402 protein-coding genes, 1 tRNA gene and 5 pseudogenes (1 of these 408 running past the window's edge) are annotated in these 439364 nt (G+C 65.5%); 221 read left to right on the forward strand and 187 right to left on the reverse strand.

Annotated elements, in window-relative coordinates; genetic code table 11:
- A protein-coding gene (gene hemB, locus ACNFBT_RS06490) for a porphobilinogen synthase (RefSeq protein WP_416747576.1) crosses the window boundary here: on the reverse strand, nucleotides 1–119 show its 5' end (the start). Its footprint begins 895 nt before the window's first position; the window shows 119 of its 1014 coding nt (coding positions 1–119); its start codon is at nucleotides 117–119; the stop codon falls past the left edge of the window.
- Between the two features lie 222 nt (nucleotides 120–341).
- On the opposite strand from hemB, the gene ACNFBT_RS06495 reads away from it, so the two are divergent.
- Nucleotides 342–902, forward strand: coding sequence for a DedA family protein (locus ACNFBT_RS06495; RefSeq protein ID WP_416748294.1), 561 nt, complete (start codon nucleotides 342–344; stop codon nucleotides 900–902).
- Nucleotides 903–906: 4 nt separating this feature from the next.
- Here the strand turns inward: ACNFBT_RS06495 and ACNFBT_RS06500 are convergent, their stop codons facing one another.
- Nucleotides 907–2145 (reverse strand): sterol desaturase family protein, encoded by a 1239-nt coding sequence (locus tag ACNFBT_RS06500; RefSeq protein WP_416747578.1) that lies wholly within the window; start codon nucleotides 2143–2145, stop codon nucleotides 907–909.
- Nucleotides 2146–2299: 154 nt separating this feature from the next.
- Here ACNFBT_RS06500 and elbB point away from each other — a divergent pair, with 154 nt between their 5' ends.
- Entirely contained in the window at nucleotides 2300–2953 is a 654-nt protein-coding gene (gene elbB / locus ACNFBT_RS06505; protein ID WP_416747580.1) for an isoprenoid biosynthesis glyoxalase ElbB, read from the forward strand.
- A 156-nt stretch (nucleotides 2954–3109) separates the two neighbouring features.
- Here the strand turns inward: elbB and ACNFBT_RS06510 are convergent, their stop codons facing one another.
- From ACNFBT_RS06510 to ACNFBT_RS06530, 5 genes are all read right to left on the reverse strand, one after another.
- A complete protein-coding gene (locus tag ACNFBT_RS06510) occupies nucleotides 3110–3580 on the reverse strand; it encodes a YaiI/YqxD family protein (protein ID WP_416747582.1) in 471 nt (156 codons plus the stop codon).
- Nucleotides 3581–3654: 74 nt separating this feature from the next.
- Entirely contained in the window at nucleotides 3655–5556 is a 1902-nt protein-coding gene (locus ACNFBT_RS06515; RefSeq protein ID WP_416747584.1) for an FTR1 family protein, read from the reverse strand.
- A 128-nt stretch (nucleotides 5557–5684) separates the two neighbouring features.
- A complete protein-coding gene (locus ACNFBT_RS06520) occupies nucleotides 5685–6314 on the reverse strand; it encodes a LysE family transporter (RefSeq protein WP_416747586.1) in 630 nt (209 codons plus the stop codon).
- 234 nt (nucleotides 6315–6548) lie between these two features.
- On the reverse strand, nucleotides 6549–7307 hold the full coding sequence (locus ACNFBT_RS06525; protein WP_416747588.1) for a TerC family protein: 759 nt from the start codon (nucleotides 7305–7307) through the stop codon (nucleotides 6549–6551).
- 114 nt (nucleotides 7308–7421) lie between these two features.
- Nucleotides 7422–9332, reverse strand: coding sequence for an ATP-binding cassette domain-containing protein (locus tag ACNFBT_RS06530; RefSeq protein ID WP_416747590.1), 1911 nt, complete (start codon nucleotides 9330–9332; stop codon nucleotides 7422–7424).
- 47 nt (nucleotides 9333–9379) lie between these two features.
- On the opposite strand from ACNFBT_RS06530, the gene ACNFBT_RS06535 reads away from it, so the two are divergent.
- Nucleotides 9380–9844, forward strand: a complete 465-nt coding sequence (locus ACNFBT_RS06535; protein ID WP_416747592.1) for a TIGR02444 family protein — start codon at nucleotides 9380–9382, stop codon at nucleotides 9842–9844.
- Nucleotides 9845–9847: 3 nt separating this feature from the next.
- Here ACNFBT_RS06535 and ACNFBT_RS06540 read toward each other — a convergent pair whose 3' ends face one another.
- Nucleotides 9848–10945, reverse strand: a complete 1098-nt coding sequence (locus ACNFBT_RS06540; RefSeq protein ID WP_416747594.1) for an AlgP family protein — start codon at nucleotides 10943–10945, stop codon at nucleotides 9848–9850.
- A gap of 127 nt (nucleotides 10946–11072) precedes the next feature.
- Between ACNFBT_RS06540 and ACNFBT_RS06545 the strand changes: the two genes are divergently transcribed.
- Nucleotides 11073–11723: an FKBP-type peptidyl-prolyl cis-trans isomerase gene (locus ACNFBT_RS06545; protein WP_416747596.1), complete on the forward strand. Its 651-nt coding sequence runs from the start codon at nucleotides 11073–11075 to the stop codon at nucleotides 11721–11723.
- A gap of 58 nt (nucleotides 11724–11781) precedes the next feature.
- Here the strand turns inward: ACNFBT_RS06545 and rsd are convergent, their stop codons facing one another.
- Both rsd and ACNFBT_RS06555 read right to left on the reverse strand, forming a co-directional pair.
- The gene (rsd, locus tag ACNFBT_RS06550; protein WP_416747598.1) at nucleotides 11782–12249 is read right to left on the reverse strand and encodes a sigma D regulator; all 468 of its coding nucleotides are present in this window, start codon (nucleotides 12247–12249) and stop codon (nucleotides 11782–11784) included.
- Nucleotides 12250–12503: 254 nt separating this feature from the next.
- On the reverse strand, nucleotides 12504–12986 hold the full coding sequence (locus tag ACNFBT_RS06555) for a disulfide bond formation protein B (RefSeq protein ID WP_416747600.1): 483 nt from the start codon (nucleotides 12984–12986) through the stop codon (nucleotides 12504–12506).
- A 114-nt stretch (nucleotides 12987–13100) separates the two neighbouring features.
- On the opposite strand from ACNFBT_RS06555, the gene ACNFBT_RS06560 reads away from it, so the two are divergent.
- A complete protein-coding gene (locus ACNFBT_RS06560) occupies nucleotides 13101–14186 on the forward strand; it encodes a PQQ-dependent sugar dehydrogenase (protein ID WP_416747602.1) in 1086 nt (361 codons plus the stop codon).
- A 45-nt stretch (nucleotides 14187–14231) separates the two neighbouring features.
- Here the strand turns inward: ACNFBT_RS06560 and ACNFBT_RS06565 are convergent, their stop codons facing one another.
- The 6 genes from ACNFBT_RS06565 to ACNFBT_RS06590 all read right to left on the reverse strand — a co-directional run bounded on the left by ACNFBT_RS06565 (nucleotide 14232) and on the right by ACNFBT_RS06590 (nucleotide 20242).
- Nucleotides 14232–15464, reverse strand: a complete 1233-nt coding sequence (locus tag ACNFBT_RS06565) for a heme biosynthesis HemY N-terminal domain-containing protein (protein WP_416747604.1) — start codon at nucleotides 15462–15464, stop codon at nucleotides 14232–14234.
- Nucleotides 15461–16570 carry a uroporphyrinogen-III C-methyltransferase gene (locus ACNFBT_RS06570; RefSeq protein ID WP_416747606.1) on the reverse strand — a complete coding sequence of 370 codons (1110 nt, stop codon included), beginning with the start codon at nucleotides 16568–16570 and terminating at the stop codon, nucleotides 15461–15463. Before ACNFBT_RS06570 ends, ACNFBT_RS06565 begins: the two co-directional genes overlap by 4 nt.
- A 15-nt stretch (nucleotides 16571–16585) precedes the next feature.
- Nucleotides 16586–17356 (reverse strand): uroporphyrinogen-III synthase, encoded by a 771-nt coding sequence (locus tag ACNFBT_RS06575; protein WP_416747608.1) that lies wholly within the window; start codon nucleotides 17354–17356, stop codon nucleotides 16586–16588.
- Nucleotides 17353–18294, reverse strand: a complete 942-nt coding sequence (hemC, locus tag ACNFBT_RS06580) for a hydroxymethylbilane synthase (protein WP_416747610.1) — start codon at nucleotides 18292–18294, stop codon at nucleotides 17353–17355. Before hemC ends, ACNFBT_RS06575 begins: the two co-directional genes overlap by 4 nt.
- A 126-nt stretch (nucleotides 18295–18420) precedes the next feature.
- On the reverse strand, nucleotides 18421–19167 hold the full coding sequence (algR, locus tag ACNFBT_RS06585; RefSeq protein ID WP_416747612.1) for an alginate biosynthesis regulator AlgR: 747 nt from the start codon (nucleotides 19165–19167) through the stop codon (nucleotides 18421–18423).
- 4 nt (nucleotides 19168–19171) lie between these two features.
- Nucleotides 19172–20242 (reverse strand): sensor histidine kinase, encoded by a 1071-nt coding sequence (locus tag ACNFBT_RS06590; RefSeq protein ID WP_416748296.1) that lies wholly within the window; start codon nucleotides 20240–20242, stop codon nucleotides 19172–19174.
- A gap of 230 nt (nucleotides 20243–20472) precedes the next feature.
- On the opposite strand from ACNFBT_RS06590, the gene argH reads away from it, so the two are divergent.
- Nucleotides 20473–21867 (forward strand): argininosuccinate lyase, encoded by a 1395-nt coding sequence (gene argH / locus ACNFBT_RS06595; protein WP_416747614.1) that lies wholly within the window; start codon nucleotides 20473–20475, stop codon nucleotides 21865–21867.
- Between the two features lie 37 nt (nucleotides 21868–21904).
- Here argH and ACNFBT_RS06600 read toward each other — a convergent pair whose 3' ends face one another.
- The 3 genes from ACNFBT_RS06600 to gabD all read right to left on the reverse strand — a co-directional run bounded on the left by ACNFBT_RS06600 (nucleotide 21905) and on the right by gabD (nucleotide 26262).
- Nucleotides 21905–23101, reverse strand: a complete 1197-nt coding sequence (locus ACNFBT_RS06600; protein ID WP_416747616.1) for an HDOD domain-containing protein — start codon at nucleotides 23099–23101, stop codon at nucleotides 21905–21907.
- Nucleotides 23102–23328: 227 nt separating this feature from the next.
- Nucleotides 23329–24609 (reverse strand): 4-aminobutyrate--2-oxoglutarate transaminase, encoded by a 1281-nt coding sequence (gene gabT / locus ACNFBT_RS06605; protein ID WP_416747618.1) that lies wholly within the window; start codon nucleotides 24607–24609, stop codon nucleotides 23329–23331.
- A gap of 201 nt (nucleotides 24610–24810) precedes the next feature.
- Nucleotides 24811–26262, reverse strand: a complete 1452-nt coding sequence (gene gabD, locus ACNFBT_RS06610; protein WP_416747620.1) for an NADP-dependent succinate-semialdehyde dehydrogenase — start codon at nucleotides 26260–26262, stop codon at nucleotides 24811–24813.
- Between the two features lie 659 nt (nucleotides 26263–26921).
- Between gabD and ACNFBT_RS06615 the strand changes: the two genes are divergently transcribed.
- Nucleotides 26922–26998 (forward strand) — tRNA-Arg (locus ACNFBT_RS06615).
- A gap of 200 nt (nucleotides 26999–27198) precedes the next feature.
- The gene (locus ACNFBT_RS06620) at nucleotides 27199–27795 is read left to right on the forward strand and encodes a hypothetical protein (protein WP_416747622.1); all 597 of its coding nucleotides are present in this window, start codon (nucleotides 27199–27201) and stop codon (nucleotides 27793–27795) included.
- 3 nt (nucleotides 27796–27798) lie between these two features.
- Here the strand turns inward: ACNFBT_RS06620 and ACNFBT_RS06625 are convergent, their stop codons facing one another.
- Together ACNFBT_RS06625 and ACNFBT_RS06630 are read right to left on the reverse strand one after the other, a co-directional pair.
- A complete protein-coding gene (locus ACNFBT_RS06625; RefSeq protein WP_416747624.1) occupies nucleotides 27799–28530 on the reverse strand; it encodes a hypothetical protein in 732 nt (243 codons plus the stop codon).
- Between the two features lie 65 nt (nucleotides 28531–28595).
- Complete coding sequence (locus tag ACNFBT_RS06630; protein ID WP_416747625.1) at nucleotides 28596–28775, reverse strand: hypothetical protein; 180 nt, start codon at nucleotides 28773–28775, stop codon at nucleotides 28596–28598.
- 166 nt (nucleotides 28776–28941) lie between these two features.
- Between ACNFBT_RS06630 and ACNFBT_RS06635 the strand changes: the two genes are divergently transcribed.
- On the forward strand, nucleotides 28942–29376 hold the full coding sequence (locus ACNFBT_RS06635) for a CBS domain-containing protein (RefSeq protein ID WP_416747627.1): 435 nt from the start codon (nucleotides 28942–28944) through the stop codon (nucleotides 29374–29376).
- Nucleotides 29377–29394: 18 nt separating this feature from the next.
- Here the strand turns inward: ACNFBT_RS06635 and ACNFBT_RS06640 are convergent, their stop codons facing one another.
- Both ACNFBT_RS06640 and ACNFBT_RS06645 read right to left on the reverse strand, forming a co-directional pair.
- Nucleotides 29395–30132 (reverse strand): metallophosphoesterase, encoded by a 738-nt coding sequence (locus tag ACNFBT_RS06640; RefSeq protein WP_416747629.1) that lies wholly within the window; start codon nucleotides 30130–30132, stop codon nucleotides 29395–29397.
- 59 nt (nucleotides 30133–30191) lie between these two features.
- Nucleotides 30192–31097 (reverse strand): LysR family transcriptional regulator, encoded by a 906-nt coding sequence (locus tag ACNFBT_RS06645; RefSeq protein WP_416747632.1) that lies wholly within the window; start codon nucleotides 31095–31097, stop codon nucleotides 30192–30194.
- 118 nt (nucleotides 31098–31215) lie between these two features.
- Between ACNFBT_RS06645 and ACNFBT_RS06650 the strand changes: the two genes are divergently transcribed.
- From ACNFBT_RS06650 to ACNFBT_RS06675, 6 genes are all read left to right on the forward strand, one after another.
- Complete coding sequence (locus tag ACNFBT_RS06650) at nucleotides 31216–31749, forward strand: ester cyclase (RefSeq protein WP_416747634.1); 534 nt, start codon at nucleotides 31216–31218, stop codon at nucleotides 31747–31749.
- Between the two features lie 11 nt (nucleotides 31750–31760).
- Nucleotides 31761–32762: a polysaccharide deacetylase family protein gene (locus tag ACNFBT_RS06655; RefSeq protein WP_416747636.1), complete on the forward strand. Its 1002-nt coding sequence runs from the start codon at nucleotides 31761–31763 to the stop codon at nucleotides 32760–32762.
- Nucleotides 32763–33069: 307 nt separating this feature from the next.
- Nucleotides 33070–35295: a TonB-dependent receptor gene (locus ACNFBT_RS06660; protein WP_416747638.1), complete on the forward strand. Its 2226-nt coding sequence runs from the start codon at nucleotides 33070–33072 to the stop codon at nucleotides 35293–35295.
- Nucleotides 35296–35309: 14 nt separating this feature from the next.
- On the forward strand, nucleotides 35310–36386 hold the full coding sequence (locus ACNFBT_RS06665; RefSeq protein WP_416747640.1) for a PhnD/SsuA/transferrin family substrate-binding protein: 1077 nt from the start codon (nucleotides 35310–35312) through the stop codon (nucleotides 36384–36386).
- A gap of 198 nt (nucleotides 36387–36584) precedes the next feature.
- On the forward strand, nucleotides 36585–36809 hold the full coding sequence (locus ACNFBT_RS06670; protein WP_416747642.1) for a type II toxin-antitoxin system HicA family toxin: 225 nt from the start codon (nucleotides 36585–36587) through the stop codon (nucleotides 36807–36809).
- Complete coding sequence (locus tag ACNFBT_RS06675; protein ID WP_416747644.1) at nucleotides 36806–37150, forward strand: type II toxin-antitoxin system HicB family antitoxin; 345 nt, start codon at nucleotides 36806–36808, stop codon at nucleotides 37148–37150. The genes ACNFBT_RS06670 and ACNFBT_RS06675 overlap by 4 nt, the downstream gene beginning before the upstream one ends.
- 364 nt (nucleotides 37151–37514) lie before the next feature.
- Here ACNFBT_RS06675 and ACNFBT_RS06680 read toward each other — a convergent pair whose 3' ends face one another.
- Nucleotides 37515–38246, reverse strand: a complete 732-nt coding sequence (locus tag ACNFBT_RS06680; RefSeq protein WP_416747646.1) for a class II aldolase/adducin family protein — start codon at nucleotides 38244–38246, stop codon at nucleotides 37515–37517.
- A gap of 338 nt (nucleotides 38247–38584) precedes the next feature.
- On the opposite strand from ACNFBT_RS06680, the gene ACNFBT_RS06685 reads away from it, so the two are divergent.
- The 8 genes from ACNFBT_RS06685 to ACNFBT_RS06720 all read left to right on the forward strand — a co-directional run bounded on the left by ACNFBT_RS06685 (nucleotide 38585) and on the right by ACNFBT_RS06720 (nucleotide 46278).
- Nucleotides 38585–39739 (forward strand): LLM class flavin-dependent oxidoreductase, encoded by a 1155-nt coding sequence (locus tag ACNFBT_RS06685; RefSeq protein WP_416747648.1) that lies wholly within the window; start codon nucleotides 38585–38587, stop codon nucleotides 39737–39739.
- A gap of 17 nt (nucleotides 39740–39756) precedes the next feature.
- Complete coding sequence (locus tag ACNFBT_RS06690; protein WP_416747650.1) at nucleotides 39757–40812, forward strand: ABC transporter substrate-binding protein; 1056 nt, start codon at nucleotides 39757–39759, stop codon at nucleotides 40810–40812.
- 86 nt (nucleotides 40813–40898) lie between these two features.
- Nucleotides 40899–41954: an ABC transporter substrate-binding protein gene (locus ACNFBT_RS06695; protein ID WP_416747652.1), complete on the forward strand. Its 1056-nt coding sequence runs from the start codon at nucleotides 40899–40901 to the stop codon at nucleotides 41952–41954.
- A complete protein-coding gene (locus ACNFBT_RS06700; protein ID WP_416747654.1) occupies nucleotides 41941–43152 on the forward strand; it encodes an MFS transporter in 1212 nt (403 codons plus the stop codon). The genes ACNFBT_RS06695 and ACNFBT_RS06700 overlap by 14 nt, the downstream gene beginning before the upstream one ends.
- A 3-nt stretch (nucleotides 43153–43155) precedes the next feature.
- Nucleotides 43156–43914, forward strand: a complete 759-nt coding sequence (locus ACNFBT_RS06705; protein ID WP_416747655.1) for an ABC transporter permease — start codon at nucleotides 43156–43158, stop codon at nucleotides 43912–43914.
- Nucleotides 43911–44672 carry an ABC transporter permease gene (locus ACNFBT_RS06710; protein ID WP_416747657.1) on the forward strand — a complete coding sequence of 254 codons (762 nt, stop codon included), beginning with the start codon at nucleotides 43911–43913 and terminating at the stop codon, nucleotides 44670–44672. Before ACNFBT_RS06705 ends, ACNFBT_RS06710 begins: the two co-directional genes overlap by 4 nt.
- Before the next feature lie 25 nt (nucleotides 44673–44697).
- Entirely contained in the window at nucleotides 44698–45492 is a 795-nt protein-coding gene (locus ACNFBT_RS06715; protein ID WP_416748298.1) for an ABC transporter ATP-binding protein, read from the forward strand.
- Nucleotides 45493–45597: 105 nt separating this feature from the next.
- Nucleotides 45598–46278, forward strand: a complete 681-nt coding sequence (locus ACNFBT_RS06720) for an SDR family NAD(P)-dependent oxidoreductase (protein WP_416747659.1) — start codon at nucleotides 45598–45600, stop codon at nucleotides 46276–46278.
- 278 nt (nucleotides 46279–46556) lie between these two features.
- On the opposite strand, the gene ACNFBT_RS06725 is transcribed toward ACNFBT_RS06720, so the two are convergent.
- The 6 genes from ACNFBT_RS06725 to ACNFBT_RS06750 all read right to left on the reverse strand — a co-directional run bounded on the left by ACNFBT_RS06725 (nucleotide 46557) and on the right by ACNFBT_RS06750 (nucleotide 53841).
- Nucleotides 46557–48086, reverse strand: a complete 1530-nt coding sequence (locus tag ACNFBT_RS06725) for an APC family permease (RefSeq protein ID WP_416747661.1) — start codon at nucleotides 48084–48086, stop codon at nucleotides 46557–46559.
- A 107-nt stretch (nucleotides 48087–48193) separates the two neighbouring features.
- Complete coding sequence (locus tag ACNFBT_RS06730; protein WP_416747663.1) at nucleotides 48194–49210, reverse strand: heme-dependent oxidative N-demethylase family protein; 1017 nt, start codon at nucleotides 49208–49210, stop codon at nucleotides 48194–48196.
- 14 nt (nucleotides 49211–49224) lie between these two features.
- The gene (locus ACNFBT_RS06735) at nucleotides 49225–50193 is read right to left on the reverse strand and encodes a PDR/VanB family oxidoreductase (RefSeq protein ID WP_416747664.1); all 969 of its coding nucleotides are present in this window, start codon (nucleotides 50191–50193) and stop codon (nucleotides 49225–49227) included.
- Nucleotides 50190–50789 carry a dimethylamine monooxygenase subunit DmmA family protein gene (locus ACNFBT_RS06740; RefSeq protein ID WP_416747666.1) on the reverse strand — a complete coding sequence of 200 codons (600 nt, stop codon included), beginning with the start codon at nucleotides 50787–50789 and terminating at the stop codon, nucleotides 50190–50192. The genes ACNFBT_RS06735 and ACNFBT_RS06740 overlap by 4 nt, the downstream gene beginning before the upstream one ends.
- 500 nt (nucleotides 50790–51289) lie before the next feature.
- Entirely contained in the window at nucleotides 51290–52723 is a 1434-nt protein-coding gene (locus ACNFBT_RS06745) for a sigma-54 interaction domain-containing protein (protein WP_416747668.1), read from the reverse strand.
- The gene (locus tag ACNFBT_RS06750) at nucleotides 52720–53841 is read right to left on the reverse strand and encodes a PAS domain-containing protein (RefSeq protein ID WP_416747670.1); all 1122 of its coding nucleotides are present in this window, start codon (nucleotides 53839–53841) and stop codon (nucleotides 52720–52722) included. Before ACNFBT_RS06750 ends, ACNFBT_RS06745 begins: the two co-directional genes overlap by 4 nt.
- Nucleotides 53842–54189: 348 nt before the next feature.
- On the opposite strand from ACNFBT_RS06750, the gene ACNFBT_RS06755 reads away from it, so the two are divergent.
- The 3 genes from ACNFBT_RS06755 (at nucleotide 54190) to ACNFBT_RS06765 (ending at nucleotide 56473) form a co-directional block, all read left to right on the forward strand.
- Nucleotides 54190–54552, forward strand: a complete 363-nt coding sequence (locus ACNFBT_RS06755; protein ID WP_416747672.1) for a PilZ domain-containing protein — start codon at nucleotides 54190–54192, stop codon at nucleotides 54550–54552.
- Nucleotides 54553–54704: 152 nt separating this feature from the next.
- On the forward strand, nucleotides 54705–55199 hold the full coding sequence (locus tag ACNFBT_RS06760; RefSeq protein ID WP_416747674.1) for a helix-turn-helix domain-containing protein: 495 nt from the start codon (nucleotides 54705–54707) through the stop codon (nucleotides 55197–55199).
- Nucleotides 55200–55201: 2 nt separating this feature from the next.
- The gene (locus ACNFBT_RS06765; protein WP_416747676.1) at nucleotides 55202–56473 is read left to right on the forward strand and encodes a type II toxin-antitoxin system HipA family toxin; all 1272 of its coding nucleotides are present in this window, start codon (nucleotides 55202–55204) and stop codon (nucleotides 56471–56473) included.
- Nucleotides 56474–56533: 60 nt separating this feature from the next.
- On the opposite strand, the gene ACNFBT_RS06770 is transcribed toward ACNFBT_RS06765, so the two are convergent.
- The 9 genes from ACNFBT_RS06770 to ACNFBT_RS06810 form a co-directional block, all read right to left on the reverse strand.
- Nucleotides 56534–57529 carry an ATP-grasp domain-containing protein gene (locus tag ACNFBT_RS06770; RefSeq protein ID WP_416747678.1) on the reverse strand — a complete coding sequence of 332 codons (996 nt, stop codon included), beginning with the start codon at nucleotides 57527–57529 and terminating at the stop codon, nucleotides 56534–56536.
- 243 nt (nucleotides 57530–57772) lie between these two features.
- Nucleotides 57773–58702 (reverse strand): phosphatidate cytidylyltransferase, encoded by a 930-nt coding sequence (locus ACNFBT_RS06775; RefSeq protein ID WP_416747680.1) that lies wholly within the window; start codon nucleotides 58700–58702, stop codon nucleotides 57773–57775.
- A 1-nt stretch (nucleotide 58703) separates the two neighbouring features.
- Nucleotides 58704–59333 carry a lysophospholipid acyltransferase family protein gene (locus ACNFBT_RS06780; RefSeq protein WP_416747682.1) on the reverse strand — a complete coding sequence of 210 codons (630 nt, stop codon included), beginning with the start codon at nucleotides 59331–59333 and terminating at the stop codon, nucleotides 58704–58706.
- A gap of 13 nt (nucleotides 59334–59346) precedes the next feature.
- Nucleotides 59347–59793 carry a hypothetical protein gene (locus tag ACNFBT_RS06785; RefSeq protein ID WP_416747684.1) on the reverse strand — a complete coding sequence of 149 codons (447 nt, stop codon included), beginning with the start codon at nucleotides 59791–59793 and terminating at the stop codon, nucleotides 59347–59349.
- Nucleotides 59783–61123: a phosphatase PAP2/dual specificity phosphatase family protein gene (locus ACNFBT_RS06790; protein ID WP_416748300.1), complete on the reverse strand. Its 1341-nt coding sequence runs from the start codon at nucleotides 61121–61123 to the stop codon at nucleotides 59783–59785. The genes ACNFBT_RS06785 and ACNFBT_RS06790 overlap by 11 nt, the downstream gene beginning before the upstream one ends.
- 11 nt (nucleotides 61124–61134) lie before the next feature.
- Nucleotides 61135–62895 carry a bifunctional alpha/beta hydrolase/class I SAM-dependent methyltransferase gene (locus ACNFBT_RS06795; RefSeq protein WP_416747686.1) on the reverse strand — a complete coding sequence of 587 codons (1761 nt, stop codon included), beginning with the start codon at nucleotides 62893–62895 and terminating at the stop codon, nucleotides 61135–61137.
- Nucleotides 62896–62959: 64 nt separating this feature from the next.
- Nucleotides 62960–63580: a CDP-alcohol phosphatidyltransferase family protein gene (locus ACNFBT_RS06800; protein ID WP_416747688.1), complete on the reverse strand. Its 621-nt coding sequence runs from the start codon at nucleotides 63578–63580 to the stop codon at nucleotides 62960–62962.
- A gap of 257 nt (nucleotides 63581–63837) precedes the next feature.
- A complete protein-coding gene (mdtI, locus tag ACNFBT_RS06805) occupies nucleotides 63838–64167 on the reverse strand; it encodes a multidrug/spermidine efflux SMR transporter subunit MdtI (RefSeq protein ID WP_416747689.1) in 330 nt (109 codons plus the stop codon).
- Complete coding sequence (locus ACNFBT_RS06810) at nucleotides 64161–64460, reverse strand: SMR family transporter (protein ID WP_416748302.1); 300 nt, start codon at nucleotides 64458–64460, stop codon at nucleotides 64161–64163. The genes mdtI and ACNFBT_RS06810 overlap by 7 nt, the downstream gene beginning before the upstream one ends.
- A 525-nt stretch (nucleotides 64461–64985) precedes the next feature.
- On the opposite strand from ACNFBT_RS06810, the gene ACNFBT_RS06815 reads away from it, so the two are divergent.
- Nucleotides 64986–66629 (forward strand): SulP family inorganic anion transporter, encoded by a 1644-nt coding sequence (locus ACNFBT_RS06815; protein ID WP_416747691.1) that lies wholly within the window; start codon nucleotides 64986–64988, stop codon nucleotides 66627–66629.
- A gap of 57 nt (nucleotides 66630–66686) precedes the next feature.
- Here the strand turns inward: ACNFBT_RS06815 and ACNFBT_RS06820 are convergent, their stop codons facing one another.
- Nucleotides 66687–67637, reverse strand: a complete 951-nt coding sequence (locus ACNFBT_RS06820; RefSeq protein ID WP_416747693.1) for an adenosine deaminase — start codon at nucleotides 67635–67637, stop codon at nucleotides 66687–66689.
- 151 nt (nucleotides 67638–67788) lie between these two features.
- Between ACNFBT_RS06820 and ACNFBT_RS06825 the strand changes: the two genes are divergently transcribed.
- Both ACNFBT_RS06825 and ACNFBT_RS06830 read left to right on the forward strand, forming a co-directional pair.
- Complete coding sequence (locus ACNFBT_RS06825; protein ID WP_416747695.1) at nucleotides 67789–68871, forward strand: calcium:proton antiporter; 1083 nt, start codon at nucleotides 67789–67791, stop codon at nucleotides 68869–68871.
- A 2-nt stretch (nucleotides 68872–68873) separates the two neighbouring features.
- Nucleotides 68874–69380: a nucleoside 2-deoxyribosyltransferase gene (locus ACNFBT_RS06830; protein ID WP_416747697.1), complete on the forward strand. Its 507-nt coding sequence runs from the start codon at nucleotides 68874–68876 to the stop codon at nucleotides 69378–69380.
- Between the two features lie 150 nt (nucleotides 69381–69530).
- Here ACNFBT_RS06830 and ACNFBT_RS06835 read toward each other — a convergent pair whose 3' ends face one another.
- A complete protein-coding gene (locus tag ACNFBT_RS06835) occupies nucleotides 69531–70550 on the reverse strand; it encodes an energy transducer TonB (protein ID WP_416747699.1) in 1020 nt (339 codons plus the stop codon).
- An 85-nt stretch (nucleotides 70551–70635) separates the two neighbouring features.
- Entirely contained in the window at nucleotides 70636–71598 is a 963-nt protein-coding gene (locus tag ACNFBT_RS06840; RefSeq protein ID WP_416747701.1) for a GTP-binding protein, read from the reverse strand.
- A 76-nt stretch (nucleotides 71599–71674) separates the two neighbouring features.
- Here ACNFBT_RS06840 and ACNFBT_RS06845 point away from each other — a divergent pair, with 76 nt between their 5' ends.
- Nucleotides 71675–72028: an NADH:ubiquinone oxidoreductase gene (locus ACNFBT_RS06845; protein ID WP_416747703.1), complete on the forward strand. Its 354-nt coding sequence runs from the start codon at nucleotides 71675–71677 to the stop codon at nucleotides 72026–72028.
- A gap of 154 nt (nucleotides 72029–72182) precedes the next feature.
- On the opposite strand, the gene zigA is transcribed toward ACNFBT_RS06845, so the two are convergent.
- Nucleotides 72183–73385 (reverse strand): zinc metallochaperone GTPase ZigA, encoded by a 1203-nt coding sequence (zigA, locus tag ACNFBT_RS06850; RefSeq protein ID WP_416747705.1) that lies wholly within the window; start codon nucleotides 73383–73385, stop codon nucleotides 72183–72185.
- Nucleotides 73386–73400: 15 nt separating this feature from the next.
- On the reverse strand, nucleotides 73401–73805 hold the full coding sequence (dksA, locus tag ACNFBT_RS06855) for an RNA polymerase-binding protein DksA (protein ID WP_416747707.1): 405 nt from the start codon (nucleotides 73803–73805) through the stop codon (nucleotides 73401–73403).
- Between the two features lie 134 nt (nucleotides 73806–73939).
- On the opposite strand from dksA, the gene ACNFBT_RS06860 reads away from it, so the two are divergent.
- Entirely contained in the window at nucleotides 73940–74338 is a 399-nt protein-coding gene (locus tag ACNFBT_RS06860) for a hypothetical protein (RefSeq protein WP_416748304.1), read from the forward strand.
- A 71-nt stretch (nucleotides 74339–74409) separates the two neighbouring features.
- Nucleotides 74410–75297 carry a GTP cyclohydrolase FolE2 gene (folE2, locus tag ACNFBT_RS06865; RefSeq protein WP_416747709.1) on the forward strand — a complete coding sequence of 296 codons (888 nt, stop codon included), beginning with the start codon at nucleotides 74410–74412 and terminating at the stop codon, nucleotides 75295–75297.
- Here folE2 and ACNFBT_RS06870 read toward each other — a convergent pair.
- Nucleotides 75294–75764 (reverse strand): GNAT family N-acetyltransferase, encoded by a 471-nt coding sequence (locus tag ACNFBT_RS06870; RefSeq protein WP_416747711.1) that lies wholly within the window; start codon nucleotides 75762–75764, stop codon nucleotides 75294–75296. The genes folE2 and ACNFBT_RS06870 overlap by 4 nt on opposite strands.
- 134 nt (nucleotides 75765–75898) lie before the next feature.
- A complete protein-coding gene (cfaB, locus tag ACNFBT_RS06875; protein ID WP_416747713.1) occupies nucleotides 75899–77083 on the reverse strand; it encodes a C17 cyclopropane fatty acid synthase CfaB in 1185 nt (394 codons plus the stop codon).
- A gap of 377 nt (nucleotides 77084–77460) precedes the next feature.
- Between cfaB and ACNFBT_RS06880 the strand changes: the two genes are divergently transcribed.
- Nucleotides 77461–78879, forward strand: coding sequence for an MDR family MFS transporter (locus ACNFBT_RS06880; protein WP_416748306.1), 1419 nt, complete (start codon nucleotides 77461–77463; stop codon nucleotides 78877–78879).
- A gap of 21 nt (nucleotides 78880–78900) precedes the next feature.
- Here ACNFBT_RS06880 and ACNFBT_RS06885 read toward each other — a convergent pair whose 3' ends face one another.
- Nucleotides 78901–80208, reverse strand: coding sequence for an MFS family transporter (locus ACNFBT_RS06885; protein ID WP_416747715.1), 1308 nt, complete (start codon nucleotides 80206–80208; stop codon nucleotides 78901–78903).
- 565 nt (nucleotides 80209–80773) lie between these two features.
- On the opposite strand from ACNFBT_RS06885, the gene ACNFBT_RS06890 reads away from it, so the two are divergent.
- Nucleotides 80774–81427, forward strand: a complete 654-nt coding sequence (locus ACNFBT_RS06890) for a lipid-A-disaccharide synthase N-terminal domain-containing protein (RefSeq protein ID WP_416747717.1) — start codon at nucleotides 80774–80776, stop codon at nucleotides 81425–81427.
- A gap of 178 nt (nucleotides 81428–81605) precedes the next feature.
- Here ACNFBT_RS06890 and ACNFBT_RS06895 read toward each other — a convergent pair whose 3' ends face one another.
- The 11 genes from ACNFBT_RS06895 to ACNFBT_RS06945 all read right to left on the reverse strand — a co-directional run bounded on the left by ACNFBT_RS06895 (nucleotide 81606) and on the right by ACNFBT_RS06945 (nucleotide 93713).
- On the reverse strand, nucleotides 81606–82577 hold the full coding sequence (locus ACNFBT_RS06895) for an SdiA-regulated domain-containing protein (protein WP_416747719.1): 972 nt from the start codon (nucleotides 82575–82577) through the stop codon (nucleotides 81606–81608).
- 26 nt (nucleotides 82578–82603) lie between these two features.
- On the reverse strand, nucleotides 82604–84199 hold the full coding sequence (locus ACNFBT_RS06900; protein WP_416747721.1) for an ArnT family glycosyltransferase: 1596 nt from the start codon (nucleotides 84197–84199) through the stop codon (nucleotides 82604–82606).
- Nucleotides 84200–84202: 3 nt separating this feature from the next.
- Nucleotides 84203–84943 carry a glycosyltransferase family 2 protein gene (locus ACNFBT_RS06905; RefSeq protein ID WP_416747723.1) on the reverse strand — a complete coding sequence of 247 codons (741 nt, stop codon included), beginning with the start codon at nucleotides 84941–84943 and terminating at the stop codon, nucleotides 84203–84205.
- Between the two features lie 25 nt (nucleotides 84944–84968).
- Nucleotides 84969–85970 carry an NAD-dependent epimerase gene (locus ACNFBT_RS06910; protein WP_416747725.1) on the reverse strand — a complete coding sequence of 334 codons (1002 nt, stop codon included), beginning with the start codon at nucleotides 85968–85970 and terminating at the stop codon, nucleotides 84969–84971.
- 364 nt (nucleotides 85971–86334) lie between these two features.
- A complete protein-coding gene (gene glmS / locus ACNFBT_RS06915; protein ID WP_416747727.1) occupies nucleotides 86335–88170 on the reverse strand; it encodes a glutamine--fructose-6-phosphate transaminase (isomerizing) in 1836 nt (611 codons plus the stop codon).
- A 16-nt stretch (nucleotides 88171–88186) separates the two neighbouring features.
- Nucleotides 88187–88957 (reverse strand): DeoR/GlpR family DNA-binding transcription regulator, encoded by a 771-nt coding sequence (locus ACNFBT_RS06920; protein ID WP_416747729.1) that lies wholly within the window; start codon nucleotides 88955–88957, stop codon nucleotides 88187–88189.
- 253 nt (nucleotides 88958–89210) lie between these two features.
- Nucleotides 89211–91082: a diguanylate cyclase domain-containing protein gene (locus ACNFBT_RS06925; RefSeq protein WP_416747731.1), complete on the reverse strand. Its 1872-nt coding sequence runs from the start codon at nucleotides 91080–91082 to the stop codon at nucleotides 89211–89213.
- Entirely contained in the window at nucleotides 91079–91951 is an 873-nt protein-coding gene (locus tag ACNFBT_RS06930) for an endonuclease/exonuclease/phosphatase family protein (RefSeq protein WP_416747733.1), read from the reverse strand. Before ACNFBT_RS06930 ends, ACNFBT_RS06925 begins: the two co-directional genes overlap by 4 nt.
- 10 nt (nucleotides 91952–91961) lie before the next feature.
- Nucleotides 91962–92603, reverse strand: a complete 642-nt coding sequence (locus tag ACNFBT_RS06935; RefSeq protein ID WP_416747735.1) for a thiol:disulfide interchange protein DsbA/DsbL — start codon at nucleotides 92601–92603, stop codon at nucleotides 91962–91964.
- A gap of 166 nt (nucleotides 92604–92769) precedes the next feature.
- Nucleotides 92770–93375, reverse strand: a complete 606-nt coding sequence (locus ACNFBT_RS06940) for a c-type cytochrome (RefSeq protein WP_416747737.1) — start codon at nucleotides 93373–93375, stop codon at nucleotides 92770–92772.
- 47 nt (nucleotides 93376–93422) lie between these two features.
- Nucleotides 93423–93713, reverse strand: coding sequence for a c-type cytochrome (locus tag ACNFBT_RS06945; RefSeq protein WP_416747738.1), 291 nt, complete (start codon nucleotides 93711–93713; stop codon nucleotides 93423–93425).
- Between the two features lie 191 nt (nucleotides 93714–93904).
- Between ACNFBT_RS06945 and yihA the strand changes: the two genes are divergently transcribed.
- Nucleotides 93905–94564 (forward strand): ribosome biogenesis GTP-binding protein YihA/YsxC, encoded by a 660-nt coding sequence (yihA, locus tag ACNFBT_RS06950; RefSeq protein ID WP_275609626.1) that lies wholly within the window; start codon nucleotides 93905–93907, stop codon nucleotides 94562–94564.
- Between the two features lie 263 nt (nucleotides 94565–94827).
- Here the strand turns inward: yihA and polA are convergent, their stop codons facing one another.
- Nucleotides 94828–97569, reverse strand: a complete 2742-nt coding sequence (polA, locus tag ACNFBT_RS06955) for a DNA polymerase I (protein ID WP_416747739.1) — start codon at nucleotides 97567–97569, stop codon at nucleotides 94828–94830.
- Nucleotides 97570–97643: 74 nt separating this feature from the next.
- Between polA and ACNFBT_RS06960 the strand changes: the two genes are divergently transcribed.
- Together ACNFBT_RS06960 and ACNFBT_RS06965 are read left to right on the forward strand one after the other, a co-directional pair.
- Nucleotides 97644–97931: a DUF2782 domain-containing protein gene (locus ACNFBT_RS06960; protein ID WP_416747741.1), complete on the forward strand. Its 288-nt coding sequence runs from the start codon at nucleotides 97644–97646 to the stop codon at nucleotides 97929–97931.
- 34 nt (nucleotides 97932–97965) lie between these two features.
- On the forward strand, nucleotides 97966–98916 hold the full coding sequence (locus ACNFBT_RS06965; RefSeq protein ID WP_416747743.1) for a homoserine kinase: 951 nt from the start codon (nucleotides 97966–97968) through the stop codon (nucleotides 98914–98916).
- A 212-nt stretch (nucleotides 98917–99128) separates the two neighbouring features.
- Here the strand turns inward: ACNFBT_RS06965 and ACNFBT_RS06970 are convergent, their stop codons facing one another.
- From ACNFBT_RS06970 to ACNFBT_RS06980, 3 genes are all read right to left on the reverse strand, one after another.
- Nucleotides 99129–99815 carry an NrdJb gene (locus ACNFBT_RS06970; protein WP_416747745.1) on the reverse strand — a complete coding sequence of 229 codons (687 nt, stop codon included), beginning with the start codon at nucleotides 99813–99815 and terminating at the stop codon, nucleotides 99129–99131.
- Between the two features lie 18 nt (nucleotides 99816–99833).
- Nucleotides 99834–101981: an adenosylcobalamin-dependent ribonucleoside-diphosphate reductase gene (locus ACNFBT_RS06975; protein ID WP_416747747.1), complete on the reverse strand. Its 2148-nt coding sequence runs from the start codon at nucleotides 101979–101981 to the stop codon at nucleotides 99834–99836.
- A 458-nt stretch (nucleotides 101982–102439) separates the two neighbouring features.
- Nucleotides 102440–103375: a zinc ABC transporter substrate-binding protein gene (locus tag ACNFBT_RS06980; RefSeq protein WP_416747749.1), complete on the reverse strand. Its 936-nt coding sequence runs from the start codon at nucleotides 103373–103375 to the stop codon at nucleotides 102440–102442.
- Between the two features lie 71 nt (nucleotides 103376–103446).
- On the opposite strand from ACNFBT_RS06980, the gene zur reads away from it, so the two are divergent.
- The 14 genes from zur to cls all read left to right on the forward strand — a co-directional run bounded on the left by zur (nucleotide 103447) and on the right by cls (nucleotide 115874).
- Nucleotides 103447–103953 carry a zinc uptake transcriptional repressor Zur gene (zur, locus tag ACNFBT_RS06985; RefSeq protein ID WP_416747751.1) on the forward strand — a complete coding sequence of 169 codons (507 nt, stop codon included), beginning with the start codon at nucleotides 103447–103449 and terminating at the stop codon, nucleotides 103951–103953.
- Nucleotides 103953–104753: a zinc ABC transporter ATP-binding protein ZnuC gene (znuC, locus tag ACNFBT_RS06990; RefSeq protein WP_416747753.1), complete on the forward strand. Its 801-nt coding sequence runs from the start codon at nucleotides 103953–103955 to the stop codon at nucleotides 104751–104753. Before zur ends, znuC begins: the two co-directional genes overlap by 1 nt.
- On the forward strand, nucleotides 104746–105534 hold the full coding sequence (znuB, locus tag ACNFBT_RS06995) for a zinc ABC transporter permease subunit ZnuB (RefSeq protein WP_416747754.1): 789 nt from the start codon (nucleotides 104746–104748) through the stop codon (nucleotides 105532–105534). The genes znuC and znuB overlap by 8 nt, the downstream gene beginning before the upstream one ends.
- A 37-nt stretch (nucleotides 105535–105571) precedes the next feature.
- The gene (locus tag ACNFBT_RS07000; protein ID WP_416747756.1) at nucleotides 105572–105958 is read left to right on the forward strand and encodes a hypothetical protein; all 387 of its coding nucleotides are present in this window, start codon (nucleotides 105572–105574) and stop codon (nucleotides 105956–105958) included.
- A gap of 195 nt (nucleotides 105959–106153) precedes the next feature.
- Entirely contained in the window at nucleotides 106154–107164 is a 1011-nt protein-coding gene (locus ACNFBT_RS07005; RefSeq protein WP_416747758.1) for a methionine ABC transporter ATP-binding protein, read from the forward strand.
- Nucleotides 107161–107826 (forward strand): methionine ABC transporter permease, encoded by a 666-nt coding sequence (locus ACNFBT_RS07010; RefSeq protein ID WP_416747760.1) that lies wholly within the window; start codon nucleotides 107161–107163, stop codon nucleotides 107824–107826. Before ACNFBT_RS07005 ends, ACNFBT_RS07010 begins: the two co-directional genes overlap by 4 nt.
- Nucleotides 107827–107868: 42 nt before the next feature.
- A complete protein-coding gene (locus ACNFBT_RS07015; RefSeq protein ID WP_416747762.1) occupies nucleotides 107869–108651 on the forward strand; it encodes a MetQ/NlpA family ABC transporter substrate-binding protein in 783 nt (260 codons plus the stop codon).
- A 419-nt stretch (nucleotides 108652–109070) separates the two neighbouring features.
- Entirely contained in the window at nucleotides 109071–109883 is an 813-nt protein-coding gene (locus ACNFBT_RS07020; RefSeq protein ID WP_416747764.1) for an energy transducer TonB, read from the forward strand.
- 49 nt (nucleotides 109884–109932) lie between these two features.
- A complete protein-coding gene (locus tag ACNFBT_RS07025; RefSeq protein ID WP_416747766.1) occupies nucleotides 109933–110649 on the forward strand; it encodes a MotA/TolQ/ExbB proton channel family protein in 717 nt (238 codons plus the stop codon).
- Between the two features lies 1 nt (nucleotide 110650).
- The gene (locus ACNFBT_RS07030) at nucleotides 110651–111052 is read left to right on the forward strand and encodes an ExbD/TolR family protein (protein WP_275609608.1); all 402 of its coding nucleotides are present in this window, start codon (nucleotides 110651–110653) and stop codon (nucleotides 111050–111052) included.
- A 490-nt stretch (nucleotides 111053–111542) separates the two neighbouring features.
- Nucleotides 111543–112196 (forward strand): gamma-glutamylcyclotransferase, encoded by a 654-nt coding sequence (locus ACNFBT_RS07035; RefSeq protein ID WP_416747769.1) that lies wholly within the window; start codon nucleotides 111543–111545, stop codon nucleotides 112194–112196.
- Between the two features lie 118 nt (nucleotides 112197–112314).
- Nucleotides 112315–112896: an alpha/beta hydrolase gene (locus tag ACNFBT_RS07040; RefSeq protein ID WP_416747771.1), complete on the forward strand. Its 582-nt coding sequence runs from the start codon at nucleotides 112315–112317 to the stop codon at nucleotides 112894–112896.
- Nucleotides 112897–113000: 104 nt separating this feature from the next.
- Nucleotides 113001–114398: an amidase gene (locus ACNFBT_RS07045; protein WP_416747773.1), complete on the forward strand. Its 1398-nt coding sequence runs from the start codon at nucleotides 113001–113003 to the stop codon at nucleotides 114396–114398.
- Nucleotides 114399–114440: 42 nt separating this feature from the next.
- A complete protein-coding gene (gene cls, locus ACNFBT_RS07050; RefSeq protein ID WP_416747775.1) occupies nucleotides 114441–115874 on the forward strand; it encodes a cardiolipin synthase in 1434 nt (477 codons plus the stop codon).
- Nucleotides 115875–116159: 285 nt separating this feature from the next.
- On the opposite strand, the gene ahpF is transcribed toward cls, so the two are convergent.
- Nucleotides 116160–117725, reverse strand: a complete 1566-nt coding sequence (gene ahpF, locus ACNFBT_RS07055; protein ID WP_416747777.1) for an alkyl hydroperoxide reductase subunit F — start codon at nucleotides 117723–117725, stop codon at nucleotides 116160–116162.
- 202 nt (nucleotides 117726–117927) lie between these two features.
- Nucleotides 117928–118491, reverse strand: a complete 564-nt coding sequence (gene ahpC / locus ACNFBT_RS07060) for an alkyl hydroperoxide reductase subunit C (RefSeq protein WP_416747779.1) — start codon at nucleotides 118489–118491, stop codon at nucleotides 117928–117930.
- A 417-nt stretch (nucleotides 118492–118908) separates the two neighbouring features.
- On the opposite strand from ahpC, the gene xdhA reads away from it, so the two are divergent.
- From xdhA to ACNFBT_RS07085, 5 genes and pseudogenes are all read left to right on the forward strand, one after another.
- The gene (gene xdhA, locus ACNFBT_RS07065; RefSeq protein WP_416747781.1) at nucleotides 118909–120333 is read left to right on the forward strand and encodes a xanthine dehydrogenase small subunit; all 1425 of its coding nucleotides are present in this window, start codon (nucleotides 118909–118911) and stop codon (nucleotides 120331–120333) included.
- On the forward strand, nucleotides 120326–122863 hold the full coding sequence (gene xdhB / locus ACNFBT_RS07070; RefSeq protein ID WP_416747783.1) for a xanthine dehydrogenase molybdopterin binding subunit: 2538 nt from the start codon (nucleotides 120326–120328) through the stop codon (nucleotides 122861–122863). The genes xdhA and xdhB overlap by 8 nt, the downstream gene beginning before the upstream one ends.
- Entirely contained in the window at nucleotides 122860–123696 is an 837-nt protein-coding gene (gene xdhC / locus ACNFBT_RS07075) for a xanthine dehydrogenase accessory protein XdhC (RefSeq protein WP_416747785.1), read from the forward strand. Before xdhB ends, xdhC begins: the two co-directional genes overlap by 4 nt.
- Nucleotides 123697–123844: 148 nt before the next feature.
- Nucleotides 123845–124867: pseudogene (locus ACNFBT_RS07080) on the forward strand (cache domain-containing protein); the annotation flags it as partial.
- A gap of 138 nt (nucleotides 124868–125005) precedes the next feature.
- Nucleotides 125006–125734, forward strand: coding sequence for a methyl-accepting chemotaxis protein (locus ACNFBT_RS07085; RefSeq protein ID WP_416748309.1), 729 nt, complete (start codon nucleotides 125006–125008; stop codon nucleotides 125732–125734).
- A 461-nt stretch (nucleotides 125735–126195) separates the two neighbouring features.
- On the opposite strand, the gene ACNFBT_RS07090 is transcribed toward ACNFBT_RS07085, so the two are convergent.
- The 4 genes from ACNFBT_RS07090 to ACNFBT_RS07105 form a co-directional block, all read right to left on the reverse strand.
- Complete coding sequence (locus tag ACNFBT_RS07090) at nucleotides 126196–126786, reverse strand: IMPACT family protein (RefSeq protein WP_416747787.1); 591 nt, start codon at nucleotides 126784–126786, stop codon at nucleotides 126196–126198.
- Entirely contained in the window at nucleotides 126783–127451 is a 669-nt protein-coding gene (locus tag ACNFBT_RS07095) for a TetR/AcrR family transcriptional regulator (protein ID WP_416747789.1), read from the reverse strand. Before ACNFBT_RS07095 ends, ACNFBT_RS07090 begins: the two co-directional genes overlap by 4 nt.
- A 138-nt stretch (nucleotides 127452–127589) precedes the next feature.
- Nucleotides 127590–128426 (reverse strand): outer membrane protein OmpK, encoded by an 837-nt coding sequence (locus ACNFBT_RS07100; RefSeq protein ID WP_416747791.1) that lies wholly within the window; start codon nucleotides 128424–128426, stop codon nucleotides 127590–127592.
- Nucleotides 128427–128897: 471 nt separating this feature from the next.
- The gene (locus ACNFBT_RS07105; protein WP_416747793.1) at nucleotides 128898–130514 is read right to left on the reverse strand and encodes a gamma-glutamyltransferase family protein; all 1617 of its coding nucleotides are present in this window, start codon (nucleotides 130512–130514) and stop codon (nucleotides 128898–128900) included.
- A 77-nt stretch (nucleotides 130515–130591) separates the two neighbouring features.
- On the opposite strand from ACNFBT_RS07105, the gene ACNFBT_RS07110 reads away from it, so the two are divergent.
- The 4 genes from ACNFBT_RS07110 to ACNFBT_RS07125 all read left to right on the forward strand — a co-directional run bounded on the left by ACNFBT_RS07110 (nucleotide 130592) and on the right by ACNFBT_RS07125 (nucleotide 135627).
- Nucleotides 130592–131389, forward strand: a complete 798-nt coding sequence (locus ACNFBT_RS07110) for an AraC family transcriptional regulator (RefSeq protein WP_416748311.1) — start codon at nucleotides 130592–130594, stop codon at nucleotides 131387–131389.
- A gap of 506 nt (nucleotides 131390–131895) precedes the next feature.
- A complete protein-coding gene (locus tag ACNFBT_RS07115; protein ID WP_416747795.1) occupies nucleotides 131896–133203 on the forward strand; it encodes an MFS transporter in 1308 nt (435 codons plus the stop codon).
- A gap of 231 nt (nucleotides 133204–133434) precedes the next feature.
- Nucleotides 133435–134118, forward strand: coding sequence for an SDR family oxidoreductase (locus ACNFBT_RS07120; protein ID WP_416747796.1), 684 nt, complete (start codon nucleotides 133435–133437; stop codon nucleotides 134116–134118).
- Between the two features lie 150 nt (nucleotides 134119–134268).
- Nucleotides 134269–135627 (forward strand): 8-oxoguanine deaminase, encoded by a 1359-nt coding sequence (locus tag ACNFBT_RS07125; RefSeq protein WP_416747798.1) that lies wholly within the window; start codon nucleotides 134269–134271, stop codon nucleotides 135625–135627.
- A gap of 262 nt (nucleotides 135628–135889) precedes the next feature.
- Here the strand turns inward: ACNFBT_RS07125 and ACNFBT_RS07130 are convergent, their stop codons facing one another.
- From ACNFBT_RS07130 to ACNFBT_RS07140, 3 genes are all read right to left on the reverse strand, one after another.
- Entirely contained in the window at nucleotides 135890–136780 is an 891-nt protein-coding gene (locus ACNFBT_RS07130) for a TauD/TfdA dioxygenase family protein (protein ID WP_416747800.1), read from the reverse strand.
- A 149-nt stretch (nucleotides 136781–136929) separates the two neighbouring features.
- Entirely contained in the window at nucleotides 136930–137835 is a 906-nt protein-coding gene (locus ACNFBT_RS07135) for a TauD/TfdA dioxygenase family protein (RefSeq protein ID WP_416747802.1), read from the reverse strand.
- A gap of 56 nt (nucleotides 137836–137891) precedes the next feature.
- Nucleotides 137892–140288 (reverse strand): TonB-dependent receptor, encoded by a 2397-nt coding sequence (locus ACNFBT_RS07140; RefSeq protein ID WP_416747804.1) that lies wholly within the window; start codon nucleotides 140286–140288, stop codon nucleotides 137892–137894.
- Between the two features lie 333 nt (nucleotides 140289–140621).
- On the opposite strand from ACNFBT_RS07140, the gene ACNFBT_RS07145 reads away from it, so the two are divergent.
- Nucleotides 140622–141530 carry a LysR family transcriptional regulator gene (locus ACNFBT_RS07145; protein WP_416747806.1) on the forward strand — a complete coding sequence of 303 codons (909 nt, stop codon included), beginning with the start codon at nucleotides 140622–140624 and terminating at the stop codon, nucleotides 141528–141530.
- Between the two features lie 9 nt (nucleotides 141531–141539).
- On the opposite strand, the gene ACNFBT_RS07150 is transcribed toward ACNFBT_RS07145, so the two are convergent.
- Together ACNFBT_RS07150 and ACNFBT_RS07155 are read right to left on the reverse strand one after the other, a co-directional pair.
- The gene (locus ACNFBT_RS07150; RefSeq protein WP_416747808.1) at nucleotides 141540–141995 is read right to left on the reverse strand and encodes a Bro-N domain-containing protein; all 456 of its coding nucleotides are present in this window, start codon (nucleotides 141993–141995) and stop codon (nucleotides 141540–141542) included.
- A 586-nt stretch (nucleotides 141996–142581) separates the two neighbouring features.
- On the reverse strand, nucleotides 142582–143640 hold the full coding sequence (locus ACNFBT_RS07155; RefSeq protein WP_416747809.1) for an ABC transporter substrate-binding protein: 1059 nt from the start codon (nucleotides 143638–143640) through the stop codon (nucleotides 142582–142584).
- Between the two features lie 249 nt (nucleotides 143641–143889).
- On the opposite strand from ACNFBT_RS07155, the gene ACNFBT_RS07160 reads away from it, so the two are divergent.
- The 18 genes from ACNFBT_RS07160 (at nucleotide 143890) to ACNFBT_RS07245 (ending at nucleotide 164743) form a co-directional block, all read left to right on the forward strand.
- On the forward strand, nucleotides 143890–145497 hold the full coding sequence (locus tag ACNFBT_RS07160; RefSeq protein ID WP_416747811.1) for an ABC transporter permease: 1608 nt from the start codon (nucleotides 143890–143892) through the stop codon (nucleotides 145495–145497).
- Nucleotides 145494–146321, forward strand: coding sequence for an ABC transporter ATP-binding protein (locus ACNFBT_RS07165; RefSeq protein ID WP_416747813.1), 828 nt, complete (start codon nucleotides 145494–145496; stop codon nucleotides 146319–146321). The genes ACNFBT_RS07160 and ACNFBT_RS07165 overlap by 4 nt, the downstream gene beginning before the upstream one ends.
- A gap of 111 nt (nucleotides 146322–146432) precedes the next feature.
- On the forward strand, nucleotides 146433–148043 hold the full coding sequence (locus ACNFBT_RS07170; protein WP_416747815.1) for an arylsulfatase: 1611 nt from the start codon (nucleotides 146433–146435) through the stop codon (nucleotides 148041–148043).
- A 576-nt stretch (nucleotides 148044–148619) separates the two neighbouring features.
- Nucleotides 148620–149540: a methyl-accepting chemotaxis protein gene (locus ACNFBT_RS07175; protein ID WP_416748313.1), complete on the forward strand. Its 921-nt coding sequence runs from the start codon at nucleotides 148620–148622 to the stop codon at nucleotides 149538–149540.
- A 138-nt stretch (nucleotides 149541–149678) separates the two neighbouring features.
- Nucleotides 149679–150044 carry a response regulator gene (locus ACNFBT_RS07180; protein ID WP_416747816.1) on the forward strand — a complete coding sequence of 122 codons (366 nt, stop codon included), beginning with the start codon at nucleotides 149679–149681 and terminating at the stop codon, nucleotides 150042–150044.
- Nucleotides 150045–150055: 11 nt separating this feature from the next.
- Nucleotides 150056–151918, forward strand: a complete 1863-nt coding sequence (locus ACNFBT_RS07185; protein ID WP_416747818.1) for a chemotaxis protein CheA — start codon at nucleotides 150056–150058, stop codon at nucleotides 151916–151918.
- Nucleotides 151905–152390 carry a chemotaxis protein CheW gene (locus ACNFBT_RS07190; protein ID WP_416747820.1) on the forward strand — a complete coding sequence of 162 codons (486 nt, stop codon included), beginning with the start codon at nucleotides 151905–151907 and terminating at the stop codon, nucleotides 152388–152390. Before ACNFBT_RS07185 ends, ACNFBT_RS07190 begins: the two co-directional genes overlap by 14 nt.
- A gap of 41 nt (nucleotides 152391–152431) precedes the next feature.
- Nucleotides 152432–154846: a methyl-accepting chemotaxis protein gene (locus tag ACNFBT_RS07195; RefSeq protein WP_416747822.1), complete on the forward strand. Its 2415-nt coding sequence runs from the start codon at nucleotides 152432–152434 to the stop codon at nucleotides 154844–154846.
- Between the two features lie 394 nt (nucleotides 154847–155240).
- Nucleotides 155241–156086, forward strand: a complete 846-nt coding sequence (locus ACNFBT_RS07200) for a CheR family methyltransferase (protein ID WP_416747824.1) — start codon at nucleotides 155241–155243, stop codon at nucleotides 156084–156086.
- 1 nt (nucleotide 156087) lies between these two features.
- Complete coding sequence (gene cheD / locus ACNFBT_RS07205) at nucleotides 156088–156681, forward strand: chemoreceptor glutamine deamidase CheD (protein ID WP_416747826.1); 594 nt, start codon at nucleotides 156088–156090, stop codon at nucleotides 156679–156681.
- An 11-nt stretch (nucleotides 156682–156692) separates the two neighbouring features.
- A complete protein-coding gene (locus ACNFBT_RS07210; protein WP_416747828.1) occupies nucleotides 156693–157742 on the forward strand; it encodes a protein-glutamate methylesterase/protein-glutamine glutaminase in 1050 nt (349 codons plus the stop codon).
- Nucleotides 157743–157934: 192 nt separating this feature from the next.
- Nucleotides 157935–159923 (forward strand): biofilm regulation protein phosphatase SiaA, encoded by a 1989-nt coding sequence (siaA, locus tag ACNFBT_RS07215; RefSeq protein WP_416747830.1) that lies wholly within the window; start codon nucleotides 157935–157937, stop codon nucleotides 159921–159923.
- Nucleotides 159924–159933: 10 nt separating this feature from the next.
- On the forward strand, nucleotides 159934–160476 hold the full coding sequence (gene siaB / locus ACNFBT_RS07220) for a biofilm regulation protein kinase SiaB (protein ID WP_416747832.1): 543 nt from the start codon (nucleotides 159934–159936) through the stop codon (nucleotides 160474–160476).
- 26 nt (nucleotides 160477–160502) lie between these two features.
- Nucleotides 160503–160883: a biofilm regulation phosphoprotein SiaC gene (siaC, locus tag ACNFBT_RS07225; RefSeq protein ID WP_416747833.1), complete on the forward strand. Its 381-nt coding sequence runs from the start codon at nucleotides 160503–160505 to the stop codon at nucleotides 160881–160883.
- A gap of 5 nt (nucleotides 160884–160888) precedes the next feature.
- A complete protein-coding gene (gene siaD / locus ACNFBT_RS07230; protein WP_416747835.1) occupies nucleotides 160889–161677 on the forward strand; it encodes a biofilm regulation diguanylate cyclase SiaD in 789 nt (262 codons plus the stop codon).
- Between the two features lie 89 nt (nucleotides 161678–161766).
- Nucleotides 161767–162573, forward strand: a complete 807-nt coding sequence (locus ACNFBT_RS07235) for an NYN domain-containing protein (RefSeq protein WP_416747837.1) — start codon at nucleotides 161767–161769, stop codon at nucleotides 162571–162573.
- 93 nt (nucleotides 162574–162666) lie between these two features.
- Nucleotides 162667–163092 (forward strand): GNAT family N-acetyltransferase, encoded by a 426-nt coding sequence (locus ACNFBT_RS07240; RefSeq protein ID WP_416747838.1) that lies wholly within the window; start codon nucleotides 162667–162669, stop codon nucleotides 163090–163092.
- Between the two features lie 1198 nt (nucleotides 163093–164290).
- Nucleotides 164291–164743 (forward strand): Bro-N domain-containing protein, encoded by a 453-nt coding sequence (locus ACNFBT_RS07245; protein ID WP_416747840.1) that lies wholly within the window; start codon nucleotides 164291–164293, stop codon nucleotides 164741–164743.
- Between the two features lie 30 nt (nucleotides 164744–164773).
- Here ACNFBT_RS07245 and ACNFBT_RS07250 read toward each other — a convergent pair whose 3' ends face one another.
- The 5 genes from ACNFBT_RS07250 to ACNFBT_RS07270 all read right to left on the reverse strand — a co-directional run bounded on the left by ACNFBT_RS07250 (nucleotide 164774) and on the right by ACNFBT_RS07270 (nucleotide 168810).
- Nucleotides 164774–165082, reverse strand: a complete 309-nt coding sequence (locus ACNFBT_RS07250) for a Txe/YoeB family addiction module toxin (protein WP_416747842.1) — start codon at nucleotides 165080–165082, stop codon at nucleotides 164774–164776.
- Nucleotides 165057–165329 carry a type II toxin-antitoxin system Phd/YefM family antitoxin gene (locus ACNFBT_RS07255; protein ID WP_416747844.1) on the reverse strand — a complete coding sequence of 91 codons (273 nt, stop codon included), beginning with the start codon at nucleotides 165327–165329 and terminating at the stop codon, nucleotides 165057–165059. Before ACNFBT_RS07255 ends, ACNFBT_RS07250 begins: the two co-directional genes overlap by 26 nt.
- Before the next feature lie 159 nt (nucleotides 165330–165488).
- Nucleotides 165489–166985, reverse strand: coding sequence for a CoA-acylating methylmalonate-semialdehyde dehydrogenase (locus tag ACNFBT_RS07260; RefSeq protein ID WP_416747846.1), 1497 nt, complete (start codon nucleotides 166983–166985; stop codon nucleotides 165489–165491).
- A gap of 169 nt (nucleotides 166986–167154) precedes the next feature.
- The gene (locus tag ACNFBT_RS07265) at nucleotides 167155–167463 is read right to left on the reverse strand and encodes a cupin domain-containing protein (protein WP_416747848.1); all 309 of its coding nucleotides are present in this window, start codon (nucleotides 167461–167463) and stop codon (nucleotides 167155–167157) included.
- Nucleotides 167464–168810: an aspartate aminotransferase family protein gene (locus ACNFBT_RS07270; protein WP_416747850.1), complete on the reverse strand. Its 1347-nt coding sequence runs from the start codon at nucleotides 168808–168810 to the stop codon at nucleotides 167464–167466.
- A 137-nt stretch (nucleotides 168811–168947) separates the two neighbouring features.
- Between ACNFBT_RS07270 and ACNFBT_RS07275 the strand changes: the two genes are divergently transcribed.
- From ACNFBT_RS07275 to argE, 5 genes are all read left to right on the forward strand, one after another.
- Nucleotides 168948–169868: a LysR family transcriptional regulator gene (locus tag ACNFBT_RS07275; RefSeq protein ID WP_416747852.1), complete on the forward strand. Its 921-nt coding sequence runs from the start codon at nucleotides 168948–168950 to the stop codon at nucleotides 169866–169868.
- 406 nt (nucleotides 169869–170274) lie between these two features.
- Nucleotides 170275–171603 (forward strand): flavin-containing monooxygenase, encoded by a 1329-nt coding sequence (locus ACNFBT_RS07280; RefSeq protein ID WP_416747854.1) that lies wholly within the window; start codon nucleotides 170275–170277, stop codon nucleotides 171601–171603.
- Nucleotides 171604–171606: 3 nt separating this feature from the next.
- Complete coding sequence (locus ACNFBT_RS07285; protein ID WP_015474916.1) at nucleotides 171607–172017, forward strand: RidA family protein; 411 nt, start codon at nucleotides 171607–171609, stop codon at nucleotides 172015–172017.
- An 87-nt stretch (nucleotides 172018–172104) separates the two neighbouring features.
- Nucleotides 172105–172779, forward strand: a complete 675-nt coding sequence (locus tag ACNFBT_RS07290; RefSeq protein ID WP_416747856.1) for a DUF1028 domain-containing protein — start codon at nucleotides 172105–172107, stop codon at nucleotides 172777–172779.
- A gap of 105 nt (nucleotides 172780–172884) precedes the next feature.
- On the forward strand, nucleotides 172885–174036 hold the full coding sequence (gene argE, locus ACNFBT_RS07295) for an acetylornithine deacetylase (protein WP_416747858.1): 1152 nt from the start codon (nucleotides 172885–172887) through the stop codon (nucleotides 174034–174036).
- A 470-nt stretch (nucleotides 174037–174506) separates the two neighbouring features.
- Here argE and ACNFBT_RS07300 read toward each other — a convergent pair whose 3' ends face one another.
- Nucleotides 174507–175151 carry an HAD family hydrolase gene (locus ACNFBT_RS07300; RefSeq protein WP_416747860.1) on the reverse strand — a complete coding sequence of 215 codons (645 nt, stop codon included), beginning with the start codon at nucleotides 175149–175151 and terminating at the stop codon, nucleotides 174507–174509.
- 86 nt (nucleotides 175152–175237) lie between these two features.
- The gene (locus ACNFBT_RS07305) at nucleotides 175238–176377 is read right to left on the reverse strand and encodes a hypothetical protein (protein ID WP_416747862.1); all 1140 of its coding nucleotides are present in this window, start codon (nucleotides 176375–176377) and stop codon (nucleotides 175238–175240) included.
- Nucleotides 176378–176592: 215 nt separating this feature from the next.
- Between ACNFBT_RS07305 and ACNFBT_RS07310 the strand changes: the two genes are divergently transcribed.
- From ACNFBT_RS07310 to ACNFBT_RS07325, 4 genes are all read left to right on the forward strand, one after another.
- On the forward strand, nucleotides 176593–177663 hold the full coding sequence (locus tag ACNFBT_RS07310) for a hypothetical protein (protein WP_416747864.1): 1071 nt from the start codon (nucleotides 176593–176595) through the stop codon (nucleotides 177661–177663).
- A gap of 128 nt (nucleotides 177664–177791) precedes the next feature.
- Nucleotides 177792–179384 (forward strand): inorganic phosphate transporter, encoded by a 1593-nt coding sequence (locus ACNFBT_RS07315; RefSeq protein WP_416748315.1) that lies wholly within the window; start codon nucleotides 177792–177794, stop codon nucleotides 179382–179384.
- Nucleotides 179385–179748: 364 nt separating this feature from the next.
- Nucleotides 179749–180807 (forward strand): PA0069 family radical SAM protein, encoded by a 1059-nt coding sequence (locus ACNFBT_RS07320; RefSeq protein WP_416747866.1) that lies wholly within the window; start codon nucleotides 179749–179751, stop codon nucleotides 180805–180807.
- Nucleotides 180808–181018: 211 nt separating this feature from the next.
- Complete coding sequence (locus tag ACNFBT_RS07325; protein WP_416747868.1) at nucleotides 181019–181735, forward strand: carbonic anhydrase; 717 nt, start codon at nucleotides 181019–181021, stop codon at nucleotides 181733–181735.
- A 147-nt stretch (nucleotides 181736–181882) separates the two neighbouring features.
- Here the strand turns inward: ACNFBT_RS07325 and ACNFBT_RS07330 are convergent, their stop codons facing one another.
- Nucleotides 181883–182521 (reverse strand): hypothetical protein, encoded by a 639-nt coding sequence (locus tag ACNFBT_RS07330; RefSeq protein WP_416747870.1) that lies wholly within the window; start codon nucleotides 182519–182521, stop codon nucleotides 181883–181885.
- A 422-nt stretch (nucleotides 182522–182943) separates the two neighbouring features.
- Here ACNFBT_RS07330 and coxB point away from each other — a divergent pair, with 422 nt between their 5' ends.
- The 4 genes from coxB to ACNFBT_RS07350 are packed head-to-tail and all read left to right on the forward strand — an operon-like array spanning nucleotide 182944 to nucleotide 187171.
- The gene (coxB, locus tag ACNFBT_RS07335; RefSeq protein WP_416747872.1) at nucleotides 182944–184068 is read left to right on the forward strand and encodes a cytochrome c oxidase subunit II; all 1125 of its coding nucleotides are present in this window, start codon (nucleotides 182944–182946) and stop codon (nucleotides 184066–184068) included.
- A 10-nt stretch (nucleotides 184069–184078) separates the two neighbouring features.
- Nucleotides 184079–185674, forward strand: a complete 1596-nt coding sequence (gene ctaD / locus ACNFBT_RS07340; protein ID WP_416747874.1) for a cytochrome c oxidase subunit I — start codon at nucleotides 184079–184081, stop codon at nucleotides 185672–185674.
- A 29-nt stretch (nucleotides 185675–185703) separates the two neighbouring features.
- Nucleotides 185704–186261: a cytochrome c oxidase assembly protein gene (locus ACNFBT_RS07345; RefSeq protein ID WP_416747876.1), complete on the forward strand. Its 558-nt coding sequence runs from the start codon at nucleotides 185704–185706 to the stop codon at nucleotides 186259–186261.
- Between the two features lie 22 nt (nucleotides 186262–186283).
- Nucleotides 186284–187171 carry a cytochrome c oxidase subunit 3 gene (locus ACNFBT_RS07350; protein ID WP_416747878.1) on the forward strand — a complete coding sequence of 296 codons (888 nt, stop codon included), beginning with the start codon at nucleotides 186284–186286 and terminating at the stop codon, nucleotides 187169–187171.
- A gap of 59 nt (nucleotides 187172–187230) precedes the next feature.
- Here ACNFBT_RS07350 and ACNFBT_RS07355 read toward each other — a convergent pair whose 3' ends face one another.
- Nucleotides 187231–187440 carry a twin transmembrane helix small protein gene (locus ACNFBT_RS07355; RefSeq protein ID WP_207884777.1) on the reverse strand — a complete coding sequence of 70 codons (210 nt, stop codon included), beginning with the start codon at nucleotides 187438–187440 and terminating at the stop codon, nucleotides 187231–187233.
- Between the two features lie 44 nt (nucleotides 187441–187484).
- Between ACNFBT_RS07355 and ACNFBT_RS07360 the strand changes: the two genes are divergently transcribed.
- From ACNFBT_RS07360 to ACNFBT_RS07405, 10 genes are all read left to right on the forward strand, one after another.
- The gene (locus tag ACNFBT_RS07360; RefSeq protein WP_416747880.1) at nucleotides 187485–188252 is read left to right on the forward strand and encodes an SURF1 family protein; all 768 of its coding nucleotides are present in this window, start codon (nucleotides 187485–187487) and stop codon (nucleotides 188250–188252) included.
- The gene (locus ACNFBT_RS07365; protein ID WP_416747882.1) at nucleotides 188227–188793 is read left to right on the forward strand and encodes a hypothetical protein; all 567 of its coding nucleotides are present in this window, start codon (nucleotides 188227–188229) and stop codon (nucleotides 188791–188793) included. The genes ACNFBT_RS07360 and ACNFBT_RS07365 overlap by 26 nt, the downstream gene beginning before the upstream one ends.
- Before the next feature lie 57 nt (nucleotides 188794–188850).
- Nucleotides 188851–189924: a COX15/CtaA family protein gene (locus ACNFBT_RS07370; protein ID WP_416747884.1), complete on the forward strand. Its 1074-nt coding sequence runs from the start codon at nucleotides 188851–188853 to the stop codon at nucleotides 189922–189924.
- Between the two features lie 75 nt (nucleotides 189925–189999).
- Nucleotides 190000–190902 carry a heme o synthase gene (gene cyoE / locus ACNFBT_RS07375; RefSeq protein ID WP_416747886.1) on the forward strand — a complete coding sequence of 301 codons (903 nt, stop codon included), beginning with the start codon at nucleotides 190000–190002 and terminating at the stop codon, nucleotides 190900–190902.
- Between the two features lie 175 nt (nucleotides 190903–191077).
- Nucleotides 191078–191713, forward strand: a complete 636-nt coding sequence (locus tag ACNFBT_RS07380; protein ID WP_416747888.1) for an SCO family protein — start codon at nucleotides 191078–191080, stop codon at nucleotides 191711–191713.
- A 615-nt stretch (nucleotides 191714–192328) separates the two neighbouring features.
- Nucleotides 192329–193447 carry a Re/Si-specific NAD(P)(+) transhydrogenase subunit alpha gene (locus tag ACNFBT_RS07385; RefSeq protein ID WP_416747890.1) on the forward strand — a complete coding sequence of 373 codons (1119 nt, stop codon included), beginning with the start codon at nucleotides 192329–192331 and terminating at the stop codon, nucleotides 193445–193447.
- Nucleotides 193448–193517: 70 nt separating this feature from the next.
- On the forward strand, nucleotides 193518–193832 hold the full coding sequence (locus ACNFBT_RS07390) for an NAD(P) transhydrogenase subunit alpha (protein ID WP_015474896.1): 315 nt from the start codon (nucleotides 193518–193520) through the stop codon (nucleotides 193830–193832).
- 1 nt (nucleotide 193833) lies between these two features.
- Nucleotides 193834–195270 carry an NAD(P)(+) transhydrogenase (Re/Si-specific) subunit beta gene (locus tag ACNFBT_RS07395; protein WP_416747892.1) on the forward strand — a complete coding sequence of 479 codons (1437 nt, stop codon included), beginning with the start codon at nucleotides 193834–193836 and terminating at the stop codon, nucleotides 195268–195270.
- A 187-nt stretch (nucleotides 195271–195457) separates the two neighbouring features.
- Nucleotides 195458–196954, forward strand: a complete 1497-nt coding sequence (locus tag ACNFBT_RS07400) for an acetyl-CoA hydrolase/transferase family protein (protein ID WP_416747894.1) — start codon at nucleotides 195458–195460, stop codon at nucleotides 196952–196954.
- A 356-nt stretch (nucleotides 196955–197310) separates the two neighbouring features.
- Nucleotides 197311–197517 (forward strand): DUF1127 domain-containing protein, encoded by a 207-nt coding sequence (locus ACNFBT_RS07405; protein ID WP_207884786.1) that lies wholly within the window; start codon nucleotides 197311–197313, stop codon nucleotides 197515–197517.
- Nucleotides 197518–197579: 62 nt separating this feature from the next.
- Here the strand turns inward: ACNFBT_RS07405 and ACNFBT_RS07410 are convergent, their stop codons facing one another.
- From ACNFBT_RS07410 to ACNFBT_RS07445, 8 genes are read right to left on the reverse strand one after another with little or no spacing between them, the layout of a single operon-like run.
- The gene (locus ACNFBT_RS07410) at nucleotides 197580–198728 is read right to left on the reverse strand and encodes a glycosyltransferase family 4 protein (protein WP_416747896.1); all 1149 of its coding nucleotides are present in this window, start codon (nucleotides 198726–198728) and stop codon (nucleotides 197580–197582) included.
- Entirely contained in the window at nucleotides 198729–199865 is a 1137-nt protein-coding gene (locus ACNFBT_RS07415; protein WP_416747898.1) for a glycosyltransferase family 4 protein, read from the reverse strand. It abuts the gene before it with no gap.
- A complete protein-coding gene (locus tag ACNFBT_RS07420) occupies nucleotides 199849–201234 on the reverse strand; it encodes a glycosyltransferase family 4 protein (RefSeq protein ID WP_416747900.1) in 1386 nt (461 codons plus the stop codon). Before ACNFBT_RS07420 ends, ACNFBT_RS07415 begins: the two co-directional genes overlap by 17 nt.
- Nucleotides 201231–202493, reverse strand: coding sequence for an ABC transporter ATP-binding protein (locus ACNFBT_RS07425; protein WP_416747902.1), 1263 nt, complete (start codon nucleotides 202491–202493; stop codon nucleotides 201231–201233). The genes ACNFBT_RS07420 and ACNFBT_RS07425 overlap by 4 nt, the downstream gene beginning before the upstream one ends.
- On the reverse strand, nucleotides 202493–203290 hold the full coding sequence (locus ACNFBT_RS07430) for an ABC transporter permease (RefSeq protein WP_416747904.1): 798 nt from the start codon (nucleotides 203288–203290) through the stop codon (nucleotides 202493–202495). The genes ACNFBT_RS07425 and ACNFBT_RS07430 overlap by 1 nt, the downstream gene beginning before the upstream one ends.
- Entirely contained in the window at nucleotides 203291–204727 is a 1437-nt protein-coding gene (locus ACNFBT_RS07435) for a mannose-1-phosphate guanylyltransferase/mannose-6-phosphate isomerase (protein WP_416747906.1), read from the reverse strand.
- A 3-nt stretch (nucleotides 204728–204730) separates the two neighbouring features.
- Nucleotides 204731–205702 (reverse strand): GDP-mannose 4,6-dehydratase, encoded by a 972-nt coding sequence (gene gmd, locus ACNFBT_RS07440; RefSeq protein WP_416747908.1) that lies wholly within the window; start codon nucleotides 205700–205702, stop codon nucleotides 204731–204733.
- A gap of 5 nt (nucleotides 205703–205707) precedes the next feature.
- A complete protein-coding gene (locus tag ACNFBT_RS07445; protein WP_416747910.1) occupies nucleotides 205708–206613 on the reverse strand; it encodes a GDP-mannose 4,6-dehydratase in 906 nt (301 codons plus the stop codon).
- A gap of 421 nt (nucleotides 206614–207034) precedes the next feature.
- Here ACNFBT_RS07445 and ACNFBT_RS07450 point away from each other — a divergent pair, with 421 nt between their 5' ends.
- The 10 genes from ACNFBT_RS07450 to ACNFBT_RS07495 all read left to right on the forward strand — a co-directional run bounded on the left by ACNFBT_RS07450 (nucleotide 207035) and on the right by ACNFBT_RS07495 (nucleotide 216337).
- Complete coding sequence (locus ACNFBT_RS07450; protein WP_416747912.1) at nucleotides 207035–208534, forward strand: glycosyltransferase; 1500 nt, start codon at nucleotides 207035–207037, stop codon at nucleotides 208532–208534.
- A complete protein-coding gene (locus tag ACNFBT_RS07455) occupies nucleotides 208528–209856 on the forward strand; it encodes a glycosyltransferase (RefSeq protein WP_416747914.1) in 1329 nt (442 codons plus the stop codon). The genes ACNFBT_RS07450 and ACNFBT_RS07455 overlap by 7 nt, the downstream gene beginning before the upstream one ends.
- A complete protein-coding gene (locus ACNFBT_RS07460) occupies nucleotides 209841–210731 on the forward strand; it encodes a class I SAM-dependent methyltransferase (RefSeq protein ID WP_416747916.1) in 891 nt (296 codons plus the stop codon). The genes ACNFBT_RS07455 and ACNFBT_RS07460 overlap by 16 nt, the downstream gene beginning before the upstream one ends.
- On the forward strand, nucleotides 210728–211885 hold the full coding sequence (locus ACNFBT_RS07465; RefSeq protein WP_416747918.1) for an acyltransferase family protein: 1158 nt from the start codon (nucleotides 210728–210730) through the stop codon (nucleotides 211883–211885). Before ACNFBT_RS07460 ends, ACNFBT_RS07465 begins: the two co-directional genes overlap by 4 nt.
- Nucleotides 211886–211969: 84 nt before the next feature.
- Complete coding sequence (locus ACNFBT_RS07470; RefSeq protein WP_416747920.1) at nucleotides 211970–212785, forward strand: class I SAM-dependent methyltransferase; 816 nt, start codon at nucleotides 211970–211972, stop codon at nucleotides 212783–212785.
- Between the two features lie 283 nt (nucleotides 212786–213068).
- Entirely contained in the window at nucleotides 213069–213200 is a 132-nt protein-coding gene (locus ACNFBT_RS07475) for a DUF1127 domain-containing protein (protein ID WP_416747922.1), read from the forward strand.
- A gap of 91 nt (nucleotides 213201–213291) precedes the next feature.
- Nucleotides 213292–213612 (forward strand): DUF2388 domain-containing protein, encoded by a 321-nt coding sequence (locus tag ACNFBT_RS07480; protein WP_416747924.1) that lies wholly within the window; start codon nucleotides 213292–213294, stop codon nucleotides 213610–213612.
- Nucleotides 213613–213712: 100 nt separating this feature from the next.
- On the forward strand, nucleotides 213713–214006 hold the full coding sequence (locus ACNFBT_RS07485; RefSeq protein ID WP_416747926.1) for a DUF2388 domain-containing protein: 294 nt from the start codon (nucleotides 213713–213715) through the stop codon (nucleotides 214004–214006).
- Nucleotides 214007–214043: 37 nt separating this feature from the next.
- Entirely contained in the window at nucleotides 214044–214379 is a 336-nt protein-coding gene (locus ACNFBT_RS07490) for a DUF2388 domain-containing protein (protein WP_416747928.1), read from the forward strand.
- Nucleotides 214376–216337, forward strand: coding sequence for a DUF4105 domain-containing protein (locus ACNFBT_RS07495; RefSeq protein WP_416747930.1), 1962 nt, complete (start codon nucleotides 214376–214378; stop codon nucleotides 216335–216337). The genes ACNFBT_RS07490 and ACNFBT_RS07495 overlap by 4 nt, the downstream gene beginning before the upstream one ends.
- A 21-nt stretch (nucleotides 216338–216358) precedes the next feature.
- On the opposite strand, the gene ACNFBT_RS07500 is transcribed toward ACNFBT_RS07495, so the two are convergent.
- Both ACNFBT_RS07500 and ACNFBT_RS07505 read right to left on the reverse strand, forming a co-directional pair.
- Nucleotides 216359–216760, reverse strand: a complete 402-nt coding sequence (locus ACNFBT_RS07500; RefSeq protein WP_416747932.1) for a GFA family protein — start codon at nucleotides 216758–216760, stop codon at nucleotides 216359–216361.
- A 25-nt stretch (nucleotides 216761–216785) separates the two neighbouring features.
- Nucleotides 216786–217547, reverse strand: a complete 762-nt coding sequence (locus ACNFBT_RS07505) for a phytanoyl-CoA dioxygenase family protein (protein WP_416747934.1) — start codon at nucleotides 217545–217547, stop codon at nucleotides 216786–216788.
- 98 nt (nucleotides 217548–217645) lie between these two features.
- Between ACNFBT_RS07505 and ACNFBT_RS07510 the strand changes: the two genes are divergently transcribed.
- A complete protein-coding gene (locus tag ACNFBT_RS07510; RefSeq protein ID WP_416747936.1) occupies nucleotides 217646–217873 on the forward strand; it encodes a CopG family ribbon-helix-helix protein in 228 nt (75 codons plus the stop codon).
- Nucleotides 217870–218151 (forward strand): type II toxin-antitoxin system RelE/ParE family toxin, encoded by a 282-nt coding sequence (locus tag ACNFBT_RS07515; protein ID WP_416747938.1) that lies wholly within the window; start codon nucleotides 217870–217872, stop codon nucleotides 218149–218151. Before ACNFBT_RS07510 ends, ACNFBT_RS07515 begins: the two co-directional genes overlap by 4 nt.
- A 245-nt stretch (nucleotides 218152–218396) precedes the next feature.
- Here ACNFBT_RS07515 and ACNFBT_RS07520 read toward each other — a convergent pair whose 3' ends face one another.
- Nucleotides 218397–218684, reverse strand: a complete 288-nt coding sequence (locus tag ACNFBT_RS07520; protein ID WP_416747940.1) for a DUF2218 domain-containing protein — start codon at nucleotides 218682–218684, stop codon at nucleotides 218397–218399.
- A gap of 97 nt (nucleotides 218685–218781) precedes the next feature.
- Between ACNFBT_RS07520 and ACNFBT_RS07525 the strand changes: the two genes are divergently transcribed.
- Nucleotides 218782–219699 (forward strand): LysR family transcriptional regulator, encoded by a 918-nt coding sequence (locus tag ACNFBT_RS07525; protein WP_416747941.1) that lies wholly within the window; start codon nucleotides 218782–218784, stop codon nucleotides 219697–219699.
- Between the two features lie 43 nt (nucleotides 219700–219742).
- Nucleotides 219743–220198 carry a GNAT family N-acetyltransferase gene (locus ACNFBT_RS07530; protein ID WP_416747942.1) on the forward strand — a complete coding sequence of 152 codons (456 nt, stop codon included), beginning with the start codon at nucleotides 219743–219745 and terminating at the stop codon, nucleotides 220196–220198.
- 1 nt (nucleotide 220199) lies between these two features.
- On the opposite strand, the gene ACNFBT_RS07535 is transcribed toward ACNFBT_RS07530, so the two are convergent.
- Nucleotides 220200–221150, reverse strand: coding sequence for an alpha/beta fold hydrolase (locus ACNFBT_RS07535; RefSeq protein ID WP_416747943.1), 951 nt, complete (start codon nucleotides 221148–221150; stop codon nucleotides 220200–220202).
- Between the two features lie 261 nt (nucleotides 221151–221411).
- Here ACNFBT_RS07535 and ACNFBT_RS07540 point away from each other — a divergent pair, with 261 nt between their 5' ends.
- From ACNFBT_RS07540 to ACNFBT_RS07550, 3 genes are read left to right on the forward strand one after another with little or no spacing between them, the layout of a single operon-like run.
- On the forward strand, nucleotides 221412–223505 hold the full coding sequence (locus tag ACNFBT_RS07540; protein ID WP_416747945.1) for a 3-hydroxyacyl-CoA dehydrogenase NAD-binding domain-containing protein: 2094 nt from the start codon (nucleotides 221412–221414) through the stop codon (nucleotides 223503–223505).
- A gap of 10 nt (nucleotides 223506–223515) precedes the next feature.
- Nucleotides 223516–224706, forward strand: coding sequence for an acyl-CoA dehydrogenase family protein (locus ACNFBT_RS07545; RefSeq protein WP_416747946.1), 1191 nt, complete (start codon nucleotides 223516–223518; stop codon nucleotides 224704–224706).
- 10 nt (nucleotides 224707–224716) lie between these two features.
- A complete protein-coding gene (locus ACNFBT_RS07550; RefSeq protein WP_416747948.1) occupies nucleotides 224717–225847 on the forward strand; it encodes an acyl-CoA dehydrogenase family protein in 1131 nt (376 codons plus the stop codon).
- Between the two features lie 224 nt (nucleotides 225848–226071).
- On the opposite strand, the gene ACNFBT_RS07555 is transcribed toward ACNFBT_RS07550, so the two are convergent.
- Nucleotides 226072–226857, reverse strand: a complete 786-nt coding sequence (locus tag ACNFBT_RS07555) for an IclR family transcriptional regulator (protein ID WP_275609504.1) — start codon at nucleotides 226855–226857, stop codon at nucleotides 226072–226074.
- 197 nt (nucleotides 226858–227054) lie between these two features.
- Between ACNFBT_RS07555 and ACNFBT_RS07560 the strand changes: the two genes are divergently transcribed.
- Nucleotides 227055–228686: an AMP-binding protein gene (locus ACNFBT_RS07560; protein WP_416747950.1), complete on the forward strand. Its 1632-nt coding sequence runs from the start codon at nucleotides 227055–227057 to the stop codon at nucleotides 228684–228686.
- Between the two features lie 47 nt (nucleotides 228687–228733).
- The gene (locus tag ACNFBT_RS07565) at nucleotides 228734–230257 is read left to right on the forward strand and encodes a 3-hydroxyacyl-CoA dehydrogenase (protein WP_416747952.1); all 1524 of its coding nucleotides are present in this window, start codon (nucleotides 228734–228736) and stop codon (nucleotides 230255–230257) included.
- A 169-nt stretch (nucleotides 230258–230426) separates the two neighbouring features.
- Here ACNFBT_RS07565 and ACNFBT_RS07570 read toward each other — a convergent pair whose 3' ends face one another.
- Nucleotides 230427–231515, reverse strand: a complete 1089-nt coding sequence (locus tag ACNFBT_RS07570) for an aminopeptidase (RefSeq protein ID WP_416747954.1) — start codon at nucleotides 231513–231515, stop codon at nucleotides 230427–230429.
- Between the two features lie 66 nt (nucleotides 231516–231581).
- Here ACNFBT_RS07570 and ACNFBT_RS07575 point away from each other — a divergent pair, with 66 nt between their 5' ends.
- Nucleotides 231582–231998, forward strand: a complete 417-nt coding sequence (locus ACNFBT_RS07575) for a hypothetical protein (RefSeq protein WP_416747956.1) — start codon at nucleotides 231582–231584, stop codon at nucleotides 231996–231998.
- A gap of 61 nt (nucleotides 231999–232059) precedes the next feature.
- Entirely contained in the window at nucleotides 232060–232485 is a 426-nt protein-coding gene (locus ACNFBT_RS07580) for a hypothetical protein (RefSeq protein ID WP_416747957.1), read from the forward strand.
- Between the two features lie 195 nt (nucleotides 232486–232680).
- Here the strand turns inward: ACNFBT_RS07580 and ACNFBT_RS07585 are convergent, their stop codons facing one another.
- From ACNFBT_RS07585 to ACNFBT_RS07600, 4 genes are all read right to left on the reverse strand, one after another.
- Nucleotides 232681–232923, reverse strand: coding sequence for a DUF1161 domain-containing protein (locus tag ACNFBT_RS07585; RefSeq protein ID WP_416747959.1), 243 nt, complete (start codon nucleotides 232921–232923; stop codon nucleotides 232681–232683).
- 153 nt (nucleotides 232924–233076) lie between these two features.
- Nucleotides 233077–233298: a DUF1161 domain-containing protein gene (locus tag ACNFBT_RS07590; protein ID WP_416747960.1), complete on the reverse strand. Its 222-nt coding sequence runs from the start codon at nucleotides 233296–233298 to the stop codon at nucleotides 233077–233079.
- 145 nt (nucleotides 233299–233443) lie between these two features.
- Nucleotides 233444–233659: a dodecin gene (locus ACNFBT_RS07595; RefSeq protein WP_416747962.1), complete on the reverse strand. Its 216-nt coding sequence runs from the start codon at nucleotides 233657–233659 to the stop codon at nucleotides 233444–233446.
- Between the two features lie 87 nt (nucleotides 233660–233746).
- A complete protein-coding gene (locus ACNFBT_RS07600; RefSeq protein ID WP_416747964.1) occupies nucleotides 233747–234637 on the reverse strand; it encodes a LysR family transcriptional regulator in 891 nt (296 codons plus the stop codon).
- 217 nt (nucleotides 234638–234854) lie between these two features.
- On the opposite strand from ACNFBT_RS07600, the gene trpB reads away from it, so the two are divergent.
- The gene (trpB, locus tag ACNFBT_RS07605) at nucleotides 234855–236063 is read left to right on the forward strand and encodes a tryptophan synthase subunit beta (RefSeq protein WP_416747966.1); all 1209 of its coding nucleotides are present in this window, start codon (nucleotides 234855–234857) and stop codon (nucleotides 236061–236063) included.
- Nucleotides 236060–236866 (forward strand): tryptophan synthase subunit alpha, encoded by an 807-nt coding sequence (gene trpA / locus ACNFBT_RS07610; RefSeq protein WP_416747968.1) that lies wholly within the window; start codon nucleotides 236060–236062, stop codon nucleotides 236864–236866. Before trpB ends, trpA begins: the two co-directional genes overlap by 4 nt.
- Before the next feature lie 152 nt (nucleotides 236867–237018).
- Here the strand turns inward: trpA and ACNFBT_RS07615 are convergent, their stop codons facing one another.
- Nucleotides 237019–238521 (reverse strand): YdgA family protein, encoded by a 1503-nt coding sequence (locus tag ACNFBT_RS07615; RefSeq protein WP_416747970.1) that lies wholly within the window; start codon nucleotides 238519–238521, stop codon nucleotides 237019–237021.
- Nucleotides 238522–238696: 175 nt separating this feature from the next.
- On the opposite strand from ACNFBT_RS07615, the gene ACNFBT_RS07620 reads away from it, so the two are divergent.
- Nucleotides 238697–239083 (forward strand): VOC family protein, encoded by a 387-nt coding sequence (locus tag ACNFBT_RS07620; RefSeq protein ID WP_416747972.1) that lies wholly within the window; start codon nucleotides 238697–238699, stop codon nucleotides 239081–239083.
- Between the two features lie 293 nt (nucleotides 239084–239376).
- On the opposite strand, the gene ACNFBT_RS07625 is transcribed toward ACNFBT_RS07620, so the two are convergent.
- Nucleotides 239377–240309 (reverse strand): AraC family transcriptional regulator, encoded by a 933-nt coding sequence (locus ACNFBT_RS07625; RefSeq protein ID WP_416747974.1) that lies wholly within the window; start codon nucleotides 240307–240309, stop codon nucleotides 239377–239379.
- Nucleotides 240310–240620: 311 nt separating this feature from the next.
- Between ACNFBT_RS07625 and ACNFBT_RS07630 the strand changes: the two genes are divergently transcribed.
- The gene (locus ACNFBT_RS07630) at nucleotides 240621–240938 is read left to right on the forward strand and encodes a putative quinol monooxygenase (protein ID WP_416747976.1); all 318 of its coding nucleotides are present in this window, start codon (nucleotides 240621–240623) and stop codon (nucleotides 240936–240938) included.
- Between the two features lie 38 nt (nucleotides 240939–240976).
- Here ACNFBT_RS07630 and ACNFBT_RS07635 read toward each other — a convergent pair whose 3' ends face one another.
- From ACNFBT_RS07635 to hemF, 3 genes are all read right to left on the reverse strand, one after another.
- Complete coding sequence (locus ACNFBT_RS07635; protein WP_416747978.1) at nucleotides 240977–241315, reverse strand: DOPA 4,5-dioxygenase family protein; 339 nt, start codon at nucleotides 241313–241315, stop codon at nucleotides 240977–240979.
- A gap of 144 nt (nucleotides 241316–241459) precedes the next feature.
- Nucleotides 241460–242281, reverse strand: coding sequence for a shikimate dehydrogenase (gene aroE / locus ACNFBT_RS07640; protein ID WP_416747980.1), 822 nt, complete (start codon nucleotides 242279–242281; stop codon nucleotides 241460–241462).
- A 157-nt stretch (nucleotides 242282–242438) separates the two neighbouring features.
- A complete protein-coding gene (hemF, locus tag ACNFBT_RS07645) occupies nucleotides 242439–243353 on the reverse strand; it encodes an oxygen-dependent coproporphyrinogen oxidase (protein WP_416747982.1) in 915 nt (304 codons plus the stop codon).
- A gap of 192 nt (nucleotides 243354–243545) precedes the next feature.
- Here hemF and ACNFBT_RS07650 point away from each other — a divergent pair, with 192 nt between their 5' ends.
- Entirely contained in the window at nucleotides 243546–244523 is a 978-nt protein-coding gene (locus ACNFBT_RS07650) for an NADPH:quinone reductase (RefSeq protein WP_416747984.1), read from the forward strand.
- 208 nt (nucleotides 244524–244731) lie between these two features.
- On the opposite strand, the gene ACNFBT_RS07655 is transcribed toward ACNFBT_RS07650, so the two are convergent.
- The 3 genes from ACNFBT_RS07655 to ACNFBT_RS07665 all read right to left on the reverse strand — a co-directional run bounded on the left by ACNFBT_RS07655 (nucleotide 244732) and on the right by ACNFBT_RS07665 (nucleotide 247589).
- The gene (locus ACNFBT_RS07655) at nucleotides 244732–245289 is read right to left on the reverse strand and encodes an L-threonylcarbamoyladenylate synthase (protein WP_416747986.1); all 558 of its coding nucleotides are present in this window, start codon (nucleotides 245287–245289) and stop codon (nucleotides 244732–244734) included.
- A 42-nt stretch (nucleotides 245290–245331) separates the two neighbouring features.
- The gene (gene dprA, locus ACNFBT_RS07660) at nucleotides 245332–246426 is read right to left on the reverse strand and encodes a DNA-processing protein DprA (RefSeq protein ID WP_416747988.1); all 1095 of its coding nucleotides are present in this window, start codon (nucleotides 246424–246426) and stop codon (nucleotides 245332–245334) included.
- 137 nt (nucleotides 246427–246563) lie between these two features.
- Nucleotides 246564–247589: a LysM peptidoglycan-binding domain-containing protein gene (locus tag ACNFBT_RS07665; RefSeq protein ID WP_416747990.1), complete on the reverse strand. Its 1026-nt coding sequence runs from the start codon at nucleotides 247587–247589 to the stop codon at nucleotides 246564–246566.
- Nucleotides 247590–247727: 138 nt separating this feature from the next.
- Between ACNFBT_RS07665 and def the strand changes: the two genes are divergently transcribed.
- The 6 genes from def (at nucleotide 247728) to ACNFBT_RS07695 (ending at nucleotide 253890) form a co-directional block, all read left to right on the forward strand.
- Nucleotides 247728–248234, forward strand: coding sequence for a peptide deformylase (def, locus tag ACNFBT_RS07670; protein WP_416747992.1), 507 nt, complete (start codon nucleotides 247728–247730; stop codon nucleotides 248232–248234).
- A 54-nt stretch (nucleotides 248235–248288) separates the two neighbouring features.
- The gene (fmt, locus tag ACNFBT_RS07675; protein WP_416747994.1) at nucleotides 248289–249233 is read left to right on the forward strand and encodes a methionyl-tRNA formyltransferase; all 945 of its coding nucleotides are present in this window, start codon (nucleotides 248289–248291) and stop codon (nucleotides 249231–249233) included.
- Nucleotides 249230–250540: a 16S rRNA (cytosine(967)-C(5))-methyltransferase RsmB gene (rsmB, locus tag ACNFBT_RS07680; RefSeq protein WP_416747996.1), complete on the forward strand. Its 1311-nt coding sequence runs from the start codon at nucleotides 249230–249232 to the stop codon at nucleotides 250538–250540. The genes fmt and rsmB overlap by 4 nt, the downstream gene beginning before the upstream one ends.
- A 45-nt stretch (nucleotides 250541–250585) precedes the next feature.
- Nucleotides 250586–251959, forward strand: coding sequence for a Trk system potassium transporter TrkA (gene trkA, locus ACNFBT_RS07685; protein ID WP_416747997.1), 1374 nt, complete (start codon nucleotides 250586–250588; stop codon nucleotides 251957–251959).
- A 126-nt stretch (nucleotides 251960–252085) separates the two neighbouring features.
- A complete protein-coding gene (locus tag ACNFBT_RS07690; protein ID WP_416747999.1) occupies nucleotides 252086–253537 on the forward strand; it encodes a TrkH family potassium uptake protein in 1452 nt (483 codons plus the stop codon).
- A 35-nt stretch (nucleotides 253538–253572) separates the two neighbouring features.
- Nucleotides 253573–253890 (forward strand): tetratricopeptide repeat protein, encoded by a 318-nt coding sequence (locus ACNFBT_RS07695; RefSeq protein WP_416748001.1) that lies wholly within the window; start codon nucleotides 253573–253575, stop codon nucleotides 253888–253890.
- Nucleotides 253891–253942: 52 nt separating this feature from the next.
- On the opposite strand, the gene ACNFBT_RS07700 is transcribed toward ACNFBT_RS07695, so the two are convergent.
- The 4 genes from ACNFBT_RS07700 to ACNFBT_RS07715 form a co-directional block, all read right to left on the reverse strand.
- Nucleotides 253943–254593: a 7-cyano-7-deazaguanine/7-aminomethyl-7-deazaguanine transporter gene (locus ACNFBT_RS07700; protein ID WP_205338350.1), complete on the reverse strand. Its 651-nt coding sequence runs from the start codon at nucleotides 254591–254593 to the stop codon at nucleotides 253943–253945.
- A gap of 254 nt (nucleotides 254594–254847) precedes the next feature.
- Nucleotides 254848–255114, reverse strand: a complete 267-nt coding sequence (locus tag ACNFBT_RS07705; RefSeq protein ID WP_416748003.1) for a PilZ domain-containing protein — start codon at nucleotides 255112–255114, stop codon at nucleotides 254848–254850.
- Nucleotides 255115–255306: 192 nt separating this feature from the next.
- The gene (locus ACNFBT_RS07710; RefSeq protein WP_416748005.1) at nucleotides 255307–256194 is read right to left on the reverse strand and encodes a lysophospholipid acyltransferase; all 888 of its coding nucleotides are present in this window, start codon (nucleotides 256192–256194) and stop codon (nucleotides 255307–255309) included.
- A gap of 203 nt (nucleotides 256195–256397) precedes the next feature.
- Nucleotides 256398–256946, reverse strand: a complete 549-nt coding sequence (locus ACNFBT_RS07715) for a DNA-3-methyladenine glycosylase I (RefSeq protein ID WP_416748007.1) — start codon at nucleotides 256944–256946, stop codon at nucleotides 256398–256400.
- 188 nt (nucleotides 256947–257134) lie between these two features.
- On the opposite strand from ACNFBT_RS07715, the gene glyQ reads away from it, so the two are divergent.
- From glyQ to ACNFBT_RS07735, 4 genes are all read left to right on the forward strand, one after another.
- On the forward strand, nucleotides 257135–258082 hold the full coding sequence (glyQ, locus tag ACNFBT_RS07720; RefSeq protein WP_152218738.1) for a glycine--tRNA ligase subunit alpha: 948 nt from the start codon (nucleotides 257135–257137) through the stop codon (nucleotides 258080–258082).
- Nucleotides 258082–260136: a glycine--tRNA ligase subunit beta gene (gene glyS, locus ACNFBT_RS07725; protein WP_416748009.1), complete on the forward strand. Its 2055-nt coding sequence runs from the start codon at nucleotides 258082–258084 to the stop codon at nucleotides 260134–260136. The genes glyQ and glyS overlap by 1 nt, the downstream gene beginning before the upstream one ends.
- A gap of 100 nt (nucleotides 260137–260236) precedes the next feature.
- Nucleotides 260237–260767 (forward strand): D-glycero-beta-D-manno-heptose 1,7-bisphosphate 7-phosphatase, encoded by a 531-nt coding sequence (gene gmhB, locus ACNFBT_RS07730; protein WP_416748011.1) that lies wholly within the window; start codon nucleotides 260237–260239, stop codon nucleotides 260765–260767.
- Nucleotides 260768–260773: 6 nt separating this feature from the next.
- Nucleotides 260774–261544, forward strand: a complete 771-nt coding sequence (locus ACNFBT_RS07735; RefSeq protein ID WP_416748317.1) for a lysophospholipid acyltransferase family protein — start codon at nucleotides 260774–260776, stop codon at nucleotides 261542–261544.
- A 226-nt stretch (nucleotides 261545–261770) separates the two neighbouring features.
- Here ACNFBT_RS07735 and ACNFBT_RS07740 read toward each other — a convergent pair whose 3' ends face one another.
- Nucleotides 261771–262847: a hypothetical protein gene (locus tag ACNFBT_RS07740; RefSeq protein ID WP_416748013.1), complete on the reverse strand. Its 1077-nt coding sequence runs from the start codon at nucleotides 262845–262847 to the stop codon at nucleotides 261771–261773.
- Nucleotides 262848–263295: 448 nt separating this feature from the next.
- Here ACNFBT_RS07740 and ACNFBT_RS07745 point away from each other — a divergent pair, with 448 nt between their 5' ends.
- Nucleotides 263296–263901, forward strand: a complete 606-nt coding sequence (locus tag ACNFBT_RS07745; protein ID WP_416748015.1) for a hypothetical protein — start codon at nucleotides 263296–263298, stop codon at nucleotides 263899–263901.
- A 152-nt stretch (nucleotides 263902–264053) separates the two neighbouring features.
- Here the strand turns inward: ACNFBT_RS07745 and ACNFBT_RS07750 are convergent, their stop codons facing one another.
- The 15 genes from ACNFBT_RS07750 to ACNFBT_RS07820 all read right to left on the reverse strand — a co-directional run bounded on the left by ACNFBT_RS07750 (nucleotide 264054) and on the right by ACNFBT_RS07820 (nucleotide 279196).
- Complete coding sequence (locus ACNFBT_RS07750; RefSeq protein WP_416748016.1) at nucleotides 264054–265382, reverse strand: hypothetical protein; 1329 nt, start codon at nucleotides 265380–265382, stop codon at nucleotides 264054–264056.
- Between the two features lie 329 nt (nucleotides 265383–265711).
- The gene (locus tag ACNFBT_RS07755; RefSeq protein ID WP_416748018.1) at nucleotides 265712–266527 is read right to left on the reverse strand and encodes a hypothetical protein; all 816 of its coding nucleotides are present in this window, start codon (nucleotides 266525–266527) and stop codon (nucleotides 265712–265714) included.
- Between the two features lie 138 nt (nucleotides 266528–266665).
- Nucleotides 266666–266998 (reverse strand): YegP family protein, encoded by a 333-nt coding sequence (locus tag ACNFBT_RS07760; protein ID WP_416748020.1) that lies wholly within the window; start codon nucleotides 266996–266998, stop codon nucleotides 266666–266668.
- A gap of 289 nt (nucleotides 266999–267287) precedes the next feature.
- Nucleotides 267288–267848 (reverse strand): winged helix-turn-helix domain-containing protein, encoded by a 561-nt coding sequence (locus tag ACNFBT_RS07765; protein ID WP_416748022.1) that lies wholly within the window; start codon nucleotides 267846–267848, stop codon nucleotides 267288–267290.
- A gap of 23 nt (nucleotides 267849–267871) precedes the next feature.
- Nucleotides 267872–268957: an ATP-binding protein gene (locus ACNFBT_RS07770; protein ID WP_416748024.1), complete on the reverse strand. Its 1086-nt coding sequence runs from the start codon at nucleotides 268955–268957 to the stop codon at nucleotides 267872–267874.
- A 170-nt stretch (nucleotides 268958–269127) separates the two neighbouring features.
- Nucleotides 269128–270519: a DNA-processing protein DprA gene (locus ACNFBT_RS07775; RefSeq protein ID WP_416748026.1), complete on the reverse strand. Its 1392-nt coding sequence runs from the start codon at nucleotides 270517–270519 to the stop codon at nucleotides 269128–269130.
- On the reverse strand, nucleotides 270519–272615 hold the full coding sequence (locus ACNFBT_RS07780) for a RecQ family ATP-dependent DNA helicase (RefSeq protein WP_416748028.1): 2097 nt from the start codon (nucleotides 272613–272615) through the stop codon (nucleotides 270519–270521). Before ACNFBT_RS07780 ends, ACNFBT_RS07775 begins: the two co-directional genes overlap by 1 nt.
- 239 nt (nucleotides 272616–272854) lie before the next feature.
- The gene (locus ACNFBT_RS07785) at nucleotides 272855–273301 is read right to left on the reverse strand and encodes an antitoxin Xre/MbcA/ParS toxin-binding domain-containing protein (RefSeq protein ID WP_416748030.1); all 447 of its coding nucleotides are present in this window, start codon (nucleotides 273299–273301) and stop codon (nucleotides 272855–272857) included.
- 12 nt (nucleotides 273302–273313) lie between these two features.
- Complete coding sequence (locus ACNFBT_RS07790; protein ID WP_416748032.1) at nucleotides 273314–274456, reverse strand: hypothetical protein; 1143 nt, start codon at nucleotides 274454–274456, stop codon at nucleotides 273314–273316.
- Nucleotides 274457–274529: 73 nt separating this feature from the next.
- On the reverse strand, nucleotides 274530–274820 hold the full coding sequence (locus ACNFBT_RS07795; RefSeq protein ID WP_416748034.1) for a hypothetical protein: 291 nt from the start codon (nucleotides 274818–274820) through the stop codon (nucleotides 274530–274532).
- A gap of 93 nt (nucleotides 274821–274913) precedes the next feature.
- A complete protein-coding gene (locus ACNFBT_RS07800; protein ID WP_416748036.1) occupies nucleotides 274914–275285 on the reverse strand; it encodes a hypothetical protein in 372 nt (123 codons plus the stop codon).
- Nucleotides 275286–275296: 11 nt separating this feature from the next.
- Nucleotides 275297–275629 (reverse strand): hypothetical protein, encoded by a 333-nt coding sequence (locus tag ACNFBT_RS07805; protein ID WP_065085115.1) that lies wholly within the window; start codon nucleotides 275627–275629, stop codon nucleotides 275297–275299.
- Nucleotides 275630–275817: 188 nt separating this feature from the next.
- A complete protein-coding gene (locus ACNFBT_RS07810; RefSeq protein ID WP_416748038.1) occupies nucleotides 275818–277683 on the reverse strand; it encodes a TniQ family protein in 1866 nt (621 codons plus the stop codon).
- A complete protein-coding gene (locus ACNFBT_RS07815; RefSeq protein ID WP_416748040.1) occupies nucleotides 277680–278624 on the reverse strand; it encodes a TniB family NTP-binding protein in 945 nt (314 codons plus the stop codon). Before ACNFBT_RS07815 ends, ACNFBT_RS07810 begins: the two co-directional genes overlap by 4 nt.
- Nucleotides 278621–279196, reverse strand: coding sequence for a Mu transposase C-terminal domain-containing protein (locus tag ACNFBT_RS07820; RefSeq protein WP_416748042.1), 576 nt, complete (start codon nucleotides 279194–279196; stop codon nucleotides 278621–278623). The genes ACNFBT_RS07815 and ACNFBT_RS07820 overlap by 4 nt, the downstream gene beginning before the upstream one ends.
- A gap of 147 nt (nucleotides 279197–279343) precedes the next feature.
- Between ACNFBT_RS07820 and ACNFBT_RS07825 the strand changes: the two are divergent.
- Together ACNFBT_RS07825 and ACNFBT_RS07830 are read left to right on the forward strand one after the other, a co-directional pair.
- Nucleotides 279344–282040, forward strand: a pseudogene (locus ACNFBT_RS07825) (type I restriction endonuclease subunit R); the annotation flags it as partial.
- Nucleotides 282030–282761, forward strand: a complete 732-nt coding sequence (locus ACNFBT_RS07830; protein WP_416748044.1) for a M48 family metallopeptidase — start codon at nucleotides 282030–282032, stop codon at nucleotides 282759–282761. The pseudogene ACNFBT_RS07825 and the gene ACNFBT_RS07830, both read left to right, overlap by 11 nt.
- Nucleotides 282762–282882: 121 nt before the next feature.
- On the opposite strand, the gene gyrB is transcribed toward ACNFBT_RS07830, so the two are convergent.
- From gyrB to dnaA, 4 genes and pseudogenes are all read right to left on the reverse strand, one after another.
- Nucleotides 282883–285300, reverse strand: coding sequence for a DNA topoisomerase (ATP-hydrolyzing) subunit B (gene gyrB, locus ACNFBT_RS07835; protein ID WP_416748047.1), 2418 nt, complete (start codon nucleotides 285298–285300; stop codon nucleotides 282883–282885).
- A gap of 3 nt (nucleotides 285301–285303) precedes the next feature.
- Nucleotides 285304–286406: pseudogene (gene recF, locus ACNFBT_RS07840) on the reverse strand (DNA replication/repair protein RecF).
- A gap of 9 nt (nucleotides 286407–286415) precedes the next feature.
- On the reverse strand, nucleotides 286416–287522 hold the full coding sequence (gene dnaN / locus ACNFBT_RS07845) for a DNA polymerase III subunit beta (protein WP_275609452.1): 1107 nt from the start codon (nucleotides 287520–287522) through the stop codon (nucleotides 286416–286418).
- Between the two features lie 29 nt (nucleotides 287523–287551).
- Nucleotides 287552–289090 (reverse strand): chromosomal replication initiator protein DnaA, encoded by a 1539-nt coding sequence (dnaA, locus tag ACNFBT_RS07850; RefSeq protein WP_416748049.1) that lies wholly within the window; start codon nucleotides 289088–289090, stop codon nucleotides 287552–287554.
- Nucleotides 289091–289610: 520 nt separating this feature from the next.
- Between dnaA and rpmH the strand changes: the two genes are divergently transcribed.
- The 21 genes from rpmH to ACNFBT_RS07955 all read left to right on the forward strand — a co-directional run bounded on the left by rpmH (nucleotide 289611) and on the right by ACNFBT_RS07955 (nucleotide 308647).
- Nucleotides 289611–289745: a 50S ribosomal protein L34 gene (gene rpmH, locus ACNFBT_RS07855; protein ID WP_003100258.1), complete on the forward strand. Its 135-nt coding sequence runs from the start codon at nucleotides 289611–289613 to the stop codon at nucleotides 289743–289745.
- 14 nt (nucleotides 289746–289759) lie between these two features.
- Nucleotides 289760–290167, forward strand: a complete 408-nt coding sequence (rnpA, locus tag ACNFBT_RS07860) for a ribonuclease P protein component (RefSeq protein ID WP_207884877.1) — start codon at nucleotides 289760–289762, stop codon at nucleotides 290165–290167.
- On the forward strand, nucleotides 290160–290408 hold the full coding sequence (yidD, locus tag ACNFBT_RS07865; protein ID WP_416748054.1) for a membrane protein insertion efficiency factor YidD: 249 nt from the start codon (nucleotides 290160–290162) through the stop codon (nucleotides 290406–290408). Before rnpA ends, yidD begins: the two co-directional genes overlap by 8 nt.
- A gap of 2 nt (nucleotides 290409–290410) precedes the next feature.
- Nucleotides 290411–292162, forward strand: coding sequence for a membrane protein insertase YidC (yidC, locus tag ACNFBT_RS07870; RefSeq protein ID WP_416748056.1), 1752 nt, complete (start codon nucleotides 290411–290413; stop codon nucleotides 292160–292162).
- Nucleotides 292163–292269: 107 nt separating this feature from the next.
- A complete protein-coding gene (gene mnmE / locus ACNFBT_RS07875) occupies nucleotides 292270–293637 on the forward strand; it encodes a tRNA uridine-5-carboxymethylaminomethyl(34) synthesis GTPase MnmE (RefSeq protein WP_416748058.1) in 1368 nt (455 codons plus the stop codon).
- Nucleotides 293638–294185: 548 nt separating this feature from the next.
- On the forward strand, nucleotides 294186–296078 hold the full coding sequence (gene mnmG / locus ACNFBT_RS07880) for a tRNA uridine-5-carboxymethylaminomethyl(34) synthesis enzyme MnmG (protein WP_416748060.1): 1893 nt from the start codon (nucleotides 294186–294188) through the stop codon (nucleotides 296076–296078).
- Entirely contained in the window at nucleotides 296078–296728 is a 651-nt protein-coding gene (rsmG, locus tag ACNFBT_RS07885) for a 16S rRNA (guanine(527)-N(7))-methyltransferase RsmG (protein ID WP_416748062.1), read from the forward strand. The genes mnmG and rsmG overlap by 1 nt, the downstream gene beginning before the upstream one ends.
- A gap of 18 nt (nucleotides 296729–296746) precedes the next feature.
- Complete coding sequence (locus ACNFBT_RS07890) at nucleotides 296747–297535, forward strand: ParA family protein (protein WP_416748064.1); 789 nt, start codon at nucleotides 296747–296749, stop codon at nucleotides 297533–297535.
- Nucleotides 297536–297551: 16 nt separating this feature from the next.
- Nucleotides 297552–298424: a ParB/RepB/Spo0J family partition protein gene (locus ACNFBT_RS07895; RefSeq protein ID WP_416748066.1), complete on the forward strand. Its 873-nt coding sequence runs from the start codon at nucleotides 297552–297554 to the stop codon at nucleotides 298422–298424.
- Nucleotides 298425–298573: 149 nt separating this feature from the next.
- Nucleotides 298574–298981: a F0F1 ATP synthase subunit I gene (locus tag ACNFBT_RS07900; protein WP_416748068.1), complete on the forward strand. Its 408-nt coding sequence runs from the start codon at nucleotides 298574–298576 to the stop codon at nucleotides 298979–298981.
- Between the two features lie 16 nt (nucleotides 298982–298997).
- Nucleotides 298998–299867, forward strand: a complete 870-nt coding sequence (gene atpB, locus ACNFBT_RS07905; protein WP_017518843.1) for a F0F1 ATP synthase subunit A — start codon at nucleotides 298998–299000, stop codon at nucleotides 299865–299867.
- Between the two features lie 108 nt (nucleotides 299868–299975).
- Nucleotides 299976–300233, forward strand: a complete 258-nt coding sequence (atpE, locus tag ACNFBT_RS07910; protein ID WP_043256731.1) for a F0F1 ATP synthase subunit C — start codon at nucleotides 299976–299978, stop codon at nucleotides 300231–300233.
- A 52-nt stretch (nucleotides 300234–300285) separates the two neighbouring features.
- Entirely contained in the window at nucleotides 300286–300756 is a 471-nt protein-coding gene (locus tag ACNFBT_RS07915) for a F0F1 ATP synthase subunit B (protein ID WP_017518842.1), read from the forward strand.
- Nucleotides 300757–300768: 12 nt separating this feature from the next.
- Nucleotides 300769–301305, forward strand: a complete 537-nt coding sequence (locus ACNFBT_RS07920; RefSeq protein ID WP_416748071.1) for a F0F1 ATP synthase subunit delta — start codon at nucleotides 300769–300771, stop codon at nucleotides 301303–301305.
- Between the two features lie 18 nt (nucleotides 301306–301323).
- On the forward strand, nucleotides 301324–302868 hold the full coding sequence (gene atpA / locus ACNFBT_RS07925) for a F0F1 ATP synthase subunit alpha (RefSeq protein ID WP_416748073.1): 1545 nt from the start codon (nucleotides 301324–301326) through the stop codon (nucleotides 302866–302868).
- A 52-nt stretch (nucleotides 302869–302920) separates the two neighbouring features.
- A complete protein-coding gene (atpG, locus tag ACNFBT_RS07930; protein ID WP_416748075.1) occupies nucleotides 302921–303781 on the forward strand; it encodes a F0F1 ATP synthase subunit gamma in 861 nt (286 codons plus the stop codon).
- Nucleotides 303782–303811: 30 nt separating this feature from the next.
- Nucleotides 303812–305188, forward strand: coding sequence for a F0F1 ATP synthase subunit beta (gene atpD / locus ACNFBT_RS07935; protein WP_017518838.1), 1377 nt, complete (start codon nucleotides 303812–303814; stop codon nucleotides 305186–305188).
- A gap of 40 nt (nucleotides 305189–305228) precedes the next feature.
- Nucleotides 305229–305654 carry a F0F1 ATP synthase subunit epsilon gene (locus ACNFBT_RS07940; protein ID WP_416748077.1) on the forward strand — a complete coding sequence of 142 codons (426 nt, stop codon included), beginning with the start codon at nucleotides 305229–305231 and terminating at the stop codon, nucleotides 305652–305654.
- Between the two features lie 114 nt (nucleotides 305655–305768).
- The gene (glmU, locus tag ACNFBT_RS07945) at nucleotides 305769–307136 is read left to right on the forward strand and encodes a bifunctional UDP-N-acetylglucosamine diphosphorylase/glucosamine-1-phosphate N-acetyltransferase GlmU (protein ID WP_416748079.1); all 1368 of its coding nucleotides are present in this window, start codon (nucleotides 305769–305771) and stop codon (nucleotides 307134–307136) included.
- A 132-nt stretch (nucleotides 307137–307268) separates the two neighbouring features.
- Nucleotides 307269–307856 (forward strand): MarC family protein, encoded by a 588-nt coding sequence (locus ACNFBT_RS07950; RefSeq protein ID WP_152227802.1) that lies wholly within the window; start codon nucleotides 307269–307271, stop codon nucleotides 307854–307856.
- Nucleotides 307857–307864: 8 nt separating this feature from the next.
- Nucleotides 307865–308647, forward strand: a complete 783-nt coding sequence (locus ACNFBT_RS07955; protein WP_416748081.1) for an N-acetylmuramoyl-L-alanine amidase — start codon at nucleotides 307865–307867, stop codon at nucleotides 308645–308647.
- On the opposite strand, the gene ACNFBT_RS07960 is transcribed toward ACNFBT_RS07955, so the two are convergent.
- Both ACNFBT_RS07960 and algB read right to left on the reverse strand, forming a co-directional pair.
- Nucleotides 308644–310437 (reverse strand): ATP-binding protein, encoded by a 1794-nt coding sequence (locus ACNFBT_RS07960; RefSeq protein ID WP_416748083.1) that lies wholly within the window; start codon nucleotides 310435–310437, stop codon nucleotides 308644–308646. The genes ACNFBT_RS07955 and ACNFBT_RS07960 overlap by 4 nt on opposite strands.
- Entirely contained in the window at nucleotides 310434–311780 is a 1347-nt protein-coding gene (gene algB, locus ACNFBT_RS07965) for a sigma-54-dependent response regulator transcription factor AlgB (protein ID WP_416748085.1), read from the reverse strand. The genes ACNFBT_RS07960 and algB overlap by 4 nt, the downstream gene beginning before the upstream one ends.
- A 220-nt stretch (nucleotides 311781–312000) precedes the next feature.
- On the opposite strand from algB, the gene ACNFBT_RS07970 reads away from it, so the two are divergent.
- The 4 genes from ACNFBT_RS07970 (at nucleotide 312001) to ACNFBT_RS07985 (ending at nucleotide 313963) form a co-directional block, all read left to right on the forward strand.
- Nucleotides 312001–312879 (forward strand): BON domain-containing protein, encoded by an 879-nt coding sequence (locus tag ACNFBT_RS07970; protein WP_416748087.1) that lies wholly within the window; start codon nucleotides 312001–312003, stop codon nucleotides 312877–312879.
- A gap of 280 nt (nucleotides 312880–313159) precedes the next feature.
- Complete coding sequence (locus tag ACNFBT_RS07975) at nucleotides 313160–313426, forward strand: hypothetical protein (RefSeq protein WP_416748089.1); 267 nt, start codon at nucleotides 313160–313162, stop codon at nucleotides 313424–313426.
- 95 nt (nucleotides 313427–313521) lie between these two features.
- Entirely contained in the window at nucleotides 313522–313683 is a 162-nt protein-coding gene (locus ACNFBT_RS07980; RefSeq protein WP_416748091.1) for a DUF1328 domain-containing protein, read from the forward strand.
- A 31-nt stretch (nucleotides 313684–313714) separates the two neighbouring features.
- Nucleotides 313715–313963, forward strand: a complete 249-nt coding sequence (locus ACNFBT_RS07985; RefSeq protein WP_416748093.1) for an Ivy family c-type lysozyme inhibitor — start codon at nucleotides 313715–313717, stop codon at nucleotides 313961–313963.
- 190 nt (nucleotides 313964–314153) lie between these two features.
- Here the strand turns inward: ACNFBT_RS07985 and ACNFBT_RS07990 are convergent, their stop codons facing one another.
- Entirely contained in the window at nucleotides 314154–314813 is a 660-nt protein-coding gene (locus ACNFBT_RS07990; protein WP_416748094.1) for a DUF3313 domain-containing protein, read from the reverse strand.
- A 655-nt stretch (nucleotides 314814–315468) separates the two neighbouring features.
- Between ACNFBT_RS07990 and gltP the strand changes: the two genes are divergently transcribed.
- Entirely contained in the window at nucleotides 315469–316803 is a 1335-nt protein-coding gene (gltP, locus tag ACNFBT_RS07995; protein WP_416748095.1) for a glutamate/aspartate:proton symporter GltP, read from the forward strand.
- 108 nt (nucleotides 316804–316911) lie between these two features.
- Nucleotides 316912–318141, forward strand: coding sequence for a nucleoside recognition domain-containing protein (locus tag ACNFBT_RS08000; RefSeq protein WP_416748097.1), 1230 nt, complete (start codon nucleotides 316912–316914; stop codon nucleotides 318139–318141).
- Here ACNFBT_RS08000 and ACNFBT_RS08005 read toward each other — a convergent pair.
- Complete coding sequence (locus ACNFBT_RS08005; protein WP_416748099.1) at nucleotides 318123–318650, reverse strand: serine protease; 528 nt, start codon at nucleotides 318648–318650, stop codon at nucleotides 318123–318125. The two genes, ACNFBT_RS08000 and ACNFBT_RS08005, sit on opposite strands and share 19 nt — an antisense overlap.
- Nucleotides 318651–319159: 509 nt before the next feature.
- On the opposite strand from ACNFBT_RS08005, the gene ACNFBT_RS08010 reads away from it, so the two are divergent.
- Nucleotides 319160–319714: a GNAT family N-acetyltransferase gene (locus tag ACNFBT_RS08010; RefSeq protein WP_416748101.1), complete on the forward strand. Its 555-nt coding sequence runs from the start codon at nucleotides 319160–319162 to the stop codon at nucleotides 319712–319714.
- A gap of 21 nt (nucleotides 319715–319735) precedes the next feature.
- Here the strand turns inward: ACNFBT_RS08010 and ACNFBT_RS08015 are convergent, their stop codons facing one another.
- Nucleotides 319736–321109 carry a M16 family metallopeptidase gene (locus tag ACNFBT_RS08015; RefSeq protein WP_416748103.1) on the reverse strand — a complete coding sequence of 458 codons (1374 nt, stop codon included), beginning with the start codon at nucleotides 321107–321109 and terminating at the stop codon, nucleotides 319736–319738.
- 191 nt (nucleotides 321110–321300) lie between these two features.
- Here ACNFBT_RS08015 and ACNFBT_RS08020 point away from each other — a divergent pair, with 191 nt between their 5' ends.
- Nucleotides 321301–322257, forward strand: a complete 957-nt coding sequence (locus ACNFBT_RS08020; RefSeq protein ID WP_416748105.1) for an NAD-dependent epimerase/dehydratase family protein — start codon at nucleotides 321301–321303, stop codon at nucleotides 322255–322257.
- 66 nt (nucleotides 322258–322323) lie between these two features.
- On the opposite strand, the gene ACNFBT_RS08025 is transcribed toward ACNFBT_RS08020, so the two are convergent.
- Together ACNFBT_RS08025 and ACNFBT_RS08030 are read right to left on the reverse strand one after the other, a co-directional pair.
- Entirely contained in the window at nucleotides 322324–323358 is a 1035-nt protein-coding gene (locus ACNFBT_RS08025; protein WP_416748107.1) for an AraC family transcriptional regulator, read from the reverse strand.
- A 63-nt stretch (nucleotides 323359–323421) separates the two neighbouring features.
- Nucleotides 323422–325128, reverse strand: coding sequence for a Na/Pi cotransporter family protein (locus ACNFBT_RS08030; protein WP_416748109.1), 1707 nt, complete (start codon nucleotides 325126–325128; stop codon nucleotides 323422–323424).
- A 369-nt stretch (nucleotides 325129–325497) separates the two neighbouring features.
- Between ACNFBT_RS08030 and ACNFBT_RS08035 the strand changes: the two genes are divergently transcribed.
- Nucleotides 325498–325983: an LEA type 2 family protein gene (locus ACNFBT_RS08035; RefSeq protein ID WP_416748112.1), complete on the forward strand. Its 486-nt coding sequence runs from the start codon at nucleotides 325498–325500 to the stop codon at nucleotides 325981–325983.
- A gap of 65 nt (nucleotides 325984–326048) precedes the next feature.
- On the opposite strand, the gene ACNFBT_RS08040 is transcribed toward ACNFBT_RS08035, so the two are convergent.
- The 6 genes from ACNFBT_RS08040 to ACNFBT_RS08065 form a co-directional block, all read right to left on the reverse strand.
- Nucleotides 326049–326810, reverse strand: a complete 762-nt coding sequence (locus ACNFBT_RS08040; protein ID WP_416748114.1) for a TerC family protein — start codon at nucleotides 326808–326810, stop codon at nucleotides 326049–326051.
- Between the two features lie 32 nt (nucleotides 326811–326842).
- Complete coding sequence (locus ACNFBT_RS08045; protein ID WP_416748116.1) at nucleotides 326843–328147, reverse strand: CitMHS family transporter; 1305 nt, start codon at nucleotides 328145–328147, stop codon at nucleotides 326843–326845.
- 569 nt (nucleotides 328148–328716) lie between these two features.
- Nucleotides 328717–329664, reverse strand: a complete 948-nt coding sequence (locus tag ACNFBT_RS08050; RefSeq protein ID WP_416748118.1) for an AEC family transporter — start codon at nucleotides 329662–329664, stop codon at nucleotides 328717–328719.
- A 107-nt stretch (nucleotides 329665–329771) separates the two neighbouring features.
- The gene (locus tag ACNFBT_RS08055; protein WP_416748120.1) at nucleotides 329772–332174 is read right to left on the reverse strand and encodes a carbohydrate-binding family V/XII; all 2403 of its coding nucleotides are present in this window, start codon (nucleotides 332172–332174) and stop codon (nucleotides 329772–329774) included.
- Nucleotides 332175–332364: 190 nt separating this feature from the next.
- A complete protein-coding gene (locus tag ACNFBT_RS08060; RefSeq protein WP_416748122.1) occupies nucleotides 332365–332835 on the reverse strand; it encodes a DUF1348 family protein in 471 nt (156 codons plus the stop codon).
- 179 nt (nucleotides 332836–333014) lie between these two features.
- Nucleotides 333015–333989 (reverse strand): GlxA family transcriptional regulator, encoded by a 975-nt coding sequence (locus tag ACNFBT_RS08065; protein WP_416748124.1) that lies wholly within the window; start codon nucleotides 333987–333989, stop codon nucleotides 333015–333017.
- A 225-nt stretch (nucleotides 333990–334214) separates the two neighbouring features.
- Here ACNFBT_RS08065 and choX point away from each other — a divergent pair, with 225 nt between their 5' ends.
- From choX to ACNFBT_RS08090, 5 genes are all read left to right on the forward strand, one after another.
- Nucleotides 334215–335153, forward strand: coding sequence for a choline ABC transporter substrate-binding protein (gene choX / locus ACNFBT_RS08070; RefSeq protein WP_416748126.1), 939 nt, complete (start codon nucleotides 334215–334217; stop codon nucleotides 335151–335153).
- 68 nt (nucleotides 335154–335221) lie between these two features.
- Nucleotides 335222–336106 (forward strand): 3-keto-5-aminohexanoate cleavage protein, encoded by an 885-nt coding sequence (locus ACNFBT_RS08075; protein WP_416748128.1) that lies wholly within the window; start codon nucleotides 335222–335224, stop codon nucleotides 336104–336106.
- Nucleotides 336107–336250: 144 nt separating this feature from the next.
- Nucleotides 336251–337216: an L-carnitine dehydrogenase gene (locus ACNFBT_RS08080; protein ID WP_416748130.1), complete on the forward strand. Its 966-nt coding sequence runs from the start codon at nucleotides 336251–336253 to the stop codon at nucleotides 337214–337216.
- An 82-nt stretch (nucleotides 337217–337298) separates the two neighbouring features.
- Entirely contained in the window at nucleotides 337299–337772 is a 474-nt protein-coding gene (locus tag ACNFBT_RS08085; RefSeq protein ID WP_416748132.1) for a thioesterase family protein, read from the forward strand.
- 6 nt (nucleotides 337773–337778) lie between these two features.
- The gene (locus ACNFBT_RS08090; RefSeq protein ID WP_416748134.1) at nucleotides 337779–338708 is read left to right on the forward strand and encodes an alpha/beta hydrolase; all 930 of its coding nucleotides are present in this window, start codon (nucleotides 337779–337781) and stop codon (nucleotides 338706–338708) included.
- On the opposite strand, the gene ACNFBT_RS08095 is transcribed toward ACNFBT_RS08090, so the two are convergent.
- Genes ACNFBT_RS08095 through ACNFBT_RS08105 form a run of 3 tightly spaced genes read right to left on the reverse strand, consistent with a single transcriptional unit; the run spans nucleotide 338705 to nucleotide 340764 of the window.
- Nucleotides 338705–339337: a c-type cytochrome gene (locus ACNFBT_RS08095; RefSeq protein ID WP_416748136.1), complete on the reverse strand. Its 633-nt coding sequence runs from the start codon at nucleotides 339335–339337 to the stop codon at nucleotides 338705–338707. The two genes, ACNFBT_RS08090 and ACNFBT_RS08095, sit on opposite strands and share 4 nt — an antisense overlap.
- 16 nt (nucleotides 339338–339353) lie before the next feature.
- Nucleotides 339354–340586, reverse strand: coding sequence for a molybdopterin-dependent oxidoreductase (locus ACNFBT_RS08100; protein ID WP_416748138.1), 1233 nt, complete (start codon nucleotides 340584–340586; stop codon nucleotides 339354–339356).
- A 13-nt stretch (nucleotides 340587–340599) separates the two neighbouring features.
- The gene (locus ACNFBT_RS08105) at nucleotides 340600–340764 is read right to left on the reverse strand and encodes a hypothetical protein (protein ID WP_416748140.1); all 165 of its coding nucleotides are present in this window, start codon (nucleotides 340762–340764) and stop codon (nucleotides 340600–340602) included.
- 107 nt (nucleotides 340765–340871) lie between these two features.
- Between ACNFBT_RS08105 and ACNFBT_RS08110 the strand changes: the two genes are divergently transcribed.
- The gene (locus tag ACNFBT_RS08110; protein ID WP_416748142.1) at nucleotides 340872–341756 is read left to right on the forward strand and encodes a LysR family transcriptional regulator; all 885 of its coding nucleotides are present in this window, start codon (nucleotides 340872–340874) and stop codon (nucleotides 341754–341756) included.
- 268 nt (nucleotides 341757–342024) lie between these two features.
- Nucleotides 342025–342273 (forward strand): hypothetical protein, encoded by a 249-nt coding sequence (locus ACNFBT_RS08115; protein WP_416748144.1) that lies wholly within the window; start codon nucleotides 342025–342027, stop codon nucleotides 342271–342273.
- 152 nt (nucleotides 342274–342425) lie between these two features.
- Here the strand turns inward: ACNFBT_RS08115 and fabF are convergent, their stop codons facing one another.
- Entirely contained in the window at nucleotides 342426–343694 is a 1269-nt protein-coding gene (fabF, locus tag ACNFBT_RS08120) for a beta-ketoacyl-ACP synthase II (RefSeq protein WP_416748146.1), read from the reverse strand.
- A 106-nt stretch (nucleotides 343695–343800) separates the two neighbouring features.
- Here fabF and ACNFBT_RS08125 point away from each other — a divergent pair, with 106 nt between their 5' ends.
- Nucleotides 343801–344295 (forward strand): winged helix-turn-helix transcriptional regulator, encoded by a 495-nt coding sequence (locus ACNFBT_RS08125; RefSeq protein ID WP_416748148.1) that lies wholly within the window; start codon nucleotides 343801–343803, stop codon nucleotides 344293–344295.
- A 115-nt stretch (nucleotides 344296–344410) separates the two neighbouring features.
- Here ACNFBT_RS08125 and ACNFBT_RS08130 read toward each other — a convergent pair whose 3' ends face one another.
- A complete protein-coding gene (locus tag ACNFBT_RS08130; RefSeq protein ID WP_416748150.1) occupies nucleotides 344411–344635 on the reverse strand; it encodes a type II TA system antitoxin MqsA family protein in 225 nt (74 codons plus the stop codon).
- Nucleotides 344636–344772: 137 nt separating this feature from the next.
- On the opposite strand from ACNFBT_RS08130, the gene ACNFBT_RS08135 reads away from it, so the two are divergent.
- Nucleotides 344773–345171: a VOC family protein gene (locus ACNFBT_RS08135; RefSeq protein ID WP_416748152.1), complete on the forward strand. Its 399-nt coding sequence runs from the start codon at nucleotides 344773–344775 to the stop codon at nucleotides 345169–345171.
- A 692-nt stretch (nucleotides 345172–345863) separates the two neighbouring features.
- Nucleotides 345864–346340: a Bro-N domain-containing protein gene (locus tag ACNFBT_RS08140; protein WP_416748153.1), complete on the forward strand. Its 477-nt coding sequence runs from the start codon at nucleotides 345864–345866 to the stop codon at nucleotides 346338–346340.
- 263 nt (nucleotides 346341–346603) lie between these two features.
- On the opposite strand, the gene ACNFBT_RS08145 is transcribed toward ACNFBT_RS08140, so the two are convergent.
- Together ACNFBT_RS08145 and ACNFBT_RS08150 are read right to left on the reverse strand one after the other, a co-directional pair.
- Entirely contained in the window at nucleotides 346604–347710 is a 1107-nt protein-coding gene (locus ACNFBT_RS08145) for a GlxA family transcriptional regulator (RefSeq protein ID WP_152227726.1), read from the reverse strand.
- Nucleotides 347711–348084: 374 nt separating this feature from the next.
- Nucleotides 348085–349461 (reverse strand): L-serine ammonia-lyase, encoded by a 1377-nt coding sequence (locus ACNFBT_RS08150; protein WP_416748156.1) that lies wholly within the window; start codon nucleotides 349459–349461, stop codon nucleotides 348085–348087.
- Between the two features lie 341 nt (nucleotides 349462–349802).
- Between ACNFBT_RS08150 and ACNFBT_RS08155 the strand changes: the two genes are divergently transcribed.
- The 4 genes from ACNFBT_RS08155 to choV all read left to right on the forward strand — a co-directional run bounded on the left by ACNFBT_RS08155 (nucleotide 349803) and on the right by choV (nucleotide 353997).
- Nucleotides 349803–350741, forward strand: a complete 939-nt coding sequence (locus tag ACNFBT_RS08155; protein ID WP_416748158.1) for a choline ABC transporter substrate-binding protein — start codon at nucleotides 349803–349805, stop codon at nucleotides 350739–350741.
- 239 nt (nucleotides 350742–350980) lie between these two features.
- The gene (locus tag ACNFBT_RS08160) at nucleotides 350981–351919 is read left to right on the forward strand and encodes a choline ABC transporter substrate-binding protein (RefSeq protein ID WP_416748160.1); all 939 of its coding nucleotides are present in this window, start codon (nucleotides 350981–350983) and stop codon (nucleotides 351917–351919) included.
- A gap of 54 nt (nucleotides 351920–351973) precedes the next feature.
- Complete coding sequence (choW, locus tag ACNFBT_RS08165) at nucleotides 351974–352813, forward strand: choline ABC transporter permease subunit (RefSeq protein ID WP_416748162.1); 840 nt, start codon at nucleotides 351974–351976, stop codon at nucleotides 352811–352813.
- A 5-nt stretch (nucleotides 352814–352818) separates the two neighbouring features.
- Complete coding sequence (gene choV / locus ACNFBT_RS08170; RefSeq protein WP_416748164.1) at nucleotides 352819–353997, forward strand: choline ABC transporter ATP-binding protein; 1179 nt, start codon at nucleotides 352819–352821, stop codon at nucleotides 353995–353997.
- A gap of 312 nt (nucleotides 353998–354309) precedes the next feature.
- Here choV and ACNFBT_RS08175 read toward each other — a convergent pair whose 3' ends face one another.
- The 4 genes from ACNFBT_RS08175 to ACNFBT_RS08190 all read right to left on the reverse strand — a co-directional run bounded on the left by ACNFBT_RS08175 (nucleotide 354310) and on the right by ACNFBT_RS08190 (nucleotide 359170).
- Nucleotides 354310–355317: an alpha/beta fold hydrolase gene (locus ACNFBT_RS08175; RefSeq protein ID WP_416748166.1), complete on the reverse strand. Its 1008-nt coding sequence runs from the start codon at nucleotides 355315–355317 to the stop codon at nucleotides 354310–354312.
- A gap of 317 nt (nucleotides 355318–355634) precedes the next feature.
- Nucleotides 355635–356501 carry a helix-turn-helix transcriptional regulator gene (locus ACNFBT_RS08180; protein ID WP_416748168.1) on the reverse strand — a complete coding sequence of 289 codons (867 nt, stop codon included), beginning with the start codon at nucleotides 356499–356501 and terminating at the stop codon, nucleotides 355635–355637.
- A 53-nt stretch (nucleotides 356502–356554) separates the two neighbouring features.
- Nucleotides 356555–357973: an aminotransferase gene (locus ACNFBT_RS08185; protein WP_416748170.1), complete on the reverse strand. Its 1419-nt coding sequence runs from the start codon at nucleotides 357971–357973 to the stop codon at nucleotides 356555–356557.
- 93 nt (nucleotides 357974–358066) lie between these two features.
- Entirely contained in the window at nucleotides 358067–359170 is a 1104-nt protein-coding gene (locus ACNFBT_RS08190) for a polyamine ABC transporter substrate-binding protein (protein ID WP_416748172.1), read from the reverse strand.
- A 194-nt stretch (nucleotides 359171–359364) separates the two neighbouring features.
- Between ACNFBT_RS08190 and ACNFBT_RS08195 the strand changes: the two genes are divergently transcribed.
- The 16 genes from ACNFBT_RS08195 (at nucleotide 359365) to ACNFBT_RS08270 (ending at nucleotide 379734) form a co-directional block, all read left to right on the forward strand.
- Entirely contained in the window at nucleotides 359365–360012 is a 648-nt protein-coding gene (locus ACNFBT_RS08195) for a TetR family transcriptional regulator C-terminal domain-containing protein (RefSeq protein ID WP_416748174.1), read from the forward strand.
- 109 nt (nucleotides 360013–360121) lie between these two features.
- Nucleotides 360122–360862 carry a response regulator gene (locus ACNFBT_RS08200; RefSeq protein WP_416748319.1) on the forward strand — a complete coding sequence of 247 codons (741 nt, stop codon included), beginning with the start codon at nucleotides 360122–360124 and terminating at the stop codon, nucleotides 360860–360862.
- A gap of 3 nt (nucleotides 360863–360865) precedes the next feature.
- On the forward strand, nucleotides 360866–361648 hold the full coding sequence (locus ACNFBT_RS08205; protein WP_416748176.1) for a substrate-binding periplasmic protein: 783 nt from the start codon (nucleotides 360866–360868) through the stop codon (nucleotides 361646–361648).
- On the forward strand, nucleotides 361645–363882 hold the full coding sequence (locus ACNFBT_RS08210) for an ATP-binding protein (RefSeq protein WP_416748178.1): 2238 nt from the start codon (nucleotides 361645–361647) through the stop codon (nucleotides 363880–363882). Before ACNFBT_RS08205 ends, ACNFBT_RS08210 begins: the two co-directional genes overlap by 4 nt.
- A gap of 511 nt (nucleotides 363883–364393) precedes the next feature.
- The gene (locus tag ACNFBT_RS08215) at nucleotides 364394–365821 is read left to right on the forward strand and encodes an amino acid permease (RefSeq protein ID WP_416748180.1); all 1428 of its coding nucleotides are present in this window, start codon (nucleotides 364394–364396) and stop codon (nucleotides 365819–365821) included.
- Nucleotides 365822–366191: 370 nt separating this feature from the next.
- Nucleotides 366192–366980 (forward strand): enoyl-CoA hydratase/isomerase family protein, encoded by a 789-nt coding sequence (locus tag ACNFBT_RS08220; RefSeq protein ID WP_416748182.1) that lies wholly within the window; start codon nucleotides 366192–366194, stop codon nucleotides 366978–366980.
- Between the two features lie 17 nt (nucleotides 366981–366997).
- Complete coding sequence (locus ACNFBT_RS08225; protein ID WP_416748184.1) at nucleotides 366998–368158, forward strand: acyl-CoA dehydrogenase family protein; 1161 nt, start codon at nucleotides 366998–367000, stop codon at nucleotides 368156–368158.
- A gap of 66 nt (nucleotides 368159–368224) precedes the next feature.
- Nucleotides 368225–370312 (forward strand): acetate--CoA ligase family protein, encoded by a 2088-nt coding sequence (locus tag ACNFBT_RS08230; RefSeq protein ID WP_416748186.1) that lies wholly within the window; start codon nucleotides 368225–368227, stop codon nucleotides 370310–370312.
- Nucleotides 370313–370369: 57 nt separating this feature from the next.
- Nucleotides 370370–371980, forward strand: coding sequence for a 5-guanidino-2-oxopentanoate decarboxylase (locus tag ACNFBT_RS08235; RefSeq protein WP_416748188.1), 1611 nt, complete (start codon nucleotides 370370–370372; stop codon nucleotides 371978–371980).
- Between the two features lie 96 nt (nucleotides 371981–372076).
- Nucleotides 372077–373267, forward strand: a complete 1191-nt coding sequence (locus ACNFBT_RS08240; protein ID WP_416748190.1) for a pyridoxal phosphate-dependent aminotransferase — start codon at nucleotides 372077–372079, stop codon at nucleotides 373265–373267.
- Nucleotides 373260–374678 (forward strand): aldehyde dehydrogenase family protein, encoded by a 1419-nt coding sequence (locus ACNFBT_RS08245; RefSeq protein ID WP_416748192.1) that lies wholly within the window; start codon nucleotides 373260–373262, stop codon nucleotides 374676–374678. Before ACNFBT_RS08240 ends, ACNFBT_RS08245 begins: the two co-directional genes overlap by 8 nt.
- 72 nt (nucleotides 374679–374750) lie before the next feature.
- Complete coding sequence (locus ACNFBT_RS08250) at nucleotides 374751–375455, forward strand: NAD(P)H-dependent oxidoreductase (RefSeq protein ID WP_275609378.1); 705 nt, start codon at nucleotides 374751–374753, stop codon at nucleotides 375453–375455.
- A 498-nt stretch (nucleotides 375456–375953) separates the two neighbouring features.
- The gene (locus tag ACNFBT_RS08255; RefSeq protein WP_416748194.1) at nucleotides 375954–376889 is read left to right on the forward strand and encodes a LysR family transcriptional regulator; all 936 of its coding nucleotides are present in this window, start codon (nucleotides 375954–375956) and stop codon (nucleotides 376887–376889) included.
- Between the two features lie 182 nt (nucleotides 376890–377071).
- Nucleotides 377072–377266: a hypothetical protein gene (locus ACNFBT_RS08260; RefSeq protein ID WP_416748196.1), complete on the forward strand. Its 195-nt coding sequence runs from the start codon at nucleotides 377072–377074 to the stop codon at nucleotides 377264–377266.
- A 380-nt stretch (nucleotides 377267–377646) separates the two neighbouring features.
- A complete protein-coding gene (locus ACNFBT_RS08265) occupies nucleotides 377647–378639 on the forward strand; it encodes a hypothetical protein (protein ID WP_416748198.1) in 993 nt (330 codons plus the stop codon).
- Between the two features lie 90 nt (nucleotides 378640–378729).
- On the forward strand, nucleotides 378730–379734 hold the full coding sequence (locus tag ACNFBT_RS08270; RefSeq protein WP_416748200.1) for a hypothetical protein: 1005 nt from the start codon (nucleotides 378730–378732) through the stop codon (nucleotides 379732–379734).
- Here ACNFBT_RS08270 and ACNFBT_RS08275 read toward each other — a convergent pair.
- Nucleotides 379716–381050: a sigma-54-dependent transcriptional regulator gene (locus ACNFBT_RS08275; RefSeq protein ID WP_416748201.1), complete on the reverse strand. Its 1335-nt coding sequence runs from the start codon at nucleotides 381048–381050 to the stop codon at nucleotides 379716–379718. The two genes, ACNFBT_RS08270 and ACNFBT_RS08275, sit on opposite strands and share 19 nt — an antisense overlap.
- Complete coding sequence (locus tag ACNFBT_RS08280; protein ID WP_416748203.1) at nucleotides 381047–382810, reverse strand: sensor histidine kinase; 1764 nt, start codon at nucleotides 382808–382810, stop codon at nucleotides 381047–381049. Before ACNFBT_RS08280 ends, ACNFBT_RS08275 begins: the two co-directional genes overlap by 4 nt.
- A gap of 105 nt (nucleotides 382811–382915) precedes the next feature.
- Here ACNFBT_RS08280 and ACNFBT_RS08285 point away from each other — a divergent pair, with 105 nt between their 5' ends.
- Both ACNFBT_RS08285 and ACNFBT_RS08290 read left to right on the forward strand, forming a co-directional pair.
- Nucleotides 382916–383794: an alpha/beta fold hydrolase gene (locus ACNFBT_RS08285; protein WP_416748205.1), complete on the forward strand. Its 879-nt coding sequence runs from the start codon at nucleotides 382916–382918 to the stop codon at nucleotides 383792–383794.
- The gene (locus tag ACNFBT_RS08290; RefSeq protein WP_416748207.1) at nucleotides 383791–384144 is read left to right on the forward strand and encodes a hypothetical protein; all 354 of its coding nucleotides are present in this window, start codon (nucleotides 383791–383793) and stop codon (nucleotides 384142–384144) included. Before ACNFBT_RS08285 ends, ACNFBT_RS08290 begins: the two co-directional genes overlap by 4 nt.
- On the opposite strand, the gene ACNFBT_RS08295 is transcribed toward ACNFBT_RS08290, so the two are convergent.
- Nucleotides 384141–384617, reverse strand: coding sequence for a DUF3301 domain-containing protein (locus ACNFBT_RS08295; protein ID WP_416748209.1), 477 nt, complete (start codon nucleotides 384615–384617; stop codon nucleotides 384141–384143). The two genes, ACNFBT_RS08290 and ACNFBT_RS08295, sit on opposite strands and share 4 nt — an antisense overlap.
- Before the next feature lie 120 nt (nucleotides 384618–384737).
- On the opposite strand from ACNFBT_RS08295, the gene pdxY reads away from it, so the two are divergent.
- A complete protein-coding gene (pdxY, locus tag ACNFBT_RS08300) occupies nucleotides 384738–385607 on the forward strand; it encodes a pyridoxal kinase PdxY (RefSeq protein WP_416748211.1) in 870 nt (289 codons plus the stop codon).
- A 196-nt stretch (nucleotides 385608–385803) separates the two neighbouring features.
- Here the strand turns inward: pdxY and ybaL are convergent, their stop codons facing one another.
- The 5 genes from ybaL to ACNFBT_RS08325 form a co-directional block, all read right to left on the reverse strand.
- On the reverse strand, nucleotides 385804–387507 hold the full coding sequence (gene ybaL / locus ACNFBT_RS08305) for a YbaL family putative K(+) efflux transporter (protein ID WP_416748213.1): 1704 nt from the start codon (nucleotides 387505–387507) through the stop codon (nucleotides 385804–385806).
- A 204-nt stretch (nucleotides 387508–387711) separates the two neighbouring features.
- Nucleotides 387712–388191 (reverse strand): acyl-CoA thioesterase, encoded by a 480-nt coding sequence (locus tag ACNFBT_RS08310; protein ID WP_416748215.1) that lies wholly within the window; start codon nucleotides 388189–388191, stop codon nucleotides 387712–387714.
- 155 nt (nucleotides 388192–388346) lie between these two features.
- On the reverse strand, nucleotides 388347–389105 hold the full coding sequence (locus tag ACNFBT_RS08315) for an SDR family NAD(P)-dependent oxidoreductase (protein ID WP_416748217.1): 759 nt from the start codon (nucleotides 389103–389105) through the stop codon (nucleotides 388347–388349).
- A gap of 282 nt (nucleotides 389106–389387) precedes the next feature.
- Nucleotides 389388–390755 (reverse strand): glutamine synthetase family protein, encoded by a 1368-nt coding sequence (locus ACNFBT_RS08320; RefSeq protein ID WP_416748219.1) that lies wholly within the window; start codon nucleotides 390753–390755, stop codon nucleotides 389388–389390.
- 147 nt (nucleotides 390756–390902) lie between these two features.
- On the reverse strand, nucleotides 390903–392297 hold the full coding sequence (locus tag ACNFBT_RS08325) for an aspartate aminotransferase family protein (RefSeq protein WP_416748221.1): 1395 nt from the start codon (nucleotides 392295–392297) through the stop codon (nucleotides 390903–390905).
- A gap of 228 nt (nucleotides 392298–392525) precedes the next feature.
- Here ACNFBT_RS08325 and ACNFBT_RS08330 point away from each other — a divergent pair, with 228 nt between their 5' ends.
- On the forward strand, nucleotides 392526–393191 hold the full coding sequence (locus ACNFBT_RS08330; RefSeq protein ID WP_416748222.1) for a GntR family transcriptional regulator: 666 nt from the start codon (nucleotides 392526–392528) through the stop codon (nucleotides 393189–393191).
- A gap of 86 nt (nucleotides 393192–393277) precedes the next feature.
- On the opposite strand, the gene ACNFBT_RS08335 is transcribed toward ACNFBT_RS08330, so the two are convergent.
- The 3 genes from ACNFBT_RS08335 to ACNFBT_RS08345 all read right to left on the reverse strand — a co-directional run bounded on the left by ACNFBT_RS08335 (nucleotide 393278) and on the right by ACNFBT_RS08345 (nucleotide 395130).
- A complete protein-coding gene (locus ACNFBT_RS08335; protein ID WP_152227647.1) occupies nucleotides 393278–393490 on the reverse strand; it encodes a YgdI/YgdR family lipoprotein in 213 nt (70 codons plus the stop codon).
- Between the two features lie 109 nt (nucleotides 393491–393599).
- Nucleotides 393600–394001, reverse strand: coding sequence for an SMI1/KNR4 family protein (locus tag ACNFBT_RS08340; protein ID WP_416748224.1), 402 nt, complete (start codon nucleotides 393999–394001; stop codon nucleotides 393600–393602).
- A gap of 250 nt (nucleotides 394002–394251) precedes the next feature.
- Nucleotides 394252–395130, reverse strand: coding sequence for a Tim44 domain-containing protein (locus tag ACNFBT_RS08345; protein ID WP_416748225.1), 879 nt, complete (start codon nucleotides 395128–395130; stop codon nucleotides 394252–394254).
- A gap of 238 nt (nucleotides 395131–395368) precedes the next feature.
- On the opposite strand from ACNFBT_RS08345, the gene ACNFBT_RS08350 reads away from it, so the two are divergent.
- The gene (locus ACNFBT_RS08350) at nucleotides 395369–397129 is read left to right on the forward strand and encodes a cation:proton antiporter (RefSeq protein WP_416748227.1); all 1761 of its coding nucleotides are present in this window, start codon (nucleotides 395369–395371) and stop codon (nucleotides 397127–397129) included.
- Nucleotides 397130–397365: 236 nt separating this feature from the next.
- On the opposite strand, the gene uvrD is transcribed toward ACNFBT_RS08350, so the two are convergent.
- Nucleotides 397366–399546: a DNA helicase II gene (gene uvrD / locus ACNFBT_RS08355; protein ID WP_416748229.1), complete on the reverse strand. Its 2181-nt coding sequence runs from the start codon at nucleotides 399544–399546 to the stop codon at nucleotides 397366–397368.
- 178 nt (nucleotides 399547–399724) lie between these two features.
- On the opposite strand from uvrD, the gene ACNFBT_RS08360 reads away from it, so the two are divergent.
- Nucleotides 399725–402568, forward strand: a complete 2844-nt coding sequence (locus tag ACNFBT_RS08360; protein WP_416748231.1) for an EAL domain-containing protein — start codon at nucleotides 399725–399727, stop codon at nucleotides 402566–402568.
- A 24-nt stretch (nucleotides 402569–402592) separates the two neighbouring features.
- Here ACNFBT_RS08360 and ACNFBT_RS08365 read toward each other — a convergent pair whose 3' ends face one another.
- The 5 genes from ACNFBT_RS08365 to nirK form a co-directional block, all read right to left on the reverse strand.
- On the reverse strand, nucleotides 402593–402898 hold the full coding sequence (locus ACNFBT_RS08365; protein WP_416748233.1) for a c-type cytochrome: 306 nt from the start codon (nucleotides 402896–402898) through the stop codon (nucleotides 402593–402595).
- A 234-nt stretch (nucleotides 402899–403132) separates the two neighbouring features.
- On the reverse strand, nucleotides 403133–403804 hold the full coding sequence (gene ytfE, locus ACNFBT_RS08370) for an iron-sulfur cluster repair protein YtfE (protein WP_416748235.1): 672 nt from the start codon (nucleotides 403802–403804) through the stop codon (nucleotides 403133–403135).
- A 54-nt stretch (nucleotides 403805–403858) separates the two neighbouring features.
- Nucleotides 403859–404101: a hypothetical protein gene (locus tag ACNFBT_RS08375; RefSeq protein WP_416748237.1), complete on the reverse strand. Its 243-nt coding sequence runs from the start codon at nucleotides 404099–404101 to the stop codon at nucleotides 403859–403861.
- 65 nt (nucleotides 404102–404166) lie between these two features.
- The gene (locus tag ACNFBT_RS08380) at nucleotides 404167–404982 is read right to left on the reverse strand and encodes an SUMF1/EgtB/PvdO family nonheme iron enzyme (RefSeq protein WP_416748239.1); all 816 of its coding nucleotides are present in this window, start codon (nucleotides 404980–404982) and stop codon (nucleotides 404167–404169) included.
- A gap of 61 nt (nucleotides 404983–405043) precedes the next feature.
- Entirely contained in the window at nucleotides 405044–406195 is a 1152-nt protein-coding gene (gene nirK, locus ACNFBT_RS08385) for a copper-containing nitrite reductase (protein WP_416748241.1), read from the reverse strand.
- 246 nt (nucleotides 406196–406441) lie between these two features.
- Here nirK and ACNFBT_RS08390 point away from each other — a divergent pair, with 246 nt between their 5' ends.
- Nucleotides 406442–408619 (forward strand): outer membrane assembly lipoprotein YfiO, encoded by a 2178-nt coding sequence (locus ACNFBT_RS08390; protein ID WP_416748243.1) that lies wholly within the window; start codon nucleotides 406442–406444, stop codon nucleotides 408617–408619.
- Between the two features lie 4 nt (nucleotides 408620–408623).
- Entirely contained in the window at nucleotides 408624–409337 is a 714-nt protein-coding gene (locus ACNFBT_RS08395; protein ID WP_416748245.1) for a DUF3142 domain-containing protein, read from the forward strand.
- Between the two features lie 208 nt (nucleotides 409338–409545).
- On the opposite strand, the gene yegQ is transcribed toward ACNFBT_RS08395, so the two are convergent.
- Together yegQ and zwf are read right to left on the reverse strand one after the other, a co-directional pair.
- Nucleotides 409546–410949 carry a tRNA 5-hydroxyuridine modification protein YegQ gene (gene yegQ / locus ACNFBT_RS08400; protein WP_416748247.1) on the reverse strand — a complete coding sequence of 468 codons (1404 nt, stop codon included), beginning with the start codon at nucleotides 410947–410949 and terminating at the stop codon, nucleotides 409546–409548.
- Nucleotides 410950–411133: 184 nt separating this feature from the next.
- Nucleotides 411134–412606: a glucose-6-phosphate dehydrogenase gene (zwf, locus tag ACNFBT_RS08405; RefSeq protein WP_416748249.1), complete on the reverse strand. Its 1473-nt coding sequence runs from the start codon at nucleotides 412604–412606 to the stop codon at nucleotides 411134–411136.
- A 90-nt stretch (nucleotides 412607–412696) separates the two neighbouring features.
- Here zwf and hexR point away from each other — a divergent pair, with 90 nt between their 5' ends.
- Complete coding sequence (gene hexR, locus ACNFBT_RS08410) at nucleotides 412697–413581, forward strand: transcriptional regulator HexR (RefSeq protein ID WP_152227592.1); 885 nt, start codon at nucleotides 412697–412699, stop codon at nucleotides 413579–413581.
- Nucleotides 413582–413858: 277 nt separating this feature from the next.
- The gene (locus ACNFBT_RS08415; protein WP_416748251.1) at nucleotides 413859–414074 is read left to right on the forward strand and encodes a PA3496 family putative envelope integrity protein; all 216 of its coding nucleotides are present in this window, start codon (nucleotides 413859–413861) and stop codon (nucleotides 414072–414074) included.
- On the opposite strand, the gene ACNFBT_RS08420 is transcribed toward ACNFBT_RS08415, so the two are convergent.
- Entirely contained in the window at nucleotides 414028–414963 is a 936-nt protein-coding gene (locus ACNFBT_RS08420) for a LysR family transcriptional regulator (protein WP_416748321.1), read from the reverse strand. The genes ACNFBT_RS08415 and ACNFBT_RS08420 overlap by 47 nt on opposite strands.
- Nucleotides 414964–415190: 227 nt before the next feature.
- Between ACNFBT_RS08420 and ACNFBT_RS08425 the strand changes: the two genes are divergently transcribed.
- Together ACNFBT_RS08425 and oadA are read left to right on the forward strand one after the other, a co-directional pair.
- Nucleotides 415191–416606, forward strand: a complete 1416-nt coding sequence (locus ACNFBT_RS08425) for an acetyl-CoA carboxylase biotin carboxylase subunit (RefSeq protein ID WP_275609343.1) — start codon at nucleotides 415191–415193, stop codon at nucleotides 416604–416606.
- Between the two features lie 10 nt (nucleotides 416607–416616).
- Nucleotides 416617–418425: a sodium-extruding oxaloacetate decarboxylase subunit alpha gene (oadA, locus tag ACNFBT_RS08430; RefSeq protein WP_416748253.1), complete on the forward strand. Its 1809-nt coding sequence runs from the start codon at nucleotides 416617–416619 to the stop codon at nucleotides 418423–418425.
- Nucleotides 418426–418533: 108 nt separating this feature from the next.
- Here the strand turns inward: oadA and ACNFBT_RS08435 are convergent, their stop codons facing one another.
- The gene (locus ACNFBT_RS08435) at nucleotides 418534–418776 is read right to left on the reverse strand and encodes a hypothetical protein (RefSeq protein WP_416748255.1); all 243 of its coding nucleotides are present in this window, start codon (nucleotides 418774–418776) and stop codon (nucleotides 418534–418536) included.
- Between the two features lie 230 nt (nucleotides 418777–419006).
- Between ACNFBT_RS08435 and ACNFBT_RS08440 the strand changes: the two genes are divergently transcribed.
- Nucleotides 419007–419348 (forward strand): zinc ribbon domain-containing protein YjdM, encoded by a 342-nt coding sequence (locus tag ACNFBT_RS08440; RefSeq protein WP_207884978.1) that lies wholly within the window; start codon nucleotides 419007–419009, stop codon nucleotides 419346–419348.
- 77 nt (nucleotides 419349–419425) lie between these two features.
- On the opposite strand, the gene ACNFBT_RS08445 is transcribed toward ACNFBT_RS08440, so the two are convergent.
- The 3 genes from ACNFBT_RS08445 to ACNFBT_RS08455 all read right to left on the reverse strand — a co-directional run bounded on the left by ACNFBT_RS08445 (nucleotide 419426) and on the right by ACNFBT_RS08455 (nucleotide 422592).
- Nucleotides 419426–420265 carry an acyl-CoA thioesterase gene (locus ACNFBT_RS08445; protein ID WP_416748258.1) on the reverse strand — a complete coding sequence of 280 codons (840 nt, stop codon included), beginning with the start codon at nucleotides 420263–420265 and terminating at the stop codon, nucleotides 419426–419428.
- A 78-nt stretch (nucleotides 420266–420343) separates the two neighbouring features.
- Complete coding sequence (locus tag ACNFBT_RS08450) at nucleotides 420344–421372, reverse strand: DUF5924 family protein (protein WP_416748260.1); 1029 nt, start codon at nucleotides 421370–421372, stop codon at nucleotides 420344–420346.
- A 311-nt stretch (nucleotides 421373–421683) separates the two neighbouring features.
- On the reverse strand, nucleotides 421684–422592 hold the full coding sequence (locus tag ACNFBT_RS08455; protein WP_416748262.1) for a LysR substrate-binding domain-containing protein: 909 nt from the start codon (nucleotides 422590–422592) through the stop codon (nucleotides 421684–421686).
- A 190-nt stretch (nucleotides 422593–422782) separates the two neighbouring features.
- Here ACNFBT_RS08455 and ACNFBT_RS08460 point away from each other — a divergent pair, with 190 nt between their 5' ends.
- From ACNFBT_RS08460 to ACNFBT_RS08490, 7 genes and pseudogenes are all read left to right on the forward strand, one after another.
- Nucleotides 422783–423583 (forward strand): carbon-nitrogen hydrolase family protein, encoded by an 801-nt coding sequence (locus ACNFBT_RS08460; RefSeq protein WP_416748264.1) that lies wholly within the window; start codon nucleotides 422783–422785, stop codon nucleotides 423581–423583.
- A gap of 183 nt (nucleotides 423584–423766) precedes the next feature.
- The gene (locus tag ACNFBT_RS08465; protein ID WP_343575675.1) at nucleotides 423767–425257 is read left to right on the forward strand and encodes an aldehyde dehydrogenase; all 1491 of its coding nucleotides are present in this window, start codon (nucleotides 423767–423769) and stop codon (nucleotides 425255–425257) included.
- Nucleotides 425258–425331: 74 nt separating this feature from the next.
- Nucleotides 425332–425453 (forward strand): annotated as a pseudogene (locus tag ACNFBT_RS08470) (hypothetical protein); the annotation flags it as partial.
- Nucleotides 425450–426832, forward strand: coding sequence for an aspartate aminotransferase family protein (locus tag ACNFBT_RS08475; RefSeq protein ID WP_416748266.1), 1383 nt, complete (start codon nucleotides 425450–425452; stop codon nucleotides 426830–426832). The pseudogene ACNFBT_RS08470 and the gene ACNFBT_RS08475, both read left to right, overlap by 4 nt.
- A 213-nt stretch (nucleotides 426833–427045) precedes the next feature.
- On the forward strand, nucleotides 427046–428098 hold the full coding sequence (locus ACNFBT_RS08480; RefSeq protein ID WP_416748268.1) for an ABC transporter substrate-binding protein: 1053 nt from the start codon (nucleotides 427046–427048) through the stop codon (nucleotides 428096–428098).
- Between the two features lie 68 nt (nucleotides 428099–428166).
- Complete coding sequence (locus ACNFBT_RS08485) at nucleotides 428167–429558, forward strand: purine-cytosine permease family protein (RefSeq protein WP_416748270.1); 1392 nt, start codon at nucleotides 428167–428169, stop codon at nucleotides 429556–429558.
- Nucleotides 429555–430667 (forward strand): class II histone deacetylase, encoded by a 1113-nt coding sequence (locus ACNFBT_RS08490; protein WP_416748272.1) that lies wholly within the window; start codon nucleotides 429555–429557, stop codon nucleotides 430665–430667. The genes ACNFBT_RS08485 and ACNFBT_RS08490 overlap by 4 nt, the downstream gene beginning before the upstream one ends.
- Nucleotides 430668–431210: 543 nt before the next feature.
- On the opposite strand, the gene fdhA is transcribed toward ACNFBT_RS08490, so the two are convergent.
- The 7 genes and pseudogenes from fdhA to glyA all read right to left on the reverse strand — a co-directional run.
- Entirely contained in the window at nucleotides 431211–432410 is a 1200-nt protein-coding gene (fdhA, locus tag ACNFBT_RS08495) for a formaldehyde dehydrogenase, glutathione-independent (protein ID WP_416748274.1), read from the reverse strand.
- A gap of 302 nt (nucleotides 432411–432712) precedes the next feature.
- Nucleotides 432713–433570, reverse strand: a complete 858-nt coding sequence (locus ACNFBT_RS08500; protein ID WP_416748276.1) for a formyltetrahydrofolate deformylase — start codon at nucleotides 433568–433570, stop codon at nucleotides 432713–432715.
- Nucleotides 433571–433630: 60 nt separating this feature from the next.
- Nucleotides 433631–434266, reverse strand: a complete 636-nt coding sequence (locus ACNFBT_RS08505; RefSeq protein WP_416748278.1) for a sarcosine oxidase subunit gamma — start codon at nucleotides 434264–434266, stop codon at nucleotides 433631–433633.
- Between the two features lie 172 nt (nucleotides 434267–434438).
- The gene (locus ACNFBT_RS08510) at nucleotides 434439–437459 is read right to left on the reverse strand and encodes a sarcosine oxidase subunit alpha (protein ID WP_416748280.1); all 3021 of its coding nucleotides are present in this window, start codon (nucleotides 437457–437459) and stop codon (nucleotides 434439–434441) included.
- The gene (locus tag ACNFBT_RS08515) at nucleotides 437459–437788 is read right to left on the reverse strand and encodes a sarcosine oxidase subunit delta (RefSeq protein WP_275609325.1); all 330 of its coding nucleotides are present in this window, start codon (nucleotides 437786–437788) and stop codon (nucleotides 437459–437461) included. Before ACNFBT_RS08515 ends, ACNFBT_RS08510 begins: the two co-directional genes overlap by 1 nt.
- 13 nt (nucleotides 437789–437801) lie before the next feature.
- On the reverse strand, nucleotides 437802–439052 hold the full coding sequence (locus tag ACNFBT_RS08520; protein ID WP_416748283.1) for a sarcosine oxidase subunit beta: 1251 nt from the start codon (nucleotides 439050–439052) through the stop codon (nucleotides 437802–437804).
- 131 nt (nucleotides 439053–439183) lie between these two features.
- Nucleotides 439184–439364, reverse strand: a pseudogene (gene glyA / locus ACNFBT_RS08525) (serine hydroxymethyltransferase); the annotation flags it as partial.

Here is a 439364-nt window from a genome sequence, read left to right on the forward strand (position 1 = left end):
AGGATCAGGTCGTTGGTGGTCAGCACGTTCTCGCGCACCAGACGACGGGAAAAGTCGTCACGGCGATTGCGGCGCAGGCGGGTGAAGGGGAAGGCACGATCGGCAGGAATGAAGCTCACGGCGTACTCCAGGGCCTGGACAGACAGGCACAGTGTGACAGTTATAGCCGTGAATTATGACCGATTGGTAACAAGCGGTAACAGTGACCCTTGGTCGCGGCATCCTGCCGCACCGGCTGGCGGGCGAGGGGAGTTGCTCCAGGTCAGGGGTGACGACTGGCACGCCTTCCCCCGGAGCGACAACCGGGTTAGGCTTCGCGTTCATTTCGCTGCGTTGCCTCGATAATGCTCCAACAATTCCTGCAGGATTTCGGCTATATCGCCCTGTTCCTCGGCACCTTCTTCGAGGGCGAGACCATTCTGGTTCTGGCCGGGTTCCTGGCGTTTCGCGGCTATATGCAGCTGGAATACGTAATCGCCGTGGCCTTCCTGGGCAGCTACGCCGGCGACCAGCTGTGGTACTTCCTCGGCCGCCGCCATGGCCGCAAGCTGCTCGCGCGAAAGCCGCGCTGGCAGCAGATGGGCGACAAGGCGCTGGAACACGTGCGCCGCCGCCCGGACTTGTGGGTTCTGAGCTTCCGCTTCGTCTACGGCCTGCGCACCGTGATGCCGGTGGCCATCGGCCTGTCCGGCTATCCGCCGGCGCGCTACCTGCTGCTCAACGGCATCGGCGCCATCGTCTGGGCCACCGTGCTGGGCTCGGCGGCCTACTACTTCGGCAGCGTGCTCGAGGGCGTGCTGGGCAACATCAAGAAGTACGAACTGATGGTGCTTGGCGGCCTGATCGTCGTCGGCCTGCTGCTCTGGCTGCACCGCCGCTTCAAGAACGCCAGCAAGACCTGAGCCCTCAGGCGGCCTGGGGCAGCCGTTCGGCGCGCCGCAGGCCCAGCAGTCCGATCAGGCTCCCCAACGTGTAGACCGCCAGCGCCCAGGGCGCCCACTGCGGCAATTCGATACCGCCCCACAGGACCAGCGCCGCCACCGCCGGCACGTTGAGCGCCAGGCGCAGCACCTCCAGCTTCAGAGCCCAGGCGCGGTTTTCCAGCCAGGCGCCGATGGCATACAGCCCGAACGCCATCCAGGCCAGCCCGATCACCTGCGGCAGCACCCGCCAGCCCTCCCCCACACCCAGCAGCCAGGTGCCGATCGCCACATAGGTCGCGAACTGGAGGCCGGCGTAGCCCTTTCGGCCGCACGTGAGCGGCACCTCGAACTTGCGGAAGGCTGCCAGGTCCGGCTTGGCCATGGGGTAGCGCCGGGCGACATCCTCCGGACGCCAGCCGGTACGCATGAACCAGATGCGCAGCTTGTCCCACCAACTGGCAGCGCGACGCGCGTCGTTCCACAGGTGCGCGTAGACCTGCAGGTTGGCCCACAGCGGGTTCCAACTGGCCAGCGGCATGGTCACGCCAAATACCACCGGCTCCTCGTCCAGCTCCTCCTGGAAGGTGCCGAACAGGCGATCCCAGAGGATGAACACCCCGCCGTAGTTGCGATCCATGTACACCGGGTTCTGTGCGTGGTGCACGCGGTGGTTGGACGGGGTGATGAAGACCCACTCGAAGACGCCGAGCTTGGGAATGTGCCGGGTGTGCACCCAGAACTGGTACAGCAGGTTCAGCGCGCCGACGGTGAGGAACACCAGCGGCGGCACGCCGGCCACCGCCATCGGCAGATAGAAGATCCAGCCGAAGATGAAGCCGGTGCTGGTCTGCCGCAGCGCCGTGGAGAGGTTGTAGTCCTCGCTCTGGTGGTGCACCGAATGCGCCGCCCAGAGCACATTGCGCTCGTGGCCCAGCCGGTGGTTCCAGTAGTAGCAGAAGTCGTAGAAGACGAAGGCGAACACCCACACCCAGAGGCTCCGCGCCGACAGTTCGAACAGCGCCAGGTGCTGCCAGGCGAAGGTGTAGGTGACCAGCGCAAGGCCCTTGGTCAGCAGTCCGCTGGTGGTGGACAGGACGCCTGCGCTGAGGCTGTTCAGCGCATCGCTCAGGCGATAGGTGCTGACGCCCCGCCAGCGGTCCGCGAGCAGCTCGACCGCGATCAGGAGGAAAAAGAAGGGTACGGCGAAGAGGATGTAGTTCATGGCTCGGCCGAGTCGTTATGCTTATGGGAAGGCCTCAGGGCCAACGCGCCCTGATGATTGATCCTAGCCCCTAGCCCATCGCCGGCCCCGACCGCCGGCGACAACCCGGGCGGCATATCGCGACACGCCCGGCACCCTCGAACAGGAGCAGTCCATGCACAAGAAAGTTGCCGTCATCCTCTCCGGCTGTGGCGTCTACGACGGCGCTGAGATCCACGAAAGCGTGATCACCCTGCTGCGCCTTTCCCAGCGCGGCGCGAAGGTGCAGTGCTTCGCCCCGAACATCGCCCAGCACCACGTGCTCAACCACCTGACCGGCGAAGAAATGGCCGAGAGCCGCAACGTACTGGTGGAATCCGCGCGCATTGCCCGTGGCGAGGTGAAGGACGTTCGCGAAGCCAGGGTCGAAGACTTCGACGCGCTGCTCGTCCCCGGCGGCTTCGGCGCCGCGAAGAACCTCAGCAACTTTGCCTTCCAGGGCGACCAGTGCGAGGTCCAGCCGGACGTGCTGGCCCTGGCCAAGGCCTTCGCCGCGGCGAAGAAGCCGGTCGGCCTGATCTGCATCGCCCCGGCCATGGCCGCGCGCATCTACGGCGCGGGCGTGGAATGCACCATCGGCAACGACGAAGGCACCGCGCAGGCGCTGACCAGAATGGGCGCCAAGCACATCGATTGCGCCGTGGAAGACATCGTCGAAGACAAGGCCCACAAACTGGTCACCACCCCGGCCTACATGCTGGCGCAGTCCATCGCCGAAGCCGCTTCGGGCATCAACAAGGCGGTCGACCGGGTGCTGGAGCTGGCGTGAATTGAGCTTCCGAGAGCTGAGGCGCCTTTGATCTCGTAGGAGCGGACCTTGTCCGCGAAGTGTCCGAATCGCGCCGGATGTCTTCGCGGACAAGGTCCGCTCCTACAAAAGGCCCGCTGCAAACAAAAACGCCCGGCATCGCCGGGCGTTCTCATTTCAGGCCTTGCGACTCTCCGCCTCGCGCATCAGGCGCGTCAGTAGCCGGTCCAGACCGTTGGCGAAGGCCTGCCGGTCCTTATCACCATAAGGCGCCTGCCCTCCTCCCACCTGCCCCTGCTCGCGCAGGTCGGTGAACAGGTTGCGCACCGCCAGGCGCTCACCCATGTTCTTCTCGTCGAACTCGCGACCACGCGGGTCGAGCGCGTCGACGCCCTTCTTCACCAGCCGGTCGGCCAGCGGCACGTCGCTGCAGATCACCAGGTCGCCCGGCTCGGCCTGCTCCACCAGGTAGTCGTCGGCGGCGTCCATCCCGCTGGGCACCACCACCAGGCTGACGCAGGCGAACGGCGGCTTGGCCACGGGCTGGCCGGCGACCATCACCACCTCCAGCTTGCGCTTGAGGGCGAATTTCGCCACCAGGTCCTTGGCCGCGCGCGGGCAGGCGTCGGCATCGATCCAGATACGCATCAGGGAAAACCTTCCTTCGAAAAGCACGACGGCCAGTATCGCACTGGCCGTCGTGAACCGGGTCAGCTGTCGCCTCAGGAGGAGACGATGCTCTCCGCCTTGCGGCGTTCGGCGAGGTAGCTGCGGCCGTAGAACACGGCCACCGCCAGCAGCGCCACGGTCTGGGCCGACAGCGAGTAGGCATCGGCCTTGATGCCGAGCCAGTCAAAGTCGAAGAACGGCACCGGACGGGTGCCGATCACCCCGGCTTCCTGCAGGGCGATCACGCCGTGGCCGGCGAAGACCACCGACAGGGCGCAGAGCAGCGCGGCGTTGGCGGTAAAGAACAGCTTCAGCGGCAGCCTGGCCGAACCGCGCAGGATCACCCAGGCAATGCCGATCAGGACCACCACGGCGGTGGCCGCACCGGCGATCACCGCATTGTGGCCAGCCGGGCCGGCCTGCAGCCAGAGGGTCTCGTAGAACAGGATGACCTCGAACAGCTCGCGGTATACCGAGAAGAACGCCAGCACGGCGAAGCCGAAGCGGCCACCGCCGCCGACCAGGCTGCTGCGGATGTAGTCCTGCCAGGCGGCGGCGTGGCGACGATCGTGCATCCACACGCCGAGCCAGAGCACCATCACGCAGGCGAACAGCGAGGTGAAGCCTTCCATCAGCTCGCGTTGGGCGCCGCCGATGTCGATCACGTAGGCGGCCACCGCCCAGGTGGCGAAGCCGGCGACGAAGGCCAGGCCCCAGCCGACGTGGACACCGCGCACGGCCTTCTCCTGCCCGGTGTTGCGCAGGAAGGCGAGGATGGCGGCCAGCACCAGGATCGCTTCCACGCCTTCGCGCAGGAGGATCAGCAGGGCCGACACGAAGCTGATGGAGAAGCTCAGCGAGTCGCCGCTCAGGGCCTTGGCGGCGGCGGCCAGCTTGGCCTTGGCCAGCTCCAGCTGCTGGGCCACCTCGGCTTCCGGCTGGCCGTCGCGCAAGGCCTGACGGTAGGCCATCAGCTGCTTCTCGGTGGCCTTGCGCAGGTCGGCGTCGACGTTGTCCAGCGAGCTTTCCACCAGCTCGAAGCCTTCCAGGTAGGCCGCCACGGACAGGTCATAGGCCTGGTCGCGGTCGCCAGCGCGGTACACGGCAAAGCTCTTGTCCAGGGTCGCGCTGGTGTAGTCGATCTGCTGCGCCGGGCCACGGTGCTCCAGCGGCGGGTGGGCGCGCAGGGCGCGGAAGCTTTCGGCCTGCGCCTCGCCATCACGCTCGGCGACTTCCACTGGGGTCTGGGTGGAGAGGGTCGGCAGCGGGTAGGCGTGAGCCGGATCAGCCTTGGCCTGGCCGGCGCTCAGGCCCGCGACATAGGCCGCGAGGTCCCAGCGCTGACGCTCGTCGAGCTGATCGGCAAAGGCCGGCATGTCAGTGCCGGCGACACCCAGGCCAATGACATTGTGCAGGTCGTACAGGCTCAGGTGGTCCAGGCGCGCGCGGTCGGTCAGGTTGGCCGGCGGCGGCTCCAGGCCGATGCCCGCCGGGCCGTCGCCCTTGCCGGTGTCGCCGTGGCAGATCGAGCACTGCTGGGCGTAGATCTCGGCGGCGCGGGACGGATCGGGGGTGATCGCCGGGGTCTGCACCACCTGGTAGACATCCGCGACGCGTGCCTCCAGATGGCGCGCCTGCTGGGCGACCTGGGCGCCGGGCCGGCGTTGCTCGATGGCCTGCTTGAGGGCATCGGCTGCCTTCTCCAGATCGGCGCGCTCAGGGCGGGCCGGCAGGGTCAGGATCAGCGCATGGAGATTGCCGACGAACTCCAGCTGCTCCTTGTATTCGCTGGTGTCGACGACCTGGCCGTCGGCGACGGTCGCCGGGTAGTCGGCGGCGAGATAGCTGAGCAGGTGAAGGGCCTGCGAAGGGTCGACAGCCGTGTCGGCGTGAGCTCCAAGGCTGAACAGGCCGACCAGCGGCAACAGCCACACGAGAAGTTTGGAGGGATGCATAGCGGAAGCTAAATGAGAATGAATGAGGTTAAATTGTCACCTCAGGTTTCCGTCGATGCAAGGACAATGTCCCGCAACACCGCGCCCGAAGCGTCTGCGACGACGCTCCGGGCGCGGCGCAAACGCCCTCAGGCCGGGGCGCGGCGGATGGTGGCGAGCAGCGTGGCGGCGCCCACGAAAAGAGTTGCGAAGGTACGATTCATCACTTTCTGCTGACGCGGCGAACGCAAGGCACGCAGTACGCGGGCGGCCAGACCGGTGTAACCGGCCATGACGATCAGGTCGACGGTGATCATGGTCACGCCCATGATCAGGTACTGGATCGCCATCGGCCGGTGCGGATCGACGAACTGCGGTAGCACCGCGAGCATGAAGATCACCGCCTTGGGGTTGCTGGCGTTGACCAGGAAACCGCGCAGCACCAGGGAGAGCGGCCGTCCGGTGGGGCGCTCGCCGCCCGCGTCCATCGCCTGCGGCGGCGAGGTCCACTGGCGGTAGGCGAGGTAGACCAGGTAGACCACGCCGAACCACTTGATCGCGCTGAAGGCGACCGCGGAGGCGGACAGCAGGGCGCCGACGCCGGCGGCGACCACGGCGATCTGCAAGGCCAGTCCGATCTGCAGCCCCAGGGCGTTCCAGTAACCACGCCAGAAGCCGTACTGCAGGCCGCAGGACATCGAAGCTATGGCCCCGGCACCGGGCGACAGGCTGATCACCCAGCAGGCGATGAAGAAGGCGAACCAGGTACTGGCGAGCATCTCGAACCTCATGGCGCCCGAGCGAGCGCAATAATTTGTTACGGGCAGTCAGTGTGCCTCAGTCGCTCCGCCTCGCCCAGCGTTACCGACGAAGCTCACACTGAGGCTTTCCTGTAGGAGCGAGCATGCTCGCGAACCGCCAGCCGGGAAGCCATGTTCGCGAGCAAGCTCGCTCTACGAAGAGCAATAAAAAAGCCCGGCGCAAGGCCGGGCTTTGTCATCAACGCTGAGCGATCAGCTCGGCATGTCCTTGCGCAGCTTCACCGGTTCTTCGCCGCGCTTGCGCGCCATGGCGCCGCGCAGGCGGATGTTGATCGCCTCCACCGCCAGCGAGAAGGCCATGGCGAAGTACACGTAGCCCTTGGGCACGTGGATCTCGAAGGCCTCGGCAATCAGCACGGTGCCGACCACGATCAGGAAGGACAGCGCCAGCATCTTCAGCGACGGATGCTTGTCGATGAAGGCGCTGATGGTGCCGGCCGAGAGCATCATCACGCCGACCGAGATGACGATGGCGGCGATCATCACCGGTACGTGCTGCACCAGGCCGACGGCAGTGATCACCGAATCCAGGGAGAACACGATGTCGATGATCGCGATCTGGATGATGATGCCCATGAAGCCGCGCGCCTTGCCGCCCTGCTGCCCGCCCTCCTCCGCGCCTTCCAGGCTGTGGAAGATTTCCATGGTGCTCTTGAACAGAAGGAACAGGCCGCCGAAGAACAGGATCAGGTCGCGCCCGGAAATGCCCTGGCCGAACACCGTGAACAGGTCGTCGGTCAGGCGCATCACCCAGGTGATCGACAGCAGCAGCAGGATACGGGTGCCCATCGCCAGCGCCAGGCCGAAGAAGCGCGCCTTGGGTTGCTGGGCGACCGGCAGGCGGCTGACCAGGATCGAGATGAAGATGATGTTGTCGATGCCCAGCACGATTTCCAGGGCGGTCAGGGTCAGAAAGGCAACCCAGATCTCGGGGCTAGTGAGCCATTCCATAGTGGGGGACGTCCGTCAGAGGGTGGTGGGAAGATTCGGCCCGCGCCAGCGGCGGGTGGATGTCTGGAAGAACAGGTCGGGCGCCTGCCGCAGTGCAGCAGGCCAGCCCATTCATTACTCGCTGGCCTCGAGCTGGCGCTGCAGCTCTTCGAGGGTTTCCAGCGCCATCAGCCAGGCCTCTTCCAGCTCGCTTTCGCGGGCCTTGAGTGTGGACTGGCGGGCCAGCAGATCACGCAGCTCGTCCTTGCGCGCCGCCTCGTAGAGTGCGCTGTCGCCCAGACGCTCCTCGATCTCGGCGAGCTGTTCGTGGACCTTGCCCAGCTCCTTTTCCAGCTTTTCCGCCTCGCGCTTGTGCGGCGCCAGTTGCTGACGAAGTGCCGCAGCAGCCTGGCGCTGGGCGCGCTTGTCGGTCTTGTCGCCGGCCGGTGCGGCGGGCGCGGACGGCGCCTGGCGGGCACGGAAGTCCACCAGCCAGCGGGCGTAGTCGTCGAGGTCGCCGTCGAACTCGCGGATGCGCCCGTCGGCCACCAGCAGGAACTCGTCGGTGGTGCTCTTGAGCAGGTGACGATCGTGGGACACCACCACCACGGCGCCGGAGAATTCCTGCAGCGCCAGGGTCAGCGCCAGGCGCATTTCCAGGTCGAGGTGGTTGGTCGGCTCGTCGAGCAGCAGCAGGTTGGGCTTCTGCCAGGCGATCAGCGCCAGGGCCAGGCGCGCCTTCTCGCCACCGGAGAAGTTCAGCACCGGCTCGTCGCAGCGGTCGCCACGGAAGTCGAAGCCACCGAGGAAGTCGCGCAGGGTCTGCTCGCGTTCGGCCGGAGCGATGCGCGCCAGGTGCAGCAGCGGGCTGGCCTTGGGGTCGAGCGAGTCGAGCTGGTGCTGGGCGAAGTAGCCGATGGCGAGGTTCTCGCCGCGACCGAGCTCACCCGCCAGCAGCGACAGGTCGCCGGACAGGGTCTTGATCAGGGTCGACTTGCCCGCACCGTTGGGGCCGAGCAGGCCGATGCGCGCACCGGGCACCAGCTGCAGCTTGACCTTCTCCAGCACGGTCTTGTCGCCGTAGCCCAGGCGGGCTTCGGAGAGATTGAGCAGCGGGCTGGAAATCTTGTCCGACTCGCGGAAGCTGAAGTCGAACGGCGAATCGACGTGGGCCGGCGCCAGCTCTTCCAGGCGCTCCAGCGCCTTGATCCGGCTCTGCGCCTGGCGGGCCTTGGTGGCCTGGGCGCGGAAGCGGGCGATGTACTTTTCCATGTGCGCGCGTTGCGCCTGCTGCTTCTCGTACGCCTGTTGCTGCTGGGCGAGACGTTCGGCGCGGGTGCGCTCGAAGGCCGAGTAGCCGCCGCGGTACAAGGTCAGCTTGCGCTGCTCCAGGTGGGCGATGTTGTCCACCACGGCGTCGAGGAAGTCGCGGTCGTGGGAGATCAGCAGCAGTGTGCCCGGGTAGCCCTTGAGCCACTCTTCCAGCCAGAGGATGGCGTCGAGGTCGAGGTGGTTGGTGGGTTCGTCGAGCAGCAGCAGTTCGGACGGGCACATCAGTGCCTGCGCCAGGTTCAGGCGCATCCGCCAGCCACCGGAGAAGTCGCCGACGCGGCGATCCATCTGCTCGGATGTGAAACCCAGGCCCGCCAGCAGCTTGCGCGCGCGGGCGTCGGCGGTGTAGCCGTCGGCACTGTCCAGCTCGCTGTGCAGGCGCGCCAGGGCGGTGCCGTCGTGGGCCTGTTCGGCCGCGGCGAGGTCCGCCTGGATCTTGCGCAGGTGCACGTCGCCGTCGAGCACGTAGTCGACGGCGAGGCGGTCGAGGGTGTCGACCTCCTGACGCATGTGCGCAATGCGCCAGTCCGCCGGCAGGTAGCAGTCGCCGGAGTCCTGGCCGAGCTGGCCGCGCAGCAGGGCGAACAGGCTCGACTTGCCGGCGCCGTTGGGGCCGATCAGGCCGACTTTCTGTCCGGCGTGCAGGGTGAGTTCGGCACCTTCCAGCAAGCGCTGGGGGCCACGCTGTAGCGTAAGATTTTGTAGTCGAATCATGGCGGCGGAGTTTATCAGCTTCGCCTGGCAATCGCTGTGGGTGGTCTATGTCTGATGATGTCTGGTCGTATGCGCTGAAACTCTACGCCCGCCCTGGGGTTGAGCCGGCCTGCCTGTCGTTGCAGGAAAGCGGTGTGGATGTCTGCCTGCTGCTCGCTTCGGCCTGGCTGGGAGATGCGGGCGTGGCCTTTGAACCGGCGCGGATGAGCGTGCTGGAAAGCGCCGCGCGGGACTGGCGTGAAGAGGTGATAGTGCCGCTGCGTTCGCTGCGTCAGCGCTGGCGCGAACCGGCCAGGCAGGATGCGGCCCTGGCGCCGTTGCGCGAACGGCTCAAGCAGCTTGAGCTGGAGGCGGAAAAGGTGCTGCTGGAGAGGCTGGAAGACGTGGCGAAGGATTGGCCACGGGGTGAAGCGGAAGACTTGTCGCGCTGGCTGGATGCAGCGGCGGGAGGTGCTGACAGCTTGCGCCGCGATGCGCGGGAAACCCTGCGCATCGCGGCGAGCCTCTCCTGAGCCTTAGGACGCGCTGGAGGAGGTGCTGCTGGCCGGAGCGGCCGGTGCCGGAGTGGCGCTGGCAGCCGGAGCAGCGGCCGGTGCAGTCGGCTGAGCAGCCGGTGCGGCAGGCGCTACCGGAGCGGCAGGCTTGGCGGCAACAGGCTTGGCAGCCGGTTTGGCGGCAGGCTTCGCGGCAGCAGGCTTGGCTGCCGGTTTGGCGGCAGGCTTCGCAGCAGCAGGCTTGGCGGCCGGCTTCGCAGCGGCAGCTTTGACAGCCGGCTTGGCGGCGGGCTTCGCAGCAGCGGGCTTGGCAGCCGGTTTGGCGGCGGGCTTCGCGGCAGAAGCTTTAGCAGCAGGCTTCGCAGCGGCGGCTTTGGCAGCCGGCTTGGCGGCAGGTTTCGCAGCAGCAGCTTTGGCAGCCGGCTTCGCGGCAGGCTTCGCAGCGGCAGCTTTGGCAGCCGGCTTCGCGGCAGGCTTCGCAGCGGCAGCTTTGGCAGCCGGCTTCGCGGCAGGCTTGGCTGCGGCAGCTTTGGCAGCCGGCTTCGCGGCAGGCTTGGCTGCGGCAGCTTTGGCAGCCGGCTTCGCGGCAGGCTTGGCTGCGGCAGGTTTGGCAGCGGCAGCTTTTGCAGCCGGCTTGGCGGCAGGTTTGGCAGCGGCAGCTTTAGCAACCGGCTTGGCCGCAACAGCTTTGGCAACCGGCTTGGCAGCGACGACCGGCTTGCGGCCGGCCAGGGACTTGCCTGCGGCTTCCTTCACCTTGGCCACGCCCTGCGCGAGCTTCAGGCTCTCCTGTACATCGCGCTTGAGGTTGGCGATGTAGGCACGGGTTTCGGTCTGACGGGTCTTCAGAGTGTCCAGCGCTTCGTCCAGCTCTGCGATGGCGGACTTCGCCTTGGCCTGGGCCTTGGCTTTGCCAGCTTTGGTGGCGTCCTGCAGTTTGGTGCGTGCGTTGTGCAGCTTCTCTTGTGCCTTGCCGCGTTGTTTCTCGAGCTTGGCGAGGAGCTTTTCGGCGTCGACGAGGGCCTGCTTGCAGGCATCTTCGAGGTGATCGATCAGGCTGTGGGACAACTGCTGCAACAGGTGCAAAGGAGTAGTGACTGGTTTCTTGTTGGCCGACATGACGTGCCTCCTGGCGGACGTGGTTGCGCCCATACTAGCCCCGTCGGAAGCCGCTCGCCACTGTCCTGATTGAGCTAGAGGCCGCGCCCGGCATAATCTCCAGCGGATTTCACAGCCGAGAGAACCCATGCTTCGACTTGCTCCGCTCTGCTTGCTGGTCGCCCCCCTGATGGTCAGCGCCGCCCCACCCAAGGATGAATTGGCCTACAGCCTGGGCGTGCAACTGGGCGAACGACTGCACCAGGAAGTCCCCGGCATCGCCATCGGCGACCTGCTGGAAGGCCTGCGCCAGAGCTATCGCGGCGAGCCGCTGGCACTGCCGACCGAGCGCATGGCGACGGTGCTGAGCAGCCATGATCAGCAACAGCAAAGCCCTCCTGCACCCACCGACTCCAGCGACTCCGCGAAGGCCGCGGAGAAGCGCTTTCTCGTCAATGAAAAGGCCCGTTACGGCGTGCGCGAATTGCCCGGCGGCGTGCTGGTCAGCGAGTTGAAGGCAGGGCGTGGCAACAGCAATCCGCAGTTGCGCGAGGCACGGGTTAACTACACCGGCAGCCTGGCCGACGGCAGTCCGTTCGATGCCAGCAGCTCACCGCAATGGTTCCGTCTCGACGCGGTCATACCCGGTTGGCGCACGGCGTTGCAGGCGATGCCTGTGGGCGCTCGCTGGAGAGTGGTGGTGCCTTCGGCGCAGGGGTATGGCGCGGATGGAGCGGGTGACCTGATTCCGCCCTATGCACCCTTGGTATTCGAGATCGAGCTGCTGGAGAGTCGCTGAAAACAAAAACGGCGCGATCGCTTCAAGCGCTCGCGCCGTTCTCGCACCTGGCGGCCGATCAGACTGTGGCGACGCTCTGTCCGTGGGCGTTGTGCAGCACTTCGATCAGGCAATCTTCCAGTTCGAAGCGTTCGTGCAGTTGCTGACGCAGGCTCTTCAACTCGCTGGTCAGGCAGGTGCCTTCGCGGCAGTCGCCGTTGTCGCAGCGGTCGTTGAAGTTGAGTGCGTTGGCGGTGATGGTTTCGAGACGGGGATAGATCTGCTTGGCCAGCTCCAGACCCCGGGTGTCACCGAAAGCCTGCGCTTCGTTCATCAGCTGTTCGTAGACTTCGAAGTGCCCTGCCGACACATAGTCGAGCAGGAGCTGGCAAAAGCTCTGCAAGGATTCGGCGTTGGTCTTCGGCGCCTGGACACCGTCCAGGGAATTGAATGCCCGGACCAATTCATGTCGATCCCGCAGCCAGCGGTCGATCAGCTGGTGTACGCCTCCCCAACGTTCCTGGGCATTACGGCAGCTCTCGAGCATGTTGTCCTCACTTCCCTTGTCGCCGTCCCGGCAATGTCCGCCCCGGGACAATATTCTGTCGAATTTCGATACCCGCGTGATTGGTTTTCTTCGGTGGCGGCTTTCCGGCGGAATGGAAATCCAGAGTATGCCCCCCCGTTTCCACCTTCAAGACACCGGCGCTTGGAAAATTCATACGAGCGTTTAATCGGCAGGCCCCGGCCCCTCTGGCCTGCGCCAGACAGCGCAGACCAGAGCCAGGAGGGCTGCGACGCTCAGCCGCGGCGGAAGAACTGGAAGACGGCGAACAGCGAGAAGGCGATGAAGGCGAGCAGGCTCCACTCCGGAATGCTCAGGCTGAGCAGGGTCCAGCTGACCTCGGCGCAGTCGGCCGAACCGTGGAACATGGTGTAGATGATCTTGGTGTAGGGCATGCTTTCCAGCATGTAATCCAGCGGCGGCAGGCATGCCGGCAGCTGGTCCGGCGGCAGGGTCTGCAGCCAGATCTGCCGGCCCGCGGTGCCGGCACCGGCCAGCGAGCAGAGCAGGATCAGCACCGAGTACAGGCGCGGGCCACGGCCATGCAGCCCGGCGATCAGCGCGAAGAGCCCGGCGCCGGCGAAGAAGATGCGCTGCAGGATGCACAGCGGGCAGGGCTCCAGCCCAACCACGTATTGCAGGTAGAAGCCGGTGCCGAGCATGGCGGCGCAGGCGAGGAAGGCAAGGAAGAACAGGGAACGAGGGCTGGCCAGGTTCATGGCGGCTCCGCTGAATGGGCTGCTGCAGGAAGGGCGCTACGGTAGTGGAAAGACCGGCGCCGTTTCAAGGCGGCTGTCTACACTGCCGGTGGCACTCATCCGGGAATCCATGCCATGCGTCGTCCGCCGCCGCTTTTTGCGCTCCTGTGCCTGGTCAGCCTGCCAGCCTGTTCGGACAGCACCCAGGGAAACATCCGACTGCCCGAGGGCTTTCACATCAGCCTGCTCACCGACCAGGTGCCCGGCGCGCGCGCCATGGCCTGGGGCGATGCAGGCACCCTCTTCGTCGGCAGCACTAACGCAGGCAAGGTCTATGCGGTGCGCCCGGACGGCCACGTCTCGGTGATCGCCGAAAAGCTGAAGATGCCGGTGGGCGTCGCCTTCCGCGAGGGCGATCTGTACGTCTCGGCCATCAGTCGCATCCTGGTGCTGCGCGATATCGAAAAACACCTCGACGCACCACCGATGCCCGAGGAGCTGCCCGCCCAGTTCCCCACCGAATCGGGGCACGGCTGGAAGTTCATCGCCTTCGGGCCGGACGGCAAGCTCTATGTTCCGGTAGGTGCGCCCTGCAACATTTGCCGCCCGGACCGCGAGCGCTACGCCAACCTGCAGCGCATGAACACCGACGGCAGCGCCCGTGAAGTGGTCGCCTACGGTGTCCGCAACACCGTCGGCTTCACCTGGCATCCGCAGACGCACCAGCTCTGGTTCACCGACAACGGGCGCGACCTGCTCGGCGATGACCTGCCCAGCGACGAGCTGAACAAGGTCAGTCGCGTCGGCGAGGACTTCGGCTACCCTGACTGCCACCAGGGCGACCTTGCCGACCCCGCGGAAGGCAAGACGCCCTGCTCCGCCTTCACCCCGCCGGTGGCCAAGCTCGGCCCGCACGTGGCGGCGCTGGGGCTGCGTTTCTACACGGGCGACCAGTTCCCGCCGGAGTATCGCAACAACCTGTTCATCGCCGAGCACGGTTCCTGGAACCGCAGCCAGAAGATCGGCTATCGCGTGGCTCGGGTCGAACTCAACGAGGACGGTTCGCTCAAGCGCCAGAGCGTTTTCGCCGAAGGCTGGCTGGACGCGGACGGCGGTGTGCACGGCCGGCCGGCCGACGTGCTGGTATCGCCCGACGGCGCGCTGTTGGTGAGCGACGACCAGAAAGGCGCGATCTATCGCATCAGCTACGACAAGCCCTGAGAAACGAAAACGGCGCCCGCAGGCGCCGTTTTCCATGCATCGGGATCAGGCCCGAATCGCTACTGGCAGCGCGGCCGACGGCGCCAGCAGGCCCAGACCTTCCTGGAACAGCTGGTTGCTGCGCTCCACTTCGCCCAGTTGCGCCAGCAGACGCGCCAGTTCGGCGCAGGTCTCCGCACTGCGCTGGCGGGCAAGGCTCGCCTCCAGGTACTCGCGCGCCTTGCCCCACAGCTTGTTCTGCAGACTCAGGCGACCGAGGGTGAGCAACAGCTCGGAATCCTCTCCATGCTGCTTCAGCCAGCCTTCGGCGGTCTTCAGCTGGTGCGCGCCATCGCGGCCACGGGCACGCCCATACAGATACACCAGGCGGCTGTCGTAACCTTCCTTGAGCGCCTTGCGCAGCACGTCCTCGGCCTCTTCCGGAGCGCCCAGACGCAGCAACTGTTCGGCGTACGCCGCCACCAGCAGCGGTTGCGCGCGAAGATTGGACGGCACGTTCTGCCAGCGCTGGGTCAGCGGTTGCAGGCTGCTCTCGCCCTGCCCTGCACCCTGCTCGCCGGCCTCGCCAAGCGATGCAATCCAGCTGCGGCGCTCCAGGTCGGCCAGCTCGGCGTTCGGCAGCACGCGCTCCTTGCGCAGCTCGGGCAGCAGCACACAGAGCGCCTGCCAGTCGTGCAGGCTGACGTACAGCTGCTGGAGCAGACGCAGCACAGTGGGATGACGCGCATGGTCCTGATGCAGCTTGTCCAGCACGCTGCGCGCCTGGCGGGTATCGCCACGGTTGATCAGCAGTTGGGCACGGGTCAGGCCCACGGCCAGCTCGGCGCTTGGCTCACGCTTCAGGGCGTGGTCGAGCAGCTCATCACACTCTTCGGTCCTGCCCAACTCGTTAGCCGCGCGGGCGGCGCCCAGGTAGTGGGGCAGCGGACGCTCGCTCAGCTCGGCGGCGCGGCGCAGGTGACGCAGCGCCTGCTGCCAGTGCCCTTCGGCGAGGTCACGCTGGCCGTTCTCCTCGGCCAGCAGCGAACGGCGGCGACGGTTGAAGCGCGACCAGGGATTGACCACCCGCCCGGAAACGCCCAGCAGGCGCATCATTACCCGCAGCGCCAGGTAGAGCGCCCAGAGCACCACCAGCAGGGCGAGGAAGGTCCACAGGCTGGATTCGTAGCGGAAGCTCTTGTAGGCGATCAGCACGTAGCCCGACTGCTCAGCGACGGCCAGCCCGACCAGGGTGGCGGCCAGCACGACGGCCAGGATCAGCACATAGACGCGACTCATGGCTGGGTCCCCGCATCAGGCGCGACGGTTTCCTGTTGCGCGGCGGCAGCGTCGCGGCGGGCGAGGTAGGCCTGCAGCGAACTGAGGGCAGGACTCAGGTCCGGCGTCTGCACAGTGACAGCCTGACCGCTCAGCTCGTCGAGGCGGGTCGCCAGGGCGCGGCTGTCAGCGAGCTCGGCGTTGAAGAAGTCGCCGACGATCTGCCGGGCCTGTTTCAGCGCCTGCTGGTAGACCTCCTGCTTGCCGTTCAGGGCCGCCCACTGCGCCTGCTCCAGCGCCAGACTGAGGGCCAGGCGCACACGATCGAGCTGCTGGCCGGAGAGCAACGGGCGAATGTCCTGGCCGGCGTTGAAGTCGATGCGGACGTAGCGCGAGATGCGTTCCCACCACTGGTCCCAGGTGCTGCTGCCATCGCCCCAGGCGGTGCTGGCGGTGGTGCCGGTCTCGTCGGCCTTGAAGGCCGGGTTGAGCGGCTGCAGTTGCGCGGCCTGGTCACGCAGGGCGCCCAGTTGCAGGAACAGCCCGGTGCGGTCCGGACGCGGCAGGCTGCGCAGCGCTTCCAGGCTCTTGGCCAGTTGCGCGCGGGCAGCGAAGGCGCCCGGATCGTTCTGCGTGCGCAGGATATCGTCGGCGCCTTGCACCAGTTCGGTCGCGCTATCGATGTCCTGCAGCGCGGACAGGCGCAGCGCGGCCAGGCGCAGCAGGTGTTCAGCCTCAGCCAGACGCCACTGCTGGCGGCTCTGGCCCAGCACCTGCTTGAGCTGTTTGGACAGTTGCTGCTGGTCGCCCTGCAGCTCCACCACCAGGCGGCGGCGGGCTTCGAGTTCATCGGCGGTCGGCAGGGCGTCCAGGCGCTTGTTCAGCTCGCCGTTACTGTTCTGCACGCTCTGCGTCTGCCCGCGCGCGTCCTCCAGCTGGGCGGCGCGCTGTTGCTCGGAGGCCTTCAACTGCTGGACTTGCCAGAGCCCCCAGCCGCCCGCAGCAAGGCCGGCGGCGCCCACCAGCAGGGCCAGCAGGGCAATGCCGGTGCCGCCTTTGCGCGGTGCAGGCTCTCGGGCCGGATTGGTCGGAGTGGGAGTCTCTTGGGGAGTGACGGCTTCGCTCACAGATCCATCCTTCGCTCAGAAATTGTTCTCGTCGGCGCTACGCAGCGCCTCCATCAGTGCCGCAGCGCTGGCGCCCCGACAATCGATCACCCGCTGCGCGCCCAGCTCGCGGGCCTGCTCGGCCACGCGCGGGCTAGGCACGAACAGCGGCAGCGCACTCACCTGCGGCCAATCCTGCTCGGCCAGGTGATGCAAATGTTCCAGCCCCTGTCCGCTGCTGACCACAACGGCATTCAGGTGCTCTTCCCGGATGCGCCTCAGCAGCTCACCCGAGGGATAAGAGGGTAATTCGCGCCGGTAGAGTTCCAGATAGTCGACCGCCACGCCTTGGCCGCGCAGGCAGTCGGCAAGAAATTCTCGGCCACCTTCGCCGCGCAGGATCAGCACCTTCGGATCATGCACCTGCAACGCCTGTTCCAGCGCGGGCAACCTCAGCAGCGCCTCGCTGTCGTCGCCATCTGCCGGGTAGTGCACAGTCAGGCCATAGTCTTCGAGGATAGCCGCGGTCGCCGCGCCCACGCTGAACCAGCTCTGGGTCAGCGGCGGCTGCGGCCAGTAGCGGTCCAGCCGCTCAAGGCCCAGGCGCGCCGCCGGCTTGCTGACCACGATAACCGCGCAGTAGCGGTCCAGGTCAAGGATCAGGCTGCGCTCGGCCGGCGACTCCTCCCGCGGGGCGATCGCCAGCAACGGCAGGCTGGCGCTGTGGATGCCCGCCTCGGCGAGGCTCGCGGCCAGTGCCGCGCATTCCTCCTCGGGACGGGTCAGCAGCAGCCGCCAGCGGCTCACGGGTGACCGGCCTCGCCGTACACCGCCGTGAGGATTTCCTGGGCGCCTTGCTCCAGCAGGTCTTCGGCCACCTTCACGCCGAGGGCCTCGGCATCGGTCTGGGAAGCGCGGGCTTCGGCACGCAGCAGCTGGGAACCATCGGGTTGGCCGACCAGGCCACGCAACCACAGCTGGTCGCCTTCGAGGATCGCGTAGCAGGCGATCGGCACCTGGCAGCCGCCATTGAGGCGCTTGTTCAGCGCACGTTCGGCTGTCACGCGCACGGCGGTTTCGGCGTGGTGAAGCGGCTTGAGCAGCGCATGGATTTCGCTGTCGACGGTACGGCACTCGATGCCCACCGCGCCCTGGCCGCCTGCCGGCAGGCTGGCTTCGACGCTGATGGAGGAACGGATGCGGTCCTCGAAACCGAGGCGGATCAGCCCGGCGGCCGCGAGGATGATGGCGTCGTATTCGCCGGCATCCAGCTTGGCCAGGCGAGTGTTGACGTTGCCGCGCAGGAAGCGGATCTGCAGGTCCGGGCGGCTGGCCAGCAGCTGCGCCTGGCGACGCAGGCTGGAGGTGCCGACCACGCTGCCCGCGGGCAGCTCATCGAGACTGGCGTAGCTGTTGGAGACGAAGGCATCGCGCGGGTCTTCGCGCTCGCAGATGCAGTACAGGCCCAGACCCTCGGGGAAATCCATCGGCACGTCTTTCATGGAGTGCACGGCGATGTCCGCCTCGTTCTCCAGCAGCGCGGTCTCCAGTTCCTTGACGAACAGACCCTTGCCGCCAATCTTCGCCAGCGGCGCGTCGAGCAGCTTGTCGCCGCGGCTGGTCATCGGCAGGAGGGTAACGACCAGGCCGGGATGGGCCTGCTCCAGGCGGGCCTTGACGTATTCGGCCTGCCACAGGGCCAGCGCGCTCTGGCGCGTGGCGATACGGATTTCGCGAGAAGACATGGGCATTTCCGTGCAATAGAGAGCGTGCAAGAAAGCGTGCACAAGACTGCCCACATCATAACAGCTCGCGCGCGCAGAAACCCGGGCGGGGGGCCCAGGCTTCACGCGGAATGCGGCGTTGTGTCGCTAGAGGTTATGCATGAGTCGCCGTACACCCGCGACATGCCGACGGCTGACGGTCAGGGCGTCGCCATTGAGCCCCTTGAGGTAGAGCTGGAAGTGCCCCAGCGGGGTGCGCTGCAGACGCTCGATGCGCTCGCGGGAGACCAGTGCGTTGCGGTGGATGCGCACGAAGCGCTCGCCGAACTCGTCCTCCAGCGCCTTCAGCGGCTCGTCCAGCAGCACTTCGCCGGCCGCATGGCGCAGGGTCACGTACTTGTGGTCGGCGATGAAGAAGATCACGTCTTCCAGCGGGATCAGTTCGATACCCTTGCGGGTCCGCGCACTGATGTGGCTGCGCGGGCCGGGACCGCCGGCCGCCGGGGGCTTGGTCAGCGCCGCCAGCTGCACACGGTTGGGCCGCGAGGCCTTCTTCAGGGCCTCGGCAAGGTCTTCGCTGCGGACCGGTTTGACCAGGTAGCCGACCGCGCTGACCTGGAACGCCTCCAGGGCGAATTCGTCATGGGCGGTGCAGAAGATCACCGCCGGCGGGGCTTCACGCTCGCACAGCTTGGCGGCCACCTGAAGCCCGTCCAGGCCGGGCATGCGGATATCCAGCAGGACGATATCCGGCTTCAGGCTGTCGATCAGCGTCAGCGCTTCTTCACCATTGCTGGCAGAGGGCTCGAGGACGCGATAGCCGTCCATCTGCCCTACCAGCCGGGCCAGGCGCTCTCGCGCCAGGGGTTCGTCATCGACGATCAGGACATTCATAAGCTCAGGCTTCCTGCATGAGACGCGCACATGGATAGCGTAGACAGGTGTAGTGCCGTCCGTCACGGCGCTCGACGCTGAGACTAGCTTTTGGCCCGAAAAGTGCCGCAAGTCTCGCCGCAATATTTTGCAGCGCCTGCTTGGTCCCCTTCGTGGGCAACGTCTGCGTCGACTCGTCGTACGGGTTGCTCACGCAGAGCTGAAACACACCGTCACGGTAGTCCGCCTCAACCTTCACCAGCCCGCCTTCGATACGCGGTTGGATGCCATAAATCAACGAGTTCTCCAACAAGGGCTGCAACGTCAGTTGGGGAATCGGTACGCCATCGGGCACGTCCCCCACCTGCCAGTCCAGCTGCAAGCGATCGCCAAGACGAAACTGCTCAATGGAAAGATAGCGTCTGGCCAACTCGAGTTCCTCCCCCCAGGAAATTAATGTTCCCGGCTTGGCCAGGCTGGCGCGGAACAGGTCCGACAGATTCAGCACCGCCTGCTCGGCCTTGCCCGGGTCGAGCTCGATCAGACTGGCGATGCTGTTGAGGCTGTTGAACAGGAAATGCGGACGGATACGCGCCTGCAGCGACTCGATCCGCGCCCGCAATTCGGCCTGTTCCTGACGCCGCCATTGGCTCAGGAGATAAAAGTAGCGTAGCAACAGGGTCGACATGATGAGGGCGATCAACGCATGGCGCAGGTAAAGATTCACCTCGCCGGTGCGCGACATCGGCCCGCCCAGGGACAGATAGTCGGCCGCCGCCGTGCAGGCGAGGGTCAGGGCCACCACCAGCGCACAGCTGATCACCCCGGCGCGCCAGGCGGGCCAGCGCGCGAGCAGCGGGCGCAGCCGGCACAGGAGGCCGGCCGAAAGCAGTACGTTCCACTGCACGAAGAGCGAGATCAGCGACAGGCGCACCCAGTTGAAGCTGGGCGTCATCGGCTCGGCCAGCACGATCACCAGCACCAGCATCTCGGCCAGCACCACCAGGCTGAACAGCGCTTCGGGCTGGCACAGTTCGGGAATGAAGAAGTCGTCTTCGGGCGCCGGCCGGGCGCCGGTCTTAGCGAGTATGGGCATCGACGCAGTTTCCGTAAGCGTCCGCACGGCGGCAAGCGCGGCGTGCGTCCAGAGCCGGGAAATGTCGGGCAGCGCAAGGATCGGCCGGGGCTGCGCGGCGATTCCCAGCCACTCCCCCACCCCAACCGCCAAAGCGCCGTCGGTTTTGTGCTTCAGCCTGCTATTATCGTCGCACTTTGCCCTTCATGCAGGCCGCGCGCCGCGCCTGCCCGTTTCCGCGAGAGAGATCCATGAGCGTAGAGAAGACCAACCAGTCCTGGGGCGGCCGTTTCAGCGAGCCCGTCGATGCCTTTGTCGCCCGCTTCACCGCTTCCGTCGACTTCGACAAGCGCCTCTACCGCCACGACATCATGGGCTCCATCGCCCACGCCACCATGCTGGCCAAGGTCGGCGTGCTGACCGACGCCGAACGCGACACCATCATCGATGGCCTCAAGCAGATCCAGAGCGAAATCGAGGCCGGCAACTTCGACTGGCGCGTCGACCTGGAAGACGTGCACATGAACATCGAAGCGCGCCTGACCGACCGCATCGGCGTCACCGGCAAGAAACTGCACACCGGCCGTTCGCGCAACGACCAGGTGGCCACCGACATCCGCCTGTGGCTGCGCGACGAGATCGACCTGATCCTCGCCGAGATCACCCGCCTGCAACAGGGCCTGCTGGGCCTGGCGGACGCCGAAGCGGACACCATCATGCCCGGCTTCACCCACCTGCAGACCGCCCAGCCGGTGACCTTCGGCCACCACCTGCTGGCCTGGTTCGAAATGCTCAGCCGCGACTACGAGCGCCTGGTGGACTGTCGCAAGCGCGCCAACCGCATGCCCCTGGGCAGCGCCGCGCTGGCCGGCACCACCTACCCGATCGACCGGACCATCACCTGCGAACTGCTGGGGTTCGAAGCCATCTCCGGCAACTCGCTGGACGGCGTGTCGGACCGTGACTTCGCCATCGAATTCTGCGCCGCCGCCTCCGTGGCGATGATGCACCTGTCGCGCTTCTCCGAAGAGCTGGTGCTCTGGACCAGCGCCCAATTCCAGTTCATCGACCTGCCCGACCGCTTCTGCACCGGCTCCTCGATCATGCCGCAGAAGAAAAACCCCGACGTGCCCGAGCTGGTGCGCGGCAAGTCCGGCCGCGTATTCGGCCACCTCGCCGGCCTGCTGACCCTGATGAAGGGCCAGCCGCTGGCGTACAACAAGGACAACCAGGAAGACAAGGAGCCGCTGTTCGACGCGGCCGACACCCTGCGCGACAGCCTGCGCGCCTTCGCCGACATGGTTCCGGCGATCAAGCCCAAGCGCGAGATCATGCGCGAAGCGGCCCGCCGCGGCTTCTCCACCGCCACCGACCTGGCCGACTACCTGGTGCGCAAGGGCCTGCCCTTCCGCGACTGCCACGAAATCGTCGGCCATGCGGTGAAGTACGGCGTGGACAGCGGCAAGGACCTGGCCGAGATGAGCCTGGACGAGCTGCGCCAGTTCAGCGACCAGATCAGCGACGACGTGTTCGCCGTGCTGACCCTGGAAGGCTCGGTGAACGCCCGTGACCATATCGGCGGCACCGCGCCCAAGCAGGTTCGCGCCGCCGTGGTGCGTGGAAAGGAACTGCTCGCCTCGCGTTAAGTGTGACTGGCCGCGCCGGATGGCGCGGCCTTCTTCCTCAGCCTCTGCTCAGCAACCCCAGCTGCGCCGACTTCAGTTGCAGCATGCGCACCGCCTTGTGCTCTGCAAGCCCCGGCAGTTCAGCTTCCGGCAGGCGCGCCGCGCTGGCGGCCAGATGGACGATCAGCGCCTCGCGACTGAACACCCCGCTTTCGATGGCGTAGGCCGCCGCGATCAGGTTGCGTAGCTCCAGCGGCAGGCGCCAGCGGGTACGCAACGCGGAGCCAAAGCCGGCACCGTGCTCGGCCAATGCCGCATCCACTTCGCCCTCGCTGAGGGCTCCGCCGGCACTGCTCCAGTCCTGCAGGCTACGCAGCAACGCCAGGTCGCCCAGGCAATGCAGCAGGCCCGCCGTGAAGCAGCGGTCGGCATCCGCGCCCAGCGACTCCGCCAGCGCAAAGGCCGCATCGGCAGTGTGGCGCGAGAGCTGCCAGAAGCGCTCGGCGCGCTCCTTCAGCAACGGATCGTCCAGCGTGGCGGCACGCTGCAAGGCCACCGCCAGCATCAGGTTCAGGGCATGGGCCACACCCAGTCGCGACAGCGCCTGCAAGAGCGTCTGACAGGGCATGCCGACGTGCCGCGCGGCACTGTTGGCGGCGGATATCAGGCAGGCGGTGATCTGCGGATCATGGCCGAACTCCTGCTCGAGCATCTCCAGGTTGATGTCGCTGGCCTCCATGCAGCGGTTCACCGCCTTGCCGACCTCGCCCATCAGCGGCGCGCCATCGGTGGCGTCCCGCTCGGTCTGCAGGAAGCGCCCGAGCGACAGGCTCTGCTCCAGGGTCGGCACCTCGCAGACGACGTTCTCCCCCGGCGCCAGCAGCACCGCCCGCAGGCGCTCGCGCAGGTTCTCGGCGTTGTACGGCTTCACCAGATAGGCCGTCGGCGCCAACGGCAGCGCCGCGCGAACACTGGCGGCATCCGCCTTCGCGCTGATCAGGATGAAGGGCTGGGCCGCCGGGCCTCGGCGCCAGGCGCGAACCTGACGCAGCAGTTCCAGGCCGTCGCTGCCGGGCAACTCCTGCTCGGCCAGCACCAGGGCGAACGGCTGCCGCCGACAGGCGTCAATCGCCGCCAGCCCGTCCTCGCAGAACTCCACGCTGGCATCGCAGCGCACGCTGAGCACCAGTTGGCCCAGTAGTTCACGGCTCCAGGGATCGCTGGCCGCAACCAACACACCGGGAGATACGCTCATCGATCACCTCGTTCGAAACGGACGCCAAGCACCGGCACGAACAACCGATCCAGAGCGATCCCTGCCGGTCTGCGCTTCCTCGGGTGCCGCCAGCCCAAGGCTTACGGAATAGTGCGCAGCGTAGTCTAAAGCCTAGGCGCTTTCCCATGAGCGTCGTCAAATTCGGGCGCAAAAAAAAGGCCCGCTTTCGCGGGCCTTTTTCGTTACAGCGGCTAAACCGTCAAGGCTCAGGCCAGCTCGTCGAAGCACTCGGCCAGGATGGCCAGGCCCTTGTCCAGCTGGGCGTCCGGGATGGTTACCGGCATCAGGAAGCGAATGACGTTGTAGTAGGTGCCGCAGGAGAGCAGGATCAGACCTTTCTCACGGGCACGAACCACGATCTTGCTGACCAGCTCGGCAGCCGGCTTGTTGTGGTCGCCGCCTTCGAACAGCTCGATGGCAACCATCGAACCCAGGCCACGAACGTCGCCGATCACCTTGTGCTTGGCCTGGATTTCGCGCAGACCGGCCTTCAGACGCTCGCCGACAGCCTGCGAACGCTCCAGCAGTTTCTCCTCTTCGAAGACCTTCAGCACGGCCAGGGCCGCGGCGCAGGCGATCGGGCTGCCGGCGTAGGTGCCGCCCAGGCCGCCGGGAGCGATGGCGTCCATGATTTCGGCCTTGCCGGAAACGCCGGAGATCGGGAAACCGCCGCCAACGGACTTGGCGAAGGTGGTCAGGTCCGGAACGATGCCCAGTTGCTCGGTGGCGAAGAAGGTGCCAGTACGGCCAGCGCCGGTCTGTACTTCGTCAGCGATCAGCAGGATGCCGTGCTCGTCACACAGGGCGCGCAGGCGCTGCATGAAGGGCTTGGAGTTGACGTAGAAGCCACCCTCGCCCTGAACCGGCTCGATGATGATGGCGGCGATGTCGCGCGGCTGAGCGTCATTCTTGAAGATGCGCTCGATGCTGGCGATCGACTCGTCTTCGCTCACGCCGTGCAGTTCGCACGGAGCCAGGGCGCGGAAGATGCCGCCCGGCATCAGGCCCATGCCAGCGGAGTACGGAACGACCTTGCCGGTCAGGCCCAGGGTCATCATGGTACGGCCGTGGTAGGCGCCGGTGAAGGCGATCACGCCAGCGCGGCCGGTGGCGGCACGGGCGATCTTGACGGCGTTCTCAACGGCTTCGGAGCCGGAGGTGACCAGCAGGGTCTTCTTCGGGAAGTTGCCCGGAACGCGCTTGGCGATCTCTTCGGCCAGCTCGATGTAGGGCTCGTACGCCAGCACCTGGAAGCAGGTGTGGGACAGTTTGGTCAGTTGCTCCTGAACGGCGGCAACCACTTTCGGGTGCAGGTGGCCGGTGTTCAGTACGGCAATGCCGCCGGCGAAGTCGATGTACTCACGACCTTCGACGTCCCACACGGTGGAGTTCTCGGCGCGCTCGGCGACGACCGGGTGGATCTGGCCTACACCGCGCGGTACGGCGGCCTGACGACGTTGCAGCAGGGATTCGTTGGTTTTGCTCATAGCTTCCTCAGTGGCCGCTCATCGGGCGACCGGATCAAAGGATGAAAGCGGGGAGAAGCCACGCACGACAGCATACGATGATCGACTGTCGTGGCACTTGCGGCCCGCCGGACGGGTTGTCCGGTGCTACCACCGGAAAACGCCGACGCGAAGGTGGCTGTCAGCTCTTGCCTGCCACCCGCGCGCCCACGGAAAAACGGATCAGATACCGCCGAGGCAGAGGTACTTGATCTCGAGGTAATCCTCGATGCCGTACTTCGAACCTTCGCGGCCCAGGCCCGAAGCCTTGATACCGCCGAACGGCGACACTTCGTTGGAGATCAGGCCGGTGTTGATGCCCACCATGCCGTATTCCAGCTGCTCGGCCACGCGGAACACGCGGGCCAGGTCACGGGCGTAGAAGTAGGAAGCCAGGCCGAACTCGGTGTCGTTGGACATGGCGATGACTTCAGCCTCGTCCTTGAAGCGGAACACCGGCGCCAGCGGGCCGAAGGTTTCGTCCTTGGACACCAGGGCGTTCTTCGGTACGTCGACCAGGATGGTCGGCTCGAAGAAGGTGCCACCCAGGGCGTGCGGCTTGCCGCCGGCGAGAACCTTGGCGCCCTTGGAGACGGCGTCGGCGATGTGCTCTTCGACCTTGGCCACGGCCTTGGAATCGATCAGCGGACCGGTGGTGATGCCCTGCTCCAGACCGTTGCCGATGTTCAGCTTGGCCACGGCGACCTTCAGCTTCTCGACGAAGGCATCGTACACGCCGTCCTGCACGTACAGGCGGTTGGCGCAGACGCAGGTCTGGCCGTTGTTGCGGTACTTGGAGATCAGCGCGCCTTCGACGGCGGCGTCCAGGTCGGCATCGTCGAACACGATGAACGGAGCGTTGCCGCCCAGTTCCAGGGACACTTTCTTGATGTCCTTGGCGCATTCGGCCATCAGCTGGCGACCGATTTCGGTGGAGCCGGTGAAGGTCAGCTTGCGCACGATCGGGTTGCTGGTCAGCTCACCGCCGACTTCGCCGGCGCTGCCGGTGACGACGCTGAACACGCCCTTCGGAATGCCGGCGCGCTCGGCCAGCTCAGCCAGGGCCAGGGCGGAGTACGGGGTCTGCGAAGCAGGCTTGAGCACCATGGTGCAACCGGCGGCCAGGGCCGGGCCGGCTTTACGGGTGATCATCGCGGACGGGAAGTTCCACGGAGTGATGGCCGCGGTCACGCCGATCGGCTGCTTGATCACGATGATGCGCTTGTCGGGCTGGTGGCCCGGGATGGTGTCGCCGTAGATGCGCTTGGCTTCTTCGCCGAACCACTCGAGGAAGGAGGCGGCGTAGGCGATCTCGCCCTTGGCTTCGGCCAGCGGCTTGCCCTGCTCGATGGTCATCAGGCGAGCCAGGTCGTCCTGGTTCTCGATCATCAGGTCGAACCACTTGCGCAGCTTGTTGGCACGCTCTTTCGCGGTCAGCGCACGCCAGGCCGGCAGGGCCTTGTCGGCGGCTTCGATGGCGCGACGGGTCTCGGCAGCGCCCATCTTCGGCACGGTGCCAATGGTCTCGTTGGTGGCCGGGTTGTTCACCTTGATGGTCTGGCCGTTGTCGGCGTCGACCCAGGAACCGTCGATGTAAGCCTGTTGGCGGAACAGCTTGGCATCTTTGAGTTGCATGACCTGTCTCCTTTCGAGGAAAGCCTTTGGACGGCGGGTCTACTTCGAGTCCCCACCTGTCTTGTTGTCTGGAATGGAGAGACCGCAGTCCCTACCGTTCATTCGCCCCGACCGACCCATGTCGGTGCCAGAGGCGACGGTCGCCACTGCAAGGGGCGACGCCAGGCGAACGGCTCTTAGTTCGCTCGGCACGCGGACACGAAAAAACACAGGCCGGGGTCATTGCCCGGTCTGGTCCAGCTCGCTCACGCACGGATTCCTGGATTGAATCCAAGAAGACGTCTGCCCTACAACCTTCCGGTACGCTGATCGACGGAAGCCGCACAGGGACCTGCTGTCATTGAAGACAAGCGGTTGGCACAACGGAAGAATGTCATCCCGCAGGCTGTTGGCCGGCTGGTGTGATGCCAATTCTCCGGTCTCCTGTTGTTGTGATGGGGAGGCGTTTGAAATCTCAAACGAATCCTAGGGCCCTCGACTGCAAAGGGCAAGAGCTTGTTCGACAAAACCAACGAAGGTATCAGATGGCAGAGCCTTTTCGGAGCATTTCGACCGACAGACGGCGCTTTTCGTTCGATATCATGAACGAGCGTACTGCTATTGGACGCCCAAGCCCGAGATGCGTATGATTGCCGCCTGCCGCGCCAGGCGCGGCATACGCATCCGTAGCTCAGCTGGATAGAGTACTGCCCTCCGAAGGCAGGGGTCGTGGGTTCGAATCCCGCCGGATGCGCCATCTACCTGTTTCGAGCTGTCTCAGACAGTCTGCGAAACCGCCTGAAAAGCCCGTCTTGTGCGGGCTTTCCTGTTTTTGCCTTATGCGTTTCTCTTGGCGGGCTCTGCCGCCGCGACAGGCCTCGATCCCCTACGATTCCACTTCGCCATCAAAGGCTGTATAAGCCTGCTGCCATCGCGCGCGAAAAGGATAAACCGCCAATGCTTCGGTCCTTGATGCCAGCCCTGCTCCTGGCCCTTGCCGGCTGTGCCACCAAGCCTCCTGCCCATCCCGAGAACCTCTGCGAGATCTTTCGCGAAAAGCCGGAATGGCACGAAGCGGTGCTGAAGATGCAGAAGCGCTGGGGAGCGCCGATCCAGGTGCCGATGGCGATGATGTACCAGGAGTCCTCCTTCAAACACGACGCCCTGCCGCCCCGCTACTACTTCCTCGGTTTCATTCCGTGGGGCCGGGTCAGCTCCGCCTACGGTTACGCCCAAGCCAAGGACGAGACCTGGGCGGACTACAAGAAGGATGCCGGCGACTGGGGCGCCGACCGCGACGACTTCGCCGACGCGCTGGATTTCATGGGCTGGTACATGCAGAAAACCTACAGCGTCAACCGCGTATCCAAGTGGGACGCCTACGCCCAGTACCTGAACTATCACGAGGGCTGGGGCGGCTATCGTAATCGCAGTTACGACGCCAAGCCGTGGCTGAAGACGGTGTCACAGAAGGTCCAGGCCCGCGCCTCGCTGTACAGCGCCCAGTACAAGAGCTGTGAACAGGAACTGTCGAACGGCGGCTGGTTCTGGTAGCCGTCAGCGCCCCATGATCCGCCGGTACTCGTCCCGATACTCCTCGTAAGGCAGGTTGCGCTGCTGCAGATCGAGAATCTGTTGCTCCTGGCTCGTCGGCGGGGCGGCGTGGGCGACGGTTTCGACCGCAGTGGGGGAGACAGGAGAGGGGACGCTCCGTTGCGGAGATACCGGGGCTGCGGGAGTCGTGGGTGACGGCAGTGGACGGGAAGGACGGGCGACCAGCAGAGCGCCGGTGATTTCCTCGACGATCTGCTCGGACACCGCATTCAGTTGCGCCGACCCCATCGAGGCGAACAGGTCGCCGGTGGATTCGGCTTCGCTGTCATAGCGGCGCGAGGCGAGCAACTGGCCGGTGAGGCCGTCGTGGTAGCGCACGGTGGAAGTGACCCACTCGCCGTCGTCGGCGCGCGGGCGGTTGTTGGCGCTGTGGCCGGCTCCGACTTCGATCACCACCAGGGTAGACAGGGTTTCCGTGGCGCGGGGCTCGCCTTCCTGGACCGAGAATTGATAGTCCGCCGAATCCGCCTCTTCACGCAGCGCCTCGCGCCAGCCGCTCATCAGCGTTTTCCAGCGCGGGTTGGCGGCCACCTGGGCGTCGGGCTGGAAGTTCACCACCAGGTTGTGGCGGGTATCGCGGTACAGGGAAATGGGGGCGCCGCGCTCGTCGGTTTGGACCGAGGAGGAGCAGCCGCCCAGCAGGGCAAGGCTCAGGACGATGGGGAGGTAGCGCATGGTGGTCCCTCTTCTGATCAGGGGCATTCTGCCAGCACTTCATGGCGCAATGAAACCGTCTGGAATCAGTCCTCCAGCCAATCGTCCTCATCGTCCAGACCAGAGTGGTATTCCTCCGGCTCATCGTCATCCGGATGGTCGTCGAAATACGCCGCGTCCGCGTCCAGCAGGCTGTCGAGATCGTCGTCGAGGTCGAGCAGGTGGTCGTGTTCGGGCTCGGGGAGGTCGCGGTCGTCGTCAGTCATGGCCGATCAGCAAAGCAGGAGTGGAAGGACAGTATAAATCGCGTCGCCGGAGCATGACGCATTCAATCCTGTCCGCGCCGCTTTCCGACCTTGCCGGATCGCCATCTGTCCACGATTCTCTATGAACCTCAGGCATCGCGCCGCGAGACGACGAAAGGGGGCAGGAATGAAGAATGTGGCTCAGCTGTTGAACGCCAAGGCGGACCAGCAGGTTTACACCATTGGCCCGGACGCGCTGGTGATCGACGCATTGCGCCTGATGGCGGAGAAGAACCTCGGCGGCTTGCCGGTGGTGGAGGCCAACCAGGTGGTTGGTTTCTTCAGCGAGCGCGACTACGCGCGGCGCCTGGCGCTGAAGGGACGTTCGTCGGACGACACGCCGATCCGCGCGGTAATGACGTCGCCGGTGGTCACCGTTGACAGCCATCTGAACATCGACAAGTGCATGAGCATCATGACCGAGCGCCACCTGCGCCACCTGCCGGTGGTGGAGAACGGCGAGCTGCTGGGCCTGCTGTCGATCGGCGACCTGGTGAAGGCGGCCATCGCCGAACAGGCCGACCTGATCCGCCAGCTGGAGCAGTACATCCGCGGCGAGTAAGCGTACGCCGGCGGCCGCTCAATGCGCGGTCGCCGTTTCCACCTTCCCGCTGTACATGTCCACCAGGCTCAGGACACCATCGGCGTAGCCGCTGCCGGTGTCGATGTAGTGCGTGTTGCCCAGCCGGCGCACCCGGGCCTGCGCGGTATGGCCGACGTACAGGCGCTCAAGGCCCGGCACCCGCGTATCGTCCTCGTCCTCGATGCGCGTGCGCGCCCACATCGCCAGTGCCGCCGCGCTGCGCCGGGCGGCGGCGCCCATTTCTCCCGCCAGCGCGGCCATGCCGCCGTCCCAGTCCGGGAAGGCGGGCGAGATGGGCGGTTCGGCGTGGATGATGCCGACGCGCCGGCCCTCGCCGATTTCCACTTCGATGGCCAACGGCAGGTGCTGCAGGCGCCGGGCGATGCGCTCGCGCTCGTCCTGCGGCAACAGGTAGAGCCAGACGCCGCCATTGCGGAAGTGCAGGTCGCGGTCATCGCCGGCCAGCACCGAGTCGATCACCAGTTGCTCATGGTTGCCGCGCACCGAGGCGAACCAGGGGTGCTCCAGCCACTCCAGCACCCGCGGCGAATAGGGCCCGCGATCCACCAGATCGCCGGCGGCGAACAGGCGGTCGGCGGCGCTATCGAACGCTACCCGCTCCAGCAGGCGTTCGAGCAGTTCGAAATGGCCGTGCACATCTCCCACCACGAAATCGCGTCCGCGCAGGTTGCGCGCGAAGCGTTGCAGGGGGCGTTCCGGCAGGAGGGTGTTCATTGCCAACTCCAGGTCGTGCGTGAACTCACTTTACCAGCAGCAAGCCCGCTCCAGAGCTGTTACGACGAAAGTTCCGGCATCTGGCCCAGCTGTTCGCGAAGAAACTCGACGAACGCACGAACCCTGGGCGGTACATGCCGGGCATGGGGGTAGAGTGCATGCAACGGCGCGCTGGGCACGCGGTAATCCGGCAACACGCGTCGCAGGCGTCCGGCGGCGATGTCCTCGCCCACGTCCCAGATCGATTTCAAGGCGATGCCGCCAGCGGCGAGCAGCCATGCATGCACGGCACCGCCATCATTGCTCAACAGGCTGGCCTGCACCCGCACGGCGATGCGCTCACCATCGGCGGCAACGAATCGCCACTCGCTGCGTGGCTGTTCCCCGTTGACGATACAGCGATGACGCAGCAGGTCGGCCGGGTGCGCCGGTTCGCCATGCGCATCCAGGTACGCAGGCGCCGCGCAAAGTACACGGTAGTTGTCCGCCAATGGCCGCGCGATCAGCGACGAGTCCTCCAGCGCACCGACCCGCACGGCCATGTCCAGCCCGCCTTCGAGCAGGTCGATCAGGCTGTCGCTCAGCTCCAGCCGCACCGACAATTGCGGATGAAGCTGCTGGAATCGCGCCAGCAGTGGTGCGATCCAGCGTCGACCGAAGTCGATCGGTGCGGTCAGGCGCAACAGGCCATCGATACTCTCGCGCCGGCGCGAGATCAGTGCGTTCGCCGCATCCACCTCCGCCAGGATACGCAGCACCTGGGTATGGAACAGCTCTCCCTCCTCGGTCAACGCCTGTCTCCGTGTGGTGCGCTGCAACAGGCGCACACCCAGGCTGCCCTCCAGTTGAGCCAGGCGCTTGCTGATCACCGCCAGGGACACGTCCAGCTCGCGCGCCGCGGCGGACAAGCTTCCGGCGCTGACGATACGGTCGAAGGCCACGAGATTGACGAGGTTATCGATCATTCGACCAACTCTTCACGAAATAGAAAGAATGTATCGACGTATCTAGCGTATTTCCTTCGAAACCCGCAACAGAGAATGACGGCTACCGCGCCTCGAAGCGCCCTGACCGGAGTTCGCCATGCCTCATCTTCGCCCCTTGCTTGCCACCCTCGCCCTGTTCGCCGCCGGCTCGGCCATCGCCGCCAGCCCTCCCCTGCTGGAGCCCGGGCAACTGATTGCCGACGCATCGCTGCCCAAGTCCCGGCTCGACGCCCAGATCCTCGCCGCACGCCGCTACGCCACGTTCTGGGACAGCGGCGACCCTGCACTCGCTCATCAGGCGTTGGCCGAGAGCTTCACCGACCGCACCCTGCCCGCCGGTCGGCCACAAGGGATCGAGGGACCGCTGAAGGCCTCGGCCATGATGAAAGCCGCGTTCCCCGACCTGCACTGCCGTATCGAGCAGATGCTGGTGACGGGCGATCGCGTGGTCCTGCACCTGCGCTTCAGCGGCCGCTTCACCGGCCCCTTCCTTGGCCGCCAGGGCACGGGACAGGCCGTGGACTTCATCGCTACCGACATCTATCGCATTGCTGACGGCCGCATCACCGACAACTGGCACATCGAAGACAACCTCAGCCTGCTGCGCCAGCTCGGCGTGGTTTCGAACTGACGGAGGCCATGATGAGCACTGAGCAGAACGGCCTCGGCCGCCGTAGCTTCATCACCCAGGTCGGCGCTGGCGTCGGCGTCATCGCCGCCGGCATGGCACTGGGTGCAGGCTCGGCCGGCGCGGCGACGCCATCCCGGAACAGCCAAGCCACCACCAACGAACGCTTCTGGCCCGGCGGCATCCGCCTGGTCATCTCCATCTCCATGCAGTTCGAAGCGGGTGGCCAGCCGCTCAAGGGCACCGACAGCCCGTTCCCCCGCGTGGACTTCCCCGACAGCGTACCCGCCGACGCCGCCGCCAACAGCTGGTTCGCCTATGGCTACCGCGAAGGCATCCCGCGCATGCTCGACCTCTGGGACCGCCACGGGATCAAGGTGACCTCGCACATGATCGGCGAAGCCGTTCGACACAGCCCCGACCTGGCGCGGGAAATCGTCCGGCGTGGGCACGAGGCCGCCGCCCATGGTCCGCGCTGGAGCTCCCAGTACGCGATGAGCCGCGACGAGGAGCGCGCCTTCCTCATCGCCGCCCGCGACATGGTGGAGGAAGTCACCGGCCAGCGCCCCCAGGGCTACAACTGCAACTGGCTGCGACGCGGGCCCAATACCCTGCCGCTGCTGCAGGAGTTGGGTTACCGCTATCACATCGACGACCTCAGCCGCGACGAGCCATTCATCGAGCCGGTGAACGGCCGGGACTTCGCGGTAGTGCCCTACACCCTGCGCAACAACGACATCCTGCTGGTGGAGGGACGCAACTACTCGCCCAGCCAGTTCCTCGAACAGATCAAGCTGGAATTCGATCAGCTCTATGAAGAAGCCGGTAGCCGGCGGCGGATGATGTCCCTCAGCGCCCATGACCGCATCAGCGGTACGCCACAGATGGTTCGCGCCTGGGACGCCTTCCTGGAGTACGCGAAACGCCATCCGGGCGTTGCCTTCCTGCGCAAGGACGAGATTGCCCACATCACGCTGGAGAGCCCGCAGAGCCTGCGCGAAAGCGAGGTCATCTGAGCCACCGCCCTGCGCGGTCCGCGCAGGGTCTTTCCCATGCTGCCGCGCTGCTGCCCAGGAAGCGACAGGTCAGCATGGGCTGCTTCCCCAGCAGCAGCACATCCCCAATCGAAATAAAAAATCCTTTCATATCAAAATCTTGCGAGAGACCAACAAAGCGGTACGAATGTTGCGATACCCCCTGCAAGCCAATCGGCCTTATCACGCGTGAGCCAGCACAAGAGCAACGCAATAACAGCTTGATGCCTTGCGGCGACGACCGAGCACCACAGAGCCGGCCGTCCTTTCGCCGCCCCTTGGGGACACCATGTTCAAACGCAGTACCCTTTCCCTCGCCATCGTCCTGAGTCTGGGGGGACTCGCCAGCCAGAACGCCGCGGCGGACGACAGCGACACCCAGCAGAACAACGACACCAGCGCCGCGCCCACCCTGGGCAAGGTGGTGGTCACCGCGCAGAAGCGCGAGGAGTCGGTGCAGGAAGTGCCGGCGCCGATCACCGTGCTCAGCGGCGAGAAGATCCGCGACGCCTCGCTGCAATCGGCCAATGAAGTGACCCGCTACACGCCCAACGCCTCGGCGGGCACCACCGACGGCCACGGCCGCCCGCGCTGGTGGATTCGCGGCCTGGGTACAGGCGACCAGGGCGCCAACACCGTCAGCCCGATCGGTATCTACGTCGACGACGTGTACATCGCCAACATCAGCGCCACGGGCTTCCCGCTGTTCGACCAGGAGCGCGTGGAAGTGCTGCGCGGCCCGCAGGGCACACTGTGGGGCAAGAACACCACGGGCGGTGCGATCAACTTCATCTCGCGCAAGCCGACCTTCAGCCCCGAGGGCTATTTCAAGGTCGACATGGGCAACTACGCCAACCGCATCGTCGAGGGCGCGGTGAGCGACGCGCTGGTGGATGACAAGCTGGCCGGCCGCCTGTCCTTCCACCACCAGGGGCGCGACGGCTACACCGAGAACATCAACGACAACGACGACCAGGGCGCGCTGGAAGACGACGCCGTGCGCCTGCAGTTCGCCGCGCGGATCAACGACGACCTCGACGCCAACCTCAACCTGCACGCCCGCAGCTACCACGACACCGCCAGCTACAACACCGTCAGCTACGGCACCCGGCCCAACGGCACCAACCAGTTCGGCTATTCCATCGACCCGAAGCTGGGCAAGGCCAACTTCAACGCCAAGTACCAGGCCGAGATCGACCAACTGGGCAGCAACCTCAACCTGGTCTGGCAGCTGGGCGACCTGGAGCTGACTTCCATCACCGCCTTCGAGCACTTCACCCGCGACGGCTGGACCGACAGCGACAACACCCCGCTGGAACTGCAGCGCAGCTACGCCTATGCCGACAGCCAGCAGTACTCCCAGGAGTTTCGCCTGGCCTCGCCGCGCACCGACCGGCTGAACTGGGTGCTGGGCTTCCACTACTTCAACGAGGACCTGCAGGCGGAAAGCGTCAACGCGGCGCTGACCAACCCCTACATTCCGCGCTCCTACAACAACGTCAGCTATGACCAGCAGACCGAGAGCTATGCCGTCTTCGGCAGCACCACCTACAACTTCACCGACGACTTCAGCCTCACCGCCGGCCTGCGCTGGACCCGCGAAACCAAGGACATCGACCTGCTGCGCCTGCAGAACCGCGGCCCCGCGCGCTTCGGCAATGGCGACTGGTGGAAGCAGGACAACGTCCTCTCGCAACTGGTCGCCAACGCCAGCCAGGACGAGAGCAACACCTGGAGCGACTACAGCTGGGACCTGACCCCGGAATACCGCATCTCCGACAACGCCCGCGCCTACTTCCGCTATGCCCGGGGCTTCCGTTCCGGCGGCTACAACACCGGCGTGACCAGCCAGGCCACCGTCGCCACGGTGGACCCGGAATACCTCACCTCCTACGAGCTGGGCCTGAAGTCGGAATGGTTCGACGGCCGCCTGAACGCCAACACCAGCCTGTTCTACTACGACTACGAGGACATCCAGCTCAACATCGTCACCGCGGTGAACAACCAGACCGTCTCGCGCCTGGCCAACGGCGCGCAGGGCGAGGCCTACGGCGCCGAATTCGAACTGGAAGCCATCCCGCTGCAGAACCTGCACGTCAACTTCGGCCTGGGCCTCTTGCACACCGAATTCACCGACTACACCTCGGGCAAGGACGACTACTCCGGCAACAACTTCGTCCGTGCGCCCAACGTCTCGGCCGTGCTCGGCGCCGACTACCGCATCCCGCTGAACGTCGGCGGCGCGGTGATCCTCGGCACCGACTGGAACACCCGCAGCCGCCAGTACTTCTTCACCAACGACCAGAGCGCCAACATGCGTTCCGGCGGCTACACCCTGGGCAACGCACGGGTGACCTACGAGCTGCCGGGCGAAACCACCCGCGTCACCGCCTACGTGAACAACCTGACCGACAAGGAATACCGCAACCACACCCTGCCGGGCGGCTTCCAGACCGCCGCCGTGATGTTCGGCGACCCGCGCACCTTCGGCGTCTCGGTCACCACCGACTTCTGAGCGAGGTAACGACCATGTCCCTGATCCATCGCACGCTGCGCCGGCTGCTGCCGGCCGCCGCCCTGCTGCTCGCAGGCCACGCCCCGGCCGCCGAGCAGCCGACCACCCTGCGTATCGCCACTGTGGCCTACGCCAACGCAGGGCAGATCACCTTCAACGGCCCGGCCTACGTCATCTACCGCGACAAGTGGCTGGAGCAGCAACTGGCCCAGCGCAACATCAAGCTGGAATGGGTGCCCGCCGCCACCGCCTCGGTGGGCACCTTCGTCAACGAGGAGTTCGCCAACAAGCGCATCGACTTCGCCTTCTACGGCGACCTGCCGTCGATCATCGCCAACGCCTCGGGCGTGCAGACCCAGCTGATCGTCCCCGGCGGCATCGGCAACAATGTCTACCTCGTGGTGCCGCCGGGCTCGACGGCGAAATCCATCGCCGACCTCAAGGGCAAGCGTATCGCCCTGCACCGAGGCCGGCCGTGGGAGCTGTCGTTCGCCAAGCTGCTGGAAGCCAACCAGCTGCGTTTCGAAGACTTCCGCATCTTCAACCTCAACCCCCAGGCCGGCGCCGCCGCCCTGAGCGCCGGGCGGGTGGATGCCTTTTTCACCCTGAGCGACGCCTTCCAGCTGGAGGACAAGCAGGTCGGCCGTATCATCTGGTCGAGCAAGCAGGCCCCGGCGGACTGGAAGATGCGCGCCGAAGTCTGGGGCGCGCGGGACTTCGTCAAGGAGCGCCCGGACCTCACCCAGCTGGTGGTGGACGCCTACCTGAAAGCCGCGTGGTGGGTCTCCCAGGACGCCAACCAGGCGGCCTACCAGGAAGCCCAGGCGCGCTCCGGGGTGCCGCTGAGCGTGCTGCAGCGCGAGGTGGCTGGCGAGCCCTGGTCGGCGCACTTCTCGCCGATCTACGACGAGGCCCTGCGCAAGCATTACAACGATGGGATTGCCTACAGCCTGAAGGCGAAGCTGATCCGAGGGGAGGTGAAGGTGGAGGATCTGCTGGAACCGAAGTTCGTCGAGCAGGGGCTGAAGAGCCTGCAGCTGGAGAGTTTCTGGCAGCACAGCGCCGGTCCTTCGGTCGCCGCCAAGCCTTGACCTGAAGCGTAGGAGCGGACTCTGTCCGCGATAGATTACCGGCTGCTCGGAGCTGGCCTGTTGCAAATCGCGGACGGAGTCCGCTCCTACGGGATGACCCGACGTTTCGGTCCAAATCTACGCAGGCGGCGGACAGGAAATGCTATCATTCAGCGATAGCATTTATTGATGCAGAACCGCCGCCGAAAGACCCTCGCCATGATCTTCCGCACGCCAACCAGTGCGGGGATTGTGTTTGCCGACATCGAGGCCCTGATCCTACATCTGGGCGGCATCGTGGAGGAACGTGAAGGGTCGAGAGTGAAGCTGGTTCTGCAGGGTCAGACCTGGCGCTGCCATCGCCCACATCCGGGCAAGGAAGCCAAGCGCTACCAGGTCGAAGAAGCCCGTGAATTCCTGCGCCGGGCTGGAGTGGAAGCATGAACAGCATGTCCTACAAGGGCTACACCGCCCGCATCGAATTCGACGACCGTGACGATCTCTTCGTCGGCCGGCTGCTGGGCGTGCATGACATCATCAGCTTCCACGCCGACAGTGTCGGCGGCCTGCACAATGCCCTGCAGGAGGCGGTCGAAGACTACCTCGCCGATTGCGCCGAGCGCGGTGTGGAACCGGAGAAGCCTGCCTCCGGAAAGATCATGCTGCGCATCCGGCCGGAAGTGCACGCCGCCGCCGCGATTGCCGCAAAGGCTTCCGGCAAGAGCCTGAATCAATGGGCAGAGAATGTCTTCGAGCGCGCCGCGCGCAGACGCAGCGGCGGTTGAGCGTAACCCTGTAGGAGCAACTGTCTACTTCTGGACAGTCTGTGCCTGCGTTTTCCCCCTCACCCCAGCCCTCTCCCCCTGGAGAGGGAGCTGTCCGTGCCGGCTGAGACCGAGATTTCCTCCTGCGCCGAACGGTCCCCTCTCCCCCTGGGAGAGGGTTAGGGTGAGGGCCGCCCCGAGTGCAGGTGTATCTCGTAGGAGCGGACCTTGTCCGCGAAATCCCGACCCGGGCAAGCCGGATTTGCCGGCAGGAAGCGAACCTCTTCGCGGACAAGGGCTGGGCGCCCCCGTCGCTCCTACGAAAGCCGCACCTCGCCCATGAAAAAGCCCTCGCAAGAGGGCTTTTTCGTTTCTCAGGAACGGCTCAAGCCGCCACTTCCAGCAGCTTCTGCCCCTGCTCCCAGAGGCCGGTCATCTTCCATTGCTGCTCCAGCACGCCGGGGCCGAACTCCTGGGAGCCGCCCAGACCTTCGGCGAGGCCCTGGAAGTAGGCGCCTTCCTCGATCAGCAGGATCAGCTTGGAGGCCTTGATCAGGTCCTCGCCCCAGAAGGTCGCGCCGCCGTTGGCTTCGAGGATGGCCGGGGTATGCGGGTTCTCGGCGATCTTGTCGAGGATGAACAGCGGCTCTGGCTGGCGACGGTCGATGTAGATCGGCAGTTCGCGGGCCAGGGTCACGCGCTGGGAGGCGGCGTAGCGGATCGGCAGCACGCGGTGGGCGCTGGCCCAGCCGCCGAGGTAGGGCGTGTGGACGTGGATCACCACGTTGATTTCCGGACGCGCCTGGAAGATCGCCGCATAACGCTTGCCGTTGCCACCCGCGCCACGGCCGCTGAGCGGGGTCGCGCCCGCGATGGATTCGTCGAGGATCACCTCGCCGTCGTAGGTGGCGATCACCGCGCGGATTTCCTGGTCGTCGGCCCAGGGATTAGGCGCATGGACGGCGATCACCTGGTCGCTGTCCGGCACGCGCACGTAGGCCTGGTAGGTGTTGGTGGCGGTGAGGGTGCGGCTTTCCTTGAGCACGCGGAAGGCCTTGGCGAAGTCGCGGCGGACCTGTTCGAGCTGGCTGGCGAGTTTCGGGTCGTGGGTGGACATGGAATGCCTCCTGGCAGTCGGGGATGAATGAACCGCATGGCGGTGTCCCACTGACAGAGCAGGACTTGTGCCACTCAAAAATATCCATACAAATCAATCAATTACGAATCACAAAGCGAACAGAAAGCCACCAAAGGCCCGATCACCGCCGAAATTGCTGCCCGCCCAGCATCCCCTGCTGCCCCACTGCTGCTGTACAGACAAACGCCCTGCTGCCGCAGCAGCACACCACCCTGAAAGCCCCGCCACGCCTGGCCTGCAGCCTTTGGGCACAGCCCTTGCTCAAGACCTTGTACGAGCAGCACGACGCTGCCCCCGCAAAGCAAAGGAGCAAGGCCATGAGCACCGAATTCTTCTGGCGACTGCCGCTGGGCAGCGACGGTCCCTATCTCGCCTCGGACAAGAACAACCGTGGCAGCCACATCGAGCGCCCCGGCAACATCGCCCCGGGCCGCCTGCCCAACGGCGAGCCGGACGGTTTCACCTACATCGACTACATCGCCCAGGTCGCCAAGGCCGCCGAGATCGCCGGCTTCGAGGGCGCGCTGCTGCCCACCGGGCCGGAGCCATGGATCGCCGCCGCCGCGCTGGCCCGCGAGACCCGCCGGATCAAGTTCCTGATCGCCTTCCAGGCTGCCTGGACCCTGCCAGCCTACGCCGCGCAGCAGGCCGCGATCCTCCAGAGCCTGTCCCACGGCCGCCTGGAGTGGAACATCATCACTGGCGGCAACCCCGCCAGCCAGCGCGCCAACGGCGATTTCCTCGAACACGACAAGCGCTACCAGCGCACCGGCGAGTTCCTCGACATCATCGACGGCCTGTGGAAGAACGAGCAGTTCTCCTACCAGGGCGATATCTACCAGCTGGAGAACGGCTCGCTGCCCATCGCGCTGAAGAACGTGCGCAAGCCCGGCGTGTACTTCTCCGGCTTCTCGGACCCTGCGCTGGACGTCGCGGCGAAACACGCCGACGTCTACCTGAACTGGGCCGAGCCGATCGACAAGCTCAAGCCGCACCTGGAGCGCGTGCGCGAGCTGGCCGACAAGCAGGGCCGCGAGATCCGCTTCGGCATCCGCATCGACCTGTTCGCCCGCGAGACCGAAGAAGCCGCCTGGAGCGAGCTGCGCCGCCAGTACGAGCGTATCGATGCACGCACCAGCGCCTTCATCAAGAACTTCGCCACCGGCTCGGATTCCGTCGGCGCCGCGCGGCAGACCGCCTACCACCAGAACGTCGAGCGCTTCGACGACCTGATCCTCGGCCCCAACCTCTGGGCCGGCTTCGGCAAGGCCAAACCGGGGCCGACCATTGGCCTGGTGGGCAGCCACGAGAACGTCGCCGAACGCCTCGCCGAATACCGCGACGCCGGTTTCTCCACCTTCATCCTCGCCGGCAACCCGCACCTGGAAGAAGCCCTGCGCATCGGCCAGGAAGTCCTGCCGCTGGTGCAGGGCAAACGCGCCGACGTCCACGAACTCAAGGCCCGCGCCTGAGCCACAAGGAGCTGCACATGTCCCGTCCCCTCGATACCCTCTGGTACACCCGCTGCCCCGTCCCCACCGGCCTCGGCATCGCCGTGCAGAAAGGCTGGCTGAAAGAAGCCCTGGCCGAACAGGGCACGCAGATCAAGTCGCTGCGCGAGTCCGCCGACCAGGCGGTGCGCGAGTCGCACTTCGACCACACGCTGCAGAACTCGGTGCGCCACGGCGGCAATATCCCGGCCATCTGGGCCCGCGCCAGCGGCCGCGAGACCCGCGTGATCGGCCTGTCCTGGGCCGACGAAGCGCAGCTGATCCTGACCACCGCCGAGAGCGGCATCCGCACCGTGCGTGACCTAAAAGGCCGGCGCTTTGGCCTACCGGACTGGAGCGGCGCGCAGATCGACTTCACCCGCGCCCAGGCCATCCGCGGCCTGGAAAACGCCCTGCGCCTGGACGGCCTGGAAGTGCGCGACGTCGAACTGGTGGACTTCGGCCTGAAGGGCACTTTCAGCGACGAGGCGCCCAGCAACATCGTCGGCATCACCGGCCACGGCGGCAGCCGTCGGCGCAGCCAGAACCCGGAACTGGTCGGCCTGCTGCGCGGCGAAGTGGACGCGATCTTCCTCAAGGGCGCCCACGCCGTGCAGCTGGCGCAGCAGTTCGGCCTGCACACGGTGATCGACACCGGCGCACACCCGGAGCCGCTGATCCGCTCCAACAACGGCACCCCGCGCACCCTGAGCGTCGACCTCAACCTGCTGGAGCAACACCCCGACGCCGCCACCGCAATCCTCGCCTCGGTGCTTCGCGCCGAGGACTGGGCGCACCAGCACCCGGACGAGACCCGCCGCTATTTGGCACGGGAAACCAACAGCAGCGAGTTCTGGGTCGCCACCGCCTACGGCGAGGACGCCCACCTGCGCCTGCGCACCAACCTGGACGAAGGCTCGATCCTCGCCCTGCAGGACTTCACCGACTTCCTGCAGCGCTGGAACTTCATCCCGGCAAGCGTCGACGTGCGCGAGTGGATCGACCCGCGCCCGCTGGAAGCCCTGCGCAGCCGCCTGGCACAGAAGACCGGCTGATCAACGTCACGAGGGCGATTCCCTCTGTTTCCCGACCCGGGCTCCCGCGCGACGGCGCGGGGGCTTTCTTCCCCCGACGGACACCCATGAGCACACCGCTGGAAACCCTCTGGTACACCCACAGCCCCGTCCCCACGGGGCTCGGCATCGCCGTCGAATCCGGGCGCCTGGCGCAGGCCTTCCGCCCGTTCGGCACGCGCATCCAGTCGCTGCGCGAATCCTCCGAACGCGAGGTGCGCGAGGCGCATTTCGACCACCACCTGCCCTACTCCGTGCGCCACGGCGGCAACATCCCGGCCATCTGGGCCCGCGCCAGCGGCGCGCGCACGCGGGTGGTCGGGCTGTCGTGGAGCGATGAGGTGCAGCTTATCGTCAGCGCCCCGGACAGCGGCGTACGCAGCATCCGCGACCTGCGCCACCGGCGCTTCGGCCTGCCGAAGTGGGCCAACGTGCAGATCGACTTCACCCGCGCCCAGTCCCTGCGCGGGCTGGAGAACGCCCTGCGCCTGGAAGGCCTGGAAGTGCGCGACGTCGAGCTGGTGGACTACCCCTACGGCGGCACCTACAGCGACGACCCGGTGCGCCATGTGTTCGGCGCCCAGGTGGCGCTCAAGGGCAACCGCGTGGTGCAACGCAACAACGAACTGATCGGCCTGCTACGCGGCGACATCGACGCCATCTTCCTCAAGGGCGCCCACGGCCTGCAGCTGGCCCATGAATTCGGCCTGCATGTGGTGCTGGACGTCGGCTCGCACCCCGAGCCACTGGTGCGCTCCAACATCGGCACGCCGCGCACCCTGACCGTCGACCAGCAACTGCTGGACGAACATTTCGATGCCGCCGTGCGGGTGCTCGACACCGTGCTGCGCGCCGAGCAATGGGCCTGGGCGCACCCGGAGGAGACCCGCCGCTTCCTCGCCCGCGAGCTGAACACCAGCGAGTTCTGGGTCGCCAGTGCCTACGGCGAGGATGCCCACCTGCGCCTGCAGACCAAGCTGGCGGAACGCTCGGTCAACGCGCTGCGCGACCTCACCGCGTTCCTCCAGCGCTGGGACTTCATCGGCGCCGACGTCAGCGTCGACGACTGGATCGACCCGCGTCCGCTGGAAGCCCTGCTGGGGAAGATCGATGTCGCCATCTAACCCGGCGCGGCCCGCCGCCTTCCTGCTCAACTTCATGCTGCTGGCGGCGTTCAGCGGCGCCACCATCGGCATGGCGAAGATCGTCACCACGCTCTACGCCATCAGCATCGGCGCCAACGCCATGCAGATCGGCATCATCTCCGCCATGGAGGCCCTCGGCATGGTGATCCTCACCCTGCCGGCCGGCTTCGTCATCGCCCGCTTCGGCGCGCGCCGGGTGTACTTCCTCGCCAGCCTCGGGCCGATGCTGCTGAACCTGGCCATCCCGCTGTTTGGCGGCTGGCTGTGGCTGGCGTTTGCGCGCCTGCTGATCGGCCTGTGCATCCCCTTCCGCATCGTCGCCATGAACAGCGCCTTCCTGCGCCAGCTCAAGCGCATCGGCAACGACAAGGCCGGCTGGTACCGCGGCTCGCTGACCTTGGGCATGGGCCTGCTCGGGCCGCTGCTGGGCAACTGGCTGAGCGGCGCGGCGAGCTTCGCCTGGGGCTTTGCCGCCATCGGCCTGTGCTTCGGTTTGATGGCCTTCTACAGCCTCGGTTTCTGGGAGGGCGAAGCGCCCTCCGAAGACCTCCCCGTGGCCGCCGCCACCGGCGGCCTGCTGCAGCAGGTCGGGGCCATGCTGGCCAACGTGGAGATCGCCGAGAGCTGCCTGATCGAGCTGCTCAGCGCCGCCACCAGCGCGCTGTTCGGCACCTTCATCCTGCTGCTGGCGATGGAAGTCGCCGGCCTCTCGCAAGGCCAGGCGGTAAGCCTGGTGATGATCCAGGGCCTGGCCTCGGTGCTCGGGCTGTTCGGCTTCGGCTACCTGATCGAGCGCAGCGGCCGCCGTCTGGCCTACATCGGCAGCCTTTCTGCCGCGCTGGCCGCCCTGCTGCTGCTCGGCAGCGCGCATAACTACTGGCTGCTGGCCTTGGGCGGCGTGCTGCTCAGCGCTGCGGCGGCGCTCATCCACCTGGTGAACATGGCCCAGCTGGGCGAGCACGCCATGGACAAGAGCAAGATTTCCGGGCTGTTCAACCTCGCCTCCATGTCCGGCAGTTTTTCCGGCGCACTGCTGGGCGGGGCGATCAGCCACTTCGTCGGGCTGGGCAACCTGTTCCTCTGCTGGATTCCCCTGGTGCTGCTGGCCGCGCTGTTCTGCTGGCAACGCAAGCTGCGCCGCCAGACCGCCGGGCCGCTGCTCGGCCAGGAGGGTTGAGAAATGGCCAGAACATTCGATCGACTGAGCTGGTTCGCCTCGCCACTGCTCCTGCTGCTGGCCTGGTTCTTCGCCGCCCGCGCCGGCTGGTTCCCGCCGCAACTGCTGGTGCCGCCGGTGGAGGTCTGGGCGAGCTTCCGCGACCTGCTGGCCACTGGCGAGCTGCGCGAGCACGTGGTCAACAGCCTGTCGCGCCTGGCCATCGGCTTCTCCATCGGTGCGCTGGGCGGCCAGGTGTTCGGCACCGCCATGGCGCTGTCGAAAACCGTGGAAGCCTACTGCGCGCCGCTGTTCCACACCCTGCGCCAGGTGCCGTCGATCGCGCTGATCCCGATGTTCATCCTGTTCTTCGGCGTGGAAGAAACCTTCAAGGTCCTGATCGTCACCAAGGCCGCCTTCTTCCCCGTGGCGCTGGCCGCCAGCGAAGGCGTGAAAGGCATCCCGCGCAGCTATTTCGAGGTCGCCAGCGTGTACCGCCTGCCGCTGTGGAGCCTGCTGCGCGACGTCGCCTTCCCCGCCGCCGCGCCGCCCATCGTCACCGGCCTGCGCATCAGCCTGAGCCGCGCCTGGATGGTGCTGGTGGCCGCCGAACTGCTCGCCGCCGACAGCGGCCTGGGCCAGATGATCGAGCTGAGCCGGCAGATGCTGCGCATCGACATCGTGATGGTCGGCGTGGTGGTCACCGGGGCCATCGGCTTCATCCTCGACTTCGCCTTCCGCCTGCTGGAGAAGCGCCTGCTGCGCTGGAGACCGACGCCATGATTCAAACGCTCAAACGCCTGCGCGGGCTGGTGCTGCCGCTGCTGCTGATCGCCGCCTGGCACTGGCAGTCGCAACAGGGCGCCAGCGCCGCTTACGCCTTCGTTCCGCTGGAGCGCATCGGCGCAGGATTCATCGAGCTGATCCGAACCGGCGAGCTGTGGCTGAGCGTGTCCGCCAGCCTTCAACGCACCTGCCTCGGCCTGCTGATCGGCGTGCTCGCCGGCTTCGCACTGGGCGCCGGCATGGCGCTGTCGCGGCCAATGGAGCGGCTGTTCGCGCCGCTGTATCACACCATCCGCCAGGTGCCGATCCTCGGCCTGATCCCGCTAATCGCCCTGTGGTTCGGCAGCGGCGAGCCGTCCAAGGTGCTGATCGTCAGCCTCGCCGCCTTCTACCCGATGACGCTGAACGCCTTCGAGGGCTTCCGCGACGTGGAGAAGCGCTACCGCGAAGTCGGCCGCCTCTACGCCTTCGGCCCCTGGCAGCAGTTCCGCGAGGTGCTGCTGCCAGGGGCCCTGCCCAGCCTGAGCAACGGCGTGCTGCACGCGCTGGCCTTCGCCTGGGTGAGTTCGGTGGGTTGCGAGCTGTTCCTGTCCACCGGCATGGGCCTGGGCAACCTGATGATGAACGCCGAGACCGGCTCGCGCATGGAGATCGTGGTGATCGGCGTGCTCAGCATCGGCCTGCTCGGCTACGCCATGAACCAGCTGTTCGCCCGCGCCGCGCGCCACCTGCTGCGCTGGCGCAACCTGCGCTGACCCTTTTGCCATGAGTGCCCAGACCATGAACGCGATCCTCGACCCCGCCCTCCTTCCGGCCCAGCAGGCGCAGCAAGGCGCGCTGGCCATCCAGGGCCTGAGCAAGGCCTATTCCATCGACGGGCGCAGCCTGCCGGTATTGGAAAACATCGACCTGGCGGTGCGCCCCGGCGAGTTCGTCAGCATCGTCGGCGCCAGCGGCTGCGGCAAATCCTCGCTGCTGCGGCTGATCGTCGGGCTGGAGAATGACTACAGCGGGCGCATCCTACTCGACGGCGAAGCCGTGACCGGCACCAGTCTCGAACGCGGCATCGTGTTCCAGGATCACCGCCTGTTCCCCTGGAAGACCGTGCAGGACAACGTCGCCCTGGCGCTGAAGAAGCAGAAGCTCAGCCGCGCAGAGAAGCGCGAGCTGGTCGCGGACCATCTGGAACTGGTGGGCCTGACCGGCTTCGAGCAGGCCTACCCGCACCAGCTCTCCGGCGGCATGGCGCAACGCGCCGCCATCGCCCGCGCACTGATCACCCGGCCCAAGGTGCTGCTGCTGGACGAACCCTTCGGCGCCCTCGATGCCCTCACCCGTGTGCGCCTGCAGCACGAGCTGCAGCGCATCTGGGTACAGCAGCGCAGCACCATGATCATGGTCACCCATGACGTGGAAGAGGCGCTGTACCTGGGCGACCGGGTAATCGTGATGGACGCCCGGCCAGGGCGGATTCGTCATGAGGTTCGAGTGGACCTGCCGCATCCGCGCCAGCGCGGGGACGCGCTGCTGCAACGGCTCAAGGACGAACTGCTGGGCGAGTTGATGCACGGCTAGGCCGGGGCGTCCCGATCCGTCCCTGCTTCTGTCGTCGGCGACCTTTCTCCGCCCGCGTGCTAACCCTATAAGTGCCGCTCTTCCAACGCCTCGAAGGTGCACTGCATGAACAAGATCGTCGCCATCACCGGCGGCTTCGGCCACCTGGGCAGCGTGGTCGGCCAGACTTTCGCCGCCGCCGGCTGGCAGGTCGCGTTGCTCGACCGGGCCGTCAGTCCACGTTATCCACAGGCCGGCGCGCTGTCCCTGGGCGGCGTCGACCTGACCGACAGCACGGCCGCCCGCGACGCCATCGACCGCGCCAGCGAGCATTTCGGCGGGCTGGACGCGCTGATCAACGTGGCCGGCGGCTTCCACTGGGAAACCCTGGCCGACGGCGACGTCGACACCTGGGACCTGATGTACCGCATCAACCTGCGTACCGCCGTCGTCTCCAGCCAGGCCGCGTTGGCGCACCTGAAGGCGCGCGGCCATGGTCGCATTCTCAATATCGCGGCTGCCGCCGCCACCCGCGCGGCGCTGGGAACCGGTGCCTACGCGGCCTCCAAGGCCGGGGTGATGCGCCTGACCGAGGCGCTGGCCGAAGAGCTGAAGGATGCGCGCATCACCGTCAACGCGCTGATGCCAAGCATCATCGACACCCCTCAGAACCGCGCCGACATGCCCGACGCCGAATTCGACCGCTGGGTGCGCCCGGAACAACTGGCGGCGACCCTGCTGTTCCTCGCCTCGGACGATGCGGCGGCGATCACCGGCGCCTGCATCCCGGTCAGCGGGCGCGTCTGAGCCCCGACCGAGGTCGCATTGAACGACGTGTGGATTGCCCGTTCGCCGAAACGTAGGGCGTATAACGCTCCGCGTTATACGCCGATTGACCTTGGCTTCAGGGCGCTCCGGAATCGACTCTGGAGCCGACGGCTGCCCCGCCGCGGGCATAAAAAAACGGACCGACCATCGCGGGGATGGCGGTCCGTTGCGCAAACGCAGGGGACCGTCATCGGGGAATGGTGACGATCCAGACGCAGCCCCTCAGGCGTATGGCCCGAATTGCGTCAACGTTGCGATCAAGCCGGTTCGGTCAGCGCGCCCGAAGCGCGCTCGGGTAGTTGGCGGCCGGAGATCCGGTGGGCGTCGCCCGCCGGAGCGGTGCCCTTGTCGTAGGGCTTGGCCAGCAGCATGTAGACCAGGCCCGCGCCGATCACCACGACGGTGGTGAGGATCATCGAGTAGTTCATGTACCAGGGGGCGTCCGGGGTGCGCGGCCAGACCATGTTGGTGATCGCCGCCACGCCGTAGACCAGCGCCGCGATGTTCACCGGCACGCCCCACTTGCCCAGGCTGAACTGGCCGCCGGGCACCCAGCCCTTGGCGCGGGCGATCAGCGAGGCGATGACGATCAGCTGGAAGGACACGTAGATGCCGATCGCGGCGAAGCCGACGATGGTGGCCACGGCGTCCGCCATGAACAGGCCCAGGCAGACGATGGCCGCCGGCATCACGCCCGCCACCACCAGCGCGACGGCCGGCACATGGTTGCTGTTGAGCTTGGACAGGGCCTTGCTGCCGACGATCATCTCGTCGCGGGCATAGGCGAACAGCAGGCGGCTGGCGGCGGCCTGCAGGCTGAGCACGCAGGACACGAACGACACCATCACCACCGCCATCACCAGCTTCGAACCCACCGGGCCGAAGGCGTTGGCCAGGATGGTGGTCACCGGGTCGGTGTCTTCGCCGTGGATCACGCGCTGGATGTCCGGCACCGAGAGGATCAGCGCCAGGCAGGCGAACATCGCGGCGGCGCCGCCGATGTAGATGGTCATGCGCATGGTCTTGGGGATCATCTTGCCCGGGTTCGGGGTTTCCTCGGCGACGTCGCCGCAGGCCTCGAAGCCGTAGTACTGGAACAGCCCCGCCAGCGACGCGGCGAGGAAGGCCGGCCAGTAGCTGCCGTCGACCTTGATGTCGAAGGTGTTGAACAGCACGCTGAAGTCGTTGTGGCGCTCGAAGATCAGCAGGTAGCCGCCCACCAGCAGCGCACCGCCCAGCTCGCAGAGGAAGCCGAACATGGCGACGCGGGCCAGCAGCTTGGTGCCGCTGAGGTTGAGTACGGTGGTCAGCGCAATCAGGCCCAGGGCGATGCCGATGGCGGCATTACCGTGCATCTCGAAGCCGAGCATGGCGGCCAAGTAGGGGCTGGCGCCCACGGCGATGCCGGCGATGGAGGTACACAGCGCCCAGGCGTATACCCAGCCCACCATCCATGCCCAGCGCTTGCCCACCAGGCGGCGCGCCCAGGGGTAGACGCCCCCGGAGATCGGGAATTGCGAGACCACTTCGCAGAACACCAGGCACACCAGCATCTGGCCCAGGCCGATCAGCAGGTAGGTCCAGAACATCGGCGGACCGCCGGCGGCCAGGCACAGGCCGAACAGAGTGTAGACGCCGACCACCGGCGACAGGTAGGTGAAGCCCAGGGAGAAGTTCTCCCACAGGCTCATGCTGCGTTCGAAGTTGGAGCTGTAGCCGAGCGCGGCGAGCTGCTCAGCATCGGAATCGGTTACGCCAGCGGCACGCTTGGCAGGAGACCCACTCATCGTTGTTTCCTCTCAGGGGTTGATGGGCAGAAGGCAATCACCGGCGGGCCTCACGACGCCCGCCGGATCCCTTTTCGGGTTTGCTTTTTATGGGTGCGAAGCGACGATCACTGGCCGTCGTCGAACTGCGAGAGCCACTCCACGGCTTGCTGGTGGTAGCGGGTGAAGCCCTTGTAGTCGACCAGCTGCTGGTCGAGGGTCTTGAGCACGCGGTGCATGCGCTTGGCCCACGCCGGGTTGGTGGCGATGTCCTCCAGGCTCAGCAGGTAGGTCCGGATCGGGAACACGATGGCGTTGCTGCGCGGCAGACGGTGCAGCGGTTGCAGCTCGATGCGCAAGTAGACCTTCTGACCGGCATTTTCGGCGGTGACCGTGGTGCGGTCCGGCGCCCACTCGGGCAGCGATTCGGCGGACACGTCCAGGCGCGGGTTGACGGTCAGCGACCAGTTCAGGCGGCGCACCGGGTGGCCATTGCGCAGGCGCAGGAGGAACTTCAGCGCGCGGTCGAGCATGCCGGTTTCCTTCACCAGTGGCACCGGGCCGTGGAACTCGTGCCAGGCCATGCCCAGGTTGAAGCGCAGCGAGTAGTCGGCGCGCTGGGTGGCGATGCCCGCGCCCCAGTACAGGGTGCCGTCGCGTTCTTCCTGCAGCACCCAGTCGCCCTGGGCCTGGCGGGTGACGTACTCCATCGGCTCATAGGGCAGGGTCGAGGGATCACCGAAGGTGAAGGTGTCGTCGATGTTCAGCAGCTTGTTGGTCCAGTGCCAGCGGGTGCCGTCCTTCTCCAGGGAGAAGTACTCCGGGTAGTCCTTGGCATAGGACTCCATGATCAGTTCGAGCAGGTCCCACTGCGCCTCCATCATGTGCGGCGCGGAGACGTAGTGCATGCCCGGGTCCTTCTCCAGGGTGATCGCGCGGTCGCGGCACTCGCTGATGTAGTGCTCGTCGATGTCGAACACCGCGCGGAAGGCATCGTTGCCCACGCTGACATGCGGTTCCAGGTTCATCGAGTACATGTACTCGTCGTCCGGGAAGGGCCAGGGCGCGCGGTCGATGCATTCCTGGCTGTTCGCGTAGGTGTAGTCGTCGCGGTAGGTTTCGTCGGGGCGGAATTGGATGGTCATGGTCGTTCTCCGGCTCAGCAGTCGATGACCAGCCGCGAGCACTTGGCACGCGACACGCAGGGCATGATCTTGTTGTTGGCGGCCTTGTCCTCGTCGGACAGCCAGTCGTCGGTGTGGAGGATTTCTCCGTCCAGTTCGAGGACGTTGGTCTCGCACATGCCGCAGGCGCCGCCGCGGCACAGGTACGGGATTTCGTGGCCGGCGGCCTCGGCGGCCTCCAGCAGGCTCTGGTCGGGCGACACATTGATGGTCGCGCCGCTGCGCGCCAGGGTGACGCTGAACGCCTCGCCGACGCTGCCCTGTTCGAGGAAGCGCTCGTAGTGGATGTGGCTGTCGGTCCAGCCGTGGGCGTGGGCGGCGTCGATCGTGCCTTGGATCATGCCTTCGGGGCCGCAGACGTAGACGTCGCTGCCCAACGGCCGGTCGGCCAGCACGGCGCTGATGTTGAGGCGCTCGCCACGGTCGTCGCGGTACAGGCGCACGGCGTCGCCGTATTCCTGCAGCAGTTCTTCACCCAGGCGCGCATGGGCGTCGCCACGCACCGCCAGGTGCACTTCGAAGGGCGTGCCGCGCAGGCGCAGTTCGGCCAGTTGCGAGCACACCGGGGTGATGCCAACGCCGCCGGCGATGAACAGGTGCAGGCGTGCGTGCTTGCTCAGCGGGAACAGGTTCACCGGGCGGAGGATTTCCAGCTCGTCGCCTTCCTTCACCACGTCATGCATGTGCTTGGAGCCGCCACGGCCGTCTTCCACGCGGCGCACGGCAATCTGGTAGGCGCTGGCGTCGTAGGGCGAACTCATCAGCGAGTAGGCGTTTCGGTAGGTGCCGGTGGCGTGGGGCATCAGCACCACGACGTTGCTGCCGCCGGAGAACGGGGTCAGGTGCGCGCCGTCGGTGGAGGCCAGGGTGAAGCGCTTGATCTCCGGGGTCACCTGCTCGATGCGGGTGACGCGGACATTCAGGGTTCCGTTGGACTGGCTCATGTGTCGAGCTCCTCGGCTTCGGGCAGTTCGCCGGGCACTTCGGCGTCGGCCTTCACGGCCTGGAAGGCGGCGAGGCGGCGGGAGTAGTGGTCGCGGACCACCAGGGTGCGGGCGCAGTGCGGGCACTCGAAGACACGCTGGGTGACGTTCTCGGTGTAGCCGTCGCAATGCACGCACCAGACGCGGCGCACGAAGGAGCCGGCGTGTTCGCGCAGCACTTCATCCTTGTTCAGGTTGATCGCGTCGGCGGCCTGCATGGCGGTGCCGATGAAGCTTTCCGACCCGGCCAGGTACAGGCGAGTACCCATGCGCGACTGGCCCAGCAGCGCATGCAGGTCATCGACCAGCGCACGGTTGCTCGGGTAGATCGAAAGCTCCACGTCAGTGATGTCGCGCAGCGCGGCGAGGTGATCCTGGCCGGAGAAGGATTCGGTGGAATACAGCACGCGGATGGGCGCGCTGCGCGGCATCTCGGCCAGCAGGCGGAGCATGGCGGCGCCGCCGCTGCCCTGGCCGGCGATGATGTGGTGGTGGCCACCGGTGAGCGGGCGCAACTGGTCATAGACCGGCCGGCTCTTGATACCTGTGATGAGCATTATTCTTGTGCCTCCAGAACTGCCGGCTCTCTCGGTCAGGAGTACCGGCGCGATTCGAGGACCCGTGCACGGCCACGGGTCGGAGGTAGTCAGAGCACAGGCTGTGCCAATCTTTTAAGCTATTGAAAATAAAGGATAAATATTAAATCAAAGGATGGAGGTGTAAGCAGAAATGACAACGACTGTAGGCAGGGTTGCAGCGGTGGATTGTCGCAGGGGTGTTTCTTCGGTATGCGGGAAAGGGGCGTGATCGGGCGTCCCGCGCGGGCCGTCTTTTGTAGGAGCAAGCTTGCTCGCGAACATCGGTGGACGCCGATACCTCCGGCTACCCTCACCCTAACACTCTCCCAAAGGGAGAGGGGACTATTCGGCGCGAGCTTCACCTTACGAGCTCGCCGGCTGACTCCCAACTATCAGCGCGCTCCAGACGGCCCCCTCTCCCTCTGGGAGAGGGCTGGGGTGAGGGGCTTTCCGGAGATGCGCGGTATATCAGGTGGAGCTCAATCGTCGCGCTGCAACTTGCGGATCAAGGTGCCGACATCGATGCCCAGATGAATCGCCGCCTTGCGCTTGCTGCCGCACAGGCGCACCGCGCGCAGGATGACCTGGCGTTCGTAGCGCTGCACCTGGGCCTTGAGCGGCTGGTCGTCGATGGCCGCAGCCGGCTCGTCGAGGGCGACGGGGCTGCCGGCCGGCAGTGCGCCGAGCAGTTCCGGCGGCAGGTGCAGTTCTTCCGCCACGTCGTCGGCCAGCACGGCGAGGCGTTCGAAGATGTTCACCAGCTCGCGGATGTTGCCGGGGTAGTCGTAGCCCAGCAGGCGCTCGCGGCAGCCCGAGGCGAGCCGCAGCGCCGGCTGGCGGTCGCGGTTGATGCGCGCCAGGAGGATGTCCATCAGCACCGGCAGGTCGTCTCGGTGGGCACGTAGCGGCGGGATTTCCACCGGCAGCACGGCCAGGCGGTAGTAGAGGTCGGCGCGGAATTCGCCGGCCGCCACCTGGGCGCGCAGATCCTTGTTGGTCGCGGCGATCACCTGCACCTGAACCTGTTTCGACAGCGGCGAGCCCACCGGCTGGATGGTGCCGTCTTCCAGGAACTTGAGCAGCTTGGCCTGCACCTGCAGCGGGATTTCGCCGATCTCGTCGAGGAACAGCGTGCCGCCCGAGGCGCTCTCGATGTAGCCACGCTTGCCCGATTGCAGCGCGCCGGTGAAGGCGCCGCGCTCGTAGCCGAACATCTCCGATTCGAACAGGGTTTCCGGGATGCTCGCGCAGTTCACGTCGATGAAGGGCCGGTCGCCCCAGCCGGCGGCGCGGTGGATGTGCCGGGCGATGGCGGTCTTGCCCACGCCAGGCTCGCCGAGCAGCAGCAGGCGCGCGCGGCGGCGGAAGGCGCGCACACCCATGTCGGCGATGGAGGACAACAGCGGTGACATGTGCAGCGCATTGTCCTGCGGGTCGCCCAGGCCCTGCACCTCGGGCGCGGAGGCACGTCCGGACGGGCTGCGCGGGCTGCCTGTGCCCGGCTCGTACTCGCGCTGGATCAGCAGGCTGTAGGGCTTCTCGTAGGCGCCGGTGGGCACCGCCTGGGCGCGGGTGAGGAACACCCGGCCATCGCGGGAGCGGGTCAGCGCACTCTTGCCGCCGCGCCGCAGGACCTGCAGGAAATCGTCGAACTGCAAGGCCGAACGCTGGAAGAAGTCCGCATCCGACAGCCCCAGCACATCCGCGCGGGTAACGCGGTTGACCCGCTCCGCCGCGAGGTTGATGAAGCGTACGCGCGAGTCGCCATCGCAGACGATCACCGCCTCGCTGAAGCTGTCCAGCAGTGCGTGCAGCGCCGGCGTCTCCAGCAGCGCGGAGAGCATCTCCCCGGAGGCGCTGACCGAGGAGCGCATGCCCATGCGCGGGGGCGCGAAGAAGCCTTCTTCGTTCATGGATGCAGTTCCGTCGCCTCGCTCGCCTGGCGCAGCACGAAGACGCGCCAGGCCACACCCTCGTGGATGAGGATGCGCGAGCAATGGCTGTTGAAGGACAGGTAGCTGCCGAACTGGTCCGGCAAATCGAGCAACTGCCAGGTGCGTTCGGGCAGCGGCAGGCGGTTAAGCGTCGAGGCCAGGCCGGCCGCGCGGGTGATGCCGAAGGTCTGCTCAAAGGCCGCGTTGCGCCACTGCGGCTGCGCCTGCTCATCGATCACCAGCACGGCGTCGGGCACCGCGTCGAACACCCGGCGCAGCGCCTCGATGCGTTGCTCGGCATCGTGCTGCATGCGCAGTTCCTGACTGACGTCGCGCAGGCTGCCCCACATGCGCAGCATGCGGCCGTTGTGGATGCTGGCGCGCACGTCGTTCTCCACGTAGGCGGGCGAGCCGTCGTGGCGGCGGTCCACCGAGAGCGCGCCGTCGACGTGGAACTCCGCCTCGATCAGGCGCCGCACGAACTCCTCGTTGGCCGGGCTGCGCGGCCAGTACAGGCGCACCGGTTGCTCGCTGAAGTCGACGTCGGCGGGCATCTCGTAGATGTTGGCCATGGCGCGGTTGCACATGCGCCAGTAGGAGCGATTTTCGAACACCTGGCGGACGATCTCGTCGGGCGTCTCGCGCACGTCCACCGACTCGGCGAACTCGATGCACCAGTAGGCCACCCGTGCGCTGAAGAGCATCTGGCTCATCACTTCGTTGGCGCTCTGCAGCTCGCCCAGACGGCGGCTGATCGGCCCCAGCGGCATCTTCACCAGATGCAGGCGCGCGGGCTCGCCGTCGCGCCATTGCAGCACGCCGCTGGCGAGTACCGGCAGCAGGCCGCCGTTGTGGCGGATCAGGGTCAGCTCCAGGTCCTGCACGCGCTCGTCCGCCGGCGGGCTGGCGAACAGCTGTTGCAGGGCGTTGACCGACTCGGCGGTATAGACCTGCTCGATGTCCTGGCCGTCCAGCGAGCCGGGCGGGTAGCCGAGCTGGTCGGTCTGCTCGGCGGAAACCTCGATGAAGCGTCCCTGGGACGTCAGGCTGTCGGACAGCAGCAAGCCCCTGTCCAGCAGCAGTTGTAGCGGGTCCATTTCCTTCTCCAATGCAATATCCCAACACAGCGATGCGGCCGCGTGGCGGCTTTCAAGAAGAGCAAGGCACGTTGCATGCCAGCGCGCAGGGCCCGTGCGACGCGGGGTAGCGCCAGAGCGTGTATGCAGAATCGCAGCACCCTGTGCAATCGCGCAGCGCAGGTTTCAGATTATCCGTTGCACCGCTGCAGCAGCGCGCCGGGCGATGGAAGGCGAGGCGATTCCGCGCCAAATACTGGCCATTTGATAGCTTTTGAGTTCGATTGAGGTACCGGCGCTGCCAGGATGCGCGCGCGATTCGTTTCCCGAAGCGCCCATCCCAGAGCCCGCTCCCTACAAGCGGCCCCCATGCGCAAGCACCGTCGATTGACCTTCCGCCACATCGGCCAGGTCAACGTGATCAACCGCCTGGGCGGTGACTCCATGGGGGAGGTCCTCGACGTCTCGATGGGCGGCTTGCGACTGGTGACGGAAGAGCCGCTGGCGCCGGGCAGCTGCTACGACATGCGCCTGGAGATTCCGGTGCGCGAGGATCACACCCGACCGGTGGACATCACCGCCATCTGCCAGTGGTCGAAAAAGGATGCCAAGAACGGCCGCTTCGAGCAGGGCTTCAAACTGGACCGGCCAAGCGCGGCGTTCACCGAGTTGGCGACCTCGATGTCGGTAAGCTTCAACCGCAGTCTGCTGGGCAGGGCGCGACTGCACTGAGCCATCGATTGATAAGTGCCATTATTCTAGCGATATATTGATCACATTGAAGCAATATTGGCACTAACACCTCAGGGCTTTTCCGCATCCACTTAATTAATAGTGCTAATATTCTGGCGAATATCGCGTCGGAAAGCTGGAATATTAGCGCCATGGCAAAGAAGACCGCCCCCCTGCTACCACAGACCAACCAGTTGCTCGCTGACTTCGGCGAGCGGCTCAAGCTCGCACGTCTGCGCCGCAAACTCACGGCCAAGCAGGTTGCCGAGCGCTCTGGTATGTCACCAATGACTCTGCGCGCCCTGGAAGCCGGCGGCGCCGGCGTGACCATCGGTGCCTACCTGTCGGTCATGCAGGTGCTGGGGCTGGAGTCGGACCTGGCGAAGCTGGGCGAAACCGACGAGCTGGGTCGCCAGTTGCAGGACTCCCGCCTGCTGAGCCAACGCCGGCGCGAGACCGTGCCTGCAAAATCGCGCTATCCCCAACGCAGGAGCCTGAGCACAGGGCAGGATGCCGTTGCAGAGGGCAAGGCCGCATTGGTTTCGGCCGAGCCAGACGAGAGTGCCGTCGCCGATAAAGGCATCACGGCGAAAGCGCTGGTGGACCTCCTCAAGCCCGTGAAGAAAGAACGCAAGGAGCGCGAATAGCCATGACCATGATCGGGGTGTACGCAGACTGGGACGGCCTTCCCGCACCGCGCCGGCTTGGCTTGCTCACCTCGCGAAAGACGCGCGCTGCCGAGCTGTTCGAGTTTCGCTACGACTCGGATGTCCTGAGCGATCCGGTGCTCGGGCTCATACAACTCGACCCGCGCCTGGGCCTGTTCGAAGGCGCGCAGTTCCCGGCGCCTGCACAGGACAAGTTCGGCGTATTCGCCGACTCCAGCCCGGATCGCTGGGGCCGACTGTTGATGGACCGGAGATGGGAGCGTGAGGTACGCGCCGGAGTGATCGACAAGGCCACGCGGCTCTATGAGTCGGACTACCTGCTGGGCGTCCATGACCTGTACCGTGTTGGCGCCCTGCGCTACAAGCTCGAGGACCAGGGCGCATTCCTCGATGACCGCGCCGACCTGGCCGCTCCGCCCTTCACTGAAATCGCCGCGCTGGAACGCGCCGCCCGCGCCCTGGAAGAAGACCCGGAGAACACCGCCCTGCAAGGCGGCGACTGGCTGCGGATGCTGATCGCGCCCGGCGGCTCGCTCGGTGGTGCGCGCCCCAAGGCCAGCGTCGCGGACAAACAGGGGCATCTCTACATCGCCAAGTTTCCCAGCCGCCGCGACACCTACGACGTGGGCGGCTGGGAGATGCTGGTCAATGCCCTGGCGGTGGGATGCGGGCTGCATGTTGCCGAAGCCCAAGCGCAGAAGTTCGCCAGCGACCACCACTGCTTCATGGTGCGTCGCTTCGACCGTACGGCTGCCGGCCGCCGGCTGCACTTCGCTTCGGCGATGACCCTGACCGGCCGCACCGATGGCGACGATGCATCCACTGGCGTGAGCTACCTGGAGCTGGCCGAGGTACTGATCCGCGAAGGCGCGCTGACCAAAGCGGACCTGCGCGAGCTCTGGTCGCGCATCGTCTTCAACCTGCTGGTCTCCAACACCGACGACCACCTGCGCAACCACGGCTTCATCCTGGTGCCCGGTCGCGGCTGGCGGCTGTCCGAGGCCTACGACATGAATCCCGTCGCCCATGCCGACGGCCTGAAGCTGAACATCACCGACGCGGACAACGCCCTGGACCTGGAGCTGGCGCGGGAAGTGGCGACCTACTTCCGCCTGAGCCTCGGTGAGGCGGACGACATCATCGAGCACAGCCGTGGCATCGTCCGCCAGTGGCGAACCCTGGCACGGGGGTTGGGGCTTTCCCTGCGCGAGCAGGACCGCATGGCCGATGCGTTCCGGCTCGCCGGGGGCTGAACACCAAACCAAGGCGATGGCGTCGGGCGTGGTCAGCAGCCTCTTCTGAGAGCCGCCCCGTCACAGTCCGCTGACGGTGGTGACCTCCACGTAATGCCGCGCATGGATGGCCGGCGCGGGCACCACCGGCGGGTCCAGCTCACCCCCCGGGAAACAGCGGAAGTGGTTGAGCACCATGTCGTAGCCGGAGAGGTAGGTGAAGGCGATCCCGCCGGAGAACCTCGGGTTGACGTCCATCAGCAACGCCTCGCCATCGTGGACGAGGAATTCCATGTTGATGCAGCCATTCACGCCCAGCACTTGGGCGACCTTGCCGGCCGCGTCGACCAGCGACGCATCGGGCAGCATCCGCACGGTCAGGCCGGCGCCGTTGGAGGTACGCACCAGCTCCTGGCGGGCCATACCCGCCCACTGCCCCGTGCGACCCTCCCGTACCACGTCGACCACGCACACCTCGCCAGGGAGCATCGGCTGCACGATGTAATCGCGGTCCTGGCAATGGCCCTGGATGTAACGCAGGTAATCCGGGTCGCGGATGCGCGCCAACCCCTCGCAATTGCGGCCGTCGCATGGCTTGGCGATCAGCGGCAGCTCCAGCCCCGGCACCGGCAGGTCCTGCAGGCGCCAGGTGGGAATGGCGCGGATGCCTTCGACGTCTGCGAATGCCTGGTAGACCCGCCACTTGTCGCGGGCGACGTGGATGGTGTCCAACGGCGGCATGCACAAGGTGATGCCACGGGAGGTGAACGTCTCATGGTGCAGCGCGAACGCATCGATCTCGGGATCGATCAGCGGCAGCACATGGGTCACCCGCTCGGCCTCGCAGATCGACAGCACGCGGCGGATGTAAGCGGCCACGTCCCGCGCGGGAGGCACCTGGTAAGCGGCATCCAGCAACGCCGAGGTGGCGCACCACTCCGGGGGCTGGACGTTGATCCCGACCAGCCGTGCGTCCGAGTGGCGCCGCAACGACGCGATCACCGCCTCGGCGCAGAAGGCACCGGTGGCCGTGATCAGGCAGGTGGGGGAAAAGACGCCGTCAAATAGCTCGTTCATGGGCGAACTCCGCCTAAAGTTCGCCAAAAGAGCTCAACATTGAAGTGAGTTCTCATTTGTTCGTGGCCTCGCAGTGAATCGACAGGCAGCCCCCCTGGCGCACCGCTGGCCCCACGGCAATTCGCCAGCGGTTCAATCAAGCGTAGCCGTGAACCCGCCCGCGCAACGGCGGCAGCCCCGGCCAGAGCGGGAAAAACCCCCTCACCCTGGCTCAAGGCCCCGTCCCATCTGGCCTGCCGCTCGTCAGGTCCACCAGTAGCGGACGAAATGGAAGAACACTGGCGCCGCGAAGCACACCGAATCCAGGCGGTCGAGCATGCCGCCGTGGCCTTCGATCATGTGCCCCCAGTCCTTCACGCCCCGGTCACGCTTGATCGCCGACATCACCAGCCCGCCGAAGAAGCCGAGGATGTTGATCATCAGCGCGATCACCAGCGCCTGCCAGGGCTTGAAGGGGGTGATCCACCACAGCGCGCCGCCGATCAGGGTGGCCAGCGCCACGCCGCCGACGAAGCCTTCTACGGTCTTGGACGGCGACAGGTTCGGCGCGATCTTGCGCTTGCCGAACAACTTGCCGCAGACGTACTGCAGCACGTCCGAGAGCTGCACGACGATTACCAGGAAGGCGATCAGCAGCAGGTTGCGCCCCTCGTAGCCGGCGATCTTCAAGGTCAGCAGCGCCGGCACGAAGGAGATGCAGAACACCGCCAGCATCAGCCCCCACTGCACCTTCGAGGCGCGCTCAAGGAAATGCTTGGAGTCGCCGCCCAGCGAGGCGAGGATCGGCAGCAGCAGGAACATGTAGACCGGGATGAAGATGGAGAACAGCCCGTACCACTGGATGCCGATCAGCAGGTACTGCATCGGCAGCACGAAGTAGAAGGCCGCCACCAGCGCCGGGTAGTCGCTGCGCCGGGTCGGCATCAGCGTGAGAAACTCGCGCAGGGCGTAGAAGGACACGCCGTAGAACAGCAGGATCACCGCCCATTGGCCAAGCGCGAAGGCGCCGCCGATCACCGCGACCATCACCCACCAGGCATTGATCCGCGCATTGAGGTTGTCGATCACCGCGTGCGGTCCGGGCGGCGCCTTCCAGCGCAGCACCGCGCCGACCAGCGAGGCGAGTAGGAGGATGGCGCCGATGCCACCGAAGAGCAGCCAGGTCTGGTTCATATCAGTGGCCCTCCGGCTCGGCGAGCCTGAGCAATGCCTCGCGGGCGCGTTCGAGGAAGGCTTCCTTGCCCTCGCCCTCCTGCACCGCCAGCGGCGCGCCGAAGCTCAGGGTGCACAGCAGGGGCAACGGCAGCGCACGGCCCTTGGGCATCACGCGGTTGAGGTTGTCGAGCCACACCGGCACCAGCTCCACCTGCGGGTGCTTCCGGGACAGGTGGTAGATGCCGCTTTTGAACGGCAGCAGGCGCACCTCCTCGTCGAGGTTGCGCGTGCCTTCGGGAAACAGGATCAGCGAGTCGCCGTCGGCCAGCGCCTGCTCCACCGGCTCCAGCGGATTGCCGCCTTCGGCACTGCGCGTGCGGTCGATCAGCACGCCGTGGAACACGCGATTGATGATGAAGCCACGCAGGCCGCCCTTGCCCCAGTAGTCGGAGCCGGCCACCGGCCGGGTCCGGCCCCGCAGCTCGGGCGGCAGCGAGGCCCAGAGCAACACGAAGTCGCCATGGCTGCTGTGGTTGGCGTAGTAGATGCGCTGCGCCGGGATGGGCGTGGTGCCGATCCACAGGCTGCGCAGGCCGGTCACCGCACGGGCGCCGGCGATGATGGCGTAGGCGAAGAGTCGTTCCAGCATCCGGGTACGTTCCTCAGGATTCGAAGGTCAGGGTGATCAGGCACAGCAGCGCGACGAGCCACTGCGCCGCGCACAGCAGCGCCTGCCGGCGCAACAGCGCGAGCGCGCCACGGCTGCGTTCGGCCCAGGGGCGGCCAGCTTTTTCCGCCGGCACACCGGCGTAGGTGGTCAATGCGTCGTCCAGTTGTTTCGTCCGCTCTGGCAGCGCATCGCCGGCATTCGCCATGGCCTGGAACAGGTCGGCGTCGAGCGCCACGCGCATGGCATAGAACTTCTGCGCAAGGCCCAGCAGCACCAGCAGCGCCATGCTCAGGCTGAACGCCAGCGAGGCGCTGGCCATCAGCACGCCGTAGAAGCCGAGCGCCAGGGCGAGCACGGTCAGCGCGGAGGAAAGGCCATTGAGACTGCTGCCACGGCGCAGCAGGCTGGCCACCAGAATCAGCCCCGGATCAACCGACATGGCTCATCTCCCTCGACAATTGCGGCTGCCCGGCCAGTTGTGCCAGCACCGCCAGTTGCTCGGACTTGAGCACGATCTGCGGGCGCGCCCGGCGTATCTGTGCCACGGCGTCCTCGACCGTGGTGGCGCGCCCGGAAATCAGCAGCCAGGCGGCGACCACCGTGGCGCTGCGCGAATAGCCCAGCGCGCAGCACACCAGCAGCGGACCGTCGCCGCGCAGCTGATCGATCAGTTCGGCACCGCGCCGGCACTGCTCGACGCTGGGCGCCAGCAGATCCAGCAGCGGCAACGACGCATAACGGTCGTCATGGGCGGTACAGGGAAGCTCGGCGCAGAGATCGAGAACGCCGGCCCCATGTTCCGACGAACGATCGGACGGCCCCGGCAGACGCCCCAGCCAGAGACCAGGCAGCACTTCGTCTGGCTGTGGGTGGCGGCGCGTCCAGGCGCGGGAGTTGATCCAGGCGCCCAGCAGACAGGGCGCCAGCAGCCAGGACACCGCCAGCGAATGCCGGCCGTCGGCGCGCTTCTGGAAGCCCTCCGCACCGATGCCCAGGTAGCAGAGCGCAACCAGCGCCAGCGACACCGCCGGCCAGCACAGCCAGAGCCACGCACCGCCGGCAGCCAGCGCCAGCAGCGCACATACTGCCGCCCCGACAGCGTAGAAGGCCGCCAGCCGCAGCCGGCGCGGGTCGCCGCTGAGTTTCCAGGCGGCAATCGGCGAACGACCTTCGCTCGGCCACAGCCACACGCACAGGAAACCCGCCAGCGCGCCGGTCGGCACATCGATGAAATGGTGCTGCCAGGTGGTCAGCACGGACAGGCCGATCAGCGCGAACCAGCCGTGCAGCAGCCAGCGCCAGAGGCCGCCGGCATAGCGGCCGTAGGCGACCCAGAGGATCACCAGCAGCGCGATGTGCAGCGAAGGCGCCTGATTGAACGGCTTGTCGAAGCCCATCAGCAGGTCGAACAGCCAGCCGAAGACGCCCTCCAGCGCCGGCCGTTCGAAGCTGAAGCGCAGCGGCAAGAGCAGGAAGCAGCTCACCGCGATCACCTGCGCGCTGAGCAGGCGCAGGGCGTGGCTGTCCAGCTCGCGGCGGGTGCGCGGCAGCAGGAAGGACAGGCCATAGAGCAAGTCGATGGACCAGTACGGGATGATGGTCCAGGGCCACAGCGGCATGCCGCGCTCCCAGTCGAACACCAGCACGCCGACCGACTCGCGCTGCGTCGCCATCCAGTTGGCGAAGCCGTAGCTGGCGAAGAAGAACGGCCCGAGGAACACCAGCCACACCACGGCACGGCGCAGCACGCCGGGATCGCGCGCCGGCATTGCTGCAGCCATCAGCTGCGCTCCCGGCGGGCCAGGGACACGGTGAAGATGCCGTCCTCGTCGATGCGCTGGGCCAGCTTGCGGAAGCCGGCGGCCGCCACCAGTTGGTCCATCTCCAGCTGCGTGCGGCGGCGCATCACCCAGGCCTGGCCGGCGCGATGGCTGGTCAGGGCACGGGCGATCAGTTCCAGCTGCGGGTGCCAGGGCTGGCCGGTGTAGATCAGGTAGCCGCCCTCCTCAACCGCTTCGCCGAGGCCGGCCAGCGAGCCGCTGACCATGGTGTTGTCGGCGAACAGCTCATAAAGGCCGGAGACCACCGCCAGGCTCGGCTTCGGTTCGACAGCGGCAAGGTCCGCGCCATCGAAGGCGTCGCCCTGCACGAAGCGAGCGCGGTCCTTCAGGCCCAGCCGCTCGATCAGCGCCGAGCCCTCGCGCACGTTCAACTCGCTGTAATCGCGCAGCAGCACGCTTTCCGGCAACGGCTCTACGCCCTGCAACGCTTCGAGGATGTAGCGCCCGTGGCCGGCGGCGATATCGAGGATGCGCACCTCGCGACCCTGCTTGCGCAGCTCTGCCATGGCCAGGCGCAGCAGTTCCTCGATGTTCACCTTGCGCTGGCGGATGCCGCGCCAGCCGGCGGACTCCAGGTAGGTGCGGTCGATCATCCGGCCGACGAGGCCTGCGCCGGCGGGCTGGTTGCGATAGACGTAATCCAGGGTGCTGCCGGAGTCGAAGCCAGTCTGGAAGCCCAGGTTGATGCCATCCGAGAGCAGGCGGCCCAGGCGCATGTTGGCGCGTGTCGCCCGCCAGTAGAGGTCGCGGATCGACCCGCTGGGCAACGGCGTCGCCAGGGCTTCCGCCTCGGCGCAGGTGTAGCCGAAGCGGTCGGCATCGCGCAGGTCCGGGCGCTCCGGCGCGCGGGCGAAGCATTCGAGGATGAAGCGCCGTGCGCGGGTCACCGCCTGCTCGCGATTCAGCTCGCCGAGGGTGTCATGGAAGAAGCCGGGCAGGATGTGCAGTTCCTTGCGCGCCGTGCCGAGGTTGTCGAAGAAGCGTTGCTGCGGCTTGCGGTGCACCACGAAGTCGGAGCCGGAGACCAGCAGCTGGGTCGGCACCTGGATCGCCTGGGCGTCGGCTACCACGCGCTCGGCGGCGTCGTAGAGGCCGAGCAGCACGTTCACCGAGATGGCGCGGGCGATCAGCGGGTCGCTGTCGAAGGAGGCGATGCGCTCGGGGTCGTGGGTGAGGAAGTTGGATTTGACGTAGCTGTTGACGAAGAAATTGCCGCGCCACCAGCGGGCCAGCTTCAGCCCCGGCCGGGCGAAGGGCACGTAGAGCTTGACCTTGAACGCCGGCGAGGCGAGCACCAGGCTGCGGATCGGCGGCGCGTAGTCGTGCACCCAGGTGGAGATCAACACGGCGCCGACGCTCTGCGCCACCACCGCCATGTCGCTGACGGCGATGCCGTAGGTGGCGGTGATGTGTTCGACGAAGGTCTGCACATCGCGCACGCTGGTGCCAAAGCTCGGGCTGTCGCCGCGTGCGCCGGGGGACTGGCCATGGCCGCGGGCATCCCAGGCGAAGATATCGAAGCCGGGCATGTCCAGCTCGTCGGCCAGGTGGGCGATGCGCCCGGAGTGCTCATGGCCGCGATGGAACAGCAGCACCGCGCGGCGCGGCGCATCGTCCGCGGCAGGCGCAGCGGGCCAGTGGCGATAGAACAGCTCGACGCCGTCGTGGGTAACGAAGTGGTGATTCGAAGATTCGCGCATAACTTCCTCTGTTCGATGGCTTGGGGGACTTTCCCGTCCCCGCCGTTCAGGTCTTAAGGCGTGCTCAGGCGGCCGACTTTTCCCGCTGCTCGGACAGCCCATGGCGCACGCGATTGACGATGGTCAGCAGCAACAGCACCGCCACCACCACCAGCAGGTCGTTCAGCCAGTCCAGCGGCAGAATCCCCGTCGCCAGGCCCGCGCCGAAGATGCCGAAACACAGTGCGCGGTCGCTCTTGCCCATCGGCCCGTCATAGCGACGCGAGGCGCCGACCATCACGCCCAGCACACCAGCGTATTCGCTGATGATCGCCAGCAGCACCACCAGCACCACCAGCCCCGGCGAAACGCCCGCCAACAGGGCGAACGGCAGGTACAGGGCGCTGTCGGCAATCACGTCGGTCAGTTCATTGAGGTAGGCGCCCAGCTTCGACTGCTGGCCGAACTCGCGGGCGAGCATCCCGTCCATGGCGTTGAGCGCCATGCGCGCGAACATCCATAGTGGAATCAGCAGGAATACCCAGAGGTGGGCACTGAGCGAGGCGACGACCAGTGCGACCAGCAGCGAAGCGCCACACGCGGCGAGCGTCACCTGATTGGCCGTCACGCCACGCTGGTGAAGGCGGGTCACCTGGGGGCGCAGGAGGTTCTGGAAGCGGGACTTGAGTTGGTAGACGGAGATCATGAAGGTCCTTCTCATGGTTCGGAACGAACTGTCCACAGCCCTGTGGACCCACCGAGCATAGCCTCACGGTGGAAGCAGAGCTGTAGGAAACGTCTCAGTACAGTAGATGAACGAAACCTCCCCTGAAGGCACAGGTCGCCGACAGATGGGAAGGGCGAGCGTACGGACGCCATGCAACGCCGGACCTCGACAGGCACCGCCATGAAAAAGGCGGAGCCCCCTTTCGGAGGCTCCGCCTTTTCGTCACTGCGGGGTGATCAGGCCAGCTTCAGCAGGCCCATGCCCACGATCAGCATCGCCAGGCCCAGCCAGCCGCGCCAGGCCAGGCGCTGGCCGAACAGGGCCCAGCCCATGGCCACGGTGGCGAGGATGCCGAAGCCGCCCCACACCGCGTAGGCCACCGACAGTTCGATGCCACGCACCGCCTGCGACAGCGCGGTGAAGGCACCCAGCACGAAGAGAATCGAGGTGACGCCCAGGATGCGCCTGCGGAAGCCGTCGGAGTATTTCAACAGCAGGTTGGCGATCACTTCCAGGACGATGGCCAGGCCCAGCCAGGCCATCGGAATCAGGTCATGGTTCAGCATGCTACGGCCTCCATGTCGGTCTCACGCTCGCTCTTGCGGGTGCCGGACTTCACCAGCAGGATGCCGGCGATCATCACGACCAGGCCCAGCCCCTTCTCCAGGGTCAGGTCCTCGCCCAGCCAGGCGGCGCTGACTAGCGAGATCAGCACGATGCCGATGCCTTCCCACAGGGCGTAGGCCACGCCCACCGGCACATGTTTGATGGCCAGGGAAAGGAAGTAGTACGACAGGCCAACCATCAGGTACATCAGCAGCAGACCCGCAACCGGGTACAGCGCATGGGTGAATTTCATCGAAGTGGTGCCAACGACTTCAAAGCCGATGGCGGCAAACAGATAGATCCAGGAACGCATGGTGCAAGCCCTCCCACGGGCGGCCGCGCGCAGTCTCGCTAAGAGCATCCTTGCGGCGGTTTCGGTTCGGGTTCGGTGGCGCCGACTCGGGCGGCGGAGGTTCCGCCGCGCTTGGCGCCACCAACAGGTAGCTGCTGTTGGGAGGGGCTAGAGGTCGCCGGTCCAGTAACGCTCGCGCGAAACCAGGCGGGAAGTGGGGAGAGGTAGAGCCTTGATGTTCAACATAATGAACACATTGTGCCGATTTTCGGGTCAATTGGCAAATCGACGGCCTCGATTCCTACTATGAACGCCCATATATAGGCACCTCCGGAACAGGCTAGGCATCAGGCGCCATCAGGGTTGTGCAATATTTTGTTCACGCCGTTCAACCTGCGACAGCACGCCGCGGCCATGACCCGCGCCAGCGCCCGGCCGTGCGCCACCCTGTTAGTATCAGCAGCCAGTACCCCGTCGGAGACCGCGATGATCGCCCTGCGAGACGCCTGGAAGGCCGGCCTGTTCGGCCGCGAGCACTGGACACGCAACCTGGTGGCCGGGGTGATTGTCGGGGTGGTGGCGCTGCCGCTGGCCATGGCCTTCGCCATCGCCAGCGGGGTGAAGCCGGAGCAGGGCATCTATACGGCGATCCTGGCCGGCGCGCTGGTCTCGGTGCTGGGCGGCAGCCGGGTGCAGATCGCCGGACCCACCGGCGCCTTCATCGTCATCCTCGCCGGGGTCACCGCCAGGTACGGCGTCGACGGCCTGCAGATCGCCACCCTGATGGCCGGCGCCATCCTCGTGCTGCTCGGCGTGAGCCGGCTCGGCGCGATCATCCGCTTCATCCCGGCGCCGGTGATCGTCGGCTTCACCGCCGGCATCGGGGTGATCATCTGGGTCGGCCAGTGGAAGGACTTCTTCGGCCTGCCCGCCGTCGGCGGCGAACACTTTCACCAGAAGCTCTGGCAGCTGCTGCAGGCACTGCCGCAGTTGCACATCGCGACCACCCTGCTGGCGTTGCTGAGCCTGGCGCTGGTGCTCTTCACGCCGCGCATCAAGGCCCTGCACCGGGTACCCGGCCCGCTGGTGGCGATGGTGGTGGTGACTGCCATCCAGTCGCTGTTCCACTTCGACGGCGTAGCCACCATCGGCAGCGCCTTCGGCGGCATTCCCCAGGGCCTGCCGAGCTTCAGCCTGCCGGAGGTGACCCTGCCGCGCGTGCTGGAGCTGATCGGTCCGGCCTTCGCCATCGCCATGCTCGGCGCCATCGAATCGCTGCTCTCGGCAGTGGTGGCCGACGGCATGGCCGGCACCCGCCACGACTCCAACCAGGAGCTGATCGGCCAGGGCATCGCCAACCTGGTCGCCCCGCTGTTCGGCGGCTTCGCTGCCACCGGCGCCATCGCCCGCACCGCCACCAACATCCGCAACGGCGGCAACAGCCCGCTGGCCGGCGTCACCCACGCCGCGACCCTGGTGCTGATCCTGCTGTTCCTCGCCCCGCTGGCCTCGAACATCCCGCTCTGCGCACTGGCGGCGATCCTCTTCGTGGTGGCCTGGAACATGAGCGAGGCGCGGCACTTCCTGTTCATGGTCAAGCGCGCGCCGCGCGCCGACGTGGCGATCCTGCTGATCACCTTCCTGCTCACGGTGTTCAGCGACCTGGTGATCGCGGTGAACATCGGCGTGATCCTCGCCATGCTGCATTTCATGCGGCGCATGGCGTCGTCGGTGGAGGTGCACGCCGACGAGGGCCCGGAACTGGAGGTGGAACTGCGCGGCCGGGGGTTGGCCGAGCTGCCACCGGGGGTGCTGGTGTACAGCATCGAGGGGCCGCTGTTCTTCGGCGCGGTGGAGACCTTCGAGCGCGCCCTGGCCAAGACCCACACCGACCCGAAGGTGCTGATCATCCGCCTGCGCCGCGTGCCCTTCATGGACATCACCGGCCTGCAGACCCTGCAGGAAGTGATCGAGGACCTCCAGCGGCGCGGCATCGAGGTACGCCTGTGCGAAGCCAACGCGCGGGTACTGGGCAAGCTGCGCAAGACCGGGATACTCGATGCGCCCCGGGCCGCGCTCTATCACCCGGACTTCCCCTCCGCGCTGACGGCCACGGTGGCCGGGGCCTGACAGGGCGGGGCAGATGGGCATGGCGCCCGAGCACCGCCCTCGCCCTGACGCGCGGGGTTACTTCACCAGCCGCGCATCCAGGCTGTTCTGCGCCAGCCGCTGCGCCTGCTCCCTGGTCATGCCCAGGTGCTCGTGCAATGCCTGGAAGTTCTCGGTGACGTAGCCGCCGAAGTAGGCCGGGTCGTCCGAGTTCACCGTCACCTTCACCCCGCGTTCGAGCATGTCGAGGATGTTGTGCTCGCGCATGTGGTCGAACACGCGGAGCTTGGTGTTGGACAGCGGGCAGACGGTCAGCGGGATCTGCTCGTCGATGATGCGCTGCATCAGGCGCTCGTCCTCGATGGCGCGCACGCCGTGGTCGATGCGCTCGATCTTGAGCAGGTCCAGCGCTTCCCAGATGTATTCCGGCGGGCCTTCCTCGCCGGCGTGGGCCACGGTGAGGAAGCCTTCGGCGCGGGCGCGGTCGAACACGCGCTGGAACTTGCTCGGCGGATGGCCGACCTCGGAGCTGTCCAGGCCGACGGCGATGAAGGCGTCGCGGAACGGCAGCGCCTGCTCCAGGGTCTTGAACGCCTCCTCCTCGGACAGGTGGCGCAGGAAGCTGAGGATCAGTCCGTGGCGGATGCCCAGTTTCTTCTCGCCATCCTTGAGCGCGCCCTGGATGCCGCGCAGCACCACTTCGAAGGGGATGCCACGGTCGGTGTGGGTCTGCGGGTCGAAGAACGGCTCGACGTGGATGACGTTCTGCGCCTTGCACTTCTGCAGGTACGCCCAGGTCAGGTCGTAGAAGTCCTGCTCGGTGCGCAGCACGTCGGCGCCGGCGTAATAGAGGTCGAGGAATTCCTGCAGGTTGTTGAACGCATAGGCCTTGCGCAGGCTCTCGACGTCGCCCCAGGGCAAGGCGACCTTGTTGCGCTCGGCCAGGGCGAAGAGCAGCTCGGGCTCCAGCGAGCCTTCCAGGTGCAGGTGCAGTTCGGCCTTGGGCAGGGCATTGAGCCAGTCGTACATGATGAGGTCTCGTTATCAGGCGGTCGTGGAAATTATCGCACGCCCGGGCGCCGCTGCCGGCAAAGATGCCGTGATCCGACGGCCGCTGGTGCGCCTTCCGGGCATTGCCTAAGATGGCGCACTCGCTCTAACCGGAAATGGATAGCCCTCGATGCTACGCGCGCTCAAAGACGAAAAATTCCTCCTCCTCGCCCTGCTGGTGGCCATTGCGGTGTACCCGCTGGAGCACGGCCTGCTGGGCGGCGGCAAGCTGCTCGCGGGGATCACCGCCACGGCCCTGCTGGCCGTGATCATCGGCGTCTCGCTGCGCGTGGCGCACCACGCCGAAATCCTCGCGGAGAAGGTCGGCGAGCCCTACGGCACCATGATCCTGACCCTGGCGGCGGTGCTGGTGGAGGTGGTGATCCTGGCGATCATGATGGGCCACAACCATTCGCCGACCCTGGCCCGCGACACCATCTACGCCGCGGTGATGCTGGACATGAACGGCATCCTGGGCCTCGCCGCGTTGCTGGGCGGCCTCAAGCACGGCGAGCAGTCGTACAACGACGACTCGGGCAAGACCTACGTGACCATGATCCTCACCGCCGTGGGCATCTCCATGGTGGTGCCGGAGCTGATCCCCGCCGAGCAGTGGAAGCTCTACTCCTTCTTCACCATCGGCTGCATGGTCATGCTCTATGCGCTGTTCCTGCGCATGCAGACCGGCCAGCACAGCTACTTCTTCAGCTACAACTACGCCGCCCACGGCGAGCACGGCGAAGACCACGAGGCGGCGGGCAGCAGCAAGCAATCCATGGGGCTGCTGGTGGTCGGCGTGGTGCTGATCGGCGCCCTGGCCGAAGTGATGTCCAAGGCCCTGGACGTCAGCCTGGAAGGCAGCGGCGTGCCGCCGATCGTCCCGGCGCTGCTGGTGGCGGCGATCTCCGCCAGCCCGGAAATCCTCACCGCCCTGCGCGCCGCCCTGGCCAACCGCATGCAGCCGGTGGTCAACATCGCCCTGGGCGCCTCGCTGTCCACGGTGATCCTCACGGTGCCGGTGATCGAGGCCCTGGCGCTGTTCAAGGGCCAGCCGATCCAGATGGCGATGACCCCGCTGCAGACCGGCATGATGTTCATCACCCTGATGGTCGCCGGCTTCAACCTGCATGACGGCAAGACCAACGCCATCGAAGGCATGACCCACTTCGTGCTGTTCGCCACCTTCCTGATGTTGTCGCTGATGGGACTCTGACCATGCTCAAGATCTACCTCGCCGGCCCCGACGTGTTCCGCCCCGATGCCTTCGAGCAGGGCGAACGGCTCAAGGCCCTGTGCGCCGAGTTCGGCGTGCAGGGGCTGTACCCGCTGGACCACTCGGTGCCCGAGGGGATCGACCAGCCCCGGGAGCAGGCTCTGTGGATCTACCAGGCGAATCTTGCGCTGATCGCCGAAGCCGACGCGGTGGTCGCCAACCTCAACCCCTTCCGTGGCGCCGAGCCGGACAGCGGCACGGCCTTCGAGCTGGGCTACGCCGCCGCCCTGGGCAAGCCGTTGTATGGCTACATCGACGAGGGTGGCAGCTGTGCCGAGCGCCTGCCGTGCGAGTGGAAGGGCGACGAGCCGGACCATGACCGCGAGGGCAACCAGGTGGAGGCCTTCGGCCTGCCGCTGAACCTGATGCTCGGCGTGCCGGCGCAGATCGCCGTGGGCGGAGCGCGGGAAGCGCTGGAGTTGTTGCGTGCGGAGCTGCTGCCCTTGTAGGAGCGAGCTTGCTCGCGAACCGCCCGACTTCAATCGAGCCGACTAATCCTGTTCGCGAGCAAGCTCGCTCCTACGAAGAGCCATGCGGTGCGAATCGTGGCAACAAAAAACGCGCCCCAGGGCGCGTTTGTTGTTGAGTGCGGAAACGCCTCAGCGGGCTTTCTTCAGCTCGAAGTTGAACACCTTGGTCGCCTGGCGCGCCACGATCCGGCCACCCAGGGTGCGGGGTTCGAAACGCCACTTCTCCATGGCGTCGCGCACGCTGCGCTCGAAGATGTTCGGCGGGGTCGACTCGAGGAACTGGATGTCGGTGATCCGGCCATCGCTGGTGATGGTGAACAGTACCTTCACGCGACCTTCGATCTGCTTCGCCTGGGCCACTCGCGGATAGGCCGGCGGGTCCATGCGCAGCGGCTTGATGTCGCTGTCGTTGAGGCTGCCGGTCGGCAGCCCGGCGGGGCCTTGCGAGCCGGTCGGCGCCGACTGCGCGCCCGGCGTGGACTGGCCAACGGTCGGCGCGGCAGGCGGCGGAGGTGCGGCCGGGGTCGGCGGCGCGGTGGTTTCCGGCGCCGATTCCGCCTCAGGTTCGGGCTTGGGTTTCGGCTTGGGCTTGGGCGCGACCTTGGGAATGGCCCTTTCCACCGGTTTGGGTTTTGGCTTGGGCTTTTCCACCGGTTTGGGCGGCTCTACCGGCTTGGGCGGTTCGGGCGGCGTCGGAACCGGCGCGGCGGCCGGCGGCTGCTGCACCGGCTCGGGCTTGGGCGGCAGGGTGACGACGCTGACCTGCATTGCCTTGGGCATCTCGCCCTGCCCCAGGTTCAGCTCCGCCGGCGAGGGCACGACCCAGAACAACGCGGCGACTATCGCGGCATGCATGCCGATCGCCAGCCCCGAGGGCTTCCACCAGCCGCCGCGGCGCGGCGGCTCTTCGCTCTCCTCCACGCCTTCCACGGGAACGGCGTAGGGGATCAGCACCTCTTCGGGGATCACTTCCGCATCCCGGCGTTCCCCTTCGCAACTGACCAGGCGCAGGTTGGCCTCGTTGGCGCGCTGGGCGTTCACGCTGGGCAGTACGGCGCTGTCTTCCGCCGTGGCTGCGGGGGACAGCGTGTCCTCGGCGGACACGGCAAGACGGGGGTCAGCCGCTTCGCGCAGTTGGGGTAACGACATGAGAAAGCCTGCGGAAAGAGTTCAGGAAGCAGTATCTTCTGATAATTATTATCATTCACCAAACTCGCAAGGGCAACCTCGGCCGTCAATCCGGCGCGATGGTACAGCGCAAAAGCGCGTCGTGGAGCGGCTGCGGGTCCACCGGCGCAGCCAGGATCAGCTCGATCCGGCTGTCGCGCCGCCAGGGACTGGGCGTCCAGGGCGCCGCGTCTGCGGTGCGATTGCAGGCCAGCCAGCCCGCCTCGCCATGCAGGACCGCCTTGGCCCGCAGCAGGCCAGGCAAACCGGCGAGCCAGCCATCCAGTTCGGCAATGCGGAAGCGCCAGTCGGGATGAAAGCGCCAGCCGATGGCTAGCCGACCGTCCTCGCTACGCTCCTGCCGCAAGGGTTGGTCGCGGCGCAGCAGCACGACGCCTTCCACGCCCCTGGGCAGGGTCGGCAATTCGGTCGCGGGCTCCGTCAGGGGCGTTGCCGGCAACTCGGAGAGCGCCAGCCGGCCCTGGATGGTCCAGCGCGTCGGCAGCGCAGGCAAGCCGGCCAGGAGCGCGGCACGGGCCGCGTCATCAAGGTCTTCGCTCTTGTTCAGCAGCAACAGTCCGGCCTCCGCCAGCGCATTGTGCTGGGCCTCGGGCAGCGGTTGCCCGGCCGCCAGCGCCGCGGCATCCAGCACCATGACCAGCGGCTGGACCGCCAGCACGCCCTGCCAGGGCGCGGCGCCCAGCTGCGCCAGCAACTGCGACGGATGGCCAAGGCCGGACGGTTCGATGAACAGCCGCTGCGGCCTGGCCTTGCGCAGCAGGCGGCCCAAGCCGACCTGGAACGGCGCGCCATTCACACAGCACAGGCAGCCGCCGGCGACCTCGCCGAGGGCGACACCGTCCTCGTCGCGGCTGAGCAGCGCGGCGTCCAGGCCGACCTGGCCGAATTCGTTGACCAGCACTGCCCAGCGCTCGTGGGCCGGACGTTGGGCCAGCAGGTCGCGCAGCAGGCTGGTCTTGCCCGCCCCAAGGGGGCCGGCGATGAGATGAGTCGGGATCTGCTTCAACATTCGCCCATGGTGCCGCCTGACGCTCGTCGGGAAAAGCGCTAGAGTCGCGGCTTCTTATCGCACCCCCGGACCGACCATGCGCCAGCTCCTGCCCTTCGCCCTCGCCTGCCTGCCGCTTTTTGCCCACGGCGAAGCCTGCGTGGTGCACAGCCAGGGCGCCAACCTTGATGTGAAGGTCTGCCAGCAGAACCGCAGCATTCCCGAAAAGCTGTTCCGCGAAGGGTTCTGCCAGCCGCAGCTCAAGGATCAGAAAGTCCAGGTCACCTATGCCGACAGCTGCCCCAGCGGCGCCTTCGGCGTCTGCGAGAACGCCCAGGTGCAGGGCATGCCCTATCGCCAGGACATCCATTACTACGGCGTGGCCAGCGACGCGCGCATCCTCCAGCCGTTCTGCGAGGGACAGAGCCACGGCCAATGGCGCAAACCCTGAGGCACATTCATCGGCCTGTCATACACGTCAGGCTTACTGTCGCTGGGTACCTCACCCCCGCTCGGCACCCCACGCCGAACATGATCTTGGTGAATCGGGTCGCCATCCCCTGGCGGCCCTTTTTTTTGCCTGCCGGTTGCGTCATGCCGGCGCCTCAGGCGTCCGCCACCCAGGGCTCGAACGGATCGGGCAGGCCTTTCCACGCGGACGTGCCGGCGGCCATTTCGGCGTCGTTCAGCAGGCAGCGGTCCAATTCGGCGAACAGGTGGCCGAAATCCAGGTCCTGTCCGATGAACACCAGTTCCTGCCGGCAATCACCACTGTCGCCGTCCCAGTGCCTGAGCACGGACTGAAGCTCGGTGGTGTCCTGCGGCCAGTCCTCGCGCGGCACGAAGCGCCACCAGCGTCCGGCGAGACCGTGACGCATCAGGCCGCCGGCCTGGGACCAGCTGCCCGCCTCGCGGTAGCGGCTGGCCAGCCAGAAGAAGCCCTTGGAGCGCAGCAGGCGGCCATTGCTCCACGGCCGCGCAAGGAGGTCGTGGAAGCGCTGTGGGTGAAAGGGCCGCCGCGCCCGATAGACGCTGGAGACGATGCCGTAGGCCTCGGTCTCCGGCAGGTGCTCGCCGCGCAGTTCCTTGAGCCAGCCGGGCGCGCGGGCGGCACGCTGGAAGTCGAAGCGGCCGGTGTCGAGGATCCGCGCCAGCGGCACCTGGCCCATCACCATGGGCTGGATATAGGCGTCGGGATTGAGCGTGCGCAGGATTGCCAGCAGCTCGTCGCGCTCGGCGTTGCCGATCAGGTCGATCTTGCTCACCAGGATCACGTCGGCAAATTCGACCTGTTCCACCAGCAGATCGCTGAGCGAACGCTCGTCGTCTTCGCCAAGGGTTTCGCCGCGCTCGGCGAGGCTGTCGGCGCCCTCGTAGTCGGCGAGAAAGTTCAGCCCGTCGACCACCGTCACCAATGTATCCAGCCGCGCCAGATCGGACAGGCTGCGGCCCTGCTCGTCGCGGAAGGTGAAGGTTTCGGCCACCGGCAGCGGTTCGGAGATGCCGGTGGATTCGATCAACAGGTAGTCGAAGCGGCCCTCGCGGGCGAGGCGACTGACTTCCTCCAGCAGGTCCTCGCGCAGGGTGCAGCAGATGCAGCCGTTGCTCATCTCCACCAGGCGCTCCTGGCCGCGGTTGAGGCTGACATCGCGCTGGACCTCGCGGCCGTCGATGTTGATCTCGCTCATGTCGTTGACGATCACCGCGACCTTGAGCTGCTCGCGGTTCTTCAGCACATGGTTGAGCAGGGTGCTCTTGCCGGCGCCGAGGAAGCCGGACAGCACGGTGACGGGGAGTGGCTTGTTCATGTGAGGCTCCAGAAATCAGGCTTCGCGGACGTGCAGTTCGCGCCGCTCCTGGCGCTCCTTGGCCTCGACGCTGAGCGAGGCGGTAGGGCGCAGCAGCAGGCGGCGCAGGCCGATCGGCTCGCCGGTTTCCTCGCACCAGCCGTAGTCGCCCCGGGCCAGGCGCTCCAGCGCCTGGTCGATCTTGTCCAGCAACTTCTTCTCGCGCTCGAGCACGCGCAGCTGCCACTGGCGCTCCTCCTCGCGGCTGGCGATGTCGGCGTCGTCGCTGGGGCGTTCGCCGTCCTGCAGGGCGTGGAATTCCTCGTCGATGCGCACCTGCAGCTCGCCGCGCTGGTTCAGCAGCAGGTCGCGGAAGTAGCCCTGTTGTGCCTCGCTCATGTAGGCCTCGCCGGGCTGGGCGAGCAGTTCCTGTTCGGTCATGGCCGTCTCCGGGTCGGAGGTGATCTTTTTAATGTTATATTATAACGATGCAAAATCGACAATCGAGAATCGACAACCGTCCGCCGACATGCGATACCGATGTCCCGCCTCCCCGCTGTTCCGGATACCCGATGCTGCGCCGCGCCCTGCTGCTCTGCCTGTTCGCCCCGCTCGCCCACGCCAGCGGACAGGCGCCACTGCCCTTCCCCGGCGAGGCGCCGGCGCGCTGCGCCTGGTCGGCGCAGGTTCTGGCCTGCATGACCGACGCGGGCGATCTCTACAGTGTCGCCACCCAGGGCCATGACACCTACCTGCGCGGCTTCGAAGCCGCCAGCGGCAGGCGCTGGGCGCAGACCGGCACGCGCTACGGCAGCCTGACCTTCTTCAGCGGCGTCGCCAGCGACGGGCAGGTATGGATCGGCACCAGCCGGGGCGTTGGCTGGACCACCATCAGTCGCTTCAGCAGCTCCTCCGGCGACAGCACCCGCCTGACCTGCGGGCGGGTGAGCGGCTGCAAGCAGCAGGCGCGTTGAAGGAACCCATTGCGCAATCGCGGCCAGGCAAATACGTTATACTATAACAATCGCCAGCCACGGCCCGCCCCATGACCGCCCTGCTCCCCGACATCGCCTGCCAGTCCACCCACCTGCCCGTCCCGCTCGACTGGGTCGGCATGCAGGGCATCGCCGTGCCCTTGCTGATCGCCAGCGAGCGCGTCGCCGCCTTCGCCGACGCGGGCGTCAGCCTCGATGACGCCGAGGTGCGCGGCATCCACATGTCGCGCCTGTACCTGGCGCTAGAGGCGCTGGCCGAAACCGAACTCTCGCCCGTCCTGCTGCGCGACACGCTGGGGCAATTCCTCGAAAGCCACGCGCTGCTTTCCCGGCAGGCCAGCCTGACGCTGCGCTTCGAGCTGATGCTGCGCCGTCCCGCCCTGGTCAGTCCGTTGCGCGGCTGGAAGCGCTATGCCTGCGAAATCCACGCGCGACGGGAGGGCGATGAGCTGACGCTGGACCTGCACCTGGCACTGCCCTACTCCTCCACCTGCCCCTGCTCCGCGGCGCTGGCCCGCCAGTTGGTCCAGGAACGCTTCGACCTCGACTTCGCCGGCCGGGCGCTGCGGGCCGGGGAAGTCCGCGCCTGGCTCGGCAGCCCACAGGGCATGGTCGCCACGCCACACAGCCAGCGCAGCGAGGCGCAACTGCGACTACGGCTCGACCCGGCGGCAACGGAGTTTCCGTTCAACGCACTGATCGACCACACCGAAGCGGCCCTCGGCACCGCCGTGCAGACCGCCGTGAAGCGCGCCGACGAGCAGGCCTTCGCCCTGGCCAACGGGCAGAACCTGATGTTCTGCGAGGATGCCGCGCGCCGGCTGCACCGGGCGCTGATGGCGCGGGAGGAAGTGACCGGCTTCGAGGTGCGCGTGGTGCACGCGGAAAGCCTGCATGCCCACGACGCGGTGGCGGTCAGCCGCTGGAGGCGTGCCTAGAGCACCATGTCCAGGCGCAGACGATCCCGGCAGTGGATGCCGTTCTCGATGATGGGCTCGGGGTAGTTCAGCGAGAAGTAGTCGTGCTCCACGCTGGCAATGCGGAAGCCCATGCGCTGGTACAGCCCCAGTTGCGCCAGGCTGGAATTGCCGGTGCAGATATCCAGGCGTAGTGCACCGGCGCTGCGTGCCGAATCGATGGCAGCCTCCAGCAGGCGGCGCCCCAGGCCACGCCCCTGCCATTCCTCCTCCACAGCGAGGTTGGTGATCTCGATGACGCCCCAGCTGCGCGCGGTCAGCGTCAACACGCCGCGCACAACGCCAGCATCGGCCAGCGCCAGCACACGCGATTGCGGCAGATAGCGCGCTATCTGGTCGCGACATGGGTCGGCCGACAGCAAGAGAGGCCAGGGCACATCGGCAGCAGAGAGCTCGACGAGGGACAGCTCGGGGGAGGAAGGCAGCATGCTCTGAAGATATAAGCCAAACGGAGGCGACGGTTTATCCTCTCAGCACACACAATGCAAGCACTTCGACATCATCTTTGGTCGTAGCGAGAGCGGCACGAGGCAAGCCGAATCCGACCTGCGCCACCGCCCCCTCATGCGTAGATATCGCTCCGGCTCCACGGCACCTCATGGCTGCCATCGGCGTGCGGCCGGCTGGCGAGAATCTGGTGCAGGTTGACCCAGCCTTTCTTGAAGCCGTAGGCGCAGCCGGCCAGGTACAGGCGCCAGATGCGCAGGGCCTGCTCGGGAACCAGTTTGGCCGCCGCCTCCAGCCTTGCCTCCAGACCCTGGCTCCAGAAGTCCAGGGTGCGTGCGTAGTGCAGGCGCAGGCTTTCGACGTCGACCACTTCCAGCCCCGCCTCGCTCATCCGCGCCACTGCCAGCGACAGGTGCGGCAGCTCGCCGTGGGGGAACACATAGCGGTCGATGAAGTCGCCGGCGCCGCGCCCCACCGGACGGCCGTCGGTGTTGCTCGAAGTGATGCCATGGTTCATCACCAGGCCGCCCGGCCGAACCGCGTCGAACAGGTGCTGGAAGTAGATGCTGAGGTTGGCATGGCCGACGTGCTCGAACATGCCGACGCTGACCACCTTGTCGAAGCGGCCGTCGCGCGGCAGGTCGCGATAATCCATGTGTTGCAGTTCGACCTGGCCTTCCAGGCCCTCGGCCTTGACCCGCTCGCGGCCGAGCTTGAGCTGCTCGTCGCTCAGGGTGATGCCCAGCACCTTGGCACCGAATTCCTTCGCCGCCAGGCGCGCCAGGCCACCCCAGCCGCATCCGACATCGAGCAGCGTCTCGCCAGGCTTCAGGCGCAGCTTGCGGCACAGGTGGCGTAGCTTGGCCAACTGCGCGGTGGCCAGGTCCTCGAGGCCGGTCTCGAAGTAGGCGCAGGAGTACACCATCTCCGGGTCCAGCCAGAGCTGGTAGAACGCGTTGGAGAGGTCGTAGTGGTAATGGATCGCCTCGGCGTCGGTGGCCTTGTCGTGGCTCTTGCGCACGTAGTCGCCCGCGTCGTCGTCGTCGCCCAGGGCCGCGCTCAGGGCATCGCCCATGGCGATCACTTCGCCGATCGGGCCTTCGATGTCCATGCGCTTCTCAACGTAGGCGCGGCCCAGCACGCCGAGACTGGGCTGGGTGATCTCGGTCAGCAGCGTCGGGTCACGCACGACGAGAGTTACCTGCGGGTCCGGCCCCAGGTCGAAGGCCTGGGCCTCGCCGATGCGGATGCGCAACGGCAACTGCAGGGACAGCAACTCAGAGGGCAGATTGGCTTTCATGCATACCTCCTGGTCACAGGGCTGAAGAACTATAGACCAGTTGCTCCATAGTTCGGTCCTATGGCCTGGCTCACGGGCATCTATCAGGCGCTGACCGTGCCCGGTAGCGCCAGCCGATTCCCGCCGGATGGATAGTTCGCCACGCAAGCGTAGCAGCCGGTCCGGGAGGCATCCTTGTCAGGCCTGAGATAGAGCCTTTCTTCACTAGAAAGAATAGCGCTTGGGCGGCACTGTCCATAATCATTGGACCCTGGCCCCGAGGTACACTGTGCCTCCCTCCGGCGCTTTCCGACCGGAGGACCTCTGCTGTGAAGGGGGCCACCTTGAATACCTTCTCCGCACCGCGTCCGGCGGTCCGCACCGTACTGGTGGGGCTGATGCTGGCGATCTTCCTCGGTGCGCTGGACCAGACCATCGTCGCCGTGTCGCTACCGGCGATCTCCGCCGGCTTCGGCGACTTCGACCTGCTCGCCTGGGTCATCTCCGGCTACATGGTGGCGATGACCGTCTCCATGCCGATCTACGGCAAGCTCGGCGACCTCTACGGGCGCCGCGTGCTGATGCTGTTCGCCATCGCCCTGTTCACCGCCGCCTCAGCGCTCTGCGGCGCCGCGCAGAGCATGGAACAGCTGGTGCTCGCCCGCGTGCTGCAGGGCATCGGCGCCGGCGGCATGATGTCGGTGAGCCAGGCGATCATCGGCGACATCGTCCCGCCCCGTGAGCGCGGCCGCTACCAGGGCTATTTCAGCAGCATGTACGCCATCGCCAGCATCGCCGGGCCGGTGCTCGGCGGCCTGCTGACGGAATACCTGTCCTGGCGCTGGGTGTTCCTGATCAACCTGCCGGTGGGCCTGGTCGCCCTCGCCGTCTCGCGCCGCACCCTGCGCGGCCTACCGGTGCCGGGACGGCTGCCGGTGATCGATTACCTGGGCACGATGCTGATGATCGCGGGACTGGGCAGCCTGCTACTGGCGATCACCGAGGTCGGCCAGGGCGCGCGCTGGAACGATCCGCAGATGCTCGGGCTGTTCGCCGCCGCACTGGTGCTGATCCTGCTGTTCGTGCTGCAGGAACGTCGCGCGCCGGAGCCGCTGGTGCCGATGCACCTGTTCCGCATCCGCGCGGCGACGCTGAGCTGGCTGATCAGTTTCTTCGCCAGCTTCCAGGTGATCTCGCTGTCGGTGCTGGTGCCATTGCGCTTCCAGTCGGTGACCGGCGCCGGCGCGGACAGCGCGGCGCTGCACCTGCTGCCACTGGCCATGGGTGTGCCGCTGGGCGCCTACTGCTGCGGCCGGCTGACGGCGATCCTCGGCCGCTACAAGCCGCAGATCGTCGCCGGTGCACTGCTGACGCCCTGCGCCATCGCCGGCCTCGCGCTGTCGCCACCGGACGCCTACCTGCTCTCGGGCCTGTGCATGCTGCTGACCGGCACCGCCGCCGGCACCCAGTTCCCCACCAGCCTGGTGGCGGCGCAGAGCGCCGTGGACACCCGCTACCTGGGCGTGGCCACCAGCAACATCACACTGTTCCGCTCCCTGGGCGGCGCGGTGGGCATCGCGCTGATGTCGGCCCTGCTGCTGGCCATGCTGCAACCGCTGGCAGGCGACGCCGGCCACGGCCTGTCGGCCAGTGCCCTGCTGGACAGCCTGAGCGGCGCGGGCCACGAGGCCCATCGGCAGACTCTGGATCAGGTGTTCAGCCATCTGTTCCTGATCAACGCAGGCTTCGGCGCGCTGGCGCTGCTGATCGCTCTGGCGCTGCCCGATCACGCGCTGCGTGGCCGGGCCGGCGACTGACGGCCCGGGAGCACGGCAAGGTCAGTCCTCGTCGTTGAGGTAGCTGACCTTGCGCAGGTCCGGCAGCAGCAGGCAGACCACCAGCGCCACGCCGCACATGACCGAGACGTAGATGTAGAAGTACTCCTCGACGCCGAGGCTCTTCAGGCCCAGGGCGACGTATTCCGCCGAGCCGCCGAAGATGGCATTGCCCACCGCATAGGACAGGCCCACGCCCAGGGCACGGATCTGTGGCGGGAACATCTCCGCCTTGATCAGGCCGCTGATGGAGGTGTACAGGCTGACGATGGCCATCGCCGCGATGATCAGCACGAAGGCCAGGTAGGGGCTGCTTACCGCCTTGAGCGCGGAGAGGATCGGCCAGGTGAAGATCATCCCCAGGATGCCGAACCAGAGCATCGAGGTCTTGCGCCCAATGCGGTCGGACAGCGCGCCGAACAGCGGCTGCATGCACATGTAGACGAACAGGGCGAAGGTCATCACGCCGCTGGCCACCTTGGCGTCCATCCCGGCGGTGTTCACCAGGTATTTCTGCATGTAGGTGGTGAAGGTGTAGAAGATCAGCGAGCCGCCGGCGGTGAAGCCGAGCACGGTGAAGAAGGCGCGCTTGTGGTGGGCGAACAGCTCGGTGAGGGTGCCCGACTCCTTGCGCTGCAGAGTGGACGCCTTGGCCGTCTCGCTCAGGGAGCGGCGCAGGTAGAAGGCGATCACCGCGGTGATGGCGCCGACCACGAAGGGAATCCGCCAGCCCCACTCCTTCAGCTCATCGGTGGTCAGCAGCTGCTGCAGGACCACCACCACCAGCACCGCCAGCAACTGGCCGCCGATCAGGGTGACGTACTGGAAGGAGGCGAAGAAGCCACGCTGGCCCTTGAGTGCGACCTCGCTCATGTAGGTGGCGCTGGTGCCGTACTCGCCGCCCACCGAAAGGCCCTGGAACAGTCGCGCGAGCAGCAGCAGGGCGGGCGCGGCGACACCGATGGTGGCGTAGGTCGGCATCACGGCAATTGCCAGCGAGCCGCCGCACATCATCAGCACCGAGATCATCATCGCGGTCTTGCGGCCCTTCTTGTCGGCGATGCGGCCGAACATCCAGCCGCCGATGGGGCGCATCAGGAAGCCGGCGGCGAACACCCCGGCGGTGTTGAGCAACTGCACCGTCGGATTGTCCGAGGGGAAGAAGGCATGGGCGAAGTACAGGGCAGTGAAGGCGTAGACGTAGAAGTCGAACCACTCCACCAGGTTGCCCGAGGAGGCGCCGACGATGGCGAGGATGCGCGTACGGCGCTCATGGGCAGAGTACTGCGGCGCGGAGGCAGATACGTTCATAGGGCTTCTCTGATTGGGTTGAACAGCGTCCCGGATCGCTGGGCGGAGGTCCCTGGCCGCCCCGTATCAGCCCTCTCGCCGCCTGCTCCGGGCGATCTGCCGCTGACACAATCAGAAACAGTATAGACAGCTCCGATAGCCGGCTAACGAAATCCTCGGCTTTCCCCCGCGCTTTTGGTTCGAATATCGGACAGGCCCAACAGGCGTTTGTCGTTTTCGATTGACCGGCCAGTAGCCAGCTTCTATCGTTGGCCCGCCTTGCACCCTTCGGGAGACTTGTCAGGTACCCCTCGGAGGGTCGGGGTCCGACCTTGTCCACAAGACAAGGTCGATTTCCATTCCCCTCGTGTTGCGGCTCCTGCCGCCTGGCCTCGGTGCCCCGTCCACACCCCCGGACGTGCAGGCACCGGGGGAATGTTGATCTCCCTCCCCCCACCTCCGCTCAGCCCAGCCACTCGACCATTCGTCGTAGCCATTTAAGAGACATCTGTCGCGTGTATACTGCGGGGCAGTGCTACAGGCCGCGAAAAGCGCGGCTTTCGTCGATTTGACCGGGGGGCTCTGCTTGAACGCAGCCAATCCACTGTGGTTTGCCATCGGACTGGCCGCGCAGGCGGCTTTCTCTGCCCGCTTTCTGGTCCAATGGGTGCTCTCCGAGCGCGCCCGCAAGAGCCTGATGCCGGTGCATTTCTGGTATTTCAGCTGTGCCGGCGCGGTGCTGCTGCTGGCTTACGCCACCCACCAGCGGGATCTGGTGATCAGCCTGGGGCAACTCGCGGGCCTGGCCATCTACCTGCGTAACCTCGAACTGGACCGCCGTCACGGCGGGGGCCGAGCGCTGTTCTTCGCCTGGCCCTGGCTGACCTGGTCGACGGTGGCCATCGCGCTGGGCTGGATGTCCAAGCCCGAGCCGATCATCCACGCCATCACCGGCGCCGATCCGTTCTGGACCACCCTGGGCATGGTCGGCCAGGTGCTCTTCACCGGGCGCTTCGTGCTGCAGCTGTGGTACTCGGAGCGCGCCGGGCGCCCGGTCAACCCCATCTACTTCTGGTACCTGTCGATGGCCGGCAGCGTGTTGCTGTTCAGCTACGCCGTGGCCCAGCGCGACCCGATCATCATCCTCGGCCAGTCCTTCGGCATCGTGGTCTACCTGCGCAACCTGGCGCTGATCCGGCGCCAGGCCCAGACCGAAGGCGCCAGCGCGCAGAGTCAGTGAGCCTTCAGCGGCTCCTGAAATAAGCCGTCAGTTGCGTGGGAAGGGTAGAGCGGAGCGAAACCCATGCTGTAGGTGCGCGCTCCGATGGGTTTCGCTTCGCTCTACCCATCCTACAAGACCTTGAAGCAAGCCCGCTGACGGGGCATGGAATGGTCCAGGGGCGCTTGAAGCAAACCGCTCAGCGCTGCTTCTCGAAGCGGTAGAAGAGGTTCGGCTCGCTGGCCACGTAGAGGTTGCCGTCGGCATCCATGGTCAGCCCCTCGGCCTGCGGGGCCCCATGCTTCAGGTCGCCAAAGCCGCCGAGCGAGCGGAAGCTGACCAGCTTGCCCTGCCCATCCAGCTCCATGATCAGCTTCGACTCCTCGCTGAGCACCAACAGGTGGCCGCTCTTGCGGTCGTAGTGGAGGTCGGAGATATCGGTGCCGAATACGCTGCGCTTCACCCAGTCGGTGTGGTCGATCACCTTGAGTTGCAGCTTGCCGGCAAGGCTCGCGCGTATGCCGGTGACTTCATAGATCTGCCGCGGGCCGCGTTCCTTGCCGATGAACAGGCGGTCGTGTTCGGCATCGTAGGTCAGCCCTTCGAAGCCCTTGTTGTGGCGGCTCGGGTTGATCTCCAGGGCGAACGACTGCGCATCGCGGACGTCGATGCTCTGGCCAGGCTGCTCCGGCAGTGCGAAGAAATCGATCTGCTGAAGGTTTTCGTCGGAAACCGCCACCAGGCCGCCGCCCAGGTAAGCCACGCCTTCGACGTCCTGGAAGCCGGTCATGGGGTACTGCGCCAGCATCTCGCCGGTCTTGCTCAACACCGCCAGCTTCATGGCTCCGGCGTTGGTCACGGCGATCAGGCGATCATGGTCGAAGTCGTAGCTGAGGGCGGACAGGTCAGACTCGATGCCCTTCACCGGCTGCGCATCGATCACCACCTTGTAGTCCGGCAGCCAGACGCTGCGCCCCGCCCATTCAGAGGCGTGCAACTGGCTGCTGATGTAGAAGTAGGCCTGTTGTGGCCAGTGCTTCATGAGCAGCAGCGTCACCGTGGGCGCGACCAGCACCAGTGCCAGAGCCAGCAACAGCAAGGTGCGCCGGTCGAAACGGCGACGCAGGGGGTGCAGTTGCATGACGTCCATGCCGTCGGCGGCTCTGTTCACGTTCGGACTCCCAGGTCAGTGGAAACTTAGAAAAGTGGCTGCTTCCAGGCGAAGCGATAGGCCGGAACGGAAGCGTCATCGGCGCACTGGCCGTTGTCGGCATCGGCGCCGACCAGGAACCAGTGCTCCTCGTAGTCCCCTTTCACTTCGCGGGCGCGCTCACGGCGGAAACAACGGTCGAGGCTTTCGGCGGAGACCATGGCCACCGCCTGCGGATGGCCGCGCAGCCAAGTCAGCGCCTTGCTCAGCGGGTCCGGGGTATCCAGGCCGAAGTGCACCAGCGGCTGGCGGGCGTAGAGCCAGTGGCCCTCGCGCCAGTTGGTCAGCACCAGTTCGGCGCCGCCGCTCAGGCGCGCCACCTCTGCCATCAATGGTCGACGGTCATCGCCGGGGTCGCGCAACGGCTCGATGAAGCCTCGGGCGAACCAGGCGGCGAACCAGATCACCGCGATGACCTGGAAGACCTTGCGCGCCCTCGGCCGCTCGGCGAACCAGCGGCGCAACAGCCAGGGCACCAGCGGCGCCATGGCCAACACCAGCCCGGGCAGCGCGGGGAAGATGTACAGCTTGCGCTTGCCGGAGCTCAGACTGAAGAACAGCAGCACCAGCGCCACCCAGCCGAGCAGCACCAGCAGGCGGCCGTCATGGCGGGCCAGCTGGCGGCGCCAGGCGGGCACCATCCACGGTAGGGTCAGCACCAGAGGCAGCCAGTACTGCGGGATGACCTTGGCGAAGAAGTACCAGAACGGCTCCTGGTGCTGCCAGGCGCTGGCGTAGCGCTTGGCGGTCTGGTGCAGGAGGATGTCGTCGAGGTAGGCGCGACCATCGGCGCTGCCGCTCAGGAGCACGTGCAGCACCACCGGCACCAGCCACAGTGCGATAGCCCCCAGGGCCACCAGCAGCCCCAGCCACCAGGCGCGGGCCTGGCCGGGCATCCGCACCACGCCGGACCAGCCCTTGCGCGCCGCATAGGCGTAGGGAATCAGCATCAGCGCGGGCAGGAAGCCCACACCCTTGCTGATGATGCCCAGGCCCATCACCGCGCAGGCCAGGTAGAACCAGCGCCATGCCGGGCCGAGCAGCAGGTGGCGGCACAGGCCATAGACGCCCAGGCTGATCCACAGACAAAGGAAGCCGTCGATGCTGCCATCGCGCAGCACCGAATAGGTCTGGTAGGTGGCCAGGAACAGCAGCCCGGCGATGAGGCCGATGCGGCGGTTCCACAGGCGGCGACCGAGGTCGTAGAGGCAGGCGGTGGCCACCAGCCCGGAGCCGAAGGCCGGCAGGAACAGCGCCAGGTTCGGCGCCACTCCCAGGCGCACCAGTAGCGCCACCAGCCACATGAACAGCGGCGGCTTGTCCGGATAGATTTCCGCGGCGCGATGGGGGATCAGCCAGTCGCCGCTCTGAAGCATTTCCAGGGCAACGCCGAGGAAGCGCTCCTCATCGACGTTGCCCGGCTGGCGCAGCCCAAGGCCGGCACCCAGCAGCAAGGCCGCCAGTACCAGCAGCAGCCAGGGCCGTTCGGCGCAACGCCACAACCAGGAATGTTGTGTCCCGGTCCCGACACGAAGGGGCGTCAGGCTCGGAAGGGAGTTGCCTGGCTCGCCCTGGTTCGCCATGGATCAGCGCCCCAGTTCGCGGGGAACGGCATCCAGGCGTGTGCGCCGGATCAGCCACCAGACGCCGAACAGATCCAGGATGCCCACCAGCGCGCGGTCCAGGTTGCCGTACTTGGACACCCCTGCGTTGCGCGGCCTGTGGTTCACCGGATGCACGCGCATGCTGCCCTGATGGCGTTGGATCAGCGCCGGAATGAAGCGGTGCATGTGATCGAAGTACGGCAGGCGCAGGAAGGCCTCGCGCTCGATCAGCTTGAGCCCGCAGCCGGTATCCGGGGTGTGGTCGTTGAGCAGGCGGCCGCGCAGGCGGTTGGCGAAGCGCGAGGCCCAGCGCTTGCTGGCGCTGTCCTGGCGTTTCACGCGGTGTCCGGCGATCAGCTTGAGGTCCGCCGGGCAGTCGGCGGCGCGAACCATGGCGAGCATCCCGGGTATATCCGCCGGGTCGTTCTGGCCGTCGCCGTCCAGGGTCGCCAGCCAGCGGCCACGGGCAGCCTCGGCGGCGTGGTAGATGGAGGTGCTCTGGCCCAGCGAGCGCTCGTGGGTCAGCACTCTCAGCTCGGCGTAGCCACCGCGCTGCAGGTTCTGCAGCTCGGCGCGGGTCGCGTCGGTACTGCCGTCGTCCACCACTATGACTTCGAACACCTCGCCGGCCAGGGCCTGGCGGACTTCCTCAAGGAGCCCGGGAAGGTTCTCGGCTTCATTCTTCGCCGGAATCAGCACCGACACATAAGGGCTGTTGGACATGCTTCGACTTTTACTCCGTGGCCCTTTACGCCGCTCCGACGCAGGGTTCTTCAATCGCGTAGAACTCGCGATACCAATGAACGAAACGCTCGACACCGCTCTGCAGCGAAGTCGCCGGGCGGAAGCCGGTGCGCTGTGCCAGCGCCTCGACGTCGGCCCAGGTCTGCAGCACGTCACCGGGCTGCAGCGGCAGATAATTGCGGACGGCCCGACGGCCCAGCGCGAGCTCAACGCACTCCACCATGTCGAGCAGGCGTACCGGCTCGCCACGGCCGATGTTGTAGAGCGCCGCCGGCGCCTCGCCGTGTTCGCCCGGCTCGGGCGGGCAGTCCTGGATGCGCACCACGCCCTCCACCACATCGTCGATGTAGGTGAAGTCGCGGGACATCTCGCCGTTGTTGTAGATATCGATGGGGCGACCTTCGAGGATCGCCCGGGTGAACTTGAACAACGCCATGTCCGGACGCCCCCAGGGGCCGTACACGGTGAAGAAGCGCAGGCCGGTGAGCGGCAGCCGGTAAAGGTGCGCGTAGGTGTGCGCCATCAGCTCGTTGGCACGCTTGGTGGCGGCGTACAGCGACACTGGCTGGTCCACCGCGGCATCGGTACTGAACGGCATGTTGCTGTTCATGCCATACACCGAGCTGCTGGAGGCATACACCAGGTGCCCAACCTGCGAATGGCGGCAGCCTTCGAGCAGATTGACGAAACCGGTCAGGTTGGCGTCGGCGTAAGCCTGCGGGTTTTCCAGCGAGTAGCGCACCCCGGCCTGGGCGGCCAGGTGGATAACTCGCTCGAAGCGCTCACGCTGGAACAGGGCAGCCAGGGCCGGTGCGTCGGCGATGTCCAGCTGCTCGAAGCGGAAGTTGCGCTCCTGGCACAGCAACGCCAGGCGGGCCTGCTTGAGCTCGACGCTGTAGTAGTCGTTGAGGTTGTCGATGCCGACCACATCGTGGCCGTCGCGGCACAACCGCTGTGCGGTATGGAAGCCGATGAAACCGGCGGCGCCGGTGACCAGGAACTTCACGGATACAGTCCCCAGCTGGAGCCGGGAGCAGGGATATCCCCTGTCAGCACGAACGCTGTGATCGTCATGGGTCGCCCGAGCCAGTGTGTTTGTTGTAGTGACCGGCTATGGCCGATCCCTGGTCTTGTCAGTCCGGGGCCGCAAGGGCCACGGTCACGCAGCGCATCCACTGAGGACGCCGCGAAAAGGCTGACTTATCGTCTTGGCAGGCGCGAGAAGAATTTGTGAAATTTGTGTAGGAAAAATGTGACAGGCCTACAGCAAAAGGCTCTAGCTGTAGGAGAAGGGGGAGGGAGAAAGATGAAGGAGAAATCGGGTGCCGGCGCTGCGCGCCGACACCCGGGGTCGCTCGACGGTGACCGTTTTATTCCACGGTCACGGATTTTGCGAGGTTGCGCGGCTGGTCGACGTCAGTGCCCTTGAGCACGGCCACGTAGTAGGACAGCAGTTGCAGCGGCACGGTGTAGAGAATCGGCGCCAGGCAGTCGTGGATCGCCGGCATGCCCACCACGTGGGTGCCCGCGCCGTTGTCGATGCCGGTGCCGCCTTCGGCGAAGACCACCAGCTCGCCGCCCCGGGCGCGCACTTCCTGCAGGTTGGACTTGAGCTTTTCCAGCAGCTCGTTGTTCGGCGCCACGGTGACCACCGGCATGTCGGCGTCCACCAGGGCCAACGGGCCGTGCTTGAGCTCGCCGGCTGGGTAGGCCTCGGCGTGGATGTAGGAGATTTCCTTGAGCTTCAGCGCACCTTCCATCGCCACCGGGTATTGCGCGCCACGGCCAAGGAACAGGGTGTGGTGCTTCTCGGCGAACAGCTCGCTGACCTTCTCCACCACCTTTTCCATCGCCAGGGCTTCTTCCAGGCGAGTCGGCAAGCGGCGCAGCTCGGCCACCAGTTCGGCTTCGACGCCGTCGTTCAGGCGCTTCTGCACCTGGCCGATGCCAAGGGTGAGCAGCAGCAGCGCCACCAGCTGGGTGGTGAACGCCTTGGTGGAGGCGACACCGATTTCCGGGCCGGCGTTGGTCAGCAGGGTCATGTCCGACTCGCGCACCAGCGAACTGGTGGCGACGTTGCAGATCGACAGGCTTGCGAGGAAGCCCAGCTCCTTGGCGTAACGCAGCGCGGCCAGGGTGTCGGCGGTTTCCCCGGACTGGGAGATGGTGACGAACAACGAGTCAGGATGTACCGCCACCTTGCGGTAACGGAATTCGCTGGCGACTTCGACTTGGCAGGGAATGCCGGTCAGGCTTTCCAGCCAGTACCGGGCGACCATGCCTGCATGGTAGCTGGTGCCGCAGGCGACGATCTGCACGGTGCGCACCTTGGTCAGCAGCTCGCGGGCCTGTGGACCGAAGTTATCCACCAGCACCTGCTCGGTGCCCAGGCGACCTTCCAGGGTGCGCTGCACCACGGACGGCTGCTCGTGGATTTCCTTGAGCATGAAGTGACGGTACTCGCCCTTGTCGGCGGCCTCGGCGCCTTCGTGGTAGCGCACGGCTTCACGCTGCACCGGATTGCCCTTCACGTCCCACAGTTTCACGCTGTCGCGGCGGATCTCGGCGATGTCACCTTCTTCCAGGTAGATGAAGCGGTCGGTGACCTGGCGCAGGGCCAACTGGTCGGAAGCCAGGAAGTTTTCGCCATGACCCAGGCCGACTACCAGCGGGCTGCCGCTACGGGCGGCGAGGATGCGATCCGGTTGCTTGGCGCTGATGACCGCCAGGCCGTAGGCGCCGTGCAGCTCCTTGACGGTGGCCTTGAGCGCGACGGTGAGGTCGCCCATCTCGGTCAGCCGCAGGTGCAGCAGGTGGACGATGACCTCGGTGTCGGTCTGCGAGGTGAACACGTAACCGCGCGTCTTGAGCGTTTCGCGCAGGGCTTCGTGGTTCTCGATGATGCCGTTGTGCACCACCGACAGTTCACCCTGGGAGAAATGCGGGTGGGCATTGGCCTCGGTGGGCGCGCCGTGGGTGGCCCAGCGGGTATGGGCGATGCCCAGGTGGCCGAGCAGCGGCTGCTCCTCGATGGCCTGCTCCAGGCTGGACACCTTGCCAGCGCGACGGCGACGATCCAGCGCGCCGGAACCATCGACCACAGCCACCCCGGCACTGTCATAGCCACGGTATTCAAGGCGCTTGAGGCCCTCGACGAGGATCGGGGTTACGTTACGTTCGGCGATGGCGCCTACGATTCCACACATGGGATGGCTCTCCTTTTTAGTCTTCGCAGCGCGCGCGGATCACTTTCACGCCACGCGCCTGGATCAGTTCGAACGCCTCATCACTCAGGCGCTCGTCGGTAATCAGTATCTGGACGCTGCTCCAGGGCAGCTCCAGGTTGGGGATGCGCCGGCCCAGCTTGTCGGACTCGGCCATCACGATAACTTCGCGGGCGACCTCGGCCATGACCCGGCTCAACCCCAGCAATTCATTAAACGTGGTGGTTCCACGCTCGAGGTCCAGGCCGGTGGCGCCGATGAACAGTTGGTCGAAATCGTAGGAGCGCAGCACCTGCTCGGCCACCTGGCCCTGGAAAGACTCGGAATGCGGGTCCCAGGTTCCACCGGTCATCAGCAGCACCGGCTCGCGCTCCAACTCGCGCAATGCGTTGGCCACGCTCAGCGAGTTGGTCATCACCACCAGCCCCGGCTTGCGCCCCAGTTCAGGAATCAAAGCGGCCGTTGTGCTGCCGCTGTCGATGATGATTCGCGCATGCTCGCGGATGCAGGCCGCCGCCGCGCGGGCGATGGCCTGCTTGTAGCGCGACAGCGGCTGGCTCGGCTCGCCGATCAGCTCGTGGGGCATCGGCACCGCGCCGCCGTAACGGCGCAGCAGCAGACCGTTGCCTTCCAGGGCGGCCAGATCCTTGCGGATGGTCACCTCGGACGTGGCGAAGCGGCGGGCGAGATCGTCCACGCTGACCTCGCCCTGCTCGGCGAGCAGCGCCAGGATGTCGTGGCGGCGTTGCGGCGTGTTGCGTTTCGACATGAACGATTAAGTTTCGATTCGGAAGATAATGGCGCGAATCAAAACCCAAGAGCTTTCGTTCGTCAAGATTTTATGGAGCGAATGGAAGGTTTTTCCGTAGGGCGTACAACCGTTCGCGGTTGTATGCCGACTCACCCTATCCATACGGATCGGGCAACGGGGCGCCCGACTCGAACCCGAGCAGACAGGAAACCAAGGTCAATCGGCGTATAACGCGGAGCGTTATACGCCCTACGGAACTAAAGGAATGGAATCAGTCCGCTTCCAGTCGATTGCGCCCGCCGCGCTTGGCGCGGTAGAGCGCCTGGTCGGCCCGCTCGAAGACCACATCGCTGCGCTCGCCGGCACGGAAGGCGGTCAGACCGGCCGAGCAGGTGATCACCAGGCGTTCGCCCTTGAAGTGGAACGGGCAGGCTTCCACCGCGCCACGCAGCAGGTCGAGCAGCCGCTGGCCGCCTTCCAAGGGCGTTGCGGGCAGCAGCACGACGAACTCCTCGCCGCCGTAGCGGGCGATGAAATCGGTCTTGCGCAGACGCTTGGAAAGCTCCGAGGCGATGATCTTCAGCACCTTGTCGCCGGCCAGGTGGCCGAAGTCGTCATTGATGCGCTTGAAGTGGTCCACGTCCAGGATCGCCAGCAGCAGATCACCGCCGGCGCGCTCCCAGCGCGCCACTTCCTGCTCCAGGCGCTCGGCCAGCGCGGCGCGGTTGGGCAGGCCGGTGAGCGCGTCGGTCATGGCCTTCTGGCGCTGGTCCTCGATATTGGCCTTGAAGGTCCTGGCCTCCTCTTCCATGCTCGCCACCCGCGTCATCAGCGACTGGATGCGCTCGCCCACCTCGCGCTCGCGGGCCTCGCGCTCCTCACGGAACTGGTCCATGGTCATGACCAGTCCTTGCAGGCGGCTTTCCACGTGAAGCTTGAGGCCTTCCAGATCGGTGGCTTCCAGCACGCTTTCCTTCAGGCCGCTGACCTGTTCGCGCAGCGAGTCGTCCAGGGTGCGGGCGCTGGAGCTGGAGCCGGCGTGGTTGTCGTGTACGGCTTGCAGCCCGTCGAGGAACGCCCCCAGGCGCTCGTTGAGCTGGTGCAGGTAACCTTCGAACTCACGCTGGCCGCTGTCGTTGAGCGACAGCACCAGCACCGCCAGGTCATCCAGCACCGGCACCAGTTCGTACCAGTTCAGGCTGCCGTGAATGCGCGCGCGCAAGGCATCGGCCTGGGGCTGATGGGTGGTCGGCAGGTGCATTTCGTCCAGCAGATGCAGCAGGCTGGCCTCGATGTGCGGCGCGACCGCGCTGTAGCCCGGCTCCGGGCGCGGCGGCAGGGCGTAGGGGTCGGCGGCTTCTGCCGGCTGGCCGAACAGGCCAGGGGGCAACGGCAGGCTGTCGAGCAGCGCCGGTCCGGGCGTCACCTCGGGAGAAACGGCTGGCGCTTCGGCCGTCACCGGGCTGATCGCCGCAGCAACCGGCTCGGCAACGGGCTCGGCCGCTACAGGGGCAGGCGCGGAGAATTCAACCTGAACGGCAGCGGCCTCGGCCAGCGGCGCCTGGGCGACGACGGCGGCGGCCGCCAGTGGCTCCTCCGGCGCATCGGCGGCAGCTTCGCGTCCGCCAAACAGACGTTGCAGCAGGCCGGGGCGCTGCTCGTCGTCGGCGCCGTCGAAATGCTCCAGCACGCGGCGCTGCAAGCCGCTCAGCTCAGTGAGCAGGGCCGGCAGCTCACGGGAGCTGCTGGCTCGCGCGGCGATATCCCTGGCGAAATGCTTGAGCGGCTTGCGCACCTCCGCCGGCAGCTCGAGCGCCAGTAATTGCTGGGCGAGCTGGGAGAGCGCCGCGATGTTCTGCTCGATGCGCTGCTGGCGGCGCTGCTCGGAGTCGAGCACCGCGCGCTCCAGTTGCGGGATCAGGCGGGAGAGGCCGGCGTCCATCTCGTCGCGGCGCAGGACCTCGCGCAGCTCCTTCATGCAGGCGTCCACCGCCTTGTCGCTGCCTTCGGCCGCCAGGCTGCTGCGCACCAGGCCTCGGCGCAGCAGGTCGACGCGGGCGTTCCAGCGCCGCTCGAGCTTCTCCTGCTGCTCCAGGTTGTCGAGATACTTCTGTTTCCAGCGCGGTTCGGCTTCGCGACTCATTCAGGGGCCTCGCCGCGCAAGGCCAGCGACGAGGAGGTGCGCAAGGCATCCGGCAAGCGGATTTCCACGGCCACCGGCAGGTGGTCGGAAATCGGCTGCGGCAGAACACTGACGCGCTCCAGCGCCAGCTCGGAACTGAGCAGGATATGGTCCAGGCAGCGCTGTGGACGCCAACTGGGGAATGTGGCTTCCACCTGCGGCGCGATCAGCCCGAGGTCGCGCAGCGGCGAGCTTTCCAGCAGATCGGCGGCGTGGGTGTTCATGTCGCCCATCAGCACCTGGTGGCGATAGCCCTGCAGCAGCTCGCGTATGTAAGCGAGCTGGCGGGTGCGGGTTCGCGCGCCGAGGGCCAGGTGCATCATCACCACCGCGAGGGCGTCCTCGCCTTCGCCGAAGCGCATGAGGATCGCGCCGCGTCCGGGCGGGCCGGGCAGCGGATGGTCTTCCAGGGCGGTGGGCTGCAGACGGCTGAGCAAGCCGTTGCTGTGCTGGGCGATGCGCCCGAGATTACGGTTGAGCTGCTGGTACCAGTAGGGGAAGGCACCGAGCTGGGCCAGGTGTTCGACCTGGTTGATGTTGCCGGAGCGGATGCTGCCGCCGTCGGCCTCCTGCAGCGCGACCACGTCGTAGTCGGCGAGCAGCTCGCCAATGCGTTGCAGGTTGCTGGCCCGCCCGGCGGTCGGCAGCAGGTGCTGCCAGCCGCGGGTCAGGTAGTGCCGGTAACGCTCGGTGCTGATACCGACCTGGATGTTGAAGCTGAGCAGGCGGAGCCGGCCGTCGTCGGGCAAGCCGGAGGAGCTCCCCTGGAGGGGATTCACCTTCGGGACACAGGCCCCTGCGACGCGCTCTCGAGTCCGCCGGCGCAGCATCGCCAGCTCCTTACTGAGCGGCCTTGGTGGAAGCGCGTTCCTTGGCGATCAGCTGGTCGGCCAGCTCCAGGGCGGCGTCCGGGCTGCCGGCCGAACCGATGTCGAAGCGGTACTTGCCGTTGACGACCATGGTCGGTACGCCGCTGATCTGGTAGGCCATCGCCAGCTTCTTGGCCTTCTCGATCTGGCCCTTGATGGCGAAGGAGTTGTAGGTGCTGAGGAACTTGTCCTTGTCCAGGCCCTGCTCAGCCACGAAGGCGGCCATTTCTTCCGGGGTGGTCAGGCTCTTGGGGTTGTTGTGCAGCTTTTCGAAGATCGCATGGTGGACCTTCTGCTCCACGCCCATCGACTCCAGGGTCAGGTACAGCTGGCCGTGGATATTCCACAGGCCGCCGAACATGGCGGGAACACGCACGAAGTGCACGTCGGCCGGCAGCTTCTCGATCCACGGATTGATGGTCGGCTCGAAGGCGTAGCAGTGCGGGCAACCGTACCAGAACAGCTCCACCACCTCGATCTTGCCCGGCTGGGACACGGGCACGGCCTGGCTCAGCTCGGTGTAGCTCTTGCCAGCTTCGAACTCGGTGGCATTCGCGTTGAGGGCGAACAGGCCGGCAAAGGCAAGCGCGGCGGTGAAAATCAGGTTACGCATGGTTCACTCCTTGGCTGAACGGGTCCGCCTCGCTCGGCGCGGCGGGATGAAGCGGTTTTGACCTGGGGTGCCAGGTGCGGTTCCAGCATTGTAGTGGCGGCGGATGCGAAAAAGGGCGGCCTAAGCCACCCTTTTTTCATTCCAGCGATTCCGCCCGGCGCGCCTCTTAGTGCAGGCCTTCGATGTAGCTGGAGATCGCCGCGATGTCCTTGTTGGACAGCTTGGCGGCGATGCTGCGCATGATCATGGCGTCGCCGTCGTTGGTGCGATCGCCTTCGCGGAAGGCGGTCAGCTGCTTGGCGGTGTAGGCCGAGTGCTGGCCACCCAGGTGCGGGAAGCCGGCTTCGGCGTTGCCCAGGCCGCTGGGGTTGTGGCAACCGGTGCAGGCCGGCATGCCTTCGGACAGCTTGCCGCCACGGAACAGGGCTTCGCCCTGGGCGACCAGTTTCGGATCGGCCATGCCGATGCTGGTGTTCTGGCTGGAGAAGTAGGCAGCGATGTCGGCCATGTCCTGATCGCTGACGTTGGCCAGTATGCCGGTCATTTCCAGCACGGTGCGGCGACCTTCCTTGATGTCGTGCATCTGCTTGAGCAGGTAACGCTCACCCTGGCCGGCCAGTTTCGGGAAGTTCGGCGCCATGCTGTTGCCATCGGCGCCGTGGCAGGCACCACATACAGCAGCTTTCGCCTGACCGGCCTTGGCATCGCCAGCGGCGTGCGCTACGCCGGTAAGGCCCAGGGTCAACAGCAGACTCACGATCAATTTGTTCATCAGCTAATCCAATAACGGCTAAGGGTGAAAGAGTAGGGCTTCCGGGATTACTTGGACATCCACTGGATGATGGCCTGGTAATCCTCGGCGCTGCAGTCGGTGCACAGGCCGCGAGGGGGCATCGCGTTGAAACCGTTGGTCACGTGTTGCACCAGCGTGTCCATGCCCTTGTCCAGGCGCGGTTTCCACGCGGCGGCGTCGCCTTTCTTCGGCGCCATCGGCAACTGACCACTGTGGCAGGCGCCACAGGCACGGTTGAATACGGCTTCCGGATCCTGGGCGGCCTGGGCGCTGGTGGCCAGCGCGGCAACGATGGCTGCGAACAGCAGTTTCTTCATGATTGTCCTCATCGTCAGGGAACGTTCGCGTTCTAAATGCGCGAACTTCTGGGGTTCCCGTTGCGCCCGACCCTGGGGGATAAAGCGCACACAAAATCCGCGGCATTATATACTTCCAATGCCGAAACGGAAACGAGCTCGCTCCCCGCGACACCTGGTCGCACCCCTCTGCGAATATGCCCATGCCCCCGATGAACCCTGCGAAAAACCCGATTCTCGGCCTGTGCCAACAGGCCACGTTCCTCATCAGCGCCGCCAAGGTGAACCAGTGCCCGGAAGACACCGGCCTGGAAGTCGCCTTCGCCGGCCGCTCCAACGCGGGCAAGTCCAGCGCGCTGAACGCGCTGACCCATGCGAACCTGGCGCGCACCTCCAAGACCCCGGGCCGCACCCAGTTGCTGAACTTCTTCCGCCTGGATGACGAGCGCCGCCTGGTCGACCTGCCCGGCTACGGCTACGCCAAGGTGCCAATCCCGCTGAAACTGCACTGGCAGCAGCACCTGGAGGCCTACCTGAGCAGCCGCAACGCGCTGGCCGGTGTGGTGCTGCTGATGGACATCCGCCATCCGCTGACCGATTTCGACCGCCTGATGCTGGACTGGGCCCAGGCCAGCCAGCTGCCGATCCACGTGCTGCTGACCAAGGCCGACAAGCTCGCCTTCGGCGCGGCGAAGAACGCGTTGCTCAAAGTGCGCAAGGAAATCCAGCAGGGCTGGGGCGACGTGGCCACCCTGCAGCTGTTCTCCGCCCCCAAGCGTCAGGGCGTGGAAGAGGCGCAGATGGTCCTGGCCGGCTGGCTGGGGCTGCTGGATGACGAGGAAGAAGAGGTTGGCGAGGAAGCCGAAGGCTGAATCGCAGGCAAAAAAAACCCCGAGCTTCGTATGGGGAGGGGGAAGTTCGGGGTTCAAGTCCGGACCGCTAGGGCGGGGTCCAGTAATCTGCCAACACTAAACACTGCAAAGGAGCATCGAAGGGCTTCACCAGCCATTCACGTGTTCTGACTGGGGCCTTTGCGGGAAAGTTCAGCAGGCCACGAAAATAATTTTCGCCCTGCCCTGTACGACCGTTGATCGGTCGACTGAAGGGCCCGCCACCCGGGCCCCTCGACCGCTCGTCAGTGTGCCTCGTCCCAGTTCGCCCCGACGCCGGCCTCGACCACCAGCGGTACGTCCAGCTCCGCCGCGCCGCTCATCAGCGGACGGATGGCCTCGCGGACCTGCTCCACCAGGTCCTCGCGAACCTCCAGCACCAGTTCGTCGTGTACCTGGAGAATCACCCGGGCGTCGACCCCGCTGTCCTGCAGCCAGTTATCCACAGCCACCATGGCGCGCTTCATGATGTCCGCGGCGGTGCCCTGCATCGGTGCGTTGATCGCGGTGCGCTCGGCGGCCTTGCGCATGGCGGCGTTCTTCGAGCCGATTTCCGGCAGGTACAGGCGGCGGCCGAACAGCGTCTCGACGAAGCCCTGCTCGGCTGCCTGGGCACGGGTGCGCTCCATGTAGGCCAGCACGCCGGGATAGCGGGCGAAATAGCGGTCGATATAGGCCTGGGCTTCCTTGCGCTCGACGCCGATCTGCTTGGCCAGGCCGAAGGCGCTCATGCCGTAGATCAGGCCGAAGTTGATCGCCTTGGCGCTGCGGCGCTGGTCGGAGGTGACCTCGTCCAGCGCCACGCCGAAGACTTCGGCGGCGGTGGCACGGTGCACGTCGCGGTCGTGGCGGAAGGCGTCCAGCAGGCCTTCGTCCTTGGCCAGGTGGGCCATGATGCGCAGCTCGATCTGCGAGTAGTCCGCCGCCAGCAGCTTGTAACCCTTGGGTGCGACGAAGGCCTGGCGGATGCGCCGGCCCTCGGCGGTGCGGATCGGGATGTTCTGCAGGTTCGGGTCGCTGGAGGACAGCCGGCCGGTGGCCGCCACGGCCTGGTGGTAGCTGGTGTGGATACGCCCGGTGCGCGGGTTGATCTGCTCCGGCAGCTTGTCGGTGTAGGTGCTCTTGAGCTTGCTCAGGGAGCGGTACTGCATGATCACCTTGGGCAGCTCGTAGTCCTGCTCGGCGAGATCAGCCAAAACGTTCTCGGCGGTGGACGGCTGGCCGGTGGCGGTCTTGGCCAGCACTGGCAGGCCCAGCTTTTCATAAAGGATGGCGCCCAGCTGCTTGGGCGAGCCGAGATTGAACTCCTGACCGGCCAGCTCGAAGGCCTTGCGCTCCAGTTCGACCATTTTCTCGCCCAGCTCGACGCTCTGCTTGCCCAGCAGGTTGGCGTCGACCAGTGCGCCGTTGCGCTCGATGCGCGCCAGCACCGGCACCAGCGGCATCTCGATGTCGGTCAGGACCTTTTCCAGCGACGGGATGGCCTGCAGCCTGGCCCACAGGGTCTGGTGCAGGCGCAGGGTCACGTCGGCGTCTTCGGCGGCGTAAGGACCGGCCTGCTCCAGGGCGATCTGGTCGAAGGTCAGCTGCTTGGCGCCCTTGCCGGCGATGTCCTCGAAGCGGATGGTGCTGTGGCCGAGGTACTTGAGCGCCAGGCTGTCCATGTCGTGGCGGGTCGCGGTGGAGTCCAGCACGTAGGACTCGAGCATGGTGTCGAAGGCGACGCCCTGCACGGCGATGGGCGTCGAGGCATTGGCCAGGACGTTCATGTCGTACTTGGCGTGCTGGCCGACCTTGCGCTTCTTCGGGTCCTCCAGCAGCGGCTTGAGGGCCTTGAGCACCGCGTCGCGGTCCAGCTGCGCCGGCACGCCCATGTAGCTGTGCGCCAGCGGCACGTAGGCGGCCTCGCCCTCCTTCACCGCGAAGGACACGCCCACCACCTGTGCCTGCTGCGGGTCGAGGCTGGTGGTCTCGGTATCGAAGGCGATCAGGTCGGCGGCTTCCAGCTTCTTCAGCCAGGCATCGAACTCGGCCTGCTCCAGCACGGTGTCGTATTTCGCGGTGGCCTGGACCGACGCGGCCTCGACTTCGCCAGCGCCCTCGTCCTTGGCCTCGCGCAGCAGGTCGTCCAGCCAGTTCTTGAACTCCAGCTCGCGGTACAGGCCGATCAGCGCCTCGCGCTGCGGCTCGCCCGGATGCAGCGCCTCGACGTCGACGTCCAGCTCAACGTCAGTCTTGATGGTGGCCAGTTCGTAGGACAGGAAGGCCATCTCGCGATGCTCTTCCAGCTTGGCCGGCAGGCCCTTGGCGCCGCGGATCGGCAGCTCGGGCACCTTGTCCAGGCTCGAATACAGCACATCCAGGCCGCCGCCGACGCCAACCAGCAGGCCCAGCGCGGTCTTCTCGCCCACCCCGGGCACGCCCGGAATGTTGTCGACCTTGTCGCCCATCAGAGCCAGGTAGTCGATGATCAGCTCAGGACCGACACCGAATTTCTCTTTTACGCCATCGGGGTCGAGCACGCTTCCGGTCATGGTGTTGACCAAAGTAATGTGCCCGTCGACCAGCTGCGCCATGTCCTTGTCGCCGGTCGAGATCACCACCGGGCGCCCCGCCGCCGCACTACGTCGGGCCAGGGTGCCGATCACGTCGTCCGCCTCCACGCCTTCCACGCAGAGCAGCGGCAGACCCAGCGCCCGCACGCTGGCATGCAGCGGCTCGACCTGCACGCGCAGCTCGTCCGGCATCGACGGGCGATTGGCCTTGTACTCGGCGAACAGCGCATCGCGGAAGGTCGGGCCCTTGGCGTCGAAGACCACCGCGAAGGGGCTGTCGGGGTACTGCTTGCGCAGGCTCTTGAGCATGTTCAGCACGCCCTTCACCGCGCCAGTGGGCATGCCGGTGGAAGTCGTCAGCGGCGGCAGGGCATGGAAGGCGCGATACAGGTAGGACGAGCCGTCCACGAGGACGAGGGGTGCTTGGCTCATGAGGGGAATCAACCTTTTCAGAAGGGCTCGGGCTAAACTGTCCGTAGCCAATTCGACAAAGGGACAAGGTTATCATGCGTACGTTGAACCGCCTGTTGCTCGCCGCTCTGCTGGGTCTTGGCGCGACCACCGTGATGGCGGCGGACGATGCCCCCAACGCCGAACCGGATGTAACCATCCGCCAGGAGGGCGACAAGACCATCCAGGAATACCGTGTGAACGGTTTCCTCTACGCCATCAAGGTCACGCCCAAGCACGGCAAGCCGTACTTCCTGGTGCGCCAGGACGGCAGCGACGGCAACTTCATCCGCTCGGACCAACCGGACAAGCTGATTCCACAGTGGCAGATCTTCAGCTGGTAAACCTCCACTTCCACGACGCTCCAGGGGATTGAGCATGTCGGTATTCACACCTCTGGAACGTCCTGTTCTCGAAGAATTCCTCGCACCCTACGACCTCGGTCGCCTGCACGACTTCCGCGGCATCGCGGAAGGGTCGGAAAACAGCAACTTCTTCGTCAGCCTGGAAAAGGGCGAGTTCGTCCTGACCCTGGTGGAGCGCGGCCCGGTGCAGGAAATGCCGTTCTTCATCGAACTGCTCGACGTACTGCACGAAGCCGACCTGCCGGTGCCCTATGCGCTGCGCACGAAGGATGGCGAGGCGCTGCGCCAGCTCGAGGGCAAGCCGGCGCTGTTGCAGCCGCGCCTGCCTGGCCGTCATGAGCGGGTGCCGAACAACCACCATTGCCGGGAAGTCGGCGACCTGCTGGCGCGCCTGCACCTGGCGACGCGCGGGCATATCATCGAGCGGCCCAGCGACCGTGGCCTGAGCTGGATGCTGCATGAAGGCCAGGCCTTCCAGTCGCACCTGTCCGGTCATGCCGCCGACCTGCTGGCCGATGCGCTGGAAGAGATTGCCCGACTGCTCGCCGAGCAGCCGGCGCTGCCGCGCGCCAACCTGCATGCCGACCTGTTCCGCGACAACGTGCTGTTCGACGGCCCGCACCTGGCCGGGTTGATCGACTTCTACAACGCCTGCTCGGGCTGGATGCTCTACGACCTGGCGATCGCCGTGAACGACTGGTGTTCCAACGAAGACGGCGCCCTCGACGGCCCCCGCGCTCGCGCGCTGCTGGCGGCTTATGCAGCCAAGCGGCCGTTCACCGCACTGGAAGCCGAGCTGTGGCCGGAGATGCTGCGGGTGGCCTGCGTGCGCTTCTGGCTGTCGCGCCTGATCGCCGCCGAGGCGTTCGCCGGGCAGGACGTGCTGATCCACGATCCAAGCGAGTTCGAGCGGAGGCTGGAGAAGCGGCAGAAGGTGGAGATTCATTTGCCGTTTGCGTTGTAAGCGGCAGCGCTTCGTACATCCACGATCCGGCCGACAGGCCGGATCGTGGATAAATCCGCTCCTTCGAGAGCCATACACACCGTAGGGCGTACAACCATTCGCGGTTGTACGCCGATACACCTCACCGCATCGCAACGCCGTTGCCGAGCCTGGACGAATTGCTCTTGTAGGAGCGATGGCCCACGCGCCAGCGCCATAGACTTAGCTCCGGCTCACCCACACTTGGAGTGCCCACAGTTCAGGCAGGTGGCACACCCATCCATCTGCACCACCGCCATGGTGTTGCACTTGCCGCACAGCTGGGCGCCGGGGGGGAAACCTTCGCCGGGCTCGGCCTTGTTGGTGCCTTGGGCCGCCTCATAGGCCGCGCGCTTCTCGGCCAGGTACAGGCGCTGCTCCTCGTCGAGCTGCGGGCCCTCCATCAGGCCGATGGCGACCAGGTGACGCTCCACCACCGCGCCGATCTCCGCCACGATCGACGGCATGTAGACGCCGCCGCGCTTGAGGTAGCCGCCACGCGGGTCGAACACCGCCTTCATCTCCTCCACCAGGAAGGTGCAGTCGCCGCCCTTGCGGAACACCGCCGACATGATGCGGGTGAGCGCGACGATCCACTGGAAGTGGTCCATGTTCTTCGAGTTGATGAAGATCTCGAAGGGCCGGCGCTGCTCGTAGGCCGTGTCCGGGTTGAGCACCACGTCGTTGATGGTCACGTACAACGCGTGCTCGAACAGCGGCGACTTGATCTTGTAGGTGGCGCCCACCAGCATTTCCGGTCGCTGCAGGGTCTCGTCCATCTTCACCACGGAGGCTGCCGCGGCGGCCTCGGCGCGAGCCTTTTCCTCGGCCACGTCCACCACCTGGAAGCCTTTGATCTTCTGGTTGATCTTGACACTCATGACATCTCTCCAGGGGTATCAGTACTTGCCGTAATAGCCTTCTTTCAGGGCATCGAAGAGGTTGGCGGCGGTATGGATCTCGCCGTCGTACTCCACTTCCTCGTTGCCCTTGAGCTCCACCACGCTGCCGTCTTCCAGCTCGAAGCGGTACACCGTCTTCTCCAGGTCCGCCTCCTTCACCAGCACGCCCTGGAAGGCCGCCGGGTTGAAACGGAAGGTGGTGCAGCCCTTCAGGCCCTGGCGCCAGGCATATAAATAGATGTCCTTGAAGTCCTCGAACGGGTAGTCGGTGGGGACGTTGGCGGTCTTGGAGATCGACGAATCGATCCACTTCTGCGCCGCCGCCTGGATGTCCACGTGCTGCTGCGGGGTGATGTCGTCGGCGGTGATGAAGTAGTCCGGCAGGCGGTGCTTCTCGTCCCCGGCGTCGGGCACCGCGTGGTTGTCCACCTGCGCGCGGTAGGCCAGCAGTTCGTAGCTGTAGACCGAAATCTTCTCCTTGGTCTTGCGCCCGGCGCGGATCAGGTTGCGCGAGTAGTGGTGGGCGAAGCTCGGCTCGATGCCGTTGGAGGCGTTGTTGGCCAGGCTCAGGCTGATGGTGCCGGTGGGCGCGATGGAGCTGTGATGGGTGAAGCGCGCACCCTGTTCGGCCAGTTGCTCCACCAGTTGCGGCGCATGCTCGGCGACCCGCTGCATGTAGCGCGAGTACTTGGCGTGGAGCACCCGGCCGGCCACCTTGTCGCCGACCTTGTAGCCATCGTCGACCATCTCCGGGCGCTTTCGCAGCATCTCGGCGGTCACTTCATAGTCTTGCGCCAGGGCCGGCGCCGGGCCCTTCTCGCGTGACAGTTCCAGGGCCACTTCCCAGCCCACCAGGGCCATTTCCCGTGCCACTTCCTCGGTGAACACGCAGGCTTCCGGGCTGCCGTAGCGCAGCTTGAGCAGGGTCAACGCCGAGCCCAGGCCAAGGAAGCCCATGCCATGGCGGCGCTTGCCGAGGATTTCCGCGCGCTGCTGTTCCAGCGGCAGGCCGTTGATCTCCACCACGTTGTCGAGCATGCGGGTGAAGACCCGCACCACCTCGCGGAAACGCTCCCAGTCGAAGCGAGCATTCTCGCCGAAGGGGTCATTCACGAAGCAGGTCAGGTTCACCGAGCCCAGCAGGCAGGAACCGTAGGGCGGCAGCGGTTGCTCGCCACAGGGGTTGGTGGCGCGAATGGCCTCGCACCACCAGTTGTTGTTCAACTCGTTGACCCGGTCGATGAGGATGAAGCCCGGCTCGGCATAGTCGTAGGTGGAGACCATGATCATGTCCCACAGGTGCCGCGCCTTGACCAGCCCGTAGACCTTGCAGGCCACGCGGCCATCCTCGCGCACCAGGTAGTCGTCATGCACCGGCCAGTCGCGCCAGACCACCTGCCCGGCGTCCTTCAGATCGACATCGTCGCGCTCTTTCTGGTGGACCGGGAAGACCAACGGCCAGTCCTCGTCGGCTTCCACCGCCGCCATGAACTCATCGGTGATCAGCAGGCTGAGGTTGAACTGGCGCAGGCGGCCGTCCTCGCGCTTGGCACGGATGAACTCGCGAACATCCGGATGGCTGACGTCGAAGGTGCCCATCTGCGCGCCGCGTCGCCCGCCGGCGGAGCTGACGGTGAAGCACATCTTGTCGTAGATATCCATGAACGACAGCGGCCCGCTGGTGTGCGCGCCGGCGCCGGAAACGTAGGCGCCGCGCGGGCGCAGGGTACTGAACTCGTAGCCGATGCCGCAGCCGGCCTTCAGCGTCAGCCCGGCCTCGTGGACCTTCTGCAGGATGTCATCCATGGAATCGCAAATGGTTCCGGAGACGGTGCAGTTGATGGTCGAAGTGGCAGGCTTGTACCCCTGGGCGCCGGCGTTGGAGATGATCCGCCCGGCCGGGATCGCGCCGTTGCGCAGGGCCCAGAGAAAGCGCTCGTACCAGTGCTCGCGCAGGGCCTTGTTCGCCTCGACATCGGCCAGGGCGCGGGCGACCCGCTGCCAGGTCTCGTCGACGCTGCCGTCGATGGGTTTGCCGCTCTTGTGCTTCAAGCGGTACTTGCTGTCCCAGATATCCTGCGAAGCGGGTTGCAGAGCGAGGACTCCTTGGTCTGCGCCACGGGGGCGCGCATCGGTCTTGGCCATCCGGGAAATAACCTCCTGTTGGTTGGGTTGGCAGGCGCAATGGAGCGCGAGTAAACCCAATATGTAGCTACCAAAAACTGACCAACATCAATATGTAGTGCCGCCTACCCATAAAGACACACAATAGACGGTTGGACGGCGGCGGCCGTGCCGGGTCCGGAATTCCAGACGATCGGCAGGATTGGGAGGCGGGAGGAAGCGGTGTTCGAAGGGGGCAGGTGCGACCATCAGGCGCGGGGAATGCGCCCGTAGGAGCGGACCTTGTCCGCGATGTTTTTCCGGACGCGGGTTCCGCGGCGGCTTACGAAGCGCCCCTCACCCCAGCCCTCTCCCATTGGGAGAGGGCTGGGGTGAGGGGAAAGCCCCGGCAGAGGAATTTCCCTGAGCGTAGGGCGCATAAAGCGGAACGCTTTATCCGCCACCCGCCGCGAGGCGTTATTCGCCCTGCGAGCGTATGTTCAGAGCTTCTCCAGACACCCCGCAAACTCACCCGCGAGGTTACCCAGCAGGTTCTCGTAACCCTGGGCATCCACCTTCACGCCAACCCCCAGGTCATCCAGTTCGGCCAGACGCACCGGCAGCCCCTGGCTGAGGGAATCGGCCAGACGCGGACGAATCGGCGGCTCGCTGAAGATGCAGGAAGGCCCGGCCTTCTGCAGTTGCGCACGCATGGATGCCACATGCCGCGCACCCGGCTGCACATCGGCGGACACAGCGAACACCCCGGTGTGGCGCAGGCCGTAGGCCTCCTCGAAGTAATCGAAAGCCTCGTGAAAGACGAAGAACGGCTTGCCCTTGAGCGGATCGATGCGCTGCTTCAGGCGCGCATCGAGCGTCTCCATGCGCTCGTCGAAGGCCTTCAGGTTGGCCTGGTAGCGGCTGGCGTTGGCGGGGTCGGCGATGGCCAGGTCTTCAGCCATGCGCGCGGCGATCACCTGGGCGTTGGCCGGCAGCAGCCAGAGGTGGGCATCAATCATGCCGGGGCGGTGATCGTGGTCGTGGCCCAGATCACCATCGTCGTCATGGTCCGGATGGTTCGACTCGCTGAAGTCGGCGAACTTGCGCAGGTGCATGCCGGCCTGGTCCTGCACGGCCACGCTCGGGCCCTTGCGGCTCTCGAGCACCTTGGGCAGGAAGTTCTCCAGGTCCGGGCCGACCCAGTAGAACAACTGCGCGTCGCGCACGCGGCGGATATCGGACGGGCGCAACGAGTAGCTGTGCGGCGAGGCGCCTGGAGGCAGCAGCACATCCGGCGTGCCTTCGCCGTCCTGGATGGCAGCGGCGATCAGTTGCAGCGGCTTGATGCTGGTCAGCACGCTGACCTCGGCGCGGGCGGGGAGGCTGAGCAGCAGGCTGCAGCAGGCGATCAGCAGAGCGGCGGGACGGAAGGACACGGCGGCACTCACACAGGGGGGAAATGAAAGAGTAATATAATAACGTCTCTACACAAGAGCGTCGCCGCCGCATGTACAAGATCGCCCCCAAGACTCCCCTCGCCTGCCGTCCGCATGACCACGCCAACTGCGTGGCCAGCGCCCTGGCCGACGCCGATGCGCTGTGCTCGCGCCAGGGCGTGCGCCTGACCGAACTGCGCCGGCGCGTGCTGGAGCTGGTCTGGGCGAGCCACAAGCCGCTGGGCGCCTACGACATCCTCGCCGTACTGAGCGAGGAAGACGGCCGCAAGGCGGCGCCGCCGACTGTCTATCGCGCCCTGGACTTCCTCCTGGAGAACGGTCTGGTGCACCGCATCGCCTCGCTCAACGCCTTCATCGGCTGCGCCCACCCGGAACACGCCCACGAAGGCCAGTTCCTGATCTGCCGCGCCTGCCACACCGCCATCGAGCTGGAGCAGCCGGCCATCAGCGAGGCCATCATCGCCGGCGCCAAGGGCGTCGGCTTCGCGGTGGAAACCCAGACCGTCGAAGTCGTCGGCCTCTGCGGTGCCTGCGCCCCCGGCAAGCGGGAGGCCTGATGAGCGACGCCCTGATCCGCCTGCAAGGCGTCGGCGTCAGCTACGCCGGCCAAGCGGTGCTGCAGAACGTCGACCTGACCATCGACCCCGGCGAGATCGTCACCCTGATCGGCCCCAACGGCGCCGGCAAGACGACCCTGGTACGCAGCGTACTCGGCCTGCTCAAGCCCGACAGCGGCAGCGTCTGGCGCCAGCCGAAGCTGTCCATCGGCTACATGCCGCAGAAGCTCCACGTCGACCCGACCCTGCCGCTCACCGTACTGCGCTTCCTGCGCCTGGTGCCCGGCGTGCAACGCTCCCACGCGCTGGAGGCACTGAAGGAAGTCGGCGCGGCCCATGTCATCGACAAGCCGCTGCAGAGCGTTTCCGGCGGCGAACTGCAGCGCGTGCTGCTGGCCCGCGCCCTGCTGCGCAAGCCTGAACTGCTGGTGCTCGACGAACCCGTGCAGGGCGTCGACGTCGCCGGCCAGGCCGAGCTTTACCGCCTGATCGGCCGCCTGCGCGACCGCCTCGGCTGCGGCGTGCTGATGGTCTCCCACGACCTGCACCTGGTGATGAGCGCCACCGACAAGGTGGTCTGCCTGAACCGACACGTGTGCTGCTCCGGGCACCCGGAACAGGTCAGCGGCGACCCCGCCTTCGTCGAGCTGTTCGGCCAGGACGCCCGCAGCCTGGCGGTCTATCACCACCACCACGACCACTCCCACGACCTGCACGGCGAGGTGGTGAAACCCGCCTTCCCCGCCGGCACGCGCTTCACTCCGGTCCACCAGCACGGCCCCGACTGCAACCATGGCTGACTTCCTGCTCAACGCCCTCCTCGCCGGGCTGGCCCTGGCGCTGGTCGCCGGGCCCCTGGGTTCGTTCGTCGTCTGGCGACGCATGGCCTATTTCGGCGACACCCTCTCCCACGCCGCGCTGCTGGGTGTCGCCCTCGGCTTCCTGCTGGATGTCAGCCCGACGCTGGCGGTGACCGTCGGCTGCGTGCTGCTCGCCGTGCTGCTGGTCACCCTGCAGCAACGCCAGCCGCTGGCCGCCGACACCCTGCTGGGCATCCTCGCCCACAGCACGCTGTCGCTGGGCCTGGTGACCCTGAGCTTCATGAAGGAAGTGCGCGTCGACCTGATGGCCTACCTGTTCGGCGATCTGCTCGCCGTCAGCCAGACCGACCTGCTGTGGATAGTCGCCGGCAGCGCCCTGGTGCTGGGGCTGATCTGCTGGCTGTGGCGCCCGCTGCTGGCGATCACCGTGCACGAGGAACTGGCGCGGGTCGAAGGCCTGCCGGTCACCGCCATCCGCCTGGCGCTGATGCTGCTGATCGCCATCGTCATCGCCGTGGCCATGAAGATCGTCGGCGTGCTGCTGATCACGTCCCTGCTGATCATCCCCGCCGCCGCCGCCCAACGGCATGCGCGGAGCCCTGAACAAATGGCCTTCGGTGCGAGTCTGATCGGCCTGGTGGCGGTGTGCGCCGGGCTCTCGTTGTCCTGGTTCAAGGACACCCCCGCCGGTCCCTCCATCGTGGTCTGCGCGGCGGCCCTGTTCCTGCTGAGTTTTGTCCTGCCGCGCCGGACGGTGTAGAATTTGGTGATTTTTTGATCAAAAGAGACCCTGTCGCATGAAGTCGTTCGTCATCCGCCTGTTCTCGCTGATAGCCCTGGCGCTGGCCCTTGCGGCCTGCCAGAGCACCGCGAGCAATCCGGCCAACAGCAGTGGCTTCGAAACCGAACTGGCCGCCGGCCGTCTGGAATCCGCGCAGCTCAAGCTCGGCTCCGAGCAGGAGACTGCCACCCAGCTCACCGAACGCCGCCAGCGCCTGGCCGACGCCTACCTCGAGCGCAGCCGCAAGGCGCTGCAGAATGGCGACGTCAACGGCGCCAGCGCGAACCTGACCCGCGCCCGCTCGCTGATGCCGCGCGCCCCCGGCGTCGCCGCCGACGTGAGCGGCCTGCAGAAGCCCGCTGTGCCGGTTACCCCGGCCGTCCAGCCGAACTGCGCGCCGTAAGGCCCCCCGGGCGCCCGCTCGCGGCGCCCTTTATTCCCTTTTGTTCTGCCCTTATCTGAACAAAGATTAATCAGCCATAAAAAAGCAGGTTAAAATGCGCGGTTTTGGCTGACCGCCTACGCTCGTTGCCAGCGCTCGTTCATAAAACAGCCCAGGCATCGGGCAGCGTCTCCTCGTACCCACAAGGTTCGCTAAGTGATCGAATTCCACGACGTCCACAAGACCTATCGCGTCGCCGGACGCGATATCCCGGCCCTGCAGCCGACCCGCCTGACCATCGAGGGCGGCCAGGTCTTCGGCCTGATCGGCCATTCCGGCGCCGGTAAAAGCACCCTGCTGCGTCTGATCAACCGCCTGGAAGAGCCCAGCGGCGGGCGCATCGTCATCGACGGCGAAGACATCACCGCCCTGGACGCCGACGGCCTGCGCCGCTTCCGCCAGCGCGTCGGGATGATCTTCCAGCACTTCAACCTGCTGGCCTCCAAGACCGTCGCCGACAACATCGCCATGCCGATGAAGCTCGCCGGCACCTACAGCGCCGCCGAAATCACCGCGCGGGTGGACGAACTGCTCCAGCGCGTCGGCCTCAAGGACCACGCCCGCAAGTACCCGGCGCAGCTCTCCGGCGGCCAGAAGCAGCGCGTCGGCATCGCCCGCGCGCTGGCCTGCCGGCCGACCATCCTGCTCTGCGACGAGGCCACCAGCGCCCTCGACCCGCAGACCACCGGCCAGGTCCTGCAACTGCTGGCGGAGATCAACCGCGAGCTGAAGCTGACCATCGTCCTGATCACCCACGAGATGGACGTGATCCGCCGCGTCTGCGACCAGGTGGCGGTGATGGACGCCGGCCGCATCGTCGAGCAAGGCGACGTCGCCGACGTGTTCCTGCATCCGCAGCACGACACCACCCGCCGCTTCGTCTTCGAAGCCGAGCGCGTGGACGAGGATGAGCAGCACGATGACTTCGCCCACGTGCCGGGCCGCATCCTGCGCCTGACCTTCCGTGGCGAGGCGACCTATGCGCCGCTGCTGGGCACCGTCGCGCGCCAGACCGGCGTGGACTACAGCATCCTCGCGGGCCGTATCGACCGCATCAAGGACCAGCCCTACGGCCAGCTCACCCTGTCCCTGGTGGGCGGTGACATCGAGGCCGCCATGGCGCAGCTGAACGCCGCCGAAGTCCACGTCGAGGTGCTGCGCGCATGAATGAGTTCTTCTCCAATATCGACTGGTCCGAGATCCTCCAGGCCAGCATCGACACCTTCTGGATGCTCGGCGGTTCGCTGCTGTTCACCATCATCCTGGGCCTGCCGCTGGGCGTGCTGCTGTTCCTCACCGGGCCCAAGCAGATGTTCGAGAACCGCGCGGTCTACGCACTGCTGTCCTTCGTGGTGAACGTGCTGCGCTCGCTGCCGTTCATCATCCTGCTGATCGTGATGATCCCCTTCACCGTGCTGATCACCGGCACTTCGCTGGGCGTCGCCGGGGCCATCCCGCCGCTGGTGGTGGGCGCCACGCCGTTCTTCGCGCGCCTGGTGGAAACCGCGCTGCGCGAGGTGGACAAGGGCATCATCGAGGCCACCCAGGCGATGGGCGCCAGCACCCGCCAGATCATCTGGAACGCCCTGCTGCCCGAAGCCCGTCCGGGCATCATCGCCGCCATCACCGTCACCGCCATCACCCTGGTGTCCTACACCGCGATGGCTGGCGTGGTGGGCGCTGGCGGCCTGGGCGACCTGGCCATCCGCTTCGGCTACCAGCGCTTCCAGACCGACGTCATGGTAGTCACCGTGGTGATGCTGCTGGTGCTCGTACAGATTCTCCAGACCGTCGGCGACAAGCTGGTGGTCCACTTCTCCCGCAAGTAACCGTACGGCCCGCCGGATGCGGGCTTTTCTCAGGAGCCAACAATGAAAAAACTGCTCGCCGCTTTCGCCGCCGCCGCAGCCATCTCCGCCCCGCTGGCCCAGGCCGCCGACACGCTGACCGTCGCCGCCACCCCGGTGCCGCACGCCGAGATCCTCAACTTCGTCAAACCCATGCTGGCCAAAGAAGGCGTAGAGCTGAAGGTCAAGGAATTCACCGACTACGTGCAGCCCAACACCCAGGTCGCCGAGAAGCGCCTGGACGCCAACTTCTTCCAGCACCAGCCGTACCTGGATGAGTTCAACAAGACCAAGGGCACCCACCTGGTGGCCGTGACCGGCGTGCACATCGAGCCGCTGGGCGCCTACTCCACCAAGCACAAGAAGCTCGACGAGCTGCCGGCCGGCGCCACCGTGGTCATCCCCAACGACGCCACCAACGGCGGTCGCGCCCTGCTGCTGCTGGACAAGGCCGGCGTGATCAAGCTGAAAGACAACAAGTCCATCACCGCCACCCCGAAGGACATCGTCGAGAACCCGAAGAACATCAAGGTGCGTGAGCTGGAAGCGGCCACCCTGCCGCGCGTGCTGACCCAGGTCGACCTCGCCCTGATCAATACCAACTACGCCCTGGAAGCCAAGCTGAACCCGACCAAGGACGCCCTGGCCATCGAAGGTTCCGACTCGCCCTACGTGAACATCCTGGTTGCCCGCCCGGACAACAAGGACGCAGCCGCCATGCAGAAGCTGGCCGCCGCCCTGCACAGCCCAGAGGTGAAGCAGTTCATCCTCGAGAAGTACAAGGGCGCCGTGGTTCCGGCGTTCTGATCGCCGCGAAGCTGACGCTCGAAAAAAGCCCGGTCATTGGACCGGGCTTTTTCGTTTCCGGGAGGTGCTTTTGTTCTTTGTAGGAGCGAGCTTGCTCGCGAACAATGTTTGCCGGTCGCGCCGGAACTGGGCGGGTTCGCGAGCAAGCTCGCTCCTATAGGAAAGCTCTACCCCGCAGTTCTGAGCCGTTATTCACCAACCTTCCCCGCATATTTTCCATGCAGCAAAGGCATCGGTTTTTAGCCACTTCCCGCAATCCCGCGCACGGCGTGGCCTGCAGCGATGTAGCCGAAACACATAGTCCTGAAAGTTATTTAAATAACAAAAATAATCACTTCAAGAGCTAAGACGCTCCGTCAATCATGCAAGTCCGTTCCAAGCGCGACGCAGAGCCGCGCAGACCTGCAAGGAGATCGTTCATGGCTCAACCCCAGCATGCCCTCGCGCCGGATGCCTTCCTGCGCCACGTGCCCGGCGGCGACCTGGTCGATCTGGGCCGCCCGCTGCGCCACGCGCTGGAGCTGGGCCGCCACGTACCGGCGAAGGCCCGCACGCTCGGCCGCCGTGAAGCGGTGCTGCTCGGCCTGTTCGCCCTGACGCTGCACGGCGCGGTGATCTACTGGCTGAGCCAGCAGCCCACGCCGAAGCTGCCGGAGGTACCGCCTCAGGTGCCACCGATGACCATCGAATTCACCGCGCCGACGCCGCCCGTGGTCGAACCGCCGCCGCCCGAGCCGATTCCCGAGCCCGTGGTGCAGGAGCCGCCGCCCCCGGTGGTGGACGAGAACGCGGTTAAACCGCCGCCTAAGCCGATCCCAAAACCCAAGCCGAAACCGGTCGCCAAGCCCAAGCCCGTGCCCAAGCCGGTCGAGCAGCCCGCGCCGCCGAAAGCCGAGACTCCGCCGCCGCAACCGGCTCCGCCCGCCCCGGCGGCACCGGCTCCGGCCCCGCTGACGCCGCCCTCGGCCAGCGCCGGTTACCTGAAGAACCCGGCGCCGGAATACCCGCCATTGGCCCAGCGCCGTGGCTGGGAAGGCACCGTGCTGCTGCGCGTACACGTTCTCGCCAGCGGCAGCCCGAGCGAGATCCAGGTGCAGAAGAGCAGCGGCCGCGACGCCCTGGACGACGCCGCGGTGCGTGCGGTGAAACGCTGGAGCTTCGTCCCCGCCAAGCGCGGCGACGTAGCCCAGGACGGCTGGGTCAGCGTGCCCATCGATTTCAAATTGCATTGATTCCATTTGCCCAGATCAGCCGCACGAGAATCGCGGAAGGAGAACACCCATGAGTCTGCCCCTGAACCCCCTGGAATCCGTCGAAGGCGCAGTCATCTGGCTGCTGGTCGGCTTCTCCGTCGTCACCTGGGCGCTGGCCCTGGTGAAAGGCGTCCAGTTCACCCGCCAGAAGTCCCAGGACAAGCGCTTCCAGAAGCAGTTCTGGAGCGCCACCAGCCTCGAATCCGCCGGTGACCAGGCCGCCGGCAAGCCCGGCGCCGGCGCCCGCGTGGCCCAGGCTGGCTTCGCCGCCATCCAGGTGCAGGACCACGGCCAGCCGGACCTGGCCCAGTCGATCAACCACCAGGACCGTCTCGAACGCGCCCTGCGCCAGCAGATCCAGCGTGAGCGCCGCTCCCTGGAATCGGGCCTGGCGGTGCTCGCCTCGATCGGCTCGACCTCGCCCTTCATCGGCCTGTTCGGCACCGTGTGGGGCATCATGGAAGCGCTCAAGGGCATCAGCGCGGCCGGCTCGGCGAGCCTTGAAACCGTCGCCGGCCCCATCGGCAGCGCGCTGATCGCCACCGGCGTGGGTATCGCCGTCGCCGTGCCGGCGGTGCTGGTCTACAACTACTTCCTCCGCCGCCTGAAGCTCACCGCGGCTGACCTCGACGACTTCGCCCACGACTTCTACAGCCTCGCGCAGAAGAGCGCCTTCCGCGTCGTCACCCTGCCCACCGCCGCGCGCAAACCCAGCACCGGCGCCAATGTGAAGGAGGCGAGCTGACATGGCCTTCTCGACCCAGGACAGCGACGAGGTTCTCTCCGAGATCAACGTGACCCCGCTGGTGGACGTGATGCTGGTGCTGCTGGTGGTGTTCATCGTCACCGCGCCGCTCTTGACCAACGCCATCCCGATCAACCTGCCCAAGACCGAGGCGGTCGCCCCGCCGGAGCAGAAGGACCCGCTGGTGGTGAGCATCGACGGTGCCGGCAAGTGGTTCATCAACAAGGACGAAATCCAGCCGGACCTGCTGCAGAGCAATCTGGCGGCAGCCAAGGCGAAAGATGCCGAACTGCGCGTACAACTGCAGGCAGACGAAGGGGTGAACTACGGCCAGGTGGCCAAGGCCATGGCCTCCATCGAGAAGGCCGGGATCACCAAGCTGGCGGTCATTACTGCACGTTGAGGAGGCTGTAAAACCCTTGAAATAGAGCGGGCGTACAACGGGACTTCCACAACGCACCAAGCTTCAAGGTCGCTCACCCATTACTCAGGCAGGGGTGAGCGGCCTTTTTTTATTCCTCTCTGGCGCCCACCTTTAGGAGCAACTGTCTTCTTCTGAGAAGTCTGTGCCAGCCCATGCCCTCACCCCAACCCTCTCCCAGAGGGAGAGGGGGCGGATCGTGCCGTCTGACGCCGTGGTTTCATCCTGCACCGAACGGTTCCCTCTCCCGCTTGCGGGAGAGGGTTAGGGTGAGGGGCTTTTGATCTCGCAGGAGCGGGCTATGCCTGCGATCCGCACCCATGGGGTGCTCCTACAGGCGAGCTCCGGCATGTTCTCCCCCGCCGTTCGTCGTCATCTCCGCTCCGGCAATATCCCTTTACCCATCAGGGCCTTCCGCGCCTCGCGCGCTTACACTAAGTTGATGACAGTCTGGAGACCTGAGGAGTACCGCATGACATCGTCTCCCGCCCTGGATGGCCCGTTCTACCCACCGACACTGGGGGTGCCGGAACGTTTCACACCACAGCAACTGCGCGCCTCGCTCGATATCACCATGGGCGAACATGGCGCCGGTCCCGTGTGGCTGTTCGCCTACGGCTCGCTGATCTGGCGGCCGGAGTTCCCGGTGGCCGAGGCCCGCCGCGCGCGGGTGCACGGCTACCATCGCGGTCTCTACCTGTGGTCCCTCACCCACCGAGGCACGCCGGAAGCACCGGGCCTGGTGCTCGGCCTCGACCGGGGCGGCTCCTGCTCCGGATTCGCCTTCCGCCTCCCAGAAGAAAACCTCGACGCCAACCTCTACGCACTCTGGGAACGGGAGATGCCCTACGCCTCCTACCGCCCGGAGTGGCTGAGCTGCCGCCTGGACGACGGCAGCCGCGTGCGCGCCCTGGGCTTCGTCCTCGAACGCCACCTGCCCACTTACGCCGGCTCCCTGCCCGACAGCATCTTCCAGCACGTGCTCGACAGCGCCCAGGGCCATTTCGGCACCACCCGTGACTACGTCGAGCAGACCGCCAAGGCGCTGCGTGACTACGCCATGCCCGACCTCAACCTGGAAGGCATCCTGGCGCGCTGCTGCCCGTTGGGCCGGGCGCAGGAATAAGCGCTTATAGCGATTCGTTTATCTTAAATATTGCATAAGCAAAGAATTTCTTATTCCTTAACGAATATTAAAACCCTCCCTAGAATGCCTTCTTATGACGATTCGAGAGGGCCGCTCCATGCGCAACGAACGCATCCGCTACCTGATCGTGCCCGGCTGGCACGGGTCCGAGGACGCCCATTGGCAAAGCCACTGGCAGCGCGCCCTGCCCAACGCCACGCGGGTGCAGCAGCGCGACTGGATCAATCCGCAGCGCGCCGACTGGATCGCCGAACTGGACCGCGAGATTCGCCGCGAACCGGGCCGCGTGGTGCTGATCGCCCACAGCCTGGGCTGCGTCACCGTCGCCGCCTGGGCCGCCCGCGCCGACCGCCGCGTCCTGGCACAGGTGTCCGGCGCCCTGCTGGTGGCGCCAGCGGACGTGGAACGGGAAACCTGCCACGCGGCGCTGCGCAACTTCGCGCCCATCGCCCGCGAGGCGCTGCCCTTCCCGGCCGTGCTGGTGGGCTCGGACAACGACGCGGCCTGCAGCCCCCAGCGCGCGCTGATACTGGGCCGCACCTGGGGCGCCGAGACGGTGATCCTGCCCAGTGCCGGGCACATCAACGTGAAATCCGGGCATGGCGCCTGGGAATCCGGCTACCGTCACCTGTATCGCCTGCAATACCTGATCGACCAGCAGTCGCGCCAGCGCGCCTGAACCCTGATGCAGGGCAGGGCAAGCGCAGTGCGACCGCCGCGCCTATCCCCTCCCGGCGTGGTTTCGGCTAGGGTGAGGCAATGCCGCCCCCGCCGGAGACCGCCATGCCACCGTTGCACGACCTGTCCGCCGTCGAACTGCTCGCCCTGTACCGCTCGCACCAGCTCTCGCCGGTGGAATACCTCAAACACCTGATCGCCCATATCGAGCGCTGGGAGCCGCAGCTCTGCGCGCTCTACGCCTTCGATCCGCAGCGCGCGCTGGAGCAGGCGCGGCGCTCCGAGGCGCGCTGGATACGCTGCGCCCCCTGCGGCGAACTGGATGGCGTGCCGGTGACCATCAAGGAACTGATCGCCACCACCGGCGACCCGATTCCCCTGGGCAGCGCCGCCACCCTGCTGCAACCGGCCAGCGCCGACGCGCCACCCGCCGCGCGGATGTTCGAGGCCGGCGCGATCCTGCTGGGCAAGACCACGGTACCGGACTACGGCATGCTCTCCTCCGGCCTCTCCAGCTTCCACAAGCTGGCGCGCAACCCCTGGGACCTGCGCATGAACCCGGGCGGCTCCAGTGCCGGCGCCGCCTCGGCGGCCGCGGCGGGCTACGGGCCGCTGCACATCGGCACCGACATCGGCGGCTCGGTGCGCCTGCCCGCCGGCTGGTGCGGCCTGGTGGGCTTCAAGCCGAGCCTCGGGCGCATTCCCATCGACCCTTACTACACCGGGCGTTGTGCCGGGCCGATGACCCGCACTCTGGACGATGCGGCGCTGATGATGCAGCACCTGTCCCGTCCCGACTGGCGCGACGCCACCGCGCTGCCACCGGCCGACCTCGACTGGCACATCCAGCCCGCCGACGTGCGCGGCCTGCGCATCGGCCTGCAACTCGACCCCGGCTGCGGTCTGCAACCCGAACCCGAAGTACGCGCCGCCGTGGAGGCCGCCGCACGGCGCTTCGCCGAGGCCGGCGCGGAGATCATCGAGGTGCGGCCGATCCTCGACCGCGAGTTGCTGGAGGGGCTGGACCAGTTCTGGCGCGCACGCCTCTGGGCCGAGCTGGAAAACCTCCCGCCCGAGCGCCAGGCCAGGGTGCTGCCTTATATCTACCAATGGGCCGAAGGCGGCGCATCGGTCTCCGGTGCCGACGCCGTGCGCGGCTTCAACTGCACCTTCGAGATGCGCAAGCGTGCCGCCGAGCAGTTCCACGGCATCGACTTCCTGCTCTCGCCGACCAACCAGGTGGCCGCCTTCCCGGCCGAGTTCGCCTCGCCCACCAACGACCCGGCGCGGCCCTTCGAGCACATCGGCTTCACCGTGCCGTGGAACATGACCGAGCAGCCGGCACTCTCGATCAACTGCGATTTCACCGCAGAGGGCATGCCCATAGGCCTGCAGATCGTCGGCCCGCGCTTCGCCGACGTCGAGGTGCTGCGCCTGGGCAAGGCCTGGGAACGCTGGCGCGGCCCCGTGCCGCATTGGCCGCAGCCACCGGGCAGCAACTAAGCTCAGGACTCACGCCGACCACAAGGACTCGATCGCGCGCCCATGCAGTATTCCTCCTACATCGCCCACTTCCTGGTGCTGATCCAGCTCCTGGGCATCGTCGCCGCGGTACACGCCGTACTCACCGTGCGCACCGCCCAGGGCGCCATCGCCTGGGCCACCTCGCTGGTGTTCATGCCGCTGCTGACCCTGCTGCCCTACCTGGTGTTCGGCCGCAGCCGCTTCGACGCCTACATCGGTGCGCGGCGCCAGGCCAACGAAGAGATGCATGTGGCCGCCGCCGAGCTGGACTGGCGACCCTGGGTCGAGGAAGCCCTGGCGGCGCGCCAGTACGACGGCTACAAGGGGCTCAAGGCCATGGTCGGACTGGCGCGCATGCCGACCCTGGCGAACAACCACGTACGCCTGCTGGTGAACGGCAAGGCGTCGTTCGAGGCCATGTTCGAGGCCATCTCCGCGGCGAAGAAGGTCGTGCTGGTGCAGTTCTTCATCATCCGCGACGACGCCCTCGGCCAGCGCCTGGCGCAACTGCTGCTGGAGCGCGCGGCCAACGGCGTGGACGTCTTCCTGCTCTACGACGGCATCGGCAGCCATGCCCTACCCGGCCGCTACGTCGAGAAGCTGCGCAACGGCGGAGTGCAAGTGCATGCGTTCAGCACCGGCAGCGGGATGATCAACCGCTTCCAGGTGAACTTCCGCAACCACCGGAAGATCGTAGTGGTCGACGGCGTGCGCGGCTTCGTCGGCGGCCACAACGTCGGCGTCGAATACCTGGGCGAGAAACCGCCCCTGTCGCCCTGGCGCGACACCCACATCGAACTGCGCGGCCCGGCGGTGGCCTGCCTGCAGGAGTGCTTCGCCGAGGACTGGTACTGGGCCAGCCACACCCTGCCGACGCTGATCCTGCCCAAGGCCTATGAAGACTCGGGGATGCTCTGCCAGGTGGTGCCCAGCGGCCCGGCAGACCCGCAGGAGACCTGCTCGCTGTTCTTCGTTGAGGCGATCAACGCGGCGGTGGAACGCATCTGGATCACCACGCCGTACTTCGTGCCCGACGAGGCGGTGGCCGCCGCGTTGCGCCTGGCGGTGCTGCGCGGGGTGGACGTGCGCATCCTGCTGCCGTCGCGCCCCGACCACAAGACGGTGTACGCCGCCTCCAGCCTGTACGCGCTCGACGCCGTGCGCGCCGGTTTGCGCATCTTCCGCTACCAGCCCGGATTCCTGCACCAGAAGGTGGTGCTGATCGACCACGACACAGCGGCGGTGGGCAGCGCCAACCTGGACAACCGCTCGTTCCGCCTGAACTTCGAGATCATGGTGGTGACCGTCGACGAAGGCTTCGCCCAGGAGGTGGAGCACATGCTGGAGGCGGACTTCGAACAATCGGTGGAGATGACCCTGGACGACCGCAAGCGCCTGCACCGGTTACAGCAGTTGGGGATGCGGGTGGCGCGGTTGGTGTCGCCGATACTCTGATCGATCGGTGCACCCCGTAGGAGCGCGCCATGCGCGCGATCGCGGGCATGGCCCGCTCCTACAAGGTCAGAAGCCCCTCACCCTAACCCTCTCCCAAAGGGAGAGGGGACTGGTCCGGCGCAGGATAAAACCACAGCATCAGCCGGCACACGCAGCTCCCTCTCCCTCTGGGAGAGGGCGGGGGTGAGGGTTAACCCGAGCACCATTTTCGACCGGTAAACGCCGCCCAAAAGAAAACGCCCGGCTCACTCTCGTGAGCCGGGCGTTTTTTCCAGCGTGAGCCTATCAGGCCGGCGCCGAACTACGGATCAGGTGATCGAAGGCCGACAGCGACGCCTTGGCGCCTTCACCCACCGCGATCACGATCTGCTTGTACGGCACCGTGGTCACGTCACCGGCGGCGAAGATGCCCGGCAGCGAAGTCTCGCCGCGTGCATCGACGATGATCTCGCCGCGCGGGTTCAGCTCGAGGGTGCCCTTGAGCCATTCGCTGTTGGGCAGCAGGCCGATCTGCACGAAGATGCCTTCCAGGTCGATGGACTTGAACTCTTCCGAGTTGCGGTCCTTGTAGACCAGGCCGGTGACCTTCTGGCCATCGCCTTTCACTTCGCTGGTCAGCGCGCTGGTGATCACGTCCACGTTGGGCAGGCTGAACAGCTTGCGTTGCAGCACGGCGTCGGCGCGCAGCTTGCTGTCGAACTCCAGCAGGGTCACGTGGCTGACGATACCGGCCAGATCGATGGCCGCTTCGACGCCGGAGTTACCGCCGCCGATCACCGCCACGCGCTTGCCTTTGAACAGCGGGCCGTCGCAGTGCGGGCAGAAGCACACGCCCTTGGCCTTGTATTCCTTCTCGCCCGGCACGCCCATTTCGCGCCAGCGGGCGCCGGTGGCCAGGATCACGGACTTGGCCTTCAGGCTGCCGCCGCCCTCGAACTGCACTTCGTGCAGGCCGCCGGCGGTCTTCGCCGGGATCAGCGCGCTGGCGCGCTGCAGGTTCATGATGTCGACGTCGTAGTGCTTGACGTGCTCTTCCAGCTGGCGAGCCAGTTTCGGGCCTTCGGTCTCGGTCACCGAGATGAAGTTCTCGATGGCCATGGTGTCCAGCACCTGGCCGCCGAAACGCTCGGCCGCAACGCCGGTGCGGATGCCTTTGCGAGCGGCATAGATGGCCGCAGCGGCGCCCGCCGGGCCACCGCCGACGACCAGTACGTCGAACTCTTCCTTGGCCGACAGCTTCTCGGCTTCGCGAGCCGCGGCACCGGTATCGATCTTGGCGAGGATCTCTTCCACGCCCATGCGGCCCTGGCCGAACACTTCACCGTTGAGGTAGATGCTCGGCACGGCCATCACCTGGCGGCGCTCGACTTCTTCCTGGAACAGCGCGCCGTCGATGGCGACGTGGCGGATGTTCGGGTTGAGCACGGCCATCAGGTTCAGCGCCTGCACCACGTCCGGGCAGTTCTGGCAGGACAGCGAGAAATAGGTTTCGAACTCGAACGAACCCTGGATGCCCTTGATCTGCTCGATCACGTCGGCTTCAAGCTTGGACGGGTGGCCGCCGACCTGCAGCAGCGCCAGCACCAGGGAGGTGAATTCGTGGCCCATGGGGATGCCGGCGAAAGCCAGGCCGATGTTCGCCCCGGGGCGGTTCAGCGAGAAGGACGGCTTGCGGGCGTCGCTGCCATCTTCGCGCAGGGTGATCTTGTCGGTCAGGCCGACGATTTCGTGCAGCAGTTCGCTCAGTTCGCGGGATTTTTCGCCGTCATCCAGGGACGCAACGATCTCGAACGGCTGCGTGACCCTTTCCAGGTAGGCCTTCAACTGAGTTTTAAGAGTGGCGTCCAACATGATCCGACTTCCTTTGAAATTTGGGCAAAAGGGTTCCCCGGCGCGCCATCAATTGGCCGCCCTACGCACGCTTTTGGCTTAGGTAGGGAGGATGCCGGTAGGCATCCTCGGGGTATTGCGTAAAACGGGTTGGGAAGCGTCGTGGGCGGACGCCCGGACGTTGCGCAGCAGGAACTGCCGCGCAACAGCTTCCCAGCCGTTTTTAGATCTTGCCGACCAGGTCCAGGGAAGGAGCCAGGGTCTTCTCGCCTTCTTTCCACTTGGCCGGGCAGACTTCGCCCGGGTGAGCGGCGGTGTACTGGGCAGCTTTCAGCTTGCGCAGGGTTTCGCCGACGTCACGAGCGATCTCGTTGGAGTGGATTTCGACGGTCTTGATCACGCCTTCCGGGTTGATCACGAAGGTGCCGCGCAGGGCCAGGCCTTCTTCCGGGATGTGCACGCCGAAAGCGTTGGTCAGCTGGTGGGTCGGGTCACCGATCAGCGGGAACTGAGCCTTGCCCACGGCCGGGGAGGTTTCGTGCCACACCTTGTGGGAGAAGTGGGTGTCGGTGGTAACGATGTAGACCTCGGTGCCAGCGTCACGGAAAGCAGCGTAGTTGTTGGCTGCGTCTTCGATCTCGGTCGGGCAGTTGAAGGTGAAGGCTGCCGGCATGAAGATCAGAACCGACCAGTGACCCTTGAGGGACTCTTCGGTGACTTCGATGAACTTGCCGTTGTGGAAAGCGTTGACCTTGAACGGTTGAACTTGGGTGTTGATCAGGTTCATTAGGCAATTCCTCGTAGAGAGTGGTCGTTTAATCGAGTGGGTCGATCGTTGAAATTCGACAGGGGCAAGATTATCGCCTGATGACAAGAAAGGCCCATTGATTTAGGGCATCAATTTAATTGAGCATCTCTATCAAAGTATATATAAAAGGAAGAAGTTTCCTATCGATACGAACCTCCACGTCCTACGCTCGGGAGGCATGGCGCTACGCGGCGTACGCCGCTTGGCCGTGGCGCAAAAGGCACTCCGAGCATCACCCGGAGCGACAGCGGGTCACGGTGTATCGGCGTACAACCGCGAACGGTTCTACGCCCTACGCGGCCTCAAACCCCGTCGGCATTCCTGGCTGTCTGGTCAAAAAGCCCCGCAAGCCTATGCTTGCCTTGAGGGCGCGGCGCCTGACGACGAGGTATCCCCATGATCCAGTTCCTGTTGGGCGATGAGCTGATCCGGGTCGACAGCCTGCCACCGGAAACCAGCCTGCTCGACTACCTGCGGGGCCACCTGGCCCGCACCGGCACCAAGGAGGGCTGCGCCTCCGGCGACTGCGGCGCCTGCACGGTGGTACTGGTCGAGGCGCAAGGTGCGGAGCTGCGCTACCGCGCAGTGAACGCCTGCATCACCCTGCTCGGCGCGGTGCACGGACGCCAGGTGCTGACCGTCGAGCACCTCGGCGAACCCGGCGCGCTGCATCCGGTGCAGCAGGCGATGGTGGACTGCCACGGCTCGCAATGCGGCTTCTGCACGCCGGGGATCGTCATGTCGCTGTTCGCCTGGCAGCACTCGCCGCCGCCCCACGACCGCGAGACGGCGCTGAGCGCGCTGTCCGGCAACCTGTGCCGCTGCACCGGCTACCGGCCGATCCTCGACGCCGCCACGCAGATCGCCGGCCAGACTTGCGCCGATCGCTTCGCCCAGGACAGCGCACTCACCCTTGCCCGGCTGCGCGAACTACCCGCTACGGGCACGCTGCACGAAGGCGAACAGCAGGCCTGGCTACCCACCTCGCTGGATGAGCTGGACGACCTGCTGCAATGCCATCCGCAGGCACGGCTAATCGCCGGCGGCACCGACCTGGCGCTGGAGGCCACGCAGAACCTGAAAGCCTTCCCGGCGCTGATCCACCTGGACCGCGTGAGCGAACTCCAGCGCCTGGAAAGCCACGCCGACCACCTGCTGATCGGCGCCGCCCGCCCCTACACCGACTGCCTCGACGCCCTCGCGGATTTCCCCGGCGTCGCCGCCCTGCTGGAACGCCTGGGCTCCCTGCAGATCCGCCAGCGCGGCACCCTCGGCGGCAACATCGCCAATGCGTCCCCCATCGGCGACATGCCGCCGGTGCTGCTGGCGCTGGACGCACGGCTGCGCCTGCGTCGTGCCGGCAACGTGCGCGAGGTGCCCATCGACGGCTTCTTCGCCGGCTATCGCAGCACCCTCCTGCAACCCGGCGAATACATCGAGGCGGTGCTGATTCCGCGCCTGCGCGCCCACCAGCGATTCCGTGTGGACAAGATTTCCAAGCGCCGCGACGACGACATCTCCGCCGTCTGCATGGCGTTGCGCCTGGACCTCGACGAGGCCGGCAACGTCACCGACGCGCGCCTGGCCTGCGGCGGCATGGCAGCCACGCCGTTACGCGGCGCACAGACGGAAGCAGCGCTACGCGGCAGGCCCTTCGACGCCGCCGCGGTTGTCGCTGCACAGGCCGCGATCCCACAGGATTTCCAGCCCATCGACGACCTGCGAGCCAGCGCCGCCTATCGCCTGAAGGTGGCGCAGAACCTGCTGCAACGCGCATTACTGGAGTGGTCCGAAAGCCCTGCGGAGGTGCGCCATGCGTAGTCTGCCGCCGCTGGCCAGCAACGGCGTACCGGTCGCCGTACACAGTGCGGGACAGGCCCGCGAACACGACAGCGCGGCGCTGCACGTCAGCGGCGCGGCGCGCTATGTGGATGACCTCAAGGAGCCGCGCGAACTGCTGCATGCCGCCGTCGGCCTGACCGCCATCGCCTGCGGCGCCGTGCGCTCCCTCGATCTCGATGCCGTGCGCGCCGCCCCCGGCGTCGTGGCTGTGCTGACCCTGGACGACGTGCCCGGCCATACCGATATCGGTCCGGTATTCCCCGGCGACCCGCTGCTGGCCGGGGACCGCGTGAAGCACCATGGCCAGGCGCTGTTCGCCGTGGCCGCCGAAAGCCTGATCCAAGCGCGCCGCGCCGTGCGCCTGGCGAAGGTCGAATACGCCGAGGAAAGCGCCCTGCTCGATCCGCTCCAGGCCAAGGCCGAGGAACGCTTCGTGCGCCCGCCGCACCACATGCGCCGGGGCGACGCCGAGGCCGCGCTGGCCGGTGCGCCGCACGTGCTGGAAGCCCGCCAGTTCGTCGGCGGGCAGGAGCATTTCTACCTCGAAGGCCAGGCCTCGATGGCCCTGCCGACCGACGACGGCGGCATGCTCGTGCACACTTCCAGCCAGCACCCCAGCGAAGTACAGAAACTGGTGGCCGAGGTGCTGGCGATTCCGCTGGCCAGGGTCACGGTGGAAGTGCGGCGCATGGGCGGCGGCTTCGGCGGCAAGGAGACCCAGGCCGCACCGTTCGCCTGCCTCGCCGCGCTGCTCGCGCGCAAGACCGGCCGCGCGGTGAAGCTGCGCCTGCCGCGCGCCGACGACATGCGCCTGACCGGCAAGCGCCACCCCTTCCACAACCGCTACCGCATCGGCTTCGACGACGACGGCCGGTTGCTCGCCGCGCGGCTGGAAGTGGTGGGCGACTGCGGCCACTCGCCGGACCTCTCCGACGCCATCGTCGACCGTGCGATGTTCCACGCCGACAACGCCTACTTCATCCCGGACGTGGCCATTTCCGGCTACCGCAGCTTCACCAACATCGTCTCCCACACTGCCTTCCGCGGCTTCGGCGGACCGCAGGGGATGATGATCATCGAGCGCGCCATGGACGACATCGCCCGCGCGGTGGGCAAGGACCCGCTCGCAGTGCGCAAGCTGAACCTCTATGGCGGCATGGGGCGCGAGTTGACGCCCTACCACCAGAAGGTCGAGCACAACCTGCTGGGCGAACTGATCGCCCGCCTGGAGCAGAGCAGCGATTACCACACCCGGCGCTCGGCGATCCGCGCCTTCAACGCCGCGAGCCCGGTGCTGAAGAAGGGCCTGGCGCTGACCCCGGTGAAGTTCGGCATCTCCTTCACCGCCCAGCACCTCAACCAGGCCGGCGCGCTGATCCACCTCTACACCGACGGCAGCATCCAGCTGAACCATGGCGGCACCGAGATGGGCCAGGGGCTCAACACCAAGATCGCGCAGATAGTCGCCGAGGAATTCCAGGTGCCGCTGGAGCACGTGGTGATCACCGCCACCCGCACCGACAAGGTGCCAAACACCTCGCCCACCGCCGCTTCCAGCGGCACCGACCTGAACGGCATGGCCGCCCGCGATGCGGCGCGCACGCTGAAGAAGCGCCTGGCGGAGTTCCTCGCCGAGCGCGACGGGGTGAAGCCGCAGGAGGTGCGATTCGAGCACGGCGGCGTGACGGTCGGCGCGCAGCGCCTGAGCTTCGCCGAAGCCATCCAGGCCGCCTATTTCGCCCGCATCCAGCTGTCCGCCACCGGCTTCTACCGCACGCCGAAGATCTTCTACGACCGCGAAAAGGGCCAGGGCCACCCGTTCTTCTACTTCGCCTACGGCGCGGCGGTGTCCGAGGTGGAGGTGGATACCCTGACCGGCGAATACCGCGTGCGGCGGGTGGACATCCTCCACGACGTCGGCCGCAGCGTGAACCCGGCCATCGACATCGGCCAGATCGAGGGCGGCTTCGTCCAGGGCATGGGCTGGCTGACCACCGAGGACCTGCGCTGGGACGACGCGGGACGGCTGCTCACGGTCGGCCCCGCCACCTACAAGATTCCGGCGGTGAGCGACATGCCCGAGGACTTCCGCGTGGCGCTGTTCGACCGTCCCAACGAGGAGGACAGCGTGTACCTGTCCAAGGCCGTGGGCGAGCCGCCGCTCATGCTGGCGATCTCGGTGTGGTCGGCGCTGCGCGATGCCGTCGCCAGCCTGGCGGATTACCGGGTGAGCCCTGAGCTGGATACGCCGGCGACGCCTGAGCGGGTGTTGTGGGCGTGCGAGGCGGTGCGGCGTTCGGAGCAAGGGCACCCTCACCCTAGCCCTCTCCCAAAGGGAGAGGGGACTGATCGGCGTGAGGCGAATCCACGGAATCAGCCGGCGACCACAGCGTCCGGCGACACGACTTCCTCGACCGCTGCTGCGGACAGCCCCCTCTCCCTCCGGGAGAGGGTTGGGGTGAGGGGAGAACAACCCGCACCGAACTCGAAAGAAGGCCCCATGCAATGACAACCACCTGGATGGACGCCATCGCCCGCCTGCGCGACAGCGCCGAACCCTACGTGCTGGTCACCGTGATTGGCGTGCAGGGCTCCACCCCGCGCGAGTCCGGCAGCAAGATGCTGGTGACCGCCGAGACCACGGTGGACACCATCGGCGGCGGCCACCTGGAGTTCGCCGCCATCGAGCACGCGCGCAAGCTGCTGCTGGGCGGCCGCGATGCCCAGGCACTGGAACACTTCCCCCTCGGCCCGCGCCTGGGCCAGTGCTGCGGCGGGCGTGCCAGCCTGCTGTTCGAGTGCTTCGCCGCCCGTGGGCCGCAGGTGCTGCTGTTCGGCGCCGGCCACGTGGGCCGCGCGCTGGCGCCGCTGCTGGCGGGATTGCCGTTGCGCCTGCACTGGATCGACAGCCGTGCGGCGGAGTTTCCTGCCCAAGTCCCCGAAGGCGTGCAGGTCCGCTTGCTCGACGAGCCGGAAGACGCGGTGCATGAAGCACCGCCGGGCAGCTACTTCCTGGTGATGACCCACAACCATCCGCTGGACTACGCCCTCGCCGAAGCCGTGCTCAAGCGCGGCGACGCCGGCTTCCTCGGCATGATCGGCTCGCGCACCAAGGCCCAGCGCTTCCAGATGCGGCTCGAGCAGCGCGGTTATGCGCCGGAGGCGATCGCCCAGCTGCACTGCCCCATCGGGCTGGCCGAGGTGCCCGGCAAGCGGCCGCTGGAAGTCGCCATCTCCATCGCCGCCCAGGTCATCGCCCGCTATCACCAGGACGCACCGCCGCGCCAGACCCGCGAAGGAGTGGCCTGGGCCACGCTGTGCAGCGAGCCGACGAAAAGCTGACCAACTGGACAACAGTTTTTCACATCCCGGCCGATAACCTCTCAACCCCGTCTCTTTGCCCGTGCTCAGCCCCGTGCAATTCGTCGTGCGTTCGGAGGAAAACAAGAAAATGCGCCTGCGAAGTATCCAGACCCAACTCATCCTCAGCATGGGCGCTGCCCTGCTGATCAGCCTGCTCATCGTCCTCGGCCTGTATGCCGTGCTGGTCAATCGCCTGAGCGAGCGCTACCTGCTCGAACAGGCCTTGCCCGCAAGCATCCAGGCGATCGCCAATGACTTCGAGCGACGCCTCACCGGACCGATCACCGCCGCCTCCGGCATCGCCGAGAACAGCCTGGTGCAGGACTGGCTGGCCGCCGGCGAAGACCCCGCGCGGCTCGACGACTTCACCCGTTACCTCGCCGGCATCCGCACCTCGCAGAAGGCCTTCGCCGCTTTGATCGCGTCCAACGCCAGCGGCGCCTACTACAGCGACAAGGGCAAGGAACGCACCTTGAGCCGCGGCGAGCCGAAGGATGGCTGGTACTTCCAGTTCATCGATAGCGGCAAGCCGCGCATGTGGAACATCGACGTCGATGGCGGCACCGGTGAGCTGGCGCTGTTCATCGACCAGCGCGTGGAGCGCGACGGCAAGCTGCTGGGCATCGCCGGGCTGGGCCTGAACATGCGCGAATTGTCGGCGCTGATCCGCGACTTCCGCTTCGGAGCGTCCGGGCGCGTGTACCTGGTGAAGAACGACGGGCAGGTGCAGATCCATCCCGACCCGTCTCTGCCCAAGGGCCGCTCCCTGGGCGATCTGGTCGGCCCGCAGGCGGCGGGCACGCTGCTGGGCAAGCAGGGCTTCCAGAGCGCCCGTTTCGAACGCGACGGCGAGGACTTCCTCGCCGCCAGCCTGCCCTTGCATGACCTCGGCTGGACCCTGGTGAGCGAGGTGCCGGAGGCGGAAATCTACGCCGACGCCCGCGATGCCCTGGCGCTCTCCGGCCTCGCCGGCGCGCTGGTGGCGCTGGTCTGCCTGGCGCTGGTGGTGCTGATGGCGCGCAGCCTGGTGAAACCGATCCGCCAGGTCACCGGCGCCCTGCTGGAAATCGGCGGTGGCGGCGGCGACCTGACCCGTCGCCTGGACGACAGCCGCGCCGACGAACTGGGCGACCTGGCACGGGGCTTCAACCGCTTCCTCGAAGGCCAGCGCGCACTCATCGGCGCCGTGCTCGCCACCAGCCAGCGCCTGCTGCAGACGGTCGGCGAAGTGGCGCGTGTGGTGGAGAACACCGCCGAGCACGCCGGCCGCCAGCAGGAAATGACCGACATGGTCGCCACGGCGGTGAACGAGATGGGCAGCACCGTGCAGGAGATCGCGCGCAACGCCGAGCAGGCGGCCAGCACCTCGCAGCAGGCGCGAGACGAGGCCGGCGAGGCGCGCCGGGTGGTCGACGGCTCGCTGCAGCTCGGCCAGCGCATGTCCGGGGAGATCGGCGAGGCCGCCAGTGCGCTGGGCCAGTTGGCCGATCAGGTGGCGAGCATCGACCAGGTGCTGGCGGTGATCCGTGGTGTCTCCGAGCAAACCAACCTGCTCGCCCTCAACGCCGCCATCGAGGCGGCGCGGGCGGGGGAGCTGGGCCGTGGTTTCGCCGTGGTGGCGGATGAAGTCCGTACCCTGGCCAGCCGCACCCAGGGCTCCACCGACGAGATCCTCGCCATCATCCAGCGCCTGAAGACCGGCGCCGACACCGCCGTGCGCTCGATGCACTCCGGCCAGCAGGCCACCGGCCAGAGCCTGGCCGCCAGCGAGCAGGCCGGCGCCTCGCTGGGCGCCATCGCCGATCAGGTGGAGCGCATCAGCGACATCAACCACCAGGTCGCCACCGCCACCGAGGAGCAATCGGCGGTGACTGAGGAAATCAACCGCAACGTGCAGGGCATCGCCGACCTCGCCCACGCCACCACCCGCGAAGTGCAGCACGGCAGCGAGCAGTGCCGCGAGCTGCGCGCGCTGGCAGACGACCTGGCGCGGCAGATGGCGCAATTCCGCTTGTGAGCCCCGGCGCCGGCCTTCGCGCCGGCGCCTTTTTCCCCAAAGTTACCCACAGGCTGGCGAGGCTTCCGGTTCCGCGCAACCCGCTTGCTGGTGCGCCCTGGTAATCGATCATCGCCCCGGATCAGCAACGATCGGGCCCGAATCGTTCACAGACTACCCACAGATTGTCCAGAGCTTTTACACCGTCTTCTCCACCGCCATTGAACATTCGCTCGAAAGCCCCCACCCCAGGCATTGCGGGGGCTGCATAAGTTCACTGAATAATCGGGCGGCTATCGAATCAGGAAAATACGGGTAAATTTGCCAACAGCTTATCCACAGCTTGTTCAAATAATATCCAGCAGTCAGCGGCGCTTTTGCTCAGAATTTGAGCAGGCCGTTCCAGGCCACGATTCATCGGCGCGAGCGGAGTCGGACCACAGGTTATCCACAGGCGGTTCCACGGCAATTGGGGAGAAGCCTCAGGCGTCTAGCGATTGGGCCTGGATACGGCCCCGGCTTAGGTCGCTGAGCAGCCGCTGCAGGGCATCCACCTGGGCGGTGGGCAGGTTCAGCGTCAGGTGCACGCCGCTGGCGCCATAGGCCTCGTCCTCGATGGCGGCGCCCAGGGCCAGCAGCCGCGCCTTGAACAGCGCGTGCTCGGCGAAACTGCATTCGAAGGCCAGCCGGCTGCTGGGCACCAGTTCCACGCGCGGCGCGTCCTGCAGGCATTTCGCCGCGCAGCCGCCGTAGGCGCGGGCCAGGCCGCCGGTACCGAGCTTGATGCCGCCGAACCAGCGGCTGACCATGACCACCACGCGGTCCATGTCCTGCCCCTCGATGGCCACCAGCATCGGCCGGCCGGCGGTGCCGCCGGGCTCGCCGTCGTCGCTGAAGCGGTACTGGTTGCCCAGCTTCCAGGCCCAGCAGTTGTGCCCGGCGCTGGCGTCGCGGTGCGCGGCGAGGAAGGCCTGCGCCTCGGCCTCGCTGGCAATCGGCGCGGCGACGCAGTGGAAGCGGCTCTTGCGGATCTCTTCCTGGTAAACGGCGGGTACGGCGAGGGTGAAGCTCATGCCGTCGCCGGCGGCGTCAGCCCGCAGCCCTTGAGGACGATGCGGATGAGGTTGTCGCTGGCCTCGCCGAAGTCCTGTTTGGACATGCGCTTGCGGCCAGTGACGAAGGCGATCTGGGTGGCGAAGTCGGCGTAGTGCTGGGTGCTGCTCCAGATCAGGAAGATCAGGTTCACCGGGTCGACCGGGTCCATCTTGCCGGCGTCGATCCAGGCCTGGAACACCGCGGCGCGGCCGGCAAACCAGGTGCGGTAGTCCTGGCTGAAATGCTCGGTCAGGCACTCGCCGCCGCTGATGATTTCCATGGCGAACACCCGCGAGGCCTGCGGGTAGCGGCGGGAGAACTCCATCTTGGCGCGGATGTAGGCGGCCAGCGCGGTGGCCGGGTCGTCGTCCACGGTAAGGTGATTGAAGGTGCTGTCCCACAACTCGAGGATGTTGCTCAACACCGCCACGTACAGCCCCAGCTTGTTGCTGAAGTAGTAGTGCAGGTTGGCCTTGGGCAGGCCGACGCGCTGGGCGATGGTGTTCATGCTGGTGCCCTTGAAGCCGTGCCGGGCGAACTCCTCCTCGGCGGCCGTGAGGATGGCTTCTTCGTTCTTCTGGCGAATGCGGCCGGCGGGCTTGTCGCCGCTCTGCGCGGTATGGGCGGGCACTTGCAGGGTCATGGGGGCGGATCCACGTCTACGGGGGGCGCAGCATGGATAACCCAGGCGGGGCGGGCGATTCAAGCGCTCGCGGGAAAAATATGGCGATGCGCCACGCCAGAACGCAGGCCCCGCCGCATGGCGGGGCCCGGCGAGCCGTCAGAAGTGGTACTTGACCAGCGCGCTCATGGTGTTCTGGTCGGTGGTGAAGTACTGGGAATCCTTGATGCCGTACTTGTCGGACCAGTAGTCGTACTCGATACCCACGTACAGGTGCTTGGCCTCGTAGCCCATGGCCTTGCCCAGGTCGTACTTGATCTGCGGGTTGAAGTGCAGGTTGGCGTGGTAGTCGCTCTGGCCACGCTCGCTGGAGCTGGCGTCCTTGTTGTTGACGACCCAGTCCATGAAGCCGTCGAACAGGATGTCGGAGTTGCCCACCGGGAAGGTGATGGCCCAGGCCGGGGTGATCTGCCAGGCGCCGGACGGCACGCGGTTGCCATCGGGCTTGCGGTAGTAGAAGTTCAGCTGGAAGTAGTCGAAGCCGGGCAGGGCCAGGTCGAAGCCCGGGCCGAGCAGGTAGGACTCGACGTCGCCTTCGCCGAACTCGTAGGTGCTGGCCAGCAGCACGTCCTTGACCGGACCGAAGGACAGGTCGGTGCCGGTGATCTTGCCGAAGGACAGACGCGGGCTGAACTCGCCGTAGTAGCTGTTCTTGCCGTTTACCGGGCTTTCCTTGCCGTTGTAGTTGATCTGGTCGACGAAGAACCAGATGTCGCCCCAGGTCCAGGCGCTCGCGCTCTCGAGGGTGAAGGTCTGCTGGATCGGCGGGTCGACCTTGTAGTTCTTGCCCCACAGGTAGCTCAGGCTTTCGTTGTGCCAGATCAGCGGGCCGTCGTTGGAGGCCGGAGCCGGAGTCAGGTCTTCACCACCAGCCATGGCCTGGCCGGCCGCCAGCAGCCCGCTGGCGAGCAGCAGGGATGCGAGAGTGCGAGTCATGCGTTGCTCCTAAATCAGTGCAGTCGAAATTTCGTTTTTAGTTGTCAGCGGAACCTGTCCCGTTGGTCAGGCTTGGCCTGGGAAAGCAAGATTGGCGCCAAACCTGACCGGTCGTTCCATTTTTACGCCGGATCAATGACCGATCCGTACTTTTGCGTGGCCTGTGCGTCGACGGCTGGCACTCACCGACCAGCTCTGGATCGGCGATTTTCTGACCCGAAAGACAACTTTGCCTGATTTTGGGGCAGCATCTCGTCATTCAGCGCAGTCTTTGGCGATCGCCGGAAAGAAAATTGGATACATGACAATTCTGTGTTGAATCGAATCAACTCTAATTGTGTATACAAATTTTCTGTGGGAAATCTACACAGTCCCCTGAGGGAAGCGTCACGCGTTTTTTCGGGCGCGAATAATGCCAGACGCGGCCACACGCCACACCTGAAGATTGCGCCGGACTGCCGGGCGGTTGTGTTACCAGACCGCGATGTGCGCGTCGGTGCGCGGCTCGGTGCCGCCGCAGAGCACGCCGCTCACCGGGTCGCGCAGGACGATCTGGCCACGCCCGTAGGTGGTCAGGTCATGGGCCACTTCGACATGGTGGCCACGCCGCGTCAGCACCGCCGCCAGGCTGCGCGGCGCGTGGTATTCGATGCCCACGCGCTTGTCCCCCAGCCACTGCCAGCGCGGCGCGTCGAGCGCGGCCTGGGGGTTGAGGCCGAAGTCCACCAGGTTCATCACCACCTGCACGTGCCCCTGGGGCTGCATGTAGGCGCCCATCACGCCGAACGGGCCGAGCGCCACGCCGCCCTTGCTGAGGAAGCCGGGAATGATGGTGTGGAAGGTCTTCTTCCCGGGGCGCAGGCTGTTGACGTGCTGCGCATCGAGGCTGAACTCGGCGCCACGGTTCTGCAACGCGATGCCGGTGCCGGGCACCACCACGCCGGAGCCGAAGCCGTGGTAGTTGCTCTGGATGAAGGACACCATGTTGCCCTCGCCGTCGGCGCAGGCCAGGTACACGGTGCCGCCGGATTTCGGCTTGCCCGGATGCGGCTCCAGCGCCCGCGCGCCGATCAGCGCGCGACGTCTGGCAGCGTAGTTGTCGCTGAGCAGGTCAGCCACGCTGACGCGCATGCAGTCCGGCTGGCGGATGTAGGCGCGGCCATCGGCGTAGGCGAGCTTCATCGCCTCCAGCTGGCGGTGCCAGGTTTCCGGGCTGTCGCGGTCGCCGAAGTCGAAGCCCTTGAGGATGTTCAGCGCCATCAGCGCCACCAGGCCCTGGCCGGCGGGCGGGATTTCCCAGACGTCGTAGCCACGGTAGTTCAGCGAAATCGGTTCGACCCACTGCGGCCGGTAGCCGGCCAGGTCATCGGCGCGCAGGTAGCCGCCGCTGCGCTCGGCGTGGGCGGCGATGGTGCGCGCCAGTTCGCCCCGGTAGAAGCTCTCGCACTGGCTTTCGGCAAGGGCTTGCAGGGTATCGGCCTGGGCCGGGTTGGCGAAGAGTTCGCCGGCGAAGGGCGCGCGGCCGTCGAGGAGGAATTCGTCGAACCAGGGCTGCAGCTCGGGGTGCTGCGGCAACGCCGCGCGGAACTTGTCCAGGCCGCTTTGCCAGAGCCCGGCGATCACCGGCGAGACCGGGAAACCGTCGCGCGCCAGTTCGATGGCCGGCGCCAGCAGCTCGGCGAACGGCAGGCGGCCGAAGCGCCGCGACAGCTCGGCCCAGGCCGCCGGGCAGCCCGGCACGGTCACCGGGGTCCAACCGTACAGCGGCATCTTCGAATGGCCGGCACCCCGCACCGCCTCGATGCTCAGCGCCTGCGGCGCGTGACCGCTCGCGTCCAGGCCGTAGAGCCGGTCCTTGACCCAGACCAGGGCAAAGGCGTCGCCACCGATGCCGCAGCCGGTGGGCTCGACCACCGTCAGCGCCGCCGCCGTGGCGATGGCCGCGTCGATGGCGTTGCCGCCGCGCTTGAGCATGTCCAGCCCGACCTGCGCCGCCAGCGGCTGCGAGGTGGCAACCATCCCGCGGCGGCCGAAGACCAGCGAGCGCTGCGAGGGATAGGGGTACTCCTGGGCGGAAAAGCTGAGCATCGACGTCCTCCGGAAACGGCTTGAGACGGCAGGGTAGCCCTGCCAGACTTCGTCAGCTAGCGACATACCCTCAAGATATACCGATGAAAGGACAAGCTCCCGAACTCCAGCGCCTGATCCCGGTGCTCGAACGCCTGCCCCGGCCGGTCTATGCCCGCGCCGAGCGCCTGCGTGCCGGCTCCTGGACCAGCCGCCACCATCACGCCTGGGTGCAACTGTCCTACGCCATCAGCGGCGTGCTGGGAGTGCATACCGCCGAGGGCAGCTTCTTCGCGCCGCCGCAGCGGGCGATCTGGATTCCGGCCTATCTCGACCACGAGGTGGTGACCTCGACCCAGGCCGAGATGCGCAGCCTGTACATCCGCGACGACGCCTGCGCCTGGGCGCCGGACCGCTGCCGGGTGCTGGAGGTGACGCCGCTGGCCCGCGAGCTGATCAAGAGCTTCTGCGAGCTGCCGGTGGATTATCCCCAGGGCGACAGTCCCGAGTCGCGGCTGGTGGAGGTCCTGCTGGACCAGCTGCGCACCCTGCCGGAAGTCGCCTTCTCCCTGCCGATGCCGCAGGAAGCCCGGCTGCTGCAGCTGTGCCAGGCGCTGATCGACCAGCCCACCGACAACCAGACCCTGGGCGACTGGGCGCAGCGCATCGGCACCTCGGAAAAGACCCTGTCACGGATGTTCCAGCGCGAGACCGGGATGACCTTCCGCCTCTGGCGCCAGCGCCAGCGGCTACTCGCCTCCCTGGGCTCGCTGGAGGCCGGCGACAGCGTGACGGCGGCGGCGCTGGATTGCGGGTATGACTCGACCTCGGCGTATATCGCGTCGTTCAAGGGTTTGTTCGGGTTTACGCCCGGAGACTTGTTCCGGCAGCGGTGACGGCGCCTGTCGGCGCTGATCGCGGACGGAGTCCGCTACTACGAGATGCATCTGCGCTCGGGTTGGCCCTCACCCCAGCCCTGGCACAGATTCAGCCGGGACAAGACAGTTGCTCCTACGGTGGCGTGAGGCCGCGGCGTAGGGCGTACAACCGTTCGCGGTTGTACGCCGATACACCATCATGCCCCGCCGATGCCGATGCCATGTCCGGAGCGCCCTGAAACTCAGGCTAATCGGCGTATAACGCGGAGCGTTATACGCCCTACATCCAGGCATACGCCGCGGGTCGCATGATCGGCGGATTTCCGCTCAGCACCCTCGCCCATCGGCAGGCATTCGCCTGTTCAAACACCCCAGCTGATCGCTGAAACCCCTCTGCCACGCGGCTTTCACGCCTTGGCACGCTGCCTGCTATCGCCCTGCACACTGCGCCGCCCTCGCGGCGCGCCGGCGTGCCGTTCCGCAGTCCGCACGCCTGACGACAACAACGACAAAGAGGAATACCCATGGATAGCGCAAGCGCCGTCTCCGCTTCTGCCGCACCCCGTACGACTTCCCAGCGCATCAAGTCGATCTTCAGTGGCTCGGTGGGCAACCTGGTCGAGTGGTACGACTGGTATGTCTACGCCGCCTTCTCGCTGTACTTCGCCAAGGCCTTCTTCCCCCAGGGCGACATGACCGCCCAACTGCTGAACACCGCCGCGATCTTCGCCGTGGGCTTCCTGATGCGCCCGATCGGCGGCTGGCTGATGGGCATCTACGCCGACCGCAAGGGCCGCAAGGCGGCGCTGCTGGCCTCGGTGCTGCTGATGTGCTTCGGCTCGCTGATCATCGCCCTCACCCCCAGCTATGAAACCATCGGCGTCGGCGCGCCCATCCTGCTGGTGCTCGCGCGCCTGCTGCAGGGCCTGTCGGTCGGCGGCGAATACGGCACCTCCGCGACCTACCTGAGCGAGATGGCCAACAAGGAGCAGCGCGGCTTCTTCTCCAGCTTCCAGTACGTGACCCTGATCTCCGGCCAGCTCATCGCCCTGGCGGTGCTGATCGTCCTGCAGCAGACCCTGACCACCGAGCAGCTGGAAAGCTGGGGCTGGCGTGTGCCGTTCTTCATCGGCGCGCTGTGCGCGGTGGTGGCCATGTTCCTGCGTCGCGGCATGGAAGAGACCGAGTCCTTCACCACCAGGAAGGAGGAGCCCAAGGAAAGCCTGATGCGCTCGCTGATGCGCCATCCCAAGGAAGTGCTCACCGTGGTCGGCCTGACCATGGGCGGCACCCTGGCCTTCTACACCTACACCACCTACATGCAGAAGTACCTGGTGAACACGGTGGGCATGAGCAAGACCGACTCGACCATGATCTCGGCGGCCACCCTGTTCCTGTTCATGCTGCTGCAGCCCATCGTCGGCGCGCTGTCGGACAAGATCGGCCGCCGCCCGATCCTGATCGCCTTCGGCGTGCTGGGCACCGTCTTCACCTACCCGATCCTCAGCACCCTGCACAGCATCGACACCTGGTGGGGCGCGTTCTTCCTGATCATGGCCGCGCTGGTCATCGTCAGCGGCTACACCTCGATCAACGCCGTAGTGAAGGCCGAGCTGTTCCCCACCGAGATCCGCGCCCTGGGCGTGGGCCTGCCGTACGCACTGACCGTATCGATCTTCGGCGGCACCGCCGAGTACGTGGCGCTGTGGTTCAAGAGCATCGGCATGGAGAGCGGCTTCTACTGGTACGTCACCGCGTGCATCGCCTGCTCGCTGCTGGTCTACGTGACCATGAAGGACACCCAGAAGCACTCGAAGATCACCACCGACTGATTGGGCAGCTTGCCCTGGCCCCGGCGCACACTCTCCGGGGCTTTTTATCCACAGGGCCCGGCTTCATGCCGGGCCTTGTCGTTTGAGCTCTTCGCCGTCTGTAGGAGCGAGCTTGCTCGCGAACAAACCCCGCTGCGGACTCGGTTCGCGAGCAAGCTCGCTCCTACACGAACAGTGCCCTCATCCGGGTGGGTTATCCTTTTCCCATCCTTCCTTTGCCGGAGCCCCGCCATGACCACCCCGAAATCCGCCCTGATCATCGGCGCCTCGCGTGGCCTCGGCCTGGGCCTGGTGCGCGAACTGCTCGACCGCGGCTGGGACGTCACCGCCACCGTGCGCGACGTCGTCCACCCCGGTGAACTGGCGAATCTGCCAGTACGCGTCGAACCGCTGCTGCTGGACGACGTGCACTCCCAGGACCGGCTCGCCGAGGCCCTGGCCGGCTCGCACTTCAGCCTCGTCTTCATCAACGCCGGCATCTACGGCCCGGCCCACCAGTCCGCCATCGACGCCAGCCTCGCCGACGTCGGCCAGCTGTTCATGGTCAACGCCGTGGCGCCGCTGCGCCTGGCCGAGCGCCTGCTGCCGCGCCTGGATGGCGAGCGCGGCGTGCTGGCCTTCATGACCTCCGAGCTGGGCAGCGTCGCCGGCAACGAATCCGGCGGCATGGCGCTCTACCGGGCGAGCAAGGCGGCGCTCAACTCGCTGACCCGCAGCTTCGTCGCCGAGCTGGGCGAAACCGGCATCACCGTGCTCAACCTGCACCCCGGCTGGGTACGCACCGACATGGGCGGCGAAGCCGCGCCGCTGGATGTTCCGACCAGCGTGAAGGGCCTCGCCGACCAGGTCGAAACCCACGCCGGCCGCGGCGGCCAGTTCTACCTCGACTACCAGGGGACGACGATCGACTGGTGACGAACCGCACCGGCAGCGTTACCATGCGCCCACGTCTGACCTCCGGGTCAACGCACCTGGATCAGCAGACAGGGTGAACACTGAGCTGGCTTCCTAACCACAGGAGCCGGCTCGCCTCACGCGGCGGCTCCGCCCAACGAGGAATCACTCATGCCTTCCACCCGTCTCTGGCTGCGCAACCCGCTCGCCGTCTTCACTGCCAACGATCAGGATGCCCGTGGCGGCATCGTCGTGCAGGACGGCCGCATCGTCGAACTGGTCGCCGCCGGCCAGCAACCCTCCGTTCCCTGCGAACAGACCTTCGACGCCAGCCAGCACGTGCTGACGCCCGGTCTGATCAACACCCACCACCACTTCTACCAGACCCTCACCCGCGCCTGGGCGCCGGTGGTGAACCAGCCGCTGTTCCCCTGGCTGAAGACCCTCTACCCGGTGTGGGCGCGTCTGACCCCCGACCAGTTGGCGGTCGCCACCAAGGTCGCCCTGGCCGAGCTGCTGCTGTCGGGCTGCACCACCGCCGCCGACCACCACTACCTGTTCCCCGACGGCCTGGAGCAGGCCATCGACGTACAGGCCGGCGTGGTCCAGGAACTGGGCATGCGCGCCATGCTCACCCGTGGCTCCATGAGCCTGGGCGAAGCCGACGGCGGGCTGCCGCCGCAGCAGACCGTGCAGAGCGCCGAGGCCATCCTCGACGACAGCCAGCGCCTGATCCGCAACTACCACCAGCGCGGCGAAGGCGCCCAGGTGCAGATCGCCCTGGCACCCTGCTCGCCCTTCTCGGTGACCCCGGAAATCATGCGCGCCAGCGCCGAACTGGCCGAACGCGAAGACGTACGCCTGCACACCCACCTCGCCGAAACCCTGGACGAGGAAGACTTCTGCCTGCAGCGCTTCGGCCAGCGCACCGTGGACTACCTGGACAGCGTCGGCTGGCTCGGCCCGCGCACCTGGCTGGCCCACGGCATCCACTTCAACGACGAGGAAATCCAGCGCCTGGGCGCCGCCGGCACCGGCGTCTGCCATTGCCCCAGCTCAAACATGCGCCTGGCCTCGGGCATCTGCCCGACCGTGGCCCTGGAAGAAGCCGGCGCGCCGGTGGGCATCGGCGTGGACGGCTCGGCCTCCAACGACGCCTCCAACATGATCCTCGAAGCCCGCCAGGCCCTGTACATCCAGCGCCTGCGCTACGGCGCCGAGCTGATCACCCCGGAACGCGCGCTGGGCTGGGCCACCAAGGGCTCGGCCAAGCTCATCGGCCGCAGCGACATCGGCGAGTTGGCCGTAGGCAAACAAGCGGACCTCGCGCTGTTCAAACTCGACGAGCTGCGCTTCTCCGGCAGCCACGACCCGCTTTCGGCCCTGCTGCTGTGCGGCGCCGACAAGGCCGACCGGATCATGATCGGCGGCACCTGGCGGGTCATCGACGGCGAAGTCGAAGGCCTCGACCTCAAGCGCCTGATCGCCGACCACACCCAGGCCGCGCGCAAGCTGCTCGGCACTCTGTAAAACGCAACTGGTGAGGCGCGGCGGAACGGCTGGCGGATGGGGCGCCGGCCGTTCCCCCGCGCCTCATTGCCCTCTTAGAGTCTGTTTACGATCTCGCGAGCCAGAGCAGAACAAGGCGCAACGACCAACGGGAGTAACAGCCGAAGGGTGAGCGCCAGCGAATCAAACAGTCGAGGACGCGGAGTTTACGAGCTGTAAATGAGCAGTCCTCGCCTGTTTTTAACGCAGTTATGCCGACGCGCAGCAGATCGTAAACAGGCTCTTAGAACGGACGGCTGCCACTCAGGCTGATGCGCTTGAGGCGCCGCCGCTCGCTGGCCGGGAACGCGTTGCGCGCGTGCAGCGTGGCCTGGTTGTCCCACCAGACGATATCGCCCACCTCCCACTTGTGCGTGTAGCTCAGCTCCGGCCGCTGCAGGTGCTCGCGCAGTCGCTCGATCAGTGCTGCGCCCTGCTGCGGATCGAAACCGGGGATTTCCACCTCGGTGTGCACGGAGAGGAACAGCACGCGCTTGCCGCTTTCCGGATGGGCGCGCACCAGCGGGTGCTCGGTGCCCTGGATCGGCTCGATGTCCGGGGTGCGGTAGCGCACGAAGCCGCCGTTGTAGCCGCCACTCTTCAGGCGAATGAACGGGTTGTAGTTGATCAGCCGCAGGCCATCGATCTCAGCGCGGGTCGCCTCGTCCAGCGTCTGGTAGGCGCGGGCCAGGTTGGTGAAATGGGTTTCGCCACCGGTCTTCGGCACCTCCAGCGCGTAGAGGAAGGAGCCGGACGACGGCACCGGCGTCCACTGGTGATCGACGTGGGCCGGCAGGGCGAAGTTGCCCAGCTCGCCGTCGCCTGTGTTGGCCACCTTGACGATGTCCGGCGCCTTGCCGTCGGTGCCGGAGGACAGCACCGGCACGTCCGCCGGCGGCTGGAACACCGCGCCGAACAGGGTGGCGAAGCGCAGGTACTGCTCGTCGTCGAGCTGCTGGTTCTTGAAGATCAGGATGTGGTGCTCGCGGTGGGCCTGCTTGATCGCCAGGATCTGCTCCGGGGTCAGTGGCTCGCGGGCGTCCAGGCCCCGCACCTCGGCGCCCAGCGGGGCGTCGAGGGGGACGATGGCGAAGGGTTCGGGGGTGGATTGTTTGAGGGCATTGGATTGGGTCATGACGAGACTCCTGAGTTGGCGGCTTCCCTCACCCCAACCCTCTCCCGGAGGGAGAGGGGGCCGTTGGGTACCGGCTGAAACCTCAGTGTCAGCCGGCACGGACAGCTCCCTCTCCCTTTGGGAGAGGGCGGGGGGTGAGGGGCTCTTGGTCAAACCTTCCTGATCGTCCGGCTATGCTGCCCGTCGACACCCACCGGGACTTCGCCGGCCAGGGTCACGCGGCGCACGATGCGCGGCTGGGTGCCGTAGTCGTCCACGGCATAGTGCTGGGTCGCGCGGTTGTCCCAGATCGCCACGTCGCCCGGCTGCCAGCGCCAGCGCACGGTGTTCTCCAGGCGGGTGACGTGGCCCTGCAGCACCGCGAAGAGATGCGCCGAGTCGTGCTGCGACAGCCCCTTCAGGCGCTTGACGAAGTGCCCCAGCAACAGGGTTTTCTCGCCGCTGACCGGGTGCACGCGAACCACCGGGTGCTCGGTCTCGTAGAGGGTCGAGGTGAATACCTTGCGGTACTCCTCCAGGCGTGCCGGGTCGGCATTCGGGCGGATGCCGGCGTAGTCGTACTCGTTGCTGTGCACCGCCCAGAGCGAATCGGCCAGGGCCTTGAGCTCCGGCGTCAGGTCGCCGTAGGCGGTGGCCGTATTGGCCCACACGGTGTCGCCGCCGGCCTCGGGCGCCTCCACGTTGCGCAGGATCGAAGCCTTGGGATAGGCCTCGACGAAGGTCACGTCGGTGTGCCAGGAGTTGGCCCGGCGGCCCTGGGCGCCGTCCAGCTCCAGCAGGTAATGGGTGCCCTCCTGCACCGGCACCGTGGGGTGCGCCACCGGCTCGCCGAGCAGTTGGGCGAAGGCTTCGTGGCCGGCGTCGTCGAGCTGGGTCTGGCCACGGAAGAAAATCACCTTGTGCTTCACCAGGGCGGCCTGGATCGCCTCGACGGTGGCGGCGTCGAGATTGCCGGAGAGGGTCACGCCACGGATTTCGGCGCCGATGCGGCCGGCCACCGGATGGATGTCGAGTTCGATGCCCTGTTGCGGAATGACTTGTGCTGCGTTGCTCATGTCGAAGTCCTCTTACTGTGGCAATGAACCGCGCCGCAGGCGGCGCGGGAGTGGGATCAGAAGTCGTAACGGACCGAGGCGCCGAGGGTGCGCGGCTGCCCCACCGAAGCGGTGTAGGAGCCGTTGATGCTGGCGAAAGCGGCCAGGTAGTAGTCCTTGTCGAAGGCGTTCTTCAGCCACACGGAGGCGTCCAGCTGGCCGTCGCCGACGTCCTTGCGCAGGCCGACGGAGAAGTTCGCAAGGCCGTAGCCGTCGATCTTCGAGAGGTCGGAGTTGTCCAGCGTGCCCTCGGCCTCGGAGCGGTAGGCGTAGCTGCCGGTCACGTAGGGGCGGATGCCGTCGTCGAGGTTCCAGGCGTATTCGCCGTTCAAGTTGGCAATCCACTTCGAGGCGCCAACCACGTCCTCGCCGGTGAGGTCGCAGGTGGCCGGCGCGCCGGGTTTGGTGGAGACCTCTGCCGGGCACGGGGCGTCCTTGAACGACAGGTAGGTGACGTCGTTGTAGGAGCCGTTGAAGTTCAGCGTCAGGCCGCGCACGGGCAGCGCCGTGGCTTCGAACTCCAGGCCGCGCGAGCGCACGCTGCCGGCGTTGGAGAGCACCGAGACCAGCTGGGTCGAGCCCGGCGGCTGGTACAGGGTGGTCGCCTGGTAGCCGTGGATGCCAGTCCAGAAGATGTTGGTGTTGAGCTGCAGGCGGTTGTCGAACAGGGTCGACTTGATCCCCAGCTCGGCATCGTTGGCGCGCTCCGGGCCGACCAGCAGGGAGTCCGCTCCGGCGGTCGGCGCACTGGCCACGGCCAGGTTCACCCCGCCGGACTTCTCGCCATGGGACAGCGAGGCGTAGCCCAGCAGGTCATCGCTGAACTGGTAGCTCAGGCTCAGTAGCGCCGAGGGCGCGAAGCTGTACAGGCCGAGGTCGCCCGAGTCGTAGGCGCCCAACTGGTTGCGCCGCACCACGGCGCCAGCGCCCGTCACCGGCGCGCCGCCCACCGGGGCGAAGCGCTCGACCTTGGCGGCCTTTTCCTCATAGGTGCCGCGCAGGCCGGCGGTGAAATCCAGCTTGTCGGTGAGGTGCCAGGTGCCCTGGGAGAACAGCGCGAAGCTGTCGGTCTCGATCTTGCCGTTGGCCTTGGTGTAGGTGTTGTTCAGCGCATTGAGGTTGGTGCCCAGCAGGTAGCGGTCGGCCAGCGGACCGTAGTCGGTGAAGGTCTTGTTGCCCAGGTTCTGGTTGAACGCGTAGGCGCCCAGCACGTAGTCGAAGGCACCGCCGGTGGGCGAAGCCAGGCGGATCTCCTGGGAGAACTGGCGGTCATGCACTTCCACGCCGGTGTTGTTGATCGCCGAGACGTTGAGCTGCTCGTCGTTGGCCGGGGTGAAGTGCCAGTAGCGGTAGGCGCTGATGGAGGTCAGCTTGAAGCCGCCATTGAGGTTCCAGTTGGCCTCCACCGAGCTGCCACCCTGGTGCACGCTGACATTCTGCCGGCTGTTGATGTTGACCTTGTGCCGGTCCGGGTCGCGGATCGGCGAGGCGCCCACCGCGGCGGCGCGCTGCCAGAAGCGGTCGGCGGCGCCGTACACCACCATGCTGCCGTTGCTGGAGTCCTCCTCGTTGTAGTCGTTGATCCAGCGCAGGTCGAAATCGTCGTTGGGCTTGAACAGCAGCTGGCCACGGATGCCCTGGCGCGCGCCGCCGTTGAGATAGTTATCGTCGTGGATGTTCTTGATGTAGCCGTCGTCGCGGGTGCGGTAGGCCGACACGCGCCCGGCCAGGGTCTCGGTCAGCGCGCCGGAGACCGTGCCCTTGCCTTGGAAGTAGCCGTCCTGTCCGCCAGAGACCTCGACGTTGCGCTCGGGGCTGAAGGTCGGCGCGCGGGTGCTGATGTTCAGCACGCCGGCGGTGGTGTTCTTGCCGAACAGCGTGCCCTGCGGACCGCGCAGCAGCTCCAGCTGCTCGATGTCCAGCAGGTCGAACACCGCCATGCCCGGGCGGCCCAGGTAGACGTTGTCCAGGTAGACCCCGGCGCTGCCTTCCAGGCCGTCGCTGGCCGGGTTGTTGCCGATGCCGCGCACCGCGATGCTCGACTGGCGCGCATGGATGAAGGCGACGTTGACGCTCGGCAGCACCTGCTGCAGGTCCTGCACCTTGTAGATGCGCTGGCTTTCCAGGGTCTCGCCGCCGAGCACGGTGATCGGCGTCGGCACCTTCTGCGAGTCCTCCTCGCGGCGGCGGGCGGTGACGGTGACCTTGCCCAGGGTGGCATCGGCCTTGGAGGGCTCGGCCTTGGTGGACTTGGTGGCGGGCGCCACGGCGGTGGTCGCGGTGGTCGTGTCCTCGTCCTGCTCGTCGGCGAGGACCGGCAGCGCGCCACCGAGGGCCAGCAGCAGGATGACGGCGTAGTCCGGCGCACGCAGTCGGCGCGGGGCGATGGAGGGGAAATGCTGTCTCGAACTCATGGGTGATTCCTTGGGCGACCGCGAAATGCGCGGGCAAAAGGGGGCCGCACCGCTCAAGGCGGCGAACGGCAGCTCAGTGATTCGGGATGACGCCGCGTCAGGGCGGCGGGGCGGTCAGCAGCAGCGCGGACGGCCGCAGCAACGGCACATTCGGCAAGGTGGGCGGCTCAAGGCATGCATCGGGCGGCTCCTGGTCTCGTGCATATTCTTATTTCTTAAAAGAATAGATTTAAGTTTTATTCTTCATTGACGGAATAAGAGCTTGCATTTAAAACCAGCGCATCCCCTGCGGCAAATGCCTTTGCCCACTATTTTCAATGCCGGAAATGCATCATGGATCTGCGCCAACTGCGGTACTTCATCGCCCTCAACGAACACCGAAGTTTCGTCCGGGCCGCCGACGCCATGGGCATCACCCAGCCGGCCTTCAGCCGCAGCATCCAGGGCCTGGAACAGGAACTGGGCTGCCGCCTGGTGGACCGCGCCAGCAAGGACCTGCGCCCCACCCCCGAGGGCCAGGTGGTGCTGCAGCACGCCCTGAGCCTGGTACAGGGCGCGAACAACCTGAGCCACGCCATCGCCCAGTTGAACAAGCTGGACTCGGGCGAGCTGCGCTTCGGCTGCGGCCCGGCGCCGGCGCAGAAGCTGGTGTCCGACGCGGTGGCGCAGTTCGTCCGGCGCTACCCGCGCCTGCACATCCAGTTCGGGGTCGACAACTGGGAGCGCCTGGCGCGCAACCTGAGCCGCGAGGAGATCGAATTCTTCGTCGCCGACATCCGCCACTTCGAAGCCGACCCGAACTTCCAGACCCGCCCGCTCAAGCCGCGCAACGGCCTGTTCTTCTGCCGCCAGGGGCACCCGCTGCTGGCCAAGGACAGCCTCTCCACCAACGACATGTTCACCTACCCGCTGGCCGCCACCCTGATCCCCCCCAGCGCACGCAAGATGCTGGCGAATCTCAGCGGCAAGATCGACGTCACCGCCAACATCCAGTGCGAGGACATGGCCTCGCTGGTGCGCATCGTCAGCCAGACCGAGGCCATCGGCATCGCCGTCGAGGAAGCGGTGAGCGAGCCCATGGCCCGTGGCGAACTGGTGCGCCTGTACTTCCGCAACCTGCCGGCCAACGTCGACATCCTCCAGGCCCGCTGCGGCATCGTCACCCGCACCGGCGACCGCCTCTCGGCGGCCGCGCGGGCGATGATCGAGCTGCTGGTAGAGCTGGATGGCGAGGCCGCTTGAGCGACGACGCTAGAGGCCGTCGGTGACCAGCCGGGGCATGTCGTCCCAGCGCAGCCAGAGGTCACCCTGCCACTGCAGCAGCATCAGCCGCCGTGCCTGCCAACTGAGCATCACCCGGCGCGGGTCGTGGGATTCCGGCGCATGGCCGTCGCGCAGGGTGGGGATGACCTCCTGCGCCAGCCAGCGGTCCAGCGCTTCCAGCTCCGGATGGCCGAAGCGGAGCAGCGCCTTGTAGACGGCGGCTTCGCTGAGCATCACGACGTCTTCTTCACTGCCGGTGTCGTAGGTAAGGCGGACGGTCCGGACTTCGTGGGGGTAGAAGCGGTGCTGGATGGCATGGGGGAAGCGGTACGCCAGCAGCCGCGCGATGTCGCGGGCGGCGAACCAGGGTTGGTTGTCGATCATGACGCCGCGTAGCGGGCGGTTGCGGCGGGCGAAGAATATCGGGATGTAAACGTCGTTCATGACTTCAGGCTCCTATTCCATTGAAGAGCCACCACCCGCTGTCATTCGAATGGAGGCGGATCGTGCGAGGTTGACAGACCGGGAATAGGAACCGGCAGACCCGAAGATCTCCCCGCACGATCCGCCATAGAGGATTACAGATAAATCTGTAAGCGTGCGGGGGCCTGCGAAAAACGTGCGCCGTTTTCACATGCACCTCTGGGCGCCATCGCGCCTATTCGACGGGCTGTCAAACCCGGCCACGGGGTTACCGTGGTCGCGGCAGGATAGGAACGCTGGCGAACTGGGAAAAGCCGGCCGATTCCGGGAGACCTGTAGGAGCGAGCTTGCTCGCGAACCAACCCCGCTGCGGGGCTGTTCGCGTGGACTGGGCGTCCCCCTCGGTTCTACAGGTAACGAGGACTTGGGATGTTCGCGGGAGAGCGCCCTCACCCTAGCCCTCTCCCAAAGGGAGAGGGGACCGTTCGGCGCAGGAGGCAACCACGGCATCAGCCGGCACGGACTGCCCCCTCTCCCTCCGGGAGAGGGTTGGGGTGAGGGGATGCCCTTGAGCTTCGCTGCAAGGGCGCCACCGGGGCCTATGCCATTACTGAACCACCGCCACCGGCTGCCCAGCGATCTGCTTGCCCGCCGCCTCCTGCAACTCCGGCTTGGCCCAATCCGCCGCCTTGAACTCCCGCCGGATCAACCCGTAGGTCTTCGCCGCCTGGATCGACGCATCCAGCTTCGCCAGGAAGCCCGCATCCAGCTTCGGCGACAACACCTCCGCCAGACCGCGGTCCTGGTACTCGCTCTTGAAGATCACCGCCGGGTAGCTGGCCTGGTTCGACACCAGCTCGATGTACGCATCGCGGTTGGCCTCGGCGCTGGCCCATTCCACCGCCTGCAACTGCACCTTCAGCAGCCGCTGGGTGAGGTCGGGATGGGCGTCGACGAACGCGCCGTTGCCCACCAGCCCCGCCTGCAGGGTGCCGGCGCCGCCGAGGTCGTGGGTGCTCAGGACGATGTCCGCCAGGCCCTTCTCGCGCAGGGCGAACAGGCCGGCCAGGCCCCAGGTGGCGTCGATCTGCTTCGCCGCCAGGGCCGCCAGCGCGGCGCTGAAGTCGAGGTTGATCACCTTCAGGTCCTTCTCGGAAAGCCCGGCGCTGGCCAGGGCGTTGTCGAACGACAGCTGGCTCGCGGTACCGCGGAATATCCCCACGCGCTTGCCCTTGAGGTCGGCCAGGGTCTTGATGCCCGAGCCCGGCTGCACGCCGAGGTAGTGGTTGACGTCGCGTGCGGTGGCGGCCAGCAGGCGGGTGTCCAGCCCGCTGGACTTGCCGATGATCGCCGCGAGGTCGCCCAGGTAGGCGAAGTCCACCTGGTCGTTGGCCAGGGCTTCGTTGATCACCGGGCCGGCGCCCTTGAAGAAGGTCCACTTGATGGCGATGCCGTCGGCGGCGAATTCCTTTTCCAGCAGCTGGCGAGTGGTGAGCACGTCGACGATGCCGCCACCGGACGGTTTCGGGCCGGCGCTGACGTCAGGCACGGCGATGCGGATTTCCTTCACCGGCGCGGCCTGGGTGAAGGTCGGATAGGCGCCGAGCAGCCCGGCCAGCACCGGCGCGGTGAAAAGGGACAGCAACTGTTGGGTGAGGGCCTTCATGGCGCCTGCCTCCTGCAATGAAATGAATGCGTGGGAGGCACTAAAGGCAGTTCCTGGCCTGCAAATAAAATAATAAAAACTTATTTTTTAGTAACTGAAAAACCTAAATCAGACGCGCTCGGGCTCCGCGCGGGAATGCCCGCAGGGCATAAAAAATATTCCTCGAATGCATTGGCCGAGGCGGAAGGGCTTCCCTTAAATGGGCCTTTCTTAGCTCATAAATGCATTGATTGGTTTTTTCATATTCCAATGAAGAATATTAATAAAGCCTCCGGCCTTGCCCTCCCCGCTCCTCGTCCGGCGCTGGCCACACCGCGCCTGCCGTGGGTTTCGGCCTCCCGCGCGCTGCCCTGGCTGGTGCCGGCCGCGCTGGCGCTGCTGTGGTGGGTCGCCAGCCACCGGCACTGGATGTCGGCGCAGATCCTGCCGGCCCCAGAGCTGGTGTTGCAGGCCGCCCGCGAGCTGCTCGGCGGCGAGCTCTGGCTGCAACTGGGCGTCAGCCTGAAGCGCCTGGCCTGGGGCCTGCTCGCCGGTATCGCCAGCGGACTCGCCCTGGGTGCCTGGCTGGGCTTCAGCCGCCGCGCCGAGCGACTGGTGCTGCCGACCTTCAGCGCGCTGGCGCAGGTCCCGACCCTGGCGTGGATTCCTCTGTTCATGCTGTTCTTCGGCATCGGCGAGCTGCTCAAGCTGGTGGTGCTGATCAAGGCGGTAATCGTCCCGATCACCCTGCACACTCTGGTCGGCGTGCGCGACGCCCAACCGCGCCTGCGCGAGGCCGCCGCCGTGCTGCGCCTGCCGCGTCACCTGCTGGTGTGGCGGCTGATCCTGCCGGCGGCGCTGCCGTCCTTTCTTACCGGCGTACGGCTGGCCCTGGCGCAGGGCTGGACCTCGCTGCTGGCCGTGGAGCTGCTGGCCTCCAGCGAAGGCATCGGTTACCTGATGGTGCAGGCGCGCCAGTTGTTCATGCTCGACACCGTGTTCGTCTGCATCCTGGTCGTCGGCCTGGTCGGCGCGGCGATGGACCGTGGCATCCAGGCCCTGGACAAGCGCCTGCTGCACTGGCCGCAGCAGGCCACCGGGGAGCTGCGTCGCAGTGCGCGCGGGCACGGCTGGCAACGACTGCAACCGTGGCTGCTGCCGCTGGCGCTGCTCGCCCTGTGGCAGGCCGCCAGTGCCTTCACCTGGGTCGATCCGGCCATCCTCGCCAGCCCCGCCTCGGTGGCCATCGCCCTGTGGCAAGGGCTGCTCGACGGCAGCCTTCCCGGTGCGCTGCTGGCCAGCCTGAAGCGCACCCTCGGCGGCCTGCTGCTGGGTGGCGCGCTGGGCTTCGTCCTCGGTCTCGCGCTCGGCCTGCTGCGCCCCGCCGAGCGCCTGCTGGGCCCGAGTTTCGCCGCGCTGCGCCAGGTGGCGATCTTCGCCTGGGTGCCGCTGCTCACCGCCTGGTTCGGCCTGGGCGAAACGGCCAAGGTGGTGTTCGTCGGCCTGGCCGCCTTCTTCCCGCTGCTGCTGGCCACCCAACGCGGTGTCGCCAGCCTGCCGCCGCAACTGAGCGAAGCGGCCCTCGCCCTGCGCCTGTCGCCGTGGCAGCGGCTGCGTCGGCTGGTGCTGCCGGGGGCCGCTCCCTCGGTGTTCGCCGGCATCCGCCTGGCGCTGATCTACGCCTGGCTGGGCACCATCGGCGCCGAGTACTTCATGCCGTCCAACGGCGGCATCGGCAGCCTGATGATCGGTGCCCAGCAGTTGTTCCGCATGGACCTGGTCGGCGCCGGCATGTTGCTGGTCGGCCTCACCGGCGCGCTGCTCGCCGCCCTCGGACACCGCATCGAAGCGCGCGCGACGCGCTGGAGACACGCATGAACGCCTTTACTTCCCCGGCGCTGGTGAGCTTTCGCCAGGTCGCCAAAAGCTTCCCCGTGGACGGCCGCGAGCTGCAGGCCATCGAACGCTTCGACCTGGAGATCGCCGAGGGCGAATTCATCGCCATCGTCGGCGCCAGCGGCTGCGGCAAGTCGACCCTGCTGCGCCTGCTGGTCGGCCTGGACCGCGAGTTCCAGGGCGAGATCAGTATCGACGGCAAGCCCATCGACGGCATCGGTGGCGAGCGCGGCATCGTGTTCCAGGAGCACCGCCTGTTCCCCTGGCTGACGGTGGAGCAGAACGTCGAGCTCGGTCTGGTCAACGAGCCGCTGAGCGCCTTTGGCAAGGCCAGCAAGGTCGCCGACTACCTGCAACTGGTGGGCCTGAAGGGCTTCGAGCGGGCCTACCCGCACCAGCTCTCCGGCGGCATGGCGCAGCGCGTGGCCATCGCCCGTGGGCTGGTGGCCAGCCCGCGCATCCTGCTGCTGGACGAGCCCTTCGGCGCCCTCGACGCCCTCACCCGCCAGCAGTTGCAGGAAGAGTTGCTGCGCATCCGCCAGCGCGAGCGGATCACCACCGTGCTGGTCACCCACGACGTGGAGGAGGCGCTGTTCCTCGCCGACCGCGTGGTGGTGATGGCCCCCAGGCCGGGGCGGATCAAGCGAATTGTAGAGGTGCCGCTGGCGCATCCACGCGAGCGCGGCGGCTTCGACTTCCTGCGCCAGCGCGAGGCGCTGCTGCACGAGCTGACGGGCGATGGCGATTACGTCGCGCCGCAGCTCAAGCGGGTGGAAGACCTGCCGTTTGAGTTCATTGCTTGCTGATCCCAAAAACCGCCCTTGTAGGAGCGAGCTTGCTCGCGAACCGCCCCGCAGCGGGGTTTGTTCGCGAGCAAGCTCGCTCCTACAGGCTCACCCAACCTACCGAGCCCGACCATGAGCAAACGCCCCAACTTCCTCGTCATCGTCGCCGACGATCTCGGCTTCTCCGACCTCGGCGCCTTCGGCGGCGAGATCTCCACCCCGCACCTCGACGCCCTGGCCCTCGACGGCCTGCGCCTGACCGACTTCCACACCGCGCCGACCTGCTCGCCAACCCGCTCGATGCTGCTCACCGGCACCGATCACCACATCGCAGGCATCGGCACCATGGCCGAGGCGCTGACCCCGGAGCTGGAGGGCAAGCCCGGCTACGAGGGCTACCTCAACGACCGCGTGGTGGCCCTGCCCGAACTGCTGCGCGAGGCCGGCTACCAGACGCTGATGGCCGGCAAGTGGCACCTGGGCCTGAAGCTGGAACAGGCGCCCCATGCGCGCGGTTTCGAGCGCTCCTTCTCGCTGCTGCCCGGCGCGGCCAACCACTACGGTTTCGAGCCGCCCTACGACGAGACCACGCCGGGCATCCTCAAGAGCACCCCGGCGCTCTACGTAGAGGACGACCGCTTCATCGAGGAACTGCCGGCGGACTTCTATTCCTCCGATGCCTTCGGCGACAAGCTGATCCAGTACCTCAAGGAACGCGACCAGAGCCGGCCGTTCTTCGCCTACCTGCCCTTCTCCGCGCCGCACTGGCCGCTGCAGGCACCCAAGGACGTGGTCGACAAGTACCGGGGCCGCTACGACGCCGGCCCCGAGGCGCTGCGCCTGGAACGCCTGGAGCGGCTCAAGCAGCTGGGCCTGATCGACGCCGATGTGAAGGCGCATCCGGTGCTGGCGATCAGCAAGGAATGGGCGCAACTCTCCGCCGAGGAGAAGGCGAAATCGGCGCGGGCCATGGAGGTCTACGCGGCGATGGTCGAGCGCCTGGACTGGAACGTCGGCCGCGTCGTCGACTACCTGCGCCAGCAAGGCGAGCTGGACAACACCTTCGTCCTGTTCATGTCCGACAACGGCGCCGAAGGCGCGCTGCTGGAAGCCTTCCCGCGCTTCGGCCCGGACCTCCTGAGCTTCCTCGACCAGCACTACGACAACAGCCTGGAGAACATCGGCCGCGCCAACTCCTACATCTGGTACGGCCCGCGCTGGGCCCAGGCGGCGACTGCGCCGTCGCGGCTGTACAAGGCCTTCACCACCGAAGGCGGCATCCGCGTGCCGGCACTGGTGCGCTACCCGCAGCTCAAGCGCCAGGGCGAGATCAGCCACGGCTTCTCCACGGTAATGGATATCACCCCGACCATTCTCGACCTCGCCGGCGTGCGCCACCCCGGCAAGCGCTGGCGTGGCCGCGAGGTGGCCGAGGTGCGCGGCAAGTCATGGCTGGGCTGGCTGTCCGGTGAGACCGAGCAGGCCCACGACGAGAAGACCGTGACCGGCTGGGAGCTGTTCGGCATGCGCGCCATCCGCCAGGGCGACTGGAAGGCGGTGTACCTGCCGGCGCCAGTCGGCCCGGCCACCTGGCAGCTGTACGACCTGGCCAGCGATCCCGGCGAGACCCTGGACCTGGCCAAGCAGCAACCGGAGAAGCTCCACGCGCTGATCGAACACTACAAGCAGTACGTCAACGAAACCGGGGTGATCGACGCGCCGCCGCCGTTCCTCGCACGCTGAATCATCGCGGGGGAATCGGGCTGGCCCGCAATGCCAGTCCCGACCCGCATTGCCACCCTGAAAACACCTGGAGCCCCCGCAATGCGGGGCTCTCAGACTACCGTCTGTCGCCAGATGCGAAGTGCGACCAACGGGTGCCCAGGCAAAAATCCATCTAAATCAAGGCCCCTCCTCCGACGCCGACAAACTAGCGTCAATTTGACATCATCCAACGGCACTCTAGCTTTAAGAAACCAGGCCGACGCACTGCTCAGGACCTACCTCAGCAGCCGGCGGCCACCTTCTTGGCGCTCGGCAACGGAGTGCACCATGCGCGACACCCAATTCAATTCGCCTGTCGATCAGGCCGACGGCCAACTGTGGCCGAAACGCCTGCTCCTCCAGTCCTTGCCCTGGGCGGTGGTGGCCGGTCTTTACTGGTCAGGCGTGCCGATCTGGTTGCTGTTGCCAGTGGGCTGGCTCTCCAGCCTGGCACTGACCTCGCTGCTGACCGGCCCGGCCCAGGAGCTGGCCACAACAAAACAGGTGAGCCTGGACAGCGAGCAGCTGCCGCAGTGGCGCCCGCTGCAGGGCGCCATGGAAAACCACCTTTCCAGCCTCAACGGCCACACCCACCAGATCGACAGCATCCTGCACCACGCCATCGGCCAGCTGACCGACAGCTTCCACGGCCTAGCCGAGCGCATCGACACCCAGCGCGGCCTCTCCCACTCGCTGATCGAGCGCTACGACGGGCGCGGCCACCTGGACGACGACATCGACTTCCAGCGCTTCATCCACGCCACCCAGGAAACCCTCGGGCTGTTCGTCGAGGCGACCCTGGAAACCAGCCGCACCTCGCAGCAGCTGGTGGAGCGCATGGACCGCGTCACCCACAAGATCGGCGAAATCCTGCAGTCCACCCAGGACATGGACGCCATCGCCAAGCAGACCAACCTGCTGGCCCTGAACGCCGCGATCGAGGCCGCCCGCGCCGGCGAAAGCGGCCGGGGCTTCGCCGTGGTGGCCGATGAGGTGCGCGCGCTGTCCACCCGCTCCACGCACTTCTCCCAGGCCATCCGCGAACACGTCGACGTGGTCTACCACGAGATCAAGGACGCCGAAGGCGCCATCGCCCAGCTGGCCGACAAGGACATGTCCTTCGCCCTCGACTCGCGCAAGAAGATCCAGACCATGCTCGACGACCTCGACGCGATGAACCAGCACACCGTCAAGGTGGTGCAGGAGCTGGACCGGATTTCCCTGGAAGTGGGCGACGGCGTCAACGCGGCAGTCACCGCCCTGCAGTTCCAGGACATGAGCAGCCAGCTGCTGGGGCAGATCGGCAAGCACGGCGCGCAGCTCGGCGCGCTGGCGGTCGGCCTCGGTGCGCTGGATGGCCGCGAGCCCCGCGAATGGGGCGAGCGCCTGCGCGCGGAAGTCGCCGAACTCGGCCGCCCGCTGAGCAACCCGGTGGCGCAGACCAGCCTCAGCGCTGGGGAAGTAGAGCTGTTCTGAGTGCACCCACCCCGGGTGCGAAGGAGGCAGTGAGATGTTGCAGTCGATCATCGAGTACCTGGCGAACATCGCCCTGGTGGGCTGACGCCAGCCCACATCCCGGAATGCCAGACCCTTGGAGCAAGGAGTAGTCACGCAATGGGAAAGCAGATACTGATCGTCGATGACTCGGCCTCGATCCGGCAGATGCTGAGCTTCACGCTCAAGTCCGCCGGTTACGACGTGGACGAGGCCGTGGACGGCAAGGACGGACTGGGCAAGGCCCAGCGCAAGGCCTACAACCTGGTGTTCACCGACCAGAACATGCCCAACATGGACGGCCTGTCGCTGATCCGCAGCCTGCGCGACATGGCCGGCTACCGCAGCACCCCCATCCTCATGCTGACCACCGAGTCCAGCGACGCCATGAAGCAGCAGGGCAAGAGCGCCGGCGCCACCGGCTGGCTGGTCAAGCCGTTCGACCCGCCCAAGCTCCTGGAAGTCACCCGCAAGGTCCTGCCGTAGGGGAACCCTGAATGGCTACCGGTATGGAGCAATTCCTCCAGGTGTTCTTCGAGGAAACCGATGAACACCTGGCCACCCTCGAACTCCTGCTGATCGGGCTCGACCTCGATCAGCCGGACGCCGAGGCACTCAACGGCATCTTCCGCGCGGCCCACTCGATCAAGGGCTCCAGCGGCATGTTCGGCTTCGACGACCTGACCGCCGTCACCCACGAACTGGAAACCCTGCTCGACCGCATCCGCTGCGGGCAGACCGCCCTGCGCGCGGAGATGATCGGGGTGTTCCTCGAAGCCCGCGACGTGCTGCAACGCCTGCTCGACGCCCACCGCGACCAGTGCCCGGACACGAGCGTGCCGGTGCAGGCCACGGTGGAACGCCTGCGCGCCTGGCTGGCGGAGCCGGCGAGCGCGGCGGCGGACGACGGCTTCGGCTTCTTCGACGACGCTCCCGGCACGCCCGAGGCAGCCAGCGCCAGCGACGACGATGCCTTCGGGTTCTTCGATGATGCGCCCGGCACACCCTCCACCGAATCCACGCCGGCCAGTGAAGACTTCGGCTTCTTCGACGATGCGCCGGGTACTCCGGCCGCCGCCAGCCAAGCCCCCGCTACGCCCGCGCCGACTCCGGCGCCGGCGGCGCCCAAGCCCGTGGCGGCGACGCGCGCGGACAGCCGCAGCGAGGGCGAATCCAGCTCGATCCGGGTCAGCGTCGAGAAGATCGACAGCCTGATCAACCTGGTGGGCGAGCTGGTCATCACCCAGGCCATGCTCAGCCAGCTCAGCGAAGACCTCGACCCCACGCACTACGAGCGCCTGCAACAGGCCCTGGCGCAGCTGGAACACAACACCCGCGACCTGCAGGAATCGGTCATGTCGATCCGCATGTTGCCGATCAGCTTCATCTTCAGCCGCTTCCCGCGACTGGTGCACGACACCTCCGCGCGGCTGGGCAAGCAGGTGGAACTGATCCTCCAGGGCGAGCACACCGAGCTGGACAAGAGCGTGATCGAAAAGCTCAGCGACCCGCTCACCCACATCGTCCGCAACAGCATCGACCACGGCATCGAGACGCCCGCCGAGCGCCTGGCCGCCGGCAAGCCGGCGATGGGTTCGGTGAAGCTCGCCGCCAGCCACCAGGGCGGCAGCGTGGTGGTGGAAATCTCCGATGACGGGCGCGGCCTGTCCCGCGAGCGCATCCTCGCCAAGGCCCGCGAGAAGGGCATGGCGGTGCAGGATTCGATGACCGACGCCGAGGTCTGGCAGCTGATCTTCATGCCCGGCTTCTCCACCGCCGAGACCGTCACCGAGCTTTCCGGGCGCGGCGTCGGCATGGACGTGGTGCGGCGCAACATCCAGGCCATGGGCGGGCGCATCGAGATCGACTCGGCGCCGGGCATGGGCACCCGCCTGTGCATCCGCCTGCCGCTGACCCTGGCCATCCTCGACGGCCTGATCGTCGCGGTGGAGAAGGTCAACTACGTGATCCCGCTGACCTACATCGTCGAATCGCTGCAGGCCCGCGCCGACGACGTGCGCGGCATGGCCGGCGACGAGGCGGCGGTGATCCGCGTGCGCGGCGAGTACCTGCCGCTGTTCTCCCTGCACGAATTGCTGCACATCGACGCCACGCCCCTGCCGCCGGAGCAGGCGATCGTGGTGATCCTCGAATCCGAGGGCAAGAGCTTCGCCCTGCAGGTGGACGAACTGGTCGGCCAGCAGCAGGTGGTGATCAAGAGCCTGGAACAGAACTTCCGCCGGATCGACGGGATCGCCGGCGCCACCATCATGGGCGACGGCAGCGTCGCCCTGATCCTCGATGTCGATGCCCTGCCGCGCCTGGCGGCACAAGGAGAATCCACCCATGAGCGCAGCTGAATCCAGCTCGGCGAGCAGCCCCGCGCAGGAATACCTGACCTTCACCCTGGGCCGCGAGGAATACGCCATCGACATCCTGCGCGTGCAGGAGATCCGTGGTTACGACCAGGTCACCGCGATCGCCAACGCGCCCGCCTTCATCAAGGGCGTGATCAACCTGCGCGGCGCCATCGTTCCCATCGTCGACCTGCGCATCAAGTTCAACCTGGCCGACATCACCTACGACCAGTTCACCGTGGTGATCATCCTCAACGTCGGCCGGCGCATCGTCGGCGCGGTGGTGGACTCGGTGTCCGACGTGATCGCCCTGGCCGGCGAGGAGATCAAGCCGCCGCCGGAGTTCGCCGCCAGCTTCGATACCGAATACCTGCTCGGCCTGGCCACCGCGGGCGAGCGAATGCTGATCCTGGTGGACATCGAAAAACTCATGACCAGCCGGGAAATGGCGCTGGTCGATGAAGCCGCCGCCTGACTGCCACACGACAAAAAAAGATTGAGCCGAGGATAACGACAATGGGTCTGTTCAACGCACACGCCGTGGCGCAGCAGCGCGCCGACCGCATCACCGCCCTTCTCCACAGCCTGGTCGACGGCAACCTCGATGTCGCCATCGGCGAGGCTCCCGCGCCCGGCTACGAGCGCCTCTACGATGGCCTGCGCAACGTGCAGCGCACCCTGCGCGAACAGCGCGCGGAGCTGGCGCAGAACGAGGCCCTGGAAGCCGGCCTCGTGGAGATGACCCGCCAGCACGAGCTGGGCTGGATCGACGAGGTGATCCCCGCCGACAAGCTCGGCGGCCGCCAGGCGCGTATCGCCAAGGGCATCAACGACCTGGTCGCCGCGCACATCGCGGTGAAGATGAAGGTGGTGGCCACCGTCACCGCCTACGGCCGTGGCGACCTCAGCGCGGAGATGGACCGCCTGCCGGGCAAGAAGGCGATGATCACCGAAGCCATCGACGGCGTGCGCGCCAGCCTCAAGGCCTCCGCCGAAGCCGCCGAGGTCAACACGCGGATCAAGAGCGCGCTGGACAACGTCACCGCCAACGTGATGATCGCCGACCGCAACTTCAACATCGTCTACATGAACCAGGCCGTGGGGCAGATGTTCCTCGCTGCCGAATCCGATATCCGCAAGGAGCTGCCGGACTTCCGCGCCAGCAACATCCTCGGCGGCAGCATCGACCGTTTCCACAAGAACCCGACGCACCAGCGCGGCCTGCTGGACCGTCTGGCGAGTACCTACGAGGCGAAGATCAAGCTGGGCGGACGCACGCTCACCGTGGTTGCCAACCCGGTGATCAACGAAGCCGGCGAACGCCTCGGCGCGGTGGTGGAGTGGCAGGACATCACCGAGCAGTTGGCCGCCCGCGAGCGCGAGCAACGCATCGCCGGGGAGAACGCGCGCATCAAGAGCGCCCTGGACAACTGCAGCACCAACGTGATGATCGCCGACGGCGAGCGCAACATCATCTATATGAACAAGACCGTCACCGCCATGCTGCAGAATGCCGAGGCCGATCTGCGCAAGGCACTTCCGAGCTTCTCGGTGAACAAGCTGATGGGAGGCTCGATCGACCAGTTCCACAAGCACCCCGAGCACCAGCAGCGCCTGCTCGCCACCTTCACCAGCACCTTCCGTACCCAGATCGAAGTCGGCGGACGCACCTTCGGCCTGGTGGCCAACCCGGTCATGAGCGAAACCGGCGAGCGCCTCGGCTCGGTGGTGGAATGGAACGACCGCACGCTGGAAGTGAGCGTCGAGCGCGAGGTGGCCGGACTGGTCAATGCCGCCGCCGCCGGCGACTTCTCCACGCGCATCGCCGAGGAGGGCAAATCCGGCTTCCTCCTCAACCTCACCAGCGGCCTCAACCAACTGGTGGAGACCGCCGACAAGGGCCTGCGCGACGTCACCCGGATGCTCGCCGCGCTCGCCCAGGGCGACCTCACCCAGCGCATCGACGCCGACTACCAGGGCACCTTCGGCGAGCTGAAGGACTACTCCAACGAAACCGCGCAGAGCCTGTCGCGGATGCTCGGGCAGATCCGCGAGGCCGCCGACACCATCCACACCGCCGCCAGCGAGATCGCCAGCGGCAACGCCGAGCTGTCCACCCGCACCGAGCAGCAGGCGTCCAGCCTGGAAGAAACCGCGTCGAGCATGGAAGAGCTGACCAGCACGGTGAAACTCAACGCCGAGAACGCCCGCCAGGCCAACTCGCTGGCGGTGAACGCCTCGGAAGTCGCCACCGAGGGCGGCAGCGTGGTGCAGAAGGTGGTGGGCACCATGTCGGCCATCAACGACTCGGCACGCAAGATCGCCGACATCATCGGGGTGATTGACGGCATCGCCTTCCAGACCAACATCCTCGCGCTCAACGCCGCGGTGGAAGCGGCGCGCGCTGGAGAACAAGGCCGTGGCTTCGCGGTGGTGGCCGGGGAAGTGCGCACCCTGGCGCAGCGTTCGGCCGCCGCCGCCAAGGAGATCAAGACGCTGATCAACGACTCGGTGGACAAGGTGGAGAACGGCAACACCCTGGTCGCCCAGGCCGGCCAGACCATGAGCGACATCGTGGTGGCGATCAAGCGCGTCACCGACATCATGGCCGAGATCGCCGCGGCCAGCGCCGAGCAGAGCAGCGGCATCGAGGAAGTGAACGGCGCGGTGACCCAGATGGACGAGATGACCCAGCAGAACGCCGCCCTGGTGGAAGAGGCCGCGGCCTCCGCCGAAGCGCTGCAGGAACAGGCCGGGCTGCTCAACCAGTCGGTCTCGGTGTTCAAGCTGGACAACTCGGCCACCGTGGTGCCCCTGGCCGTCGCCCGCCCGGCGCGCGCCGAGGCGCCGGCGCACACCTCCCGCGCCTCGCGCGGCGTGGCCAAGGCGGTGCGGGCCAAGGGCAAGGAAGAGGATTGGGAAGAGTTCTGATCGGGCGGGGCGCAGGGACGGCGGCGGCCGGAGCAATGGGAGGGCCGGTTGCCGCGTGCTGGCCAGGGATGGTTGGGGATGGGCCTGGTATTCAGGGGCTCTTCACCGGGGACAGGGGGCCGTATGTGCCCCCTCACCCTAACCCTCTCCCGAGGGAGAGGGGACCGTCTGCTGCAGGACGGAAGACACCCCATCAGCCGGTGCGATCGCCTCTCTGTTCAATCCCGATGCTGGCTCCACGTGGCATGACGGGAAATGCCGTACTCCCTGAACACACCGAACGGCCCCCTCTCCCTCTGGGAGAGGGCTGGGGTGAGGGCAAGGCCACCGCGCCAGACTCCCCCCAAACACCCAGAAACTCCAATGGCGCGCCCCGAACACACGGAACAACCCCATGCCCAACATCGGCCTGCCAGCCCCCGACCATGAGTTCCTCTACACCCGCCGGGACTTCCAGCAGGTGCGCGAACGGCTGTACCGGCACGCCGGCATCAGCCTGTCGGAGAACAAGGAGCAACTGGTCTACAGCCGCCTTTCCCGGCGCCTGCGCAGCCTGCGGCTGAACAGCTTCGCCGAGTACTTCGCCTACCTGGAGACCCACGAGGAAGAGTGGCAGCAGTTCGTCAATGCGCTGACCACCAACCTCACCGCCTTCTTCCGCGAGCGCCACCACTTCGAGCACCTGGCGCGCCTGGCCGACGAACAACTGCTCGACCACCGCCCGCTGCGCGTCTGGTCGGCCGCCTCGAGCACCGGCGAAGAGCCCTACTCCATCGCCATGACGCTGGTGGACGCCCTGGGCAGCTTCACCCCGCCGGTGCAGATTATGGCGTCGGACATCGACACCGGCGTCCTGCACAGCGCCCGCCAGGGCATCTACCCGATGGAGCGCCTGGAAGCGCTCAGCCCCGCGCAGAAGCGCCGCTTCTTCCTCCGCGGCACCGGCGTCAACGCCGGCAAGGCAAGGGTGGTCGGCGAGCTGCGGCAGCTGGTGGAGTTCCGCCAGATCAACCTGCTCGACGCCAACTGGGGCATCTCCGGCGGGCTCGACGCGATCTTCTGCCGCAACGTGATGATCTACTTCGACAAGCCGACCCAGACCCGCCTGCTCGAACGCATGGTCAGCCTGCTGCGTCCCGGCGGGCTGCTGTTCGCCGGGCACTCGGAGAACTTCGTCCACGCCGCCCACCTGGTGCGTTCGGTGGGCCGCACCACCTACCAGGCGGCGAGGCCGGCCTGAGATGAGCGCGGCGCGCGAGACCCTCAACCGCTACTACGACCCGCGCTTCGGCCTGGACGCGGTCAAGCTGCTGCCCGGCGAATGCTTCGTCACCGACGAGGAGCTGATGATCGTCACCGTGCTCGGCTCCTGCGTCTCGGTCTGCCTGCGCGACCGCAGCCTGGGGCTGGGCGGGATGAACCACTTCATGCTGCCCGGCGACACCGGCGCCAACAGCCTGCTGTCCAGCTCCGGACGCTACGGCGTGCATGCCATGGACCTGCTGATCAACGGCCTGATGCGGCGTGGCGCGCAGCGCCGGAACTTCGAGGCCAAGGTGTTCGGCGGCGGCTCGGTGCTGCAGAACCTCAGCGCCGACGTCGGCCAGCGCAACGTCGAGTTCGTCCTCGACTACCTGAGCGCCGAGGGCATTCCGGTGCTCGCCCAGGACCTGCTCGACGTGCACCCGCGCAAGGTCTACTTCTTCCCCGGCAGCGGCCGGGTGCTGGTGCGCAAGCTGCGCGTGCTGGCCAACGACACCCTGCTGCAGCGCGAGCGGCAGTACCGTCAGCAACTGTCGCGGCAGACGCGCGGCGGCACCATCGATCTGTTCTGAAGGAGGGCGCCATGGCGGTCAGGGTTCTGGTGGTGGACGATTCGGCGCTGGTCCGCAGCCTGCTCAAGGACATCATCCAGGGCGACCCGGAGCTGCAACTGGTGGGCCTGGCGCCGGACGCCTTCGCCGCCCGCGACCTGATCAAGCAGCACTCGCCGGACGTGATCACCCTCGACGTGGAAATGCCGCGCATGGACGGCCTGACCTTCCTCGACAAGCTGATGAAGGGCCGGCCGACCCCGGTACTGATGATCTCCTCGCTCACCGAGAAAGGCTCCGAGGCCACCCTGCGCGCCCTGGAGCTGGGCGCCATCGACTTCATCGCCAAGCCGCGCCTGGGGATCGCCGAAGGCATGCAGGCCTACACCGAGGAAATCCGCGCCAAGCTCAAGACCACCGCCCGCGCGCGGATGCGCCGGCCCGCCACCACCGCCAGCGCGAGCGTTGCGGCCAGCGGGCCGCTGCTGAGCACCGAGAAGATCATCGCCATCGGCGCCTCCACCGGCGGCACCGAGGCGATCAAGGAAGTGCTGCTGGGGCTGCCGCCGGACTGCCCCGGCACCGTGGTCACCCTGCACATGCCGCCGGGCTTCACCAAGTCCTATGCCGAACGGCTGGACCGCCAGACCCGGCTGTCCGTGCGCGAGGCCCGCGACGGCGACCGCGTCCTCCCCGGCCACGTGCTCATCGCCCCCGGCGACTTCCACATGGAAGTGCGGCGCAGCGGCGCCAACTACGTGGTGCACCTGCAGCATGAGGCGGCGGTCAACGGCCACCGGCCGGCGGTGGACGTGATGTTCGACTCCCTCGCCCGCTGCGCCGGGCGCAACCTGCTGGCGGCCCTGCTCACCGGCATGGGCAAGGACGGCGCGCGGGGCCTGCTGGCGATCCGTCAGGCCGGCGGCCACACCGTCGCCCAGGACGAGGCGAGCTGCGTGGTCTACGGCATGCCCCGCGAGGCGGTGGAGCTGGGCGCGGCGAAGGAGGTGCTGCCGCTGGAGCGCATCGCCGCCGCCCTGTTGCACCAGGCTCGGCAGAGCGGCGGCGGAAATCGCGTCTAGTAGCGCACGAAATCAAAACGCCACCTGAGCGATCTTTCAGACAGTGACTAGACTCCCCAGTCGATAGCGTGACGCCAAAATTATGGCGTTCCGCTATCAATTTGGTTTGATTGTGCCTGCATACCCACTGCACAATCGGGCTTTCGCCAAAAGACCGGCAGACGGCGGGCGACGAGGGGAACTGAGAGAGCCATGGCGGCAAGATGGGGGTTGCGCGGTAAATCGGTGGTGGCATTGCTCATCGCCTGTCTCCTGGCGTTGGTACCGGCGGTTCTGCTGGGCTGGAAGGCCATGGAGGACATCCGCACGCATTTCGGCCTCGCCTTTGCGAGAAACTTCACCCTGCTCAACCAGCAGAAGATCATCGCACCGGTGATCCGCGAGCTTGCGCTTTCGCGGCGGCTGGCCGAGTCCGTGGTGACCCAGGACTGGATGCTCGCCGAGAGCGATCCGGCGCGCCGTTCGCTGTTCTTCCGCGAAGCCGAGGGCTTCCGTGCCGACCAGCACGACTACTCCTACTTCGTGGTGGTGAATGCCTCGCACCACTACTACTTCAACGACTCCAGCTCGCCGCTGTCCAACTCGCCGCGCTACACCCTGAGCCAGGACGACCCGCAGGACCGCTGGTACTTCGATACCCTGGCGCACGACGAGCCCTACAACATCAACGTCGACTACAACGAGAAGCTCAAGGTCACCAAGGTCTGGTTCAACATGGTGGTCCGCGCCCGCAACGAGAAGGTCGGCCTGGCCGGCGGCGGGCTGGACCTCACCGAGTTCCTCGACCAGTTCATCTCGCGCCGCGAGGCCGGGGTGACGCCGATGATCGTCGCCCCCGACGGCGCCATCCAGGCGCACCCGGACCCCCGCCTGATCGCCTACTCCTCCGGCTCCGGCGCCAAGGCGCAGCACCGCGTGTTCGACCTGCTGGCCAATGACCGTGAACGTGACGCCCTGCGCCAGACCCTGCGCCGGGCCGAGGCCAGCCCCGGCGAAGTCGAGACCATGTGGGCGACGGTGGACGGCAAGGAGCAGGTGCTGGCCACGGCCTATATCCCTCAGCTGCGCTGGCACGTGCTCAGCGTCATCGACCTGCACGCCGCCCAGGTCCTCGACAGCCGCTGGATCTGGCCGCTGGCGGGGACCCTCGCCGGGCTGCTGGCGATCCTCCTGCTGGGCTTCGCCTACACCGTCGACCTGCTGGTGCTGCGCCCGCTGCGCGGCCTCAAGCAGTCGGCCAAGGCCATCGCCGCCGGCCAGTACGACAGCCCGCTGCCGCGCACCCGCCCGGACGAGATCGGCGAGTTGTCCTCCGCCTTCGCCAGCATGGCCGACCAGGTGCGCCGGCACACCGAGGAGCTGGAAGACAAGGTTCAGGAACGCACACAGGCACTGGAAACCGCCAACCGCGAGATGGCCGCCGCGCAGAAGAAGATCGGCGACTCCATCGACTACGCCAGCCTGATCCAGCGCGCCATCCTCCCCGACCGCCAGCTGCAGAAGTCCCTGGGCGAGCGCCACTTCGTCCTGTGGAAACCGCGCGACGTGGTCGGCGGCGACTTCTACATCTACCGCGAAGGCCCCCTCGACAGCCTGATCGGCGTGGTCGACTGCGCCGGTCACGGCGTGCCCGGTGCGCTGATGACCATGCTCGCCCTGGCCGCCATCGACCACGCGGTGGACAGCGTGAAGAGCCATGCCCCGGCCGCCATCCTGCACGAGACCGACCACGTCATGCGCGGCATGCTCAGCGAGGAACAGTTCACCCGCTCCCTGGCCACCAACATGGACGCAGGCCTGGTGCGCGTCGACCACGGCCGCCGCCTGCTGCACTTCGCCGGCGCGAAGATCTCCCTGTTCGCCAGCGACGGCACCGACGTGCGCGAATACAAGGGCGCGCGCCGCGCCATCGGCGACAAGCGCCAGGGCGACTACCAGGACGTCGAGATCCCCATGGAAGCCGGCTGGACCTACTACCTGTGCACCGACGGCTTCCTCGACCAGGCCGGCGGCGAGCACGGTTTCGGCTTCGGCAACAGCCGCTTCGCCGATCTGCTGCGCAGCCACGCGCGCCGGCCGCTGGCCGAGCAGGCGGACGTGTTCGCCGCGACCCTGGCCCAGTACCAGGGCGAGCGACCGCAGCGCGACGACATCACCATCCTCTCCTTCCGATTCGACTAGGGGTTAATCCATGGAATCGCTAGATCTGTTGGCCATGCGCGAGAGCTTCACCCGGCAACGCATCCTGCTCTGCTTCAACGGCCCCATCTCGCGCAGCCTGATCGAGGAAATCGGTCACGCCCTGCGCAACTACCTGCAAGCCGAACAGGCGCATCCCAGCGAAGCCATGGACGTGTTTGCGGTCTACATCGAGATGACCCAGAACATTCGCCATTACGCCGCCGTGCGCGGCTACAGCGAGCAGGACGCCTCGGCCACCGTCGCCATTGCCCGCAACGACGAAGGCCACTACGTGGTCTCCGCCGGCAACCTGGTGGAGCTGGAAGATGGCCGCAGCCTGGTGCGCAGCATCGAGGCCATCGCCGGGCTCGACAAGGTCCAGCTCAAGGCAGCCTACAAGGAACAGCTGCGCCGCCCGCGCGATGCCGAAGCCACCTCCGGCGCCGGCCTTGGCCTGTTGGACATCGCCCGCAAATCCAGCGCGCCGCTCAAGACCTCCCTCACCGAACAACCCGATGGCCGCGCCTTCTTCAGCCTGCGCGCCGTGATCTGAACCTGCGAATTCAGGAACACCCAGCCATGACCGAACTCAACATCTCAGGGACCCAGTCCACCCCATCGATCCACGGCGACTGGCAGGCCGGCAGCCTCATCATGCAGGGCGACTCCTACCCGGAGAACTCCTATGAGCTGTTCGGCCAGGTGATCGAATGGGTCGAGCGCTTCCTCGCCGAAGAACAGCGCCCGCTCGCCCTCGACCTGCGCCTGCTGTACCTCAACACCAGCTCCATCAAGGCCATGATGGACATCTTCGACCTGCTCGAAGAAGCCCACCGCGAAGGCCGTGACGCCACCGTCACCTGGCACTACGACCGCCGCAACGAGCGCGTCGCCGAGCTGGCCGAGGAGTTCCGCGAAGACTGTACCTTCCCGTTCGTCATCCAAGCCTACGACGAGTAAGAGCCATGACAAGCGAGCGCGAGCTGGACCTGCTGATCGAAGCCTTGCTGGCCGACCCCCAGTACGAAGGGCACCCCCTGCGCGAGGCCCTGTACCTGAAACACCAGCAATCGCTCGACCAGCTCGCGCGCCTGGAGCGCATCGCGAAGATCTCCGACGGCTACCAGTCCATGGCCCGGGCGCAGAACAGCACCCTGTCCGAGCGCTACCACAAGCAGCTGCGCCAGCTGGAAAAGGTCGCGCGCATCTCCGACCGCTACCAGAACATGATGCGCGACCTCAACGTCGCCCTGCGCGAAGCCTCGACCCACGACCCGCTCACCGGCATCGCCAACCGCCGCCTGCTGATGGAGCGCCTGCGCGAGGAAAGCGAGCGCGCCCAGCGTCGCCAGCAGCCCTACGCCCTGGCCATGGTCGACGTCGACCGTTTCAAGCAGGTCAACGACACCTGGGGCCACGACATCGGCGACCGCGTGCTGGTGGAAATCGGTCGAGCCATGCAGGCCGCACTGCGCCAGTACGACCTCTGCGGCCGCTGGGGCGGCGAGGAGTTCCTCCTCATCCTCCCGGAAACCCGCCTGGCCGACGCCGCCGCCATCATCGAACGCGTGCGCAGCGACATCCGCTGCCTCACCGTGCGCGTCGGCACCGAAGCCCTCTCCGTCACCGCCAGCTTCGGCGTGGCCGAACACCAGCCCGGCGAAAGCTACTCGCAGACCGTCAGCCGCGCCGACGCTGCGCTGCTCGACGCCAAGCGCAGCGGGCGGGACAAGTGCGAGTTTGCGCAGGGGTGAGCTGAAGCAACGCAACGGTGTGCTTCACTCTCCTGGCATCTGTCGCCAGCTCCGATTAAGGTCCATGGACCGCCAGGAAAGGATGCAACATGGCTATCAAGACCCCCGTTCCCCGCCAGCAGAAGCACCTCGCCGTCCTGATTGACGCCGACAATGCCCCCGCCGCCATCGTCGAAGGGCTGTTCGAAGAGATCGCCAAGTATGGCGTCGCCAGCGTAAAGCGAATCTATGGCGATTGGACGAAGCCACAACTGGGCAAGTGGAAGCAGGTACTGCTGGACCACTCCATCCAGCCGATGCAGCAGTTCGCCTATACCAGCGGCAAGAACGCCACCGACAGCGCGTTGATCATCGACGCCATGGACCTTCTGTACACCCGCCGTTTCGATGGTTTCTGCCTGGTTTCCAGCGACAGCGACTTCACCCGTCTGGCCGCACGACTGCGCGAGGAAGGCCTCACTGTCTACGGGTTTGGCGAGGAGAAGACACCCAAGCCCTTCGTTTCCGCCTGCGACAAGTTCATCTACACGGAGATCCTCCGAGCGACTCCCGAGGTCGCTGCGGAGCCACTCCCAACAGTCGATAAGACCGCTCCGCCCAGCGTCAGCGATGCGCCCAGGCAGATCGCCAAACCCAAGTCACAGAAAGTCCCTCTGGACTTCATCGCGAAGGTGCTCGATGACATCGATGGAGACGATGACGACTGGGTTCAACTGGGTGCATTGGGGCAGAACATCAGCAAGCTGCAGCCCGCATTCGATCCGCGCCTGTATGGCTTCAAGAAACTCAGTGACCTGATCAAAGGCAATCCCAAGCGCTTCGAACTACAGGCGCGAGGCGCCAGCAGCACTGGTGGAAAGGATTTGTACGTGCGTAACGTCAGTGCTGCACGCTGAGTGCAGCTCTACCGACCCTCCTACCAAAGGCACCCTACCCAACCCGTCGCCAGCTCCCTAGACTGGTCGTTTTCGCCAATCCGGAGGGCCCCCATGCAACCCACCTTCAACTTCACCCTCGGCGTCGACCCGCACGCGCGCGACGTGGTCGTCCAGGGCCTGCTCGCCTACAACTTCGAGCAGATGGGCCGCAGCAACACCTACGACGACTTCGAGCTCTACGCCCGCGACGAGCAGGGCGAAGTGGTCGGCGGCATGTTCGGCCAATCGGGCATGGGCTGGCTCTACATCGACTACCTCTGGCTGCAAGGCGACCAGCGCGGCAACGGCTTGGGCGCACAGCTGATCGCACAGGCCGAAACCGAAGCTCGCCGCCGGGGTTGCGTGGGGGTATTCCTCTACACCTACAGCTTCCAGGCGCCGGGCTTCTACGAGAAGCAGGGCTTCGAGCGCATGGGCGTGCTGGAAGATTGCCCGCCGGGGCATCAGCGGATTTACTTGAAGAAGCATTTCGGCTGACCCGTAGGGCGTACAACCGTTCGCGGTTGTACGCCGATACACCGTGCTTATCGCCCTCGCCACGGCCAAGCCCGGAGCACTCTGGAAACGCGACTCCGTGCCTGCCCCGGAAAGCCCTGCCGCCGAGGTCAAACGGCGGATAACGCCTGAGGCGTTATTCGCCCTACGGGGATGACCAGGATAATCCGCTGCAGTGCTCTCCCCTCACCCCAGCCCTCTCCCAAAGGGAGAGGGAGCCGCGTGGCAGATCGGGATATAGCGGAGTCAGCCGGCAAGCACCGAACAGCCAACGCGCTCAGGACAGTCCCCTCTCCCCCTGGGAGAGGGTTAGGGTGAGGGCACTCTCCGCACACACCGAGCCCCTGTAGGAGCGAGCTTGCTCGCGAACAGAATTCCCCGGCGACATCGGGGTTGGGCGGTTCGCGAGCAAGCTCGCTCCTACAAAGGCGGATAACGCTGCGCGTTATTCGCCCTACGGGTGCTCATCCCGCAACGTGGGTGCTGTGACAAGCCTTCGCGGACAAGGGCTAGGCGCCCCGTCTCTCCTACGAAAAGCGGTTTCCAGAGAAACCTCCGCACACACCGGAGCGCCCCTTCAGGAGGCCGAGTGGAATCGGAGTTTCAGGGGTTGAGCGGCATGGATGCCGCGAGAGCGTCGTTGGGCCATGGATGGCCCGTCGACGCGTGCCCCTGAAACTTCGATGGTGCGAGGGAACCCCGGCGAAGCCGGGGCCGGATGATGGGGCAAGACCTTTGCCTCCTTTGGGTCGTTTGCCAAAGGAGGTCGCCCGAGGGGGCGAAACAAGAAGTCCCCAAGCACGCCGAAGCGGCGCAGAAACACCCAAACCAGAAGCGAAAAGCATCGCGGACAAAGTCCGCTCCTACACTCCTCCCGGAATCGGCTGTCTTGTTGGGCGCTACTAGCATTCCTATCCTCGCCCAGTCACATCAGTGACCTGGGTTTGGCGACCCGGATATAACAGGCGCGATAGCGCCCACGGTGCTTACGAAAACAGCGAATGTTTTTGTAGGCCCCCGCGCACCCTGCAGAAATTTCTGCAACGCTTATGGCGGATCGCGCGGGGAGACCTCCGGGTCTGCCGGATTTCCTGTTGCCGGTTCGCCAACCCCGCGTGATCCGCCTCCCTTTGTTTGGCGACTCAGGTGGCGGCTCCTTCAATAAACAGGAGTTCCACTTATGCGCGACACCTACACCCCAACCTCCTTCACTCGCCACAAACGCTTCCTGCGCGGCGTCATGATCGACAACCAGGCCTGGTTCGTCGCCTCGGACATCGCCCGTCTGCTGGCGTACCGCTTCCCCCACAGCATCCACCACCGCTTCTACGATCACGAAGTCCGCACCGTCCAACTCGCGTACAGCACCGGGGCAGAAGAACAAACCGTCCTGCTCAGCGAAGCCGCCGTCTACAAGGCCCTGCTCCGCTTCGGCCACCCCGAACTCGAAGCCCTCGACCGCTGGCTGACCCAGGACGTCATCCCCACCCTGCGCGACGAACACGCCCCGGAAACCGCTGCGCCAAGGCGCGTGATGCTGACGTGGGATACCAAGCGCTGGCTGCTTCTGAACTGGCAGGGAGGGATGTGGATGCGCTGGGAAGACGTACCGAGACTCATCTGGTCCGACTAGCCCGGATGAAAAAGGGCCGCTTCGGCGGCCCTATTTATCGTAGTGGTAACGGCACTGAAGAATGGTCAGCACCTCGGCCTCGTACAGGTAGACCAGCAGGTGCTCACGGGTAATGCGGCGGGACCAGAACCCGGAGAGGTCGCCCTTGAGCGGCTCGGGTTTGCCGGTCCCCTTATGAGGCGTACGCCGGCACTCTTCGATCAACTCATTGAGCGCGCGGAAAATCTCAGTGTCGCCCTGCTCCCAGTACTGATAGTCCTCCCAGCCATGGCTGGTGAACGCAACAGTGACGGAGCCACGCGCCGAGGACTTGTTACGGCTTTTCGACTTCGCGTTCAACGGGCAGCTCCTTGACCTGTGCCTTGCCGGCGCGCACTTCGTCCACGGACTCGCGCAGCCGCTGGGCGTTGGCGGTGGAACTCAGCAGGTAGAGGGTTTCCTGCATGCCGTTGTAATCCTCCAGCGAAATCATCACCACCGGTTCGCCGCGCTGGCGGGTTATGACTGCCGGTTCGTGATCTCGGCACACATCGTCCATGGTCTGCTTCAGATCAGCGCGAGCCTGGGTGAAGGTGAGTACTTGCATGAAGGGTCTTCCTCGCCGCCGATGGCGGGCAGTGGAGTTCAAGGAATCATTGTACAGAACTACGTACAGTCTCAAGACGACCACTGATCCACAAACACGAATCCGAAAATGAAAAAGGCCGGTCATTCGACCGGCCTATTTCTTACTGCTTATTCGCCATCAACCATTGCTGGGGAAGGCGAACTGCGCCGCTTCGTGCGACTTACGCTGCGGCCAGCGCTGGGTGATGGCCTTGCGCTTGGTGTAGAAGCGCACGCCGTCCGGGCCGTAGGCGTGGAGGTCGCCGAACAGGGAGCGCTTCCAGCCGCCGAAGCTGTGGTAGGCCACCGGTACCGGCAGCGGTACGTTGATGCCGACCATGCCGACTTCGATCTCGTCGCAGAACAGGCGGGCCGCTTCACCGTCGCGGGTGAACAGGCAGGTGCCGTTGCCGTATTCGTGGTCGTTGATCAGCTTCATGGCGTCTTCGAGGCTGTTCACGCGGACGATGCACAGCACCGGGCCGAAGATTTCTTCGCGGTAGATGGTCATGTCCGGGGTCACGTGGTCGAACAGGGTGCCGCCGACGAAGAAGCCGTTCTCGTGGCCGGCAACCTTGTAGCCGCGACCGTCGACCAGCAGCTTCGCGCCCTGCTCGACGCCGCTGTCGATGTAGCCGGTGACCTTGGCCTGCGCCGCGCCAGTGACCAGCGGGCCCATGTCGAGGCCGCAGGAGGTGCCGGCGCCGATCTTCAGGCCTTTGATCTGCGGAACGATCTTGTCGACCAGCGCGTCGGCGATCTGGTCGCCCACGCACACGGCCACGGAGATGGCCATGCAGCGCTCGCCGCAGGAGCCGTAGGCCGCGCCCATCAGGGCGCTGACGGCGTTGTCCAGGTCGCAGTCGGGCATCAGCACGGCGTGGTTCTTGGCGCCGCCCAGGGCCTGCACGCGCTTGCCGCGCTTGGTGCCTTCGGAATAGATGTATTCGGCGATCGGGGTCGAGCCGACGAAGCTCAGGGCTTTGACTTCCGGGGCTTCGATCAGCGCGTCCACGGCTTCCTTGTCGCCGTGCACGACGTTCAGCACGCCCTTGGGCAGGCCGGCTTCTTCGAAGAGTTCGGCGATCAGCAGGGTGGAGCTCGGGTCACGCTCGGACGGCTTGAGGACGAAGGTGTTGCCGCAGGCGATGGCCAGCGGGTACATCCACAGCGGAACCATTGCCGGGAAGTTGAACGGGGTGATGCCGGCGACCACGCCGATGGGCTGGAAGTCGCTCCAGGCGTCGATGTTCGGGCCGACGTTGCGGGTGTATTCGCCCTTGAGGATTTCCGGGGCGGCGCAGGCGTATTCGACGTTCTCGATGCCGCGCTTGAGCTCACCGGCAGCGTCTTCGAGGGTCTTGCCGTGTTCTTCGCTGATCAGCTGGCTGATGCGCTGCTCGTTGGCTTCGAGCAGCTGCTTGAAGCGGTACAGCACCTGGGCGCGCTTGGCCGGCGGGGTGTTGCGCCAGGCCGGGAAAGCGGCCTTGGCGGCGTCGATCGCCTTCTGCACGGTGGCGCGGCTGGCCAGGGGGACCTTGCGCACGGCTTCGCCGGTGGACGGGTTGAAGACGTCGGCGGTGCGGCCAGTGTCGGCGATCATTTCGCCGCCGATCAGGTGCTTGACGGTGGTCATGGGCTGTCTCTTCTCGCTGAAAGTGTGGGGCGGGACTCTTTCAAGAGCCCCTCACCCTAGCCCTCTCCCGGAGGGAGAGGGGATTTAGTCGGTGCCGGGCAGCGGGGCTCGCCGGGACGGCCACTCTAAGGCGACTCGTCCGGCGCTGCCTGCTTGCGTGCCCGCGCGCTCAGTGGTCGTGCGGCTGCCCGTCCTTGAGCTCGATCTCGATGAAGGCCACTTCGTGATCGCAGGGGTTGATCACGTTGTGCTCGGTACCGATCTGGCGGGTGTAGCTCTGGCCCAGGACCAGCGGCGCGCGCCGCTCGCCCTCGGGGGTTTCCAGCAGCAGTTCGCCGTGGGTCACCGGGACCACGACGTATTCCATGCCGTGGCGGTGCCAGCCGGTCTCGGCACCGGGGGCGAAGCGCCACTCGGTGACCAGGACCTTGTCGTTGTCGATCTGTACCGTCGGGACGGCCTTTGGACGCTGGCTCACTTACGCCACCCCGTTGAGGGCGTCGCCGACGGCGCTGAACAGGCGGTCCAGGTCTTCGGGCTTGGCGTTGAAGGTCGGGCCGAACTGCAGGGTGTCGCCGCCGAAGCGCACGTAGAAGCCTTCTTTCCACAGCTTCATGCTGGCTTCGAACGGACGCACGATGGCGTCGCCGTCACGGCCGGCGATCTGGATCGCACCGGCCAGGCCGCAGTTGCGGATGTCGATGACGTTCTTCGCGCCCTTCAGGCCGTGGATGGCCTTCTCGAAGTACGGCGCCAGCTCCAGGGACTGCTGGATCAGGTTTTCCTTCTGCAGCAGGTCCAGCGCGGCGATACCGGCGGCGCAGGCGACCGGGTGCGCGGAGTAGGTGTAGCCGTGGCCGAACTCGACGGCGTATTCCGGCAGGTTCTGGCCCATGAAGGTGTCGTAGATTTCGCTGCTGGCGATCACCGCACCCATGGGGATGGCGCCGTTGGTGACCTGCTTGGCGACGTTCATGATGTCCGGCTTCACGCCGAAGAACTCGGCGCCGGTGGCCTTGCCCATGCGGCCGAAGGCGGTGATCACTTCGTCGAAGATCAGCAGGATGTTGTGCTGGTCGCAGATTTCGCGCAGGCGCTGCAGGTAGCCCTTCGGCGGTACCAGCACGCCGGCGGAACCGGACATCGGCTCGACGATGACGGCGGCGATGTTGGAGGCGTCATGCAGTTCGATCAGCTTGAGCAGCTCGTTGGCCAGCTCCACGCCGCCGGTTTCGGCCATGCCCTTGGTGAAGGCCAGGCCCGGCTGCAGGGTGTGCGGCAGGTGGTCGACGTCCATCAGCTGGCCGAACATCTTGCGGTTGCCGCCGATGCCGCCCAGGGCGGTGCCGGCGACGTTCACGCCGTGGTAGCCACGGGCGCGGCCGATCAGCTTGGTCTTCTGCGCCTGACCTTTGATGCGCCAGTAGGCACGGGCCATCTTGATGGAGGTGTCGGCGCACTCGGAGCCCGAACCGGTGAAGAACACATGGTCGAGGCCGGCCGGGGTCAGCTGGGTGATTTTCTCGGCCAGCTGGAAGGACAGCGGGTGGCCGTACTGGAAGGCCGGGGAGTAGTCGAGGGTGGTCAGCTGCTTGGCGACCGCGTCAGCGATTTCCTTGCGCGAGTGACCGGCACCGCAGGTCCACAGGCCGGAGAGGCTGTCGTAGATCTTGCGGCCCTTGTCGTCGAACAGGTAGCTGCCTTCGGCGCCGACGATGATGCGCGGGTCCTTGTGGAAGTTGCGGTTGGCGCTGAAGGGCATCCAGTGGGCCTTCAGGTTCAGGTCGCTGGCCACCGACGGGGTGACGTTCACGTGCTGGTTCATGGAGCTTGTCCTCGACGACAGTCTTGTTGGGCGCGCAGGCCGCGTCGGGCCTGGTGCATTAGGACTAGATTGGGCCTGACTTAACGTGAGTTAAAGCTTATTCTTCTCACGCTCAGTTTCGAATTGGTAAAACTAAAATGGCGAAATCCCGTGCGCCCTCCCTGGGTCAGGTCAGCGACTTCGAAATCCGTCTGCTGCGCATCTTCAAAACCATAGTCGAGTGCGGCAGCTTCTCGGCCGCGGAAAGCACGCTGGGCATCAGCCGCTCGGCCATCAGCCTGCACATGGGCGACCTGGAGAAACGCCTGGGGATGCGCCTGTGCCAGCGCGGCCGCGCCGGCTTCGCCATGACCGACGAAGGCCGCGAAGTGTACCGCGCCACCCAGTCGTTGCTGGCGGCGCTGGAGGGCTTCCGCGCGGAAGTGAACGAGCTGCACCAGCATCTGCGGGGCGCGCTGAACATCGGCATCATCAACAACCTGGTGACCCTGCCGCAGATGCGCATCACCCACGCCCTGCGCGCCCTGAAGGCCAGCGGGCCGGGGGTGCGGATCAACATTGGCATGACCACGCCCAACGAGATCGAGCTGGGCGTGCTCGACGGACGCCTGCACGTGGGCGTGGTGCCGCTGATCAGCCCGCTGTCGGGGCTGGAGTATTCCTCTCTTTATGAAGAGCGCTCGCTGCTGTACTGCAGCCGGGAACACCCGCTGTTCGAGCGCGACGACGCGAGTATCACGGTGGAGGAGGTGCACGCCTGCGACGCCGTGGCGCCGAGTTACCGCATCCCCGCCGGGGCGCAGGAGCGGCACCAGGAGCTGCGCGGCGGCGCCAGTGCGTCCGACCGCGAGGGCATGGCCTTCCTGATTCTGACCGGCAGCTACATCGGCTACCTGCCCGACCACTACGCCGCCGACTGGGTGGCCCAGGGACGGATGCGGGCGCTGCGGCCGGAGCGCTTCCACTACGACATCCCGCTGACCGTGGTGACCCGCAAGGGCCGCCGGCCGAACCTGGTGCTGGAGCGGTTCCTGGAGGCGGTGGCGGAAAGCCGCTGATCGGCCACCCGTAGGGCGTATAACGCTCCGCGTTATACGCCGATTGACCTTGGCTTCAGGGCACTCCGAAGTCAGCTGCGGCGCCGCGATAGGGCGAGGTGTATCGGCGTACAACCGCGAACGGTTGTACGCCCTACGCGGCTGCCCCAAAGCCCGGAAAAACCGCCTACGGCACCCTGCCCCACACCCTGCCTATCCAATTTGTCACCCCAGCCACCAAAAATCCTATACCCCCGCCCTTTCGGCCCGCATGCCCCGTGGCGTGCGGCCCGACAGCTTTTCCCTAGCCTGCGACTACAAAAAACATAATTTCGCTATTGCCAGTCTCTGAACAGAATGCGCCCAAGCACCTCGCTACTAGCCGCAACAAGCAGAACAACGAGATCTGAGTCAGAGGAAGCAAGCCATGACCGAGCTGAATCCGAACGCCTTCGCCAAGAAGTCGCTCGATAACCTGGAAATCGATACGCTGGTCGTTGGCGCCGGTCAGGCCGGCGTGGCCATGAGCGAGCACCTGACCAGCCTGGGCGTACCGCACGTCGTGCTGGAGAAGAGCCGCATCGCCGAAGCCTGGCGCACCGGCCGCTGGGACTCCCTGGTCGCCAACGGCCCGGCCTGGCACGACCGCTTCCCGGGCATGGAATTCTCGGTCGGCCCGGATGAGTTCCCGGCCAAGGAGCAGGTAGCGGACTACTTCGTCGCCTACGCCAAGCAGTTCAACGCGCCGATCCACACCGGCGTGGAAGTGAAGAAGGTGACCCGCAACAACGGCCGTCCCGGCTTCACCGTGGAAACCTCCGAAGGCACCCTCCAGGCCCTGCGCATCGTTTCCGCCACCGGCCCGTTCCAGCGCCCGGTGATCCCTGCCATCGCGCCGCAGACCGAGAGCCTGCAGCAGATCCACTCGGCCCAGTACTACAACCCGCAGCAGCTGCCCGAAGGCGCCGTGCTGGTGGTGGGCGCCGGCTCCTCCGGCGTACAGATCGCCGACGAGCTGAACCGCGCCGGCAAGAAGGTCTTCCTCTCCGTGGGCGCCCATGACCGTCCGCCGCGCGCCTACCGCAACCGTGACTTCGTCTGGTGGCTGGGTGTGCTCGGCCTGTGGGACGCCGAGGAAGTGCAGCCGGGCCGCGAGCACGTGACCATCGCTGTGAGCGGTGCCCGTGGCGGCGAGACCATCGACTTCCGCCGCCTGGCCAACGAGGGCATCACCCTGGTCGGCCTGACCAAGGCCTTTGCCGAGGGCAAGGTGACCTTCCAGGACGACCTGCTGAAGAACCTCAAGGCGGGCGACGAGAACTATCTGGGCCTGCTGGACGCCGCCGACGCCTATATCGAGCGCAACGGCCTGGACCTGCCGGAAGAGCCGGAAGCCCGCAAGGTCTACCCGGACGCCGAATGCGTACGCAACCCGATCATGGAGCTGGACCTGGCCGCCGCCGGCATCACCTCGGTCATCTGGGCCACCGGCTACGCCGTGGACTTCAACTGGCTGCAGGTCGATGCCTTTGACGAGAAGGGCAAGCCCAAGCACCAGCGCGGTGTATCCCGCGAGCCGGGCGTGTACTTCGTCGGCCTGCCGTGGCTGTCGCGCCGGGGTTCCTCGTTCATCTGGGGTGTATGGCACGACGCCAAGCACGTGGCCGGCCACATCGCCACCCAGCGTAAATATGTCGAATACCAGGACGCTTCGCAGCGCGAAGCCTCCGTTCAAAAAGCCGCTTCCTGGGAGTAAGAGATGCCTACCCATACTCGCATCCGCATGTTCAACACCAAGGACACCTACCCGAACCAGACCCTGGACAACGACCTCTGCCAGGCCGTGCGCGCCGGCAACACCGTGTACGTGCGCGGCCAGGTCGGTACCGACTTCGAGGGCAACCTGGTAGGTCTGGGCGACCCGCGCGCCCAGGCCGAGCAGGCGATGAAGAACGTCAAGCAGCTGCTCGAAGAAGCCGGCAGCGACCTGTCGCACATCGTCAAGACCACCACCTACCTCATCGACCCGCGCTACCGCGAGCCGGTGTACCAGGAAGTCGGCAAGTGGCTGAAGGGCGTGTTCCCGATCTCCACCGGCCTGGTGGTGTCGGCCCTGGGCCAGCCGCAGTGGCTGATGGAAATCGACGTCATCGCGGTCATTCCGGACTGATGAACGGCTGAAGCGAAGCGGCGACGCGGGGAAATCCCTGCCTCGCCGTTTTGTCGTTTACGACGCAAGATTGATTAAGGAGCTCCCATGACCTTTTCCATCGTTGGACGCTGCGCCGAAACCGGCCAGCTGGGTATCGCCATCAGCTCCTCGAGCATTGCCGTGGGCGCCCGTTGCCCCTGGGTACGCGCCGGCGTCGGTGCGGTGGCCACACAGAACGTCACCCTGCCGGCCCTCGGCCCGCAGATCCTCGACCTGCTGGAAACCGGCCTGGAGCCGGGCGCGGCGCTGGACAAGGCGCTGTCGAGCAACGGCTACAGCCAGTACCGCCAGGTGACGGTGATCGACCAGCACGGCAAGGTCGCGCTGTTCACCGGCAGCGAGGCGCTGGGCGTGAATCACGCGGTGGCCGGCGAAAACTGCGTGGCGGCGGGCAACCTGCTGTCCTCCACGGCGGTGATGGAAGCCATGACCCGCGCCTTCGAACAGGCCGGCGGCTGCCTGGCCGAGCGCCTGCTGGCCGCCATGCAGGCGGCGATGGCCGCCGGTGGCGAAGCCGGCCCCGTGCATTCGGCGGCCATGAAGGTGGTGGGCGACCTGGTCTGGCCGATCGTCGACCTGCGCGTAGACTGGGCCGACGAGGCGCCGATCGATGAGCTGGAAAAGCTCTGGGTCGCCTACAAGCCGCAGCTGCAGGACTACCTCACCCGTGCCCTCGACCCGACCAAGGCGCCGAGCTACGGCGTGCCGGGCGACGAGTAAGACCATGCCCCTGTAGGAGCGGATTTATCCGCGATGCCGGCGCAGCCGGCCAGAATCGCGGACAGAGTCCGCTCCTACGAAAAAGTTTTGATGCAGGACCCGACCATGTCTTCCAGCCGTGAAATCCTCGCCAAGCTGATCGCCTTCGACACCGTCAGCCGCAACCCCAACCTGGCGCTGATCGAGTACATCCGCGACTACCTCGCCGATCTTGGCGTGGGGAGCGAGCTGTTCTTCGACGCCGAAGGCGGCAAGGCCAACCTCTACGCCACCCTGGGCCCTGCGGATCGCGGCGGGGTGTGCCTGTCCGGGCATACCGACGTGGTGCCGGTGGATGGGCAGAACTGGACGGTCCCGCCGTTCGAGCTGACCGAGCGCGACGGTCGCCTCTACGGCCGTGGCACCGCCGACATGAAGGGCTACATCGCCTGCGTGCTGGCAGCGGTGCCGGCCTTCCTCGCCCAGCCGCTGCGCCTGCCGGTGCACCTGGCCTTCTCCTACGACGAGGAAGTCGGCTGCCTGGGCGTGCGCTCGCTGATTGCCGCGCTGGAACAGCGCGAGCACAAACCGATGGTCTGCATCATCGGCGAGCCCACCGAACTCAAGCCGGTGCTCGGCCACAAGGGCAAGCTGGCGATGCGCTGCAACGTGCATGGCGCGGCCTGCCACTCGGCCTATGCGCCGCAGGGAGTGAACGCCATCGAGTACGCGGCCAAGCTGATCGGCCGCCTCGGCGAGATCGGCAGCCGCCTGGCGGAACCTGCGCGCCATGACCCGCGCTTCGATCCGCCCTACTCCACCGTGCAGACCGGCGTGATCAGCGGCGGCCGTGCACTGAACATCGTGCCCGCCGAATGCCAGTTCGATTTCGAAGTGCGCGCCCTGCCCAGCGACGACCCGCAGCAGGTCGCCGATGACCTGCGCGACTACGCCGAAGCCGAGCTGCTGCCGAAGATGCGTGCGGTGAAGGCCGAGGCGGATATCCGCTTCACTCCGCTATCCGCCTACCCGGCGCTGGCGACTGATCCGCAGACCGAGGCGGCCGACCTGATCGCCCTGCTCAGCGGCTCCCGCGAGTTCTCCACCGTGGCCTACGGCACCGAGGGCGGGCTGTTCGACCAGGTCGGCATTCCCACCGTGGTCTGCGGCCCCGGCAGCATGGACCAGGGGCACAAGCCGGACGAGTTCGTCAGCCTGGAGCAGTTGGCCAAGTGCGACGCCATGATGGCGCGGCTGGCGGAGTGGCTGCGCGGCTGAGCCCTGGCCATTTCGTAGGGCGTACAACGTTCGACGTTATGCGCCGTTTGACCTTGGCCCCCGACCGCGCCAACTCCAACCTGGGCGCGTGCCGAAGAACGCTTCGAGCCCGACCGACGCGCCAACCGGCAGTCAGGGTGAATCGGGGTATAACCGCGAACGGTTATAGGCCCTACGCCTGAGCCCCGGCTCTTCGTAGGAGCGGATCTTATCCGCGATGCTCCTGGTCCCGGCTTCGCCGGGATTTCGCGGACAAGGTCCGCTCCTACGAGATACATCTGCACTCGAGGCGGCCCTCACCCTAACCCTCTCCCAAAGGGAGAGGGGACCGCTTGGCGCAGGATCAAACCGAGGTGTCAGCCGGCACGGACGGCTCCCTCTCCCTGAGGGAGAGGGCTGGGGTGAGGGGGAGCGCAGGCACGGATTATCCAGAAGAAGACAGTTGCTCCTACGGGTGAGGCGCAGCGTCGTCAGGCAAACGCCGCCCGCAACTCGTCCATGCTCGCGAAGTAGTGCGCCGGGCTTTCCGCCATCAGCTCCTCGCGGCTGCCGAAGCCGTAGCCGACACCCGCAGCGGACAGGCCGTTGCGATGGGCGCCGATCAGGTCGTGCTTGCGGTCACCGATCATCAGCGTCTGCTGTGGGTCCAGCCCTTCGAGGCCGAGCAGGTGCTCGATCAGCTCGACCTTGTTGGTGCGGGTGCCGTCCAGCTCGCTGCCGTAGATCACCTTGAAGTGCCGGGCGAAATCGAAGTACCGAGCGATCTCGGCGGCGAACACCGTCGGCTTGCTGGTGCAGATGTACAGCGTGCGGCCCTGGCCGCCGAGCAGCTCGAGCAGCTCGCCCACGCCGTCGAACACCTTGTTCTCGTACAACCCGGTGTCCTTGAAGCGCACGCGGTAATGGTTCACCGCTTCCCAGGCGCGCGCCTCGTCGAAGTCGTAGGTGCTCATGAAGCACTGCAGCAGCGGCGGGCCGATGAAGTGCTCGAGCTGGCGCAGGTCGGGCTCGTCGATGCCGAGCTGGGCGAGGGCGTACTGGATCGAACGGGTGATGCCTTCACGCGGGTCGGTGAGGGTGCCGTCGAGGTCGAAGAGGATGTTCTGGTAATGCATGGGATCAGCGTCCGGCCGCGAAAGTCGGGCGGCAAGGATACTGCGCAGGACTCCCGGGGCGAAGCGCCAGGCGCCGAACGTCGTGCTCAGGGCGCGTAGCCCTGGCCCTGGCGCAGCACACGAAAACCGCCGCTGGCGTCGATGGGCGGAGGCGGCTCAGCGCCATAGGATTGCACGTCTTCGGGCTCCTCCACGTCCTGCGTCGGTTGCGACAGCCTTCCTGTCAGGCTTTGCTGGACCCGCCCGCCGAGGTAGTCGGCACCCGCCATCACCCCACCCTGCGGGTCGTGCATCAGCACCAGCCACTGTTCGTCGAAGGCCTCGTTGATCTCCTTGCGCAACTGGGTTTCCACCGCGGGCCGATCATGGTCATTGCTGCTGAAGCTGAACAGGGTGAAGGCCACCGAGATGATCGATCCGGCGACCTTGCCGGCGGCGCTGGCGAGCACTCCGGCGATGCTGCGGTTGCGAAGGTCGTTGACCAGCTTGGCGCTGGTGCGCTGGGCCACCGGGGACACCCCGCTGACCTTGGTGCCGGCACCCGCCTTGCCCGCCGCCTTGCGAATCTCCTGCATCAGTGCGGCAAAGGCCGGCAGCTTGCCGACATCCTTGGCGCGCACCACGTCATACAGAGAGGCGTCACGGCTCGAGGGCGGGCCGAGGGAAATCGCCGGGATACCCATCAGGTGCTCGTCGAAAGCCTTGCGCGGCACGCCACGGCGCTGCGGAATCGCGTCGAGGGCCTCCACCAGCGCTCCGACATAACGCCGGGCGGCGGTTTCCATGATGGAGTCGGGATCGAGCTCCCTCGCCACCGGCACCAGCACCTGCTGGTGGTATTCCTCCTGCAGGTAGGCCGCCAGCCGATCCACCGTGGGATCGAGATTGCCTTGGGAACCCATCTTGTACCAGGCGACCTTCATGCTCAGCCATTGCTGCGTCCAGTAGCTGGAAAACCAGGGGAGGAACTTGCTGTCGGTGCGCTGGTAGACCAGATCCATCCAGTGCTCCATGGCGCCTTCGGCGTAGGCGCGGGCCTGGGAGGTGGCGTTGAGGGAGGCGGCGCCGATATCGGCGTCCACCTGCTGCCAGGTGGCTGCGCTGACGGGGCCTACGGGTTCGGGCGGGCGATGGGAACAACCGGCCAGCGCCAGCAGCAACAACAGGAGGACACCGCCCCGTCGCCAGGGCGACCCGATGGCACTGGAGAAACACAGACTGTTCATGGCCGCTCGCCGGCTCGACGGCATCCGAAGGGCCTGCCGCCCGCTCCTGACCTCGGCCGGGCACTCGCTGGCGTCCGGTCATCCAGGCTTCAGTATAGGGCCGCGCATTGGCGCCAGAGGGCCGCCCGGCGGTTGCCCGCGAACGGCGCCTCCCCCGCGGCGCGGGCGAAAATGCTTAAATGCCGGGCTCCCTCGCTGCCCGACAAGGAAGGTCGATGAAATCCCTGCTGCTCCCCTGCCTGCTGCTCGCCGCCGCCCCCGCTGGAGCGGCGTTCCAGATCGAGCCGATCAAGGCGACCCATCCCAACGGCTCCGAGTACAGCTTCCCGCAGCTCACCGACCCGACGCCCGCCGCGCAGAACATCAACACCTGGCTGCAGGCCGTGAGCCTGCAGAAGCTGCCCGGGCGCTACCGCAAGGTGGCCTTCGAGGACATCTGGCCGCAGGTGGACGACGGCTGGCAGGGCATCACCAGCCTGGATTACGGCGTGACCAGCAACGAGCCGGGCTTCCTCAGCCTGAGCATCGGCTACGAATACATGGCCGCCTATCCGTCGCAACACCAGCAGAGCTACAACTTCGACGCCCACAGCGGCCAGCCTGTTCTCTTGCGCGACCTGTTCAGCGCCGACGGCCTGCAATGGTTGCGCCAGCAGACCAGCGAGCAGCGCGCGAAGCGCATCGAGGATTTCCTCGCGGGCAAGACGGTGGACAAGGACATTCAGCTGCGCAGCGATCCGGCAGAGGCCGAGGAACAGAAGCAGATCTACCAGGAGTGCCTGCCCTATGTGCGCGGGGATGACCTGGCCCACAACGAGGTCTTGTTGAAGAAGGACAGCCTGACCCTGGTCGGTGTGCACTGCGCACCGCACGTATCCCAGGCGCTGGACGACCTCTGGGACCACAGCACTACGTGGCGCTATGACGGCCTGGGCAAGCAGCTCAGCGACTATGGCCGCTGCCTGCTGGTCGACAAGAAGACCGACTGCGCGCGCGACGGGGCGCCACTGTCCGCCGGCGTGTGGCGCGGCAGCCTCGACGGCCGCTACCCGATCACGTTCGTGCTGGAGGGCGAGGAGTCCGACGGCAGCCTGGGCGGCGGCTATTTCTACGACAAGCACGCCCGCTATATCGAACTCAGCGGCCAGCGGGACGCACACGGCGGCCTGCAACTGCACGAATCCGGGCCGCCGCCCGCCACCTTCGTGCTCAGCCCGAACGGCCCCGGCTGGTCCGGCACCTGGCAGCAGGACGGCAAGAAAGCGCTGCCGATTGACCTGCATTGAGGCTGGCCGCCCACAGGGCGGCTAGTCTGTAGCGCATCGCCGCAAGGAATCCGCCGTGACCGACATCCTATTCACGCCCCGGAGGGAGCGCCACCGCCGTGCTTGACCGTTTTGGCCTGCTGGAAGTGATGCGCGCCTCGCGCCTGACCCAGTTCCCCATCAGCCCCGTACTGCGCGAAACCCATGGCTTCAAGAGTCGCCTGACCTTCTTCCTGCTGCTGGCCGGGGCCCTGGTGTTCACCTTCGTCAGCCTCGGTCAGGACATCCGCGCCAGCGGCGCGACGCTGCAGGCGGGCTGGCCGATGCTGATCCTGGCCGTCGCCCTGCTGGTGGCGCTGGGTTTCGAATTCATCAACGGCTTCCACGACACCGCCAACGCCGTGGCCACGGTGATCTACACCAACGCGCTGCCGCCACGGTTCGCGGTGGCCTGGTCGGGGCTATGGAATTTCCTCGGTGTGCTGTTCTCCAGCGGCGCCGTCGCCTTCGCCATCGTCTCGCTGCTGCCGCTGGACCTGTTGCTGAAGGTGGACAGCAGCGCGGGCCTCGCGATGATCTTCGCCCTGCTGATCGCCTCGATCCTGTGGAACCTCGGCACCTGGTGGCTGGGGCTGCCGGTCTCCTCGTCGCACACGCTGATCGGCTCCATCGTCGGCATCGGCCTGACCCATAGCGCGATGGCCGGGCACCTGGGCCTGTCCGGCAGCGCCTGGTCGCAGTTGCTGACGGTGGGCTATGCGCTGCTGCTGTCGCCGGTGGTCGGCTTCTTCTGCGCCTTCGTGCTGCTGCGGGCGATGAGCGCGGGCATCCGCAATCGTGCGCTGTTCCGCTCGCCCGAGGGGCGCACGCCACCGCCCGGGTGGATTCGCGCCCTGCTGATCGTCACTTGCACCGGGGTTTCCTTCGCCCACGGTTCGAACGACGGGCAGAAGGGCATCGGCCTGATCATGCTCATCCTCATCGCCACCGTTCCCCTGGCGTTCGCGGTGGATCGCGGCCACTCCTCGGAGCAGGCCCGCCAGTTGCTGAGTCTGGCCCAGGCCAGCCAGGCGCAGCTGCAACATGCCGGCGGCGCCGGCGGCGGCGATCCGCGTCAGGTGCTGCTGGCCTATCAGCAGGACCCGCGCGTCAGGCCGGACCTGCTGCCGTCGCTGGGCGCGGTCATCGGCGATGTTGCCGCGCGGCTGGAGCGATACGGCGAGATGGCGAAGGTCCCCGGCGACGAGGTAAAGGCCCTGCGCAACGACCTGTACCTGAGCCTGGAGACCATCCGCCTGCTGGACCACAGCGAACAGCAGGTCGACCTGGAAACCTGGAGCACCCTGCAGGGGCTGCGCAGCGAGGGAGAACAGACGATCCGCTTCATTCCCGTGTGGGTGAAGGTGGCCGTCGCCCTGGCGCTGGGCCTGGGCACCCTGGTGGGCTGGCGGCGCATCGTTACCACCGTCGGCGAAGGCATCGGCAAGACGCCGATGACCTACGCCCAGGGCGCCGCCGCACAGCTGGTGGCGATGCTCACCATCGGCGCGGCGGACGGCTTTGGCCTGCCGGTGTCCACCACCCACGTGCTGTCCTCCGGCGTGGCGGGCACCATGGCCGCCAACGGCAGCGGCCTGCAGTGGCCGACCATCCGCAACATGCTGCTGGCCTGGGTGCTCACCCTGCCGGCGGCCATCGGGCTGGCGGCGGGGTTGTACTGGGTGTTTGCGCGGGTGCTTTGATCCGTTCGCGGACGAAGTCTGGCCCTGCAAGAGCCCCTCACCCCAACCCTCTCCCTCCGGGAGAGGGTTGGGGTGAGGGGAAGCACCAGCACCGACTTTCCCGAAGAAGACAGTTGCTCCGAAATTCACTGAGGAGCATGGCCGTAGGGCGTACAACCGTTCGCGGTTGTACGCCGTTTCACTGGCCTATCGCGTATTTCGTGATCCACCTCGGAGCGCACTGGAACCAAGGTCAATCGGCGTATAACGCGGAGCGTTATACGCCCTACGGGTGCCAATGCGACCACCGGGCAGTTCGCGCTGGCTGTGGAAAACTCCGTGGATTACTGTATTTATATACAGCATTTCCTAAGAGCCTTCCCACATGACCTCCCAGCTCCCACCCCGCGGCCGTGGCACCGCCAGCAACCCGCACAACCGCTTCGCCCCGACCACCTCGGTGCCTGTGGATAACGACTGGTTCGACGAGGTCCCAAAACCCCAGGTGACCGAAATCCGCAACGAACTGGCAAAGACGGTGATCTCCCGCAACCAGTCGCCGGACCTGCCCTTCGACCGCTCTATCAACCCCTATCGCGGCTGCGAGCACGGCTGCATCTATTGCTACGCGCGGCCCAGCCACGCCTACTGGGACCTCTCGCCGGGGCTGGACTTCGAGACGAAGCTGATCGCCAAGACCAACGCCGCCGCCGTGCTGGAGCAGGAGTTGAGCAAGCCGGGCTACGTCTGCGCGCCGATCAACCTGGGCGCCAACACCGACCCGTACCAGCCCATCGAGCGCCAGCAGCGCCTGACCCGGCAGATCCTCGAAGTGCTGCTGCGCTTCCGCCATCCGCTGACCATCGTCACCAAGGGCTCGCTGATCCTGCGCGACCTCGACCTGCTCGCCGAGCTGGCGAAGCAGAACCTGGTCGGGGTGATGATCAGCCTGACCACCCTGGACGATGAGTTGAAACGCATCCTCGAACCCCGCGCCGCCGCACCTTCGGCGCGGTTGCGGGCGATCCGCGTGCTGCGTGAACAAGGCATTCCGGTGGGCGTGCTGTGTTCACCGATGATCCCGATGATCAACGACCGCGAGCTGGAAGCCCTGCTGGAGGCGGCGCACGACGCCGGCGCACAGAGCGCCAGCTACATGCTGCTGCGCCTGCCGCGGGAAGTCGGGCCGCTGTTCGAGGAATGGCTGGCGGCGCACTACCCGCAGCGCGCCAACCATGTGATGAGCCTGATCCGCCAGGTGCGCGGTGGGGAAATCTACGACAGCCGCTTCGGCCACCGCTTCCGTGGCGAAGGGCCGTTCGCCGAGCTGCTGGCCAGGCGCTTCGAGGTCGCCCTGCGCCGCCTGGGGCTGAACCGCCGTGGCGGCTTCGGCCTGGACTGTACGGCATTCGCGCCGCCGCGCAGCCAGATGAGCCTGTTCTGAGCCGTCGCCAATGAATGAGCGGCAATGAAGCATGGCGCAAAAAACCGTCACGAAGCACTGGCAGGGTTTTGCTTTACCCTTAGTCCATTGGATATCGCCCGACGCCAGGCCAACGCCCTCCGAGTTTTTTCGCTCGGGTTGTGTCTTTTCTCCTGCGGAAGTGCGTCGGCAAGCATGGGAAAATTTCGTCGTCACTCTTCGAGGCTCATACATGAACGATAAAACGCACGGTGAAGGGCAGGCCCACGAAAGCGCGGACGAGGCGCTGCGGCGAATCGTGGATGGCTTCCAGCACTTCCGCCAGGAGGTCTTCCCGCAGCAGGAAGAACTGTTCAAGAAGCTGGCCCACGCACAGAATCCGCGCGCGATGTTCATTACCTGCGCCGATTCGCGCATCGTTCCGGAGCTGATCACCCAGAGCTCTCCGGGCGACTTGTTCGTCACCCGCAACGTGGGCAACGTGGTGCCGCCCTACGGCCAGATGAACGGTGGCGTGTCCACGGCCATCGAATTCGCGGTGATGGCGCTGGGCGTGCAGCACATCATTGTCTGCGGCCACTCCGACTGCGGCGCGATGAAGGCGGTACTGGCCCCGCAGACCCTGGAAAGCATGCCGACGGTGAAGGCCTGGCTGCGCCACGCTGAAGTCGCCCGCACCGTGGTGGCGCAAACCTGCGGCTGCGCGACCGACGAACACCTGGGCATCCTGACCGAGGAGAACGTGGTGGCCCAGCTCGACCACCTGAAGACCCACCCGTCCGTCGCCGCGCGCCTGGCCAGCGGCCAGCTGTTCATCCACGGCTGGGTGTATGACATCGAGACCAGCGAGATCAAAGGCTACGACGCCGAGGAGGGTCGCTTCCGCCCGATCGATGGCGAAGGCCCGATCCCCATGGCCACGCCACGCGCGCGCTACCTGCCGCGCTAACGGCACCTGCGGAGCGGCTGGCTGCGCAGGCGCGGCCGCTGCTCCGGTTCAGGCACTTCGGGGGCGTGCGCCACAAGAGGCGCATTGCTCACCCACTCCAACCCCGGCCATCTCGGGGTTCCTTTCCCTGTTCCCGTCGTCGCCGCTCTAGCGCAGGCGCAATTCCACGCCGAACTGCCGCGACAGGCACGGCCACTGCTGCCAGGCCATCACCACCTGCGGATCGTTCAGGCGCGCGCGGTAGCTCTGCGCCGCGTCCGAGCTGAAGGTGCTTTCGTCGAGCATGCCGTCGACCGCGTGGTGCACGGCCTCGTCCAGCTGGTTGGCGAACGGCTCGCCGATCAGCTGGTGCGCCACCAGGTTGGCCACCGTGGTGTCCAGCGGGATCAGCGGCTGGTTGAAATGGGCGATGTAGCGGTCGTTCACCTCTTCCACCAGGCGATGGGCGAGGTAGGCCTCGTCCAGCAGGGCGTCGAGGCCATCGTGGCCGTCGAGCAGCGCCGGCGGGGTGAGGAAGAACTGCTCGGCCAGCTTGAGCACCGGCTTGATTCGCTCCTCGATGCCAGCCTCGCGCGCCACGCTGGCGGCGGCTTCGAGGAAGTCCGGCACCTGTTCGATATAGGCGTGCACGAAACGGGTGAGGGTGCCGCTGGGATCTTCTCCGGCCAGGGCGATGCTCGGATGCAACCCTTCGAGCTGGGACTGGATCAGGCGGGACAGGTGACCATGGCGGGACTCGAGAAGATGGGCGTTCTGGATCAGCTCACGCAGTGCAGCGGTATTCATGACAACTCCAAGACAACGGGGTTTGGAAAGTGAAGAAAGACCTTAGCCGGCGTCCGGCTGCAGCTAAGACGCGATTGTCATATTCATGAAGTGTTTATGCCGTCCAGGCATATCACACCGCCAGCATGGTACTCCAAAGCCGCGCCGGCCGCGGCTTTGAGATCACTCTTCGGTCTTTAGAATCGGTTTTTTACTCTGCGTTGTTATGTCGCAAGCCGTGTCTATACTCCGACTCGACACACGAAAAACCTGATGGACCCGGCCTGCCCTGCGTGCGCCGAGGTGATGACGGTCAAAGTCAGTTGTCTTGGCGGTCGCTCCCTTGGCCGTTGGCGAGTTCAGGCGTGCAAACCTTCTGGAATGGGGGGTTGCCGCACGAGCGCAATGCCGGCGGGATAAAAACAACGATAAGGGGAACCCGAATGCTGCGACATCCACGAGTCTGGATGGGCTTCCTTTTGCTCTTGGCTTTCAGTCAGGCAAACGCCGCCTGGACGGTCAACATGGCCCCCGGTGCGACGGAAGTCAGCCGTAATGTCTTCGACCTGCACATGACGATCTTCTGGATCTGCGTCGTCATCGGCATCATCGTGTTCGGCGCGATGTTCTGGTCGATGATCGTCCATCGCCGGTCCACCGGGCAGCAGCCCGCGCATTTCCACGAAAGCACCACGGTGGAAATCCTCTGGACCATCATTCCCTTCCTGATCCTGGTCGTGATGGCCGTTCCGGCCACCCGGACCCTGATCCACATGTACGACACCTCCGAGCCGGAACTGGACGTGCAGGTCACCGGCTACCAGTGGAAGTGGCAGTACAAGTACCTGGGCCAGGACGTGGAGTTCTTCTCCAACCTGGCCACCAGCCAGGACCAGATCCACAACAAGGCCGACAAGGACGAGCACTACCTCCTGGAGGTGGATAACCCGCTGGTGCTGCCGGCCGGGGTCAAGGTGCGTTTCCTGGTGACCTCCAGCGACGTGATCCACTCCTGGTGGGTGCCGGCCTTCGCGGTCAAGCGCGACGCCATCCCCGGCTTCGTCAACGAGGCCTGGACCAAGGTCGACAAGCCAGGCATCTACCGTGGCCAGTGCGCCGAGCTGTGCGGCAAGGACCACGGTTTCATGCCCATTGTGGTGGACGTGAAATCCAAGCCGGACTTCGACAAGTGGCTGGCCGAGCGCAAGGAAGAGGCCGCCAAGCTCAAGGAACTCACCAGCAAGGAGTGGACGAAGGACGAGCTGATCGCCCGTGGCGACAAGGTCTACCACACCATCTGCGCGGCCTGTCACCAGCCCGAAGGCCAGGGCATGCCGCCGATGTTCCCGGCGCTCAAGGGTTCGAAGATCGTCACCGGGCCCAAGGAGCACCACCTGGAGACCGTGTTCAACGGCGTCCAGGGCACGGCCATGGCGGCCTTCGGCAAGCAGCTCTCGGAAGTGGACATCGCCGCGGTGATCACCTACGAGCGCAACAGCTGGGGCAACAACGACGGCGACATGGTGACCCCACAAGAAGTGGTCGCCTACAAGCAGAAGCAAAAATAAGGAGGCCGCGATGAGTGCTGTGATCGATCACCCCGACCATTCTCACGCCGGCGACCACCACCACGGCCCCGCCAAGGGCCTGATGCGCTGGGTCCTGACCACCAACCACAAGGACATCGGCACCCTGTACCTGTGGTTCGCCTTCTGCGCCTTCCTGCTCGGCGGTTCCTTCGCCATGGTGATCCGCGCCGAACTGTTCCAGCCGGGCCTGCAGATCGTGGAGCCGGCGTTCTTCAACCAGATGACCACCATGCACGGCCTGGTGATGGTCTTCGGCGCGGTGATGCCGGCCTTCGTCGGCCTGGCCAACTGGATGGTGCCGCTGATGATCGGCGCGCCGGACATGGCCCTGCCACGGATGAACAACTTCAGCTTCTGGTTGCTGCCGGCGGCCTTCGCGCTGCTGGTGAGCACCCTGTTCATGCCTGGCGGTGGCCCGAACTTCGGCTGGACCTTCTACGCGCCGCTGTCCACCACCTTCGCGCCGCACAGCGTGACCTTCTTCATCTTCGCCATCCACCTGATGGGCATGAGTTCGATCATGGGCGCGATCAACGTGATCGCCACCATCCTCAACCTGCGCGCCCCGGGCATGACGCTGATGAAGATGCCGCTGTTCGTCTGGACCTGGCTGATCACCGCCTTCCTGCTGATCGCGGTGATGCCGGTGCTGGCAGGTTGCGTGACCATGATGCTGATGGACATCCACTTCGGCACCAGCTTCTTCAGCGCGGCCGGCGGCGGCGACCCAGTGCTGTTCCAGCACGTGTTCTGGTTCTTCGGCCACCCCGAGGTGTACATCATGATCCTGCCGGCCTTCGGCGCGGTCAGCTCGATCATCCCGGCCTTCAGCCGCAAGCCGCTGTTCGGCTACACCTCGATGGTCTACGCCACCGCGTCGATCGCCTTCCTCTCGTTCATCGTCTGGGCGCACCACATGTTCGTGGTCGGCATCCCGCTGGTGGGCGAGCTGTTCTTCATGTACGCGACCATGCTGATCGCCGTGCCCACCGGGGTGAAGGTGTTCAACTGGGCGTCAACCATGTGGCAAGGCTCGCTGACCTTCGAGGCGCCGATGCTGTTCGCCGTGGCCTTCGTCATCCTGTTCACCATCGGCGGCTTCTCCGGCCTGATGCTGGCCATCGCCCCGGCGGACTTCCAGTACCAGGACACCTACTTCGTGGTGGCGCACTTCCACTATGTGCTGGTGCCCGGCGCGATCTTCGGCATCTTCGCCTCGGTGTACTACTGGATTCCCAAGTGGACCGGGCACATGTACGACGAGAGCCTCGCCAAGCTGCACTTCTGGATGAGCTTCATCGGCATGAACATGGCGTTCTTCCCGATGCACTTCGTGGGCCTGGCGGGCATGCCGCGGCGGATTCCGGACTACAACCTGCAGTTCGCCGACTTCAACATGGTGTCGTCCATCGGCGCCTTCATGTTCGGCACCACGCAGCTGCTGTTCCTGTTCATCGTCATCAAGTGCATCAAGGGCGGCAAGCCGGCCCCGGCCAAGCCGTGGGACGGCGCCGAAGGGCTGGAGTGGACCATTCCGTCGCCTGCGCCGTACCACACCTTTACCACCCCGCCGGAAGTTAAGTAAGCACGAGCGTGTAGGTAGAGGATTCGCCCATGAGCGACGGCAACATCGAAACGCGCAAGCTGGTGACCCGGCTGATCATCGCCGTGGTCGCCATGTTCGCCTTCGGCTTCGCCCTGGTGCCGCTGTACGACGTGATGTGCAAGGCGCTGGGCATCAACGGCAAGACCTCCGGCAGCGCCTACCAGGGCGACGGCCAGGTGGTGGATCAGTCGCGCGAGGTGAAGATCCAGTTCGTCGCCAACAACAACATCGACATGGTCTGGGAGTTCCACCCCGAGGCCGAGCAACTGGTGGTGCATCCAGGCGCGGTGAATCAGATGCTGTTCGTCGCCCGCAACCCCACCGACAAACCGATGACCGCCCAGGCGATCCCGAGCATCGCGCCCTCGGTGGCGGCCACCTATTTCCACAAGACCGAATGCTTCTGCTTCACCCAGCAGGTGCTGCAGCCGGGTGAGCGCATCGAAATGCCGGTGCGTTTCATCGTTGACCGCGACCTGCCCAAGGATGTGCGTCACCTGACCCTTGCTTACACGCTGTTCGACATCACCGCCCGCAAGCCACCCGTGGCCAGCAACGACCGCTGATAGGGCCAAGGAGAACAACAAGATGGCAACCCACGATCCCTATTACGTCCCCGCGCAGAGCAAGTGGCCGATCATCGCCACCATCGGCATGCTGGTGACGATGTCCGGCGTCGGCACCTGGATGAATGACATGAGCGCCGGCAAGGCGCAGTCCCACGGCCCGTGGATCTTCTTCGCCGGCGGGCTGATCCTGGCGTACATGCTGTTCGGCTGGTTCGGCAACGTCATCCGGGAAAGCCGCGGCGGCCTGTACAGCCCGCAGATGGACCGCTCGTTCCGCTGGGGCATGAGCTGGTTCATCTTCTCCGAGGTGATGTTCTTCGCCGCCTTCTTCGGCGCGCTGTTCTACGTGCGCCACTTCGTCAACCCATGGCTGGGCGGCGAGGGTCACCACGGCATCTCGCACATGCTCTGGCCGCAGTTCGAACAGGGCTGGCCGCAGCTGAGCAACCCGGACAACAAGCTGTTCCCGCCGCCCAAGGAAGTGATCGATCCGTGGAAGCTGCCGCTGATCAACACCCTGCTGCTGGTCAGCTCCAGCTTCACCGTGACCTTCGCCCACCACGCGCTGAAGAAGAACCATCGCGCCCCGCTGAAGCTGTGGCTGGCGCTGACCATCGCGCTGGGCGCCTGCTTCCTGGTGCTGCAGGCCTACGAGTACCACGAGGCCTACACCGAACTGGGCCTGACCCTGGGCTCGGGCATCTACGGCGCGACCTTCTTCATGCTCACCGGCTTCCACGGCGCCCACGTGACCATCGGCGCGATCATGCTGAGCATCATGCTGATCCGCATCCTGCGCGGGCACTTCGACGCCGACAAACACTTCGGCTTCGAAGCGGCCAGCTGGTACTGGCACTTCGTCGACGTGGTGTGGGTCGGGTTGTTCACCTTCGTTTACGTGCTGTGAGGCGGGGGGAATTGCAGGACCTGTAGGAGCGAGCCTGCTCGCTCCTACGAAGAGCAAGATCAGAAATGCCAGGGAGCGGGGCTGCTCAGTTGACCGCTGAAGAAGCCCCAGGCGATGAGGGCGATGGTCAGGGCGGCGAGGATGACGCGAACGGTCAGGGCATTGACCACGCGCGAACCGTGACCCTCGTCCTTGACCAGGAAGAACAGGCCACTGAACAGACTGACGACGGTCGCCAGCAACAACAGAACGATCGCAGCTTTGAGCATTACCGGCCTCCTGTCCGCGGGGGACTGGGGTTGAGGGGGATGTCTTGCAGTATAGCCAGCACGCTACTGAGCACAGCGCAGGCCGCGCCACGCGCGCCTTCCGGCCCGGCATCGCGCCGACCCTGGTGGTCCTTGCGCTGCTGCCGGTGCTGATCGGCCTGGGCTTCTGGCAGCTATCCCGCGCCGCCGAAAAACGCACGTTGCTGATTGCCGCAGAAACCCAGCGCCAGCAGGACCCGATCTCCGTCGCCGCACTCGAGCGCCTGCCGCCGCGCAGCTATGTGCGGGTGCGCCTGCAGGGACAGTTGGACGCCGAACATACCGCCCTGCTGGACAACCGCACCCGCGACGGCCGCGCCGGCGTCGAGGTGCTGCAACCCTTCTATGACCGCGTCGGCCACCAGTGGCTGCTGGTCAATCGCGGCTGGGTCGCCTGGCCGGATCGCCGCGTGCCGCCGCAGATCGACACGCCCACCCACGACCTGCTGCTGGACGCCTGGACCTATGTTCCGCAGCCCGCCGCGCCAACCGCGCCAGTCGCCGGCTGGCCACGCCTGATCACCCAGGTGGACGCCCCCGCCCTGTGGGACCAGCTCGGCCGCGAAGGGCTGCCGCTGGAAATCCGCCTGGAGCCGGGCGACGCCGCCCTCGACACCGACTGGCCGATCGTCGCCATGCCTCCGGAGCGCCACGTCGGCTACGCCGTGCAGTGGTTCGCCCTGGCTTTCGCACTGACCGGCCTTTACCTCTACCTCGGCATCCGTCGCGCACGGGAGACCCTCGACCATGACCGCCAGCATGACCCTGAATGAGCAGCCCGCCCGCCGCCGTGGGCGCCTGCAGCTGATCCTCATCCTCTGCGTGACCCTCGGCCCGATGATCCTCGCCACCGCCATGTACAAGCTGCAGTTCTGGGTGCCGGAAGGCCGCAGCTACCACGGCGACCTGATCGCCACCGGGCAGACCCCGGCCGATCTCGGCGTGCAGGCCGACAAGAGCACCGAGCGCTGGCAACTGCTGGTCACCGCTCCGGAAACCTGCGCCAGCGACTGCCAGCAACTGGTCTACCTCGCCCGGCAGATCAACATCGGCCTGGGCCGCGAGGCCAGCCGCGCCGAGCATGTGCTCGCCTTCGCCAAACCACTGCCGGCCGAATTCACCGGCCTGCTCGACAAGGACTACCCGCGCCTGCAACGCCTGGGCCTGACGCCGACCCAGCACACCGGCGCCAAGCCGCAACTGTGGATTGTCGACCCCCACGGCAACCTGGTGCTGCGCTACGACGCCGGGACCGACGGCAAGTCGATCCTCAAGGACCTGCAGCTGCTGCTGAAGCTTTCGAATATCGGTTGATGCTCTTTTGATCGGGAATCGCCAGCCCCACGACAACAACAAGATCGGGAGCGACGCATGATCCAGGCAACACGCAAACCCGCCTTCTACGTCGCCGTGCTGGCGACGGCCCTGGCCTTCGTGGTGATCCTGCTGGGCGCCTATACCCGCCTTACCCACGCCGGCCTCGGTTGCCCGGACTGGCCCGGCTGCTACGGCTTCGTCCATGTGCCGACCAGCGAGGCGCAGCTGGCCCACGCCGAGATGCGCTTCCCCGATGCCCCGGTGGAGGCGCAAAAGGGCTGGAACGAGATGATCCACCGCTACTTCGCCGGCAGCCTCGGCCTGCTGATCCTCGGCCTGGCCATCCATGCGCTGGTCCGTCGCGGTCGGGACGGCCAGCCCATGCGCCTGCCGCTGCTGCTGCTCGGCGTGGTGATCGCCCAGGCCGCCTTCGGCATGTGGACCGTCACCCTCAAGCTCTGGCCGCAGGTGGTCACCGCGCACCTGCTGGGCGGCTTCACCACGCTGTCGCTGCTGTTCCTGCTGAGCCTGCGCCTGTCCGGCGCCTTCGCCCCGCTGCAACTGTCCTCGCGCCTGCGGGCGCTGGCGGCCTTCGCCCTGCTGCTGGTGATCGGGCAGATCGCCCTCGGCGGCTGGGTGAGCAGCAACTACGCGGCGGTCGCCTGTGTCGACCTGCCGATGTGCCACGGCCAGTGGTGGCCGGACATGGACTTCGCCAACGGCTTCCACCTCACCCAGCACATCGGCCCGAACTACCTCGGCGGACAGCTCGACAGCGACGCGCGCACGGCGATCCACATGACCCACCGCATGGGCGCGCTGTGCGTGACGGCCGTGCTCCTGCTGCTGGCCTGGAACCTCCAGCGTCATGGGCTGATCGGCGTCACCGCGCTGATGCTGCTGGGGCTGTCGATCCAGATCGGGCTGGGCATCAGCAACGTGCTGCTGCACCTGCCGCTGCCGGTGGCGGTGACCCACAACGGCGGCGGCGCCTTCCTGCTGCTGATGCTGGTGCTTGTGAACTACCGGGTGCGCGCACCGGCCAGGAAACCCGTCGAGCTGCCCGCGTGCGGCCCGATCACCCTGGACGCCCTGGAGCGCCCGGTGGCCTACCCCTCTCAAGGTTGAAATTGCACGGTTGAGCACGACGGCCGGCCGGTGCCACGGTGCGCCGGCCCCGATCCACCAGACGGAGAAATGACCATGGCCAGCGTCATCAGCACTTCCAGCCACGCCAGCTGGCGCGACCTGCTCGAACTGACCAAGCCCAAGGTGGTGCTGCTCATGCTGATCACCTCGCTGATCGGCATGCTGCTCGCCACCAAGGCTGGCGTGTCCTGGCAGGTGCTGGTATTCGGCAACCTCGGCATCGGCCTGTGCGCCGGCGGCGCGGCGGCGGTGAACCACGTGGTGGACCGGCGCATCGATTCGATCATGGCGCGCACCCACAAGCGCCCGCTGGCGGAAGGGCGAGTCTCCCCACCCATTGCGCTGGGCTTCGCCATGCTGCTGTCGGTGGCAGGAATGGCAGTGCTGCTGGTGTTCACCAACGCCCTCACCGCCTGGCTGACCCTGGCCTCGCTGCTGGGCTACGCGGCGCTCTATACGGGCTTTCTCAAGCGCGCCACACCACAGAACATCGTCATCGGCGGGCTCGCCGGCGCCGCCCCGCCGCTGCTGGGCTGGGTCGCGGTGACCGGGCAGGTGTCCGCCGAACCGCTGCTGCTGGTGCTGATCATCTTCGCCTGGACGCCGCCGCACTTCTGGGCGCTGTGCCTGCACCGCAAGGACGAGTACGCCAAGGCGGACATCCCGATGCTGCCGGTAACCCACGGCGAGCACTACACCAAGCTGCACATCCTGCTCTACACCCTGGTGCTGTTCGCCGTGACGCTGATGCCCTTCGTTATCCACATGGCCGGGCTGGTCTACCTGCTCGCCGCGCTGGCCCTGGGCGCGCGCTTCCTCGACTGGGCCTGGGCGCTCTACTGCGGCAGCCGGCCCCATGCGGCGATCAAGACCTTCAAGTACTCTATCGCCTACCTGTTCCTGCTGTTCATCGCGCTGCTGGTGGACCATTACCTGCCGCTGCATGTGACGCTGTGACCGGCGTCGTAGGGCGTATAGCGCTCCGCGTTATACGCCGATTAGCCCTGGTTCAAGGGCACTTCGAACTTGGCCCTGGAGCCAGCTAAGAAGCCTGGTGTAACGGCGTACAACCGCGAACGGTTGTACGCCCTACGCGCGTCACCCGACCGCTCCTCCGACCCACGAGAACCCCATGTCCCGAGTCAACAAGACCGTCTTCATCCTCGTCGCCATCGTCGCCCTGATCCTCGGCCTCACCATCCACAAGGTCATCACCCAGCGTCACCAAATCGACCCGACGGTGCTGCTCGACGCCGGCATCGTGATCCTGCCGCAGACCCGCAGCGTCCCCGACCTGACCTTCCAGGACCAGGACGGCCAGCCGTTCCAGACCGCCAGCCTGAAGGACAAATGGTCCCTGCTGTTCTTCGGCTACACCTTCTGCCCGGACGTCTGCCCCACCACCCTGGCGCAGCTGCGCGAGCTGCAGACCAAGCTGCCGCCGGAAGTGGCGAAGAACCTGCAAGTGGTGTTCGTCAGCGTCGACCCGCACCGCGATACCGCGCCGCGCATCAAGGAATACCTCGGCTTCTTCAACGCCGGCTTCAAGGGCATCACCGGCTCGGAAGAGAACGTGCAGAAGCTGGCCAACGCCATGAGCATCCCCTACATCCCGGCGGACACCAGCAAGCCCAACTACACCGTCGACCACAGCGGCAACCTGGTCATCATCGGCCCGGACGGCACCCAGCACGGCTTCATCCGCGCCCCGCTGCACAACGACAAGCTGGCGGCCCAGCTGCCCAGCGTGATCAGCGCGAACAACTGATCCCCGCGACACTACGCCTCACCCCCGACGGCCACCCGATAACGGTGTCCGTTGTTTTTTCTGTGTCATTCCCGCTCCGGCAGGACAACCGCGAACTTTCTGCTAAACCTCATCCTTAGGCTCTGACCCGGCGCAATGCGCGGATTTGAAGCCTCGCGGATGGTTTCCTGACCCCGTAGTCAATGTAAAAAATCTGCTACAGGAAATCAGGCATCAGTAATGACTCATACTCCATATTAGAAACATTAATTAACACCTATGCCTGAGCCTGTTGCAGGATTACCGGGCCTTTCGGTGGGTATGGGGAGCCTCTGATGGGTGGTCATTCACGGCGAGGATGACGTTTCCGTCCGGTCACAATAGGCAATTAGGCTAAACGCCAAGGCACATGCGGCCTCGGTGGCGACCGGAAAACTACGGGTCACAGCGTGACTTGTAGTTACCGCCTGGTACCACTCCAGAACTCCTTGAAGCTACCCAGGCTAGATTGCACAATGCCGCGGCCACCGGGTCACAACCCGGTCCATAACAAGAACTAGACCGTTGCCAGTTCGATAACCCGGGTCGCCAACGTAGTAGCCCGGACAATCCCAGGATCACGCAGGAGATTTGCAAGTGCAGATCGGTGTACCCCTCGAGACCCAAGCCGGTGAGACGCGGGTCGCAGCAACGCCGGAGACGGTCAAGAAACTGATCGGGCAGGGCCATCAGGTCGTCATTCAGAGCGGTGCGGGCGTCAGCGCCAGCCAGCCGGATGCCGCCTACGAAGCCGTTGGCGCGAAGATCGGTACTGCCGCCGATGCCTTCGGTGCAGAACTGGTCCTCAAGGTCGTCGCGCCCAGCGAAAGCGAGCTGGCGCAGATGAAGCCGGGTACCGTGCTGATCGGCATGCTCAACCCGTTCAACAACGAGAACATCGCCCGCATGGCCGAACGCGGCGTCACCGCCTTCGCCCTGGAGGCCGCGCCGCGTACTTCCCGCGCGCAGAGCCTGGACGTGCTCTCCTCCCAGGCCAACATCGCCGGCTACAAGGCCGTGATGCTCGCCGCCAACCACTACCCGCGCTTCATGCCGATGCTGATGACCGCCGCCGGCACCGTTAAGGCCGCCCGCGTGCTGATCCTCGGCGCCGGCGTTGCCGGCCTGCAGGCCATCGCCACGGCCAAGCGCCTGGGTGCGGTGATCGAGGCGTCCGACGTGCGCCCGGCGGTGAAGGAGCAGATCGAGTCCCTGGGCGCCAAGTTCGTCGACGTGCCCTACGAGACCGACGAAGAGCGCGAGTGCGCCGAAGGCGTCGGCGGTTACGCCCGCCCGATGCCGGCTTCGTGGATGGAGCGTCAGGCCAAGGCCGTGCACGAGCGCGCCAAGCAGTCGGACATCGTCATCACCACCGCGCTGATCCCGGGCCGCAAGGCGCCGACCCTGCTGCACGAGGCGACCGTCGCCGAGATGAAGCCGGGCTCGGTGGTCATCGACCTCGCTGCATCGCAAGGCGGCAACTGCCCGCTGACCGAGGCCGACCAGGTCGTGATCAAGCACGGCGTGACCCTCGTCGGCCTGAGCAACCTGGCCGCGCTGGTGCCGGCGGACGCCTCCGCACTCTACGCACGCAACCTGCTCGACTTCCTCAAGCTCACCCTGACCGCCGAAGGCTTCACGGTGAACCTGGAAGACGACATCGTCGCCGCGTGCCTGATGTGCCGTGACGGCCAGATCGTGCGCAAGAACGGCTAACGAGCGATCGTCCTTCTTATATAAGAACGCGCCGGGCCCCAGGGTCCGGCCTCAAGACCGGTGAGAAACTATGGAAGACATGCTGATCTCCCACGGCATCTACAACCTGATCATCTTCGTGCTGGCCATCTACGTCGGCTACCACGTGGTCTGGAACGTCACCCCTGCCCTGCACACCCCGCTGATGGCGGTGACCAACGCCATTTCGGCAATCGTGATCGTCGGCGCCATGCTGGCCGCCGCCCTGACCGTAACCCCGCTGGGCAAGGCCATGGGCACCCTGGCCGTGGCCCTGGCTGCAGTGAATGTGTTCGGTGGCTTCCTGGTCACCCGCCGCATGCTGGAAATGTTCAAGAAGAAAGCGCCGAAGGCGGAGAAGCACTGACATGAGCATGAACCTCGTCACCCTCCTCTACCTCATCGCGTCGGTCTGCTTCATCCAGGCCCTCAAAGGCCTGTCGCACCCGACGTCGTCGCGCCGCGGCAACCTGTTCGGAATGGTCGGCATGGCCATCGCGGTGCTGACCACCGTGGGCCTGGTCTTCAAGATCAGCAGCGAAATCGCCACCACCGGCATCGTCTACGTGATCGTCGGCCTGCTGATCGGCGGTACCGCCGGTTCCATCATGGCCAAGCGCGTCGAGATGACCAAGATGCCGGAACTGGTCGCCTTCATGCACAGCATGATCGGTCTGGCCGCCGTGTTCATCGCCATCGCCGCCGTTGTCGAACCGCAGTCCCTGGGTATCGTGCAGAACCTGGGCGACACCATCCCGTCCGGTAACCGCCTGGAACTGTTCCTTGGCGCGGCCATCGGCGCCATCACCTTCTCCGGTTCGGTGATCGCCTTCGGCAAGCTGTCGGGCAAGTACAAGTTCCGTCTGTTCCAGGGCGCCCCGGTGCAGTTCACCGGCCAGCACATGCTCAACCTGGTGCTGGGCCTGACCACCCTGGGCCTGGGCCTGCTGTTCATGTTCACCGGCAACCTGACCGCCTTCGTCGTGATGCTGGCCCTGGCCTTCATCCTCGGCGTGCTGATCATCATCCCGATCGGCGGCGCCGACATGCCGGTGGTTGTCTCGATGCTGAACTCCTACTCCGGCTGGGCCGCGGCAGGTATCGGCTTCTCGCTGAACAACTCGATGCTGATCATCGCTGGCTCCCTGGTGGGTTCTTCGGGTGCGATCCTCTCGTACATCATGTGCAAGGCGATGAACCGCTCGTTCTTCAACGTCATCCTCGGTGGCTTCGGCGCCGAAGCGGACGCTGGCGGCCCGGCTGGTGCCAAGGAAGCCCGCCCGGTGAAGTCCGGCTCGTCTGACGATGCCTCGTTCCTGCTGACCAACGCCGACAGCGTGATCATCGTCCCCGGCTACGGCCTGGCGGTGGCCCGTGCCCAGCACGCGCTGATGGAGCTGGCGGAGAAGCTGACCCATCGCGGCGTCACCGTGAAGTTCGCCATCCATCCGGTTGCCGGCCGTATGCCGGGCCACATGAACGTCCTGCTGGCCGAGGCCGAAGTGCCTTACGAGCAGGTGTTCGAGATGGAAGACATCAACTCCGAGTTCGGCCAGACCGACGTGGTGCTGGTACTGGGCGCCAACGACGTGGTGAACCCGGCCGCGAAGAACGATCCGAAGTCGCCGATCGCCGGCATGCCGATCCTCGAGGCCTACAAAGCCAAGACCGTGATCGTCAACAAGCGCTCGATGGCCAGCGGCTACGCCGGCCTGGACAACGAACTGTTCTACCTGGACAAGACCATGATGGTCTTCGGCGACGCCAAGAAAGTCATCGAAGACATGGTCAAGGCCGTCGACTAAGACGACCGTCGATCCACAAGACACCGGCCTCGCGCCGGTGTCTTGCTTTCCGGCAAAGGGAAATGTCCTGAACTTTGGTAGTAAGAAGGCAACCGGCCGGGCGATTTTTCGACCTTGGTATAAGAGCCAAAAATCGCCGAGTCCCTAGACTGGCGGCCTCGCACTTCCTACTGCCCGAGGTTTTCCCATGTTCCGTGATCGCGTGCGTATGTCCTCCCTGCTGGACAAGGTGATGACTGCCGACCAGGCCGCGGCCCTTATCAAGGACGGCATGACCGTCGGCATGAGCGGCTTCACCCGCGCCGGCGAAGCCAAGGCCGTACCCAAGGCCCTCGCCGAGCGCGCCAAGCAGGAGCCGCTGCGCATCAGCCTGATGACCGGCGCCAGCCTGGGCAACGACCTCGACAAGCAGCTCACCGAAGCCGGTGTGCTGGCCCGCCGCATGCCCTTCCAGGTCGACAGCACCCTGCGCAAGGCGATCAACGCCGGCGACGTCATGTTCATCGACCAGCACCTGTCCGAGACCGTCGAGCAGCTGCGCAACCACCAGCTCAAGCTGCCGGACATCGCCGTCATCGAAGCCGTCGCCATCACCGAGGAAGGCCACATCGTGCCGACCACCTCGGTGGGCAACTCGGCCAGCTTCGCGATCTTCGCCAAGCAGGTGATCGTCGAGATCAACGTCGCGCACAACACCAATCTGGAAGGCCTGCACGACATCTATATCCCGACCTATCGCCCGACTCGCACGCCGATCCCGCTGACCAAGGTCGATGACCGCATCGGCAGCACCGCCATCCCGATCCCGGCGGAAAAGATCGTCGCCATCGTCGTCAACGACCAGGCGGACTCCCCGTCCACCGTGCTGCCGCCGGACGACGAAACCCAGGGCATCGCCAACCACCTGATCGACTTCTTCAAGCGTGAAGTGGACGCCGGCCGCATGAGCAACAGCCTCGGCCCGCTGCAGGCCGGCATCGGCAGCATCGCCAACGCCGTGATGTGCGGTCTGATCGAGTCGCCCTTCGAGAACCTGACCATGTACTCCGAAGTGCTGCAGGACTCGACCTTCGACCTGATCGACGCCGGCAAGCTGCGCTTCGCCTCGGGCAGCTCCATCACCCTGTCGACCCGCCGCAACGCCGACGTGTTCGGCAACCTGGAGCGCTACAAGGACAAGCTGGTGCTGCGTCCGCAGGAGATCTCCAACCACCCTGAAGTGGTCCGTCGCCTGGGCATCATCGGCATCAACACCGCGCTGGAGTTCGACATCTACGGCAACGTCAACTCCACCCACGTGGGCGGCACCAAAATGATGAACGGCATCGGCGGCTCGGGCGACTTCGCCCGCAACGCGCACCTGGCCATCTTCGTCACCAAGTCCATCGCCAAGGGCGGCAACATTTCCAGCGTGGTGCCGATGGTCAGCCACGTCGACCACACCGAGCATGACGTGGACATCCTCGTCACCGAAGTGGGCCTGGCTGACCTGCGCGGCCTGGCGCCGCGCGAGCGCGCCCGGGTGATCATCGACAACTGCGTGCACCCGTCCTACCGCGACGCCCTGAACAGTTACTTCGAAGCCGCCTGCGAGCGCGGCGGCCACACCCCGCACATCCTGCGCGAGGCCCTGGAGTGGCATATCAATCTGGAAGAACGCGGCCACATGCTGGCGGCGAGCTGATCCGGAGCCTTTTGCGGGCCATTCAGCAATGAATGGCCCGCAAGGGTTTACAGCCGAAAAAAAACCACGTAAAAACACTCCTGAACAGATTTTTGTCCCGCCTCAACTGTTCAGTTCCCCCCGCCGCCACCCTGGTCGGCACCCTCAAAACACCTCAGACGCCTGCCAATTGCGCACCACAATGGAGCGCAGCGGTACAGTTCGCCCCGAAAAACACCATTACAGTTCAAAATAACAATCGCCTGACCAGCTGCAATACAGTGCAACTGTACCTGTCATCCCTGACTAAAAAGTCAGATCATATGCTCAATCAATTCAGCAACTGACTCTCGTCACAAGCGAGAAGGATGACCACCATGGAACGTACCCTCGGTTCCGCAGCTCTGAGCACCACCCGTAGCACCTCCAGCGCCCATCGTGGCCTCGTCGGCACCGTTCGCCTGTGGCAGCGCCGCATGGAAAGCCGCCGTCAGCTGGCCCGCCTGGATTCCCGCCTGCTGGCCGACGCCGGCATCAGCGAATCCCAGCGTTACGCCGAGCTGAACAAGCCGTTCTGGCGTTAAGCCGAAGGGCTGAACTGTTCAGTCGTTAATGAACAGTTCGAAACTGTACTGGTGAAAGGCCGCTAAATTGAGCGGCCTTTCTGCTTTGCGAAGGATTTTTCCACCAGCAGTTCACGGTACAGGTCGGCCCAGCGCCGCCCCATGGTTTCTGCCGTGAACAATTCTTCGTAGCGCGCCTCGGCCTGCCGCCCCATTTCGGCAGCTGCCCCAGGGTTCTCCCAGACCCATCGCATGGCCCCGCGAAATGCCAGGGAATCGCTCGGCGGCACCACCAGGCCGGTCTTGCCGTTGGCATTGATATAGCTGGTGCCGGTACCGATCTCGCTGGAGATCATCGGCTTGCCATACATCGCCCCTTCGAGCAGGGAAATCCCGAAGGCCTCGGAACGCATGTGCGAAGGAAAAACGATGGCCCGGCTCAGCTGCAACAGGGCGACCTTGTCTTCCTCGCTGACCCGCCCCAGGAAACGCACGTGCCCCTCCAGGCCCAGGGCAGTAGCCTGCGCCTTGAGTTGCTGTTCCAGCGGCCCGGCACCAACCACTACCAGTGGATAGCCGGTTCCCTGTGCAGCCTCCAGGAGGATGTGCAGCCCCTTGTAGTAGCGCATCACTCCGACGAACAGGAAGAAGCCCTCACCTACCCGCTGCCGCCAGTGCTGCAGGCGCCCGGCATCCGGCTGCGGATAACCAGCCTTGTCCAGGCCGTAGGGAATCACTTCGGTCTTGTCCGGGTAGCGCCGCAGCACCTCACTGGTCGCCAGGTAGTTCGGCGATGCCGTGACAATGCGGTCGGCACGCCCCAGGAATCCATGCATGAGCGGTTGATACAGCTTGAGCAGGTGCCGCTGGCGAACGATGTCCGAGTGGTAGGTCACTACCATCGGCTTGCGCACCCCCGAGGCGAAATGGACCAGATCCATGAAGGGCCAGGGGAAGTGGAAATTGATAATGTCGGCTCTCGCGGCCAGTGCCCTGAAGCGTGGCAGCACGCTATAGGAAAAGCCAGTCGAGGCCAGTTGCAGGTCCAGCCGGGCGCGGTGCACCCGGTGGCCGTCGACCTCGACCACCGCCGGCTCCGGGTTGGCGCTGAGCGTTAGCACCTCGTTTTCGATACCGTGCGCCTCACCGCTGCGGCAAAGCTGGTTGATCACCTGCTCGATCCCACCGACCGAGTCCGGCAGGTAGGTCTTGAAGAAATGCAGAATGCGCATTCAGCCCCTCATGGCCTGACGGTAGGTCATAGCGGTGATTTCCGCACAACGCTGCCAGGTGAAATTCTTGGCCCTGTCGATGCCCGCTTCGCTTAGCCGCTGCCACCGCGACGGGTCTTCGAGAAGATCCACGATGCCTTGTCGCATACCTTGCACGTCCCCGGGCTCGACGTAAGTACCGGCAGCACCGGCCACCTCGGGTAGCGCCGAAGTCCTCGTCATCACCACCGGTACTCCGCTGGCCATCGCCTCCAGCACCGGAAGGCCGAAGCCCTCGTACAGGGACGGAAAAACCAGAAGACGCGCACCCGCGAAAACCCTCGCCAGTTCCTCATCGCCCAGATAGCCCAGCATTCGCACATGACCCGAGGCCACGGCTTTGTCCAATGCCTCATCAAGCGGCTTATTTCGCCAGCCCGGCATTCCGGCGATCACCAGGGGAAAAGCGGCGCGCAAGCGATCCGGCAACAGGCCGTGGGCCTTTACTGCCATTTCGAGGTTCTTGCGCGGCTCCAGGGTCCCCACGCAGAGCAGATACGCCCCTGCAGCCAGCCCCAATGGCTCCAGAAAAGGGCGAAGGGAAGCCGTCGGGCGCGAATGGAAACGCATCGGGTCATGCCCCAGGGGCGCAACGACCACTCGCTCGTTCGGCAAGCCGAAGTGGCGACACACTTCGTCGGCAACGAACGTCGAGTCGACAAGAATGCGCTGCGCCCGCTCGACGCCGGAGCCGACCAGACGCTCGATTTCCGCCAAGCGGTCACGGGGTTGGGTCTGTGGATAGTGCACATGGGTCAGGTCGTGCAGGGTCATGACCATCGGCCCGTCGAACTCCAGCGGCCAGAGGCTCGGCTCGTGGTAGAGATCGACCGTTCGACGCTGCAGCCCGGTGTCGAAGCGGCTCTGTTCCAGCCAACGCCGAATGCGGTAGGCCCCGGGCACTCGCTTGGCGGCGGCGCTCCAGCGGGAATACCCGGGCAGCGCCGCCTGCGGCAGCTGACGATCCCAGCCCCAGCCGTGGAACAGCTCCAGATCCAGTCCTGGCTGTTCCACCAGGGCATTGCAAAGTGCCGCGACATACTGGCCGATGCCGGTTCGGGGTGCCTGCAGAATGCGGGCGTTAAATGCAATCCGCATGCAGCTCTTCCGTGGACGCAGGCGGCTGCGCAGCCCTTGGGCGCAGCGCCGACAGCGCCCTGTCGACCATCTGTTGGCTGGCCTCGCGCCAACCCGGCCATTGCCACTCCGCTACTGGCCGTACCGCTGGGAAGGCGCCGTCGCGCTCGAAGCGCTCGACCAGCGCAACCAGACTGTCCGGGGCCGCAAGGTCGAAGTAAGCCATGAATTCGCTACCGATCTCTCGGAATACCGGAATGTCACTAGCCATCGCCGGCAAGCCCCTCTGCATGGCCTCCACGAGGGGCAGGCCAAACCCTTCGGCGAGCGACGAGAACAGCAGGGCCCGCGCGTGCTGGTAGGCGTATTCCAAACCGCAATCGTCGACCTGATTGAACATGAACAACCGGCGGTTCAACTCCGGGTGATGGTGGATCCGCTCGATCAACGCCTCGCACTTCCAGCCAATCCGTCCGATGATGCATAGGCGCACGTCCATGCCCTTTGCCCACAGGCGCTCAAAGGCATCCAGGGCATAGGCATGGTTCTTTCGCGGTTCGATGGTACTGACCATCAGGTAGACCGGGGCCTTTCCGGCGAAGAGCTGCCGCAGTGCTGTATCAGGCTCGGCGGAATCACCCACCAGATCGAGCTCCGAACCCAGGTGAAAATGTTCGAACCAGAGCTGCTCCGCCACCGCCACGCCACGCCGTGCAGTGATCTCGGCGCGCATCTGCTCCTGAACGGTGGCCGATATGCAGAGGAAGCCATCCGCGATCCGACTGATCCAGTCGAACCAGCGACCATAGACTCCGGCCAGGCTGGATTCGAAGAACTGCGGATGGCTGATGGGAATCAAGTCATAGATCACCGAGATGATGCCGACGCCTTGCATCTTGAGGCGCTCGATTAGCGGAAACAGGTCTGCGTGCCAGGACGAGTCCAGCAGCAGCAGCTGGTCGCCAGGCTGCGCCTCCAACGGCTCCAGGCGTGCCGGAACCTTGTCGCGCGCCACCCTCAGGGTCACGCGCAGGGGCAATGTGATCGCCAGGCTGCCCAGCTTGCTCAGGACGTACAGAACCCTCCGCGCGAAGTGGCTACCGCTCATCGGCCACAATCGGGTCGCCCTGGAATAAAGCAGCCAGTACTTTTCCCGCAGCGCCTCCAGAAAGACGCAGGCTCGTGCGTACCAGGGCAACTCGTCGGTCGTCGGTGGCACCAGGCTCAGGACCCGGTAGAGGCGTCCACGGACGAAGGCCACCGGGATGCACTCGACATCGGCCTCGACCTCGCCCAGATGGCCGATCACATTACGTACCACCCGCTGGATACCGGAGTTCACATGAGGGTGCTGGAAGACATTGGTGCACTCGACCAGCAGGCGCGTCACGGCGATACCTCCGGGGTAGGACTGGTTTCAGCGCTCAGGGAACGGCTGACGCTGGTTTTTGCATTCAACCAGGCGCAGCCGACGAAGTTCTCCTGGCGCAGGTTGATCACCTGGAACACCAGCCCGTAGTCACGCCACTCGTAGTTGCGGTCCAGGTGCGAATCCAGCCTCGACAGGCTGAATGCCACCGAGTAGTTGCCCTTGCCCAGGCGCATAGGGAAAGCGAAGCGGTAGGTCACTCTCTCGCCCGCGACCAGGCCGTCCAGGGCCTGCTCCTGCCGGTGGGTATTGATGCCGTACATGGGCTGGCCAAACCGGTCCTTGATCATGAAGCCGAGCACCAGGCGCTCGACCGGCTGACGGATGTCCACCGTCACCTCGATCTCGACGTTCTGACCAACCTCGACGACGTCCAGCGACTTGCCGCTGTCGTCCAGCAGTCGGACATCGCTGATCCCGGCCTCGCCGGTGCCGGAGATGGTACGCACTCGCCCATCGGCGAGCACCTCCTGACGTACCGTATTGCTCTCGCGTTCGGCCAGCAGCGCATTGTAAAAATCCATCACGGCCTCCGGCTCGCCCTGCATGGCCAGCTTGCCCCCATTGAGCAACAGCGCCCGATCACAGATCGACTGGATCGCACCGCGATCGTGGGAAACGATCAGCAGCGTGGTGCCGTCGCGGCGGAAGCCACGGATACGCTCGAAGCTCTTGTGCTGGAAATAGGCATCGCCCACCGACAGCGCCTCGTCGACGATCAGCACATCGGGACGGCGGGCCGTAGCGACACTGAACGCCAGGCGCATCTGCATGCCACTCGAATAGGTACGCACCGGCTGGTCGATGGCTTCACCGATTTCGGCGAACCGCTCGACGTCGGGCATCATTGCGTGGATTTCCTCCAGCGCCAGGCCCAGCAACTGGCCGGCCATGAAGACGTTCTGCCGTCCGGTGAACTCAGGATGGAAGCCCATGCCCAGTTCGAGCAGCGCGGCCACTCGCCCTTCGACCCGGACGCTGCCCGTGGTGGGCCGGGTGGTCCCGGCGAGCATTTTCAGTAGGGTACTCTTGCCCGCACCGTTGACTCCGACGATACCAACCGCCTCGCCCGGATTGATCTCGAAATCCACCCCCTGCAGGATCCAATGCAGCGAATGCCTTGGACCAACGAACGGCAGCAGCCACTCAGCCAGGCGCAACCAGCGGTTCGGGTATTGCTTGTAGGCCTTGCCCAGGCCACTGACGATGATCCTGCCCATCAGAGTTCGTCCACCATTTCACCCGAGCGCGAACGAAACAATGCGCCACCGGCAACGCTCAACAGAACGCCCAAGGCGAATATCGGCAGCAGGCTCGACCAGTCCGGCCAGGCACCCTTGAGGAACAGTTCCTGATAGGCGTGCATCAACCCGGTCATAGGGTTGAGGTAGACCAGGCTCTGGATCTTCGCCGGAAGTACCGACAGCGGATAGACGATAGGCGTCAGCCAGAACCAGAACTGCATGGCGATGCCGAAGAACTGTCCAACATCCCGGAAGAACACATTGAGCACCCCCAGGACCATGCCCAGGCCCGCAGCGAACATCAGCTGGATCAGCACCAGCAGTGGCAGCGCCAGCACGGCCATGCCCGGCCAGCGACCGCTGACCAGCAGAAAGCCGAGGAACAACGCCATGATGATCGCGAAGTTCACGCAGGAGTTGAGCAGTACGATCAAGGGCAAACAGATGCGCGGGAAGCTCAGCTTCTTCAGCAGGTTGGCATTGTCCAGGAACATCGTCAGGCTGCGCGCGGTGATCTCCCCGAGGAGCCCCCAGGTGAGCAGGCCGGAACAGATGAACACGCTGTAGGCCAGGCCATCGTCCACGCCCGGCAGGCGGGCACGCATCACCTGGGAAAAGATGACGGTGTAGACCAGGATCATGGCCAGCGGGTTGAGCACCGTCCACAGCGCGCCCAGCATGGAATTACGGTATCGCGCCTGGAACTCGCGCTTCACACTGCCAGCGATGAAGCCACGATACGACCAGACCGAGCGCGAAACAGCCAACAACATTCAGCGCGCCCTTCCGTAGATATCCTCGAAGCGGACAATATCGTCCTCGCCCAGGTACTCGCCGCTTTGCACCTCGATCATCACCAGATCGATAACACCGGGGTTCTCAAGGCGATGGCGGTGTCCCGCGGGGATGTAGGTGGACTCGTTACTGTTCACCAGGCGCACGCTCTCGCCGTTGGTGACCTTGGCCATACCCTGCACCACGACCCAATGCTCACTGCGGTGATGGTGCATCTGCAGCGACAATGCCGCCCCGGCCTTGACCACGATGCGCTTGATCTTGAACCGAGGCCCCTCTTCCAGGACGGTATAGGTGCCCCAGGGGCGGCTCACGGTGCGATGCAAGCGATAGGCTTCGTTCTCACTGTCCTTGAGCTGCTTGACCACCTTGCGCACGTCCTGCGCCCGGTCCGCACGCGCCACCAGGATGGCGTCGGCGGTTTCGACCACGATCAACCCCTCCACCCCCACCGTGGCGATCAAGCGCCCCTCGCTCTGTACGTAGTTGTCCCGGCTGTCCACGAAGATCGCGTTGCCGGCCGCACGATTGTTGTCAGCGTCCGCGTCCACCAGCGTACTCATGGCGGTCCAGGAGCCAATATCGCTCCAGTCGAAGGTCGCGGGTACGACGGCGACACGATCGGAACGCTCCATCAGCGCATAGTCGATGGAGATGTCTTCCAGGTTGCAGAAATGCTCGTGTGGCAGTTCCTGCTGGACCACATTGCCCATCTCCTCCGGCTGGCTCGCCAGCTGGCAGTCGATGGCTTGCGCGAGCATCTGCGGCGCATGCTTTTCCAGCTCGCTGATGAAGGCGCCGACGGTGAAGCAGAACATTCCCGAGTTCCAGAGGAAGGTGCCGGCCTGGAGGAACTGTCTGGCGGTATCCAGATCGGGCTTCTCGACAAAGCGCTTCACCTTGCTGCCGCCCTTGGCGTCCAGCGCATCCCCGGTTTCGATGTAGCCGAACCCGGTTTCCGGCGTGGTGGGCACGACGCCGAAGGTTACCAGGCGCCCCTGGGCGGCCAGCTCGACCGCATGTTCCACTGCGCTGGCGAATGCCTCAACGTCACGGATCAGATGGTCCGCCGGCATGACGACCATGGTCGCGTCGTCTCCGTGCAGCGCACGCAGCGCCAGGGCGGCGACCGCGATGGCCGGTGCGGTGTTGCGGCCTGCGGGCTCGAGGATGAAATGACCGCGCTGGCGCAGCTTGGCGGCCTGGAAATGATCCTTGCTCTGGAAGTAGTAGTCGCGGTTGGTCACCGTGACGATGCTCCCGTCGCCGCCCAGCAGGCCGGCCGCTCGCCGATAGGTCTTATTGAGCAGGGATTGCCCATCAGGCATGGCCATGAAGGGCTTAGGCTGGCCCTCGCGGGAGACTGGCCACAACCGTGTGCCGGCACCGCCGGAGAGGATGACGGGAATGAGCATGGATTACTCCTTGCCGACGCGACGCAAATCGGCGTCGACCATCATGTGAATCAGCGATTCCAGGCTGGTCTGCGGACTCCAGCCCAAAACGCGTTCGGCCTTGCCCGGGTTACCCAGCAGCACATCCACTTCCGCCGGGCGGAAGAACGTGGGATCGATCACGACGTAGTCCTGGTACTTCAGGCCAACGTATTCGAAGGCAATTCGGCACATCTCGCGCACGGTGGTGGTCACGCCGGTGGCCACTACGTAATCGTCGGGGCGATCCTGTTGCAGCATCAGCCACATGGCTTCCACGTAGTCGCCGGCAAACCCCCAGTCGCGCTTCGCATCAATGTTGCCCAGGCGCAGTTCGTTCTGCTTGCCAAGCTTGATGCGTGCCACCGCATCGGTGACCTTGCGCGTCACGAACTCGATGCCGCGCAGCGGAGACTCGTGGTTGAAGAGGATTCCGCTGGAGGCGTGCAGCTTGAAGCTCTCGCGATAGTTCACCGTGATCCAGTGACCATAGAGCTTAGCCACCCCATAGGGGCTGCGTGGGTAGAACGGTGTGTTTTCGTCTTGTCGCTCGGCCTGGATCAGGCCGAACATTTCACTGGTAGAGGCCTGGTAGAAACGCGTTTCCGGGCTGAATTGACGAATGGCCTCCAGCAGATGGGTCACCCCCAGGCCATCGACGATCCCCGTGGTGACGGGCTGATCCCAGGAGCTGCCGACAAAGCTCTGCGCCCCCAGGTTGTACAGTTCGTCCGGCTTGGCCTTGATGACTGCGCGCTGGACGGAGCAGGCATCGGCCAGGTCACCCTCGAGGTAGACCACTTCGGACTCGATGCCCAGCTCGCGCAGACGCCAGCGCGTGTCGCTGCTGCGCCGGGCAACCAGCCCGTGTACCCGATAGCCTTTCTCCAGCAGCAGTTTGGCGAGGTAGGCACCGTCCTGGCCGGTGACTCCGGTAATGAGCGCGTTTCTTGTCATTATTGCTACACCCGTGATTCCCAGTCCGACAAAATCGCCGTCAGGGTTTGTTTTATCGTTATGTTTGGTTCCCAACCGGTCGCTTGCCGCAGCTTGGCATTGCTGCCGCAGACCCGACGTTGTTCCGCACGGCGCATTCGCTCCGGGTCCTGGACCAGCTCCAGGTCGACCTCCGCCAGCGCGGCGAGCTCCAGGATCAGGTCGCGGACCTTACGCTCGCGACCCGAGCACACGTTGTAGATCTCGCCACTGCGCCCCTTGGTAAGCAGGTCGAAGTAGGCGCTGACGACATCCTCGACATCCAGGAAGTCCCGCGTGACATCCACATCTCCCACCTCCAGGCGGCTGGGCTGCAGCCCCCTGCGAATGCGGACTATCTGCCGGGCGGCGCTGGCCAGCACGAAGGCTTCGCTCTGCCCCGCCCCGACATGATTGAACGGGCGTGCCAGCATGATGCGCCAGCCTTCGGTGTAACTCCATTGCTGACACAACAATTCGGCGGACAGCTTGCTCACTGCATAGGGATTGCGTGGCCGCGGCAAGTACCCCTCATCGATGGGCAAGGCATCCTCAGCAACCTGCCCATAGACGTCCCCCGAGCTGACGTAAAGGAAGCTGCCGGAGAACCCGCCCTGCTTGAGGGCCTGCAACAGGTTCAAGGTCCCCAGCAGGTTGATCTCCAAGGTTGACTGCGGATCGCGAAAGGCTTCGGGAACGAAAGTCTGGCCGGCAAGGTGGATCACTGCGTCAGGGCATTCGGCACACCAGGCGTTCAGTGTTTCAGGCCGACGGAGATCGTAGGGGGCAGGAGGCGCCAGGAGCTCCCAGTCGCCCTGCATGCCCTCGAGCCGCGTACGCAGGTGGCGCCCGACAAAGCCAGTGAGACCGGTAACCAGTATCCGTTTCTTCAAGACAGACCTCATTGACCACGCCGCGCGCGGGTCGGGGCTCGTAGAGTGGTGGGCATTCTTTGAAGACCGTAGGGCAGACGAAGAGATGGCCAGCGGTCGATTGAGGAGACAATCTGGGCGAAAAAGACCCTGAATTCAATCAACAAGAATGTGACCGGTAAGTTCTGCGAACGATTTCGACAGACGACGCCTGCGCCCCTTTCCGCAGAACTTGACGGTATGTTAAGAATGGCGCCTCACCAGGCCGCGTCCGCACCTATTCGGCCCATGAAGGAGCCGTGCTGCCACAGCGGCTCGCCCAGCCGGAAAACAAGAACAACCAAGCAACGGCTCCGCCTGCTCTCGCAGTTGCCTCCACCCTCAGCCGTTGCCCGTACCGATGTGCAACCACATGTTCCGGCATCGCACGTCGAGGTAACTCATGGATTTCATCCTGTACTCCGACATCAACGAGAAGTCGGTTGGAAAAAGTCTCGGCACCCCCGAGTACAGCTACTACTTCGTTCTCAAGGCGTACCGCCCCGCCCTCGAAGCGCTGGGTGGCGTCCATGTGGTTTCGGCATTGTCCGAAGTCGATCCGCTGTACAGAAAACTAAAGGCCCAGGGCATCGACTGCCTGCTGCTGGCGTTCACGCCCCCGCACCGCGCGCCGATCGACCTGGCCTGCCCCACGCTGTGCGTAGTGGCCTGGGAGTACGACAGCATTCCCGACCAGCCCTGGGAAGGTGATCCCCGCAACGACTGGCGTACGGTATTCGCCCGCCACGGCGGCGCTATTTCGCTTTCCCGCCATACCGAAACAGCGATCAAGTCGGCCATGGGCCAGGATTTCCCGGTGCTCGCACTGCCGACACCTCTGTGGGAAAGATTCGCTGAGCAACGGACTGGCAATTCGGGCAACCCCGTGACGGCGCCGACCCGACTGGAGATCAAGGGCTGCATCATCGACAGCCGTACGCTGGGCCTCTCCGCCGAGAGCCTGGCGCCCCCGCCGCCCCCGCAGGCGAACGACGTTCAGGCCCAACCCGCGACAGCGGTAGCCGCTCCGATCGAGAGACCCACCTGGCGCAGGCGCTGGATCATCACCAAGCACTACCTGCTGACGTGGTACCGCGAAGCGGTGCAAGACCTGCTGCCCGAGCGCCTGCAACTCGGCAAAACCGGCGCTGCACCGGAACAGGTCGAACAATTGAAATTACCGGACGTATCACAAGTGACCAGCACCGAGGTGGATGGCGTGGTCTATGTGTCGGTGTTCAATCCGGAAGACGGGCGCAAGAACTGGGAGCAGATGATCACGGCCTTCTGCTGGGCATTTCGCGACACCCCCGATGCGACGCTGGTGCTGAAGATCACTCAGCACGATCTTTCCACCTATTACCCCATGCTGACGACGCTGCTGGCCCAGCTGTCGCCCTTCCAGTGCCGAGTCATCGCCCTGCACGGCTACCTCGACGACCAGCAGTTCGCCCGGCTGCATGAGGCCACCACCTACTATGTCAACGCCTCGCGCTGCGAAGGACTGTGTCTGCCGCTGATGGAATTCCTCGCCTGCGGCAAACCCGCCATCGCGCCGGCGCACACGGCGATGGAAGACTACATCTCGCCCGATCTGGCCTTTGTCCTGCGGGCGAGCCGGGAGCACTCGGTCTGGCCCCACGACCCCCGTATCCTCTACCGCACGGTACGTTACCGGCCCGACTGGGGCAGTCTGCAGAGGGCGTACAGCGACAGTTACCGGGTCGCCAAGGCAGAGCCGGAGACCTACCGGGCGATGTCCTCTGCCGCGCAACGGAAGATGGAAAGCTTCGCCAGCCGGGAAGCCTTCCAGCAACGCCTGTCGGCGTTTCTCGCCACCCGCCCCCGTCCGGCACCTGCTGCCGCGGTCGAGGCTGACAAGACAGGACAACCCACATGCTGATCCTGATCCACTCGGAAACCAATCGGAACACCATCCAGCAGAACCTGGGGAAATCCGAATACAGCTACTATTTCGTGCTCAAGGAGTTCCGCCCGGTCCTGGAACGCCTCGGGCGGGTAGTCGAGATCGACGACCCGGACGCCGTGGTCGATGTGCTCTACGATGACTGCCAGCGGCGCGGCGAAGACTGCGTCTTTCTTTCCTTCTCCCCGCCCCACCGCACCCCGATACATTACCGTTGCCCAACGATCCCGGTATTTGCCTGGGAGTTCAGCACCATTCCAGACGAGGTCTGGCAGGGCGAGCCGCGCAATGACTGGCGCCTGGTCTTCGAGAAGCTGGGGGCAGCGATTACCCACTCGAGCTTCACCGTCGATACCGTGCGGGCGAGCATGGGCAGCGAGTACCCGATCGTCAGCGTTCCCGCACCGGTCTGGAACCGCTTCGCCGCCCAGGGCCGCAAGCTCGAACGCAACCCTCGCGCCAGCGCAGTGGAGATACAGATCGAGGGCCTGCTACTGGACAGCGAGACCGTGGACGTCATGGCCTATGGACCGCCCGCCTACCGCAGCGGTACCCCCGTCGACCTGAAGGCCCCGGCGACGCGCCAGACCTTGCGTCTGGACGGGGTGATCTACACCTCGGTGTTCAACCCCTGCGACGGCCGCAAGAACTGGATCGACATGATCGCGGCATTCTGCTGGAGCTTCCGCGACACGCCTGATGCGACCCTGGTGCTCAAACTGACGCACTTCGAGGCCAGCGATGTGCTCAACAACATGCTCCACCACCTCTACAAGCACCACCCCCATCGCTGTCGCGTCGTGCTGATCCACGGCTATCTGGCCGACGCCGACTACGAGCGCCTCGTCCAGGCGACCAGTTATGCAGTGAACACCGGTTATGGCGAAGGCCAGTGCCTGCCCCTGATGGAATTCATGTCCTGTGGCAAGCCGGCCATCGCGCCGGCTCACACAGCTATGCTCGACTACCTCGACGCGCAGAACGGCTTCGTCGTCGACTGCAGCGAAGAGCTGACCGCCTGGCCGCACGACCCGCGCGCCGCCTACCGTGCTCTGCGCTATATCCCCAGCTGGGACTCACTTGTCGAAGCCTTCCGCGAAAGCTATCGGGTCGCCAACCAGGATCCGCGACGCTATGCGCGGATGAGCGAGCAGGCCACCGCGAGCCTGCAGAACTTCTGTAGCCAAGAACAAGCCGAGCACCGCCTCGAGGCGTTCATCCAGCGGCGCCTGGCGATGCACCGCTCATGCCAGCAGGTCAGGACAGCGACGGTGGACTCTCCATGCTCCGCCGTTTGATCCGCGGATTCCGGACCGGCACGGCCCCCCAACCACCGACGCCGACGCCGACGCCGACGCCGACGCCAACCGTCTCGCCGCTCTGGTGCGGCCTGCAGGATGCCGCGCTGGATGGCTGGTTCCGGCAGGACAGCGGCGAGTTGCTGAAGGGCTTCCCCATCGACGCGAGCGATGTCGTACTCGATGTCGGCTGCGGCGAAGGCATGGCAACCCTGTTCGCCGCCCGCCAGGGAGCCTCCGTGATCTTTTCCGACACGGAAGCCGACAAGGTGCAGGCGCTGAGCGAACAGCCTCAGCTGGCTCAGGCTAGGCACGCGCGAGCCCTGGTCAGCGACAGTAACCCGCTGCCGCTGGAAGCTGGCACCGCCAGCAAGGTCATCTGCCTGGAAGTACTGGAGCATGTCGACGACCCGGCCCAGGTCATGGCCGAGTTGGTCAGGGTCGGCAAGCCCGGCGCCCAGTACCTGCTCAGCGTGCCGGACCCGGTTGGTGAGCAGTTGCAGCAAGGCATCGCCCCCGACGCATATTTCCAGTCACCGAACCATGTGCGCATCTTTTCCCGCGAGGATTTCGCCACCCTGGTCGAGAGCGCCGGCCTGCAGATCGAGCATCGGCAGGCGAGCGGGTTCTTCTGGGTGATGAACATGATTTTCTACTGGGCCGCGGAAAGAGCCGCCGGGCGCGAGCTGCAGGGCGCGGTCCGCGACCAGGTGGTGAACAGTCACCTGCCGCTGATGAGCGACTGGGCGCAGACCTGGAAGCGCCTGCTCGACAACGCCGAGGGCGTGGCGATCAAGCGGCAGCTGGACCAGTTGATGCCAAAGAGCCAGGTCATCATCGCCCGCAAACCGGCGCAAGAGAGCTCCCCGCAATGAAGGGTCGGATCCAGGACATCGAAGTGTTGCGAGCCGTCGCCGTGCTGAGTGTGGTTCTGCACCATGCCCACGGCAACCTGCTCACCTGGTCCACGCCCTGGCTTGACGCCTTCTTCCAGCGCTTCGACCTGTGGTGGGGTGTGGATCTGTTTTTCGCCATATCCGGTTACGTCATCGCCCGCGAACTACTGCCGAAGCTGCAGGGCTGTACCTCGGCGACTGAGTATTGGCGGACTACTCTGGCCTTCTGGACCCGGCGGGCATTTCGCCTGCTGCCCTCGGCCTGGCTGTGGCTGCTGCTGATTCTCCTGGCCTGTCGTTTCCTCAATACCTCCGGTGCCTTCGGTACTCTACAGGCCAACCTATCCGCGACCCTCGCTGGCGTCCTGCAATTCGCCAACTTCCGTTTCGCGGACAGCTTCACGCGCTACGAATACGGCACCAGCTTCGTCTACTGGACCCTTTCGCTGGAGGAGCAGTTCTACCTGCTGCTGCCATTGTTGGTGCTGCTCAGTCGGCGCGCCCTGCCCTGGCTGCTGTTGCTGCTGGTAGTCGTGCAGTTCTTCACCTTGCGTACGCCACTGCTGATGTCGGTGCGCACCGATGCCATTGCGCTGGGCGTACTGCTTGCCTTCTGGAACCATACCCGCCCCCACTCTGCCTTCCAGCCGTGGCTCCTGCAGCGGCGACTGCCAGCGCTGGGTGCAGCCGCACTACTGGTCCTGATAATGATGGAAGTCACTACCCAACAGTATGTGTGGAACACCTATCGCATCGGCGTGATCGCATTGTGCAGCGCCGGGCTGGTGTGGCTAGCGTCCCTGGATCGCAACTACTTTGCCCTGCCGGCCAAGCTCCAGCGCGTGATGCTCTGGATCGGCAGCCGCTCCTATGCCATCTATCTGGTCCATATTCCGGCGTTCTCGCTCACCCAAGAGTTCTGGTTTCGCCTGCGCGGCAGCAAGGATTTCGATGGTTCCTACACCTGGGCCTTCGCCATCACCGCCAGCCTGCTGATCGTAATCTTCAGCGAGTTGAACTACCGCTGGGTGGAAGATCCCTTGCGCCGCCGGGGTGGCCGGCTGGCCAAGCGAATTTCCCTGGCGACACCGACCGCGACAGCCGCTGAGCGGACGAACAATGAAACCGCCTGAACCCATTGCCCGGAACGGCTTCCAGCCCTTCCGTGACCCAGCCGATCGCCTGCCCGCGCTCACCCCCTCCTCTGGAGCACCCCCATGCTGAACAAGCTGAAAAGAATGGTTAGCGGCACCCCCGAAGAAACCCTGCCCACGCCGAGCCAGGGACCTGACCCCTACATGCTGGGCCTTCAGGACGCGACCTACAGCGGCTGGTTCAACCAGCAAACCAACGAGCTGTTCAGCGGATTCCCGATCAGCCCCGAAGACACGGTGCTGGATGTCGGCTGTGGCGATGGCGGCAATGTGCACTTCTGCGCCATGCGCGGGGCAAAGATGATCATCGCCGACATCGACGCGGCCAAGGTCGAGGCCACCCGCCAACGCCTGGCCAGCACGCCGGCGCGCGAGCTGGAGTGCCTGGTGACCGATAGCAATCCGCTGCCGCTGGCTTCGGAAACCGCCACTCGAGTGGTCTGCACCGAAGTCATCGAACATGTCGACGATCCCAGCGCTTTCCTCAGCGAGCTGGTCCGGGTGGGGCAGCATGGGTCGCTGTACCTGCTGAGCGTCCCGCACCCCAGCTCGGAAGACATCCAGAAGGATTTCGCTGCGGCGGAATACTTCCAGAAGCCCAACCACATCCGGGTGATCAGCGAAGAACAGTTCAAGAAGATGGCCACCGACGCAGGACTGGAAATCATCAGCCACAGCCAGTACGGCTTCTACTGGTCGTTGTGGATGCTGTTCTTCTGGGAAGCCAAGGTCGGCTTCGACAATCCGGACCACCCGCTGCTGCAGAGCTGGGCGCAGACCTGGCAGACCCTGCTCAACTCGCCGCGCGGCCCGGCGATCAAGCAGGCACTGGATGCAGTCATCGCCAAAAGCCAGGTGATCATCGCCCGCAAGCCCTGAAGGCCGCACACCCCATTTCGATCCGGCAGTGGGCGCGCCCCTGCCGGGCCGGTACAGGGAGCCGCCGCATCGGCATAACAGTTGGCCGGGATAGTCATTTGTATCCACCACTGTGTATCTGGCTGTGTCTGGTGCCAACCGACGTCAGCGCGGAAGCTGTCTTTCCATCCGCACTGGATCTGGCAAGGGAGCACAGCCCATGGATCGCCCAGGCAGTTTGCACGCAACACCCCCGCACGTAGCGCTACACTCCGCCCGCGCGTCGATAAGCCGGCTGCTCGCCTTGCTTGGCCAGTACCTGCACAACGCCCGCACCCGCCCCCAGCTGGCCGAGCTGGACAGCCGGCAACTGGCCGACATCGGCGTCAGCCCCAGCGAGCGGATCGGCGAAATCTCGAAGCCGTTCTGGCGCTGACCTCTGGTGACGCGAATCAGTCTTGGCTAGTCTGAGCATCGGTAGAGTGGCCGCCCCGGCCACCTTTTTGTGCCTTATCCGGAGCCACTCCATGAAGAAAAGCCTTCAACTGATCGCCGCAGCGGCCCTGCTCGGCTGCGCCACCGGCGCCTTTGCCACCAGCTTCGTCTACACCACCGACCTGTCGGTACGCGCCACCGGCGCCACCTCCGACGCCACCACCAACGTCAGCAACTCCTTCAAGGACGACAAGATCGTTCTCGAAGCCAAGGACGACGCCGCCACCTTCGTAGCGAGCCAGGGCGACATCCGTGGCGCCCACCTGGAAGCCGCCCTGCGCCACATCCGCGCCAAGATGCCGGCCCTGGCCGCCAACGACCAGCAGCTGGCACAGGCCATCCTGACCATCTGATGCCTCCCCGCGCCGGGCACTCCGCCCGGCGCGCCGCGCTGGCCCTCGGCCACGCATTCCGTTAGCCTTGGCGGTCGTGCTTTTCCGATCATCTCCGCCCATGCGCCCTCTACTGCTCCTGCTACCGATGTCGTTCTGCGCCCTGCCCGCCCAGGCATTCGACCAGACGACCCAGTTCCCGGTAGGGACCAGCTATGTCACCAGCAAACTGACCAGCACGCCGTTCGAGAACAAGCTGCTGCGCAGCGCCCGTGACGACGCGGCAGGGTTCATCGCCACCGCCGGCGAGCTGCGCGGCGCCCGTCTCGAAGCGGCGCTGCACTGGCTGCGCGAGCGGCATCCGGCGCTCGCGGCAAATGATCGGGAACTGGCCGAAGCGATTCTTGCCCAATAAGTCGTGAGCAGCCCCCGCTGCCCTTTCGGAGACACCCATGCGCCTCTGCTCGATTTCCAAGAGCCCCCTGATCCTCGGCCTGCTGCTCGCCGCCTGCGCTTCCGGCGCCCAGGCACAGTCGGTGATTCGCGTGTTCAACATCACCACCAATGCCTTCGCCCGCAGCATCGACTTCACCTCAGACACCACCACCTCCATCCGTGACATGAAGATCGTGCAGGAAGCCCGCGACGACGCCGCCAGCTTCGTCGGCAGCGACGGCGCGATCCGTGGCGCCCAGCTGGAAGCCGCGTTCAAGGTGCTGCGTGAAGACGTGCCGCAGGCCCGCGACGCCTCCGACCAGGCCCTGGCCGAAGCCATCCTCGCTCTGTGAGACTCAAGGCCGGCCGCTGGCTGGCGGCCCTTGCACTGATAGTCGCCGCCAGCAGCCATGCCTCGCTCCGCCTGGAGCTCGACACTGACGGATTGACCGGCGCCCAGCGCCAGGCCAGCCAGCAACTGCTGGACGAGGCCCTGCAGACGCTGCCGCCCACCTTCGTCGAGCGCCTCGACCGCAAGGTCGAGGTGCAGTGGCGCGATGACCTGCCGAGCAACGGCATGGGCCGTGCGCTGCGCCCCGATGCCATCGCCCTGAGCACCCGCTATCTCGCCGCGCTTACCGACGGCAGCGCCGCCACGCAGCAGACCGGCCGCACCCACGGCACGCTGCGCCGCGAACTGCTCGCCGCCCTGCTCCACGAGCTGACCCACCTCTACGACCGCGCCCGCCTCTGGGACGCCGACGAAGCCCGCGTCATCCGCCGCTGCACGATGCGCGACAAGAGCCTGGGACGCGTCGGCGCACCCGACGAATGCCGAGGCCAGACCGGTCGCCGCTTCACCCTCAGCGACGACCCGCGCCTGCTCGACCTGGCCGGCTGGCCGCAGTACGCCGGCAAGCATGGCGAACGCGAGCAACACAACCGCTTCGTCCTGCGCAGCCCGGACAGCTACGAGCTGAGCAACCCGCGCGAATACGTCGCGGTGAACATGGAGTACTTCCTCCTCGACCCGAGCTACGCCTGCCGCCGCCCCGCGCTGTACCGCTACTACGCCGCGCGCTTCGGCGAGCGGCCGCAACGCGACGCCTGCGCCGGCAGCTACGCCTACCTCAACGCCGGGCGCGACTTCGGCCGGCAGCCGCTGGGCTACCTCGACCCGGAACGGGTCTACGAGGTGGACTACTTCATCGCCGAGGCCAACGCCGACATCGCCAGCCGCTGGGGGCACACCATGCTGCGCCTGGTGGTCTGTGCGCCGGGCCGCCCGCGCGGGCCGGACTGCCGCCTGGACCTCGACCAGCACCTGGTGCTCTCCTACCGCGCCTTCGTCGGCGACCTGCAGCTCTCCAGCTGGGACGGCCTGACCGGTGCCTACCCGTCGCGGCTGTTCGTGCTGCCGCTGTCGCAAGTGATCGAGGAGTACACCAAGATCGAGCTGCGCAGCCTGGCCTCGATCCCGCTGCGCCTGAGCCGCGACGAGATCAACAGCCTGGTGGAACGCTCCGCGCAGAGCCACTGGAGCTACGACGGCAACTACTACTTCCTGTCCAACAACTGCGCCGTGGAGACCCTGAAACTGCTGCGCAGCGGCATCCAGCGGCAGAGCCTGCAGAGCATGGACAGCATCACCCCCTACGGCGTGCTCGGCTTGCTGGAGAACCAGGGGATCGCCGACCCGAGCGTGCTGGATAACCCCAAGGAAGCCCTGCGCCTGGGCTACCGCTTCGACTCCTTCCGCGACCGCTACCAGGCCATGTTCGACGTGCTGAAGAAGCGCCTGGACATCCGCCAGGACAAGGTCGAGGACTGGCTCGCGCTGCCCGCCACGGAGCGCCGCCCCTGGTTCGACAAGGCCGACCTGCGCGCCAGCGCCGCCCTGCTGCTGCTCGAGCAGGCCTCGCTGCGCCGCCAGCTGCTGCTGGCCCAGGACGAACTCAAGCAACTCTACCTGAGCAACCGCGACGACCTGAGCGGTGATACCCGGCTCGCCACCGCCGGCAAGACACTGCAGCAGATCCTCGACGACAGCGGCTTCCTCAGCCGCCCGGCGGAGCTGCTCGACGGCGGCTACGGGCTGCCCCAGGCGAAGGAAACCGTCACCCTCGAACAGCAGACGCAGCAGCGCCAGAAACGCCTGCGCCAGCTCAGCGACAACCTCGACCGCGAGGTACGCGCCCTGCTGACGCCCGAGCGGCGCGCCGAACTGGCGGCGCTGGAAGCCAACACCAAGCAGATCGGGGCGCACCTGCGAGCGCTGCACAAGGCGGCGGGCGGGCTGGAATTGCCCTGAGGTCGGCCTGAACCGCGGAAGCTAGAGTTTCTCCTCCCTCTCCTCCGGCAACTGCTCGTCCAGGTGAAGCCACGGCAGCCGGCTCTTCACCCAGATGTGCCGGTCCGGCACCACCTCGGCCACGTCATCCAGCGTTGCCGTGGTGAGGTCCAGGGTGTACGGCGCCAGGTCGGTGAACAGCGCCATCTGCGCCCCGCAGTTGCCGCAGAAGTAGCGCACGCAGGACGCCGAAGACCGGTACTCGGCGGGCGTCCCGAGGGTCCAGCGAAAGCTGCCCAGCGGCACCGTGGCCCAGGTGGTGACGATGCCGCCGGTGGTGCGCCGGCAGATCGAGCAGTGGCAATGGGCGACATCCGTAAGCTCGGCATCGCACTCATAGCGCAGCTGTCCGCAGTGACAGCCACCCTGGTGTTTCGCGCTCATGTTCGATCCTCCGGGGTTGATCGGCTCAATCGTATTCCGCCGCCTCATGATCGCCCAGCAGGCGGCGCTGGCGTGGCGTACAGGCGTCAATTACCAGCGGGTTGAAGCGCCAGCGCAGGTAGGGCGAGAACTTCTGCGCCACCATGCGCCGGCCATAGTGGATCTGCAGCAGGTAGCGCGTGCGCTGGCTGGTATTGCGGCTGCCGGCATGCCACAGCTCGCTGCGCAACAGGAGCACATCCCCGGCCCTGCAGAGAATCGGCCGTGCCACCTGACCATTCCACTCGCGCTCATCCGCTGCCGGTGCCCTGCCCGCCTTGTGGCTGCCGGGAATCACCCAGGTCGGACACAGGGTCTCGTCGATGTCGCTCAGGTACAGCTGCGCGGTGCAGATGAACATCGGCAGCTCGAATGCCGGCTCGGCCAGGCACGCCGCCGGCAGCGCCATGGGCAGGTAGTCCAGGTGCATGTCCGCGCCGATGAAGCCCGGATGGCAGCGCCAGGCGGTCTGGCCGATCACATGGCAATCGCCGCCCAGCATCGCCTCCATCGGCTCGATCACCCCCGGCAGGTCGAGCATCGGTAGCCACAGCGGATCGCGGTTGAACACGCACTTGTAGTGGTCCACCAAGCCTTCGTAATCCCAGTGCAGCGCTTGCAGGCCATCAATGGCGGCGCACAGGCGCCGTACCTGCGCAGGCCCCAGCACACCCGGCACCAGCGCATAGCCTTCGTCCCGCAGCGCCGCCACGGTGCGCTCACAGACCGCCTTCCATTCCTCGTCCATCGCTCCCCTCGCCTTCGACTTGACGCTAAGTCGCTGATCCGTATACCTTTGTCTTCAATGTAAACACTGTATACAGCGTAAACGGAACTGTACGAAAAGTGACCACCGTTGTCTCCTTCCGCGCCGATGACGCCCTCGTCCAGGCCCTGGACCAGCTGGCCCGCGCCACCCACCGGGACCGTCCGTACCACCTGCGCCAGGCCCTGGCGCAGTACCTGGAACGCCAGAGCTGGCACGTCGCGGCCATCGATGAAGGCGTGGCCGACGCCGATGCCGGCCACCTGCTCGAGCACGCCGCCATCGAAGCCAAGTGGGGGCTGGCATGAGCCTGAAATGGACGCACAAGGCGGCGGGCGATCTGGACGCCATCTACGACCACTACGTCGTGCTGATCGGCCCGGAGAAGGCGCTACGGGCCATCCAGGACATCGTCGTGCAGGTCCGCCCGCTGGCGAACCTCGACCAGAGCAGCAGCGGCGTGCCCAGCGAAGTGCCCGGCGTCCGGGAATTGCCGGTCGAGCGCTGGCCGTACCAGGCGGCCTACCGGGTAAAGGGGCGTTCTGTACAGATTTTGCGCATCGACCGTGTGGATAACTCGGGGTAAAAGTGGCCACACGGTTACAAAATATTTCAAAGTATTGACTTTCTAATTTGATCAAAAAGCATACAAATATTCGTATGTTGTTAATTTGGTCATTTTTGATTCAATTTCTTCTTATATGAACAAAATTCAAACCACATAATGGATTTCAGTCATTCGATCTGAGCGACGACTGACTTTTTCCAGGCAACAAAAAACCCGGCCTTGGCCGGGTTTTTTCGTTTTTGCGGGCTTTTTTCGAAAGCGGGTCAGGCAGCCTGCCAATCCACCGGCAATTGCCCTTCTTTCCAGGCGAAACGGTCGAGGTGGCTGACCACCACGTTCTGCAGGCGCTCCAGTGCCTGCGCATCGGCGGCTTCGGCCTCCATCAGCAAGGCTGCGGGCGTGGCGTGCAGGCGGCAGGTGCCGAAGTCGAAACGCAGCACGCCGCGGTCCTCGGTCAGCTCCACCGGGAGCTTGTGGGCGAAGTGGTTGCACAGGCGCTTGAGGTAGCGCGCGGCGACAGGGGTGGCCACAGTGGCATGGCTCAGCGGCATCGTTCTCTTCTCCTTTTTCGGGAGTTGTCATGCTAGACCTGGGAAATCCACGGAAAAACCGGCTAATTTGCCTTTCACTCTTAAGCGGAGCTTCACAATGGACAACCTCAAGGGCATGGCGGTCTTCGCCACCGTGGTGGCCCGCGGCTCCATGGCCGCCGCCGCCGAAAGCCTGGGCATGACGCCCTCGGCGGTCAGCCAGCAGATCCGCAAGCTCGAAGCCCACGCCCAGGTGACGCTGCTGCACCGCACCACCCGCAAGCTCACCCTGACCGAGGCGGGCGAAGCGTTCTACCGCAGTTGCGCACAGATGCTGGCGATCGCCGAAGAGGCCGAGCAACGCCTGGGTGAATGGCGCGAGGCGCCGGTCGGCGAACTGCGCCTGGCCGCCCCGGTGGGCTTCTCCGGCAAGCTGATCACCGAGGCCCTGCGTCCGCTTTTGGAGAACCATCGCCAATTGCGCCTGCAGCTGTTCTTCCATGACGAGCAGATCGACCTGATCGAGCGGCGCATCGACCTCGCCATTCGCGTCGGCAGCCTGTCGGACTCCAGCCTGGTGGCGCGCCATCTGGCCGAGTGGAACAACGTCATCTGCGCCGCGCCGTCCTACCTGCGGCGCCTGCCGCCGATCAACCATCCGCAGCAACTGCAAGGCGTGGACTGGCTGGCCCTGAACACCGTCGCGCACCAGGGCTACCTGAACTTCACTGGCCCGGACGGGGAGCCCTGCAAGCTGCGCCTGGAACCCCGCGTCGCCGCCAACAGCATGATCGCCCTGCGCCAGTTCACCCTCGACGGCCTGGGCATTTCCGCGCAGCCCGAGCCGGAAGTGCGCGAGGCGCTGGAGGAGGGCAGGCTGCAACGCCTGCTGCCGGACTGGACGCTGCCGCCGTTCGGCATCTACGCCGTCACCCCCCGCCGCGATGCGCAGCCGGCCAAGGTCAAGGTCGCCATCGAGGCGCTGCGCCGGCACCTCGGCGGCTCGTCCAGCCTGCGCTTCCAGGCGCCGGTCTGAGCGGCGCGCTACCATGACGACCCCATCGACAGGAGTACCCTCCATGGCCCGGAACTGGACCTGCAAACACCACAGCGACCTGAGCAAGGAAGAGCTGTACGCCATCCTGAGCCTGCGCACCGAAGTCTTCGTGGTCGAGCAGAAGTGCCCCTACCAGGAAGTCGATGGCCTCGACCTCATCGGCGACACCTGCCACCTGATGGTGGAGGAGGGTGGCCAGCTGCTCGGCTACCTGCGCCTGCTGGACCCGCAGCGCCATGACGGCGACGTGGTCATCGGTCGCGTGGTGATCGCCCCGCAAGGCCGCGGCCAGGGCCTGGGGCACGAGCTGATGGATCAGGCGCTGCAGGCCATCGCCCGGCGCTGGCCGGGGCTGCCGATCTACCTCTCGGCGCAGGCGCACCTGCAGGGCTACTACGGCCGATACGGCTTCGCCCCGGTCACCGAGGTCTACCTGGAAGACGACATCCCGCACATCGGCATGCGCCGCAGCGCCTGAGTCAGGTTGGGTAATGCCGGGCGAGGAAGTCGCCCAGCAGCGCATTGACCCGCGCCGGCTGCTGGTTCTGGATCCAGTGGCCGCAGTTTTCCAGCACATGCTGTTCCAGCTTCGGCACATGCTCGGGCATGCGCTGCAGGGTATATGCCTCGAAGCGACCGACCGGGTCGCGGTCGCCGATCAGGAATAGCGTCGGCTGCTCGACCTTGCGCCCCGTCAGCGGCTCGGTGCGTTGCCAGCTGCGCTCGAAGTTGCGGTACCAGTTCAGCGCGCCGTGGAAGCCACGTCCCTCGAAGGTGCGCACGTAGTACCGGAAATCCTCGGCGCTGCACCAGGCGGGGTGCGCCGGTGGCTGTGGCAGGCCATCCAACAGGCGGCCATCGGGGGACTGGTCCGGTGCCAGGCGCACGTTGTCGCCAAGGAAGTGGCGCAGGCTCAGGGCGATGCTCTCATCCAGCTCGGCCTCGGCGCGGCCCGGCTCCTGGAAGTAGAGGATGTAGAAGAACTTACCGGCGAACACCTCCCGCATGATCTCCACCGGCGGACGCTTGGCGCGGCCTGCGAAGGGTACTGACAGCGTCGCCAGCGCCTCCACCCGCTGCGGCTCCAGCAACGCCAGGTGCCAAGCCACCGGCGCGCCCCAGTCATGACCGACCATCGCCACCTGCGAGTGCCCCAGCGCATCCATCGCGCCCTGGATGTCCGCGCAGAGGGTCAGCAGGTCGTAGGCGTCCACCGCATCCGGCGCACTGGTCCGGCCATAGCCCCGCATCTCCGGGACGAACACGCGGTAACCGGAAGAGGCGAGGGCGCGCATCTGGTGCTGCCAGGAATGCCAGCATTCGGGAAAGCCGTGCAGCATCCACACCGGCTTGCCGTCCGCCGGACCGACGCTGTACAGGCTGAGCTGGATTCCGTTGACCGCCAGCAGCTGGTGTTCGAACTCATTCATGGCGCGCTCTCCTGCACGTGGTGTCCCACTATGCCAAGCCCGACGAGTCGGCCGAATCCTATTCACCAGGCGAATGAAGGGACCTTCCGATCAACCAGGCATTGGGGGGCGGACGATAATCCTCGGCGCACCCATGGCCTCCGATAGTTCGCGAGCAACCCCGCTCCAACAAAAAACCTTGCAAACCGCCCATAAAAAATCGCATCGTATTCTGCACAGCGAAACACCATTCCGTTAAAACAACTCCAAACGGAGCACAGCATGTCAGAAGCGGTACAGCTCGAACGCCGGGGCGAGATCGCCCTGGTGACGGTCGACAGCCCCCCGGTGAACGCCCTCGGACAGGCCGTCCGCGCCGGGCTGCTCGAAGCCTTCCAACAGGCCGAGGCCGACCCGCAGGTACGTGCGGTAGTGCTGGTCTGCGCCGGACGCACCTTCATGGCCGGCGCTGATATCCGCGAATTCGGCAAGCCGCCGCAGGCGCCTTTGCTGCCGGACGTGGTCGAAGCGATCGAAAGCGCGACCAAGCCCAGCGTCGCCGTGATCCACGGCACCGCCCTGGGCGGCGGCCTGGAAGTCGCCCTGGCCTGCCATTACCGCATCGCCCGCCACGACGCCCAGGTCGGCCTGCCGGAAGTGAAGCTCGGCCTGCTGCCCGGCGCCGGTGGCACCCAGCGCCTGCCGCGCCTGGCCGGTGTGGAAAAGGCCCTGGAGATGATCGTCAGCGGCACGCCGATCCGCGCACCCGAAGCGCTGGAGAACACCCTCGTCGACGCGCTGTTCGACGGTGACTTGGCCGAAGCCGGCCTCGCCTTCGTCCAGCGCCTGCTGGCGGACGGCAAAGGCCCGCGTCGCACCGGCGAACGCAACGAGCGTGTGCGGGAAACCGGCCTCGCCGAACTGATCGCCCACAAGCGCGGCGAAGTGCAGAAGCGCCTGCCCGGCCAGTTCTCCCCGCAGCGCTGCATCGACGCGGTGGAAGCCGCCACCCGGTTGCCGCTGCGCGAAGGTCTGGCCCGCGAGCGCGAGCTGTTCCAGCAATGCATGGAATCGCCGCAGCGTGCCGCGCAGATCCACGCCTTCTTCGCCGAGCGCGATGCCGCCAAGGTCGACGGACTGTCGGCTGAAATCCAGCCATGCGACATCCGCAGCGCCGCCGTGATCGGCGGCGGCACCATGGGCGTCGGCATCGTCCTGTGCTTCGCCAATGCCGGCATCCCGGTGAAGCTGCTGGAGGTGAACGACGAAGCTCTTCAGCGCGGCCTCGACCGCGCCCGCAGCCTTTATGCCGCCAGCGTGGCGCGCGGCAGCCTGAGCGCCGAAGAACTGGAGCGGCGCATGGACCTGATCAGCGGCGTGCTCGATTACTCCGCGCTGGGTGACGTGGACGTGGTGGTCGAAGCAGTGTTCGAGAGCCTGGACGTGAAGCGCCAGGTCTTCGCGCAACTGGACGCCGCGTGCAAACCCGGCGCGATCCTCGCCAGCAACACCTCCTCGCTGGACCTCAACGAAATCGCCGCCTTCACGAAGCGTCCGCAGGACGTGGTCGGCCTGCACTTCTTCAGCCCGGCCAACGTCATGCGCCTGCTCGAAGTGGTGCGCGGCAAGGCAACCTCGGACGCCGTGCTGGCCACCGCCATGCAGTTGGGCAAGCGCCTGAAGAAGGTCTCGGTGGTGGTCGGCGTGTGCGACGGCTTCGTCGGCAACCGCATGATCTTCCAGTACGGCCGCCAGGCCGAATTCCTGTTGGAAGAGGGCGCCACGCCGGCCCAGGTGGACCGCGCAATGCGCGCCTTCGGCATGGCCATGGGGCCGCTGGCAGTGCGCGACCTGTCGGGCCTGGACATCAGCCACGCGATCCGCGCGCGGCAGCGGCCGAACCTCAAGCCCGGCCAGACGCTGCCCACGGTGCTCGATCACCTGATCGCCGCCGGCATGCTCGGGCAGAAGACCGGTACCGGCTTCTACCACTACGGCGAAGGCGGCCGCGCCCAGCAGGACAACCCGGCGCTGCCGGCCATGCTGGAGCAGGCCTCCGCCGAACGCGGCATCACCCGCGCACCGGTCAGCGATGAAGAGATCGTCGAGCGTTGCATCTACGCGCTGATCAACGAGGCCGCCAATATCCTCGACGAAGGCATCGCCCAGCGCGCCAGCGACGTCGACGTGATCTTCCTCAACGGCTACGGCTTCCCCGCCTGGCGCGGCGGCCCGCTGTTCCATGCCGATAGCGTGGGCCTTGCCCACGTGCTGGAACGAATCCGCGAGTTCCACCAGCGCCTCGGCGCCTGGTGGCAGCCCGCGCCGCTGCTCGAACGCCTGGTGGCCGAAGGCCGCCGCTTCGCTGATCTGTAGAGGACCCGCCATGGACATCCATTTCACCCCTGACGAGCTGGCGTTCCGCGACGAAGTCCGCGCCTTCCTCGAAAGCAAATTGCCCCAGGACATCGCCACCAAGGTGCGCCTGGGCAAACACCTGAACAAAGGCGACCACCAACGCTGGCAGCGCGTGCTCAGCGAGCAGGGCTGGTACGCCACCCACTGGCCGGAGGAGTTTGGCGGCACCGGCTGGAACGCCGTGCAGAAGCACATCTTCGAAGAGGAGTGCGCCGCCTTCGGCGCGCCGCGCACCATCCCCTTCGGCGTCAACATGGTCGCCCCGGTGATCATCAAGTTCGGCACGCCGGAGCAGCAGGCGCACTACCTGCCGCGCATCCTCGACGGCACCGACTGGTGGTGCCAGGGCTACTCGGAACCGGGCGCCGGCTCCGACCTGGCCAGCCTGAAAACCCGCGCCGTGCACGACGGCGAGCACTACGTGGTGAACGGCCAGAAGACCTGGACCACCCTCGGCCAGCACGCCGACTGGATCTTCTGCCTGGTGCGCACCGACCCGGAAGCGCAGCAGCAGCGCGGCATCAGCTTCCTGCTGATCGACATGCGGACGCCGGGCATCACCGTGCGCCCGATCATCACCCTGGACGGCGAGCACGAGGTCAACGAAGTCTTCTTCGACAACGTGCGCGTGCCGGTAGAGAACCTGGTGGGCCGCGAGAACGAAGGCTGGACCTGCGCCAAGTACCTGCTCACTTACGAGCGCACCGGCCTGGCCGGCATCGGTGCGTCCAAGGCGGTGCTCGCGCACCTGAAACGCGTGGCCAGCCGCGAGCTGTGCGACGGCAAGCCGATGCTCGATGACCCGCTGTTCCGCGCCCAGGTGGCGGAGGTGGAGATGCAGCTGATGGCCATCGAGATGAGCACCCTGCGCATCCTCGCCGCCGCCCGCGAAGGCGGCGTGCCGGGCGCGGAGAGCTCGATCCTGAAGGTGAAAGGCACCGAGATCCGCCAGGCCATCAGCCACCTGCTGCGCAAGGTGCTCGGCCCTTACGCGCTGCCCTTCATCGAGGACGAATTCGAGCTGGGCGCCGAGCCGCTGCACGCGGACTATTCGGCAGCACCCGCCAGCCAGTATTTCAACCTGCGCAAGCTGTCGATCTTCGGCGGCTCCAACGAAATCCAGAAGAACATCGTCTCCAAGATGATTCTCGAGCTGTGAGGGGCTGACCATGGACTTCAAACTGAGCGAAGAGCAGCAGATGCTGCAGGACACCGCGGCCCGCCTGGTCCGCGACGCCTATCCGTTCGACAAGCGCGAGGGCTTCAGCAGGAGCGAGCAGGGCTACAGCCTCGATTTCTGGCGCCAGCTGGGCGAGTTGGGGCTGACCTCGGTGTCGCTGCCGGAAAGCCACGGCGGCTTCGGCGGTGGCGTCGAGAGCCTGCTGGTACTCACCGAGCTAGGTCGTGGCCTGTGCCTGGAGCCCTACCTGCAATCGGTAGTGCACGGCGGCGGGCTGATCGCCCAACTGGGCAGCGCGGCGCAGAAGGACCACTGGCTACCGCGCATCGCCAGCGCCGAGGCGCAACTGGCGGTGGCCCTGGAAGAACCGCAGAGCCACTACCAACTGCACGACGTGCAGACCCGCGCGGAACAGGCCGGCGACGGCTGGAAACTGAGCGGCCGCAAGGCGGTGGTGATCGGCGGGCAGAGCGCCACGGCGATCCTGGTGTCGGCGCGGATTGCCGGCAACGCGCGGGACGAGGCGGGCATCGGCCTGTTCCTGGTCGATCCGCAGCAGGCCGGCGTCAGCCGCCGCGAGTACCCGACAGTGGACGGTCAGCGTGCCTGCGATCTGTTCCTCGACGGCGCCACCGGCGAGGCCGTCGGCACGCCCGGCGAAGCGCTGCCGGCGCTGCGCTACCAGCAGGGCCGCGCCATCGCCGCGCAGTGCGCCGAAGCCCTCGGCAGCCTGCAGGAGGCCTGCGCGCTGACCCTGGACTACCTGAAGACGCGCAAGCAGTTTGGCATCCCCATCGGCAAGTTACAGGTGCTGCAGCACCGCATGGTGGACATGCGCAGCGAGCTGGAACAGGCCACCAGCATGGCCATCCTCGCCGCCTGCGTCGCCGACCAGCCCGACAGCGCCGAGCGCAGCCGCATATTGGCGGCCGCCAAGTTCATTGTCACCCGCGCGGCGCGCTATGTGGCCGAGCAGGCGATCCAGTTGCACGGCGGCATTGGCATGACCTGGGAGTATGTGCTCGCGCACCACGCCAAGCGGCTGGTGATGCTCAGCCACCAGCTGGGTGACGACGATCATCACCTGAAGGTTTATGCGGGGTTGATGGAGGTGGTGTGAGGCGTGGGGCGCTCCGACCGACATCGGCGCGGTAGCCGCCCCTCACCCTAACCCTCTCCCGGAGGGAGAGGGGACTGTCCGGAGTGGCTGGAAAGCCAGGCGCTCGTCGGCAAACTCCGTTGCTTCCATTCGCACTGAACGGCTCCCTCTCCCTGGGGAGAGGGCTGGGGTGAGGGGATAGAACGGCAGAGGAGCTGATCGCGGAGAGTTTCGCGCCTTGGAAATCAGGCCCCGAGGCTCTCGATATCCCGCGCCAGCATCTCCAGCTCATGGGCCAGCGAGCCACGCAGGGTCTCCTCGCTGAGCTGGAACGACGGCGCCCCGCAAGTCAGCGCCATCAGCCCACCGTCAGCCAGACGCAGCGGCACGCCAGCCGCGCGCACGTTGCGGTCCCAGTCGCCCAGGGACAGGCAGAACCCATGCTCGCGGTACTCCTCGAAGGACGCCTCCAGCGAAGCTCGCATCGCAGACCAATCGCCTTCATGGCGCTCCTGCAAGGCCGACAGCAGATGCTCGCGCTCCTGCTCCGGCGTCGCCGCCAGATAGGCGCGGCCTGCAGCCGTAGTCGCCAGCGGCAGGCGCACGCCAGCGTCCATCCGCAAAGAGGTGGCCTCCGGCGGACGGCAATTCTCCACGTAGATCATCGACAACCAATCGCGGCAGGTCAGGCCGACCGTGGTGTTGGTGCGGCGGGCGAAGGCGTCCATGTACGGCTTGGCCAGCTGACGCACGCGCAGGTTCGAAACGTAGGCATACCCCAGCGCCAGCACACCGGAATCCAGCTGGTACTTCTCATGCTGCTGCGAGTAGCAGAGGTAGCCGAGCTTGGTCAGGGTGTAGGTCATGCGCGACACCGTGGGCTTGGGCAACCCGGTGATCCGCGCGATTTCCTGGTTGCCGAGCACCACCGAGCCGTGGGTGAAGGCGCGCAGCACGTCCAGCCCGCGGGCAAGGGCCTCGACGAACTTGCGGTCCTTGGGGTTGCTGCTGTCTTCGACGTCGTCGCTCATGGGGCCTCGGCGGGGGATTCTTGTTGACGGGCGCCGCTGGCGGCGCGGGCGAACGATAGCAGATCGACCCGCCGTCCCGCAGCGGTCCGAGCATGCTCGTTGCACGGACCCAGGCTATCGCATACCATCGATTTCGACACTATGTTTCGCTGTGCAGAACAATAATTCAAAGCCCAGAGGAAAGGACGGAGAAGTCGATGCCCACCTTCCAGACCGGATATGTGGCCCGTGAGATCGCCCGACACGGCTACCAGAACCTCCATGACCTGCTGCAGGAGGCCTGTCACGCGTTCCCCGAACGCCTCGCCTTCTCCTGCGGCGACAGCCACCTGAGCTTCGCCGAGCTGGAACGCCAGGCCGACGCCTTCGCCCGCTACCTGCGCCACCACGCCGGCCTGCAACCGGGCGACCGCCTGGCGCTGATGCTGCCCAACTCCCTGCAATACCCCATCGCCACCTTCGGCGCGCTGAAGGCCGGCGTGGTGCTGGTAAACACCAACCCGCAGTACACCGCGGGCGAGCTGCGCCACCAGCTGGCCGACTCCGGCGCCAACGCCATCCTGCTGCTCGACCGCCTGTTGCCGCTGCTGCGCGGCGTGCAGGCGAACTGCGAGGTGCGGCAGGTTCTGCTGACCTCGATCGACGACATCGAGCGGCCGCAATTCGACTGCGAAGACGCCGACTGCACGCGCTTCCAGCAAGCCCTGCGCCTGGGCGCCGAAGCGCCGCCGGTAGCAACCGAGCAGGGCCTGGACCGCCTCGCACTGCTGCAATACACCGGCGGCACCACGGGCGTGTCCAAGGGCGCGATGCTCAGCCACCGAAGCCTGATCGCCAACGTCGTGCAGACCCTCGAACTGTTCATGCGCCCCGGCCTGCTGGAGCCGGCCACCGATGTGCGCATCGCGCCGCTGCCGCTCTACCACATCATGGCCTTCGCCACGAATTGCCTGTCCTCGGTGGGCATGGGCCTGCACACGGTGTTCATCCGCGACGGCCGCAACCTCGACGAGATCATCGGCGCAATGCGCCGTTACCCCTTCACCCTGATGAGCGGGATCAACACCCTGTTCGTCGGCCTGATGAACCACCCGGATTTCGCCGCCATCGACTTCAGCCACCTGAAATGGGTGACCTCCGGCGGCGCGCCGCTGAACCGCGAAGTGGGCCGGCGCTGGGAAGCGCTGACCGGCGCGCCGGTGCGCGAAGGCTTCGGGCTGACCGAGGCCTCGCCCGTGGTCTCCACCGGCACGCTGCACAGCCCCTACCGCGAGGGCTACGTCGGCCAGGCGCTGATCGACACCGAGCTGCGCACCGTGGACGAGGAGGGCAACGATTCCGGCCCCGACCAGCCGGGCGAGCTCTGGCTGCGCGGCCCGCAGGTGATGCAGGGCTACTGGCAGCGCCCGGAGGAGAGCGCCCAGGTGCTGACCGAGGACGGCTGGTTGAAGACCGGCGACATCGCCGAAGTGGATGCCAACGGCATGTTGAAGATCGTCGACCGCAAGAAGGACATGATCCTGGTCTCGGGCTTCAACGTGTTCCCCAACGAAGTGGAAGACGCGGTGATGCGCCACCCCGGCGTGCGCGAATGCGTGGCCATCGGCGTGCCGGACGCGCGAAAGGGCGAAACGGTGAAGCTGTTCGTCAGCCTGCGCGATCCCGCCCTCGATGCGGCGGCGATCATCGCCCACTGCCGCGAGCACCTCACCGGCTACAAGGTGCCGAGCTTCGTCGAGGTGCTCGACGAGCTGCCCAAGACCGCCGTCGGCAAGCTGCTGCGCCGACAGTTGCGTGATCTGGAACTGGCCAAAGGGACCACCGCATGAGCACAGCGTCTATGGTTGAAGCAGGTTCGCACGATGAGATCCGCAGCATGACCGAGTCCTTCAACCGCATCGGCGTGATTGGCGCCGGGGCCATGGGCCGTGGCATTGCCCAGCTGTTCGCCACCGCCGGCCTGCCGGTGCGCCTGTACGACAGCAACCCGCAGACCGTGGAACAGGCGCTGGCCTTCAACCGCGAGCTGCTGGAGCGCTCGGTGGCCAAGGGCAAGCTCAGCCCCGAGGCGCTGGTCGGGACGATGCAGCGCCTGCTGCCGACCCACAGCCTGGACGAACTGGCCGACTGCGACCTGCTGATCGAAGCCATCATCGAAGACCTCGGCGCCAAGCAGGCGCTGCTGGCGGAGCTGGAAAAGCGCGTGGCGCCGGACGCCGTGCTGGCGAGCAACACCTCGTCGCTGTCGGTCACCCGCATCGCCGCGCGCTGCCAGCATCCGGAGCGGGTCGCCGGCTACCACTTCTTCAACCCGGTGGCGCTGATGCGCATCGTCGAAGTGGTGCGCGGCCAGCGCACCCAGGAGTCCGTGGTGCACCGCCTGAGCCGCCTGGCCGAGCAGGCCGGGCACTTCCCGGCGGTGTCGCCGGACAGTCCCGGCTTCATCGTCAACCACGCCGGCCGCGCCTTCAGCACCGAGGCCCTGCGCATTCTCGGCGAAGGCATCGCCACCCCGGCGCAGGTCGACCGCATCCTGCGCGACGGTGCGGGCTTCCGCATGGGGCCCTTCGAGCTGCTCGACCTGACCGGCCTGGATATCTCCCACGCGGTGATGGAATCGCTCTACCAGCAGTTCTACCAGGACCCGCGCTACACCCCGTCGCCCCTGGCAGCCCAACGCGTCGCCGGCGGCCTGCTCGGGCGCAAGAGCGGCGAGGGCTTCTACCGCTACCGCGATGGCCAGCCGCTGCACGAAGTCGAAGTACAACCGGAGCCGGTGCTGCTGAACCGTCCGTACTGGCTCGACAGCCAGGACCCGGAACTGCGCCACCGCATCGCTGCGATCCTGACCCAGGGCGGCGTTGTACTGGAAACCAGTGAAGCGCCTTCGTCCCGCGCCATCTGCCTGGTCACCCCGTTGGGGACGGACGCCGCCACCTGCATCGACGCCCTGGGCCTGCCGCCGGAGCGCAGCCTGGCGCTGGAAACCTTCACCGACCTGGACCGCCGCCGCGTGCTGATGCGCCAGCCCGCCCTCGACCCGAAACTGGAGATCCAGGCCCGGCAGGCGCTGGGAAGCGACGGCGTGCCGGTAGAGGTGATCAATGATTCGCCCGGCTTCATCAGCCAGCGGGTGGTCGCCAGCGTCGTCAACCTCGGCTGCGAGATCGCCCAGCGCGGTATTGCCAGCCCGGTGACGCTGGACCGCGCGGTGCAACTGGCGCTGGGGTATCCCTTCGGCCCGCTGGCCTTCGGCGAGCACTACGGCGCGGCGCGCATCCTCACCATCCTCCAGGGCCTGCAGGCCTGCTACGGCGAGGCGCGCTACCGGCCCAGCCCCTGGCTGCGGCGGCGGGTGCAACTGGACCTGCCGCTGCACAGCCCTGATCGAGCGGAGTGATTCCCCGGCAACGACGATCGCTTTTTCGCCAACGGGACCGAGGCCAGCAGAGGCCTGTAGGAGCGAGCTTGCTCGCGAACAGATATCCCCGGTCACATCATTGTTGGGCGGTTCGCGAGCAAGCTCGCTCCTACGAAATGCAGTGCGGTCGAGCGATATCGGCAGGTAGTCAGAACGCCACCCGCTGCCCCGCCATCAGCTGCTCCAGCGCGGCCGTGCGCTGCGCCGGCGGCATCGCGCCCAGCTTCTCCACCCGTGCATAGAACGCCGGCCAGTTGCCGCCCACCTGGGCGAACAAAGCGGCAAAGGCGGGCACCCATTGGTCGTAGAGCCCGAAGGGCAGCAGCTTGGCGTTGTTCAGCGGGCCGTTGACCCAGTTGTCGAACGGCGCCTTGCCGCCCCATTCGTGAACACAGAGCTCGCGGTACTCGCGGCGCAGGCGCTCGAATTCCGCCGCCTTGCCGGCGCGCTTCTCGGCGTCGCTGCGCGGGCTGGCGTAGAGCTTGTGCAGGCGCTTGCGGGTATCGAGCACCAACTGGGTGAAGCGCTTGCGCTGCGCTTCCAGTTGCGGCGACTCGTCCGCCAGGCCACGCGCGGCGCGCCAGCGGCGGCCGCCCTCGGCCTCGACGAAGGAGGCGAAGGATTCGTTGAAGGCGGTGTCGCCCGGCAGGTAGAACTTCTGGTGCGCCAGTTCGTGGAAGATCGTCTCGGCCAGGCGCTGGTCGCCCCAGCGCAACATGCTGCTGAGGATCGGATCGTCGAACCAGCCGAGGGTCGAGTAGGCCTCGACGCCGCCGACGTAGACGTCCATCCCCTGCTCCTGCAGCCGCTTCGCCTCGCCCTGCGCACCCGCCTCGCCGTAGTAGCCGCGGTAGGCCACGCAGCCGGCGATGGGGAAGCAGTGGGTCACCGGGCGCAGCGACAGCTCCGGGGTGGCGAAAACGTTCCACACCACGTTGGGCCTGTGGATATCGGCATAGCGTCGGTAGCTCTGGTTGTCCGGCAGGCCAAGCGCGGCGCTGGCGAAGGCGCGCGCCTCCTGGGACTGCTCCAGGCGCCGGCGCAGCACGGGATCGCGGGCCGGGTCGGCGACGACCTCGGAGACCGGCTCACGGGCGGCCAGAAGACGCAGCTGTCCGTCGGCCAGCTGCCCGTAATAACTCACCGTGGAACAACCGCTCAGCGCCCAGATCGCCAGGCAGGGAACCCAGCGGCACAGGCGAAGGTCGAGTGTCGGGATAAGAAGGCGGAAGGGCATGCGCGGAACATAGCACAGCGCCCGGTCCGCCCGCTGGCACGACGCAACCTACCCAGGAGTCCCCCGATGCGCGCCGTTCTCACTGCCATCAGCCTGCTCGCCTTGAGCGGCTGCTCCCTGCTGCTGCCACAGCCCGACCCGAACCGCGCCTGGATCGACCTGGACACCAACAGCAAGAGCGATCTTTCGGCCACCAAAGTCGACGACAAGGATTGGCCCAGCGCGCGCTACTTCGAGGTCGATCCGGGGCAGCACGAACTGCGCGTGCGCTTCCAGTTCCAGGTCGAACCGGTGGATATCGGCCCGGTGGACGAAGCCCTCTGGCGCGATTGCGAGCTGACGGTGAAGTACAAGGATTTCGCCGCCGGCCAGCGCTATCGCCTGGAAACCGGCAGCATCGGCTTCCGCCCCTGGGCCAAGCTGTATGACGCGCAATCCAACGAGGTCGCCCGGGGCCGCGAGCGCGGTTGCGATCGCGCCTGACATCGCCTGGCCGGCGCGGAGTTATGCTGTGGCCCCAGGTCCTTCGCCACGGTGAACCATCATGCGTCTGTGTCTGCTCTTCGCGCTCGCCCTGCTGGGCGGCTGCGCCGGCCCGCTGCCCGCCCACGACCCGCAGATGGCCTGGGTCGACCTCTACACCACGGCCGGCAAGACGCTGATGGCCGAGCGCCTGGACGGCAAGTCGGTCAACGACGGGCGCTATTTCCAGGTGACGCCCGGGCACCATGACCTGGTGGTGCGCTTCCAGTACGAAATCCCCTCTGGCGGCGGCATGGGCATGAACAGCGAGCCCGCGGAACTGACCTGCCGGGTCAAGGTGACCTACGACGACTTCGCCGCCGGCCAACGCTACCGTCTGGAACTGCGCCCGCAACTGCGCAGCGCCCTGGCGCTGCTGACCGACGCCCGCGGAACGCTGGTGGCGAAGACGGATTTCCAGGGGGCGGTAAGCTGCGGGCCGTTCTAGGCGCTGAACGGATGGATCGCGGTGACATCGCGTGCCGACGACTTTCCCTCACCCTAACCCAGCGGGCGAGGGGACTGATCGGCGCAGGTTGAAACCACACCTCCAGCCGGCACGGACAGATCCCTCTCCCCTCGGGAGAGGGCTGGGGTGAGGGGCAATCCCCCGCTCCTACTCAGAAGAACAATCCGGCGTTCGTCAGCTGTCGTTCTTCTGGTAGATGATCCGCCGCTTCCCACCATCGCAGCTGCCGACCACCATGCTCGGGTCCTTCACCTCGGACTTGTCCACGATCTCCAGGGTGTAGGAGGTCACCCCGGCGGCCTGGATCTTGGTCTCGATATCCGCCTTGAGCTCCTCGCACGACTTGGTTGCCGCCCAGCTCGCCGGCGTCGCCAGCAGCAGCGCCACGCTGGTCGCCACGGCCCATTTCTTCGTCATCGCATTCCCTCGTCATACCCCACGCGGGGCACCCTATCCTAACGGTGGACCACCGCCGGGCGACAGAGTGCCCGGCGCCGCGTCCGGACCATCAGCCATGAAAAAGGCCGGGACCCTTACGGGCTCCCGGCCGCTTCTTCTACTGCGACAGGCTTACTTCGAGTAGACGATTTCCTTCTTGCCGCTCTCGCAGGTGCCCACGACCTTCTTGCCGGAGGCGGAGCCCTTGTCGACGACCTCCAGCGTGTAGGAGGCGACGCCCTTGGCTTTGAGCTTCGCGTCGATCTCCGATTTCAGCTCCTCGCACGGTTTGCCGGCGGCCAGGACATTACCCGCCAGTGCGAAGACCCCCACGGCCAACAGAAACTTCTTCATCGTTAACGCTCCCTCGCTTTCACAGAAAAAGGCCCAGCCGGGCCGAAAACCGGGCGAACCCGGTGCACCGCTCAAGGCGCGCCGCGAGCATCGCAGACGCGCATGACAAAAGTCCGAGGGCCGGTCGTGGTGTCCCCGGCCACCCTCAGCTGTTGGCGACCCGGAAGCCGACCTTGATGGTCACCTGGTAGTGGCCGACCGCGCCGTTCTCAATGTGTCCTCGGGTGTCGACCACCTCGAACCATTCCATGAAATCGATACTCTTGGCCGCCTCGGCCAGGGCATTGTTGATGGCGTCCTCGATGCTGGTGCGCGAGGAACCGACCAGCTCGATCTTCTTGTAGGTGTGATGATTCGACATGCCCGCTCTCCTGTGTTCGCCGCGCCGCACAGGCAGAGTGCCAGCGCCTTCCTAGGACACTAGTAGAGGGGGGGACTCAGGGCAAACTCAGACGTTCAGCTCGCCACGCAGCCAGTCCGCCAGCAGCAACGCGCGTCGGTCCGGCAGCCGCGCGGGTACCCAGAGCGCCAGCCGCGCGCGGGTTTCGACGAAGCCCCAGGGCGCGGCCAGGCGGCCGGCGACGAGGTCGTCGGCGACCACCTGCTGCGGCGCGATGGCCACGCCCAGGCCGGCCACCGCCGCTTCGAGCAGGTAGTAGAGGTGCTCGAAGCCCTGCCCGAGCCGCAACGCGCCGGCCTCCAGGCCGCTGTTGGTCGCCCACGCCGGCCAGGCCTGCGGGCGCGAGGTGGTGTACAGCAGCGACTCGCCCAGCAGCGCGGTGGCCGGCGCCGCGCAGAGTTCGGCGAAGCGCGAGTAACGCGGACTGAGCACCGGGCCGACGCGCTCCACCGCCAGTTCGTGCACCTGCATGTCCGCCGGCCACGGCGGCTCGGCGAAGTGCAGGGTGGCGTCGAGTCCGGCGCGGCGCGGGTCGATCTCGCCCTCGCTGGCCGACAGCTGCAGGCGCAGGCCGGGCAGGTCGCGGTTCAGCCGGTCCAGGCGCGGGATGAACCAGCGGGCAAGGAGGCTGCCCGGGCAGCCGAGCACGAACGGCGCATTGCCGTCGGCCTGGCGGCGCAGCTCGGCGCAGACGCTGCGCAGGCGTTCGAAGGAGTCACTGGCGACTTCGCTCAGGCGCTGGCCGGCATCGGTGAGTTTTACGCCGCGCCCGTCCTTGACGAACAGGGTGACGCCCAGGTCCTCCTCCAGCTGGCGGATCTGCCGGCTGACGGCACCGTGGGTGACGCTCAGCTCATCCGCCGCCGGGCTCACGCCACGCAGGCGCGCGGCAGCCTCGAAGGCGCGCAGGGCATTGAGCGGGGGAAGGTCTCGGCTCATGGCGGTCTATCTGTGAGTTTTCCTGACAGGTTGAGGCGATCTTATCGCTTTTCCCGTCCCTCACACAGCCGTATCCTGAGCACCATTCGTAGGAAGACGTCCGTTTCTGGGCTCCCGCGTTCGCGGGAGTGACGGGATAACTCCCGCGTCATCCCCGCGAACGCGGGGATCCAACAAACAAGACGCCCTACCCACACGACCCCACAGGAGCCTTCCCATGTCCACACTGCGCAACGGTCCCGACGCCAAGGGCCTGTTCGGCAGCTTCGGCGGCCAGTACGTCGCCGAGACCCTGATGCCGCTGATCCACGACCTGGCCCGCGAGTACGAGAAGGCCAAGGATGATCCGGAGTTCCAGAAGGAGCTGGCCTACTTCCAGCGCGACTACGTTGGCCGCCCGAGCCCGCTGTACTTCGCCGAGCGCCTGACCGAGCACTGCGGCGGCGCGAAGATCTACCTCAAGCGCGAAGAGCTGAACCACACCGGCGCGCACAAGATCAACAACTGCATCGGCCAGATCCTCCTGGCCCGGCGCATGGGCAAGAAACGCATCATCGCCGAGACCGGCGCTGGCATGCACGGCGTGGCCACCGCCACCGTGGCCGCGCGCTTCGGCCTGCAATGCGTGATCTACATGGGCACCACCGACATCGATCGCCAGCAGGCCAACGTGTTCCGCATGAAGCTGCTGGGCGCCGAAGTGATCCCGGTCACCGCCGGCACCGGCACCCTGAAGGACGCGATGAACGAAGCCCTGCGCGACTGGGTGACCAACGTCGAGAGCACCTTCTACCTGATCGGCACCGTGGCCGGTCCGCACCCGTACCCTGCGATGGTCCGCGACTTCCAGGCCGTCATCGGCAAGGAAACCCGTGAGCAGCTGGCCGAGAAGGAAGGCCGCCTGCCCGATTCCCTGGTCGCCTGCATCGGCGGCGGCTCCAACGCCATGGGCCTGTTCCACCCGTTCCTGGATGACGAGAGCGTTGCGATCGTCGGCGTCGAAGCCGCCGGCCACGGCATCGAGACCGGCAAGCACGCGGCCAGCCTGAACGGCGGCGTACCGGGCGTGCTACACGGCAACCGAACCTTCCTGCTGCAGGACGAGGACGGCCAGATCATCGACGCGCACTCCATCTCCGCCGGCCTGGACTACCCCGGCATCGGCCCGGAACACGCGTGGCTGCATGACATCGGTCGCGTCGAGTACACCTCGATCACCGACCACGAGGCGCTGGAAGCCTTCCACACCTGCTGCCGCCTGGAAGGCATCATCCCCGCGCTGGAGTCCTCACACGCGCTGGCCGAAGTCTTCAAGCGCGCGCCGAACCTGCCCAAGGACCACATCATGGTGGTGAACCTGTCCGGTCGTGGCGACAAGGACATGCAGACCGTCATGCACCACATGCAACAGGAGCAGAAAGCATGAGCCGCCTGCAGACCCGCTTCGCCGAACTCAAACAGCAGAACCGCGCCGCCCTGGTGACCTTCATCACCGCCGGCGACCCGGGCTACTCCACCTCGCTGGACATCCTCAAGGGCCTGCCGGCCGCCGGCGCCGACGTGATCGAACTGGGCATGCCCTTCACCGATCCGATGGCCGACGGCCCGTCGATCCAGCTGGCCAACATCCGCGCCCTGGGCAACGGCCAGAACCTGGTCAAGACGCTGAAGATGGTCCGCGAATTCCGCGCGGGCGACAGCACCACGCCGCTGGTGCTGATGGGCTACTTCAACCCGATCCACTACTACGGCGTGGACAAGTTCATCGCCGACGCGAAAGAGGCCGGCGTCGACGGCCTGATCGTGGTGGACCTGCCGCCGGAGCACAACGAAGACCTCTGCGACCCGGCCCAGGCCGCCGGCCTGGACTTCATCCGCCTGACCACCCCGACCACCGACGACAATCGCCTGCCGACCGTGCTCAACGGCAGCTCGGGCTTCGTCTACTACGTCTCGGTAGCCGGCGTGACCGGTGCTGGCGCGGCGACCCTGGACCATGTCGAGGAAGCCGTGGCGCGCCTGCGTCGCCACACCGACCTGCCGGTGGCCATCGGCTTCGGCATCCGCACCCCGGAGCACGCGGCGAGCATCGCCCGCCTGGCCGACGGCGTGGTGGTGGGCTCGGCGCTGGTGGACAAGATCGCCAACGCGGAAAGCTCCTCCGACGCGGTGCAGGGCGTACTCGGGCTGTGCCGCGAGCTGGCCGAAGGCGTGCGCAGCGCGCGCTGAGCGCGGCTCTTATGTAGGAGCGAGCTTGCTCGCGAACAGAGTTACCCGGCAGCTCCGTTGCTGGGCGGGTTCGCGAGCAAGCTCGCTCCTACAAGGACAGCTCCTAGAAAAAAGCCCGGCGAATGCCGGGCTTTTTTCGTTTCAGGCGAGGCTTATTCCACCGCCTGCTCCGCCGCTTCTTCGTCGGCACCAGCGCCCAGGCCCAGCCCCTGCGCGGAACCCATGGCGAAGGCGACGAACTCCTCGGCGGTCATGTCCTTGCCGTTGAACTTCACCTTGTCGTCGGCGTAGGCCAGCGAGCTGCTCAGGCTGTTGCCGTCGAGCACCGCCCACTCCGATTGCAACGCCATGCCGCTGAACAGGTCGGTCATGGCGTCGGTCTGCTGCTTGAGCGCCACCGGGTCGACGCTGCCGGCCTCCGCGCCACCCAGCGAGGCCTGCAGCCCAACGACGTCACCGATCACCGCCTTGTCCACCTTCAGGTTGGCCGTGAGCGACGCCAGCACGCTACGGGCCATCTCGTCCGGGGTCTTGGCGGCCTTCGCGGGTTTGCGCAGGTCCACGGCGAGGGACACCTTGGCCACCCCGTGGGCGGTCTGCAGCGACAGCTCATCCAGCGCCAGCTTCGGCGAGCTGTCGAGCAGGCGCAGGAACTGGCCCTTGAGCGCCTCTTCCTGCTCCGGGGTCAGCTCGCCGGTATCGCCGACGCTGCTCATTCCGTACTCGTTGTAGGTTTCCTTGAGGGACTTGAGGGTGCCCTCGTCGAGGTTGCGCAGGCTGGTGTCGAGCTTCAGGCCACCAATCTCCTGGCCCTGGACCACCAACTGGCCGACGCGGTAGGAGAGGGTCTGGTCCAGGCCCTTTTCGCCCTGCTTGAGCACTTCCTCGCCAACGGCCTGGCGCAGCTCCACTTCCGGGCTGCCCGGGGCCTTCACGAGCAGGCTCTTCAGGCTGACCGAGCTGGGGCCGAGGGCGAAGCCGTTGGCGTTTTCCTTCTTGTCGCCCGCGATGCCCAGGTCACGCAGCTGGACCTGGACCGGCTGGCCACTCTGCGGGTCGAGGAACAGCAGGTCGGCCTCGGCCAGTTGGCCATCGGCGCGCACGTCCTTCCTGTCGCCGGACACGCTGAAGTTCACCTTGGCCGGCGACAGCCGCAGGCTCTCACCGTCCTTGGCGAACTGCAGCGGGGCACTCTCGAAGACGCCTTCCTGGCGCTGGTCGTAATGAATGGCCAGCTCGCCGCTGATCGGCGCCTTGCCGGCGGCGGCGGCGAACAGCGGTGCGGTGAACTCGTTCTGCTCCAGGGCGAAATGACTTTGCGCCATGACCGGAGCCAGCTTGCCGGCCGCCAGGCGCGAAGCCGGGAAGGGGCCGTGTTCCAGACGATCGGTGAACACCAGGGTGGTAGGTGCCTCGCCGTCGTTGCCGGCGATGGTCACCTGGTAGCGCGCGCTGCTGGAGAGCAGGCCACGCTCCACGCCGAGCAGGGAAACGCTCATGCCCAGGTCGGGGGCGTCGGTCTTGAGGAGGGTGTTGGCCTGTTCGATGCCGCGGGTGATTTCCTGCTCGACGCGCGAGCCCGTGTACCAGGCGCCGGCGACGGCAACGCCGACGATGGCCAGGGGAATGGCGATGGCCAGGGTGGTCTTTTTCATGCTGCTTCCTTTCGTGTGCGGCCGTACGGGGACATCCTGTCGACCGTTTTGAGTTGGCGGCGCGATGCTAGCAGGCACAATGCCCACACTCCAACCGGCAGATTCAGACAGCCAGCATTGACCCCGGGTGTACGACTGGCAGGATGGGGCGTTCGCCTTTCGGAAGCCAACCGCCATGCCCCTGCTGCACAGCGTCCACCATGTCGCCCTGATCTGCTCGGATTACCCACGCTCCCGGCACTTCTACACCCAGGTGCTGGGCCTGCGGGTGATCGCCGAGACCTACCGCGAGGCGCGCGACTCCTGGAAGCTCGACCTGGCGCTGGGTGAGACGCAACTGGAGCTGTTCTCCTTCCCCGGCGCGCCGCCGCGGCCGTCCTATCCCGAGGCGCAGGGCCTGCGTCACCTGGCGTTTGCGGTGGACGACCTGGATGCCGCCGTGGCGCACCTGGAAAGCCACGGCGTGAAATGCGAGCAGATCCGCGAGGATGAGCTGACCGGCAAGCGATTCACCTTCTTCGCCGATCCGGATGAGCTGCCGTTGGAGCTTTACGAGCGCTGATGGCTGACTTTGGGTGCCCGGGAGCGCCCTCGCTCCCGAAGGGAGAGGGTACTGTCCTGAGCGCGTTGAAAACTCGGCGCCCGCCGACTGACTCAGTTGTCTCGATGCACGCCGAACGGCCCCTCGCCCTGAGGGAGAGGGCTGGGGTGAAGGGGAAATCCCGCGCGCCAATGCCTGGATGAAACACCCGTAGGAGCGGACTCTGTCCGCGATGCTCCGCCCAACCGTGGTGATAACCGGCAAACGCCATCGCGGACGGAGTCCGCTCCTACGAAAGCAAGCTCAACAGCGGATCACGCCGGCACCGCCGCCTCTCCCAGCGCCCCGCGCAAACTCGCCAAATCCCGCAGCGGCGGCGCGCCGAACAGGCGGCTGTATTCGCGGCTGAACTGCGACGGGCTCTCGTAGCCCACGCGATGCCCGGCCACCGCCACTTCCAGCCCCTCCGACAGCATCAACCGCCGCGCCTCCTGCAGGCGCAGCTGCTTCTGGTACTGCAGCGGACTCAGCGCAGTCACTTCCTTGAAACGGTGGTGCAGGGTGGACACGCTGAGGTTCACCTCGCGCGCCAGCTCCTCGATGCGCAGGGATTTGTCGAAATTGTGGTTGAGCCACTCGATGGCGCGGGTCACCCGATGGGTCTGGCTGTCGGTCATTGCCAGGTCGTGCAGCAGGTGCCCCTGGGGGCCGCGCAGCAGGCGGTAGAGAATCTCGCGGACGAACAGCGGCGCTAGCATCGGGATATCGCGCGGCGTATCGAGCAGGCGCATGAGGCGCAACAGGGCATCGAGCACGGTGCAATCCACACGTTGCAGGTAGATGCCCCGGCCGGCCGGTCGGGGCGTACTGCCGGCAAGGCCCGCTTCGGCGATCAGGCGGGTGAGTTCGCCCGGATCGATATCCAGGCGAATCGACAGGTACGGCTTTTCTTCCGAGGCCTCGATCACCTGACCGGACACCGGCAGGGTCACCGACACCACCAGCAGGTTGAGTTCGTCGTAACGGTATACCTCGTTGCTCAGGCGCACTTCCTTGCTGCCCTGGGCGATGACGCACAGGGCAGGGCGATAAAGCGTCGGCATGCGCCCCTCGCTGGGGCAGTCGCTGCGCGCCAGCAGCAGCGAATCGATGGCGGTTTCGAAGAGGCCTTCACCCTGGCAGTGGCGCTGGATGATGTCGGCCAGCTCCTGGCGGCCGGCGGCGACGGGATCGTAGGACTGGGACATGCGGGACCTCCAGTGGCGGCGCACGCAGCTTACGCCGGCAGCGCTGCGCCGAGTGTGACAGTAAGGCAGCCGCTGGAGGATCAGGCAAGCAATCGGCAGGAATGGACAAGCCGTGCCGGCTTCGACGCGCGCACCGTGACGGTGCAGGGCGCGGACACGCCGTTTCCAACGGGGAGGCGAGAGCCGCGCAGGATCAGGCAAGAAGCCGGCAGCATCCGGATAACGCCAGGCACTTCCCGGCCGGTAATCTTCCCGTCAGTCGTCCGAGGAGCCACCTTCGGACCTCTTCGACGTCACACGGAGGACAGGACATGCCCTGGCAACGCCCCATCCATCATGAGCTGCAGATCCATCCCCGGAGCGGACACGAGGCACAGCTCGGCGCCCTGATCGACAACCTGGTGGACGGCGCCCGCCGCGCGCCGGGCTGCCTGGAATGCCGGCTGGTCATCCCGGGGGCGAACCGGCCCTGGCTGCTGCACGGCCTCTGGCGCGACGAAGCGGCGTTGATGACCTACTTCGCCTCACCCTCGCTGCAACTGCTCAGCGAAGCGCTGTTCCGCCACTGCCACAGCTTGAGCGGCGGCATCCTCGAAGACAGTCATCAGGCCACCGACAAGGTGGCCTGAGTCTTTCCGTCCCTGACCGTCCAGCAAAAATGCGGGCGTCAGCCCGTGAACAGCGACAGATCCAGCGGCCGCACCGCGCCCATCCAGATGCCGTGGTCACGGTGATCGCGCAGGTCATCGCCAGTATTGGGGTGGACGAAAATCACCAGGCCATCGCGGTTCAGCGCCAGCCACGGCACCAGGGTGGCGAAGGTGGCGTTGTCGAAGGCGAGCTGACAACTCCAGTCCGGGTGCGGGCCAACCGGGCGTTCATGGACACGGCCCATCTTCGCGCCGAAACGGCGCGCCGCCTCTTCGCACAGCGCGCGGGCGCGCTCGATACTGCTCGCGTCGAAATAGACATGGGCGTGGAAGTCCTTGATCGGGGTTTCGTTCATCGATCCTGCTCCAGTTCGGCCTGCAGCCAGTCAATGAAGCGCTGCTGCAGGCGCATGCACCGCTTGCGTGCGGTCGACCCGGCCTGATAGCCGAACCTCGACGTCATGGATTCGGCGATGGACCGGCGCAGCCGACGCCGACTCTCAACCTTTCAGCTGCTTCCGCAGCGCTTCCAGCACCGGCGCCGAATCCGGCCGCACGCCACGCCACAGCAGGAAGGCTTCCGCCGCCTGCTCCACCAGCATCCCCAACCCGTCGATGCAGCGCGCCGCGCCGTGTTCGGCGGCCCAGTGGTTGAAGGCCGTAACCTCCTTGCCGTACATCATGTCGTAGCAGACGGTATGGCCCGGTTTGATCAGTGCCGGATCGATGGGCGGCAGCTCGCCGGCCAGGGACGCCGAGGTGCCGTTGACGATCAGGTCGAACGGCTCGTCGCGCAGGTCGAAACCGCCGCCACGCACATTGCCCAGATCCTTGAATTCTTCCGCCAGTTGCTTGGACTTCGACGCCGTACGGTTGGCGATGACGATGCACGCCGGCTGCTCAGCGAGGAAGGGTTCGAGAATGCCGCGCACCGCGCCACCCGCGCCCAGCACCAGGATGCGCGCATCGCGCAGCACGACGCCGTGGTTCACCGTGAGGTCGCGGGTCAGCCCGGCGCCGTCGGTGTTGTCGCCCAGCAGGCCGCCTCCTTCGAGCTTCTTCAGGGTATTCACCGCGCCGGCCCGGCGCGCGCGCTCGCTCAGTTCGGTGGCCAAGCGATAGGCGTCTTCCTTGAACGGCACGGTGACGTTGCCGCCCAGCCCTTGCTCGAAGAACTCACGGGCATTCCCGGCGAAGTCGTCCAGCGGCGCCAGCCGCGCGTCATAGGTCAGCGCCTGGCCGGTCTGCTCGGCGAACAGGCGGTGGATCTGCGGCGACTTGCTGTGGCCGATGGGGTTGCCGAAGACGCAGTAGCGGTCCATGGGGAATCCTGGGGCGAGAAATCGGAAAAGGCGGAGAGAGTGCCGGTTTCCTCCCACGGTGCCAAGCCATGTTCGCGAGCAAGCTCGCTCCTACAAAAGCTGCTTCGGAGCCGCCTGTAGGAGCGAGCTTGCTCGCGAACCGCCCGGGATACGGACGTCAGGCCTGCGCCAGCCAGTCCCGATCCTTCAGGAAGTACTCAGTCAGCCGCGCCTCTTCGGTCCCCGGCTCCGGCTTCCAGTCGTAGCCCCAGCGCACCTGCGGCGGCAGCGACATGAGGATCGACTCGGTACGCCCGCCCGACTGCAGGCCGAACAGGGTGCCGCGGTCGTAGACCAGGTTGAACTCGACGTAACGGCCCCGGCGGAAGGCCTGGAACTCGCGCTGCTGCTCGGTGTACGGCGTATTCTTGCGCTTGCGCACGATGGGCAGGTAGGCCTCGATGTAGGCATCACCAATGGCGCGCAGGAAGGCGAAGCTGGTGTCGAAGTCCCACTGGTTCAGGTCGTCGAAGAACAGGCCGCCGATGCCGCGCGGCTCGTTGCGGTGCTTGAGGTGGAAGTAGCGGTCGCACCATTCCTTGTAGCGCGGGTAGACGTCCTCGCCGAAGGGCGCGCAGGCGTCGCGGGCGACCTGGTGCCAGAGCACGCAGTCTTCCTCATGGGCGTAGTAGGGCGTCAGGTCGAAGCCGCCGCCGAACCACCAGACGGCCTCTTCGCCTTCCTTCTCGGCGATGAAGAAACGCACGTTGGCATGGGAAGTCGGCACATGGGGGTTGGTCGGGTGGATCACCAGCGACACGCCCAGCGCCTGGAAGCCACGACCGGCGAGCTCAGGGCGGTGCGCGCTGGCGGACGGCGGCAGGCCGTTGCCAAAGACGTGGGAGAAGTTCACGCCACCTTTCTCGATCAGCGCGCCATCGCCGATCACCCGCGTACGTCCACCTCCGCCAGCCGGACGCTCCCAGGCGTCCTCGATGAAGCGGGCGCTGCCGTCCTCGGCTTCGAGTGCGGCGCAGATGCGGTCTTGCAGGTCGAGCAGGTAGGCCTTCACGGCCTCGATGCGGTCGGTCACGAGAATCACCTTGGAGCGGGAAAGCCACGCGTGGCGCAGGCCGGAGCGGGATTGAAGTGCGGAAACGGAGGCAAGCATATCACCCTCGCCAGGAAAGCTGGCCTTGACGGCCGTCAAGCGTCCGGCTTGGATGGAAGTCTTTTCCCAGAGCGGCGCCGGCCCTGTCGGCGCCCCGTCATTCAGGAGATCCACATGGCCAAGCGTGTTCAGTTCGCCAAGACCGGCGGCCCGGAAGTTCTCGAAGTCGTCGATTACACCCCCGCAGAACCCGGCCCCAACGAGGTGCGCGTACGCAACCGCGCCATCGGCCTGAACTTCATCGACACCTACTACCGCAGCGGCCTGTATCCCGCGCCGACGATGCCCTCCGGCGTCGGCACCGAAGGCGCCGGCGAAGTGGAAGCCGTCGGCAGCGCGGTGACCAGCGTGAAGGTGGGCGACCGCGTCGGCTACGCCACCGGCCCGCTGGGTGCGTACAGCGAGCTGCACGTGCTACCGGCGGCGAACGTGGTGAAGCTTCCGGGCGCCATCACCTTCGAGCAGGCCGCCGCGGTGATGCTCAAGGGCCTCACCGTGCAATACCTGCTGCGCCAGACCTATAACGTGCAACCCGGCCAGACCATCCTCTGGCACGCGGCGGCGGGTGGCGTCGGGCTGATCGCCTGCCAGTGGGCCAAGGCCATCGGCGCGCACCTGATCGGCACCGTCAGCTCCGCCGCCAAGGCCGACATGGCCAAGGCCCACGGCGCCTGGGCAACCATCGACTACAGCCATGAGAACGTGGTGGAGCGCGTGCTGGCGCTGACGGAAGGCAGGAAGTGCCCTGTGGTCTATGACTCGGTGGGCAAGGACACCTGGCTGACTTCGCTGGACTGCACCGCCCAGCGCGGCCTGGTGGTGAGCTTCGGCAACGCCTCCGGCCCGGTGGACGGGGTGAACCTGGGCATCCTGTCGCAGAAGGGCTCGCTCTACGTCACCCGCCCGACCCTGTTCGGCTACGCCAATACCCACGAGCGCCTGCAGGCCATGGCCGACGACCTGTTCGGCATGATCACCAGCGGCAAGGTGAAGGTGGAGATCAACCAGCGCTTCGCCCTGGCGGATGCCGCCAAGGCACAGACCGAGCTGGCCGCACGACGTACCACGGGGTCTACGATTCTGTTGCCCTGATCCACCTTGGTGTAGGGCGTATAACGCTCCGCGTTATACGCCGCTTGACCATCGCCACAGCGCAAACCGGATTTGGCCTGGGCGCTGGCAAGGTACTGAGAGCAGGGTGGGACCGGATCAACTCCGTCGTGGCGATACGCCTGCTGTATCGGCGTATAACCGCAAACGGTTATACGCCCTACGCAAACCCTGAGAACATTGCGATTGCTCAGGAAGGCCTTACGGTCTCGCCAGTACGCAGATCGCGAATCAGGCTCGGATTGCGGCGCCCGCCCAGGGCGCCGCCGAGCACGCCGTCCAGCTCATCATGGAAGTACTGCTCGATGCGCAGGCGCGTACGCGCGGCCGGGCGGCCGGCGGGGTTGGCGGAGGTGGAGATCAGCGGGCCGGTGTAGCGGCACAGCTCGCGCACCAGGGGATGGTCGGTGACGCGCAGAGCGACAGTGTCGTGCTGGCCGGTCACCCACTCGGGCAGGCGGTCCTGATGCGGCACCAGCCAGGTGTTCGGGCCGGGCCAGCTGGCGGCGACTTTCTCCCGCCAGGCTTCGGGCAGGTCATCCAGCAGGAAGTCGAACTGGCTGATATCGGCGGCCACCACAATCAGCCCCTTTTCCACCGGGCGCGCCTTGATCGCCAGCAGGCGGTACACCGCGTCGGCGTTCCACGGGTCGCAGCCCAGGCCCCAGACGGCTTCGGTCGGATAGGCGATCACACCGCCATCGCGCACGACCTTGGCCATGCGCTGGGTACGCCAGTTGCTGTACATCGGGAACTCCTCGAACACGCGAATGCGCGGCAGTTTACGTGCTCAGGGGGCGCGATGCACCCAGACGCCGGCTTCGCAGGCCACCCGTCCGTCCAGCTCCAGGTCGGTCAGCGCCACCAGCACCTCGGGCAGCTCCATGCCGCTGCCCAGCGCCAGCTGTTCGCTGCTCTGCGGCGCCGCGCGCAGGAGGTCGAGAAGGGGATGCGCGGGCGCCCGTTCCGCGGGGGTCGACGGCTCGACCTGCCGAGTCCAGCCACGCAGGCCCTCGAGGATATGCTCGACGCTTTCCACCAGCGAGGCGCCCTGGCGAATCAGTTCGTGGCAGCCGCGCGCGCCGGGATGATGGATCGAGCCGGGAATGGCATAGACCTCGCGTCCCTGCTCCGCTGCAAGGCGGGCGGTGATCAGCGAGCCGCTGGAGGGGCTGGCTTCCACCACCAGCACGCCCAGCGAGAGGCCGCTGATGATGCGGTTGCGCCGGGGAAAATTCGCCGCCTGCGGCGGGCTATGCAGCGGCAGCTCCGAGACCAGCGCGCCACCCTGCTCGACAATGCGCTGCGCCAGCCCGACGTGGCGGCGCGGATAGAGATGCTCAAGGCCGGTGCCAAGCACGGCGACAGTCCCACCGGCTGCCTCCAGCGCGCCTTCGTGGGCGGCGCCGTCGATGCCCAGCGCCAGGCCGCTGGTGATGACGAAGCCGCCACCGGCCAGGCTGCGGGCAAAGGCCCGCGCCGTATCGAGCCCCGGCTTGCTGGCGCGGCGGCTGCCCACCATGGCCAGCTGCGGGCGTTCCAGCAACGCCACGTCGCCCGCCACGAACAGCAACGGCGGGGCGTCCACCAGCTCGGCCAGCAGCGCGGGGTAGGCCGGATCGTCCCAGGCCAGCAGATGGTGGGTGGGGTCGTCCAACCAACGCAGCGCGGCAGCAGCCTGCTCGCGGATACCGGCATCCCGGCGCCGTTCGGCGGATTCCTGTGGCAGGCCTAGCGAGCGCCAGGCGGCGGCGGGCGCGCTCAGGGCAGCGGAAGCCGAGCCGAATGCCGACATCAGGCGCCGGAAGCGCCTGGGGCCCAGCTCAGGCAGGGCGTGCAGGCGCAGGCGCGCCTCGGATTCGGCGGGGGATATTTCGACGGGCATGGCGGCAGTCCTTTGCGGCGAACGGGAGGCGTTCACCCGACTTTGCCGTCCGGGGCGCGCCGCCGCAGTCGGACCGTTCCGAAACTCGCCCATAAAAAACCCCGCCGGAGCGGGGTTTTCTTCGAGCCAGGGCGAACTCAGGGGTTCTGCACCTTGTCGTTCACTTCCAGCGAACGGCTGGCGGTCAGCACCAGGCCATAGCTCAGGCGGTTGTAGGTGCGGAAGATCATCAGCAGGCCCGAGCGCTCGTTGGGGATCTTCACCATGTCGCCGGTGACGCGGTCGCGCACGGTTTCGCCCAGCTTGTAGATCGCCAGCACGTTGCCTTCGGCCAGACCGTCGCGGGAGCCCCTGTCGATGGTCACCACGTCGTACTTGCCGATCTGGGTCACGCCGCGCGGCACGTCGATGATGGTGCCGTTGACCGGAGTGGACGGCTCGCTGGGCATGAAGGTCGAGGTGATCGCGCGCTCCTCGGTGGGGAACAGGCGGTCGCCCGGACGGACTTCCTGGGTGGTGCGGGTCAGCTGGAGGGTGGCGACGTCGCCTTCCTTCGCGGTGACGTTGGCGCCGCCGACGTCCATGGCGTCGATGCCGAGCACTTCGCCGGTCTCGGGGTTGGAGTAGACCTTGGCCTGGCGGAAGATGCCGTAGCTGTTCTCTTCGGTCAGCGACGTGCCACGGGCGTAGGCACGGTCGCCGGCGCCGCTGATCACGCTCTCCTGGTCGCCTGCAACCACGTAGGGCGCGTCGGTGAAGGCGGCTTCGTCATCGACGATGCGGTTGGAGAGCAGGAAGGCGTTGATCTTGTCCAGCGGAATGGTCGGGATCGCTTCGGCGATCGGGGTGCTGCGCACCCGCGGCGACAGCTTGATGGTCCCGCGCGACTCGCCGCGGTTGAGCATCAGGCGCGGCTGGCCATCGATGTACACCAGACTCAGCACGTCGCCCGGGTAGATCAGGTGCGGGTTCTGGATCTGCGGATTCACGTGCCAGATTTCCGGCCACTTCCACGGCTTGCTGAGGAACTTGCCGGAGATGTCCCAGAGGGTGTCGCCTTTCACTACGGTATAGCGATCCGGGTGACCTTCCTTGAGCTGCACGGCAGCCTGGGCCACCCCGCCTGCGGCCAGCAGCAGCAGGGCGAGTAGTGTTTTCCTCATGCGGTGAATCCCTTTATTATGTGTACACATGAAACGCCTGGAAGCCGCCCCTACCGCGCTTTCCAGCCGTTTTTCGATGCTGCTCAGCATATTAGCAGTCGATTTTGACTTTATTCCACAAGTGCATCACAAACGCATATGGCCATTCTGAACATTCTCGAATTCCCCGATCCGCGCCTGCGCACGATCGCCAAGCCGGTCACGGAGGTCGATGACAGCGTTCGCCAACTGATCGACGACATGTTCGAGACCATGTACGAGGCCCCCGGCATCGGCCTGGCCGCCACCCAGGTGAACGTGCACAAGCAGATCATCGTGATGGACCTCTCCGAGGACAAATCCGAACCACGCGTGTTCATCAATCCTGTGCTGGAAGAGCTGACCGAAGAGAAAGGCCCCTACCAGGAAGGCTGCCTCTCGGTCCCCGGCTTCTACGAAAATGTAGACCGTCCTCTGCGCGTGCGCATCAAGGCGCTGGATCGCGACGGCAAGCCGTTCGAGGAAATCGCCGAGGAATTGCTCGCCGTGTGCATCCAGCACGAGTGCGATCACCTGAACGGCAAGCTGTTCGTCGACTACCTGTCGAACCTCAAGCGCGACCGCATCCGCAAGAAGCTGGAAAAGCAGCACCGGCAACAGGCGTGACCCCATCCCCCAAAGGCTTGCCCCGGCAAGCCTTTTCTTTTTGAAGAGCCCGAAATGAGCCAAGCACTGCGCATCGTCTTCGCCGGTACCCCGGAATTCGCCGCCGAGCACCTCAAGGCCCTGCTCGCTACTCCCCACGAGATCGTCGCCGTCTACACCCAGCCGGACCGCCCGGCCGGTCGCGGCCAGAAGCTGATGCCCAGCCCGGTCAAGCAGCTGGCCCTGGAGAACGGCCTGAGCGTGCTGCAGCCGCCGACCCTGCGCGATCCCGCGGCTCAAGCGGAGCTGGCTGCGCTCAAGCCGGACCTGATGGTGGTGGTGGCCTACGGGCTGATCCTGCCGCAGGTGGTGCTGGATATCCCGCGCCTGGGCTGCATCAACAGCCACGCCTCGCTGCTGCCGCGCTGGCGCGGCGCCGCGCCGATCCAGCGCGCTGTGGAGGCGGGCGATGCCGAGAGCGGCGTCACCGTGATGCAGATGGAAGCGGGCCTGGACACCGGACCGATGCTGCTCAAGGTCTGCACGCCGATTTCCGCCGAAGACACCGGCGGCAGCCTGCACGACCGCTTGGCCGAGCTCGGCCCCAAGGCCGTGGTCGAGGCCATCTCGGGTCTTGCCGCCGGCACGCTCAAGGGTGAGGTCCAGGACGACGCCCTGGCCACCTACGCGCACAAGCTGAACAAGGAAGAGGCGCGGATCGACTGGACGCGCCCGGCCGACGAGCTGGAGCGCCGCATTCGCGCCTTCACCCCGTGGCCGGTCTGCCACACCACCCTCGGCGAAGCCGCGCTGAAAGTGCTCGGCGCCAAGCCGGCACAGGGCAAAGGCGAGCCCGGCAAAATCCTCGACGCCAGCCGCGACGGCCTGCTGGTCGCCTGCGGTGAAGGCGCGCTGCTGCTGACCCGCCTGCAACTGCCCGGCGGCAAGCCGCTGGCCTTCGCCGACCTGTTCAACAGCCGCCGCGAGCAGTTCGCCTCTGGCCAGGTGCTGGGCAAATGAGCACGAATCCTCGTCTCGCGGCGGCCCGCGCACTGGCCGCCGTGCTTGCCGGCCGTGCCTCGCTGGGCAGCTCTCTGCCGACCCAGCTGGAGAAAGTCGAGCCGCGCGACCGCGGCCTGGTGCAGGAGCTGGCCTTCGGCGCCGCCCGCTGGCAGCCGCGCCTGTCCACCCTCGCCGCGCGCCTGCTGCAGAAGCCGTTCAAGGCCGGCGACCGCGATGTCGAGGCCCTGCTGCTGGTCGGCCTGTACCAGTTGCTCTACACCCGCATTCCGCCGCACGCGGCCATCGGCGAGACCGTTGGCTGTGCGGACAAGTTGAAGAAGCCCTGGGCCAAGGGCCTGCTCAACGCCGTGCTGCGCCGAGCCCAGCGTGAGAGCGAGACCTTGCTGGCAGAAGTCGACAAGGACCCGGCCGCACGCCTCGCGCATCCGCGCTGGCTGCAGAAAGCCCTGAAGAAGTCCTGGCCGGAGCAGTTCGAAGCCATCTGCGCCGCCAACAACGCCCATCCGCCCATGACCCTGCGGGTGAACCGCCGCCACGGCAGCCGTGATGCTTATCTGGAAGAACTCAACCGCGTCGGCTTCGAAGCCACCGCCTGCGAGTTCAGCCGCGACGGCATCAACCTCGTGCAGCCGTGCGACGTGCGCGAGCTGCCCGGCTTCGCCGAAGGCCGCGTCAGCGTGCAGGACGAGGCCGCGCAACTGGCCGCCGACCTGCTGGAGCTGGCGCCCGGCCAGCGCGTGCTGGACGCCTGCTGCGCTCCCGGCGGCAAGACCTGCCACCTGATGGAGGCCGAGTCCGCGCTGGCCGGCGTGGTCGCCGTGGACCTGGAAGAAAGCCGCCTGGTGCGCGTACGGGAGAACCTCGAGCGCCTGCAGCTCAAGGCCGAGCTGATCGCCGCCGACGCCCGCGACACCGCCAAATGGTGGGACGGCAAGGCCTTCCAGCGCATCCTGCTGGACGCGCCCTGTTCCGCCACCGGGGTGATCCGCCGCCACCCGGATATCAAGCTGACCCGCACCGCCGAGGACATCGAGGCGCTGGCCCAGTTGCAGGGCGAACTGCTCGATGCGCTGTGGGCGACGCTGGAAGTGGGCGGTGTGCTGGTCTACGCGACCTGCTCGGTGATGCCGCAGGAAAACAGCGAGCAGATCGCTGCGTTCCTCGGTCGCACCCCCGGCGCCCGCGAGCTGGATCTGCCCGGCCCCTGGGGCATCAAGCAGCCCCACGGCCGCCAGCTGCTGCCGCAGCAGGGCGGGCATGACGGCTTCTACTATGCCAAGCTGATCAAGATTTCGGCCAGGTAACAGGCGCCGAACCCCCAAGGATCGAAACGGAAAGCACCCCGCTCCATGAAGATCATCATCCTCGGTGCCGGCCAGGTCGGCGGCACTCTGGCCGAGCACCTCGCGAGCGAAGCCAACGACATCACGGTCGTCGACACCGACGGCGAACGCCTGCGCGACCTCAACGATCGCCTGGATATCCGCACCGTCCAGGGCAAGGCCTCCTTCCCCACCGTGCTGCGCCAGGCCGGCGCCGACGACGCCGACATGCTGGTGGCGGTGACCAACAGCGACGAGGTGAACATGGTGGCCTGCCAGGTCGCCTACACCCTGTTCAACACCCCGACGCGCATCGCCCGCGTGCGTGAAGCCGCCTACCTGACCCGCACCGGACTGTTCGACAACGAGGCGATTCCGGTCGACGTGCTGATCAGCCCCGAACAGGTGGTGACCAACTACATCAAGCGCCTGGTGGAATACCCCGGCGCCCTGCAGGTGATCGACTTCGCCGAGGGCAAGGCGCAGCTGGTGGGCATCCGCGCGTACTACGGCGGACCTCTGGTGGGCCAGGAGCTGCGCCAGCTGCGCGAGCACATGCCCAACGCCGATACCCGCGTGGCGGCGATCTACCGCCGCAACCGGCCGATCATCCCCCAGGGCGACACGGTGATCGAGGCCGACGACGAGGTGTTCTTCATCGCCGCCAAGGCCCACATCCGCGCGGTGATGGGCGAGATGCGCCGGCTGGAGGACAGCTACAAGCGGATCATCATCGCCGGCGGCGGCAACATCGGCGAGCGCCTGGCCGAGGCCATCGAGAGCCGCTACCAGGTGAAGATCATCGAGATGAACCCGGCCCGCTGCCGGCACCTGTCGGATCACCTGGACAGCACCATCGTCCTGCAGGGCAGCGCCTCCGACCGCGACCTGCTGATGGAAGAGAACATCGGCGACACCGACCTGTTCCTCGCCCTGACCAACGACGACGAGGCGAACATCATGTCCTCGCTGCTGGCCAAGCGGCTCGGCGCGCGCAAGGTGATGACACTGATCAACAACCCCGCCTACGTGGACCTGGTGCAGAGCGGCGACATCGACATCGCCATCAGCCCGCAGCTGGCCACCATCGGCACCCTGCTGACCCACGTGCGCCGCGGCGACATCGAGAGCGTGCACTCGCTGCGCCGGGGCGCCGCCGAGGCCATCGAGGTGGTCGCCCACGGCGATGCCAAGTCGAGCAAGGTGATCGGCCGCAAGATCAGTGATGTGCACCTGCCGCCGGGCACCACCATCGGTGCGGTGATCCGCGACGATGACGTGCTGATCGCCCACGGCGAGACGGTGATCGAAACCGGCGACCACGTGATCCTCTTCGTGGTCGACAAGAAGCGCATCCGCGACGTGGAGCGCCTGTTCCAGGCGGGCCTGACCTTCTTCTAAGCCATCCAGGCCGCCCTTGGGCGGCCTTGCCAGTTAAATCCGCGGCGCTTTCAGACAGGTCCTACAGCGCCGCCGTCCCTCCCTTGTCACCCTGCGTGGTCTGTTCCAGCTTGTCTGCCTACGGTCATGCGCTACTCCTCCATCGGTCGAATCCTCGGCGTGCTGCTGATGCTGTTCAGCGCCACGCACCTGCCGCCGCTGCTTGTGGATCTTTATTACACCGAGCACGCCTGGCAGCCCTTCGCGCTGTCGTTCCTGGTCACGTTGCTGACCGGCTTCGCCATCTGGTGGCCCTGCCGCAAGCACAATCAGGACCTGCGCATCCGCGACGGCTACCTGGTGACCGCGCTGTTCTGGATCGTGCTGGGCTCCTTCGGGGCCTTGCCCTTCGCGCTGTCCGACGCACCGCACATGGGCGTCGCCGACGCGCTGTTCGAAGCCTTCTCCGGGTTGAGCACCACCGGCGCCACCGTCCTCACCGGCCTGGATAAGCTGCCCCACGCGATCCTCTACTACCGCCAGCAACTGCAATGGCTGGGCGGCATGGGCATCGTGGTGCTGGCGGTGGCGGTGATGCCGATGCTCGGCATCGGCGGCATGCAGCTGTACCGCGCGGAAATGCCCGGCCCGCTCAAGGAAAACAAGCTCTCGCCGCGCATCGCCGATACCGCCAAGACCCTGTGGTTCCTCTACTGCGGCCTGACCCTGGCCTGCGCAATGGCCTACTGGGCAGCCGGCATGAGCCTGTTCGACGCCATCGGCCACAGCTTCTCGACCATCGCCATCGGCGGCTTCTCCACCCATGACGCTAGCATCGGCTACTTCGACAGCCCGCTGATCGAGCTGATCTGCATGTTCTTCCTGGTGGTCTCCGGGATCAATTTCAGCCTGCACTTCCTCGCCTGGCGCCAGCGCCGGATCAGCCATTACCTGAAGGACCCGGAGTGCCGGGCGTACCTGGGCATCCTGCTGGCGCTGTTCCTGATCACGGCGGCGACACTCATCCTCCATCATCACTACGAGTCGCCGCTGCAATCGATTCGCTATGCGGCCTTCATGGTGGTCTCGGTGGCCACCACCACCGGGTTCGGTCTCGCGGATTTCAGCACCTGGCCGACGCTGCTGCCCTACCTGCTGCTCTACAGCACCTTCATCGGCGCCTGCGCCGGCTCCACCGGCGGCGGCATGAAGGTGATGCGCGTGCTGCTGGTGTACCGCCAGGGCATGCGCGAGTTCCTGCGCCTGCTGCACCCCAACGGGGTGTTCCTGGTGAAGCTGGGTCGGCGCACGGTGCCGGACCGCGTGGTGGAGTCGGTGTGGGCATTCTTCTCAATCTACCTGGTGACCTTCGTCAGCCTGATGCTGGTGCTGCTGGCGCTGGGCGTGGACCAGCTCACGGCGTTCTCCACCCTGGCTTCCTGCCTGAACAACCTCGGTCCGGCGCTGGGTGAAGCGGCCGTGCACTACGGCAGCCTGCCGGCCAGCGCCAAGCTGGTGCTGAGCCTGGCGATGGTGCTCGGGCGGCTGGAGGTGTTCTCACTGCTGATCCTGCTGACGCCCGCCTTCTGGCGCAGTTGAGGCACAATGACGGGCGACGTAACCGGAGGCCCGCCATGATCGACTCGCTGGAAAAAATGCTCGCCAAGGGTGTGGATAACCCGCTGCTGCGCTTCGGCCTGGGCAAGGGTTATCTGGATGCTGGCGATGCGGCAAAGGCCGCCGAGCACCTGCGCCGCTGCGTGGAGCAGGACCCGAAGTATTCCGCCGCCTGGAAGCTGCTGGGCAAGGCGCTGCAGGCAGGGAGCGACCTCGACGGCGCCCGCGCTGCCTGGACCGACGGCCTGGCGGCCGCCCAGGCCCATGGCGACAAGCAGGCGGAAAAGGAGATGACGGTGTTCCTGCGCAAGCTGGACAAGACAAAGGGCGCCTAGGCGCCCTTTTTCATGGTCGGCGGAGCAGCGCGGACGCTACTGCGCTGCGAGCTCAGGCCACCGAAGGTTGCCGGCGCAGGTTGCGGGTGATGGCGCTGAGCAGCATGCCGTAGAGCGGCACGAAGAGCATGAGCATCACCGCCAGCTTCACGCCGTAGTCGACCCAGGCGATCTCCACCCAATGCTCGGCCATGAAGGCGTTGTCGCTGTGCCAGAAGGCAATGGAGAAGAAGGTGAAGGTGTCCAGCAGGTTGCCGAACAGGGTCGAGACCACCGGGGCGATCCACCACTGGCGCATCCGCCGCAAGCGGTCGAAGACCTGGATGTCGAGAATCTGGCCGAACACGTAGGCGAGGAAGCTGGCCAGGGAAATCCGCGCGACGAAGGTGTTGAATTCGCCCAGGGAGGCGAAACCTCTGAAGGCTCCTTCCTGGAAGATCACCGAGATCACGTAGGAAGCCAGCAGCGCCGGAATCATCACCCGCGCGATGACCAGCCGCGCCGGGCGCTTGCCGAGCAGGCGGACGGTGAGGTCGGTGGCCAGGAAGATGAACGGGAAGCTGAATGCGCCCCAGGTGGTGTGCCAGCCAAAGAGGGTCATTGGCAGCTGCACCAGGTAGTTGCTGGCGATGATGATCAGGATGTGGAACGCGACCAGGCCGGCGAGTGCGCCGCGCCTTGCCGCCGGAAGGGATGCCGACATGCTTGGGCCTTTTTCGTCGATGGGGTGAGGGAACCCATGCCCGGCACCATGCCGAGCGGCGCGCATTCTATCCGATCCGGACCCTGAAGTCAGGTTTTTACTGAGTGTTTTTTGTTCAGATGGAGATCGGCTGCGGGGAGAGCGGAGAGGCTTTCACAGGAGAGACGGGTGCACCCGGTCGGCCCCCTGAGATCACCCCTACAGGCATGCACTGTGGCTTGTCCGTAGGAGCGCTTGCTCGCGAACGGGCGTACTCAGGCGCCTTCGACGAATCGAAAACCCGCACCCTCGGCGTCGGTGCGAATCACTTCCATCAGCAGAACCGGCGCCTCTATCGGCAGGTCCTGCACCTGGCCACTGACCTGGGTGCCGCTGGGCAATCCAGCCAGCGCCTCGTGGCGCACATAGACGCCGCCGTCGGACAGATCGCGGGTATGGCCGAACACCTCGCCGAAGCTGGGATGGCTGATCTTGATCCGGCACTTCATAGGGGTACGCGGGTATTGCCGTTGGTTGGCCATGGATGGCATCCGTCCTGAATGTCAGCGCACTAATGGGCCTGAAAGCGGGTGCCCAGGTCAAGCCAGCCGTTGCAGCAGCCGGCCATCGCGTCACCGGGCATTGAATGGGCACGGGAGACGCCCTCCCCATTCCCCCCCGCAACCACCGGGAGGAGCTACGCAAGCGGAAGCGGGAGGAGGGCGGTCAGCACCTCAATACCACTTCGCCTCGCCTTCCGGACGCTTCTTGAAGCGCTTCATGGTCCACATGTACTGGCTCGGGTAGGCGCGCACGTAGCGGGCCAGTTCGCGGCTCAAGGCAGCGACCGAGACTTCCATGTTCTTGTCGTACATGTCCGCCGGCGCAGCCTCGAGGATCACCTTGTAGCCGCTGCCGTCGGGCAGGCGCACCGCGTGGAAGAACACCCCGCGCGCCTTGCCGCGCGACAGCAGGGAGGGCACGAACTTGCTGGTCAGCGCCGTGGTCCCCAGGTAGGGCACGAACAGGCCCGAGCCCAGGTCCGGCTCCGGGTCGCACGGGATGCCGACGCAGCCGCCGCGCTTCACTTCCTTGATCACGCTCATGATGCCCTCGGGAGTCGAAGGCGCGACGCGGTTGCCCAGCTGCACGCGCTGCTTCTTCAGCAACTCGTCCACCGCCTTGAGCTTGGGTGGGCGGTAGAAAATGATCGGCTTGGCGTAGGAGCAGTAGAAGTGGTTGAGCACTTCCCAGTTCCCCAGGTGGCTGGTGATGCCGACCAGGCCATCGCCGGAAGCCAGCGCTTCCTCCAGCACTTCCATGCCTTCCACTTCGAGGATGTACTGCAGCGACTTCTGCGGCGACCACATCCAGGCGCAGGCGCTTTCGGTGAGCGTGCGACCGATGTCCATCAGGCTCTGGCCGAGCAGCTTCTCCAACTCCGCCTGCGAAAGCTCGGGGAAGCAATGCGCCAGGTTGGTCCGCGCCACCTCGCGGGAACGGTTGGGAATCTTCCACATCAGCCAGCCGATGCCCGCGCCCAGGGCCCCCACCGCGCGCCACGGCAGCATGGCGAACAACCGCAGGAAGCCCACCACCAGTGCGCCCTTGAATTTCTCCACGGGAAACTCCTTCATTCAGAGGCGCACATTCTAACCAGCGGTGGAGAACGAAGGCGAAAGACGTACAGCAATCGGCCTGAATCCGTATAGCAGGCCTATATCACGTAGGAGCGAGCTTGCTCGCGAACCGCCCAGCACTCATGTCGCCGGGAAACTCTGTTCGCGAGCAAGCTCGCTCCTACAAGTTACGTCCCCGTCCGTGATCAGGAGAGTTCGGCATAACGGTCGCAGTCGGTGGTGTGGTCCATCACCATGCCGGTGGCCTGCATGAAGGCGTAGCAGATGGTCGGGCCGACGAAGTTGAAGCCGGCCTTGCGCAGCGCCTTGCTCATGGCTTCGGCCTCGGGCGTCACCGCCGGAACTTCGCCGCGCGCGCTGAAGTGGTTGACCTTGGGCTGGCCGCCGACGAAGGACCAGAGGAAGCCCACCGGATCGGACAGCTTCAGCCAGGCCTGGGCGTTCTGTCGCGCCGCCTTGAGCTTGGCGAAGTTGCGGATGATGCCCGGGTCCTGCATGCGCGCCTCGATTTCCTCATCGCTCATCCGCGCCAGGCGCTCGGGATCGAAGCCGAACAGCACCTCACGATAGCGCTCGCGCTTCTTCAGCACGGTGATCCACGACAGCCCGGCCTGGGCACCCTCGAGGATCAGCATCTCGAACAACGCTCGCGCATCGCGCTGGGGCACGCCCCATTCGGCGTCGTGGTAAGCGATGTACAGCGGGTCGTCGTTACACCAGAAGCAACGGGGCATGGCAGTCGTCCTGACAGGGAAAGTCCGACTATAGACAAATGGCTGTATGAAAATACAGTCATCCGGCGGATTTTCCTGTGGATTGGTGAACGTCCGCCGGGCGCCCGGAAACGCTGTAAAGCCCAAGCTGCAAGCGTCTTGCGGTATACTGCCGGGTTTTAGTCGCATACCCAGCACAGGTGAAATTCGTGAGCCAGACTACGCCCGCCGTGCCCACCTTCCAGGACCTGATCCTCGCCCTGCAAAAATACTGGGCTGATCAGGGCTGCGTGGTGCTGCAGCCCTATGACATGGAAGTAGGCGCCGGCACCTTCCACACCGCCACCTTCCTCCGCGCCGTCGGCCCGGAAACCTGGAACGCAGCGTACGTGCAGCCCAGCCGCCGCCCCACCGACGGCCGCTACGGCGAGAACCCCAACCGCCTGCAGCATTACTACCAGTTCCAGGTGGTGCTCAAGCCGAACCCGGAAAACTTCCAGGAACTGTACCTGGGCTCGCTGAAGGCCATTGGCATCGACCCGCTGGTCCATGACATCCGTTTCGTCGAGGACAACTGGGAATCGCCGACCCTCGGCGCCTGGGGCCTGGGCTGGGAAATCTGGCTGAACGGCATGGAAGTCACCCAGTTCACCTACTTCCAGCAGGTGGGCGGCATCGAGTGCTACCCGGTCACCGGTGAGATCACCTACGGCCTGGAACGCCTGGCCATGTACATCCAGGGCGTCGATTCGGTGTACGACCTGGTCTGGGCCGACGGCCCGTTCGGCAAGGTCACCTACGGCGACGTGTTCCACCAGAACGAGGTGGAGCAGTCGACCTACAACTTCGAACACGCCAACGTCGAGAAGCTGTTCGAGCTGTTCGACTTCTACGAAAGCGAAGCCAACCGCCTGATCGAGCTGCAGCTGCCGCTGCCGACCTACGAGATGGTCCTCAAGGCCTCGCACACCTTCAACCTGCTGGACGCCCGCCGCGCCATCTCGGTGACCGAGCGTCAGCGCTACATCCTGCGCGTGCGCACCCTGGCCCGCGCCGTGGCGCAGAGCTACCTGCAGGCCCGCGCCCGCCTCGGCTTCCCGATGGCCACACCCGAACTGCGTGACGAAGTACTGGCCAAGCTGAAGGAGGCCGAATAATGAGCGCGAAGGATTTCCTCGTCGAACTGGGCACCGAAGAGCTGCCACCCAAGGCGCTGAAAAGCCTCGGTGAAGCCTTCCTGGCCGGCATCGAGAAGGGCCTGAAGGCCGCCGGCCTGACTTACGCCGCCGCGCGCTGCTACGCCGCACCGCGCCGCCTGGCCGTACAGATCGACCAGCTCGCCGTGCAGCAGCCCGATCGCACCGTGAACCTCGACGGCCCGCCGCTGCAGGCCGCCTTCGACGCCAGCGGCAACCCGACCCAGGCCGCCCTGGGCTTCGCCAAGAAGTGCGGCGTGGACCTGGAACAGATCGACAAGAGCGGCCCGAAGCTGAAGTTCAGCCAGAGCATCCCCGGCCAGCCAGCCGTGGACCTGCTGCCGGGCATCGTCGAAGCCTCGCTGAACGAGCTGCCGATTCCCAAGCGCATGCGCTGGGCGGCCCGTCGCGAAGAGTTCGTGCGTCCGACCCAATGGCTGGTGATGCTGTTCGGCGATGCCGTCGTCGACTGCGAGATCCTGACCAAGAAGGCTGGCCGCGAATCCCGTGGCCACCGCTTCCACAACCCGGACAACGTGCGCATCTCCAGCCCGGCCAACTACTTGGAAGACCTGCGTAGCGCCCACGTGCTGGCCGACTTCGCCGAGCGCCGCGAGATCATCGCCAAGCGCGTCGCCGAACTGGCTGCCGAGCAGAAGGGCACCGCCGTGGTTCCGGCCGACCTGCTGGACGAAGTGACCGCCCTGGTCGAGTGGCCGGTGCCGCTGGTGTGCTCCTTCGAGGAACGCTTCCTCGCCGTCCCCCAGGAAGCCCTGATCACCACCATGCAGGACAACCAGAAGTACTTCTGCCTGCTGGATGCCAACGGCAAGCTGCTGCCGCGCTTCATCACCGTGGCCAACGTCGAGAGCAAGGCGCCGGAGCACATCGTCTCCGGTAACGAGAAGGTCGTGCGCCCGCGCCTGACCGACGCCGAATTCTTCTTCAAGCAGGACCAGAAGCAGCCGCTGGAAGCCTTCAACGCCCGTCTGAAGAACGTGGTGTTCCAGGCCCAACTGGGCACCGTGTACGAGAAGGCCGAGCGCGTTTCCAAGCTGGCCGCCTACATCGCCGAACGCATCGGCGGTGACGCGACCAACGCGGCCCGCGCCGGCATCCTCTCCAAATGCGACCTGGCCACCGAGATGGTCGGCGAGTTCCCGGAGATGCAGGGCATCGCCGGTTACTACTACGCCACCGCCGGCGGCGAGGCCAAGGACGTCGCCCTCGCGCTGAACGAGCAGTACATGCCGCGCGGCGCTGGCGCCGAGCTGCCGACCACCCTGACCGGCGCCGCAGTGGCCGTGGCCGACAAGCTCGACACCCTGGTCGGCATCTTCGGCATCGGCATGCTGCCCACCGGCAGCAAGGACCCCTATGCCCTGCGCCGTGCCGCCCTGGGCGTGCTGCGCATCCTCATCGAGAAGCAACTGGACCTGGACCTCGCCGACGCCATTGGCGTGGCCGTCGCCCAATACGGCGACAAGGTGAAGGCCGCTGGTCTGTCCGAGCAGGTGCAGGACTTCGTCTTCGACCGCCTGCGCGCCCGCTACGAGGACGAAGGCGTGGACGTCGCCGTGTACCAGGCCGTTCGCGCCCTCAAGCCGACCGCGCCGCTGGACTTCGACCAGCGCGTGCAGGCCGTGCAGGCCTTCCGTCAGCTGGCGGAAGCCGAGGCCCTGGCCGCCGCCAACAAGCGCGTGTCGAACATCCTGGCCAAGGCAGAAAGCGAGGTACCGGCTGCCGTCAACGTCAGCCTGTTCGCCGAGACCGCCGAGAAGGCCCTTGGCAGCGCCGTAGCGGCTGCCGAAGGCGAAGTCGCCCCGCTGGCCGCGGCTCGCGATTATCGTGCAGCCCTGGCCCGTCTGGCGGCCCTGCGCGCACCGGTCGATGCCTTCTTCGAGGAAGTGCTGGTCAACGCGGACGACAGCGCCGTGAAGGCGAACCGCTACGCGCTGCTGGCCAAGCTGCGCGGGCTGTTCCTCGGCGTCGCCGACATCTCGCTGCTGGGCTGATGCCTGACCGAAAGCCGGGAGTTCGCAACGGTTCGCCGTGACGGACTCCCGGCTTTTTTATTTCCGACTTATCGAAGCGTCTGACTTTATCAAAGCGCCCATGAAGCTACTGATCCTCGACCGCGACGGTGTCATCAACCAGGACTCCGACGCCTACATCAAATCCCTCGACGAGTGGATTCCGATCCCCAGCGCCATCACCGCCATCGCCCAGCTGAGCAAGGCCGGCTGGACCATCGCGGTGGCCACCAACCAGTCGGGCATCGCCCGCGGCTACTATGACCTGGCAACGCTGGAGAGCATGCACCAGCGCCTGCGCGAGCTGGTGGCGGAGCAGGGCGGTGAACTCGGGGTGATCGTCCACTGCCCCCACGGCCCCGACGACGGCTGCGACTGCCGCAAGCCGAAACCCGGTATGCTGCAGCAGATCGCCCGCCACTACGGCATTGAGCTCCACGGCATCTGGTTCGTGGGTGACAGCCGGGGTGACCTGGACGCCGCGCTGGCCGTCGATTGTCAGCCAGTGTTGGTGAAGACCGGCAAAGGCGAGCGCACCCTGGGCAAAACCTTGCCCGAGGGCACCCTGGTATTCGACGATCTGGCGGCAGTCGCTGCCCATCTACTTTCCTGAGGATTCATCACAGTGCAGGCCATCAGAACCGTTCTCTTCTACCTGCTGCTGTCGTTCAGCGCCTTCGTCTGGGGCACCCTCAGCCTGTTCATCGCGCCCTTCCTGCCATTCCGCGCGCGCTATCGCTTCATTGCCCAGGCCTGGTGCAAGTTCGCGGTCTGGCTGGCCACCTGGATGGTCGGCGTGCGCTATGAGCTCAAGGGCGTGGAGAACATCCCCGAGCAACCCTGCGTGATCCTGGCCAAGCACCAGAGCACCTGGGAAACCTTCTTCCTCACCGGCTACTTCGAGCCGCTCAGCCAGGTGCTCAAGCGGGAGCTGTTGTTCGTGCCCTTCTTTGGCTGGGCCATGGCGCTGCTCAAGCCCATCGCCATCAACCGTGACCAACCCAAGGTGGCCCTCAAGCAGATGGCCAAGCAGGGTGACGAACGCCTGAAGCAGGGCGCCTGGGTACTGATCTTCCCGGAAGGCACCCGCGTTCCCACCGGCCAGATCGGCAAGTTCTCTCGTGGCGGCGCGGCCCTGGCGGTCAACGCCAACCTGCCGGTGCTGCCGATCGCGCACAACGCCGGGCACTGCTGGCCGAAGAACGGCTGGGCGAAATACCCCGGTACCATCCAGGTGGTGATCGGCCCGGCGATGTTCGCCGAGGGGGAGGGCGCACGCGCCATCACCGAGCTCAACCAGCGCGCCGAGAACTGGGTGGTGCAGACCCTGCGTGACATGGGCGAACTGCCGCCCGAAGCCACGCCTCAGGCCGTCGCCGAAGCGTCCTGAGACCGTTCTCGGAGAAAGTAGCCGGACAAAAGAAAAGGGCCCCGAGGGGCCCTTTCTTTTTGCCTGCGTTCCGGCCGTGACTGTCGAGGGGCACATAACCTGTCGCTACCCCCTCCAGAAAAATCAGGGGTTGCAGAGGCGTTATGGGCGCTAAAAGTGTCGCCTCCCGACCGGAATTAATGTCCTTTCCCAGCACTCTGGCTTCAATAAATGTCGCTTTGCGCAGCTACCTGCCGGCGGGATCGATGCGGCTGAAGTACTCGTCCGCGAGACGCCTAGCTTCAGCATCATCTGCGGCGCTCAGCGGCTCAAGCTCGACACCCTCATGTCCTGCAACATACATCGGACCGCCTTGATCGTCATCGTAGTCTTCGTCTGCGAACATGCCGCCGTCGTGATAGGCACGCAAAGAGCTTTCCCGCAGGTCCTTTCCCAAGAGCGCCGAAAGGTACACCCAGATCCAATTCTGCTTCGTGCTCTCTTGATCATAGACCTCGATCAGCTCCAGCATCGCCTCGACATCGCCCAGCTCAGCCGCTTCCAGATAACACTGCTTAGCTTCTTCGAAATCCTCCTCGCTTTCAGCATTGTGGGCGCCGCTAACCGCTCTAGCTAATCGAGCGGCCCGATGCCCCAATTTGGCAGCCTCGGCCAGATGATACGCATGACGCTCCGCCTGCATTCTCTCGCGCTCGTAGGCCAGGGCCCATTCCAACTCGATCCCCTGAAGAAGGCGCCCCTGCTTCAAGAGGGAGTACCAGTACTCTGATCCTTCGAGGACAGAATGCTCATCCCTTCTATATATATGTGCCAACGCGAAATGCGCAGACGCATTTCCTCGTCGAGCCGCCGCTTCAAGCCCTTCCATCAAAAGCTCAACCCTATCGAGATCGATGGCGGGAGTGAAATCCTCGTAGGGCGCTTGCTCGAAATCATCCTCATCTTCCCACTCGACGTCTTCGGGCTCCCAGGGGGCGCCGTCAAGCAGGTCTGGGACTCGCTCGATTGCAGCGGCACCAAGCCGATTTTCTCCGATGATCTGTAGCAACACGCTCCCAGCAACATCAGCTGCCGCTTGATAACCCAGAGCCACTAGCCGTGATTGGAGTACTAGTAAGTCGCCTGGGCGAGGCTCAACGGCATTGCACAAATTCACGATGACGTGATTTGCCGTCAGCGCTGCACTGGACTTGAACCCGAAGCTCGCCGCCAGTAGCTCGATGACGTGGGAATGCCGAAAGGCCAGATGAGTCGCCGACTCAAGCTGTTGCTTCGTTGCGTACGCGAGATTTTTGATAGCCATGAAACCGTCCTCGTCGCCTGGCGTACGCGGAGCAGTCGGCACACGTTTAAGCCCCGGACGGCAGGCTTGGAAGGCTTCTTAGCTAGGAGAGAAGAAAAGCAGAAGGTGAATCGCCGTTTTTAACTCGTGTGCAAGTTGGGCTGGCGCCTGCCCGCGATTCTAGCGAGAGGTCCGGTCCGCGTCGAGTCAGCCGCGACTCACTTTCGGTCCAAAAGCTGGGGGCGCACGGTAGCGCGCTGTAGTACAGGACAGAACCCATCATGGCCCATACAGCACGGCTTCGGCAGCCATGCCCTATCTGAGCCCAAGCAAAAAAGCCTGCTAAAGCAGGCTCTTACGAAAATTCGCTCAGTGAGTTGCATTTTTGGCTCAGTGAGTGATTTAATTTGCTCACTGAGCGACTTGCACTCGCTCAGTGAATTAAACTCACAAGCTGGAGTTATCGAGCATGAACCATCAATTTATCCTGGGGGAAAACCAGGAACCCCTCTTCGCCGTCATTCCGTACAGCGAGTATACGCGGGTCTTTGCGCCGAAAGAGCAAGCCGTCCAAGAAAGTAAACAGCCGAAGCACATCCCTCTCTCCATCCGCCTGCCTAACGGTGGTCCGGACGCCTCTATTGATCTGCCGCGCTTCGTCGATTTCTGGTGCCGCAAAGGCATCCTTAGCATGCCGATCAACCAGCGTGCCAAACCCTTCAAAGACTTTGAGAGCCGCGAGCGCTTCTCTGTGGAGGCCATGGTTCGCATGTGCTTTGTGCCGGAGTCCTATCGCAACACCATGCAGGTAATTACGGAGGTTACCGACCAACTGGTCGAAACCGGTCTGTTCCGACTGGTGAAGTTTGATAGTGCCCGGATGGTAAACGGTGAAATCTTCGTCCGCTCTAAGGCGCTCGTCACGGACGAGGACGAACGCCTGGATATCGAGAAGTACAAACGCGCAGTCAAATGCCTGGAAATCGTTGAGGATGCCGCAGTTCAGTTCGTGGCGGCAAACAAACCGATTCAGCCCATCAGCGACAATTGGTGGCTCCATAATCCCCACCGGTAACCGGAACTCTTTCTCCCCGCCCCCTCGCCAGTGGACGCCGGCGAGGGTTTTCCTTTCCGGAAGAAGCAGGCTGGGAGAAGCCGGAACTCCCAAAACCCCACATCCGACTGAAGTGGGGCTCTACCCAGCGTGAAAACCTGTACGTCCGCCGGTCACAAATACAGGTGCATCTCGAATTCAACCCAGTTGCCCTTATCAACCTGAACAGGTCCAAACCCCCAAAAATCTCTCAGCACCTCTGCATGAGGATGCTTGTAGCCACGGTGCATCGGGTCTGAGCAGAACACACTGTATTGGGGACGAACTTGTGCGGCCATACCAGGGAACCAGTTATTCCTGGAGCCGTGATGCATCACCTGAAGCACATGAATGCTTTCCATGCGATCCTCGCCCAAGTACTCATGTAGCGCATCAAAGCGAGACTGGCTGTTTAGGTACCCGTCTCCGGTATACAGCACTGCACCGAGCGGCGTGTCGGGCGTCCCTCTGGTTCGATACGCATGAGAGTACCAGCGGCACCTGTATTCGTAGCTGGTGCTTTGGTACCAGGCGAGGCTCCGGTTGACCAAGCCGGCATAAAGGAACAGAGAAATCATGTTCCGCTCCTCCGGACCGGAGCCGAACGTCTTGAGATACGTCCTCTTCAATCCATTGAGCGCCAAGGTTTTATCATCCGGATCGGGCTTATTCAGCAGGTCGTGGCGGAGCTTCTCCACACGAGCCTTGAAACTTTTGGACACTTTACTAGCGAGACTCGCATCGTTATACGGTACGAACTCCCAGAAACCGGACACGGTAATAGCAGAACCCGCGCTCAGATACAGCACTTCGATGCCTGATTTCGCCTCGACCTCTTCCTTGTAGCGGCGCCTTTCATCTTCAGGTGGCAGGCTCGTCTCATCGATGACCTCGAATTCAGTTTCTAGCCTGTTGCCATAGCGCCCATTGGTCGGTTTTCGCTCTTCCTTTATTTGCTTTGTATTGCTCTGTTTGTCCAGCGGCCGACGTTCGTCCGGATCAGGCTCAGGAAGGTCAGCTTGCCCCACCGCGTCACCTGATGGCATAGCAAACAAGATACGCTTGACGCGTGCATTCGGAATTTCTGAGATGAAACCAACAGGGTCCAGGAGGAATCGGGCTAAAGGCGCTCTGAACGTAATGTTTGCCTCAATTACCAGAATGAGCCTCTGCCAGAGCGGCATGTACGGCAATAGCAAATCTTCGACCGAGACCCTCATAAGCAGCTTGACCATGCCACTGATGTGGTCCTTGTCAAAATGCGAAATGGTAACGAGATCGACATTCCAGAACGTCGAAAACCTGTCCAATGCATCATCCAAGTATGATTGCGAAGAAGTGGTGCCACAGTCGTAAACCCAGGTAAACGAGGCCCCCTCGCGTCCTGGGGAGAAAATCTTCCCGGAGCTAAAGAGCCCCTGGCCTACCGGATAAAAACTATGGCTCACGAAGACATCGGACATCTGTAAAAACTTCCCTGCGAATTTTTCCAGTAGCTATGGATACTCCACCTAACCCGCCAGTCCCCCGGCAATGGTGGACAGACCACAGAGTCTCTAGGAAAGGTGATTCCATCGAGGTCAGTCTTGAACGCTCGAAGATAGAGGATGCTTAGCCAAATTTGGTTGATTAGCTGAGGAGCAAATCAATCGAAAACAGCAAATCCACCTGCCAGCTCCGCGCTGCCCCCGGTAAGAAACCTCCGCCCTTGCTTACGTAGCCAGCTCAACCAGCATGGCTGGGTGGCGATGCTGGTATCTCCGGCAAGCCTAAATAGAGGAGGCTAAATGGTTTACATCCCGTCGTAAATGGCGGTGAATTCAAAACCTTCGGGGCGAATCCAGAGCTTGTTGTTATTCTTCCCTCCCCGGTTCAACCAACCGAAAACCAGGAAATGCATACCTTCAAGCTCTGACCATTTGATGCGGTGATAGCTCAGAAACGACGCACAAATGTCCTGCCGGATCACCACGCTTACGTCTTCCTTGTCGCCCGTATTGATCCAGTGCTCTTTGTTTTTTCCGGGACGAATATCTTGAATATCACCCCAGAATCCTTTGAATCTCCCGACATGAGCGTCGGTGACTTCAGAGAAATTGACGAAGAGGTCGTGCACTCGAAAAACATCAAACCCCGGAAGCTCAATGGTCTGATCCGACCGCCTAAATTCTTCCAAGAAAATCAGATTCTTCAAAATGGGCCGTAGCCTACGCTTAGAGACCGCCTGTCGATTACCACCGGGCCCAACATGCCTACCGCCTCTGGTACCACCCTCAGCCCCCGACTCCGGATCACCATTTACTAGTTCCGCAGCCCCATAGCGGAGGTCCAGAACAATGTGGTCTCCTGGATTGCGGAGCATGTCCTTATCTTCGCCACCACCTTCACCCTGCTCAGATTCTGGTGCCGCGAGCGGGCAATTAACATGAGGTCTCGCACGGAAATGCGGTCCTTGGCCACTTCGAGCCTCTTTGACAAAAATGGCCCGCGTACTGCACCTGATGCAGATCAGGTGCCGACGCTTGATGGCTATTTCGGGGGGAGGAAGCTTGGCGAATTTCACTGCGGAATACTCGCTACCATCCAGAGTGCACTTTGCTACATCCATCAGTGTCTTCGCTTATACCGTCAACTAGCGGGAAACCATCTTCAGGGAGGGGGTTTTTAATGCTCACCCTGCCCCTCTCACGCATCTTCTGATCGAATCACGCCCCCGCAGAGCGGGGGCTTTCACCAGCTCAGCCGGTCAGGTGAGGTCGACTATCGGAGCAATGGGACCGTAAGCCTTGACTGCTGCAATGCCGCCGTCTCGCGCTTGAGCAGTGGTATAGGTCTCGCTCTTGCCGATCACTTGCCCATTACTTGCGTGCAGAGTGAAGTAGTACTGGTAGTTAACGGACGTGAGCTTCTTGTAGTTGGTGTCGTATGGCGAGTGCACCTTCACCGATTGGATACCATTCTGGCAGTTCGCCTTGGTGGTATAGCCTTCACTGGCCAGGATTTTCTCGCCATTCGGCGCCTTCAAGCGGAAGTAATACTGACGATCCACACCCAGGAAAATTTCGTATTTCGCGCTCATGATGATGATCTCCTACTTCTCTTTCCGGACGCCTTTGAAGGGCGTTTTGTCCGACGTTTTCACGTCCATGAATTGACCGGTTTCCGCGTCGCGCTTGACCCAATGTCCAGACGGAGTCTGAGTCTGGGAACGCTGGCGCACTGCACCGTTACGATGTCCATCACCTGCCGGAGGGTTAGTAGCCATATCGATTACCACTCTGCTTAACTGATTCAGTTTAACCAGGTATCGCAAAAATCCCTGGAGTCGGTGCAGAGACTATGCCTTAATTCTGAATTTGTAAACCTGTTTAAGCAGATTCACCGATGGCCAGGTAGACGTATTCAATACCACCTGACTCAGCTGCCTCTTCTGCCCTAAGGATGTACCCCTGGTCCTTAAGCTTCTTCAGCTTGGTGCTGGCATTAGGGACGGAGATTTTCAGCGCTTCTGCCACCTTCGCTGCGGTAACCGAGCGCTGGGACAGCACGCAATCCAATAGCGCCCTCGTGGAAGAGCTGATCTCTGGCCCGATAATGTCGTAACCGTCATTCGCCCAGACAGTCAGAGGGATATCTTTGGCCTGAGCCGCATAGCTCCAGTTGTCCAGCAGGTCTCGACTTTTGAGATCCTTCAGGAAAAAACCACGCTCTCCCTTGAAAAGCTTGGCTACGGCAACAACGCTTTCTCGTGGAAAGGATGCGTCTGTTGCTTCGATGCCGGCGAGGGAGACTCCAAAAATGGAGTACTGGGGATGGGTGTCAACAAACTCGGTCAGCTTCCCAAAGGTCGCTTTCCCCTGAACGTTGCCAAAGGGATGGTCGTCTTCGGTGAAGTCTATGAGCTTCACAGTGATCGATTTCTGATTCATTTGCTCAGTTTAACGAGGAGGCTTTAGCTGTCAATTAAGAAGTCGAAGCAGATGTGGGTTCCCAAGATGGACGGCATGTCCACACGAGGGTAGCTGCGGTTAAGCTGCCCACCGCTGTAAACCATTGTCAGCTCGAAGTTTTTTTGCCTGACCGTGACGGTGGCATTGAAGTTAGCTGCCACGTCACCACTGCGTTTCAAGCCGAGCCCTCTACCGTCTTCATTAGCGCTAGAGACTCGACCTTGCTTGAAAACGTACAAAACGAGTTCTGCACCAGCCTCCGGCTTCGAGAAGTCGAGCCTATGAAAAAGGTCCTGATACTTGTGCTCCAGAACAGGTTGAAGGCTTCCTACGATGCCTATCCCGCTGTCAGAGATCACCACCTGAATCTTCCCACCTCTCGGATAGTACTGAAGAGCTGCAAAGCCCGGAATCTCTGACTTTGCGTGATCCCTGACATTACCAAATAACTCGGAAATGAACGTGAAAGCAGATTGCGAATACTGCTCGCCCGCGCAATTCACGAGGCTATTTTTCAAGCGCTTGGGGATGGATTCATCTGGATTACGATGGTCAATCGAAGCAAGCTCGACCACACCGTCATTTTTTCCGCGGTGGGTCACTGCGCCAGACTGGGAAGGGCGCTCCGGAACCACGCACACTGCACCGGCTAAGTGGTCAAAAAAACCAAGCCGGTTGAAGTAAGTCAGCGTTGACTTGCACGCGCTGAAGTCAATCGTCACGCTTTTCCTAAGCATGACCAACTGATTACACAGGGCCAGGATGCGCGCAGCTGCGTCGATCATGATCTTGCAGCCTTTAGGCACGACGAACTCGACCTCCGAGCAGGTCTCATCCAGAGGCGATCCGGTTACTGCAAGCAAATTTTCAAATGAGGAGGCCCCCACCCATGCCTCTTCCTCAAGAGCGACAGTCAGCTTGTTCGGCTCAGTCAGCGACCAGTGCTGCTCATCATCATGAGCGAATGTCTTGGGGTTCTTGTAGAGCAGGGAGTTAACCACCCCTTTTTCCAACCCTAGTTGCCGGGCAATTTCTCTTCCCTTGGCTCTAGGGTTTGACCGGAGAAATCGCGCAATTTGAGCAATCATCTAAGCAAACAACCACCTAACTTCCTTGGCTGTTGGCATCTGGGAGTTCTGAGGAACTCGCCAGACACCATTCTCAAGCACACCGTTTCCAATTCGCATCCCAACAGAACGGCTGGCCGTCCGAAGAAACCTAAAGGGGATTGTACTGGTCAGGGAAAAGCGTCAGTACATCAATCAATTCCCAACCCGAGCTGCTTAGCAGGTTGGAACTGAAAGCGAACGGGTTTACTGAGCTTCCTTACGATCCCCTCATCAACGCCTCGATTCAACCATTGAGTAAGTAGTGACTTGGGTAGCTCGAAACGCTCGGCGAGTGACTCAGCGGTAAGAGGCTCGTCCAGCCCCTCCAGCTTGTGAAGGAACAAGCGATAGAAACTCAATTCGGTCAGCCCCTCCAACAATAGGGGAGCGCTCTCACTATCTGCTTCGGCTTGACGTTCGCTTACTACGTTTACCGGTACGCTCGCCTGTGAAGGGGGCGCATCATCACTGGCCGGACCTTCAATGGGTTCTGCGTTGACAGCCTGCCGAAGGAGGATGGACTGTGCGGAAACTTCTTGGTCAGCATCTTCCCCAAGGCCTTCCGCCTCTGGAGGATCGACGACGGTCAATAGATCTTCCGTAGGTTGGGATGAGGTAGGCTGAGGCGCTGGCAACGAGATAGCGGCTATTTCATCAGCGTTATCGCTACACCAAGTACCGCCTTTGAGCACTAGCTCTGCATTGCCAGCATCAGGATCCGTGGTTCTCTTTACCCACAAGGGAACCCATCCATGCTTGAGGTTTTCTACAGCCCCATTCCAAGTACCACCTTTGAGGCCTGAGTGAACCACCAACGCAGCCTGGCTGAGGCAGTAAATATATTTATTGCGGGCCATAGCATTACCCGCATTGAAGCCTGCCTCTGGATGAAAGGGCGAAATGAGCACCAGATTGTTGTTCATCAGGCTACTGCGCCACTTCGAGGAGGTCACCGCCTTCAACAGGCTATCGGCCATGACACCACAAGCCGTACCCTCAATCGTCAAACAGCCAAGCATGGCCGCCTCATCGACCCCCCTTGCACCGCCGGAGATTACGGATACGCCCGCATCGGCGAATGCTTCTCCTGCCCTTCGGGTGAAAGCTAGATCTGCATCCACCGCATTGCGCGAACCGATGATGGCAATGCCTCCCTGGTTTAGTAACTTAGCGTTACCGCAGCCAAACAAAACCGGCGGTGCATCTGTGCGCAGGTATTTTTTTAGGCGCCAAGGGTAATCCTGATCTGAACGAGTCAGGATCCAAATGCCTGCTCGACTCCACTTTTCGATTGCCAAGGCCAACGCATGACCGCGACCAAGCAGTTGTTCGATCCGCGCTATTGGAATCTTGGTATCGGACCACCCCCGCAATAGCGCAAGCGCATCGACTCCGAGCAACTGTGCAGGGGTGTTCCCCTGCTCATTCAACCAAAGAGCGAATCGCCCCCACTCACCGGGGGAGAGAGGCTTGGCCTCTCCCGACGTCTTAGAGAAATGAGCAGTCAGCAACAAGATTGCTTGGGTATTAGGGTTAATCATTAGTCATGCGATGCCGTAGAAGAGAGTGCTGTCGGGTAAACCGGACCGCTTCCGGCTTGGCGGAGCAATGCTGCGATAACCGTTAACGTCCACCCAGAATCGACCATATCATCGAGGAGCAGTACTGGCCCGTTTGGCACATCACCCACGATTTCAAATACTCCATCGAGATTTTGGCATTGATGGAAGCGATTTCGTTGGAGCTTCTGTGGGTCGTTATGACGTGTCTTGCACACGGCGTCGATAAACGGAATATCGAGTCTTGCCGCGAGCCGGCGAGCGAAATTAGGTACAAGCTCCGGGTGACCGAAGGAAGGAACACAACATACCCACGTAGGAGCCGGCTCTGGCTGCCAGCGATTGGCAATCATGTCCACCATCGCGTCCACTAGCGTGTCGTCAAAATGGTTTGACGCCTTCCCATCTGCCACTCGCTGCCCCCAACCGGCGTCACGCCAGCGCGACAGCACTCGCCCCTCTTGAGCCTGAATTTCCGAGGGGAGATTATAGGGGAAGCCATACTGCTGAAACGCACCTGATGCCGTCTGCTTCCTGGGTGGAATCGGCATTTCGGCTTGACGTGTGTAGGTCGCAGCAGCGTGCACCAATCCAGCGTCGGTTACGTTCGGCACAATTGACTCGCCAAGGCAGTTGGCACATCGACCACAGGCTTCCGTTTCTGGGTCATCCAACGCTCCTCTCAGAAAAGCCATCAAGCAACCACGCTCGTGCAGATATTCCTGAACCTGCTGCCACTCCTGCTCACGCAACTCGGTCAGGCGGAGAATCCTCTCTTCGTCTAACTGATAGTGAACAGCTGTGCGATGCCACTTGGGGCCGTCTTTGATCAAGGGGGCAGGGCTTTCAACACTGAGATATTTCAGTACTTTTTCAATTGCCCCCTGCGCAAGGTTGGTGTGCCTCTCCAACGCAGAGACGCTCAACCCGTCTGCGCTTGCGAGCGCTTCAAGAACTTCCTCGACTTGCTCTGGCGAAGGAAACGCCGAGCGTCTGAAAAAGGCATGAATATCGTCGTCTTCCGGGCCCGAAAGCAGGACTCCCAGCGCGCGATCAATCGCTCGACCAGCCCGTCCTACCTGCTGGTAGTAGGCGACAATGGACCCTGGCGCCTGATAATGGATCACAAAACCCAAGTTGGGCTTGTCATACCCCATACCCAACGCATTTGTAGCGACCAACACCTTAAGGTCATCTTGCAGCAATCGCTCTTCTAAGTGATGGCGATAGCTGCTGGAATCGGGGAAATCAGGATGCGTGATCTTGCTATGGTACGCAGCGGCTTCGATTCTGTTCCTCATGAGCCAGTCAGCGACCTGATCGGCGTCGTTCTGGGTAAGGGCGTAGACAATCCCGGTCCCCTCCAAGTGAGGGATCTGCTCGGCCAACCAAGCTAACCGTGATGCCTGATCGAGTTGTGGCAGCGTTTGCAGAGCCAAGCTCTCGCGCACTAACGATCCGCGCTGGATCGCGATCTCACCCAACTGGTCGAGAATGTCGGTCACCACCCTGTCGTTAGCGGTGGCAGTGGTCCCCAAAACTGCCGTATTCGCCGGTAGCAAACGCAGGATATTGACGATTCTTCGGTAATCAGGCCTAAAGTCGTGACCCCAGTCGGAAATACAGTGGGCTTCATCCACAACCATCAAGCCAATCCGCTCCGCAATCGGCTGTAGAACCTCATCCACAAAGCCATCATTGGCGAGTCGCTCGGGCGAGATTAACAAGCAATCCACCTGATCGGCCAAGACCCGCTGTTTCGCTTGCTCCCAGTCATCGCGGTTACTGGAATTCATGGTGATGGCCCGGATGCCCAAGCGATTGGCAGCCTCAATTTGGTTACGCATTAGGGCTAGAAGGGGAGAAATGATGATTGTTAGGCCCATACCACGGTCGCGCAAAATGCGCGTGCTGATGAAATAGACCGAGCTTTTTCCCCATCCCGTACGCTGCACAACCAAAAGCTTCTGGCGCTGATTGACCAATGCATCAATTGCTTCCCACTGCCCATCGCGAAATTGAGCAGCTGGATCACTTAAAGCCGTCTTGAGCAACTGCTCTGCGTCGTTGCGATTCATCTTCGTCATTCCTTCGTATGCCGGGGGCTTTCCGTACGCACCGATCACCATCCCAATGGGGGAAGCAATTCAGCAGTTCCGCAATGGGGTCAGACAGAGCCCATAGTTTTGACAAAGTGCAGCAGAGCACATCCTGCATCTACGATGCAATTGAATGCCCGCGCCGAAAGAAGCATGGTGCGATGGGAACATACTGAACAGAAGAAGCTCCGGTTCCCGGGGTATGGCAACCCTACTGATCAAGCCAAAACACCCTCCCCAATTCGACCAATGAGGTCGAGGACGGCTTTTACCTCTACCCCGGTACGCAACCATTCAACCGGACGCCCCCCGCCTAGGCCATGCTGTGGGGTGACGAGCCAATAACGGGCCTTTCCCCAGTCGCCTCCGAACAGGCCCTGCGCGGCATCAAGCACACGCGCCAGCCAGAACAGCCGGTCACTCTGCATCGACGACCATTGGCCACGTCGCCGTGCCTGGCGGACGGCGTAGTCCGACAGCCCTGCTATTTCCGCCAGCGCCCGAACGGTAAATCCGGACGCTTCTGCCATGCGCACGAGCACGGCGTAGTCGAAGCCCCGCCGCACGAGCTGGATGAGTTCTGCGCCCTGCGCGGGTATCCCAACATGGCGCCAGTAGCTCGGGACTTCCCGAGCAACCGGCTGGTAGGGTTTCAGCTCAATCACACACGGCCTCCCTCAGTACGGTACCTGAATGACCTGGTCCAAAAGGGTGTCGGGGGCGTCGACTAGGGGGTCCAGCCAATCGGCCTTCGCCCGCGCCCAGAGTAGGTAGGCCCGCTGCGCTTCACTGGAACCATCTCCACGCACTCGGTCGGCCTGCTCGACGGCATCCAAGTAGGCTCGGATCAGCTGCGCCTCCTGCCAGCGCTTCGCAGCGGCTCGAAGCTCCTTTAGCTTCTGCTGCTCCGACTCCTGGAGCGCCTTCTGTGCCAGCGCTTCGCGACGCTGTATCTCTCGTAACGCCTCTGCGCGGGCCCGCTCCTCACGGTGGCACAGGATACCCACGGCCCGCTTGGCCATCCCGATGACCAGCTTGTTAAGCTGCTCCTCGACTTGCTGGCGTGCGCCGTCCCGAATCAAGCCGCCATATCCGCCATCACCTCGAACTTCCAAACGCCCCGAGGGGGTATAGGTGTATCGAGGCCAGTAGCCCCACCCTCGACGTGCCTTCTCCGCCAGCTCAGCCGCCGTGGGTACATAATCGGCGCGCGCGGTTGACTCCACGATGCTCAAAGACAAGCGCACCCCGAACACCTCCACCTCCAGATGCCGGCTCCCAGCCACTAGGAGGAAACCGCGCACTTCCAAAGCTTGAACCAGCGTATTCGCTATGCGCAACGCGCGGGGGCGCTGTGCCACCGAGACAACAATGTCGAGCCCGTTGCCGTCGGGTAGAGGGAGGCCGCGACTGTCCTTATATGGCTTTTGGAAGGCATCGCGGGTGGCCGCCACCTGAGGGTGCCAACGGGTAACCCGGACGGGGACGGCGATGCGATGTGCCGGGTCTTTTTCCCGCGCCTCCACCGCCTGAAAACGCTCATCTGCCAGCTCCGGCTCTGGAACCCTTGCCGCTGGCGGAACGAACGGTTTCAGCAGCTGACGGGGATCACCTTTGAAATCCTTCAGCTTCGGTTTTGGCGGAATGCCACGCCCAGCTTTTACCTTGGCCCAATGGCCACGCGCCGGCGTCGGCACTTGTAAGCGAGCGCAGAGTTTCTTCAAACCGACATCGGACAGGCCATAGCGTGGCGCCACCACACTCACCGGTTCGGCCCAGACCTCGTCGAGCAATTGGCTTCGGTCGTACTGTTCACGCATCGCTTGCCCCCTGTATATCGCCTGCGGCTGGTGGACGGCAGCCACCTTGGTGCTACCGCGCGGCGAACGTAGGTTAGAACTCGCCCCAGAAATCATCTCGGGCGACCCGGCCAAAGGCCTGCTCATCCGCCGGTTGGTCATCATCAAACATGGTCTGGATCCGTCGCTCCTGCCGCAGATAAGCCAATGTCGCAAAGAAGCAGGACTCACACAGGTACACGCGGTAACACTCGCCGTCATGGTTCGAGCCATACCCCCACTGCGCATGCAAGGTCCCGAACTGCTGGCCATAGTTCGGCACGCGCGTCGCATCTCCGCACACCGCGCAGTGGATGTCGGAATTCGTCTGGCTCTGCTCACTCATCACGATCACTCCTGCCTCTTAGGTGGGAGAGGTTGTTCCGCCGTTTAACCGATTCGGTGTTATGCGAAGTCGGTTCGAATCCCCAACCAGCCCTCAGTGCCGTCCCGCTGGACTCGGCGCTCGCCCGCGCGCGACGGACGCCAGCCAGCGCGTGAGCGATGGTCGACCGTCCCACGCCGCAAAAGTCACCACGACATAGACGCTGCCACTGGCAGTGTGCAGACACCAGTAGGGGCCGCATTGCTCGGCGAAGCAGATCGCTGACGTGCAGATGAGATGCCCATCGTGAAACTGCCCCCAGGCGTCGGCCCGGCAATCGTGGTAAGTGCGCCCGGTGGCGCACCTGGCAAGAAGCAGGACATCCGTCAGATACGCCGTGATTGGCCAGGTAAAAACATAACGACCAGCCGCCGCCAACCGGCGCGCGGCATACACCGACAATTCAGGGGCTTGCGGCATGATCATGACGCTCCTGTTCACTGTCGCGTCAACGGCGTCGACAGCGCGGTACCGCGCGTGAAGATCGCCAGCGTTTCGCGGAGCGAGCGACGACCGCCCTGGGGGTGAAAATTGACGATCAGATACGCCGCGTGGTGAGTGCGCACAACGTAGCGACGCGCGTACCGCACGATGCATTCGACGTCGGCGGTGAACAGCTCGCCATTGTCGTAACCGAGCGCTTTGTAGATGTATCCGCTCAAGCAATGGCAATCGATGCGGGCGTCGATTACGTAACCGTCAATGTATTCTTCGGGATAGTCTTCCAGCAGTGCCGTCAGCAGTTGTTGCCGTTTTCGCAGTGTCAGCATGATCAGTCCCTCACTCAAGGAACCGTAAACCACACGCCCATCGTCAACTGCCCCGATTTACGAGGGGTCTGCGGTTTACGAAGCGACGTCGATAAATAAATTGGATCGCAGGCCTTTACCGCGCGTAGCACACGGCGCTACCCACCCTCCTGCCTTGGGTGGTGACGGACAAGCACAACTCACAACGCTCACGGCGGCACCTCGTGTTGCGGACGCTTGTTCCGCTGCGCGGCGTGGAGGAGGGCATCGATCTCCAGCAACACCCCACGCTGCCCACCGCCCGGTAGGGACGCCCCGCCAACCGCCGCGACGCCGGCGGGCATCAACCCCCGCAAAATCCAATTCGATTTGCTGCCGACGCGCTCAGCCGCATCAGCCAGCACCAGGTAGCGCGAGAGGAAATCGAGCAGTGCTGAAACAGGAATCGCCGTCACCTGCTGCTGACCGCGTTGCTCGTGCACCACGCGCAGGTGGCCCGCGTTGATCCAAGCCAGGATGCTTTCGTGCTTCCAACCCTGCATTCGCACGACGTCGGTAATCAGCAGCGTCGGCTCGTGCGCGTCCTCAACGTCCGCTGCCAACAGCGCCTCAACCTCTCGGCGGTCGAAGCGCAGGCCTGCCAACCCAGGAAGATCGGGAAGCTGGCCCGTCGGACGGAGGCGGCCATCCAGTACGCACTGAAGCACGCCAATAATCTGGTCCGGTGTCAGCCCACGACGCGCGGACATGTCGTGCAACCCCAGCTGCTGCTCCTCTGGCAAGGCGCGAGCACCGACGTTCGAGGACAAGCGCTCGACCAGCGCATCCACCTCTTTCTCACGAAACTCGGCGGATACCAGCGGCGGCCGCTGCCGCTTGCTGTAGCGACGCAGCGCACCGGCTTGCAACAAGCGCTGGAAGAGTACCTTCGATACCCCCAGGCGATTGCGGACGTCAGTCGCCGTCAGATAGGCCAGACGATTGCGGCGTATGGTTTCGACTTCGTCGCGATGCAGCGAAACGAAGCGGTTCGCCCCTGACACCGTGAGTTTTCCTTTGACCTCGCCACTGAGCACTGCTGCACGCAGCAATTCGGCACCCACGCCAATGAAGCGACCGGCTTCTGCCGGAGACAGCCAGCACTTTTCTTCGACGTGCTTCGGGTCGATGGTGCTCAGACGCAAGTTGAGATGGCCGTCGAAGTGCGTCGCCGTGTGTTGTGCCAGCGTGTCGCGGACGAAAGCATAGGGCGGTGTAGCAAATTCCTTGTGCAGTGTGCGATACCAACTGCCCAGACGCTTGGCGAGACCGGGCCCCTCCGTCCGCTGAAGACGCTGATCGATGGCCGCAGTAAAACCCTGCGGCCAGTCTGCGAGCAGAGGCCACAGCCGAGCGATCCAGCTACGCGATTCAATCAGCGTCTTCGGCCGAGGCGACTTCCGGGGTTTGCTGGCAGTCGATTCCCCGCCCAAATGGGCCTCTAGGAATTCAAGAAACTCTGACATGTCGGCTGGGGTAACTCCCTCTCGGAAGGCTACCGGCAAGCTCTGCCTCGCAGGGTGCGGCAGCTCTTGTAGCAGGGCTGCAATAGCCAATTCTGCCGGCGAGGCGGGCTGAGTGGGCATCTCGCACAAGGTCTGCCCGCAATCGCAGGTATCCACGCGCTGACGGTCCATCGTCAACGGGGTCTCACAACTCGGACAGACATCGACCAAGCCGACATTATGGTGGGGACAGGTGACGATCAGGTCGTGGCTCCAAGCCTGGCGCAAGTAAGCCTGCTCCGCCAGACACGCCGGGCATACCGGTGTGCCGGTGTTGCGCTGAAACCGATGACGTAGGAGGGGCGTCGTCGACCGACGCGCAGGATTTCGAAGCAGGATGCTTTCAACTGCAACGCCACACTCTTCGGCCAATACCTCCACTTGTTTCGTGGGATAGTCGACACGAGGCTTAAACCCAAGCGAGCGCAGAAGCTGGATCGCACTGGGAATAACATTGCGTTCACTGGTACGCATCAGCCAGCCGGGCAGGCTTTCATCAGAAAGCGGGGCTACGAGGACAGGCAAGCTCATGCCACCACCTCGGCTTGGCGCACCTTTGGAATTGACATGTGTGCCTCGGTCAGCACACGCACATAGCTCTCCACCAGCAAGTTGTGCGTCAGGGTTCGACGCTGATCGAAGGGATTGAATTGGAAGAAGTCGGTCTGAATCGCTTCCTCATGCGCTCTGGCCAGCAAAGCGAAATCGAGGACGTGCTTGCGTGCCAGATGCTCGACGGCAACAAACAGCTTGAACAGCATGCCGACCCGCCCCAGACAAGAGCCGTATACACGCGCCAAGAGTTCCGGGTCCTGCGCAACCGGGAGCAGCCAACCTGCCTCCAGGTAGGCCTCCAGCAGCGCATTTAGGGTCTGTTGGAATTCCCGTTGCTGTTGCGGGTCGTTCCAATTGTACGGCCGGATTTCCTGGACACGCTCGGCACGGTCGCGCAGTTGCTCGTTGCGCAGAAAAATCTCACTCGTGATCGGCAGACCCACCAAAATCAGGGTGATGCCCAATTCCTCTGCCATGATTTTCAACCAGTCCGAAGCCTCTCGCGTCGCTTTGGCAGACATGCCTTCGACGAACTGCTGCATCTCCTCGAACAGCAATACCCGCGTGCCCACGACGCGCAGCAAATCGCAGACTCTCGACATCAGCTCATCAGCGCTGGCCCGCCCATAACGACGCGTATTCAGCGCCATCAACACCGCTTCGGAGAGGCTCCGACGGGTCGGCCGCCCCAGGACCTTCACCCGCACCAATGGCTGTCGACGCACCCCGTCCACCAATTGGCTCGGATAAGCGGCTACCAGCTCATCAACGAGCTGGGATTTGCCCACCCGCGTCGGTCCAAAAATCGGCAACATCAGCGATTCTCCCGCCAACGCTCGATGAATAACCCGGTGAGCCCGCTCCAGCGCCTGACCAAATTGCTGGTGGACGATCAGCTCCGTGCTGGCGATGCTCATTGCGCCCCCCCTTTCTTACGGCGGGGTGCAGCAATCGGGGTAGCCGGGGCTGTGACCGGCGAAGTAGTGTTCGGCGCTATCGCGGCTTGGTCCAACTCTCGCGCTGCCGCCGCACGAGCCTGTCCTCGTGCCGCACGATTGCGATCCTGCATCCGCCGCGATTTCGACTGATTCTGGAAGGCACGCAATTGTTCGATGTGATCCAGGTGATACTGCTCACCCGACATCTCGGCATCACTGCGATAGTTCCGGCGGCGAGCGGCACGCGCGTCATCAAAGCTGATTCTGGGCATGCCTGGGCGTCGATTGAACGCTTGAATGACCTGTTGGGGATCACGCGGATGCACAACCGATACTTCGGTGCAGTCCAGCGGGTTATAGCGAACCTCAACTTTTTGCTTGGGCCCCAGCTCGCGGTACAACGCCCCCAGCGCAGGGCTCTGGAATTTTTCACCATCACAGCAAACACCTTCACGCGACAACGTCATCAATTGACTGTTGTAGCGGAGGCACGCGGCACGAAAACGCTCCGGATCCGGGGGAGGCAGGACCACGTGCTGTTGTTTCAGCATTGTCAACGCCAGTGCAGGTGACGTCCTTGGGCCGAATCGCTCCTCTAGCCGGTACAAGGGCTGCTGCATGTACACATCCGCCGCCCATTTCATGATTTGCTGCTCCACTTCCTCTACCGTTAGTCGCGCTTCGGCTACAGCAAGCGCCCGGACATCGTGCTCTATGTAAACGGTATTGCCCTGGGTGTACTAGAACTGAAGCGCTCCAAGGTTGCGGTGAACGAGGGCATCCGGCAGAACCTGGATAACCAGAAGGCTGAATTTATCCAGCCGTTCTTCTCCACTATGCAGTACGTGATGGCCGGCAACGATACCCAGGGCCTGCGCTATGGCACCATCCAGACCGGCGAGAAGTACTACCTGACCTGGAAGGAAGAAAGCGAGGAGAGCGCCGCTGCCGATAATCTACTGGATCGGCATCTGCTTCAGCTGTGCAACAAGGCGCGCTTTCTGGAGCTGATCCATGACTACATCGTGTTCGACAGTGGGGTGAAGAAGCTCTGCCGGCATAACCAGTACTTCGGCATCCGCGAGGCGCAGCGCTACCTGCATCGGCGCGAAGGCGGGATCATCTGGCACACCCAAGGCTCGGGTAAATCCCTGACCATGGTTTGGCTGACCAAGTGGATTCGAGAAAATATCCAGGACTCGCGGGTGCTGATCATCACCGACCGCACCGAGCTGGATGAGCAGATCGAGAAAGTGTTTACCGGCGTCAACGAACAGATTTACCGTACCACCAGCGGCGCCGATCTGATCGACAAGCTCAACCAGCCATCGCCCTGGTTGCTGTGCTCGCTGATCCACAAGTTCGGTGCCCGCGAGGATGCCGATGTGGAAGGCTTTATGGAGGAGCTGCGCAAGAGTCTGCCGACTGACTTCCGCGCCAAGGGCGACCTCTATGTGTTCGTCGATGAGTGCCACCGCACGCAGTCCGGTGAGCTACACAAGGCAATGAAAGCCATCCTGCCCAATACCGTGCTTATCGGCTTTACCGGCACGCCACTACTCAAGGCCGACAAGCAGAAGAGCATCGAAGTATTTGGCAGCTACATCCACACCTACAAGTTCGATGAGGCGGTGTCCGATGGCGTAGTGCTCGACCTGCGCTACGAAGCTCGCGACATCGACCAGAACATCACCTCGCAGCAGAAGATCGATCAGTGGTTCGAGGCCAAGACCAAGGGCCTGAACGACTTGGCCAAGGCCCAGCTCAAGCAGCGCTGGGGCACCATGCAGAAAGTGCTTTCGAGCCAGTCGCGGCTGGAGAAGATCGTCGCCGACATCTTGATGGATATGGCCACCAAGCACCGCCTGGCCGATGGCCGGGGCAATGCCATGCTGGTCACTAGCAGCATCTTCGAGGCCTGCAAGTGCTATGAGTTGTTCTGCAAGGCCGGTATGGGCGACAAGTGCGCCATCATCACCAGCTACAAACCTTCGCCCGCTGATATTAAGGGCGAAGCCACCGGTGAAGGGCTGACCGAGAAGCTGCGCCAGTATGAAATTTACAACCAGATGCTCGGCGATAAAGACCCGGAATCCTTCGAGAAAGAGGTCAAGCAGCGCTTCATCAAAGAGCCGGGACAGATGCGCCTGCTCATCGTGGTAGACAAGCTGCTGACTGGCTTCGACGCACCTTCCGCGACCTACCTGTACATCGACAAGCAGATGCGCGACCACGGCCTGTTCCAGGCCATCTGCCGGGTTAACCGCCTGGATGGTGAGGACAAGCAGTACGGCTACATCATCGACTACAAGGACTTGTTCAAGCAGCTGGAAGGCGCGATTGGCGACTACACCAGCGGTGCACTGGACGGTTACGACAAGGCCGATGTGGCAGGCCTGCTTGAAGACCGACTGAGCAAAGCCCAGGAAGACCTAGAGGAAGCCCGCGAGGCGATCAAAGCTCTGTGCGAGCCGGTTGAGAAACCCAAGGATACGCCAGCCTATATCCGATTCTTCTGCGGCACCGACTCGGGTAACGCCGAGGTACTCAAGGCCAATGAGCCCAAGCGCCTGAACCTGTACAAGATGACCTCGGCGCTGATTCGGTGCTTCGGCAATCTGGCTAACGAGCTTGAAGAGGCAGGCTACAGCGCCAAGGAAATCAGCGAGATCAAGGATGAGGTCGATCACTTCACCAAGGCGCGCGACGAGGTGAAGCTCGCCAGTGGCGACTACATCGATCTGAAGGCCTACGAGCCGGACATGCGCTTTTTGATCGACACCTACATCCGTGCCGACGAAAGCGAGAAGATCTCTGCCTTCGATGATATGTCGCTGATCCAGCTAATCGTGGAGCGTGGCATAGGTGCTGTCGACGCGCTGCCCAAGGGCATTCGTGAAAGCCAGGAAGCCGTAGCCGAGACCATCGAAAACAACGTGCGCAAGCTGATCATCGATGAGTCGCCGATCAACCCGAAGTACTACGAGACCATGTCTTCACTGCTGGATGCACTGATTGCCAAGCGCAAGGAAGACGCCATCAGCTACCAGGAATACCTGGATGAGGTGGTGAAGCTGACTCAGCAAGCCAAGAACCCGACCAGTTCGAGCAACTACCCTGGCTCGATCAATAGTCCAGCCCGCAGGGCGCTGTATGACAACCTCGGGCAGAACGCCGGCTTAGCGCTGGCCGTAGATACTGCCGTGCTGGACAGCCGGCAGGACGACTGGCGCGGTAACGCCATGAAGATCAAACGCGTGCGCCTGGCGATCAAGAATGCGCTGGATCAGTGGGGCAAGGACGCCGCTGAGAGCTTAGGCGACTATTCGGCAGGACAGGACAACGAACGGCTGGATGCCTTGCTGGAACTGGTAAAGCATCAGCATGAGTATTGAGTCCCGCAACATCACGGTCAGCGGTTTGACCGTGGAGGTCGTGCACAAGCCGATCAAGAACCTACACCTGGGCGTTTATCCACCGCTGGGGCGCGTGCGTGTGGCTGCGCCGTTAGCGGTAGATGACGAAGCCGTACGTCTGGCGGTGGTGGGCAAGCTGGGCTGGATCAAGCGCCAGCGTGCGAAGTTTCAGGCCCAGCCCCGGCAATCCCAGCGACGCATGGTCAGTGGCGAGAGCCATTACTTCCTGGGGCAGCGGTATCGCCTGCGTGTTCACGAGAGAAGCGGCGCAGTCCTGCGCATAGCGCTGCGCGGAAAAGCATGCATGGACCTTTTTGTGCGCCCTGAGACCTGCGCTGAACGGCGCGAGCAGGTGCTGCACGACTTCTATCGGGTCGAGTTGAAGCGCCTGGTGCCGGAACTACTGGATAAGTGGCAGCCGAAGTTAGGCGTTGAAGTGCGAGCTTTGGGCATCAAACGGATGAAGACCAAGTGGGGCACCTGCAATATCGAAGCCAGGCGTATTTGGCTCAATCTAGAACTGGCCAAGAAGCCCGTTCAGTGCCTGGAGTACATCCTTGTTCACGAACTGACACACCTCTTGGAGCGCTACCATAACGAACGCTTCCAGGCTCTGTTAGATCAACACCTGCCGCAATGGCGGACTTATCGTGACCAACTCAACGCGAGCATGTTGGCCGAAGAAAGCTGGGGCCGATAGGGATAACAGTATCTGCCTGTTATATAAAGAAAAACCCCGGCTTTATGCCGGGGTTTGTGCTTCATGAAATGGGACATTAACCCGCCCATTTGGGACATGTAATGTGCCCCTAGACAGTGACTCAGACGTCCAGGTTCGACACCGCCAGGGCATTGCTTTCGATGAAGTCGCGGCGCGGCTCCACGGCATCGCCCATCAGCGTGTTGAACAGCTGGTCGGCAGCGATGGCGTCCTCGATGGTGACCTTCAGCATGCGACGCACGTTCGGGTCCATGGTGGTTTCCCACAGCTGCTCCGGGTTCATCTCGCCCAGACCTTTGTATCGCTGGATGCTGTGGCGCTTGGTACCTTCGGCCATCAACCAGTCCAGGGCTTCCTTGAAGCTCGATACGGTCTTCTTGCGCTCGCCCTTCTGCACGTAGGCGCCGTCTTCCATCAGGCTGTTCAGCTTGGCGCCCAGCTCGGTTACCGCGCGGTAATCGTTGCTGGCGAAGAAGTCGCGGTTGAAGGTGACGTAGTTCGACAGACCATGGGCGATCATCTCGACTTCCGGCAGCCACAGGTGGCGCTCGCGGTCTTCGCGCAGGCTGACCTTGTAGGTCAGGCCGGACTTTTCGACGGCCTTCAGGCGCGCCTGGAACTGCTCGATCCACGCCTGCATGACAGCCTGGTCACCGAGCTTGTCGGCCTCGATGCGCGGCAGGTAGATGAAGTGCTCGGTCAGGTCCTGCGGGTACAGACGGGACAGGCGGGCGAGGGTACGCATCACGCCGCGGTACTCGTTGACCAGCTTCTCCAGCGCTTCGCCGGACAGGCCCGGAGCGCTTTCGTTGACGTGCACGCTGGCTTCCTCGAGGGCCGACTGGGTCATGTACTCCTCCATGGCCACGTCGTCCTTGATGTACTGCTCCTGCTTGCCTTTCTTCACCTTGTACAGCGGCGGCTGGGCGATATAGATGTAGCCGCGCTCGACCAGCTCGGGCAGCTGACGGAAGAAGAAGGTCAGCAGCAGAGTACGGATGTGCGAACCGTCGACGTCAGCATCGGTCATGATGATGATGTTGTGGTAACGCAGCTTGTCGATGTTGTACTCCTCGCGACCGATACCGCAGCCCAGCGCGGTGATCAGGGTGCCAACCTCCTGGGAAGACAGCATCTTGTCGAAGCGAGCTTTCTCGACGTTGAGGATCTTGCCCTTGAGCGGCAGGATCGCCTGGGTCTTGCGGTTACGGCCCTGCTTCGCAGAACCGCCCGCGGAGTCACCTTCCACGATGTACAGCTCGGAGAGGGCGGGGTCCTTCTCCTGGCAGTCGGCGAGCTTGCCCGGCAGGCCGGCGATGTCCAGCGCGCCCTTGCGGCGGGTCATCTCACGGGCCTTGCGCGCGGCCTCACGGGCGCGGGCAGCGTCGATCATCTTGCCGACCACGGCCTTGGCTTCGTTCGGGTTCTCCAGCAGGAAGTCGGCGAAGTACTTGCCCATCTCCTGTTCCACGGCGGTCTTCACCTCCGAGGAAACCAGCTTGTCCTTGGTCTGGGAGCTGAACTTCGGATCCGGCACCTTCACCGAAATGATCGCGGTCAGACCTTCGCGGGCGTCATCGCCAGTGGTAGCGATCTTGAACTTCTTCGCCAGGCCTTCCTGTTCGATGTAGTTGTTCAGGTGACGGGTGAGGGCAGAGCGGAAGCCCGCCAGGTGGGTACCACCGTCACGCTGGGGAATGTTGTTGGTGAAGCAGAGGATGTTCTCGTTGAAGCTGTCGTTCCACTGCAGGGCAACTTCCACGCCGACGCCGTCTTCTTCGCGCTGGCAGTTGAAGTGGAAGACCTGGTTCACCGCGGTCTTGTTGGTGTTCAGGTACTCGACGAAAGCACGCAGGCCACCCTCGTATTTGAATAGCTCTTCCTTGCCCGCACGCTCGTCGCGCAGGACGATGCCGACGCCAGAGTTCAGGAAGGACAGCTCGCGAATCCGCTTGGCCAGGATGTCCCAGCTGAAGTGGATGTTGTGGAAGGTTTCCGGGGACGGTTTGAAGTGCACCTCGGTGCCGGAGCCCTCGGTGTCGCCCACCGGGCGCAACGGGAACTGCGGAACGCCATGGTGGTAGACCTGCTCCCAGACCTTGCCTTCACGGCGGATGGTCAGGCGCAGCTCGTGGGAGAGGGCGTTCACCACCGACACACCCACACCGTGCAGACCACCGGAAACCTTATAGCTGTTGTCGTCGAACTTACCGCCGGCGTGCAGCACGGTCATGATGACCTCGGCGGCGGAAATCCCTTCTTCCTTGTGGATATCCACCGGAATACCGCGGCCGTTGTCACGTACGGTGATGGATTCATCGGTGTGAATGGTGATGCTGATCTCGCTGCAGTAGCCGGCCAGCGCTTCGTCGATCGAGTTGTCCACGACCTCGAAGACCATGTGGTGCAGGCCAGTGCCGTCGTCGGTGTCACCGATGTACATGCCCGGACGCTTGCGTACGGCGTCCAGCCCCTTCAGCACCTTGATGCTGGAAGAGTCGTAGGTGTTCTCGCTCATTCTTCACTCCCGATGGTAGTGTCCTGAGAGACTCGCCCATGTTCCACGTGGAACATCGACACTGGCGTTTCCGTTCGCCAGCCGTCTTTCAATAAGTGCGGGTCGACGCAGGTGATGAATACCTGGCAACCCAGATCTTCGAGAAGTCGGCATAACGACAGCCGATGCTTCTCATCCAATTCAGAGGGCAGGTCGTCTACCAGGTAAACGCATTGCCCGCGCTTGGCCTGGTTGATCAGGTGCCCTTGGGCGATCCGCAGCGCGCAGACCACCAGTTTCTGTTGGCCACGGGACAGGATCTCCGCGGCGTTGTGTCCCCCAAGGCGAATCCTCAGGTCCGCCCGTTGCGGCCCCGCCTGGGTGTGTCCCATCTGCTGATCGCGCAGCAGGCTGGCGGACAATACTTCGCTCAGGTCTCGCTCCTTGTCCCACCCCCGGTAATAACTGAGCGTCAGCTCATCCAGTTGGATGAGCTCCGCCAGCGTCTTCTCGAACTGGGGTTTGAGCGCCTGGATATAGGACCGTCGATAGGCGTCGATTTCGTCGCTCGCCGAGCATAATTCGCGGTCCCACGCAGCCTGCGAAGCACCGTCCAGTTTACCATGTCGGAGCCACGAGTTCCGCTGCCGCAGGGCCTTCTGCAGCCTCTGCCAGGCGACCATGAAGCGTTGTTCCACGTGGAACACTCCCCAGTCGAGGAACTGCCGACGAACCTTGGGCGAACCTTCGAGCAGACGGAAACTGTCCGGATTGATCAACTGCAGCGGCAGGGTTTCAGCCAGCTGCGCAGCACTGCGAGCATTCTGCCCGTCGATGCGAATCTGGAACTCACCCTGGCGATCCCGTGAAACGCCCAGGCTGCTGTCGAAGCCATTGCCCAGGCGCACCTGTCCGAAGACCGTACAGGCCGGTTCGTCGTACTGGATGACCGGTTGCAGGCGAAGGCTGCGGAAGGAGCGGGCGAGGCCGAGCAGGTGAATGGCTTCCAGCACGCTGGTTTTACCGCTGCCGTTTTCGCCGTAGAGGATGTTGATGCGGGGGGAAGGGGAGAAGGTCACCGGGTGCAGGTTGCGCACCGCGGTGACCGAAATGCGGGTCAGGGACATCGATACGCGTCAGAGGCGCATCGGCATGACGACATAGGCAGAGTCGTCGTTGTCCGCTTCCTGCACCAGCGCACTGCTGTTGGCGTCGGAGAGGATCATGCGCACCTGCTCGGTACCCATCACACCCAGGACGTCCAGCAGATAGCTGACGTTGAAACCGATTTCCAGGCTGCCGCCGTTGTAGTCGACCTGCACTTCTTCTTCCGCTTCTTCCTGCTCCGGGTTGTTCGCCTGGATTTTCAGAAGGCCGTTGGAGAGCTGCAGACGAATGCCGCGGTACTTTTCGTTGGACAGAATCGCGGTACGGCTGAAGGCTTCACGCAGAACCTGGCGGTCGCCGATGACCAGCTTGTCACCGCCCTTGGGCAGTACTCGCTCGTAGTCCGGAAATTTGCCGTCGACCAGCTTGGAGGTGAAGGTGAACTCGCCGGTGGTCGCTCGAATGTGGTGCTGACCGAGCACGATGGACACTTCGCCGTCCTGCTCGGTGAGCAGACGGGCCAGTTCGAGGATACCCTTGCGCGGCACGATCACCTGGTGGCGATCCTGGGCTTCCGGCACGCCATTGCTCAGCGAGCACATGGCCAGGCGGTGACCGTCGGTGGCGACGGCGCGCAGGGTGCCGCCGCCCACTTCCAGCAGCATGCCGTTGAGGTAGTAACGTACGTCCTGCTGAGCCATGGCGAAGCTGGTGCGGTCAATCAGACGGCGCAGCTTGCTCTGCACCAGGCTGAAGGTCAGCGAGCCCGGGCCTTCTTCCACGGTGGGGAAATCATTGGCCGGCAGAGTCGAGAGGGTGAAGCGGCTGCGGCCGGCCTTCACCAGGAGCTTCTGCTCGTCGACGCGGATGTCGATCACGGCGTCGCTGGGCAGGCTCTTGCAGATGTCCATCAGCTTGCGCGCCGGCACGGTGATCTCGCCCGGTTCGGCGGCATCTTCCAGGGTCACACGACCAACCAGTTCGACTTCGAGGTCGGTGCCGGTCAGCGACAGCTGCTGACCTTCGACGACCAGCAGGACGTTGGAAAGAACCGGCAGCGTCTGGCGGCGCTCGACAACGCCAGCGACCAGTTGCAGGGGTTTCAACAGAGCTTCGCGTTGAATAGTGAAATGCATGGTCTAGTCCCTTGCCTCGTGAGGCTGCGTCAGGTGGTCAGAGTACGCAGCAGGTTCTTGTAGTCCTCGCGGATATCCGCGTCGGATTCCTTGAGTTGAGCGATCTTACGACAGGCGTGCAGCACCGTGGTGTGGTCCCGACCGCCGAAGGCCACGCCGATTTCCGGCAGGCTGTGGTTGGTCAGTTCCTTGGAGAGTGCCATGGCAACCTGACGCGGACGCGCCACCGAGCGCGAACGGCGCTTGGACAGCAGGTCGGCGATCTTGATCTTGTAGTACTCGGCGACAGTGCGCTGGATATTGTCGATGCTGACCAGCTTGTCCTGCAGGGCCAGCAGGTCCTTCAGCGACTCGCGGATCAGCTCGATGGTGATCGGCCGGCCCATGAAGTGGGAGTGGGCGATCACACGCTTGAGCGCGCCTTCCAGCTCACGCACGTTGGAGCGAATGCGCTGGGCGATGAAGAACGCGGCGTCGTGCGGCAGCTCGACCTTGGCCTGTTCGGCCTTCTTCATCAGGATCGCCACGCGGGTTTCCAGTTCCGGCGGCTCCACGGCCACGGTCAGGCCCCAGCCGAAGCGCGATTTCAGGCGCTCTTCCAGGCCTTCGATCTCCTTCGGGTAGCGGTCGCTGGTCAGGATGACCTGCTGACCGCCTTCGAGAAGAGCGTTGAAGGTGTGGAAAAACTCCTCCTGGGAACGCTCCTTGCGGGCGAAGAACTGGATGTCGTCGATCAGCAGCGCATCCACCGAACGGTAGAAGCGCTTGAATTCGTTGATGGCGTTGAGCTGCAGCGCTTTCACCATGTCCGCGACGAAACGCTCCGAATGCAGGTACACGACCTTGGCATTGGGGTTCTTCTTCAGCAGATGGTTACCCACAGCGTGCATCAGGTGAGTCTTGCCCAGGCCGACGCCGCCATAAAGGAAAAGCGGGTTGTAGCCGTGCTTGAGGTTGTCCGCGACCTGCCAGGCCGCGGCGCGGGCCAGCTGGTTGGATTTACCTTCGACGAAGTTCTCGAAGGTGAAGGTGCGATTGAGATAGCTGGTGTGCTTGAGCGCACCTTCTACCTGCACGTTGCGCTCGGTGCGAACTGCCGCCGCGGGCATGGCTGCGGCCAGCGGGTCGATACCCGGGCTGGACTCATCCAGATCAGGCAGCGCTTGGACGACCGGCTGTGCGGGTGCCGGTTGCGGCTCCGCGACAACCGGAGCGACAGGCACGGGAGCGACGGCGGCCGGAGCCACCACGACCGCTGGCGCGGGAGACGGCGGCACGCTGACATGGCTCTGCGGAACCAGCGCGGGACGCGGAGTACGGCTGCGCCGGCTACCGATCAGCAGCGACAGGGCCGGGATCTGGCCATTGCCACGCTCACTGAGCAACTCGAGCATGCGGCCCATGTACTTCTCGTTGACCCAATCGAGCACGAAGCGATTGGGTGCGTAGACGCGCAGCTCCTCACCTTCGGCCTCGACCTGCAGAGGTCGGATCCAGGTGTTGAATTGCTGGGACGGCAGCTCGTCGCGCAGAAGCTCCACGCACTGCTGCCAAAGTTCCACGGACACGGATATCCCCCAAAAGAAGTCGCAAAGCGAAACAGACCGCTATTGTAGCCTCGCCGGACCAACTTATCCACATGAGAAACACGCTTGGACACAAGCAAAATCAAGGTGTTAATGATTTCGCCAGTGGTCGGATAATATCTCCATGAGCCTTGTGGATAACACCTGAATGAGGCAGGGGATGGGTCTGGTGATCGTCCTGTGGAAAAAATCCCTGTGGAAAAAACAGTCTTCCATACCCAGCTTTCCAACCGGGGTCACACAGGCCACCCACCCGTTCCGGACAGGGTTATCATTCGGCGAAGCCACCTGATAGCGCGGCCTGTATCAAGTTATGCACAGCCTTGGGCATCCCTAAACACAATCATCGCTTCAATCTTTGAAAAAGAGATTTCCCCCTTTCTATTCATATTTGTATCCGCCGCTGGTTGGAAATTGACCTGACCGCTCGATTTCACTAGAATCGCCGGTCTCTTTAAACGGGGTCACTGCGACCTCAAGTCGTCAACCCAGGTACCGAATCATGAAACGTACTTTCCAACCCAGCACCCTCAAGCGCGCTCGCGTCCACGGTTTCCGCGCTCGCATGGCCACCAAGAACGGTCGTCAGGTTCTGTCGCGTCGTCGCGCCAAGGGCCGTAAGCGTCTGACCGTCTGATTTGTCCGACACAGGTGGTGAGTCAAGGCTTCGACCGGGATAAACGTCTTCTGACAGCCCGGCACTTCACAGCGGTCTTCGACTCCCCCACCTCCAAGGTTCCCGGCAAGCACATCCTGCTGCTGGCGCGCGAAAACGGTCTTGATCACCCCCGCCTCGGCCTGGTGATCGGCAAGAAGAACGTCAAGCTCGCCGTCGAGCGTAACCGCCTCAAACGCCTTCTCCGCGAATCCTTCCGCCACAACCAGCAGAAGCTGGCCGGCCTGGATATCGTGGTCATCGCGCGCAAGGGCCTCGGCGATCTGGAGAATGAGGAACTGCACCAGCAGTTCGGCAAGCTCTGGAAGCGCCTGTTGCGCAATCGGCCCAGCCCGGAACCTACGACAGAATCTCCGGGAGTGGCCGACAGTTCCCATGCGTAGACTGGCTTTGTTACCGATCCAGTTTTACCGCTACGCCATCAGTCCCTTGATGGGCATGCACTGTCGTTTCTACCCCAGCTGTTCCTGCTACGCGCAGGAAGCCATCGAAACCCATGGCCTCCTGCGTGGTGGCTGGCTGGCCGCTCGTCGCCTCGGCCGCTGCCACCCCTGGCATCCCGGTGGTTATGATCCGGTACCGCCAGCCCCATCCAAGACCGCCCCTTCCTCGACGGCCGAGTAATCATGGACATCAAACGTTCAATCCTATTCGTCGCCCTGGCAATCGTGTCCTACGCGCTGGTCCTCCAGTGGAACAAGGACTACGGCCAGCCCGAACTGCCCGCGCAGACCGCGACCTTCAACCAGAACGAAGGCCTGCCGGATACGTCCGTGCCTGCCGGCGGCGCGGCCAACAATGCCGACGTACCGACCGCCCAGAATGCCCAGGCGAGCCTGCCCACCGAGCAGAAGCCGGCGGCCGTCAGCGACCAGCTGATCCGCGTGAAGACCGACGTGCTGGACCTGGCCATCGATCCGCGTGGCGGTGACGTGGTGAAACTGGGCCTGACCCAGTACCCGCTGCGCCAGGACCGTCCGGATGTCCCCTTCCCGCTGTTCGAGCGTGACCAGCAGCGCACCTACCTGGCCCAGAGTGGCCTGACCGGCGCCAATGGCCCGGATGCCGCTGCCAGCGGTCGCCCGCTCTACGCTTCGGCCAAGCCGGTGTACGAACTGGCCGACGGCCAGGACCAGATGGTCGTCGACCTGACTTATGCACAGGACGGCGTCAACTACATCAAGCGCTTCACCTTCCATCGCGGTCTGAAAGCCGACTGCAGCGAGAAGGAAAAGGCCCAGAAGAAGCTCGAATGCATCAACCCCACTGCCTATCAGGTCGGCGTGAGCTACCTGATCGACAACCAGAGCGGCAAACCCTGGAGCGCTTCGCTGTTCGCCCAGCTCAAGCGTGACGCCAGCGTCGATCCGTCCTCCACCACCGCCACCGGCGTGTCGACCTACCTCGGCGCCGCGGTCTGGACCCCTGAAAAGCCCTACGTGAAAGTGTCCATGAAGGACATGGACAAGGAGCAATTCAAGGAATCCGTCCAGGGCGGCTGGGTCGCCTGGCTGCAGCACTACTTCGTCACCGCCTGGGTTCCCGCCAAGGGCGACACCCACAACGTGATGACCCGCAAGGACGCCCAGGGCAACTACATCGTCGGCTTCACCGGCCCGAACATCACCGTCGCGGCGGGCGCCAAAGGCGAAACCAGCATGACCCTGTATGCCGGTCCCAAGCTGCAGACCTACCTGGGCGACCTGTCCAAGGGTCTGGAACTGACCGTCGACTACGGTCCGCTGTGGTTCATCGCCCAGCCGATCTTCTGGCTGCTGCAACATATCCACAACCTGGTGGGTAACTGGGGCTGGTCGATCATCCTGCTGACCATCGTCATCAAGATGGCCTTCTTCCCGCTGTCCGCCGCCAGCTACCGCTCCATGGCCCGCATGCGCGCCGTATCGCCGAAGATGCAGGCTCTGAAGGAGCAGCACGGCGACGATCGCCAGAAGATGTCCCAGGCGATGATGGAGCTGTACAAGAAGGAGAAGATCAATCCGCTGGGCGGCTGCCTGCCGATCCTGGTGCAGATGCCGGTCTTCCTGTCCCTGTACTGGGTACTGTTGGAAAGCGTCGAGATGCGCCAGGCCCCGTGGCTGGGCTGGATCGTCGACCTGTCGGTGAAGGATCCGTTCTTCATCCTGCCGATCATCATGGGCGCCACCATGCTGGTTCAGCAGATGCTCAACCCGACGCCGCCGGACCCCATGCAGGCCAAGGTGATGAAGCTGATGCCGATCATCTTCACCTTCTTCTTCCTGTGGTTCCCGGCCGGCCTGGTGCTGTACTGGGTTGTGAACAACTGCCTGTCCATCGCACAGCAGTGGTACATTACCCGTCAGATCGAGGGTTCGGCGAAAAAGGCCTCCGCCTGATCGCCCCTCCCGACGATTGCCAAAACGCCCCCTCGTGGGGCGTTTTGCTATGTGGATAGTTTTGCCCAGCGCCCTCTTTGTCCTGAGAAAGCCACGAGACCGCCGACATGAATGCAGCCCGTGAAACCATCGCCGCCGTCGCCACCGCTCAGGGCCGTGGCGGGGTCGGTATCGTCCGCGTCTCCGGCCCGCGCGCCCGCGCCATGGCCATCACCCTCAGCGGCCGAGAGCCACAGCCCCGCTACGCGCACTACGGGCCGTTCCATGCCAATGACGGCGATGTCATCGACGAAGGCCTGCTGCTGTATTTCCCCGGCCCGAATTCCTTCACGGGTGAAGATGTACTGGAGCTGCAGGGCCACGGTGGCCCGGTGGTCATGGACATGCTCCTGCAGCGCTGCCTGGAGCTGGGCGCCCGCCAGGCTCGTCCTGGCGAGTTCAGCGAGCGCGCCTTCCTCAACGACAAGCTCGACCTGGCCCAGGCCGAAGCCATCGCCGACCTGATCGAGGCGAGCTCGGCCCAGGCTGCACGCAACGCCGTGCGTTCGCTGCAGGGCGAGTTCTCCCGTCGCGTGCACCACCTCACCGACCAGTTGATCCAGCTGCGCATGTACGTCGAGGCCGCCATCGACTTCCCGGAGGAAGAGATCGACTTCCTCGCCGATGGCCACGTGCTTTCCCAACTGGATGCCGTACGCGCCGAACTGGCCGCCGTATTGCGCGAAGCCGGCCAGGGCGCGCTGCTGCGCGACGGCATGACCGTAGTGATCGCTGGCCGCCCCAATGCCGGCAAATCCAGTCTGCTGAACGCCCTGGCAGGTCGGGAAGCGGCTATCGTCACCGATATCGCCGGCACCACCCGCGACGTGCTGCGCGAACATATCCACATCGACGGCATGCCGCTGCACATCATTGATACCGCCGGTCTGCGCAGTACCGATGACCATGTGGAAAAGATCGGCGTCGAGCGCGCCCTGAAGGCCATTAACGAGGCCGATCGCGTGCTCCTGGTCGTGGACTCCACAGCACCGGAGGCCAGCGATCCCTTTGCCCTGTGGCCGGAGTTCCTCGACAGCCGGCCCGATCCGGCCCGCGTCACCCTGATCCGCAACAAGGCGGATTTATCCACAGAGGTGATCGGCCTGGAGGAAAGCGCCGACGGCCATGTCACCCTCACCCTGTCCGCGCGCTCCGGCAATGGCCTGGATCTGCTGCGCGAGCACCTGAAGGCCTGCATGGGCTTCGAACAGACCGCCGAAAGCAGCTTCAGCGCCCGCAGGCGCCATCTGGAAGCCCTGCGCCAGGCTGGCGACAGCCTCGAGCATGGCCGCGCACAGCTCACCCTGAGCGGTGCCGGCGAGCTTCTGGCCGAAGACCTGCGTCAGGCCCAGCAAGCCCTGGGCGAAATCACCGGCGCCTTCACACCAGATGATCTGCTGGGACGCATCTTCTCCAGCTTCTGCATCGGCAAATAATCCACAACACCACCCTTCCTTAACGGTGACGGAGCCATTCCGTCACCGCGCCCACACCTGCGCGCTGATTTCTCAGCCGAGCCTCTATCCACAGCCTCATTAACGGCAAAGCCAGCGCCATATCTGGCTTTCAGACCCCTCGAAGCGTATTTCACAGGTTTCCGTGAACCTTGTGGAAAACTCGCGTACAGCTACGTTGATAACACCTGCCCAAAGCCGTGGATAAATCCCCCTGTTGATAACAACATACTTAATCCACAGGCTGAATACCGGAGATCCCCTGCCACCTGACAGCATCGACACAGGGTTGTTATGCCGTGAAACACCGATAAAAACTGGGCTCTAGATGGTTATCCACAGAAATCGGCTTCACCATACATAAACACAAGCTCTAAAAAGATTTAAAAAAGTTCCTCTCTTTTATTTTCTATAGAAGCTCACAACACCGATTGGCTATTTTTTGTTCAGGTGCCTTCAATCGAGAGCCCTTAACCCCTATACTGTTCGGCTCTCTTATTTCTTCTTGATCAACAGGCACGAGGTGCGTGGTGGATTTCCCTTCCCGTTTTGACGTGATCGTGATCGGCGGCGGCCATGCCGGCACTGAGGCCGCACTCGCGGCTGCACGCATGGGCGTGAAGACGTTGCTGCTCACCCACAATGTGGAAACCCTTGGCCAGATGAGCTGCAACCCTGCCATCGGTGGGATTGGCAAAAGCCATCTGGTAAAGGAAATCGATGCGTTGGGCGGTGCCATGGCGCTGGCCACCGATAAAGGCGGCATCCAGTTCCGTATTCTGAACAGCCGCAAAGGCCCGGCAGTGCGTGCAACCCGCGCGCAAGCCGACCGCATCCTCTACAAGGCTGCCGTACGCGAAATCCTGGAAAACCAGCCCAACCTGTGGATATTCCAGCAGTCCTGTGACGACCTGATCGTCGAGCAGGACCAGGTGCGCGGCGTAGTGACCCAGATGGGTCTGAAATTCCATGCGGATAACGTCGTTCTCACTGCCGGTACTTTCCTCGGCGGACTTATCCACATTGGTCTGCAGAATTACTCCGGCGGTCGCGCGGGTGATCCGCCGTCCATCGCGCTGGCCAGGCGCCTGCGCGAGCTGCCGCTGCGCGTGGGTCGCCTGAAGACCGGTACGCCGCCGCGCATCGATGGTCGCAGTGTCGATTTCAGTGTGATGACCGAGCAGCCGGGCGACACCCCTATCCCGGTAATGTCCTTCCTCGGTTCCAAGGAAATGCATCCGCGCCAGGTCAGCTGCTGGATTACCCACACCAATTCGCGGACCCACGAGATCATCGCGTCCAACCTCGATCGCTCGCCCATGTACTCCGGCGTGATCGAAGGTGTCGGCCCGCGTTACTGCCCGTCGATCGAAGACAAGATCCATCGCTTCGCCGACAAGGACAGCCATCAGGTCTTCCTCGAGCCCGAAGGCCTGACCACCCATGAGCTGTATCCGAACGGCATCTCCACTTCGCTCCCCTTCGACGTCCAGTTGGATATCGTTCGTTCGATCCGCGGCATGGAAAACGCGCACATCGTTCGTCCCGGCTACGCCATCGAGTACGACTACTTCGATCCGCGCGACCTGAAGTACAGCCTGGAGACCAAGGTCATCGGCGGCCTGTTCTTCGCCGGCCAGATCAACGGCACCACCGGCTACGAAGAAGCCGGCGCCCAGGGCCTGCTAGCCGGCACCAACGCCGCGCTGCGTTCGCAGGGCCGTGACTGCTGGTGCCCGCGCCGCGACGAGGCCTACATCGGCGTACTGGTCGATGACCTGATCACCCTGGGCACCCAGGAGCCGTACCGCATGTTCACTTCGCGCGCCGAATATCGGCTGATCCTGCGCGAAGACAACGCCGACCTGCGCCTGACCGAGAAAGGGCGCGAGCTGGGCCTGATCGACGACGAACGCTGGGCGGTCTTCGAAGCCAAGCGCGAAGGCATCGAGCAGGAAGAGCAGCGCCTGAAGAGCACCTGGGTTCGTCCGAACACGCACCAGGGCGATGCCATTGCCGAGCGTTTCGGCACTCCGCTGGCTCACGAATACAACCTGCTGAACCTGCTGGCCCGTCCGGAGATCGACTATGTCAGCCTGGCCGAAGTGACCGGTGCCGGCGCGGAAGACCCTCAGGTCGCCGAGCAGGTGGAGATCCGTACCAAGTACGCCGGCTACATCGATCGCCAGCAGGAAGAGATCGCTCGCCTGCGGGCCAGCGAAGACACCCGCCTGCCTGTGGATATCGATTACCAGACCATCTCCGGCCTCTCCAAGGAGATCCAGCTCAAGCTCGGCAACGCCCGTCCGGAGACCCTCGGTCAGGCGGGCCGCATCCCGGGTGTTACCCCGGCGGCCATCTCGCTGTTGCTGATCCACCTGAAGAAGCGCTCGTCCGGCCGTCAGCTGGAGCAGAGCGCCTGATGTCCATGGTCAATGCCCGCCACGCCGACGAACTCGCGCGTGGCATCGAATCGCTCGGCCTGAACATCGACGCGGGCACCCAGCAACGCCTGCTCGACTACCTGGCCCTGCTGGCCAAGTGGAACAAGGCCTACAACCTCACCGCCGTGCGTGATGTGGATGAAATGGTGTCGCGCCATCTGCTCGACAGCCTGAGCATCGTCGCGCAGTTCGAAGCCGCCGGCGGTGAACGCTGGCTGGACGTCGGCAGCGGCGGCGGCATGCCCGGCATTCCGCTGGCCATTCTGTTCCCCGGCAAGTCGCTGACGCTGCTCGACAGCAACGGCAAGAAGACTCGCTTCCTCACCCAGGTGAAGCTGGAGCTGAAACTGGACAACCTTCAGGTTATCCACAGCCGGGTGGAAGCCTTCCAGCCCGAGCTGCCGTTCAACGGCATCGTCTCCCGGGCTTTCAGCAGCCTCGAAGACTTCACGAACTGGACGCGCCACCTCGGCGACGTCCACACCAACTGGCTGGCCATGAAGGGCGTACACCCCAGCGACGAGCTCGCGGCACTCCCGGAAGATTTCCGGGTCGAAGCCGAACACGCTCTGGCAGTGCCGGGTTGCCAAGGCCAGCGCCATCTGCTGATACTGCGCCGCATTGCATGACGGGGAGTGGGGAACACCATGGCTAAGGTATTCGCGATCGCCAACCAGAAAGGCGGCGTCGGCAAGACCACGACCTGTATCAACCTCGCGGCATCGCTGGTCGCCACGAAGCGACGCGTGCTGCTGATCGACCTCGATCCACAGGGCAACGCCACCACCGGCAGCGGTGTGGATAAGTTGTCCCTGGACCATTCCATCTATGACGTGCTGACCGGCGAATGCGACCTGGCCCAGGCCATGCAATTCTCCGAGCACGGCGGCTACCAGCTGCTGCCCGCCAACCGCGACCTCACCGCCGCGGAAGTGGTGCTGCTGGAGATGGACATGAAGGAGCACCGCCTGCGCCACGCGCTGGCGCCGATCCGCGAGAACTACGACTTCATTCTCATCGATTGCCCGCCATCGCTGTCGATGCTGACCGTCAACGCCCTGTCCGCCTCGGACGGCGTGATCATTCCGATGCAGTGCGAGTACTACGCACTGGAAGGCCTGACCGACCTGATGAACAGCATCCAGCGCATCGCCGAGCGGCTGAACCCCGCGCTGAAGATCGAAGGCCTGCTGCGTACCATGTACGACCCGCGCATCAGCCTGACCAACGATGTCAGTGCACAGTTGCAGTCGCACTTCGGCGACAAGCTCTACACCACCGTGATCCCGCGCAACGTGCGACTGGCCGAAGCCCCCAGCTTCGGCATGCCGGCGCTGGTCTACGACAAGCAATCGCGCGGTGCCATCGCCTACCTGGCGCTGGCCGGCGAGCTGGTGCGCCGTCAGCGTTCCGCCCGCACCACCGCCCCCGCCTAAAGATTAAGGAACCCGCATGGCCGCCAAGAAACGAGGTCTCGGACGCGGGCTGGATGCCCTGCTCAGTGGCTCCAGCGCCGCTACCCTGCAGGAAGAAGCCGTTCAGGTCGACAGCAAGGAACTCCAGCACCTGCCGCTGGACCTGATCCAGCGCGGCAAATACCAGCCGCGCCGCGACATGGACCCGCAAGCCCTGGAAGAGCTCGCCCAGTCCATCAGGGTTCAGGGCGTGATGCAGCCCATCGTGGTGCGCCCGATCGACAAGGGCCGCTACGAGATCATCGCCGGCGAGCGCCGCTGGCGCGCCAGCCAGCAGGCCGGCCTGGACAAGATCCCGGCCATGGTCCGCGAAGTACCGGACGAAGCCGCCATCGCTATGGCGCTGATCGAGAACATCCAGCGCGAGGACCTCAACCCCATCGAGGAAGCCGCCGCGCTGCAACGCCTGCAGCAGGAGTTCCAGCTGACCCAGCAGCAGGTCGCCGACGCCGTCGGTAAATCCCGCGTGACCGTGGCCAACCTGCTGCGCCTGATCGCCCTGCCGGACGAGATCAAGACCCTGCTGTCCCACGGCGACCTGGAAATGGGCCATGCCCGTGCCCTGCTCGGATTGCCGGAGAATCGGCAGGTCGAAGGTGCGCGACATGTTGTCGCACGCGGCCTCACCGTGCGCCAGACCGAAGCCCTGGTGCGGCAGTGGCTCAATGCCCCCACGGAACCTGCCAAACCGGTCAAGAGCGATCCGGACATCAGCCGCCTGGAACAGCGCCTGGCTGAGCGCCTGGGCGCTCCGGTGCAGATTCGCCACGGGCAGAAGGGCAAGGGCCAACTGGTGATCCGTTACAACTCCCTCGACGAGTTGCAGGGCGTCCTCGCCCACATTCGCTGACGCGAAAGACTATGTAGGGGTCGTCGGAAATCACTACCCGACGGTTGAACGGGTATGCGGCGCCCCCTATACTCTGCGCGCAATTTTGTCGGCACAAAGTATGCCAAGTTGTTGATTTGTTAAGCCGACGCCAGAGGACTGTGAGACAGATGGAACCCCGCAAGCCCAATCGCCTGCCCTTCCATCGCCAACCGGCTTTTCGCCTGTTGCTCGTCCAACTGGTGGTGCTGCTTATCGGTGCAGCGGCCCTGTGGTTTGCCCAGGGATCGGTCGCGGGCTATTCCGGCCTGCTGGGTGGCCTGATTGCGTGGTTGCCGAATCTGTACTTTGCTCGCAAGGCGTTCCGCTACAGCGGCGCCCGTTCAGCCCAGCTGATAGTCCGGTCCTTTTATGCCGGTGAGGCGGGAAAACTGATTCTGACGGCAGTGCTCTTTGCACTGACGTTCGCAGGTGTGAAGCCGCTGGCGCCCCTGGCGCTGTTCGGCATCTACCTGCTGACCCTGGCGGTCAGCTGGTTGGCACCCCTGCTGATGCGAAACACATTTACAAGACCTTAGAGCGATTGAGGCAAACATGGCAGCAGAAAGCGCTTCGGGTTACATCCAGCACCACTTGCAGAACCTGACCCTGGGTCGTCTGCCGGATGGTTCCTGGGGGTTCGCCCACACCGCCGAACAAGCCAAGGAAATGGGCTTCTGGGCATTCCACGTTGATACCCTGGGTTGGTCCGTATTCCTCGGCCTGGTGTTCATCCTTATCTTCCGCATGGCAGCCAAGAAGGCCACCAGCGGTCAACCTGGCGGCCTGCAGAACTTCGTCGAAGTTCTGGTGGAGTTCGTCGACGGCAGCGTGAAGGACACCTTCCACGGCCGTAACCCGCTCATCGCACCGCTGGCGCTGACCGTGTTCGTCTGGATCTTCCTGATGAACCTGATCGACCTGGTGCCCGTGGACTTCCTGCCGCTCGCGGCTCAGGCGGTCACCGGAAACGAGCACCTGTTCTTCCGCGCCGTGGCCACCACCGACCCGAATGCCACCTTCGGCATGTCGATCGCGGTGTTCGCGCTGATCATCTTCTACAGCATCAAGGTCAAGGGCATCGGCGGCTTCCTCGGCGAGCTGACCCTGCACCCGTTCCACAGCAGCAACATGGTGGTTCAGATCATCCTGATCCCCGTGAACTTCCTGCTCGAGTTCGTGACCCTGATCGCCAAGCCGGTATCCCTGGCACTGCGTCTGTTCGGCAACATGTACGCCGGCGAGCTGATCTTCATCCTGATCGCCGTGATGTTCGGTTCCGGCATCCTCTGGCTGGGCGGCATGGGTGTCGTGCTGAACTGGGCGTGGGCCGTGTTCCACATCCTGATCATCACCCTGCAGGCGTTCATCTTCATGATGCTGACCATCGTCTACCTGTCGATGGCCCACGAAGACAGCCACTGATCCAAAGATTCTGTACGCCCTCTCCCCTGCGGGAGGGGGTGAAAGAAGAGTTTCACCACCTTAACTTGCTTCACCTTTAACCAACACGACAAAAAGTCGGGAGGAAAAATGGAAACTGTAGTTGGACTCACTGCTATCGCCGTTGCTCTGCTGATCGGTCTGGGCGCTCTGGGTACCGCCATCGGCTTCGGCCTGCTGGGCGGCAAGTTCCTGGAAGGCGCTGCTCGCCAGCCGGAAATGGTTCCGATGCTGCAGGTGAAAATGTTCATCGTCGCCGGTCTGCTCGACGCCGTGACCATGATCGGTGTTGGTATCGCTCTGTTCTTCACCTTCGCTAACCCGTTCATTGCTCAGGTTGCCCACTAATTTCCGAACAACGGAAATCTGTGACTGAACAACGAACGAGCGAGGTATTGGCGTGAACATTAATGCAACTCTGATCGGCCAGGCCATCGCGTTCGCCATCTTCGTCCTGTTCTGCATGAAGTTCGTATGGCCTCCGGTCATCGCGGCTCTGCACGAGCGTCAGAAGAAGATCGCCGACGGCCTGGACGCTGCCAACCGCGCGGCTCGTGACCTGGAACTGGCCCACGAGAAAGCGGGTCAGCAACTGCGCGAAGCCAAGGCTCAGGCAGCCGAAATCATCGAGCAGGCGAAGAAGAGCGCTAACCAGATCGTTGACGAAGCCCGTGATCAGGCCCGTGCCGAAGGTGATCGCATGATCGCCCAGGCCAAGGCCCAGATCGAACAGGAACTCAACAGCGTCAAGGACGCCCTGCGTGCCCAAGTGGGTGCCCTGGCTGTCTCCGGCGCCGAGAAGATCCTGGGTGCTTCGATCGATGCCAACGCGCAAAAGCAGCTGGTTGATCAACTGGCCGCCGAGATCTAAGCAGAGGGCGATATGGCAGAACTGACCACATTGGCTCGTCCTTACGCGAAGGCGGCTTTCGAGTACGCCCAGGCTCATCAGCAATTGGCCGATTGGTCCGCTGCTCTGGGTGTGCTGGCTGCAGTGTCGCAGGACGACACCGTGCGCCAGCTGCTCAAAGAGCCCCAGCTGACCGCCGCAGCCAAGGCTGATGCGCTGATCGACGTGTGTGGCGACAAGCTCAATGCTCCGGCCCAGAACTTCGTCCGAACTGTGGCTGAAAACAAGCGGCTCGACCTGCTGCCGACCATCTTCGAGATGTTCGAGCAACTCAAGGCCGAGCAGGAAAAGCTGGTCGAGGTCGAGGTCACCAGTGCCTTCGCCCTGGACCAGGAACAGCAGGACAAACTCGCCAAGGCTCTCAGCGCCCGGCTCAGTCGCGAAGTGCGACTTCATGCGTCGGAAGACGCGAGCCTGATCGGCGGCGTGGTGATCCGCGCCGGTGACTTGGTAATCGATGGCTCGGTGCGCGGCAAAATCGCGAAACTGGCCGAAGCGTTGAAATCTTGAGTTTGAAGGGGCAGCGGCATGCAGCAACTCAATCCTTCCGAAATTAGTGAAATCATCAAGGGGCGCATCGAGAAACTCGATGTAGCTTCGCAAGCGCGTAACGAAGGCACCATCGTCAGCGTCTCCGACGGCATCGTGCGCATCTTCGGTCTGGCCGACGTCATGTACGGCGAAATGATCGAATTCCCGGGCGGCGTCTACGGTATGGCGCTGAACCTGGAGCAAGACTCCGTCGGTGCTGTGGTACTGGGTGAATACCAGGACCTCAAAGAAGGCATGAATGCCAAGTGCACCGGCCGCATCCTGGAAGTACCGGTTGGTCCGGAACTGCTGGGCCGCGTTGTCGACGCCCTGGGTAACCCGATCGATGGCAAAGGCCCGATCGATGCCAAGCTGACCGACGCTGTCGAGAAAGTGGCACCGGGCGTGATCTGGCGTAAGTCGGTAGACCAGCCGGTTCAGACCGGTTACAAGTCGGTCGACGCCATGATCCCGGTAGGCCGTGGCCAGCGCGAGCTGATCATCGGCGACCGTCAGATCGGTAAAACCGCTCTGGCCATCGACGCCATCATCAACCAGAAGAACAGCGGCATCCGCTGCGTCTACGTTGCCATCGGTCAGAAGCAGTCGACCATTGCCAACGTCGTTCGCAAGCTGGAAGAAAACGGCGCCCTGGCCAACACCATCGTGGTCGTTGCCAGCGCTTCCGAATCCGCTGCTCTGCAGTACCTGGCTCCGTACTCCGGCTGCACCATGGGCGAATACTTCCGCGACCGCGGTGAAGACGCCCTGATCGTGTATGACGACCTGTCCAAGCAGGCCGTAGCCTACCGCCAGATCTCCCTGCTGCTGCGCCGTCCGCCGGGCCGCGAAGCTTATCCGGGCGACGTGTTCTATCTCCACAGCCGTCTGCTGGAGCGCGCTTCCCGCGTTTCCGAAGAGTACGTAGAGAAGTTCACCAACGGCGAAGTGAAAGGCAAGACCGGTTCCCTGACCGCCCTGCCGATCATCGAAACCCAGGCTGGCGACGTTTCCGCGTTCGTTCCGACCAACGTGATCTCCATCACCGACGGTCAGATCTTCCTGGAATCCGCAATGTTCAACTCGGGTATCCGTCCGGCCGTCAACGCCGGTATCTCGGTATCCCGTGTAGGTGGCGCGGCCCAGACCAAGATCATCAAGAAGCTGTCCGGCGGCATCCGTACCGCGCTGGCCCAGTACCGTGAACTGGCGGCCTTCGCCCAGTTCGCTTCGGACCTGGACGACGCTACCCGCAAGCAGCTGGAGCATGGTCAGCGCGTTACCGAGCTGATGAAGCAGAAGCAGTACGCGCCGATGTCCATCGCCGAGATGTCGCTGTCCCTGTACGCCGCCGAGCGTGGCTTCCTGCAGGACGTCGAGATCGCCAAAGTGGGCGCCTTCGAACAGGCGTTGATCGCCTTCTTCCAGCGCGAGCATGCTGCTCTGCTGGCGAAGATCAACGAGAAGGGTGACTTCAACGACGAAATCGACGCAGGCATCAAAGCCGGTATCGAGAAGTTCAAGGCCACCCAAACCTGGTAAGCCGCAGCGGGGGTCGGTAACGGCCCCCGCCTGCTAACCCGATAGGTGTGAAATGGCAGGCGCAAAAGAGATTCGCAGCAAGATTGCGAGCATCAAAAGCACGCAAAAAATCACCAATGCCATGGAAAAGGTGGCGGTGAGCAAAATGCGCAAGGCACAAATGCGCATGGCGGCCGGCCGTCCCTACGCGGAGCGCATTCGCCAGGTGATCGGCCATCTGGCCAACGCCAACCCCGAGTACCGTCATCCGTTCATGGTCGAGCGTGAAGTCAAGCGCATCGGCTACATCGTGGTGAGCTCCGACCGTGGTCTGGCCGGCGGCCTGAACATCAACCTGTTCAAGGCGCTCGTCAAGGACATGGCGGCCCAGCGCGATCGCGGCGCGGAGATCGACCTCTGCGTGATCGGTGCCAAGGGTGCATCCTTCTTCAAGAACTATGGCGGCAACGTAGTCGCGGCCATCAGTCACCTGGGCGAAGAGCCGTCGATCAACGATCTGATCGGCAGCGTCAAGGTCATGCTGGATGCTTACCTGGAAGGGCGTATCGATCGCCTGTACGTGGTTTCCAACAAGTTCGTCAACACCATGACCCAGAAGCCGACCGTGGAACAGCTGATTCCGCTGGTGGCCGAGGACAACGCAGAACTGAAACACCACTGGGACTACCTCTACGAACCCGACGCCAAGGCGCTGCTCGACGGCCTGCTGGTGCGTTACGTGGAATCCCAGGTGTATCAGTCGGTGGTTGAGAACAACGCCTGTGAGCAGGCGGCCCGGATGATTGCAATGAAGAACGCTACCGACAACGCCGGTGATCTGATCAGTGGACTCCAACTGATCTACAACAAGGCTCGTCAGGCGGCGATCACCCAGGAAATCTCGGAAATCGTCGGCGGCGCTGCCGCGGTGTAAGAACAGGTTCAAAATTCAGAGGAACCAGACATGAGTAGCGGACGTATCGTTCAAATCATCGGCGCCGTGATCGACGTGGAATTCCCGCGCGATGCCGTGCCGAGCATCTACGAGGCCCTGAAGGTTCAGGGCGTCGAAACCACCCTGGAAGTTCAGCAGCAGCTGGGCGACGGCGTGGTTCGCTCCATTGCAATGGGTTCCACCGAAGGCCTCAAGCGTGGCCTGAACGTGGAAAGCACCGGCGCAGCCATCTCCGTCCCGGTCGGCACCAAGACCCTGGGCCGTATCATGGACGTGCTGGGCAACCCGATCGACGAAGCCGGCCCCATCGGCGAAGAAGAGCGCTGGGGTATTCACCGCGACGCTCCGTCCTACGCTGACCAGGCTGGCGGCAACGACCTGCTCGAAACCGGCATCAAGGTTATCGACCTGGTCTGCCCGTTCGCCAAGGGCGGTAAGGTCGGTCTGTTCGGTGGCGCCGGTGTAGGCAAGACCGTAAACATGATGGAGCTGATCCGTAACATCGCCATGGAGCACAGTGGTTACTCTGTGTTCGCTGGTGTGGGCGAGCGTACTCGTGAGGGTAACGACTTCTACCACGAGATGAAGGATTCCGGCGTACTGGACAAGGTAGCCCTGGTTTACGGCCAGATGAACGAGCCGCCGGGCAACCGTCTGCGCGTTGCACTGACCGGCCTGACCATGGCCGAGAAGTTCCGTGACGAAGGCCGTGACGTACTGCTGTTCATCGACAACATCTACCGTTACACCCTCGCCGGTACCGAAGTATCCGCACTGCTGGGCCGTATGCCTTCCGCAGTAGGTTACCAGCCGACCCTGGCCGAAGAGATGGGCGTTCTGCAGGAGCGCATCACCTCCACCAAGAAAGGCTCGATCACCTCGATCCAGGCCGTCTACGTTCCCGCGGACGACCTGACCGACCCGAGCCCGGCGACCACCTTCGCCCACTTGGACGCCACCGTCGTACTGTCCCGTGACATCGCCTCGCTGGGTATCTACCCGGCCGTCGATCCGCTGGACTCGACTTCCCGTCAGCTGGACCCGCTGGTCATCGGCCAGGATCACTACGACACCGCTCGTGGCGTGCAGTACGTTCTGCAGCGCTACAAGGAGCTGAAGGACATCATCGCGATCCTCGGCATGGACGAACTGTCCGAAGCCGACAAGCTGCTGGTGGCCCGTGCTCGTAAGATCCAGCGTTTCCTGTCCCAGCCGTTCTTCGTGGCAGAAGTCTTCACCGGTTCCCCGGGCAAGTACGTCTCCCTGAAGGACACCATCGCTGGCTTCAAAGGCATCCTCAACGGCGACTATGACCACCTGCCCGAGCAGGCGTTCTACATGGTCGGCGGCATCGAAGAAGCCATCGAGAAAGCGAAGAAGCTGTAATCCGTGCGCCCGGCAACGGGCGCTTACGTGAGGCAAGGGTATGGCTATTACAGTCCACTGCGACATCGTCAGCGCCGAAGCGGAGATCTTCTCCGGTCTGGTCGAGCTGGTCGTTGCGCACGGCTCGCTGGGCGATCTGGGTATCGCTCCGGGCCACGCGCCGCTGATCACCGAGCTCAAGCCCGGTCCGATCCGCCTGGTGAAGCAGGGTGGCGAACAGGAGGTGTACTACATCTCCGGTGGCTTCCTCGAAGTGCAGCCGAACATGGTCAAGGTTCTCGCCGACACCGTGATTCGCGCAGGCGACCTCGACGAAGCGGCTGCCCAGACCGCACTGAAGGAAGCTGAGAAGGCTCTGCACACCAAAGGTGCCGAGTTCGACTACAGCTCCGCCGCAGCCCGCCTGGCCGAAGCCGCAGCGCAACTGCGCACGGTCCAGCAGGTTCGCAAGAAGTTCGGCGGCTGAGCCGCGCGAAGCTCCTCGGGGCTTCAGCGACAAATTGGAAAAGGGTAGCCTTGGCTACCCTTTTTCTTTTTCCACACCCGGGGTCTCCCCGCTCATCAGGACGGTCTGTCATTCATGTCCCTCGAAATCGTCATTCTCGCCGCCGGCCAGGGTACGCGCATGCGTTCGGCCCTGCCGAAGGTCCTGCACCCGGTCGCTGGCAAGCCGATGCTCGCCCATGTGATCGACACCGCGCGTACGCTCCATCCCTCCCGCATTCATGTGGTGATCGGGCACGGCGCGGAGCTCGTGCGTGAACGGCTGCAGGCGGATGATCTGAATTTCGTGATCCAGGAGCAGCAGCTCGGCACCGGCCACGCCGTAGCCCAGGCCTCCCCGTTCCTCAGTGCGGACAAGGTGCTGATCCTCTACGGCGACGTGCCGCTGATCGAACAGCCGACCCTGGAGCGCCTGATGGCCCAGGCCACCGCCGAACAACTGGCGCTGCTCACCGTGGAACTGGATGACCCGACTGGCTACGGCCGCATCATCCGTGACGCTGCCGGCGAGGTTCAGGCCATCGTCGAGCAGAAGGATGCTTCCCCCGAGCAGCGCGCCATCCGCGAAGGCAACACCGGCATCCTCGCCGTGCCGCGCGAGCGCCTGGACGGCTGGTTGTCGCGCCTCTCCAATTCCAACGCCCAGGGCGAGTACTACCTCACCGATGTGATCGCCATGGCCGTGGCCGACGGCCTGCGCGTAGCCACCGCGCAACCGCAGGCCGCCATGGAAGTCCAGGGCGCCAATGACCGTCTACAGCTATCCGAGCTGGAGCGTTTCTTCCAGCAGCGTGTGGCGCGTCGCCTGATGGCCCAGGGTGTAACCCTGATCGACCCGGCGCGTTTCGACGTGCGTGGCGAGGTCAGCGTCGGCCGCGACGTCAGCATCGACATCAACGTGATCCTCGAAGGTCAGGTGGAGATCGAAGACTGTGTTTCGATCGGCCCGAACTGCTACATCAAGGACAGCACCCTGCGCCGAGGCGCCATCATCAAGGCCAACTCGCATCTGGAAGGCGCCCACGTCGGCCCGGACAGCGACGTCGGTCCTTTCGCCCGCCTGCGTCCGGGCAGCGTGCTGGAGCGCCAGGTGCACGTGGGCAACTTCGTCGAACTGAAGAACGCGCATCTGCAGGACGGCGTGAAGGTCGGCCACCTGACCTACCTGGGCGACAGCGAAGTCGGCGCGCGCACCAACATCGGCGCCGGCACCATCACCTGCAACTACGATGGCGCCAACAAGTGGCGCACCACCATCGGCGAAGACGTCTTCATCGGCTCCAACAACTCCCTGGTCGCGCCTGTGGATATCGGCACCGGCGCCACGACTGGCGCGGGCTCCACCGTTACCGCAGAGGTTCCGGCCGGTACCCTGGCAGTCGGCCGTGCCAAGCAGCGCGTGATCGAAGGCTGGAAGCGGCCGGAAAAGATCAAGAAGTCCTGACCTTCCTTCATCCCGTCTGTGGGTAAGTTTTTATTCACAGGCGGGACTACGCTATTTCGTTATCCACAGACGTTTTCCTGACCTGCGCTGGTATCCGGTCGGTGGCGTCTTTCCTGCCGGAGTCCCTCGATCATGCTCGGTGTCGCCGTCCTGATCTTTCTGATCACCGACCCGTTCGGCAACATCGCGGTGTTCCTTGCCGCCCTGAAATCCGTCCCCGCCGAGCGCCGGCTCAAGGTCGCCCTGCGCGAATTGCTGCTCGCACTCGGCCTGCTGCTGATCTTCCTCACGCTCGGCGAACACATCCTCACCGGCCTTGGGCTGTCGAAGGAAGCCACCGGGATCGCCGGCGGCATCATTCTCTTCGTGGTCGCCATGCGCCTGATCTTCCCGACCCCGCAGGGCGTGCTGGGCGACATGCCCGACAGCGAGCCGCTGCTGGTGCCGCTGGCCACCCCGGCCGTGGCCGGTCCCTCGGCGCTGGCGATGCTGATCACCCTGCGCACCACCTACACTGGTCCCTTGTGGGAGCTGTACCTGGCGGTGATCCTCGCCTGGGCGGCGACGGCCGTGATCCTCCTCCAGGCCTCGTTCCTGCAGCGCTTCCTCGGTCCTCGCGGGCTCACCGCCGTGGAGCGTCTGGCCGGCATGCTGCTGATCATGCTCAGTGTGAACATGCTCCTGCAGAACCTGCGCAGCGTCTTGCACATCGCCGCGTGAGTGAGCCCATGACCCTTCGCGCCCTCAGTCTCGTCCTCTCCGCCCTGCTGCTGGCCGGCTGCGCCGAGCAGGGACTGCAGATCGATCGCACGCATGTCTCGCGCAACCAGGACAGCCGCATCCAGTACATCATCATCCATTACACCTCGGAGAACCTGCCGGGTTCGCTGAAGGTCCTGACGCGCGGCGAGGTCAGCGCCCATTACCTGATCGGCGACCAGCCGCCGACCATCTACCAGTTGGTGGACGAGAACCGCCGCGCCTGGCACGCCGGGCAGAGCGAATGGCAGGGCCGCACCTGGCTGAACTCCACGTCGATCGGCATCGAACTGGTCAACCCCGGCTACCGTGAAACCCCCAGTGGCAAGATCTGGTACCCCTTCCCTGATGGGCAGATCGACGCGCTGATCGCCCTGCTCAAGGACATCAGCAAGCGCCAGGGCATCACCCCGGAACACATCCTCGGCCACAGCGACATCGCCCCGCAGCGCAAGGTCGATCCGGGCCCGCTGTTCCCCTGGAAGAGACTCGCCGATGCCGGCCTGATCCCCTGGCCGAAGCCCGGTGAGATCGCCCGCCGCCTGGGTGAGCTGAACGGCCAGCTGCCCGTCCCGGGGTGGTTCCAGCAGCAGCTGGCGCGCCACGGCTACGCGGTGCCGCTCAATGGAGTGCTGGATGAGGAAACCCGCAACGTGATCGCGGCCTTCCAGATGCGCTTCCGCCCGGACCGTTTCGACGGCGAGCCGGACCTGGAAACCGCAGCGCTGTTGCTGGCCGTGCCGACCAGTTAAACCGGCAGCAGCACGTAGAAGCGCGAACCCTTGCCCGGCTGCGAGTGCAGGACGATGCGCCCGCCGTGCAGCTGGACGATCTCCTTGCACAGGGCCAGGCCGAGACCGGCGCCGCCCTTCTTGCGCCCCACCTGGACGAAGGGCTCGAAGATGCGGTTCTGCTGGCTGAAGGGAATCCCGTCGCCGTTGTCCTCCACGGCGATCGTTACCCGCTCGTCGTGACAACGCGCCTGCAGCCGTATCACCCCGCCTTCGCGGGAGTGGCGCAGGGCGTTGCTGATCAGGTTATCGATGACCCGTTCTATCTGCAGGCGGTCGAGGTTGAGCGGCGGCAGGTCGGCGGCGGTTTCCAGCTGGATATCGATGTTCTGGCTTCGCGCCTGGCCTTCGAAGCGCTGCCGGGCCTGCGCCAGGATATCGGTGATGTCGCAAGGCTGCAGGCTGAGCTTCTGCGTGCCGCTCTGATAGCGGGAGAAATTCAGCAGGTCGCCGATCAACAGCACCAGCCGCCGCATCTCCTCATCGACCGTGGTGATCAGATCGTGCTCGCGGGAGCCCTTGGGGAAAGCCAGGCGCTCGGAAAGCAGGCCGAAGGCCATGTGCATGCCGGTCACCGGCGTACGCAGCTCATGGGAGGCGAGCAGCACGAAGTCGTTGCGCACCCGCTCGAAGGCGCGTTGTTCAGTGACATCGCGGAGCACCATCACCGCACCGATGTTGCGGCCGTCGTCGTGGGTGACCGGCGACATGCCCCAGGTCAGTAGCCGCTGCTCGCCGTTCACCTCCACCACCAGGTCCTGGGGCGTTTCTTCCAGCAGGTTGCCCGCCAGGACACGCCGGGTGGCCTGGGTCAGCTCCGGGTTGTCCAGCAGCGCACCGAGGTCCTGGCCATGCGGGTCGCTCCTGGAGAACAGCTGGCGGCTGGCGACCGGATTGGCGTGCTCGATGCGACCTTCGCGATCGAGGATCACCAGGCCGTCGTCGATGCTGTCGAGCACCGCCTGCAAGCGCCGGCGTCCGTAGCCGATGGCTTCGGTGTTGGTCTCCCGGTACAGGCGCAGGGCCTCCGCCATCAGGCCGAAGCGGCGGCTCAAGGTGGACATCTCGGCCACCGGGGAAATCGGCAGTGTCAGGTCGAAATCGCCGTGTCCGATCTTGTCCGCGGCCTTGGTCAGGGCTTCGATGGGCGCACCGAAGCGGCGGGCGATGCTGTGGGCGGTGATGAAGCCGATCAGCAGGATGGCCACGCCCACCAGCCCGAGCAGCCCGCTGATCAGCAGCGTCCGGGTGCGGGCATCGCTTTCCTGAGTGTCGATGTTGCGCATGGCGAACTCGTGCAGGGCGAGCAGCTGCTGGCGAAGCTCATCCAGGTTCCGGCTCAGGTCGCTGTCGTCGAGCAGCTCGGAGCGTCCGGGCCCCGAATTGTCCATGGCCGCCACGAATTGCCGGTGGGCGTCGGCAATCTGCCGCAACAGCTGCCGTTCCGTGTCGCTGGAAGCCCGCTGCAGACCGCTCTCCAGTGCATCGCGGAAGTACTGGCGGGCGCCCTCAAGGCGTTGGGTGTCGGGTTCCGTGCTGAGTACCTGGACCAACTCATCGCCCAGGGCCTGGCGCAACTGCTGGCTGACCTCGATGGTGTCGAAATTGCGCTGGATGAGTTCCGCCTGCTCGCGACCGGTGAGCACCACGCTGAACAGCCCTAGCAGCAGGCCCAGTAGGGCCACCGTCATGAGCGCCGAGATGCTCAGGAACAGCTGCGTGCGCAATGTCAGCGGCAGGTGCAGTTTCACAGGCTGTATTGCTTGCGCTTGCGGTACAGCGTGGATGCGTCGATGCCCAGGGTCTTGGCGGCCTGATCGAGGGTTGCGCTGGAGGCCATTACCGCAGCGATATGGGCTTTTTCCAGTTCCTCCAGACTGAGTGCTTCGCCGATGCGCGGTGTGGCGTTTGCCGAGTGCTCGCCGGGGGCGAGGTGTTCGGTACCAATCATCTCCTGATTGCAGATGATGCTCGCACGTTCGATAACGTTTCTCAGCTCACGCACGTTGCCGGGCCAGCCATAGCGGCGCAGCAGGTCGCGGGCGTCGTCGGTGAAACCGCGGGCCGGACGGCCGTAATCCTTGACGAAACGGGCGAGGAAGCGCTCCGCAAGGTTCAGGATGTCTTCGGCGCGTTCGCGCAACGGTGGCAGGTTCAGCGTGATGACATTCAGGCGGTACAGCAGGTCCTCGCGGAAGCTGCCCTGGGCGACCATGCCGGCCAGATCGCGGTTGGTCGCGGCGAGGATGCGCACGTCGGCGTTGCGTGTCACCGGGTCGCCCACCCGCTCGTACTCCTTGTCCTGGATGAAGCGCAGCAGTTTCGGCTGCAGGCCCAGTGGGAAGTCGCCGATCTCGTCGAGGAACAGGGTGCCGCCGTCGGCCTGGCTGATGCGCCCGAGGGTGTTCTCGGTGGCGCCGGTGAACGCGCCACGGCTGTGCCCGAACAGTTCGCTTTCGGTCAGCTCGGCGCTCAGCGATGGGCAGTTGATGGTCACGCAGGGTTTCTTCGCTCGCTTGCTCCAGCCGTGGATGGCCCGCGCCAGTTCGCCCTTGCCCGAGCCTGACTCGCCAAGGATGAGGATGTTGGCGTCGGTGGCGGCGACCTGGCGGGCGGTCTCCAGTACGGCGGCCATGGCCGGGCTATGGGATTCGAGCATGTCGCCGTGCTTGCGCACTTCGCCTTCCAGCGCCTCGATACGTACCGTCAGCTGGTGGACCTCCAGTTGCTTGGCTGCGGCCAGGCGCAGCTGGTCGGGGCTGCAGGGTTTCACCAGGTAGTCGGCGGCGCCGCCTTGCATGGCATTCACCGCGCTGTCCACGGCGGAGTGGGCGGTGATGATGACCACGCGCATCCAGGGGGCTTGGACGCGCATCTGGGCGAGTACGTCCAGACCGTTGTCCTCGCCCAGGCGCAGATCGAGGAAGCACAGGTCGAAGACCTGGTGTTGCAGCAGCGTGTCGGCTTGGGCGGCGCTGCTGGCGGTCGCAACGCTATAGCCCTCATCTTCCAGGCAGTAGCGGAACGAGCGCAGGATGGCGGGCTCGTCGTCGACCAGAAGGATGCGGCCTTGTTGTTCAGGCGGTGCGTCCATTCAGGGTGATCCTCATTATCTGTCTTAGGTTAATTCTTAGTCCCGGAAATTTCGTGCAAGTTGCAAAGGCTCTTTCCAGAGCGTCGGGCAGGGTGCAAGGGCGTAGTTATCCACAAGCTGGGTAATGTGTTGAAATAAAAGGACTTATCAACAGAATGGCACCGGCAGGGGCGTTTTGCTGTCTCTACTGGCAGTACAGAAAAACGCCAAGGAGCACACCATGGCCACCCCGAAGCTGCTTGTCCTGGCCCTCGGCAGCGCTCTGCTGGCGACCCAGCCGTTGGTCGGCCAGGCCGAGGAATCCACTCTTACCGAACAACTGGCCGAGGCGCGCCAGGAGGGATCGATCTGGACCGCCATCAACCTCAACCGCGACCTGAAGCCCTTCAAGCTCAGCGTGGATGTGGAAAGGGGCCGCGCCGTGCTGGGCGGCCAGGTTGCCAGTGAAGAACAGCGTGAGCTGGCGGCACAGGTGGCGATGAGCGTCGAAGGCATCATCTCTGTGGATAACCGTATTACCGTCGATTCGGCGCTGGCCAGTGGCGAGGCGCCGCGCAGCGATACGGTGCAGCGCTGGGACGACGCGGCGCTGGACGCCCGGGTCAAGGCCAAGCTGCTGCTGGATAAGCCCGCCGAAGGGCTGGACATCAAGGTGTCCAGCAAGGCGGGAGCGGTCACCCTGGAGGGGACGGTGCCCAGCGAGGAAGCCAGCCAGCAGGCGTCCCATCTGGCCGCGCAGACCGAAGGGGTCGCCTCTGTGGATAACCGCCTGAAGGTGGTGCCGGAAGGCTCGTCGACCAAGAAGCTGGAAGACTCGGTGAACGACGCCCAGGCCGCAGTCAGCGATGCCTGGATCACCAGCCAGATAAAGGCCGACGTGCTGGCGCGCCATGCGCTGAGCGGGCTTTCCATCGGCGTGTCGACCCGCGATGGCGTGGTCAGCCTCAGTGGCGTGGTGCCCACCAATGCCGAGCGCCAGCAACTGATCGAAACCGCGCGAAAGACCCGCGGCGTTCATGAGGTGGACGCCAGCGCCTTGAAGGTGGCCGGCCAGACCACCGGCCAGTATCGTCCGTCCCCAGGGGAAATTCGCACATGAGCCGCGCCCTCTGTGCAGGGAGTTACCCAGGCTCAGCGCGGGTCGCGCCCGACGAGTGATCGCAGCCGGGCCCTCGCCGGCGCGGTTGCAAAATGCACGGTGAAAGCCTGGCAATCGTGCAGGATGCGGACGGAATCGCTTCGCAGGAGTAACCCAACACGTTGTTCCTGAAGGATAAAAAAGACAGAAGCGGCCTGGCATGTGGCGTGCAGACTTCCAAGGAAATCAGTCCACGCCGCCGGCATTGAACAAGGAGGCTCGCACGGCCAGGAGAACCGGGATGAATAGCCACGAAACGCCTGTCGATGTCTGGAGCCGGGTCCTGCTGACCATCGCCCTGCTTCTGTTGCTGATCCACCAGGTACAGCTGATATCGCCGCCTGCGGGCTATCCCCAGGTAGTTATCCCCAGCGCGTCCGGCGCGCTGCCGGACATCTCGCGTTATCCACAGCCGCTTCCGGCCAGGGATGAGTTCGACCGGCGCTGGAGCGCGAAGCTCCACGAGCCGCAGGCGGCAATCGCGCGACACGGTGGTTGGGTGTTCTGAATCCACGACCGGATGACCGGGACGTCGGGACGGTAATAGGCTCGACGGCTACTCCGGCAGTGACGTGAATACACCACGAGAAGAGGAGATATCCCATGCTCAGCTGGGCTCTGACATTCCTGATCATTGCCATCATTGCCGGCGTACTGGGTTTCGGTGGTATCGCCGGTGCGGCGACCAGCATTGCCAAGATCCTGTTCGTCCTGTTCCTGGTGCTGTTCGTCGTATCGCTCATCACCAGGCGCTGGCGGGACTGACACCGTTTCTATACTGATGACGAGCACGGCGATGGACTTCATCGGCAAGTATCTGGTGGGCGAACTGTGCGAAGCCTGCGACTGCACCGCCCAGCGGCTCTATGTCGTCTTCACCTGGGATAAGCAGAAGGCCTATGCCCTCTATGTGAAGCTGCCCGAAGGACTGCCGCCGGAGCAGGCGCCGAGCCGGCACGCCCGCCTGCGTCGGCTGGGCGAACCCGATGACGCGGTGAAAGGCGTTCTGGATGAAGAGCTCAGGAGTGATCCGAGCGGGTTCTGATTGAGCGTGGCCGGAGGCCGCGCATGACCAGGGGGCCGGGATGTTCGGGGTGATACAGGCCCTGAGCGACCCAGGGGTACAGGGAGTGCCTCCGCAACGGCGGACCAGGTCAGGGGAAAGGGCTGCGGCGGAACCGGCGTGAGGACGAGACAGTCGTTCGCCTCACCTCGGTTCCGCAGAGCCGGAGCGTTTACGGCTTGAAGTTGGCGGCGTCGCGCGCCCAGCCATCGAGCACGGGCTTCAGATCGTTCAGCGTCAGCTGCGTGCTGGTGTTCTCCAGCGTCTTGCCGGCGCCCTTGCGCACCACCTTGGCCACCGGCTTGCTGGTGGCACCGTCCAGAGCCTCCATTTCCACATAGACCTCGGTTTCCTGGTCCCGCGTGCCGATGGCGGTGGTGGTGGCCGCGACCACCAGGGCGATCGGGATCACCTCGTAGGCGTGCAGGCCCTCGGTGGAAACGTTCACGCCGGTGATCGCTGTCTTCAGCACCAGGGTGTCGCGGTCGGCCTGCTGCACCACGCGGTAGCGGCTGCTCAACTGCCGCTCGATCTGCTGCTTCAGGTAGTCGGGAATGGCGTTCAGGGTCGTCTGGTCGACGTTCTCGGTCGGTTTGGGCTGCGGGAAGTACACCGGCCGCTCCACCAGCACCGAGCTGTAGTTGCTCAGTTTCAGGTTCGGGTCCACCCAGCGCAGCACCGGCTGCCCGCTGGGCGAGGTGGCGGGTTTGAGCTGGGAGTAGTCGTCGAGGAAGCCCGAATACTGCGAGGCATCCGGCTTCTGGCTGGAACAACCGGCCAGCGCCAGGGTGCCGGCCAACAGCAGGGTGGGTACTACCGAGAGTCGTGTCATAGAGAGTCCTGTATCTGAAGGTTCACCGCGTCGTTCACAGACTCGGCTGGCATGCTTGCGGCAGCGAAGGGTAGCCGCGTGCCGCTTCGAACCAGCACGAACTTAACTGATGTCGATCAATCCGAAGTGACTAGGAAACGTCCTACAATGCCTCGCCGATTCCCGTCGGCTGATTTATCCCGATACACCAACACCGCAACAATGAAGCGCGGATTCCGGCGACTTATCCACAGCGCCCGCGATCCTGCCAGCCTTGCGGTCCAGTGGCCTCATTCCTTGGCCATGGCCCTCCGTGACGGTCCTTCGATGTGACCGTACATCCGGTAACTGGAAAACCGGATGTCTCGATTCCGGACGGCTCATCCGTTCAACCCGCGCCATTGACGGCATGATTGCAAACAAGCCTAGCCGGCTTTGCAAAGCGCTGCGTGACAGGCGTTGAGGTGCCTGCTTCATGCAATAAATCAAGGGCCGAAAGACTTGGAACCACGGTTTCAAGTGCCTTTTCCTATGCCGATTGTGCATAGGGTAGGCGCCTCCGGCATTAGACGAGGGCGCGGGGCGTAGGAATGATGCGCCCCTTTTTCGCTGGCCGTCGGCACCCCGATGGCCAAGCGGAACCCCGACTTCCACAAGAATCAAGGGTGACTCAACTATGGGCAAAGCCAAGCTCAGCCTCGCCTGGCAGATCCTCATCGGCCTGGTACTCGGAATTGCACTGGGCGCCGCGCTCAACCACTTCAGCGCGGACAAGGCCTGGTGGATCAGCAATATCCTCCAGCCGGCCGGCGACATCTTCATCCGCCTGATCAAGATGATCGTGGTGCCGATCGTGATTTCCTCGCTCGTCGTCGGCATCGCCGGCATGGGAGATGCGAAGAAACTCGGTCGGATCGGCCTGAAGACCATCGTCTACTTCGAAATCATCACCACGGTCGCCATCGTGGTCGGCCTGCTGCTGGCGAACGTGTTCCAGCCGGGCGCCGGCATCGACATGAGCACCCTGGGCACTGTGGATATCTCCCAGTACGCGCAGACCGCCAAGGAAGTCGAGCACCACCACGCGTTCATCGAGACCATTCTCAACCTGATCCCGTCCAATATCTTCGCGGCCATGGCCCGTGGCGAGATGCTGCCGATCATCTTCTTCTCGGTGATGTTCGGCCTGGGGCTGTCCTCGCTGCCGGCGCCGACCCGTGAGCCGCTGGTGAAGATGTTCCAGGGCGTGGCCGAGGCCATGTTCCGCGTCACCCACATGATCATGCGCTACGCCCCCATCGGCGTGTTCGCGCTGATCGCCGTAACCGTGGCCAACTTCGGCTTCGCCTCGCTGCTGCCGCTGGCCAAGCTGGTGGTGCTGGTGTACTTCGCCATCGCCTTCTTCGCCTTCATGGTGCTGGGCCTGGCCGCGCGCCTGTTCGGCTTCTCCATCATCAAGCTGATGCGCATCTTCAAGGACGAGCTGATCCTGGCGTACTCCACCGCGAGCTCCGAGACCGTGCTGCCGCGCATCATCGAGAAGATGGAAGCCTATGGCGCGCCCAAGGCGGTGAGCAGCTTCGTGGTGCCCACCGGATACTCCTTCAACCTCGATGGCTCGACCCTGTACCAGAGCATCGCGGCGATCTTCATCGCCCAGCTCTATGGCATCGACCTGTCCATCGGCCAGCAACTGATGCTGGTGCTGACCCTGATGGTCACCTCCAAGGGCATCGCCGGCGTGCCGGGTGTTTCCTTCGTGGTGCTGCTCGCCACCCTGGGCAGCGTGGGCATTCCGCTGGAAGGTCTGGCCTTCATTGCCGGCGTCGACCGCATCATGGACATGGCGCGCACCGCGCTGAACGTGATCGGCAACGCCCTGGCCGTGCTGGTGATCTCCAAGTGGGAAGGCGTCTACGACGCGCAGAAGGGCGCCCGTTACTGGGAAGCCATGCAGAGCGGTCGCGCCGAGCAACTGCTCGATGGCAAGGAAGGCACCGCCACCCGCTGACCCGCACGGGTTATCCACAAGGCCCCGGCACTGTCCGGGGCCTTGTCGTTTCTGGCGTCCAGTGTGCCCGTGCCGCTATCATCCGGGCCATTCCAAGGGGGACTCTCCATGCTCAATGGCCTGTGGCTGGGCTTTTTCATCGTCGCGGCGGTCACCGCGCTTTCCCGCTGGCTGCTCGGAGGCGAGGCGACCGTCTTCGCCGCCATGGTGGAAAGCCTGTTCTCCATGGCCAAGCTGTCGGTGGACGTCATGGTGCTGCTGTTCGGCACCCTGACGCTGTGGCTCGGCTTCCTGCGCATCGCCGAGAAGGCGGGGCTGGTGGAGAAGCTGGCCGTGCTGCTCGGCCCGCTGTTCCGTCGCCTGATGCCGGAAGTGCCCGCCGGCCACCCGGCCATCGGCCTGATCACCCTGAACTTCGCCGCCAACGGCCTGGGCCTGGACAACGCCGCCACGCCCATCGGCCTCAAGGCCATGAAGGCGCTGCAGGAACTCAATCCGAGCAGCACCACCGCGAGCAACGCGCAGATCCTCTTCCTGGTGCTCAACGCCTCGTCGCTGACCCTGCTGCCGGTGACCATCTTCATGTACCGCGCCCAGCAGGGCGCCGCCGACCCGACCCTGGTGTTCCTGCCGATCCTTCTAGCCACCAGCGCCTCCACCTTGGTGGGCCTGCTGAGCGTGTCGGTGATGCAGCGCCTGCGGCTGTGGGACCCGGTGGTGCTGGCCTACCTGATTCCGGGGGCGCTGGCGCTGGGCGCCTTCATGGCATTGCTCGCCGGCCTCTCAGCCACCGCGCTGGCGCAGCTGTCGTCGCTACTGGGCAACGTGACCTTGTTCGGCATCATCCTGCTGTTCCTCCTCGTTGGCTGGCTGAAGAAGGTGCCGGTGTACGAAACCTTCGTCGAAGGCGCGAAGGAAGGCTTTGACGTCGCCAAGAGCCTGCTGCCCTACCTGGTGGCGATGCTCTGCGCGGTCGGCGTGCTGCGGGCCTCCGGAGCGTTGGAAATGGCACTGGGCGGCATCCGCTGGGTAGTCGAAGGCATCGGCTGGGACACCCGCTTCGTCGACGCGCTGCCCACTGCGCTGGTCAAGCCGTTCTCCGGCAGCGCGGCGCGGGCCATGCTGCTGGAAACCATGCAATCCCACGGTGTGGACAGTTTCCCGGCGTTGGTGGCGGCCACGGTGCAAGGCAGCACGGAAACCACCTTCTACGTGCTGGCCGTGTACTTCGGCGCGGTGGGCATCCAGCGTGCCCGTCACGCGGTGGGCTGTGCGCTGCTGGCGGACCTCGCCGGCGTGCTGGCTTCGATCGGGGTGTGCTACTGGTTCTTCGCTTGAAGGGAGTGGGCGGCGTTCTTCGCCGTCTGTGCTTCGAACAAGTGCCATTCCCGCAGAATCACGCTGTAGGGAACGAAGACGCTCAGCCGGTGCATCCCGGCCAGCTCCGGTCGATTCGCCGGCGTTGACCAGCCCTTGCTGTAGCCGATATTGATCCCCAGCACGCTGCCGTCATTGGCAATCAGCGGTCCACCGGACATGCCCTTGGCGATCGCCGCGTCATGCAGGCCGTAACGCTCCTGGCTGGCCGAGCCGGGCTTGATGAAAGGCACCGGCCAGACCCGCCCCTGAGCGCTCATCGGGATCAACAGGCTGCTGCTGCCCAGGGTGATAACCGCTTCACCCGGGCGGAAGTCGCGCCAGCGGGGGATCTGCCCGTCGGCCTTGTGCGTGATGAACAGCAGGTCGCAGCCGGTGCTGCAGCGATACGCCTGATTCCGCAGGTAAGGCGTGTGTGCGGCGGTGACGGCGTAATCGGAATTCCACTGGACAGCGGAGGCGACCATCATTCCCGGCAGTGGGGGGCCGGAAAAAACACTGAAGTAGCGATCGGTCAGATTCCGGTCGGTTTCCGGGGAGACCCATCCGTTGCAGCCCGTCAGCGCGAGGAAACACAGTATTCCCCATCTCATTCGTTGTTCTCCCTTTTGGGGAAAAACTAACGATTAGTTAAGGAATATTCCTATATAAAATTAAGATTCTTATTTAAGGGTTTCCTTTATAAATCATCTTTTTACGCGAAAGTTTCCTACAGACATTTCTGTAGGAAACTATTGCCAGTAACGGTGCGAGTGGTATTCCTTTGCAGCGTCTTTCGCCGAGCAGTCTGCCGTATGTGAAGCGTCTGTCCGCAGGGCCCTCGACGTCCGGGAATTCGCGCTCAGCGGTTGTCGAGACTGGCTGCGGCGTTCTGCCTCACGGTCGATCCGGACGGCCTTGACTCAAGTCAGGCTCGCCCGGACACGGAGGGAGAAGGATAGGTTCATCCCAATCCCTCTTCGCCAGTGGAGACCGCGTCATGATGACCCACAGCAACCCTGCGGAGCTTGCAGCCCTCGCGGCCGTAGGCGCCGATCACTGGATAGAAACCCTCGACGACGGCAGCCATGTGCTGATCCGCCCGCTGCGTTCGGAAGACCGCGAGCGCGAGCGCCTGTTCCTCGAGCGCCTGTCGCCCATGACCCGCAAGTTCCGCTTTCACGGCGAAGTAAAAGTCGACGACAAACTGCTCGACCAGCTGATGGACGTGGATTACCAGCGCACCATGGCCTTCATCGCGCTGACCCATGTCGACGGCGAGCTGCGGGAAGTGGGTATCAGCCGTTATGCGGCAGTCGATGGCCAGCAGTGCGAGTGCGCGGTGACCATCGCCGACGAGTGGAAGCAACTGGGCCTGGATGTCGCGCTGATGCGTCACCTGATCGACGTCGCCAAGCGCAATGGCTTCAGCCAGATGTACTCGATCGACTCCTCCATGGACCGCGACATGCGTGACATGTCCCGTGAACTGGGTTTCCGCGCCCAACTCGATCCGGATGACGCTTGCCAGGTGATTCGCCGCCTGGCCCTGTAAGTCCTCTGCTCCGGCGGGGCTTCAGCCTCGTCGGCGCCACAATGCCAGGCCCAGCAGCACGGCAATCAGCAGCGCAGCCACGGCGGCCAGTGGATAGACGGTATCGTCGTCCAGCAGTGGCTTCTCGATGCGCAGGTAACCGTCGTCCTTGAACAGTCGCTGCGCCAGTTCGTTCACCTGTTGCAGGCTGACCTTCGCCAGGCGTTTGTCCTCGTCCGGGAAGCGACCATCGTCGAAGTCCGCCAGCGCGCCCCAGTAATAGTCCGCCAGCGTCGAATTACCCGGTGTGCTCCAGGCCAGCTGGGCCCGCGCCACGCGCTGAATCCGACTGAAGCGCGCCGGGTCCAAACCGTCATGGCGAATCTTGTCCACCACCTCGTGCAACGCCTTGAGCGTGGCGTCCTGGTCGTCACGCTCGATGTCGGCGTTCAGGCTGAGGAATCCCTGGTTGGCCCAGGCACTGCGCTCGCTCCACGGGCCGTACGAAAGCTCGCGGTGAACCCGCAGCTCGCTGTACAGCGCGTCATTCAGGTAGGCCTGCAGGAGATCGAGAGACGCACCGTCGGCATCCTGGGGCTCGGGGAATATCCAGTGCAGCACCGAGCTCTCGCCGAACAGGCTGGTGGTCAGCGTGCGCTGGCGCTCGGCCGGCCCCTTCATCACCGGCAGCTCGCGGCGCTCCGGCGTGTCGTGATCGACCAGGGCGCCGTAGGTGCGGGTCAGGTACACCGGCAGGCGCGGATCGAGGTCACCGACGATGATCAGCGTCATGTTGCTCGGCACGTACCAGTCCTTGCGCAACTGGTCCAGCTGGGACTGGCTCAGATGTGCGACCGGCGCACGCTCGGCACAGGTCAGCCCCAGTTCCACGGCAAGCTGTTCCTGGCCGGCGCGGCTGACGTTCTGGTGGTCGAGCCAGCGTTGCAGGTGCGAATAGTGGCCGCCGTCCTCGCGCACCAGCACCTGCTTGGCCGAGGCGATCTTCTGCGGAGTCAGTTGCGTGCGGGTGATGGCTTCCAGCAGCAGGTCGAGCACCTGGCGCTGGGTGGCGGCCGGCGACTCGACGACGAAGGCGGTATCGCCTTCACTGGTATAGGCGTTCCACTGGCCACCCAGGGCCTGCATGCGGGCCTCGAGGTCGGCTTCGTCGCCGCCGTCCAGGCCACTGAAGAACAGGTGCTCCATCAGGTGCGGCAACTGGCGGTCATGGCAGGAAAAGTCGCTGAAGCCGACGCCGACGATCAGCCGGATGGAGACGTGGCCTTTCTCTCGGGTGGGTTTGAACAGCACGCCCATGCCGTTTTCCAGCTGATACGCCTCCACCGTCTGGCGCTGATCGGCGTGGGACCAGCCAGCAAGCAGCAGGGACAGCAGGGGGAACAACAGCCAGCGCATGAGCAAAAAGCCTGGGAGCCTGAATGCAAAGCGACGAGGATAGCGGATCGACCGGCTCGAACCTACCCGTAATCCGCTCTACGGCTGGTTCCTTGCATCATCGCCCACGGCTTCTATCGTCACTGTGGGGGCTTGAGGCGGAGCGCGCGCGGGTCATGTCTTCGCCATGGATGTAGAGATTCGGAGGCTTCATGCGTGTCCTGATTACCGGTGCGGCCGGCTTTCTCGGCCAGAGTCTGCTCAGCGACCTTGCTGTGCAGCATCTCGACTGGACACTGATCGCCGCCGATGTTCGCAGTCTGAGCTCGCACGGGTTGCGCCCGAACATCGAGCCGCTTCAACTGGATATCAGCGTGCCCTCCAAGGTGAGGTACTGCATGGAGAAATGGCGCCCCGAGGCCATTGTCCACCTCGCTGCAGTGATCAATCCCCCGCGCGAGATGACCGAGGCGCAGCTCTACGCCGCCGAGGTCGGCGGCACCAAGGCACTGATCGAGGCCGCCTGCGAGTTTGGCGTGCAGCAACTGATCGTCACCAGTTCCGGGGCCGCCTACGGCTATCACCCCGACAACGCCGAATGGATCGATGAAAGCCAGCCGCTGCGTAGCCATCCGCGCTTCCTGCACGTCCGCCACAAGCAGGCGGTCGAACAGCTGCTGGCCGACATGCGGCAACGTTATCCACAGCTCAAACAGTTGGTCCTGAGGCCCGGCACCATCCTCGGCCGGCGTGTGCATAACCCGCTCATCGAACTGTTCGGCCAGCGCAAGGTACTGGGCGTCATCGGCCATCCCAGCCGTTTCGTGTTCATCTGGGACCAGGACGTGGTGAACGTCATTCGCCAGGGGCTGGAGCAGGGCTGCGAGGGTATCTACAACCTGGCGGGAGACGGGGCGCTGTCGCTGCGCGAGATCGCCGAGCTGCTTGGCAAGCCTTACCAGGCCTGGCCGGCCCCCCTGCTGCGCGCGGGGCTTGGCCTGCTCAAGCCGCTGGGGTTGTCGACCTATGGCCCTGAGCAGGTCGACTTCCTGCGCTACCGTCCGGTGCTGGACAACCGGCGGCTCAAGGAAGAGTTCGGCTACCAGCCGCGTTACTCCAGCCGGGAGGCGTTCCTGGCGTTCCTTGATACCCGTGGGATCAATGGCTGACGCACGGTCTGTTGATAACCTGTAGACAAACCTGTGAAAAGCGGCCTCGCATGGGGCCGCTGGCGTTCAGTTGCCCGAGTCGCGGCGGCGTTGGCGATACTCGCCCGGCGTCAGGCCCGTCCAGTGGCGGAACGCACGGAAGAACACGCTGGGCTCGGAGTAGCCGAGCAGTGCGGCAATGTCAGTGGCCGGCAGGTTGTCTTCGCTGAGATAGCGCTCCGCCAGTTGCCGCCGGGTGTCGGCAAGCAGCTGTTGATAACTGCTTCCTTCCTCCGCCAGCCGCCGCTGCAGGGTGCGTTCGCTCAGGCCCAGTTCGCTGGCCAGGGCCGCACGGCCGGGTTCGCCACGGGTGAGCTGTTCGCCGAGCAGCGCGACCACCCGGCCGCTGACGCTGGCGCTGGGCAGGCGCGCCAACAGCCCTTCGGCGTGCTGGCGTAGCAGGTCGCGCAGCGGTGCATTGGCCTGCGGCAGGGCGGCGCCGACCATCGCCTTGGGCAGACCCAGGGCATAGTCCTGCGCCTCGAAGTGCAGCGGACAGCCGAAGGCCGTGGCGTAGTCCTCGATGTGCGCCGGCTGGCGGTGCATGAAGCGGCAGCCGGCGAGTTGCAGGCCGGGCAGCAGGGCCTTGAGCTGGCGCGCCCAGAAGCCCAGCAGGGCCAGTGCGCGGGGGCGGGTGGCGGACTGCTCGGGATTGAGCGGGCGGTAGGCGACCCAGATGATTTCGGGCTGTGCCTCGATCGTCACCTGGCCGCCTTCACCGACCAGGCGCTGGTAGCGCAAGGCCGACTCCAGGGCGTCGCCCAGCGTCGTGCTGCTCTGCAACAGGTAACCCAGGGCGCTGAAGGAGGCCGGCGACAGCGCGCGCCCCAAGGCCAGGCCGGGCTCCGGGTTGGGCAGTCGGGACTGGATCGCGTCCCAGAGCCGTTCCTGGTGGGGAAAATCGATGCGCGCGTCGGGATCGCCGAGCTGGACTTCCTGCAGGCCGCTGGCGGCGAGCAGTGCATCGCGGTCGAGGCCCAGGCGGGCCGCGGCCAGCAGCACGGCCTGGGTCAGGCTGGCGCTGACCGAGGGCTTCCGGTGTGTTTGAGAGCTTGCGTCCATGGCAGCGGATTCTGCCCTAACCCTGGGCCGGGAGTAACCTGTTGTTCGCGGCTTCGTGCCGATTCAACCGGCCACGCGCGAGTCGGATGTCGGGGCCTGCTGCGTCCCCTCGATTTCAGGCTCGACGAAATCCTCGGCTTGGTGAGCTTCGCCGGTGCTGGCGTCCGGGTTGTCCAGCACCGCATAGGCGATGGCGCAGAACAGCGAGTTCAGGCGCTTCATGTCGCTGATCAGGTCCAGGTGCAGCGAGCTGGTCTCGATGCTCTGCACCACCTGCTGGCGCAGGCGGTCGACGTGGGCGTGGGCGAAGTGGCGTTCCTGCAGGCGGAAGCGCTGCTTGGCGCGGCGCAGGCGGCGGGCGCCTTCCTGGTCGCCGTTGAGGAACACCGACAGGGACAGGCGCAGGTTGCTGACCAGTTGCCCGTGCAGCACGGTGATCTCCTCCAGGCCGTTGTCGGAGAACGAGCGGCTGCGCGAGGTTTTCTTGTCCTGCACGGCACCGAGCATGTGCTCGATGATGTCGCCGGCCTGTTCCAGATTGATCGCCAGTTCGATGATCTCGGCCCAGCGCCGGCTGTCGCGCTCGCCCAGGTCCTCGCGGGGCATGCGCGCCAGGTACAGCTTGATCGCGGTGTAGAGCGCGTCGACGTCGTCATCCTGCTTGCGGATCTGCTTGGCGAGCAGCGCATCGCCGCTGTGGATAACCTGCATCAGGTGGTTCAGCATCTGCTCGACGATGTCGCCCATGCGCAGGGTCTCGCGCACCGCGTTGACCAGCGCCAGGCTCGGCGTGTCCAGCGCCGCCGGGTCGAGGTGACGGGGTCGCACGGTGTCTTCGGGGGACTGCCGGTCCGGCATCAGCCGGGTGCACAGCCGGGCCATCTGCTCGGTGAGCGGCAGGCAGGCCAGGCAGCGGGTGGCGTTGTAGAGCACATGGAAGGCAATCACCAGCTCCTGGGTGCGGAATGGCCAATCGTCCAACCACTGGGCGACCGGGCCCACCAGCGGCAGCACCAGCAGGCAGCCGGCGAACTTGAACAGCAGGCTGCCCAGGGCCACGCGCCGACCGGCCGCATTCTGCGAAGCCGAGCTGATCAGCGCGAGGATGCCGCTGCCGAGGTTGGCGCCGACCACCAGGCACAGCGCCACTTTCAGCGAGATCACCTTGGAGGTGGCCAGCGTCGCGGCGAGCAGCACGGCGGCCAGGCTGGAATAGGAAATCATCGCGAACAGCGCGCCAGTCAGGGCGTCGAGCATCACATCGCCGGTCAGGCTGGAGAACAGCACCTTCACGCCCTTGGCCTGGGTCATCGGCTCGGCGGCGGCGACGATCAGCTGCAGCGCCAGGATGATCAGCCCCAGGCCGATGAACACCCGGCCGAGCTGGCCGGCGCGGGTCTGCTTGCGGCTGAGGAAGAGGATCACCCCGAAGAAGATCAAGAGCGGCGAGAGCCAGGACAGGTCCAGCGTCAGCACCCGCGCCATCAGCGCCGTACCGACGTCCGCGCCGAGCATGATCGCCAGGGCCGGCGCCAGTGCCATCAGGCCGGTGGCGACGAAGGAGGTGGCCAACAGCGCGGTGGCGTTGCTGCTCTGCACCAGGGCCGTCACGCCGATACCCGCGGCGAAGGCCAGCGGCCGTTTCTGTACGCTGTGGCTCAGCACGCGGCGCAGATGGGTGCCGTAGACCCTGAGAATGCCGGTGCGCACGATATGCGTGCCCCACACCAACAGGGCGACGGCGGAGAGTAGATCGAGCAGTTTGAGCATGTCGGGCCCCCTCACGCTTTCGGGGCCGCTGACCTCAACAGCCCCCGACGACCTCGCCCGCAACCCGATAGCGCGGAAGGCCGATTAGGACACGGCAGCGTTCAGGCGTTGTCATCCAACTGTCTGGGTAGACCCGTGTTTTTCCCTGAGGGTTCGCCAAATGCCTGATTCGCTGGGGTTCCTGTGCTTGAGTAAAGCTGATCCGGCGCCATCGTGCGGCATGATGTGGTCGTGCGGCGACGGACTGTTCACAAGGCGTGGCCTGGCCTGGAACAGCCGTATTGCCATGCCCTGTGGATAAAATCCCCGGGGAATGGAAGCGCGCCAGGCATCGGCCCGGCGTCTGGCCCATTCATCAAAGGAGTGTGCATGCGAGGTATTCGAGAGATCGCTCGGCGGGGCGGCCTGATCGCCATGGTACTGGCGCTGGGCGCATGTAGCAGCCTGTTCGGCCTGCGCGACCCGTTGCGGGTCGATCTGGTCGGGCTGGAGCCCATCACCGGACAGGGCATGGAGGCGCGTTTCGCCGTGAAGCTGCGGGTGCAGAACCCCAACGAGGACGCCATCGACTACAACGGCATCGCCCTGGACCTGGCGGTGAACGGCCAGCCGCTGGCCAGCGGGGTGAGTGACGCCAGCGGCCAGGTGCCGCGCTTTGGTGAAAAAGTGATCAGCGTGCCGATCAGCATCTCGGCGTTCTCCGCCTTCCGCCAGGCCTGGGGCCTGTCCGGCGGACCACCGCGCCAGGGCATGCCCTACGAGATCAACGGCAAGCTGTCCGGCGGGCTGTTCGGTACGGTGCGCTTCAACGACAAGGGCGTGCTGAACTGGCCGAAACCGGTCGCCCGCCCTTGAGGATGTCGCTCTGGATCTGTGGATAAACCGGGCTGTGGATAGCCCGGTTTTCCCTTGCCTGTGAATTACTGGCCCGGAATATCCTTGCGCAGCTTCACCGGCTCCAGGTCCTTCTTGCCGCGCGCGGTGCGCATACGGATGTTCAGCGCTTCCACCGCCAGCGAGAAGGCCATGGCGAAGTAGACGTAGCCCTTGGGCACGTGGACTTCGAAGGCCTCGGCGATCAGCACGGTGCCGACCACGATGAGGAAGGACAGCGCCAGCATCTTCAGCGACGGGTGCTTGTCGATGAAGTCGCTGATGGCGCCGGCCGCCAGCATCATCACCAGTACGGCGACGACGATCGCGGCGATCATCACCGGCACGTTGGAAACCATGCCCACGGCAGTGATCACCGAGTCCAGCGAGAACACGATGTCGATGATGGCGATCTGGATGATGGTGCCGATGAAGCCGCCCATCATGCTCGTGGGTTCGCCCTCGGATTCGTCCTCGCCTTCCAGGCCGTGGTAGATCTCGGTGCTGCTTTTCCACAGGAGGAACAGGCCGCCGAAGAACAGGATCAGGTCGCGCCCGGAAATGCCCTGGCCGAACACTGTGAACAGGTCGGCGGTCAGGCGCATCACCCAGGTGATCGACAACAGCAGCAGGATGCGGGTGACCATCGCCAGCGCCAGCCCGAAGAAGCGCGTGCGCGGCTGCATGTGCTTGGGCATGCGGCCGACCAGGATGGAAATCATGATGATGTTGTCGATGCCCAGGACGATCTCCAGGGCAGTCAGGGTGAAGAACGCAATCCAGATTTCAGGGCTGGTCAGCCATTCCATTTACGGTTACTCGAAGTCAGTCATTGAACTGTTCATTGATTGAACAGGGGGAACAGGCCCAGCAGCAGTGCGGCGGCGAGGATCGCCAGGCACACCAGCACGGCCCACTTGAGGGTGAAGCGCTGGTGGTCGCCGAAGTCCACCTTGGCCAGGCCCACCAGCAGGTAGGTCGAGGGCACCAGCGGGCTGAGCAGGTGTACCGGCTGGCCGACGATGGAGGCGCGGGCCATTTCCACCGGGGTGATGCCGTACTGCGCGGCGGCCTGGGAGAGTACCGGGAGCACGCCGTAGTAGAAAGCGTCATTCGACATGAAGAAGGTGAACGGCATGCTCACCAGTGCCGTGATGGTCGCCATATACGGCCCCATGGAGGGCGGGATCACCGCCAGCAGGCCTTTGGACATCGCCTCGACCATGCCGGTGCCCTGCAGGATGCCGGTGAACACCCCGGCGGCGAAGATCAGCGAAACCACCGCCAGGACGTTCCCGGCGTGGGCGCCGATGCGCTCCTTCTGCTCGATGATGCAGGGATAGTTCACGATCATCGCGATACCGAAGGCGATCATGAACAGCACCGGCATCGGCAGCAGGCCGGCGATCAGTGTGCCCATCAGCACCACCGTGAGCGCGCCGTTGAACCGCAGCAGCTTCGGCCGCCGCGCCTCGGGGTACTGCGAGACGCTGACCTCAGCCAGTGCCTCGTGGTCGGTCGGCAGGTGCAGCTCGCCCAGGCGCGCACGCTCGCGTTTGCCGTAGAACCAGGCGATGGCGAAGATCGCCGCGATGCCGACGAGCATGGCCGGGATCATCGGCACGAAGATGTGCGCCGGGTCCACGTGCAGCGCGCTGGCCGCGCGGGCGGTGGGGCCGCCCCAAGGGGTCATGTTCAGCACGCCGCTGGAGAGCATGATCAGGCAGGCCATCAGCAGCGGGCTCATGCCCAGCCGGCCGTAGAGCGGCAGCACGGCGGCCACGCAGATCATGTAGGTGGTCGAGCCGTCGCCATCGAGCGAGACGATCATCGCCAGCGCGGCGGTGCCCATCGAGACTTTCAGCGGGTCGCCTTTCACCAGTTTGAGGATCTTGCGCACCGCCGGATCGAACAGGCCCGAGTCGATCATGATGGCGAAGTAGAGGATGGCGAACATCAGCATTACCCCGGTTGGCGCCAGGGTGCGGATGCCGTCCAGCATCATCGGTCCGAGCCCTGCGGCGAAGCCGCCGAGCACGGCAAAGGAGATCGGGACCAGGATCAGCGCGATCAGCGCCGACAGCCGCTTGGTCATGATCAGGAACATGAAGGTCGCCACCATGGCGAAGGCGAGGAAAGTCAGCATGGGGATAACTCCGTGTCGGCGCGGGAATCAGCGGTGGCTGCGGGGGAATGGGCGCGGCGTGGACGGAGCGGGGGAGGACAGGGCATGGAACATGGCGATCACCGATTGTTGTTTTTGTGCGGCCGCAAGGGCCGAGGGCGGCGATGCTAGGGGGTCAAGCTTTCAGCAGGCTTTCGCGAGGTGGTGCCGTTGATCGGGAGCGGCCTTTCGTAGGAGTGAGGGGGACGCCCAGTCCTTGCCCGCGAACCGATGCCAGGCCCTGTGGGTAACATGAAGTCCTGCGCGAGGGCCTGCCCTCACCCTCACCCTAACCCTCTCCCAAGGGGAGAGGGGACCATTCGGTGCCGGATGAAACCATGGAGTCAGTCGGCTCGATCTGCCCCCTCTCCCTGAGGGAGACGACTGCATGGATGCAGGAGGTAGAGCGACGCAGGATGCCAAAGCCGAGGGCTGGGGTGAGGGGGAAAGCACAGGCACGGATTTATCCGGGGCAAGACAGTTGCTTGTACGCGAGTCGGCGCGGGCGTGTGGATAAGTTCCAGAGACCCGTAGGAGCGGGGGAATGACAATCAGGCCAGCGCCTGAATCGCCCCCATCACCACCAGCAGGCTGGCGCCGGCCAGCAGCGTCTGCAGGGTGATGATCCCCGCCATCAGATGGCTCTCGCCGCCCAGCTGGCGGGTCAGCACATAGGCCGTCGGCGCGGTGGGCAGGGCGAAGAACAGCACCAGCAGCGCGCTTTCCAGCGCCGGCAGGGCCAACAGGCGGGCGATGGCGAAGGCCAGCAGTGGCATCGCCAGCAGGCGGATCGCGCAGTTCCAGCCCAGCGCCGACACCTCTGCGCGCAGCTCCTGCGGTTGCAGCGCCGCACCCACGCAAAGCAGGCCCAGCGGCAGGCTGGCCACCGCCAGCAGGTTCAGCAGCCGGTCGCTGCCGCCGGGCAGGCCGATGCCGCTCAGGTTGAGCAGCGCGCCGACTACGCAGGCGAGGATCAGCGGGTTCTTCACGATCGGCAGCAACAGCCCGCGCAGACTGATGCCGCGCTCGGCGGTCAGCGCCCATACCGACATCACGTTCACCGTCGGCACCATCAGCGCCAGCATCAGCGCGGCCAGGGTCAGGCCCGGTTTGCCGTACAGGCTGCCCACGGCGGCCAACCCCAGGTAGGTGTTGAAGCGCAGCACGCCCTGGGCGATGGCACCGAAGCGCGCCGCGCTCCAGCCGCGCAGGCGCTTGACGATCAGCAGGGCGGCCCAGGCAACGCCCAGGCCGAGGATGACCGCCAGTGCCTGACGGGCCAGGCCCGGGTCGTTCAGCGGCGCATTGGCCAGGCTGCTGGCCAGCAGCGCGGGAAACAGGAGGAAGTAGTTGAGCCGCTCGGCGGCAGGCCAGAACGCCTCGCCGGGGAAGCCCTTGCGACGCAGCACGTAGCCGCCGACGATCAGCGCGAACAACGGCCAAAGGGCCTGGAACAGAGCGGTCACGGCGACCCCCGCAGGATGGGTGGAAGCGGGCATCTTGCCGAGCCGGCGAGGGAGAGGGCAAGGCGTGTGGATAAGTTTCTCAGCCTTGCCCGCAAGGTTTTCCACAACCCTTCAGGGTGTGGAAAACCTTGTCCACAGCGTCAGCGGCGGAATCCGCCGAAGTGCCCTCCGCCGAAATGGCCGCCGCCGAATCCGCCACCGCCCCATTGGCGCTGGGTCTGGCCGAAGCGCTGCTCGCCCAGCTGGCGCGACTGGTACTGCTGGTCGAGTTGGCTACGCACATTGCTCTGGCTCGGCTGCACGGGCTGCCAGCCGTTGTCGGTGTGCTGCTGCCAGCCGCCATCCTGGGTGTGCTGGTAGACGTTGCCGTCGTGGCCGGCATAGACATCGCCATTCTTCCAGGCCACCGAGTTGCCGGTGCGGCGGTTGTAGCTGATGCCCTGGTTCTGGCGGTCGTAGCTGCCGCGGCCGTCGTCCACATCCCCGGAGACGCCCCGCTCGGCGATGGTGGTCCGGCCGGTCTGGGCGTTGTGCTTGATCCCTTGCTGGCCCGCCGCGAAGTCGCCCGAGTCGCGGTCGTAGGCGACGCCGCTGCGGCCCGCACCGGACATGCCGGTGGCGGCGTTGGCGTAGGCGCCCCGGCGGCCGGCGGCGCCCTGGCCGGTGTAGGGGTTGAAGGCCGAGCCCTGGCTGCCGGCGAAGTGGGTGCCGGTGCGCGGGTTGTAGCCGACCGCCGAGCTGCCCTGCCATTGGGTGCCAGTCCAGCCGTTGTAGCCGTAGGCGTGGGTGACGGAGCCCTGGCCCCAGCGGCCGTAGAAGTTCGCCTGGTTGATGTTGGTGTAGCTCCAGCCGCCGGCCGGGTAGGGGCCCCAGTACGGACCCCAGTAGGGCTCGGGCGAGCCCCACCAGGAACCGGCGGCGAAGCCGAAGGCGAACCCGGTCAACGCGCCCACGGCGAAGCCGGCGCCGTAGCCGTAGGTCGGCGGGTAGCCGTAGTACACGGTGCTGCTGACGTACGCCGGGTAGGTGTAGCCGGTGCCGTAGACCACCGTGCCGTCGCTGTTCACCACCACGCCCAGGTAGCCGGGCGTGTAGCCCACCACCACGGTCTGCGGGGTGACCGAGTAGATGTGCACGTAGGTTACGTAGTACACCGGCGAGCTGGGCGGGATGCCGTAGATCGCCGTCGGCACTTCGGTCGCCACCTGCCAGGCGCCGGTGGCGCTGGGGGCGACGAACCAGACGCCGTTGTTCACCGCGTAGAACTGGTTGGGCGCCACCTCGATCACCGGCGTCGGAGTGTTTACCGCATAGCTCAGGCTGGTGCCGGAGATCGGCTGGAAGTTCGGCGCGCCGTCGTAGTTCACCTTCAGCGTCGTCTTGCTGCGCGAGACGGTGGCGGTCTGCGGGATGCTCGCGGCGATGGCGGCCTCCTTGGCCTGCGGCGTGCCGGGTACCGAGACCAATACGTTGGCCTTCGGGTCCTTGGGCGAAATCTTCGCGAAGTCAGCGGGCAGGTCCTTGCCCTCGACGTACTGCCACGGGCCTTTTTCACCGGGGCCGCTGAACCAGCGACCGGAGACCAGCACGTACCAGGTGTTGTGGGTGGGATCGACGAACACCGCGTGATCGGCGTTCTGCATGGTCAGCAGGCTGACGCCGTCCACCGGCGCCATCTGCGCAGTGCCGTCGCTGACGATCAGCTCGGTGGGACGGGTGGCGATCAGCACCGCCGGCGCCTTCGCCGGTTGCTTGCCGTCCTTGGGCAGCAGCGCGTCCACCGGGCCGGCCTTGGCGGCGGCCTGCTGGGCGTCGAGCAGCGCCTTGGGCGGCTGGCTCAGCACCAGCCAGTTGCCCTCCAGCGACTGGGACGTGTACCAGCTGCCTGCCGCGTGCAGGTAGTTGTTGCCCTGGGCGTCGCGCAGGATCAGCACGCGGCTGTTGAGCACGCGCTCGAAGTCGCTGCCCTGCAGCGACTGCCAGTTCGGCTGGCCGTCGATCATCACCAGCACGGTCGGCGTGCTGGCGAAGACGATCTGCGGCGCGTCGTTCTTCACTTCGACGTGGCGCAGCTTGTCCAGCTGCTGGTTCACCGCGTAGCTGGCCTGCAGTTCGTCGAGGGAAACGGTCAGGCCGTCCTTGGGCAGATGCGCCACCAGGGCGTCGCGCACCTTGCCGGCGCTGTCCGGTTCGGTGGGAACTTCCACCTTGTCGATGCGGATATCGCTGAGCTGCACCAGGCCGCTGTCCTTTTCGATGGCGGCGGCGGCGGAGAACAGCGCCACGCCATAGGTCGGCGCGGCATTGGCGGCGCCCACGGCGATCGCCGCGCGGCCGCTCATGCGGGTGCCGTCCCAGGCTTCGATCTGGGGCTGGAAGATCTGTACGTGCTGCTCGCCCAGGGCGAAGTCGCGTGGCCACTTCAGCTCGGCAGCGGCGGATTGTGCAGTGGTGGACGGGGTGTCGGCCGCCAGTGCGGCGGGAACACCCTGCGCCAGGCCGATGGCCAGGGCAAGGGACGACAGGAGCGGGCGTAGAACCATGGTGGGAACCTTCCTTGAGAGAACTGCGCTCAACCATAGTGCAGAGACTGTGATCTGCGCGGGCCGGCATTTCATGTTGCGCCATGCTGGCTCAAATTCGTGAGCAGGCGAACAGATTGTCGTGCTGCAACCGCAGAGTTAGACGCTGTACGAGCCCCCTGCCGTCCCTGGTCCTGTCGTGCCCCGAAGGTTACAGCCCCAGATCGCTCAACGACGGATGATCATCCGGCCGCCGACCCTGCGGCCAGTGGAACAGGCGCTCGTCCTCGCGGATCGGCAGGTCGTTGATGCTGGCGCGCCGCTCGAACATCAGGCCGTTCTCATCGAACGCCCAGTTCTCGTTGCCATAGGAGCGGAACCAGTTGCCCGAGTCGTCGTGCCACTCGTAGGCGAAGCGCACCGCGATGCGGTTGTCGGTGAAGGCCCAGAGCTCCTTGATCAGCCGGTATTCCTGCTCGCGGACCCATTTTGCGGTGAGGAATTCGACGATCTGCTCGCGGCCCTCAAGGAAGGTCGCGCGGTTACGCCAGTGGCTGTCGGTGCTGTAGGCCAGCGATACGCGCTGCGGATCGCGGCTGTTCCAGGCGTCTTCGGCGAGGCGGACCTTCTGGATGGCGGTTTCCCGGGTGAAGGGCGGGAGAGGGGGACGGGCTTCGCTCATGGTGGTCTCCGAGGGGCAGTGGATGAGGAACCTGTGTGCATCCTCCGTATGTCCCGGTTCTGGGTAAATGACGGTAATCCCACAGATATTGCCAATGCGCTTTTCGTGGGAGCGAGCTTGCTCGCGAACGCTCCCGCAGCGGGTTCTTGTTCGCGAGCAAGCTCGCCCCTACACGGTATTCATGCCGGCGGTGCTGCCGCTTTCGCCACTGCCTTGCGCAATCCCACCCGGTCCTGGCTCGGGCACACCCCGAACTTCGCCCGGTAACTGCGCGACAGGTAGGAGGGCGTCTCGAAGCCGCAGGCCACGCCGACCTCCAGCACGCTCATGTCGGTCTGGCGCAGCAGCTGGCGCGCCTTGTCCAGGCGCAGGCCGAGGTAGAAGTTCGACGGCGTGTCGTGCAGGTGCAGGCGGAACAGCCGCTCCAGCTGGCGCCGGGTGACCTGGATGTGCTCGGCCAGCTCCAGCGTGGAAAGCGGCGGCTCGGTGTGGCGCTCCATCTCGCCGATCACCTGCACCAGCTTGCGGTTGCTCACCCCGTAGCGGCTGGCCACCTGCAGGCGCTGGTGGTCCTGGCGGGTGCGGATACGGCCGACCACGAATTGCTCGGAGACCTGCACCGCCAGCTCCGGGCCGTGGTCCTGGGCGATCAGATCGAGCATCAGGTCGATGGATGCCGTGCCGCCGGCGGAGGTGATGCGCGGGCCGTCGATCTCGAACAGCTCCTGGGTCGCCTCCACCTGTGGATAAGTCTCCCGGAAGGCCTCCAGGGCCTCCCAGTGCACAGTACAGCGCTGCCGCGCCAGCAGCCCGGCCTCGGCCAGCACGAAGCTGCCGGTGTCGATGCCGCCCAGGATCACGCCATCGCGGTCGAGTCGTTTCAGCCAGTGCAGCAGCGCCGGGGTACAGGCGCGCAGCGGCTCGAAGCCGGCGACCACCAGCAACGTGTCGCCTTTCTTGAGCGCTTCCAGGCCACTGTCGGCGTTCATCGACATGCCATTGCTGGCCAGCACCGGCCCGCCGTCGAGGCTCATCAGGTGCCAGCGGTAGAGCTCGCTACGGAAGCGGTTGGCCACGCGCAGCGGCTCCACGGCGGAGACGAAACCCATCACGGAAAAGCCGGGCAACAGCAGGAACCAGAAGTCTTGGGACATGTTGGATACCGTGCGATTCAAGGCGGCGGCCGGGAGGCGTTCGACTGGCATAGTGCAATTCGCCGGCGCTGGCAATCGGGGTGGTCGCTGCTGTGCAAGAGCTGGTCGCCCCAGTGCGATTCGCGGGGTCTTTGGCTGCGTAACGTGAACACCAGTCCCGCCCTGAGGGACCGCATGACAAACAACAACGATAACCAGCGCCGCAAAGGCCTTGTGGGAGATGTCATGAAGTCAACGATCAAAGCGGTCGGCTGCGCCGCGCTGTTACTCGCCGCCAACACCACCTGGGCCGCCGAGCCCGCGCAATGCCAGAACGTACGTATGGGGTCGGTGAACTGGACCGACGTGGTGGCCAGCAGTGCAATTGCCGAAGCCGTGCTCGACGGCCTGGGCTACAAGGTCAAGCAGACCAGCGCCTCGCAGCAGATCGTTCTTGCCGGCATGGCCGACAAGCAGCTGGATGTCTTCCTCGGCTACTGGCAGCCGACCATGCAGCCGGTCGCCAAGCCCTACCTCGACAAGCAGCAGATCGACGTCATCTCCCCGCCCACCCTGCCCGACGCGCAGTCCACCTACGCCGTGCCGACCTATGTCTACAATGGTGGCCTGAAAACCTTCGCCGACATCGCCAAGTTCCGCGACAAGCTCGACAACAAGATCTACCTGATCGAGCCGGGCAGCGGTTCCAACCGCATCACCGCGAAGATGATCGCCGACGACAAGTTCGGCCTGAAGGGCTTCCAGATCGTCGAGTCCAGCGAGGCCGGCATGCTCACCGCGGTCAAGCGCGCCATCAAGCGCGAGCAGTGGGTGGTGTTCTTCGGCTGGAAGCCGCACCCGATGAACCTGCAGATCGACATGAAATACCTCTCCGGCAGCGACGACGCGTTCGGCCCCAACGAAGGCTCCGCCACCGTCTCCATCATGACCGCTGGCGGCTACCAGCAGCAGTGCGGCAACGTCGCCAAGCTGCTGCACAACCTGAGCTTCACCAGCGAACAGGTCAGCCAGGTGATGGCGCCGATCCTCGACCGCACCCAGCCGGTGGATGCCGCCAAGGCCTGGCTCAAGGCGCACCCCGAGTCCCTGCAGAAGTGGCTCGCCGGCGTGACCACCTTCGACGGCAAGGACGGCCTCGGCGCCGTTCAGGTCTCGCTCAAGTAACTCCCTGCGGAACGCCCTGCGCACCGCCGCGCAGGGGTTCCGTTCGCCCACAAGAAGGAATGCCCACCGTGAATTACGAAGTCATCGTCACCTGCGCGGTGACCGGCGCCGGCGACACCGTCGGCAAGCACCCGGCCATCCCCGTCACCCCCAAGGAAATCGCCGCCGCCGCCATCGAGGCCGCCAAGGCTGGCGCCACCGTCGCCCACTGCCACGTCCGCGACCCGCAGACCGGCAAGCCCAGCCGCGACGTGAACCTCTACCGCGAAGTGGTCGAGCGCATCCGTGAGAGTGACACCGACGTCATCATCAACCTCACCGCCGGCATGGGCGGCGACCTCGAGATCGGCAAGGGCGAACGGCCGCTGGAGTTCGGCGCCGGCACCGACCTGGTCGGTCCCATCGAGCGCCTGGCCCACGTCGAGGCACTGCTGCCGGAAATCTGCACCCTGGACTGCGGCACCCTGAACTTCGGCGACGGCGACTTCATCTACGTCTCCACCCCGGCCCAGCTGCGCGCTGGCGCCAAGCGCATCACCGAGCTGGGCGTGAAGGCCGAGCTGGAAATCTTCGACACCGGCCACCTCTGGTTCGCCAAGCAGATGCTCAAGGAAGGCCTGCTGGAAGACCCGCTGATCCAGATCTGCCTCGGTATCCCGTGGGGCGCGCCGGCCGACACCACCACCATGAAGGCCATGGCCGACAACCTGCCGCCGGGCCTGACCTGGGCCGGCTTCGGCATCGGTCGCTCGCAGATGCCCATGGTTGCCCAGGCCATGCTGCTGGGCGGCAACGTGCGCGTCGGCCTGGAGGACAACATCTGGCTCGACCGTGGCGTGCATGCCAGCAACGGCCAACTGGTCGAACGCGCCATCGAGATCATCGAACGCCTCGGCGGGCGCGCCCTGACCCCGGCCGAAGGGCGCAAGAAGATGAACCTCAAGGCCCGTTGATTCCGCCGTATGAACTGACCGCCACGCCCTTCGTAGGAGCGAGCTTGCTCGCGAACCCGCCCAGCTCTTGAGCTGCCGGTTGACTCTGTTCGCGAGCAAGCTCGCTCCTACACGGTGCCACTGCCCCTCTTTGGAGTGCTTTCCATGTCCTTTATCACCCAAATCAAAACCTTCGCCGCCCTCGGCAGCGGCGTCATCGGCAGCGGCTGGGTCGCCCGCGCCCTGGCCCACGGCCTCGACGTCATCGCCTGGGACCCGGCCCCCGGCGCCGAAGCCGCCTTGCGCGCCCGCATCGCCAATGCCTGGCCGGCGCTGGAAAAAGCGGGCCTGGCCCCCGGCGCCTCGCAGGACCGCCTGCGCTTCGTCGCCACCATCGAAGAGTGTGTGTGCGATGCCGACTTCATCCAGGAAAGCGCCCCCGAACGCCTCGACCTCAAGTGCGAGCTGCACACCAAGATCAGCGCCGCCGCCAAGCCCAACGCCCTGATCGGCTCCAGCACTTCGGGGCTGCTGCCCAGCGAGTTCTACGCCGACGCCACGCACCCCGAGCGCTGCGTGGTCGGCCACCCGTTCAACCCGGTCTACCTGCTGCCGCTGGTGGAAGTGGTGGGCGGCGAGAAGACCGCGCCGGAAGCCGTGCAGGCGGCGATCAAGGTCTATGAGTCCCTCGGCATGCGTCCGCTGCACGTGCGCAAGGAAGTGCCCGGCTTCATCGCCGACCGCCTGCTCGAAGCGCTCTGGCGCGAGGCGCTGCACCTGGTCAACGACGGCGTCGCCAGCACCGGCGAGATCGACGACGCCATCCGCTTCGGCGCCGGCCTGCGCTGGTCCTTCATGGGCACCTTCCTCACCTACACCCTGGCCGGCGGCAACGCCGGGATGCGCCACTTCATGGCCCAGTTCGGCCCGGCCCTGCAGCTCCCCTGGACCTACCTGCCGGCTCCGGAACTGACCGAAACCCTGATCGACCGAGTGGTGGAAGGCACCGCCGAACAGCAGGGCTCGCGCAGCATCGCCGAGCTGGAACGCTACCGCGACGACTGCCTGCTGGCCGTGCTGGGCGCCATCAAGGACACCAAGGCCAAACACGGCTTCGCCTTCGCCGACTAACCTCACGGTTCATCACCCGCTCCGAACCGCCCCCTCTCCCTCAGGGAGAGGGCTGGGGTGAGGGCCTCACGGAAGTCATGCCATGCACGCCCTGAAAACCTACGAAACCCCCATCCTCGCCGAGTGGACCGACTACAACGGCCACCTGCGTGATGCCTTCTACCTGCTGCTGTTCAGCTACGCCACCGACGCCCTGATGGATCACCTGGGCCTAGACGCCGAGCACCGCGCCGCGACGAACGACTCGCTGTTCACCCTCGAAGTCCACCTCAACTACCTGCACGAAGTGAAGCAGGACGAGCAGGTGGAGGTGCGCACCCAGCTGATCGCCCATGACCGCAAGCGCCTGCACATCTTCCACAGCCTGCATCGCGCCGGCGAAGACCTCGCCCTGGCCGCCAGCGAACAGATGCTGCTGCACGTGAATCTCGAAGGTGGCGCACGCTCGGCACCTTTCGAAGGTGTGGTGCTGGAGCGCGTGCTGCAGCTGGCCGAGGCACACCGCACATTGCCGCGCCCGGACTATGTCGGGCGCACGATTGGCCTGCCGGGTTGATCGCCGATGACGCGGCACTATCCGCTGTCTGACACCATGCGGGCCTTCGTCGCGAGGACCCAGTCCTACGCCACGAAGGACCCTTCCATCACTGCCCAGCGCGCGTCTTACGAGCGTATGGCGGCCGACTTCACCCCGCCGCGTCCGCCGGGCTTGCGCATCAGTGAGCTGTGCCTGGACCGCCTGCCCACCGTACGCCTGTACCGTCCGGCCGATCTTCCACCCGCTACCGGCTGGCCCACCGTGCTCTACCTGCACGGCGGCGGCTGGACGCTGGGTGGCCTGGGTTCCCATGAGTTCATCACCGCCGAGTTGGCGCTCGAGCTGGGCGCGCTGGTGGTGGCGGTGGACTATCGGCTGGCGCCGGAGCACCCGTATCCCGCCGCGCTGGATGACTGCCTCGCCGTCTGGCGGCGCCTGCGCAGCGGCACTCTGGGCGAACCAGTCGATACCTCACGGCTGCTGGTGATGGGTGACAGCGCAGGTGGAAACCTTGCCGTCGCCCTGTGCCTGGCCTTGCGTGAGGCGGGCGAGCCGCAACCCGGTGGACAGCTGCTGATCTACCCCGCACTGGGGGACGGCGAGACACCTTCGCGGACGTCCTGTGCCGATGCGCCACTGTTGTCGCGGGAAGACCTCGACGCCTGTCTGGCGGCCTACCTGCCCCATGCTGGCGATTGGCGTGATCCGCTGGCGTTGCCACTGCGCTCTGGCGACTTCCGTGGCCTGCCGCCGGCATTCGTCGCCGTCGCCGAGTTCGACCCGCTGCGCGATGACGGTGAGCGCTACTGCATGGCGTTACGCGAGGCCGGAGTCGACTGCGAGTTCTTCCCCGGCCATGGCCTGGTGCATGGCGCCCTGCGTGCTCGCGGCGTGGAGGAGGTGGAGGCCCTGTACCGGGCGCTCTACCAAGCGCTGCGGCGCTTCCTCCGCTAGGGCGCTGGCTGGCCGAGGATGAACTCGGCCAGCGTCTTCAATTGCACATCGTCCAGCGCCGGGAACGGCGGCATCGGGATCTGTCCCCAGCGCCCGACGCCGCCTTGGCGAATGTGCTCGGTCACGCTCTGCAGCGCCTGCGGATCACCTCGATAGCGCCCGGCCACCGCCTGGTAGGCCGGGCCGACCACCGTGCGGTCGAGGGCATGGCAACCCAGGCAACCGTTGGCGTCGAGCAGGCTGCGGGCATCCTGCTGCGCCGGGCTGGCTGGCGTCGGTGCCGGCGCTGTGGCGACGGCCTGGGCGCGAGGCTTGCCGGAATAGGCGTCGGCCAGATAGGCAGCGATGGCATCGGCCTGGCGATCGTCGACCGGCGCGCCGTAGGCATGCTGCATCTTCGCGACTTCCCCACGCCATTGGCTTTCGCTCATGCCGGGAGGCTGCAGCTGGATGTAGTCCGCCGAATGGCAGAGGGTGCATTTCTGGTTGGCGATGGCGTAGCCGGGCAGTTCCGAAGGCGTCAGGCGTGCGGTTTCCGTGGGCAGCTCGATGCTCACGGGCTCGGCCCGCACGGCTGTCGCCAGCAGGCCGGAGCAGGCGAGCGCGAGCAGGAATCTGATTGCAGGCATGGCAGGCGTTCCTGTTCTAGATGATGTGCAGCGGCAGCGATTCGATCGAGTGGCGGGCATAGCCGCCGGGGTTCCAGGTCGGCTCCGCCGGCTGCGTGTCGCCCCGTGCGTTCCGGGCCCGCACTTGCAGGTGAATGACGCCGCGCTGGCGTGGCCGCCATTCCGCACGCCATTCGCGGAACGAGTAATTGCCCAGGTCCTCGCCGAGCCGCGTGGGTTGCCAGCTGCGACCGCCGTCGTCGGAAATCTCCACACTGCGGATACCACTGCCGCCGTCGAAGGCGATCCCGCGCAGGGCCTGGTTCTGTCCCAGCTGAAGGGTCTGCCCCTCGCGCAGGCTGGTCACGAACGAACGCACCGGCAGGCGGCCGATGGGGCGGCTGGCGCCCAGCGTGCTGCCGGCCGGCAGGCACTGGCAATCGTTGTCGGGGACGCGGTAGGCCTTCTGCATGAAGAAGCCGTCGAACTCGTGGTCGATGACTTCGATCTCGCTCAGGTGCTTGATCCAATAAGTGCCGAAGTAACCGGGTAGCACCAGGCGGATCGGGTAGCCGTTGAGCAGGGGCAGGTCTTCGCCGTTCATGCTCCAGGCGATCAGCGGTTCGGCGCTCAGCGCGTGCTCGATATCGATGGCCTTGGTCATGCTCGGCGTAGCCGGCAGCACAGGCTGGTCGAGGCCACGGAAGGTGACCTGGCGAGCGCCGTCCAGCACGCCGGCGTGGTTCAGCACTGTGCGCAGCGGCAGGCCGACCCAACGGGCATTGCCCATCGAGCCGTGGCCCAGCTGGGCGCCGAAGACCCGTGGCTCGAAATAGCCACGGCTGTTGCCGGAACACTGGTTGACCGCGACCACCTCCGCGGCCTCGCCCAGCGCCTTGAGTGTCGGCAGGTCGAGGTCCAGCGCCTGGCGGACCTGGCCGTGCACGCGCAGGCGATAGCTGGCCGGGTCGATGCGGGTGGGCAGGTTGGCCAGGTGATAGCGCACGAAAAAGGCGTCGTTGGGCGTCAGCAGGCTCTCGTCGAACACCTCGAAGGGCGTTTCCAGATGCGGAGGACGCGTGGTGATCAGCATCAGCGGGCGCTTCTGCGGATAGGCGACCAGCTCCCGCTCGCCGTTGGCGAAGGGCTGCCGGACGACGTTCGCCGCCAGTGCCTGGAGTGGCTGGGTGGCCAGGCCCGCGCCCGTGAGCAGGGCGGCCTGGAGGAAGTGGCGGCGATCGAGGCCGCCGCGCTGCTGGGAATCGCTCATGCGGTCGGCTCCTTCATGCCAGGATCAGTCGGATCGGCACGCAGATGCCGTTGTAGTGCGGCCAATGCGTACATCCCAGGAGAAATGACGCGCTGGCCAGGGCTGCGCCCAGGAACAGGCCGGGCAGGAGTTTCCGGGCCGGTGGTCGGTTGGCCGTAAAGACGGAGAGGGTGTGCATCCTTCGCTCCTCTGGTGAGGTCACAAGGTGCACGGTAAGAGCCGGGTATTAATTTGTTAAACGAATAGTTCCTGTATTAAATACCTGAAAAACAGGTAGATAAGTCCATGGCCCTGAGTTTTCGCCAGCTTCAGATCTTCTGCGCGGTGGCCCGCACCGGCAGCACCACGGCGGCGGCGGAATCCATTTCGCTGTCGCAGTCGGCCACCAGCGCGGCCCTCAACGAGCTGGAGTCGCAATTGTCCACGCGCCTGTTCGACCGGGTCGGCAAGCGCCTGCAACTGAGCGAGGTCGGTCGCCGCTTCTTGCCCCAGGCGCAACGCCTGCTGGACGGCATGGCGCAGCTGGAGCAGCAATTCATGGCCTCCGCCACGCCCCAGGCGAGCCTGACGGTGACCGCCAGCAGCACCATCGGCAACTACGTGCTGCCGCGCCTGCTGGCGTCCTTCGAGCAGGTGCAGCCGAGCGTCCGGGTGAACGCGAACATCGGCAACACCGGCTCGGCGGTGGGCGAGGTGGCGGCCTTCGCCGCGGACATCGGCCTGATCGAAGGGCCCTGCCACGAGCCGGGATTGCTGGTGGAACCCTGGCTGGAGGACAGCCTGATCGTGGTGGCGGCGCCGGGGCATCCGCTGGCGTCGCGGCCGCAGGTCTCCCGCGAGCAGTTGCGCCGCGCCCGCTGGTTGCTGCGCGAGCCGGGTTCGGGGACGCGCGAGCAGGTCAGCCATGCCCTGTTGCGCCACCTGCATTACCTGGAGGACAGCCGGGACCTGGGCAGCTCCGAGGCGATCAAGCACAGCGTCGCCGCCGGGCTGGGGATCAGTTGCCTGTCGCGCTGGGTGGTCGAGGAACAGCTGGCCTGCGGGGCGCTGGTGGAGCTGCGCAGCAGCCTGCCACCGCTGCGGCGGCGCTTCTACATGCTGCGCCAGCGCGACAAGTTCCTCTCGCCGGGCCTGGAGTGTTTCTGGCGGCACTGCCGCGCGGGTGTCTAGCGCGAGGGCAAAAAAAATCCCCTGGGACGCCCGACGCGTGACAGGGGACAAAGCGAGCCGGTGTCTGGCTCTCAGTGTGTTCAAGGCCCGGGCCGGCAAGGCTCACGGGTTGTGCATGGATTTCAGTCTGCCTGTCGGGTCGCCCGTGCGGTTAGCCGAAAACGACCTGCGCGTGCCCGTTGAGGACATTCCATCGACCGGGTGCTTGCCGCCCCTCGCCGGGCTTACCAGAATCGGTGGAAACCAAGCCGCTCCCAGGAGAACTGCCATGATGCACGCCGACCTGATCGACCAGGACGATTTCCGTGAGCGCCTGCAGGCGCTGGGCTTTGCCGTACCGCCGGACGTCACCGCCGAGCAGGCCTGCGAATACGCCGTGCGCGCCCTGACCCCGGAACGCTCCATGGCCCTGCGCCGCCTGGTGGAGGAACTGCTCGTCGGCAACGCCACTTTGCTGCCCGCCGTGCGCGAGGCGATCTCCCGCCAACTGCTGCCGGCGCTGGTGCCCAAGCCCTGAAAATTGGGCTCACGGGAGGGCTGCTCCTGTGCGCCGATTCCCATGTCCCGTCCAAGCGTCCAAATCAACTTCCCTGCCTGTGGCGGGGAAGTTCTCATGGGCGAGCCGCCGGAGCTCCCCTCCCCACCGTCGATCTGGCAGCTGACGCCCCCTTACTCACCCTGCCATTTCTTGAACAGCACACTGGCATTTACACCACCGAAGCCAAATCCATTCGACAGTGCGTAGTCGGTCGCCAGCTCCGTTCTTGTGCGGGCAATGTCCAAGCCCTCGGAGGAGGGATCGGCGTTCTCCAGATTCAGTGTCGGTGGCGCTACCTGGTCCCGCAGGGCCAGCACGGTGAAGATGGCCTCGATCCCTCCCGCCGCGCCGAGCAGGTGGCCCGTCGAGGATTTGGTGGCGCTGATCACGGGCGACGTCTCTCCGAAGACGGCCTTGATCGCCGCCAGCTCGGCGTTGTCGCCAACCGGCGTCGACGTGGCATGTGCGTTCAGGTGGCCGACCTGGCCCGGTGCGACGCCGCCTTGCTGCAATGCCTGGCGCATGGCCCGTTGGGCCCCGTCTCCATCTTCCGGCCCCGAGGTGATGTGGTAGGCGTCGGCGCTGGTTCCGTAGCCGATCAGTTCTGCGATGGGCGTGGCTCCGCGTGCCAGGGCGTGCTCGAGTTCTTCGATCACCAGAAGGCCCGCGCCCTCGCTCATGACGAAGCCGTCCCGCGCGCTATCGAAGGGGCGAGAGGCTTTTTCGGGGGCATCATTGAAAGCGCTCGCCAAGGTTCGCGCGGCAGCAAAACCCGCGAGGCTGACTCTGTGAATGGCGGCTTCCGCGCCCCCACACAGCGCGATGTCCACTTCGCCGGACCTGATCATGCGAGCCGCGTCACCAATGGCCTGTACGCCGGCGGCACAGGCCGTGACCGGTGCCCCCAGGGGGCCTTTCAAATGGTGGCGAATGGAGACCTGGCCGGCGGCGAGGTTGCAGAGGAAGGACGGTATGGTGAACGGCGAGAGACGGCGTGGGCCTTTGCTGTCGGTGGCACGCACCGCGTCCGCAATGGCCGGGAAGCCGCCGATGCCCGAGGCGATGATGGTGGCAGTGCGCTCCTGCTCGATGGCGGAGGTCGGCGCCCATTGGGCCTGTGCCAGGGCGTCTTCCGCTGCGGCCAAGGCGAACAGGATGAAGCGATCGACCTTGCGCTGCTCCTTCTGGGAAAGAACGCTGTCAGGGTCAAACCCGCCCAGAGGATCTGTCTCAAGCCCGGGTACCTGACCGCCGATGCGCACGGCCAGATCGCCAATCAGCTCCTCTGGCAGGGCACGAATACCCGAGGCACCTGCGAGCAGTCGCTCCCATACGAGTTCAACACCTCGACCGAGCGGTGTAACCGCCCCCATTCCGGTAACGACGACACGCTTTCTCATGAAGGCTTCGCTCCTTTACGGTTAAATACCTGGGTAAAGGAAGTTACTATCATAATGAAAGTCACATCCGGAGCGGATTTTTTCCGGACAACCATGAGCGATGCCTATGCAGCGTAAGACCCTCTCTGACTCCCTATGCCCGATCGCCCTCAGCCTGGAGCAGGTTGGCGAATGGTGGAGCCTGCTGATCATGCGCGACGCGCTGCAGGGGGTATCCCGATTCGACGAGTTCTCCAAAAGCCTGAACATCGCTCCCAACATGCTGACCCGCAGGCTGAACGCGCTCGTGGAGGCTGGGCTGCTGGAGCGCCGCGCCTACTGCGTCAAACCGCTCCGACACGAGTACATCCCGACCGGAAAAGGGAGGGATCTGCAGGTCGTGCTTTATGCCTTGATCGCCTGGGGCAATCAGCACTTCGTCTCGGATGAGATCGCCGTACAGGTTGTGGACAGGACTTCAGGAAGGCCGCTGCGCCCGATGATGGTCGATGAAGTGGACGGCAGGGTGGTGCCTTGGGATGAATGCGACCTGGCGCCTGGCCCTGGTGCCAGTCAGGGGATTGTCGAGAGACTGCAGTTCATGAAGGACGCTCTGAAGTAGTGGACCGCAAGGGGGCAGGTTCATTTTTCTACTCCAAAGTCGGATTGGAGTGCGGGAATTAAATCTGTCCTCTTTTTCAGTCTCGGCGCACTTCCTCGGCCAATCCTTGCGGACCTCACGGATCAGCATTTGGTAGCCGGTCCTGGTTCACCTGACGGCGGTGCTTTGCCATGGCCTGCATGACGCGCTCGCTTTCGTCTGGCCCGAAGATGGATTCTCCACAGGCATCGCACCAGTCGGCCTCAACCTGGGCAATGGTGGTGGCCTGCCCCTTGTAGGAATAGGGGAGGTCGCGAATGGCGTGCACCAGGTCAGCCTGACCGCAGACCGGACATTGCATGGTCACTTCTCCTCGAGTGAGACGATGCGCAAAGGTGAAACTAACCCCATGGGCTTATTCAGGCGACGAGACCCGATCGATTCGGAAACGGCCTACTCGTGACCTAGACTGCCCCCTTCAACCGAAGGAGAGCCGTCATGGCCCAAGCCACCCCCTTCCTCATGTTCCAGGGCGGCGTCGCGCAGTCGGCGCTGGATTTGTACCTCGCCACCTTCCCCGATTCCCGCGTGCTGCACGTGGAGCGTTACGCCGCCGGTGAGCCGGGGCCGGAGGGGACGATCAAGGTGGCGCGCTTCGTGGTGTGCGGGCAGGCGTTCATGTGCTCGGACAGCCCGGTGAAGCATGACTTCGATTTCACGCCGTCCTGTTCGATCTTCGTGGAGTTCGATTCGCAGGATGTGCTGGATCGGATTTTCGATGTGCTGGCCGAGGGTGGGCGGGTCTATATGCCGTTGGGGGTCTACGGTTTCAGTCGGCGCTTTGGCTGGGTGAGCGACAGGTTCGGGGTGTCGTGGCAGCTCAGTCTGCCGCTGTAGGCATCGGAGCCGGTCTTCAGAAGCTGGCCGTGTGCGCGATTCGCGGGTATGGAACGCTCCTGCACGGGCGCCGTACGGCAGCAAGCTCCTTCGGCTACAGATTCTTCCGCGATGGATTTCGCGGACAAGGTCCGCTCCTACCAGATACATCTGCACTCGGGACGGCCCTCACCCTAACCCTCTCCCAGGGGGAGAGGGGACCGTTCGGTGCAGGATGAAACCTTCGCGTCAGCCGGCTCGGACTGCTCCCTCTCCCTTGAGGGAGAGGGCTGGGGTGAGGGGGATGCATCGGCACGGACTCCCCAGAAGAAGACAGTTGCTCCTACAAGGAGACGACGTTCTCCCGGTGAGGAATATTTTCCTCGGTCGCGCTCTTTAGTGCGGGGGATTTGGGGAAACGCCCTACACTGCGCCGGCGTTGCGGTCTTACAAGCCCTCTGCGTAGCGTTCCTGGCACCACGTTTCGGCGTGGTCAGGTGTGGAAACCTGCTTAGAACTTACGAACGCCATAGCAGAGATGATCGGCCATCAAAGTCGATTTGCTCTGGTTTTCTATGGCGGACCGTGTGAGGCGGACTTCAGTCCGGCCGGTCTTCTTTCGTAAGTTCTCCGGTTTTCCACCCTTGCACGGTCCGCCTCCCTTTTCGGATGTTTCGGGCGGCGGCTTCCTGTCATGAGCAAGGAGCTACAGCATGAATACTTCGACGTCCTTCTCGGCCGAAGACGGCCTGATTCCTCATTCCTTCGTGCGTTACAGCCGGCGGCTGCGTGGCGTGCTGATCGATCAGCAGGCGTGGTTCGTCCTGCGTGACCTGGCCAAGCTCACGGCCAGCCACCTGGGCCCGCGCGTGGCGCAGAAGCTGGACCCGGACCAGTCGCGCTGGGAGCGCCTGGCGGGCGCGGAGGAGGATGAGCTGCTGGTGAGCGAAAGCGGTGTGTATGCGCTGTTGATGCTGCACTTCTACCACCCGGAGAACCGCAGCCTGCGGCAGTGGTTGAGCAATGAGGTGGCGCCGGTTTTGCGCGAGGCGGAGCAGCACAACGCGCTGTTGCCGCGCCACCAGTTCCGGGAGATGCAGGGGCAGCAGGTGGCGGTGCTGGATTGGCAGGGGCGGTTGTGGATGCGCGTAGTCGATGCGGCGCGGTTGATGGAGCTGGAGGGGCGGTAGCCGCTTTTCGTAGGAGCGGATTTATCCGCGATCAGGGGCCCTCAGTCTGCTTCGACATAGTTTTCTGGATCCCCCGCGTTCGCGGGGATGACGTGTGCGGAGGATGGTGCATAACACCGTCACTCCCGCGAACGCGGGAGCCCAGAAGACAGTTGCTTCTACGAAGGGGAATCTCTGTGCGCGGAGTTGCCCTCACCCCAACCCTCTCCCGGAGGGAGAGGGGGCTGTTCGGTGTGAGAGGGCGCTTTGGCGTTAGCCGGTTGTCAGAGCACGCGCACGCTGGCGAAGGTGGATTCGCCCTGGGCCTGGCTGAGGGCGGAGATGGCCGAGGAGTTGGGCATGAGGGCCAGGTCCTGCGGGATGGGCATGACCATGACCGGCTGGCCGATCGGCTGGCCCTGGCGTTCGTCGCGCGGCGGGATGCCGAAGTATTCGCGGTAGCACTTGGAGAAGTGCGGGGTGGAGACGAAGCCGCAAACCGAGGCGACTTCGATGATCGACATGGAGGTCTGCTTGAGCAGCTGGCGCGCGCGGATCAGGCGCAGCTTCAGGTAGTAGCGCGACGGCGAGCAGTGCAGGTACTTCTGGAACAGACGCTCGAGCTGGCGGCGCGAGACGTTGACGTAGACGGCCAGTTCGTCGAGGTCGATGGGCTCTTCGAGGTTGGCTTCCATCAGCGCGACGATTTCCTGCAGCTTCGGCTGGTTGGTGCCGAGCATGTGCTTGAGCGGCACGCGCTGGTGGTCCTGTTCGTTGCGGATACGTTCGTAGATGAACATCTCGGAGATGGCGGCGGAGAGTTCGCGGCCATGCTCGCGACCGATCAGGTGCAGCACCATGTCCATCGGCGCGGTGCCGCCGGAGGAGGTGAATCGGTTGCGGTCGATGGAGAACAGGCGGGTGCTCATGGCCACGCGGGGGAAGGCTTCCTGCATGGCGGCCAGGCATTCCCAGTGCACGCTGCAGTCGTAGCCGTCGAGCAGGCCGGCGCGGGCCAGGGCCCAGCTGCCGGTGCACACGGCGCCCAGCTTGCGGCCGTGGCGCGCTTGCGCCTGGAGGAAGGTGACGTGTTCGCGGGTGACGCTGCGCTGGATGCCGACGCCGCCGACCACGATCAGGGTGTCCATCTGCGGGGCGCTGTCGCAGGAAGCGTCGGGGGTGATCTGCAGGCCATCGCTGGCCCAGACCTGGCGGCCGTCGAGGCTCAGGGTGTGCCAGCGGTAGAGTTCGCGACCGGATAGCTGGTTGGCCATGCGCAGCGGTTCCACCGCCGAGGCCAGGGAGATCAGGGTGAAGTTGTCCAACAGCAGGAAGCCGATGGACTGCGGAGCTCGGTTTTGCGGGGGAACTCCGGGGTTGAACGCGTTCATTCGATCACCTCACGCTAGTCACAGTCGCCTCTTGGGAGGCGTTTCTTATGTTTGTTGTCTGCTGGGGAAAGTCCGCCATGGGCGGTCCCCTGGCTGTTCCTCTACGTATTGCAAGGCAAATGCCATGCCTACATTGATTGAGCGTTCAATAAAAAAAGAAAACGGCATGGGAATGCCGTTTTTAACGGGTCGGATTGCGACCCGCTGCAGGTCGCAAATACGTATGAGGTGGGGCCTGGGGATTTCGGTAGCACTCGCCGGTCACGGTGCCGGCGGTGCTTTGCGCCAAACGGTAACGCTCGTTGGGTGATCGGTACGCGCGTACTGCTGCGCCATATTGTGGCGTTTTTACGACCGAGTGGTCGATTTTGGGGTCAGCACTCGATGCTGCTGACGGCGAGGCCGCCGCGGGAAGTTTCCTTGTACTTGTCGTGCATGTCGGCGCCGGTGTCGCGCATGGTGCGGATCACCTGGTCGAGGCTGATGAAGTGCTGGCCGTCGCCGCGCAGGGCCATTTGGGCTGCGTTGATGGCTTTCACCGCGGCGATGGCGTTGCGCTCGATGCAGGGCACCTGGACCAGCCCGCCGACCGGGTCGCAGGTCAGGCCGAGGTTGTGTTCCAGGCCGATCTCGGCGGCGTTCTCCACCTGCTCGGGGCTGGCGCCGAGGACTTCGGCGAGGCCGGCGGCGGCCATGGCGCAGGCCGAGCCCACTTCACCCTGGCAACCGACTTCGGCGCCGGAGATGGAGGCGTTCTTCTTGCACAGGATGCCGACGGCGGCGGCAGCCAGGAAGTAGTTGGTGACGTCGTCGTCGCTGGCGTCGGGGTTGAAGCGCATATAGTAGTGCAGCACCGCCGGGATGATCCCCGCCGCGCCGTTGGTGGGCGCGGTGACCATGCGCCCGCCGGCGGCGTTTTCCTCGTTCACCGCCAGGGCGAAGAGGTTGACCCACTCCATGGCGGAGAGGGTGGAGCCGATGACGTTGGGCTTGCCGATTTCCTGCAGGCTGCGGTGCAGGCGCGCGGCGCGGCGCTGCACGTTGAGGCCGCCGGGGAGGATGCCTTCCTGGTTGAGGCCGCTGTTCACGCAGTCGCGCATGGCCTGCCAGATGACCTTGAGGCCCTCGCGGATGTCGGTTTCGCTGCGCCACATGCGCTCATTGGCCATCATCAGCTCGGACACGCGCAGGTTGTGGCGGCGGCACAGGGTGAGCAGTTCGGCGGCGCTGGAGAAGTCGTAGGGCAGGACGGTGTTGTCAGTGTCGAGGCTGCCAGAGGCGGCCTGCTCTTCGTCGACGACGAAGCCGCCGCCGATGGAGTAATAGGTGTCGCTGTGCAGCTCGCCGTCGTTGTCGAAGGCAGTCAGGCGCATGGCGTTGGGGTGGTAGGGCAGGTTCTCGTCGAGCAGGCGCATGTCGCGCACCCAGTCGAAGGGCACGGCGTGGGTGCCGGCCAGCAGCAGCTCGCCAGATTCACGCAGGGCGGCCATGCGCGGCTCGATCTGCTGCGGGTCGATGCGATCGGGCCATTCGCCCATCAGGCCCATGATGGTCGCGCGGTCGGTGCCGTGGCCGACGCCGGTGGCCGACAGCGAGCCATATAGGCGGACTTCGATACGGCGGGTGCGTTCGAGCAGCTGGCGCTGGCCCAGGTGGCCGACGAACAGCGCGGCGGCGCGCATGGGGCCGACGGTATGCGAGCTGGAGGGGCCGATACCGATCTTGAACAGGTCGAACACACTGATTGCCATGCCGGACTCCGAGCGGGCTGCGCATCCTGCGAGGGTGGGGGCGGGGGCACGTCCCTGTGCCCGCGTTGCGCCGCCATCATCGACCCATGCGCTGGCGCGGCCCCTTCCGGCACCGACTTGGCCATATCCAAAAGCGCCGTTGGCGTCGAGCAGCAGGGCGCGGCGGCGGTAACGCGGGGGTTGGTGTTCCGTCGACGACGAGGTCATGTCTGGACGCGACATCCAGGGGCCGGACGTCGATTGGTCGATAGGCGCGGGAATCCGCCTTGTTCCATGATCCGACCCCGACGAACGGTATCGGACCGTGCGCGCCCCCTTCCCCGCAGTCAGAGGCTGGTCTCATGAAGAGTCTTGTGTCGTCGCTGTTGGCGTTATCCGTGGTACTGCCGGGCGTTGCCCGGGCTGCCGAGCCGGAATCCTGTGCCGTCGTGCGTTTCGCCGACGTGGGCTGGACCGATATCACCGTCACCACGGCGGTCACCCGCCTGGTGCTCGCCCACCAGGGCTACCGCACCAAGGTCGAGCGGTTGTCCGTGCCGGACACCTACAAGTCCATGGCAGAGGGCAAGATCGACGTGTTTCTCGGCAACTGGATGCCGAGCATGGCGGGCGACATCAAGCCCTTCGCCGACAAGGGCACGGTGGAGACCGTGCGGGCCAACCTCGAAGGCGCCAAGTACACCCTGGCGGTGCCCCAGTACGCCTATGACGCAGGCCTGAAGAGCTTCGCCGACATCGCCAAGTTCAAGGAGCAGCTGGGCGGCCGCATCTACGGCATCGAGCCGGGCAACGACGGCAACCAGTTGATCAAGAAGATGATCAACGAGAAGGCCTTCGGCCTGGGCGACTTCAAGCTGGTGGAGTCCAGCGAGGCTGACATGCTGGCCTACGTGAAGCGCGCCGGGGCGCTGAAGCAGCCGATCGTGTTCCTGGGCTGGGAACCTCACCCGATGAATACGCGTCTGCAGATGAAGTACCTGGACGGAGGCGATGCCTACTTCGGGCCGAATTATGGCGGCGCCACGGTCTTCACAAACGTCAGGGCAGGCTATCTTCAGGAGTGCCCGAATGTCGCGCGGCTGCTGAAGAACCTGAAATTCGACCTGGCGATGGAGAACCAGCTGATGGATGCGGTGCTCAACGAGCGGCGCAATCCGCGGCAGGCCGCCAAGAGCTGGCTCAAGGCCAATCCGCAGGTGCAGGACATGTGGTTGCAGGGTGTCGCGCCGAGCGCTTCCGGCGGCGCGGCGGAGGGTTCGAAGTCCCTTGCCAAGGACTGATCACGACCCTCGCAGGTCGCCTGGACCGGGCCTTTGAATTGGATGCGACATGCCTGGTGCTGAATGCGACTTCGCCTGCACTGGTTGCGACGCACCCGGTATGCGGCGAATTTTTCCTGTTCCATGATCGATCACGAAATGACGAGAAAAGGGCCTCAACCCTGGCCCTACTAACAACAAGAGACCGCCGCGCCCACTGCGGGTAGCGCCGGCGCCCCACCCCGCAGAGGAGTACGTCCATGAAAGGTTGCAAGTCTTTGCTGCTGGCTGTGTCCGTTTGCGCGCCGCTGGCGGTTCAGGCCGCTGAACCTGAGTCGTGCGGCACGGTTCGCTTCTCCGACGTCGGCTGGACCGACATCACCGTGACCACGGCCACCACCCGCCAGGTGCTCGAATCGCTTGGCTACACCACCAAGGTAACCATGCTGTCCGTACCGGTGACCTACAAGTCGCTGGCGAACAAGGACATGGACGTGTTCCTCGGCAACTGGATGCCGAGCATGGCCAACGACATCAAGCCCTACGCCGACAACGGCTCGGTGGAGACCGTGAAGGCCAACCTGGAAGGCGCCAAGTACACCCTGGCGGTCACCCAGGCGGCCTATGACGGCGGCCTGAAGTCCTTCGCCGACATCGCCAAGTTCGCCGACAAGCTGGACAACAAGATCTACGGCATCGAACCGGGCAACGACGGCAACCGCCTGGTCCAGGGCATGCTCGACAAGAACCAGTTCAACCTGGGCAAGTTCAAGCTGGTTGAGTCCAGCGAGGCCGGCATGCTCTCGCAGGTCGGACGCGCCGACCGCCGCAACCAGTGGATCGTGTTCCTGGGCTGGGAACCGCACCCGATGAACACCCGCTTCAAGATGAAGTACCTCGAGGGCGGGGATGACGTATTCGGCCCCAACTACGGCGGCGCGACCATCTATACCAACGTCCGCAAGGGTTACGTCCAGGAGTGCTCGAACGTCGGCAAGCTGCTGACCAACCTGACCTTCACCCTGGACATGGAAAACAAACTCATGGATGCCGTGCTCAACGGGGGCAAGAAGCCCGAAGAGGCGGCCAAAGCCTGGTTGAAGGACCATCCGGAACTGCTCGACGCCTGGCTCGCCGGCGTGACCACCCGTGACGGCAAACCGGCCTTGGCGGCAGCCAAGGTGGCATTCTCGAAATAAGTGCCGAAGTAATTGCCGTTGGCCGATTCCTCAAGCTTCTGATGGGCCCGCATTATGTTTCTGACTGACCACAAGCTCCCGCTGGGTGAACACATCGCCGCCTTCGTCGAGTGGCTCACCCAGCATGGCGCTGCGTTTTTCGACAAGATCTCCGACACCCTCGAGTTCCTGATTCACGCTGTCACCAACAGCCTGCTCTGGTTCAACCCGCTGGCCCTGATCGCGCTAATGGTAATCGTGGTGTTCTACATCCAGCGCAGCTGGGGCCTGGCGGCGTTCGCCCTGGCCTCGCTGCTGCTGATCCTCAACCTGGGGTACTGGCAGGAGACCATGGAGACCCTGGCGCAGGTGATCTTCGCCACGGTCGTGTGTATTGCCATCGGGGTGCCGCTGGGCATCCTGGCGGCGCACAAGCCCTGGTTCTACACCGCGCTCAGGCCGCTACTGGACCTGATGCAGACGGTACCCACCTTCGTCTACCTGATCCCCACCCTGACCCTGTTCGGCCTGGGTGTGGTTCCGGGTCTGATCTCCACGGTGATCTTCGCCATCGCCGCGCCCATCCGCCTGACCTGCCTGGGTATCCAGGACGTGCCGGCGGAACTGCTGGACGCCGGCAAGGCCTTCGGTTGCTCGCGCTGGCAACTGCTGACCCGTATCGAACTGCCCCACGCCATGCCCAGCATCGGCGCCGGGGTCACGCAATGCATCATGCTGTCGCTGTCGATGGTCGTCATCTCCGCGCTGGTGGGTGCCGATGGCCTGGGTAAACCCGTGGTCAACGCGCTCAACACGGCGGACATTTCCCTCGGCTTCGAGGCCGGTCTGGCCATCGTACTGCTCGCCATCCTGCTCGACCGGGTGTGCAAGCAACGTTCGCTGCGGGGGAGGTAAGCACTATGTCGGCGATTCGATTCGAAAATGTGGATGTGATTTTCGGTACCCACACCAAGGAAGCCATCAAGCTGCTCGACCAGGGCATGGGTCGCGAGGAAATCCTCAAGCGCACCGGTCAGGTCCTGGGGGTGGAGAACGCCAACCTCGACGTCAACCGCGGCGAAATCTGCGTGATGATGGGCCTGTCGGGCTCGGGCAAGTCCAGCCTGCTGCGCTGCATCAACGGCCTCAACCGGGTCAGCCGCGGCAAGCTGCTGATCGAGCACGAAGGCCAGCAGGTGGACATCGCCAACTGCTCGCCGGCAACGCTCAAGACCATGCGCACCAAGCGCATCGCCATGGTGTTCCAGAAGTTCGCGCTGATGCCCTGGCTGACCGTGGCCGAGAACATCGGCTTCGGTCTGGAAATGCAGGGCCGCCCGGCCAACGAACGGAAGAAGGTGATCGACGAGAAGCTGGAGCTGGTCGGCCTGTCGCAATGGCGCGACAAGCGTCCGGACTCGCTCTCCGGCGGCATGCAGCAGCGCGTCGGCCTGGCCCGCGCGCTGGCGATGGATGGCGACATCCTGCTGATGGACGAACCCTTCTCCGCGCTGGACCCGCTGATCCGCCAGCAGCTGCAGGATGAACTGCTGGTGCTGCAACGCCAGCTGCACAAGACCATCGTCTTCGTCAGCCACGACCTGGACGAGGCGCTGAAGATCGGTACGCGCATCGCGATCATGAAGGACGGCCGCATCATCCAGCACGGCAAGCCCGAGGAAATCGTGCTCAGCCCGGCGGACGACTACGTGCGTACCTTCGTCGCCCACACCAACCCGCTCAACGTGCTGTGCGGCTCCAGCCTCATGCGTGGCCTGGACCAGTGCCGCCGCCAGGCCGACGAGGTGTGCTTCGACCAGGGCCGCGACTGCTGGCTCGGCCTGACCGAGACCAACCAGATCAAGGCCGCGCGCCTGGGCAGCAACATCATCGACCTGCAGCAGTGGCAGCCGGGCGACGCGGTGGAAAAGCTCAAGCACGAGCCGACCCTGGTGGACGTCAACATCCGCATGCGCGACGCGCTGCAGATCCGCTACCAGACCGGGCACAAGCTGGTGCTGCAGGAAAAGAACCGCGTGGTGGGCGTGCTCGGCGACAGCGAGCTGTACCACGCGCTGCTGGGCAAGAACCTGGGCTGACGGGGCTCGGGGCACTCGACGCCGGCTCGCCGCGAGGGGAGCCGGCGTTTTTGTTTGGGCTGAGTGCTGCGGTTTCTTTTGCTGGACCGTCGGGGCGCCGAGTCCTTGCTCGCGAACTGCTTGGCCCCGGTGCTGCCGGGCGATTTGTTCGCGAGCAAGCTCGCTCCTACAGGTCGGGCCCAGTGCCTCTGCTGGCCCTCACCCCCACCCTCTCCCGGAGGGAGAGGGTGGGGGTGAGGGGGAATCCACACCGATGTTTCAAGGGCCGTAGGAGCGGACTCCGTCCGCGATCGACAGATCGCGGAAGGTTCATCAGTGCTTGAGGTCGGCCAGACCCTTGAGCAGCGCCTCATGGAAGCGCTTGGGGTCCTGGATCTGCGGCGCGTGGCCGAGGTCGTCGAACTCCACCAGGGTGGCATTGGGGATCGCCTTGGCGGTCTGCTTGCCCAGCTCTGCGTAGTTGCCCAGCTTGGCCTTCAGCTCGGCCGGGGCGATGTCCTTGCCGATGGCGGTGTTGTCCTTGGTGCCGATCAGCAGCAGGGTCGGCATCTTCAGCTGGCCGAATTCGTAGACCACCGGCTGGGTGAAGATCATGTCGTAGAGCAGCGCCGAGTTCCACGCCACGCGCTCGTGGCCGGCGCCGTTGAACAGGCCGGCGAGCATGTTCACCCACTTGTCGTACTCGGGCTTCCACTGGCCGGCGTAATAGGTCGCCTGCTCGTACTGGCGGATGCTCTCGGCGCTGGTCTTCAGCTCGCGCTCGTACCACTGGTCCGGGGTGCGGTAGGGCACGCCCAGGGCCTGCCAGTCCTCCAGGCCGATGGGGTTGACCATCGCCAGCTGCTCGACCTGCTGCGGGTACATCAGCGCGTAGCGGGTGGCGAGCATGCCGCCTGTGGAGTGGCCGAGCAGGGTGACCTTGCCGACCTTCAGGTGTTCCAGCAGGGCGTGGGTGTTGGTCGCCAGCTGCTGGAAGCTGTACTGGTAGCGCTCGGGTTTGGTGGATTTGCAGAAGCCGATCTGGTCCGGCGCCACGACCCGGTAGCCGGCGTCGCTCAGCGCGGCGATGGTGGTTTCCCAGGTGCCGGCGCAGAAGTTCTTGCCGTGCAGCAACACCACGGTACGACCGTTGGCCTGCTGCTTGGGCTTCACGTCGATGTAGGCCATGTGCATGTGATGGCCCTGGGAGACGAAGCTGTAGTGACCGACCGGGAAGGCGTACTGGAAGCGCTCCAGCTCCGGGCCGTAGGTGGGCTTGGTTTCGGCGGCGTGCAACGGCAGGGTGGTGGCCAGTAGCAGGGCGGGTAGCCAGCGGCGCATCGGGAGCTCTCCGGGTGGTTTGGGCACGGGTCAGACAGCGGGAACGGCAATAGGTTGGCAGATTTTCGGGCCGGGCGCCGCATCGGTTGAGTTCGATGCGTTCTCGTTCCACGAGTATCCCGGCGACGCAGTCCAGCTAGGGTGTAGGGCGTATAACGCTCCGCGTTATACGCCGCTTGGCCTTGGCTCCCGATCACTCGGTTTCGAACCCGGAGTGCGGCTCCGGAGCACTTCCGGCATGACCGTGAAGTCGATGGCGAGCCAGGCGTATCGGCGTACAACCGCGAACGGTTGTACGCCCTACGTCAGCCGTTGTTTCAGGCCGCGCTCACACCGCCGGTGAGCCAGTCGATGAACAGCGAGAAGAGTTCCGCCTGGGAGTTGATCTCCAGTTTGGTGTAGAGGTGCTTGCGGTGCATGCGCACCGTTTCCGGGGAGATGTCGAGCACCCGCGCGCTGGATTTCACCGAGTGGCCGCGCAGCAGCAGGTGGGCGATTTCCCGTTCGCGCTCGGTCAGGCGGTCGGCGCCGAAGTTCATGAAGGCGGCGCGGATGTGCCGGTTCAGCGGCGCCTGGGCCGCCGCTACGCTGCCGTCACCGCGACCGGCGAGCAGCAGGTCGAGGCCGCCGTTGCGCTCGAACTGGAGGATCAGCTCGCGCACCAGTGGCAGGGCGCCGGCCAGCAGGTCCAGCTGGGTTTCGGTGAAGCGCGCGCCGCTGCGGCCCTGGTAGAGGCACAGGGAGACCTTGCGTTGCTCGCCCAGGTCGACGATGAAGTGGCAATCCTCGGTGCAGCCGAACTTGAGGTAGTAGGTCTTGTAGTACTCGCTGGCGAAGAAGTCGTCCGGGGCGATGTCGGCCAGCGGGTAGAAGCCTTCGGTGAGGCCGTCTTCCATGGCCAGGCAGAAGGGGTCGAGCAGGTAGCCACGGGCGTAGTAGCGATCGATCAGCCCTTCGTGGTGCTCCGGGACTATGCCGCGCTGGTACAGCGGTTGCGGAGGCTGGCCACGCTGCTCCAGGCCGAGCATCACGGACTCCACCGGCACCAGGCAGTCGAGCGCCTCGGCCAGGCGCTCGACGAAGGCCACTTCGCCGACGCTGCCCATGGCGCGCGCCAGCCCCGCATGCCAGGCATGCAGGGCCGGTGCGTCGGACGATTCGCTCAGTGCCTGGGATTCGCTCATACCCGGCAGTCTAAAGGGCTGCCGGGGTGTAGGCAAAATCCTCGGATCAGTCATCAGTTCCCCGCGTAATCACCGCTTTGCTTGAGGTCTTCGGCGGCTTCGAGGATCGCCTCGCGCAGGGTGTCGACGATCTCGTCGACCTGCTCGCGGGTGATGGTCAGCGGCGGCGACATCACGTTCAGGTGCACGATCGGCCGTACCAGCAGGCCGCGGGCCTGGGCGCGCAGGTGGATCTTCTCGCCGATGTTCAGCTCCTCGGGGAAGAGCGTCTTGGTGCGCTTGTCGGCGACGAACTCGACGCAGGCCATCAGCTTCTGGCAGCGCACGCTGCCCACCAACGGCAGCCCGGCCAGTTCCTGCAGACGCTGTTCCAGGTAGGTGCCGACGTCCTTCACGTGCTCCAGCAGGTTCTCGCGCTCGATGATCTCGATGTTCTTCAGCGCCGAGACGCAGCTCACCGGGTGCCCGCTGTAGGTGAAACCGTGGGCGAAGCAGCGGCCCTGGTCGGCCTCGGCGATCACCTTCCAGATGCGGTCGGAGAAGATGCACGCGCCCAGCGGCAGGTAGCCGGAGGTCAGGCCCTTGGCGGTGGTGATGATGTCCGGCTGCATGCCGAACACGTCCTCGGAGGCGAAGAAGGCGCCGAGCCGGCCGAATGAGGTCACCACTTCGTCGGCGACGTAGAGCACGTCGTACTGCTGGCACACCTCCCACATGCGCTTGTGGTAGCCCTTGGGCGGGATGATCACGCCGCCCGAGCCCATGATCGGTTCCGCGAAGAAGGCGGCGACCTTATCGGCACCCAGTTCGAGGATCTTGTCCTCGAATTCCTTCACCAGGAGTTCGAGGAAGTCGCCTTCGGTCATCCCTTCCGGCGCGCGGTAGGGGTTGGGGCAGGAGATGTGGTGGATGACGTCCTTGAGGAAGTCGAACTCGGCCGGGTGGTCGGCGACCTTGCCGCCCAGGGACATGGTGAGGAAGGTCGAGCCGTGGTAGGCGTTGACCCGGCTGATGATGTGCTTCTTGGCGTGCTTGCCGCGGCAGTTCTGGTAGTACTGGATCAGCCGGTAGGCGGTGTCCACGGCGGTGGAGCCGCCGGTGGTGAGGAACACATGGTCCAGGTCGCCCGGCGCGAGCTGCGCGAGCTTCTCGCAGAGCTGGATGGCGGTGACGTTGGCCATGTCGCAGAAGGGGTTGGAGTAGGCCAGCCGGCGCACCTGCTCGGCGATGGCGTCGGCCATTTCCGCGCGGCCCAGGCCGATGTTGGTGCACCACATGCCGCCCACGGCATCCAGGTAGCGATTGCCCTTGGTGTCGTAGATGTAAGCGCCCTCGCCGGCGGCGATGTTCAGCGCACCGTTGACCCGGTGGTCGTCGAACACGTGGTAGCCGTGTACGTAGTGGGCTTTGTCGGCGGCGACCAGCTGCTCGTCGTTGAACTGGGCGAAGAAGGCTGGGGTTGGGGTGTTCATCGTCTGTACCTTTCGTCTTTCGGTTATTCGTGTGGGGGAGAGCCTTCTCCCCGTGCCCCGGCGGTCAGGCCGGGGCGGGTTTTTCGCGGTCCGTCAGGTTCCGGTTTTCACCGCAGCCCAGGTGCGGGTGATCAGGCGAGTGGCCTTGGGGTTCTGCACCTTCTGGGTGAACAGCCGGGCGCGGGTATCGGCGTCGGGGTAGATCGCCGGGTCGTTGCGCACTTCGGCGGTGAGCATCGGTTTGGCGGCGGCGTTGCTGGAGGCGTAGCGGATGTAGTCGCTGACCTCGGCGGCCACCTTGGGCTGCAGCATGTATTCGATGAACTTGTGGGCGTTTTCCACGTGCGGCGCGTCGGCCGGGATGTAGAAGTCGTCGAACCAGATCAGCGAGCCTTCCTTGGGCACGAAGTAGCCCAGCTTCACCTTGGCGCCGGCTTCGTCGGCGCGGGCCTGGGCGGTGGCGTAGTCGCCGGACCAGGTCATGGCCATGCACTGGTCGCCGTTGGCCAGGCCGTTGAGGTAGCTGGTGGAGTCGAACTTGCGGATGTACGGACGGATCGACTGCAGCAGGTCCTGGGCGGCCTTCAGGTCCTCGGGCAAGGCGCTGTTCGGGTCGCGCTTGAGGTAGGCCAGGGCCAGCGGGATCACGTCGGTGGGCGAGTCGATGATGGTCACCCCGCAATCGGCGAATTTCGACACGATCTTCGGATCGAACAGCATCGCCAGCGAGCCGATGGGCGCGTCGGGCATGCGCTGCTTGATCTTGTCGATGTTGTAGGTGATGCCGTTGCTGCCCCAGGTATAGGGTGCCGAGTACTTCACGCCCGGATCGTAGTGGTCCAGGTGCTTGAGCACTTCCTGATCGAGGTTGTTCCAGCTCGGCAGCTTGGCCTTGTCCAGTGGCTGGAACACGCCTGCCTTGAGCAGCGGCGGCACCAGGGCGGCGTTGAGCACCACCAGGTCGTAGCCGGAGCGGCCGGGCAGCAGCTTGCCCTGCACGGTTTCGTAGGAGTCGAAGGTGTCGTAGACCACCTTGATGCCGGTGGCTTTCTCGAAATCGGCGATGGTGTGTTCGCCGATATAGTCCGACCAGTTGTACAGCCGCAGCGTATTGGCGCTACTGCTTTCTTCCCCGTGACCCAGCGCCGGCAAGGTCGCCAGTGCCGCGCTGAGTACTGCAGCGAGGGTCTTCTGCATGTCAGTCCACCTGTTGTTGTGTTCGCTGATGGAGCCACTCTCGGCCAGCCCCGGTTGGCGGACCATTCCCCGAACGGGTAGGTAGGTTCTGTTACCGTTGCTATGACCGCGTCGAAACGACGCCAGACCCTGGGACTGGCATCTTGTCGAACAATCGTTCAAATTCTCCCCATCCCCCACCCGGAATCACAGGTATGAACCAGGAAGTCCGCTTTGCCCGACTGGAGCCCGAACAGCGCAAGGCGCTGCTGATCGAGGCGACCCTCGCCTGCCTGAAGCGCCACGGCTTCCAGGGCGCGTCGATCCGCAAGATCTGCGCCGAGGCCGGCGTCTCGGTGGGGCTGATCAACCACCACTATTCGGGCAAGGACGAACTGGTTGCCGAGGCCTACCTGACCGTCACCGGGCGGGTGATGCAGCTGCTCCGCGAAGCCATCGCCGAAGCGGCGCCCGATGCGCGCGCGCGGCTGTCGGCGTTCTTCCGCGCGTCGTTTTCCGCGGAATTGCTCGACCCGCAGCTGCTGGATGCCTGGCTGGCGTTCTGGGGCGCGGTGAAGACCGCCGAGGAAATCAACAAGGCGCACGACCATTCCTACGGCGAGTACCGCTCGCTGCTGGCGCAGGCGCTGAATGAGCTGGCGAAGGAGCAGGGCTGGTCCGACTTCGATGCGGAGCTCGCCGCCATCGCCCTGAGCGCCCTGCTCGACGGCCTGTGGCTGGAGTCCGGCCTGAACCCCAACACCTTCACCCCGGAGCAGGGCGTGCAGATCTGCGAAGCCTGGGTGGACGGCCTGCAGCACGGCGGCCGGCAGCGCTTCAGCCGTGCGGCGGCGGGTTATTGATCGATTGTTCAGCGATCGGTAACCTGCTGCGTCCGCAGGACCGGTCCTACAGACCTCTCTAGACTAATAACAAGAACTGCCCCGCACCGAGCGGTGGCGTCAGCAGGGTATTGCGATGACTTCCCGTGTACTGATCGTCGACGACGATCCGGTGGTTCGCGAGCTCCTCCAGGCTTACCTCGGCGAGGAAGGCTACGACGTGCTCTGCGCGGGCACCGCCGAACAGGCCGAAGCGAGCCTGGCCGAGGCCGAGCGTGGCGACCAGCCCATCGACCTGGTGATGCTCGACATCCGCCTGCCCGGCAAGGACGGCCTGACCCTGACCCGCGAGCTGCGCGTGCGCTCGGAGGTCGGCATCATCCTGATCACCGGCCGCAACGACGACATCGACCGCATCGTCGGCCTGGAGTGCGGCGCCGACGACTACGTGATCAAGCCGCTCAACCCGCGCGAGCTGGTGTCGCGGGCGAAGAACCTGATCCGCCGCGTGCGCCACGCCCGCCAGGGCCCGACTGCCCAGCCGGCCCGGCAGAACCACAAGCGCTTCGCCCACTGGACCCTGGACCCCGACCGTCGTCGCCTGATCGACCGCGACGGCAGCGAAACCCCGCTGACCCACGGCGAGTTCCAGCTGCTCTGCGTGTTCCTGCGCAACACCGGCCACACCCTGAGCCGCGACCAATTGATGGACCAGATCCGCAACCGCGAATGGCTGCCCAACGACCGCTCCATCGACGTGCTGGTCGGCCGCCTGCGCCGCAAGCTGCGTGACGATCCGGCCGAGCCCGAGCTGATCATCACCATCCACGGCGCCGGCTACCTGTTCACCGCCACGCCCGTCGACGCCTGAACCATGCGCTGGCTGGCCGTGCTGTGCCTGCTGCTACCGTTGATCGTGGCGACCAGCGCCAACGCCGCGCCGCCGATCCGCTACTGCGACTACCCCGTCTACCCGCCCATCTCCTGGAGCGACGGCCATGAAGTACATGGCCTGGCGCCGCAGACCGTGCGCCGCGTGCTCGGCGAGCTGGGTTACCAGGTGCAGACCGTGGTGCTGGGCAACTGGAAACGCTGCCTGCTGGACGCTGCCGAAGGCCGCGTCGACCTGGTGCTCGCCTACCAGACCCCGCAGCGCGACGACGGCCTGCTGTTCTCCCGCGTGCCGGTGCTGCGCGAGGAAGTGGCGATCTTCTACAACCGCCGCAAGCCGGTGCGCTTCGACCAGCTGGGCGACCTCGCCCACTACCGGGGCGGGCTGCTGTTCGGCGAAAGCTACGGGCCGGAATTCGACCGCTTCGTCGCCGACCACGGCAACGTCGAGTGGGTCTCCGACAGCCGGCAGAACTTCGGCAAGCTGATCCGCCAGCGCATCGACTTCATCGCCCACGAGCGGCGCACCGGCACCCTGTTCGTCGAGCAACTGGCCGGTGGCGAGAACATCGTCGCCTTGCCCAAACCGTTGACCGTGGATTACCTGCGCATCGCCGTGTCGCGCCATTCGCCACTGGCCGCGCGGATGGACGAGATCGACGCAGTGCTGAAAAAACGCGTGGATGACGGCAGCGTTGCTCGCTGGCTGGAAGAGAGCGAACAGGGTTACCGCGCCATGCTCGCCGGCGACGGGGTGCCGCGTTGAAGCTGCCCGGTGGCCTGGCCCGGCGCCTGCTGCTGCGGGTGCTGCTGTTCAGCCTGTGCTTCACCGTGCTGGCCAGTACCGTGCAGCTGTACTTCGAATACCGCCGCGAGATGCGCGACATCGATGCGCGCCTGGAGCTGATCCGCGTTGGCTACCTGGCCAGCTTCGAGCGCAGCTTGTGGGACCTCAACCAGGAGCAGCTCAACGTGCAGCTGCACGGCCTGGCGGACTTCCCCGACATCGCCCAGGTGCGTCTGCGCAGCACCGACTTCAACCTGGCGCAGGACGCCGAGGTGAAGCACGGTCCGCTGCGCGTCGAGCACTACGCCCTGGCCTTCCAGCCGCCGGACGGCGAACGTCGCGCCCTGGGTGAGCTGGAAATCAGCATCGACCTCGGCGCGGTCTATCGCCGCCTGTTGCTCGGCGGCCTGACCAACCTGCTGTGGATGGGCGTGTTCCTCTGCGGCCTGGCGGTGGCCCTGAGCTGGCTGTTTCACAGCCTGGTCACCCGCCACCTGCGCGTCATGGCCGACTTCGTCCGCGGCCTGACCGGTGGCGACCTGCAGACCGAGCTGGCGCTGCACAAGCGCCGCAAGGAAGACGAGATCGATACCGTCGCCGACGCCCTCGACGACCTGCGCCGCGCCCTGCGCGCGGAACTGCGGCGCCGCGAGGCCGACCGCGCCGCCCTGCAGAGCAAGCGCGACGAGTTGCAGCGCCGGGTCGAGCGGCGCACCGCCAGCCTGCGCCGGGCCAAGGAGGACGCGGAGGAGGCCAACCGCGCCAAGAGCCGCTTCCTCGCCACCATGAGCCACGAAATCCGCACGCCGCTCAACGGCATCCTCGGCATGGCCGAACTGCTGCGCGCCGCGCCCCTGGGCGAGCAGGACAGGCGCCGCTTGCAGGCGCTGTCCACCGCTGGCGAGGGGCTGCTGGCGATCCTCAACGAGGTGCTGCACTTCGCCAAGCTGGAGGACGGCGCGACCCAGCCCGAGCCGGTGGACTTCTCCCTGCGCCGCCTGCTCGACGACGTGGTGACCCTGCTGGAGCCACGCGCCGAAGGCAACGGCATCTGCCTGCGCCTACGCGTCGACCCGCAGGTGCGGGACGCCTGCCGGGGTGCCGAGCAGTTCCTGCGCCAGGTCCTGAGCAACCTGCTGGCCAACGCGGTGAAGTTCACCGAGGACGGCGAGGTGCTGCTGGAGGTGACGCTGCTGGAGCCGGACGACGCCGGGCAGCGCCTGCGCTTCGCGGTGATCGACGATGGCATCGGCATCTCCGCCGAGCAGCAGGAGAAGATCTTCCAGCGTTTCACCCAGGCCAGCGACGAGGTGGCGCGGCGCTACGGCGGCACCGGGCTGGGGCTGGCGATCAGCAAGCGGCTGGTGGAAGCCATGGGCGGCGAGATCGGCGTGGAAAGTCTGGAGGGCGAGGGCAGCACCTTCTGGTTCGAGATCACCCTGGCGCCGGGGCGGATCCCGCGTGCTCAACAGGTTGCCGAGCCGAAGCTGGCGCTGGAGGTGCTGCTGGTGGAGGACGTCGCGCTCAACCGCGAGGTCGCCCAGGGGTTGCTGGAGCGCGACGGTCATCACGTCTATCTCGCCGACGACGCGGAGCCGGCGCTCGCGCTCACCGCCCAGCGAACCTTCGACCTGATCCTGCTGGACATGCACCTGCCGGGCATGACCGGCCTCGACCTGTGCCGGGCGATCCGCAAGCAGCCCGGCGGGCTCAACGCCATCACGCCGATCCACGCCTTCACCGCCAGCGTGCAGCCGGGGATGGTTCGTCGCTATTTCGAAGCCGGGATGCAAGGCGTGCTGGGCAAGCCGCTGCGCCTGGACGACCTGCGCCGCGCGCTGTCCGGCGTGGCTGTGGCGCCGCTGTCGGAGGCTGTGGATAACGGCCCGCTGGACCGCCAGGTGCTCGATACCCATAGACGCTTGCTCGGCGAACACAAGCTGAACGAGCTGCTCGCCAGCCTGTGGAAGCTGCTCGACGAGCAGTGGCCGCTGCTGCTCGATGCGCTGCGCCAGGAGGATGCCGTGGAGGTGGCCAGCCTGGCGCACCGGCTGGCGGGGAGCTGCCGGTCGATGGGGTTGCGCGGGTTGGGGGATGGCCTGGGGGCGCTGGAGCAGGCGGCGTTGGCGGGGGAATCTCTCGGTGAATGGGCTGAACGGTTGGAGCGGGAGAGGGCTCTGGCGTTTGAGCTTTTGAAGGGTGCCCAGGCTTAATTTCTGCGTTGCCTGCTCTCCCTCACCCTAACCCTCTCCCAAAGGGAGAGGGGACTGTCCCGAGCGAGCTGTAACTTTGGCGCTCGCCGGCTGACACAGAACTGGCCAATCGCACCAATCTGCCCCCTCTCCCTCTGGGAGAGGGCTGGGGTGAGGGGAAAGCCCTCGTGCCGATATCGCCGGAGAACTCCACTCACCTGTAGGACCGAGGGGGGCGCCAAGTTCTTGCTCGCGGACCCGCCCAACCCCGTCATCGCCGGCTGAATCTGTTCGCGAGCAAGCTCGCTCGTACGAAAATCAAAAGCCTCAAACCCCCGCCCCACGCGCCCTGCACAAAATCCTTACAACTTCCTACAACTTCGATCCGCCCGAACAACGGGGTCTTACATCGCCTTCCAATAATCCGGTGGCATCCGTGCCCGAGCCACGGCCTCTGATTGATTGGAGATAAGAATAATGATCCAACGTAGAGTTCTGCTCAGCCGCGCCCGCCGTTCTGCGGAGGTGCGCCATGTCTGAGACCTATCACGCCAAGAGCGGCGACAAGATCCAGCTCACCCGCGCGCTCAAGAGCCGCCACATCTTCATGCTGTCCCTGGGCGGCGTTATCGGCACCGGCCTGTTCATGGGCTCGGGCGTCACCATCGGCTCCGGCGGCCCCATGGGCGCCATCCTCGCCTACCTGGTCGCGGGCCTGCTGATGTACCTGGTGATGGTCTGCCTGGGCGAGCTGTCCGTGCAGATGCCCGTTTCCGGCTCCTTCCAGGCCCACGCCACGCGCTTCATCGGCCCGGCCACCGGGTTCATGATCGGCTGGGTCTACTGGATGAGCTGGGCCTCCACCGTTGGGCTGGAGTTCACCGCCGCCGGCATGCTGATGACCCGCTGGTTCCCCGAGGTGCCGATCTGGATCTGGTCGGGCTTCTTCGTGGTCGTGCTGTTCTCCCTCAACGCCCTGGCCACCCGTGCCTTCGGTGAGGCGGAATACTGGTTCTCGGGCATCAAGGTCGCCGCCATCCTGGCCTTCATCGTGGTCGGCCTGCTGGTGATCTTCGGCGGCATCCCGCTGAACAGCGGCGCCGCCGCTCCGGGCTTCTCCAACCTGATGAGCGACGGCCTGTTCCCCAACGGCCTGTCCGCGGTGTTCGCGGTGATGATGACGGTGGTCTACGCCTTCCAGGGCTGCGAGATCATGGGCGTCGCCGCCGGCGAAACCGACCAGCCGGAAAAGAGCATCCCGCGCGCCGTGCGCAACGTGGTGTTCCGTGTGCTGATCTTCTACGTGCTGGCGATTGTCGTGCTTTCCTGCATCGTGCCGTGGAAGCAGGCCGGCCTTATGGAAAGCCCCTTCGTGCAGGTGTTCGACATGGTCGGCATTCCCTACGCCGCCGACCTGATGAACTTCGTGATCCTCACCGCCATCCTGTCCGTGGGCAACTCCGGCCTGTATGCCTCCACCCGCATCCTCTGGGCCATGTCCAAGACCGGTATGGCGCCGCGCAAGCTGTCCAAGCTCAGCGCCCGTGGCGTGCCGCTCTACGCGCTGTTGATCAGCCTGGCCTTCGCCCTGCTGTCGCTGCTGACCAGCATCGTCGCCGCCGACACCCTGTTCATGGTGCTGATGGCGGTGAGCGGGATGTCCGGCACCGTCACCTGGATCGTCATCGCCTACGCCCAGTACCGCTTCCGTCGCGAACACATGGCCAAGGGCGGTACCGTGGCCGACCTGAAGTACGCAGCGCCGCTGTTCCCGCTGATCCCGCTGGCGTGCATCGCGATCTGCTGCTCGCTGTTCGTGTTCCTCGCCATGGACCCGACCCAGCGTCCGTCGCTGTACTGGGGCTTCGGCTTCATGGCGGCCTGCTACCTGGCCTACTACGTGCTCAAGCGCAAGCGCGGGCAGGTGCTGATCGACGAGGCGGTGCCGAGTATCGGCTGAGCCTGACTGCACCGGAAAAGCCCCGCACAGCGGGGCTTTTTCTTTGGCTCTTGGTCTTGGGGCTCTTCGTAGGAGCGAGCTTGCTCGCGAACCTACCCAGCTCCGGAGTCGCCGGGACGTCCGTTCGCGAGCAAGCTCGCTCCTACAGGTACTCCACCCGTCCCATCTCTTGCTGAACGATTGTTCGAAGTTGTAACAGCGTCTCCCGCCAAGCCCCCGCAAAACCCCTCGACCCCCGCACCGCGCGGCCTTCCCGCCGCTACCGAGGGCGTTACAAGCCCCCCATTCGGGTGGATTGCCGCCTTACTGAACACTTGTTTAGTATTGGCTCCAACGCCTCAACACAATCGTCTACAAGAATGAGGGCCGCATGACTCAAGCATCCCCGCTCAGCCGGGTCCAGGACGGCATCGCCTGGATCACCCTGAACCGTCCCGAACAGCGCAACGCGCTGGACATCCCGACGCTCAAGAACCTGCACGCCCTGCTCGACGCCCATGAGGCGGACCCGGCGGTGCGCGTCATCGTGCTCACCGGCCAGGGCCGCAGCTTCTGCGCGGGCGCCGACCTCGCCGAATGGGCCGAGGCCGAAGCGCGCGGCGAGCTGGAAACCTACGGCTGGACCGAAACCGCCCACGCCCTGATGCGCCGCCTGTACAGCCTGGACAAGCCGACCATCGCCGCCGTCAACGGCACCGCCGTCGGCGCCGGGATGGACCTGACCCTGTGCTGCGACTTCCGCGTCATCGGCGCCTCCGCCCGCTTCAAGGCCGGTTACACCGGCATGGCCTACTGCCCGGACGCCGGCGCCAGCTGGCACCTGCCGCGCCTGATCGGCAGCGAAGCGGCCAAGCGCCTGCTGTTCCTCGACGAGCTGTGGAACGCCGAGCGCGCCCTGAACGCTGGCCTCGTCAGCGAAGTGGTCGCCGATGAGCAGTTGCTTGCGCACGTCGGTGAATTTGCCGCGCGCCTGGCCGCCGGTCCGACCTTCGCCTTCGCCCAGACCAAGCGCCTGATGCGCGACGGCGCCGCTCGCACCCTGGCCCAGCAACTGGAGGCCGAACAGGCCGCCGGCCTGCTCTGCGGCCGTAGTGAAGATGCCGCCGAGGCGCTGCGCGCCGTGGCCGAAAAACGCTCCCCCCAATTCAAAGGCCGCTAACGGCTGCAGGTGATGTGATGGATTTCCAACTGACCCAAGAACAGGAAATGCTCGTCGAGTCGGTCAAGGCTTTCGTCGAGAAAGAGCTGCTGCCGTACGAAGAGGAAGTGGACCGCGCTGATGCGGTGTCCCCGGAACTGGCCGCGCAGATTCGCGGCAAGGCCCTGGCGGCCGGCTTCTATGCCTTCAACATGCCCGAGGAAGTGGGCGGCGGCGGCCTGGACTACTTGTCCCAGGCGCTGGTCGAGCGCGAACTGTCCAAGGTCTCCTGGGCACTGCACGTGTTCGTCGCGCGTCCCTCGAAGATCCTCATGGCCTGCAAGGGCCAGCAGATCCAGGACTACCTGCTGCCGGTGGTGCAGGGCGAGAAGATCGACTGCTTCGCCCTCACCGAGCCGGGCGCCGGCTCCGACGCCAACTCGATCAAGACCCGCGCCGTGCGTGATGGCGACGACTTCGTGATCAACGGCTCCAAGCACTTCATCAGCCACGCCGGCCACGCCGACTTCGCCATCGTCTTCGCGGTGACCGACACCTTCGAGCGCAACGGCAAGAAGCGTAACGCCGTGACCGCCTTCCTGGTGGACAAGGGCACCGCCGGCATGACCGTGCGCCGTGGCCCGAAATGCGTGAGCAACAAGGGCTACCACACCTACGAAATCTTCTTCGACGACTGCCGCGTGCCGGCTTCCCAGGTCCTCGGCGAAGTGGACAAGGGCTGGGAAGTGGCCAACGCCTGGCTCACCGCCGGCCGCGTGATGGTCGCCGCCAACTGCGTCGGCCAGGCCCAGCGCGCGCTGGACCTGGCGCTGCAGTGGTCCGCCGACCGCAAGCAGTTCGGTGCAGCCATCGGCAGCTACCAGGGCATCTCCTTCAAGCTCGCCGACATGGCCACGCAGATCCGCGCCGCCGAGCTGATGACCCTGCACACCGCCTGGAAGATGGACCGCGGCAGCATGACCGACGGCGAGGCCGGCATGGCCAAGCTGTTCGCCAGCGAAGTGCTGGGCAAGGTCGCCGACGAGACCGTGCAGATTTTCGGCGGCATGGGCCTGATGGACGAAGGTCCGGTGGAGCGCATCTGGCGCAATGCGCGCATCGAGCGCATCTGGGAAGGCACCTCGGAAATCCAGCGCCACATCATTTCCCGCGAACTGCTGCGCCCGCTGCTGCGCTGATCCTTCGTGCCCCCTCTCCCTGAGGGAGAGGGGTTGGCCGAGGGATAAACACTGTCGAGACCTGACATGAAAAGAGAAAACCTCCAGCGCCTGCTGGCGCCCCGTCACCTGGCCTTCATCGGCGGCCGCAGCATGGCGCGCGCCCTCAAGCGCTGCGCCGAAGGCGGCTTCGCCGGCCAGATGTGGCTGGTCAACCCGCAATACGACGAACTCGAAGGCGTGCCCTGCGTACGCAGCATCGCCGAACTGCCTGAAGGTCCGGATGCGGTGTTCATCGCCACCAACCGCGACCTGACCGTACAGGCCGTGGCCGAACTGGCCGCCAAGGGCGCTGGCGGCGCCATCTGCTATGCCTCCGGCTTCGCCGAAACCGGCGACGAGGGTCAAGCGCTGCAGCGCCGCCTGCTCCAGTCCGCCGGCGACATGGCCCTGCTCGGCCCCAACTGCTACGGCCTGCTCGACTACCTGCACGGCTCCGCGCTGTGGCCGGTGGCCCACGGCGGGCACCTGGTGGAGAAGGGCGTGGCCGTGCTGACCCAGAGCGGCAACTTCGCCTACAACCTGTCCATGAGCGACCGCTCGCTGCCGATCGCCTACATGGCCTCGGTGGGCAACCAGGCCCAGCTGGGCGTGGCCGAGCTGATGGACGTGCTGCTCGACGAGCCGCGCGTCACCGCCATCGGCCTGCACCTGGAAGGCCTGAAGAATGTCCCCGGCTTCGCCCGCGCCGCCTTCAAGGCGCTGCAGAAAGGCATCCCGGTGATCGCGCTGAAGACCGGCGTCTCCGAGATCGGCGCCGAGCTCGCGCTCAGCCACACCAGCTCCCTGGCCGGTTCCGATGCGCTGTACGACGCGCTGTTCGACCGCCTCGGGGTGATCCGCGTCAGTGGCCCGGTCAGCTTCATCGAAACCCTCAAGGCTGCCGCCTGCGGCAACCTGCCGGCCGGCCCCAGCCTCGCCGCGCTGGCCTGCTCCGGCGGCGACGCCGGGCTGATCGCCGACTACTCCGAGCGCAACGGCCTGGCCCTGCCCAAGCTGGTCGACGCCCAGCGCGCCGAGCTGGCCCAGGTGTTGCCGGACTACGCCAACATCGCCAACCCGCTGGACTTCACCACCGCCATCTGGGGCGACGGCCCGGCGCTGAACCGCATGCTCGACAGCGCCCTGCAGACCGAAGCTGACGCTGCCCTGCTGGTGCTCGACTACCCCGGCGAAGAGACCGGCGAACGCCCGCAGTGCGACCTGCTGCTGGAACTGTACTGCGCCGCGCTGGAGCGTCATGGCAAGGTTGGCTTCATCGCCTCCGCCCTGCCGGAGCTGCTGCCCAAGCATGCCCGCGAACTGCTGCACTCCCACGGCGTCGCCGCGCTGCAAGGCGTGGAAGACGGCCTCGCCGCCTGGGGCCGCATCGCCCATTACCGCCAGCGCCGCGAAGCGCTGCTGGCCCGTGGCGAAGCCGCGCTGGTACCGCTCTGCCCGCAGGCCCTCGACACCGAAGGCCGCCTGCTGGACGAGTGGAATTCCAAGCAGGCGCTGAAACCCTTCGGCCTGCCGTTGCCGCGCGCCGCCCTGAGCACCCCGGCCCAGGCTCGCGAGGCTGCTGGCGATGTCGGCTTCCCGCTGGCGCTGAAAGTGGTCAGCGCGCAGCTGCCGCACAAGACCGAGGCCGGCGGCGTGGCGCTCAACCTGCGCAACGAGGCCGCGCTGGAAGCCGCGCTGTTCGACATGCGCGAAAACATCGCCCGCCACGCGCCCACGGTGCCGTTCGACCAGGTACTGCTGGAGCGCATGGCCAATCCGCCGCTGGCCGAGCTGATCGTCGGCATCAAGCGCGAGAACGGCTTCGGTCTCGCCCTGGTGCTGGGCGCCGGCGGCATCCTCGTTGAGCTGCTCAAGGACAGCCGCAGCCTGCTGCTGCCGACCACCGACGCGGCGATCCGCGACGCTCTGCTGAGCCTGCGCAGCGCGCCGCTGCTCACCGGCTTCCGCGGCCGCCCGGCGGTGAACCTGGAAGCACTGGTGGAAGCCATCCGCGCGGTCGCCGACTACGCCTGCGAGCACGTGGACAACCTGCTGGAACTGGACGTGAACCCGTTGCTGGCGGACGCCGAAGGCGCCGTGGCGGTGGATGCGCTGATCCGCGTCGCTGAATGAACCTGCCTGTAGGAGCGGGCAAGCCCGCTCCTACGAAAAACGCTTCGAGGAGTGAACATGCAGAACAATAAGAACCTCACCGGCGGCCAGGCCCTGGTCCGCCTGCTGGCCAACTACGGCGTCGACACCGTGTTCGGCATTCCCGGTGTGCACACCCTGGAGTTGTACCGTGGCCTGCCCGGCAGCGGCATCCGCCACGTGCTGACCCGCCACGAGCAGGGCGCCGGCTTCATGGCCGACGGCTATGCGCGCGTCAGCGGCAAGCCCGGCGTGGCCTTCATCATCACCGGTCCCGGCGTGACCAACGCCGCCACCGCCATCGGCCAGGCCTACGCCGACTCGATCCCGATGCTGGTGATTTCCAGCGTCAACCACACCGCCAGCCTGGGCAAAGGCTGGGGCTGCCTGCACGAGACCCAGGACCAGCGCGCCATGACCGCGCCGATCACCGCGTTCTCCGCCGTGGCGCTGACCCCCGAAGACCTGCCCGAGCTGATCGCCCGCGCCTACGCCGTGTTCGACAGCGAGCGTCCGCGCCCGGTGCACATCTCGGTGCCGCTGGACGTGCTCGCCGCGCCCATCACCCGCGACTGGACCAACGAAGTGGTACGCCGCGCCGGCCGTGGCCAGCCCAGCAGCGAAGCGCTCAAGCAGGCTGTGGATAAACTCCAGGCCGCGCAGCGTCCGATGATCATCGCCGGCGGCGGCGCCCTGCATGCCGCCGACGCCCTGGCCGCGCTGAGCGAGCGCCTGGCCGCGCCGCTGTTCACCAGCGTCGCCGGCAAGGGCCTGCTGGCGCCGGAAGCGCCGCTGGCTGCGGGCGCCACCCTGTGCACCCAGGCCGGTTGGGACATGATCGCCGAGGCCGACGTGGTCCTGGCCATCGGCACCGAAATGGCCGACACCGATTACTGGCGCGACCGTCTGCCGCTGACCGGCGAGGTGATCCGCGTCGACGTCGACTCGCGCAAGTTCAACGACTTCTACCCGAGCGCCGTGGCGCTGCTGGGCGACTCCAAGGCCACCGCCGAAGCGCTGCTCGCCGCGCTGCCCAGTGCCACCCGTGACGCCGCCAAGTCGCAGTCGCGCATCGCCGAACTGCGCGCGCAGATCGATGCCGGCCACGCGCCGCTGCAACTCATCCACAAGTCGATCCTCGAGCGTATTGCCAAGGCCCTGCCGGACAACGCCTTCATCGCCAGCGACATGACCCAGCTGGCCTACAGCGGCAACTACCTCTACCCGAGCAAGGCGCCGCGCGGCTGGCTGCACCCCACCGGCTACGGCACCCTCGGCTATGGCGTGCCCGCCGGCATCGGCGCCAAGTTCGGCGCGCCGGAGCGCCCCGGCCTGGTGCTGGTGGGCGACGGTGGCTTCCTCTACACCGCCCAGGAACTGGCCACCGCCACCGAGGAGCTGGACAGCCCGCTGGTGGTGCTGCTGTGGAACAACGATGCGCTGGGCCAGATCCGCGACGACATGATCGGCCTGGACATCGAGCCCATCGGCGTCCTGCCGCGCAACCCGGACTTCGCCCTGCTCGGCCGCGCCTACGGCTGCGAGATGCGCCAGCCGCAGAGCCTGGACGAACTGGAGCGCGACCTGCGCGCCGGCTTCGCCCATCCGGGCGTGACCCTGATCGAGCTGAAACACGCCTGCGCCAAGTAGGTCCGTCGCACCCGCCGGGGCCGTGCAGGCCCTGGCGTGGTCACTGAACATTCGAGCCTGTCGCCGCCCGTGCAGGCAGGCTCCAAGGAGAATCCCATGCGCTATTCCAACTTCACCCAACGTATCGCCGGCGACGGCGCCGCCGCCTGGGACATCCACTACCGCGCCCTGGCGCGCATGGAGCAGGGCGACGACATCCTCCTGCTGTCGGTGGGCGACCCCGACTTCGACACCCCGGTGCCCATCGTCCAGTCCGCCATCGACAGCCTGCTGGCCGGCAACACCCACTACGCCGATGTGCGCGGCAAGCGCTCGCTGCGCGAAGCCATCGCCCGTCGCCACAGCCAGCGCAGCGGCCAGGCCGTCACCGCCGATGACGTGGTCGTGCTGGCCGGCGCGCAGTGTGCGCTGTATGCCGTGGCGCAGTGCGTGCTCAATCCGGGCGACGAGGTGATCGTCGCCGAGCCGATGTACGTCACCTACGAAGCGGTGTTCGGTGCCTGCGGCGCCAAGGTCATCCCGGTGTCGGTGCGCTCCGAGCACGGCTTCCGCGTGCAGGCCGAAGACGTTGCCGCGCTGATCACTCCGCGCACCCGCGCCCTGGCCATCAACAGCCCGCACAACCCCTCCGGCGCCAGCCTGCCGCGCGCCACCTGGGAAAAGCTGGCCGAGCTGTGCGTAAAAAATGACCTGTGGATGATCTCCGACGAGGTCTACAGCGAGCTGCTGTTCGACGGCGAACACATCAGCCCCGCCAGCCTGCCGGGCATGGCCGAGCGCACCGCGACCCTCAACAGCCTGTCGAAATCCCACGCCATGACCGGTTGGCGCGTGGGCTGGGTGGTCGGCCCGAAGGAGCTCTGCGCGCACCTGGAAAACCTCGCCCTGTGCATGCTCTACGGCTCCCCGGACTTCATCCAGGACGCCGCCTGCACCGCGCTGGAAGCCCAGCTGCCGGAGCTGGACGCCATGCGCGAAGCCTACCGCCAGCGCCGCGACCTGGTGATCGACTGCCTGGCCGATTGCGTCGGCGTGCGCGCCCTGCGCCCGGACGGCGGCATGTTCGTGATGGTGGACATCCGGGCCACCGGCCTGTCCGCCCAGGACTTCTCCAACCTGCTGCTGGACCGCCACGGCGTCTCCGTGTTGGCCGGCGAAGCCTTCGGTCCCAGCGCCGCCGGGCACATCCGCCTCGGCCTGGTGCTCGGCGCCGAGCCGCTGCGCGAAGCCTGCCGCCGCATCGCCCTGTGCGCCGCCGAACTGTTGAAGGAAAAGCGTTATGCATGACCGTACGCAGCTCTACATCGACGGCGCCTGGGTGGCGCCGCAAGGACAAGGCCTGGCTGAGGTGCAGAACCCGGCCACCGAGGAATGCGTCGGCCGCGTGCCGCTGGGCGGCGAAGCCGACGTGAACCGCGCGGTAGACGCCGCGCGCCGCGCCTTCCCGGCCTGGTCGCAGACGCCGTCCCACGTGCGTGCCGGCTATATCCGCGCCCTCGCCGAACAACTGAAGAACCGCGCCGACGAGATGGCCGCGCTGATCACCGCCGAGCTGGGCATGCCCATCCAGTGGTGCCGCATGGTGCAGGTCGACGGGCCGATCGAGGGCCTGGAGAGCTACGCCGCCATGGCCGCGCACATGGATGAAGTGCGCGAGGTCGGCAACTCGCTGATCGTCAAGGAAGCGGTGGGCGTCTGCGCCTTCATCAACCCCTGGAACTACCCGCTGCACCAGCTGATCGGCAAGCTCGCCCCGGCGCTCGCCGCCGGTTGCACCGTGGTGGTCAAGCCGAGCCAGGACACCCCGCTGCATGCCTTCCTGCTGGCCGACATGGTCCACGCCATTGGCCTGCCGGCTGGCGTGTTCAATCTGGTCAGCGGCCCCGGCTCCAAGGTCGGCGAAGCGCTGTCGCGGCATCCGGACGTGGACATGGTGTCCTTCACCGGTTCCACCGGCGCTGGCGTGAAGGTCTCCGAAGCCGCGGCGCCGACGGTCAAGCGCGTGTGCCTGGAGCTGGGCGGCAAGTCGCCCTTCCTGATCACCGCCGATGCCGACCTGGCCGCCGCAGTGCGCCACGGCGTGCAGGACGTGATGATCAACTCCGGACAGACCTGCACCGCTCTGACCCGCATGCTGTTGCCGGCCCATCGCTACGCCGAAGCCGTCGAGATCGCCCGCGCCGAAACCGAAGCACTGAAACTGGGCGACCCGCTGGACGCCGACAGCTTCCTCGGCCCGATGTGCTCGGCCGGCCAGCGCCGCACCGTGCTGGATTACATCCGTGTCGGCCAGGAGGAGGGCGCGCAATTGGTCTGCGGCGGGGTCGAGCGGCCGTTCGGGCTGGAGCGTGGCCACTATGTGCAGCCGACGATCTTCGCCGGCGTGAACAACCAGATGCGCATCGCCCGCGAGGAAATCTTCGGCCCGGTACTTTGCCTGATTCCCTACGCCGATGAAGCCGAGGCCATCGCCATCGCCAACGACTCGCCGTTCGGCCTGTCCAGCGCCGTCTGGGCGGGCGACCGCGAGCAGGGCCTGAAGCTCGCCCGGCAGATGCGCGCCGGCCAATGCTTCGTCAATGGCGGTGCTTTCAACTACCGTGCGCCTTTCGGTGGCTACAAGCAGTCCGGCAACGGCCGCGAATGGGGCGAGCAGGGCCTGCACGAGTTCGTCGAGCTCAAGGCCATCCAGCTTTAAACAGACCCCCTCTCCCTCCGGGAGAGGGCAGGGGTGAGCGCAGTTCCGCTCACCGACTTGTCAGGAATCCACATGAACGTACTGATCGTCCACGCCCACAACGAACCGCAATCCTTCAGCACCGCGCTGTACAAGCTCGCTGAAGAAACCCTGCGCGGCCAGGGCCATGAAGTGCAGGTCTCCGACCTCTACGCGATGAACTGGAACCCGGTGGCCAGCGCCGCCGACTTCGGCGCGCGCAGCAACCCGGACTATCTCGTCTACGCGCTGGAGCAGCGCGAAGGCGCCAAGAGCCAGACCATCGCCGCCGACATCCAGGCCGAGCTGGACAAGCTGCTCTGGGCGGACCTGGTGATCTTCAACTTCCCGATCTACTGGTTCTCCGCGCCGGCCATCCTCAAGGGCTGGTTCGACCGCGTACTGGTCTCGGGCATCTGCTATGGCGGCAAGCGCTTCTACGACCAGGGCGGCCTGGCGGGCAAGAAGGCGCTGGTCACCGTGACCCTCGGCGGGCGCGACCACATGTTCGGCGAAGGCGCCATCCACGGCCCGCTGGAAGACATGCTGCGGCCGATCCTGCGCGGCACCCTGGCCTACACCGGCATGACCGTGCTGCCGCCCTTCGTCGCCTGGCACGTGCCCTACATCAGCAACGACGCGCGCGTGGACTTCCTGCGCCAGTACCAGGAGCGCCTGCAGCATCTGGACGAAGACAAGCCGCTGGAGTTCGTGCGTCTGGACCAGTTCGACGAGCGCCTCTACCCGCTGCCACGCTGACCGCTTTTCTGTAGGAGCGAGGGGGACGCCCAGTCCTTGCTCGCGAACCTCGGCATACTCCGGAGATTCCGCCGGCCCTCACCATAACCCTGGCTGCGCGCCCCGCTCCTGAGGGAGAGGGGACTGATCGGCGAAGGATGAAGCAGTGGTGTCAGCCGGCACGAACTGCCCCCTCTCCTGGGGGAGAGGGCTGGGGTGAGGGGACCGCCCTCGCGCCGAACTTACCCGGCAGAAACGAAAAAGGGCGGCCATCCGCAGATTGGCCGCCCCAGGAGAAAAAGTCAGCCGCTGCAGCCAGGTATGCGCGGGGGAGATGGCCGTCGATTGGTGTATCGGCGGCCGTACGATGAGCCTGGTATGCCCAACGTTGCTGCAGCGACTTGGCCGGCACTATACGTGGTAACAATCGGTAAAAAACGACCCTATACTGCGATTCAGTTTTGCGGCGAAGACAACAATTGTCGTCGCTTCCTACAAGCTGGATGAGCAGGGGAATCCATGGACGTACTTCACGCGATGCGGGCTTTCGTCCGGGTGGTGGATGCCGGCAGCTTTACCGCCGCCGCCAACGCCCTGGGGTTATCCACAGCCCAGGTCTCCCGCGTCGTCTCCGATCTCGAATCCCAGCTCGAAGCCCGCCTGCTGCACCGCACCACCCGCCGCCTGGCGCTGACCGAAACCGGCGAGCGCTACCTGCAGCGCTGCCGGGAAATCCTCGCGGATGTCGACGAAGCCGAGGCCGAGGCCAGCGGCGCGCACCTCAAGCCGCGCGGCCGCCTGCGCGTGCACTCGCTCACCGGCCTTGGGCAGCAGCACCTGATCCCGCTGATCTCGCGCTACTGCGAGTCCTTCCCCGAGGTTTACATCGAGCTGACCCTGGCCCAGCGCCAGCCGGACATCCTCGAGGAAGGCCAGGACGTGGTCATCACCCGCGACCGCGAGCTGCCCGACTCCGAATTCGTCGCCCAGACCCTGGGCACCATCTACAGCGTGCTCTGCGCCAGCCCCGAGTACCTCAAGCGCCGTGGCACCCCGCAGAGCGTTGCCGACCTGCACCAGCACCAGTGCCTGCGCCTGCAGGACCCGACCTTCCCGGAGGGCTGGGCCTTCGAGGAGGGCAACGAGGCCAGCGTGATCCGCCCGCGCGACACCTTCATGGTCAACGTGGCCGAGGCGCTCACCGGCGCCGCCGCCGCCGGCATGGGCATCTGCCTGCTGCCCAGCTATGTCGCAGCACCGGCCCTGCGCAAGCGTTCGCTGGTGCGGGTGCTGCCCCGGCACAGCCTGCATGTGCGGCAGATCTACGCGCTGTACCCGTCGCGGCGCTTCCTCGATGCGAAGATCCGCACCTGGGTGGAGTTCCTCAAGGCGGAGCTGCCCAAGGTCTTTGAAGACGACGAAGCGGCGCTCAACGATCCCGTCAACTGGGCCTGAGCTGCCACCGGACTGCGACAAGTCGCCACGCAGTGCTCTATATCGGGCTTCTCGAACGATTGCCGACGATTGTTGCTTTTTAGGCAATGCTTTGTTGGTTAGCTAGCTATTTTTCTACCCACTGTTGCGCCGTAACCTTTCTCCAACCCCGACCAACCGGGTGTTCAGAAAGGATCTTCATCATGTCCCGTTCGCTTTATGTTGCTGCCCTGCTGTCCGTTTGCACGCTGTCCTTCACCCAGCTGAGCTTCGCCGAAGAATCGCGCCTGATGACCGACAAGATGGTCAAGGCCAACGAAGCAGTGATTGCCCAGCAGCAGGCCCAGTCCGCCGAGCAGACTGCCAAGGCCGCTGCCGACAGCCGCGCCGATTCCTGATCGGCCACTTCCCCCGGGAGGCCCGGTGCGTGAGCCGGGCTTCTCAACACCTTGCGCCGCATAAGACATGCGGCGTTTTTTTGCCTGCATTTCCTGCGTCTGGAAGACGACTATTACAGATGCTGTAACAGTCTTTCGCCTCCAGTGATCTGTATTCCTGTCTTATCGGTCAATATACTTGACCCAACAGCGCTGCTTTCGAGGAGCGCCGTTCCCGGCCTCACCGCCGGCAAGCTTCCCGACGCCGATATGTGATTGCTCCGAATCGACGTCTATCTCAAGGCCGCTGCTATCAGCGGCTTTTTTTTGCCCGCGCGCAACGTGCTGGTAACGGCTCATGGCTTCTGGTGGAATCGGCGCGGTTCGACAAGGATGCCGAGATGACTAACGAAAACCCTTTCTCCACACCAGCAGCGCAGCTTCTACCCTCGCCAGCTCAGCCAAGTGCCGCTACCCATCAGCCCTATCTATTTATCGCCGCCCTGGCCGTGGCGTCTGCGTTGGTCTTCATCGTCAATATTGGATGGCAATTGATGAGCGAACTGGCGAGCCATCGGGAGCGCGTACTGGATTACCTGCCGATGATGACGGCCAACTGGGCGGGCGGAATGTTGTTGTATTCCGCCGCTGTTCTCCTGCTGGTTCACCAGCAGCGTGAGCGATATGGCATTGCACGCTTCGAGCCGCAGGCAATCCTGTTGGCTGCCTATGCCGGGCTCTACCTGTTGGTCAGCCTTGGAGTGGGCACAGCCATTGCCTATTTCAGCTTGCCGTTTTACGAATGGGCGATGGAGCAGGAGGGACGCTCGTTCTGGATGGTGCTGCATTCGCTGACCGTTAGCCTTTTGAGCTTGGCGCTTGGATGCATACTTCCGCTGTGGTGTGTTCTGCGGGCTGCGCGTCAGCGTTCGGAACTTGCCAGCCCTGCGAGGGCTGCGCCTGTGGAGGGCTGGCAGGTGGCAGTGGGTATCGCTCTCTGTTTCAGTGGCCTACTCCACAAGACTCTCGCAATGGTGGCGAAGGGAGCCATGTACCTATACCTCAGCGGTGATGCCTGGCAATCGATTGGTGTGCTGGGTAGTTGTTTGCTGCCCTTCGTCATCGTCATGGCCGCAGTGCAGACGCGCCTGCCGTCGCAGGTCTCGCGCTTCGCGGCTGGGCGGGTGCTGGCCTGCGCGCTGGTGCTTCTGGCGTTGTGGGGCGTGGCGATCATTCTGGTCTCGCTGGTGGTGGCCTTCGCCGCCTACAGCTCGTTGAACTCCAACAGCCTGCCGCTCTATCTGCTGCCGCCGGCGATCCTGCTGCTGGCGCTGCTCTGGCCCCTGGCTCGCTGGTGCACGGGGTGGTTCTTCGCCGACCAGCTGGCTCGCTAGCTGGCACGGGCGGGCGTATCGCCGCCTCGCCCTCGATCGACGGCTCTCTGCATAATGGGGCTTCGCTTCAGTCGCCCAGGATGTCGCCGCGTGCAGGAAAGTCCCTTCATCACCCCACGGGCCGAGCCGGCAAAGGAAACGCGCGCTCGCATACCGGCGCTCTGGCAGCCCTATGTCGCAGTTGCCGCGCTGTTCCTGCTCGGCATCGGCGCGCGGTTGCTTGAGACGCTGTGGCAGTGGTCCAGCGGTGCTCCCTCCGAGCGGCTGCTGCAGGCACTGCCGGGGCAGCTCGGCACCTGGCTGTCGTCGCTGGCCGTCAGTGGTGCCCTGGTGGTGCTATTCATGCAGGCCCAGCGCGAGCGACACGGGATCCTGAGATTCCGTCCCTTCGCGGTCATCGTGGTGGTGTTTTTCGCGCTGCAGATGGCTGCGGAGCAGCTCTACAGCAAGGTTCTCGTCCAGCCGATACAGGAATTCGCCTTCTGGCTGGGTGATCTCAGCGACCAGTCGTTCGTCGTCATCCCGATAGCGCTGCTTGGCGGGGCCCTGGTGCAGCTTGTGCTGTACCTGATTTGCCTGTGGATGGTTTTGGCGGCCACCCGTTCACGCTGTGAGCGCCAGCCCACGGAGGCGCCGCCGCCGATCCGGCGGATGCATGTAGCGCTCGGGGTTGCCCTTGCCTTTGCCGGGTTCACCGCAAAGCTGCTTTCGGGGCTGGTGCGTCTCTTCGTGCTCAACCGGATGGGGTATTGGGGAACTGCGCTGGAGGCGCTGGCGTGGTTGCTTCCCGCCGCCCTGGTCCTGCTGTGTATCTACACGCGTCTTCCCGACTGGCTGCCTCGATATTCCGCCGGCCGCGTCCTGCTGGCGGGCGTGGCCATCGGTCTTGGCTGGCTGCTGTGCACGGCGCTGATCGGCGTGCTCGGCTACGTCCTGTTCCATGAGGCCCTGATGCGCGCACAGACGTCCATCGGGCTACCCCTGGTCGTGACGATCTCGATCCTCGGGCCGCTGTTGTTGCTCGCCGGCTGGGCCCGCCTCGGCACGCGCTGGCTGCCGGGACGCAAAGGCCGGTCTCAGTCCTCGCCCAGGTAATCCCCGCGACTCAGCCCGTGGCGCTGCATCTTCTCGTTGAGGGTGCGGCGCGGCAGGCCGAGCAGCTCCATCACCGCCTTGATGTCGCCCTTGCACTGGCCCAGCGCCTGGCGGATGCACTGGGCCTCGTAGGCTTCCATGCGTTCGAACAGGCCGTTGCCGGCGGGCTCGACGGGCGCATCGTCGCGGTCCAGGCCGAGCACGTGGCGCTCGGCGGCATTGGCCAGTTCGCGCACGTTGCCCGGCCAGTCGTGGGCGAGCAGGCGGGCCAGCTCGGTAGCCGAGAGCGGTGCGGCTTCGCGGCCGAACTTCTCGCTGGCAAGCCCCGCGTAGTGTTCGAACAGCAGCGGGATGTCCTCGCGGCGCTCACGCAGCGGCGGCAGGCGCAGTTCGGCCACGTTCAGGCGGTACACCAGGTCCTCGCGGAAGCGCCCGGCGCGGGCTTCTTCCAGCAGGTCCGGCTTGGTCGCGGCGATCACCCGCAGATCGACCTTGATGCTCTGGTTCGAGCCCAGGCGCTCCAGCTGTTGCTCCTGCAGCACCCGCAGCAGCTTCACCTGCTGGGCCAGTGGCATGCTTTCGATCTCGTCGAGGAACAGGCTGCCGCCGTTGGAATGCTCCAGCTTGCCGATGCGCTTGCCCTGGGCACCGGTGAAGGCGCCGCTTTCGTGGCCGAACAGTTCGGTCTCGAACAACTGCTCGGGGATCGCCGCGCAGTTCAGCGCGACGAAGGGCTTGCCGGCGCGCGGGCCGAAGTCGTGCAGGCAGCGCGCGACCAGCTCCTTGCCGCTGCCGGTCTCGCCACGGATCAGCACGTTCACTGGGGTGCCGGCCAGCGCCATGATCTGCCGGCGCAGGGTTTCCATCGGCCGCGACACGCCCAGCAGGCGCGATTCGATCTGGTCCTTGAGCGCCGCCTGTTCGCGCAGCTGGCGGTTCTCCTGCACCAGCCGGCGTTTCTCCAGGGCGCGGCGCAGACTGTCGAGCAGGCGTTCGGGGGTGAAGGGCTTCTCGATGAAGTCGTAGGCGCCCTGGCGCATCGCCTGCACCGCCATGGGCACGTCGCCGTGTCCGGTGACCATGATCACCGGCAGGTCGCGGTCGAGCTGTTGCAGGCGTTCGAGCAGGGCCAGGCCGTCGGTGCCGGGCATGCGCACATCGCTGATGATCACGTCGGGCAGCTCGCGCGCCACGCTCTTCAGGCACTCGTCGGCGCTGCTGCACAGGCGCACGTCGAAGCCGGAGAGTTGCAGCCATTGCTGCACGGCTTCGCGGATGGCGGCTTCGTCGTCGACGAAGAGAATGGTCTGGCTCATGCTCGGTTTTCTTCGGGGGCGGCGGGCAGGCTCAGGCGGAACAGCGCGCCGCCGGAGGGCTGGTTGGTGGCGATCAGGCGGCCGCCGAGTTCGTGGACGATGCCGTAGGATACCGCGAGCCCCAGGCCCAGTCCTTCGCCCACCGGCTTGGTGGTGAAGAAGGGGTCGAAGACGCTGGCGAGGTTCTGCTCGTCGATGCCGGGGCCGTTGTCGGCTACCTCCAGGCACCAGTGGTCGCCCTCGCGGCGTAGGCTCAGGGTGATCCGCCGGTGCTCGATGCCGGCCAGCGCATCCAGGGCATTGCGCAGCAGGTTGACCAGCACCTGTTCCAGGCGGATCGCATCGCCCAGCACCCAGGCCGGCTCGTCCAGGTACCGGACGATTTCCACCCGCTCGTCGCGGATGCGTACGGCGAGCAGGTGCAGCGCCTGGTCCAGCACGTGGCCGAGTTCGATGCGCTCGCGCAGGCCGCCAGAGGTCTTGCGGGCGAAGGTCTTCAGGTGGCCGGTGAGCGCGGCCATGCGCTCCAGCAGTTCATCCACCCGCAGCAGCGCGGTGCGGGCGTCGTCCTGGCGGCCGGCGTCGAGCAGCAGGCGTACGCTGGCCAGTTGCATGCGCTGGGCGGTGAGCGGCTGGTTGATCTCGTGGGCGAGGGCCGCGGACATCTGCCCCAATGCCGCCAGCTTGGCGGCCTGCACCAGGCCGTCCTGGGCGGTGCGCAGGGCGGCGGTGCGCTGCTCCACCAGCTGCTCCAGTTCTTCCTGGTTGCGCTGGCGCAGGCGGGCGAGCCGTCGCCTCTGTTGCAGCCAGAGCACCAGGAACACCAGTGCCAGCCAGACCCCGGCGGCGGCGAGGCGCGCACTGGTGACGTCGGACTGGACGCCGCGGGCATCGCGCAGCAGGTGCAGGGTCCAGTCGTCCTCGGGCAGCTCGACCGATTGCCAGAGGTAGTCGCCGTCGATTTCCTGGCCTTCCACCCGCGCCAGCCGGGCGCTGTCGCCCAGGCGCCGGAGGGTATGGTGGGGCAGGGCGCTCAGTGGCTGCCGGTGGTACTGGCGGGTGTCGGCCAGTTCGGCGCGGGCCACGGCGTCCAGCGGCAGCAGTTCGCGGTAGCGCCAGCGCGGATGGTTGGCGAGGAACACGATGCCCTTGCTGTCGCTCACCAGCACCACGTCCGGGGTCTGGCTCCACTGGTGCTCCAGGTCGGGGAACTCCAGCTTGACCACGATGGCGCCGAGGAAGTTGCCGGCGTCGTCGCGCACGGCGTTGGACAGGAAGTAGCCGGGAATCCCGGTGGTCACGCCCACCGCATAGAAGCGCCCGGCGCCCTGGGCGATGGTCTGGCGGAAGTAGGGGCGGAAGCTGTAGTTGTGGCCGACGTAGCTGGTCGGCAGGTCCCAGTTGCTCGCCGCCACCGCCAGGCCTTCGCGGTCGAGCACTTCCAGGGTGGAGGAGCGCGCCGCGGCATTGATCTGTTGCAGCTTGAGGTTGAGCCGGTGTTGCAGCTCGCCGGTCACCGGGCCTTGCAGGGCGCTGCGCAGGTCGGGGTCGAGGGCGAGTACCGCCGGAATGCTGCGGAAACGCTCGATCAGGGTGTGCAGGGAATTGGCGTAGAGACCGAGCTGCTCATGGGCCGCTTCCGCCTCGGCGAGCAGCGCCCGCTGCCGCGCCTGCTCGCCCGCCCAGTACGCCGGCAGCAGCAGGCCGGCCAGCAGGAGCAGACTGATCAGAGCGAGGCGAAGGGGGCGGGGAAACGGCATTTTCGAAGCAAGTCGAGCATAGGACGGCGACGATAGCATGTTGTCGCACTGGTTCGGCGCCCGGCCGCCTCGTTACACTGCGGGCGTCCTGACGGAGACGCATCCATGCAGTTGTTGTCCTGGACCCACGAAGGGTCCGCCGGTTTCACCCTGCGCGGCTGGCGCAGCGAGCCCAGCGGCAAGCCGCTGTTGCACTTTCTTCATGGCAACGGTTTCTGCACCCGCGCCTATGAGCCAATGCTGAAACTGCTGGCGAAGGATTTCGACCTCTGGCTGTGCGATGTCCAGGGCCACGGCGACAGCGACCATGGCGGGCGCTTCCACGGCTGGAACCGCAACGCCGAGATGGCGGTGGAAGCCTTCGAGGCCGGACGCGGGGTGTTCGGTGAAGTACCGGCTTACGCCTGCGGGCACAGCTTCGGCGGCGTGCTGACCAGCCTGATCCTGGGGCGTCATCCGCAGCTGTTCCGCCGCGCCGTGCTGCTCGACCCGGTGCTGTTCACCCCGGCGATGATCGGCGTGATGGCGCTCTCCGAGGTGCTCGGCCTGCACCAGCGCCGCACCATGGTGCAGAAGGCGCGCGCGCGGCGCAGCCAGTGGCCGGACCGCGAGGCCGCCTACGCCGGCCTGCACGGTCGGGGCATCTTCAAGGGCTGGACCGACGCGGCGCTGTGGGCCTACGTCGAGCACGCGATGAAGACGGTGGAGGGCGGCGTCGAGCTGAAATGCCGGCCCAGCCGCGAGGCGGAAATCTTCAGCTCCTTCCCCAAGCGCCTGTGGCCGTCGCTGAACAAGGTGGTGACGCCGACCCAGGTGCTGTTCGGCGAGCACACCTACCCCTTCGTGCCCAAGGCGGTGGCGCGCTGGTGTGCGGGCAACCCGGCGATCAGCGGGCAATGCGTCGATGGCGGGCACTGCTTCATGCAGGAATTCCCCGAGGACAGCGCCGAGCGCGTTTCGCGCTTCCTGCTGGGCCACGAATGAGCGACCCGGCCCGCGAGTCCGTCTGGCTGGCGCTGTCCGAGCTGTGGCTGGACACCGAGCTGGACAAGTCCGGTCGTGCTGCCATCGCGAAGACCCTGGCGATCAGCGGCTTTTCCGTGGCAGAGCTGGAGGCGATCTACCGCCTGGAAGTGGCGCCGGTGGTCTGGAGCAACGCCTGGGTGACGGTGGGCGTGTGGGAGGGCTTCGATCCGGACTGGCTGTTCGAGGCCTGCCGGCGCAACCAGAAGCGCCGGCACTCGCCCTGGCACCGTGGGCGTTGCTGGATGTTGCGAAGGGCGATGACGGCGGCGGTGGAAAAGGACTGGCGCAGGATCCGCGCCCAGCTCTAGTCGCCGACCTTCTTGTCCTGGTGCGCCCGGCGCCATTCATCCAGGCGCACGACCTCGGCCTTGGGGCGCGGCGGCGGGCTCTCGTCGAACACCGCGTCGACGATCTCGTCATCGACCGGGTTGAAGGTCGCAACCGGCACGACGCTGGCGCGCGGCTCGGGTGCCATGCGGAACGGCGCCAGCTCGATGCGGCCCAGGTAATGGCCGAACATGCGGATGGTCCCGGCGTAGCGTTCCTGCCCGGTGGCGGTGAACTCGAAAGCGTATTCGCGGGCCAGGCGCAGGTGGTTGCGACCGTCGCGGCGGAAGCGGATGCGCTGCAGGGCCATGGCTTCGTCGAGCAGTTCCACGCCCTCGCGCGCGCAGTGCTGCTTGGCCAGGACCAGCGCACGCTCGCGGATGCCATGGGCGCGCCACCACCAGGCGGCAGCCGCTACAGCCAGCATGAAGACGAAAAGATTGCCCAGGTCCACTTCAACTTCCTCGGAATCGGCGCACCAGCTTACTCACTCCGCCGCCGGGCGGCGAGGGGCGGATGTTCACAGCGTCTGAATTGCGCCCCATACTGCCCCATTCCGTAGCAGGACACCGTTATGTCGCGCACTCCCCACGTTCTCGCCATCCAGTCCCACGTCGTCTTCGGCCATGCCGGCAACAGCGCCGCGGAGTTCCCCATGCGCCGCGTCGGGGTCAACGTCTGGCCGCTGAATACCGTGCAGTTCTCCAACCATACTCAGTATGGTCACTGGACCGGCCAGGTGCTGCCGCCGGAGCAGATTCCCGCGCTGGTCGACGGCATCGCCGCCATCGGCGAACTGGGCAACTGCGATGCGGTGTTGTCGGGTTACCTGGGCAGCGCGGAGCAGGGGCGTTCGATCCTCGAAGTGGTACGCCGTATCCGCGAGGTGAACCCGCGCGCGGTGTACCTGTGCGACCCGGTGATGGGCCATCCGGAGAAGGGTTGCATCGTCGCCCCGGAAGTCGGCGAGTTCCTGCTCAACGAAGCCGCCGCCGTGGCCGACTACCTGTGCCCGAACCAGCTTGAACTGGACAGCTTCTGCGACCGCCAGCCGACCTCGCTGGAAGACTGCGTGGCCATGGCGCGCGGCCTGCTGGAGCGCGGCCCGAAGGCAGTCCTGGTGAAGCACCTGAACTATCCGGGCAAGCCGGCGGACGCCTTCGAGATGCTGCTGGTGACGCCGGGCGAGACCTGGCATCTGCGCCGTCCGCTGCTGGCTTTCCCGCGCCAGCCGGTGGGGGTGGGCGATCTCACCTCCGGGCTGTTCCTCGCCCGCTTGCTGCTGGGCGACGACCTACGCAGCGCCTTCGAATTCTGCGCCGCCGCCGTGCATGAGGTGCTGCTGGAGACCCAGGCCTGCGGCAGCTACGAGCTGGAACTGGTGCGGGCGCAGGATCGCATTGCGCATCCGCGGGTGAAGTTCGAGGCGGTGAAGCTGGGGTGAGTTGAGCGAGTTTCTGGGGAAGTCCTGCGCTGAGCTTTCCCCTCACCCTAACCCTCTCCCGGAGGGAGAGGGGACTGTCCTGAGTGTGCGGGTATAGCGAAGTTCGTCGGCTGACTCCGATATATCCACAGAATGCCGAACGGCTCCCTCTCCCTCCGGGAGAGGGCTGGGGTGAGGGCAAGCCCGGTACCAGGCCTCAGGCCGACTGCGGCAACGCGTCGTCGCTGACGGCCCTTTCGACCCCCTGACGCTCCACCCGCTCGACCATGCCACGGGCGATTTCCCGTTCGCCCATGATCACCAGGTTGGCGCCGTTCTGCTCCAGGTAGTCCACCTCGGCATCGAAGTGGGCGCGGGCGACGATGTTCAGCTGCGGGTTGATCGCCCGCGCGTGGCTGGCGATGGTCCCGGCCTCGAAACCGTTGGGGATGGCGATCAGCAGCCACCGCGCCGATGCGATGTTGGCCTGGGCCAGTACCTCGGGATGGGCGGCGTTGCCCACCACCACGCAGAGGCCTTGCTCGCGCAACTCGGCGGCCTTCTCACGCTTGTCCTCGATCACCACCAGCGGCACCTTGTCCTGGCGCAGGCGCTCGCTGACCAGCGCGCCGACCCGGCCGTGGCCGATGAGAATGGCGTGGTCATGCTCCAGCACCGGCGGCGGCAGGTCCTGGGCCTCTACCTGCACCACGCCCGGCTCGCTTTCGGCCTTCTGCGCCTGGCGCGCCTGCAGGCGGTCGATGGCGATGAACAGCAGCGGGTTGACCAGGATCGACAGGATCGCCCCGGCCAGCACCAGATCGCGTCCCGCCTCGGGCAGCAGGTGCAGGCTGACGCCCAGGCCGACCAGGATGAAGGAGAACTCGCCGATCTGCGCCAGGCTCGCGGCGATGGTCAGCGCGGTGCTGTTGGGATGGCCGAACAACCGCACGATGACGTACGCCGCCACGGACTTGCCGAACACGATCACCAGGAAGGTGGCCAGCACCGGCAGCGGCTCCTGGACCAGGATGGCCGGGTTGAACAGCATCCCCACCGAGACGAAGAACAGCACGGCGAAGGCGTCGCGCAGCGGCAGCGAGTTTTCCGCCGCCTCGTGGCTCAGCTCGGACTCGTTGAGGATCATCCCGGCGAAGAAGGCGCCCAGGGCGAAGGACACGCCGAAGATCACCGCCGAGCCGTAGGCGATGCCCAGGGCGATGGCCAGCACGGCCAGGGTGAACAGCTCGCGCGAGCCGGTCTTGGCCACGCGCTCCAGGGCCCAGGGCACGATGCGCCGGCCGCCGAGGATCATCACCGCGACGAAGGCGGCGACCTTGCCCAGGGTCAGCAGGATCGGCATCAGCACGCCGCCCTCGTTGCCGTCGGAGGTGCCGCCCAGGGAACCGGCCAGCGCCGGCAGCAGCACCAGGGTGAGGACCATCGCCAGGTCCTCGACGATCAGCCAGCCGATGGCGATGCGGCCGCGCTTGGTGTCGATCAGCTGGCGCTGTTCCAGGGCGCGCAGCAGGACCACGGTACTGGCCACCGACAGCGCCAGGCCGAACACCAGGCCGGCGCCGAACTGCCAGCCCATCGCCCAGGCCAGGCCCATGCCGAGCAGGGTGGCGACGCCGATCTGCACCACCGCACCGGGGATGGCGATGGCTTTCACTGACAAGAGATCCTTCAGCGAGAAGTGCAGGCCGACGCCGAACATCAGCAGGATCACGCCGAGTTCGGCGATTTCGCCGGACAGCGCCTGGTCGGCGACGTAACCGGGGGTGAAGGGGCCGGCCAGCACGCCGGCGACCAGGTAGCCCACCAGCGGCGAGATGCGCAGGCGGTTGGCCAGGGCGCCAAGGACGAAGGCCAGCACGAAGCCGACGGCGAGGGTGGTAAGCAGGGGCGTGTGATGCATGGTCTGGGCTCCGGGCACGCAGGGAGCAACCCGAACCGGTGGCTCGGATTGCTCGAAGGTGGATCACGGGGGCAAACCCGCGTACGAAAACTCTAGGCGCTGGAATGATTTCCTACATTGCTTTCACGCAAGAGTAACTCGTTGACGCAACAGATTTTTTTCGCGACACAGGCAATTCTTATCAAGAAATGTCGCGATCGTCTGTCATTCGTCGCGAATTGCCTTGTAGCGCTGTTCCAGCTCCTGGCGCAGCTGGCGGCGTTGCTGGGCCTGGGCGAAGCGGCGCTTCTCGTCCTTGGTCTGCGGCTCCAGCTGCGGGACCAGCGTCGGTTTACGCTCATCGTCCAGCGCCACCATGGTGAAGAAGCAGCTGTTGGTGTGGCGCACGGACTTCTCGCGGATGTTCTCGGTGACCACTTTCACGCCGATCTCCATGGAGGTGCGGCCGGTGTAGTTCACCGAGGCGAGGAAGGTGACCAGTTCGCCGACGTGGATCGGCTCGCGGAAGATCACCTGATCCACCGACAGGGTGACGACGTAGTGGCCGGCGTAGCGGCTGGCGCAGGCGTAGGCGACTTCGTCGAGGTACTTGAGCAGGGTGCCGCCGTGGACATTGCCGGAGAAGTTGGCCATGTCGGGGGTCATCAGGACGGTCATGCTGAGCTGGTGGTTGCCGGGTTCCATGCTGTTCTCTGTGGCGAATGGAAAAGGGACCCACTCTGGACGCACCGGGGCGGGACTGACGACACAGTTTTTTCTATACAACCCATTGGCGAGGACCGCCAGGGAAACTCATCGAAGGGAGCGGGCGGCCTTGCGCCGCCCGTCCATTGCCTGGGTCAGCGTCCGGCCGAGAGACCGAAGTCGATCGCCAGGTCCGCGCCGGTGATGGCTTCGGATTCCGGCTTGCAGAGGTACCAGACCAGTTCGGCGACTTCTTCGGGGCGGATGAAGCGCGACACCTTGCCCTGTGGATAATCCTTCAGCAGCGCGCGCTTGTAGGCGTCCGGGTTGCCCTGGCCGTAGCGCTCGGCCTGGTAGTCGAGCATGGGCGTGGCGATGTCGGCCGGGGAGATGGCGTTGACCCGCACGCCCGACTCGGCCAGTTCCAGCGCCAGGGTGCGGGTGAGCATGGTCAGCGCCGCCTTGCTCGCGCAGTAGGCCGCGGAGCCGCGATAGGCCTGGCGGCCGGAGTCGCTGGAGATGTTGACGATGCAGCCGTGGTTTTCCTTCAGATAAGGCGTCGCGGCCTGGCACATGTAGAAGGCGGCCTTGAGGTTCACGCCCAGCACCAGATCGAAGTCGTCCTCGTTGAAGTCCTCCACCGGACCTTCGCGCCAGACGCCGGCGGCGTTCACCAGGGCGTCGAGGCGGCCGGTGCGGGCGAGGATGTCGGAGACCAGGCTGTGGCAGTTGTCGGCCCGCCTGAGGTCGCCCACGGCGGTGGCGTCCAGCGGAACCTGGGCGTTCAGCGCATGCAGGCCGGCGCGGTCGACGTCGGTGGCGGCGATGCGCCAGTGGCTCTGGGCGAAGCGTTTGGCGATGGCTTTTCCGAGGCCACCGGCGGCGCCGGTGATCAGTACGACAGGAGTGCTCATTGTCTACGGGTTCTCCCTGCCTAAGAGAGGACGGCGGCCGGCAGGCAGTACCGGCGGTCGCCGTTTCGACGACGGGACGCACCCGCGCCCCGTGCAATTACAGACCAAGAAAAGACCAGATTCTTCACTCTGCCAGGGTAAATTTTTCGTAAGTCTTTCGTGTGTCGGAAACCCCGCGCCAGAGCGCGGGAGTTATCCACAAGGCGAGGGGAATCCACTGGCAGTTATCCACGATCGGAAACGACGACGGACGAGGCTTTCACCTCGCCCGTCCCGTGCGAATCAGGCGTGATGCAGATACCAGCGCCAGTCCTGCTCGCCGACCTCGCCCATGAACTGGCGGTATTCCTCCCACTTGATCGCCAGGAACACCTTGAGGAATTCCTCCCCCAGCGCCTCGCGGGCCCAGGTGGAGGACTCCAGGGCGCGCAGCGCGGTGAGCCAGTCGGTGGGCAGGAATTCGGTGGCCTGCTCGTAGCCGTTGCCGACGATGGGCGCGCCCGGATCGATCTGCTCGCGGATGCCCTCGTGGATGGCCGCGAGGATCGCCGCCGCCGCGAGGTAGGGGTTGGCATCGGCGCCGCAGATGCGGTGCTCGATGTGCCGGCTCTTGGCCGGGCCGCCGGGCACGCGGAAGGACACGGTGCGGTTGTTCACGCCCCAGCTCTTGGCCAGCGGCGCGTAGCTGTTGGCCTGGAAGCGGCGGAAGGAGTTGGCGTTGGGGCAGAAGATCGCCAGGGAATCCAGCAGGCGCGCCATCATGCCGCCGATGGAGTGGCGCAGCAGCGGGGTGCCGTGGATGTCTTCGCTGGCGTAGAGGTTGTTGCCCTGCTCGTCAGCCAGGCTGACGTGCAGGTGCATGCCGCTGCCGGCGCGGTCGCCGAACGGCTTGGCCATGAAGCAGGCCTGCAGTCCGTGCTTGTTCGCCACGCCCTTCACCAGGCGCTTGTAGCGCACGCCTTCGTCGATGGCCTGCATCACGTCGAAGCGGTGCTCCAGGGTCAGCTCGACCTGGCCCGGCGCGTATTCGGAAATCGCCGTGCGCACCGGCAGGCCCTGTACTTCGCAGGCGGCGTAGAGGTCATCGAGGAACGGCTGCAGCTGTTCCAGTTCATAGACGCCATAGACCTGCGGCGCCTCCGGGCGGGTGCCGTTCATCTGCAGCGCGGGTTGCGGGCGGCCGTTGGCGTCGCGCTGCTTGTCCAGCAGGTAGAACTCCAGTTCCACCGCCATCACCGGGTGGAAGCCGTCGGCCTTCAGCCGGTCGACCACGCGGCTCAGCGCCTGGCGCGGGTCGGCCGGGGTGGCCGGCAGGCCCTGGGTCGGGTGCATGCTCACCTGCAGCTGGCCGGTGGGGCTGGCGCGCCAGGGTTGCAGGGTCAGGCTGCCGGGCAGCGGGTAGGTCCAGCAGTCGGCGTCGGCGACTTCCCAGACCAGGCCGGTGCCTTCGACGTCTTCGCCCTGCACGGTCAGCGCGAGGATCGAACTGGGCAGCGGGCGGCCGTTGTCGTAGATCGCCAGCAGCTCGTCGCGGTGCAGCAGCTTGCCGCGCGGGATGCCGTTGGAGTCGATGATGAAGAGTTCGATGCTGCGCACATCCGGGTGGGCGGCGAGGAAGGCTTCGGCTTCCTTTCGATCGGCGAATTGCATGGTAGTCCTCGGTGGCGCTCGGCGCCGGATTGTCTCTTGTGTAGGAGCGAGCTTGCTCGCGAACCAACCCTGCAGCTGAATCGCAGAAGAGCGTTCGCGAGCAAGGGCTAGGCGCCCCCCTCGTTCCTACAGGGTCAGGTGTAGCGATCAGGCCTCGCGCGCGCCGGGGATGGCCAGCAGCTCGGTGATGCCCGTATCCAGCGTCGCGATCAGGCGATCCACGTCTGCGGCGGTGGTGTCCGGGCAGCACAGAGTCATGTTGTGGAACGGCGTGATCAGGATGCCGCGGTTGATCAGGTACAGGTGCAGGGCCATCTGCAGCTCGTCATGGAAGGCCGCTTCGGCCTCGGCGCCGGTGCGCGGCGAGACGGGGCAGAACTGGAACTCGCTGCGCGCGCCCAGCTCGGTCACCGACCACTTCAGCTCGTGCTTGGCGATCAGCGTGCGGAAGCCGTCGGCCAGGCGCTTGGCCAGCGGCAGCATGTGGTCGTAGGCCGCCTGGGTCATCACCTGTTCCAGGTTGGCGCGCATGCAGTGCATGGCCAGGGCGTTGGCCGAGAGGGTGGTGCCCATGCCGCTGTGGCCGTGGCCATGGCTGTCTTCCTGGGCGCTCTTGCGCGAGGCGGCCATGCGTTCGGCCATCTCCGCGCTGCAGCCGAAGATGCCGCAGGGCACGCCGCCGGCAATCGGCTTGCCGACCACGAAGAAGTCCGGGTCGAGGTTCCACAGCTTGGTGCAGCCGCCGATGTTGGTGGAGATGGTGTGGGTTTCGTCGATGATCAGCAGCGAACCGTACTTGCGGGTCAGTTCGCGGCACTTCTGCATGAAGCCCGGATCGGGCAGGACCATGCCGATGTTGGTCATCGCCGGCTCGCACAGCAGGGCGCAGACGTCGCCCTGGGCCAGCGCGGCTTCCAGCGCCTCGACGTCATTGAAGGGGATGGAGCGGCTGTGCTGGGTCAGGTCGTAGGCCTGGCCGACCAGGCCGGAGCGGTGCACGGTCTCGCCGTCGCGGTAGCGCACCATCACGTCGTCCACGGTGCCGTGGTAGCAGCCGTCGAACACCAGCAGGGTCTTGCGCTTGGTGACCGCGCGGGCCCAGCGCAGCACGTAGCGGTTGGAGTCGGTGGCGGTGGCGGTCACCTGCCAGTAGGGCAGGCCGAAACGCGCGGCAAGCAGCTCGCCGCAGACCACCGCATCTTCGCCGGGGAGCATGGTGGTAAGGCCGCGGGCGCCTTGCTCGGCCAGGGCGCGGGCGATCGGCGCCGGCGAGTGGCCGAACATGCTGCCGGTGTCGCCCAGGCAGAAGTCCACGTAGTCATGGCCGTCCACGTCGTAGAAGCGGGCACCCTGGGCGTGCTCGACGAACAGCGGGCAAGGCGTGGACCAGTCAGCCATCCAGTGCATCGGCACGCCGGCGTACAGCGACTTGTGCGCGCGCTCGGCGAGGGCGACGGACTTGGGGTTCTGTTCCAGGAAGCGCTGGCGCTCACGGGCGGTGAAGAGATCAACGGCCTGTTGGGCGATTCCGCTGGCGGTCATGTTGCACACCTCGTGTGTTTTTTTGCACATCTTCTATTTGTGATCACAAAAAAGTCAATACATGTCGATATTCAACTGTTAATCTGGTTGTCAACAGGTTTTGTGATCACAGAACGGCAGTGACTTTCCAAGTCACTGCCGGAAAACGAGGATAGCGAGATGACCCACAACTGCAGCCTGACCTTCGCCCAACTGCCGGCGCCGCCGGCCGGCCGGGAGTGATCTGCGATGGCCGACAACCTTCAGGAACAGCTGTACCTGAACCTGCGCCAGGCTCTGCTCTCCGGGCGGTTCCAGCCCGGCGAGCGGCTCAAGATCCGCGATCTGGCGCAGGAGTGGGGCACAAGCCCGATGCCCGTGCGCGCCGCCTTGCAGCGGCTGGTCGCCGAGGGCGCGCTCGAAGGCGAGCCGCAGCGCTCGCTGCGGGTGCCGGTGATGACCCGCGAGCGCTACCTGCAGATCCTGCAGGTGCGGCAGTCACTGGAGGGGTTGGCGGTGGAGGATGCGGCCAGGCATCTGCGTCCGGCCGAGATGGAGGTGCTGCGCGAATGCACCGAGCGTATGGAGCACGCGTTGAACGCCCGTGACGTGCAGGGCTACCTCGACGCCAACAGCCTGTTCCACCTCACGCTCTACAGCGCCTGCGGCAACCCGACCCTGCTGCGCATGATCGAGGCGCTCTGGCTGCAGGTCGGGCCGTTCTTCAACCGCCTGTTCACCGAGGCCGACCTGTCGCTGCGCCTGAACGACTTCCACGAAGACGCGCTGCGCGCCCTGGAGCGTGGCGATGGCGCGGGCGCGCGCAAAGCCATCGAGCAGGACCTGGGCTACTGCGGCCAGTACCTGCTCAATCTGCTCGAACTGGAGAGCGGGGGACGGCTGGGGGTGCGCTAGGCCCCGCAGCGAAGCGGATAGGAACAGTCCGGAGCGCGAGCGCTGCGCTCACCTCCTGGCTGATCGGCGTCTCACCGTGTCGGCGCTCAGGGCGTCTTGATGAAGCGGACGTTGTCCTTCTTGATCAGGATGGTGTCGCCATTGAGCTGCTCGAATTCGTAGTAGTCATTGTATTTGTCGTAATCAGAGTGATCCTTCACCAGGATTTCGCTGCCATCCTGCAGCGTCACCACGGCCTTGTCGGCGCAACCGGCGAGGCCGAGCAGCAACAGGCAGGTGAACAGGGCTTTGAACTTCATAGCATCTCCACAACAAGGCATCGTGCCTGGCCTGGACAGCAAAAGGGCCGAAGGTACGGTGAGTTGCCAGTGAGACCATCGAAGTGTCAGGAAATTCCGAAGTCTCGGATCAGGTGTCGAGCCATACGTCGCGTGCCCAGGTCCACACCGAGTCCCAGGTTTCCTCGGTGAGTTCGCCGTCGGCCCAGAGCACCACTTCGCCGTCCTCGGCCACCGCGTAGTAGTCGTCACCATCGGCGCAGAGCGGGATCAGCTCGCGCGGAAGGCCCATCGACCAGGCCACGGCAGCCACCTCTGGCAGGTAGGTGTGGGAGTGCGAATCGGTCACCGTGACCGGCTCCAGACGGCCATAAATCACGTCGCTGACCTGCAGCAGGAACTCACGAAATTCCGACGGAATGCCAATCAGCAGGGCTTCTTCGATTTCCACCAGCAGCTCTTCGTCCGGCAATTCCAGCGGGACGGGAACCGGTTCGTTCGCTTCACGCAGTTTCTCGATCACATCTTCCACAGGCGGGGCCTCTCTACATTCGACGAATGGCGCGCTTTATACAGTAGTAGCCGGCACTTGGCGCAAGAGCACTGCCGTGGCGGCGTCCGGACGGGCGGTTGGCTGGGAAAGCGTCCTCTTGCCGATCACACTGAACGGCCCCCTCTCCCTCTGGGAGAGGGCTGGGGTGAGGGAAGGTCATCGCGCTGGATTTCCCCGAGAAACGAAAAAGCCCGGCCAAGGCCGGGCTTTTTCAGTGTTGCGCGCAGGATCAGTTCTGACGGATGCCCGCCACCAGCCAGGGCTGGTTCTCGCCCTGGGCACGTTCCATGCGCCAGCTTTCGCTGAAGGGCTCGCCCTGGTCGAAGCGCGAGGTCTTCGACACGCCGCTGAAGGTCAGGGTGGCGATGGTCTTCTCGGCGTTGTCGTCGACGCCTTCGAGCTGCACATCGAGGTTGTCGATGTAGGTGGACTGGTAGCCGTCGCCCAGGTCGGCGCGCTCCTGCTTGAGGAACTGCAGCATCGGCGGGGTGACGAACTCGGCGATCTTGTCCATCTCGTTGGCATCCCAGTGCTGTTGCAGCGCCATGAAGTGCTCGCGGGCGGCGCCGATGAAGCGGGCTTCATCGAACCAGCTCGGCGCGTTGATCACCGGGCGGGTGTCCATCACCGGGCGCGCGGCACCGCCGAAGATCGACGGCGGCGCGGCGGACATTTCACGCTGCATCGGCGCGCGGCCGGCCATGGCGGGTTGGTGACCCTGCTGCTGGCGGCGACGGGACGCGATGAAGCGGAAGGCGATGAACGCGATCAGCGCGATGATCAGGATGTCGAGGAACTGCATGCCCTGGAAGCCGTCGCCCATCAGCATGGAGGCGAGCAGGCCACCGGCGGCCAGGCCGGCCAGCGGGCCGAGCCAGCGCGAAGCGCCGCTCTTGGCGGCGGCACCGGCTGCGCCAGCGGCAGCACCGGCAGCGGCGGGCGCCGCGGTGGGGGAGGTCGGGGCGGCGGAAGGTTGCGCCTGGCGGGTCTGGTGGCTCGGCGCCGAGCCCATGCTCTTGCCGCCACCGAAACGTTTGGCGGCGTTGACGTCGAGGCTGAGCGTCACGGCGACACAGAAGGCCATGGCAAGGCTGAGAAAGCGCTTCATCGTTGTCATTCTCTTGGTTGGTATTCGACGCGCGTCATGTTGCCGGCCGGGGCCAGTGAGGGCCAGCCGGATTTTGTTTCGCGCTGTTGCCCTATATGGGGCTTGGGGATTCCCTTTCCAAATCAGTCTGTTACTGATTCTTTCAGAACCGCCCGCCGGTCAGGTCGGGTGTTAGGCTTCGCTGAGCGAGGCCTTCGCCGCGCGATCCCCAGACCCCACGCCGCGAGGACCGCCGACCATGCATGCCATCGACTTCATCCAGGACCTCGCGGTGATCATGCTGATCGCCGGTTTCGTCACCATCCTCTGCCACCGCTTCAAGCAGCCGGTGGTGCTGGGCTACATCATCGCGGGCGTGATCATCGGCCCGCACACTCCGCCCTTCGCCCTGGTGCACGACCAGGAGACCATCAAGACCCTCGCCGAGCTGGGGGTGATCTTCCTGATGTTCTGCCTGGGGCTGGAGTTTTCCCTGCGCAAGCTGTTCCAGGTCGGCGCCACGGCGTTCATCGCTGCGTTCCTGGAAATCACCCTGATGATCTGGGCCGGCTTCGAGATCGGCCGCCTGTTCGACTGGAACACCATGGACTCGCTGTTCCTCGGCGCGATCCTGGCGATGTCCTCGACCACCATCATCATCAAGGTGCTGGGCGACCTGAAGATGAAGAACGAGCGCTTCGCCCAGCTGATCTTCGGCGTACTGATCATCGAGGACATCCTCGGCATCGGCATCATCGCGCTGTTCTCCGGCATCGCCGTGAGCGGCACGGTGGAAGCCGACCAGGTGTTCTCCACGGTCGGCAAGCTCAGCCTGTTCATGGTCGTCGCGCTGGTCGTCGGCATCCTGCTGGTGCCGCGCCTGCTGGCCTACGTGGCGAAGTTCGAAAGCAACGAGATGCTGCTGGTGACGGTGCTGGGCCTGTGCTTCGGCTTCTGCCTGCTGGTGGTGAAGCTGGAATACAGCATGATCCTGGGCGCCTTCCTGATCGGCGCGATCATGGCCGAGTCGCGCCAGCTGGTGCAGATCGAGCGGCTGATGGAGCCGGTGCGCGACATGTTCAGCGCGATCTTCTTCGTCGCCATCGGCCTGACCATCGACCCCGAGGTGCTGGTGGACTACGCCGCGCCGATCCTGGTGATCACCCTGGTGGTGGTGCTGGGCAAGCTGGTGTCCTGCGGCGCCGGCGCCTTCATCGCCGGCAATGACGGGCGCACCTCGATGCGCGTGGGCATGGGCCTTTCGCAGATCGGCGAGTTCTCCTTCATCATTGCCGCGCTGGGCATGAGCCTGGGCGTGACCAGTGACTTCCTTTATCCGGTGGTGGTGGGCGTGTCGGCCATCACCACGCTGCTGACGCCCTACCTGATCCGTTCCGCCGATCCGCTGGCGCTGTACCTGGGCCGCAGCCTGCCGTCGCCCATGGTGCGGGTGTTCAGCCTGTATGGCGAATGGCTGCGCAGCATCAAGCCGCGCGGCGACAAGGCAATACTCGCCGGGATGATCCGCCGCATCCTGCTGCAGGTGGGCGTGAACCTGACGCTGGTGATCGCCATCTTCTTCGGCCTGGCCTACTTCGCCGGGACCATTTCCCAGTGGCTGGCTGATATCGTCGAGCAGGAAGCGCTGCACAAGGCGCTGGTCTGGGGTGCCGCGCTCCTGTTGTCGCTGCCATTCCTGATCGCCGCCTACCGCAAGCTCAAGGCGCTGGCGATGCTGCTGGCGGAGATGGGGGTGAAGGCGGAAAGCGCCGGGCGCCATACGGCGCGGGTGCGCCGGGTGATTTCCGAGCTGATCCCGTTGCTCTCGCTGGGCGGCATGATGCTGCTGCTGGCGGCGCTCAGTTCGAGCATCCTGCCGCCGGGTGAGCTGCTGGTGGTGGTGGCGCTGATCGCCGCCCTGGTGATCGCGGTGTTCTGGCGCTGGTTCATCCGCGTGCATTCGCGGATGCAGGTGGCGCTGATCGAGACCTTCGAGCAGAGCGGTGGCGGGCAGCATTGAGGCTTTTCTGTAGGCGCGGGGGGATGGCGAATTTCACCGCCCGCCGGTGATTCCAAAGGCCCTCACCCTAACCCTCTCCCAGAGGGAGAGGGCAGGGGTGAGGGGGAAGGCCCTGCCGCAGACTTGCCGGCGCCCCTGAATGCTCTCGCTCTTGTAGGAGCGGACCTAGTCCGCGAGGTTCCTGAGCGGCGCAATCGCGGATAATATCCGCTCCTACAAGAGCGGAAGCGGGTACGTCAGATCGCTTCCAGCTTCGCGTAACCCATCATCAGCCACTTGCTGCCCTCGCTGTCGAAGTTCACCTGTACCCGTGCCTGGGCGCCGGAGCCTTCGAAGTTGAGGATCACGCCGTCGCCGAACAGCGGGTGGCGCACGGACTGGCCGAGGCTGAACGGCGTGTCCGGCACGCTGGCGCCGCTGAACAGGTTGCCGCTGCGCTGGTTGCCCGAGAGCGGGCGGCTCACCGAGTTGGACAGGCGTACTTCCTGGATCAGGCTCGGCGGGATTTCGCGGACGAAGCGCGAGACCTTGTTGTAGGTCTCGCTGCCGTACAGGCGGCGGGTTTCCGCGTAGGTCATGACCAGGCGCTGCATGGCGCGGGTGATGCCCACGTAGGCCAGGCGGCGCTCTTCTTCCAGGCGGCCGGGCTCTTCCAGGCTCATCTTGTGCGGGAACAGGCCCTCTTCCATGCCGGCGAGGAATACCAGCGGGAACTCCAGGCCCTTGGCGCTGTGCAGCGTCATCAGCTGCACGCTGTCCTCGAAGGCGTCGGCCTGGGTGTCGCCGGATTCCAGCGCGGTGTGGTCGAGGAAGGCCACCAGCGGCGGGGTGTCTTCGTCGTCCGGGGTCTCGAAGGCGCGGGCGGCGCTGACCAGTTCTTCCAGGTTTTCCACCCGGGCCTGGCCTTTCTCGCCTTTCTCTTCCTTGTGGTAGGTGATCAGGCCGGACTGCTCGATGACGATCTGGGTCATCTGGTGCAGCGGCAGGCCTTCCACCTTCAGCGCCAGCAGGTCGACGGCTTCGAGGAAGCCGTTGAGCGCGCTGGCGGCGCGGCCGGCCACGGCCTTGGCGGCGATCACGTCGTTGATCGCGCGCCACATGGAGGTGCCGTTCAGGCGTGCGGCGTTGCGGATCGCCTCGACGGTCTTCTCGCCGATGCCGCGCGGCGGCACATTGATCACCCGCTCCAGCGCCGCGTCGTCGTCGCGCAGACGGATCAGGCGCAGGTAGGCCAGGGCGTTCTTGATCTCGGCGCGTTCGAAGAAGCGCTGGCCGCCATAGATGCGGTAGGGGATCTTCTCCCGCAGCAGCGCCTCTTCCAGCACGCGGGACTGGGCGTTGGAGCGGTAAAGGATGGCGATTTCGCTGCGCTTGAGGCCGTCCTTGCGCAGGGCGTCTTCGATCGTTTCGACGATGTAGCGCGCTTCGTCGTGCTCGTTGAAGCCGGCGTAGAGGGTGATCGGGTCGCCGTCGACGCCGTCGGTCCACAGTTCCTTGCCCAGGCGCCCGCTGTTGTTGGCGATCAGCGAGTTGGCGGCTTTCAGGATGGTCGCGGTGGAGCGATAGTTCTGCTCCAGGCGGATGTCCTCGGTGCCGGCGAAGTCGTCGGCGAAATGCTGGATGTTCTCGATCTTCGCGCCGCGCCAGCCGTAGATCGACTGGTCGTCGTCACCCACCACCATCAGGCTTTCGCCGCCCTTGGCGAGGAAGCGCAGCCAGGCGTACTGCACGGCGTTGGTGTCCTGGAACTCGTCCACCAGGATGTGGCGGAAGCGCCGCTGGTAGTGCTCCAGCAGGCTCGGGCGGTTGCGCCAGAGGTCCAGCGAGCGCAGCAGCAGCTCGGCGAAGTCCACCACGCCTGCGCGGGCGCAGGCTTCTTCGTAGGCCTGGTAGATGCTGACCATGGTCGACAGGTACAGGTCGCCGCTGGTCTGGATGTTCTGCGGGCGGTTGCCCTCGTCCTTCTGCCCGTTGATGAACCACTGCGCCTGGCGCGGCGGCCAGCGCTGCTCGTCCAGGCCCAGCTCGCGCACCACGCGCTTGACCAGGCGCAGCTGGTCGTCGCTGTCGAGGATCTGGAAGTTCTCCGGCAGGTTGGCTTCCTGCCAGTGCGCGCGCAGCAGGCGGTGCGCCAGCCCGTGGAAGGTGCCGACCCACATGCCCGCCGGGTTGATCCCCAGCAGCTGCTCGATCCGCGCGCGCATCTCGGCGGCGGCCTTGTTGGTGAAGGTCACGGCCAGGATGCTGTGCGGCGAGGCGCGCTCCACCTGGATCAGCCAGGCGATGCGGTGCACCAGCACGCGGGTCTTGCCGGACCCGGCGCCGGCGAGCACGCGCTGGCGCCCCAGCGGCGCGGCCACGGCCTGGCGCTGCGGGTCATTGAGGGAGTTGAGCAGGAGGGAGAGGTCGTCATTCATGGGGCGGCATTCTACCGGTGGGGCCGAAACCCGGGCAAACCGGCCCGCCGTTCGGCGGATTCCCGACGAAAGATGGGCAGGCAGCCGGCGAAATGCCATCTGTGATGCTGTTAGCGGAGGATTGTCCTCGGTTATGCTCCGCCGACTCTTAGGCCAGAACCTACAAGAAAAACCGCCTATGACTGCTTATGTAGAGCCTTCGGCGATCCCGGTGAGCCATGCCGAGATCCGCCAGCAGTATGCTCACGAGATTGCCGTCGAACGTACCCGCCTGCTGTACCAGGGGTCGCGGGTTCCGACGCTGCTCATGCTGCTCAACGGTCTGGCCTGTGCCGGTCTGCTGTGGGAGCGCGTATCCACCGCGCTGCTCGGCGGCTGGCTGATATCGCTGGTGCTGCTGGCCGTGCTGCGGCTGATCCAGGTGTCCGCCTTCAATGGCGCCTGCGCCGAGCGTCAGGCCAGCCCGCACTGGCAACGCACCTTCCTGTTCGGCGCCGGAGCTTCCGGCCTGACCCTGGCCTTCGCCGCCATCGCCCTGGTGCCGGCGGACGCCTTCCTCCAGCAGGCCCTGGTGTTCGGTCTGATCGCCGCCGCCATCCTGTCGGCCAGCGTGGCCTACGCGGTCAGCCTGCCAGCCTTCCTCACCTTCGCCTTGCCCTGCCTGTTCCCATCCATTGCCTATTTATTGATCAGCGATAACCCGCTGCAGCAGGGCTGGGGCGTGCTCGGGGTGATCCTGCTGGCGGCGCTGCTGGTGGTGGCCTGGCAGATTCACCGGCTGGTCCATACCAGCCTGCTGCGGCGCTTCCAGGCCCAGGCGCTGGTGGCGCACCTGGAGCGCGCCAAGGGGCAGACCGAGGCGCTGAACCAGGACCTGGAGCGTGAAGTCGAGCAGCGCCGCCGCGCCGAGCGCGAGCTGTGCCGCGCCCGCGACGCCCTGCAAGCGCGGGTGGAGGCCGGCAGCGCGCAGCTCAGCCACACCGAGGCGCGCCTGGCCCTGGCGCTGGAAGCCAGCGAACTGGGCCTGTGGGACTGGAACCTGCTGACCGACGAGGTGCACCACTCGCACCTGGAAGAAATCTTCGGCCTCACCCAGGCGTCGGTGAAGAGCGTGCGCAACGACCTGCGCCCGCGCCTGCACCCGGACGACCTGCCGCTGCTGCGCCGGGCGCTGGTCGAGCACCTCAAGGGCCGCACCGACGGCTACCGCATCGAATACCGCGTGCGCCACGCCGACGGCCATTGGGTGTGGGTCGAGGACCGTGGCCGGGCGATGGAGCGTGACGCCCTCGGGCAGGTCACGCGGATGGTCGGCACCCGCTGCGACATTTCCGCCCGCAAGCTGCGCGAGGAAGAGCAGCGCCTGGCCGCCACGGTGTTCGAGGCGGCCAGCGAAGGCATCATCATCCTTGACCCGAACTACCGCCTGCTCGCCCTCAACGAAGCCTTCACCCGCCTCACCGGCTACCGCCGCGAGGAACTGCTGGGGCGCAACGTCAGCCGGCTGATGGGCTCTGCGGAGACCCTGCGCCGCTACCAGGCGATCCGCACCGAGCTGGAATGCGAGGGCACCTGGCAGGGCGAACTGATCGAGACGCGCAAGAACGGCGAGCTGTACCCGCAGTGGCTGCAGCTCAACGTGGTGCGCGATGGCCGTGGCCAGGTGACCCACGTGGTCGGCTTCTTCGCCGACCTCACCGCCCGCCGCGACGCCGAGGAGCGCCTGCGCTACCTGTCGCACTATGACGAACTCACCGGACTTGCCAACCGCAGCCTGTTCAAGGAGCGCCTGCACGAGGCCAGCCAGCGCGCCCGCCAGGAAGGCCGCACGGCGGCGCTGCTGCTGATCGACCTGGACCGCTTCAAGCTGCTCAACGACAGCCTCGGCCACGAAGTCGCAGACCAGCTGCTGCGGCAGATGTCCCGGCGCATGACCCAGACGGTGCCCGAGGCCGACACCATCGCCCGGCTGTCCGGCAACGAATTCGCCGTGCTGATCGACTCCTACGCCAGCCTCGCGGCGCTGGCGCGGCTGTCCAGTCGCCTGCTGGCCAAGCTGCGCACGCCGATGACCGTGGGCGGCCACGAACTGGTGATCAGCGCCTCGGTGGGCATCAGCCTGCTGCCGGACAACGCCTGGGAAATCTCCGCGCTGATGAGCCAGGCGAACATGGCTATGCATCACGCCAAGCACCTGGGTGGCAACACCTTCCAGTTCTTCACCGACAATTTGCAGGCCTGCACCCTGGAGCGCCTGCAACTGGAAACCCGGTTGCGCAAGGCCATCGACGAGGGCCAGCTGGACGTGCATTACCAGCCCAAGCTGAACCTCGCCAACGAGCGCCTGGACAGCGCCGAGGCGCTGGTGCGCTGGCGCCATCCGGAGATGGGCATGGTGCCGCCGGGGGATTTCATTGGCCTGGCCGAGGAAACCGGGCTGATCGGCGCCATCGGCGAATTCGTCCTGCGCCGCGCCTGCCAGCAGGCCCGCGCCTGGCAGCGCCAGGGTCATGAGCTGCGGGTCTCGGTGAACCTCTCGGTACACCAGCTGCGCACCGGCAACCTGGTCGAACTGGTGCGCACCGTGCTCGACGAAACCGGCCTGCCGCCGCACCTGCTGGAGCTGGAACTGACCGAGAGCCAGTTGCTGGACAACGTCGAGAGCGTCACCACGACCTTCCGCCAGCTGCGCGAGATGGGCGTGAAGCTGGCCATCGACGACTTCGGCACCGGATATTCCTCGCTCAGCTACCTGAAGCGCTTCCCGGTGGACTACGTGAAGATCGACCAGACCTTCATCCGCGACCTGTCGCAGCAGGGCGAGGACGCGGCCATCACCCGGGCGATCATCGCCATGGCGCACAGCCTGGAGCTGAAGGTGGTGGCGGAGGGCGTCGAACACGCCGAGCAGCTGAGCTTCCTGCGTGCCCACCAGTGCGACGAGATCCAGGGCTTCCTGATCAGCCCGCCGCTGGCGGCGGGGGATTGCCTGGAGCTGCTGAGGAGCGTCGACCGGCACTGAGCGCGCCGGCCGCTCGGGATGGCGTCACTTGAGGGTGACGATCCATTTGGCCAGGGTCTCGGCCTCATCCGGGCTGACGGCGTTGGCCGGCATCGGGATCGGGCCCCACACGCCCTTGCTACCGGCCTTGATGCTGTTGCTGATGTGTGCAACACCGTCGGTGCCGTACTTCTCCGCGACCTCTTTGAAGGCCGGGCCGACCACCGTCTTGTTGACGGCGTGACAGGCCACGCAGGCCTTGGCCTTGAACAGCTCCTCGCCGGTGCTGGCCATCGCCGTCGTCTGGACCAGCAGGCCGCCAAGCAGCAGGGCAACCAGGGCTTTGTTCATGAAATCTCCTCCTCGGGGCTGGGCGCCGGGGCGCCGATCGATGACGCCGGCTTCCCGCCTGGCATCCGGGGCGATTCTAGGAGCGTCCTGAACGGCCTTGGCTTGATGGCGATCAAGAGCCCATCGCGCCTTGTCTTAGGTGTGAAATGGGTCCGGTCTGCGTCCACGGCCACCGCTTTCGACGGCAGTCCCGCACACCTTGGCCGTATCTGCCCGGAACCCCTCGGCGGCTCCTCAGGCCGGATGGTTGGCGCCTAGGAACAGCAGGTTGTTTTCCAGGTGGATGTGCTGCATCAGGTCGCGGCGCAGTTCCTCCAGCCCGGCGTAGAGGTGCCGCCAGCTGTTGCAGCCGTCGGCGGGCACGGTGAGGTCACCCGTCAGGTCGGCCAGCGCCGCCAGCGACTGCGAATGCTCGTCGTGTTCATGACGCATCACGCCGATCGGCCCCTGCACGTGGGTCAGCGGAATCCCCTGGCGCAGCCAGGGGAACAGCACGCTTTCCTCCTTGCACATGTGCCATTCCAGTTCTTCCTGCATCTTCTTCAGGTGCGCAGTCAGCCCGGCGGGGCACTGCGGGTGTGCGGCGTGGGTATTCTCGACGCGTTCGGCCAGCGGGATCAGCGCCGGCAGCTGCGCGCGGTGGACCTTGTGGTAGCGCTCCAGGATGTGGTCGATCAGCTGGTCGTTGCTGCTGTGCCGCCAGTCGACCTGGTCGTTCGCGGGCGGCAGCGCCTGCAGTTCATTGGCGATGCGCTGGGCGTCGAGACCCTGCTCGCTGGCCGCCTCGCCCAGGCTGCGCTGGCCGGCACAGCAGAAGTCCAGTTTGTAGTCGCGGAACAGGGCGGTGCTGCCGGGCAGGCTGAAAGCCAGATCGCTCAGGGTGCGTTCGAGGAGGTTTTCGTTCATGGCGGGCCTTGGGGAGAGAGGTAACGGCGGCTGCGGCCGACGTGACGGTGGCGGTCAGTCTAGGGATCGGGACGTGCGAAGTTCCTTGATCGCGGTCAGGTGCCTGCGCCTGTGGGAGGTCGCTCGTCGCCGGCGATCCGCATCCGCCGGCGCGCCCTGCTCGAACACGGTGGCGCCGCTGCGCAGGCTCAGCACGCTAGCAAGGTGCAGGATGTCGTCCTGTTCTCCGGGGCTGCTGTTGGCGAATGGCGGCAGGTTGGCCAGCCAGGCGCGGCTGAGGGAGATATCGGCGGTCACGGCAATGATTCCCTGGGTCCCGCCGCAGCATACCCAGGACGGCGGTCAGCGAGACTTGAGGGGAATCAAGGGATGTCCCTGACCAGGCGGAAGCCCAGGTTGTCCGGCGGTTGCCCCGCGCTGCAGCCGCCGCCGCGGGCATCGCGGACGAAATCGTTGATCGCCGCGCGGTGACGGCCTTCGGCGATGCGGATCGAGCAGTACTGCGCGCGGTCGGTCTGGCTGCCCTGGGCGTCGAGGTTGACCCGCTGGTGGCAACTTTGCGTCCATTCCCAGACGTTGCCGCCCAGGTCCGCCACACCGAATTCGTTCAGGCCGTGGCTGCCGCGCAGCTGCGGCAGCCCCGAGGCACTGGTGCGGGTCTCGGCCTCGAAGCGGTAGCGGGCCAGCCAGCGCCGGGCCGGGTTGCTGCCGTCGTCGCCCTCGATGCGCAGGGCATCATCGGCCCAGCGCGAGCCGGCGAAGAAAGCCCATTCCTGGTCGGTGGGCAGGCGCCAGCGCTGCCCGGTGCGTTTGGACAGCCAGTCGGCATAGAGCTGCGCATCCAGCAAGCTGGCGCCGGTGAGCGGCAGGTCGGCGCTCGCCGCGAGGTTGCCGTCCAGCGCCAGGCAGTCGCCGGCAGCCACGCAGCGGGCGTATTCGGCCTGGCTGACCTGGTACTTCATCACCTCGAAGCCGGGTGCCAGGCGTTTACGCTGTGACGGAGCGTCGACCGCACGTTTTTCCTGCCAGTAGTCGCCGGCGGGGCGGAAGCTGAATTCGCGCGGCGCCAGCTTCACGGTTTCCGGCGCCAGCGTCGTGTCGTACTGCGGTGGTAGCAGTAGCGCGGCGGCACCGATCAGGAGAGCGGCGGGCACGCCGACCAGGATTGACTTGCGCATGGGCTGCGATGTCCGGAAAGAGACCGGGAGATGGCCGGCCCCCGAGGGCCGGCCGTGGGCCTTACTTGATCGGCGTCGGTGGCTCGATCTGGCTCATCAGGTCGGAGTCCCACTGGCCCTCGACCTGGATATGGGCGGCCGCGCCCAGCAGGACGGCCTCGATCAGGTTGTGGTTGAGGTAGGTGTACAGGCCCGGCTGGCGGAAGGTGTAGAGCGATGCGCCGGCCGCGCCACCGGGGATCAGCCAGGTTTCCAGGTCCTGCTCCGGCGGGTTGTTGAACTTGCCGGTGGCCCAGACGTGATCGCCGTGGCCGCCGATCAGGTGCGGACGGGTATCGCGGTTGGCCTGGGAGTGGACCAGCAGGACGGTCTCGCCGACGTTGGCGCTGAGCGCGTTCTTGCCGGTCAGGGCGCCGACCTTGCCGTTGAACACGATGTGGCTGGGGATCAGCCCCCGCATGACTTCCTGCATGTCGTTGTAGCCGTCCATGGGCTTGGCGTAGCGCTTGAAGTTGCCGTCCTTGTCGCGCGGGACGTAGAAGTCCTGCTCGCCGATGTAGAACACCTTGTCGTACTTCAGCGCACGGCCGTCGCGGTCCTTCAGGCCGTCGCGCGGCAGCACCATGATCGCGCCGTTCATGCCCGAGACCACATGCCAGGGGATCATCGCCCCGCCCGGCGCGCAGTGGTAGACGAACACACCGGGGCGGGTGGCCTTGAAGCGCAGCTTGACCTCCTCGCCGGGCTGGATGATGGTCAGCGCGCCGCCGCCCAGGGCGCCGGTGGAGGCGTGGAAGTCGATGTTGTGGGTCAGGGTGTTGCTGGCCGGGTTGACCAGGGTGAGTTCGACGTAGTCGTCCTGGTGCACCACCATCAGCGGCCCGGGCACTGAGCCGTTGAAGGTCATGGCGTGGATTTCGGTGCCGTCGTCGTCGATGACCAGCTTCTTCTCCTCGATCACCACGCGGAACTGGACCACACGGGGCTTACCCTTGGCGCGTTGCTCGTGCGCATGGACGAAGGGCGGGGCGACCAGTTCGACCTGGACGTGCTCCAGCGTGGACAGGTCAGGCGCCGGCTCCGTGGTTTTCGGCGCGGGCTCGCCCTTGGCGAAGGCCCGTGCGCTGCCGAGCATCGAGCCGGTGACACCGAGCACTACCGCGCCGGCCAGCAGGGTGCGGCGGGAAAGGGACATCTCTTCCTGATCATGCATGGGTACTTCTCCGTAATGGACGAACTGTCGTCAGGTGCAGAGAACCCCGTTGGGCATGCCGATTCCTTGAGCGGGAACAAACAAGCACGTAGCTGGACAACGTGTCGCAGGCCGTGCTGTGCGGTAGATCGCGTTTACAGTTTGCGCGGATGGAAACGGGCAAGTGTGGGTAGCGCGAGGTAAGATTCCCCCACTGAACCAACTCCCCGCGCCTGGCGTGCGGGCCCAAACGGACAAGGACCCTCCATGCGTCTGCACGGATTTACCCTGCTGGCCCTGACGATTGGCTGCCTCGGCGTGCAGGAAGCGCGCGCGAGCAGCGACGATTCCTGCTACCCGAGCTGGAACCTCAAGCGCGACACGCTGGACGTGTGCAACAGCCTGCCATTCCTGAGCCCCGGCAATGACAGCCGGATCAACCTGCAGCTGCTGCTGGCCGACGCCGGCCAGGCGAACCTCCCGGACCGTCCGCTCTCCGACGACGAGCAGCAGCTGGGCTACGGCAAGGTGCCGTTCCCGATGGCGCGCCTGCTCGACGATGGACAGTCTGCCGATACCGACGGCCCGGCGAGCGGCACCCAGGCATCCGCGCCGCTGGCCGACCTGGTGGCGCGCATCGGCCTGCCGGCGGACAGCCTGGCGCAGTCCGCCGACAGCTTCGCCAACGGCGAAGGCAGCCGTTGCCGCAGCAACAACGCAGCCACCGCCCAGGACTTCCTCGGCCAACTGCTGCTCGTCGAGGGGCTGTCGGGCGATGAGCGGCAGAGCCTGGCGCGTGGCCGCCTGAGCCTGCTCGGCGCCTGCCAGTGGGACGACACCCAGCTCACCGTGATCCTCCCCGCCAACCTGCAATCCGCGCCGGGCAAGGCGTTCGCCACCTACCTCAAGGGCGCTGCGGAGTTCTACAGCGGTCGCTTCGGCGAGGCGCTCAAGGCCTTCCGCGCCTTGCAGGACAGCGACCTGCCCTGGCTGCAGGAAACCGCCCGCTACATGGTCGCCCGCGGCCAGCTCAACGAGGCCCAGCAGAACGCCTTCGACGACATGGGCTACCCGGACCTGCGCAAGGTCGACAAGAACGTCCTGAAGAATGCCGAGGCGAGCCTGGGCGACTACCTCAAGCGTTATCCACAGGGCCAGTACGCCGACTCGGCCAAGGGGCTGCTGCGCCGCGTCTATTGGCTGATGGGCGACGAGGGCCGGCTGGCCGGGGAATACGCCGAGCTGTTCGCCCGCCATGACGCGGATCTTGCGCCGCTGATCCAGGAAGTCGACAACAAGCTGCTGGTCACCGCCCACCCGGCGGAAGTCCGCGACCCGCGCCTGCTGGCCGTGCTCGATCTGATGCAGATGCGCCATCACGAGCCGAACGAGCCGCGTGCCCTGGACAGTGCAGGGCTGGCGGGGCAGAAGGATCTGTTCGCCAAGCAGCCTGGCCTGCATGACTACCTGACCGCGGCCTACCAGCTGTATGTGGAGGAGAAGCCGGCCGAGGCGCTCAAGAGCCTGCCCGAGGACATTCCCGGGAAGCTCGACTACCTCGCCTTCAGCCAGCAGGCCCTGCGTGGTTTCGCCCTGGAGGCCGGCAACGACTGGTTGAGCGCCGAGAAGCTCTGGCTGCGTCTGCTGCCCCTGGCCAGGCAACCGATGCAGCGCGACCAGCTGGAGCTGGCGCTGGCCTTCAACTATGAGCGCAGCGACCGCCTGGTGAAGGTCTTCGCCGAGGGCTCGCCGGTGCAGACGCCGATCATCCGCGAGATTCTCCTGCGCCACGTCGCCGGCCCCGACCTTCTGCGCCAGCAGGCGCGTTCGACCTCGGCTTCGGTCGAGGAGCGCGACACCGCGCTGTTCGCCCTGCTCTACAAGGACCTGCTGCACGGCCAGTATCAGGCCTTCATCGACGACCTCGCGCTGCTGCCCGCCGAGCCGACCAGCAAGCCGCTGGGCGCCAGCATCGGCTACCTCTACGGCAGCATGCCGCTGACGCTGTTCCAGTGGCCGGGCGGCAAGAACGACAGCGGCTACGAGTGCCCGGCGATCGTCGACGTGGCCCGCGACCTGCAACAGAGCCCGCAGCCGCCGAAGGCGCTGAACTGCCTGGGCGAGTTCATCCTGCGCAACAACCTGGATGGCTTCCCGCTGGACAACCCGCCGGGCGAGCGTGAGCTGGGCGGCAGCGAGTCGCTGTTCCCCGGCACCGCCTATTCCCGTATGGACGGCTACCTCAAGATCATCGCCGACAAGCAGGCGCCGGAAGATGACCGTGCCTATGCGCTGTTCCGCGCAATCAACTGCTATGCGCCCAGCGGCTTCAACGGTTGCGGCAGCCAGGACATCGCGCCCTCCCAGCGCAAGCAGTGGTTCCGCGCGCTGAAGAGCCAGTACGCCGCCACGCCCTGGGCGAAGGCGCTGAAGTACTACTGGTAAGCCGATGCTGCGGGCCGTCGCGGTCTCCCTGACGCTGCTGCTGGGCAGCGCCGGAGCCGGCGCGGGCGAGGTGGATGCCGCCGACCACGACGCCTTCTGGCTGTGGAGCGGCGTCGCCGCGCAGCCGGTGCTGGCCCGGGCGCGTACCCTCTACGTGCTGCAGGGCCAGGTCAGCGCGCCGCGCTACGGCAACGGCAACGCCCGTCTGATCGCCCAGGGCATCGCCATTCCGCGCCTGACCCAGGGCGAGGTCTGGGTGGTCTACCGCGCCCACACCTTGCACTGGCACGAGGGCATCTACCGCACCCTGCTGGCCCAGTTGCGCCGCTGGCGCGCCGCCGGCAATCCGGTGGTGGGGGTGCAGATCGACTTCGATGCGCGCACGCGCTACCTGGACGAGTACGTCGACTTCCTTCAGGACCTGCGCAAACGCCTGCCGCCCGACTGTCGGTTGAGCATCACCGGGCTGATGGACTGGGGCAGCAACGGCGCGCCGGAAACCATCAACCGCCTGGCCGGCGTGGTGGACGAGGTGGTGGTGCAGACCTACCAGGGGCGGCACACCATTCCCAACTACCAGGCCTACCTGCCACGCGTGGCGCGGCTGCAGCTGCCGTTCCGCATCGGGCTGGCGCAGTACGGGCAGTGGCAGGCGCCCGATTACCTGGCCCGGAGCCCGTGGTTCAGGGGCTATGTGGTGTTCTTGCAGAATCCGTGAAGACACTCCGCTCTTCGTAGGATCGAGGGGGACGCCTAGTTCTTGCTCGCGAACCATTGGCGCAGGGGCTTTTCCCCTCACCCCGGCCCTCTCCCGGAGGGAGAGGGAGCCGTCCGTGCCGGCTGACGCCGAGCTTTCATCCTGCGCCGATCAGTCCCCTCTCGCTCTAGGAGAGGATTAGGGTGCCCTCAGTCGAAGCGCGGCGCGTTCAACTCCCGCCGCATCCGCACTTGCCGCAGTCATTCCCGCAACCGCCGGCCGATGCAGTTTCCCGCGCATCCCGCGTGGTCCCGCCGTTCAGGTTGCGCATCAGCAGCGCGTATTGCAGGTCCAGCCCCTCGGGTATCGGCAGGTAGACCACATGCCCATCCCCCGGCGCCACGCCGATGGACTCGCCCCGGTTGTTCTCCAGCGTCTGCAGGCGCAGCGTGCGGTTGCCCGCCGGGGTCATCAGCTCGACGCTGTCGCCCACTTCGAAGCGGTTCTTCACCCGTACCTCGGCCAGGCCGTTGCGGCGCTCGCCGGTGAACTCGCCGACGAACTGCTGGCGCTCGGACAGCGAGTGACCGTACTGGTAGTTCTGGTACTCGTCGTGCACATGGCGGCGCAGGAAACCTTCGGTGTAGCCCCGGTGGGCGAGGGACTCCAGGGTGTCCATCAGGCCAAGGTCGAAGGCACGGCCGGCGACGGCATCGTCGATGGCCTTGCGATAGGCCTGGGCGGTACGCGCGACGTAGTAGTGGGACTTGGTGCGGCCCTCGATCTTCAGCGAATGCACGCCCATCTGCGTCAAACGCTGCACGTGCTGGATGGCGCGCAGGTCCTTGGAGTTCATGATGTAGGTGCCGTGCTCGTCCTCGAAGGCCTCCATCAACTCACCGGGGCGGTTGCCCTCTTCGAGCAGGAAGATCTCCCTGGTCGGCGCGCCGATGCCCAGGGTCGGCTCGACGTTGCGCACCGCGTGGCCCAGTTCGTCCTCGTGGGCGGCGTGGGTCTGGTACTCCCAGCGGCAGGCGTTGGTGCAGGTGCCCTGGTTGGGATCGCGGCGGTTGATGTAGCCCGACAGCAGGCAGCGCCCGGAGTAGGCCATGCACAGCGCGCCGTGGACGAAGACTTCCAGCTCCATGCCGGGCACGCGTTCGCGGATTTCGCCGATTTCCTCCAGCGACAGCTCGCGGGACAGGATCACCCGCTTGAGCCCCTGCTGCCGCCAGAACTCCACGCTGGCCCAGTTCACCGCGTTGGCCTGGACCGACAGGTGGATATCAACCTCGGGGAAATGCTGGCGAACCAGCATGATCAGGCCGGGATCGGACATGATCAGCGCATCCGGACCGAGGGCGATCACCGACTCGACGTCCTGCAGGAAAGTCTTCAGCTTGGCGTTGTGCGGGGCGATGTTCACCACCACGTAGAGGCGCTTGCCGAGGGCGTGGGCCTCGTTGATGCCGGTGGCGAGGTTGGCGTGGTCGAACTCGTTGTTGCGCACCCGCAGGCTGTAGCGCGGCTGGCCGGCGTAGACGGCGTCGGCGCCATAGGCGAAGGCGTGGCGCAGGCTTTTCAGCGAGCCGGCGGGGCAGAGCAGTTCGGGGGAAAACGGGGTGCGGGACATGGCGGCGGAGCGGGTCGTGGGAAAAAGGCCGCCACTCTAGGGAATCCGGTGCTTGCGCGTGCTGAGCGAGGTCAACGGAGCATGTTTTTGTAGGAGCGAGCTTGCTCGCGAACCGGGTCGGCACGGTGCCATGCGGTTCGCGAGCAAGCTCGCTCCTACAGGTCAGGCATGAGGACGCGGCACGTCACTCCAGCCACTTGCGCCCCTGCAACTCCAGCAAGGTCTGCGCCTGCTCCGGCCCATTGCTGCCGGCCGGGTAGGGGCGGGGGCTCTGGTAGTGCTCGTGCCAGCCTTTGATGATCGGGTCGACCCAGCTCCAGGCTGCTTCCACCTCGTCGCGGCGCATGAACAGGGTCGAGTCGCCCTCGATCACGTCCAGCAGCAGGCGCTCGTAGGCGTCCCAGCGGCGCTTGTTGTGGCTGAAGGCGAGGGCGAGGTTCAGGTCCAGTTCCACCGGCTCCAGCTGCATGCCCTTGCCCGGTGCCTTGGCCATCAGTTGCACGCTGATGCGTTCTTCGGGCTGCAACCTTATCCACAGGCGGTTGGCCGGGCTGGCGCCGCCGATCAGGCCGTTGGGTGCCGGCTTGAACTGGATGACGATCTCCGAGCACTTCTTCGCCATGCGCTTGCCGGTGCGCAGGTAGAACGGCACGCCGGACCAGCGCCAGTTGTCGATCTCGGCTTGTACGGCGACGAAGGTCTCCGTATCGCTGTCGTTGTCGACATTTTTCTCGAACCAGTAGGCCGGCACCTCCTGCCCGCCAATGTGCCCGGCGGTGTATTGGCCGCGCACGGTCTTGTCCTGCACGTCCTGCCCGGAAATTGGTCTGAGCGCCTGGAGAATCTTCACCTTCTCGTTGCGCACCGCCTCGGCGTCGAAGCGCACCGGCGCTTCCATGGTCACCAGGCAGAGCAGCTGCAGCAGGTGGTTCTGCACCATGTCGCGCATGGCCCCGGCATGGTCGTAGTAGGCGCCGCGGTTCTCCACGCCCAGGGTCTCGTTGACGGTGATCTGCACGTGGTCGATGTGCCCGTTGCGCCACACCGGTTCGAACAGGGTGTTGGCGAAGCGCAGGGCCATCAGGTTCTGCACGGTTTCCTTGCCCAGGTAGTGGTCGATGCGGAACACCCGGGATTCGTCGAACACCTCGCCGATCGCCTGGTTGATCGCCAGTGCCGAGTCCAGCGAATGGCCCAGCGGCTTTTCCAGCACGATGCGCGCCAGCGGCCCCGCCAGCCCGGCGACCTTCAGGTTCTGCGCGATGGGTGCGAACAGGCTGGGCGCGGTGGCCAGGTAATGCACCAGCACGCGGCCTTCGCTGCGCTTGAGTGCCTTGGCCAGCCGGCCGAAGTCGGCGCTTTGCGAGGCGTCTATCGCCAGGTATTCCAGGCGCTGGGCGAAACTGCGCCAGGCCTCGGCGGAGAAGTCGTTGCGCGCCACCTGGGCGCGACAGTTGCGTTCGGCCAGGGCGAGGTAGGACGCCGTGTCGCGGTTGCTCCGGGCGAGGGCGAATATCCGCGTGTCGGCCGGCAGGCGGTTTTCCCGGTGCAGGTGATAGAGCGCCGGCAGCAGCTTGTGCAGGGCAAGGTCGCCACTACCGCCGAACACCAGGATGTCGCAGGAGCTGGGGAGACTAGGGCTGGCGGGCGTATTCAAGACGTATTCCCTGGGCTTGGCGAGTCGATTTGTAGTATAACTACAACAAGACTACAGAATTCTCAGACAATCATCACCGAGCCTACCCCTGTGAACCTTTTGCAGCACATTGCCCAGTCGCGTCATCTGCTCCGCAAATCGGAGCTCAAGGTTGCCGATCACGTGATGCAGGACCCTGCATCGGTCATGCACAGCTCCATGGCGGACCTCGCCCACGGCGTTGGCGTCAGCGAGCCGACCATCGTGCGCTTCTGCCGCGCCATCGGCTGCAGCGGTTTCCAGGACCTCAAGCTCAAGCTGGCGCAGAGCCTGGCCGCCGGCGCCAGCTTCGGCCAGTTCTCGATCAACGAGACCGACTCGGTGGCGGACTTCAGCCTGAAGATCTTCGACACCACCCTGCACTCGCTGATGGAAGTCCGCGAGCACCTCGACACCCACGCCCTGGAGCGCGCCATCGCGGCCATCGCCCATGCCCAGCGCGTGGAGTTCTACGGCTTCGGCGCCTCCGGCGCGGTGGCGGCGGATGCCCAGCACAAGTTCTTCCGCCTGCTGCTCTCGGCGGCGGCCTACTCCGACCCGCACATGCAGGCCATGTCGGCGGTGACGCTGAAGCCCTCTGACGTGGCGATCTGCATCTCCCAGTCCGGCCGTTCCAAGGACCTGCTGGTGACCGCCAACCTGGTGCGCGAGGCCGGTGCCACGCTGATCACCCTGTGCCCGAGCCAGACCCCGCTGGCGGACCTGGCCACGGTGAACCTGGCGGTGGATGTACACGAAGACACCGACATCTACACGCCGTTGACTTCGCGTATCGCCCACCTGGTGGTGATCGACGTGCTGGCGATGGGCGTGGCCATGGCCCGCGGCCCGGACCTGGTCAACCACCTCAAGAGCGTGAAGCGCAGCCTGCGTAGCCTGCGCCTGTCGCCGAAAGTGGTGAAGAGCCACGAGGAGCGCCCGGAAGAGGCGTCCTGAGGCTGGTTCGCGGTGCAGAGCCCCTCACCCTAGCCCTCTCCCAGAGGGAGAGGGGACTGTACGGTGCGAAGTGAAGCCGCAGTATCCGTTGGCACGGACGGCTCCCTCTCCCTCGGGAGAGGGCTGGGGTGAGGGGAAGGTCCTCGTTTGGACTTCCCGGAAGAGACTCCCGCCGACCGCTCGTCGGCGTCACCGGCGCTTCACCGCCACGTCGTCAAACGGTCATCGGTCGTCAGCATGCTGGCGTCTCCAGCCCTTCGGCCTTGGGAGATGCGAGATGCCCCGCCATATCGACGACACCCAGTTCCAACTGGACGCCAAGACCCGCCGCAAGATTGAAGACCAGCGGCGCATGCAGTTCCGCCGCGCCATCGAAGACCGCATGGAGGCGCAACGCCTCGCCGTGGAAACCTCCGATTACCCCGATCTGATCGCCGCCGCCTACCTCACTTCTGCACGGGCGGGCCGGCGAAGCGTTCAGCCAGCTGGCTGATCAGCGCCCGCTCTTCACGGATGAAGGCGACGAACGCCTGGGCCACGGGGCTCAGACGCTTGCCGCGGGCGTGCACCAGACACCAGCTGCGGTACAACGGCAGCTCTTCCACCGGCAGTTCGCGCAACAGGCCCGAATGCAGTTCGCGGCTGACCGCATGGCGCGGCAGCAGCGCCAGGCCCAGCCCCGCCAGCACCCCTTCCCGTGAGCCTTCGAGCGAGGCGAACTCCAGCGTCTGCGGGAAGTGCGCGCGTTTCTGCTGGAAGTGTTCCTCGCAGGCCTTGCGCGTGCCCGAGCCGGGCTCGCGGACCAGTAGCGGATAGGGCTCCAGGTCCTTGAGCGACAGCTTGGCGGCGTTGCACAGCGGGTGATCCGGCGGCGCCACGGCGATGATCGGGTTGTTCAGGAAGGGCAGGAATTCCAGGGCCATGTCCTGGGGCACCAGGGACATGATCACCAGGTCATCGCGGTTGTCCGACAGGCGCTTGATCGCCTGGGCGCGGTTGACCACCGTGAGGTTCAGGCTGACGTCCGGGTGCTGTGCGTGGAAGGCGGCGAACAGGTGCGGGGTGATGTACTTGGCGCTGGATTCCACCGCCAGGCGAAGCTGGCCCTGCAGCGAGCCCTTGAGGTCGGAGAGGTTCATGTCCAGCACTTCCAGGCGCTGGAAAATGTCGGTGGTGGCGCGCAGCAGGGCGTCGGCGGCATCGGTCTGGTAGAGCTTCTTGCCGATGTACTCGAACAACGGCTGGCCGACCAGTTCTTCCAGCTGGCGGATCTGCAGGCTGACCGCCGGCTGGGTCAGCGCCATTTCCTCCGCCGCCCGGCTGTAGGAACGGCTTTCGCACACCGCGCGAAAAACCTGCAGCTGGCGAAGGGTCATACGCATCAATGACTTACGCATAGAAGCCTGCCTGATGACGACATTTTCCAGGGACTATAAAGCATTCTTTATGGCTACCCCAATAATTATTGATTTTGGTTAATCCTCCCTCCCGCGCTAGGGTAAATCCACGCCGGAACCCGCTCCGGCCCACACGTCCAGCTGCCGGTGCCGGAGCTGCCGATTGGTTTTTACGCCGGGGTCCGCAAGGCCCGGGCCGAGGGAAAGCCGTAGTGATCAAGAAAATCCTGATCGCCAACCGTGGGGAAATCGCTGTCCGGATCGTGCGCGCCTGCGCCGAGATGGGCATCCGTTCGGTGGCCGTCTATGCCGACGCCGACCGCCACGCCCTGCACGTCAAGCGTGCCGACGAAGCGCACAGCATCGGCACCGACCCGCTCGCCGGTTACCTCAACCCGCGCGCCCTGGTGAACCTGGCGGTGGAAACCGGCTGCGACGCACTGCACCCGGGCTACGGTTTCCTCTCCGAGAACGCGGAGCTGGCGGAAATCTGCGCCGAGCGCGGCATCAAGTTCATCGGCCCGTCGGCGGAAGTGATCCGCCGCATGGGCGACAAGACCGAAGCGCGCCGCAGCATGATCGCCGCCGGCGTGCCCTGCACCCCCGGCACCGAAGGCAACGTCGCGGATCTGGCTGAAGCCGTCTCCGAAGCCGAGCGCATCGGCTACCCGGTGATGCTCAAGGCCACCTCCGGTGGCGGCGGCCGCGGTATCCGCCGCTGCAACAGCCGTGAAGAGCTGGAACAGAACTTCCCCCGCGTGATCTCCGAGGCCACCAAGGCCTTCGGCAGCGCGGAAGTCTTCCTCGAGAAGTGCATCGTCAATCCAAAGCACATCGAAGCCCAGGTGCTGGCCGACTCCTTCGGCAACACCGTGCACCTGTTCGAGCGCGACTGCTCGATCCAGCGCCGCAACCAGAAGCTCATCGAGATCGCCCCGAGCCCGCAGCTCACCCCCGAGCAGCGCGCCTACATCGGCGACCTCTCGGTCCGCGCGGCCAAGGCCGTGGGCTACGAGAACGCCGGCACCGTGGAGTTCCTGCTCGCCGATGGCGAGGTGTACTTCATGGAGATGAACACCCGCGTGCAGGTGGAACACACCATCACCGAGGAAATCACCGGCATCGACATCGTCCGCGAGCAGATCCGCATCGCCTCGGGCCTGCCGCTCTCGGTCAAGCAGGAAGACATCATCCACCGTGGTTTCGCGTTGCAATTCCGGATCAACGCGGAAGACCCGAAGAACAACTTCCTGCCCTCGTTCGGCAAGATCACTCGCTACTACGCGCCCGGCGGCCCCGGCGTGCGCACCGACACGGCGATCTACACCGGCTACACCATCCCGCCGTACTACGACTCGATGTGCCTGAAGCTGGTGGTCTGGGCGCTGACCTGGGAAGAGGCGCTGGACCGTGGCCTGCGTGCACTGGACGACATGCGCGTGCAGGGCGTGAAGACTACCGCCGCGTACTACCAGGAAATCCTCAAGAACCCGGAATTCCGTAGCGCGCAGTTCAACACCAGCTTCGTCGAGAGCCACCCGGAACTGACCGAGTACTCCATCAAGCGCACCCCGTCGCACCTGGCCATCGCCATCGCCACCGCCATTGCCGCCCACGCTGGCCTGTGAGGATCATCGAATGAGCAAGAAAGTCACCATCACCGATACCATCCTGCGCGACGCCCACCAGTCGCTGCTGGCGACCCGGATGCGTACCGAAGACATGCTGCCGATCTGCGACAAGCTCGACCAGGTCGGCTACTGGTCGCTGGAAGTCTGGGGCGGCGCCACCTTCGACGCCTGCGTGCGCTTCCTCAAGGAAGACCCGTGGGTGCGCCTGCGCAAGCTCAAGGCCGCCCTGCCCAACACCCGCCTGCAGATGCTCCTGCGCGGGCAGAACCTGCTCGGCTACCGCCACTACAGCGATGACGTGGTGCGCGCCTTCGTCGCCAAGGCGGCGGTCAACGGCATCGACGTGTTCCGCATCTTCGACGCGATGAACGACGTGCGTAACCTGCGCACCTCCATCGAAGCCGTGAAGGCCGCCGGTAAGCACGCCCAGGGCACCATCGCCTACACCACCAGCCCGGTGCACACCATCGAGGCCTTCGTTGCCCAGGGTAAAGCCATGGCTGACATGGGCGTGGACTCCATCGCCATCAAGGACATGGCCGGCCTGCTGACCCCGTACGCCACCGGTGAGCTGGTCAAGGCGCTGAAGGACGCGCTGCCGCTGGACGTGGTCGTGCACTCCCATGACACCGCCGGCGTGGCCAGCATGTGCCAGCTGAAAGCTGTGGAAAACGGTGCGGACCGCATCGACACCGCCATCTCCAGCATGGCCTGGGGCACCAGCCACCCGGGCACTGAATCCATGGTTGCCGCCCTGCGCGACACCCCGTTCGACACCGGCCTGGACCTGGAGCTGATCCAGGAAATCGGCATGTACTTCCACGCCGTGCGCAAGAAGTACCACCAGTTCGAGAGCGAGTTCACCGGCGTGGATACCCGCGTGCAGGTCAACCAGGTGCCGGGCGGGATGATTTCCAACCTGGCCAACCAGCTCAAGGAGCAGGGCGCGCTGAACCGCATGCCGGAAGTGCTCGCCGAAATTCCGCGCGTTCGCGAAGACCTGGGCTTCCCGCCCCTGGTTACCCCGACCTCGCAGATCGTCGGCACCCAGGCGTTCTTCAACGTACTGGCCGGCGAGCGCTACAAGACCATCACCAACGAGGTGAAGCTCTACCTGCAGGGCCGTTACGGCAAGGCGCCGGGCAAGATCGACGAAGCGCTGCGCCGCCAGGCCATCGGCAACGAGGAAGTCATCGACGTGCGTCCGGCCGACCTGCTCAAGCCGGAACTGAACAAGCTGCGCGAGGAAATCGGCAGCCTGGCCAAGTCCGAAGAGGACGTGCTGACCTTCGCCATGTTCCCGGACATCGGTCGCAAGTTCCTCGAAGAGCGCGCCGCCGGCACCCTGAAGCCTGAAGAGCTGCTGCCGATCCCCAACGGCAAGGGCGTCGCCCCGGCCGGTGGCGAAGGCGTGCCGACCGAGTTCGTGGTCGATGTGCACGGCGAGACCTACCGCGTGGACATCACCGGCGTCGGCGTGAAGACCGACGGCAAGCGCCACTTCTACCTGTCCGTGGACGGCATGCCGGAAGAAGTGGTGTTCGAGCCGCTCAACGAGTTCGTCAGCGGTGGCGGCAGCAAGCGCAAGATCGCCAGCGAGCCGGGTCACGTCACCACCACCATGCCGGGCAACATCGTCGACGTGCTGGTGAAGGAAGGCGACAGCGTGAAGGCCGGCCAAGCCGTGCTGATCACCGAAGCGATGAAGATGGAAACCGAGGTGCAGGCGGGCATCGCCGGCACCGTGAAGGCCATTCACGTGGCCAAGGGCGACCGGGTCAACCCCGGTGAGATCCTGGTAGAAATTGAAGGCTGACCAAGGACAGACGGGTCTTTAAGGTTCAGTCCCCGGGGGAGCACGATGCTCCCCCTTTTTTTTTTGCCTGCGCGATGGGCGTGCGCCGAAGGACGCACGCCGGTGACTTTACTGCTGCGATTGCTGCTCGGCGGGTTGCTCGGCGGTGGACTGCTCGGTGGACTGCGGCGCTTCCGCCGGTGCGGCCTGTGCTTCCGGAGCTGCGGCAGGCTCAGCCGGAGCCGGAGCCGGAGCCGGAGCCGGAGCGGCTGGCTGGGCGGCGGGCGCGCTGGCCTGCGGAGCCGGTTCGGGTTTCTTGTCACAGGCGGCGAGGACGGCGCAGGTGGCGAGGAGGAGGCAGAGTCGTTTCATGGAATGCTCACTATCAACGGTTGGCGGAAAATCGGCCGGGTGGCCGAGGCCCGCAAGCTTTGCCGCGCGTTGCCGAAGAGGGAATGCCGAAGGTTCCGAGCCTTGTGGGGAGTTTTCCGAAACGTTCTTGTGAGAAAGGAAAGAAGGCTGTCCGACTGTGATGGCCGACAGGAAGGGCATAAACCTTATATACTCTGCGGTCTTTCAACCGTTCCAATGTGAGAATCGCCGTGAGCACTTTGCCTGCCTGCCCGAAATGCAACTCCGAATACACCTATGAAGACGGCGACCTGCTGATCTGCCCGGAGTGCGCCCACGAGTGGTCCGCCAACGGCGCGGCCGAGGCGGATGGCGATGCCCGCGTGATCAAGGATTCCGTTGGCAACCTGCTGCAGGACGGCGACACCGTCACCGTGATCAAGGACCTGAAGGTCAAGGGCTCGTCCCTGGTGGTGAAGGTCGGCACCAAGGTGAAGAACATCCGCCTGGTGGACGGCGACCACGACATCGACTGCAAGATCGACGGCATCGGCGCGATGAAGCTGAAGTCGGAGTTCGTGAAGAAGGTCTGAGCCTTCTCGCAGGTATGAAAAAGCCCGGCCAAGTGCCGGGCTTTTTGTTGGCTTTTTTGTAGGAGCGGGCCCGGCGTTTATTCCTTGTAGTAAACGATCTGGTTGCTGGTCGCGAGCAGCTCGCCCGACTCGCTCCACAGCTCCGCCGCCTGGTCGAAGAAACCGTTGCGGAAGGCCTGGCCACGGGCATCGCCGAGCAGGTAGCCGGTGCCGGCTTCCGCCAGTTGCGCGACGTCGGTGTGGAAGTAGGTGGTGATCGACACGGTGCCTGCCGGTACCGGGTTGGCGCGGCGCAGCCAGACGCGCGGGTAGAAGATGTCGCTCATCGCCGCCAGGGACAGGAAGTCCAGCGGGCGGGCCTCGGCGTCGCGCAGCCAGAACTGGCTGCGGCTGTGTTCGCCGCTGCCGTCCCATTTGGACGGGATGCCGCCGCTGATGGCGCGCAGTTCGTACTGCTGCACCCAGGCCACGCCCTTGGCGAGGCTGGCGATCCGTTCCAGTTCGGCGGCGGCTGGCACCTGGGGCAGGTGCAGATCGGTCTGGCTCCAGGTCTCGCGGCGCAGGGCGGTGACCAGGGTGGCGGTGGTGGTCACCTGCGGCTCGCCGCTTTCATCGGCCTGCAACAGTTGCAGCAGCCAGTGCTGGGTCGAGCGATTGGTGCGCACCGGCGTGGCCTGGACCTGGAAGGGCCCGGAAACCACGGCGCTGGCGTAGTTGACGGTCAGCGAGAGTGGACTGCCGAGCAACTGCGGATGGCGCAACGCGCCCTGCAGGAGGATGGCCGCGGTGATGCCGCCGAAGGGGCCGACCATGTTCCAGTAGTCCGGGCTGGTATGGCCGTCGTACAGGCCGGGCTGGCCTTCCACGGGTTGCAGGGCGACGGCGCGGTCGAATGGGTGCAAGGCGGTATCGGTCATGACTCTCTCGGCGCTTTTTGTTCTCGGGAGAGGTTCTTGTAGGGGAAAGCGCCGACGCTGGTCAAGGATACCGGGCGGTCAGGGTGTGACCTCGAAGCGCAGCGTACCGATCACCTGGCCGGCCTCCGTCAGCACCTGCACCTGCCAATTGCCGACCGGGTCGGTCGGGAAGTTCTGCTTGTGCGTCCAGGCACGGTAGCCGGCTTCGCGGCCACCCTTGATGTCCAGGGCGATGCGGTCGACTTCCTGGCCGTTCAGGCGCCAGGCGTGGTAGATGCGCTCGCCCAGTCCGCGCGGCGCGTTGATCGCCGTATATGCATAGAGGCCCTGGCTGCGGATCTGCGCGAGGCTCACCCTCTCCAGGCTGTCGCCAGGGGTGCGCTGGGCGTTGTCGAAGCTTTCGGTCACCGCCATCTCGGTCATCCACAGGGTCGAGGGCGGCACCCAGGCGCGGGCGAACCAGCCCACCGCGCCAATCGACAGGGTCAGGCCGACGAGAGCGAGCCAGCGCCACCATTTGTGGATCTTCACCGTCACCGCCAGGCTCGGGAAGGACAGCAGCACGGCGATGCCCAGAGCCGCCTGGTAGCTCTGCGGGGTGCTCAGGTGGAGGATGATCGGCAGCGCGGTGAGCAGCACCGCGAACAGCGTCAGGGTGTGGTAGCCGAGGAAGGTCCAGCGCCGCACCGAGAGGAACTTGTAGTAGATCGGGTCGGTGATCGCCATCAGCCCGGCCACTGTCAACGCGCCGGTGAACAGGGCCTGGCCGCTGTTCCAGGTGGTGGTGACGAAGAAGAACGGCAGGCAGAAGAACAGGCTTTCCTGGTGGATCAGCTGTGTCGCGTAGCGCAGAAGCCCCGGCGGCACCTCCCAGCCGAAGCGGCGCTTGAAGCGGTCGGTGAGCAGGTTTTCCAGCATCAGCCAGACCCAGCTCACCAGCATGACGATGGCCATCACCCGGGCGAAGCCGGCGCGGTGACGGTCCACCATGATGAAGCTGAACACCCCGGAACAGAAGCCGAACAGGGCGACCAGGTGCGGGTAGCGCTGCAGCAGGCCGAGGACGAGGGTGATCAGGCGCTGTACGCGCTCTTTCCAGATGAGCATGGGGCGGGGCAGGACAACGAAAACGAAAAGGGGGCGAGATTGTAACCCCGGAGGTCGGCGTGGGGCACTTGGAGTGATGGGAGGGGGGTAGTCCTGTGCCTCGGACTTCCCTCACCCCAGCCCTCTCCCGGAGGGAGAGGGGGCTGTCCTCTGTGTCTACAGGGTGCGGAGTCAGCCGGCGAGTACCGAGTTTTCAACGCATGCGGAACAGTCCCCTCTCCCCTTGGGAGAGGGTTAGGGTGAGGGGAATACCCAGGCGCCGAGGGTCGGTTCGCGAGCAAGCTCGCTCCTACGAAAAGCGAAATGCCGCCTCAATGCTTCCCGCTCAACTCCTCCCGCGCGTAATCGACGAACAGCTGCGCCGGCTTGGTCAGCTGGGCGCGCTTGAGCCAGGCGGCGACCAGCCCGGAGGCGCTGACGTCCTCGGCGATGTTCACCATCACCACCTTCTTGCCGTCGTAGGTGCACTCCGAGTGCGGGCGGGTCACCAGCACCGAGAAGCCGAAGCCCTGGCCGACCATGCCGCGCACCATCTCGATCGACGGCGAGCTGAAGGCGATGTGCGGGTTCAGCCCCAGTTCCTCGAAGATGCTCACGAAGTAGGTACGGCTTGGCTGCACATCGAGCAGGATCATCGGCTCCAGGGCCAGGTCGCGCAGCGACACCTTTTCCTGCTGCGCGAAGCGATGGTCCTCAGGCAGCAGCGCGTAGGGGCGCTGGGCCGGCATCAGCGGATCGGTGGCGATGGTGCCGTCCAGGTCGTGGTCGTAGAGCAGCGCGAGGTCGAAGCGGCCGGCGGTCAGGCCCTGCACCAGCTCCTGTTGCTCGCCGTCGCTGATGCGGATTTCCACGCCCGGATAGCGCTCGCGGAAGCCCGCGATCAGGCGCGGCAGGTAGAGCGGGGCGACGGTCTCGAAGCAGCCGATGTCGATCTGCCCGGCCACCACGTCGTTGTCCGCCAGGGCGTTCTGCTCGAACTCGTGGGCCATGCGCAGCAGCTCCTGCGCCTTGCGGTAGAAGCGCGCGCCGCTGGGGGTCAGGGAGACGCCCTGGGCATGGTGGCGGATGAACAGCTGCACGCCGAAGCTTTCCTCCAGGCCCTTGATCGCCGTGGAGATGGACGGCTGGGCGATGTACAGCTTGCGCGACGCCTCGGCCACGCTGCCGCATTCCACGGTGGTCACGAAATACTTCAATTGCCGCAAGGTATAGGAAGCCACTGCACGCCTCGTTGATGCTTTTTTATACAAGATACCGTGTTGCGCCGGCCCGCGGGGGACGCCCGTGGCGAAGATTTTCCTCGCCGGCGACCACATTTTTCATGGCCTTGACCGTCTGCTGCGTCCCGCCGGGCACGGGCATACTCCGGCGACCGCGCAATTCCCCTACACGCAGCACGGAGTAAAGCTCATGCGCATCGCCCTGTGGCAGACCTGCGGACTTCCCGGCGACATCGCCGGCAATCTCGAACAGCTGGAGCGCCAGGCCGACGCCGCGGCGGCTGCCGGCGCGCAGCTGCTGCTGTGCCCGGAACTGTGGCTGGGGGGCTACAACGTCCCGCAGCGCATGGCCGAGCTGGCGGAGCCTGCGGACGGCCCGTCGGCGCGCTGCATCGGCGAGCTGGTGGCGCGGCGCCTGGGAATCGCCATCGCCTACGGCTACGCCGAACGCCACCCCCAGGGCGGCAAGCCGTACAACTCGGTGCAGGTGATCGGTCCGTCGGGCGACGCCATGGCCCATTACCGCAAGACGCACCTGTTCGGCGCCATGGAAGCGGAGCTGTTCAGCGCCGGTGACCGCCTGCCGCAACCCTTCGATTACGCCGGCTGGCGCATCGGCCTGCTCAATGGCGTTGACCTGGAATACCCCGAGGCGGTGCGCACCCATGCCCTGAGCGGCGCCGGGCTGGTCCTCATCCCTACCGCGCTGACCCCGGAGTACGCCGTGGTGTCGAGCGTGATCGCCCCGGCGCGGGCGCTGGAGAACCAGCTGTTCGTCGCCTGCTGCAGTCGCAGTGGCGTGGAGGAGGGGCTGCAGTTCCTCGGCGGCTCCTGCATCGCCGCGCCGGACGGCGAACGGCTGGCGGTGGCCGGCTCGGGCGAGAGCATGCTGCTGGTGAATCTGGACCCGCACCAGCGGGCCAATCTGGCGGAGACGTTCCCCTATCTGCCGGGCCGCCGCCCCGAGCTCTACACCGCGCTCACCCGCTGACCGGCGGCCCGGAAGTGGTGCACGCCAGCGCACCGCGAACCATAGCGGTGCGGGCTGCCCAGCTTTTTCATATACCCCGAAGACAAATTTAATAATTTTCCTATGCCGGGGCTTGGGCGACCATCGATTGCACATCCAGAACAAACACAGTCGCCTCGACGCGACTGAAGCAGGAGTGCCTTGGTGTACGAGCTCAACGACTGGCAGCAGCGCGCTGCCCGGCAGACCTTCATCGACAGCGCCCTGATCGGCGGCCGCCGCGTGGCCGCTCGTGACGGCGCCACCTTCGCTTCCATCGACCCGGCGACCAACCGTCTGCTGGCGAATGTCGCCGCCTGCGGCGAGGCCGAAGTCGACGCCGCCGTGCGCATCGCCCGCCAGGCCTTCGAAGAAGGTCCCTGGGCGCGCATGGCGCCGCGCGAGCGCAAGGCCGTGCTGCAGAAGCTCGCCGAGCTGATGATGGCGCACCGCGACGAGCTGGCTCTGCTCGATACCCTGAACATGGGCAAGCCGGTGATGGACGCCTGGAACATCGACGTACCCGGCGCCGCTGGGGTCTTCTCCTGGTACGCCGAAAGCCTGGACAAGCTCTACGACCAGGTTGCGCCGACCGCACAGAACGCCCTGGCCACCATCACCCGCACCCCCCTGGGGGTGATCGGTGCCGTGGTGCCGTGGAACTTCCCCCTCGACATGGCCGCCTGGAAGCTGGCGCCGGCCCTGGCCGCCGGCAACTCCGTGGTGCTCAAGCCCGCCGAGCAGTCGCCGTTCTCGGCCCTGCGCCTGGCCGAGCTGGCGCTGGAAGCCGGCCTGCCCGAAGGTGTGCTGAACGTCGTGCCCGGCCTGGGCGAGACCGCCGGCAAGGCCCTCGGCCTGCACCCGGACGTGGATGCCCTGGTGTTCACCGGCTCGACCCAGGTCGGCAAGTACTTCATGCAGTATTCCGCCCAGTCCAACCTCAAGCAGGTCTGGCTGGAGTGCGGCGGCAAGAGCCCGAACCTGGTATTCGCCGACTGCCGCGACCTCGACCTCGCCGCTGAAAAAGCCGCCTTCGGCATCTTCTTCAACCAGGGCGAAGTCTGCTCGGCCAACTCGCGCCTGCTGGTGGAGCGTTCGATCCACGACGAATTCGTCGAGCGCCTGATCGCCAAGGCTCGCGACTGGGCGCCGGGCGACCCGCTGAACCCGGCCAGCCGCGCCGGTGCCATCGTCGACGGCAAGCAGACCGCCGGCATCCTGCGCTGCATCGACCAGGCCGCCAGCGACGGCGCCACGCTCGCCTGCGGTGGCCGCCAGCTGAGCTTCAACGGCTCCGGCAACTTCATCGAGCCGACCATCTTCACCGGTGTGCGCCCGGAGCAGAGCCTGGCCCGCGACGAAGTGTTCGGCCCGGTGCTGGCGGTGATTCCGTTCGACAGCGAAGACGACGCCGTGCGCATGGCCAACGACAGCATCTACGGCCTGGCCGCCTCCCTGTGGAGCGACGACCTGCACCGTGCCCACCGCGTGGCGCGCCGCCTGAATGCCGGCACCGTGTCGGTGAACACCGTGGACGCCCTCGACCCGGCGATCCCGTTCGGCGGCGGCAAGCAGTCCGGTTTCGGTCGCGACCTGTCGCTGCATTCGTTCGACAAATACACCCAGCTCAAGACCACCTGGTTCCAGCTGCGCTGAAGCCCGTCCGGACTCGACCCGCACACCGCGCGCGGGTCGCGCTCCGGAGGGGCAAGCGGATGATGCTCTAACTTATTTTCGTACCCGAACCGCTCGAGACGGCCGGTGAGACTGCCCAGGTAAGTCCGTCGCCCTCGATCCCCTGCAATCCCCGATGGCCAGACGTACGCCTCGGGAACCTGGAGAACGTCGATGACCGACCCGATCAGACCGCAACGTGACACCCGCGATTACCAGAAAGCGGACGCGGCTCACCACATCCATGCCTTCCTCGACCAGAAGGCGCTGAACGCCGAAGGCCCGCGCGTGATGGTGCGCGGCGAAGGCCTGCACCTGTGGGACAACGACGGCAAGCGCTACCTCGACGGCATGTCCGGCCTGTGGTGCACCAACCTGGGCTACGGCCGCAAGGACCTGACCGCCGCCGCCACCGCGCAGCTGGATGAACTGCCGTACTACAACATGTTCTTCCACACCACCCACCCGGCGGTGATCGAGCTTTCCGAGACCCTCTTCAGCCTGCTGCCCGACCACTACAGCCACGCGATTTACACCAACTCCGGCTCCGAGGCCAACGAGGTGCTGATCCGTACCGTGCGCCGTTACTGGCAGGTCGCCGGCAAGCCGCAGAAGAAGATCATGATCGGCCGCTGGAACGGCTACCACGGCTCCACCCTGGCGGCCACCGCGCTGGGCGGCATGAAGTTCATGCACGAGATGGGCGGCCTGATCCCGGACATCGCGCACATCGACGAGCCCTACTGGTTCGCCGCCGGCGGTGACCTGACCCCGGCCGAGTTCGGCCGTCGCTGCGCACTGCAGCTGGAAGAGAAGATCCTGGAGCTGGGCGCCGAGAACGTCGCCGGCTTCATCGCCGAGCCGTTCCAGGGCGCCGGCGGCATGATCTTCCCGCCGGAAAGCTACTGGCCGGAAATCCAGCGCATCTGCCGTCAGTACGACGTGCTGCTGTGCGCCGACGAAGTGATCGGCGGCTTCGGCCGTACCGGCGAGTGGTTCGCCCACCAGCACTTCGGCTTCCAGCCCGACACCCTGTCCATCGCCAAGGGCCTGACCTCCGGCTACATCCCCATGGGCGGCCTGGTGCTGAGCAAGCGCATCGCCCAGACCCTGGTGGAAGAGGGCGGCGTGTTCGCCCACGGCCTGACCTACTCCGGCCACCCGGTGGCGGCGGCGGTGGCCGTGGCCAACCTGCGCGCGCTGCGTGACGAGGGCTGGGTCAACCAGGTGAAGAACGATACCGGCCCGTACCTGCAGCAGTGCCTGCGCGAAGTCTTCGGCAACCACCCGCTGGTGGGCGACATCCAGGGCACCGGCTTCGTCGCCGCGCTGCAGTTCGTCCAGGACAAGGCCACCCGCAAGCGCTTCGAGAACGAGAACGACATCGCCTGGCGCTGCCGCACCATCGGCTTCGAAGAGGGGCTGATCATTCGTTCCACCCTCGGCCGCATGATCATGGCTCCGGCACTGGTCGCCGGCCGTGCCGAGATCGACGAGCTGGTCGAGAAGACCCGCCGCGCGGTCGACCGCACTGCCCAGGAAATCGGCGTGCTGTAAGGCACGCCCTGCAGGAGCGGGCTTGCTCGCGAACCGCCCTCGCTGCGGATTCGCAAAGAGCGTTCGCGAGCAAGCTCGCTCCTACAACAAGAATTCCGAACAACAACGCCGCGGGCGCAACGACGCCCGCGCGATGGAACCCCTTCTGGCCGGTTTGTCGCCGGCTACTGCCCAGCAACACAACAACGCCAATCGGCTGTGGGAGTTCGTTCCATGTATCCGTCCTTGCTCAAGCACGCAACCCTGTCCTGCGCCCTGCTCGCCGCCGCCATTGCCGGCAGTGCCGAGGCGCAATCGCAAAGCCTGACCGTGATCTCTTTTGGCGGCGCCACCAAGGCGGCCCAGGAGCAGGCCTATTTCAAACCCTTCGAAGCCAGCGGCGCCGGGAAGATCGTCGCGGGTGAATACAACGGCGAGATGGCCAAGGTGAAGGCCATGGTCGACGTCGGCAAGGTCACATGGGATGTGGTTGAAGTGGAAAGCCCGGAGCTGCTGCGCGGCTGCGACGAGGGCCTGTTCGAGCGTATCGATCCGGCGGCCATCGGCGGCGAGGCGCAGTTTGTACCCGGCACCCTGAGCGAGTGCGGCGTGGCCACCTACGTCTGGTCGATGGTGATGGCCTACAACAGCGCCAAGGTCGCCAAGGCGCCGCAGACCTGGGCGGACTTCTGGAACACCACCGAATACCCGGGCAAGCGCGGCCTGCGCAAGGGCGCCAAGTACACCCTGGAAATCGCCCTGCTGGCCGACGGCGTGAAGCAGGAAGATATCTACAAGGTGCTGGGCACGAAAGAGGGCGTCGACCGCGCCTTCGCCAAGCTCGACCAGCTCAAGGCCAACATCCAGTGGTGGGAAGCCGGCGCGCAACCGCCGCAGTGGCTGACCGCCGGCGACGTGGTGATGAGCGCCGCCTACAACGGCCGCATCGCCGCCGCCCAGAAGGAAGGCGTGAAGCTCGGCATCGTCTGGCCGGGCAGCCTCTACGACCCGGAATACTGGGCCGTGGTGAAGGGCACCCCGAACAAGGCGCTGGCCGAGAAGTTCATCGCCTTCGCCAGCCAGCCGCAGACCCAGAAGGTCTTCTCCGACAACATCCCCTACGGCCCGGTCAACAAGGGCACCCTGGACCTGCTGCCGGCGGACGTGCGCAACGCACTGCCCACCGCGCCGGCCAACCTGGAAGGCGCCCGCGCCGTCGACTCCGCCTTCTGGGTCGACCACGGCGAGGAACTGGAACAGCGCTTCAACGCCTGGGCGGCGCACTGATCCCGTCCTGACTCGTGCCCGGCGTCCGCGCCGGGCACCTGCCTCGTATATCCTGCGTGAGACCTCCAATGACAACGACGCAAAATTCGTCGGCGACTCTGGAGCTGAGCACCATTCAGCCCATTGCCGCCCATGAACGTCACGGCCGTGCCCGTGATCTTTTCACCATCTGGTTCGGCAGCAACATCATGCTGCTTACCGTGGTCACCGGTGCGCTGGCCGTCACCGTGTTCAAGCTGCCGTTCTTCAGCGCGGTCCTGGCGCTGGTGCTCGGCCACCTGCTGGGCGGCATCTTCATGGCCCTGCACTCGGCCCAGGGCCCGCAACTGGGCGTGCCGCAGATGGTGCAGACCCGTGGCCAGTTCGGCTCCTTCGGCTCGCTGCTGGTGGTGGCCCTGGTGGTGATCATGTACCTGGGCTTCTTCGCCTCCAACCTGGTGCTCGGTGGCCAGACCCTGAGCGCGCGCTTCCCGGCGATCAGCACCAATGAGGGCATCCTCGCGGTCGGTGCGCTGAGCGTCATCGCCACCATCTTCGGCTACCGCCTGATCCACGGTTACACCCGGCTGATGTGCTGGCTGTCCGGGGCGGTGCTGCTGGTCTGCTTCGTCTGGCTGCTGTTCGTCCACGGCCTGCCGGCGGACCTGCTCGAGCGCAACCAGACCACCATCCCCGGCTTCCTCGGCGCGCTGTCCATCGCCGCCCTCTGGCAGCTGGCCTACGCGCCCTACGTTTCCGACTACTCGCGCTACATGCCCCAGGGCACCGGTTCGCGTACGGCCTTCTGGTCCAGCTACTGGGGCTGCTGCCTGGGCTCGATCCTGCCGATGCTGCTGGGTGTGCTGGTGGGGCTGGCGGTCGGCGAGGGCGATGTCATCGCCGGGTTGATCGAGATGACCGGCGGCTTCAGCGCCGTGATGGTCGCGGTGTTCTCCTTCGGCATCGCCGCCACCAACTCGATGAACCTGTACTGCGGTACGCTCTCGACCATCACCGTCGGCCAGACCCTGATCCCGGCGTGGAGCGCCAAGGCCGGCTGGCGCGCGGTGATCGCCCTGGTGCTGTTCGGCGGCTCGCTGGCCATCGCCCTGCTCGGCCAGGACAACTTCATGGCCAACTACACCAACTTCATCCTGCTGCTGCTCTACGTGCTGGTGCCCTGGAGTGCGATCAACCTGGTCGACTACTACCTGGTGGCCCACGGCGAATACGACGTGCTGTCGTTCTTCCGCCGCGACGGCGGCATCTACGGCACCTTCAACTGGACCGCGGTGAACTGCTACATCTTCGGCATCCTGGTGCAGATTCCCTTCATGTCCACCGCGCTCTACACCGGCCCGGCCGCCCAGGCCATGAACGGTGCGGACATCTCCTGGGTGGTCGGCCTGGGTGTGGTTTCGCCGGTCTACTGGCTGTTCAGCCGCAAGCGCCAACAGAACCTGAAGGTGGCCCGCGCATGAGCCGTCGTACCGGATTCTTCTTCGACGAACGCTGCTTCTGGCACGCGACCGGGCTGCACGCGTTGATCCTCCCGGTCGGTGGCTGGCTGCAGCCGCCGGTGGGCGGCGGCCATGCCGAGTCGCCCGAGAGCAAGCGCCGGCTGAAGAGCCTGATGGACGTCTCGGGCCTCAGCAATCAGCTCAAGCTTTCCAGCGCGCCGCTGGCCAGTGAGGAAGACCTGCTGCGGGTGCACCCGGCGAGCTACCTGGAGCGTTTCAAGGCATACAGCGAAGTCGGCCACGGCGACATGGGCGAGGAAACCATGGTCAGCCATGGCACCTACGACATCGCCCGGCAGTCCGCCGGCCTGACCATCGCCGCGGTGGACGCGGTGCTGCGCGGCGAGCTGGACAACGCCTACGCGCTGTCGCGTCCGCCGGGCCACCACTGCCTGCCGGATCGGGGCATGGGCTTCTGCTACCTGGCGAACATCGCCGTGGCGGTGGAGACGGCCAAGGCGCGCCACGGCATCCAGCGCGTGGCGGTGCTGGACTGGGACGTGCACCACGGCAATGGCACCGAGGCAATCTTCTACGGCCGCGACGACGTACTGACCCTGTCGATCCACCAGGCCGACTGCTACCCCACCGGCACCGGCGCGGTGGACGACATCGGCGAGGGCGCGGGCAAGGGTTACAACCTCAACGTGCCGCTCTACCCGGGCAGCGGTGACGACGCCTATCGCGTGGCCATGGAAACCATCATCGTGCCGGCGCTGGAACGCTTCCAGCCGGAGCTGATCGTGGTCGCCAGCGGCTTCGACGCCAACGGGGTGGACCCGCTGGCCCGCATGCTGGCCCACAGCGAGACCTTCCGCTTCATGACCGCCGCCGTGCGCGACGCCGCCGAGCGCCTGTGCGATGGCCGCCTGGTGGTGGTTCACGAGGGCGGTTACGCCGAAGCCTACGTGCCGTTCTGCGGCCACGCGGTGATCGAGGAAATGGCCGGCGTGCGCACCGAAGTGGTCGATCCCTTCCTGCCGATGCTCGAAGGCCAGCAGCCGGACGCCGACTTCCGCGCCTTCCAGCGCCAGGCCCTGGAGCGGATGGCGAAGAAGTTGCTGGGTTGATGGTCCGGCCAGGCGGCGTGCTGGGACCGCTCTTGTAGGAGCGGATCTTGTCCGCGAAGCGCACGGCACGGCGTTGGGGCGGGAAATCGCGGACAGAGTCCGCTCCTATGAGATCAAGAGCCCCTCACCCTCTCCCGCAAGCGGGAGAGGGGACCGTTCGGTACAGGATGAAACCTCGACGTCAGTCGGCACGATCTGCCCCCTCTCCCTTTGGGAGAGGGCTGGGGTGAGGGCAAGCACTGGCGCAGATATCCCAGCAGAAGACAGTTGCTCTTACGTCGTTTCCGGGTGACACCCCTTCGGGCCAGCGCAAGCGCTGTTCGCGACGAAGCCGCGTCCCGCGTTCGCGGGGATGACGTGTGCGGAGGCTGGTGCGTCCGGGCGCGGCTCTTGTAGGACCGAGGGGGACGCCCAGTCCTTGCTCGCGATCCGCACGGCACGGCGTCGTACTGGGTGAAAAACAGGCAAAAAAAAGAGGGAGCCTTGCGGCTCCCCTGGAGAGACGGCCGCGGTAGTGGGCCGCGGCCGGGGGTGGGTGCGCCGTCAGGCGGCGCGGAAGATGTTGTGCGGGTCGATGACGAATTTCTTCGGCACGCCGGCATCGAACTCGCCATAGCCCTTCGGCGCGTCGTCGAGGGTGATGACTTCCACCCCGACGATGTCGGCGATCTTGATGCGATCCCACATGATGGCCTGCATCAGCGCACGGTTGTATTTCATCACCGGGGTCTGGCCGGTGTGGAAGGTGTGCGACTTGGCCCAGCCCAGGCCGAAGCGGATGCTCAGCGCGCCATGCTTGGCGGCATCGTCCACCGCACCCGGGTCTTCGGTGACGTACAGGCCCGGAATGCCGATCTTGCCGGCAACGCGAACCACGCCCATCAGCGAGTTGAGCACAGTGGCAGGGGCCTCGTGCTGCGACCCGGAGTGGCCATGGCCACGGGCTTCGAAGCCCACCGCGTCGACCGCGCAGTCCACTTCCGGCTCGCCCAGCAGATCGGCGATCTGCTCGTGCAGCGGGGTGTCCTTGGACAGGTCGGCAATCTCGAAGCCCTGGGCCTTGGCGTGGGCCAGGCGGGTCGGGTTGACGTCACCGACGATCACCACGGCGGCGCCCAGCAGGCGGGCCGAGGCGGCGGCGGCGAGACCCACCGGGCCTGCGCCGGCGACGTAGACGGTGCTGCCCGGACCAACGCCGGCGGTAACGGCGCCGTGGTAGCCGGTGGGCAGGATGTCGGAGAGGCAGGTCAGGTCGCGGATCTTCTCCATCGCCAGCTCGCGGTTCGGCAGCTTCAGCAGGTTGAAGTCGGCGTAGGGGACCATCACGTATTCGGCCTGGCCGCCGACCCAGCCGCCCATGTCGACGTAGCCGTAGGCGCCGCCGGCGCGGGCCGGGTTGACCGTCAGGCAGACGCCGGTGTGCTGCTCCTTGCAGGTGCGGCAGTGGCCGCAGGCGACGTTGAACGGCACCGAGACCAGGTCGCCGATCTTCATGGTTTCCACGCCACGGCCGATTTCCACCACCTCACCGGTGATCTCGTGGCCCAGCACCAGGCCGACGGGCGCGGTGGTACGGCCGCGCACCATGTGCTGGTCGGAGCCGCAGATGTTGGTGGAAACCACGCGCAGGATCACCCCGTGGTCAATCTGCTTGCCCTGCGGATCCTGCATCTTCGGATAGGGGATGTTCTGTACTTCGACCTTGCCCGGGCCGAGATAAACCACACCACGATTGCCAGACATACGCATTCCTCATTGTGTTTGTGGGTACAAATGCGGGCACTACGGCCACACGGTTTTGCACTGGGATGTCGTGTGTTGCGCGACAGGACCGGTAAGTACTGCTGGCAGCCGGCGGGTCTGTCGGTGTTGCTCTGTGGTCGGGTGGCGGCTTGAAAGGCCCCTCACCCCAACCCTCTCCCGGAGGGAGAGGGGGCTGTTCGGTGTATCAGGACCGTAGGGCGGATGAGCTCCATCCATCCGCCGTTCGGGTTGGCATGGCGGATAACGCCTTCGGCGTTATGCGCCCTACGGAAGTGGTGCGTTTACAGCACCACTGTCCGGTTGGCGTTCAGGAAGACCCGTTTCTCGATGTGGAAGCCCACGGCTTTCGCCAGCGTCAGGCATTCCACGTCGCGGCCCTTGGCGATCAGGTCCTCGGGGTAGTGGGCGTGGTCCACCGGCTCGACGCCCTGGGCGATGATCGGGCCCTCGTCGAGGTCGTTATTGATGTAGTGGGCGGTGGCGCCGACCAGCTTCACACCCTTCTGGTAGGCCTGGTGGTAGGGCTTGGCGCCCTTGAAGCCGGGCAGCAGCGAGTGGTGGATGTTGATCGCCCAGCCGTCCAGGCGGCGGCACAGCTCGGGGGAGAGCACCTGCATGTAGCGGGCGAGGATCACCAGTTCGGCGCCGGATTGTTCGATCACCTGCCAGACCTTCGCCTCCTGCGCGCCCTTGTCGTTCGGGTCCAGCGGGAAGTGGTGGTAGGGGATGCCGTGCCAGCGCGCCAGGGGCTCCAGGTCCGGGTGGTTGGAGACCACCGCCACCACGTCCATCGGCAACTGGCCGATGCGCTGGCGGTAGAGCAGGTCGTTCAGGCAGTGGTCGGCCTTGGAGACCATGATCACCACCTTGCTGCGGTAGCCTGGCGGCGTCAGCTCGACGTTCATCTGGAAGGGCGAGACGCGGTCGGCGAGGCCGGCGCGGAAGGCCGCTTCGTCGAAGCCGTCGCCGGCACGGAACTCGATGCGGATGAAGAAGCGCTGCGCCAGGCGGTCATCGAACGAGTGGTGCTCGGTGACATAGCAGCTCTGCTCGAACAGATAGCGCGTGACCACGTCGACCGTGCCCAGCAGGCTCGGGCTGTCGGCGGTGAGGATCCAGGTCTCGGGAGTGCGGCTCATGGTCTGGCTCCGATCGGATTGCGTCCCCTCTCCCGCTGGGAGAGGGGGACGGGGTGCCGTTTACGCGGCGACTTGCAGGCCGTACTCGGCGCAGGCGTCCTGCAGCCACAGCCAGAAGTAGTCGGAGAAGCTGCGGCGCACCACCAGCTCCCAGGTGTGCTCGCCGGTATGGCGGATCACCAGCTGGGACTTGGCGAAGATGGTGCCGACCGCCTTGCCCACCGGGAAGTTGCTCGGGTGCACGTCGTAGCTGGTGGACTTCATCAGTACGTCGCGAACCTTGGCACCTTCCAGTTCCAGCAGGGTCTGGCCGCCGCTGACGTTGATCACCGAGTAGTGCAGGTCTTCGCCCAGTGCCTTGCGCAGGCTCTGCTCGACGGCGAATTCCTGGCCGCCGGGGACGATCAGCAGCCACTCGTCCGGGCCGAGCCACTGCAGCGAGGTGTCGCCCTTGGCCACCAGGGTCAGGGCTACCGGCAGTTCCAGGCCCAGGGCCTTTTTCACGCCGGCGGCGAAGGCCGGGTCGTGGGCGTCGCCGCGCAGGGTCAGGTGGCCGAGGAATTTCTTCTCGCGCAGGGTCACACCGGCATTGGCCACCTTGCGGTTGGCCAGCTTGTCCAGCTCGGCATGGTGCAGAGGCGATTCGGCCTGGATGCCGGCTTCGGGACGCTGTTCGTAGAGATTGGCTTTGCTCATGTTCTGTTCACCTTGGGGGCGCATATCGCCTGTTTCCCCTCACCCCAGCCCTCTCCCGGAGGGAGAGGGGGCCGAGCTGAGTGTGCTGTGAGTGTCGTGCTCGCCGGCGGCTCCGAACTGTCCCCTCTCCCCCTGGGAGAGGGTTAGGGTGAGGGCGGCCGGCGGCTCCGAATCAATCCACGTTCTGCCGTTCCCCTTTCGGGTCGTAGAACACCGAGCTGCAGATCTCCGCTTCGATCACACGGCCATCGGCCAGCGGGGCGTAGACCTTCTCGCCCATGCGCTTGAGACCGCCCTTGACCACCGCCAGGGCGAAGCCGTAGCCGAGGCTGCTGCTCATGTAGCTGGAGGTGACGTGGCCGACCATGTTCATCGGGATCGACTGCTGGGTGTTGAACACCAGCTGCGCACCCTCGGGCAGGACTTCCATGGGGTTGGTGGGCTTGAGGCCGACCAGCTGCTTGCGGTCTTCGCGCTGGCAGTCGGCGCGGTTCATGCCACGCCAGCCGATCCAGGAGAACGGCTTGGTGCGACCTACCGCCCAACCCATGTTCAGGTCGTCCGGGGTGACCGAGGCATCGGTGTCCTGGCCGACGATGATGAAGCCCTTCTCGGCGCGCAGGACGTGCATGGTCTCGGTGCCATACGGCGTCAGGTTGTACTTGGCGCCGGCGGCGACGATCGCTTCCAGCACACCCATGGCGTAGTTGGCTTGGATGTTCACCTCGTAGGACAGCTCGCCGGTGAAGGAGATGCGGAACACCCGCGCCGGGACGCCGGCGACCTTGCCTTCCTTCCAGGTCATGAAGGGGAAGGCTTCCTTGTCCAGGTCGATGTCGGTGACTTCGGCCAGCAGCTTGCGGCTGTTGGGGCCGGACAGGGTCAGGGTGGCCCAGTGGTCGGTGACCGAGGTGAAGTACACCTTCAGCTCCGGCCATTCGGTCTGGTGGTACAGCTCCAGCCATTCCATCACGCGGGCGGCGCCGCCGGTGGTGGTGGTCATGACGAAGTGGTTGTCCGCCAGACACGCGGTCACACCGTCGTCGAAGACCATGCCGTCTTCCTTGCACATCAGGCCGTAGCGGGCCTTGCCCACGTCCAGCTTGGTCCAGGCGTTGGTGTAGACGCGGTTGAGGAACTCGCGGGCGTCCGGACCCTGGATGTCGATCTTGCCCAGGGTGGAGGCGTCCAGCAGGCCGACGCTTTCACGCACGGCGCGGCACTCGCGGGCCACGGCGGCGTGCATGTCTTCGCCGCGCTTGGGGAAGTACCACGGGCGCTTCCACTGGCCGACGTCCTCGAACTCGGCGCCGTTCTTCACGTGCCAGGCGTGCAGGGCGGTGAAGCGCACGGGTTCGAACAGGTGACCGCAGTGACGGCCGGCGACGGCGCCGAAGGTCACCGGGGTGTAGTTCGGGCGGAACATGGTGGTGCCGGTGTCGGCGATGCTCTTGCCCTGGGCACGGGCTGCAATGGCCAGGCCGTTGATGTTGCCCAGTTTGCCCTGGTCGGTGCCGAAGCCCAGCGCGGTGTAGCGCTTGACGTGCTCGATGGACTCGAAGCCCTCGCGGCAGGCCAGTTCGATGGCGGCGGCGGTGACGTCGTTCTGGGTGTCGACGAACTGCTTGGGTGCACGGGAGGTGGACTTCTCGTGGGGCACCTGGAACAGCGCCAGGGTGGCTTCCTCGACGCGCTCGGAAGCGGCCGGCAGGTCGCCCTCCATCGCCTTGAAGCCGGCGTCGACAGCCGCCTGGCTGCCGGCCTGGTAGCCGTCGGCCAGGGCATCGGCGAGGCGGAACACGCCGTTCACCGCGCCGGCGCAGATGCGCTTCTGGAACGCCAGGCCGGGAACGAAGGCGAGGATGTCTTCACGCCATTCCGGCTTGCCGCCCAGGTGCGAAGCCAGGTGCACCACCGGGCTGTAGCCACCGGAGCTGGCGATCAGGTCGCAGTCCAGCCATTCGCCCGGGGCGTTGACCTTCATGCGGAAGGTGTCGATGGAGGCCACCTTGGCGCCGGTCACGCGCTTGTTGCCGCGGGCTTCGATTACCGAGCTGCCGGTGATGACGCGCATGCCGCGCTTGCGCACTTCCTCGACCCACTGACCCTGCGGGTTGGGGCGCGCATCGGCGATGGCGACCACCTGCAGGCCGGCTTCCTGCCAGTCCAGGGCGACGCGGTAGGCGTAGTCGTTGTTGGTGGACAGCACCAGCTTCTTGCCCGGTGCCACGCCGTAGCGGCGCACATAGGTGGAGACGGCGCCGGCCAGCATGTTGCCGGGTACGTCGTTGTTTGCGTAGACCAGCGGACGCTCGTGGGCGCCAGCGGCCAGCACCACGCGCTTGGCGCGGACGCGGTGCACGCGCATGCGCACCTGGCCCAGCGGGGCGGTTTCGCCCAGGTGGTCGGTACGGCGCTCGTGGATGGTGAGGAAGTTGTGGTCGTGGTAGCCGTTGACGGTGGAGCGCGGCAGCAGGATCACGTCCGGGTTGCCTTGCAGCTCGGCGATGGCCTTGGCCACCCACTCCTCGGCCGGCTTGCCGTCGAGGGTTTCGCGGGTGTCGAGCAGGCTGCCGCCGAACTCTTCCTGTTCATCGGCGAGGATCACCCGCGCACCGCTGCGTGCGGCGGCCAGGGCGGCGGCCAGACCGGCGGGGCCGGCGCCGACGATCAGCACGTCGGCGTGGTGGTTCATCCAGTCGTAGCTGTCCGGGTCCACTTCGGTGGGCGCGCGGCCGAGGCCTGCGGCCTTGCGGATGTACTTCTCGTAGGTCAGCCACATGGACTGCGGGTACATGAAGGTCTTGTAGTAGAAGCCGGGCGGCATCATCTTGCCGCCGACCTTGCCAAAGACCCCCATCAGGTCGTTCTGCACGTTCGGCCAGCCGTTGGTGGCGCTGGCCACCAGGCCGTTGTACAGCGCCTGCTGGGTGGCGCGCACGTTGGGCACCTGGGTGGCTTCACGCGAGCCGATCTGCAGGATGGCGTTGGGCTCCTCGGCGCCGGCGGCGACGATGCCGCGCGGGCGCGAGTACTTGAAGCTGCGGCCAAGGATGTCGACGCCGTTGGCCAGCAGCGCGGCGGCCAGGGTGTCACCGGCGAAGCCCTGGTAGGTCTCGCCGTTGAAGGTGAAGGTCAGCGTCTTGCTGCGGTCGATGCGACCGCCACGGGAAAGGCGATTGATCTGGCTCATTAGGCCTTCTCCACGGCGGGCTGGGAAGCGGATTTCTTCTCGGAATCGGCGGCGGTCACGCTGGGTTTTTCGCCGATCTTGTAGGTTTCGAGAATTTCGTAGGTCACCGTGTGGCGGGTGACGTTGAAGTACTGGCGGCAGCCGGCGGCGTGCACCCACAGTTCGTGGTGGATGCCGCGCGGGTTGTCGCGGAAGAACATGTACTCACCCCATTCCGCATCGGTGCAGGCAGAGGGGTCGAGCGGGCGCGGGATGTGCGCCTGGCCCTTGGCGTGGAATTCCTCTTCGGAACGCAGCTCGCCGCAGTGGGGGCAGAAGATATGAAGCATGGTGATGGCCCTCTTAGTGAGCTACGGCGGCAGCGCCGTGTTCGTCGATCAGCGCGCCGGTGTGGAAGCGTTCGATGGAGAAGGGCGCGGCCAGCGGATGCGGCTCGCCCTTGGCCAGGGTCGCCGCGAAGACGTTGCCCGAGCCGGGGGTGGCCTTGAAGCCGCCGGTGCCCCAGCCGCAGTTGAAGAACAGGTTCTTCACCGGGGTCTTGCCGATGATCGGGCAGGCGTCCGGGGTGGTGTCGACGATGCCGCCCCACTGGCGGTTCATGCGCACGCGCGAGAGCACCGGGAACATCTCCACGATGGCCTGCAGGGTGTGCTCGATCACCGGGTAGGAGCCGCGCTGGCCGTAGCCGTTGTAGCCGTCGATGCCGGCGCCGATGACCAGGTCGCCCTTGTCCGACTGGCTGATGTAGCCGTGCACGGCGTTGGACATGATCACGCTGTCGATGATGGGTTTGAGCGGCTCGGAAACCAGCGCCTGCAGCGGGTGGGATTCGATCGGCAGGCGGAAGCCGGCGAGCTTGGCCATGTGCCCGGAGTTACCGGCGGTGACCACGCCGACGCGCTTGGCGCCGATGAAGCCGCGGTTGGTCTCGACACCGATCACCGCGCCGTCCTGCTTGCGGAAGCCGATCACTTCGGTCTGCTGGATCAGGTCCACGCCCAGGGCGTCGGCGGCACGGGCGAAGCCCCAGGCCACGGCGTCGTGACGGGCCACGCCACCGCGACGCTGCACGGTGGAGCCCATGACCGGGTAGCGGGCGCTCTTGGTGCAGTTGAGGTACGGAATCTCTTCGGCCACCTGCTGCGCGTTGAGCAGTTCGCCGTCCACGCCGTTGAGGCGGTTGGCGCTCACGCGGCGTTCGCCGTCGCGCATGTCCTGCAGGGTGTGGCAGAGGTTGTAGACGCCGCGCTGGGAGAACATGACGTTGTAGTTCAGGTCCTGGGACAGGCCTTCCCACAGCTTCATCGCGTGCTCGTAGAGCAGCGCGGATTCGTCCCACAGGTAGTTGGAACGCACGATGGTGGTGTTGCGCGCGGTGTTGCCGCCGCCCAGCCAGCCCTTCTCGATCACCGCGACGTTGGTGATGCCGTGTTCCTTGGCCAGGTAGTAGGCCGTGGCCAGGCCATGGCCGCCGCCGCCGACGATGACCACGTCATAGACCGGCTTGGGCGTGGGCGTGCGCCACATGCGTTGCCAGTTCTCGTGGTGGCTCAGGGAATGCTTGAACAGGCCGAAGCCGGAATAGCGTTGCATGTCGATGCTCCTGATCTTTTGCTCCCCTTCCCGTGGGAAGGGGGTGGGGTGAGGGTTGCGGCGCTGGGGTCGGGACCGATGTTTCCCTCACCTGCCCTTGGGGCGCCGTCTCCGCGAGGAGACGGGAAAACTCAACGGTAGACCGGGAAGTCCGCGCAGAGACCGGCGACCTGGGTGGCCACCTTGGCTTCCACGTCGGCGTCGCCCAGGTGGTCCAGCACGTCGCAGATCCAGCCGGCCAGCTCGCGGCACTGGCTTTCCTGCAGGCCACGGGTGGTGACCGCCGGGGTGCCGATGCGGATGCCGGAGGTG

It is taken from the genome of Pseudomonas sp. NY15181, assembly GCF_048068055.1.
Classification (GTDB): Bacteria; Pseudomonadota; Gammaproteobacteria; order Pseudomonadales; family Pseudomonadaceae; genus Pseudomonas.

Bases quoted from the DNA above. Each gene is read 5' to 3' on its own strand.
- ACNFBT_RS06500 (WP_416747578.1), bottom strand. From the start codon at position 2,145: ATGAACTACATCCTCTTCGCCGTACCCTTCTTTTTCCTCCTGATCGCG.
- elbB (WP_416747580.1), top strand. From the start codon at position 2,300: ATGCACAAGAAAGTTGCCGTCATCCTCTCCGGCTGTGGCGTCTACGAC.
- ACNFBT_RS06510 (WP_416747582.1), bottom strand. From the start codon at position 3,580: ATGCGTATCTGGATCGATGCCGACGCCTGCCCGCGCGCGGCCAAGGAC.
- ACNFBT_RS06515 (WP_416747584.1), bottom strand. From the start codon at position 5,556: ATGCATCCCTCCAAACTTCTCGTGTGGCTGTTGCCGCTGGTCGGCCTG.
- ACNFBT_RS06520 (WP_416747586.1), bottom strand. From the start codon at position 6,314: ATGCTCGCCAGTACCTGGTTCGCCTTCTTCATCGCCTGCTGGGTGATC.
- ACNFBT_RS06525 (WP_416747588.1), bottom strand. From the start codon at position 7,307: ATGGAATGGCTCACTAGCCCCGAGATCTGGGTTGCCTTTCTGACCCTG.
- ACNFBT_RS06530 (WP_416747590.1), bottom strand. From the start codon at position 9,332: ATGATTCGACTACAAAATCTTACGCTACAGCGTGGCCCCCAGCGCTTG.
- ACNFBT_RS06535 (WP_416747592.1), top strand. From the start codon at position 9,380: ATGTCTGATGATGTCTGGTCGTATGCGCTGAAACTCTACGCCCGCCCT.
- ACNFBT_RS06540 (WP_416747594.1), bottom strand. From the start codon at position 10,945: ATGTCGGCCAACAAGAAACCAGTCACTACTCCTTTGCACCTGTTGCAG.
- ACNFBT_RS06545 (WP_416747596.1), top strand. From the start codon at position 11,073: ATGCTTCGACTTGCTCCGCTCTGCTTGCTGGTCGCCCCCCTGATGGTC.
- rsd (WP_416747598.1), bottom strand. From the start codon at position 12,249: ATGCTCGAGAGCTGCCGTAATGCCCAGGAACGTTGGGGAGGCGTACAC.
- ACNFBT_RS06555 (WP_416747600.1), bottom strand. From the start codon at position 12,986: ATGAACCTGGCCAGCCCTCGTTCCCTGTTCTTCCTTGCCTTCCTCGCC.
- ACNFBT_RS06560 (WP_416747602.1), top strand. From the start codon at position 13,101: ATGCGTCGTCCGCCGCCGCTTTTTGCGCTCCTGTGCCTGGTCAGCCTG.
- ACNFBT_RS06565 (WP_416747604.1), bottom strand. From the start codon at position 15,464: ATGAGTCGCGTCTATGTGCTGATCCTGGCCGTCGTGCTGGCCGCCACC.
- hemC (WP_416747610.1), bottom strand. From the start codon at position 18,294: ATGTCTTCTCGCGAAATCCGTATCGCCACGCGCCAGAGCGCGCTGGCC.
- algR (WP_416747612.1), bottom strand. From the start codon at position 19,167: ATGAATGTCCTGATCGTCGATGACGAACCCCTGGCGCGAGAGCGCCTG.
- ACNFBT_RS06590 (WP_416748296.1), bottom strand. From the start codon at position 20,242: ATGCCCATACTCGCTAAGACCGGCGCCCGGCCGGCGCCCGAAGACGAC.
- argH (WP_416747614.1), top strand. From the start codon at position 20,473: ATGAGCGTAGAGAAGACCAACCAGTCCTGGGGCGGCCGTTTCAGCGAG.
- ACNFBT_RS06600 (WP_416747616.1), bottom strand. From the start codon at position 23,101: ATGAGCGTATCTCCCGGTGTGTTGGTTGCGGCCAGCGATCCCTGGAGC.
- gabT (WP_416747618.1), bottom strand. From the start codon at position 24,609: ATGAGCAAAACCAACGAATCCCTGCTGCAACGTCGTCAGGCCGCCGTA.
- gabD (WP_416747620.1), bottom strand. From the start codon at position 26,262: ATGCAACTCAAAGATGCCAAGCTGTTCCGCCAACAGGCTTACATCGAC.
- ACNFBT_RS06620 (WP_416747622.1), top strand. From the start codon at position 27,199: ATGCTTCGGTCCTTGATGCCAGCCCTGCTCCTGGCCCTTGCCGGCTGT.
- ACNFBT_RS06625 (WP_416747624.1), bottom strand. From the start codon at position 28,530: ATGCGCTACCTCCCCATCGTCCTGAGCCTTGCCCTGCTGGGCGGCTGC.
- ACNFBT_RS06630 (WP_416747625.1), bottom strand. From the start codon at position 28,775: ATGACTGACGACGACCGCGACCTCCCCGAGCCCGAACACGACCACCTG.
- ACNFBT_RS06635 (WP_416747627.1), top strand. From the start codon at position 28,942: ATGAAGAATGTGGCTCAGCTGTTGAACGCCAAGGCGGACCAGCAGGTT.
- ACNFBT_RS06640 (WP_416747629.1), bottom strand. From the start codon at position 30,132: ATGAACACCCTCCTGCCGGAACGCCCCCTGCAACGCTTCGCGCGCAAC.
- ACNFBT_RS06645 (WP_416747632.1), bottom strand. From the start codon at position 31,097: ATGATCGATAACCTCGTCAATCTCGTGGCCTTCGACCGTATCGTCAGC.
- ACNFBT_RS06650 (WP_416747634.1), top strand. From the start codon at position 31,216: ATGCCTCATCTTCGCCCCTTGCTTGCCACCCTCGCCCTGTTCGCCGCC.
- ACNFBT_RS06655 (WP_416747636.1), top strand. From the start codon at position 31,761: ATGAGCACTGAGCAGAACGGCCTCGGCCGCCGTAGCTTCATCACCCAG.
- ACNFBT_RS06660 (WP_416747638.1), top strand. From the start codon at position 33,070: ATGTTCAAACGCAGTACCCTTTCCCTCGCCATCGTCCTGAGTCTGGGG.
- ACNFBT_RS06665 (WP_416747640.1), top strand. From the start codon at position 35,310: ATGTCCCTGATCCATCGCACGCTGCGCCGGCTGCTGCCGGCCGCCGCC.
- ACNFBT_RS06670 (WP_416747642.1), top strand. From the start codon at position 36,585: ATGATCTTCCGCACGCCAACCAGTGCGGGGATTGTGTTTGCCGACATC.
- ACNFBT_RS06675 (WP_416747644.1), top strand. From the start codon at position 36,806: ATGAACAGCATGTCCTACAAGGGCTACACCGCCCGCATCGAATTCGAC.
- ACNFBT_RS06680 (WP_416747646.1), bottom strand. From the start codon at position 38,246: ATGTCCACCCACGACCCGAAACTCGCCAGCCAGCTCGAACAGGTCCGC.
- ACNFBT_RS06685 (WP_416747648.1), top strand. From the start codon at position 38,585: ATGAGCACCGAATTCTTCTGGCGACTGCCGCTGGGCAGCGACGGTCCC.
- ACNFBT_RS06690 (WP_416747650.1), top strand. From the start codon at position 39,757: ATGTCCCGTCCCCTCGATACCCTCTGGTACACCCGCTGCCCCGTCCCC.
- ACNFBT_RS06695 (WP_416747652.1), top strand. From the start codon at position 40,899: ATGAGCACACCGCTGGAAACCCTCTGGTACACCCACAGCCCCGTCCCC.
- ACNFBT_RS06700 (WP_416747654.1), top strand. From the start codon at position 41,941: ATGTCGCCATCTAACCCGGCGCGGCCCGCCGCCTTCCTGCTCAACTTC.
- ACNFBT_RS06705 (WP_416747655.1), top strand. From the start codon at position 43,156: ATGGCCAGAACATTCGATCGACTGAGCTGGTTCGCCTCGCCACTGCTC.
- ACNFBT_RS06710 (WP_416747657.1), top strand. From the start codon at position 43,911: ATGATTCAAACGCTCAAACGCCTGCGCGGGCTGGTGCTGCCGCTGCTG.
- ACNFBT_RS06715 (WP_416748298.1), top strand. From the start codon at position 44,698: ATGAACGCGATCCTCGACCCCGCCCTCCTTCCGGCCCAGCAGGCGCAG.
- ACNFBT_RS06720 (WP_416747659.1), top strand. From the start codon at position 45,598: ATGAACAAGATCGTCGCCATCACCGGCGGCTTCGGCCACCTGGGCAGC.
- ACNFBT_RS06725 (WP_416747661.1), bottom strand. From the start codon at position 48,086: ATGAGTGGGTCTCCTGCCAAGCGTGCCGCTGGCGTAACCGATTCCGAT.
- ACNFBT_RS06730 (WP_416747663.1), bottom strand. From the start codon at position 49,210: ATGACCATCCAATTCCGCCCCGACGAAACCTACCGCGACGACTACACC.
- ACNFBT_RS06735 (WP_416747664.1), bottom strand. From the start codon at position 50,193: ATGAGCCAGTCCAACGGAACCCTGAATGTCCGCGTCACCCGCATCGAG.
- ACNFBT_RS06740 (WP_416747666.1), bottom strand. From the start codon at position 50,789: ATGCTCATCACAGGTATCAAGAGCCGGCCGGTCTATGACCAGTTGCGC.
- ACNFBT_RS06745 (WP_416747668.1), bottom strand. From the start codon at position 52,723: ATGAACGAAGAAGGCTTCTTCGCGCCCCCGCGCATGGGCATGCGCTCC.
- ACNFBT_RS06750 (WP_416747670.1), bottom strand. From the start codon at position 53,841: ATGGACCCGCTACAACTGCTGCTGGACAGGGGCTTGCTGCTGTCCGAC.
- ACNFBT_RS06755 (WP_416747672.1), top strand. From the start codon at position 54,190: ATGCGCAAGCACCGTCGATTGACCTTCCGCCACATCGGCCAGGTCAAC.
- ACNFBT_RS06760 (WP_416747674.1), top strand. From the start codon at position 54,705: ATGGCAAAGAAGACCGCCCCCCTGCTACCACAGACCAACCAGTTGCTC.
- ACNFBT_RS06765 (WP_416747676.1), top strand. From the start codon at position 55,202: ATGACCATGATCGGGGTGTACGCAGACTGGGACGGCCTTCCCGCACCG.
- ACNFBT_RS06770 (WP_416747678.1), bottom strand. From the start codon at position 57,529: ATGAACGAGCTATTTGACGGCGTCTTTTCCCCCACCTGCCTGATCACG.
- ACNFBT_RS06775 (WP_416747680.1), bottom strand. From the start codon at position 58,702: ATGAACCAGACCTGGCTGCTCTTCGGTGGCATCGGCGCCATCCTCCTA.
- ACNFBT_RS06780 (WP_416747682.1), bottom strand. From the start codon at position 59,333: ATGCTGGAACGACTCTTCGCCTACGCCATCATCGCCGGCGCCCGTGCG.
- ACNFBT_RS06785 (WP_416747684.1), bottom strand. From the start codon at position 59,793: ATGTCGGTTGATCCGGGGCTGATTCTGGTGGCCAGCCTGCTGCGCCGT.
- ACNFBT_RS06790 (WP_416748300.1), bottom strand. From the start codon at position 61,123: ATGCCGGCGCGCGATCCCGGCGTGCTGCGCCGTGCCGTGGTGTGGCTG.
- ACNFBT_RS06795 (WP_416747686.1), bottom strand. From the start codon at position 62,895: ATGCGCGAATCTTCGAATCACCACTTCGTTACCCACGACGGCGTCGAG.
- ACNFBT_RS06800 (WP_416747688.1), bottom strand. From the start codon at position 63,580: ATGATCTCCGTCTACCAACTCAAGTCCCGCTTCCAGAACCTCCTGCGC.
- mdtI (WP_416747689.1), bottom strand. From the start codon at position 64,167: ATGCTGAACCATGACCTGATTCCGATGGCCTGGCTGGGCCTGGCCATC.
- ACNFBT_RS06810 (WP_416748302.1), bottom strand. From the start codon at position 64,460: ATGAAATTCACCCATGCGCTGTACCCGGTTGCGGGTCTGCTGCTGATG.
- ACNFBT_RS06815 (WP_416747691.1), top strand. From the start codon at position 64,986: ATGATCGCCCTGCGAGACGCCTGGAAGGCCGGCCTGTTCGGCCGCGAG.
- ACNFBT_RS06820 (WP_416747693.1), bottom strand. From the start codon at position 67,637: ATGTACGACTGGCTCAATGCCCTGCCCAAGGCCGAACTGCACCTGCAC.
- ACNFBT_RS06825 (WP_416747695.1), top strand. From the start codon at position 67,789: ATGCTACGCGCGCTCAAAGACGAAAAATTCCTCCTCCTCGCCCTGCTG.
- ACNFBT_RS06830 (WP_416747697.1), top strand. From the start codon at position 68,874: ATGCTCAAGATCTACCTCGCCGGCCCCGACGTGTTCCGCCCCGATGCC.
- ACNFBT_RS06835 (WP_416747699.1), bottom strand. From the start codon at position 70,550: ATGTCGTTACCCCAACTGCGCGAAGCGGCTGACCCCCGTCTTGCCGTG.
- ACNFBT_RS06840 (WP_416747701.1), bottom strand. From the start codon at position 71,598: ATGTTGAAGCAGATCCCGACTCATCTCATCGCCGGCCCCCTTGGGGCG.
- ACNFBT_RS06845 (WP_416747703.1), top strand. From the start codon at position 71,675: ATGCGCCAGCTCCTGCCCTTCGCCCTCGCCTGCCTGCCGCTTTTTGCC.
- zigA (WP_416747705.1), bottom strand. From the start codon at position 73,385: ATGAACAAGCCACTCCCCGTCACCGTGCTGTCCGGCTTCCTCGGCGCC.
- dksA (WP_416747707.1), bottom strand. From the start codon at position 73,805: ATGACCGAACAGGAACTGCTCGCCCAGCCCGGCGAGGCCTACATGAGC.
- folE2 (WP_416747709.1), top strand. From the start codon at position 74,410: ATGACCGCCCTGCTCCCCGACATCGCCTGCCAGTCCACCCACCTGCCC.
- ACNFBT_RS06870 (WP_416747711.1), bottom strand. From the start codon at position 75,764: ATGCTGCCTTCCTCCCCCGAGCTGTCCCTCGTCGAGCTCTCTGCTGCC.
- cfaB (WP_416747713.1), bottom strand. From the start codon at position 77,083: ATGAAAGCCAATCTGCCCTCTGAGTTGCTGTCCCTGCAGTTGCCGTTG.
- ACNFBT_RS06880 (WP_416748306.1), top strand. From the start codon at position 77,461: ATGCTGGCGATCTTCCTCGGTGCGCTGGACCAGACCATCGTCGCCGTG.
- ACNFBT_RS06885 (WP_416747715.1), bottom strand. From the start codon at position 80,208: ATGAACGTATCTGCCTCCGCGCCGCAGTACTCTGCCCATGAGCGCCGT.
- ACNFBT_RS06900 (WP_416747721.1), bottom strand. From the start codon at position 84,199: ATGGCGAACCAGGGCGAGCCAGGCAACTCCCTTCCGAGCCTGACGCCC.
- ACNFBT_RS06905 (WP_416747723.1), bottom strand. From the start codon at position 84,943: ATGTCCAACAGCCCTTATGTGTCGGTGCTGATTCCGGCGAAGAATGAA.
- glmS (WP_416747727.1), bottom strand. From the start codon at position 88,170: ATGTGTGGAATCGTAGGCGCCATCGCCGAACGTAACGTAACCCCGATC.
- ACNFBT_RS06920 (WP_416747729.1), bottom strand. From the start codon at position 88,957: ATGTCGAAACGCAACACGCCGCAACGCCGCCACGACATCCTGGCGCTG.
- ACNFBT_RS06925 (WP_416747731.1), bottom strand. From the start codon at position 91,082: ATGAGTCGCGAAGCCGAACCGCGCTGGAAACAGAAGTATCTCGACAAC.
- ACNFBT_RS06930 (WP_416747733.1), bottom strand. From the start codon at position 91,951: ATGCTGCGCCGGCGGACTCGAGAGCGCGTCGCAGGGGCCTGTGTCCCG.
- ACNFBT_RS06935 (WP_416747735.1), bottom strand. From the start codon at position 92,603: ATGCGTAACCTGATTTTCACCGCCGCGCTTGCCTTTGCCGGCCTGTTC.
- ACNFBT_RS06940 (WP_416747737.1), bottom strand. From the start codon at position 93,375: ATGAACAAATTGATCGTGAGTCTGCTGTTGACCCTGGGCCTTACCGGC.
- ACNFBT_RS06945 (WP_416747738.1), bottom strand. From the start codon at position 93,713: ATGAAGAAACTGCTGTTCGCAGCCATCGTTGCCGCGCTGGCCACCAGC.
- yihA (WP_275609626.1), top strand. From the start codon at position 93,905: ATGAACCCTGCGAAAAACCCGATTCTCGGCCTGTGCCAACAGGCCACG.
- polA (WP_416747739.1), bottom strand. From the start codon at position 97,569: ATGAGCCAAGCACCCCTCGTCCTCGTGGACGGCTCGTCCTACCTGTAT.
- ACNFBT_RS06960 (WP_416747741.1), top strand. From the start codon at position 97,644: ATGCGTACGTTGAACCGCCTGTTGCTCGCCGCTCTGCTGGGTCTTGGC.
- ACNFBT_RS06965 (WP_416747743.1), top strand. From the start codon at position 97,966: ATGTCGGTATTCACACCTCTGGAACGTCCTGTTCTCGAAGAATTCCTC.
- ACNFBT_RS06970 (WP_416747745.1), bottom strand. From the start codon at position 99,815: ATGAGTGTCAAGATCAACCAGAAGATCAAAGGCTTCCAGGTGGTGGAC.
- ACNFBT_RS06975 (WP_416747747.1), bottom strand. From the start codon at position 101,981: ATGGCCAAGACCGATGCGCGCCCCCGTGGCGCAGACCAAGGAGTCCTC.
- zur (WP_416747751.1), top strand. From the start codon at position 103,447: ATGTACAAGATCGCCCCCAAGACTCCCCTCGCCTGCCGTCCGCATGAC.
- znuC (WP_416747753.1), top strand. From the start codon at position 103,953: ATGAGCGACGCCCTGATCCGCCTGCAAGGCGTCGGCGTCAGCTACGCC.
- znuB (WP_416747754.1), top strand. From the start codon at position 104,746: ATGGCTGACTTCCTGCTCAACGCCCTCCTCGCCGGGCTGGCCCTGGCG.
- ACNFBT_RS07000 (WP_416747756.1), top strand. From the start codon at position 105,572: ATGAAGTCGTTCGTCATCCGCCTGTTCTCGCTGATAGCCCTGGCGCTG.
- ACNFBT_RS07010 (WP_416747760.1), top strand. From the start codon at position 107,161: ATGAATGAGTTCTTCTCCAATATCGACTGGTCCGAGATCCTCCAGGCC.
- ACNFBT_RS07015 (WP_416747762.1), top strand. From the start codon at position 107,869: ATGAAAAAACTGCTCGCCGCTTTCGCCGCCGCCGCAGCCATCTCCGCC.
- ACNFBT_RS07020 (WP_416747764.1), top strand. From the start codon at position 109,071: ATGGCTCAACCCCAGCATGCCCTCGCGCCGGATGCCTTCCTGCGCCAC.
- ACNFBT_RS07025 (WP_416747766.1), top strand. From the start codon at position 109,933: ATGAGTCTGCCCCTGAACCCCCTGGAATCCGTCGAAGGCGCAGTCATC.
- ACNFBT_RS07030 (WP_275609608.1), top strand. From the start codon at position 110,651: ATGGCCTTCTCGACCCAGGACAGCGACGAGGTTCTCTCCGAGATCAAC.
- ACNFBT_RS07035 (WP_416747769.1), top strand. From the start codon at position 111,543: ATGACATCGTCTCCCGCCCTGGATGGCCCGTTCTACCCACCGACACTG.
- ACNFBT_RS07040 (WP_416747771.1), top strand. From the start codon at position 112,315: ATGCGCAACGAACGCATCCGCTACCTGATCGTGCCCGGCTGGCACGGG.
- ACNFBT_RS07045 (WP_416747773.1), top strand. From the start codon at position 113,001: ATGCCACCGTTGCACGACCTGTCCGCCGTCGAACTGCTCGCCCTGTAC.
- cls (WP_416747775.1), top strand. From the start codon at position 114,441: ATGCAGTATTCCTCCTACATCGCCCACTTCCTGGTGCTGATCCAGCTC.
- ahpF (WP_416747777.1), bottom strand. From the start codon at position 117,725: ATGTTGGACGCCACTCTTAAAACTCAGTTGAAGGCCTACCTGGAAAGG.
- ahpC (WP_416747779.1), bottom strand. From the start codon at position 118,491: ATGAACCTGATCAACACCCAAGTTCAACCGTTCAAGGTCAACGCTTTC.
- xdhA (WP_416747781.1), top strand. From the start codon at position 118,909: ATGATCCAGTTCCTGTTGGGCGATGAGCTGATCCGGGTCGACAGCCTG.
- xdhB (WP_416747783.1), top strand. From the start codon at position 120,326: ATGCGTAGTCTGCCGCCGCTGGCCAGCAACGGCGTACCGGTCGCCGTA.
- xdhC (WP_416747785.1), top strand. From the start codon at position 122,860: ATGACAACCACCTGGATGGACGCCATCGCCCGCCTGCGCGACAGCGCC.
- ACNFBT_RS07085 (WP_416748309.1), top strand. From the start codon at position 125,006: ATGGTCGCCACGGCGGTGAACGAGATGGGCAGCACCGTGCAGGAGATC.
- ACNFBT_RS07090 (WP_416747787.1), bottom strand. From the start codon at position 126,786: ATGAGCTTCACCCTCGCCGTACCCGCCGTTTACCAGGAAGAGATCCGC.
- ACNFBT_RS07095 (WP_416747789.1), bottom strand. From the start codon at position 127,451: ATGACCCTGCAAGTGCCCGCCCATACCGCGCAGAGCGGCGACAAGCCC.
- ACNFBT_RS07100 (WP_416747791.1), bottom strand. From the start codon at position 128,426: ATGACTCGCACTCTCGCATCCCTGCTGCTCGCCAGCGGGCTGCTGGCG.
- ACNFBT_RS07105 (WP_416747793.1), bottom strand. From the start codon at position 130,514: ATGCTCAGCTTTTCCGCCCAGGAGTACCCCTATCCCTCGCAGCGCTCG.
- ACNFBT_RS07115 (WP_416747795.1), top strand. From the start codon at position 131,896: ATGGATAGCGCAAGCGCCGTCTCCGCTTCTGCCGCACCCCGTACGACT.
- ACNFBT_RS07120 (WP_416747796.1), top strand. From the start codon at position 133,435: ATGACCACCCCGAAATCCGCCCTGATCATCGGCGCCTCGCGTGGCCTC.
- ACNFBT_RS07125 (WP_416747798.1), top strand. From the start codon at position 134,269: ATGCCTTCCACCCGTCTCTGGCTGCGCAACCCGCTCGCCGTCTTCACT.
- ACNFBT_RS07130 (WP_416747800.1), bottom strand. From the start codon at position 136,780: ATGACCCAATCCAATGCCCTCAAACAATCCACCCCCGAACCCTTCGCC.
- ACNFBT_RS07135 (WP_416747802.1), bottom strand. From the start codon at position 137,835: ATGAGCAACGCAGCACAAGTCATTCCGCAACAGGGCATCGAACTCGAC.
- ACNFBT_RS07140 (WP_416747804.1), bottom strand. From the start codon at position 140,288: ATGAGTTCGAGACAGCATTTCCCCTCCATCGCCCCGCGCCGACTGCGT.
- ACNFBT_RS07145 (WP_416747806.1), top strand. From the start codon at position 140,622: ATGGATCTGCGCCAACTGCGGTACTTCATCGCCCTCAACGAACACCGA.
- ACNFBT_RS07150 (WP_416747808.1), bottom strand. From the start codon at position 141,995: ATGAACGACGTTTACATCCCGATATTCTTCGCCCGCCGCAACCGCCCG.
- ACNFBT_RS07155 (WP_416747809.1), bottom strand. From the start codon at position 143,640: ATGAAGGCCCTCACCCAACAGTTGCTGTCCCTTTTCACCGCGCCGGTG.
- ACNFBT_RS07160 (WP_416747811.1), top strand. From the start codon at position 143,890: ATGAAGAATATTAATAAAGCCTCCGGCCTTGCCCTCCCCGCTCCTCGT.
- ACNFBT_RS07165 (WP_416747813.1), top strand. From the start codon at position 145,494: ATGAACGCCTTTACTTCCCCGGCGCTGGTGAGCTTTCGCCAGGTCGCC.
- ACNFBT_RS07170 (WP_416747815.1), top strand. From the start codon at position 146,433: ATGAGCAAACGCCCCAACTTCCTCGTCATCGTCGCCGACGATCTCGGC.
- ACNFBT_RS07175 (WP_416748313.1), top strand. From the start codon at position 148,620: ATGGAAAACCACCTTTCCAGCCTCAACGGCCACACCCACCAGATCGAC.
- ACNFBT_RS07180 (WP_416747816.1), top strand. From the start codon at position 149,679: ATGGGAAAGCAGATACTGATCGTCGATGACTCGGCCTCGATCCGGCAG.
- ACNFBT_RS07185 (WP_416747818.1), top strand. From the start codon at position 150,056: ATGGCTACCGGTATGGAGCAATTCCTCCAGGTGTTCTTCGAGGAAACC.
- ACNFBT_RS07190 (WP_416747820.1), top strand. From the start codon at position 151,905: ATGAGCGCAGCTGAATCCAGCTCGGCGAGCAGCCCCGCGCAGGAATAC.
- ACNFBT_RS07195 (WP_416747822.1), top strand. From the start codon at position 152,432: ATGGGTCTGTTCAACGCACACGCCGTGGCGCAGCAGCGCGCCGACCGC.
- ACNFBT_RS07200 (WP_416747824.1), top strand. From the start codon at position 155,241: ATGCCCAACATCGGCCTGCCAGCCCCCGACCATGAGTTCCTCTACACC.
- cheD (WP_416747826.1), top strand. From the start codon at position 156,088: ATGAGCGCGGCGCGCGAGACCCTCAACCGCTACTACGACCCGCGCTTC.
- ACNFBT_RS07210 (WP_416747828.1), top strand. From the start codon at position 156,693: ATGGCGGTCAGGGTTCTGGTGGTGGACGATTCGGCGCTGGTCCGCAGC.
- siaA (WP_416747830.1), top strand. From the start codon at position 157,935: ATGGCGGCAAGATGGGGGTTGCGCGGTAAATCGGTGGTGGCATTGCTC.
- siaB (WP_416747832.1), top strand. From the start codon at position 159,934: ATGGAATCGCTAGATCTGTTGGCCATGCGCGAGAGCTTCACCCGGCAA.
- siaC (WP_416747833.1), top strand. From the start codon at position 160,503: ATGACCGAACTCAACATCTCAGGGACCCAGTCCACCCCATCGATCCAC.
- siaD (WP_416747835.1), top strand. From the start codon at position 160,889: ATGACAAGCGAGCGCGAGCTGGACCTGCTGATCGAAGCCTTGCTGGCC.
- ACNFBT_RS07235 (WP_416747837.1), top strand. From the start codon at position 161,767: ATGGCTATCAAGACCCCCGTTCCCCGCCAGCAGAAGCACCTCGCCGTC.
- ACNFBT_RS07240 (WP_416747838.1), top strand. From the start codon at position 162,667: ATGCAACCCACCTTCAACTTCACCCTCGGCGTCGACCCGCACGCGCGC.
- ACNFBT_RS07245 (WP_416747840.1), top strand. From the start codon at position 164,291: ATGCGCGACACCTACACCCCAACCTCCTTCACTCGCCACAAACGCTTC.
- ACNFBT_RS07255 (WP_416747844.1), bottom strand. From the start codon at position 165,329: ATGCAAGTACTCACCTTCACCCAGGCTCGCGCTGATCTGAAGCAGACC.
- ACNFBT_RS07260 (WP_416747846.1), bottom strand. From the start codon at position 166,985: ATGACCACCGTCAAGCACCTGATCGGCGGCGAAATGATCGCCGACACT.
- ACNFBT_RS07270 (WP_416747850.1), bottom strand. From the start codon at position 168,810: ATGAACCAGCACGTGAACGTCACCCCGTCGGTGGCCAGCGACCTGAAC.
- ACNFBT_RS07275 (WP_416747852.1), top strand. From the start codon at position 168,948: ATGGCGAAATCCCGTGCGCCCTCCCTGGGTCAGGTCAGCGACTTCGAA.
- ACNFBT_RS07280 (WP_416747854.1), top strand. From the start codon at position 170,275: ATGACCGAGCTGAATCCGAACGCCTTCGCCAAGAAGTCGCTCGATAAC.
- ACNFBT_RS07285 (WP_015474916.1), top strand. From the start codon at position 171,607: ATGCCTACCCATACTCGCATCCGCATGTTCAACACCAAGGACACCTAC.
- ACNFBT_RS07290 (WP_416747856.1), top strand. From the start codon at position 172,105: ATGACCTTTTCCATCGTTGGACGCTGCGCCGAAACCGGCCAGCTGGGT.
- argE (WP_416747858.1), top strand. From the start codon at position 172,885: ATGTCTTCCAGCCGTGAAATCCTCGCCAAGCTGATCGCCTTCGACACC.
- ACNFBT_RS07300 (WP_416747860.1), bottom strand. From the start codon at position 175,151: ATGCATTACCAGAACATCCTCTTCGACCTCGACGGCACCCTCACCGAC.
- ACNFBT_RS07305 (WP_416747862.1), bottom strand. From the start codon at position 176,377: ATGAACAGTCTGTGTTTCTCCAGTGCCATCGGGTCGCCCTGGCGACGG.
- ACNFBT_RS07310 (WP_416747864.1), top strand. From the start codon at position 176,593: ATGAAATCCCTGCTGCTCCCCTGCCTGCTGCTCGCCGCCGCCCCCGCT.
- ACNFBT_RS07315 (WP_416748315.1), top strand. From the start codon at position 177,792: ATGCGCGCCTCGCGCCTGACCCAGTTCCCCATCAGCCCCGTACTGCGC.
- ACNFBT_RS07320 (WP_416747866.1), top strand. From the start codon at position 179,749: ATGACCTCCCAGCTCCCACCCCGCGGCCGTGGCACCGCCAGCAACCCG.
- ACNFBT_RS07325 (WP_416747868.1), top strand. From the start codon at position 181,019: ATGAACGATAAAACGCACGGTGAAGGGCAGGCCCACGAAAGCGCGGAC.
- ACNFBT_RS07330 (WP_416747870.1), bottom strand. From the start codon at position 182,521: ATGAATACCGCTGCACTGCGTGAGCTGATCCAGAACGCCCATCTTCTC.
- coxB (WP_416747872.1), top strand. From the start codon at position 182,944: ATGCTGCGACATCCACGAGTCTGGATGGGCTTCCTTTTGCTCTTGGCT.
- ctaD (WP_416747874.1), top strand. From the start codon at position 184,079: ATGAGTGCTGTGATCGATCACCCCGACCATTCTCACGCCGGCGACCAC.
- ACNFBT_RS07345 (WP_416747876.1), top strand. From the start codon at position 185,704: ATGAGCGACGGCAACATCGAAACGCGCAAGCTGGTGACCCGGCTGATC.
- ACNFBT_RS07350 (WP_416747878.1), top strand. From the start codon at position 186,284: ATGGCAACCCACGATCCCTATTACGTCCCCGCGCAGAGCAAGTGGCCG.
- ACNFBT_RS07355 (WP_207884777.1), bottom strand. From the start codon at position 187,440: ATGCTCAAAGCTGCGATCGTTCTGTTGTTGCTGGCGACCGTCGTCAGT.
- ACNFBT_RS07365 (WP_416747882.1), top strand. From the start codon at position 188,227: ATGACCGCCAGCATGACCCTGAATGAGCAGCCCGCCCGCCGCCGTGGG.
- ACNFBT_RS07370 (WP_416747884.1), top strand. From the start codon at position 188,851: ATGATCCAGGCAACACGCAAACCCGCCTTCTACGTCGCCGTGCTGGCG.
- cyoE (WP_416747886.1), top strand. From the start codon at position 190,000: ATGGCCAGCGTCATCAGCACTTCCAGCCACGCCAGCTGGCGCGACCTG.
- ACNFBT_RS07380 (WP_416747888.1), top strand. From the start codon at position 191,078: ATGTCCCGAGTCAACAAGACCGTCTTCATCCTCGTCGCCATCGTCGCC.
- ACNFBT_RS07390 (WP_015474896.1), top strand. From the start codon at position 193,518: ATGGAAGACATGCTGATCTCCCACGGCATCTACAACCTGATCATCTTC.
- ACNFBT_RS07395 (WP_416747892.1), top strand. From the start codon at position 193,834: ATGAGCATGAACCTCGTCACCCTCCTCTACCTCATCGCGTCGGTCTGC.
- ACNFBT_RS07400 (WP_416747894.1), top strand. From the start codon at position 195,458: ATGTTCCGTGATCGCGTGCGTATGTCCTCCCTGCTGGACAAGGTGATG.
- ACNFBT_RS07405 (WP_207884786.1), top strand. From the start codon at position 197,311: ATGGAACGTACCCTCGGTTCCGCAGCTCTGAGCACCACCCGTAGCACC.
- ACNFBT_RS07410 (WP_416747896.1), bottom strand. From the start codon at position 198,728: ATGCGCATTCTGCATTTCTTCAAGACCTACCTGCCGGACTCGGTCGGT.
- ACNFBT_RS07415 (WP_416747898.1), bottom strand. From the start codon at position 199,865: ATGCGGATTGCATTTAACGCCCGCATTCTGCAGGCACCCCGAACCGGC.
- ACNFBT_RS07425 (WP_416747902.1), bottom strand. From the start codon at position 202,493: ATGGGCAGGATCATCGTCAGTGGCCTGGGCAAGGCCTACAAGCAATAC.
- ACNFBT_RS07430 (WP_416747904.1), bottom strand. From the start codon at position 203,290: ATGTTGTTGGCTGTTTCGCGCTCGGTCTGGTCGTATCGTGGCTTCATC.
- ACNFBT_RS07435 (WP_416747906.1), bottom strand. From the start codon at position 204,727: ATGCTCATTCCCGTCATCCTCTCCGGCGGTGCCGGCACACGGTTGTGG.
- gmd (WP_416747908.1), bottom strand. From the start codon at position 205,702: ATGACAAGAAACGCGCTCATTACCGGAGTCACCGGCCAGGACGGTGCC.
- ACNFBT_RS07450 (WP_416747912.1), top strand. From the start codon at position 207,035: ATGGATTTCATCCTGTACTCCGACATCAACGAGAAGTCGGTTGGAAAA.
- ACNFBT_RS07455 (WP_416747914.1), top strand. From the start codon at position 208,528: ATGCTGATCCTGATCCACTCGGAAACCAATCGGAACACCATCCAGCAG.
- ACNFBT_RS07460 (WP_416747916.1), top strand. From the start codon at position 209,841: ATGCTCCGCCGTTTGATCCGCGGATTCCGGACCGGCACGGCCCCCCAA.
- ACNFBT_RS07465 (WP_416747918.1), top strand. From the start codon at position 210,728: ATGAAGGGTCGGATCCAGGACATCGAAGTGTTGCGAGCCGTCGCCGTG.
- ACNFBT_RS07470 (WP_416747920.1), top strand. From the start codon at position 211,970: ATGCTGAACAAGCTGAAAAGAATGGTTAGCGGCACCCCCGAAGAAACC.
- ACNFBT_RS07480 (WP_416747924.1), top strand. From the start codon at position 213,292: ATGAAGAAAAGCCTTCAACTGATCGCCGCAGCGGCCCTGCTCGGCTGC.
- ACNFBT_RS07485 (WP_416747926.1), top strand. From the start codon at position 213,713: ATGCGCCCTCTACTGCTCCTGCTACCGATGTCGTTCTGCGCCCTGCCC.
- ACNFBT_RS07490 (WP_416747928.1), top strand. From the start codon at position 214,044: ATGCGCCTCTGCTCGATTTCCAAGAGCCCCCTGATCCTCGGCCTGCTG.
- ACNFBT_RS07500 (WP_416747932.1), bottom strand. From the start codon at position 216,760: ATGAGCGCGAAACACCAGGGTGGCTGTCACTGCGGACAGCTGCGCTAT.
- ACNFBT_RS07505 (WP_416747934.1), bottom strand. From the start codon at position 217,547: ATGGACGAGGAATGGAAGGCGGTCTGTGAGCGCACCGTGGCGGCGCTG.
- ACNFBT_RS07515 (WP_416747938.1), top strand. From the start codon at position 217,870: ATGAGCCTGAAATGGACGCACAAGGCGGCGGGCGATCTGGACGCCATC.
- ACNFBT_RS07520 (WP_416747940.1), bottom strand. From the start codon at position 218,684: ATGCCGCTGAGCCATGCCACTGTGGCCACCCCTGTCGCCGCGCGCTAC.
- ACNFBT_RS07525 (WP_416747941.1), top strand. From the start codon at position 218,782: ATGGACAACCTCAAGGGCATGGCGGTCTTCGCCACCGTGGTGGCCCGC.
- ACNFBT_RS07530 (WP_416747942.1), top strand. From the start codon at position 219,743: ATGGCCCGGAACTGGACCTGCAAACACCACAGCGACCTGAGCAAGGAA.
- ACNFBT_RS07535 (WP_416747943.1), bottom strand. From the start codon at position 221,150: ATGAATGAGTTCGAACACCAGCTGCTGGCGGTCAACGGAATCCAGCTC.
- ACNFBT_RS07540 (WP_416747945.1), top strand. From the start codon at position 221,412: ATGTCAGAAGCGGTACAGCTCGAACGCCGGGGCGAGATCGCCCTGGTG.
- ACNFBT_RS07545 (WP_416747946.1), top strand. From the start codon at position 223,516: ATGGACATCCATTTCACCCCTGACGAGCTGGCGTTCCGCGACGAAGTC.
- ACNFBT_RS07550 (WP_416747948.1), top strand. From the start codon at position 224,717: ATGGACTTCAAACTGAGCGAAGAGCAGCAGATGCTGCAGGACACCGCG.
- ACNFBT_RS07555 (WP_275609504.1), bottom strand. From the start codon at position 226,857: ATGAGCGACGACGTCGAAGACAGCAGCAACCCCAAGGACCGCAAGTTC.
- ACNFBT_RS07560 (WP_416747950.1), top strand. From the start codon at position 227,055: ATGCCCACCTTCCAGACCGGATATGTGGCCCGTGAGATCGCCCGACAC.
- ACNFBT_RS07565 (WP_416747952.1), top strand. From the start codon at position 228,734: ATGACCGAGTCCTTCAACCGCATCGGCGTGATTGGCGCCGGGGCCATG.
- ACNFBT_RS07570 (WP_416747954.1), bottom strand. From the start codon at position 231,515: ATGCCCTTCCGCCTTCTTATCCCGACACTCGACCTTCGCCTGTGCCGC.
- ACNFBT_RS07575 (WP_416747956.1), top strand. From the start codon at position 231,582: ATGCGCGCCGTTCTCACTGCCATCAGCCTGCTCGCCTTGAGCGGCTGC.
- ACNFBT_RS07580 (WP_416747957.1), top strand. From the start codon at position 232,060: ATGCGTCTGTGTCTGCTCTTCGCGCTCGCCCTGCTGGGCGGCTGCGCC.
- ACNFBT_RS07585 (WP_416747959.1), bottom strand. From the start codon at position 232,923: ATGACGAAGAAATGGGCCGTGGCGACCAGCGTGGCGCTGCTGCTGGCG.
- ACNFBT_RS07590 (WP_416747960.1), bottom strand. From the start codon at position 233,298: ATGAAGAAGTTTCTGTTGGCCGTGGGGGTCTTCGCACTGGCGGGTAAT.
- ACNFBT_RS07595 (WP_416747962.1), bottom strand. From the start codon at position 233,659: ATGTCGAATCATCACACCTACAAGAAGATCGAGCTGGTCGGTTCCTCG.
- ACNFBT_RS07600 (WP_416747964.1), bottom strand. From the start codon at position 234,637: ATGAGCCGAGACCTTCCCCCGCTCAATGCCCTGCGCGCCTTCGAGGCT.
- trpB (WP_416747966.1), top strand. From the start codon at position 234,855: ATGTCCACACTGCGCAACGGTCCCGACGCCAAGGGCCTGTTCGGCAGC.
- trpA (WP_416747968.1), top strand. From the start codon at position 236,060: ATGAGCCGCCTGCAGACCCGCTTCGCCGAACTCAAACAGCAGAACCGC.
- ACNFBT_RS07615 (WP_416747970.1), bottom strand. From the start codon at position 238,521: ATGAAAAAGACCACCCTGGCCATCGCCATTCCCCTGGCCATCGTCGGC.
- ACNFBT_RS07620 (WP_416747972.1), top strand. From the start codon at position 238,697: ATGCCCCTGCTGCACAGCGTCCACCATGTCGCCCTGATCTGCTCGGAT.
- ACNFBT_RS07625 (WP_416747974.1), bottom strand. From the start codon at position 240,309: ATGTCCCAGTCCTACGATCCCGTCGCCGCCGGCCGCCAGGAGCTGGCC.
- ACNFBT_RS07630 (WP_416747976.1), top strand. From the start codon at position 240,621: ATGCCCTGGCAACGCCCCATCCATCATGAGCTGCAGATCCATCCCCGG.
- ACNFBT_RS07635 (WP_416747978.1), bottom strand. From the start codon at position 241,315: ATGAACGAAACCCCGATCAAGGACTTCCACGCCCATGTCTATTTCGAC.
- aroE (WP_416747980.1), bottom strand. From the start codon at position 242,281: ATGGACCGCTACTGCGTCTTCGGCAACCCCATCGGCCACAGCAAGTCG.
- ACNFBT_RS07650 (WP_416747984.1), top strand. From the start codon at position 243,546: ATGGCCAAGCGTGTTCAGTTCGCCAAGACCGGCGGCCCGGAAGTTCTC.
- ACNFBT_RS07655 (WP_416747986.1), bottom strand. From the start codon at position 245,289: ATGTACAGCAACTGGCGTACCCAGCGCATGGCCAAGGTCGTGCGCGAT.
- dprA (WP_416747988.1), bottom strand. From the start codon at position 246,426: ATGCCCGTCGAAATATCCCCCGCCGAATCCGAGGCGCGCCTGCGCCTG.
- ACNFBT_RS07665 (WP_416747990.1), bottom strand. From the start codon at position 247,589: ATGAGGAAAACACTACTCGCCCTGCTGCTGCTGGCCGCAGGCGGGGTG.
- def (WP_416747992.1), top strand. From the start codon at position 247,728: ATGGCCATTCTGAACATTCTCGAATTCCCCGATCCGCGCCTGCGCACG.
- fmt (WP_416747994.1), top strand. From the start codon at position 248,289: ATGAGCCAAGCACTGCGCATCGTCTTCGCCGGTACCCCGGAATTCGCC.
- rsmB (WP_416747996.1), top strand. From the start codon at position 249,230: ATGAGCACGAATCCTCGTCTCGCGGCGGCCCGCGCACTGGCCGCCGTG.
- trkA (WP_416747997.1), top strand. From the start codon at position 250,586: ATGAAGATCATCATCCTCGGTGCCGGCCAGGTCGGCGGCACTCTGGCC.
- ACNFBT_RS07690 (WP_416747999.1), top strand. From the start codon at position 252,086: ATGCGCTACTCCTCCATCGGTCGAATCCTCGGCGTGCTGCTGATGCTG.
- ACNFBT_RS07695 (WP_416748001.1), top strand. From the start codon at position 253,573: ATGATCGACTCGCTGGAAAAAATGCTCGCCAAGGGTGTGGATAACCCG.
- ACNFBT_RS07700 (WP_205338350.1), bottom strand. From the start codon at position 254,593: ATGTCGGCATCCCTTCCGGCGGCAAGGCGCGGCGCACTCGCCGGCCTG.
- ACNFBT_RS07705 (WP_416748003.1), bottom strand. From the start codon at position 255,114: ATGGCCAACCAACGGCAATACCCGCGTACCCCTATGAAGTGCCGGATC.
- ACNFBT_RS07715 (WP_416748007.1), bottom strand. From the start codon at position 256,946: ATGCCCCGTTGCTTCTGGTGTAACGACGACCCGCTGTACATCGCTTAC.
- glyS (WP_416748009.1), top strand. From the start codon at position 258,082: ATGAGCGCGAAGGATTTCCTCGTCGAACTGGGCACCGAAGAGCTGCCA.
- gmhB (WP_416748011.1), top strand. From the start codon at position 260,237: ATGAAGCTACTGATCCTCGACCGCGACGGTGTCATCAACCAGGACTCC.
- ACNFBT_RS07740 (WP_416748013.1), bottom strand. From the start codon at position 262,847: ATGGCTATCAAAAATCTCGCGTACGCAACGAAGCAACAGCTTGAGTCG.
- ACNFBT_RS07745 (WP_416748015.1), top strand. From the start codon at position 263,296: ATGAACCATCAATTTATCCTGGGGGAAAACCAGGAACCCCTCTTCGCC.
- ACNFBT_RS07750 (WP_416748016.1), bottom strand. From the start codon at position 265,382: ATGTCCGATGTCTTCGTGAGCCATAGTTTTTATCCGGTAGGCCAGGGG.
- ACNFBT_RS07755 (WP_416748018.1), bottom strand. From the start codon at position 266,527: ATGGATGTAGCAAAGTGCACTCTGGATGGTAGCGAGTATTCCGCAGTG.
- ACNFBT_RS07760 (WP_416748020.1), bottom strand. From the start codon at position 266,998: ATGAGCGCGAAATACGAAATTTTCCTGGGTGTGGATCGTCAGTATTAC.
- ACNFBT_RS07765 (WP_416748022.1), bottom strand. From the start codon at position 267,848: ATGAATCAGAAATCGATCACTGTGAAGCTCATAGACTTCACCGAAGAC.
- ACNFBT_RS07770 (WP_416748024.1), bottom strand. From the start codon at position 268,957: ATGATTGCTCAAATTGCGCGATTTCTCCGGTCAAACCCTAGAGCCAAG.
- ACNFBT_RS07775 (WP_416748026.1), bottom strand. From the start codon at position 270,519: ATGATTAACCCTAATACCCAAGCAATCTTGTTGCTGACTGCTCATTTC.
- ACNFBT_RS07780 (WP_416748028.1), bottom strand. From the start codon at position 272,615: ATGAATCGCAACGACGCAGAGCAGTTGCTCAAGACGGCTTTAAGTGAT.
- ACNFBT_RS07790 (WP_416748032.1), bottom strand. From the start codon at position 274,456: ATGCGTGAACAGTACGACCGAAGCCAATTGCTCGACGAGGTCTGGGCC.
- ACNFBT_RS07795 (WP_416748034.1), bottom strand. From the start codon at position 274,820: ATGAGTGAGCAGAGCCAGACGAATTCCGACATCCACTGCGCGGTGTGC.
- ACNFBT_RS07800 (WP_416748036.1), bottom strand. From the start codon at position 275,285: ATGATCATGCCGCAAGCCCCTGAATTGTCGGTGTATGCCGCGCGCCGG.
- ACNFBT_RS07805 (WP_065085115.1), bottom strand. From the start codon at position 275,629: ATGCTGACACTGCGAAAACGGCAACAACTGCTGACGGCACTGCTGGAA.
- ACNFBT_RS07810 (WP_416748038.1), bottom strand. From the start codon at position 277,683: ATGAGCTTGCCTGTCCTCGTAGCCCCGCTTTCTGATGAAAGCCTGCCC.
- ACNFBT_RS07815 (WP_416748040.1), bottom strand. From the start codon at position 278,624: ATGAGCATCGCCAGCACGGAGCTGATCGTCCACCAGCAATTTGGTCAG.
- ACNFBT_RS07820 (WP_416748042.1), bottom strand. From the start codon at position 279,196: ATGCTGAAACAACAGCACGTGGTCCTGCCTCCCCCGGATCCGGAGCGT.
- ACNFBT_RS07830 (WP_416748044.1), top strand. From the start codon at position 282,030: ATGAGTATTGAGTCCCGCAACATCACGGTCAGCGGTTTGACCGTGGAG.
- gyrB (WP_416748047.1), bottom strand. From the start codon at position 285,300: ATGAGCGAGAACACCTACGACTCTTCCAGCATCAAGGTGCTGAAGGGG.
- dnaN (WP_275609452.1), bottom strand. From the start codon at position 287,522: ATGCATTTCACTATTCAACGCGAAGCTCTGTTGAAACCCCTGCAACTG.
- rpmH (WP_003100258.1), top strand. From the start codon at position 289,611: ATGAAACGTACTTTCCAACCCAGCACCCTCAAGCGCGCTCGCGTCCAC.
- yidD (WP_416748054.1), top strand. From the start codon at position 290,160: ATGCGTAGACTGGCTTTGTTACCGATCCAGTTTTACCGCTACGCCATC.
- yidC (WP_416748056.1), top strand. From the start codon at position 290,411: ATGGACATCAAACGTTCAATCCTATTCGTCGCCCTGGCAATCGTGTCC.
- mnmE (WP_416748058.1), top strand. From the start codon at position 292,270: ATGAATGCAGCCCGTGAAACCATCGCCGCCGTCGCCACCGCTCAGGGC.
- rsmG (WP_416748062.1), top strand. From the start codon at position 296,078: ATGTCCATGGTCAATGCCCGCCACGCCGACGAACTCGCGCGTGGCATC.
- ACNFBT_RS07890 (WP_416748064.1), top strand. From the start codon at position 296,747: ATGGCTAAGGTATTCGCGATCGCCAACCAGAAAGGCGGCGTCGGCAAG.
- ACNFBT_RS07895 (WP_416748066.1), top strand. From the start codon at position 297,552: ATGGCCGCCAAGAAACGAGGTCTCGGACGCGGGCTGGATGCCCTGCTC.
- ACNFBT_RS07900 (WP_416748068.1), top strand. From the start codon at position 298,574: ATGGAACCCCGCAAGCCCAATCGCCTGCCCTTCCATCGCCAACCGGCT.
- atpB (WP_017518843.1), top strand. From the start codon at position 298,998: ATGGCAGCAGAAAGCGCTTCGGGTTACATCCAGCACCACTTGCAGAAC.
- atpE (WP_043256731.1), top strand. From the start codon at position 299,976: ATGGAAACTGTAGTTGGACTCACTGCTATCGCCGTTGCTCTGCTGATC.
- ACNFBT_RS07920 (WP_416748071.1), top strand. From the start codon at position 300,769: ATGGCAGAACTGACCACATTGGCTCGTCCTTACGCGAAGGCGGCTTTC.
- atpA (WP_416748073.1), top strand. From the start codon at position 301,324: ATGCAGCAACTCAATCCTTCCGAAATTAGTGAAATCATCAAGGGGCGC.
- atpG (WP_416748075.1), top strand. From the start codon at position 302,921: ATGGCAGGCGCAAAAGAGATTCGCAGCAAGATTGCGAGCATCAAAAGC.
- atpD (WP_017518838.1), top strand. From the start codon at position 303,812: ATGAGTAGCGGACGTATCGTTCAAATCATCGGCGCCGTGATCGACGTG.
- ACNFBT_RS07940 (WP_416748077.1), top strand. From the start codon at position 305,229: ATGGCTATTACAGTCCACTGCGACATCGTCAGCGCCGAAGCGGAGATC.
- glmU (WP_416748079.1), top strand. From the start codon at position 305,769: ATGTCCCTCGAAATCGTCATTCTCGCCGCCGGCCAGGGTACGCGCATG.
- ACNFBT_RS07950 (WP_152227802.1), top strand. From the start codon at position 307,269: ATGCTCGGTGTCGCCGTCCTGATCTTTCTGATCACCGACCCGTTCGGC.
- ACNFBT_RS07955 (WP_416748081.1), top strand. From the start codon at position 307,865: ATGACCCTTCGCGCCCTCAGTCTCGTCCTCTCCGCCCTGCTGCTGGCC.
- algB (WP_416748085.1), bottom strand. From the start codon at position 311,780: ATGGACGCACCGCCTGAACAACAAGGCCGCATCCTTCTGGTCGACGAC.
- ACNFBT_RS07970 (WP_416748087.1), top strand. From the start codon at position 312,001: ATGGCCACCCCGAAGCTGCTTGTCCTGGCCCTCGGCAGCGCTCTGCTG.
- ACNFBT_RS07975 (WP_416748089.1), top strand. From the start codon at position 313,160: ATGAATAGCCACGAAACGCCTGTCGATGTCTGGAGCCGGGTCCTGCTG.
- ACNFBT_RS07980 (WP_416748091.1), top strand. From the start codon at position 313,522: ATGCTCAGCTGGGCTCTGACATTCCTGATCATTGCCATCATTGCCGGC.
- ACNFBT_RS07985 (WP_416748093.1), top strand. From the start codon at position 313,715: ATGGACTTCATCGGCAAGTATCTGGTGGGCGAACTGTGCGAAGCCTGC.
- ACNFBT_RS07990 (WP_416748094.1), bottom strand. From the start codon at position 314,813: ATGACACGACTCTCGGTAGTACCCACCCTGCTGTTGGCCGGCACCCTG.
- gltP (WP_416748095.1), top strand. From the start codon at position 315,469: ATGGGCAAAGCCAAGCTCAGCCTCGCCTGGCAGATCCTCATCGGCCTG.
- ACNFBT_RS08000 (WP_416748097.1), top strand. From the start codon at position 316,912: ATGCTCAATGGCCTGTGGCTGGGCTTTTTCATCGTCGCGGCGGTCACC.
- ACNFBT_RS08005 (WP_416748099.1), bottom strand. From the start codon at position 318,650: ATGATGGTCGCCTCCGCTGTCCAGTGGAATTCCGATTACGCCGTCACC.
- ACNFBT_RS08010 (WP_416748101.1), top strand. From the start codon at position 319,160: ATGATGACCCACAGCAACCCTGCGGAGCTTGCAGCCCTCGCGGCCGTA.
- ACNFBT_RS08015 (WP_416748103.1), bottom strand. From the start codon at position 321,109: ATGCGCTGGCTGTTGTTCCCCCTGCTGTCCCTGCTGCTTGCTGGCTGG.
- ACNFBT_RS08020 (WP_416748105.1), top strand. From the start codon at position 321,301: ATGCGTGTCCTGATTACCGGTGCGGCCGGCTTTCTCGGCCAGAGTCTG.
- ACNFBT_RS08025 (WP_416748107.1), bottom strand. From the start codon at position 323,358: ATGGACGCAAGCTCTCAAACACACCGGAAGCCCTCGGTCAGCGCCAGC.
- ACNFBT_RS08030 (WP_416748109.1), bottom strand. From the start codon at position 325,128: ATGCTCAAACTGCTCGATCTACTCTCCGCCGTCGCCCTGTTGGTGTGG.
- ACNFBT_RS08035 (WP_416748112.1), top strand. From the start codon at position 325,498: ATGCGAGGTATTCGAGAGATCGCTCGGCGGGGCGGCCTGATCGCCATG.
- ACNFBT_RS08040 (WP_416748114.1), bottom strand. From the start codon at position 326,810: ATGGAATGGCTGACCAGCCCTGAAATCTGGATTGCGTTCTTCACCCTG.
- ACNFBT_RS08045 (WP_416748116.1), bottom strand. From the start codon at position 328,147: ATGCTGACTTTCCTCGCCTTCGCCATGGTGGCGACCTTCATGTTCCTG.
- ACNFBT_RS08050 (WP_416748118.1), bottom strand. From the start codon at position 329,664: ATGCCCGCTTCCACCCATCCTGCGGGGGTCGCCGTGACCGCTCTGTTC.
- ACNFBT_RS08055 (WP_416748120.1), bottom strand. From the start codon at position 332,174: ATGGTTCTACGCCCGCTCCTGTCGTCCCTTGCCCTGGCCATCGGCCTG.
- ACNFBT_RS08060 (WP_416748122.1), bottom strand. From the start codon at position 332,835: ATGAGCGAAGCCCGTCCCCCTCTCCCGCCCTTCACCCGGGAAACCGCC.
- ACNFBT_RS08065 (WP_416748124.1), bottom strand. From the start codon at position 333,989: ATGTCCCAAGACTTCTGGTTCCTGCTGTTGCCCGGCTTTTCCGTGATG.
- choX (WP_416748126.1), top strand. From the start codon at position 334,215: ATGAAGTCAACGATCAAAGCGGTCGGCTGCGCCGCGCTGTTACTCGCC.
- ACNFBT_RS08080 (WP_416748130.1), top strand. From the start codon at position 336,251: ATGTCCTTTATCACCCAAATCAAAACCTTCGCCGCCCTCGGCAGCGGC.
- ACNFBT_RS08085 (WP_416748132.1), top strand. From the start codon at position 337,299: ATGCACGCCCTGAAAACCTACGAAACCCCCATCCTCGCCGAGTGGACC.
- ACNFBT_RS08090 (WP_416748134.1), top strand. From the start codon at position 337,779: ATGACGCGGCACTATCCGCTGTCTGACACCATGCGGGCCTTCGTCGCG.
- ACNFBT_RS08095 (WP_416748136.1), bottom strand. From the start codon at position 339,337: ATGCCTGCAATCAGATTCCTGCTCGCGCTCGCCTGCTCCGGCCTGCTG.
- ACNFBT_RS08100 (WP_416748138.1), bottom strand. From the start codon at position 340,586: ATGAGCGATTCCCAGCAGCGCGGCGGCCTCGATCGCCGCCACTTCCTC.
- ACNFBT_RS08105 (WP_416748140.1), bottom strand. From the start codon at position 340,764: ATGCACACCCTCTCCGTCTTTACGGCCAACCGACCACCGGCCCGGAAA.
- ACNFBT_RS08110 (WP_416748142.1), top strand. From the start codon at position 340,872: ATGGCCCTGAGTTTTCGCCAGCTTCAGATCTTCTGCGCGGTGGCCCGC.
- ACNFBT_RS08115 (WP_416748144.1), top strand. From the start codon at position 342,025: ATGATGCACGCCGACCTGATCGACCAGGACGATTTCCGTGAGCGCCTG.
- fabF (WP_416748146.1), bottom strand. From the start codon at position 343,694: ATGAGAAAGCGTGTCGTCGTTACCGGAATGGGGGCGGTTACACCGCTC.
- ACNFBT_RS08125 (WP_416748148.1), top strand. From the start codon at position 343,801: ATGCAGCGTAAGACCCTCTCTGACTCCCTATGCCCGATCGCCCTCAGC.
- ACNFBT_RS08130 (WP_416748150.1), bottom strand. From the start codon at position 344,635: ATGCAATGTCCGGTCTGCGGTCAGGCTGACCTGGTGCACGCCATTCGC.
- ACNFBT_RS08135 (WP_416748152.1), top strand. From the start codon at position 344,773: ATGGCCCAAGCCACCCCCTTCCTCATGTTCCAGGGCGGCGTCGCGCAG.
- ACNFBT_RS08140 (WP_416748153.1), top strand. From the start codon at position 345,864: ATGAATACTTCGACGTCCTTCTCGGCCGAAGACGGCCTGATTCCTCAT.
- ACNFBT_RS08145 (WP_152227726.1), bottom strand. From the start codon at position 347,710: ATGAACGCGTTCAACCCCGGAGTTCCCCCGCAAAACCGAGCTCCGCAG.
- ACNFBT_RS08150 (WP_416748156.1), bottom strand. From the start codon at position 349,461: ATGGCAATCAGTGTGTTCGACCTGTTCAAGATCGGTATCGGCCCCTCC.
- ACNFBT_RS08155 (WP_416748158.1), top strand. From the start codon at position 349,803: ATGAAGAGTCTTGTGTCGTCGCTGTTGGCGTTATCCGTGGTACTGCCG.
- ACNFBT_RS08160 (WP_416748160.1), top strand. From the start codon at position 350,981: ATGAAAGGTTGCAAGTCTTTGCTGCTGGCTGTGTCCGTTTGCGCGCCG.
- choW (WP_416748162.1), top strand. From the start codon at position 351,974: ATGTTTCTGACTGACCACAAGCTCCCGCTGGGTGAACACATCGCCGCC.
- choV (WP_416748164.1), top strand. From the start codon at position 352,819: ATGTCGGCGATTCGATTCGAAAATGTGGATGTGATTTTCGGTACCCAC.
- ACNFBT_RS08175 (WP_416748166.1), bottom strand. From the start codon at position 355,317: ATGCGCCGCTGGCTACCCGCCCTGCTACTGGCCACCACCCTGCCGTTG.
- ACNFBT_RS08180 (WP_416748168.1), bottom strand. From the start codon at position 356,501: ATGAGCGAATCCCAGGCACTGAGCGAATCGTCCGACGCACCGGCCCTG.
- ACNFBT_RS08185 (WP_416748170.1), bottom strand. From the start codon at position 357,973: ATGAACACCCCAACCCCAGCCTTCTTCGCCCAGTTCAACGACGAGCAG.
- ACNFBT_RS08190 (WP_416748172.1), bottom strand. From the start codon at position 359,170: ATGCAGAAGACCCTCGCTGCAGTACTCAGCGCGGCACTGGCGACCTTG.
- ACNFBT_RS08195 (WP_416748174.1), top strand. From the start codon at position 359,365: ATGAACCAGGAAGTCCGCTTTGCCCGACTGGAGCCCGAACAGCGCAAG.
- ACNFBT_RS08205 (WP_416748176.1), top strand. From the start codon at position 360,866: ATGCGCTGGCTGGCCGTGCTGTGCCTGCTGCTACCGTTGATCGTGGCG.
- ACNFBT_RS08215 (WP_416748180.1), top strand. From the start codon at position 364,394: ATGTCTGAGACCTATCACGCCAAGAGCGGCGACAAGATCCAGCTCACC.
- ACNFBT_RS08220 (WP_416748182.1), top strand. From the start codon at position 366,192: ATGACTCAAGCATCCCCGCTCAGCCGGGTCCAGGACGGCATCGCCTGG.
- ACNFBT_RS08225 (WP_416748184.1), top strand. From the start codon at position 366,998: ATGGATTTCCAACTGACCCAAGAACAGGAAATGCTCGTCGAGTCGGTC.
- ACNFBT_RS08230 (WP_416748186.1), top strand. From the start codon at position 368,225: ATGAAAAGAGAAAACCTCCAGCGCCTGCTGGCGCCCCGTCACCTGGCC.
- ACNFBT_RS08235 (WP_416748188.1), top strand. From the start codon at position 370,370: ATGCAGAACAATAAGAACCTCACCGGCGGCCAGGCCCTGGTCCGCCTG.
- ACNFBT_RS08240 (WP_416748190.1), top strand. From the start codon at position 372,077: ATGCGCTATTCCAACTTCACCCAACGTATCGCCGGCGACGGCGCCGCC.
- ACNFBT_RS08245 (WP_416748192.1), top strand. From the start codon at position 373,260: ATGCATGACCGTACGCAGCTCTACATCGACGGCGCCTGGGTGGCGCCG.
- ACNFBT_RS08250 (WP_275609378.1), top strand. From the start codon at position 374,751: ATGAACGTACTGATCGTCCACGCCCACAACGAACCGCAATCCTTCAGC.
- ACNFBT_RS08255 (WP_416748194.1), top strand. From the start codon at position 375,954: ATGGACGTACTTCACGCGATGCGGGCTTTCGTCCGGGTGGTGGATGCC.
- ACNFBT_RS08260 (WP_416748196.1), top strand. From the start codon at position 377,072: ATGTCCCGTTCGCTTTATGTTGCTGCCCTGCTGTCCGTTTGCACGCTG.
- ACNFBT_RS08265 (WP_416748198.1), top strand. From the start codon at position 377,647: ATGACTAACGAAAACCCTTTCTCCACACCAGCAGCGCAGCTTCTACCC.
- ACNFBT_RS08275 (WP_416748201.1), bottom strand. From the start codon at position 381,050: ATGAGCCAGACCATTCTCTTCGTCGACGACGAAGCCGCCATCCGCGAA.
- ACNFBT_RS08280 (WP_416748203.1), bottom strand. From the start codon at position 382,810: ATGCCGTTTCCCCGCCCCCTTCGCCTCGCTCTGATCAGTCTGCTCCTG.
- ACNFBT_RS08285 (WP_416748205.1), top strand. From the start codon at position 382,916: ATGCAGTTGTTGTCCTGGACCCACGAAGGGTCCGCCGGTTTCACCCTG.
- ACNFBT_RS08290 (WP_416748207.1), top strand. From the start codon at position 383,791: ATGAGCGACCCGGCCCGCGAGTCCGTCTGGCTGGCGCTGTCCGAGCTG.
- pdxY (WP_416748211.1), top strand. From the start codon at position 384,738: ATGTCGCGCACTCCCCACGTTCTCGCCATCCAGTCCCACGTCGTCTTC.
- ybaL (WP_416748213.1), bottom strand. From the start codon at position 387,507: ATGCATCACACGCCCCTGCTTACCACCCTCGCCGTCGGCTTCGTGCTG.
- ACNFBT_RS08310 (WP_416748215.1), bottom strand. From the start codon at position 388,191: ATGGAACCCGGCAACCACCAGCTCAGCATGACCGTCCTGATGACCCCC.
- ACNFBT_RS08315 (WP_416748217.1), bottom strand. From the start codon at position 389,105: ATGAGCACTCCTGTCGTACTGATCACCGGCGCCGCCGGTGGCCTCGGA.
- ACNFBT_RS08320 (WP_416748219.1), bottom strand. From the start codon at position 390,755: ATGCAATTCGCCGATCGAAAGGAAGCCGAAGCCTTCCTCGCCGCCCAC.
- ACNFBT_RS08325 (WP_416748221.1), bottom strand. From the start codon at position 392,297: ATGACCGCCAGCGGAATCGCCCAACAGGCCGTTGATCTCTTCACCGCC.
- ACNFBT_RS08330 (WP_416748222.1), top strand. From the start codon at position 392,526: ATGGCCGACAACCTTCAGGAACAGCTGTACCTGAACCTGCGCCAGGCT.
- ACNFBT_RS08335 (WP_152227647.1), bottom strand. From the start codon at position 393,490: ATGAAGTTCAAAGCCCTGTTCACCTGCCTGTTGCTGCTCGGCCTCGCC.
- ACNFBT_RS08345 (WP_416748225.1), bottom strand. From the start codon at position 395,130: ATGAAGCGCTTTCTCAGCCTTGCCATGGCCTTCTGTGTCGCCGTGACG.
- ACNFBT_RS08350 (WP_416748227.1), top strand. From the start codon at position 395,369: ATGCATGCCATCGACTTCATCCAGGACCTCGCGGTGATCATGCTGATC.
- uvrD (WP_416748229.1), bottom strand. From the start codon at position 399,546: ATGAATGACGACCTCTCCCTCCTGCTCAACTCCCTCAATGACCCGCAG.
- ACNFBT_RS08360 (WP_416748231.1), top strand. From the start codon at position 399,725: ATGACTGCTTATGTAGAGCCTTCGGCGATCCCGGTGAGCCATGCCGAG.
- ACNFBT_RS08365 (WP_416748233.1), bottom strand. From the start codon at position 402,898: ATGAACAAAGCCCTGGTTGCCCTGCTGCTTGGCGGCCTGCTGGTCCAG.
- ytfE (WP_416748235.1), bottom strand. From the start codon at position 403,804: ATGAACGAAAACCTCCTCGAACGCACCCTGAGCGATCTGGCTTTCAGC.
- ACNFBT_RS08380 (WP_416748239.1), bottom strand. From the start codon at position 404,982: ATGCGCAAGTCAATCCTGGTCGGCGTGCCCGCCGCTCTCCTGATCGGT.
- nirK (WP_416748241.1), bottom strand. From the start codon at position 406,195: ATGCATGATCAGGAAGAGATGTCCCTTTCCCGCCGCACCCTGCTGGCC.
- ACNFBT_RS08390 (WP_416748243.1), top strand. From the start codon at position 406,442: ATGCGTCTGCACGGATTTACCCTGCTGGCCCTGACGATTGGCTGCCTC.
- ACNFBT_RS08395 (WP_416748245.1), top strand. From the start codon at position 408,624: ATGCTGCGGGCCGTCGCGGTCTCCCTGACGCTGCTGCTGGGCAGCGCC.
- yegQ (WP_416748247.1), bottom strand. From the start codon at position 410,949: ATGTCCCGCACCCCGTTTTCCCCCGAACTGCTCTGCCCCGCCGGCTCG.
- ACNFBT_RS08415 (WP_416748251.1), top strand. From the start codon at position 413,859: ATGCCCCGCCATATCGACGACACCCAGTTCCAACTGGACGCCAAGACC.
- ACNFBT_RS08420 (WP_416748321.1), bottom strand. From the start codon at position 414,963: ATGCGTATGACCCTTCGCCAGCTGCAGGTTTTTCGCGCGGTGTGCGAA.
- oadA (WP_416748253.1), top strand. From the start codon at position 416,617: ATGAGCAAGAAAGTCACCATCACCGATACCATCCTGCGCGACGCCCAC.
- ACNFBT_RS08435 (WP_416748255.1), bottom strand. From the start codon at position 418,776: ATGAAACGACTCTGCCTCCTCCTCGCCACCTGCGCCGTCCTCGCCGCC.
- ACNFBT_RS08445 (WP_416748258.1), bottom strand. From the start codon at position 420,265: ATGACCGATACCGCCTTGCACCCATTCGACCGCGCCGTCGCCCTGCAA.
- ACNFBT_RS08450 (WP_416748260.1), bottom strand. From the start codon at position 421,372: ATGCTCATCTGGAAAGAGCGCGTACAGCGCCTGATCACCCTCGTCCTC.
- ACNFBT_RS08460 (WP_416748264.1), top strand. From the start codon at position 422,783: ATGCGCATCGCCCTGTGGCAGACCTGCGGACTTCCCGGCGACATCGCC.
- ACNFBT_RS08475 (WP_416748266.1), top strand. From the start codon at position 425,450: ATGACCGACCCGATCAGACCGCAACGTGACACCCGCGATTACCAGAAA.
- ACNFBT_RS08480 (WP_416748268.1), top strand. From the start codon at position 427,046: ATGTATCCGTCCTTGCTCAAGCACGCAACCCTGTCCTGCGCCCTGCTC.
- ACNFBT_RS08485 (WP_416748270.1), top strand. From the start codon at position 428,167: ATGACAACGACGCAAAATTCGTCGGCGACTCTGGAGCTGAGCACCATT.
- ACNFBT_RS08490 (WP_416748272.1), top strand. From the start codon at position 429,555: ATGAGCCGTCGTACCGGATTCTTCTTCGACGAACGCTGCTTCTGGCAC.
- fdhA (WP_416748274.1), bottom strand. From the start codon at position 432,410: ATGTCTGGCAATCGTGGTGTGGTTTATCTCGGCCCGGGCAAGGTCGAA.
- ACNFBT_RS08500 (WP_416748276.1), bottom strand. From the start codon at position 433,570: ATGAGCCGCACTCCCGAGACCTGGATCCTCACCGCCGACAGCCCGAGC.
- ACNFBT_RS08505 (WP_416748278.1), bottom strand. From the start codon at position 434,266: ATGAGCAAAGCCAATCTCTACGAACAGCGTCCCGAAGCCGGCATCCAG.
- ACNFBT_RS08510 (WP_416748280.1), bottom strand. From the start codon at position 437,459: ATGAGCCAGATCAATCGCCTTTCCCGTGGCGGTCGCATCGACCGCAGC.
- ACNFBT_RS08515 (WP_275609325.1), bottom strand. From the start codon at position 437,788: ATGCTTCATATCTTCTGCCCCCACTGCGGCGAGCTGCGTTCCGAAGAG.
- ACNFBT_RS08520 (WP_416748283.1), bottom strand. From the start codon at position 439,052: ATGCAACGCTATTCCGGCTTCGGCCTGTTCAAGCATTCCCTGAGCCAC.